Here is a 419,303-nt window from a genome sequence, read left to right on the forward strand (position 1 = left end):
ATAATCCATACGCCAGACTACTTTAACCTCCCACCGATGCTTATACGCGCCCATCATGTTGAGGAACGCTCTACTCGGGGCGCAGAAAACGTCATAATGGTCAATCTCTGGCTTGACTCACCAAGCGGTCACGCGTACATACCCGTTGCAGTCTTAAGCGATAATCTTAAAGGTCAAAGTTGGTGGAAAATACATTTTTTAGGTTCACCAGCAGCTGCAAACGTCCAGTTGGCTAAGGAGGGTGAACTGCAGGTACGAGTGCACGCTAATACTCTTTTTGCTGGCTGGACTGTGCCTATTCAGCTTTATCCTCCACAGTTCGTTCTTCCGCCTGCGTGCATACTTATCGAAGGATACGGCGATGTCAAGACTGCCGCATACACGATAGCTGGACCTACAGGCGGGTTCACCGCAAAACAGAACGGCTTTGACGCATTTGTCACTTTTTTGCATTCATCATCCGAATACTGCGGCGCCGGCACAGATGGTTTCTTTGTAAGAGAATTCGTCGCAAATATTTCTCCTAATATCTTTAATGGCGACCAACCAAGGACTTTAGAAACTCTGTTTACGCAAGAAGCAAAAAAGGACTTTACTGATGACTCAATACAAACAAGCAATGTTAAGAAGGAGCCGTAATCATCGAGCTTTTAATTGGGTCTTTGACAAAGAAGAAGTTGATTAGGGCTGCCGCAATTGCGAAGGCTCCAACGGTTAAGCCTAACGCTTGAAATCCCGTAACGGGATTACTGTAGATGTTTAGCACTGTACCCGCTACGAAGACGCCGACGGCTGTTCCTATGCCACTGAACGCTGATGCCAATGACATCGCAGTTCCACGGGATTGAGGGACCTGTTCAAGCATCAAGTTAGAGGCGGCAGCTAATGTGATGCCCAAAAAAGCAGAGGCTACCCAGCGCAACGCAAGAAAAGCGCTCAAATCTGGTGTTGAATACGAAATCAAGGTTAACAGACCCGCAAAAAAGATGCTGGTCATGGTGAGGCGTTTTCGTCCCAAACGGTTAACAGTATAACCGCCAATTATGGCTCCGACAGTAACAAGGGCAGTGCCCGCAAGGGTGCCAATTACTGCAGCATAACCTGGCTCAATAGAAAATATTTGTCTCAGAAAGGTCACTTCAAAAGCTACGCTGCCAAAGGCAAACGCGTTACCCAAAAAGCCTGTGGCTAAGCATGCAACAGCTGATTTGTTGCTAAGTACTTGTTTATAGCCCTTTAGAAATGGCTGTTTTGTGGTGACTAACGGTTTTTGCGTTGGTTTTTGGGAGAAAGTTAAGAGTACAAGAATCAGGCTTGCGACCGCCGTTGGCAGCATAAACCATAGGAACACCGAGCGCCAACCGCTGGCTCCCGCCATAAAACCAACTATGGGTGCACCAACTGCATTCGCAAGCGTTCCTGTTGCAGCAACCCAGCCGATGGCCTTTGCTTTTTTGTTTAAGGAGAAATAATTTCCGATTAAGGTTTGTGTTGTTACAACTATAAGCACTGAGCCTATTCCGTTTAAGGCTACTATTATCTGAGCTGCTTGAAAGGTGGGTGCTAAAAAAAGGCCTACGTCGCAGGCTACAATAAAGAGTATGCCTACTACAACGAGCCCTTTATACCTAAACTTGACCCCAAAAGCAGCCAAAAACAGCGCCGTTGCTACCGTCGCAACTGCAATTATTGAATTAAGTTGACCAACGCTCCCTGGCAGGACTCCATAAGTATTGGCGATATCAAGAATACTTATCGGAATTGCAACATCGATAATAGCTGCAGCAAAAACCGCGACAAGTAACACTAGCACCAGCATATTTGGCGGGTTAGGTTCAACAGTCGCCGCTGTCATATTTGCATTATTCGTTATGAGCGATATATAGCACTTGTCAAGATGTTGAAGATTGTACTCTTTCCTTAGCTATTGGCGTTCTCTGAATCCGAGGTTACTGTATAGCGTGTTGTTCCGCTGACGTATCTTCTTTTAATTCAGGGTTGTGGTTGAGTGTGTTAAAAAGATGATTAAAAATAAAAAAAGAAAAGAAGATTTTTGGTTTATGGGCGTTTTCTGAGCAGTAACACTGTGGCTACGGCAACTGCTACTATTATGGCGACTGCGGCAAGTGCGATGTATAATGTCAAGTCTGAGCGGGTGACAAGGTCCGTTTGAATGGCGGCGGTTGGTGCTGTTGTTGGGGCTTCGTCAACTTTTATGGCGGTTTTCGCGTCGGATGGCCAGTATGAGTTAGTGCCATCGAATGAGGCAATTATGGTGTATTCGCCAGGGACTTCAGGTTGGAATGATGTTTTATAGAATCCGTCTGCGTCGCTTGTTGTTCTTGCCACTTCATAGTAGTTACCGTTTGGATCTAAGACATTTAACACGACGGTAACGCCGGTTGTGTTGGTGGGCTTTGGCATTTGCATATATACGTATTCCATGAACTGGGTCATGCTATCGTCAGAAACTGCTGGAACGCCATTTGGAAAGCGAGGAGCAACGCGGTTGCTTGTTGTGCCCGAAGCTATGTCAGTTACTGAGCCTTCTACTATTACGCTGTTGCCATATAATGAAACCTTTGGTGATGCTTCTATTGTGGTTGCGCTTGGTCCTTTGCCGATGCAGTAAATCATTTCGTCATCTTCATTGAGGCTAACAGCATAGCCATCTGAGAAAGCGAAGTTTTCCCATAATCCGAGGAGATCCCATATACGGTCGCCTGTGGTTGCGTTAAAGCAGTAAATCTTCCAAGTTCTGTACAGTGGGTGGGTGTGCGAGTGTTCTTGAGAGCGGGCAAAGACCTTTCCGTCAAGAACCTGAACTGTTAATGGTGTTCGTTCATAGGCGCTTTCAAGTCCTTCTGCGTCTACAGCTGATTCCCATACGAGGTCGCCTGTTTCAACATCATATGCATATACTATTCCGCCGTATCCGCCTGAGTATAGCATACCGTTTTGTATATCGGCGCCGCTGCTGTACATCATCCATTGGGGCTGTGGTTCAGTTGTCCAGAGTTGTTTGCCCGAGGTAATGTCATAGGCAATAAATTGTCGAGTTTCTTTTGCCCTGAGTACTAGAATTCCCGCATCGACGCTTGCAGCGCTCCATTGTAGGGTTACGTTTGCTGCTGGGGGTTTGGGTGCTATCTTCCAGAGTAGTTGTCCGCGGTTTTCGGGTTTGAGGCTAATCGCCCACACGGTGTATTGCTCGTTAAATTGACTTGTGCCGAATTGTACAAAGCCTGTGCCGCTAATCATCATATCGTCAAACGCATATACTTGGTAGGTTGTTCCCAAGTTTGCTGGTAACGTGACGTTCCATGTGTAACAGGTGGTTCCGTTGATTGTTTTTCCTACTGGTCTATATTGCCAATAGCTTGTTGTTGCTACATGGTCGATGTTGAATTGTTGTATTCCTGAGGTGGATAGTCCGGTTAATTCGAGAGATGCTGATGCGTTCCATAAAGATAACCATGTTCTGTTTGATGCGGAGCCTCCGAAGACGTATACGAGTCTTTCACCAGTTGGTCCTACAGCTACTGTTCCTGAAGGCACACTGTCGTAGCTAAATAGCTCTGTTCCTTGGAAGGGGTCCATGATGGTGTTGGTTGGTACCGCTGCACCAGGGCTCAAAGTTAATGCTGACGCGCCTGAGGTCCATAGGTATGGGTGAACGCCATGTTGGTTGGGTGATTGATATTCATAGATTGTTGAGGCGCCAATTGCACTTTGGTTTACTTTCCATATTAGTTCTCCAGTTCGCAAATCTCTGCAGATGATATTTGCTTTTGTTGTGGTTGTTGAACTGCCCAAGTTGAGGTTATAGTAGAGTCTTCCTTGAATGATTGTGGCACCGCCAAATTTGCCTTCGTATGCACTGCCTGTGTGGTAGCTTAGGGATTCGTATTCTCCGCCTGCAATGCCTCCGAAGAAGTAGGGCTCAGTCCACATTACGTGCGCGCTGTTTGGGGAGGTAACGTATTGTAGTCCTCTGTTTCCGGTAATCCAGTTCCCTGCAATCATTGACCATTCTCGGTTGTAGGAATTTATTGGACGTGTCCAGTACTCGCTGGGTAAGGGTACACCCGGAATTATGGTTAATTGGTCTTCAGTTACTCTTAAGGTAGTGATTTCGCTGTCACATGCTCTGTATAGCCTATTGTAGCCTGATGAACCTGTGGTGTTTTTCCATTGTGCGGGTAGGTGCGATTGAATTGAATAGTTGCCTGCAATGGTTGGTGTATATGAACAGAATCCGCCTCCTACGGGGTCGCTTGGTGGTAAAGATATGGTTTCTGTTTTGTTGTTGGGGTCGGTGATTGTGATTGTCCAGCCTGTCCACGCGTTTCTGCTGCCAACTGACCCCAGCGTGTAGTCGAGGGGTGTTGTGGGCGGCATTTCAGCGGTCCAGACTACGATGGTGACTGGTTGTCCTACGCCGGTGGGGTTGGGTGCAACTGCAACGTATGCAAAGTCGGGATAGTTTAATTGTAAGGTTTGGCCTTCGGCTGAATATAGACTTGCTATTGGTAGCACCATTATAATTGTTAAAAACATGATAATGGTTTGCTTAGATGTTTTTGTTTTTATCATTTCTTTCTATCCTAGTTAGCGTGCAATGTAAGTTGCTTGGCTAACTTAGAATTAGAACAATTAAGTCAGAATATAATTCGATTTGGAAAGTGGATACCTACTAAATTCGCCTGCATGTTAGAGACTAGCCTATTATTTACGAAATTAGTGTTGCATTACCAAAAAAAATTACTATTCGATTAAGGTAACTCTTTTTTGAAGTGACTGCCCATTTGGCTCTACCCACTCTTCGGGGTCCAAAACAATAGGTTTCCCATTGTCCCATGCGGTCTCAAAATTCTGTTGATATATCTCAATTATATTTCTGCTATCTGTTTTTAGCATACACGGAAACAGACCTGTCGTTTTTCTTTGAGTTGTAATGAAAAGTTCCTTATTATCAAAAATCAAATAGGGTTTCACTCTAATGTTGCCCCCCTGTTTAAGAGTAAAGTCACCTTTTGAGGGGATTATTTGCTTTAACAACTTTTTGTTTGCCTCTAAAATATGTAAATCCTCAATGAGTATTCTTGTTTTTACTTTATGAGTCGCTAGAGCTTTGCAATGATTACAAAGGTGAGGCGAGCGTCGTCGCATTAGTTCAAAATTAAGGACGCCGTCAAATTGAATCCGTGCCTTTTCGAATGCCTCATCTAAAGAGTTGTTCACGCTGTTATCAGTAACGATATACGTGGCGTTGTCCGATTGTAGGTCGATTTCGTTTTCAACAAAATTATTTTCTATCGCTTGGGCTACGGCTCTTACCGTTTTCATGCGGTTAATTTTATCGGTTGCTTTTTGTTGCTCTAAGGTAATTATTCTGGTGAGCGCTTTTGCGGAAGGAATATTGGTGATAAATAATGGGCGTTCGGTCGTTTTTGTTATTAAACCCATTTTTTCAAGTTTAGGCAATATTTTATAGACATCTTGAGGATGGATATGCGTGTCCTCGGCTATGCTACTTATACTTGACCTTTTCGAACGAAGTATGCATACGTAAGCCTTAGCTTGGTTATTTGATAGCCCGAAAGCAGTTAATTCTCTTACTAACTCACTTTCTTTCAATTAACCTGCACGTTTATAGTTTTTTGAACGTTTTGATTAATAAAACAATCTGATATTAAGAGGGTTGTCAGCGTCTTTTATGACACCAAAAAAGCTCCTTAAGAACATGAAATTAACCGTGTTTTGTTAATGTCGACATTATATGGGGTTGGCCAAGCTAACTACCGCGGTAGTTGTGCTAATAATTTGATTTCTCTATCAAAGTAGCGGTTGTAGTCTTCATAAAATTTGTGTAGCAAAATGTAGAGTTTATTAGGTAGTTTTTAGATTGTTCGTTGCGCTACACGCGCGGTAATAGTACAGCTTGGTTAGTACATAGGCTTGCCAAGTCTAGGACCCGGGTTCAAATCCCGGTTACCGCACCAAACTTTTCCTGTTTCTTCTCTTAAGGCGTGGCCTTTCTATCTGTTTTTTCAAAAAAAGGGTTTATACGATTTTTATGAAGCTGCCAATTTTATTCTGAAGAGCCTTTTCGTAAGCAATCCTTGCTGTTACGGCGTCTTGAACCGCTAGCCCTGTGGACGTGAAAACTGTGACTTCGTGGTTGTTTTCTCTGCCGGGTTTTATGCCTGCGGTGATTTCTCCGATTTCAGCCCAGATGTCCTCTTTGGTGACTGTTTTATCTCGAAGCAGTAGCGGCACATTGATTTCGCCGCATCGTGAGGCTTGTGTCCAATCGTCGATAACCGTTTTTGCTCTTCTCAGTATTGTTGTGTCAAGTTCTTCTTTTCCTATTGCGTCCGCGCCGATGCAGTTAATATGCATCCCTGGAGAAATCATCTCGTCGAGTACCAACGGAACTTTTGATGGAGTAGTTGTAACCACAATGTCTGCGCCTACGACGGTGTCACTTACTTTTTGTTCAAGAACAAAGTTGCACAGATGACCGTACTCTTTTTTTGCTTCTTCAATAAAGGAACTTTCAGTTTGAGGGTGCCTACTCCAGACTCTTATTTCCTCAATTTTGTCGTTGTAAACTTCAAGAAGCGCCATCAGTTGAGTTCTTGCTTGGGCGCCTGCTCCGACGAAGCCAATCACTTTGGAGTCTTTTCGGGCAAGAAATTTGGCGGCGATTCCGCCTGCAGCTCCAGTTCTCATGTCTGTGAGTGTTGTGCCACCCATTATGGCGAGGGGGAAGCCCTTCGAGGGGTCAATTAGGACGATGACTGCCATGACTGTGGGCAGTTTGTAGTTTTCTGGGTTATCGGGGTGTACGTTTACAATTTTTACGGCTGATATGTCTAGGTCTTCAAGGTAACTGGGCATTGTCCGCAAGTCGCCGTTGTATTTGTTGAAGTTTAAGTACACCTTAGCGGGCATCTGAACGCGACCTATACCTTTCTGTTTGAACGCTAATTCGACTGCGTCTAAGACTTCGGACATTGAAAGGAGCTTTTTGACCTGTTGGTCGGTTAGCAAAAGAGTTTCCAATTTTTTCTCGCCAAAACCCACTGTTTAATCGGCGAAACGATTAATATAATTATTGCATTTTTCGGAAACTTTCATCTCTCAACTTGCAAAGTGGTAACCGCGCCTGAAGAAAGTGTGATGCTTTTGGTCGTATTATTGAATCTCGTAAATTTTATAAGAAATCCCAAACAGCATTCAAGTAACCGTTGGCTTGAAAATCCTAAATGAGCAATATGTTAGACAAGCAAACTCTTGCAGGATGGTTACGGGAAAATTACCCTTTAATAGCCATATTACTCGGGGCTATGATGCTGTCTTTTTCTGTGGGGCCCTACGAGAACGGCGACACAATATGGGAATTTAAAGCCGCCAGCGGGGTAATCCAATGGGGTATGCCCTATGTTGAAGTGCAGGGCAGCTTGATGAACCAGCCCCCTTTAGGTTTTTATCTGCAAGGTTTTTTCCTTAAACTCTTCGGTATGTCCGTGAGCACCGGCGTACTTTTAGTAACTTTACTAGGTATCTCTTCAACGTTTCTAATGTATAAAATAGGCAAAGAACTCTACGGAAAACCCGCAGGTTTACTCGCAGCCGCGCTTTTTGGCTTTACCCCTTGGCAACTTGTTCTTTCAAGAAGTTTTCTAATAGACGTGCCTTGCCTATTCTTTACATTGGTGTGCTTATTTTTTGCAATTTTAGCCATACATAGATGCTCAATCAAGCTGGCCACTCTATCAGGCTTATTTTTTGCGGCTGCACTTTTAACAAAGCTATTCGCAATTTTCATCTTGGTACCCATAGTTCTGCTATATGTTTATTATCACCCAGAAACTCCAAGACGCATAATCAGCCAAGTCGGTCTTTTCTGCTTGCCTGTGCTTTCTTTTTCTTATTTGTGGTATCAGGTAATTTTAGGAAAAAACTTATTCTACCTTTTTAGCCACAACGACTTTTTTGAAATAAACCTCCAAACCAATCAGCCTACGTACTTTTTTGTTAGCAATTTTCTTCTTAATTATGGGTTAGGCACTATTTTTATTGCCGCAGCCATTTTTTCGGTGCTTCTTTCGTTAATCTTCAGGCGGCGTCTATCCAGATTCCTAACGATGGATGTCATTTGCTTAGTGACCATTTGTACGATTTGTGGCGTGAACACTTTTATGGGTGCAAGCCTGAACCTAAATGTGCCGTATACAAGCGCAATCAAATATGACTATCAATCTTTGCCTTTCTTTAGTTTGTTAGCCGCTTCGTTAGCCGGCAAATGTAGTGTCCTTTTGAGGAAAAATCCGCTAAAAACAAGAGGCGACCAACTGCTATTTGTTAGTGGTTTAGCTGGAGTTTTCTTGCTTGTTGCCTCAGTTTTTTCTATTCAATTTATTACGCTGGATTCCTCACGGTTGAATTTTTTGAAGTATTCAGTACAATCAGGCTCCATACAAGGTTATGCCTTAAGTGCTTCAACGCCGTTATTGCAATATAGTTTTTCCATGTTTGTGCAGTATTTGGGTTGTACGATTGTGTTGGCGGCGCTTTTAGTAGCAAACAAAAGCTACCTAAAATCGATGTTCAAACCTATGCATAGCTGGATCGAGACAAAAAATTCGGCTTTTAAAAATAATAATCGACCCCTAATATAGCTGCCGTGCTGTTGCTGTGGGGTAACAGTCACATACAATTATTTTGTCAAAAAATACCAGTTCTTTAGGAAGATATGCCCGAAATTATAGACGTAAAAAATCTTGTTGAAGTTTATTCTGATGGCACCAAAGCCGTTGACAACATTTCTTTTAGTGTCGGTCAAGGCGAATTTTTTGGGTTTTTGGGTCCAAATGGCGCTGGGAAAAGCACCACGATAAAAATCCTAACAACCCTGCTTAGGAAAACCTCTGGATCCGTTTATGTGGCGGGTATGGATGTTGATTCAAGCGCTTCTGCAATCCGTCGGCTTATTGGAGTGCAAAGTCAAGAAACAACAGTAGACGGCGACTTGACTGGTCGCGAAAACCTTACGTTGCAGGGGCATTTTCAGCAAATGAGCGGCTCTACGTTGAAGAATCGAGTGAATGAGTTGTTGTCTTTGGTTGGCTTGGAGTCAGCGGCGGATAAGCGGGCGCGTAATTATTCGGGCGGCATGAAGAAGCGTTTGGATTTGGCGACTGCGCTTGTGCATAAGCCGAAGTTGCTTTTTTTGGATGAACCGACAACGGGGTTGGATCCGCAGTCTCGAAATGCGATTTGGTCTTATCTTGAGCAAATCAACAAGGAGGAGGGCATAACCATTTTCTTAACTACTCAGTACCTCGAAGAAGCTGATCGCCTCTGCAAACGCTTAGCAATTATTGACTTTGGCAAAATCGTGACTTTAGGGACTCCTGCCGCTTTGAAGCAGGAAATCGGCGCTGACTCAATAAAAATTTCCATCGACAATTGCGAACGTGACAAACCCCGTGCGAGAGAGATACTCAGCAGTTTAGAGGGAGTGAATCAGGTTTTAGATGCGGGTCCTGAAGAATGCCTAACCGTTTATGCCAAGCATGCTGGTCCCTTGGTCGCGGATATTGTGCGTGCCTTTGATAGCTGTGACATTAGGTTGTTGTCGGTGACGTTTTCTTCGCCTACTTTGGATGATGTTTTTCTGCAACATACGGGACGTCGGATACGCTCTGAAGAACTGGTTAAGACTCCCAGTGCTATGTTTGGAGGCGCCCGACGATGACGCTGCTCTCCGACACCCGCTATCTGTTTGTTAGATACCTAAAGAAGCTGATCCGAAACCCAATTTTGCTGTTTTTTTCACTATTTCAGCCCATCATATTTCTGCTCTTATTCACCCAGCTTCTGGGCAGTTTTAGCAGTATCCCTGGGTTTGCGGCAGCCACCGGCACCACAAGTTACGCTATATTTGCCACTGCAGGTATTCTTCTTCAGAACGCCTTTGGCAGCGCCTTGCAATCGGGAAACTCTATTGTAGCAGACATTGATTCGGGATACCTGCAAAAGATGCTGGTTACACCGGTTAATCGTTACGCGATTTTACTGGGGCGCTTGACCAGCGACGCCTTCCGAGTGGTTATCCAATCCATAATCATTATTGCCTTGTCGTTTTTGCCTATTGTTGGCGTCTCGTATGTCACGGGGTTGCCTGGGATTTTGCTGATTCTTTTAACTATCGCTTTCTTTGGGTTAGCCTGGTCAGGCATTTCGTTGGCTATCGGCATGAAAACCCGTAGTTCCGAAACTGTTTTTGCAATCGGCGGTTTTATCACTTTTCCGTTGCTGTTTTTGAGTACTGCTTTGGTGCCGCAGAGTTTTCAGCCACAATGGATACAGACCGTTTCGATGTTTAACCCGATTAGTTATGCGGTGAATGCTTGTCGTGTGCTTATGATTACGGGGTATGATTGGAGTACCATTTTGCAGGCGTATGGTGTGATTGCGCTTGTGGGTGTTGTAACGTTGACGGCTACGGTTTATCAGTTTAGAAAAGTAGTTAGTTAATTCTTTGTTGTTCCTTTTTTTATTAGCTATTTTATTTTTTTAGGTTTTTTGTCTCCATCATTGCTGTTTTTTGTTGCCTGTTTAGAACCCCATGAATTTTCAGTTTTTTTGTTCTTAAAATTTAAAAGCAACTAGCGTACTTTTATGTGAACTAACTCGGGGTAGCATGGGAGAAATTACTGCGATGGCACAGAGCATACTAGGCAACCATGATTGGAATGTGATGTGTTGCCTAAAAAGTGACCCTTGGCAAAGAACAGTATCCTCTCTCTATCTGCACAGTTTAGGGTCAGATAAACTTAAATATGTTCATGTAACCGCTTGTTGCTATAACAAGTGTATATCTGACTCAGCCTTTGAGGTGGCTCAATTGGTAAAAACCGTTGACGGAGAAATTAACGCATGATTGTTGAAGCTATTATCGCATTTGTCTTAATCTTTGTTTCAACTCTCGTTATTTACAGTTTAGGCAGACGCGCTGCCCCAAAAACCGCAATAAGTGAAAACGAACAAGCCGCATATGCTTGCGGAGAAAAAGTCACCTTCCAAGGACTAAAAATCAACGTGTCCCTTTACCGTTACCTGATTTACTTCGTCGTTTTTGACTCATCAGTTCTCGTTCTCGCATTTGCCGCTTTTGCGCTGGCTGCAACAAACCCTCTGCTGCTAATTCTCTACTTGGGAATAATTCTTGCGGCAGGTTGGGCGCTTCTTGAAGGAGGCAAAAATTAATGACTGACACAAAAACTTGGGCACGTGTAAAATCTCCTTGGGTGCTTCACTTTAACTCGGGCGCCTGCAACGGCTGCGACATAGAAATCGTTGCCTTGTTGACCCCCAAATATGATGTTGAACGTTTTGGCGTAAAACTTGAACCATCCCCGCGTCACGCTGATGTTTTACTAGTCACCGGAGCCGTTACCCAGCAATGTGCAGAACGGCTAAAACGCGTCTACGACCAGATGCCCCAACCTAAATTCGTCGTCGCCATTGGCGCTTGCGCCTGCAGCGGCGGAGTATTTGAAGGCAACTATAACGTGTTGGGCGGCGTCGACAAAGTTATCCCAGTTACAGCTTACATACCGGGGTGTCCACCGCGACCTGAAGCAATCATTGACGGTGTCGTTAAACTCTTAAACGCTCTCAATCCCCCTAAGAATCCACCTAAACCCGCTAAAGCCCCCGCTCAAGAGGTTTCCCCAAAAGTAGAAGAGGTAAAAACAGATGGCAAACAATAGTTTAGACATTATTGGTTTAGTTGAATCTCAATTTGGAGATAAAATAAAAGTAGAACGTGGCTTGCTTGGAGCAGCCTCCATAACTGCCAACAAAGGCCTACACTACGACGTACTCAAAGCTATGATTGCCGCTGACGAAAAAGCCGGCATCACAGCCATTACAGGCTTAGACTTCGGCGCAACAATGGGCGTCTACTATCACGTTCACACCTCAAAGCCCTTCATAACTATAAAAGCTGAAATCCCCAAAGCAAACCCAAAAATAAAGTCAATCGTTGACATCCATCCTGGCGCGGCTTTCCATGAACTTGAAGTCACCGATTTATTCGGCATAACCTTTGAAGGAAACGAATTCAACGGTCACTTCGTACTCTCCGAAAACTGGCCCGACGGCGTCTACCCGTTACGCAAAGATGTAAACTTAAATGACGTCAAGCTGGTTCCAACACCAGCCCGTGAAGCCAACACGCTTCCTGAGAATCAACGTCTCGTCAAAATTATAATTGGTCCTCAACATCCAGCACTGCTGGAACCCGAAAAATTCTCAGTTACAGTCAGCGGCGAAACAGTTACCAAAGTTGAACCCCGCATCGGTTACGTGCATCGCGGCATCGAGAAATCCGCTGAATCCCGAAGCTACCTCCAAGACGTCTACCTAGTAGAGCGGGTCTGTGGCATCTGCAACCCCTGCCATGCATACGGCTTTGTGGCTGCCGTGGAGAAAATCCTCAAATTCAAAGCTCCACCACGGGCACAATATCTTCGAGTTATCGCTTTAGAACTCAACCGATTACATAGCCACCTCTTAACTTTAGGGCACGCAGGCCTTGAAATCGGTTACGAAACAGTTTTCCAGTACTTCTGGCGCGACCGGGAGCCCATTATGGACTTAATAGAGTTAACCAGCGGCAACCGCGTATATGGTTCTTTAATTGTGGTGGGCGGTGTCAGACGTGACATCAACGCGAACGATATCCCCAAAATCAAAACCACCATTGAAGAGCTTCGCGGAAAGCTTCCCTTCTACCGCAAAATCTACAATGACGAACCCACACTCCGCCTTCGTATGCACGATGTCGGAATTTTAAGCCGCGAAGACGCACTCAAACTCTCCGTGGTAGGTCCAGTTGCACGTGGTAGTAAAGTTGACATTGACGTTCGGAAAGACTTGCCTTATGAAGCATATGGCGAGATTCCATTCAAAGAAATCGTCTATGACACCTGTGACACTTGGGCACGAATGAATGTGCGCCTTGATGAAGTTGAAGAAAGCATCGACATCCTCCAATACGCCCTTGACCATCTACCTTCAGGACCTATACGCGAAGATGTCCCCCGCGCTGTCCCTGCAGGAGAAGCCGTTTGTAGCTTGGAAGCTCCAAGAGGCGAACTCTTCTACTACGTGAGAAGCAACGGAACCGACATACCTGACCGCGTAAAAATCCGAACCCCAACATTCGCTAACATTCCATCATTCCTCAAATCTGCAATCGGTGAGAGCATAGCTGACGTACCTTCAAACTTTGTTAGCTTAGATCCATGCTTCTCATGCACTGACAGGTGATATATGCGATGCTTGACATCTGGCTGATCTTCCGTATTCTAATCTTCCCAGGCTTCAGTTTCATCCTATTCCTAACGCTCTTCTGCGATTGGATGGAACGAAAACTCGAAGCCCGCATCCAAAACCGCGTTGGTCCCATGGTTGCAGGCCCCGCAGGCATATTGCAGCCCCTCGCTGACTTTATCAAATTATTAACCAAAGAAGACATTGAACCCCGAGGCACGAAACGTTTCCTCTTCAAATTTGCGCCCCTTACCGCCTTTGCAATTATGGTTTTTGCCATGTGCTTCATACCCATTGACGGCGCAAGTGTTCTATCTACAAGCGGCTTCACCGGCGACTTGATTATTATCTTGGTGTTCTCAACCATCGCGAACTTTTTGTTGTTCCTCTCAGGCTGGGCATCTAACAACCCTTACGGTTCAATCGGGTCAGCCAGAGTCTTAACCCAATTCTTAGGCTACGATATTCCCCTATTCCTCTTGGCATTATCCCCTGCATTTATCGCAGGAACCTTAAGCATCGCAGGCATAATTGCAAGCCAAAACATCTGGTACATCGTTTTAGTGCCCTGGGCATTCGTATTATTCGTAATCACAATTCAGGCAGAACTTGAAAAAGACCCCTTCGATGTCCCCCACTCAGAATCTGAACTCGTTGGCGGCTTAGAAACCGAATACACAGGCGCAAAACTCGCTTTCCTCCACTTAACCCGAGACGTCCAAGTCGTTTTTGGCTCAGCGTTAGTGGTCACGTTATTCCTTGGCGGCTTTAACGGACCAGTATTCTTTGGGCCTCCACAATTCTGGTACACACTTTGGTTCGTCCTCAAACTCTTAGCTGTCGTCGCCATATCAGAATACATTACTACAGTCTTTGCCCGCTTACGCATAGACCAAGTTTTAACGGCTAACTGGAAAATATTCCTGCCCGCAGCAATCCTGTGCTTAATGTTAACAGTAGTATTAGTGACATGGGTCTATCCACTGGTGGTGTAACAATACATGGCTGACAAAGAAAAGAAATCTCGCATATCTCCAATATTTAGGCGTGCAGCGTCGCACCTCTTTACTAAACCTGCAACAACCAAGTATCCCTTCGTAAAACCCACATTACCCGATGACGCACGAGGCAAAGTAATCTACGAAATCAAAGACTGCAACATCATCGACTTTGGACCCCGCCGCGACTTCACTTTAGACGTGAAAGCCATAGTGGGATCTAACTGTCACGTCTGCCAACGCGACTGCCCAACCAACGCAATCGAAATCGTCGAAGTAGAAGGCAAAAAACGCGTCCAAATCGACCTCAACAAATGCATCTTCTGCCACCAATGCGTAGAAAGCTGCCCCCGAAAAGCCATCACCAGCTCCGAACTATACGAGTTAGCCACAACCGATAAAGGCTCACTAATAATGAAGCCCAGCCTAAAAGCCAAGGAGGACACACAGTAATTGATTCCATTTATTCTTGAGATTCTTTCAGTAGGTTTGATCGTTTCAGCCGTTTTAGCGCTGTTCCTTGACGAAGTCGTTTATTCCGTTGCAGCCTTAAGCGGCACCTTCCTGTTTACATCGCTAATTTACGCCTTAAGCGGCAACATATACGCCGCCATCTTCCAATTTGCCGTCAGCATCGGCACCTTAGCCATATTGTTCCTCTCCGGCGAAATGTTAGGTGACAAACCCGCCCGCAAAGCATCTCCCCAACGTACCGCGGGATTATTGGGCGCAGGTGTGCTTTTGTCTTTACCTGCACTTTTCCTCTCAGTCTCTGGCGAGACAACCATCACCAATGAAGCCTCTTTTGGAGATGCCCTCTGGAATCTTCGAGGCTTAGATACAATTTTGCAGGCAGTTGTTATTTTGACGGTGGCGTTAGGAATCGCCATTGTCCTTTATGAGCGGAGGAAGAAGTAATGGACTTCGTTATCCTCTCGCTGGTTATGTTGGCTATCGGTATCTATGGGTTACTGACTAACCGCCAACTCCTCAAAGTTTTCATATCAGTCGAGTTAATCGCCACGGCGGCAACCCTAAACTTCGTGATGCTTGCCATGGGTCAAGGTTTAGGTCAAGCATTCCTAGTTTTAGCCTTTGCAACAGACACCGCAGTCAGCGGCGTAATCTTAGCGTTGCTCGTCATTGTATCCAAAAAGTATGGTACAAGCGATATCGGAAAAATCGTACAGTTGATGCAGAACAAAGAAGAAGATAGCGAGGTTGAAGCATAATGATACTTGAAGAATTCTCTGCATGGTTCGTCTGGGTAATCCCACTTATAGCAAGCCTATTCGTCCCAGTAATCGCGAAATACAGCGAAAAAGCACGCAACTACTTCGTCATGGCAATAGCCGCAGTTGTCTCCGTCTTAGCGCTCACCTTGGTCCCCGGCGTTTGGGGATTAGCACAGCCAAGCCACTACTACACCATAAACTGGCTACCTGGCGTTGATGGCAGCAGCATCGCCGCAGGAGTCTACGTTGACCCGCTCAGCGTGCTATTTACCTGTCTAGTAGCATTCTTCGCACTCATAATCGCCATTTACTCACAAGGCTACATGAAAGGCGAAGAAGGCCTAACCCGCTACTACTACCTATTGCTCCTCTTCATAGGCTCCATGATCGGCTTAGTTCTCGCCGACAACATGCTCCAGATGTTCATCTTCTGGGAAATGGTCGGCTTATGCAGCTACGCCCTGATTTCCTTCTGGTACAAAAAACCCGAATCCATCCGTTCAGGTGTCAAAGTTTTCATCATGACCCGCATCGGCGACATCATGCTTCTCGCCGCCATCGGCATTCTCTTCTACATGTTTGGCACCTTCAGCTTCCGCGGCATAATCAGCGGACTCGAAGCAGGCGGCTTCAACATCGATCTAATGGTGCTTGTTGCCTTCTTGGTTTTAGGCGGTGCAGTCGCAAAATCCGCACAGTTCCCACTCTTCACTTGGCTCTATAGCGCAATGGAAGCCCCAACCTCAGTCAGTGCCCTCTTACACGCAGCCACCATGGTCAAAGCAGGCATCTACCTCCTCTCAAGATTCATCCTAATATTCTCAGTCGCACCCACCCTAATCGCTGCACTCCAACTATCTTGGTTCCCAACAGTAGCATGGATAGGCGTCATAACCGCCTTCATAGGCGCCACATTAGGGCTCATGACAACCGACATCAAAGGAGTCCTCGCATACTCCACCGTGAGCCAAATTGGCTTCATGATGGCAGCGTTAGGCACAGCCATGGCAACAACCTCTGACGTTTTCATGTCCACTGGATGGTTCGCAAGCCTCTTCCACATGGTCAGCCACGCTTTCTTCGAAGGTCTTGGATTCCTCCTTGCAGGTGGTATCATCCACGCTTTAGGCACTCGAGATATGCGTCTCATGGGTGGACTTCGAAAAGCCATGCCCATTTCCTTTGCGTTAATGTTCATAATGATAATCACCACCAGCGGACTGCCGCCTTTTGCAGCCTTCTTTAGCAAGGGCTTAATCATCACCAGCGTCACCGATGCAGGTAGTCTTATCCAAACGATACTCATCTACCTAAGCGCCGGCATTACCTTCGCTTACTGTTTGCGCATGTTCAGCTTAGTCTTTATGGGCAAACCATCAGAGCACATCCAAAAAATCCACGTTCACGAAGCACCCAAAGTCATGCTCATTCCAGCCGCAATCTTAGCAGTACTCTGCATCGCTTGGGGTCTTGCACAGCCTTTAGTTGCAAGCTTTATGGATGTAGAGTTAGAAACCACCCTGCTGGGCGCATTTACCAGCCTTGAAACACCCATATTCCTAACGATGCTTGTCCCAATATTCTTCCTCGCCTACTACACGTACTACAAGAACTGGAACGCCTTCCGAAAAGTCGCCGCAGGCAGAAACCCAATAACCATCACCCTAAACCACGCCTACTTCCTTGACGACTTCTACAACGCAATCGCTAAAGGCATAAACGGCTTCTCAGCAGCGCTGACAAGAGTCGAAAACGCCTTGTTCTCGCGTTACCCTGACGAAGCAGGAACCAAAGTTGGCGAAGCAGCGGAGCCCGGACATGCAACGGTGCTCAAGAAAGGGCCCTCTGACTCATTTAGAAACTATGTTGCAGCCGCAGTGCTGGGCTTTGTGCTCATCATTGTGCTGATAATCTTAACATTAGGAATAGGAGCGTAAAAGACATGACACTACCCCTACTACTAGCAGTATTCGCACTCCCAACCGTAAGCATACCCTTCGTATATTTAACGGGAAAGAAATCCCCCAAAGCAGCAGCAGTCTTTGTTGCCTTAATCGCCCTCATCAACATGGGGTTGGTCTTCGCAACAGTACCTGACATATTAAACACAGGCAGCTACACCGAATCCTACACGTGGATTCCATCAGACCTCGGCGGAAGCACTGCACTTGCCCAATTCTCGCTGTTCGTAGACGGCATAAGCGCATCCATTGCCCTCATCAGCTTAGTCCTCATATTCGTAGCATCAATCTACAGCATCAACTACATGTCAGGCAAAAAACACCTCGCAGCCTACTACGCGCTCCTCTGCATGCTCAGCGTCGGCTTAGTCGGCGTCTTCCTCACCAGCAACCTCATCTTATTCTACTTTTGCTGGGAACTAATGCTCGTACCCGCCTACTTCATAGTCGGAGAATGGGGCTACCGCAACAGCTACAAATCCGCCTTCAAACTCTTCATATTCACCCACGCAGGCGCAGTCTTCGTGCTCTTAGGTATCGGAGCAATCTACTGGCTAACCGGCTACACAGATATGTTCCAAGCCCAAGCAGCTCTTGCAACCGCTGCACCCGATGTCATCAAATGGATACTTATTGCCCTGACCGCTGGGTTTGCAGTTAAAATGGCTGTATTCCCAGTCCACATGTGGCTACCCGATGCTCACTCTGAAGCACCCGCACCGATGTCTGCGTTACTTAGCGGTGTTATCATCAGCGCAGGAGCATACGCCATTATCCGCCTATCGTTTGGCGTTGTGTTTCCATCCGTAGGCGAAGCCTTTGGTGTACCCTTCCTACATGCCCTATCCATAATCGGCATAATCACCGCATTCTTTGGTTCCCTACTCTCACTGGTAGCCAACGACATAAAACGCGTCATCGCATACTCAAGCATCGCGCACATGGGCTACATTATGTTTGGTCTCTCACTATTCCCACCAGCACTCGCAAGCGGAAACGTCGTGATGCTTGCCTCAGCAACATCCATAGCAATCGTCGGAACCGTGCTCCACATAATCACACACGCAGCCAGCAAAGGCCTCTTCTTCCTTACCGCAGGCGGCGTCATGCACCAAACCGAAAAACGCGACATCCGAGAAATGGGCGGCTTAGCAAGCAAAATGCCCTTCTCAGCAGTCTCTGGAACCATCGCAGCACTCAGCATCGCAGGCGCACCACCCCTAGCCTGCTTTATCAGTGAATTCTTCATATTCGTCGGCGCCATCCAAATCATCCAAGCAGGCGACAGCTTCTACATCTTCCCCACCGCAATCATGCTGGTTGCAACAGTCTTCTCCTTGGCTTACTCGCTGCGATTTATCAGCAAAGTTTTCCTCGGCACAAGCAAAGACGAAGTCGGCGTCATAGATGAATCAGCCCACGGCGGCCACGAAGTAACAAGTTCAGAAACAGAAACACCTGTTGCAGAGCTTAAACACAAAATCGTCGACATCCCCAACTACATGAAACTGGCCCTCGCAATCCTGGTGGTCTTAGTCGTCGTCATCGGCATCTACCCCACCTTCTTCATGAATCTAATACAAACAGTAACCTTCGGAGGGGTCTAAGATGGTTGAAATACTTACCGTACTACTACCCATAATCACCTTCGTAATCGCAGCGCTACTAACCATACCCATATTCAAAATAATCCGCCGCAGCACTCACAAAACCGGTCTAACCGTAAGCTGGGTAGTTGTGGTCTTTGTTGTAGCGAGTTTATTTGTAGCAAACTTAGCGATCAACTATTACAGCGACCCAACAAGCATAAACATCGCCTTAGACGGCAGCACAGCCACCCCATTTGTTAGCAGCTTCCTAGTAGATGCCATATCCGTTTACATGGCCATCATAATGGTAGCCATAGCCGCAGTTGTCATGATTTACACAGTATTCTACATGAACAGCAACGAGCGCCCTGCAGACCGTTACTTTGCCATAATGTTCATAACCACTGGCGCACTCATCGGCGCAGTTCTCGCAGGCGACCTGTTAACCTTCTTCATATTCTGGGAAGCCGCCACCGCAGGCGCAGCTTTCTTGATGATGTACCGCAAAAACGCGTTCAGCCTCAATGCCACCATGAAATACCTCATCATGGTCATCATCGCCTCCGCCTTCGTACTCTTCGGCTTATCCATAGTCTTTGGCATAACTGGCACCCTCAACTACCTCGCACTCAGCGGTGCAATAACCACCGCCGCGGCCTCAGACCAAGCCCTCCTAATCATTGCCTTCATATTCATTGCCGCAGGCTACGCAATTGAAGCCGCCATTGTACCCTTCCACTTCTGGCTACCCGACGCATACACTGCCGCACCCGCCCCCTCAGCATCCTTCCTATCCGCACTCGTAGACCAAGGCAGCTACTACATACTCATCCGCATCTTCCTCTACATCATCCTACCCGGCGCAATCGACTGGACGCTTATGCTCGCCGTCTTAGCAGCCCTCACCATGATTGTCGGTAACATTTTCGCGCTCATACAAAACGACATCAAACGCTTAGTCGCATACATCTGTGTCGCAGACGTCGGCTACAACCTCGTCGCCATCTGCAGTGTAACTGCGCTTGGTGTTGCAGGAAACCTCTACTTCTTCCTCATCGGCGGCATAACCACTGCACTCGCATTCATGGCAATCGGTATCATGAACAGTCACGGCTTCAAGACACTTGACGACTTCCACGGCTTAGGCAAAAAGATGCCTTGGGCAAGCTTAGCGCTCATCATGGCAGGCTTATCCTTCGCAGGTGTTCCACCGCTGGGTGGCTTCATGGGCAAATACCTCGTCTTCACCTCCGCAATCAGCGCCAACCTATCTTGGCTCGCCATCATCGGTGTCATCACCAGCGTACTGCAAACCGCTTACATATTCCGCCTCGTCAACATAATGTACGGCAAACCAGCCAAAAACGACACCCCCGTCAAAGAAAACAAACGTATACTAATCCCCGTCTTTATACTCGTCGCCGCCATATTCCTGCTTGGTCTGTTCCCCAACGTCGTCTTAAACCTCATCAACCCAGTCATCAGCCAACTACCCTTCATAGTCCCATAATCCTTGCCTCTTTTTTGGGCAATTCCTTTTCTGTTTTTGCTTTGTCGTAAACCACATAAACCTCCAGCAGTTTCTATAGCTCGGTGCCTCGATGAAAAGAATGGTCGCTTGCTGTTTGGTCGCGTTTTTGGTTTGCAGTTTAGCCTTTGCTGCACCTGTGTATGTAGAGTTTGGGGCAGCCTCAACTGAGGTCACAAGCATAATCAGCTCAGACACGACATGGACGCGTGCTGGAAGCCCTTACGAACTTCACGGTCCAGTTGCAATACTTTACGATGTAACCTTAACGGTTCAGCAGGGCGTAACCATAAACATGCACGGTAACTACTTACAGGTTAACGGCACCTTAATAGCTAAAGGTACCCTAACGGACAAGATTCTTTTTAATAATGGTTATATCGCCTTTACCGAATTAAGCCACGGTTGGGATGAACAAACAAAATCGGGCAGCATAATTGAAAACGCTGATTTTGTCGGATCATACGAGGACCATCCACGTTATTCTGCTCAAATAACCACAGAAGGGGCATCTCCAAAGTTGACTGGTCTCTCACTTAGTTCGCTTATGATTACTAAAGGCGGCGGTTCACAAACAATAACTAATAATTACGTAGGTTCCATGTGGGTTACGGGGTCGCAGGCAATTTCTAATAATACCATTCGAACAGCTCGATTTAGCGGGAGCCAAAACATATTCAACAACTACATTGATATTCTAAAAACCGATGGTTCACAAGTAATTTCTGGTAACGTAATCAAAGACTTACGAATCGAGGGGACTCCAACAGTTTACAACAATGAAATCGGAAATAATGTGCCCGAACTTATCACCACCACCGCCTCTCTGACAATGAGTGGCAACGCCACAATCTCCTCCAACATTATCTACGATGGAATAAGCGCCGGTGCTGGTTCTCCGATAATCTGGAACAACACCATAACTTATACCCCTTCAGGCTACGACCAACAAAATCAAGCTGCCCTCAACCTATCACCTCAATGTAACGCTATTGTAAGTAACAACCGCATAACAGGTATGTCTGCTTCGATTCCTGACTATGAATCGCTAGGCATGCGTCCCGACCGTGGACCCTACTACACTTACTATGGCATAACCTGCAACAATAACCAAAACATCATAAACAATGAAATTTCAGGTTGTACCAAAGCAAGCATCCTAGTCTATGGAAACGCTACTATACAAAAAAACATCTTCCACGACAAAGGCGTAATCCTTGACGCCTCAAATGCGCAGATTAACTTTAACAATTTCGAAGATGACTCTGGGCTCTATCTTTGGGAACACGCACAAGGAAACATCGATGCAGCCAACAACTGGTGGGGGACAACCGACACCGCCAAAATCGACCAAGTAATCTATGATTTCACCGACGACTTCAATTTGGCCACCGTAAACTATCAACCCATCTTGAATGCGCCCAATTCACAAGCAGGACTGGACCTAACCACGCCCATGCCAACTCCCGTCCCCACAGCTACTTCAACCCCAACAAATCCGCCCCAGACCCCCACGGTTACAACCGGGGAATCCAGCAGTCACCTCTTCGGCAGTCTCATCAGCCTCGATTTGGAGCAAACCGCCATAATCGCGTTGGTTGTGGTTGTTGCGGCGTTGGTGGTTGTTGTTGTGGTGTTGTTGCGGACAAGACGAGTCTAATCGTTGATTAGTCTGTCTTTTAAATCCTCGCTGTGAGGAGTAGGCTGTTGTTTTTTCGCGGTATCATAAAGTGTGGTTGGTGGGCCGTACCGGATTTGAACCGGTGATCTTCGCCGCGTGAGGGCGACGTCCTAGCCAGCTAGACTAACGGCCCAAAGCTTGAGAGTCACAATAAATAGTGTCCCTTCATAAAACCTTTACCACACCAACACATAAACTACACGTCATCGGAGAAAAATGCTTTGACCTATGGAGCCTTTAGTGAACATAAACATGACGGAATATTGCTCTTTGTCTGCTTCTTTGGCAGCTCAATGCTAGGTTATGTGCTGGCTAATTTGATGCATTTTACTATTTAGCACATTAACATCAATCCAGGCAGTTTTTATTTCATTTTTAGACAGCGTCAACTGTTACTTCGTTTAGTTAGGCAAAAAAATGTTTAGAAAATTATCAAGTTAATGCTAACTTGGTTGCCGTACACACTTCTGATGCACTGCTTTTAATTAATTGTCAACTCTTGATAAACTCCATATATCAGGATTTTAAATACTAGAATGCTAAGAATATCCTTTAAATCCAAAAGCAATCGATTGGATGAAAGGAGAAGAAAAAATGAAAAATCGAAAATCAATGCTTACCATATTAACATTGCTAATTGCAGTAGCATTGGTAGCTGTGCCACTCGTAGCTGCAGCCCCTCCAGAACCAACATACGCAACAGCAAACGTTGACGGCAACACCTCAGAATGGAACCTTACCAACGACTTCTTCGCTGACATGCACAGAGCAGGAAAAGCAGACAAAGATGTTCTAGGCAGCGCATACCTTCGTTACGATACCAGCACTAGTACCCTGTATGTGCTTGTGCTCAACAATGCAGGCATTATCGGTATAGACAGCGCTGATGATGCATTTGTAAAAATCGACGGATCTAAAATGGTTGATGCTGATTACGGCGATGACGGAAACGCACCAGACTTTGCATGGGTTACTTCAGGCGGCGACATCATCGGTTACGAAGCATCCTTCAGTTTAGCTCCAGGAGAATACACCATTCTCATACACCTAAACGTTGATGACGGCGTCCAAACACAGGCTCAAACATCCTCAACACTAAAGACCGGAACCCCCCTATTTGTAGTCCCTGAATACGCTCTGGGCGCATTAGCAGCGATGGGTGCATCTGCAGCAGCATTCGTAGTTTTCAAAGCAAAAAACAAGCCTCTTAAACTACTCTAAACCTTTTCTTTTTTTTATTTTTCAATAACTTTTTAGTTGATTTCTTGAAGCACTTGATTGCGCCATTTCATCGCAGCTTTTTCTTTAATCATCACGCTTTTTATGCAACCTGTTGGGGACGGCGTGACCTGTGTCAGAAACATTTAAAACACTAAAGTTCATCTCTGGATGTGGTACTCCCAGAATTGTGTGCCGAGGTAGCTCAGCCTGGGAGAGCGCTCGGCTGAAGACCGAGTCGTCGCATGTTCAAACCCTGCCCTCGGCACCATCCCATTACTTTGGAATAAACCTGCGGCACCATTAAATAGGGTCTAAATGCGTTTTCGGAAGAACTGTAACCCATTCTTCTCGGTTACAAATTCAAAGCCAAGAGTTACCAAATCACATATTTCCTTGGGTGTCTGAGCAATCTTACAAACGTATTGATTGTCCTCTTCAATGTTCAACAGTTGAGTATATAGCAACGTGTTTTTGATGTTCTTGTGTCCAAGGGTCTGCATGACGTGAAGGATGTCTTTTGTCTTGTGGTATTCAGTCGAACCTTTCCAATGTCGCAGTGTATGGAAGGTTATTTTATTAAGCCGTGGGTTTGCCAGTTTTTTTGCGAGCCTTTTACGTTGTTTTTCGTATGTTCGTCTAAGATTGTTTAGGTTTTTATAAGTGACGAAAATGCGTAGTTCTGTTTTTTCGATGTTATGAAGCATATCGAGCAGCTTGTTTTGCATTCGGAAAACCCGTGGATTGCTGTTTTTTTCGGCTATAATGCTGATTGTGCGTCCTTCAAAGTCAATGTCTGTCCATTCTAAGCGGTAGATTTCGCCAGCCCTTGCACCCGTATCTTTGCCTATCTGTAGGAAAAGCGCTATTTCCTTGTTTACGCCAGCTATAACGTCATCGATTTCTCTTTCTTGGGGTATGAATGGTAGCTGTCTTATTGCTTTGTATCGTGGACGTTGCCATTTTAGTCCTACCCATTTTGCGTATAAGTCATATGCGAACACAGCGACTTCTTTCATCGAATCTTTCCATTTGTCCTGCTTTGCTATCGTTTCCTTGACGCTTTCAGGGTTGTTTAGGTCAGCACCAAGAGCTATGAGTCTGCGTAGCCTTACGCCTCTGCTTATAATGGTTGTTTCTTTGTAGCCTTGCTTTTTCATATACCATAGAAATTCCAGTATCCGTGCTTCAGAGCTTGATTTGATAGTGGTTGATTCTCCCGCAACAGTCTTGTTTTCTGTTGCAGCGTCCAATTTTTTCGCCTCTAATATAGCGCATAATTGGCTGAATCCATTAGTGGCAATGTCTAGATTTAAGGCTTTAGGATTAATGCTGAAACGAAAACCACATTCTCGACAGATAAAACGTTGAATAGAACCAAGACCTGTCTCCCTTATACCATCTTTCCAATTTTTTGTGCTTTTACAATTAGGGCATTCTCTACTTGCCTTTTCACCTCCACTCAGGTCTATTTGAGCAGTCAACTCCAAGAACCTCGTAAGTCAGCGATCAGCTAAACATTTCTTTGAATTTTTGCTCCTCATCTGAGTCCAGACGATACCCAAAACTTTCCTCAATTGAAAAACACAGGATTTTTAGAAGCAAGTAGATTTCAATAGGGTCATCGATTTTTCTAAATAAGAGCACTTGAACTTTTTTACCTATTCGACAGAGTTTGTCGAAGTCTATGTCAGTTACTTCTATGTCCGTCTGGTTTGGCGTTGATTGGTTTTTCATTGGTAATTCTCCAGTGAAGTTTTTAGGGATAAAACAGGCATATTAACGGGCAAGGAAAATATCAGAGTAAATTTACACAGGCAGTTTGTTTATGACCTCAAAGGACGAAAAAGATGACGCACTCTTAGAAAAGTATGAACATCTTGATTCTGGTTGTAAGAACATCTTTTTTGCATTACGGATTAAGGGAGCCCTTCGTCATGATATGTTGTTGGATGCACTCAAATTTCTTGATATTAAGATGTCAAGACCGAATTTGGATATTCATTTAAAACATTTGGTTGATTCAGGGTTAGTTGAGTGCAAGAAGGGATTTCAATTTTCCGAGTACGCTTTAACTAAGGATATTTATGAATTGGTGCGACCTGCTACACTTGAAGAAGTCAAAAAGCAATTAGATTTGGATTATAAAAACCAGAAACATTACCCTAAACGCCTTAGGGAACACAGATTAACTGCTCGTCAGAGGCGAGAGCTCTTTGAACATTACTCAGATGAGCAAATTGATAAAAGGGTCAATGAAGAGGCTGAGTATCTTGTTATTTCAAGCCTTGTTGAGTTGATGGAACTTGTTACTTATGACTTGGGCAAGAAAAGGTTTGGTGATGATAACGCTTTTTGGAAGTTGATTGGGAACCCGATGTATCGGATGCATGAGAAATCTATTGTTACGAATTGTAGAGATTGTCCTCGCTATAAGGAGAAGTTATTCAGAAAAATTGAGAAAATGTATGAAGAGTTTAATGAGAAATACAATAAAATCATGCCAAAAGGCGGAATCCCTTAGTCTTTTCTAAGCTCGGCGTGCTTCGCCCGCCTCGAACGTTCCAGACGAATGATGGTTAAGCGCCTCGGTCGTCGTAGCGGATGACCCCACCCTAAAGGGTACCCCCCCGCACTCCTCCCTCGGCGCAGTTTGGGTGATCGACCCATTTGGGACATTTATTGTTCTTAGGGTCACAAATCTGTTTATGATTGATTCTTCAGAGTTTTTTCAGCATCTATAGTGTTTAATTATCATTTTGCTTTGTTGTTGTGGGCGGAACAACTTGTGGTTTTTCTAATGTATTAATTAAATCAGCTACCACAGTATTTGCTTTTTTTTGTTTTTCAGTTAAATTCTTCAATTCTTTCAGATGTTGGCGCGGTTCCTTATTTTTTGTCAAAGTACGTGAAAAATCCGACGCCCAGTCTGGTCTTGAACAAAGGAGTAGAATCTCATTGAATTCTCCAGTATTATCTAAAATATCTTCTTCGTCAAGCGTGACAAAAATTACCCACTTATTTTTATTGAATTGAAACTGAAAAGCAGATGATAAATGTTCAACGTCATCAGTATTTTTTATTCCTGCACAAGCATATAATAAAGTCTTAATTGCTTCGAGTGGTTCAATATTCTCGCAACGCATGCCTCTAAATGGACGTTCTAATGCATTTCTCTTTATTGATAATTCAGCACTAATTGCGCCAAGGAAAACGTCTAACGTGTATTCCTTTCCATCCTCGATTGAATGTACTTGATTAGCGACATAACTTTCTATTGTTCCAAGGATTTCATTCTGTAAATTGGATTTTCTATAGGGTAGTGCTCTAAATTCTTTTTTTGCTAATGTAAAAAACTCTGCGAAAATTAAAGCGTCCTTATTTGTTATTGCTTTTTTACCCTTCTCTTCTAAAAAGGGCCTCAATTTTAATTGGAAATTATTAATTATTGCCTTAACAGACTTATCAATTAATTGGAACCCCTCTGCTTTTACAGATGACGAAATCATACATTGCGCTGAATTCTCTTTTAAAAATTCTTGGCATTCTTTATCCCTTGATTCTAAGGGCTGTGGGAGTAGCACACATGAATCAATAAAGAACCCTTCAACTTGCCCGAATGGTATTAGCTATCCCCCATTTCTGAAATGGCTCCTGCAATTTTGCTAATAGTCCTAATGCCATCATCTTCATAAGGAGCAACATGTTCAAAAGGAAGATTGCTATCTACCATTGGCTCGAGTTTTTCTAAAACAGCGTATATTGCTGTCACAAAATTATCTAATTCTTTTAGCTGTAAATATTCTGTCTTGATTTTTTTTACTTTTAAGATTTCATCAACTTTTTCACAATTACAAAAATCAATATACCAAAATAGCTTAATTCGGTTATCTTCAAGCCTATCGATATCGTCGAATTGCTCAACCCACTTATTGTGAATATTGCATAAGTGCTCAAATTTCTTTTTGTTATCCCTGTTTATTAATAACTGAACACGTTCTCTTCGAAGATATTTCCCGTAAAGGTGCAAATAATTTAATTGAAGAAGTATGGCTTTTTCTATTGCTTCAATATAACATAACGGCAAATCAGAATTGTAATAACTTCGCCATAATTCAAAAAGCTCAGAATTCAGTCGGTTACTGATTAGTTGATTTTGTTCGAAAACTTTGGCAAAATAATTAATTACATATCTGCTAAAATCTTTCGTGTACTTTTTGATAGTAACGGTTTTCTCAAATAATTCATCATTTTCTAAATTGCTTTTTACTTTACTTGCCATTTTTTCCTTAATTTCAGCTTTGGTTAAAACCCGTAATGGCGGTAATTGATCTACAAGGGCTAAATTAGCGGATAATGTACTTGATAACGCCTCTTGGTAGTTTTTAAAATCTGTAGCAATTTCTTGAGCTTTGTAATCGAATTTTTCGAAAGCCGATAAGCTCTTTGCACCAATGCTTATATCTTCAGAAATCTGCTCCTTGTTCAATGAAAGCATTGCTTCTACCAAACGACCCACTTCAGCAAGTTACAAATTAACTTTTGCACTCCTGCTATTTATAGTTTGATGCGTTACTAAATGATGTTTAATATAAACAATATTCTTATCAATTTATTTCATCTTATAATTGATATTTGACTTTACAACAATTAGTAAAAAGAGTTTTTCTTTAATATTTCTGATAATAGGGTTAATTGATTACTATTCAAAGCAACAAACCACCGTCCATTATCAATTTTTAGATCTAAGCCATTGATAAAACCAAGCAGGTGATACGATTCTTCAGGGATGATTCCTCCTAAAAGTGTTGTTTGTGCTGTTGATTTGTTTGAATTATGCAAATCCTTTATCAAGTCGGCAAGCGCCTTACGGAAAGTCCCACTAACTGCAAAGGCGCGTTTCCTATAAACCCAGCAAAGAGCTAATGTTTTTAGTCCTTTAGAATCCGAATTTTCAAAGTCTATACTTTTTAGAAGGTACTTTTTGAGATAGGCGAATCCACCAGCTAAGGAACTCATGGCTTTAACGTCAACGTTGCTATGCCAGCCTTGTGCAATAATGTCTTTTTCCTGAACTCTGAATTGACCTTTGTTGTCTCTGAAAACCTTGAAAGAATATTCTTGGAACAATAAAATGCAATGGATATGTGGATAACCGTTTTCAAAAGACTCAAACACCCGACAGGTAGAAACCTTTCCAAAGCTGCGTCTAACATACGACATGAAAGCGTTAAATTCTATACCTATTTGCTCCCATGCTTCCTTGTATGAACAGAGTTTAGTATCATAGGTTAGCGTAGTCCAAAGAGCATAGGTTGTCTTGTCGTTTCTTCTGTCGTTGGGGTTGAAGAATTCTAATTGCTCTGACTTATGACTAAGACCAACAAACCGTTGCTTAACCCTATGTCGGTAAATATCATTTCCACGTTTAGAGCATTTAATCGCAAAAACATCATTTTTCCACTTCTCCTTATTCCATTTAGAAAGAATCATGTAGGTGCTTACGGAAACCCATTCTTTGTATTTCTCAACAATTTCTTCGACAGTGTAGTTTTCTTTTATGTAGTCTTTGAGGAATCCTCGAAGTGATGGCAAAGGTTAGGCATAGTAGATGTCCTAATTTGCATTAGCACGAAAAAAGGGAAGATTTGCGGGAGATATCGCCATCTGTCTTAACTCCAAACCCTGCCCTCGGCACCAACCATTAATTTTAGATAAACCTGCGACACTTTCTAGAGTTAGCGTAAAAATTTAGGAAACAAACAAAAAAGAAAAAAATATTTTAAAGGAATTTTTTTCCTTCAAGTTTCTTAAAGGTAAGAAAGCCAGCAAAACAAGCGACTAAAGCAAATAATCCTCCAAGTGCATATTCAGGTACAACTTGTGTTGGAACGATGTATAGCGGGTTATTAACGTAATTTTCAGACCCTAAATATGGTTCATCGCCTCCAAAGACCGCGTCGAACTCCACTGATTCTCCCTCACCTATACCCCAATCCTCGGGATGGAAGACCCAATCTGTTCTGCCATCAGGGCCTATGGGTACATCTTGTGGACCTGGAAGATAGTCTTGGCTAGCCGCTGCATCTGAGCGATAATAGAAATCGATTGTTCGAGCTGGATTACCCTCATCGGGTCCTACAGTGCCCCATTCTCCTGGTGAAATTGGGTATTCTACCCACACCGTTATGGTTGCTGATTCGGTAACTTTGATGCTTAGAGGGTCAAGATTAATCGTTAAAGTTGTCTCAATGGATTGTCCGTTTGCTTTTACTTGATTTAGGGCGCATAAAGAAACAAGTAAACACAGTAGCGCTAAAACTACTATTGATAGTTTTTTCTTTATTTTTTCTCCTCTCCGTAATGTATTCGTGTCGATTGAGGGCGTATTTATATTGTGACGAATAAATTTTCTCCATTTTCTATGGAAATCATTTTTTCCAATTTGCACGTTTAAAAAAAGTAATCAACGAAACAAACTCATTACAGATCATAATAGCAGTTTTAACATATTTTTCGGCGATTTTTCTAAGAATTTTTTTGTTGTTGTCATTCGTTGCTCAACAAAAAGTATTTTAGATTTTTTCTTTGCGCCCCATATGCCGCGGATGCTTGCTTTTTCTAAAGTGGTCTTCAATCTGCTCAAGAGTCAATCCTTTGGTTTCTGGAACAAGCCGCAGGGTAAACACAAAGGCAATGATGCCTACAGCGGCGAAGAGCCAAAACGTGCCCGACTGCCCCAATATGTTAACTAACCCTAAGAATAGCAGGGTGATTAAGAAGTTGGAAGCCCAGTTGGCGACTGTGGCAATGCTCATGGCGGTTCCTCGTGATTGTAACGGAAAAATCTCGGAGATTAGCAGCCAAAATACGGGTCCCAGCCCGATTGCAAAGAAGGATATGTATGCGATTAGGCTTATGGCGGTTATTGCTCCAATCGCGGAACCTTGAGGCCCCGTTGCAAACATAAAACCCGAACCGAGAATTATCAGGGAAATCACCATACCCGCGACGCCTACCAAAAGCAGAGGACGCCGCCCAACTTTATCCACCAAAACCACAGCGATAGCTGTTACGATGAGGTTTGCTGCTCCAACGCCTGTGGTTGCGGCGATGGCTGCGGTGTCAGAGGATAAGCCTGCAAACTGGAAGATGGTTGGGGCATAATAAATTATGGTGTTTACGCCAGTTATTTGCTGAAAAATGGCTAACCCTACCCCCACTATTAGAGGGTATTTGAGCATGCCCGATTTGAATTGGCTTAGCCCTTTGGTTTGGGTTTTTACCGTTTCTTCAATTTCAGTCATTTCTTGATCTACGTTGGGGGTTCCACGGACGCGTTGGAGCACTTTTTTAGCTTTTTCAAGCTTATGTTTAAACACTAACCATCTGGGACTAAACGGCATAAACGACATGCCCACCAGCAGTATGGTTCCCGCAACCAATCCACAGGCAAACATCAGCCGCCACGCACCAGTTACGGAAAAGAAACTGTCTACACCATAAGAAACCAAGATTCCCAAGGTCACAAAAAGCTGATTTAGAGAGACCAAGCCGCCTCGAAGCCTTTCGGGCGCCAACTCAGAGATATACATGGGTACAATGAAGGATGCGATGCCGATGGCGATTCCTATAAGAACGCGACCAACTACAAAAATTTCCAGCCCCGGTGAGGCTATGACAATAAATGTGCCGACGATAAATAAGCCTGAACCGGTGATTATGGAGCGTTTGCGTCCTAAACGGTCGGCCACTACTCCGCCGAATATTGCGCCTAAAATTGCTCCGACTAAAACGGCGCTGGTTGCTATGGATTCTTGGACTGTGTTTAAGTTCCAGTCTTTTTGGATGTAGAGGATTGCGCCCGAAATAATTCCTGTATCAAAGCCGAATAGGATGCCGCCTACCGCCGCGATGGCTGTGGCTACAATTAAAATCACTGTAATTTTCGTTTTTGGTCTTTGCAAAAAAAGGTGCGCTCCAAAATTACGCCAAAAAGCAGACGAGTACAGGTGTATTTGGGGATTAAAAAAGGGTTTGCTGAGCAAGCGATGGCATTGAGGGTTGTAGATTATTGTTTTTTTGGGTGAGTAGCTTTTTTAGTGCGAGAGGTCGCTTTTAGGGGTGAGGCTGAATTTATGGAGTTAGATACTTGTATTAAAGGTCGAAGAAGCGTTAGGGCTTACACGGCCGAACCAGTTTCTAAAGAGCAGTTAGATATAGTTTTGGATGCTGGCGTATGGGCGCCAACCGGTATGCTTCGTGAACCTTGGCGGTTTGTAATAATCGAGGACAAGAAACTCATCAAACTAGTCTCTGACGAAACCAAGCAACTCGTAAAGCAGAACATGCCCCCTCTTGCCGCGCAATTCTCCACCGACAAAGACATCATCTGCTACGATGCACCCATGCTCATTTTGATATGCACCCAAAAAGATCCTCAATGGGCACACGTAGACCTACTAGATAGCGTGCTTGCAGCTCAGAACATGTTCTTGAAAGCCTACGAGTTAGGCCTTGGAACCTGCTACATGGGATTTGTACAATTCTTAAATAACAAACCCGAAGTGCTACGCAAAATTGGCGTACCCGAAAACTATGAAATGCTTGTCCCTTTCATCCTTGGGCACCCAAAAACTGCACAAAACGGCAGCAAAAGAAGCGAACCCAAAATTCTAAATTGGCTCAAATAACGAGCCGCTCATATTTTACACACAACCCACTTCATAGTCTGCAGGTTTTATGTCTATTTATTATCTAAATGGCGAGGGGATAAGGCTCCCTGAGAGGTGCTATGTTTGGGGCATAACAATTCCCTTTAATGGGTCCCCATAGGTGACCGTTTTGGCCTCCAAATACAGTTTCCCAACATACGCCGCCGTAACAGCATCCAACTCATGGTCACTCAAACTGTCATCCAGCCCCCTCACCCCCAATCGGGCTAAGCCCTCTGCCAATTTTTGAGTGCCCTGCTTTTTACGTGGGATGCCCAATCCATCTTGAGCTCCACCAAGATAAACTTCAATCACACATAACCCTGCCGCCTCTAAGGTTTCTCGCAAGTGTATGCCCCGATAAGTGAGTTTACGCATTGGACCCAGAGTAGGCGGGAAAACTTTGATGCCGCGCTTGAGGAGTTCGCGGTCGCTTTCGCGCAAATGAGGCCCTTTTGGGTCTTCGAGGTTTTTGCGTCCAGGCGGTAGCCAAAGCGGCGCGTCAACTGCAACGACTTTGGGTTTTGCGTCAAGGATTTTTTGGATTATTTCTTTGTCAGTGTAGATTAGGCAGGTTTCTGCTTTCAACCCCTTTAATGTTGCGTACCCTGTGGGTCGCGTTTCGACACCTGCTAAATCTAACCCGACTATCATAAAGGGTTTTTAAAGCTGTTTTAGCCTTTAAAGTTGCTGAACTTTTTGCATCAAGACGCAAAGCGGCAATTTAACAGTAAAACTTTCGGTTTACCGCAAATGTTTTATGTTGAATCATGTGATAACGGTATCGCAGAGGAATAAGCATGGCAAAATGCCCCATTTGTGGAAAAGAAGTCAAGACCGCAAAGAAAACATGGAAGATGGCTGGGAAACCAGATAAAAAAGGTAAAAGGACACAGCTAACCATAGCGCTCTATGACTGCTGTGGTAAGACTTTCCGAGAAGTTCTCGACAAAAAGAAGATTTAAGCCGGAACTTCCATTTTCTTTTTCTATTTTTTATTCTTGAATGTTTTAGTTGTGGTTGTTGTAGGGATGTAACAAACGTTTAATTGATTGGGTTACCGCCTCTTTTTTGGGGAACGGCTTGTTTTTTAGTAAGAAACGCGACCGAATTGAAATTCTCTCAGACATCCTTAATATTTGCAGAAGACCGCAAACGCAAACATACATACGGGGTCAAACCAACCTCTCGTATGCAATACTTCAAAGCTGCGTCATGCAATTACTTCTTCATAAGTGGGTAAGCATCTCTGAGGGTAAAGATGGACAAAAAAAACTCAAAATAACACAAGACGGCTTAGTTTTTTTAGAAAAATCGTTGGAGCTTCAAGGATTGGTAGGTATAAAGAACTCCCGCAAACCGCTGGTGCCTTTGACCGCAACTAAACAGCAACGGCAACTTACTGATAGGTAATGCGGGTACAAACAGTATCTTGCCCATCCAAAACACTTACAACCCGCTGAGCAACCAAACCATTGACCACCCAGCAGTCCAGCTTAAACTCACAAAGAAGCCTCGGCAACACCGAATCTATGCCCGTTGAGGCTTTGAAGGATAATAGTTCCTTGGCGACCACAGTTTGAAGCAGTTTAGCTTTGGGATTTCTTTTTGGGTCTGCAGTGAATATGCCGTCAACATCTTTAAGCAACAACAGCCTCTGCGCCCCAAAACACACCGCAAGATAAGCCGCGATAGCATCTGAAGTTACCGCCCACGAATTCTCCAGCGGATCATCTGTTAACATAAGCTGAGAAGGCAAAAAAATCGGCAACTTACCCTCATCTAAAACGGTTTTTATCTCATCCAGCGTGTTTATGGCTGCTGAGTTTGGAGTTAAATCAGCGAGTAACAAACCGTATTGATCCATGCCTAAAATCGCCATCCGATGCGCCGCAGCATTCGACAAACTAAAGCGCCTGTCCGCTGAGCGTACTGCATCGGCGAATTCTCCTCCTCCCGGCACTACAAGCATTTGATGTTTCTTTGCGGAATCACTCAAAGTTTCACATAACTTCCGCAGTGCGGGGGGGTTGTGCATGAGGCTGCCGCCGATTTTAATCACGACCAAATTCAAAGCGTGTTGTCCCCTTCAAGTTTTTTAGCAACCATCAAAGCTACGCCATACGCGGGAGTAGCGATAACCGCTTGAGCATCAACTAACTCGTCAAGCGTAATGATTTTGTCTGCACAGATTGATTCAGCGGCTTTTTTTGCCAAAAAATTCTTGCCTAACCCTGTAACCACCACCGGCAGTTCACCATTAATTTGTCCTTTTAGATTTGCATAAACTTTGCCCAAACCCGCCGCGATTTGTTCGACCTGTTTTGAGTAGATGTATTGTGCCATTTCTGTGAGTTCATGAGGTGAGAGCATATTTGTGTCGCCGCAGACTACGCGGGCGAGACGCGCCATAGCCTCGAAAACACTTCGGTCTCGTCCATCCGCCGTCTCAGAGGTGTACTGTTCAGGTGTGATGTTGCCTAAAATGAGGTGCACATCGCCAGAGAGAGCAAACAACTCTGATGATACCGCCGCAACCTCCATTTTTAGGGGAATTGAATGCACTATAGCTGCAATGTTTGTTCTCAGACTCCCCGTGTAGACTAGTTCGCCACAGATGAGTTTATCTAAATCCGTTTTGCCTTGTGCGGTGACTTGGCCGTTTTTGATGGGGATTATGCTTGTACTTGTGCTCCCCACATCGACCACTACACCGTTTTTGAGGCGCTGGGCGACGAGCCAGCCGGTGGCAGCCCAATTCGCCGCAGCAACCCCTAAGGGTTCAGCCAACGCCGTTTCAGTCGAGACCAATCGGGCATCAGTGTTTAAGACGTAGAGGGGTGCTTCAGGAAAAGCCGCTTTTGCGCAGCCTAAAACGTGATGGATTCCTTCGCGTTTGGTTTGGTACGCGTCAGAGAGTTCCGCGGTTATGGTTACGCCTATGGCATCAAACTTGTCCACTTTGAGGCGATGTTTCAACGACAAAAGCACACTTGGAAGCTCCTGGGGAGCCTTCCATATTGGGAAAAACTCCATGGCAACCCGCGTGGTCCTTAGGGTACCCTCTTGGGAGGTGATGTACGCGGCCTTGGTGTTGGCGCCGCCGATGTCAAACGCTAAAACGTCAACCAAACCTTCATGCCTCAACTTGTTATGTTGCGAAGGTGCTTTTTAGCTTCTTCCAAAGCTGCAGCCGCTTCCTCAGCGGTTTTGCCTTCGCCCATTACTAATCCGCAGGTTTCCGAATCATCTAATGGAAAAGGAGGAGTGACTACCATGGTTTCTTGGGTGGTTGCCTCAAAAGCGGACATTGACGGTTTAGGCACATTTATCTTCATGAAGGCTGCAAAGCCGCATGTTTCGCTTTTCTCTGGTAACTTGCCATGTAAAACTGCCGCCATCAACGCGTCAGCAACATTGAACGCAGCAACTTTTCGCAAGCCAACATATGATGTAGTTAACCTCGCGTTAACATCCACCACAAAAACGCCCCCTTTAGCCAGAATTAAGTCGACCCCCACATAACCCCGCAGACCCGCCAAATCCTCACACACTCGACTAGCAGTACAAATCGCTGCAGCTTTTTGGGGATGTTCAAAAGGTACCACCCCACCCATATAGCTTGAAGCGCCATCGGGTCCTTCTAAGGCAAGAAATTGTTGGTTTAAGGTCAGCGGCACAGCTGTTTTGCCATTACAAATCAGGCTGACACTTACGCTTTCGCCTTCGATGAACTTTTGGAGTATGAATTTTTTGTTTTGGGATTCTGCTTTGATTTTTGCGCGGGCTGCATCGAGCTGTGTTTGGTCTTTGACGACGCTAAGGCCACCGCAGCTTACTCCGTCAGATGGCTTAAGCACTACAGGATAACCCAGTTTATGGGCAGCCTTAGCTATTTCTGACAAGGGGGCGTCTGTTTCTATTACGCTGGTGTCGGGGAGGACGCCTGTTTTTTGTAGTCGCGTGTTGAGGCTGATTTTATCTGCCGTTATGGCGATTATGCTTGATGGGCTGTTAAGTACAGGTTTGCCTGTGGCTTCAACCAATTTGACTAATGATTCAAGGGTGTGGTTGGTTTCTGGGGCGATGATTAGTGTAGCATCGTTAATTTGGGCTAAAGATGCAATAAGCGGTTGCACTTCGCCGCTGTTTGAAACAATTTTTTTGTGGGCAACTGTTAGAGTTGGGTCTAGTTTGAAGAGTCGTTTATCAAGGATTACTGTGACTTCATAACCTGCAGCAGATAAATCCTCGGTGACGCCGCGGAGCATCGCGAAGCCTTCTGCTAAGACACTGCTTGGTACTGGCTGCGTTGCATAGCCGCCTCCGCAAACATGCTCATAAACGACAATCTTCAACCGTCTGCTTCCCCATTCTTTTCAAGCGTTTGTGGCGCAATGACGCCTTAAAGGTTTTCTATCCTTTTAGCGTCTCTAAAAAAGCGGCAATATGCCGACGCTTAACATGTGGCATGACAACTACGCGGATGCAGTCATAACGTGGCACATAACTAACATACCACCCGGTATGCCAGAGTTTTTCAGCTAATTCCTTTGAGTTATCAGATCTAAACGTCACAACATTAAGGGCAGGTTCAATCACCAGTTTAAAACCAGCCTTTTTGAGACCTTCCGTGAGGTAAGAGGTGTTATCCATGCAGTCTGCCACGATTTTTCGATAGCCATCTGTGCCTAAGGCTCTAAAAACCGCCCACACCGACGCAGCAGAAGCGCCTGAACGGGTGCCCACAAACGTATACTGCCCCTTGTTGGATAGGTAGGGCGTTTCAGTTTTGAGTGCCTCCAGTTGGTCTGGTTTGCGAAAGAGGATGCCACCGGCTGGTATGGCTGCCATACCCATCTTGTGCGGGTCAACAGTCATAGATTGCACAGCTTCTAACAAGAAATCAAAGTGCTTTGGGTGATCCATGAAGGGGAGAACCAAACCGCCAAAAGCAGCATCCACATGCAACCAAATCTCGCGTTCAGCCGCTATTTTTGATAGCGCTTCAATTGGGTCTACGACGCCCAACTCTGAGGTGCCTACGGTTCCAACAATAGCCACTGTTTGCTTAGTTACGAGTTGCTCAACCGAGTCGGGGTCTACTGTGAAGTCTTCGCGCAGTTCAGCATAGATGGGTCTAAGCGATAGTATTTTGCAGATTTTTGTGAAAGAGAAATGGGCAGATTCGGGAAGAACAACTTCTGGCTCCGAGGTTTGATGCGTATTTTTTGCTGCTAAAAGTGCCATTAAATTGGCTTCTGTGCCTCCTGAAACAATAAACCCCGCTGTGCTGGGGGAATGTAGCAGTTTGGAGAGGTCTGCTATGGCTTCTTTTTCGATTTGCGCGGAGCCAGCAAAGAGAGCGATGTCTCCAAGGTTTGAGTCCAGAAACATTTGGTAAGCTTTTTTTGCGATAGGGTGTGGTTGGGTGCACATGGCGCATAATATTCTGCCGCTACGGTACGCTTGGTCCTTATTGTGAAATCTTTTCAGAGCCGCCAGAACGTTTCTTGCGTTGGAACCCTTCTGCTGCAAAGTTAAGACCTCACTGTTTTAGCCTGCGTCTCTGCATTCTTTACCATTTCAACCAAGTTTTTGACCAGTGTGGCTGAGATTTCACCGTCTACTCGATCGTTGTTTGTGCATGCCGCTCCACGTAGCCCCGCGATGTCTGCACCTAACTTGTAGATTAAAGGTAATTGCTCCTTACGCAGTGAACCTGCCAACGCCACCTGTAAGCCGTATCCGTGCGCGGAAGCCACGAATTTTTGAATTTCCTCGATTGTTAGGTTATCAAAAAGCGTTGTTCCGTCTTTAACCGAAGTATCTATCATGGCTACTTCTACTTTGGCGAGGTGAGCAATTTCAGGGATAAGTAGCGGGTGGAGGGCGCCGATTTTTTGTGCATCTCCATACCCTGCAGCGACAACCTTCACCTGAGGGTTTGCCTCTTTTGCTGCCCTACGTATCTGCTCCAAAAAAGCCACAGCTTCATCAACGTTTTTTGCCTCTTTAAGCCCTACTTTTACGTAATCCACCCCTAAAGAGGCGGCTCCAAACGCGGCAAGTGCCATAGAACCCGTCAAGGGGGCTTCACCGATGGTGCAGCTTACTTCCAAATTTCTCGGAGTCATAGCCTTAATCTCTCGTATAACCCATGGAAAATTCGCTCCTAAGGCGCCTTCTTTGGGGTTTTTAACGTCAATTATGTCTGCTCCGCCTTGGATAGCTGCTTGGGCTTCAACTGCATTGATAGGGCTTATGAGTAGCTTCAATAGACATCACAAAGATGCGCCCCTCTGATGCCTTTAAAGTTTTCCTGTCTATATGGTGCGGTTCTTTGGGCGGAGGCTTTCTTAGATAAAGGCATCTATCCTCCCTTATTTAAAATATCAATAGGCAAGAAAGTTTGCTTACTTTTGTTGACGCTGAATTTGGTTTTTGTAAATGGTGGGTTAGCGTTTTGTGGGCGGCTTTATCTTTATTACAATGGACAAGGAATAGGTTCTAGGGGTTTTAATGCATCATAAATTGATTTTTGCCCTCGGTGCCGTCTTTTTGGTAGTAGCTATGGTTATTCCTCCAATAATTCTGGTTTATCAGCAAGAAGCAGACATTAACAACTACGTGATTGTCCAAGACCCAACAGGTAAACAAACCAACGGAAACATCTCCGTGCAGCTTCCCCCCGAATTCCAACAAGCCCACCGAACAAACCTAATATTACTCGCAGCCGTCGAACTCGTTTTTGTTACGTTATTTGTGATAACAATGTATTTTGGAATACGTCACACGCATCCCTCACATGAACCCTAAACTAACTTGAGTTTACTTCTTGGACTGTGCCTCATTGATTTCTAAGATGGCTCCCTGTCGCAAAAGTTCTTCCTGAACCGCTTTCGACTTGACCTCTCGTGGAGTTTGATTATTCTTAGCGGCTAATGCAGCACAGACGCCAGCAGCCTGCCCAGTAGCCATACAAATCGGCATCGTCCGATAAGACGCGTTGGCAACGTGTGTTCCGCTGATGCATCTGCCCGCAACCAATAGGTTCTCGACTTTTTTCGGGATTAAACAACGTAAGGGAATTTGGTAGGCGGCACTCGGTTTGATTTTGTTGAGTATTGTGCCTTTGCCTTTGGGGTTATGGAGATCGATTGGGTAGGTGCCTAATGCGATAACGTCTTTGAATTTTCTGGCGTACAGCACGTCTATGGCGTTTAGTTTGTATTCTCCGATTATACGTCTGGATTCCCTCACGGCCGTGGCAACTCCGCTTTGCTGCACGTATGCCTTTTCAAATCCCGGTATGTATTTGCGGAGAAAGTGTTCCAGCTCCAAAACTTGGCGTCGTGCCTCAAATTCTGCGCGGGTTAAATCCCAAACGTCAATTCCTAACGTGTTCAAGACACGGGTACTGTTTACGAGCACCTGATTATCGTGGACACTGCCAAACATCAAGATTTCTTCACGGGGGACATTTATTTCGCCTTTCTTGGCGGCCTGCTCCATAAGCATCTTTAATCCGCGAACACCACGCCATTTCTCAGGATTTGCCTTTGCGAAGCCTCTAAACCGTTCAAGCATTAAACCATCGAGCAGAAAGAGCAGCGTCATAGGCTGTGCGGTTTTGTCTCTTTTTCTTCCAACTTCAAAGGGTGCTCCGGCAAATGCAGCTACGTCGGCGTCACCTGTGCAATCAATAATCACTTTAGCTCCGGCAACAACTGGTCCAGATTTGCTTTCAAACACAACTCCTTGTAGGTTGCAGCCGTCGGCTATGGTGCCGCTGGCAAAGGCATGAAACAACAACTCGACGTCCGCTTGGTCGAGCATGTTGAGGGCTTCAAGTTTTAGAGTTTCTGGGTCAAAAGGAACCATATAACCCGTTTTAGGGGAAGGCGGATACGCTGCGTTGGCGGCTTCTAAGCGGGTTATGAGTTGTTTGAGGACTCCGCCGATTGCAGGTTTGCCTTCTCCGTGGTCATTTGGGAACAAAAAATTCTCTTTGGATTCCACATGGGGATTTTTGGTGGAGGTGTAATATGACGCCCAAACCAGCACCAGCCCTGCGGTTGCGTTGCCCCCCAGAAATCCATAACGCTCCACCAACCTGACGTTGGCTCCCGCTTCTGCTGCGCCCATGGCGGCTCCGATGCCGGCGGGTCCACCCCCAACCACCAATACATCTGTTGGAGGCAGAAGTTTCGCGATTCTTTCGGGTAGCTTAATCTCGCCTATCGGTCTTTCTGCAACAGGCATCTTTAGCCTTCCCTACCTTCAACGGGAACCTCAGGAACCCGAAATGTCAAATCCGCGGTTTTATGCGTAAGCAGTTCCACGGCAAAGCGGTTATTTTCAGCTGCAAGACGTTTAAAATTGGGCAATAATTGGTGAATTCGCTGTTTTGTCCGGTCGCGTTCGTCCCATGCTTTATCAATGAAAGCGTTTAGGAGTCCCGAATCTACCTCGTTTAGCGGCGGCATCGGCATCTGCATGTTATCCAGAAACCCCGTCACTTTACTCGCGTATGGCAACGGGACAAAGGGCACTCCCTGCAGAGCTGAGAAAATCAAAAAATGCAGCCGCATCCCAATGGTGAAACAAAAATTCTCAATCAGCGTCAGCAACTGCCCTGGAGTATACTCCCCCTTTAGCACCCATGCATGTTGAGGTCTTAGCATCTTGGCAATTACCGCATGTGAATGCTGAACATCAAAAACCTGCCGCTCCATTGGAACAAAAATTACGTCTGCATCGAGACGGCTTATTACGAAGTCGGCGGCATTAGCTAAGAGGACATGATAAAAGTTAGGGTTTATGTCTGGCGCGGCTGGACCCGGTTCACGCACTGATATGCCTACGAGGGGTCTTTTTCCATGCACTTGCTCAAGCTTTAAGGTATTCTTCGACAGACTTTCAGGTTCCAAGAGAAATGCGGGGTCGGCTGTAACTAAAATTTCATGTTGAACGCCAACTTCCTCGAGGACCTTCTTTGCTTCTTTCTCGCGAACCGTGATTACATCGACGTTGCTTAGAACTTCGCGAACTCGCCTTCGCGAGTTTTCATTGTTAAGGGGGCCTGCACCCACAGCGTAAACCATTGTTGGGACGTTATTTTGCTGGGCAAGTTCTAAATCCCGCAAAAAAATGTCAATTTCCTTGTCAAAAAAGATTCCTCCACCTCCCAAAATGAAGAGGTCTAACTGCTTGATGTCAGGAGTGACTTCGAGTCGAGTTAGTTTGCGATGATCCACGACCTTTTCAACTTGATGACGACTCACTGTATCGGGAGGGTTACGGCTAAAAACCGTAATCTCAACGTCCACGGAGGCTCGAAGCTGAGAGACGATACTTTGTAGTATGGCTTCGTCGCCGAGGTTTAATCCGCCATAAGAACCCGAAATGCCCACATGAAACTTTTCCAAAAAATAACTCCAAAATGATTATGATTTAACTCAAATATAAGTGCTCTATCCACCGCTTAAACCATAGAAACCACCTTTTTGCTGCTTTGGCGGCGTCTGGGTGCTTTGGATAACAGCCTGCTTTGCTGTTGTGGCAGTACAGTCACATATTTTTATTATCAGTTAACCGTCACATGCTGTGTCGTCGTTAAGTCGTTTTATGGAGGTGCACTTATGCCTGAACCTGTAAACATAACTGAGAAACTTCAACAGATTGGCCAAACAGCCCAAGATTACCGAGATGCTCTTGTGAATCAGTTTAAGGATGTGGAAGTGGAAGTCAAAGACTGGAACTTTTCCGTGGGCAAAATGGAAAAAGAATACACAGTGGAAGTCACCCTTAAGCTGGGTATACGCTCAAAGAAAGCCTAACCGCACCTTTTTTTCTTTTGCGGCCTTTTAGATGGTTTGATTCCAATAATACACTGCACCGTAATTTCCCCGAGACAGGGGATACGCAGGGTCATCATAAACTATGTCTAAGCCTGACCCATACATATCTAGTAGGGTATGCATGTTACTCCATATCTGCGGAGACTTTGAATCAGCGCCCCAGAAACCCCAAATCCTGTCATAGACGTGTCGCATGCCCCACCCATAATCCTTCGGCAACACAAACACCGCCTCCGCATGAGGATTGGCTGGCGGAGTCTTAGTCACAACATTATTCCAAAAGGCATCTAACGCCTCAAAATGCTCCTCTGTCAATGCACCGCCATAATCGTCTATTTTGGTGCCGTTGGAATAGTTGAATATGACAATGTATTTTGCACCGGCATTATAAGCGGTGACCATTTGGTCGTAGATGTTTTGAGGTGAATCCAGATAGGGTGCCTGCATGTATTTCCACGTCAAGATTACACCCCACATTTTATCCTGTACCGCCGCGGCGCCTCGAACCAACCCTATCTGCTGGTTGACGCTGTTGTTCCAGCCGAACTGCGCCAGAAGCGTCGGATAGCCCCCAAGATAGTCAAACCAGTAGAGTCCATAATCTGAAGTCAAATAGGGAATTTGATATTGGTTTAGGCTGGTGGTTCCCCGGTTTTGCTTCAAGAGTCTTACGTACCATTCTGCTTCTAGGGTGTAGTTGTCGGGGTGGGTGCCTTTACCGCAGGCATCCTTGAGGCCCGTGTAGATGTCGCCAAGAGACCAACTAGAGTTTCCATAGAGGTATGAGCTGTTTTCTCGGAATACTGCTGGCCAGTCGTAGTCAAGTTCCGTCCCGCCCGGTTCATCATCATAGTAAGCACCAAGAAACTTGTCTCCGTAGAGTGTTCGGGAATCGTTGTAGAACTGGATTTTTCCGGGCCAATCATGCATTTGCCATGTGCCTAAGTTAACCACCAAGTATAAGCCGGCATCGTAGGCATAGTCGCAGACTTGTCGCGCGGCGGTTAGGTTATTGCTTAAAGCGCTTATCCCCGAATCTAATATGAAGAGGTTAGTGTAGTCCTTTACCTTGTCTATCAACACTTCAGCTTGGACAGTTGTGGTACCGCAGAAGGCTATTCCCACGTAGGGCGGATCCTCTGGAGGGGCTCTGCTTTGGCTGTTAGACACCAATATCAACACGAACGCAGCGAGCACAATCAACATCAGTACCACTGCAAGGATATGGAAACGATTCATGAGTTTCGCCGTAGCCTCTAAGAGCACCTAATTTATGGTAATGATTAGATATAAGAGTTGCAAAGATAACAATTTTTCTTTAGGTTTTTGATGTGTCACCAAAACAGATAAAAACTCGGTTCGCATCCATGACAGCCACAAGAGAGGAACACTAAATGCCATCCGAAATCACTGATGTTGATAAATTCGTGGCTATGAGCGCAAAAGCCAAACAATGCCAAGTTAAAAGAGCCAAAGAAGTCGTGAAGCTAAAACTTCGCACTCCAGGCCAACTCTACACCTTAAAGATTGAGCCGCTCCGCGCCGACGAAATCATAAAACGTCTTCAATGCGAAATTAAAGAAGAAGAAAAAGATTAAACCCTTTTTCTTAACGATTTTTTGTTTTCCAAAAACCCCTAGCGTAAGCGAGCAATGTTCTCTTAAAATGCCTATGTTCTGAGTATCGCCCCGGCTCAAGGGCTCCAAGGAGAACTCTGCATATGGAGCTGTATACAAAAGCATCACCCAAACACATTTTTCCTTCAACTCATCACCGCTCAGCCGCGCCCTAAACTCAAAAAATGCCCAAGAAACCGAAAAAACCCGAAGCTTATATAATCGTGGTCACCTGCCAAAGACAAAAATTCAGCAACCCACCCTCAAACGCAACCAAGAAGAAGCCAACGCCATAATTGCGGACTCAACAGTAAAAAATACAGTTGATATTGAGTTGAAAACTGGTTGGCCCTTTAGAAAGCGCCTTCAAAGAACCCAAATTTTGTCTCTCAGCCACCAAAAGTTGTCAATGTCTTCTGTTTTTTTTGACTCTCTGGTTAGCAATGTGAGCTGCCGGTTCGTTAATTGACAGAAATTGCGCGAGTTAGGCTGTCAAAAATGTTTGCAGTTGCGCTGATCCGCGTTTTGTGGTTGTTTCGATGCGCGTCTGGTTGTGGTTTTTGTGGCTGTTCTGTCAAAGTTTGCCTTAACCAATTTTTGGGTGTGCGAAAAAAAATCGAACTGTCGCTTTTTACATTAAATAGTTAAAAAACAGTCAACACATTATACAAAAATTAGTTCAACAAGGCATATTTCCATGGCACTTCGCAATTTTGGAGACTCCGAGCCCCGAAAACCCGACAAAAATCTGCAAGGACAGACGCCGTGGAAAAACGTTGGATTCTAAGCGAAAGGTTATTTCCGCGGACTCCCTAAAAATCGATGGAGCAAGCAAGTTGAATACGGCAGCCAGTATCCGGAGATTTGCGGGAAAAGTGTGTTTTGGTGATGCTTTTGTATACCAAAGCCCCTTATGCCGCTCAGGACCAACTAAAAAAAGCGTAGTCAACCCATTTTTTGCTACAATAGCGTTAATTTTTTGGAGGGGCGGCCATGAGTGTTGAGCGCAATCTTGCAATTTCTCTGTTAAAATTGACTCAAAACGGACCGGCTTTAATCGAAGCTGTCAAAATCGACGCGCATCTCCCCCTAACAGTTGTTGAGTTGTTGCTTCAAAAAATGCAAAAAGAAGAACTTATTAATCTCCGAGGCAACAGCGTCGAAGCAGATAGCGGCATGCGGCTAAGATTGGCGGTTCGGGCAGTCTCTTTAGGCGCCGACGTCGAGGCATTGAGTCGACTGCTAAGGTGGCAGGAATTTGAAGAAATCGCCGCCATTGCCTTCCAAACCCACGGCTACACCGTACAAAACAACGTGCGCTTTAAGGGCGCCACGCGTCGCTGGGAAATAGATGTCGTTGCCTGCAAAAAACCGCTGGTGGTTTGCATTGACTGCAAACATTGGCAACACGCCATCAAACCAGCCCAGCTACGCCAAATCGTCGATTTACAGGTGCAACGCACCGAGGACTTAGCAGATGCCCTGCCTAACCCCAAGCTAAAATTGTCGTGCATTGATTGGGAAAAAGCCAAGTTTGTCCCCGCTGTGCTCGCATTGTTTCCAAGCGTCGCCAAACTCCAAAACCGTGTCCCCGTCGTGCCTGTTTTACAGCTTCAAGATTTCCTTTCGCAGCTCCCAGGCTACCTCGACAGTCTCCATGTGCACGCCAAAGCCTTTAGGAAGTTAGCTTAGAGTTTCAAGTATGGATGTTTTTGTTTGCTGATAGGCTGGAAGCAGGCTTAAAATATACATGGCGATTAAGGCGGCGGCAAGCCAGCCCCCAATAACAAAGATAGTCGTAGCTGTGACTAGGGGGTTTGCCATCAAAAAGATAAGCGTAATAACCACGCCGATGGATAAGCCTATGGCAAAGCTTGCAACCAGCATAATCACGCTCTGAATCGCGGAAATACTCAAAACAATGCGTGGCTTTGCACCGACTGCGCGTAGGGTGCCGAATTCTTGACGCTGCTCATTAACTACTAGCATCATGTAACCAACCATGCAGAGAGCCGCGGATGAGAGGCTAAAAATGGGCAGAAGCATAAGGCTCTGCCAGGTGGTAGATAAGAAATTCATGTTTTGTTGAGTTACGTCTTTGAGGTCAAAGACAGCTAACTCGGGGTCAACTGCGTGTAGGGCGTCGCGTATTCCAGTGATGGACGTGACTCGGTCCACTGCGGAGTCAAGTTCCACTATCAACAGGTTAGCGTCTGTGCCCGTAATGTTTTGGAGGGTTTCAAGCGGCACATATACGACTTGACCATTATTTAAGGGCTCAACACAGATTCCAACAATATCAAACGTATGGTTTTCAAAGCGTAGCCCTTCAAGCAAGGGATCTGACATGTACACATATCGTTTGGGATGAGCGTAAAACATGCTTTGGGTTAGTGAGTCGCCAACAACTGCTTCTAAATCAGAGGGGCTATCGAAGAATTTGCCTTTAAGTGACCAATTGCCTGAAAGCGTTTGAGGATTAACGCCTACTACAAGAGAATCAGCCTCCCTATCGTCGCCCACGGGATAGGTCACGTTGTCTATTATCGTAAAGTTGGAAACCTCCTGCAAATGTTCAGTAACAACTAGTCGAGGTTCTACCACGGTTACTCCTGATAAAGCAGCAATTTTTGCAGTGCCCTCTGATGGAATACCGAGGTTTGGTTCTAAATAGTTGAAATCAGTGTTGACTTGGGTGCCATGAAATGCGGAAAGTAGGTCAAGGTACTGGTTGCCCATGCTTGGGTAGGCTACCAACACGGTGTCCGTTCCGCTGGTATTTTCGATCCAGGCGGTGGTGGTGTCGCTTGCGATTACGCTGCCGCCTACAGTTACGGTTAACAAAATAAACACTACCGAAAGCAAGAAAACCATTCGAATACCTACGGATTGTCGGCGACCCATGCTTCTAGACGCCAGATGCCACGTTATAGCGCGGCGTGAGAGAGGTTTGTGGCGTTTTTCAGTAAATGACCCATAGTATGAAACAGGGGATAGAGCGTCCATAGGGGACATGCGGGAGGCTTTAAGGATGGGTCTTAACCCAAAAAATATCGCCAAGAGGAAAAACGCAACAAAAACGATGGGCGCAAACCAAAACATCGGCAACAAATAACCCCCAAAAACCAGAAAAGCCACAACAAAATCTGCCACAAAACCCATGGCAACGCCCAAAGTGCAACCGATTAAGGTGATTGTTAGGAGCTCAGTCATGAAGTATCCGGCGACGAGGCTGTTGGGGCATCCTGCTGCTTTGATTAATCCGAAGTCTCGGGTTCGTTGAGCCATCATCAGCGAGATTATAAAGGAGGTTAGGATGGCGCCGACGGCAAATATTAGGACGCCTAAGAAGAGGATAAACTGGCTAAAAATCGAGGTTAAGCCTAAAGTTAGGGTGCCGGTAGCTTTTGCTGCAATTCCAACGCCTAGGCGGTTGCTGAATAGGAGCAGAAACAGCGTGGACGCCACACTCAACGTCAGGGTCGCTACTGTCAAACCTGTTTGGAGGCGGCGACGTTTCAAGTCGTTTGTTGGGAAGTGGGCGCTATCGGTCATGGACGCTCGCTACTCTTCCATCTTCTAATCGAATAACCAAATCAGCCAGTTTCTGTATGTCTTGGTCATGTGTCGAAACCACAACAGTTTTGCCCTTTTGCTTGAGCAACTGCAGAACCTGAAGAATTTTTTGCGCGTTTACGACATCAAGATTTCCAGTCGGTTCATCGGCTAAAATAAGCTCAGGGTCATTAGCCAAAGCACGAGCAAAACCGACACGTTGCTGTTCGCCGCCGCTAAGTTGCGCAGGAAAATGATTCTCACGATGCGACAACCCCACCATCTCCACTAACTCTGTCACCCGTGCCTCAATTTCATCGGGTGGCTTTCGTGTCCATTCCATGGGGAAAGCGACGTTTTCTGCAACGGTAAGCGTAGATACAAGGTTGTAGGCTTGGAAAACGAAACCTATGTGGTTGCAGCGGAAATCAGAGAGTTCGTCCTCGTTTTGTTCGGTTAGGTCTTGACCGGCTACCGTGAGGGTACCGTTTGTGGGTCGGTCGATTCCGCTTAGAATGTTTAGCAGGGTTGTTTTGCCTGAGCCTGAGGGACCTGTTAAGACGGTGAAGGTGGCTTGGGGGATTTGGATGTTTATGTCGTGTAGGACTTCGATTTTTCGGGTACCTAACAGGTAGGTTTTGTCTAAGTTATGGGTGGCTACTATGGGTTGTGGGTCTTTGGGCATGGCTAAGCCTTCGGTGTTGTTATGTTTTGTTGAGGCTAAGCGCTTATGAAGCTTGAGGTACACTTGTTTACTCGTTGCTTAGATAGCAGGTGTCTATGTTTAGGTTGCCGCGGTCTCGTTTTAGAATGCGGACTTTGTCGGGTAGCTTGTCTTTTTCCCAATCGCTCCAGCTGATTTCTCTAAACAACCAACGTTTGCCCAGATGAGCTGCTACCACGGCATGTTTGTATTCGTTGGTTGTGGGGATGAGTTCGTTTAGGAATCGAAAGAGTTTGTCTATTTGGGGTTTGGGGAAGTAGGCGTAGTAGGTGGCGTTTTTGACTTCAAACGCGTACATGTGGGGTCCTCTTCGGGCCATGAGGTCGGGGAGGGGGTTAAGGCTGGGGTTGCTAACGGGGATGCGAACGGCGTTGTAGCCCTTTTTTTGTAGGAGTTTAACAAGTACGGATTCACTGTAGAAGCCGCGTTTGCGCCATCGACGGAGTCGGACGCGATCGATTTCGGTAGTCACAGTTGAGCCTCGGGTTATCTTTGTGGGGTTAGGGCATAAAAATTGTTCCCTTAGGCATCCGATTACTGTGTTTGGGGGATGCTTCTGTATACTGCAAGAGCAGGTCGGTGTGGCTGGAAGCACATGGTGATGGGCAATGTTGATGAAAATACTCACACCACCAACATAACGGGGGATGTATTTTCCTACATCGACACATGCAAAATATGGGCTATGTGGGCTACACTAACCGCCCGAAAAGTGACGACTTAGCCCCAAGACAAAAACCATCCAAACCTTTACAACAAACAAAAAAGCCACTGGTGAAGTCGCCAAATACAAAAGCATCACCAAAACACAGCCACACAAAGCACCTGGCCCTCACAAAATTTGCGAAAACTCAAACACGATTCACAGACCCACGTCTGAGCACAAAAAAGGCAAAACACAATCTTAGACCAAAATTCTGCAAAGTTTACTCTCCAACCCAAAAATGTTCTCAAAGTGCAGAATTGTGTCGAAGGCTAGCCGAAAAAATAGGGATTTGCTTCGCATGGAGATTTTCGTAGGTACTTATATGAGGCTCCGATATTCCCCATGCCAACCTTTAAGGTCAGAGGCAATTAAGCTCGAACTAAGCCGATTTACATGATTAAGGCTGTTTTTGAGGTTTTAATTTTTTAGTTTAGAGAAAAAAGTCATCGGCTTTTTTTGGTTGTTGGCTTTCGCAGGCGAACAAACCCAATTTACAGCCCAAATGCGAAAAAAACTATTTTTAGGCTGTTTTGTCTAAAAACAGTTCTTTCGTTGCCACGTTTTTTTTAAACATCTTAAAACGGGCTTTCAAGAGTGAAAAAAAGCTAGTGGATACCTCACAGCCTCAAAATGAAAGTTTACGCAAAGAGAACCCATTTACCTAAAGCTGCTGCGAGAGCTGTCAAACGCGAATACCGGTGGATAGTACTTCAAGAGTTGCAAGGACACTCAAAGGGGTCTGCCACGCTTAGAGGCTGCTTTTGGCGGGCAGAACTTTTGATTTATGCCCGTGAGACCTCTTAGGCGATGCAGTAGCTAAAAAGTGCTCGGTGACTGGTAGACCTCACCAGCCCAGAAAACTTTGCATCTGCAGGCCCAGTAACTGCTCGACGTTCAAGATAGGTGTTTGTAGAGCCTATAGAGCGCAGGTCAAACGCGCGAATCTAAAGGCGTATACGAAAGCATCGCCCAAACACACTTCCTTAGATAGTTCTTGAGGCTTAACTAAGAAGCGTACACCTTAGGTACCCTGGAAGTTCAGAGGTTGCCTTTAGAAACCAATCAACGTAATTATTTGTATATTGTATAAGCTGCAGTTCATCAACCGCTTCGAGAAGACAGGCAATTCATTAGTAGCATACCCTGAAAGAAACCGCAGGACATACTCTGGCGAGTAGGAAATTTCATTGGCGGTTAACAACAATTGTGCCGTTAGCTACCAAAGAAGTAAGAGATCTGCTTTCTTTTGATAATCACTAAAGAGAGGAGGACAACCAATACGATTGCAGCTACAGCAACAGGAATTAGGAAAACAAAATCGACGGGGCTTGCAGGGGGTCTTGAATCAAAACTGGTTTGTTGGGTAAGCGGATAGTGGTCCACATTGTTTTGGTCAATGACATATGTTCCGTTTCCGTCGTAATCACTCCAATAGTTGCCTACAGCGCCATTGTCCCATGAGATGATGTCCGTTCCGTTGCCTATATAGCGGCTGACATTGTAGAAGGGCGCATTCTCTATTCGAACATTTTGAAGATTATCAACAATGTTATTGTGGTATAGTCTGTTTCCGGATGCAATATGTGTAATTGAACTGTAATTAGGGTCGTAACCATAGTTGAAAAGTAGAATCCCGGCGCCATTCCGCATTATGTAATTGTCGCTGATTGTTGAGTTGTTGCTTCCTTCAAACTCTAATCCAAAATAGAAATTATCTGTTATGGTATTCTCATAAACATAGTAAGGACCATACCAGCGGAGAAATAAACCGCCCGAATAAGACAACTCACCAATGTTTGCGTTGATTGGGGCATTTCCATTGCCTATAATGTTGTTTTGTCTTACTGTCACATTGGACGCTTCATCGATAACTATCCCATTTTTGTTTCCGATGATATTATTCTCGGAAATTAAACTGTTTGTCCATCCTGAAAAGTTAACGCCGGCATCATTGTTTGTTATGTTATTCTTTGATATAGTGACATCTGAGCCACTTCCATATCCACATATCGGATAAGAATTATTTTCAATAATGTTACCTATAACGCTAATTCCGTGAACGGGCGCATGCAAGGTGGATTGCTCTAATGATAGTGCGATGTTGCCGCGTTTTATCGTAAACCCTGAAACGGTCACATTAGACGAACAAATGCTAATCACAGCCCAAAAATTCGCATATCGACCCCAATATCGGGGAGATTTGTCGATGCCGTCAATGACAGTTTTTTCTGCGTCTTCTCCGATTAGTGAAAGGGGTTTATCAATTGTTAAATAGCTATCTGCAGTAACAAAGTATGTTCCTGCTCTTACAAATACGGTATCACCTGAACTAGCGTTGCCTACGGCTGATTGGATTGTTGGGTAGTCTTCTGGCACAAAGATGGTTGTATTTTGGGCTTTTATTGCGTTAGGTTGAAACGAGACTAAAGAAGATAGAAAAACAAAAGCAATCAGTAAGGTCAAAGTCTTAGTCAAGTTTCGCATAATTTTCTATTCTAGAACTCGTTTGCGTTAAAAGGCTTGTTGTAAGTTTTTTTTGACCAAGACAACTGGATTTTAAAAAGTTTTTGACTATGATTTCCCGTTACATTGGCATGCCCACAAGAGGAACCGCTTTTTCTTGGCGGTGTTCATCGCGGCAGTGTCGGTCGTGCTCCTCCAAGGTATCAAAGAGTTTTCCGCAGTCTCGACAGCGATACTTACCTGTGGCGTCAGGGTTGGCTGCATCTTCATAGTCAAGGAAGGCGTTTTCTGTGTCGGCTGCAATTATTTTGACGTAGCCGTCAGGGGACTCTTGACTGCTATTTGGATTCACTTAGTTCACCTCCAAATCCAGAAGCGGAGAAGCACCCCCTTTTACCTAACTAGAAGGTTTAAGGATGTGTGAGTGGCACAACACAACCACAACCCCCAAAAAGTCGTATACAAAAGCATCACCCAAACACACTTTTTTACGGGTCTAGAAAGCTTTTTGAGCTAACCGCGCCAAATAAAAAACGGTTATAGTCATGTCAAACTTTAGAGTTCACAACGCCAGGATACATTTTTCAACACACGGCGAAATCGACTTCATTGACCTCTCAGAACGCGTCCAAACCGAGGTCGAGCGGTCCCAAATTCGCAACGGCATTGTTCATGTCTTTGCGCCTCATGCAACGGGCATTTTGATTTTAACCGAAAACGACCCCGCCCTGCTGAGCGACATCAAAGCGTTCCTTGAAGAAATCGTGCCACGGATTGGCTCCTATCGGCATCCTTCAAACGCCCATGCACATTTGCGTTCGATGTTGCTTCAGCCGGATAAGACCTTGCCTGTAATTAATGGCAGCGTTGAGTTTGGGACTTGGCAGGCGTTACTTTTTGTGGAAACAGACGTGTACCCAAGGGAACGCACGGTAATCATCCAAGTTCTTGGCGAATAGCGTCTCTAAGTTATTTTCGCGTTTCTGACGTATTAATTTCGAGTGGCAACATGAAAATTAAATCTAATAATGATATTCGGCTCTACAAGAAGGCATTTTTTTACTGTTTGTTGTAAAATGTGATCATTCGAAAAAAATTCGCACATCTACAGAGCAACATAAACAGTTTTTGGAAGAGATTAAGCACAAGACGTGCCAGAAAGCCTCCCACTACCGCTTTAAACAACAGCCAAACTGCTTCTTAACAAAAAATAAGCTAAAAACAGGCCACATCAACCCGCAATATTAGCCAAAAGCACAGCTAAACGCATCAACCCAGATGATTAAAAGAAAAAACAACCAAGCGGCTCTGATGAGTATATAAGGTTCGCAATAATTCGGGCGCATCTTAGCGTTCTGAGCGTATCCGCTTATTGGCACCTTTGGGACGCATTCGCGCTTTCTTCTTGGCGTCAGCTTGCTGAGTAGGCCCACTGGACAGGGCATCAGGAGCTTCCTCTTCAGTCGGCAAGACATCGGCAACATCCGGGAAATCTGCTGCAGTTGCGAGTTTAGCGCCGGCTTTTTGCATCGCTTCTACTGCGCGGTCAACATCGCCAGGCTGGACGTTTATGCCTAAGGTGGCATCCATAAGGATAATCACTTCAAATCCAAGTTTTCGGGCATCTATCGCAGTGTTGACTACACAATAATCGGTGGCTAATCCGTTGATGAAAAGTCTGTTAATTTTTAAGCTTAACAGATTGCTTGCTAGGGGGGTGCCGTCAAAGGCGGAATAGGCTTCATGGTTAGCGTTTGTTGCTTTAGAGACTACAAGGGCATGGTTTGGAAGGTTGAGGTCGGGACTAAATTTCGCGCCTTCGGTATCTTGGATGCAGTGAGGCGGCCATGGTCCACCTTGGGTCTGAAAAGACATGTGGTCGGAGGGGTGCCAATCTCGAGAGGCAATTATGTGAGCGCCGGCTGCCTCGAAACGGCGGATGTAACTGTTTATGACAGGTATGATTGTATCGCCGTAAGCTACGGAGAGGGTGCCGCCTGGTAAAAAGTCATTTTGAATGTCGGTTATGAGTAGGGCATCGGAGGGTTTTAGGGTGTAGGTTTTGCTCAAAGAAGCACTTCCTATTAGAACACCTTGAATAATGTAATTCAAATAAACGTACTCTTGGATAAACTTTTGTGAAGTCCACACTCAAAATGGATGCTTACCTGTGTAGGGCTGTTTCACACCTAAACACTCAAGCATCTTCTTCGTTTGTCGTAGTGACTCTAAGCATATTGTCTATGGAAAATTATGATTTATGTGCCTTTTTTTGCATGCTCACTGCCATCAATTTAACTTTTTAACGTAAAAAGTGACCATACGAATTTTTTTCGTACACTCCGAAACCAAAGAAGGAAAACTTTGACCGCTCCATCGCTAAAACAAACGCTATATAACCACAAACTAACCGCCAAAACAAAATTCTCACACAAACTCAACCAAATACACCTGCAAAGGACCCTCAATAAACTCTACAAGAGCATTCCTAGCCCCCCTAAAGCGCCAAAGCCAGCGATTAGTCAGGCGATAGAAAAGCCACAGAAAGGCAACAGTACAAAAATCGGTGTTCTAGCGCCGATATTGACTTTTCAGAAAAGAGCAGGATAAATTTTTAGTGTGAAAGCAAGGTTGAACAAGAACAGGATTTTGACGGGACACTTTTTTGTAACCATGATTATATAAGGTTCGGCATATTTCGGGATTACTTTGAACGTCGAGCTTTTTTTTAAAAAAAAATGTGTTTGGGAGCTGCTTTTGTATAAGGCGTGGGATAGGCTTATCTGAAACCGCCCCAAACAATATTGCAGGCGACTATTATGCAACCGAAAACCAAACTTCCAACCATTACAAGCCAAGATATGCGCGCCCTAGAAGTCAACGCAGAATACTTTGGTGTAAACCTCCTACAGCTCATGGAAAACGCAGGTAGCAGCGTCGCCAAAGAAATAATTACCCGATTCCAAAAAAACAAAGACGCCCTGATCTTTTGCGGGTTAGGCGGAAACGGCGGCGACGGGTTTGTTGCAGCGCGGCACCTTTTAGCTGGAGGGTTTGCGGTTACGGTAGTTGTGGTCGGTAAAGCCCGTGACATCGTGCATCCCGCGGCGATGTGTAACTGGGAGATTTTACAGTCGCTAAAAGACAAAATCACGATTCTAGAAGTCACCGACAGCTCAGCCATCCCCAAGGTATCTGCAGGCATAGTTGTTGATGCTTTGTTGGGAACAGGAACTAAGGGCAAACTAAAACCGCTAATCGCCAAAGTTGTAGATTACATAAACAGCCTCAACAGCTGCCGCGTTGCCATAGACGTTTCCACGGGCATTGACTCTGACACGGGTAACGTGCTAGGAACTGCGGTTAAGGCGGATTTGACGGTGACGTTCCATAAGGCTAAAGCGGGCTTAGAGAAAGCCAAAAAATACCTCGGCGAACTCGTCGTAGCCGACATTGGCTTACCCGCCGAGTTTGAGCGGTTAGCTGGACCGGGCGACGTGCAACTCGTAGCTAAACCTCGAGCCGACACGGCACATAAGGGCGATTTTGGGCGACTCTTAGTAATTGGAGGAAGCGAAGTTTATTCGGGTGCGCCTACGTTGGTTTCGTTGGCTGCTCTACGGACAGGCGTGGATTTGGTTTATTTGGCTGCTCCGGCTAAAGTGGCATACGCGATTTCTTCGATGTCACCTGACCTCATCACAATCAAACTCGAGGGCGACAACCTAAAACCCGCCAGCCTCGAAACCCTAAAACCCTACCTGAGCATGGTGGATGCGGTGGTTATGGGTCCTGGTCTGGGTCAAAGCCCCGAAACCGCCAAGTTCGTTAAAGCCTGCATCGATGAGGTGGAGAAAGCCCAAAAGCCGTTGCTCTTGGATGCGGATGGGTTGAAGGCGTTTGCGAAGTTTAAGCGGCAGCTTAAGGTGCCCTTGGTTTTGACGCCGCATGCAGGCGAATACTCCATTCTCACGGGAGAGGAATTGCCATCGTCGCTTGAAGAGAAAGTGGTTGCAATACAGAAAACCGCTAAAAAACTCGGCGCCACGCTATTGGTCAAAGGAAAAGTCGACATCATCTGCGACTCTGAACGCGTCAAACTCAACTCTACAGGCAACCCCGGCATGACTGTCGGCGGAACTGGTGACGTCTTAAGCGGCATCGTAGGCGGATTGCTGGCTCAGCATGTGGAGCCCTTTGAATCGGCAGTGGCAGGTGCCTTTGTTAATGGTGCAGCAGGCGACTTTGTTGCCAACGACATTGGCTACCACATGGTTGCAACAGATGTTATTGAATGGATTCCTCGTGTCTTGGAGGATCCCATGAGTCATGTGAAGGTGCGCAAATCCCTTGGAACCTGACCCACAACCGCAAACCCCCGCATTTCCCGTTCGAATCACAATCTACCATGCGGCACAGGATGACCCCAAAAAGAACACCGCACTCCGATTGAGCCATCGCGGCTTGGCACGGATTGTAAGCAAAATCAGGTTCTTACCAAAACGAGCCATTGTGCTTAACCCCTTTGGAGAAATCGCGTTTTCGCCTGCCGACAGAGATAGAATTGCCCAGTTTGGATTAGTGGCGCTAGATTGCAGTTGGGAACACGCACAGAAGGTGCTAGGGCGCCACGTCCGCGGAACCAGCCGCTGCCTGCCCATCCTGATTGCCGCCAACCCCGTCAACTACGGCAAACTAACCAAACTCACCACGGCGGAAGCAATAGCAGCAGCGCTCTACATTGCGGGCTTCAAAGCTGAATCGGAGCAACTGCTGTCGAATTTTACGTGGGGACACACGTTTTTTGAAATCAACGGGATGCTACTGGAAAATTACGTGACGGCAAAGGATAGCGCTGAGATTGTCGAAATGCAGGCAAGATTGTTGAAGCGCAAAAAAAGCGAATAACAAGTTATAATTTTCTTCGAGCCCTCATTAAGCCTTATACGCAACCTTGAGAAGAATGTTAAAAAGACTTAGGAGGCTTGGAGCATCGAGTTCATCACTAACTTCTACCTGTTCTTAGCATCCGTTATGCTGATTTCGCTCTCAGGCGTCCTCATGCCCGGTCCCCTCTTTGCCGTGACCCTCACAAAATCCTGTCAAAGCAAATATGCCGGAGCCCTCATCGCCGTGGGACATGGCGTCGTGGAGTTTCCTTTGATGTTTGTGATCTTCTTTGTGCTTAGCCAATTCACGCTTCCCACGGTTGTGCAAGTAGGGGTGGGGTTGGTGGGCGGCTTATTGATGATGCTGATGGGTTTGCAGGCATTTCGAAACCGCCACAAACAAGAAACCACGGCGATGGCGCCTAAACGTGAATCTTTGCTGGCAGGAATCTGGACTACGGCGGCAAATGCAGGTTTCATTCTTTGGTGGTTAACCATTGGCACCGCGTTGATTTTGAATGCGCAACTGTTTGGGCTGGCAGGGTTTGGTGTGTTTGCAGGGGTGCATTGGTTCTGTGACTTCGCATGGTACGCGGTGGTGGGTTTTCTGATTTTCAAGTCGCAGCGGTTCCTCTCTGATCGCGTAAGGATGGGGATTACGTTGTTTTGCGTTGCCGTTTTCATCTGTTTTGGCGCTTACTTTATGGGATCGGCGCTTTGGGCTCTGTTGGCATAGTTAAATAGCAGATTTGGCAGTGGTTAGGTATGGACTTTAAAGTTGGAAACGCAACCCTCACGCTAATCAAAGGCGACATAACCGACGTGGAGGCTGACGCCATCGTCAACGCAGCAAACGCAACTCTTCTGGGCGGTCTTGGAGTGGACGGTGCAATTCACAGTAAGGGCGGTCCTAAAATTCTTGAAGAATGCAAACGCATCCGCGCCAATGAATGGCCTGACGGATTACCCACAGGCAACGCAGTCATAACCACAGGGGGCAACCTCAAAGCCAAAAAAGTAATCCATACGGTTGGTCCCATCTGGCGGGGCGGCTTCTATGATGAAGCTAAGCTGCTTCGGCAAGCATATTGGAACTCGCTTAAACTGGCTGTTGCAAATGGGCTTAGGTCAGTGGCGTTTCCGTCGATTAGCACAGGTTCCTACCGTTATCCAACGGAAGAAGCCAGCCGGGTTGCAGTAACCGCGGTGAAGGATTTCCTAAAAAAAGAAAACCGCCTTGATAGGGTAATTTTGGTGTTGTTTTCCCAGCGAGATTACGAGATATACCTAAAAGCTGTACAAGACCAACCTTAAAAGGAAATCATCTTACAGTGCTTTTTTTGAGAACTGCCTTACACTCGTATAACGACAAGTTTATGATTTGGCGGTGACTTCCTCAACCTCCGTGATGGAGGCAACGGGGATGTCGAGTTGTTCTTGGAGGACTTCAAGCAAGGAATTCTCGTTGGGTGCTTCGATTAGGAAGGCAACGCGACCTTCATGCCCGCAACAATAGCAGGCTTTGGCTTCTACACCGTTGATTTTTCCTTTCTCCAACATCTTTGCGGCTCCCTCTGCACATGCGCGGGGGCTTTTTTTGGAGCTAAGGATGGCTGAATCTACAAGGTATCGGGGCAAAAAATTCACCAAATACAGTGGGGGTTGCTGTCTTAATGGTTATTGTTGTAGGCTTGGTGTGTCCACATAGGGTTATATGGGTTTTAGGTGCTTGTCTGGGTAAGGTGTGTGTTGTGGAGCCCGTTTTTGTTTGTCCTCTGTGTGATGCGCCTGCTTTGAGGAGTCGTTATGTGTTTTGGTGGCATATGCATGAGTGTCTTTGTAGGGTGAAACAGCAGCAAGCGCCCCTTGCGGTGCGTGGGGATGTGTGGGCTGAGGTTGCTGCTCCATAGCCGCGGATTTGTTCGTTTTTAGACATATATCGAGTTTTGTAATATATCAAATCATAAAATACTTCTATATATAGAAGATTACGAAACTGAAGTGTATCTGAAGAGAACAGATATGCGTGTGAACAATATGACCCAAAATCAATGTACACCTAACCCTTGGATAAACTGCGACGAACCTCTAAAAGCTGAATTTGACGCCGCAGTTATAGACGTTGTTGATGCCGTATTTTCCGGATTAGGCGAAAACGTCAAAGTCGCGCTATATAATATTCTCCAGATAAAATACGGATTAACAAAACAAGAAATACCTAACCGACTAGAAGACTTCACGGTGGCGCTAAACCAAACGTTTGGCGATGCAGCAAAACTTTTAGAAATAAAAATAATGGAAATGATCCATTCAAAAGCCAAAGCGTTCCTCTATGAACCCACGGAACATGAGTTTTTTGCACAATACATGGTTGCTTTCCAAACTCAAATGACCTGTTGCGTGCCCTAGATTACTGTTAGGGTCAACGTAGATTTGATGCTGTCGAGGTTGCGTATGCGTTTATGCACCACATCATGCAGGTCATCTAGGGATTCGCCGCTGACTTTGGCAACTAAGTCGTAGGCGCCTCGGGCACGGTACACTTCTTCGACCGCTTCGATTTTTCGTAAATCTTCAATTGCCCCGTCGCATGAATCCGCTTCAGCGGTTATAAAAATAAATGCGCAGCGCTTGGGCTTTTGCAACACAGGCTCTGTTTGAGCACTTGCAGTAGTGGTTATTTCTCCTATTTGAGCGAAAACATTTTCCAAACAATCCACCTCAAAAAACAACTCTTACTCATCACTTTAGGTGCAATCACTATTAAAGCTAAGTTGCTGTGCTGACGCTACAACAAAACCATATAACTAAAACCACAAAAAAACAAAAAAGAAAAAAGAAGAGGGTTTAGCCGCTGGGTGTTTTGAAGTTAACCAGCGAAAACACAGGGTATTTATCGCCAATTACCTTGCGTCCAGCCAAATACTCCAATTCAATGAGGAAGCCTATGCCCATGATTTTGCCGCCTAAGCGCTCAATCAAATCAATGTTGGCTTTGATGGTTCCGCCGGTGGCAAGTAAATCGTCGATGAGCAGCACGTTTTGGCCTTTGGTTATGGCGTCTTCGTGGATTTCAATCACGTCGGCTTCGTATTCTTTTTGGTAGGTCAGCGTTACGCATTTGTAGGGGAGTTTGCCTTTTTTGCGTATGGGCACAAAGCCGACTCCGAGTTCGTAGGCTAAGGCGGCGCCGACGATGAATCCGCGGGCTTCGTTGGAGACGATGACGTCAATTTTTTTGTCGCGGTAGTGGTCGGCTAGTTGTTTTATGGTTTGTTTTAGGCAGGCTTTGTCTTTTAGGAGGGGTGTGATGTCCCAGAAGACTACGCCTTTGAATTCGGGGATTCTTCGAATTTTGCTTTTCAGGTCGATTTGTCTATCTGTCTTGTTCATTTCAAGTATTCTCTCCTGTTACACGAAGGCGCCTTCTAGAGCGCTGTGACATGTGCAGCTAAACGTGCTGGGGGTTTTGGCGATGACTTCCGCGATTAGGCGCTTAACGTTTTCAATGTTGTTTTTCATGATGGTCACGATGTCGCCGACGCAGACGTTGTGTTCTTTCCAGCAGTCATAGTCGGTGACGGTGGATATGTTTACGTAGCAGATTTCTGCTTCCCGCGCCAAAACAACTTCGGGAACCATGGTCATGCCGATGATGTCTGCACCCCACTTCTGGTAGAGTTTGGATTCTGCCTTGGTTGAGAAGCGTGGACCTTCGATGCAGACGTATGTGCCTGTTGGGTGGCTTTTGATGTTGAGGCTTTTTGCCGCGTCAACGAGGAGTTGATGCATCTGGGGACACATGGGGTCAGCTACGGATATGTGGCAAACGCGGCCTTCGGCTACGGTGTAGAAGGATTGTTCTCTTCGGGTGGTGCGGTCTATGAATTGGTCCGCAAAAACTAATTCGCCAGGCTGATACTCTTCCCGTAGCGAGCCAACGGTTGAAGCTGCGATGATGCGTTTTACGCCTAAACGTTTGAGCGCCCAGATGTTTGCGCGTTGGTTTAGGTCTGTGGGCCTGATGGTGTGTAGTTTTCCGTGGCGGGGTAGGAAGGCTACGGTTTTTCCGCCGAGTTCACCAACCGTAAAGGCATCAGAAGGTTTACCGTAAGGGGTTTCAACTGTTATTTCTTGAACGTTCTTGAGAAGTTTAGGGTCATAAAGACCAGTTCCGCCGATTACTCCAAATTCAACTTGCATAACTTTTACTGCAAGCGCTGAGCTTATAAAAATAGCGACGCACCACACGAGCTAACTGATATAAGCATAATTTTTCAACATCTAACGAAGCCGTTTTCAACCAAACCGACCTACCCCTCTTAGGATTCTGCATAGAGTTTCTAATAGGATCCAAATATGAGGCTGCGACCCTCCCCCCTATAGGTTTCTGCATAGAACCACTAATAGGATCCAAATAGACAGCAAATAGGTTCGTGACAGCAAAAGAGAAGGCAATGTAACCCTCGATAGAGGCACCTACCCCTTCGGTTCTGTAATATAAAATATAAAGAGCACCCATGAGGGTTCTGTCAAGTTTGCATCGGAGGGCTACCATGAAATCCCTCTGTAAAGTTTCATCGGATGCTGGACTGGCTGTCCTATACTTCTTAGGAGGTATGAGCGATTGAAAATCTTTAAAAATAAAAACTCACAAACAAGGCTTATGCAAATTACCATTGAAGCAATCGGCATATTATTTGCGATATTGTGGGGAACAATTGGAGCTATCCCGCAAATAATCAAGTGGAGCAAACCCAAACCTCGACTAAAGATAATTCACATGGAACTAACACCCGAAAACCAAAACGCCTGTTCTAGATATTGCTTCAGTTATGAAATTGTTAACGAGAGTGTATTTTGGCGGAGACCATCAGGTGCAACAGCGGTAAAAATAGACGTTCACACAATGGATTCAAACAAAACGCAGTGTAAAGAAATACAAAGTCTTTCTGTTTCAACCTATCTTGGGGGCGGAGAAAAAGCCCAGAATAATTACTTGATTAACGCTTTTACCAAGAAAGGGGTTAATCCACATACCGTTATTTTCGAACTATCCTGTAGTGAGGGGCAAAAAGTCACCAAAAAACAACAAATGAATTTCTGAAAAGATATTTTCTCTTTGAGGTATTTTTCGGGTGACGGGTGATAAATTACTTCTTTCTTCTGCTTTTGCTTGAAAGCTTATTGCCCGTTCTATCAAAAAAATACCAACCAAACCATGCACAATTACACCAAATATAACCCATGAAGAAAGGGTTCTGTCAAGCCTTTAAGGGATTGCATCATTTTTCTCCAGGTAAACTTTTGAGGGATTACTCGAAACTACAATACCGCAGTATTTCAGGACAATCTATTGTTATTGATTTACTCGCGTTTTCGTATGGAAAAAGCATTCTATACTCTTTTTGTATGCTAAATTGCAGGTCTTTTTGAAAACACGCTGGCAAGAAGTTAAAAGGGGTTTCAATTTTATTCTTAGGGTAAACAACCAGCCCATCACTAAAAGAAGTTATCCCAAAATAGATGCGCAACTTATCAAGAATCGTCTTAGCAAACATTATAGGCTTAATTATGGAAAAGTGAGCATCGTATCCCTGAGTAGCCCAATAATTATCGTTACGTGCGATTGTACTACAAAAAACGTATCCATTTATCTCCGATGAAAAAGAGCTATTATTCATTATAACTCGTGTTTCATCTGATACATTGAGAAGTGATGCGGGTATCAAAGACCTTACTTCTTTGCCCGTCAGACTTACTGGGTTTTGTTTGCCTATTGTGATTGTGTGTATACCCTCATTTTTATCGCCAATTTGTTGTTTTTCACAATTCCGTAAGCAGTTTAATGCGCTAAGGTGAACCAATCCACTTTTCTTGAATTGCGAGTAATATTTTGTTGGGAGGTATTTGTATAAAATCAATTTATAACCCCTTTACTCTTTGTTTCTTTAATTGGTTTTACATGGATTATTAATTGACCGCCTTTAGTTAGTAGGTTCCATTCTATTTGGTCGTCTTAGGTTAGGTTGAATTGTTTTATTATGCTTGGGGGTACTGTGAGGTAAGCGCAGTATCGAACGCATAGTTTACGAGTTATTGTTTGTTGTAGTCTTATAATTTGCGGTAAGACAACGAAAAGTCGAGTTTTTGTTGTGACTATCGTTCTGCATTAGGGTTATCCATTTTGCAGAGTATGTCTATTCCGCATCAACTATCATGAATTAGCCCATCTGACCCCTGAAGCCTTAGATGTAATTGTAGTAGCGTTGGTAGACTTGTAAAATTGGTGTGCGTTTCTTTTTGAGTCTTCGCATGGTTTTTTCTCTGTCTCGGATTTCTCCGTTCATGCGTTCCATCTTGTTGTTATTGTGGCATTTTCCGCTTAGGGTGATTTTTTGGGTGTGGACGGACAGCGGGTGCCACTGCGGAATTATGTAAAATGTTATAAGTTGATAAATCAAGAAATATCGTGGTGCATCGAATGCGCACTCTTAGTTTAGAGGTAGGTTTCCTTTGCGCTTTTTTGCTTTTCAGCCTGCTTTCGGCTCTGCCAACTGCAGATTCAGATGTACCCGATAGCTCCGAGTCCGCTCCGTCCCCAAAGGAGCTTTGGACGTTTACAGTAATCAATAGCAGTTGGAGCAATCCTGTAATAGCTAATGGCATTGCATACGTATTCAGTACCGAACAGTACACTAAACCAAGCGAAAAACATGTGAGTTTGTTTGGTCCTCCGCCACACCACTTGGTCACTGTTTACGCCTTAAACGTGTCCGATGGGTCAAAACTCTGGGAGTATACCGCCGAAGGTGAACTTCAACGATTTACAGTTGCAAACGACACAGCCTATTTCTCAACATCTGAGGGATGGTGCGTCGATAAGCACTATTTGGGAGCACACATTTTTGCCATAGATGCCCTTACAGGAGCTGAAAAATGGGTTCACAATGTCGATGGCATGATATTTGCGTCCAGATTTGACGGCGACAACAGTGCATTTTATGTTTTGTTTGTTGCTTCAGGTAGCTTGGATTCTTTTGTTTCCGCAGTAAATGTGACGAACGGCAAAGAAAGCTGGATATACAAATTTGGGAATCATATTTACCCTATACCAGTTGCCATCGGTGAGGAAGCGATGTACTTTGGATTAAGCAACTGTTTTTACGCCTTAAACGAAACTGATGGCAAGATAATCTGGAACAGTACCTTAGATAGTTCAATATCGGAAGCGGCTGTTCTAGGTGAAGACGTAGTCTACGTTAAATCGCAACAAATGACTTATGCCTTAAATCCCCAAAACGGTTACCAGCTATGGAATTATTCTAGCTACAGTTATTGCATCAGCCGCAAAGGTATAGGCTATGTGCAAGAGGGGGATGCTGTTTATGCTTTTGAGGGGGTCAGCGACGATAAAATTTGGAGTTACAGCGCAAACAAGACAATTAACTCCCTTAAACTAGTCGATGATAGGCTCTACGTTTGCTTAAACGGCACTCTTACGGCTTTAAACGCTGTCAACGGAACACCGTTTTGGAATTATAGTATTCCTCAGATGCGTTTTGTCTTTAGCCCCTACTATCAGGATAACACGGCAAAGCTTCTGATCAGCGAAGACAAACTTTTTTGTTATTCAGGCAAAACACTCCATGCCATAGATATCTCCAACGGGGAAGACCTTTGGGCGTATACAGATTATGACCATACATTTCTAACAGTTACAGACGGCGTGGCTTTCTTTAAGAGCGCCCACACCCTCTATGCATTCAGTATTCCCGCAATCGTACCATCCACTTCGCAAAGTACAACCGCTCAACCTGCTGAGCCATCCATGGTTTTAGGATTTACTATTGAGCTATTGATTGTCGTATCCATTGTTGCCATTTCAGCAGTATTGTTGACTATGATTTTGGTGAAAAAGAGAATACAAAAAACGCCCAAGAATTAGGAGTTTAACCCATCAGAACCACAATTAATTGATGCCATAACTATCTCCTTAGATAGTTTCTGGTGCCTTGTACCTTAAGGGAAGCTCTATTTTGAATTGGGTTCCTCTGCCTTCCTTAGTTTGAAAAGTAATTGTTCCACCCAACTGCTCAACGAACTTTTTAACCACAGCTAACCCCAAACCTTGCCCCTTTGATTTTGTTGTAAACAGGGGCCTAAACAGCTTATCTTGAACCTCTTCAGGGATGCCTTCGCCCGTGTCGGCTACGGTAATTTGGATTTTGTTGCGTTTCTGTTTTTTTACCTCCACGGTTAGTTCGCCGCCTTTGGGCATGGCTTGGATTGCGTTGGTGCTTAGATTGGTGGTTACTCGTCTGAGGTAGTCGCGGTCAGATATTAGTTCAATGTCAGGTTCGATTTTTAATATGACTTTGATGTTATCGGGAATTTGCATGCCTACAAAGGCGTCCTGTATGATGCCCTCGAGGTTAACTTTACTTACGGTTGGAGCGGTGTTTCTCGCGTAATCTTGCAGGTCCGCGATAATCTTATTCATGTAGTCAACTTGTTGCTGTATGAAATTGAGGCTATCAATTAACTCACTTTTACAGTTGCTTTCAGGCGCGTCACGAATATTTTCTTTCGCAAGATATAGCTCGCTAACTATTGCCTGCAAGGGGTTGCGGATGTCATGCCCCACCATACCGGCAGTTTGACCAATCGCAGCCAGACGCTCAGAATCCTTAAGCTGCTGCGTTTTCTCCTCAACCATAAATTCCAAATTATTCTTATACGCCTCGAGCTTTTGCTCATTGTATATGCGTTCAATATAGTCAGCTGCCTGCCGCACAAGCAAATCCAGCAACCGCAGATCCGTTTTGTCGGGCTTAGTGGGAGTCTTATAATGAGTAGAAATTATTCCCAAAAACCTGCCAAACCGCGAAAAAAGCGGTGTCGACTGAACCGCTCTAACACCAGCTTTTAATTGAACATCAAGAGAGGCTGCGTTTACAATAAGGGGATTTTTAGTTAAATCCTCCACAAATACACGACGTTTGTTCTTCATCGCAGCGCTACAAACTGCAGGCGTATCTTCGTCAACATCATAAAAGAAATCTAAAAAATCCTGATCTAACCCTTGGTGCGCAACGATCCGTAAAGTGTTGCCCTTTTCACATAGTTGTATTGTGCCCATGTCCGCATGGGTTATTTCGATACTTGCCTTGAGAATGGTATTGAGCAGGCCTTGCATGTTTTCTTCGCTTACAAATTGTAAACTTATTTCATGTAGCTTTGATAAGCCCTCGTTTTCTTTGCTTAAAAGTTCTGTTGCAACCTTTAGGTCCTCTTCGATTTTCTTACTTTTCGAAATATCTCTCACAGCGCCGTCTCGGTAGAGGGGTTTTCCAGTGGCATCCTTGATTAGAATCATTTGGTTAGACCACCAGCGATATTGGTCGTCTTTACCCTTGAAACGGTACTCGGAAAAGCCTTTTCCTGTTTTAAAGCAACGTTCGATCTCCTTTTTTAGGGAGGGCAAATCTTGGGGGTGAACCCTTGAAAGCACTTCATCGTTGGTCATTGCAGTCATTTCTTGGGGTTCAAATCCCAAAGCCGAAATCGATGGACTCATGTACTCATATCGGTTTGTTTGAAGGTTAAATCGATAAATAACATCCGCCGAGCTATCCAGAACAGAGCGGAAATGTTCCTCACTTTTTCGCAGGGCATCCTCTGCCTGTTGATTCTTAGTGATGTCATGAAAAACTGCAACAAAATAATCCTTTTTAGGGCTGTAAGCATAAACTGATACCCATCGGTTTAACGGTTGCAGATAAACTTCAAATTTAGCGGGCTTACCCGTTTTAGCTACCATACCCACGGTTTCTATCGGATTATCCGGTTTTTCAATACCCCGTATTGCTTGACTAATTGGGCGATTTACTATATCCTCTCGTTTTAAGCCGATAATTCTCTCACATTCATCATTAACGTAGACTACTATGAAGTCAACCGGTTTACCCTCAGAGTCATAAACCACTTTATTAAGAGAATAACCCTCATCAAGATTGACAAATAAGTCAACCGCTTTATCATTGCTTGAAATAAAAGAATCAACCCATGCATCACAAAAACGGTTGGTTTCTTTTTCCAATCCTTTTTCCCTCAGAATGAAAAATCAAGCAACTTCGCCAAAAACAAGTAGCTTGTGAGATAATATAAGCTTTCAATATAAGAATATACGAGAATCCCGAAAGAAAATCTTCAAATCACCTGCACCATGCGTAAATGATAGGTTTTTAACTCTATAAACCTCCAATTGGTTGGTGACAAGCCTGAAGATTATCCCCGTCATCGACATCCTAAACGGCAAGGTGGTCCATGCAGTCCGAGGACAAAGAAGCCAATATCAGCCGCTTCAAAGCAGCCTCACGCCCTCAACCGAACCAGCCCAGGTAACTGCAACATTCAAGGCTCTTGGGTTTAGCGAGGTGTATGTTGCGGATTTAGACGCCATCATTGACTGCGCAAACGACTTCTCAGACCTCAAACCACTCCTGACCTCAGGGGTCAGCTTGATGGTGGATGCAGGCATAACCAGCCTAGACCGCGCCCAAAAACTCCTAAAAACAGGCATCGACAAACTGGTCATTGGAACCGAAACCCTGCAAAACAAACGCTTCGTAGCTGAAGCTGTAGCCGAGTTTGGCAGCAGCCATGTCGTTGTGAGTTTAGATTTGAAGGGCGAAACCGTGCTAACCAAAGCCAGCTTTGACGGTAGCCACGACGCGTTAACCCTTTTGGGCGAGTTTAAGGCGATGGGTGTTAGACAGGTTATTGTTTTGGATTTGCTTAGGGTTGGCAGCGGCGAAGGCGTCAACAAAGAGTTACTCAAGCGGGTGACAGCGTTGGGCGGCTTGGATGTTTATGCTGGTGGGGGAGTCCGAAACATCGAAGACCTCATAGAACTCCAAAAAATAGGCCTAAAAGGCGCCTTAATAGCCACAGCGTTGCATACCGGGAAAATCACCGTAGCAGACCTCAAACAAAACGGCTTCCTCTAAGCAGCCTTCGCTAAGCAGACGATGCCGCCTAGTTGTGTGAGGCGTTTGCCTGCATTGGATTCGGCGTCTATTACGCGGGTTTTGACTTTTTTGTTTTGAGCAATCTGCATAAGGCGCTGTAATCGCCCCTTTTGGCGACTACCCGAGAGGTACGTGTCTGTTAGCAGAAGGTACTCTGCTTGAGGTTTGCCGGGCGGTTGCGTATAAAGTATGAGGTTTTCGGCTTCCTGCATAGAGAAGAGTACAAGATTATCTGCTTTGTTAAGGCGTCGCTCAAGTAGTTCAAGGAGGTTTTCTGTTTCTTGAGCAGCATTTTCTTGGATTAAATCTTTAAACTGCGCAGTTTTGGTGATTGCCCACACTTGGGGCTGTGTACTTGCCGAACCCACGATTAAGGCGATGGAGGCTTTGTTGGGACCTTGAACGAGCCATGAGTGATGCGCGGAGAGGTGGGTTTGGAGGTCTTGGGCGTAGCTTGTGCGGGGAGGCGAGGCGATGAGGATGCTTTTGACGCCTTCCTTGAGCCGCTGACGCAGGGCGTTGACGATGGATTCGTGGAAGTTGTAGACTGCCTTTTGGTCACGACGTTCACCATTTAGGGGCAAGGTTTGTTGGGGTTTGGCGACATTGCTATAAATCTGCCAAATAGACGCATGGTCCGCTTCGACGCCCACTAAAATTGCGACGGCGTATCCGCGGCGATAACTTTTCGAAGACATCGTTGCCTATGTGTGTGGAATCTGTTATTTTAGTTGTTGCATCTTAAGGCGCCAAAAAAACGGCAAGTTTATGAAAGCCAACAGCCGCTTTTAGGGGTATAGCTGGGAGCTTTATGTTTGAAACTGACAAAAAACAAGAGCTAGACACGCAATTAGCTGCAAATCGGCGGTTGCTGGTTTTGTTTTATTCCAAGTGGTGCCCCTATTGTCAAAGGTTTCTGCCTGCATATGAGTTAGAAACCAAAACCTGCAAAGAACCCATGGCGTATGTACGGTTAGACGATAACAATAATCCGCTATGGGACGAATACGACATCGGAGCAGTCCCCACAGTCATCCTCTTTGAAAACGGCAAAGTCAGCGTCCGCTTAGACGCAAAATTGGGTTCTGGTCTAAACGCAAGCCAATTTAAGAAGTGGTTTGCTGAGCTCAAACTTGCTTAACCCCCAATTTTGTGGGCGTTTTTTACCTTTTTGTGTTGGCGCTATTAAGTAAAAGGGCTTTTATGAAGCATTAACCATAGCTAGTATAGTTTTTTAGGTCTACCCCTACCAGCTTGCGGGTAACCACATTTTTATGGTTGGTAATTATGGAAAGAGTCCCTCTGCGACTCACCGTCCCTTTTTTGGTGTGCTCCGCTCTGTTGGCTATTACCTCGTTGCCATTTACAGAAGCCGACATAGGCGTCGCCTTAGTAAGCAGCAACCTCAATTTTGTAGGCAACGACATGGACGCAAACGGTGTACTTTGGGCAGGAGACAAAAATTTTAACCTCTGGAAAAGCCTTGATGGCGGCGCCAGCTTCCAGTTTGTTTACAAATTACCAGGCACCTACGATGCATCTAACGCCTACTCAGGGCTGGTTTGGAACGTTTTTGTGGATTCACGGGGCTACATCTTCGCAAGCGCAGGGAGCACAAACGGCTTATTCCGTTCCACAAATGGCGGAGGCTTATTTAGTCAGGTGCTAAACACTAATGGTTCACGCTACGAATCCTTCTACATCGCCATGACCGAAGACGACCGCGGCAACCTATACACCATAACCTACACAGGCGGATACGCAACGCCCCTAGTCCTCAAAAGCACCAACGGCGGCGTATCATGGACAAAAATCGGCTCCTTCTCCGTATTGCATTTTCATAACATAAAATTCAACCCCGCCAACGGTTACCTCTACCTCGTCACAGGCGAACGCAACCCCCTAGCCAACTATCCTGATTCAGAAAAGATTTTCCGCAGCAAAGACTACGGAGCAACCTGGAGCCTTATCGTGGACCGCAACGACGCCTATGGCACAGTATATTTACCCATCACGTTTGTAGGCAGCTACGTTTATGTGGGTCAAGACTACCCCAATAAGATCTGCCAGATCCACCGCTTCTATGACAACGGCGCAGGCCCCTTCACGCCGCAATTGGTTTATTCGCCGCCCAGTGATGGCTGTATGCCGTTTATTTCGGGAACGCTCTTCAACGGGGTGCTTGTGTTTGCCAATTGTGCCGAAGCCCAAAATGGAATTTCACGGGTGGTTGGTAGTATGGACGGGGTCAACTGGTACTTGCTGTATTCGGTGTCGGTTTCTTTGGCAGATGTTCGCTGGAACTTTTTTACAGCGCATCCGCGATACGCGATTTTTGCGACCATAAAAGCGGGGATTCCGTATATGATTCGTGATTTGCCGCCGGGAACTCCTACGCCTGCACCTGCTCCTTCGCCGACGCCAACTCCAATACCAACACCTATTCCGACTGCTACTCCTGCGCCGACTTCAACGCCACTCCCTATTGTGGTGCCTACACCTGAACCCATCGATAGACCCCCCACTAATACTCCATCCCCGACGCCTTACGAACAAACTATACCACTGACAATCAGCAACCCCGCAGCGGTCACTACAACGTCACCCCCAAAACCCACAGCCACACCTACTCCAACTCCAATTGAACCCACTCCTACGCCAGTAGCTAACGTTACCCAAACCGAGCCACCTCACTCAATGCTCCCACAAATCGGAACAACCGCCCAAACAGACGGCTACAACCAAATGGCAATAATGGCAACTGTAATCATAGTGGGCGTCGCGTTAATTTTGCCTGTTATAATAAAGAAACGCGCTAAGCAGACTTAAAACCAACTAAAAGCGCAACTTCAAACCACTTCCAGTAACAATCCACATCGGCATAACCGATTTTTCGCAGCCAACCCAATTGAGTTTCACAATCCAATAGCTTATTTGAGGGGTCTTCATTTTGGGGAGTCATATTGATTTCAGCAAGAAATTTTAGGTGCAGATTTTCTGTCGATGAGGACACATGTTCAAGGTTGCAAAACACGCCTTTGGGGTTTAGCAGTTTGTAGATTTCGACGTAGAGTTGCTCTTTTCGCGGATGCTCCAAATGATGGATAGCTAAGCTCGATATTACTGCATCAAAGGTTCCCAGCCGCGCTGTTGGGAGGGGCAAAGCTAAATCATGCTTAAAAAACGTAACCTTTTTATCGTTTCCGAAGCGCTTTTTGGCTTGTTCTAGCATGGGCTCAGAGAAGTCTAAAGCAACACCTTCAATGTTTGGGTGGTCGAGTTTTATTAGCGCAAGTAGTCTACCGTCGCCTGTGCCCAAGTCCAGTACGCGTTTGGCGTCTTGGGGGATTTGGCTTAGAAGGACTTTTTCGCCTTCTGTTCGGTGAGGGAGTTTGTCTTGGCGGGCTAAGTAGGATAGGGCGTGCTCGCTGGTTTGCCATTCGCTGTGTGCTTTATCGGTTTGCATAATCTGTCTCCGCTGTTATGGGTCGGGTGAATGATTATTTTTACTTTGTGTGTTTTCTTGTGTTTTTTCACGGGACAAAAAATAATACTTATATCCCATTAACTAGGATAATTTGGAATAAAGAGAGGGAATTCTAGAAGATGGAATTTTGTCCTAAATGCGGTTCACGCCTTGAGCCTAAAAAAACCGACGGAACCTCATTTGTGCTGTGCTGCGCAAAATGCAGCTTTACAAAACAGCCACTTGACCGCAAAGCTGAGGCACGAACCGGCGCCGTTCTACAGCCTAAGCCTAAACCATTCATGACGGTGGTTGCCCAATCAGACGAAGTTAACACTATGACCAAAATAAAGAAGCAATGCGAGAAATGCGGCAACATGGAAGTCTATGTTTGGCAAGTGCAAACGCGCGGCGGAGATGAAGCGTCAACTCAGTTTATGCGTTGCACAAAATGCGGACACACGTTTAGAGAATACACTTAATCTTGGAAAATTATTAAAAGCCCCATCTCATATAGGGGTATTCTTGGAGTAAAATTGAATGCCCAAAAAAGAGAAACCGTTAACCAAGAAAGAGAGAGATGAAAAAAGAAAAGCAAAGAAAGAACATAAGAGCAAAACTCAAACCAGCTAAAAGTTTTGTTCAGTGTTTCTTTTCTTGACTTCTTTCTTTTTTTGTTAATTGACTTGTTGTGTATGCTAAATACGCAAACCTTTTGTTTTAGTGCACTCGACTAAGAGGTAAACTATACGGGCGTATCAGGCATGCAGCTCAGAGTTAAATTGGCATTGGGAATCGTGGTTGCGGCTCTTGTTTTATGTAGCTTTTTTGCAGGGATCCAAATTCAATCAGGCTCCAGCCAAAACGTTACCCGCGATGTGCTTTTCCAGTTATCCACATATAATCAATTGGTCGCCGGCGATTATGCAGGCACTATGACCTACGCTGACTTAGCCCAACATGGAGATTTTGGTATTGGCACATTCGACGGGTTAGACGGCGAAATGATCGCCCTTGACGGCGTATTCTATCAAGTGCCCAGCAGCGGCGTCCCCCATGAAGCCAGCCCTGATCAAACAGCACCCTACACCACCATCACCTTCTTTGAAAAAGACCAAACTTTCACTGTTTCTAACCTAAACTTTACCCAACTAAAAGCAAACATCGACGAGCAGTTGCCAGCTAAAGACACAATTTATGCCATAAAAGTAAGCGGCAACTTTGAATATGCCCAGACCCGTAGCCCCCAAAAACAGAGTATACCCTATCCAAACATAACTGACGCCCTTAAAACGCAATCCGTCTTTAATTTAACTGAGGTTTCTGCGACAGCGGTAGGGTTCTTTTTCCCAAGCAGCATGTCCGGCGTTGATTATGCGGGTTATCATTTGCATTTAATCACTGACGATAAAACAGCAGGCGGACACCTGTTGGATTGTATTATCCAAAATGCAACTGTTGAGCTTAAAGAAATCAAAGAATACACTCTTGTTTTGCCATAGTCACCGCTATAGAAATAATGTAAAATAAAAAGAAGAAGAGCAAGCTGCTTAGTGAGCAGTGTTGGTGTAGGTGGTTTCGGTTATGGTTCCATCGCTGTAGGTTCCTGCCCAATCAATTAGGGGTCCTCCTGCAGCGGTGTATGTGGCGTTTATGTCATAGGTTGGGTTGGGAATGACAGGGTAGCCTATGGTTACGTTCCAGCTTCCGCCTGTGTAGACGTAGGTTTCATAGCCAACGAGACCTTCGGCCGTTGCGCGTCCACCTTCCCAGCTGACGTTGTTGAGATATTGTGCGGCGTCAGCATGGTTGTTTTTTATGTAGGTGACGGCTGCATCGCGTACTTGTTCTGCTGTTGGAGGTTCAGTGGAGGTGGCGGTGGGAGTAGCTGTTGGTGAAGGGCCGGGGATGTAGTTGTAGTAGACTAGTGACGCTGCGATTCCGATGACAATGACGGCAATTACTATCACGATTGTTATGGCAATTATTTTTTGCATAATTTCACCATTTAAGCATATGTTATCTTACTATTTAGCACTTGCCTTGCCGAAAACTAAGCTTTAGGCATGACAAGGTTTTTAAAATTCACCAAGAAAGTATGAGCAGATTGTTATGAATAAAGCTTCTCCCGTTACCGTATTCTGGTTCATCAAAGAAGACAACAAATATATCCAATGCACCAAAACCGCTTTCGACCAAGCCATACGCGATGGAAAAAGCATCCGATACAACGGGTACCCCAGCAAAAAAGCTGAACGCATCGCCCAACAGCTCGAAAACGTTCGCATGGCCTTCTTAGGCGACCCTACGACGCCTACCAAATTCCGCGCGGCCCTAACTAATCCCACATTGGTTATTCAGGCAGAAATCATCGAGGTTGATGACCCACTGTTTTGGGAAAAAGAATCAAAACTACCAAAATACCAAACAAACCTGTCCGAATAACCCAATTCTGCAACATGAGCAAAAGTGTCTTTAGTCTGGTTGCTTTCTGTACGCATGCGCCTATGATGAGAATTGCACGTTTAAATCGGGGGCAATCGCCTTGCGAGATGCTAAAACGCATTACTGTCCTGAGGCGCCACATTATATGTAACAAATGGAACGTGTTGGCTATTCTGCTTCAAGTTTTTTCTTGGCAGCCTCAATGGCGGCAAGTTTATCTTTGCTGACCTCGGGCTTTTTAATCCCCAAACCGACGATGCTTGAAGTTATTATGTCCGCGACTAAAGTGCGGGCGACCCATTTGTAATCGGCAGGTATGATAAACCAAGGAGCCCAATTGGTGCTGGTAGCCGAGAGCATACATTCGTAGGCTTTTATGTAGTCATTCCAAAAATCACGTTCATGCATGTCGGCTTCGGAGAATTTCCAATTCTTAGAAGAATCACATAACCGCTCCAGAAAACGTTTTTTCTGCTCTCCACGAGAAACATGCAAAAAAAACTTGAGGATCAAGGTTCCATTGCGGTCCAAATGCCGCTCTAACGCGTTGATGTCTTGGTAGCGGTTGTCCCAAAATTTATCAGTATACTTCTGGGTAGGCAGGTTTTGGCGGTCTAAGAGGTTAGGGTGAACACGCACAACAAGGACCTCTTCATAGTATGAGCGGTTAAAAATGCCAATCATACCCTTGGGGGGTAAGGCTACGACTTGGCGCCATAGAAAGTCATGGTCTAATTCAAGGCTGGAGGGTTGCTTGAAGCTGGTTACCTTGCAGCCCTGCGGATTGACGCCTGACATGACATGCTTTATCGTGCTGTCTTTTCCCGCGGCATCCATACCCTGCAGAATAACCAGCACCGCAAACTTGTGGTCAGCATAGAGAAGTTCTTGGGCTTTTGAAAGAGCCTGTCGATTATCTTCTAAAAGCTGGTTAGCGCGCTCTTTAACGGCGTCTTTGCCCATTACGGCGAGTTCTTCGTTTTGAGCCCAGCCAGTGTCTAAGTCTTTTAGGCGGACTTTTTTTCCAGGTTGAACTCTTGTTAAATCTATAAATCGTTTAGTTCTCTCGGCAGGCTCCATGCATTTGCACCTGTTTTTTATGTTTAAAAATTGGGGTTAGCGGACAGGTTTTGTCGGCTGACAGACAACTATTCAGATTAGTTGTAATTATAAAAACACTAGCTGAACCGTATGCGCCATTTACAATAGCTCACGCGACTGCCAGAATTTGGGCGAATTAAAGGGTGAGAAACAAAAAATATGCATAACTAAATGTAGATAAACGTGCCAATCTGCACCCAGCGAGTCGTTCATTTAGTTTTTTTAGCGTTTTGGTCTCCAGCGTTGCTTTCGCTTTTTAGGAAGGCGTCCCATTTTTCGCTTTCGCGTTCGATTTCTATGGGGCACACTATCTTTGCTATGCCGTCGATTATGGTTTCGTTGCTGCCGTGTCTGCAAACCATGTGGCCGCCGTCGTCGATGCGGATGTCGCAGGGTTTGTGGTCAAAACAGAGGCACTCTATTTCTTGGGCAGGTTTGGTTAACAGGCATACTATATCTGACATATATCAACCTACTCTGTATTTATTTGTATATACTTAATAACAATTTGCTATATCAAGGGAACAACAACAGCTAAACCGCACGAACCGCCCCTCAAAACCGAATTTCAGCACACAAACTAAATATCTCGCAACAACCAAAAGCACTACACCTTGAAATCCCAAAAAGTAATTTTCCCCTCAACCGGAGGATTCATTTGCAAAACCTGCGGAATCTGCTGCCACATGCAACCCCCCGACGTAGACCAAATTGAAAAAGAAGCCATCGAAAACAAGGGCCACAAAAGCTTCCTTGACCCACCCGACCCCACCGGACTTCGATGGATAAAAAGAAAAAAGGACGGCACCTGCCACTTCTTAGGTAAAGACAACCAATGCATCATCTACTCCGTTCGCCCAGCAGCCTGCAAAATCGAACCCTACACCATCGCTGATTATGATTATGAAAAAAACGAGATTGTGTTGGAATTGAATTTTCCGTTTTCCTGCTGTTGCCCGGGTGTTTGCGAGGAAAAAACCAATCCTTCTTCTGAGACGGCGGATGCGGCTCGTGTTTTGGTGCAAAAGATTTTGATTTTGACTTCTCAGGACTTGGAGTTGCCTATTCGGGATAGGCGAGTGCATGCGGAGGCGCGTTCGAGGTTGCTGCGCAGAGGGGTTGAAGCGGCTGATTTGCACGTTTAGCGAAAGTTCCAAATGAGACAAAGTTGGCTATTTTTGTTACAGAGATGTCGCAATATTTATCTTTGATGATGTGCCATAGGTAGAATTGCAGGTCAAGGAGCAAGCTTTAGCTGCAATGCATCAAGGCAAAGAAGCATGCAGATTAAAACAGCGAAAAACTGCACGCACCAAAGAATTTGCCTACGATGGGCTGAACATTGCATAGTGTTGAAGCATCCAGACATGAGCAGCAGACTCAACGGCAAAGAATCTGCAGCGACCAAAACATGTCAAGATGGGTCGATTCAACAATAAGGCTCAGACTTGACCTGCTCTTAAAAGTGGAAAACCGTTGCAGAAAACGGTTAAACGCCCACTTTTTTTAAAACCCCTCTTATGCCGGTTGAATCAGTTTTGGATGGTTTTAATTAGTTCTGAGACGTCAAAGCCCTTTGTTTTTGCCCAGTCGGTTAGTTGTGTGTATAGTTTTTCGTCCATAGTTGGTGTGCGGCACAAAATCCAGAGGTACCTTCGGTCAGGTGTGCCAACAACAGCGTATTCATAGCCTGAACCGAGGTTAATTATCCAATAATCGCCATAGAAGGGCCAAAAAAAAGTGACTTTAAGATTCGCGTTGGTGGTTTTGTCGACTACTTTGGCCTTGCCTTTGGCTAGTTTTGATTTGCCGTTTCTTGTGCATTGGTTTAGAACCGATATGGATCCGTCTTTGCGTAGTGTGTAGGTTGCGGTGGTGTTTTGGCAACCTTCCTGAAATCGCGCAGGTAAATGAGCAATCTCGTACCATTTCCCTAAGTAGCGGTTAAGGTCTACGTGAGAAACAGCTTCGAGGTCTCCGGTCTGTTTCAACAAAAAACCCCCACTAATTGGGAGAGAGAATGGGAATGTATAATTTTCGGTTTATGTCAGTTGCATTTTCTTTTGGAAAGGGTTTTGACTACAACAGAACTCGCAGCGAACTATCACATAAATTTTTATACAATAACGCTCTAACCAAGTTCAGGGTTGCAAATGCAGAAGAAACTCCGAGCGATAGCATTTCTTGCAACGATTATTGTAGTACTGTGTGTTTTGTTGGGCTTTTTTGGCAACTCTATTGCCAACTCCATCACCTCTATAGCGACGCCTCAAGCAACATCGACACCAACTGCGGAACCTACCCCGATACCTTCACCGACTCCAATTCCAACTCCACCCGCAACGCCGCTGCCTGTCCCGATCGATTTTACATGTGGCTCCCTAAAAGTAACGGTAAATGTTGACTTAAACGATGGCATGAGCAGAGAAGAAGCAATCACAGTCGCCGAAGCCATAATCAATCATGAATTAACAAACCCCGCATATGAAGTTGAAACTGCAGAAATAGGCGAAAACGGAATTTGGAAAGTTAACTTGAATTGGGAGTATGCTAATGCTGCAAGCGCCGACCAACTGAATTTGTCACATTACTTTAACGAAGAAATCAACCCGCTAAACCAAACAGTAACCTATACCCGCTGTTATTAAGCTGCAATCAGGCTATTTTATAGATTTAAAGGGGTTTGTTAGATAGAAAAGATTCGATGTCATCGATAAACCGCAGGGTCCCAACCTCGATTTTCTTTGTTAAAGAATCTAAATCTGTGAAGTCTGCGTTTTCAACTAAAACGTGTTCTAAAATGGAGTCCCCATTTGCTTTTGCGGGTAGACGGTACTTGTTCCAGTTGTGTTCTTTGATTTGTCGGCAGTATTTAGCTTGGATGTTTTTGTTGTAACCTGCCAGCCATACCTCGAACCTGAAGGATTCGTGGATGAAGAGTATGACGATTTTTAGGCCTTGGCGTTTGAGGGTTTTGGGGAAGAAGTAGAAGTAGGTGTAGTCCATGTAGCCGTAGTGGACACTGTTGGAGACAAAATAGTCGGGATACTTTTTGGACAGGTGCAGCTTTAGGCCGTCAAAATACTCCATCAGCCCCTTATACGCCTGCTGGAGGTGACCCTGTTTTAGCTGTGCGCGGTATTCGGGTAAATAGTCCGAGAAGGCTTTTTCAGTTTTTGTGTTATCTGCGCTCATTTTTGCTCAAGGGGTTTATTGGTTAATCTTGTTATAAGCTTTAAGCAGCTTAAGGCTGACCCCAAATGATTCCGATGCAGATTGTTTTCGGTGTTTGCGTTTGTACCAGAGCATTATTGAGATTGTTGATGACGCCAACAGGAGCAAATAGAAGGGTAACGAGCCAAAACCGAAGACTGCTCCGCCAAATAATGTAGCTAAAATTATGTCGTCTGCTGGGCTGAGGATAAATATTGCCAAGGCGAGCGTTACACAGGCTCGAAAGGTGAGTTTGTTAGACTTCACCTAAGTCACCTGCAGAGAGGGTGTGAGGGGCAACGCAGAGGTTACGTTAGCGTTTTTTGACGGGATGGCTGTTTGCAGGATATTTGAAAAACCTGTAAGTTGAATGAAGCTTTGGCATCGTTTGCAGTAAAGTACCAGTCGCTCAAGGTTGTTGTTGGTTGCAACGATTTCGTATATTGTGTAGGTTTCTTCGGTGTAATCGTCGGGAGAGATTTCTGCATTGCAGTTTGGGCAGTGGAAAGCGCCGGTTCGGTCGGTTTTTGAGAGGTCAAGTCGGTATGTGTGGGGTTGTTTGGTTAAGGTTTTCATCTGTTGTCCCTCGAACTCTTCAAGGGTTCAAAATGCTATTAATTGATTTTTCAGATTTACACTCACATTAAACCCAAATATACCCAAATTAAACCCCGACAACTCAAATAACGACGGGAAGAGAACGTTTTGGAAAAGTATGTTAAAAGTTTGTGAAGACTTTTGCGTTAAAAAATGGTTAAAGGCTGTTAGAAGCGTATGCTTCTCTGCGCAGCTTGTAATTCTCTTTGCATCGAGACCAAGTTCTTCTGGATATCTTCTGTGTAGAGGGTTCGTTTCTGGATACCCTTCTGGACGGCGCCTGCAACCAAAAAGCCCGCACCTATGATTTCGCCTACGGGTGAAGGGTCGGGGAACACGATGCATGCTATACCGATTTTTATGAGATTGGATTTGTTGCCCTCTCGCCATAGTTTCTTAGCCTTAGCGGCTGTTTGGGCGGTTGAATTTACTGCCTGATGCAGTTCTACGCAGCTTTCGGTTAACTCATATAGGGCTTTTGAGGCCTGTTTTGCTTGCTCTTTCATGCTTCCACGCATTTCATTAAAGGCGTTCTTAATCAAAAGCATTCTACGAAAAGCAAGCCCAAACTAGCCCCCCTTCGAGTTTTCGCCACGTATTTTTGTGTGTATATGCATCAAAAATCGGGTTATTAGTGCGGCTACTTTTATATGGTCAATGCTAAAATGCAAACACAAAATCCAAAAAGAGACGCAAAATAAGTCAGAAAAGCCGCGTTAGGGGGGTTAACTTATTAGCGGTTAACAGCTATTTATTATCAAAAATTAAGGAATTGAAACCAGATGGAATTGCCACCAATATTCTGGGAAGTGCACCATAATCTACCACGAGAAGGACCCGGCGATAATGAATCAACCGCTAAAGCCTTCCGAATGATTAAAGCACTACCCGCTGAGCCACGTATACTTGACGTTGGCTGTGGTCCAGGGATGCAAACGATAGAATTGGCCAAACTGTCGCAAGGTCTAATTGAAGCGGTAGATTTTCATCAGCCCTACCTAGACCAACTAAAGGCAAACGCAGAAAAGGAGGGCTTGAGCAACAGAATTAAAGTCGTCAAGGGCGACATGTTCAATCTCGGATACGCCGTTGAGAGTTTTGATTTGATTTGGTGTGAAGGAGCAATATTTGTCATAGGCTTTGAAAAGGGTCTTCGTGAATGGCGGCCACTGTTGACTAAGAATGGTTACCTTGTGGTTTCGGAGCTTTCCTGGCTAATAACAGATTTGCCACAAGAAATTTTGGACTACATGAACCAAATTTATCCCCAAGCAAAAAGCATCGAGAAGAACAAGAAAACCGCACAAGAAGCAGGCTACCGAGTCATTAATTCGTTTATTCTACCTAAAGATAGCTGGTGGACCAATTATTACACGCCAATAGAAGCCAAACTCCCCGACCTGAGAACTAAACATGAAGGCGAACCCGAAGCCCTGCAGTATTTAGATAGCGAAAAGAAAGAAAGTGAAATGTTCCGCAAATACTCAGATTACTATGGCTACGTGTTTTACGTGTTAGAAAAGAGCTAAAAAAATGAAAGAGGGTGTTGTTTTATTTGAATAGTTTCCAGACAACAGCCGCTATGATTCCGCCGATTATCGGGGCTACCCAGAAGACCCAAAGTTGACTCAGCGCAGCGCCTTGGACAAAAATTGCAGGACCCAAGCTTCTTGCGGGGTTTACGGAGGTTCCATCAATGGGGATTGCAACCAAATGCACAACCACCAACGTTAAGCCTATGGCTAAACCTGCGAATCCTTTGGGTACGCGTTCATGTGTTGAGCCGTGAACGACAAGCACGAATAGGAAGGTCAAAACGATTTCAGTGACTAGAACTGACGCTAAAGAGTATGTACTAAAAGAGTTTGCGCCTAAGCCGTCGAGAGTTAAACTATACATGGGGTTTCCGATTGCAATGGCGTAGAGTATACCTGCACCGATAATTGCTCCTACACATTGAAAGACTACATAGAATACTGTGTCTTTGACGCTGATTTTTCCGGCAACCAACATAGAAATGGAGATTGCGGGGTTTATGTGACATCCTGAAACGCTGCCAATTGCGTAGACCATGGCTACTACGGCAAGACCAAAAGCAAAGGAAATGCCATAATAACCTACGTATTGTCCAGCAATTACTGCGCTGCCACAGCCTAAAAGCACCAAAACCATTGTTCCGATTAATTCGGCAACGTATTTTTTCATTGGAGCTATTTGGGGAACAGCCGCTGGAGGCTGCGATACCTCATTTAGAGTTTTTTGTGTTTCTGCCATTATTTTGTTTCTCCCTGAAGATTTAGTTGCTGTTTGGCGGGTTAGCGCTTATAATCTTTGTCCCAAAAGAACCCATCAAGCTGCACGCAGAAGCCAAAAAACCAACAACACATAACGCCCACAAGAACACGTCTAAAGTTAGCGTATACTTATATGCATCGACAAACAGCCTATTTAGCTCACATAGAGGTTACGCTATGTCTGTGTTTGCAAAGCCAGGAGCATATGACTATAATGCTACAGTTTTCTCGCCTGACGGGCGACTATACCAAGTAGAATACGCGATGGAGTTGGTTAACCGAGGCGCCACCATTGTGGGCATAAAATGCCCCGAAGGCGTAGTTTTAGGTTCAGAAGAAAACCTTGACGTCCTCGAAAAAGCCAACGATTCCTGGAAAATATTCAAAATAGACCAACACATAGCAGCAGCCATAGTAGGATTAAGTTCAGACGCAAAAGTTCTAGTCGAAAAAGCAAGAATCGACGCCCAAAGTAACAAACTCACCTTTGACGAAACCATCGACGTAGAAACCGTTACAGAACACATCTGCGACATACAACAAGTATACACCCAACACGGCGGCGGACGCCCCTTCGGAGCAGCCCTAATCATAGGAGGCGTCGACAAAACAGGCCCACACGTGTTCGCTACTCAACCCACAGGCACCTATAAGGCCTTTAAGGCCACCGCTTTAGGTGCAGGCAGAGAAGGTGTGCTCTCGATTCTAAAAGAAGAATACCGTGAGGATTTGACACTTGAAGGCAGCATAAAACTCGCAGTTAAATGTCTCATAAAAAGCTGCCAAGAAAGACAGGTGGCGCCCAGATTAAAAATCGCTGTTGTGCCTGTTGCGACAAAGAAGATGGAAATGCTATCTGACGAAACTGTGCAGAACAAAATCACAGAAAACGCGTAAATCAAACGCGCAATCACTTTTATTCTTCGTTCATCAGTTTACTGCACAGGATGCATTGCTCGTTTTTTGATCTAAAAGCCTCTGCTTTGGACATTTGGCGTCTTAATTTGTCGAATTTTTTGGTGAGAAACAAAAATTCGTCTTGGACTGTCCAATCACTTTTGGCGGTAAATGGGGGATAAGAGAAGTCTGCGAAAGCATCATTGCAATGATGAAAGGACAGGTCCGCGTTGTACATGATTTGGGTGGGTCCATTTTTTATGTTAGTACAAACGCCCATGTTAGCGCAGTCAAAATAGGCGTCATCTTGATGTTTGGATTTTCCTGGGTGGGCGGGCATAGTCCAGAGGGTAACCTGTTTTTCTACCCGTAAGCGGTTTCCAAAATTATCTTCAGATAAAAGGGCGAAGGGGAAATCGACAACGTAAGCCTCGCGGGGACTTGACAGGGCAGCCCGGAAATCCTCAAATTCCTTGCAGAATCGCCCCAAAACCTTCCCGATAACATTGAGGGTTTGGTTTTTGTTTTCTTTACTATAGATTGTTTCAACGATTACTGATGGCTGATAGGTCAATATCAGTGATAGCATGTGGCTTAGGCGGTTTTCAGCGTTGACGCCAAGGTTTTGGAAGAGGTTAAAGCCGAGCCTAATTTCAACATGCGCTCCGACTTGGTAGAGCTTAGAGAATAGATTGTCGAGTGCATCTTGCTTGTCCCAGCCGCTGGTCTTGATTATGATTTTTGCAGAGGGAAGCAAGGTCGTGATGAGTTGGACAACATCAACGATTGACCACAATTCTCCGTTGCTGCTTTTGCTGCGGTAAAAGAAGGGTTCCCCGCCCGACAAGAAAATAAGGCATTCTTCCTCCGGGTTTTGCTGGTAATATTGTGCGATTTCTGAGAGCTTTTTTCTAAACTTCTCAGGTTTGAGGACCGCTATGCCGGTGTCGCAGCAGCAGGTTGGACACCGCTTATCACACAAGTTCGTAACCCTAAAGATGTAAGAACTAAACATGGTATCACAAATTCCCCAACGCTTTCGGGCACCGAGACGGCAACCCAAGCAAATCGTTGTTGTAGAATAATGCGTCGCCTCTGCAGCCGCCATCACAGTTGACCTTATTTGCGCAACTTCGGCATTCCGGGAGGTTATCTATGGGGCTTGCTTTGATTGCTCGTAGCTGTTTTATGGATTCTGAATTTTGCCACAACTCCGAAATGCTGCCGCCTAAAAGATTACCCAGCTTAAAGGTCGAAAGCGAGGTGCAAGGGTATAGATCGCCGTAGAAGTCGATGTAAGCAAAATTGTCTCCGGCGGGGCATTGCATTTGGTTACCCTCTGGATTTGCGCGGTCAAAGATTGTTAGTTCGGCGGTGTTGAAGAAGATTTTTGGATACTCCGCTATTAGGCGGGTGAGCAGATTTTTCAGCTTTTTTTCTTGGACGGGGGTAAGTTTTAGTTGGTCATAATCGTTCTTGGTTCCAAAGGGCCTCAGGTCTTGCAACGTAATAGCAGAAACCCCCAGAGCGGAGGCTAAATCCGCGATTTTTTCTATTTCAGAAAAATTGTGTTTTGTTACTGTCACCATAACTGTTGTGGACACACCGTTTTCGATTAGCTTTTTTATTGTATTGACTGTTTTTTGGAATGCAGATTTTCCTCGGGTTAGGCTGTTTACTTCTTCAGTGGAGCCATCAAGGCTTATGCCCACGAATAAGTTGAATGCCTTAATTTTCTGCAGAACCTCTGGGGGCATTGAAACGCCGTTCGTTAAAACCGCAACCGTTACCCCCGCGGCTTTCAACTTTTCAACAACACTCCAGAGGTCTTCAAGTAAGAGGCATTCTCCGCCTGTCAATGTCACTTTAAACGCTTTAGCTTGAATTATTTTATCTGCGATTTCTTCAAATTCCCGCAGGGTAAGCGTTTTTTCTTTTGTTTGGTGCGTTTTTGCGTCAGGGAAACAGTAGATGCATGAGAGGTTACATTTGGGAGATAAAGCCCATAAAATGTTGAGCGGGCTTATTTCGCTTTTAATATCGTAGAATGTTGCAGCTGTATGCGGAACACCATCATCAACCGGAGCAGCAGTAGGGTTTTGGGGTTTTTCTTTTAGGAAGCTGTTTGTAAAAAGCCAATTCAGAAACGTTTCGTCTTGTTTTTCAAAGTTATCTTTGAGGATGCATCGGTGGTAGGCTTCTTTTGAGACGCTGATTAAGCCAAGATTTAAACCATTATAGAGAAGATAGCAGGCTGCTTCTTCGCGTACGATTACTTTTGGGTCGAGCTCCACCATTATGTATCAACGCAGGTTTTGGGTTGTTAGCTTAGTTTTAGTCAGTTATTTGATGCAAGAGTTTTAGGGAAAAAGGGAAAACGGTTTTTTGGTTTAAATGCTCAAGGCACGGTTATTTCTTTACGACCTTAGTTGCTGCGGTTTTAACAACTTGGTCACGGATGTTAGCAACGCCTACTCCGCCGATGCCCCAGTCAGCTACTAATCCGCCGGGTCTAGTCACCACTTTGAATGGTTGACCCTCAAAGTTGTGGAGTTCCACCGTGATTGCCTTGGATTTTGCGTCTTTAGCTAATCTTTGCATTTCAGAGAGCATTTTAATTGACGTTGAAATTTTTTCTTCCTCTGCCAAAATTTCACCCCCTGTTTCTATGTAGCAAGTCAGCACTAACTATAAAAATGTAATCTATATTAAATTTTCATATACCCGCCTGAAAGAAAAGCAAACTAAAAGCAACGTAACTTCTGTCGCAACGTGCTCCCTAATTATGCAATTCAATCGTACCCATTAGGGCACAACACAATCAGCACAAAAGAAACTTAAAAACCAATGAAGATACGGAAAAAAGAAAAGCGGGAAGTCTGAGTTACTCACTCAAACTCGCTTTATTGGCGTGCGTATAGGGGTTTTTACTACTTTTTCTATAATTGCAGGCTTTATTGTAGAAACGACAACAACGCCCGAGGCCTTAGCATTTGGGTTGCCAAGCAATCGCAGATGGTCACGGTCATGAAGCAGTAATCCAGCCGCTGATGCATCAATGGGTGATAGTTCATTGAATTTTTCGGTGTATTTTGATATACCTGCATCGTAGGCTTGTTGGTAGGTTTTGCCTTCAAGCAACGCGTAGTTTGCGGCGTTTGAAGCTTCAATGAATTTGTCTAAGTACCATAAATGAACCCAGTGTAATTCGTCATAGCCCAAATATGCTTTGGTTTCAGCGGAAGTGATAGCTAATGGGCCTAACCCTATTGCGCTTTCACAAGATACTGTGCTTACGGCTCGTTTGGTTAGTAAATCTACGTTTGTAGAGTCGATTGCCGCGGTTATGACGTTGCTGTTTTGTCCATAAAGGGTGTAGGAGCTTCCGTGGTCGTAGTGGATTATGAAGTCGGGTTTTACGCTGTTTATGGTTGACTCTATGTTGGCGCGGTTTGCGTTGTTGCCGCCAAGGTCGGTCACTGTCCAGCCCTCGGCTATAGCTTTGGTTTTTACTTGCTCCGCCGCGGGATATGAGAACAATGCGGTATAGTTGTCGCCGGGTACGTTTGGTCGGATGATCACAAGTTTTTTAGAAGTCGCAAAGTGCCATTTTTTTAGCAGGTTAGTGTAGGACAGATTTTCTATAAGCTTTTTTGAATCGACGGTTACGTTCATTCTTCTTTTCCTCCTTTGGCTAATTCAAGTCTGGTTCGGGCCAAAATCTTGGAGAATTCTTGACCATATTCGGTGTCGTTTTCTACTTCTTTTTCTATCTCTTGGGGGGTGAATGTTTTTGTGCCTACAACAATCGCGGGTTGGTTTAGTTTGGTTGTGGGAATTTTGCTCTTCCACTCTTTAATGTCATTGAGGGCGATTTGTTTGGTTACTTGTTTTTCTAATTTTCTTTGCTCATCGTAATCTTTTCCACTCAATCAAAAAACCTCGTTACTATCTAAGAACACTCTATATATAATACTAACTACGGACAGACGACACAGCACTAACAAGACAGGGGAACAGTCAAAGAAGCATCTGATTTTTAGGTTAGCCGCTTTAGTTCGACTATGAGTAGAAGTTAATTCCGTCCGGCTATGCACATTTGCCCCTGTATGAGGCCTGTTGTTCTTTTTAGTGAATCTACAGCAAACAGTTACATGTCTCTGCCTATGACTTGTATGTTATCGGTGCATGCGTCGATAATGTGGCCGCATTCAGGGCAAACACGACAATCAATTCCTTCCTCAATTATGAATACGGGCTCAACTAATTTCCCGCAACAGCTACATTCGATTAACATTTTTACCCCATACACAGTAGGTTAGGAAGCGGATTTAAGGTTAACCTCTACCTTGTTGTTGGAAACAGTTTAAAGCAAGCCCAGTAAGCGTTACTTGGTGGAATAAATGCCGAAATATGGGAAACCCGTCTGGCAATACGTTTTAGAAGCTGCACAAAACCTAAAGGCGCAGACGTTCTCGCCTACTGACATCATCAGAAAGGTTCATGAAACTAACCCAGATATCCCCGACGTTACAATACGTTCCTACGTTATCGCTATGGCGCCTAACCATTATTTTAGTGGACATTGGCCGTCTACCCGTAGGCTGCATGGTTATTTTGAATATCTAGGAGAAGGACGCTTCAGAATCAAAGAAAAAGAAGATACAAAAGGATAAGGAGTTCACAGGCACCGTATGGATTGACTTCAACATGCCTTTGGATTTAGCGCGTTTTTATCTTCACATAGGAGATAGTTGAATCGGCCCTGTTCATCCTTTTTGGGGATTGTTATTACAAATTTTGCCCCTTGATTAGGTAGACCTGTTTCTTGGATTTTCCAGCCGTAAACATCAATCATCTTGCTGATCAAAAACAATCCAAAGCCCGTACTTCCTCCAGTGCTAAACCCCTTCTGGAAAATATGCACCTTGTTCTCTATGGGCACGCCTACCCCGTTATCTTCATAAATTAACTCTAAATTACCCTGATTTACCTTATAGGTGACTCTTATTGTTGTGGCTTTTTCTCCGTATTTGCGAGTATTATCCACTAAATTATAGAACAACTGCATCAAAAATGAATCTCCCAGCAGCCTTAATCCCCTACAATCGCTTATGATGGTCGGTATGGACACTGAGAATAGTCTCTGGGCGTCTTTAATTTTAGTTTCAACGTCGATGTAAGTTAATTTCTCGACACCCAGCTGTTCATAGGTTTTTGCAAAGTCAAAAATGTCAACTGAGTCACAGATCGCCTGCTCAATTATTTGAATCCCAGCAACAACATCAGGCAAATCCGCATGCTTCTTTTTCAACAAATAAGCGATATTGGTTATCCCGGATAGTTTATTTCTGACATCATGCCGTGATAACTCGCCCACTACCCGCAATTTTTCATTCATCAATTCAATTCTACGGGTAGATTCTTTGAGCCTTTGTTCGCTTTTTTTGCGTGCAGTAACATCTACAAAGAAAGCCACAGTAGAAACAAATTCACCATCCTTAAAATTCGCACATGCGTTTCCACTTACATTAATTTCTCGCCCATCTTTAGCGACAAAAACAGTTTCACAATCACGAACACATGCACCATCTGTGACTTTTCTAAAAACATTCAAACAAAACTCCAAATGATCCTTTCTTATGATTTTCTCAATACTTAACGAGGATATTTCCGCATCAGTGTAACCAAGCACTTGTTTCCATTCTTTGTTAACAAAAACAAACTTTCCATCTTTGTCAACTGATTGAACAAGCACATTTGCGGCATCAAGAAATGCATGAGCATCTAATCCAGTTGGAGTAAACATTTTGGGCACTTCAAATTTGTATTATCCTCTGAAAATGTTGGTTTGCACTTAAACCCTTTATGCATCACAGATAAGTATCGTCAGTAGTCAATGCGTTGTTATGAATCCGATAAGTGCCAGCTTCTTTGATGAGGGTCGCTAGGCTATAATTTTGAGCCTCGCCCAAGCAATCCGTGCATCACGAAAAAAAGAAGCTACTTTTAAATAAACAGAAATTAATTTGTTGACAACCGTTTGATTATGGCGCAATTTGGGCTATATTTTGACTTTTTTAGGGGCACATTTTGAAAAATTGTTTAATAAGCGTTTTAGGCTTGAATTTGTTAAGGAGGTACCTAATATAAACCGGAAAACTATAGCAATTAGCCTCATATTGTTAGCGACACTTTCGGCTGTATCTAGCTTAGTGACAATGAATGCATTAGCAGATACAAACTCAACCAGTACAGACACGGACACATCGACTGTAACATCAACGCAGAACACAGACATGCAGATGATGGAGCAAGGGGGCAATGGATTCATGGGCGGTCACGGCGGAAGAGGTCACGATGGAAGCATGAGCAACGTTGAAGTCAGCGAAGAATACAATGCAACAGTAACTGCTATACTTGAAAATGACGCAGACGTAGCAAACTTGATCTCAGAAGGATACACTGTAACATCAATCCACCCGATTATTAAGACAGTAGTTGAAGGCGACGGAACAGTAGCAACCACGGCAACAACTGCAAAAGTAACTATGACCAGCGGAACCACAGGTTACGCCACAATTAACGTTGACATCACAAACGCTCAAGTCACCTACATAACAATAGTAACCAAAACTGTAATCGACAAAACAAGCAGCTAAAACAACGACAACTAAGCCCAACTATATGCTACCGAAGCGAGCCAATAACATCTGCCTGACTGATATTGAAGGCGGTAAATAGAAGTTACATAAAAGAAACAGCCACTCTATTTTCTTTTTTTATTTTTTTGCAAACCCAATGAGTTACCTGAAGGCAATTAGTAAAATAGGCTGGTGTGTTGGCCGTAACCTGCCTTCTGTTGTTGTGGCATTCGGCTAATCGGGCTACCTGCACCTTCCGGCAGAGACTTCATCGGCGCTGTTTGCCCTTTCCACTTGCAGGACGGCCGTTTCACCGTTTCGCGCCCAGCAGACTCGACATCACAAATGTGTCATTGCCGTTTCCGGGTGGACGTTTCGTTTCTGCTCCGTTGCCAAGCCTCTCGGCTTGTCCCCTGCGGGACTGCAATTCTGCATGTGGGCAGAGTTTCCTCAGACCCTCAAATTTTGGGTCCGGAAGCCACACACCAACACGCCAACCCAAAAGGAAAAGCAGCAGACCTACCAATAAAGATACTCACAAAATTGGTGGCTTTTTGAAGAGTAATACTGTGGATTGTTACTCGCGCCAATATTCAGGCTTTCTTAAGGCTTCACAGGGTATTACTTTGCCTGAAACTGAGCCGATGATGTTTGGGCGGAGAGCTTGAACCATCCATGCATCAGCGTCTTTTTCAGGGATGGGATAAAAAGCTTCAAACCCATGTTTACCTGCAGGTATAAAGCCAGACCGCGGATAATACGTTGGGTGCCCAAGAACGAACACTAAGTCTACGCCTGATTTTTGAAGAATGTCAAGCCCTTTTTTAATAAGGGCAGCACCAATGCCCTGTCTTTGAAACCTTGGCACAACCGCAAGGGGGGCTAAGAGCGATATTTTTATGGAAGAGTTGCCCGTGAGGTGTACAGTAGTGAATAGTATGTGCCCTGCAGGTTGACCTTCGACGTAGGCTAAAAGTGAAATTAAGGGGTTGGCTGTGGGATCCGATAGCATGTTTTTAGTGAGTTCTGCCTCTTTTTCTGAGCCGAAAGCTTCACGCTCAACAAACAATATGTCATTGAGGTCGGCTTCTGTTGTTTGCCGTATTTGCATATCGATACACAGCATAGGAGTATGAGTTGCCCTAATAAAAATGAGGGACAACTGAAAGAAGCAGTAGGCTTCTGTATACAAAAGCATCCCCAAAACACAGTTCAAGGCGCCAAAACTGCAGGATTACAATTATTGCTTTACATATTTAAAAAACGGGGGCGTCTATGAGGTCACTCGTCTATGATATCAGGCACCTTTTAGTCCCTTTATGTGTTCCAGCTTTGGAACATCACGTTCCTCCAATAGAACTAAAAACCGCCTGAGTACCATGTTATATGGTGCTGGAATGCAAACCAAACCGCTCACTTTAGGCTTCATTATCGTGGCGCTCTTAATTTTGCCCTGTGCTGAAACTGCATCCGCCGAATCAAGCGTAACCGTCAGCCCTTTGTGTGCAATCGTTTCTGTGGATCAGCCCGTAGAATTTATGGCAAGAAATTATGGTGGAGTGCCCCCTTTAACTTATCAATGGTACTATACCTATCTGGATCCAAACGTAAGCCCCGAGCAATGGAAAAAAGTAGCGGTTCCGGGCGCCAATAATGCAACGTTTCGATTTGTGGCATCTAAAGCGGGCAGATACGGCATATCCATCAGTTGGACGGAGGCGGGCGGTTATGAGGGATACGAATCTTTCCAGCCGATGGGTGTCGTAGTTACTGTTAAACCCCTCCCCGAGACTTCCCATCTAAACATTACCTTCCTTACTGAAGAAAACAAGACCTACACCCAAAATAGCGTCCCCCTAAACTTCACCCTCTTCCAACCAACGCAGTGGGTCGCCTACAGCCTCGATAAACAAAATAACATAACAATAAAGGGAAACACAACCCTAACCGACTTAACCAATGGTGCGCACGTCCTCACCCTCTACGCAAGCGACGCCTACGGCAACCCTGTGACGCCCCAAACAATAGCATTCAATATCGAACCCGAACCGCTCATTCCAGATACAATTTGGGATGCAATGGTGATTTTAGGAGTCATAGCCGCAGTTATAGTCTGCATAGCGGTTTTTGAAAAAAAAGTCAGACACCGATAAACCTTATTTTTTCATCCTTCGCCGAACCGCGGCGTTTGCGTCAGAGAGTTTTTTGAGCGCTAACTCAAAGGTTTCATCCGGAGCCAGTTCTCGTTTAACAAACACGCCCGTTCGCCCCACAGTATCCCGCTTGAGCAGGGCGTGGACTCGGTCAAGCACAGTTTGAGAGGAGACGCCCAGTAGTTTTGCGGCAAAATCTTCCCGCCCGACCACGCTGCTCTCCAAGTGCCCCGTCGAGGTGGGTTCGATGAGCATAAGCCTCTTATCCACTCCCGCCACTCGAACTTGAACCTGTAGCTGGGCAAGTGTGGCTTCGCCGCCGAACCGATAAAACTCCCGCTCTACCCGTCGCATCTCCATCAACGGGAACGTCACCGTTGTGGATTCGTCGATTTCAAGGTGCGCTTTCATAGCGTATGTTGGAGTAGCCTGCACCAGCACCCGCGAGTTAATGGCAATATTTGCTTTTTCTAGTGCTGCTTCAACTGTAAAGCTGCTTTGTACTTCAGGCACAAAAACATCCACGTCACTACCCACTTTAACATCGCCACGTGCGACGCTACCATGCACTACAGAAGGCAGATGCGCCGCCTCCAACGCCGCCATCACCGCGATGGCTTTTTGTCGAAGCTGCTCGAGCCGTCTCCAACGTGTCTCTGAGTAGTGGATTTCTTGGGTTTCTGCGTGGGGAGTGGGTTTTGTTGCCATATTTTATTCGCTAAATCAAACCTTTAGAGTGACATTGTTTATTTACCTTAACCTGTCAATCCGTATGCGTGAATGTGATGGCTGCTCAAACGTGTAGTGTTTGCAAAACGCGTCTCGCCTTCTTCTATCGGCAGTATTCAGGCGAACGCCTCTGCCAACGTTGCTTCTGCGCATCCATCGAAGCCAAAGTCCGAAGCACCATCACACACTATCACATGCTTAAATTCAACGATCACCTCGCCGTGGCGGTCTCAGGCGGCAAAGACAGCCTAAGCCTTCTCTATATACTCTCTAAACTCCGCAAATACCGCCCCCAAACACGCCTAACCGCCGTAACCGTAGACGAAGGCATAAGCGGCTACCGAGACGAAGCCCTCCAAATCGCCGCTGACCTGTGCAAAAAACTCGATGTCCCCCACCACATAGTCTCGTTTAAGGAACTCTACGGCTGTAGTCTTGACGAGATGATTGTTCGGGCACGCCAAAGGGGACAAACTGACCTCACTGCATGTGCCTACTGTGGCGTTTTGCGGCGTAAAGCCATCAACACAGGTGCACGGCAAGTAGACGCCACAAAAGTCGCCACTGCCCATACACTCGACGATGAAGCTCAAACGTTTCTTATGAACATCATCCGCGGTGACATCGCGCGTTTAGCCAAAGAAACTCCTGTTTCCGCTGAAGTTCACCCTTTGTTTGTGCAGAAGATTAAGCCTTTCTGCGAAATACCCGAATCCGAGAGCGCACTCTATGCTTATGTAAAAAAAATTCCACTCCAAGATGTCCCCTGCCCCTACGCTGGTGAAGCACTACGCAATGACCTGCGTGGTATGCTTAACTTGATGGAGCAGAAGCACGCGGGCACCAAATTTACGGTTTTTCGAGCGCTTGAGAAGTTACGTCCTGCCATTGAGGAGACTGCCAAGAAAGAAGATTTTAAAACTTGCGTGGAGTGTGGAGAGCCGTCTGCTGCCGATTTGTGCAAGACCTGCGAGTTGTTGCGGCATGTGCGTTAGGGTTCGCGGGTGAAGCCTTTTTCTGCTTTTAGGCGCCTAATCATCTCTGAGGCTTCCGCTGCGTTTGCAGCCACTGCCACTCTTGGTGCTTTTTGAAGATTAACGCGAACTCCACAGTAGGGGCAGAGCTTGGTTTTTTGGGTCTGCGCCGCGAGCACGTAACCGCCGCAATGGGTGCATTTCAGGATGCTTATGGTCGCCATATCTGGTTATCTTCCGAAAGGCTTTTCCACACACGCCCTCATAATTGTTGCTCAAGGGAAGAAGCGAGCGATATGAGTATTGAACAATCTAAACCCCGAACGCCCCTGCTGGAGCAGGCGGTTTCTTACTTCAAAAAGGAGGGCTTCAAGGTCAACAGCGAAAACATCACCCTAGAAGGCCACAGTGGCATCCAGCGACATTTTGATTTGTTGGTGCAGAAGGGACGGATGGAGCAAGGCGTTTGGGTGCGGGATTGGAACCGAACCATCGGCGTCAACGTCATCATAAACCTCGACACCGCATCAGAGGACGTTGATTTAGGCAGCCCAATTATGATTGGTGAAAAATTCAGCGACCACGCCAAATCCTATAGCAACCGCCGCAAAATCACCCTGCTCACCAAACAAAAACTGGGCAGCCTCAGATAAATCAGGTTTTTAGGTACTCGTCAAGTACGCCTTCACTTTCCAAGGCACTCATCCAGTCAACTGCGCCGACCACACATGATTTGCGTTTTTCTATAATAGCTATGATTTCTTCCACAACAGCCTCTACGGGTTTGGCGGTAACGTCGATTTCACAGACTCTTTCGGCATGCGTTTCCATCGCCTCACCTAAGCATACGTCGAGGATTTCGGCTTGCAGATTCTCCCACAACTTCTGCCCCGTATAGCCACGTTTCTCCATCAATGTTTTGAGTTCTTTGGGGTTGCGACGGAGCACAAAAACCTGTGCATCATGTTGCTTGGGGGTGACGGAGGCTGCGTAGTGTCCGTCTATGACAATGTCTGCGTTTTCTGAGGCGCTGATTGACACTGCGAGGTGCTGTTGCATAGCTTCTTCGTTAATGATGAGGGTGTCGCGGTCGGGGTCTTGACCCAAGGTGAGGTTGTGGGTTTTGGCGTAATCAGTGAGATTGATGTATTCTGCGTGGAGTTTTTGGGCGAGGGCTTTTGCGGTTGTGGTTTTGCCGACGCATGGCGTACCCGTGATAAGGATTACCCTTTTCATAGGCATGTTTGTTGAGCTGGTATAATTATTGGTTTTGGCGTCTTTGTGTTTGTGCTTACTTTTTGGACACGTTTTCGTTGCCTATTTTGCGGGTTTTCCGCGAGATATCACTGTGGTCGTCACAGTAGAGCCTGTTTTCTTCGTAATCCGAATGCTTCATACAGACACCACGATTACAAGTTGAACAAATTCCAACCGCAGTGTCACCGCAGGTATAACATTTCAAAGCTATCTCTTCCTTCTGGTTTCCAGTGTGAAGGTATTGTGCTTATGAATTTTTCTGTTACTAAATTTTTTTGGATGATGTTTATCGTTTAAAATCAGAGATTTAGGGTTTTTTGGGGTGCAGTGAATGTTGGCGGGAATTTGTTTGAGTTTGAAGGGTTAAGTCTCTTTTGGGTGCTCTCCCACAAAGGTAGAGAACCTAAGGAATCTAACCCTCCCTGTTTTAACAGTAAATCAAATTTTTGTTTTGTCTCTTTGTGTGGGTGTGGCGGTTTTATGGTTGCCACATGGTGTTGTTGGTTTGGGTTGTTTTTTGGGTTTGCTTTGTGTTTTGGGGTCTGTTTGGATGTGGCATAACCAGATTCCCCCACACGCCCAACATAGACGCATGTTGAAAACGCCGCCATATGCATGTAGGGAAATGTATAAACTGGTTTTTTCTACACGACAACCAGAACACAAACAAACTTTTTTGATCTACTGTAGTAAAAAAGAAAAGCGGGGTTTTCTGAGCGTTTGGGTCATATTTTGCCTCTTTTTATCACCTTGTAGATTTCAAACCAGATTATGCTGGCGAACCCAGCGACGAAGCAAATCAGCAGGTTGAGCGGAGATAGCGGTGCAAAGACGAATATGCTGCTTAGGGGCGGCACATAAATTACCAACAGCAAAGCGATTATTGCAAGCAAAAGTATTCGCCAGAAAGCCTTGTTTTGTCGACGGAAGATACCTACGATGGATTGGCTCCAGGAGCGATTTGTGAGTATCAATGCCAAGTTGGTCATAACGATAGTTGCAAACGCCATAGTACGAGCGGTATCTGTGCCTAAATCAGTATTAATCGCATATAGATAGACCAAGATTACCAGAGCCAATGCGACTGCACCTTGAATAAACGCGAGGATGGCAGCCTTCTTGTTAAACAGTCTTGAATTAATGCTTCTTGGCTTTCGCTGCATCACATCTGCTTCCCCAGGCTCCGCTTCAAACACGATGGTACAAGCGGGGTCAATTATGAATTCTAGGAAGACTATGTGAACTGGAAGCAGAATCAGGGGCCAACCGAACAGTACAGGTAACGCTGAAAGCCCCGCAATTGGGATGTGAACGGAGAATATGTAAGCGATGGCTTTTTTGAGGTTATCAAAGATTCTGCGACCCATCTTTACGCCGCCAACAATAGAAGTGAAGTCATCATCTAGAAGGACCAAAGTGGAGGCTTCTCGGGCAACATCAGTACCGCGCCCGCCCATTGCAATGCCTATGTCTGCTGATTTTAACGCTGGGGCATCGTTTACGCCGTCCCCAGTCATAGCTACAACATCGCCGTTAGCCTTAAACGCATCAACAATTCGCAGTTTTTGCTCGGGCACAACACGTGCAAAGATGTTTACGTCCCGTATCCGTTCTTTTAGTTGTTCAATGCTCAATTGCTCAAGTTCTGTTCCTGTAATGACGTTCTCGGGGTTTCGTAACCCGATTTGGCGACCAATTTTTTGCGCTGTTAACGGGTAATCGCCAGTTATCATCACGACTCTTATGCCAGCGTTGTAACACTCGTTAACCGCGCCTGAAACGTTGGGTCTAACAGGGTCTGCGAAACCGATTAACCCCAGAAACTGGAATTGAAAATCATGCTGTTCTTTTGGTAGGTCTGTGTGCTTGAAGGAGGCTTTTGCGACGCCTAAAACTCGCAGGCCTTCCTGCGCCATTTTTTGTATGCAACTTTGAATTTCTTTTGCTTGCTCCCCGTTGAGGTGACATAAGTCAAGTATGGCTTCTGGGGCACCTTTGGATGCTATGATATAGTCTTCGCCGCTGGGTGAAGCCCAAACGTTTGACATAGCTAAGAGCTTCGGGGATAAGGGGTACTCGCGGACCAGTTGCCAGTCACCATGGACGTGTTCTGTTTTGGCAAACTCGCCTTCCACGAAGTTTTTGATTGCTTTCTCCATGGGGTCAAAGGGGTCTTGTTTGCAGGCAAGTACACTGAATTCAACGACTTCATGGCAGCAATCGGGCGGATTCTTAAGCGCTGAATCGATATCATACATTTTATTTGCTGAACAGAGCTTTGCAACAGACATTTTGTTTAGTGTTAAAGTGCCTGTTTTGTCAACGCAAAGTACAGTTGCGGACCCAAGGTTTTCTATTGCGTGAGATTGCCGTGTTAGGACATTCTTTTTGGACATGCGCCAAGCGCCAAGAGCCATGAAAATTGTCAGTACAACTGGAAACTCTTCAGGAAGTAATGCCATCGCAAGTGTTACGCCCGCTAATATGCCTTCTATCCAGTCAAAGCGTGTTAAACCATAGACCACAATAATTAGCAAACATAGGCTTAGTCCAAAGATTGCGAAGTTGCGGACTAAAGTTGAAACTTCAACCTTGAGTTTGGTGGTGTCCCTTTCGACATTTTGCAAAACTACGCCTATTTTACCCATTTCCGTCTTGATACCGGTAGCTTTGACTTCTGCTATGGCCTGTCCTTGGGTGACCAGTGTTCCTGAGTAAATGTATGGTTGGTCATCTCCGCCGGGTCGCCAGGTTTGGGTTTCGCCATTCCAAACGGTTTTGCGGACTGGAACCGATTCTCCTGTGAGAAGTGATTCGTCTACCATCAAATTATTGCAAGAATGAAGAATTGCGTCTGCTGGAACACGGTCGCCTTCAGCAATTATTATGGTGTCGCCTGTCACTACTTCTCTGCCGGGGATGCGGATTTGTTTGCCGTCCCTAATTACTAGGGCCCGGGGGCTGGAGAGATTTTTTAGGGCGTCGACTGCTTTTTCTGTTTTTTGTTCTTGATAGATTGTGATGCCCATGACGACGAATACGAAGCTTAATAGGACTAGACCTTCGGTTATGTCGCCTAATATGAAATAGATGCTGCCGCTGGCTACTAGCAAAATAAAAATTGGTTCCTTAATTACGCTTAAGGCGATTTGAAATATGCTTCGCCGCTTGGAGGAGGGTAATTCGTTATAGCCTTCTTTGCACTGTTTTTGTGCTGCTTCATTGGAGGAAATTCCATTCAACGAATCGACGTCTATATTGTGCATGGTACACCACTTTAGAGGGGGGTTTATTGTCCTTGCGTGTAGAGGGAGAACCACAATTCTTAAAGGCTTTTTGTCACTTTATTTTTTTATAAGTGGTGAAATTAGTGAAGGGTACAGAGTTCCAAAAAGCCCTCGAAACTTTAGGGCTAACCAGCTACGAAGCAAAAGCATACATCAGCTTAGTTGAAAAAGGGACATCAAGCGCAGGAGAACTCAGCAAAGTAACCGAAATACCGCACTCAAAAATATACGAGGTTTTAATACGCCTAGAAAAAAAGAAACTGATTGAAATACAAAAGAGCCGCCCCCTATTCTTCAAAGCAGTAAAACCCTCAACAGCAATTCAAGAACTAAAAATAGAAGCAAAAGAAAAACTTGAACAGGAGCTCAACCAAAGAAAAAACTCTTTAGAAGACAACTACACCCGAAAAATCAAAGAGATAACCGAGGCAAACAAAGCTTTAGTTGACCTTGAGAGCCTATATGAGCGGAATGACGCCCTTCAACCCTCAGAAGAGTTCATTTGGACAATCAGAGGAAAATCAAACATAAACAACGAAGCAAAAGGGCTTATTGTTAGTGCTAGACAAGCCGTGCGGTTAATGGTTCCCCATGATGATTTCTCAGAATTAGAATCAGCAATTAAAACTGCCGCGTCCAAAAACGTAAAAGTCCAAATGGTAATCCACGAAGATACCGCCAGCGTACAAAAACTAAAAGAAAACGCCGAAGTATTCTGTGACGCTTCACCCTCACCCACTAACTGTGGTATGATAATGGCGGATGACAAGGCGGGGATTTTTATTTCAGAGAACTTTTTAGTCGGGTTCAGAACCTCAAGCAAGAGTTTGTTAATGGTTCTGGCGCAGTTTTATGGTCACGAATTGGAGGAATCAATTAAACTAAAGAGGTAAAAATAAAGTTAAAGGAAAAAAGGTTTAGGAGGGGTAATAGATGAGTTCTTTTTCTTCTAGCAGTTGTTGGATTTTGTCGACTGCTTCGTAGACTTGCTCTTCCTTCTTCGCGCCGACACAGACGAGTTTTCCTGCGCTAAAGATTAAGAACACAACTTTTGGTTCATCCATTCGGTAGACTGCGCCGGGAAACTGTTCGGGTTCATACATGACGCGGCTGAGTTTGTAGACGAGACTTTCGAGGTCGATTTCGCCGCCGAGTTCGGCTGATGCGACGATGTTTTGGATGTTTACTATGGGTTTTTCAGTGATTTGGATGCCCTCGCTGCGGAGTTCTTTAACTACTTTTTCAACTGCGCTGCGAGATTCTTTTTCTGATTTGGCTCCTGTGCAGACCATTTTGCCTGTTCCAAAGATGAGGGTTGCGGTTTTTGGTTTTTTTAATCGGAAGACTAAGCCGGGAAAGACGCTGGGGTTGTATTCGGTTTGTGGGAATTTCTCCACGATTTTTTGTAAGTCTATTTTTTGATTGAGTGAAACCGATGCTACTATGTTCTGAATCGAGATGATGGGTTTTCGTTTACTCATATCAATCCACTATTTAAAGTATTTAAATTACAGATGGAGTATATAACATCATCTATTTATAAAGGGTAAGTTACCGTTAAACAGCTTCTTTCGTACGTACATTAGCGATTTTAATACATATTTTTCAATAAACTTATGGGCGCGCAAACAATGAAAAAATATACACAAAAAAGCTGCAGCCGATGCTAAAAATAGGATTAGCCATCTAAGGGACAGATACGGTTTGCGTACCACTCCAACCGCTTTCCCCCACCGTAACAAAATTGTACCCAAAAGATTCACCGCACAAACCAGAAACATACCTATACGAGTAGCCTACAACGGCCTGCACCTGAAAGTCCACTTCACCGCCAGATGAAATGCTCCAGTCGTCGAGGAAAAATAAGATAACTGTTTGACCGTTGTCAGATTCCTCGAATTGAGTAACCGAACGATAACTTGAAGCGCTACTCCAATCTTCATAGTGCCCTTTGGAACGAACATTAAAGTACAGTCCAGTTGTGTTGCCGTCGTTGGTGACTGAAGAAATGAAAGCTGGATTGTTAATGGTGACTTTTATGGTTCGATTATCCACATGGTACCCGCTTTGGTCGATGATGGATTTGCCTGTGTAGGGGTCAGTTTTGTATGTTGGGGGCACATCGTGGGAGTAGTCCGCATATGCCACTGTGAAGCTGGGAGTCGAAGGCGTAGTTGTTCCCCAAAGAGGTTTAGGCGGAGTTGTTGGCACAGCCGTCGGCGTGGACGTTGGTTGCGGGGTTGAATAAATGTAGGGCGTTGGGGTTGGAGCAGTAACGGCGCGTTCAAAACTCTGGATGGCAGCGCTTAAGTGGTCTGAGATTTCCACATACCATAAAAGGGACGTTAAAACGATAGCCACAACAATAATCGCTATGGACGGAGCCGTTTTCAACTCTTAGCCCTCACCGTTGAGGTAGAAGCGTTGCCTTGTAAAGTTTACTCAAAACAAAAGGGTAGCTACGCGGTGGGTTCCCGATACAACGGAAAACGTAGCAACGCAGCAATACCGCCTAAAGAGAGCAGTTTAGCACCCGCCTCATGCTCCGTACTAACCACAGTAATGCCCGCGTTACGATGCTCTACCTGCCGCATGAGGTCCTCAAGCTTTAACCGCTGCGCCTCATCCGCATCACGCAAAGTGGTATCGGCAAGCACAAGCTTCTCGACGGCACCCAGCATAATTGCTTGTTCCACAGCGTCTAAGCCGTAGGTTACCGTACCTTGGCCTTTGCCCAGCCTCTTCATAACTTCCTCCATAGTCTCGGTTTCTTCCACCACACGCAACTGATGCGCAGCTTTAAGCAGCACACCCGAACGCAACGCTTCGTCGATGCCTGCGGTGCCGCCGTTGTTGACGCTTTTTATGTCAGCGATGGAACGACTCATTTCTTTGGATTCGTCTTGGAGGTAAGTGACGAAGTCAGTTTTTACGTAGCCTGCCCCGATGATGACTATTGGGTTGTGATTGGTGACCCAGAGCTGGTTGAGGCTGTTTAGGGCAAGACGGAAGTAACCTTTGGTTGCTTCTTCACGTTTGTCCGCGTCGCCTTTGCCGGGGAGGCGAATGCGTTGTTCCACGCGGGTTTCGTATCCGTACTGTTTGGTTTCTGCTATGGCGAAGCCTTCGTCGTCGATGCTAAGGATTAGGAGGGGTTTTTCGGTTTCGCTGGCTTTTGTGAGGCGGTCAAGAAGGTGTTTGGGCCACTCTTTCTTGACGATAGTAAGAGGTTGATTCAATGCTATGGCTAAGGTGTGGTGGGCTCCTGTGGGGATGATGTCGGGGGCGTGGCAGATTAAGCCGTGAATACGCAGTTTCCCCAGAAACTTGTCCCAGCCCACAGATTCTACTTTGACGCCCATGAATGCGGATACGCGTTCGGCGCTTTTGGGTCGGCTGGTTTCGGTGTCCGATTTTATGGCGCGGCTGCTCATGGCGTAGGCTTCGTCGCCTTTGTAGATGACGTTGTAGAGGTGCCAGAGGTCATCGGGGCTGTCGGGTACAACTTTGACGTAGCCTTGGCGGAGGTTTGTTTCGATGATTTTCAAGACGGATGCATCCTGCTAAGCAATTGCGCTTGGAAGTAGAAATATACTGCGTTTAGATAACTTTTTAATTGGGAGTTTTCCATAGGTTAGGTGAAGTTTTTGGGTGATTTTTATGGTTGAAGACTTAGAGGATTATATGTGCCGCTATATTCAGCAGCAGACTGAACCGCTCAAGGGCTGCCTGCTTGCCATTTTAGAGAGCCGGGAACAGTACCTAAGTATTTTGGATGAAAGTTTAGGCACCCCCATCCAGTCAGTTGACATCAAACGCTGCGAGTTGCTCACAGACGCGGGTCTAATGCGTGAAGACATCAAGCTAACACGAGATGGACGCAACACGTACAAGGTTTTTTACCTCACCGATAGGGGTAGAGAAATCGCACAGCAAACCCGACTTAAAGGCTACATGGGTCCGGTACCGCAAACAACACCGTTAGACAACATCTAAAATTATTGCTAAAGGTTGAATCAAAAAAAGGTTTAGGGGAAGAAAAAACTTCCCTCGGGGTAGCTTAGACGAGACCGAGGAGACCCATGAACAGCGGGATGAATACTATTGACAGTGTGCTTAGCAACTTTATGAGTACGTGTAGGCTTGGGCCTGCTGTGTCTTTGAGTGGGTCACCAACTGTGTCACCGACGACTGCTGCGGCGTGAGCTGGGCTACGTTTGCCTCCGAAATGTCCTGATTCGATGAATTTCTTTGCGTTGTCCCATGCGCCACCGCCAGTGTTCATGAATAGTGCTAGTGGTACCGCTGTGATTGTGGTTCCGATTACGACTGCGCCGACTGCGACTGGTCCCAAGAGGATACCGATGATGATTGGAACTGTGACCACGATGACTCCTGGAATTACCATGCCTTTGAGGGCTGCTTTTGTGCTGATGTCAACTGCTTTACCATAGTCTGGTTTACCAGTGCCGTCCATGATACCGGGTATTTCTTTAAATTGACGTCTAACTTCGTTTACCATTTCTGTGGCAGCTTTCCCGACAGCGCTGATTGCTTGGGAACTGAACAGGAAGGGCAACATTGCACCGATGAAACCTGCAACGAGGACTGCTGGCTGTGCGATGTCCACTACGAACGAAGACATGTTAAGTTTAAGCATAACATCTGTGGCGTATGTCTGGAATAGCAGTTGAGCTGCCAGCAACGCAGAACCTAAAGCGAAACCTTTGGTTAAGGCTTTGGTAGTGTTGCCGACTGCATCTAGGGCTTCCATGGTTTCTATGCCTGTTTTTTCTCCGGCCATCTCAGCGATGCCTGCTGCATTATCAGCGATTGGACCAAAGCCGTCGAGAGCTAAGACCATACCCATGACTGCAAGCATACCCATAGTTGCAAGTGCAGTACCGTATACTCCGCCTGTGTAGCCATCAATTCCAATGCCTACAGCAAACTGTGATCCAAGTACATATGATGCAAGCAAAGCGATAACTAGTGTGATGATTGGTAGTGCTGTTGTTTCTAAGCCGACTGCGAAGCCAGTGATGATGTTTGTTGCACTTCCAGTTTGGCTTGCGGCCGCGATGCTTCCTACTGGTTTTCTGTCACGTCCTGTGTAGTAGTCTGTGATTTGGTCGATTAGCACGCTTGCAATCAAACCTGTTAGCAAACATCCAAAGATGTAGTACCAACTGCTTCCGAAGAAAACTATTGAGGCTACTAGGAACATTATTGCTGAGACGATGGTTGCTGCGTTAAGACCTTTGCGTAGCGCTTTCATTGGAGTGTGAATTTCGTTGTCCTTTAGTTTTACGAAGGGCATTGCAATTAAAGTTGCAAAGATTCCTAAAGCTCGGATAACCAGTGGGAATATCAGGAACAATATGTTGCCTGTTGCAGCGCTGACTAAGCCACCGATGACCATGCCACCGATGTTTTCGCCGACTGCAGATTCAAAGAGGTCTGCGCCGCGTCCAGCAGAGTCGCCCACGTTGTCGCCGACGTTGTCAGCGATTACTGCGGGGTTGCGTGGGTCATCTTCTGGTATGCCTGCTTCAACTTTGCCGACAAGGTCTGCACCGACGTCAGCTGCTTTAGTGTAAATACCGCCGCCCAACTGAGCAAATAGTGCTACTAGAGAGGCGCCAAAACCCATACCTACGATGCCAGTTGCGACTGTTGTTCCAACGTCGGAACCGATTTGGAAGGTTCCTCCAAAAAGAACATCCCAACCGCCATAGGCTAAGAAAAGCAAACTAACACTCAATAACGATAAACCGACCACCGCAAAACCCATAGTTGCGCCACCATAAAACGCCGTTTGCAGCGCAGCGTTAGGACCGTTTTTGCCTGCAGCTACGGTGCGCACGTTTGCTTTAGTAGCGTTATCCATGGCGATGTATCCTGCCGCTAAAGAGGAAATAGCGCCGATCAGGAAAGCTACCGCCGTGCCAACGCCGAGAGCTATTGCAATCAGCGCAAAGAGCACGACAATGATTCCACCGATAGTTTTGTATTGACGTTTCAAAAACGCATAGGCGCCTTGGCGTATAGCGTTTCCTACTTCAACCGCCTTCGGTGAACCGGGGCTCATTTTACCGATTTTGCGCATTAGTAAGAGAGATACTAGTATAGCGATTACTCCCGCTATAGGGGCAATCCAAAAAACAAGGGGGGAGTCGAAAGATAGACCAGTTAGTACTTGTAGGGGAATGAACATGTGCAGTAAGCCCTCCCATTTTCCTTATATATTTTTCCTAAAAAATTGTGGTTTGAGTATGTTTAAATCTGAATTTTGAAGATGGAGCAAATATATTTTCGTGTAATTGTTTGCTCGCATTTTTAAGCAAGACAAACATAATCCCATGTAAATCTGGCTCAAATGTGATGTGAAATGTCTAGGTTAACGGTTGTTAAAGTCGGCACAAACGGCATAACCAGCAACGGCAATCTCGACCACGAGGAAATGCAACGCCTCGCAGCTCAAATCGCCGCGGCAACAAAACAAGGCGACAAAATCGTACTTGTCACCTCAGGCGCAGTAGCCGCAGGCATATCCGAATTGGGCATACCCCCAAAACCCAAAGATGTTGCATTCCAGCAGGCTGCAGCCGCAACAGGCCAAAGCGTACTCATGGCAAAGTACCGTGAACTCTTCAAACCCTACGGCCTAAAAGTCGCCCAAATCCTGCTCACCGCCGAAGACCTCTCTAACCGCGCCTCCTACGTTCACACCTGCGACGTTCTGACACTGCTCCTAAAAATCGGCGTTGTCCCCATCATCAACGAAAACGACGTAACCTCAGTCGATGAACTCATGCATGCAGAGGGTTACAAGGTCAACTTCAGCGACAACGATATCCTTAGTGTACTTGTTGCGGGAGCCATCTGCGCGGACTTAGTTATCATACTCTCAGACGTTGAGGGACTCTATACTGCTGACCCCTCGGAGCCAGGAGCCACACTCATAAAAACAGTGGATGCCGTTACGCCCGAGCTTAAAGGCTCTCTTAATGGCAAATCCAAACTTGGACGAGGCGGAATAAAGAGCAAAGTTAAAGCCGCCGAAATAGCTACCACCTGCGGAATACCCGTTGTTATTGCGAACAGCCGCCGAGAAAACGTTATTCTTGACATTCTCGCAGGCAAAGATGTGGGCACTTACTTTAAGCCTCAACAACGTATGCCTGCAGTGAAGCGTTGGATAGCTTACGGCGCCGCAATAGAAGGCACTATACAGGTAAATGAGGGCGCTAAGAAGGCAATTCTGGATGGTTCAAGCCTGCTCCCAGTGGGCGTTATCAGCGTCGTTGGAACCTTTGATAGCGGAGACGTTGTGAGCCTTGAAGATGAAAAACATGTAGAGTTCGCCCGTGGTACCCCCAACTTTAGCAGTACCCAGTTAAATCTAATTAAAGGGTTACAGGTAATAGAGGTACAGCAAAAACTCGGCGCTCAAACCCCCAAAGAAGTTATCGAGCATCGAAACATACACCTACTTGAGGAATAAAGAATGATTGAGGAAATCTGTCAGAAAGCCAAAGCCGCATCCTACGAGATGAGCAAACTTACAAGCGACGCCAAAAACACTGCACTATGCCACATGGCTAACGCGTTAGAGGCGAGTGTAGAGCGGATTTTGGTTGCCAACCGTGCGGATGTAAAAGCCGCTAAGCAACGGGGACTAAAAGCCTCATTACTTGACCGATTAGCCCTTGACCAAAAAAAAGTTTCTAACATGGCAAAAGAACTCCGCGAAGTCGCCGCCCTATCTGACCCCATCGGCGCTGTCTTATCCACATGGACCCGACCCAACGGATTAATCATCAGCCAAGTCCGCGTTCCCATGGGCGTAGTCGGCGTCATCTACGAATCCCGCCCCAACGTCACATCTGACTCCGCAGGCATCTGCATCAAAAGCGGCAACGCCGTAGTTCTCCGGGGCGGCTCAGACGCTCTCAACAGCAACATCACCATCGGCGAAGTCCTCCGTGGCGCTTTAGCTGGAACCAGTGTCCCTGTTGATGCCATCCAGGTTGTTCCTTCGCCTGACCGCAAAGTAGCCGAGGAACTGATGGGCATGCGCCAATACATCGACGTACTTGTTCCCCGAGGCGGCGCAGACCTCATCCAAACCGTAATCGAGAAGTCCCGCATCCCCGTCATCGAAACAGGCACGGGCAACTGCCACGTCTATGTCGACGAAGATGCAGACTTAGCCATGGCAACGCCTATTGTTATTAACGCAAAGTGCCAACGCCCCGGCGTATGTAACGCAGCCGAGAAGCTTCTGGTGCACAGCAAAATCGCACAAAGCTACCTACCCATTATCATTGCAGAACTGCGCAAAAACGGCGTCGAAGTCCGAGGCGACAAAGAAACCTGCCGCATCGTCCTCGACGTGAAACCCACAACCGAACAAGACTGGAGCACCGAATACCTTGACCTAATCATCGGCGTCAAAGTTGTCGGCAGCGTCGACGAAGCAGTCAACCACATCAACAAATACGGCACCCACCACTCCGAAAGCATAGTCACCAAAGACTTCTCCAAAGCCATGCAATTCATCAAAGGCATCGACTCCGCCGCCGTCTACTGGAACGCGTCAACACGCTTCACCGATGGCAACCAATTCGGCTTAGGCGCAGAAATCGGTATTAGCACCCAAAAACTCCATGCCCGCGGGCCCATGAGCATCCAGCATCTCACCACAACAAAATATGTGATTTTAGGCGACGGACAAATCCGAAAATAACCGCCCAGCCTCTTTTATTTGGACATTGTTTTTAGCTCTGTCCAAAGTCGGTTGATGACTTGCCAGCCTTTCCGCCGCGGTATGCTCCCCATTGCAAGGCGGTTGTTGGTGAAGCTAAGTTCGCTCAAATCATAGACGCTAATCCAGCCTTCCGTGTGGACTTTGACATTGCCATCTTGGGCTTGGAGGGTGACTTCAAAGTATTTGGGGGCAGTAAGCCCCAGCCCGCTGGGAATTCCTAAGCGTCCCCGAACGTAGTCGTCTCGTTCGGCTTCGAGGGTGATGCCTTCTTGGTTTATCCAGTATTGAATCTGGGCTTTAACCTCTTCAAGGGTTCGACCAAAAACAAGGATGTCTTGTACCGTGCGGTTCGACTCATTTAAAGTAGTGACTGGTATTGAGCAAGAACCTAAAGAATCGTTGGGTTGCATGTTTTTGGGCGGCTTGTTTAGGGACCTTGTTACGGGGCGAATCATTCGGTAAAAGAAGTAGAGGAAGGCAATGCCTGCAACAAAACCGAAAATGCCCTGAACCAATGCGCCACGGCTAAGATAGCCTATAAAGTAAAAGTAACCCACCAAAAACAGTCCTAAACCATCTAGGGTAACGGCGACGAACCAGAAGCGCCTCCACCATGACCGCTTAGCCTGCAAAGAATAGTCGGGTTCAGGAAACTCTACCAGCAACCTCGACGCCGCTTTCCCCTTCGCAGACAGCACGTATTGTCCAGCGTCATTTTTTTCAAGAAGTTCGCATAGGATTTTTAGGTGGTAGTTTAGGGTTCCTGTGTTATTACAGGACAAAGCAGTCATTAGATCCGTGTAGGTGAGGGCGCCCTTGGCTTCGATTAAGCGGAGGATTTTTCGGCGGGTTTGATCTTTGAGGATTTTGTGGAGAGTCGTTAAATCTGATGACATGAATGCTTATTCGGCAAGAGACAATTTAGGGTTTGTTGACGAAAAAAATCATCAAACAAAAGCCAGCCGTATACGGCGGCATTTTACGTCTCACTATCCTTAAATTCAACCGGCTCACTGACCCGCGCCTGTCATTATTTATGGGAGCACAAACCGTTAAAGTCCAAAGCAGTCAAAACCTGCCCCGTCAACACCTCCACCAAATCTCCTCGATTAGCCGCCGTAACTTGGACAAGTTCAGCATCGGGTCGCTGCTTCGCCGCCACTATAAGGGGGTCTTGAGCGTGAACATGCACAACCGCCAACACCACGCGATGGCTCTCCAGCGCCTGTGTCACGGCATGCTTGAATTTCTCCGAGTACAACTCCATGGGTCCTATTTCGTCGATTGCTACCACGGCTGCTTTTATGGTGGCTTCTTTGATGGCGGTTGCGCCGATATGGTCGAGGTCTTGGAGGTTCACGCGGTACTTGCCAACTTGGGGACCAACCTTTTGATTAACATGCGCCAGCCAGCCCTGCTTGCTCGAGGTTAAGTCGAGGATTTCAAACCCCACCCGCACTCCGTTTTCGCGGACTTCGCGACTAACCATGCCGCCAACAGAGACACCACGGTTTTCCAGAGCGCCAACAATTTTGAGAAGAAGCGTGGTTTTTCCTGTTCCGGGTGCACCAGTAATGAGCCAAACCCGTTTCGCCACGTTTTCACCGCAACATCCAATAATCTAATAGGCGATTAAATCTTTTTCATACTGCTCTGAGGCACAAAAATGGCAAATCCCGACGGTTACACTCCAGATTTCCCCAGCGAAACCATACGGGAAGGCAAAGTCTCAATTTTGGTGCCTGACCTCAAAGCCTTCGGCGTTGTCCCAAGCGATTATGCCCCCTCCAAGGCGCCAGTTTTCTATAATCCAGTGATGGAGTTTAACCGTGACTTAACGGTTTTAGCGTTTAAAACCTACCAAAAAATGGTTAACCGCGAAATATCCATCTGTGAGCCTCTAACCAGCCAAGGCATACGCGCCATCCGCTACGCCACTGAAATCCCCCAAGTAACCCACGTTGTGGCAAGCGACATCAACACTCACGCCTACAACCTTGCAACCCACAACATCCAACTCAACAACTTGACCGAAAAAATCAGCCTCCAAAACAAAGACGCAAACTACATAATGAGCTGCCACGCCTCGCCAAAAAACCGCTTCGACATCGTAGACATCGACCCCTTCGGCACACCCGTACCCTACCTGGACTCAGCATTCCGCGCCCTTAAAAATATAGGATTGCTCGCGGCTACAGCAACGGATTTAGCGCCCCTCTGCGGAGTCCACGCCAAAGCCTGCCTACGCAAATACGGCGGCAAACCCATCCGAACCGAATACTGCCACGAAGTCGCAGTCCGACTCTTAGCAGGATACATGGTAGTAACCGCAGCAAAACAAGACATAGGCACCCGCATACTATTTAGCCACAGCAGCGACCACTACATCCGCGTCTACACCCAAATCGCCTACGGATGCCAAAAAGCTGACGAGAGCCTCAAAAACGTCGGCTACCTAATGCACTGTTTTGGCTGCATGCACCGTGAGTTTACGCACAAGATTTTCGGTTGCCCCACCTGCCCTGAATGCGGCACAAGAATGGATTACGCAGGACCACTCTGGACGGGCAGCATTGCAGACGCCGCGTTTGTGGAGGGCATGCAAACCGAAAATGAGGCGGCTGGATTTAAAAATCAGGCAAAAATCGCTAAAATTCTCGCATTAATCAAAGCTGAAGCGTCCGCAGCCCCCACTTATTATGTGATTGACAAGTTAAGCGGCAAACTCGACCTGCCCGCGCCCTCAAACAAGACATTTCTCGAAGCACTCCAAAAGGCGGGTTTCCAAGCGGTACCCACACATTTCAATCCACGAGGGATAAAAACGGATGCGCCCGCCAAAATGATGCATAAGCTGCTTAAGGCTATGGCGTCAGCTCCTTAGCGGCGTGTTTTGCTACAAAAGTTTAAAGGTAAAGCCCGAATCTACCTATCAAGCGGACGTGAACGTTATGAACGATAAAATCGCAGTTATCGGCGCAGGCATGATGGGCAGCGCCATAATCAAAAGCCTCGTAAAAGGCAATTACAAAGGCAAAATCACAGCCGTAGACCTATTTCCTGAGAAACTCGGCGAACTCGAAAAACTCGGCGTCAAAATAGGCTCAGACAACTGCAAGGCAGCCGAAAACGCCGACATAGTCTTTATTATCGTTAAACCCGGCGACGTGGAGAAAGTGCTAAAAGAAGTTGCCAAAGAAGTCAAAGGCAAACTGCTCATATCCGTCGCCGCAACGGTGCCTCTGAGTTTTCTACGCAAACATGCACCCGACGCAAAAATCGTGCGAATTATGCCAAACCTCGGCGCTATGGTTCAAGCAGCTTACACAGCGTATTGCTGTACCGAAAACGTAACCGCCGAAGATAAAGCCAAAGTTAAAGCGCTACTGGATATGATGGGTGTCTGCGACGAAGTGGACGAGAAATACATGGATGCCATAACTGCTGTGAGCGGCAGTGGACCCGGCTACATGTCCGTAATCGTCGAAGCCTTAACATACGCAGGCCTCAAAGTTGGTTTGCCTCGCAACATCGCGCTCAAATGTGCTGCCCAAACCGTGCTCGGCACTGGCAAACTCGTCATTGACCTACCTGAGGACCCAGCTAAAATCAAGGACATGACCACTACCCCCGGCGGAACAACCATAGAAGCCATCTACCAAATCGAGCAGAGCCAAATCCGCCCCGCCATGATACGCGCAATCGAAGAAGCCACCAAAAAGAGCCAAGCCATTCGCGAAAAACTCAACCTCACCTGATCCAGAATGTTTGAGGCAGCCATTTTCGATTGGGATGGAACCCTTGCCGACACCCGACGGGCAATTGTGGTTTCCTTCCAAAAAGCCCTCAAAGAAATTCAGCTTGAAGTGCCCATCAGCTATATTGAGCGTCGAATCGGCATCGGCGCCGCTGAAACTTTCCGCGAAGTTCTTCAAGCTGCAAACCGAAAAGTAAACGAGAAAGTCGTCAAACAACTGGTGGAACACAAAAGCAAGTTTCAAATCCAGTTAGCTGATGAAGTGGCACTGTTTGAGGGCGCAAGGGAACTTTTAGACGCTTTGCACGGGAAAGTTAAGGTGGGGTTGGCGTCGATGAATAGCCGCCCGGTAATTATGGATCTGCTTAGAGCTAAAGGGTTAGCGGACTGTTTTGATGCGGTTTTAACGGTTGAAGCTGTCTCTCACTCTAAGCCAGACCCAGAGATTTTCCTAAAAACCGCCCAACAACTCAAAGCGCCGCCGGAAAGGTGTGTGGTTTTGGAGGATTCACTGTTCGGGGTAAAAGCTGCCAAAGCTGCGGGGATGAGTTGCGTGGCAGTTACTACGGGGGTTTATTCAAAAATAGAACTAGAAAAAGAAAACCCTGATTTAATCGTAGAATCCCTAAAAAACCCCACTATTTTGCCGTTTATTTTGGGTAAATAATTTCTTGTGATTGTGGGAGTGCAGTCACATAGCTTTAAGACTACTTTAAAGAAATATTGAGTTACTCTCAAAAGCCAAAGTCTAACCCATCAGTTTTTTGGAGAGCGATTTTTTGACCAAAACTGAACCCGCAACTTTTCAAGTGCTTCTTTTGGATAACGATGAAAGCTTAGACGTGACTGTTCAAGAGAGCCCCCATGTAGACTTCAGCACTGTAAAGCGGCACCTAAAAAACGGCGGTTCAGTTTTTATCACCAGCAAAAACAGTCAAAAAATCCATTACCCCAAAACCCGCGACCAAACAAACCTTCTCAAATCACGGAAAAACGCTGGGTTCCTCTTTAGGCGGCATGTGAGAGCAAACGTGTGACGTGCATCCAGATGATTCCCTTTACCCCCCTCTCTCTTCCTTTTTTGGATGCACGCCACTCCAGCTAACCAATTTTAAGGCTATTTTTTTCTTAGTGCCTCGGGTATGTAGGCGCATCTTGTGTCTTGGCCCAAAATGTCGCCCGTATAGAACAGCGCTGCGGATCGGCAGCCGCCGCACAGTTCTTTGTATTCGCAGACGCCACATTTGCCCTTGATTTTTGTCTTATCTTGAGCTTTTTTGAAGAAATCGCTGTCTTGCATGTCTTGCCAGATTTGTTTTATGGGCTTTGTTTTGATGTTGCCGATGCGGTAGGCGTCGTTGTAGCTGCATGGGATTCCGTCGCCGTTTTCGGCTATGCTCATGAATTTGCCAAAGAAGCATCTGCCCAAGAAGAAGCTGTTGTACCACTTGTCAAAGTCAGGCATGCCCCGTTGCTTGGCGACGCGCGCGTAGAAGGGGATGTACACATTGATAGCGGGGTTGCCGTTGTATTCTTGAGTTAGGTCGTAGAGTTTGTTGCATGCCCACTCGTATTGGTCGGGGGTGGGGTCATTTTTGAGGCATTCTTTGCTATAGGGAATTAAGCCGTGGAAAACCACCCAGCGGGCACCATATTTTTTGGCTAAGTCAAGTACGTGGCGCATATCAGCCTCGTTAACGTTTGTGACTTCGCCTGCGTTGGCAAAAGTGTAAACTAAAACGTTGAGCAGATTCTCTTTTGAGAAGCGTTCAACCGCAGAAACAGCGGCGTGATAAGCGCCTTTGCCGCGAATCGCATCGTTGCTGGCTTCTGAGCCGTCGATGCTGACTGAGATTTTGGTTTGGTTCTTGACGATTTTTTTGAAAGCCTCATCGTCAAGCATGCGTCCGTCGGTTATGATGCTTGTGCATAGCCCCTTTTCTGTGGCGTAGTCAAGCACTTCAAAGAGGTCTTTGCGCAGAAACGGTTGCCCCCCTGTTATGCCGAAGTAGGTGGCGCCGAAGTCTGCTGCTTGGTCAACGATTTTTTTGGCGTCCTCGGTGCCGATTTCGTCGGTTGCCTTGGATTTACCTGCGGAGGTGCAATGCACGCAGTTGCTGTCGCATTCAAAGGTGCATCGCCAAGGAATAATAAACACTGGACCTTTACCAGTCAACGTATCAGCCTCTCTTTGTATCCAAACGATATATTCTATTTAACAATTCATGTTTTAAACTCATTTCTTCATCATCTATAGTTGATATCGGTTTCCCACGCTATTCAAAACAAACGCTTCAGGCAACGCCGCGTGAATGGCAAACAGGGCACGCCATCCCGTACAATGTGAGGGCACAATCAGCCGAGGCTTAAACTTGAGCAACTCATCCACGGTTGCGCCGATTTTAAGCTCAAAACTGCGACCCGCCAGATGAAACCCGCCTAAAACAGCATAAACGGTTTCTACGCCGCTGATTTTTTGAGCATAAAGAATCGTGTTGATGATGCCTGCGTGAGCGCATCCTGAAAGCACAACCAGCCCCTTGTCTTTGACGTTTAGGATTATGGCACGTTCGTCGGAGATTTGGGGGTCGGGGTGCCATTTGCCGTCTCGGAAGGTCTGGTGTTGCTGTAGCCCCTGCTCAAATGCTGTAAGCCGTGGAATTTCGCCTGTAACGCAGACTGCTCCGTTAGCGTGAAGGCTAGGTTGTTTGGTGAAGATGAGTTGTGTCTCTTTTAGGTCGTCTGGGCTTGGGAAAGCGGGGTAGGGTTGGATGGAACCGTTTCTATACGCGGTGCCGCGTGGCTTGAACATATCTTCATGCACGATGAGCGGCAAGCTAGGTTTACCTATGGCTGATATGAGTGGGAGCAATCCGCCGAAGTGGTCATAGTGCCCATGAGAGAGAACCACAAACTCCACTTCGCCGAGGTCTAAGCCCATGGTTGCTGCGTTTTCAACCGCGACATTTGGGCTTCCGCCTGCATCAAACAGAAACGCCGTAGAATTGCCGCCTCTAAACACCCGCACATACATGCAGAATCCATGTTCACCCAGCGGCATGTGGGCACGCTTCTGTTTGCCTTGCCTTGAGGAGCACCAGTGCCAAAGGGACTGAACCTGCGGGTGAGTAGTCGTTGAGAGCAAATCAACGGTGTTGTCGACTAAGCTTGTAATTTCTACTCTATCTACATCCACGATTTTTAGTGGACCCTGCATGTTGTAGCCTCAGAGGGAGCCTTTGTATTTGCTCGTGGTAGGGCAGCCTACACAACGTTTGGTTTCAAAACGGTTACAGGGAGTGCAGTCTACGTGGCAGGGAGCGAGTTTGTTTTCTTTATGAGCAAGATTTTCTCGAACCTGCAGAAACGGCGAGAAATAGGTTTCACTTACCGGGTAAAATTCGGAGCGACGGATGCCTTTGCTGCAGCGCAGAGAACATTTTTCGGTAGCTATACTTTCCAAGGTTTCTTTGGTTTCAGCGACGACGATGGCGATGAGGTTGTAGCCGCCTATGGTTTTGAACATTTGGATTACGCGTGGGCAGTCTTTGAAACGGTTAACGAGGGCTTCCATGGCTTCAGCGTCTTCCATTTCAAGCATAACTATGGCGGGGTAGAGTTCGAGCGCGGCAGGGTTGACAAGCGCGCTGATTTGGATGGTTCCTTTTTTTAGGAGATTTTCGAGGCGTTTTTTTGTGCCCATGCTGGTGTAGCCAGTGATTTTTGCGAGTTCTTCGAGTGTTGTTCGTCCGTCGGTTTGGAGTTGGCTGATGATTTTTCTGTCTATGTCATCCATGTTCATCTTTTCCGTTTAGTTCCTAAACGTAAAATATTAATATAGTTTATGGATAAAACAAAGTGAACCTTAAAAGGTGAACGTCTTTGGCAACAAAAATAGTTATCCCCATCGAAGAGCCCACAGGCTTAAACTCACCCATCGCAGAACGCTTCGGCACAGCCCCATACTACGCCATCGTAGAATTAAGCGACAACAACGAACCCATAAACATAACCACACAAGAAAACCAAAGCCTCAAAGGTACAGGCAACCCCCAAGAAGCCATACTTGACCTCTGCCCCGACTTCATCATCACCTACGCCATGAGCCTTAGCGCATTAGACGCATTCAAAAACGCCGGAGTCAGCGTCCTCAAAGCCGAAGGCACAACCGCACACCAAGCCCTCATCAACTACCGCGAGGGAAAACTCGACGAACTAGTCGACGGGTTACCCCCCACTCAAACACTCTAGTACCCCCTTTTTATTTGCAGAACCTTCCATCGTCCTGAGTGGAAGGCAGATTACAGATTTTGTTAGTAAACCATCCGATTTTCACGTTTTCGCGGTAATCAAATTGAGGCACATACGGCTTTATGTCAAGTAAAGGGGTGCCATCAAGGATGTCTACGTCTTGTATATGCAAAGTTGCACCTTCGATTTTGATGAGACGGACAATGGATAAGCCTATGGTGTTGGGTCTTGCGGGGGCACGAGTTGCGAATACTCCATGTGGCTTGTCATCTAAGAAGGGTTTAACCAAAAGGTTAGAGGCGGTTATGCGGTTGAAATGGTAGAATAGAAACAGGTGCGAGAAACCTTCGAGGTCTTTTAAGCCCTCGGCGTATTGAGGGTAAATTTCGATTGTGCCCATTGTGTTTTGGCTTGCAGAGGCTTGTATGGGGACGTTTTTGGGTTCCTGAAACGGCGAATGGATAATGCCTATGGGCGTGTAGGTTATAGCGCTCAAGACAGCAACTCCAATGGATGTAACTGATGAGACATATCTTAAAAAAATGCTGACGTCAAACACGATTTTTCAGGGAAAAAACCGATGAAGAGCTAAAATGATTCTCTGCGTTGCAAGACATCAATATTCGCGGTGCAGCCAACGTTTAAAGTAAACATTAAAAGCGATGAAACCTGCCACCTTTAATCAGTAAAACAATTTTGTGTGATGACAAATGGCGAAGTTAAAGGGAAATGCGAAACTTTTAGAAAATGTCCGTTTGGTAACCGATAATGGCAGAGGACACAATGTTGTTTGTGATTTGCCTGAAGCCCAAGGCGGAACCAACACTGCACCCACACCTCTAGAGTTGGCGTTGATGTCGTTGGCAGGCTGCGGAGTTATAATTTATGCGGATATTTGTAAAAACAGCAAAATTGACCCTGGAAAGATCGAGATAAACGTGGAGGCTGACAAAACACCTGAATCACCAACTATATCAGGAGTCACCATGAAAGTAAACATCCAATCCAAAGCACGCAAAGGCCTAGTGGAGGCGGCTTGGAGACGCACTGAAGCCCGCTGTCCAGTCATGTTCATCTACAACGGCACCATCCCTGTCAAGATTGAAGCCCAAATAAATGCCGAAGAGTAATTGTTAGGGAATTTGGGTTTCTTTTGTTTGTAAACCTTTTTTACCCCTCTTCTTATAGTACTTAATAGAGGCAGCGGGTATGGATGATGACGTGTTGGACCTCGGTCAGTCAGAATGTGACTGTGACCACAAAAAACAGCGCGTATACACCGAAAAACGACTCGATGTACTCGACGGGTTTGAGTTAACTTTTATTCGATGCTTAAACTGCCACAAAATCGTGGAGTTACAAGCCCGAAAATATCCCCCTTAAGGCGTTTGTTCTCGCGCATACAAATATAGTTCGCCAGCTCTAAGCACATCAAGCGCCTGCTGGGTTTGCGCAGTGGTAAGCCGACAACTTTTAGGGTCACGCAGAAAAAGCAATTGCTCCGACGCGTTTTTGACGATATGCAAGTCTTCCCAAGTGACTTTTAGGTCTTCAGAGGGGATATGAGTCTCCACGTATTCGGTCCATGCACCTGCATCCAATTCTGAAGCGCCCATAGTTAACGCCGTGAAAGGTCCAACCAGAGTTTTGTCCTCGGTGTTGAATAGGAAAATTACAGAGCCTATTTTGATTTCTGGGGGCGGCTTATTGTCTTTGTCAGCGCAGGCATAACGTCTGGTGCTTAGGCACTGCTGTCGAGATGAGCTGGTGCAGAAAAAAACGTAACCATCATACATAACAAAAACCTCTGTTAGAAAAGGGAAGTAAGGCGCGTTTATTTCTCTTTCCATGATGGATTTAGAGGCAGAGGAGTTAGTTGTTGGTACACATATGAGCCCACAATCTTATTTATTGTATTAAATCCTTATCAAACCCAGTGTAGTCACCCCAAAAAAGGGTTCCTGGTATCGACTCAGTTTTGAGTGTGTGAAATGTCTAGGAAAACATTTTTTCTGGCGATGGTTTTAACCATAATTGTACTTTTGATTGGAGCAATAATGTTGTGGAGCCTCGTCACTAACTCGCAAGAAGCCCAATCAAACAGGAGTATCCCCAAAATCAGCTACACCCTTCTGGCTGACCCCACTGCAACTCCAAGTCCCACTGCCACCCCAACCCCGACACCCTCACCGTCTCCCACGCCTAGACCGACCGCGACTCCAACTCCAACACCTACAGCTACACCTACCCCTTCGCCAACCCCCTCACCAACCCCGACGGCAACGCCCCAACCAACGCCCACCCCAACCCCCGTCCCGACAACCACACCCTCACCGACCCCAATTCCAACGGCTACCCCAACAGCGGCGCCAACCGCCACGCCAAGACCAACAACCACACCTACCCCAGAGCCCACCGCAATTCCAACCTCAGAACCTACACCGAACCCAACCGAAACACCCACGCCAACGGAAGCCCCCACACCGCAACCTACCCCACAACCTACGCAACCACCTTCATCTCAACAGTCAAGCGGTTCAACAACGACAACTACTACCCCCAGACCTACCGCAACCAGCAAACCAACCCCCAGCGTCACACCCAAACCCACCCCGTTTCCAACGGCTCAGCAAACGCCAACTGCAACGCCGCTCATAATCGGCCAAAAACCCCTCAGCCCCACGCCTCCGCTGGATCCAACCACGGTTTCTTATAATGAGATTTTTCCGTGGGGATTTGTAGCTGCAGGCATCTTGGGCGTTATGGTTGCCATAAGTGTCGCTGCCAAGAGAGCACAAAACCGAAATCCACCCGAATTAGACTATGAAGAATTCTAGCGAAGTACCCGAAAGCTAAAAATTTCTATTCTGCCATTGTTGGTTAAATCCGATTATGGTGGTTTGCGCTTGAAAACTCTTTCAGTTGCAAAATTCGGCGGTAGCCTCCTTGACGTCGAAGGAAAAGGAATCCCCAAAATCCTCCAACGCATAAACGAAATCAAAAGCCAAAGTGACCGCGGTCCAATTGCGGTGTTTTCTGCACCTATGGGCTGCACTGACGAGCTCATCCGAATAGGAGAATCCTACGCGCAGGGCTGCGGGTTACCCTTAGATCCCGTCTTTGCGATCTATGACCACCTCGCCCGAATGTACGTGAAGCCAGAGTGGCTAGGTCAAGCCCTAAATGAATTCGCAAACTACAAAACCCTCACACAAACCGCCCTAAACGCCGTGAATAAGCGGTTTAGTGGCAACCTCAAAGCGCGCACGCTAACCTTAGGCGGCGAAGTAGCCATGGCCACACTGATGGATTATATCCTCAAAAGCCACGGCATGGACTCCTATGCAGTTTCATTACATGACTGGCCCGTAATCACGGACGACAACTTTGAAGAAGCAAATCCCAATTACGAATTAAGCAAAAAACGCCTAAACGGCTTAACAAGACTCATAGAAGCGGGAAAGGTGGTTCCTTTAGCTGGTTTCTTGGGGACTACGGTTGATGGAGTTGAAACGATTTTAGGCAGAGGGGGCAGCGACTTAACCGCGGTTTTCGTATCTTGCCTACTCAAAGACAACTACCAGACCCAAACGTTACTCTATAAAGATGTGCCTGTTCAAAGTGCTGACCCTAAAGTAGTCAAAGGCCAAAAAACCACACACGTCTCAGCCTTAACCTATAATGAAGCCCATAAAGCGTCGATGATGGGTATGAAAATCGTGATGAGCCCCGCCATTGCGGTAGCTCGACGATTCAACCAGCCCCTAACCGTGGTACCCATCGACGAACCCCAAATGACTTCGGTTATTCAAGCCCAAGAAGTTCCCGGAGAAGTCGTCAAATGCTTAACTGGCAAATCAGGCTGCGCCATCCTATCGCTAAACGACGAAAAAAGCCGTAGTCTCGAAGATGCCTTGCGCATCTGGGAACGCCGCAACGATTTCCTTGACCTTGGCGCAGAGGCTATGGAGACTGGCGAACGCATCCGCGACTTCCTATTTCTAGATAGCGACTTCCTACGTAAAAACGAAGAAAAAATCAAAGGGTTCGATGAAAACCTCAAAATCGAGTATGGTCTGGGCGTCGTCACCCTTATCGGCGACCGCATGAAAGACAGCCCCGGCGTTGCGTCAGTAGCAATGAGCGCAATTTCAGGCATCAACGTAAAACGCGGGATCTTCGCCCCCCACACCAGCCAAATAATCCTTGTGGTGGAGGACAAAAACGTCGCCGCCACCGTCTCCGCCATCCATCAACACAAACAAGAATTAAACCAACCGCCAAATTGGTCCATGGGTTTCCCGCCGACCCCTTAGAAAAGCCTGCTTGCGCTCAGGCTTCAACCTTCTTTGTTTTCCAAAAGTTTTTTTAGGGTTTGGCAGTTTTTTGGGGCATAAGCGTTGATGTCATTGTTGAAGTAGCAGAGTACCCGCGAGGGGGTTTGGTCCCTGATTTTTTGTGCCCAATCCGCAAGTTCAGCTTCGGGGTAGTCGCCGTGGTACAGGCCGTTTTTGCCGTGGAACCGCACATAAACCACCCCACCCGACGCCACCAGCGCCTCAGGCAACTCAGGTGCAAAAACACTACAAAAAACCAGCCCACGCCGCGCCAAAAAATCGTACACTTCATGGTCCCACCAACTCTTGTGCCGAAACTCAAGCACATTGAGCACCTTAGAGTCCATTTGGGCGGCGATTTCATCCAGCAGTGCCATGTTTTTGTGCATAAACGGGGGCAACTGAAACAGCACCGCCAACAACTTCTCGCCTAGAAGGTGAGCAAGTTTGTAGAAGGTCTCGGTTAGCTGGGTGGTGTTGTGGAATTTGCGGGTATGGGTTATGGCGCGGTTGGCTTTTAGGGTGAAACGGAAATCAGGCGGGGGATTCTGGTTCCAGCCAGCAAGTAGTTTTTCTGTGGGGTAACGGTAGAAGGTGTTGTTGACTTCAAGCGTGTTGAAGAACTGCGCGTAGTAAGGGAGCCATTGGGTTTTTTTGAGTTTTGGGGGGTAGAATCGACCAATCCAAAGCGGGTAATAAAAGCCGGAGCAGCCCAAATAGTACTGAGAATTCATGGCGGCGCCTTCATGCATCAACGAGTAGGGTTGGCTTTATTTTTTGTGACAAGACACCTCATAGCTGCTTTTTGGCGTGTACACTTTAACTGACCTCTCCCCAGCAGCCCCAAGTCGTTTGGACGTTTGCCTTTAAAACAAAAACAGCAGATGAAAAAACGTGAAACAAATGACTCAAATACAAACCGCAACCGAAGACGACCTGCTGGTTTCGTTAACTTTCCACAATATGCCCGCCGAGCTTCTCAAGGAGTTTGCGCTAAAAATCGTGAAACCCTACTTTGGAGGCAACTTAAACGAGGCGGTGCGAAGCCTCATGGAGAAAGCCATCACTGAGGAAACCCTCGTTAACGCAGCTACTTCACAAACAAAAGTAATTTTTAAAGAAGAAGCAGAGCCTTAATAGAAGACGCCGAAAAAGGGCTAGTTCATATATCGCCAACGCCGAGTTATGGCGTCGATGCCACTTGGCTAACCTCCTAACACCCTTAACCGTTGCGGGCTATACTTTGCGTAACCGAATTGTATATCCGCCGATGCAGACTAACCGAGCCGACTTCGACGGGGCCGTAACGGCTAAGCTCATAAACTTCTACCTTCGCCGATCCTCCGCCGTGGGGTTACCCATTGTTGAACACGCCTATGTGTCGCCTGCGGGCAAAATCGGCGTCAAACAACTCGGCATCCACGACGACCGCCTAATTGAAGGATTCCAAGCGCTTGCAGAAGGGCTTCACAGTGTGGGGGCGCCGGCTGTGGTGCAGATTAGCCACGCTGGCGGGGTCGCTACCGCTAAAGTTATCGGCGTCACGCCCGCTGGTCCCTCGGCTTGGGGAAAAACGCGCACGCTAGAAGTAGAAGAACTTCAATGTATTGCGGATGATTACGTTTCGGCAGCTAAACGTGCCATGAAAGCGGGGTTTGACGGCGTAGAATTACATGGCGCGCATAGTTATCTGCTCAACCAGTTCCTTTCGCCCCTGCTAAACAAACGCGAAGATGACTGGGGCGGTTCATTGGAGAAACGCATGAAATTTCCTTTGCTGGTGACTAAAAGAGTCCGCGAATGCATAGGCAAAAACAAATTGCTGCTCTACCGCGTGGGCTCGGATGATTTAGCGCCAAATGGCACCCACATCGAAGACGCCATCATCTTTGCCAAAAAGCTTGAGGCAGAGGGCGTGGATATTTTGGATGTTTCGGGCGGCATGTGCGGCAGTGAACCCAAACAGCTTCGAAACGTGACGGGCTATTTTGTTCCTCAGGCGCAAAAGGTTAAGGAATCTGTTGGGGTACCCGTTATTGGCGTGGGCGGCATCGCTGAGCCCCTGTTTGCCGATAGGTTGGTGCGTGAGGGGCAGGTGGATTTGGTTGCTGTGGGGCGTGCTTTGTGGCATGATGTTGAGTGGGCGCAGAAAGCTGCTCAAACAATACAAGCTGTAGCCGATAAATCGAGTTTTTAATTGATTTCGGCTAGGGCTGTCTTGGTTGATCTACATATTATACAATAACTATGGGCAAAAGGATAATGAACGGTGGATAAGACCTCATAGTTGCCTAGTTTAGCTTCTGCGGCTAAGTAAGGTTAACGCCTCGATGTGCTGGTAGCTATGTGTAGATAAAAAGTCGCACACATTGTTATTACATCTTTGAGCCATAAGTAATGCAGACATGGTGATTAAGGTGAACCCTAAACCATCCAAATTGGAACTTTACGTCGAAATTCTGCGTTCCTTAGACGCATTGAAAGCTTCAAGCATTATTGACGTACAAGAAAAAACCAACATCGCACAGGTCATTCTTTCAAACGCCATGAGTTTCCTTGAAAAGCAGGATTTAATCAAAAGAGAAAGCATAAAAAACCAAGAACTCTACACAGTGACCCCCCGCGGCGAAACAGTCACCAAATACTTCAGCAAACAACCCCGCGAATGCGCTAATGGCGAATTCAGTTTTGCCATGCCAACAGACGAAACATAGACCTAACCACGCAAAACTGCCATTACAGTTTCTTGTTGCTGTGGTAAGGGTTGTTGTGGAAACTCAAAAAAACTAAATACATCCTAAGCTTTGTTGTTTTTGAGGAGAGTCCTTGAGCCAGCTTTCTTGTGACAGAAAAACCTGCATTAACAACAAAGACGGACACTGTACTCTGACTAATCCTGAAAAATTTGGCGACAGCTGCCTTGATTATGAGGATGCCATGGATTTTCTTAGACTAAAGGCAGATCCAATAAGAGGAACGCTTGGTTAACTAATGATTGGTTATTAATTGGCTAATTAAGGTACAAATCAATCTATAAATTTGGAAAGTTATAATAATGTAAGCCTGAGATAACGCTATTTTCGTGGAAAGCGATAAGGTGAACAACAAAGAAGGTCACGTTAAAAAGGAATTATCCTTGGGGTTATGGGAAAAGTACCTTACTCTATGGATAGCCCTGTGTATCGTTGTGGGGTTACTTGTGGGGCAGTTTATTCCTGCTTTCGGTCAGTTTATGGATTCCCTCAAATTCGCTAAACTGTCCATTCCAATCGGGATATTGCTTTTCTTTATGATGTATCCGACTGTGGTTGGAATACAATTTAGTGACGTTAAAAAGGCTGCGCGTAACCCTAAGCCGCTTATTGTTACAATTATAGCTAATTGGATTATTGCTCCACCGCTTATGACTTTCTTGGCAAACGTGTTTTTTGCTGGAAATCCGCAATACGTTGCTGGTTTAATCCTCTTAGGCTTGTCTCCATGTACTGCTATGGTTATGTGGTGGATGTTTCTGGCCAGAGGGGATATGGCACAAGGCTTGATTAATACAGCTTTTAATGCACTTCTGATGCTTGGGTTGTATGCTCCATTAGCTGCAATCTATTTGGGCGTTAGTAGTATCCCTGTTCCTTGGGATTTGATTGCTATAAGCGTTTTAGTGTTTATTGCCTTGCCCGTTGGCGCTGGAGCGCTATCTCGCCGCCTCATTATTCGTAAGAAAGGGGAGGAGTGGTTTAAGGACAAATACAATCCGGTAGTTGGCAAAATTTCCATAGTTGCTTTGCTGCTAACATTGATTGTTCTTTTCTCCTTTGAGGGTAAAACCATATTGACTAACCCTGTTTTGGTTGCTTTACTTGCAGTGCCTCTGCTGATACATTACGCTATTATGATTCTTTGGACTTATCCGCTAGGTTACTTTTCAGGCTGGAAATATGAAAGCGCCATTGACACCACAATCATAGGTAGCAGTAGCCACTTCGAGGTCGCTATAGCAGTAGCTGTCACACTTTATGGAATTGGGTCGGATGCGGCTTTGGCAACAGTAATCGGACCACTATTAGAAGTGCCGCTTATGCTCTCTCTTGTTAAACTTGGGCTAAGGACAAGAAAATATTTTCCGCGAAAACCAAAGAGCATAACTAACCCACCTATCTAATTTCTTTGGGTTCTTTGTTTATTCATTTTAATCCCTGTGTCGTATTTGCAGGTTTCTAGTTATAAACTTTAAGTTGTATGATTACTTCGAGTTCTCAACCTAAAGGCTTTGAGAATGTAGCTTAGCTTTTCTTCTTCGACCGAACAGTACCACTATTAAAGCTCCAATGGCTAATAAAATGGCAACAACAAAACTAAAGATATAGACTTGCGGGTAAGTTTCAGATTGAATCTGTGAGGCGGTTGTTGGCTGTGTTGTGGGGCTGGCAGTGGATTGCACTGTAGGTGTGGGTGTTATGGGGGCAGGCGTTTGAGCCTTAATTATATCATAGTTAATCGTAAATTCAGGATCTTTGGCGTCAACGTATACACCACCCGAATACCAATAATGAATCCAGTACATTCCGCTCTTAGACGCGGTATAACTAAATGAATCTCCTTTGGTATCCGGGAAGTTAAGAATAGAACGGGGGGTAGTTCCCCTCTCTTCTTCGAAAGCAAACGAGATATTGAATTTATAATAAGCGTCACGGGAAATGATAAGGTTTGGATCATTAGGGACTGTCGCTGTGTATGGTCCAAGATTGCTTATAGTGAAAGATGCTTCAATACGGTCTCCAGTTTGCAATTTACAAAGAGTGAACGCCTCATCCATGTAACCCCGATAGCGTGCCTGCAAAGTTCGTGTGTAAGTTTCGGAATAGCCATCAACTATTTCAAGTCCTGAGATTAAGATTATGAACCAAAGCAAACAGCAAATTATTACCTTAATCTTAGGTGTTCTAGCCATGTGTTGTATTTTCACGGTTAGAGCTTATATTTTTATTCCATCGAAACGATTAGCCGATTTTGATTGTTTACTGTTTTGCTGGCAGGGCAGAATCCTTGCTTACAATAAGTTCCCTATTTCCCTACGGCGGCGGGGAAGGGGATTTAGGGGTGAAGAGGGGGAACTCGTCCATACCTCAACTGTTCCTTAGAGACGGTGGGTGAATTCTACCACTGGCGGAGAAGAGGGAGTCGGGACCGATGCAACACCTTTCTTTTTGAGGTCAAAATTACCTCTAAGGGTTGAGCTGATTCAAAATGGGGGCGAGCGGGGGTAAAAGTGGACCGAGCGGGACTTGAACCCGCCTCAAATAGCCTATCTAATTTCTCAGGGGGTGTTTGTTCATTCATTTTAATCCCTGCATTGTTATTGTAGATGTCTAGTTATAAACTTTAAGATAGAAATCAGTTATCCAAACACATCCACCAATGAACGTTTAGGTCTTGGTCTAATGTCAATATCAAATTCCTTGAGAATAATCGCGCTTTGAATTATGAAGTCAAAACAGAAGCTAAAGTCTTCTTCTGAGGGGTCTTCAGTTCGTCTTGGAAGACGCTGGATATAGGCGTCTGACTCCCCTCTAAGAGACACCGCACGGGCTGTTAATAGCTTGAAATGGCTATATTTTCGGTAATCAAGCCCTAGACTGATTATTTTTACAGCATGTTGTAAATCTGCTATCGCATTTGTGATTGTTCTATCCGTGATTTCGTTATAATAGAAAGTCATGTCTTGCCCAAAGAAGAATGGCGATCGTCCGTATGAATCGCGTTTTCTATCCTCGTAATCATGAATTAACTCTTCAAAAGCAATAGCTACTTTGTCCATAGCGTCCTCTTTTTTGCCGTCTTTGAGAAGTTGTTTCGCAATAGAAAGTGTTTTTCTTGTTTTTTCGCAACCAACCATATCAATTAGTGATATTTCATCAAAGTTTGTTCCGAAAACTGTCGCAGTATTTTCAACCATAAAAGCAAACACATAATATTTCGCCTCGTCAATTGCAGAACTGGACGGCGGTGTCCCGTGATGTTTAAGTGCTACCCGTATACCGTTCAATTTCTCGATTTGAATTCTTTGCGTTAGCTCATTTTTTCCATTAAGCTGTAAAATTGGATTTATGTTATTCCAATATTCCCCAAAGTGTAGCTGTTTTACTCCTTTTGAAACACCCAATTTCTCGGCTGAGAGCTCAAGAAATAGCTCGACCGCATCATGAAAGTGCAATATTGAAACCCAGCAGAAGGGTTCGGGTTCTTTGGATTTTTCAGTACCTAAAGTAACAAGATATTTTATGAAAGAGAGTCGCTCAATCATTTTCTCCTCGATGCCCATTCTTCATCCGCTCCATCGATTTCTTTAGTAACTTAAAATATCGTTTATTGCAATTCAGGGGTTAATAATTTTTGCATAAGCGCAAGTCCCCTATTCCCTACGACGGCGGGGAAGGGGATTTAGGGGTGAAGAGGGGGAACTCGTCACTATCTCAATTATTCCTTAGAGACGGTGGGTGAATTGCCCCAGAGGGCAAGAGGGAGTCGGGACCGAGGCTACTCCCTTCGTGTGTGCATTTACTTTAATTTTTTTAAATTTAAATGGTTTGAGTTGCGTTGATGGGTTGGATGTAGGCTTTTTTGCTTCGGGTTAAGTTTTATATAGCAGTTTAGGGGTAGCTTTTTTTAAGCAAAAATCCACGCACCAATGGATTATGGAATTTGGTTGCCTGTATATGGAATGTTGATGTTTGGAGCGCTTTGACGTTACCTTCGTGTACGCTTGCTCCGTGTGGAATATTGAATTTGGAAATGGGCATGGGAATGGATTGTTTGGGTGCTTGGAGGAGGTTTGCTTAGGATGTCCACACCATGTTCCAAACATCAGAAAAGAATCACGCTTCAATTCAATCTTCTAACAGTAATTTTATTCCTGATTGCCCTTACAAACGTTTGAGTTGCTTAAAGTACGATTCCGTTTTGCAACGTGCTACTTGTCAAGGTAAGGGTAATCAATATTCCGCTATGCGTTGTTGTCGGTTGCCTCCGTGGGTTAAGCCTAAGGATGGTTTTAAGGTGGCTGTTTTGCGTGGGGGGCGTTTGCATGTCTAAATGGTGGTGGGTTTCTTCGATAAAGGTCGTGTTTGTAGTTATCTGTTTTGTAGGTTTTGCTGGTTCTCTCAGCGGGTATCTGGCAGGCTTTGGGCTTTTGTTGTTTTGCATGGGTGGTATTGGTGCGACTAAGTGGATTCCTTATTTTCCCGAGTATGACAATTTTGACGCAAAGTGGCGTGATTATTGCGCTTACGAGCAATTACACGGCGACATGGGCAACCCTGATGTTTTTCATTTCGAGCATGGCAACTGGATTGTTGTTGGTCATGGGGAGAAAACTAATTGGAAGTGTGGTCAATGGAGAAGACATGATATTTGTAACCGTGTTGAATTGCACGCTCAAGCGGACCTGTTGGGTGTGCATCATGCTGGAGAAGTTTTTGTCCACATGGTTCATACGTGGTGTCATAGCTATTCGTGTCCAGTTTGTTATTTGAAGGGTGCATGTTTGCGGGAAGCTGAGCATATTTCTCAGCGAATTGAAAAAGCATCAGCGGGCGGAAAAGACAGTAAAGGTGTATATCATGCGCCTTTGGGTGAGCCTCAGCACGTTATCGTTTCGGCTCCTCAGTCTGATTATAATTTGGCTGAGTTTGAGCACGAGAAGTGGTGCAAAAAGTGGCGCTCAATAGTCGCTGAAGTGGGAATTATCAATGGCGGTTTCTGTTTCCACGGTTTCAGGTTCGCTGATTACATTGAATCGATAGAGAAGGGCGTTCCCTACGGGTTTTATTGGTCGCCTCATGTACATATTCTTGGTTTTATTGAGGGTGGTTATGGAAAGTGTCGGCATTGCACTAAGACCGAGAAAGTCTATCGTGCTGGTAGCGGTAAAATTGTTAAGAAACACGGGGATAACCGTTTCTGTGCTTCCTGCGATGGTTTTGAAAATAGGGTGAGACAGAGTTTTGAGAAACACCGCTACATCATCAAAGTAACTGATGAGCGCAAATCTGTTTTTGCAACAGCATGGTACCAACTTTCGCATATGGCAATCAAGAAGGGAGTTCGGTAAATGAGCATTTCCGCTTGCGTAGTTAAAAGTCGTGTGCGTGGCTTTGTTTGGTTTGGTTCACTGAGTTATCGACGGTTACACATAACCTATGAATCCCGTAAGTTACTTTGCCCTTTATGTAAACATGAACTTGAGCCTGCATGTTACTATGGTTCAATGGTTTTTCAGCATGACTCTATGAAGAGCGATTATAAAACCAACTTCTGGATGCCTCTTAAAGAAAATGGTGAAACTGTTTGGTTACTTGCGCCTGATTTGAAAAAGCATAAGCAGGGTTGGTAGCGCTGATCAATAAAGGTTAGGTTCCGCGTCTGGTTATCGTTTGGCTTTTGCGTTCCGTTTGGCAAGAGCGACGCGAAGCGCCAGCGAGCGGAGCGATTGTTAGTTAACTAATTCAGCTTGCAGCATTAGCATGAGTTTATATTATACTTGCGGAATCCACAAGTTCTGCGAGAACCACTATTAGCGTTAGAAGTTTGAGGGCTCTCATAGGACTTATGTTAAATATTGCATGTGCTTTTGTATCTCGAATACCTTGTACCGTTCCTGCGAAAATTAGTTTGTATCCATCTAATTCATCTTTATCGATTTGTGTACTATTTTTTGTCCAACTGAGAATGGGATTTTGGCTATCAAATACTCGGTGCATCAAACTGACTCCTGATAACTCTCGTCCTTTGTTGTCCTTGGGGTAATTAGCTTTCTTTTTTATCATTTCTTCTAGTCTAATTGCCGCGTCTAAAACAGCATTACGGTAATTTCTGCCATTAAACAGCCCTGCAGATACTGTTTTGATTTCCGGATGTGTTATTATTTGTTCGAATAGGGCTTGGGCTTTTTCGTCTTCTTTGGTTATTGGAGGCTGGGTTTTTTCTTGAGCATTAGTAATATCTTCTAAAGTTTTTTCGTAAATCTTATTCGCGTAATTGCTCTTTTCTTCAGTAGTCTGTAGCTTCGAACGGAAAAATACAAAGAAGTCAGTTAAAGATGGAAACTGTTTGGGCACTTTGATTCCACAGGCAACACAGTTTTCGTCAATTTTTTTGCTTAATGCTGTATATTCCTTCTCTTTGTCGTTTGCTTCAATTCTTCCCTCAGCGACATGAGTGATTAATGTAGTGATGTTTTTAATCTGGTCCCTGAGCTCAGGGAGCTTGGTCGTGTCAGTCATATGCAATCCAGCCCTCCTTTATTTTATTTTTAGCTATAAAGATTTAACGAATTTATCTCCTCTTTCTAAACAGATATAACGAAGATAGACCTACAGATTAGCGGTGTATCTTAATGGTTGTTGATTATAATCCTTGGGAAGCGCAAGTTGGAGATATAAAAGGTCAGTATGACCGCGGTGAAATAATTCCCGATCCCGATTGGCAGAGAGGGTACATCTGGACCTTAAAAGATGAAAGGTTATTAATTGATTCAATACTTAGAAAAATTCCTATTCCTAAGTTCTATCTTACGGAAGAGTACGATAGCAAGAAGGGTGCTTGTATACATTATGTAGTAGATGGTCAACAGCGTATAAAGGCGATATATCGCTTTCTTAACAACGAATATACAATCGAAATAGGTGATAAACAATATCTTTTCAAGGATTTGGATAGCAAAACTCAACAAAAAATAATTATTTATAAGTTGAGTGGTCACTACATGGTTGATTTCACCACTCCGGATATTGTTTTCCTATTTGAGCGGTTAAACCGCACGGGTATTAAGCTAACAAATATGGAATTGTGGAATAGTCGGTACTATGGAACAAAAATTCTTACCTTAATTCGCGATATTTATGAAAATGTTTTTGATTTTCCAACCAAGCGTGATTACAGAGATTATGATGATACAGACACTCAAAAACTTCAGAAATCTTATGTTGCAGCTGTTTATACGGAAGAGCAAATCAAGAGAATGCTTCCATTAGACGATATTGTGGACTTATTGAATTGTCTCCATAGAGGAAAGGTGGATAGTGGCAATAAGGCTGATTTAGAATCGTTCCTTTGGAGTAAAAAAGAGATAGCAGACGCCGAAAGTATAGCTCTTAAAGAGAAAGTCAAATCAATTATAACCAATATTAAGGACATTTTTACTAAAAAGGACTTAGAGGATTCACTTTTCAGTAAAAGAACACATTTTATTAGTTTATTACTTGCATTCGGGCTGTTTCCCCCAAGTCACAACATATCCAAGAATTCGCTGACTATCAAAAAGGAATTATTGAATTTCATTGAAAACCAACCGGAAGATTATAAAGAAAGTGTAGCTGGGGGCATTAGGCACAAGGAAAGACGAGAGTTAAGGGTAAAATACTTCCATGAAATTATTTCTAAGTATTCTAATAAACCCTAAACTATCTTTATTTTTTCCATTCAATATGTCCATTAACTTTATTTTTTTCATAGACTTCTAATATTTGTCTACAAAAATCCATTGTTTGACTATCTTCGATTGCTTTCGATTTTTCGTACAATCGTATAAAGTATTTTTTACCTGATTCAGTTTGTTTATAATTCTTCTTCTGGAAGTTATGCTGAGCACAAAGTGTTTCACCATTATCGATTGTAGCTTTTCCGCCTTGGTCTTTGGGTTTAATATGATCTACTTGTAATTCGACGCCGTTTTCTCGTCCTCTTCCGCAAATAACACACTTGTATCCATCACGTTTCATAATTTCTTCTTTTTGCACTGGAGTAAAATCTTCTAAATCTCTTTTTTGAACAAACTCTGGTTCATATCGATAAATGCCTTTCGATACTTTGACTAATAATCCGCTTTGTGATAATTTTCGTATGGCTCGATCTGGGTCACGTAAGATTTTACCGGTTCGTTTGAGCCATTCTGCAGTTGCCCAATCAACTATTTCCGGATGAGGTATGTTCTTATTTGGGTTCTTTTTGAAGTATTCCATTAGTAGGTTTGACTGGGATCCGTTGTTTTCGTCTACGCTTTTTAGTCCCATTGTTTTCCTCTTGCTTAACAAGAGCGCTTTCAAATATATGTGCTTGGTCAATTAAGCGTTTCTTTGCTATTTTGCAGTACTCTAAGTCTATGTCTATGCCGATGCTTCTTCTGTTATCTAATGTGGCAGCTACTATGGTGCTTCCTGAGCCTAAAAATGGATCTAATATTAAGTCATCAACGAAGCTAAATAGTTTTATACAGCGATGGGGGAGCTCAATCGGAAACGGTGCTGGATGGCCGGTTCTTTTTGCACTTTCTCCATTAAAAGTCCATAATCCGTTTGTCCAATCCATAAAATCCTTTCTAGCTATGTCTGAAATCTTACTGCCGCTTGTTTTTTTCCAACTGTTCTTATAGAGAACTACAATTAACTCTACAGGGGCAATAACGAAAGGTGCTGAAGCTTTCATCCATGAACCCCATGCAGTTCTTCGCGATATATTACCTTCGTTCCAAACAATTGTTGAGTGATATTTGAATCCAACTTTTTTGGCAATTGTTGTTAAATCTGCTCCAACACTTTGCTGGCCATTTTTGTTTTTATCAAGCGGTATATTGAGGCAAAAACGCCCATCGTTCTTTAACCAATTAAAACATCGAGTCATCCATTTATTCGAGAATTCCAAATAATCCTCGTATGAGATTTTGTCGTTATGATTATTGTATTTAATATCAACATTGTAGGGCGGTGAGGTTATGATTAGATCTATGGTTTCTTTATCTAATTGTTTTGTTGTAAGAACGTCTTCGTTAACGATTGTAACCTTGGGGTTTTTGAAGAAGGGCTCTTGCATTTCGGTTTCTCTCTGTAGAGGTTTTTTCTTTTTCATTTAACTTTTTCTGATAGATAATCGCTTTATTTTCTTTTTTTTGAAAGTTTAGCTACTTTGGTTTTCTGAATATTTGGTATCCATCTATCTCTGTAAATTTAGTGAAGCCTGCTTCAGCTAATTCGCACATTTCTTTTAGTGTCGTGGGCGTTCCTACTTGAACAGTCCTTGAAATGTATTCGTCGGTTTTGAAGTTGATTAAGTGAGTGTAGATTAGAGTATGTTCGATTCGTTTGTGTCCGAGTTGTTGTTTTACAAGTAGGATATCCTTAGTTTTCGCATATAGCATTGTTGCGTAATAATGTCTTAAGTCGTATAATCTAAACTTGGTTAGCTCTTGTTGGTTGAGTTTCTTGGCCAATTGATTTCTTCTAAGAACCCATATATGGCATTGCTTTTTTGTTGGGGGAAACAAAACATCTGTTTGTTTAAAGCAGCACTTTGTAAGGTACTCTTTAAGCATTGCCAAGGTTGGTTGTGGTAGCTTTAGAATTCTTGCGGCTCCATTCTTGGCTGTTTTTGGTGTTATCGTTCCGTTTTCTTGATTAATATTTTTTAGTCGTAGCCTATGTAGTTCGACTGGTCTTAGTCCTGTGTCTCTTAATATGCTAAAAATGGTTACGTATTTTCTGGTAAAAGTCGCGATTATAGCGTTGACTTGTTCGGTTGTTGGTACATTTGGGAGTCTTTCCTCTCTTGTAAAAAATGGTTTTTCCCATTTCAAGCCGTAGAATTTTACAAAGTGGTCGTATGCGTTAGCGTATGCTTCTTTGTTCGCATTGCTTGATTGCAGATTAGTAATGTATTCCTTGACAGGCTCTGGGTTGTTTATTTTGGTGCTTTTTGCAAGGTGCCTTAGCCTTCTGCTGTAGCCGTTTATGGTGTCTTCTGCTTTCCCTTGCTTTTTAAGGTCTAAAATAACCTCTAACGTTTGAGCGGATTCAAAATGGGGGCGAGCGGGGGTAAAAGTGGACCGAGCGGGACTTGAACCCGCGACTTCCGCGTTGCGAACGCGGCGATCATACCGCTGATCTACCGGCCCGTATTTGCTGGAAATAGTTTGGATTGTGAATTTAGAGGTTTCGGTTTGTGATTGCTTGTTTAACAAAAAATATGTCTCGGGCTCTTCCCAGCGTAGGCACTCAGAAATGTGTTCTTGTGCTTATCGGTGGTACCAGTCAAAGATGGCTTCGCAGGCTTTATTTGAGTAGCCGCAGTTTGGGAGTTTTTCAAACACCCTGTCTTCTTTGACCTCATTTTTAGAGCGCATACGTACAGTTTCTAAAAAATCTGAATATAAATGATGTGAATTATTGATTGATATTGCTTATCTGTACAACAAAACTACAATTAGCGCCATTTAGACGAAAATGAAAATTATAAAAACGATAGCATTTTGGAGGTCCAGCGAACCTATTTGTAGCCTATTTGGATCCTATTAGTGGTTCTATGCAGAAACCTAAGGGGGGTAGGTCACTATTGGCAAAAAACAAGCATGTTGAAAACCAGTAGAAATATCCGCTTCCAAAGGCAAGGGTAAATCAGGATGTCACTTTCAAAACCGTTTTGGCAGAAAAGGATTCAAAGCTTAAATGTTGGCGCCGCATTTTCTTCGCGTGAGGAACAAGTCTTTGGCTAACGAGAAAATCCAAGATGGCGATTACGTGCTTATCTATCTTGATGCACGGCGCACTTACATGATTAAGGTGCAGGCAGGACAAACCTTCCATACCCACAAGGGCTACCTAAAACTTGACGAGCTAATCGGCAAAGAATACGGCGAACCAATCAAAAGCAGCCTCGGCATAAACTTCACCACCCTAAAACCCTCCCTAACCGATTACATTATGAAATCCAGCCGCAACACCCAAATCATATACCCCAAAGACGCCGCGCTTATCGTCATGCTTAGCGGAATTGGCCCCGGCAGCCGCGTCGTCGAATCAGGCACAGGCACAGGCTCACTAACCACCGCGCTGGCGCATTACGTCGGTGACACGGGCAAAGTCTACACCTATGAGCTTCGAGAAGAATTCCAAAAAAACGCCGCCAAAAACCTCCAACGAAGCAAACTAATTGACCGCGTTGAAATGAAGTCTGGCGATGTAACATTAGGCTACCAAGAACGCGACGTAGACGCAGTGATTTTAGACCTTGCAGTTCCCTGGCTTGTTGTTCCCCATGCCTACACCGCACTAAAACCCTCAGGAATCTTAGTTTCGTTTAGTCCCACCATCGACCAGGTTGTTCGCACCACCGAAGCCATGCGTGAAAACGGGTTTGTTTTCATCGAAACCATCGAGCTGCTCATGCGCACCATGCAAGTGGAACGCGGAAAAACCCGCCCCAACACCATGATGACAGGACACACCGGCTACATTACACACGCAAGAAAAATCATAAAACCACCCCAAGAAGAACCAGCCCCACAAAATCAGGTGCCTGAGGCAGAACCTGAAAATCTAACACAAGAAATAGAAGAATTGGCAGAAGAAGAAACTGCCTAAGTTTTTGTTTTCCCTTTTACTTTTCGGCCGTTGTCTGGCATTGGCATGCTTAGTTGCCAGACGGCTTGTTTGAATTGTTCGCCGCTTCCGCCGCGGGTTAAGCCGTAGTATGCACCAAGGATTTTGCCAAAGTAGGGGATAACCACGCGGTCAAAGGTTTTGTAGAGCATCGGGTTGTTGATGCGGTTTTCTAGGAAGGTGGGTTTCCAGATTTTAACGTTGTATTCCCAGCATTTAATGAAGAAGTCCCAACGAGCCTTTGATAGCGAATCCATTTCGGTGCCCTTCTGTTTCATGAGCACACAGTTTTCCAGCGGCACAAAAAACAACGGCACATAAAACGCGTTGTAGTCTTTGAGTTTATCCATCAACTCCAACGTCTGAAGCATGTCTTCTTCTTTCTCATCAGGTAACCCGATGATAAGCGTAGCAAGCGGGAACCAGTCATTATCATTTAAAATACCAAACGCGTTGGTAACGACGTCTTGCCACTGTTCAGGCTGGAACGGCAACATTTTGCCCCCCATGTACTTTTTCATGAGACGAGGGCTGCCGGTTTCGATGCCGGTTTCGGCGGTGATTATGGGTTTTTTGCCGAAGCTATACCAGCTTTTCTCGATAAGGACTTCGGCAAGTTCCTTTATCATTTGGGGATCATGCCAAACCGGCGCCAAAGACATGTGGGCGGCTTGGATGCTTTTTACACCCGGATAGTCTGCGACGCTTTTACAAAGTTTCACCACGGCTTCCCGGTTTGGAACAAATTTGGGGTCTTTTGCGCCGTAGAGGAATAGGTCTTCGGTGATTAGCGTGATGTGGTCGCTGCCCTGAGCAGTGCTTAGGGCGACTTCAGACATGATTTTTTCAAGCGGCACATCAATTTTGTGCTGCATTGTCGGGGTGCAGAATTGGCAGTTGCGACCGCAGCCTTTGGAGATTTCGACCGCGCCATGAATAGCAACATGCTTGGTTATGGGCATCTCAGCGTTGTAGTTCCAGTTATCTAAAGATTCATCCGCTTTAACAATACGTGGAATCAGTTCCCCGTTTAGAGCTTTTTTGAAGACCTCTACAATTACTTTAGGTCGACCGCCCATAAGGACGCAGTCCACGCCGTAACTTTCAGAAACATGTTGACGCTCAAGCTGCCATGAACCATATCCGCCCACAATTATTTTCGGCTTGTACTTTTTTAGGGCAGGATTGGTGACGAGTTTGCGGAATTCAATGCGGTTCATGGGTTCGCCGCCGCCTACGATTGAGCTGTAGGTTTTGCTTACATAGCCCATACCGGTGGGGTCCATGCTGGAGATGCCGACGACTTTAGTGTCAGGACCCACAAAGTATTCAAGGTTTTCAGGGTGCACGACGGCAATGTCGTCAGGGTTGAAACCGCCCTCAATAAGTATGGATTCAACTTTTCGAAGCCCATAGGGGGCGTATTGCGCTTCCCTATTATTTTTGTCCCCGCAACTGGGGTAGAGGGTTTTGCGTACGTAGGACAGGGGGATGGGGCCTTTACCGAATCCACCTACGAACGCAATGAAGGGATTATTGAGAAAATCACTCATTTCTGTTGCGGACGCTGTGAGAACGATTTTTTTGCCCGATGCTGTTTGCAACCTTGTCTTCCTCGCGTAAAAATAATGATTGTTTCATAGCCCTTTTAAGAATTACTATCAAGGTATCGCTAACGACTACAAAATATACCGTACTTGCCGCTAGAATCGCTTAAGTTGGTTCTTGAAATCAAAAAAATTTGCTCAAAATAGACCCGCGCGCTTGTGCGGATGGTGTTTCTGTATTTGTGTAGAGCATTTAGTCTGCAAAGAACATTTTCTGTAACGTTTATTAATACTTCATACACACGTTTTTCAATACACAGGTAGAAAACATGAAACTAAAAAAAGCAAGCATGACCGGCATCTTCGCATTAGCATTCATAGGCATTGCCCTATCAGTTGTTACCGCGGGCGTTCTAGTTTCTCAACAAATCTCAAGCAGCGGTAGCATAATTAGCGGCGTTAGCAGCAACCCAAGCAGCAACCCCACGGACAGCCCTAGCGGGGGCGGTGTCAGCAGCACCGTGGACCTCAGCCTCTATAGCGATTCAGCAGCAACCACCCCATGTTCAAGCATCGAATGGGGATCGTTTAATCCAGGCGCATCAGCAAACCGAACAATATACGTAAAAAACACCGGAAATGTTGCAGAAACCCTAACTTTAACAACAACAGACTGGAGCCCAGACGGCGCTGCCAGTGTAGTGACTTTGACGTGGGATAAAGAAAACAGCACGTTAGCAGCAGGCGCAGTAACCGAAGCTATACTTACCTTGACTGTGGCTAATGAAACGGGAAGCATCACCGACTTTAACTTTAACATAGTCATTTCGGGATCAGCTTAGGTGCCGTGAAAGCAATTTTGCTCTCTCTTTCTTGTTATATATGGAAACGATGGGGGAATAAGCGTTAAATAGTTCAAATAGTAAGATACGCTTTGAGGCATTAAGCAGTAATTTGCAAATCTCAGACGCGTCACCCAGTTTTCTAACAAAAAAAGCATCCATCGAAGAACAAAAAGAGATTGTAGAGAAGCTAAAAGGAGACTGGAAACTGCTCTGGAGCGAACGGTTCAAAGACAAAGTAAGAGCCGAGGACGTATCCATTGACGCGTTCCCTACACTAATGGTTGAGCAGGGCACGATTATCCATGCCACACGCGATTTCAAAACGCTTAACTTCAAAGAAATCTTAGACCAATACAAAGTGGAAAACCCAGAGCGCTTCATCCAACCAGACCCCCACACAGGCGGCTGGAACAAATTCGTAAAAGCCAACATCACCAACCAAAAAAATACCAAAAAACACCAAACTCAACAAATCCAGCCAAAAAGCAACAAACCCAAAAAACAACAACCCACCAAAGCACGCGGCTGGCTACATACAGCCTAACAAAGCCGATTGGTTTCCCTAAATTTTAAATAATTATGAAGAGCATTGGGGCTGGAGGGTAGGTCTTGTCTTGGCTTGATGCTCTTACGCTAAGGGATGGCGAAGAAATTGTTGATTCTTGGCAGGGCATCCGAGAAATTATTGGAGAAACCTTTGAAGTACCAGTCGGAAAAAATCAAAAAGAGAAAAAGAAAATAACAACAAAAGAACGCAAAGAGGGCGTTTTAGTTTTGACGACGCAAAGGCTGCTTTTTGTAGAAGGACAAGAACCCGACGGGTCAACACTCGGTGAAGCCATTCATGTTTCTTTGATGGATGTCGATAAGATTGGGTTTGAAAGAGCACCCGTAAAATCGGTTGATAAAACCGAAGGGTACGAAACACACGTTTTCAGTCTCAAAAAAGTGGGCAAAAAGAAAGACTTTGATAAATTCAAAAAACTACTAGACGAGCATATCAAAAAACGCCGTGACGATCTATCAGTCAAAGCAAAAAAAGCTATTCGCTTCAAAATCAGTTAAAGCTGCCGTTCAATCATATACACAACGATTTGTTTGATGAACTCTTTATCTTCTGAGTTGGGCGCGCTACCATAGGCGACATCGAATTGCTTTAGGGCTTCTCTTGCAAGCTCCACGGCGACGCTTCGGGCGTAATCTATTGAGTCATACTTATCCATTAGAGAGTAGACCCATAGAATGTCTTCTGGGATACGCTTCTCGCGGGGTTTTCCTAGAAAGGCGCGAAGTCTTCTTTTCTCAGTGGAGTCGCAGCTGTTTAGAAGATTGATTAACATGAGAGTACGTTTGCCTTCCCAAATGTCGCCGCCAATTTCTTTGCCGTAGCGCTGGTATTCAGCAACTAAATTGAGGACATCATCTTGGATTTGGAAAGCTACACCCATAAAGTAGGCGAATTGGTTGAATCGGTCAAGGTTAAGGGAGCCGCCTGACCCGATTAAGGCGCCAATGCGGCAGGGATGTATGCAGGTGTACCATGCGGTCTTTTTTAGGGTCATTCGGAAGTAGTCAGCGTCTGTTATCTCTGTGTTGTTGTCGCGCATCCAGCCCAATTCGAGGGCTTGCCCCTCCGCTGTCTCAGTTACCATGTGGAGAACTTCGGAGAATACTTCGCCAGCGATGTTGGCGCCCAATACATCACGATTTTCTACTAAAGGGTAAATGCTTAAAGCGCTCATGGCGTCAGCGAGGTTTATCGCGATGGGCGCGCCGTAAATGGAGTGGATTGTGGGTTTTCCTCGACGAAAATCGCTGCCGTCTTCAACATCATCATGAATAAGAAAAGTGTTATGTAACAGTTCCAGCGCGGCAGCAGATTTGAGGACGCTGTGAGTGCTTCCACCAAATGCACGACATGTTGCTATGCATAAGCCAGGTCGGAGACCTTTACCGCCGCGGTTAGGATAAATGGGTAAAAGGTCGTATAGGTATTTGCGCGGTTCTTTTCTTGAATGAAGGTAGGGCTGTAATGTTTCTAGGGTAAGCTGTTTGTAGTAATCCAATTTGTCTTCTACAAACTTGAAGCGATTACCCTGCATTACCAGCACTTTTAGTTTTTTGATTACTCAACTTTGATAACGATTTCCGTTTTAAGCTCAGGCATGTTTGACGCTAATACCAAACCAGTGTATGTTCCAGCAGAAGTTTCTTCAGGGATCATGACGGTTACGGTTGCTTGCAAAGTTTGATTTGGTGGAATTTTAATGGTAAGAGGCGCAAACGTTACTAAACCAGAAGGTAAACGCTCACCGGCGCTGCTGATGAGGTCTGTGCTGAAAAGCTTGAACTCGTCGGTTTCGGTGTCTTTGCTGTTTTCAAAAGACATCTCAATTATTGCACTCTGACCTGCCTTTACGGCTTCTGCGGTCAGGGTAGGTTTTTGTTTTTCGGTTTTTACCGGTTTAACAGTTATATTTTCCACTCGTGCAACTGTTGAATCAGCAAGGTTTGGTACACTTTTAAGAGTTGCGCCGACTACATCGATGAATATGTCCACTACTTCGTGGGCGTCGCGTCGGAATCTCTGCATAACTTCGTCAGGTTTCTCAGAGCGGAATTTTTCAATTTGCGGAATCTTGTTTTCAGTTTGACTCGCAATCCTTATGCCCGCCGCCATTTCTGACTCTAGAATCGAAGCGGCCTGTTGAACAACTTTGGAGCTAGTTTCCGAGAAGCTTTTGTAGGCGCCTAAGAAGTCACCGTAGGTTTTTTGAGCCATATTTTTGGCAGTTTCACCAATTTTTTCTGCGGCAGGTTGTTGAGACTGAGAGTTATTGGGGTTAGTAGTTGTTTCGTTATCGGTTGACATACGGTACACCAATCAATTTAACGCTGGATTTCTATCGGGCTACTGTGTATTTAATTTTTTTGTAGGCGCTAAAACAGACGAAAATGCTGGCGGATTGCTTAGCAGGGGGTTAGATTACAGTTATCACAGTCACCAGTGCCAGGACAATGCGGATGCAAGCGATTTGGAGGAATCTTTGCTTGAATTACCACACAATACCTTCGACGGCGAAGCCAAAGAAACAACAAAATAAACGGCAATAGCAGAGGAATACCTAGGAGAAAGAGGATATTAAAGTCAGGATGGTCTGTTGGAATTTGAACAGTCTGTGTGTAAGTGGCTGCGCCAATGTTGCTTGTGACTGTCAGCGCGACTTTATACTCGCCTCCTGCGGTGTACGTGTGACTGGCGATTTTGTTGGTGCCAGTGGCGCCGTCGCCGAAATCCCAAGCGTAACTTATTATTGTTCCAGTGCTGGTACTTTTTGAACCGTCAAAGTTGACAGTCTCATTAACTATGGGTTGGTCAGGCGCATAAGTGAAGAATGCTTGGGTGTGACCGTAGAGTAACGTAAAAGAGGTATTGCTTATAACTCGCACGGTTTGGGGGCTATTCATGGGGAAACAAGGGGCTTCAGCAGTTACAAGGTACATTCCTTCGGTAATGTTGATGAAGACTGCTGTGCCATCATGAGCAGTTGTTTCTGTTCGGTTTTGTTGTCCAATTATTGATACGGTGGCGCCTGAAACGGCGCTATAACTTGAGCCATCAAGCACCGTGACGGTTAAATTCCCATAAGCCGGAGCCGCACTTACACTACCAACCGCAGAGAACCACAGAATTAAAACTACCACTAAGAATGCAAGTGTAATTAGAACCATGCGTGCTTTGCTCATTTTCACGGTAGCTCATCCAGCTTGTTAATCTGCATCTTAAGCGCCTACAGGTTATAAAATAATGGGTACAGAACAGATTATTTTTGGCGTTTCTTAAAAAGCGCGAAAGCGCCTAAGCAGGCAACCATCGCAACTAATCCGCCGCCCATGTCGTATTCGGGGGCATTGAAGAAGATTTTGTCTGAGTAGGTTATGATGGTGCTGGTACTGTCGACTTGTGAGGGGTCCTTGTCGTTAGTTAGAGCGTTTTGGGCAACAAAAAAGGATATCACAATTAGACCTAAGAGTGCAAGCAATAAGAGGGGTTTGAGTTGTTGCACCTTTTGTGTTCTCCTTTCAATGCCTTCTCAGCATGTAAGTGGTATATATGTTTAATTCTGGGAGGGCATCCGCTTTAGAACGGGATTGGGCGTTGTTTAAGAAATAAAATTAAGTGTAGTTCAGCAAAGTCAAAACGGTATTATTATTTTCGCGTCTTTGTGCCTTGTTGAGGTGAACTCATGAAATCGAAAAAATACATTGTACTATTTTTGACCATAGCGATGGTGGGGACCCTTCTTGCCGCGACCTCTTATGCTGCACTTAGTTCAAGTAAAACATTTCCAGCATCAGGACGCATTGTTAGCGTAAACGTTGGCGTCTATACCGACAGTGCATGTACCCAGCAGGCTACGGCTATTGATTGGGGAAGCCTTGAACCGGGAGAAAATAAAACCGTAACATTATACATCAAAAACACTGGTAACAGCCCGGTAACGCTTGGCATGACAACAAACACTTGGTCACCTTCTGACGCGACCCAATCCATATCAATATCTTGGAACCGCAACGGCGCAGTTCTAGCAGCAGGTGCAGTAGTGAGTGCTAATGTACAATTAACCATTTCACCAACCACAACACTAAGCGACTTCAGCTTTAACATTGTAATAACTGGAAGTAGAAGCTAAAACAAACATCCAAAATTTTTTTCTAAACAATCCCATTTGAGGCGTACAGAAAAAAGAGAAAAAGAAAGAAAAGAGAGAAAACGTAGCGTTCTTTATTGGTGCTTGCGGTTGCTTAAACGCGTGGCAGGGGCAGATGGTTTCTTGCTTTAAAGATTACGAGACCGGCGAAGCATGCGGAGAGTGCTAAGAGGGCGCCTAAGGTGTATTCAGGAGTTACAAAGATAGGGGTACCTTGCAACTGTGAATATTTGAAGTGCCCAATTAGGGTGTGTGGCGCGACAAAGTCTGTCACAACACTTACCCAGGTGCCTGTCTGCGGGTTCCAGTATTGCATTATGCTACCGCTGTTAAAGGCGTCGTTGGTTATGGATACGTCTATGAGAGTTCCTCCATCAATCAAGTTGGCGTGGACCTTCACGTCAAAAAATAGTCCTGCTACTGAAAGTGTGCCTGTGTTTGCTGGTTGAGTTGTGCCAAAGTATGCTGTGGTGACAGTGACTTGGCTGTCGGGTGGGACGGTGTCGCGGTCAAGAAACACTGTGGTGATGACACCGGTGGAGGGCTGGTTTATTGTGACTACGCCGCTAGAGTCTGGTGTGGCTGTGTCTGATTGTGAAGCTTGGCAGGGTGAGACTATTGTGAATTCCCAGTAGTTGTTTATGTTTAGGATAAGGGGTGCTCCGTCTGATTCGACGCTTATCCAGATATCGTAGGTTTGGTTGGTTGCTAAGCCTGCAGTGTCCATGACAAAGTCGCCACTTGAAGCAGATTGTACCCAGCTATAGCCGGGAACCTCGAGGTCATCAGCAGCTGTTGTTAACCAGATTGTGACTGGCCCAGGCATGTTTGTGACCCAGTGGAGGGTTATGCCTACCCCTTGGTTGTACTCGGTTTGCTGGTCGATGGGGTAAACGTATCCTGAGGGAGGCGGCGGAGATTTAGCGTAAATGAAGCCTAACGTTGAAGAGACTGCCAGTATCGCGATTGCAAAAGCAAGCAAAAACTTGTGTTTCATTCAAGTTACTCCTTAAAAATTAGCATATAAAATGAAGCAGGCTGGCGCTTATAAGAATTGCGGAATGAAATACAAGCAGTAGCTGCAGGCAACACATTTAGTCAAAAAAAGGATGCAGGTTAACCAAGCAAGCTTACTGTGGCTGTGAAAGGGCTCCAACATCGATTTAAAAGAGCCGCCAAGAGTCAGATTATGGTTTTTTGAGCACAAAACAGTTTCTTCGAGGAATACAAATGCAAAATCTCACAATAGAACAAAAACCAGCCGCCCCTGAAAGCAAAGTTCGGACAGGCGGAGAACTATTCATGCGCATCCTTCAAGAAGACGAGGTCCCATTCGTATTCGGAACTACAGGCGCAGGCATGGCAGAAATCCAAGACGCCATGGTTATGGTTAAACCGCCCAAATGGATCATGGGCCTCCACGAATTCACCACCGTCAACGCTGCCGCTGGATACGCGCTTGCTTCAGAAAGCTTAGGTGCAGCCTTAATTGACCGAAACGTTGGAACCCAAAACGCTGCAGGAGCCTTCTACTGCGCCTACATGAACATGGCGCCCATCGCGGTGTTTGCTTCCAAAAATGTTGCTGGGGTTCCTGTCCCCACGGGCCAAGTTGAATATCACTACATGAATTACGAGGGCACATTGGTAGAGCCTTGGATAAAATGGAACACCCAAAATGAATCCCTCGAAACCTTAGCCTACGACGTTGTCAAAGCCATCTTTATGGCAACTGCAGAACCATGGGGGACGACTTATCTGACTTTGCGGCAGGATTTAATGGCTCAAAAACTCCCTTCAGAGTTTGGTGCAAAACATCTTGAATGCGTTAATCAAACAAGACTACCCCAAAATTCCCCCCGACTCCTCGATGATGCAACGGTAAAAAAAATCTACGATGCCATAATGAATTACGCTAACCCCGAAATCGTCGTTTCTCACTTGGGGCGACGAAAAGCAGGGTATAGGGCATTACTGGATTTTGCGCACATTTTTGGGTTGCCCGTTAGGGATTTTAGGGCTTTTCTAAACTTCCCCATCACCGACGCGTTGCATGTCGGTTTCCCGTTTCTAACGCAGCCACCCTGCTTGATGCCTGATGTTGATCTCGCGGTGACGTTGGAGTTGGGGTTGTTGCCTCATCAACGGTTTGGGGATGCAGACGCCATAGACTTAACAAGCGATTTATTGCATCGGCAGGATGTGCCCGGCGGAGGTGAATATGGCTCTACACTTTTCCCCGCTGTTGTTCGAGGCGTTTGTGACGTAGCGCCTACATTGGACAAGATTACTGAGTATGCTCAAAAAAACATGACTTTAAAACAGAAGGAACTTGTGGCTGAAAGAGCCGAGAGAGCCGCTCAAGAGCACAACCGCATTTTTGGGGCTGCCCGTCGAAAAGCCAAGCAGAGCTATGACCAGGGCAAACTTGACGCCTCCTCGGTAGGATATGTCCTCAACGAGAAGTGGCCGTGTGATGGCATATGGGTTGATGGCTCCATAACCCCGCGGAATACACTTTTGCAGCTAGTGGAACTCAAAGATGCAGGCACCTACTTCTCTAACCCCAGCTTTCACCTTGGAGCCGTTGTGGGGATGGCGTATGGGGCTGCGTTAGGGTCCAGAAAATATGTTGACGTTGAAGACCACGGGAACTATCTGATAGGAAAATTAAGTCATCAAGATAGGGCACCTCACCCCGTGATTTGCACCACTGGCGATGGGGATGCCATTTTTGGGAATTTGCCCTCAGCGCTGTGGACGTGCAGCCACTACGGTTTGGGTGTGCTTTATGTGATTTTGAACAATGCCTGTTGGGGAGTTGAGTGGTCACCGATAGAGAAAGCAACGGAGCATTGGGCAAAAAATGCGCATGATTTTGAGTTTTTGGATTTAGAAAGGCCCCAAATTGACTACACCGCCATGGCAGCCGCATTTTCGGTGCTGGGTTGCAGAGTTGAGACGCCCCAGCAGTTTGAGTATGCCTTAGAGGAAGGCATTGCGATGGCATGCAAAAACAAGCCAATGGTCATTGATGTGATGTTAGATAAGCCCACGGGTCCCGAGCATTCAGTGGTACCATAGGGGTTAGTCAGTGTGCTGACGTTGACGGTTTGGGTGTCCACTCGGTTAAGTCTAACGTTAAAAATAGCCTATCCAAACCGGGTCCATACTCGTCTTTGCGAAATTCAACGAATTTAAAACCGAACCGCTCAGAATAAAGGCGCAATGCCCGCTCATTATTTGGGTCAACCGTTAAACCCACCTTTGCGACGCCGCCCATTTTGAGCTGAAGCAGCGACTCAAACAGAAGATAATAGCCGTAGCCTTTGCCTTGGCTCTCTTTTTCTATGGCAAGTTCAGCCAAATAGACAAGCGGCTCATCCCACGACTTCAAATAAATGGCAAATCCTTTCAGGGAACCTTGAGCGTAAACGCCAAAGACGTTTCCCATGTGCAGATAAGGCACTAAAATCCAGCTGTTGAGGAGATTTTTGCTAAAGGCAGTTTGGTCGATTTTGAGTAAGTCCTCGATGTGCTGTTTGTCTTTTATCCGCTTAACCGAAAGGTCAACATGATTGGGTTTCTGCGCCATATTATGCCTCAGTGCCGTCCGAGTAACTCTGAGTTTTCATCCCGTTAAGTCAACCTAATGCCTTCTCTTCATCCGGCACCCATAGAGAAGGCAACAGCCAATAAAAGCATTAATGCCAACCGCCCTCTATAGCGACGCCTATTTCTTACCTGTTTAAAAAAGGGAAGGGGTAGTCCAATGAGTCGTCAGAGGACAGATCGTTAGGTTTTGGGGAAATTTTTTTATCTTCCAGCCCTGAATAGTTGGAGTAGGAGTTTGACATTATGGATTTTATTGGAAGCCAAACCGAAAAGAACCTCTTAGCATCATTCGCAGGTGAAGGTCAAGCACGTAACCGCTACACTTTTTTCGCCAGCGTAGCCAAAAAAGAAGGCTATGAGCAGATAGCCGCAATTTTTGAGGAAACCGCAGCCAACGAGAAAGAACACTCGGAACTTTTCTTTAAACACCTCAAAGGCGGCATGGTTGAAATAACCGCCGCCTATCCCGCGGGCGTCATCTCAACAACCCTCGACAACCTAAAAGAAGCCGCGGAAGGCGAAAAACTGGAATGGACCAGCCTCTATCCAAGCTTTGCTGACATCGCAGAGAAAGAGGGCTTCAAAGATGTCGCGTCGACTTTTCGGATGGTAGCAAAAGCAGAAGCCTACCATGAACGCAGATACAGCAAACTAATCCAAAACATCACCGAGGGCAAAGTCTTCAAAAAAGACGCGCCGATTAAGTGGAAATGCAGAAACTGCGGCATGGTCGTAGAAGGAACCTCTGCACCTGATAAGTGCCCCACCTGCGCGCATCCTAAAGCATATTTTGAAGTCTGGACCGAACCCTACTAACCAGACCCCCTTTCCTTATTCTTTTTAGACTATGTATTTGCCTGTTTTTTCAAAGTCTCGCACAATCTCCATCACCCTCTTTGGCGTATTGTAGGGACCTAACGGGACATCTTTGAGAAGCACCCAAGGGGTTTTGCGTGCAACAACCGTAGCCAAATGAGTTTCCCCAAAACACTTAGACGCCACCAAAACCACCTGTTGGCGCACCTCAATCTCAGACATCTCACCCAACGCATGCAGATACTCATGCAACAGCAGATTGTAAATGAGTGCGTTAACTGTGGCTTTATCGCAAAGCGCGGCTTCAACGATGTCTATGAGGGCGCGGTTTAGTACGATGTTGTTGGTGCCCACGGGATAGTAGGCGCCTAGTTGCAGGGGCAAATCATCCAAAAAAAGCATCATGCCGTCGCGCTGTTTGCCCATGGCGGCTTGGACGGTTTGTTTGACTATTTTCCAGACCTGTGCATAATTTTTTGCATGATCCAAATCGACGCTGAAACCCGGGGCTGTGGTGGAGTTGTTCAAAACTTGTGCCTCAAAGAGGAAAAGATGTTCAAACCTTTAAGGGTTGCATAAAACGGGGCTAAGTCCTTGATAAACGTAAAATTGATAAAGAACGTGTGCTTTTCTCATAGAAGATAAGGTGAAAAATGGAAATGACAACCAATTCCCTCGTAAAAGACATCATGACTAAAGATGTTAAAACCGTAACCAACAACACCGTAATGCAAGAAGTAGTCGAAATCATGAACAAATACGACAAAGACGCAATTCTAGTTATCCAAAGCGGCAAACCAACAGGCATCATCACCGTAAAAGACGTGCTAATCCGCGCCGTCGAAGCAAACGTTCCAATGAAAACCGTCATCGCAAGAATGGTCTACACCAACCCCCTAGTAGTCATCGAAGAATCCGCAACAATCGAAGAAGCAGCCAAACTCATGAAAAACTGGAACATCAAACACTTACCCGTTGTCGATAAGGCAGGCGCCCTCCTCGGCATGGTTGATGACCGCCAAATCGTTTACGCTGACCCCAAACTGATGTCGATTATGGATTATTGCCGCCGAAAGTAGTGCGGCATAAAATTTTTTATTTTTTCCAATAAATAAAACAAAAAAATAGGGTGGCTTATGCCACGAATTTTGCAAATTCTTCTTGCGCCGTTTGAAGCCCAACCATTATGGGCGGACGCTTAAAGCCATATGCGCAGATAGCCTCTAACGCTCCAGCCTGTTTGCGGTTTAAGGCGAGTTTGAGGGCTCGGATAACGTCGAATAGGACGCTACCTGCGTTGGGGGCGTCGATGGTTTGGAATTTAAGGTCAATTTTTAGGGGGGCATTGCAGAAGTAAACGCCGCTTATGAAGAAGTAGCTGTCGCGTTTGTTCTGCAGAAAATCAACATAATCGGTTGAGCCTGCAACGATTTCGGTTTTGTAGGGTAGAGCGGAGGCAACGGATTCGGTTTTGATTTGGCGTTTGGCATCGCGGCTGCGTTCCATGGTGTCAACGGATTCAGTTCCGCCACCGACGTCGAGCTGGTAGGTTTCGTCGATGTGGACGCCATTGTCAGAGAGGAGTTTGAGTAGGGTTTTGTGTAGCGCAGTGGAGCCGACTTGGTCAACGAGGTCATCGCCGACGAGGGGGAGATTGGCGTCTTGGAATTTTTTAGCCCAAGCTGCGTCGCTTGCAATGCGGTTGGGGGTGGCGTTTACGAATGCGCAGCCCGCCGCGATTGCTTGTTGGGCGTAGTATTGTGAGGCTTGGGTTGCGCCGCTGGGGAGCAGGTTGATGACGACTTCGGCGCCTGAGGCTTTGAGTACTGCGGCGACGTCTGCGTCGGCTGCTTTGCTTATGGTGATTAGTACGCTGGAGGATTCGCCTAAACCATCCATAAGGGGCCCTTTGGCTACGGTGACGCCCGTTTTGGGTACGTCGCAGACTTTGGGGGCGTTGTTAGGCGCAGCAAATATTGCTTCTGATAGGTCTACGCCGACTTTTCGGCTATCGACATCAAACGCGGCGACTACCGCGATATCTTTGGGGGTTTGACCCGCTAGAATGGGGTTTCGCAGTCCGAGGGCATTTTTGTTCTTGGGGTTACTGTAATATTGGATGCCTTGTAGGAATGATGAGGCGCAGTTTCCCACGCCGATTAGTGCAACTTTAACTTGTGGCATGATTGGCACCTTGCTTGGCATCTCTATTTGGTGTTGCCTTATAAAAAGCTACGCAAGTAAACCACAAAAGAAAAGCCCAAAGATGTGTCAACCATCAGCTTCGCATCGCTGGGACCTCAGAGGGCATCCCTTATCATTAGATCGTGTTTTGTCTCTTTGTGTGGGTGGGGCGGTTTACGGGGCTCCACAAGATAGCAATAGGCTGCAATTGCTTTTTGGGTTTGCAATGCGTTTTTGCGTCTGTTTGGGTGTGGCATAACAAAATTTTCCCACAAATCCAACATAGATGCATGTTGAAACCACCGCAGTGTGCATGTGGAGACATGTATAAACTGATTTTTTCTCCACACCAACACAACCACCACCCAAAGAAAAAAAAATTTGGTCATTTAAACTATAAACAGGCAATATTGTGCCGATGCAACTTAGGCGCGATAGTTATTTAACCAAACAAGCCTACCTACGCTATATGGAAGGTATACTGCTTGAAGGTTTTTGAACGCCCCGGACCCGTCAACACCGACGAAACCCTAAACATCCTAAAAGACGCCCCCCAACCCCTCGAACACTTAGTCGTAGCCTCCGTAACAGGCGACAGCGCCGTCAAAGCCGCAGAACGCATAAAGAACCGCAAAATTATCTGCGTCACCTGTCCACAGGGTATGTTTTGGGAAGTCAACGCCATGAACGCGGACCTCTTCGAAAAAATCCCCGAACTCAAAGCCCGCCGCGAAGAATGGCAAAAACGCCAACTTGACCGCGTACCCCTAAGCATCCCCGAAGAGAACAAGAAAAAACTTGAGGCACTTGGCGTCGTGACCGTCCGCGGCACCATACCGCTATTTGGACCAACCTTTTCTATGCGATTGCACCTCCATAAAACCACAGATTTGGATGTTGCAGCTAAAACGTTGGAGCTGATTTCGCCAGGCACCTTGGTCTGTATGGAAACCGTGTTGATGGCAACCGACGCGGGAGTCATCCCTGAAGGCGAACTTGTTTACGCAGCGGCAGGCACCGAAATGGGGCTTGATACCGCATGGATAGTCCGTAGCTGCGCGTCTGCGAATCTCTATCACCCCACCAAAGGTTTCCGATTCGTGGAGTTACTGGCGAAACCTGCGTTGGCGATGGCGCCAAGCATAAACATAAACTACCTACGATAAGTCTGAATGGCAACTTTTTTATTTGGTACAACCCTAAATAGTTTTAACAGTATTTTATGAAAAATTCAATGCGTGTTAACGTTAGGTATCCTAGGCTGTTGCTTTTCTTAGTCAGCGTCATTGTGGTGTATTTTCTTTTTTCAGGGGTTTTATATGAGCCCCTGCATGAGGCGCTGCTGGTTTTGGGGTACCTCGGAACTTTCCTTGCAGGTTTACTGTACCCTTACTCATTTACGTCTGTTGCGGGAACAGCAATTCTTTTAGTCCTTGCCCAAAACCAAAACATCTTCTTAGCAGGGGTTATCGCGGGAGTTGGAGCCTTAGTCAGTGATTTGGCAATTTTTTGTTTTGTGAAGTACAGTTTCGGCGGCGAAGTACAACGTCTCTCTCAAGGCAATTCCATCAAGACACTAAACAGAGTGATTCCCTCCCGACTAAGGACACCTCTATTTGTTGTTTTAGCCTGTGTACTGATTGCGTCTCCGCTTCCCACTGAAATTGGCATAATGCTCTTAACGTCGGTGAGAAAACTTTCGCTGAAGCATTTTTTGGTTTTAGTGTACCTTTTGCATCTAAGCGCAATCTTTGTAATACTATTCATTGGACAAAAAATATAATCCACATACCATTCAGACCAGTCTTAAACAATTAAATAACAACATTTTAATTGTCTGTGGATTATAGGCAATGAAACAGGTAATCACATTTGAGCACTGACGTTAAATGCAGCAAGCCTCAATGCGACAAATTCGTTGCCGTCAACGAATTGGCTAAACGCCGAGGCTTCTTCTGGTCGTCGTTTGAGATTTATGGCGGCAGCGGCGGCTTTGTCACTTACGGTCCTCTGGGAGCACGCCTAAAACAGAACGTGGAAGGCAAACTCAGAGAGCTTATGGTTAAAAAAATCGGCATCCTCGAAATGGAATCCAGCGTAATCACTCCTGCCAAAGTGTTTGAAGCCTCAGGCCACGTGGCACACTTCAAAGAACCCATGGTCGAATGCCAAAAATGCCACACCCGATTCCGCGCCGACCACCTCCTCGAAGATAAGGGCATCAGCAGCGCCGAAGCAGAAAAAATGAGCCTCGAAGACATCAAAGTCGAACTCGAACGCCACGAAATCGTCTGCCCCGACTGCAAAGGCACCTTCGGCGACCCCACACGATATTTAACCATGTTCGAAACCACCATTGGTCCCTACAGCGGCTCCGTCGGCTACGGCAGACCCGAAGCGGCACAAAATATCTTTGTAGAATTCAACCGCCTCTACAATATCGCCCGCGAAAAGCTGCCTTTTGGCTGCATCAACATCGGCAAGGCGCTGCGAAACGAAATCAGCCCTCGCCAAGGCTTAATCCGCCTACGCGAATTCACCATCGCGGACTTAGAATTCTTCTTTGATCCCAAAGAACCAGCCTGCCCCCGCCTATGCGAAGTCGAAAACGAAGTCCTACCAATCCTGCTCTGCGACACACGCCTCAAAGAATGCGAAGACATAACCAACTTCACCGTCCGCGAAGCACTCGACAAAGGCGTCATCAAAAGCGAGTGGCAAGCCTACTTCATGGCACAAGCAAAACGCCTCCTTGAGGAACTTGGCGTCCCTGAATCTAAACAACGTTTTCTTGAAAAGCTCACTTGGGAAAAGGCGCATTACAGCAGTCAAAGCTTCGACCAAGAAGTTCTTGTTGACCGCTGGGGCTGGGTTGAAGTTTCGGGTCACGCTTACCGCACCGACTATGACTTAACCTGCCACATGAAAGCCAGCGGCGTCGACATGACAGTCTACAAAGAATACACAAACCCAATCGAGACAGAGGAACACGTCGTCAAACCGCTTATGGCAAAACTTGGCCCAGTCTATAAAGGCGAAGCAGGCAAAGCCGCCGCGGCACTCGCCAAGATCCCCGCGCAGCAAGTCGCCGACGCTATGGAGAAAGACGGCAGCATCCTAGTTGACGGGTATCAAATCTTAAAAGAACAAGTCGAAATCGGCAAACAAAAAATCATCCAACGCGGCACCCGCTTCATTCCCCACGTGGTGGAACCCAGTTTCGGCTGCGACCGCCTCTTCTACGTAGCACTCGAATACGCCTACAGCTTAAAAGACGACCGCGTCGTTCTTAGTTTCCCCCGCAGTATCGCACCCATCCAAGTCGGCATTTACCCCTTGATGAGCAAGGACGGATTAGACACTAAAGCCAAAGAAGTCCAACGTCTCCTTGCCTGTGAAGGCTTCATGACGGACTTTGACGAAACAGGCTCTATCGGCAGACGCTATGCACGCGCAGATGAAGCAGGCGTTCAACTCGGCATAACCATCGACTACGACACCCTAAGCGAAGACACTGTCACTATCCGCGACCGCGACAGCTGGAAACAGGTACGCGCCCCCGTCAAAGACCTCCCGCGACTCATGCATGGATACTTTGAAGGCAAACTAAACTTCACAGACTTAGGCAACATTGTGTCTTCCTAAGTAGCTACCTTTTTTAATACACATGTATACTGGATAATTGATAGTTCAGGATGAGAGAGGCGCAACACAGCATTGGTACTTCCTTCAGAAACTGAGGAGCGCGTAAAGAGGCGTGCCCTAAACGTTTGCCAAGAAAACTTACGAAAAGTACTTGACGTTTCAAGAAAAATCCCCCAATTAGTCGAGTTTTTTGCCTGCGGCGACAAGGACGGCGTACGAAAACTCTTCACTGAAATCAAAGCAGGCGAAGAAGAAGTCGTCAAAGCCCGACGCATGGTCAGCCAAGAACTCGCAGAAATCGGCGCCATACTCTACGCCCGCGAAGACTTCCTCAGATTCACCAACTTATCAAGCGAAATCGCAGACTTCTCCGAGGGCATCGCATACTACCTCGTCGAAATCATGGAACACAACTGGGTGATTTCGCCAGAAATCAAAAAAGACCTCATCAAACTCTCCTCCGCAGTGCTTGACAGCGTGCTTAAACTCAGAGAAACCATGATGGTCCTCAACTACGGCAGCCAAAAAACCCTCGAAAGAGCCAAAGACGTTGAAATCGCCGAACGCGTCGTAGACGACCAATACCGCTCACTAACCATCAAAGTGCTCAGCAGCAAACTCGACACCCCCGTTCTGCTGCTTCTGCGTGATGTGTTACAGTTGCTGGAGAACTCCGCGGACAAAGCCGAAGACGCAGCTGACGCAGCCCGAACACTCTCATTCACCATGTAACCCGCTGGGTTTTGGTTATGCCTAAAATCCCGGTTGAACTCCTCGAAAACTTTCTCGTCGTATGGAACCCCACGGAGGGCTCCAAACTCTACAAAACCGCCTACTACGGCAAACCCTTAGGCATTCCCAAACCGAAAATCCCCGAATTCGACGTCCCCCTCATTTTAGACCTTATGGAAGGACTCTACCTCGCCGAAAAAGACACCATCGCCATCTACGAAGCCCCAAACCAATCCCGGGTTGGGCTAAACAAACTCCGCAAAAAAGCCCGCCAACTCTACGACGAATTCGAAGAAAAATACGCCGTCTACCATGACCTCCGCGACAGCAACCTAATCGTGACGCCCGGCATTAAATTCGGCTGCGACTTCGCCGTCTACAAATACGGCCCAGGAGTAGAACACGCACCTTACATGGTCACCGTCAAAAAAACTGACTCAGAGATTTCGGCAACGGAAATCGTCAAAAACGGGCGCTTAGCCACGACTGTGCGTAAACGTTTCATTTTTGCAGTGCCTGATTTGGCGTCAAAGAAAGTGGAGTATTTGATGTTTAAATGGTTCAAGGCTTAACAGCCTTGCCGCGCTATTTAATTGGCGATTATGGTTTGGTTCTGGAATTCGCCTCGGATGCGTTGATGCGGATAAACCTTGGTCGCCGTTAAGTTGCAGCCTTCTTCAAGCGTTACATCGTCGGCAATTACGCTAACCGCCGCTATCTTGGTCGGCTTCTCGCAGCTTGACTTAATTGATACGTGCCGCCCGACGATGCTATCATAGATTTCCGCATTTTCACCTATCGTGGCGCGGTCCATAACGGCAGAATTTGTGATAACCGCGTTTTTGCCGATACGGGTGTAGTTGTCGATGCAGGAGTTGACGATACGTGCACCGTCCTCTATGTGGCAGTGCCGCCCAATTAAGACGTTACCTTCGATGCTGATTTTTTTCTCTTTGATTTTTTGGATGATTTCTTGGCGATGCTTTTCGGAGTCGTTGCTTTCGCCTTGGACCCAGATGGGTGTGTCTTGGTTTAGGCAGCCGCCGAAGTCTTTGAGGGTGCTAAAGCCGCCTCCGAGCAGGTTTTTCATGGCTTCCAAATAGTTTTTGGGGGTACCTACATCAAACCAGCTGCCTTTAAGGGTGTAGCCATAGACGGGGCGCCCCGTGGATATGACATAGGGGATAAAGTCGTAGCCGAAGTCGAGGCGGTTTTTTTCTTTGATGATTTGTTGGACGCCTTTTTCTTTAAAGATTTTTTTAATTTCAGGAGAAATCACGTATAGTCCTGTGTTGGCGAGGTTGCTGGGGGCGTCTTTGGGGAGGGGTTTTTCTACGAAGCGTCGGATGCGGCAGTCTTTGTCGATGTCGGCGATGCCTAAGCCTTCGACATTGTTGACTTCTCTGAGCACTATGGTTAGGGCGGCTTGTTTTTCTTTGTGGAAGTCAAGGAGGTGCTTGACTTGGATGTCAAAGATGTTGTCGCCTTGCACGGCGAACACGGGGTTGTTGATTTCGTAGTAGTCCATGTTTATGCGTGCGGAGTCGGCGCTGCCTAAGTCTTCGAGGTTGGGTTGATATTTGATGTGGATGCGGGGTCTAATTTTGTAGCGTGCGCTAAAGCCGTAGCCTGACTCAAAATAATCGTAGAGGTCGCGGTAGTTGGTGTAGCCTTTGACGCCGAAGATAAAGTTACGTATGCCCTGACTTGCCAGCGATAAGAGGGAAAACTCTACGAGGGGTCTGTTGAGGAGGCGCAAGCAGGCTTTGCTTGTTTCCGCAGTTAATGGTAGTAGACGGGTGGCTTTTCCGCCAACAGGGATGATGACTCGGATTTTATCAGGGGCATAATTGTCTCCGACTAAGGGTGCGTATTTATCGCTCACTACTTCACCAACTCTTAGACATAAGGAACTGTCTATGTTTTTAAACTATACTTATCTACAGCTGATTTTGCTTTTTGAAAGTGGGCAACCTAAACAAGTGAATACTTACACCGACAGCGATTGCCAGCAAAACGATTTGTGCTATTAGGATTTCATCTACAACAAGCAGTATTGTAAAAAGAATCGTCGCCCAAAGAAACCCCACGGCGAAAAGTTTGACCCTCATAGAAACCCCTCGACCCGCTTGATAATTTCGTATATATTCGCCGAACCAGCGGTTATTAATTAGCCATTTATGCATACGCTCGGAACTGCGCAGGTAACAGGCTGCGGCAAGCAAAAGAAACGGCGTTGTCGGTAAAATGGGCAGAACAAGTCCAATGGCACCCAACGCAAGCGAGATTGTACCCGCGACTAGCAGAATGCCTCTTATGAGTTTCTCTTTTCTGTTACGTGGAGCGGCTAAAGTTTTCTGCATATAAGTCGAATGACTGTGGCGCTCGATTAATAAAAATCATACGTTAAAAGTCCAATGAATTTTTATAACTAACCTCTCTCAACTAAGGGTAATTAACGGGTAAGTTTGGCATGAATAAACTCGGCGGCTTCATACGACTCATGCGTCTCCTTAACTGCGCTATGATGGGCTTTGCGGTCTTAGTCGGCGCCATACTCGCCAACCCAGCCTTGGGCAACCTCAACTGGCTAAACCTCCTCTACGGCTTCCTCACAGGCTTCACGTTTTGCGCCGCCGCCATGGTCATTAACGATTACTATGACCGCAAAATCGACGCCATCAACGAACCCCAACGACCCCTCCCAAGCGGCCTAATCAAACCCAAAGAAGCCCTCGCATTCATGACGGCTCTGGTTGTGATAGGCTTCATTTTTGCGTTGTTGGTGGCACCGTACGGTTTGCAATGTTTCGCTGTAGCAGCCATATCATTAGTAATAACTGCAACATACCTTACCGTGGGCAAACGCAGCGGCTTGCCGGGCAATTTTTTGGTCAGCGCCTGCGTCGCCATCCCCTTCATCTACGGCAGCATAACCGCACTGGGAACGGTCGGATTAAACGTGCTCCTCTTTGCATCCATGGCGTTTCTATCAAACACAGGACGCGAAATCACCAAGGGCATCGTGGACACCAAAGGCGACCGAGCTGAAAGCATCAAAACCTTAGCCGTTCGGTTCGGAGAGAAAACTGCAGCGGCTGTAGCGGTTGTGTTTTATCTTTCTGCTGTTGCGTTGACGCCTGTTACATGGTTTTTGGGGATTGTAGGCGTCTGGTTCATCCCCTTCGTCTTAGTCACCGACATCGGACTTATCGTGTGCTCAGTTATTTTACTGCGGGACCCGTCGCGGGAGAAAGCACGCAAAATCAAGAAAATTGTGCTCTACCTGTTCTTGGTGGGGTTGCTGGCGTACCTTTTTGGCGTAATTTAAGGCGCAATCGCTCGATTCGGCTCAATTTAGCAGGTCAGGGGTTTTACGTATATATGCGCATGTTAGCAAGAAATAAAAGCACCTGGCATGCATCGGTGTTCAAGAGGATATTTACATGTCTGAACGCTTCGCAAAAAAATGGGAACAAAAAAGAGAAGGAAACACATTCTTGGGTGGACTCCAAGAAACTATAGTGCCTCCACAGCCCCTAAAACCTAGATTAGATGCAGCAGCAAGAAGTCTTGACCTGCAAATCGGTAAACTCGACCAAGCCAGTGAACGCTTTAACCAAAAAGATAAAGCGCTCTTTGCCAAAGTCGTTGAAGCCTACACCAAACATGACCAAGCCCACGCCAACATCTACGCCAGTGAACTCGCCGAAATTCGAAAAATGAACAAACTTGTCATGAACGCACGCCTTGCCCTTGACCAAGTATCTTTGCGCATCAAAACCGTTTCTGAACTTGGCGACGTTGTCTCAGCTCTAGGCCCCTGTGTCGGTGTCCTTCGCAGTGTAAGCAGTGGACTCGGCGGGGTTATACCTGAAGCAGAAGGCGAATTAGGCGACATCGGCAACATGTTAAGCGGATTAATGTTTGAAGCAGGCGCGTCTGGTGGCATGTCCCTTAACTTCAACACCGTCAACGAAGATGCATCAAAAATCCTATCTGAAGCAGCAACCGTAGCCGAGCAACGTGTCAGCGCAAACTTCCCAGACCTACCCGCAGGCTTCTCAACCGGATCAGCAAACAAAACCCAAACCTAAACTTCTCTTTTCTTCTTTTTCTTTGAGCCATCAGATTAGCTTGTTTATTTTCGGAAAAGTTATATTGCCAAGGTAACGCTAGACACATTGAGGAGAACATATGCCTATCGCACGTCTTTGCCCTGACTGCTACGAAGAAATGAAACCCACCTGCGACACGGAAGGTCGCATATTATACCATGAATGCCCAAAATGTGGCATGCGCATACTCTTCACTCACTCTGGACACTAAAAGTAGTTTAAAAAAGTGGATCGCACTGCTTTGCTTACTGTTTCACCATATTTTTACGTTTATAGTAAACTACTGGTAGCGAAACCACAAGTAACAGGATTAGGACTTCGGCTACTTGTAATTCCGGGGCGGTAGGGGTTACTTCTGAAGCAGGGGCGGGCGCGGTAGGCGTGCCATTCTGTACAGACGATGAAGCTGTAGCGGTAGGAACTGATGTTGGCGCAGGGGTTGATGTGAGTCTCACGGTATAGACGGTTATGTTCTCGCTGATGGTTACTTGCTCTCCGTCGTCAGGGGTGGTGAAGCAAACCTCAGATTGGGTGCCTATGATGAAGAAGACTGTGGGATGATACAAAATACAGCTTGCTTTAACTACTAAGCTGTGGTTGCCGGCAGGGACCTCAAGAGTTGTGTTATACTGTGACACTGCAAAGAGGTCATGACTGCTGACTTGTTCTGTCACGCCATCTATTGTGTACGATACTAAGAAGAAATCACAAAGATAATTCTCATACTTTGCTTCTCCTACCGAAAAGCTGATGTTGTAACCCTCGGGATAGTTCGTGTTGTTTTGTGGGCTCGTAATACTGATGGTCGGGGGTATGGCGCCAACTAGAGGTTCAATCTCTGTGTAATCAAAATAGGGATTAGCACTAACCACACAGACCGCCGCTAACCCGCTAAGAAGCAATAAAGAGGCAAATACAGCACAAACAAAGCTTATTCTTTTCATTTAAACCAAGAGCTAACTAAACTCACCGATTCCTTATGAAGTTTTACATTAAACAAATTGGAGAGAAGCAGTCTTTTGATGCTCCTTTTGTTAAAAAACCCCCAAATTGTCTGTTCTAAAGACTGGACTTATATGGTACCTGCAAGCTTACAGAGGTCGAGAGGGTTCACTAGTGAACGGGAGCGACGAAACAGAGATAGAATACGCGCTACGAGGCAAAGCCTGGAAGGTTTACTGGTTCCTGCTTCGAACAGGCGCCCCAGTTGGCGTGCGTGAAGTTCAGAGGTCTCTGCATTTTAGCAGCCCCAGCATCGCATTCCACCATCTTGAACAGCTCCGCGAGTTGGGGTTAGTAGAAAAACAAGAAGTTGGCGGCCACTACGTTTTGGTCAGCCAAATAAAAATTGGAGTACTGCGGCATTACGTAAAACTGGGAAAAGTGCTGTTTCCAAGGTTCTTCTTTTACGCGCTGTTTTGCACAGTGTTTTTTTCCGCATACATTTTTGTGATATTTGACGGTTTTACCCGCAGTAACCTCTTCATCGTTTCCTTCGCAGCAATCGTCTGCCTCGTATTCTGGTACGAAGCATACAGAGTGTGGAACATGAGGCCATTCTAAATGTTAGAACACCCTGTTCGCACGCTTAGCATAAAATAAAATCCCACCAATCATATGCATGGAGAAACATGGCATGGTACAACGAGAAATCCGTAAAAAAAGCTTCCTCTACGGGACAACCGCAGTGCTCTCTGCAATTATTTTAGTGTCAACCATATACGTCTTCGGCGCCGCACCCTTGATTTATCCTCCAAACCAATCCCCTCTCACTGGCAACATGAAGACGTTTAGTTCCATGACGGAACTCACCAACTTTGTTTCCAAAAACTCCCTGAACAGTTGGGCTTACGGCGGTGGACCCCTAGATGAACGGTTTTTCGGTACCGCCACGCCTCTCCCTCAACCCGCCTACACAGCCTCAGAGGGAACCTTGGGAGCAAACTCGCCCCAAACAGATAACAGCAAAGCCTACTCCACAACCAACATACAAGTCTCCGGCGTCGACGAAGCAGACACCGTCAAAACCGACGGCCAATACATCTTCACCGTCACCGCCCCCCAGACCTACGGATACTACACCTACGAGTCTTACCCCCAAGCCAACAGCTCAGTCTACATTTTAGACTCTAACGCCCAAAACCCCGCGGTAGTTTCCAAGATTCAGTTGGGCAACGGCACCGAACCCGCCGGTCTCTACCTAAGCGACGATGGCTCTAAACTGGTGGTTTTAGCCAGCAAATACGAAACCTACACCTTCGCGGGCGGCGCAACTCCAGACCGCTCATCTAACACAATGCTCCAAGCATACCACAGCGACGTCTACACCTACCTCAATGTGTATGATGTCACAAACAAGGCAACACCCACCCTGACGCAGAACCTCACGGTAAGTGGCAGCTACTTTAATTCCCGCATGATAGGCAACGACGTCTACACTGTAGTTAGTCAACCCGCCTCTGTTTATGGCGACACCGTAACCTTACCAACCATGTCTAGGGGAAAACAGGAAAACTCCATTGCACCCTCAAACATCTATTATGCGGACATGAATGACTCAAACTACTGCACCTTCACCAGTTTCTATGGCATCAACATTGCAGATTCAGCGGTGGCGCCAACAAACCTAACCGTGGTTATGGGCGGTGCAAGCACAATGTATGTTTCCACAAACAACATCTACGTAACTTACCCCATGTGGGACTCAAACGGCGACTACACCTCGATTTACCGTATAGCCATAAATGGGCTACAATTAACCTTCGAAGCCAAAGGCACCGTCCCCGGCTCCATCATAAACCAGTACGCCATGGACGAATACGATGGCTATCTGCGGTTAGCGACGAATTGGCAGGGCATAACCACAGACGCCATAAACAACCAGGCAGGAACCAAAATGAACAACGTATACGTCCTCGACCAAACCCTCGCAATAACAGGAAAACTGGAGGGGTTAGCGCAGAACGAGAACCTGCATTCGGCGCGGTTTATGGGCGACAAATGCTACCTCGTCACCTTCAAAAACACTGACCCGCTCTTCGTAATTGATGTCAGTCAACCTGAAAATCCACGTGTGTTGGGCGAACTTAAAATCCCCGGCTACTCCGACTACCTCCACCCCTACGACGAAACCCACCTCATAGGCTTGGGCAAAGAAACCGTAGCTGCAGAGAACGAAGACTTTGCGTGGTATCAAGGTCTTAAGCTGGCGCTGTTTGATGTATCCGACGTCAACAACCCCAGTTTGCTCTCCAACTACACGATAGGTGACCGCGGCACAGACTCCTCAGCCCTCTCAGACCCCCATGCTTTCCTCTTTGACAAAACCTCAGGGCTACTTGTAATCCCCGTTAATTTAGCCATAGTCAACGACGCATACAAATCTCAGGGAAGCTCAGCCTATGGGGAACAAGTATGGCAGGGCGCCTACGTATTCAACGTCAGCGTAGACGGAGGCTTCACCCTCAAAGGAACAATAACCCACACTGCTGGCACTTTAGACACAAACCGCTACATAACCCGCAGCCTATACATCGACAACGTCCTCTACACAATATCTAACAGCCAAGTAAAACTCAACAACCTAAGCGACCTCTCAGAAATCGCCACCATCAACCTAAACTAACCCAAAAAACTTTATTTTTTTTAAATTTTTAACCAAAAAACCTGTTTATCAAGTTATGGTTTGGTTCCAATAGTAAACTGTACAATAATTTTCCAAAATGGGCTCTATAACTTCTGGTTCATCATAGAGAATATCGAAGCGTGCCCCGTAGCGTTGGGTGAGGGTTTGGATGTCATTGTAGATTTTTGCGGACAAGTTGTCGGCGGGGAATAAACCCCAGATGTGGTCTTCGGCGCGGCGAAAACCAAACCCATAATCCCTCGGAATCACATATGCGACTTGTGCGGTGTTTTCGCCGAGGCTCTCGGGGTCGGATTGGAGGGTGTTCCAGAATCTTTGCAGCACTTCAAAATGCGCCTCTGTCATGGTTCCATGGTCGGTTATGTTAGGGTAGCTGAAGATGAATGCGTAGGTTGCGCCTGCGCTGTAGGCTAGGGCGAGGTCGTTGTAGAGTTCTTCGGGGTTTTCAAGGTAGGGGGATTGGTCGTATTTCCAGTTTATGATTACGCCCCAATCCCTGTTAAAAGCAGTGGCGGCGCCGCGGTTCTGGGCGATGATGCGTTCGCGGCTCTCGTTGCCAACGAACTCTGCGAATATGCCTGTGTAGTTGGCTTTGTAGTTAAACCAGTTTAGGGCGAAATCCGCAGTGAATATGCGGGGAGTGTAAGGATAGTAGTAGTTGATCATAAGTGACAGGTTGGCGACGTAGTACTGTGAGGTTTTGTTGTAGGTGGCGGTGTCGTTGATTATCATGGAGGGACCGGCTTCAAGCTGTTTCCCGCCGGGTTCATCTATCTTGTAGATGCCGAGGAATTGGTCGCCATATTTTTGCTGCGCATCAAGCATCCACTGCGTTATGGTGTAACCATCACTATAATGGTACTCGGTGATGCTGGTGAAAAAAACGACAAAATCAAGCCCTGACGCAGCCACATAGTCACATGCTTCATCAAGCGCAGTCCTGTTAAATGAAAGCTCAATCGAGCCGACCACAAAAAAATTCGTATAATCCTTAACCTTATCAACCAGCTTTTTTAATTCGTCGATGTTGCTGCTGTATGCGTAGTCGACGCCGACGTAGAATTTTCTGTCAGCACCTTTGGGACTCAATGGGTCAACTACTAAAAACACGGATAACGCAACTATCCCAATTAATGCTGCAGCGGCCGCGAAGAGGAGTTTTTGGTTCAACAGATTCAACCAAACATGCAAATAATCCCCTTACACGGTATTTAATGTTTCATTATTTACCAAGCAGCCAAAAACGCAGAAGTCATCTGCTGACTAAACCAACCAATGCGCCTTCAGCCAGAATATGCCCAGACATTGCTCGTTCAAGATCGCGTTTAGATGATTTCACGCTTAATGTTAACGTGGTATCCAAGGCGTAGACTTTAAAGAAGTACCTATGTGTTCCCGATGGTGGACAAGGACCAGTGTACCCGTTTAGTCCCATGCCATTTAGACCCTGTGTTCCTAGGGTGGTGGCGTTCTCGGCGATGACGTCTGCGGGGGGAATGTTCCAGACTACCCAATGGTCAAATGTACCGCGTGGCGCGTCTGGGTCGTCAACGATTAAAGCCAGACTTTTGGTGCCTTCAGGGGACCCGTCCATTGTTAGAGGAGGGCTGATGTCTTGGCCTTTGCAGGTGTATTTTTTGGGAATAAGCTGCATATTTTCAAAAGCGGGGCTTTTCACGGTTATGGTCTTCATGGGTAAACCTCAGTTAACATACTGCTTTTAGGGAATAAATATGTGGTGAAAGACTATTTACAGGGTTTAGTTGCCCAATTCCTAAACCATGTCTGTTTTTGTTTGGTAGTTCTGAACTTTATGTTGGGTCATGCGGTGAACTCGGAGTTCCTCGGGGGTTTGGAATTCGGCTTTGCAGATTGGGCACTTATAGGTTTCATACACTTTTAGGTCCTCTTTGCCAAGCCTTAGGCGAATAAATGTTTAAAAAAATATGTGACTGTAAAAGCACAGCCACGAGTTACGGGTTTTCTTCTGTCCATTTCTCGACTATCAATTTGCCCTCGGTTGGGTTGAAACTGACTTTAACGGGCATGGAGCCGTCGCATTTAAGCGGGAACATGCTATCATCAACTACACGAACAGGCAAATAGAGCAGATATCGGTCGTCTTTGCGCCTGAATATGGTTCCTTTTCCGTTATTCCCCATAGCATCACAAACAGGCATACGTTTACTTCCTAACCGCTTTTAAATGTGACTGAAAAATGAGTAATAATTTGCCAAGGGAAAGTTGTAACTTACACCTCAGCTCGCCGAATAAGCTCCTTTGCACTATTAATGTTGACGCGGTAGAATACCACCGTTATCACTGACGCTATGATTCCGCTTATTGCAGTTGAAATCGCCAAGTTTGTTGTAGTGGTCGGGATAAGAGTGAAGAGGGAACCCGTAAGTATCGAAATCACATAGGGTGCAAGGGGAGCTAAAATGCCTACACCAGCAAGGCCACATACAAGTAAGCCTATTAATGACCATTCTTGGCGGATCATTCGGGTACGACGCGCCACCGAGAAATCAGCTCCTTTAAAGCCAACGGTAAGCGCAATTGAGCCTACCGCCATTAAGATAAAGACGGCTTCGATGAAGCTAACTATTGTGACCTGAAGCGAAGGATGATAGAATATTGTGCCGACGACACCCGTAATAATTAGCACCAAAATCGACATGACCACTATGAAGAACATCTTGCTTTTCACTAAGCTTTTAGGCGAAATCGGTGAAGCATAGATTCTCCATACGGCTTGACCTTCTTCGCCAATCAAGACAGTACCAAGACTCATAGCCATTATACCCACCGGAAACATAAATGACATACCCAAGAACATGAGGTTTACAAAAGCAGGTACGCCTTCAGTGGTTAAGTTAACTGACTGCATAATGGGAATCAAAACGAAGATTATCGGAGCAATAAATATGCCCATTAGTTCTCGTCTGCGAGTGAAAGCGCGTATGTCTTTACGGATGATGGCTGCTTCCACAGTTGAAAAGCCCAAGCTGCCCAGCAACCCAGTTTTGGGTACGTATGCGGCGCCGCTTTTCTGGATACTGATTGCGGGGGGTTCATAGAGTCCAAAGCGCTGATTTAGATAAATGGCAAAGTAATAGAGAGCAACTATGAACACCGCGGATAAGGCAACAAATAGGACACCCAGCAAGACAACGCCATTTAGCAGGTAGGTTAGAGTTATGCCAAGCCAAACAAAGGGCACAAACCATGCAGAGCTCTGAATCGCCGCGAAACCTTGAATGAACGCTGAGGAACCGTAAGTTAAGGAGAAGTAAATCACGTAGAAGAACAAGAAGAACAGCAGTGAACCGATGAAACGGACCCAGACGGCTGCTTTGCCGCTGGACTTATACACTGCTCCAGTGAAGCGGACTTGGAGGACACGCACGATTTCTGTGGTGGCACTCGCCATAAAGGCTGCCCCAAACATTGCAAGCGACGTCACGATAGCTTGCCACGCCATACCATTAAGGGCTCCAAACACAATCACGCCCGCCGTCATACCAGTCACTATCGCAAGAGGGAACCCTAACAAGTTAGAGAGGATAGAAGCCATAGTTTGTTCTTTCCAAGTGATGGGTAACCAATAGTTGATTTGTGTAGTGGCGCGCATGCCTGCTAACTGAATTTGCTGGAGCAAAGTTAAGATGACACAAAATAGGAGCACAAGCGTGGGCAACGTGGCGAATATGCCTACAGACGCCTCAGATAGAGGAAGAAAGACCGTGCTTACTTGAGGGTCAGCATATACTGCGGCAGTAAGGACACTAGCTAAATAACCGCCTATGACACCGATAACTGCAGCAACCCAGTAAGGCCAATAGGCGATGATTTTGTTTTCATGGTAACGGGTGATTTTTATGCCTCGAATTAGCCTGCCGGATTTACGCTCCACCCGAAGCAGGAGCATGATGTTTTTCCAGTTCATTTCAAGAGTTCCTCAACAACAGCTCGTAAATCGCCTGTACCAGTTAGTTTCAGGAAGATGTCTTCCAAACCGGAACCGGGCAAACTGGCACGGTGACGAAGCTCTTCCATGTTGCCTAACTCTAGGATGTTACCTTGATACATGATGGCTATGCGGTCACACACAGCCTCAGCAATCTCAAGCACATGGGTTGAGAGGATAGTGGTGACGCCTTGCTGTTTGAGTTCATAGAGGAAATCCTTAACTATTCTTGCACTTCGAGGGTCAAGAGCGTTTAGGGGCTCGTCGAGAATTAGAAGTTTGGGTTTGTGGATGAACGCAGAGATGAGGCTGATTTTCTTTTTCATGCCGTCTGAGTAGCTATTTATCATGTCGCCTTCGCGGCCTTCCAGCTGCAAGGCTTTGAGGTATTCAGTTATGCGTTGCTGCTTATCCGCGGGTGATACCTCATAGATGTCTGCGATGAAGTCGAGATATTCGATTCCCGTTAAGAATTCATAGACAGTGGGTGACTCGGGTACGTAGCCTACTTGACGTTTAACTGCAACAGGGTCTTTTTGCACGTCAAGCCCCAACACTGTTACTTGCCCCGCGGTAGGTGGAACCAATCCCATAAGCATCTTCATGGTGGTGGATTTCCCTGACCCGTTGGGACCTAAGAGCGCAAAAATTTCGCCAGTGTTAACTGTTAAAGAAATGTTGTTTACTGCTACTAGTTCGTTATAGCGTTTAGTAACGCCTCTCAAATCAACGGCATATTGACTACCCAATGTTATTGCACGCTCAGTCTGCAAATAGAAGCACTCAATATTTAAGCCTAATGCGTATTTCCTACTTTAAACACGAAAAAAATGCCCTAAACACAAAAAGAGGGAAAAATAAAGGATAAACGGTTTGATTAAACAAAACTTAACTCAAAACTAATCGGTACGCCTTCGCCCCAAGATTGCCGAATTGGACAGATCTTTTGGGCCATTCCATAAACCATCATGGCTTTCTTGCGTTCCCGCTCGTTATCCTCCACCAAACCCACCTTCATCTCGAAATGCACATCAGTAAAAATCAGCTTCTCCATGCCCTCCACATTCATCTTCACGGTAGCTTTAGTTTCGAGATTTTTAAGCACCAGTTGGCTGTTTTTAGCAATTAACAGAAACAAAGTGTTGATGCATGATGCTAATGCTGCGGCGAATATGTCTTCGGGGGTGCAGTAGCCTTCTTTTCCTCCAAACGAGGGAGGCGGACTTACTGTGGCAAGTTGTTTGCCTCTCGCTGAGAGGGTGCATTCAACTCCTCCAGTCCAATTGGCGACTCCAACAAAATCAAGTTCTGGCATAAAATTCATCCGAAATAAAGGTCTTCCCCCGCGATTTATATTTTTTGAGAATAACTTGGCAGCTTGTGTTAGTAGGGAAAATTTCTAATACCTTTGAAGCGATGGTTCAAGCAAGGGCTCGCCTGCTATGCTACCAGACTTTAATACTATTGAGAAGGATACAGAATATCGGAAGTTCTATTTTCCAGACGATCTAAAGAACGGGACGGTAGCGCTTGTTTTCACCGCGCTTATCGTGGCGGGTTTCCTTGTTAACGATTACCTCTTCTTCGGGGTTTCGCCATTCTTTTTTACGTTGCTAAGCCTAAGAGCAGCAATCATATCCATTGTTTGCGCAGCCATCTATTACATTCATAAAATCAAAAACGCCCAAACATATGACCGCTCAGTCTTTTTGGTTCTAATGGTGAGTTTGATTGGCGGCGGTTTCATAAACATGCTTAGACCCGCCGATTTTGTTGCTCAAGCCATGACAACCATAATTTCTGTCTGGGTATTCTACCTCGTTATGCCTTATCGTTTCATATATCAAAGTTTTTTCTCGTCAGTTGCAACCATTGGAGAAATCTTCATCATAGTCTTTATTGTACACCCCTCAAACGCGCCAGTTCTTTTTACAACAATTTTCACACTATTTATAACCAACATAATTGCAGGGTTGAGTTCATGGGAAATGCATGCCTACCGTCACAGAAATTTCAATGAATTCCTACAACGCAAAAAGGCTCAAACTGCTCTTGAGGAATATTCAAAGCAGCTTGAAAAAATCGTCGAGGAACGTACACGAGAACTTAAAATCACAGAACGATTCGCAGCAGTAGGAGCTACCGCCGCCATGGTTGGCCATGACCTCCGTAACCCCCTCTCAGGCATATCTAACGCTAATTACTTTTTGAGAAAAAAATACAGTCAACAACTCGACCAAACCGGAAAAGAAATGCTCAACATTATCGAACGAAGCGTTGAATACTCAAACAAAATCATCAATGACCTCATCGACTACTCTGGAAACGTAATCCTTGACTTAACCCCGAAAAACAGCCCCAAAACTCTCCTTCAGGATGCTCTATCAATGCTTAAGATCCCTGCTAACGTTGAAGTCATAAACCTAACCGAAAATGAACCTCAAATCAGCCTTGACTATGTTAAAATGAAGCAGGTTTTCATTAACATAATAAAAAACGCCATAGACGTTATGCCTGACGGCGGAAAATTAACCCTAACCAGTCACGAAACCCCAAATGCCCTTAGAATCTCCATTAGCGACACGGGACCAGGAATTTCGCCTGAAGACCAAAACAAGCTTTTTGAGCCACTCTACACTACCAAAGCTAAAGGCATGGGATTTGGCTTAGCAATTAGTCAAAGAATAGTTCAAGCGCACAACGGGCAAATCAGCTTCCAGACTCAAGAGGGAGAAGGAACAACCTTCCATGTCGATTTACCCCTCGCAAGCAACGCAAAATGATGAGCCAGCATGCTCCGTCGGGGAACGTTTTGGAAGCGAAATAACCTTAAATGACTCCACAGTTCAATCCATAAAAGAAGAAGCCCATCATGCCGAACGCAATACAAACGCATCAACTCACCAAAGCATACAACTCTTTTAAAGCCGTAGACAAACTCGACCTATCAGTGGAAACAGGCGAAATCTTCGGTTTACTTGGACCCAACGGAGCAGGAAAAACCACAACGGTCTCGATGCTCTGCACTATCCTAAAACCCTCCTCGGGCTCAGCAACAGTAAACGGATACGACATAGTACGTGAAGCAAACAAAGTCCGAAAATCCATCGGCATCGTCTTCCAAGACCCTAGCATTGATGATCGCTTGACTGGCAGAGAAAACCTCTTCATGCACGCTAACCTTTATGGCGTCCCCGCGTCGGAACAAAAAGACCGTATAAGTCGCATTCTGAAACTTGTTGAACTGGAAGACCGCGCCGACGATTTATTGCGCACCTATAGCGGGGGCATGAGACGCCGCCTTGAGTTGGGTCGCGGATTAATCCATTATCCCAAAGTGCTTTTCCTTGATGAACCCACCGTAGGTTTAGACCCACAAACCCGAGACCATATCTGGAAGTACATACGGGAACTCAAAGAAAATCATGACATAACCGTCGTGTTAACCACCCACTATATGGATGAAGCTGACCGCCTAAGCAACCGCATAGGCATAATCGACCATGGCAAACTCGTCATCCTTGACAGCCCCTCAAAACTCAAAGACACACTTGAAGGTGACGTGGTAATTGTGCGCTCAAACAACAGTGAGTTATTGACGCAGTTAGTGGGCAAGTGGCTGGGCTTAACTAAGACCACTGTTGTGGATGGCGCATTGGAAATTACTGCGCGCAACGGCAAAGCGATAATGCCACGCATCATGGAGTTAGCAACCCAGAACAACATCTATGTTGAATCGCTGCTGCTACGTGAACCTAACCTCGAAGATGTCTTTTTGCATTATACGGGTCGAACGATTCGGGAAGAATCCAGCAAAGAATTACATGGGCAAGCGGCTGCACGAAGGAGGGCTATTCGATGAGTGAAATCCGCGGCTTCTACACGTTGTGGTTGCGTGAAATTAAGCGATTCTACCGTGACCGAACCCGCATCATAACAAGCTTCATACAACCCATACTTTGGCTAGTTGTTTTCGCCGCGGCTTTTAGTGCACGCTTCACTTTACCATCAAACTTAAGCTATCAACAAGTCATTCTGCCAGGCATCGTTGGGCAAACCTTGCTGTTTACGTCGATGTTTATGGGAATAAATGTGATTTGGGATAAGGAATTCGGGTTCATGAAGGAAATTTTGGTTGCTCCCGTTTCCCGCTTAACCATTTTCCTCGGCAAGATGGTGGGAGACAGTTCAGATGCGCTCTTTCAGGGCATAATCGTATTCGTAATAGGTTTAGCGTTGGGCATACCCATCGAACCCATAACCGTGCTCTATGCCCTGCCTATTATGGTGCTCATCACCTTTGGGTTAGTAAGCATCGGCTTAACCATCGCCAGCTTCATGGGCAACCTCGAAGGATTCGGCGCCATCCAAACCTTCGTGAACCTCCCCCTGTTCTTCCTTAGCGGCGCATTATTCCCCCTCAAAGGCGGCAACCTGCCCACATGGCTAACCGACATAGCAGCATTTAACCCGCTAACCTACGGCGTAGACGCACTAAGACACGTCACGTTAGGCGAGGCGTGGGTTCCCCTGCAAATCCAGACCTTAGGCGTAGACCTCGCCGTCGTCGCAGCCTTTGATGTTGTTATGATTGTTGTTGGAACTTGGGCATTTAGCCGCATGAAATAGAACTAACGGAGAAAACAAAAATCAAGCAAAAGATACGGTTACTAAAAGTGTTGCTTTTCAAGTAAAGGAAGATGGAACTGCTACTTATTGGTCATTTCGTTAATTTGCTGCTCCATGGCGTGCCCGAGGCAGAGCACGATTGCTTTTTGTACGCCGGGAACTGATGTGGCTGATGCTTTGATGTCGGCGGCAAGTTTAAACGCGATAGGACAGAAAGGGCTGGTAGGTACAAACTCGACGGTTACGGTGCCCGCGGGGGTTTCTTTGACGCTGTGAATCATATGCATTTCCTCAAAAGTTTGACCAGTTTCGGGGTCTACGACTTTGCCGACTGCTTGACGCACTTTATCTTCAATCTCAGTCATAGCACAAACTCATCCTAAATATGCAATTAAACGGATAACGCCATATAAATTATTCTTCCTTGCACCCTACGAAATTTTTTGGCGTTCATCAGACGGGAACTTTAGGGGCGGATTGAGCTTTTAGCCATTTGGCGTCAAAATGGCTCTGCATAACTGATATGAAACTAACACTATTTGTCCACATGGTTGTAACTTCTTGGATATTTGCTATTGCAGATATGGTGGTGAAAAGTTCTTTGCCGTCAGAGATAGAGGTAATTGTATCAACCGCTGCGGGAGGGCAAAGAAATCTTATCTCGAAACGGGGGTTGTTAGCTAGCTTCTCGATTATTTTTGAAGCTACCTTCGTTGGCTGGTAATCTTCTACAATAATTCGAATTGACACGCCCCGTTCCAATGCAGCCTCATATTCACCTGCAAAGGTTATGATTGCTTCCGAAAATCGTTCTTTTGAAGTTATAACATGCAGGTTGTTTTGTGTTTCCTTAAGCGATGTTCTTAGTCTGTTTAGGATAACCTTTTTTCCAAAAATCATTATAAACTTGTTTGCTTGAATGGTGTTGTCTTTCCCCAAAAGTATTTTTGATTGCTTTTCCAATTTTTCTGCGACTATTTTTCCCATTTTTTCGAGGTGTAACAATTGTGCTTTTTTCTGTTCAATAAGCATGTTTACAGCTTCACGAGGAGCAGCAGCTGTGTACACAATGGGTGAGTTGATCTCTTTAGTGAGTAAGCCCTTTAGGCTTAATGAATCGATTATTTTGTATAAATTTGGTCTTTGAATGCCAGTTTCTCTTGCGATTATGCCTATCCTCGATGGTCCAACCCTGTTAAGCGTGAAATAGACTTTTGTCTCATTTTCGGTTAATCCCGCATTAACGAAAAATTCCCCGTCTTTTCCAGTTGTATCATTGTCGGGCATGAGTTTGCCTCTTCAACCTACCGTTTAGTTGGTTGACTGGCGATAGTGTCGCATAATTTTCACATATAAAATTACCTCACGTATCGTCGGATGATTGGTATGTATACAAGATACAGTTCACCCGTTTAAGAACAGGATATAGTAAATTTTTTTGTTCTAAATTGAGAAAAGGCGAAAAAATGTCTAAAACAACAAACATACAAAGGAATAAAACCCTAACCGGAATTGCCATAATTTCACTATTGGCAATTTCGTTGTTTACCGCAACAATGCCTCTAGCTGCCGCTGCTGACAGACCAACCTATGCCTTCATTAACGTCGCACCTAACCCCATCGGCGTTGGCCAAACCGCCACCGTCGTCATGTGGCTTGATGTCCTACCACCAGTATTCACAAACGGGAGCGAAACATCATGGCTTAACTACTACGTTAACATAACCAAACCAAACGGTGAAGTTGAACACGAAGGACCCTTTACCTCTGATCCAGTAGCCTCAGGATACTTCACATACACTCCGACTGAAACAGGAAACTACACATTCGTATTCTCATTCCCCGGACAAGATGCAATCGACGGCCTTCACTATAAAGCATCAGTTAGCCCAACAGTTACCTTAACAGTCACTGAGGAACAAGTAGGTTACTATCCATCGAGTGCATTACCAACCGACTATTGGAGTCGCCCCATCTACGGTGAAAACCGAGAATGGGCGATGATTGGCGGAAACTGGTATGGCATAACCCTAACCTTCGGATCCGGCGCAACCTCTCAGGGAGCTTTCAACCCCTACACAACAGCACCCGAATCTGCCCACATTGTCTGGAATAAGCAACTCCAATGGGGCGGCATAGTCGGCGGCAACAACAGTAACGTCGCATACTACACTGGCTTATCCTACGAAGGAAGATTCGCACCAATCATCATGAACGGTGTCCTATTCTACAACCTTCCAAACGCTAACAGTGGATCAGGCGGAGGAGCAGTTGCAGTCGATTTACGCACTGGCGAACAACTCTGGTACCAAAACATAACACTCTCATGCGGTCAAGTATTTGATTACGAATCACCCAACCAACACGGAGCTTATGCATACCTCTGGCAGACTGGATCAACATACCGTATGTATGACCCCCTGACAGGAAACCTGCTCTTGACACTTGCCAACGCTTCAACAGGCAGAATGACCTTTGGTGAACACGGCGAATTACTTGTCTACGTACTTAACAGCCGAAACCATTGGCTTGCAATGTGGAACTCAAGCTACGCAGCGTATAACTACCCCGGTACAACTGGAACTAACGCTTGGCAGTGGAGACCCCCAATCGGACAAACAAAAGACTGGCGAGCAGGCATACAATGGAACGTAACCGACCTCCCAACTGTCCCACTAATGACCCCAACAACTAGTCTCAGTGCTGCCACCATCGGCCAAGGCGTTCTCGTTACAGCGGGCCAAGCGAGTAACACCACAATCACAGCAGTAGGCTACTCACTGGAAGACGGGCACCAAATGTGGGTAACCAACATTACAAGCAACGTTGCAATGCGTCCAAACTACTTCGTTGTCCCCAACGGAAACGGTGTCTTCATGTTCTTCCAACAGGAAACAATGCAATTCTACGCTTACAACATCCAAACGGGCAAACTATCCTGGGGACCAACGGACCCATATGACAATGCATGGGGTATGTACACTTCCAGCTCAGGCGGTCTGGGCGCTTCAAACCCACAAATTGCCTATGACACCCTCTACTCAGTTGCCTATGATGGAAAAGTCCATGCGTACGATGTAGAAACAGGCGACCACCTATGGGATTTCAGTACTGGCAACGCAGGATTTGAAACAGCTTACGGAACCTACCCGTTAGGCGGCGGATACTTTGCAATCGCTGACGACAAAGTCTATGCAGCTACCGGCGAACACAGTCCTAACTCCCCAATGTGGCGTGGCGGAGGAATCTACAGCGTTAACGCTACAACAGGCAATGGAGTCTGGAACCTAACTGGCTGGTGGCAGAACCCCGCAATCGCGGACGGCTACCTAACAGCATTCAACAACTATGATGGCTATATCTACAGCATCGGCAAAGGTCAGACCTCAACATCAGTAACTGCACCAATGACTGAAGTAACAGTCGGCACACAAATGGTCATTCAAGGCTCAGTTCTGGACCAATCACCAGGTGCACCTGACACACCAGCAATCTGCGACGAATACATGACCCAATGGATGGAATACCTCTACATGCAGCAAACCAAACCTTATGACGCATACGGTGTTGCAGTATCAATCGACGCCATTGACCCCAACGGCAACTATGTCCACTTAGGAGACACTGTAAGCGATGCAAGCGGCCACTACGGATACGCTTGGGAAACTCCAAACGTCCCCGGCCAATACACCATCATCTCCAGCTTCAAAGGCAGCAACTCATACTACAGTTCATCTGCTGAAACAACCGCAATCGTCTCAGAACCCGCAGCAACAGCCACACCCACACCGACCCCTGTTCAGCCAGCAACGGATACGTACGTAATCGGCATGGGCATCGCAATCATCATTACCATCGCCATCATCGGCGCAGCAATATTGCTGACCCTCAAAAAACGACCATAAACAAAACCAACCACTTTCTTTTTTTCTTTTTTTAAAAAACCATCCCTTTTGCAAGAGAAAAATTAATTCATAAGAACCATTTCAATACTCCTCAAGGTGCAATAACGCGGTGAAGAGCGAAGAAAACTGCATATTCTGCCAAATCGTTGCAAAAAAATCCCCTGCAAGTATACTCTACGAAGACGCGGACGTTATGGCTTTTCTAGATATTCGTCCCCTCCATATGGGACATAGCCTCGTCATCTCCAAAGACCACTACATAGACATATTCGACACCCCCACCGACATACTCAGCAAAATTCATGCGGTCTCCAAACAGGTTGCTTTAGCCGTAAAACAAGCAACTGGCTCCGAGGGGATTAGCGTCTTTCAGCAGAATGGCAAAGCCGCTGGGCAAGATATCTTTCATATTCATGTGCATGTCGTGCCAAGGTTTGAGGGCACAGGGTTGCCTCATTTTAGTGACTTAAAGGTTGTAGAGCGCTCGGCGCTTGACGCGATTGCTATGAAGATTCGTCAGCAACTTTGATTTTTTGTGCATAATTTTATATTGTGTACGTACAATATTTGGGGTTGGATGAAAAGTTTGACTGCCGACGCAGAAAGAGTCAAAAAACCAAAATTGCCCAAGAAACGGCTCCTAAAGAAAGCTAACCGCCGCTAAACTTCTGATTCATCCAGCTTGGATAACAAGCAAATTGTAGGGTAGACTTTGTTTCTATAGCGTGTGCTTAACTAAAAAATAAAGGAAAGAAAAGTTGGTTTAACTGCTCTTGCTTACTGTTTAGAAGTTGCGAGATATTTTAGATGGAACGGTTTAATCACTATTCCGCCTTTCAAGTCAGTGTTGAATGTTTGGCTTTCAACCACCCACTCAGAAAGTTCAGAATCATGCGCCCGAATGAAAGTCGCGAAGTCCTCGAAGTTTTGATGCAACGAGATGCAAACTGCGTCCCAGCCCATGCCGCGGCCTTCCATGACCATTATGACGTTAGTTTGTTTAGTGTACCATTCCTTCATTTTCTGAAGACCTTGGATTCTTTCTTCGCCAGTTTGGTGCTTTAGTTTACTTTTCAGAAAAGTAATGGCAGAGATTTCGAAGCCGATTTGGCCGAACTTTGGAATTACAGTGTAGCCTTCAATGAAGTTTTCTTCAAGCATGGCGCGTCTTCGGGTGACCGTGGGTTGCGAAACACCAAGAGATTTTGCCAGTTGCCTGTCGCTTCTATGTGAATCCTTCATTAGCTCGAACAGTATTTTGTAATCGATTGGTTTCAATTCTTTCATTGTAATCAACTTGGTTCATTAATTTTGTTGCTCAATAGCATTTTTTGCCATCATATATAAACATGGTTGTTAAATAACCAAAAAATCCTTCCAGAAGTTACGGTCTACGCAACAATACACTTAAGAGAACAGACTCTGTAAAAAACTTTGAGGCGCATATAACCATGCCCGTCCCCATGTTAACAGATATTCAAGAAGAAATCGCACATCTCCTAAGCGACTTAATTCAAATAGACACCACCAACCCCCCAGGAAACGAAACTCGCGCAGCCAACTTTTTGGCTCAATACCTCGCGCGCGACGGTTTTAAATCTGAAGTCATCGAGTCTGCTCCCGGCAGAGGCAGCATAATCACGAGGCTAAAGGGTTCAGGCGAAAAACCCAACCTGCTCTTGTTGGGTCACCTCGACGTTGTTGCCGCTAACCCCAAAGAGTGGAGTTTACCTCCTTTTGGGGGTACGATAACAGCTGATGGCTATGTCTATGGCAGAGGCGCCTACGACATGAAAGGCATGGTTGCAATCGAAGTTTTCATCCTCAAACTCCTCAAGAAAAACAACGTGCCAATAAAGGGCGACGTTGTGTTGGCTGCAACCGCCGATGAGGAACGCGGGGGCGAAGACGGAGCAGGCTACCTGCTACGCAATCACAAAGACAAAGTCTGGTGCCCCTACATAATCAACGAAGGCGCAGGCTTAGCTATTCCTCAAAAGAAAGGCAACCTGTACCCGATACAAACTGCTGAGAAGGGGATTTTGTGGTTTAAAATCAAGGCTAAAGGCACCCCCGGTCATGGCTCTACGCCCAACATGGCGGACAATGCGATTCTGCGCATCAATAAAGTCATTGACAGACTCAACCAATACCAGCATCCCACTCTCTACGTCTCCACCCTTAAACAGTTCTTAACAGAAGCCGCAAAACTCAACCCAGACCTTGACGAGCCCCTCAATAAGTTGCTGGCTAACCCTCAAGAAAGCACACAAAACCTCAAAGAAATAGCTAAAATAGACCATGTGCTTGCGGAAGAAATTGACCCCCGAATCAAAACCACACTAACTCCAACCATCATCAACGGCGGAGTCAAAGAAAACATCATTCCGTCTGAATGTGAAGCTACATTCGACTGCCGCGTTTTGCCCGGTCAAAGCGTGGTACAGACCTTGGAAACCATCAAGTCCTTGCTTAGCGACATCGGCTTAGACAAACTGACCTTTGAAATAATTCAAATTCATGATGGCAACGAATCCACCACACAGACACCTCTCTACAAGGCTATTTCGGATGTGCTGCATGAGTTGGAGCCCACTTGCGGCGTTACACCAACCCTTACCACTGGCGGTACTGATTCTAGGTTTTTCCGTGAAACCGGAAGCGTATGCTACGGGGTCCAGCCAATGCGTCCCGATGAACCAAACGATAAATTGGAACGGCGCATGCATGGCATAGATGAACGCATCACAATCGAAAACTTGGTTTTCGGGACAAGCGTGCTATATGAAGCGGTCAAGAGATTTTTGACCTAATCATCTTTTTTCCTAAAGCCAACAGGTTACTATTTATTGATAAAACGCATACTACACTTAAGCTGGCTAATCAAGGATAACCAAGTATGCTCGGAGAACAAACACTAACCAACAAAAAAACTCCCGACTTCCAAGCCACCAAAACCATCGGCTTAATCTCGGACACGCATGTCCCCAAACGTGCAATGTGCATTCCTCAGCGGGTCTTTGAAATCTTCGCAAACGCAGACTACATCATCCACGCAGGCGATTTAGTTCATTTGTCTGTGGTGGATGAATTAGAGCAGATTGCGCCAGTTTTAGCGGTTCAAGGTAACATGGACAACACCGAAGTTGTCGAAGCGTTTCCCAAAATGAATAGCCTCAAACTCTTTGACTGGAAAATCGGTGTAATTCATGACCCACTCGGCGAGGGCTCAAATGGTTTGCGCAAAACCGCAATCGAAAATGGCTTTAACGTTTTTGTTTACGGGCATACCCATCTAGCTAATGTTGAATGGGTGGATAATGTGCTCTACATTAATCCGGGAAGCCCCACGGATCCCGTTTCCGTCATGAGTAAACCATCCGTGGCTCTACTAAAAGTCACCAAAGAAACTATAACGCCCCAAATCATTGAGCTCTAACCCATCAATAAGCTCCAATATAGGCTTCCGTAAACGACGATTCCAATTATAAGAGTCATTACCCAAGCGGACAGAGTTATCAGCATTGGATTTTTTTTCCCAAAACAACCCCGGATGTCTTTGCGGAAACGCCATGACGCTACGAACCATAATCCGAGTCCAATCGCTACCGCACCCAGAATGCCGTGAACAATGCTAAATATAGATGTTGAACCAGCGGGGCTAACAGCGATATAGCCAGGCAAGATTGCAAAGGCAAAAGAGGGCAACATCACGGCAATAACAGAGGCTAAATGCACAAAAAGCGCCGACGCCATCACAATGCCGTGCTTGCGAAACACTTTGTGTCGATAAAGCCAATAACCATAGAAAAGTAGGGCTAACACGAAGAGTTGTATACTCAAGCTTGCCAGCAAGATAATAAAAATAGTATCGATATGCTTAACCTCAAGAAAAGTCAGCGATAAGAGCCGTATAAACGTTTCACTTTCACTTCCCTCTCCCCTGCCGCGGGTAGTTGTTTGCGCATGTTGCTTAAAAGCAAAAAAAGCTGATTGCAATCCAAGGCGAAAAACATGGAACACTGTAAAAACCCCTGGAAAGAAACCTGCACAAGCGAAAACATAAAACTCTACATCCAAGTAAAAGGCGAAAACCTACCGATCTGCCAACAATGCTGGAACAAAATCGCAGACCAAGAGGAATGGGCATAATGGAAACATTCTGTGCTAACAGCGCCCGTTCGTACATCGGAAAAAACGTAAACCTGCACCTAAAAGACGGAGCAGTAATCGTTAACGTCCAAGTAACAGCCCTGCGCAAAGGTGAAGGAAAAAACAGCAAACTAATAGAATACGCTAACAAAAACCGCAAAGCGATACGTTTGCCCCTTCGAAATGTCGCTTGGGCAGAAATGCTCAACATAAGCATCATAAAAAACCACGCATAAACGTTCTCTGAGGCAGTAAAAGCAAAATACAGCTACATCGAATTCACCGTTATGCGTTGTTCACATTGCGGAGTCTGCTGCACCGAAACCGAAATGTTACTTTCCAAAAAAGACATCAAACGCTTAAAGGAAAGGGGCTTTAGCCAAAAACAGTTTGCCCGTTTTGACGAGCAGGGTTATGCGACGCTAAAAAATCGTGACGGTTACTGTGTTTTCTATGATCGCAGCAAGCATCGATGCATTGTTTATGATGATAGACCTTCTGGCTGTAGAGTTTACCCAGTCATTTTAGACGAGGACAAGGGCATAATTTTGGACAGCATCTGCCAATCCAGAGGTTCCATTACGCCTCAAGAGAAGCATGTGAAGGGTAAACGAGTTATGAAGCTTTTAGAAGTTATTGATGCTGAGGCGTCAGTTCGACGGTCTAATAAAGAATCAGTATAGGTTATTGCTGTTGTTTGCAGTTGCAGCAGGTCATTTTTTTGTTTTTTTGAGATTCGAGTTCTGCCGTGGGGATTAGGCTTGTACCAATGAGTTTCCCGCAAATATCACATATGATTCGGACTTCAGCGACGCGTGTGTTTTGTTGAACGACCCTTATGGTCACTAACTTTTTCCTTCTTTGGCGCCCTTCTCTTTTGCCATCAAATGTTCAATATATTCTCTCATGGTAAGGTGTGAATCCTTGGCCTTTTTGCTTATTTCAGCATGAATTTTTTCGCTGACGGTTATGCATTTATAGCCTTTTCTTGGCAAAAGCTATCATCTCTCCGTACTTTACGGTACTTATCAATATATAATTGTCGGTAATTGTTGGCAAAATGCCTTAAGTATTGTTAAACCTTATATTAGTGTACGTTCGGTTACTATGCTAAGAGGGGAGAGATAACACGCCGAAGAAGGGCTACAAAACCATCACGGTTAAAGCAGAAGTATATGATTACTTCTTTACCGAGTGGCTAAAAATTCGTGATGAGTACACGATAAAAAATGGTATCCGCAGTTTTTCAGCATTCGTTACCTACCGATTGGCACAGCTCATTCAAGAAGATAAAAAGCGCTCAAACGTATAAAACTCAAGAAATAATCTACAACTTTAAATAATTAAAAAACCCCTAAAGGACGGGAATCTACATGCCTTGTTCAGTCATCGTTGGTGCCTTCTGGGGAGACGAAGGCAAAGGAAAAATAATTTCGTACTTAGCTCTAAAAGACAACCTCGATTTTTGTGTAAGAACCGGATCCGTCAATGCAGCACACACCATCTGGTATGAAGGCAAAAAATATGCGCTCCATATGGTTCCAGCAGCCTTCATCAACCCAAAAACCCGCCTACTAATTGCAGCAGGCGCAAACGTCCACATCGGACAATTCCAAAAAGAACTCGAACTCACCCAAGTCGACCCTAAACGCGTCGGCATAGACCAAAACGCATCCATCATTGAACAGAAACACAGCGACCAAGACAAAATCAGCGCCATCAACAAAGGCATCGGAACCACCGGCTGGGGCGTCGGACCCGCTATCGAAGAACGCGCCAGACGCACCGCTAAACTTGCCAAAGACATTCCTGAACTCAAACCCTTTGTTTGCGACAGCATCACCGAAATCAATGACGGCTTAGACGCAGACAAAAAAGTGCTCTTAGAAGGAACACAGGGCTTTATGTTGTCATTGTTTTTGGGCGGCGGCTACCCCTACGTGACTGCACGAGACACAGGCGCATCCGCCATCGCATCTGAAGCGGGCGTTGGACCCACACGCGTTGACGACGTCATCATAGTCTACAAGTCCTTCATAACCCGTGTAGGTGCAGGTCCATTGCCGGGCGAAATCAGCAAAGAAGAAGCGCTCAAACGAGGATGGTTTGAAACTGCCGCGGGCACAGGTAGAGACCGCCGTAGCGCACCCTTTGACTTTGAATTGGCGAAGAAAACTGCTAAAATCAACGGTGCAACCCAAGCCGCAATGACAAAGCTTGACGTAATTTACCCTGAATGCAAAGGTGCACGCAAGTATGACGATCTCTCAAAAGAGGCTAAAGCATTCATCAAAGAAGTTGAAACCCGCACAGGTGTTCCAGTGGTCTTCATTGGAACTGGTCCTGAAGCATTAGATTTGATAGATCGCCGAGCATAGCAACTTATATTTCTCTATGCGCCTCTCCTTTTTTGAGGCGTAACTTCATGTTAACGTTCAATAACTCAAGGAAAGCTAACGCTAGCGTCCTTGCGCTGCTTTTCATCGCAGGCTTACTGGTCGGATGTTTAGCCATCTATTTTGTTGGAACCCTAAACGCCAACAGCCTAAGCAAGCAAGTCACTGACTTACAGAACCGCCTATCTGCTTTGGAAGGCACACAAAACGCAACGTATCAAACCATAAACATAGTCGAAAACGGCACCACCACCGTAGACATCTACAACAACTCCAAAGACTCCGTGGTTTTGGTACAAGGAGTAACCGACAGTGGAGGCGTCCAAGGGTCGGGTTTTGTTTACAATTTTGAGGGCCAAAACGTGGTTTTAACCAACTATCACGTTGTGGAAGGGACAAGCAGCATCAGCGTCACCTTCTCAAACGGCCACGCCTACGCCGCTTCAATTCTTGGAACCGACCCTTACTCAGATTTAGCCGCTGTATCTGTGAATGGTGCGCCTGCCTCTGAGTTTAAGCCGCTTACAATTGTGTCTTCCTCAACGCTGCGGCAAGGTGACGAAGTCATCGCCATCGGCAACCCCTATGGACTTGTCGGCTCCATAACCTCGGGCATTGTGAGTGCGTTGGGTCGAACCATCACTGAGGACACCGCGGGCGGCTTTGCTATTGCCAATATCATTCAAACCAGTACGCCCATTAACCCGGGCAATTCGGGTGGGCCCTTGCTTAATGCTGTTGGGAACGTGGTTGGCATTACTACTGCGATTGTTTCGGATTCTCAAGGGTTAGGTTTCGCCATCCCCTCAAACACGATTCTTCGCGAAATCTCCTCGTTAGTCCACACTGGCTCCTATAGTGGGCATTCTTATCTGGGCGTGACGGGGCAGGATATGAATTATGCTTTGGCGCAGGAGGGGGGTTCGAGTGTTACTTATGGTTGGCGGATTGAATCCGTAACTAAAGGCGGACCATCCGATGGTCATCTGCAGGTCGGAGACATCATTATCGGCTTAAACAATCATCCCATCAAAAACAACGATGACTTAGCCAGCTACATTGAAGAGAACACCTTGCCCGGAGACACCCTTGACGTGACGGTTATGCGTAACAATGTTGAGGAGCATGTGACGTTGACTTTGGGCACCCGCCCAGCCCCAACTTAGCCCTTTCTTGGGCATTTTCTCTTTTTTGCGCCTAATAAATCATGTTTCTTGAATGGAAAGATAGATATTAAACCAACCTGAGCATTGAAGTTTAGTTGGAAACTTTAGGGGAGAGCGAACGCAATGCAAGATCAGCTAGAAGGAGTTCTAAAAGGGCAAAAAATCGCTTACTTCTCTATGGAAGTAGGCTTAACTAACGATATTCCCACTTACGCAGGGGGCTTAGGCACTCTTGCAGGCGACGCTATCCGCTCCAGCGCAGACCTAAACGTACCGCTTGTCGGGGTCACCCTGATTAGCAAACGCAACTACTTTAAACAAAAACTAGACGCAAATGGGCGGCAGACTGAGTTGCCAAGTGAATGGAACCCTGAACAATTCATGACGCTCCTACCCAACGAGGTTAACGTCCAAATCGAGGGACGCGCCGTGAAGGTCAAGGCGTGGCTCTACACGTACAAGGGCGTTACGGGCACTGCGGTTCCAGTTTTGTTTTTGGACACTGACTTTGAGGCTAACATCCAGCAGGATCGAGAAATCTCCTATTACCTCTACGGCGGCGATGAACGCTACCGCCTAAAACAGGAAGCAATTTTGGGCTTCGGCGGCGTACGCATGCTCGACGCTCTGGGCTTTCATGTACGCAAGTATCACATGAATGAGGGGCACTCCGCGTTTTTGGCTGTAGAGTTGCTACGCAAATACGGGATGGATGAGGAGAAAGTTAAGGAACTCTGCGTGTTTACCACCCACACTCCTGTTGAGGCGGGCCATGACAAATTCACCTACGATTTAATCGGAACTGTGCTTGAAACCGTTGAACTCTCCATTCTCAGAGAATACGGCGGAGAAGACAAACTCAACATGACCTGCCTAGCGCTTAACCTCAGCAACTACGTTAACGGCGTTGCGAAGAGGCATCAGGAAATCAGCAGCAAAATGTTTGCTGGCTACCAAATCCACGCCATAACCAACGGCGTCCACTCCTTCACATGGACCGGCGAAGGCTACCGAAAAATCTACAACAAATACCTGCCAGGCTGGGCAATTGAGCCTGAGCTGCTGGCAAAGGTGGATGTTATTCCTGATAGCGAAATCTGGCAGGCGCATCAACAACAAAAACAAACCCTCATCGACTATGCTAACGCGGCGAGGGGCGCCCATTTGGAGCCTGACGTTTTGACGTTGGGTTTTGCGCGTCGGGCAACCGAGTACAAGCGGCCTACCCTGCTCTTCTCTAACATCGCGCGGCTACGCAGTATTAGCCGAAAAACCAAGCTGCAAGCCGTTTTTGCAGGTAAGGCTCATCCCCGCGACATCGGCGGCAAACGCCTCATTGAGCAAATCTACAATTTTGCAGACCAACTTAGAGGCGATGTAGAAATCGTGTATTTGGAAAACTACAACATGGATATTGCCGCGAAGATGGTTGGCGGTGTGGATGTTTGGCTTAACACTCCTATGCGTCCTATGGAGGCTTCGGGCACCAGCGGCATGAAAGCCGCGCATAATGGCGTTATCAACTTCAGCACGTTAGATGGCTGGTGGATTGAAGGCTGGATAGAAAACCTCACAGGCTGGGCAATCGGACCCCCACCCACCTCCCTCGTAGACGACAACACCTGCTTTGCATCGGAGAAAGAGGACATTTATAACAAACTCGAATACGTCATCGCCCCCCTCTTCTATGACCGACGCGACGAATGGATACACCTCATGAAAGGCTCAATCGGCAAAATCGCCTACTACTTCAACAGCCACCGCATGATGAGAAGATACGTAACAGAAGCCTACCTCTAACCTTCAGACGACGTCTCCACATTTTCTTTCTTTATCGAATTGTTGATTTAAGGTACATTGGATACAGGCGTAATCGTAACTTGATCGATAAATGGTTCAGCGACTCCAAAATCTGGGTAGACAGTTATGTCGAAGGTAATTTTTTGGTAAGGTGCTAATGAGGGAAACGAATCAGTCAGGGGTTTGCTGCAATCATATATCCCCGACGCCGCAGGAACAGTAGCATTAATTACATCATAGGAGCCAAGGTAAAGAAAAGCGAGCCGCCCGCTGTGACCGATGGCAAGTACATCTAATCCCACGTTATATGCCGTATTAGGACCGTTGTTTGTGATGGACCCACTAATTTTCAGGTATTGTCCGTCACCCATTGGCCCAACATTCACAGGGGTATATGCGACATTTGCCGTCAGGCTACCTGAAGTAGTCACTTGGTACGAAGGAGTTGCTGTAGGAATTGCCGACGTAGGGGTTATCTGGGTAGGGGTAGGTATTATGCTTGGGTGTGGATTTGTTGAAGGCGTCTGTTGAGGCATAGCGGTAGGGTATGTGTTTTGGGGCTGACTGGTAACGCTGACAAAGTGGCTTTCAAATAATATTACAAATGAGCAAATGCTAAACACGAGACTAATTGTCACCAACACAAAAAGAAGCACCATCTTGTTATCCATCAAAGTAGTCCCCCTTTAAGCAAACAGCCCACGTTTTGAATACCCTCATCATTTGCTCAAAGAGCCATTCAAAATAAAAGACTTCTCGTAAAACTTCTTTGACTTCATTAGTCAAAGTTTCTTAACTAATTTTGAGTGATTCTTCACAGCGATTTTTTGCGATTCAAAAAGTGCTCTAAGCATCTAAGAAGGTTAACAGGCATATTTGGATGCTATTAGAAACTTTATGCAGAATCCTAAGGGGGTAGATCTGTATTGGCTGGAGGCGGTTTTTTGTGTGTTGGGTGTGTTGTTGGTCTTGTGAGAAAAAAATCAGTCTATACAGGCTCTCACACGGACATGGCGGTGGCTCCAACATGCCACTATGTTGAGCGTGTGGTAAAATTCAGTTATGCTACACCCAAACAGACGCAGAAACACGTCGCAAACCCAAAAAGCAAACGCCGCCTACAACTATTTTGTGGTGTTCCGTAAACCGCAACACCCACACAAAGAGATAAAACAAAACTTTCAACTCTGATACGGAAGGGGGTAGGTCCCTGAGGTATCAGCCTTGGGGCGGAATCGTTTGAGAGTTTTTGTCTTCAAAATTTAAATATGTTAAGCGATTATTGGGTTTTCTAATCGTGATAGCGCATGGCTGACCCGACGGAATTCGTGCTTCAACTATCCATCCTTTTAGTTGCGGCTATCGTGGGCGGCATGCTGATAAAACGGTTCGGTTACCCCGTCGCGTTAGGCGAGCTCTTGGTGGGCATCATCTTGGGTCCGTCAATTTTCAATTTAATCACCGATCAGGCAACTGTAGCGGTGTTTGCCGAGTTAGGCTCCATCATCCTGCTATTCTACATCGGCATGGAAACCGAAATCGGCGACCTCAAAAAACAACTCATGCCCTCACTCTCAGTGGGGGTTTTAGGCGCGGTTGTTCCCCTGTTTCTCTGTTACTACACTGCCCTATACTTCGGCGTCTCCGAACCTGAAGCGCTATTTCTCGGCGTCGTCTTAACCGCCACCAGCATCGGCATCACCATACGCCTCCTCAAAGACATGGGCAAACTCTGCAACCCCCTCGGCTTAACCATACTTGGCGCAGGCATAGTCGATGACGTAGTCGCCGTGGTCCTACTCTCCGTAGTACTAAGCGTGCTATCCGGCGGCGTCAACCCGCTTGACATCAGCTTAGTAGTGGTCAAAGCTATCGCGTTTTGGGCAGTCATCGTGCTTATCGGCTCCAAACTCCTCGTCCGCTTCATGGACAAGCTCCGCCTAGACGATGAATACTTTATCTTGTTCATACTAGCCTACGGTTTCTTCGCCGCCTACATCTCAGCCGCCATCGGCTTATCCGCCATAGTCGGCGCGTTTGCGGCGGGGCTACCCCTGTCACAGCGGCAGCCTAAAGTTAGGATGGTGCTCAAGCAGACTAAGAGTCTCTACATGTTCTTCGTGCCCATCTTCTTCATCTCCATCGGCACACTCATCAACCTCAACGTATTCGGGCAAGCAGCCTACTTAGGACTCATAATTACAGCCATAGCGTTTATTGGCAAAATCTTGGGCAGCGCAATCGCGGCACGCGCCAACAAATTTAGCACCAAAGACTCCTTAAAAATCGGCATCAGCATGACGCCACGCGGCGAAATGGGCCTCATCATCGCCAGCCTCGGCTTAACCAGCGGCTTAATCTCGAACCAAATCTACTCTGTGGCTGTTATGGCGGTTATTCTAACGACGTTTATTGCGATGCCGATTCTTAAGAAGGTGCTCTGTGACAAGGAATGCAAAGAACGCAAAGACACCACACCCCAAGAGACTTGTGACATTTGATTCTTCCAAACAAGTCTGAGGGGCCTACCCAGTCCCTTATAAAATTATAATCAGGATTGTCTGGGAATCATTGGTTTTCTATTTTTTGTCGGATTAATTTTACGCCCTCTTCATACCGATGATTACAAACAGCGTCATCAGGACCTAAATTGTAAGCCTCACACATTTTTTTCAAAATCAAAGATTCAATATAAGCGCTACCAGAACCAAGCAGGCTCCGTAGGGCAAGGACAAAAAGTTCAGGGTTCTTTGAGATATCCTCCGGCTTTAGAAGATATTTAGTTTGAATATGGTAATAGAGGATTTTTTTAACAGATTCACCCATAAGCATAAGTGCCTGCTCTATCGCTTCACCGAGCACTTCATCAAAGTTACGCTTATTTTGAATCGGATTCATTTTTGTATCCTATTTATTTTGATAATGGGAACCTTTTTGACTTGACGCGATGTTCTGTTCCACACATACATACACCGTTATCTGCCGTCACTATCTGATTGCTTAATATTTGAACCTTTAAGTATTTTGTCTATTAAAGCCTCGAATTCCTTGGGAACACCCTGCTCAACTTTTGCATCTATAACACCAATTCCGAACACGTCAATGCCATAGATTTTACCCAGCACCGCTAACTCGTTACCGCCTGACAAATCCAAAAGCAACGCCTTAGTTGGGTTTACGTCTATTTTCTTTGCCAAGAACGCCACCACATCGCTCTTATTTCCATCTATTGAAGCATCCATGACTATGCGGATGCTGTCTTTCTCAGCAATCAAATCAAAATGTGACTGCGTCCCAGAAACCCCAGTGATGTTGTCATGCAACTTTACATTGAACCCCTTATTCTCCAAGAACACGCTCAAGTTTTCGAGCAACGGAAACTCGCTGGTAAGCTCACTTAAAACAGCATCATTAACTCTGTACGATGAAACCTTGATGTATTTTGCATCTTGAAAAGTAGAAACCTTACCGCAGTTTAGGCACCAATGAATAACCTCAGGTCTGTCAAAACGGTTGGAGCATTTTTCACATTGATAGAAGTTACCTATGCTTCGATAGTCGAGTCCTTCTTGGGAAAGCACAGTGCCACAGCGGGGGCAAACCATGGTTTCGTCTTTCATAAAGTCCTTACGTGCACCAATATAGCCGCATTCCTTATGCTCAAGAAGTTGAGTAAGCCCCACATCTTGTGAGCCACATCTTGGGCAAGTAAATTTAGAATGAACTTCGGGCGAATTGCAACTTGGACAGATTAAGGTTCGGGTCACTTCTTTATCTTTAAGAAAACCCTGATGAACAAGCGAATCAAAGGCAGAAACCATCATTGAATAATTGTAATTTTTAAAGTGCTCCTCAGCTTCAGGGTACCGAATACCTGATTTATCAAGATAGGGATTAATCTCTACGATTCCTTTTCGGATCAGTTCCCTTACGAAGTCACGTGCCGATTTGTCATCAGATGGTTTCGAATCCACCACTATTTGTTGGTCTTTTTTAGTCAACAGTTTCATGCCATACCTCCCAAGGCGTTAAAGAAAACAAGACTTAAGATTAACAGAATAACTGAATGCCGCAAACCTGCAAGATAACATCTATCCCCAATTTTGCCTGCAATCAAACCCGCAAACAAAGACTCTACAATGGAAGCCCAAAACAGAATTGAAGTGTAGTAGTTGGTGTCTAACACCGTGATGGCGTTGCCTAATCCGGAGGGATTTTGGGCTGAGGCAGCAAGCGGAATCAAAAATTGATTCAGAACCACAAACGAAATTATTAAAAAGATAGCGATAGCTGCATAGACGGTGTAGAGGTAGGGTTTCATGTTGTTTTGTTGCTCTTGCCGATATTGATCTATGTTTGTAAAGAGTTCCACGCTCATATCAAGTACTTCGCTCATTTTGCCGCCAGATTGGTTAGCCTCAACGAGTATGGTTGCAAATCGTGCAAGAGAAGGGCTGCTTACATGTTTAGTGAGTGACATAATGGAGTCTTCCCAGCTGGTGCCTAACGTAAACAAGGTGAGGGCGCGTTCCAGTTCTTTGGCTAAGGGTCCATAACCTTTGTCTGCGGCTTGCTCGACAGCTTTGGGCAAGGTTACACCTGAATTAACCGCTTCAGAAATATCTCTAAGTAGACGCGGTATGGAACTTTCAATCTTACGCACCCAATTATGATTGCTGTACTCAACGAATGCGGGAAACATTATCGCGATGAGTAATCCAAAGATGATGATGTTGTTTGTTTCTTGAGTTATAGGAATTAGGTAGGGCTGTGTCGGAACATAGGCGCCCACAAGGAGGGGGGAAATTATCACTAAGAAGCCGACGGCTACAGAAGTTGCCCATACTGCGGTTCTTAGGCGTTTATTGAAGTACATCTTAGTCCTCCTTAGGTAGCGCGCTGTCTAAAATCAGGATAAATATTATGCAGATGACGGGAATCCCAAAAAACACGATTAAGTTCAGTTGGGAAACGGGCGATAAACTCATGGATGAGTTACCCAAAACCGAGAGAAGCGTAATCATGATTATGAAAGTTACTGGCGCCATAACCATTGCAGTGACGTAGAGTTCTGCGAGTGCAACCAGACCTGCAAGTCTCTTTTTGAGCTGCTCACGTTTTAACGCTAAAAGGTTATTGGTTTCAAAGGCAAGGAGGCTTTTGAGGTCTCCACTGGTTTTTGTGGTGCTGTTGATACTTAAGAGGAGTTTTGAGAAGGTTTCTGAAGCACTACGCATTTGGGTATCTTTTAGCGCGGCAGTAGTGTCCGCACCAAATAATTTTATGTTAGTCGTAAAGCGCAAAGCTAAGTCCTTTATCGCAAGGTGAGGTTCAACCTCGACAACGCGCTCAAACAAGCGGTCAATAGAGATACCGCCTGCGGAAAGCACACTCATGTAGCCGACGGTGTAGATTAGGTTAGAATCAATTTCATTCTTGTTTTTGTTGACCCGCATAACAGGATATGCAACAGCGATAATCGCGGCAGTCATACTGGCTACAAAAGTCAAAATAATCGCCCCAATTAATCCTCGAGCGAGGGAAACACCAAGTACAGATTGAAGCAACAAAGAGACCGCAAAAGAACAAGCGGCTGTAATGATGACTGTGAATATGGATAGTGCCGCGTACAATTCGTAGGTTACTTTGATGCCGCTCTTGGCGTAATCCTTCTTTAGGCTAGAAAAATTAGGGACAAAGTTACCAAATAAACGGTAGCTTGTTTCAGTAATGAAGCCTAAAAAGTGTTCTCTATGGATCATTAGGCATCAAACCTCACGTGATTGAAGATCTCCCGCGGATTCACGTAGTATTTCCTAATTAAATCGGCGACTTGGTCATAGGTGCTGAGATTGGTTTGGGCCATCCATTTCAGAATTAACTCTCGTTTTTCAAGGTCCTCTACTACTTGCTCAACTGGAATGTGTTTGGAGTCGGCTACCTTGTTTAATGCAAAACTCTGCTTAATGTCAGGGATAGCAAGGTTGATAGCGTCATCTCGCGGGTCCCACCCGAAAAGCTTCCTAAAGCCACCGCTCTCGTCAATTTCGGATAATTCCGTTATACGCCTAACTACTTTATCATGGAATTTAGTACGGTTCAACTGGGCAACGACATTCATCAGAGGAATCAACATTGGCGGTATATCCATCGGTTTGGTCAAGAGACGTTTCTCGACGGCTGCAACATCTTCCGCGTGAATCGTGCACATGCCACCGTGACCCACAGAGATGCTCTGGAACAAGGTGAAGGCTTCTTCGCCGCGGATTTCGCCTACGATAATGTAATCGGGTCTTTGCCTAAGCGAAGACTTCAACAAATCAAAAAGCGTAACTTCTTTGATGCCCTCCTGCAAGGAGGGTCGCGTCACCATCGGAATCCAGTTTTCATGTAACCGCAATTCTCGAACCTCCTCGATGGTAACGACTTTCATTTCGGGAGGGATGAAGGTGCAAATTGAGTTCAAAAGCCCCGTTTTACCCGCCGCAGTAGCACCTGAAGCGATTATGGACCGCTTATTTTCAACCAAAATCCACAGGTACGCAGCCACTAACGGCGTTAAAGTCCCCAGATTAATGAGGTCAATGATGGTGAAGGGGTTAGCTCGCACTTTACGAATGGTGAAGGTACTGCCTCGCTTTGAAACCTCTTCTAGCGTGACGTGAATTCGGAAACCTTCAGGTAGAGCGCCTTCTAGGATGGGGTTTGATATGGAAATTTGATGCCCGGAACGGTACGCCAACCGCGTAATGAAGGTGTTGAGTTCTGCGCTTTCGCTAAACGTTACGTTAGTCGGCAAGGACTCGTATAGGCGGTGCCAAACATAAATCGGAATCCCAACGCCGTTACAGCTAATGTCTTCGATGTTTTGGTCCTTAATTAAAACATCAACAGGTCCATAACCAAGAAAATCTCTGGTGATAAAGTAAGCAAATTTGTCCATGGATTTTGCGGTGACATCCAGTCTGAAACGTTTAACCATCTTTTTGATGTCCGCTGTTAAGAACGATTCCAGAGCATGCTCATCTTTGAGCTTATCTAACGAGAGGCTGGCTTCTTCCCGAATAGCATTTTTTAGTTTTCCCAGAGTAACCTGCTCAGTAGGCGTCATTGTTGGCTCTATAACTCGGTAGAGTAACCTACCAGATGCCTTATCGAGCTGAATACCAACGTTGCCAAATGGCGGCGAAACAGCATAGAAGTCTCTAAACTGAGAATCATGATCATCCTTAGACGCGGCGTCAGCATTTTTGTCAGTCTGCGGGGCAGCGGGTTTTTTCCTCTTGAAAAGGTCAAGGAAAATCAAAGGTTTTGTTTTCTCTTCAACAACTGCAGCGTTCTGTTTGCGTTTTTCAAGGGTCATTTAGGCTGCCTCCTGTGTTATGGCTTTGTGCCCAACAGTGGTTCCCACAGATGCGATAATTGTGACGGTTTGGCCAGAGCGGTTGGTTGCTTGAAGTTTTATTTGGTAGGCGCCGTTTGCGTCAAGTTGAACCCAGGCGGGGTTGTTTATGGCCGAATCGTTCGCAGCATTAAGTAGTGTGATGTCTGTGCCGGTAACATATATTGAAACATACACGTAAGGAGTCGAATATCCGGTGCCTGATTTTGAGGTAATTGTGTAGGTTTGCCATCCACCATAGGGTATGGTGTTGCTACTGGGTGTGTAGTTTAGGTCGATTTGTATCCAGTCAAAGTATACGTTAAATTGGGTAGCTGTGTCCTTGACTGCGGTTATTTTCACTTTCCAATGCCCTGAACTATCCCTGAAATCATCTGCGTCGGATACAATAGCCATTGATTGGAGTTGGCGGGTGTTAGATGTTGCGCTAGAGGTATATGAGCGGTAGCCGTCTCCGCTGGTCATATAGACTCCGCTGGTATAGTTATAGTATTGAATTGTCACCGACGCTGAGCCAGTGTTTAGGTAGCTTGCGATGTTGCTGTCAAACGATAACCAACTGTTCGTGGTTGATGACCCGGTGAACTCTACTTGAGAGGTGTACTGGTCAGTTCCGCCCCAGACGTTTAGGAGAGCGACGTCGATGTCCCAGCTGTTTTGCCACCACCAGAATGACTGGGAATCTCGGAAGCGTATCGTAAACGTTGAGGACGTCAGATATGAGGAGATTGAAACATTATTCCAGCCATACGATAAACTGGGGATTACGTTTTGCCATGCGCCGTTCCAAACGTCTACGGATAGGTAGTCATATCCTGTGTAGCCGCCAAGGTATATTGCGAGAACTTCGTTTGACTGGGTATAATCCAGATTTGTCCATTGTACCTCGGAATTTAATTCATAGATGGGGGGAGGCGTGGTTTCTTTGATGATTAAAACATCATCAATAAAGCAGGCTTCACCGTTATCAGGTGTTCCCGAATTGATTTGAATACGGAAATTGCTTCTAAAGTATTGGCTGTCGGTTATTTTTGCAGTGTATTCGTACCATGTGTCCTCGACGGGTGAGAGGTAGTTTAGGTTTTGTATGGTGTTGTATGAGTAGCCGTTGAAGTATCGAAGTTGGAAGTTATCGTTGTCGTCAATGTCATCTTCCATGAACCAAAAATGGACATATATTGCCGATGCTGAGGACATATCCAGATCATCTGAAGTTAAATATCCATCATCGGTTGAATCCGAATCCGCCATATACGTTCCACTATGGGGCAGCCAAGGATAACCGTAGGTTGAGCTTGTTGCGGGTACGCCTGAACCGTCTGACCAGCTGGTTGCGCCATTATCATTCCAATTGTTGTAGTTTCCAGCTTCAAAACCATCATCTAGCAGGGTAGTGTTTGTAACGCCTCCTGAGGTATCCGTCTCAGTTAACGTGTCAGAGGTGCCGTCGGGTCCGCTTTTGAGCGCGTTAAAATTGCTGTGCACTCCCGCAGTTGAGGTTTCTGAGTTGGGAAAATAATTAGAGTTGACATAGGTTCCCGTAAAATATGAGCTGAAAACTGCCGAATTCAAATCGTTAGCTGCCAAGCTGGAACTTGTTCCGCTCACATAACCTGTGCCACCCTGTGGACTCCACTGTGTTGGATTGTAACTTGCGTAACCGTTGCCAGTTCCAGTTATGAGCACTTGCCCTGCACCATCGCCACCTGAACCACCCGAGGGGGCAGATAAAATGGAAACACTTGCTGTTGTAAATGTACCTTGAGCGGCTTGGTTATATGTTGCTTCGAAAAGAACGGTTCCGATTTCTGTTGCAGCATAGGTCCAGGAGAAGAATTTGCTTGAACCGGGCGCTAAAGTATCAATCTTCAGGGATGTGGGCGCGGATAAAATTGAGGTTAGTGTAGACGGAATCGCGGATAGGCTCACGGTTATGTTTTCAGCCGCCACGCCTTCTTGATTATTGTTTGTTACCGTTAGAAGGAGTGTGATGTTGTTTGATTGGTAAACAGTTGGGGGAGCCGCTATCAAGGATAAATCAAGTTTGACTTGACTTGCTGAATAAAGCGCATAGTCAAAAACGTTGCCTAACTCGGTTATTAATTGCACGGTATATTTTTGACTGGGCGTAACTTTGAAGGCGGAAAGGAAACTCTGGGTTTCCCCGACTGAGACAGGTTCACTTATGCTGAAAAAACCTTGGTTTTCAGGTGTTATTGACTGGTTAAATAACCCTAACCAAATCACATTTGATTGGAGACTACCGATGTTTTTTACGGTTATGTTTAGCTTATTGTCGCTTGTTATTTGAACTGAAAGAATCGACAGTTTCTCGTTACTACGGTCTCTATCCACCATGTCCATTGCGGTAGTGGTGGCCGTGTAATCGTTCATGTTCAACAAGGACAATTCATAGAACGTAAAGCCAGATAAAATAATCAGAACTATGAATACTGCTCCTATTACTGAACCAACTCCTTTTTTGGAGAGTCTAAGTTTCGTAAAGAACAGTTGCTTTTCCTCCCCTTGCTGAAACCGCAAGTATCTCTAAGCATGAATTAGATTGAACTGTAAAGGGCGAAGTAAACTGAACAGTTAGAAGTTTTCCTGTTCCTATCGTTGTGTCCTTCCCGCTTTGATATTGCTGCACGGCAGTTCCGTTAAGGTAGAGTGCAGCTATGCGGAGGTCGGTTTGCCCATAATTAAATACAGTAATATTGAATCGGTTTTGAGAATCGGACCATACGCGAAGAATTTCAAATCTCTCTTGCGCTTGCTCACTATAATATGCTGTTTTATGAGTGAAGTCATCGCTTGATGCAGATATGGCGTTTAAGCTATATGCGTAAACTCCTACACCAGCGATTGTGATAATTAGGATAATAACAAGGCTACCTACGATTTCTGCAACCCCTTTTTTGCAACGTATTAGCCTTTTTAACAGTGTTTTTCACACTCCGTTAATAAAAAAAGAAAAAAGTTCGGTTGTTTATCGGGCCTCAACTGAGGTGCTCACGGTTGTGCCGTCAACACAAACAACCTTAACATCATAGAACCGACTTGCTTCGAGGGTTTGTTTATCTAACTGAAGATATGCTGTTTGTTGAACATCTAGTGGTGTCGATGAAGTTGTGAAAGCGGTAGCATTTTCTACGGCGGTACCTGCAATGTAGATTTTATCAAGGACAAGATCTGATCCGCCAGCGTTCCGAACATAGAGTTTTATCTGTTTGTCTTCTACGCTTGCAGTTATAGAATCAATTTGAATTATGCCAGTATTTGTGGAACTCTGTTGTGCGCCTCCGATCCAGCCCATAACATAAGCGTAAACCACTACGCCTGCTGCTACTGCCAGAAGCATTAGAATCAACGCTGCTATGACTGCTGAAAAGCCTGTTTTGCTCTTACATAGTTTTTTTAGGTTCACTTTTTTTTCTCCTGAGTTGATATGCTTCCTATTGTTGTACTTGTATACTTTAACTCTTATGAATCAATAATCAATATTTTAAACTCGAGCCCAAACCACTAGGACGCAAACTAAAAGTTCGAATATCTTAAATATCAACAGCAACATAACGTAGAATGGTAGATTTTTATGCAAAAATATAGTACTACTCTAATTTATGCAAACATAGTCGCATACATTTTTACTATTCTAATTAATAGCTTAGCGGGCAGCACCATGTTAATTGGCGGTCAAAACACCGCTGCAATATCAGACAATAATCCTACTCTTATAACGCCGGCGGGCTACGTGTTTTCTATTTGGGGAATAATCTATGTTCTTCTGGGAGCATTTGTAATCTACCAAGCACTGCCAAGAGAACGCAAAAGCGCATATCACCAAAAAATCGGCTGGCTCTTTTTACTTAGCAGTTTATTTAATATCGCTTGGATTTTTGTTTGGCAATACGAAAGCCTAATCCTGTCAGTTATCCTCATCTTTGCCTTATTGTTCTCGTTAATTGCGATTTATATGCGTCTAAACATCGGGCGCTCAAAAGTCAGGACAAGCGAACGCCTTGCAGTTCATTTGCCTTTTAGCGTTTATTTGGGTTGGATTACGATTGCTTCGATAGCTGATGTTGCGGTGACTTTGACTGCATATAACTGGGATGGCTTTGGAATTAGCCCTGAAATTTGGGCAACAATCGTTGTCGCAGTTGCGTTAGTTATAACTCTGCTTATGCTTGGAATTCGTAAAGACGTGGCTTACGCGTTGGTGGTCATCTGGGCTTTAGTCGGCATCGGGATGAACAATAGCGGCAATCAAACGGTTATGCTGTTAACACAGATAGGCAGCATCATCGTGGGCGTCGCGATAATTGTGGTAGTCATCATAACTTTGCTAAGAAGAAAAAAGAAGAGTCCTGCAACAGAGATAGACTGATAGCGCAATCTTGATTTCTACAAAAGAAAAACAAAACAGTAGTTCAAAGTTTTGTTTTGTCTCTTTGTGTGGGCGCTGCGGTTTACAGGATGCCACAAGATAGTTGTAGGCGGCGTTTGTTCTTTGGGTTTGCAGCCTGTTTCTACGCCTGTTTGGATGTGGCATAACCGAATCTCACCACACGCCCAACATGCAGCTATGTTGAAATCGCCGCGATGTGCATGTGGAAGCATGTATGGATTGGTTTTTTCTCCACAAGAACCAACACCACAACCCGCATACAAACAAAAATAAAAAAAGAGGGGGAAGTTATTGAGGTACGTTTTTTTATGGTCGCTTCCTGATGGCCATCAACAATACAACGCCGACGATGGCGACAGCGATGATTATAGCAATTCCGACGCCAAGGATGTAGGTCTCTGTCTGGGGTAAAGTAATTGCTTGTTGCGGAGTTGCAGTTGGAGCCGCTTCATCCACGGAAAGATAGGTTGTTGCTGAAGATGGGTAATACGAGTGTGTGCCATCAAATCGAGCGAAGATAGTGTATAAGCCGGGAACTTCAGGGTGGAATGCGAAGCCGTAGTTTCCGTTTCCGTCGCTGGTAGTGTTGCCGATTTTGTAGTAGTTGCCGTTGGGGTCGAGAGTTTCAAAGACCATGTCGACGCCTTTGAGGTCAAGGGGTTTGCCTTGGTCCATGAAGAGGTATTCCATCCATGCTTGCATGTCAGCGTCGCAAATAGCGGGGGTACCTTTGAGCGGGGTTTCTAAGCCACCGTTTATGTCACGACTGCCAGAACGTGAGTCATCTGTAACTGTACCCGTTATCAGTACGGTGCTGCCAAATGTTGAAACCTCAGGTGATGCTGCGACTGTAGTTGCACTTGCGCCTTTACCATAGCAGTAGATGCGGTTGTCGTAGAGGTTGAGGGTTACGATGTTGCCGTCTGCAACCACTGCGCCGCTTCCTGCGCCCATGCCTGCACCCCAGTTGTTGATCTTCCAAAGTTCAACACCGTTTGATGCATTGACACAGCGCAAGTACGAGCCACGCCACAGGGGTTGAGTGGGAGAGTGTTCGCTAGAGGTCAAGTATAGTTTGCCGTCTGCAACGCAGGCGATGCCGATGGGGTAATTACCATATGGAGATTCATCGCCGTATTGAGCAGCAGTGTAGTTCCAGAGAAGTTCACCGGTTTTAATATCGTAGGCATTCATTATGCCGCCGTAACCAAGCGATAGCAGTTTACCTTGGTATATGTTGTAGGATAATCCGTAGAAGTTCATTTGCGATTCAGGCGTACTTGTCTTCCACAATTGCTGCATCGTGTCGAGGCTGTAGCACCACCAGTTCCTTGAAAGAGATTCACTGTAGAGGAAAACGCCATCTTCAGGGTCAACAACAGGTCCACTCATAGCGCCACTTGTGAATGTACCAAATGCTGATAGGCTGTTGTAAGTTGTCTCTGGAGGCGTGAATTTGCGGTTCCAAAGGGTAGCACCCATTGGGCCCTTTGAGGGGTCAAGATTCAACGCCCAGAGGTTGCCTTGAACGATTGTTTCGTTGGGGGAGTTCTTTCCGGCTGTGCCGCCGATAATCATGTTGCCTTCGCGAACTGCATAGATGGTACCTGAAATGTCACTGCCTATGGATACGTTTAATGAGTAGCCGTTGTTGCCGTCGAAGGTTTTGTTAAGTGTAGGTCGCCACATCCAATAGTCGTTACTGGCGAAGTATGGCTTGTACCAGATGGCTTGGCTGGTGTTCCAAACTTGCAGGTAATTTTTGGGGTTGGTGGTGTTTCCGTAGTTTTGTATGTGGTATGCGGTTATGCTTCCGTCTTTGCCATAGACTTGGTCGTAGCTGACAAAGAAGCCTCCGCCGCCTGTTGCCCAGCTGGGTATGTTGTTAATGCTACAGATGTAGTTGCTTGAGTATGCATCAAACATCATCCAAGACGCATTGGGGTTGGGTGTGCCAAAGAAGTCTGCGTAGGGTTTGCTCCATAGATAGGGGAAGCCGCCGTGTTGGTTAGGTGACTCGTAATCGTAGATTTGTCCAAAAGAGAGCGCTTCGCCTGCGATGCTGCCTGATGAGGAGAAACCGCCGCCTGTTCCAACGACTGGGCCCGTGGTGTTGTGGAAGTAGAGGGTTTCGCCAGTGTATAAGTCAAGGCAGTACCAGCCTTCTCGGGGCAGTGATTGAACGTTGTAGAACACTTTGCCGTCAAGAATTATTGGGGGCGTAAAGGATAGACCTTCGTAGTGCGCAGTTTGATATCCTGTTTCGCCGAATCGTTCGTCCATGATGCCGCCAGACCACATGGGTGTTGCCCATAAAATGTGGGCGCTTTCAGGTCCTAGTCCGTAACCGAAGTTTTGTGTTGGACCATTTACTTGGGCTGCTCCAGCTAACCAGTTGCCAGCTAGCACATACTGGTTTCTGCTCATAGCGTTTATGGGGCGTGTCCAATAGCTGTCAGGTAGTGGTGCTTCAGGCCACATGGGGATTGGAGCTTCTTGCACTGTTAGGGTTATGGGGTCGCTTTGGCTGGCGAGGTAGGTGTCGTTCATATTGTTGTATCCAGAACTCATTGCACCAAATCCTGGAGGTAAGCCGTTAGGTGAACCGTCAATTTTCTTTGAATCCATGCGAGCGACGATAGTGTAGTCTCCAACTTCAGTAGGTGAGAAAGTTGTCCATGAACCGCCGACTGGGTCGGAAAGGAAGGGCCCCAGTGTTGATTCGACTCCGGCAGGTGAGGTTATGTCAATCCAGAATGTCCATGCGTCGCCATACTTGCCCTGCGCTGTAGGTGGCACTGCATTGCTCCAGAAGACTATGACTGTTGTTTGTCCAACGCCTATGACTTCGTTTGTGACTGCAACGTATGTCCAAGTTGGCACATTCCATGGAGGGGTGTGTGCCTCAGTGAGGGGTAATGCAATCATCGAAATTGTTATGGATAACATTAGGCTCAACGCGAATGTTAACATTATTTTCTTTTTTTGCATAATTTTTCGCCTTTTTCTGTGTTAGCCACTTTTTGGTTTTTTCTATAAAAGTAAGCGCCGTAAGTTTGTTTAACATAGCCTGTCGTAAGAGAGTAAGCTGACAAGCGTTTAACGGAAATTAATAAATATATAATCAGTTGATACACGAAAAGCAGAGGCAGGGCTTTGAAGGGGTTAGGTGAAGCTCAAACTCTGATGAATCTGGGTTTGACTGCATCTCAAGGCAAGGTGTACCTTGCGCTTCTACGATTAAGAGGCGGCTCAAAAGGGACAATCATTGCAAAATTTGCTGGTGTCCCTCGACAAGACGTCTATCGGCTTCTAGATGAGCTACAAGCCTTGGGCATTGTCCAGAAGACACTGGCTAGACCCGCAAAGTTTCGCAGTGTTCCCCCACAAGAAGCGGTTAATATTCTTCTACAAAGAAAAATCGGCGACTTCGACGAATTAAAAGATCAAGCCCAACAGTTTGTTCAAAGAGCCACTCTAAACTTAAATGAAATACCCCTCCTATCCGAAGAGGAACAATTCGCATTAATCACCGAACGAGAAGCCATCATCAACAAGATAAAAGAAGAATTGGATAACCTCCAGCACACCGTTGACTGCGTCGCTTCAATTAATGAGGTCCTGCCGTGGTTTGATTTTTTGTCGGGTTCCGTTGATTCTTTGTTGAACAGGGGTTTAAAAGTCCGTTGGATTACAGCGATACCCGACAGGAACCAGTTGCCCAAACAGTACCAAAATTGCCTAAAATACCGCAATTTCAACATCAAATATCTGTCAAGCCCCCTAAAGCCTAAATGCGTAATTTTCGACGGCAAAGTAGTCCTGTTAAGCACTTTCACAGGCTCCAGTTTCATGCATTTGCCCTCATTATGGTCAAATAACGAGTCTTTACTAAACGTCGTGATGGGTTATTTTGAAGCTTGCTGGAAAAACGCTACTCTACATTACCCAGTAGAAAATAAAAAATGTGTAGAAATGTTCACAACAAAAAGATAACCAACCCGTTTGAGTACTCAGCACGTGATTGTGTCGTCTACATTACAAATAGTAATCTGCCGCTTCTTCAGCGACCCTTGCCTTTGCGGTCCTTTTTCCAAAGTAGAGATTGATTAAACGGGCAATTAAAATCGCGATGTACAAAACGCCCACTATGGGTTCTATCATGACTATTGACTGAGCTTGTAAAGTAATTGGAGTTAAAACGCCGCCAACGCTGGTTAGTACATAATAACTAAAGTAAATAAAAACTGGAAAGCCCAACGTACCTTCGGGGGTTACAACCACAAATGACCCCGGAGTAACCAGTTCTACTAAGTGATAAAATGAACCCCACGTCAACCCTATTAACAGGTATGTGGCGATACCGCCCCAGATATAGTCAGAAGTGAAATGCTCTTCAACTTTGTTTGTCGCTAAGTCAGCAAAGATAATAATGGTTACCGACGCTAAAGTTAGCGAGGTTAGAATTCTGTTAACTAATTCAGTTGTATCTGTTGCGAGGATAATGTTTAGAGCAATCGAGAAAAGAGTTGCACATATGAGCAATAAACAAATTTTTCCACCAACCCTTACGCGGTAAACAGAGAAGCTGATGGTGATTAAAATGAAGGCTACCCAGAACCCAAGTATCAGTCGACCAAAGGCGTATTGAGTGAAGGTATAGGGAATTATGATTAGAAAAATCATGATAGATATGCAAACTAGCAGATATTTTGTTCTAGCAAGCCAACTTCGAATTTTACACCAAGAAAGCCCTTTTAACATTGCCCACCGCCTAAAAAAGAAGTTAACAGAGCCAGAAAAGAGCACTATTCTTTTCAAAGAACTCTGCGTTTGTGGGTTTTTAAACATTTAACCATTTCACCAAAGCCTCATTTGCAGGTCTATCAAAAGGTAGAAAGATATGATTGTGCGCTCACAATAACAAATTTTTATCCGTAAGCAAGCATGTCCCCTTTTAGGCATTGCATACCGTTTTTTTGGGTTCAACTATGACCAAAGATGACACATCTATTTTTTCGTCAGCATCTCATCTTGTAAGAGTACTCATCCTAGCAGCCATCATAGGCGCAATAACTAGTCTACTAACAATCGTTTACCTGTTTATTGTTAGCTGGGGCGAAGCATTCTTTGAAACACCACCTCAAGGACTGCAGATAGAAATGTTTTGGCCCCTTATTCTGCTGACTATAGGCGGAGTAGTTGTTGGGTTAACTATCAAATATGCTGGAGAACACATCCAGTTAGGGTCAACCCAAAAAGAGTTCACTGAAAAAAAAGGACGCTTAGATTACCGCCATTTACCGAGCATAGTAACGCAATGTGTACTTTCTCTGTGGAGTGGGGCTTCAGTTGGTCCAGAAGGGGGACTGGCAGATGTAGGCGGTGGCACGGCTACGCTGCTTGCAGAAAAGCTCAAGATTAGAGCAAGCTCGATAATTTTTGTAACTTACTGCGGTGTGGCGGGCAGTTTCGGGTCTTTTTTTGGGAGCCCACTTATAGGCGCTTTCGTAGCCATGGAGTACCTGTTTATCCAAGGAATACCCTATGTTGAATTGCTTGTCCCCGGATTAGTCTCAGCAACTGTGGGCTACTTGGTTTATTATCATGTTTTCAACATTACCATTTCAGGAATTTTGATCTTCCCAGAATATGCCTCACCATTATTCATTGATCTCCTTTGGGCACTTGTGATAGGAGTAATTGGCGGGTTTTTTGGGGTATATTACAGGTGGCTGTATGCAAAACTCGAAAAGCACCTGTTCAACAGACTAAAAAGCAGCCCAATTAAAAGAGGTTTAATTGGAGGAGTAACTGTGGGTCTTATTGGCTCGTTTGTTCCCTTACTACTCCACTCAGGTCAAACCGAAATAGTTAGCATTCTATTCCAAAGCAGCGCGTACACGGTTGGTTTTCTACTGCTTCTCATGATAGGCAAATCTTTTGTAACAGCAATATCGTTTAACACAGTTTTTAAGGGAGGACCAGTTTTTCCCTATCTATTCATGGGCGGCACAATGGGTTTAGCTATCACCCAATTGTTACCCTTTATTCCGCAAGGTGTCGGAGTCACCGCGGGCATGGCAGCCGTTGCTAGCGCCCTCTTTCCCTTACCTATTTCAGTAATTCTCCTTGTTTCATTGATGTCCCAAATCAACTTGATTCCCATGATAGCCATAGCATCAATTGTTGGCTTTCTAATTAATCGGTATATGACTAAATTTGTAGCCGCCAAGTAACTAGCTGACCAATCAATTAGGCACTTGCCTTGAACCATCAGTACAAAAAGAAAATATACTCGAATTAATATTGAAACAATAGGTCACTTTTTTGGAAGATAATACACGTCTAGCACTTATTCGCACCTTACTTGCTGCAGAAAGAAATTACTTAGCCATAGAAAGAACGCAACTATCCCAGTTACGCACCGGTTTATCGCTTGCCGTTATCGCCCCCTCGGCTGCAGCAACCTTGTCATACGCTTTTAGTTATTTTCCCGAAAGCATCCAAGTCGAGATCATATTTTATATCTTTTTTACAGCACTCACAGTATTTGGAACATACATGAGTATTTCGGCATACCGAAAATTGAGTAAGACAAGAAAAGTTCAAAAAATAATCCGAAATAGACAAACAGAAGTCATGTCACAAACAGAATTTTTAGAGCAATATTTCAAAGATATCCTGATAAAAAGCTAAAAGGCTAAGCATTGCTGAGAAAAAGATTCCACGATTATTTGTGCCAAAGCTCCATAATATCTGAAGCAGGATAACCCGCGCGCAACAAATCTGCCATAATTTGCATTGGTTCTTTTGTATGCGTAAAAAAATCTTTCAACCCTACGCACAACCAATTCAGGTTTTCTTCGCCATCAAGTGTTCTTAGAACACGATTTTTTGGGCATTCCCCGTAACAAGTAAACAAGAACTCGCATGCTCGACAGTAATGGGGAATTTTTTTCCATTTGGCATCTCCAAAATTCTTTTGTTTACTGCTAAAAACAAGGTCCGCCAATGGAGTGTCTAGTATATTCCCTAAAAGGTAGTTTGGTTCTACAAAGTGGTCGCAGCTATAAACGTCGCCGTTATGTTCGAGAGCGACACCCTCCCCACATTTGGGGCTCAATATACAAAGAGACGAATAACCCCGAACATACGAGCATAACACGCCATCGAAAAACTGAATAAACATCTTGCCAACATCGTGAGCTATCCATTCATCAAAAATATCAATTAAAAACCGCCCATACTGATTCGGATTCACCGAGCGATCAGTAATACAGTTGCCTTCTTGGTTTCCTGTTTCATTGTCTCTCTCAACAATAGGAATAAACTGCAGAAAAGGCGTTTTTAATTCATCACGAAAAAAACGGTAAACTTCAAGCGGGTGCTGGCTGTTTACTGCGTTAATGGTGCAGAGAATATTAAATTCAACGTTGTGTTGCCGCATCAGATGGACGCTACGGAGTACCTTGTCAAAAACAGAATTGCCCAGTTTGTCTTTTCGGTAAGCATCATGCATTTTTTTGGGACCATCAACGCTTAAACCCACCAAAAAATTATTATCATGCAAAAAACGGCACCATTCATCATCAATCAAAACACCATTGGTTTGTAAAGTATTCTCAACCGTCACGCCAGAGCGAACTGTCTGCTTTATTACGTCCATGGCGCGGCGAAAAAAGTCTAAACCCATCAGTGTGGGTTCGCCGCCCTGCCAAGCAATAGTTACAGTAGGTGACGTGTGAGCCTCTATGGTTTGGTGGATGTATTTTTCCATGATTTCCAATGACATTTGGAAGTTACTGTTGGGGTACAGTTGCTTCTTTTTTAAATAGAAGCAGTAATCGCAGTTTAGGTTGCACATAGAACCCGCAGGCTTAGCCATGACGTGAAAAGCCCGAACTGCTTGCTCTCTTTGAGTCATCATCAAATCTCAAGATTAGTTATGGTTAGTGTAGACCAGCTCCATTTGCATCCTTTAACTGCTCCATCACGCGATCCAAATTAAACGCGGCAGGTTTCTGACGGGGGGGAAACTCTTTAAAACTCTGAATCATTTCTGCCACATATGCTTGAGCTGGAACAACCAAAAACGCATGCTCAATAACCCAATCCCAATACGTATTTGAGTTCTCATCTGCACGCTCAAAGGGATCTCGGCGCAAATTAAAAATCTTCGGAACCCGCAACGGAACAAAAGGCTCAGCCCACAACGCCAAAGTTTTAGCTCGTTGCTCCATAAAAACCAACTTCCAATCATTATACCTAAGTGCCACAAGCTGACCATCATCATCGATATAGAAAAACGATTTGCGGGGGCTTTCTTTTTCTTGCCCCATAAAGTAAGGCAACATGTTGATGCCATCGATGTGTACTTTAAACTTCTTTGAACCCGCAGTGTAACCTTGTAGTAATTTTTCTTTTACGTTCGGCTCTCCTGAAGCTGCTAAAAGCGTTGGAAGCCAATCCTGATGAGAAACAATACCATTTAAAACCAGACCTGCAGGAAACTTGTTGGGCCAGCGAGCAAAAGCGGGAACGCGCCAAGCGCCCTCCCAGTTAGTGTTTTTCTCGCTCCTAAAGGGAGTTATCCCACCATCAGGCCACGCATTGTAGTGAGGACCATTATCTGTTGAATACATTACCAAAGTGTCTCCCGCTATGTCTAATTCGTCGAGTTTACCCAGAAGTTTACCGATGTTTTCATCGTGGGCAACCATCACATCATTATAAAATCCGCCTTTGCCACTTTTACCCAAATGCTTCGCTGCGGGATGAGTTCTAAAATGCATAGCTGTAGTGTTATACCAAACAAAAAATGGTTTTCCCGACTTTTTAGTGTCCTCAATAAATCTGAGGGCATTCTCAGTTATTTCATCATCAATAGTCTCCATTCGTTTCTTATTCAACGGTCCAGTGTCGTCAATTTTGCCGCCAGCAAAACTATGCAGAACCCCACGAGGACCAAACTTTTTTCTAAATTCGAAATCTTTAGGATAATCAGGGTCTTCAGGCTCCTCCTCCGCGTTTAAATGGTACAAGTTTCCAAAAAACTCATCAAACCCATGATTTGTGGGCAAAAAGTCGTCACGGTCGCCTAAATGGTTTTTACCGAATTGCCCCGTGGCGTAGCCTAATGGTTTAAGCAATTCAGCGATTGTTGGATCTTCCGGTCGTAATCCCAAGTCAGCGCCAGGCATTCCCACCTTTGTTAAGCCAGTTCTAACAGGGTTTTGACCAGTAATAAATGCGGCACGTCCAGCAGTACAACTTTGTTGACCATAATAGTCCGTGAAAGAAATTCCTTCGTTAGCTATGCGGTCTATATTGGGCGTTTGATACCCCATTTGAGCTCTGCTGTTGTAGCTGATGTTCCACCAGCCGATGTCATCGCCCCACATTACAAGAATATTAGGTTTGGTATTTTGACTCACGCACAATCACCTAAAAAAACTCAAAAAAGACATGTACCATTGGGCTGTATCGGGTACTTAATGATTTGTGGTTACCTTATCACAGTACAACCCGTAGGGACAAACACAGCAGACCCTTTGACCTGCCAATTGGGCAAGTAAAAAACGAAAATGAAATGCTGAAAGAAGACTCCAGCAGACAACTCTAAGCAAACGGGCAAGCGCCCACTCGCTTAATTTTTTGAATTAACACTTTTTCTCTTCGGTTTTAGCGAAATCTTCCTTGAATTTCTTAATTCCAATGTCAGTCAACGGATGATTCCACATCTTAGCTAAGACATCGGCAGGTATCGTTGCAATATGAGCACCAGTTTTTGCTGCTTCCAAAACATGAACCGGATGCCTAATGCTGGCAACAATTACTTTGGTCTTAAAGCCATAGTTCTTGTAAATTTGCATTATATCCCGAATTAGGTCCATTCCATCTTCGGATATGTCATCTAGTCTCCCGATAAAAGGCGAAACGTAGCTTGCACCAGCCTTCGCTGCAATTAGCGCTTGATTTGCACTAAAAACCAACGTTACGTTTGTTTTAACTCCCTTTCCTTCGAGGATTTTTGCAGCTTTAATTCCTTCCTGAGTAAACGCAATCTTTACTACGACATTTTTTGCCCATTTCGAATATGCTTCTCCCTCACGAACAATCTCATCGCAAGTATCAGCATTTCCTTCAACTGAAATAGGACCAGTTATTACTTTTGCAATCTCAGCAATTATCGCTTGTTGACTTTTTCCACCCTCTTTTGCAATAAGAGTTGGATTTGTTGTAACTCCATCGACAACGCCAAGTGCTGCGGCTTTTTTAATCTGTTCAACATTTGCAGTATCTAAAAAGAATTCCATCTTTTCTACCTCAAATAAACTAAAGTTATAATGATCAACTACTCTCCTCATTCATCACGCGCAATTCTTTTTTGTAGTTCTCACGAACGAATTCGGCAATTCCTTCGGAGTCAAGACCAAATTTTTTCATAAGTTCAAGTGGTTCTCCTGATTCGCAAAATATATCTTTTATCCCAAGGCGCCTTAACGTGCAAGGGGTCGACTTTCCCGATTCACTTAAAACTTCTGCAATAGCGCCTCCGAGCCCACCTGTTATTTGATGATCCTCCACACTAACTATAAAGCCAGTTTGTTTTGCCCAAAAATTAATCATGTCCTTATCAATTGGCTTAATTGTATGACAATCAATCACTGCGCACGAGATTCCTTCGGATTCAAGTTTCTCCGCGGCAATTATGGATTCATACACTTGGGGTCCACATGCAAAAATTGCAACATCTTTGCCATCGCGATAAAGGTTTGCCTTCCCAATGGTAAAAGGAGTTAAATGTGTGGTAAATACGGGCATTTTCTCTCGGCAAGATCGGATGTATACGGGACTTTTTATTTTACTTGCCTCAATGGTTGCTTTCCTTGCCTCTTCATAATCGGCTGGAACAATAACTATCATGTTTGGAAGAACACGAGTAATTGCAATGTCTTCTAAGGCTTGGTGAGACGCTCCGTCGGGTCCAACTGTGACGCCAGTATGGGAACCGTGCAATTTTACGGGCACATTATTGTAGCAGATTGAAACACGAACCTGATCCCAATTTCTTCCAGGCGAGAAAACGGCATAAGCGGAGATAAAAACTGTTTTTCCTAATGAAGCGATTCCTGCAGCAACACCGGCCATATTCTGTTCAGAAACGCCAACTTGAACAAATCGATCAGGATATTTTTCAGCAAACCAATGAGTACGGGTACTTTCAGAAACATCAGCAGTTAATACCCATAGGTTAGGATTTTCAGCACCTACTTCTACTAATGCTTTACCAAATCCGTCGCGACTTGGTTTTTTATTCTGGGGAGCGTCAATATTCTCAATTAGCCCCATTTGACTATTAATTTTTGATGAATTTACCATTTTAACACCATGAAACATTTCTGAATTATTTTTTGGTCTACTCGCTCTCTCCATTGCGATAGAACTTTCTCTCCTCTTCAAGATCTTCTAAGGCGGTTAATGCTTCTTTGTCACCCGGTGATTTCCCATGCCATTCCGTGATAAATTCCATGAATGAGATGTCTTTTCCAGGAACGGTATGTGCGATGATCATGGTTGGTTTATCGATTACCGTTTTGGCTTCATTACATGCTGAAATTATTTGTTGAATATTATGGCCATCTATGTTGATTAAGTGCCATCCGAAGGCTCTATATTTTTCTTCAAGGGGTTCTAGTGGAAGAACGTTTTCAGTAAATCCATCGATTTGAATATTGTTTCGGTCCATTATTACAGTTAAATTTCCAAGTTTAAATTTAGCGGCTAAGAGCGCAGCTTCCCAGATTTGTCCCTCGTTATGCTCACCATCTGAACAAACGCAGTAAACACGCCATTTCTTTTTTTCTCGCTTTGCAACTAACGCCATCCCGACTGCAATTGATAGCCCTTGTCCAAGAGGACCGGAACTATTCTCGATTCCAGGCAGGGTATCTTTATGGGGGTGTCCTTGTAATCTTGAACCTAATTTTCTGAGAGTCATTAACTCTTCTTTGGGGAAATATCCTGCCTCAGCTAAGGTAGCATACAATCCGGGGCAAACGTGTCCATTTGACAAAATAAAGCGATCCCGACCGTCCCAATTCGGATTTTTCGGATCATGATCTAAAACATTAAAGTAAAGCGCAGTAAACACGTCAGCTAGACCCATTGAACCTGCAGGGTGACCTGATTTAGCTGCATGAAGCATCTTAACAATATTTTTTCGGATATTATTTGATAATAAATAGAGTTCGGTTATATCAGTAACTTTTACGGTTCCAATCGTTGGTAGATCAAGAAGTGTTTGTTTTGGAGGTTCAGTAATTAGTTTGGGAACAGCAACACAGGCGACTGGTTCCTCTAAACGACAAGCTTGTAATTTATTGTAACCTCGAATCCCTGAATCGTAGATGCTCTTGACGGCTTCAGGAATATTTTCTGCAGCAAAAATTGAACTTGAAGCTGCAAGGATGTTTGCTCCTGCTTCACTAGCCCTCTCGGAAGTGGCAGGATTTATTCCGCCATCAACTTCAATTTTGAGGTCGGGGAATTTTTCTCGAAGCGTACGGATTTTTGATTCGACGTCAGCAATGTACTTTTGACCGCTAAAACCAGGGTTGACGGTCATAACTAAGACTTGCTTGACCTCATTATCATGAATATAGGGATATAGTTTTTCGATGGGTGTCGGCGGATTAATAGCAAGACCTATTTTTGCACCCAAAGCGTGTGCCTTTTTTATTTCGTTCCAATCAGCAATGGTCTCGACATGAACTAAATGAGTGTGTTCGCCAGGAATTTTCGAAATCCATTTTTCAGGATTCTTTACCATCCAGTGGAATTCGTATGACATTCCTGAGGGAAGGTCTGTTAGGCTTTCAAGTCCGATTGTGCCATTAGGGACGAATTCATTGTCCATAATATCTATGTGCACGGTTGTTACACTGGGTTTAACTTTCTCGATGTGTGCTATCAGTTCTTCTCGGTTTTTCACCAAGATTGCGGGTATAACTTCTACGTCCATCTGAATCAACTATTAAATCTCAGTTTTGTCGGATTTACTCGCTTTTTTAGCCTGCGTGTTACAACATGAACGCAACTAGCTTTTAAGCCTTGTTTGACTAGATTACCGCTTCACTGGGTTTTCCAGCTACTTTTCGTATTCGCTCTTTTGCGTTTAAAACAAAACGACATTGAGAGCGCACAAAACCTCGCCCTGATGTTAACGTCAAAGGAGAAACTTGCAGGCGCGAGTTTTTATAGCCAAGTTGATTTTGATAGAACAACCTTACATTTTGGGCAAATCGATAAAACAGCTTCGCCACTAACGATTATTTCGGGTACGCCTTCGTTGTTGCATTTTGGACAACTGCAAATTCTTGAGCCCAATTTTTCTCGCCAATCGCTGTTTTTATTTCTAACTATGGTTAGATCTGAATTATCGCTTTTTCATCAAAGTCTTATTATATTTTTTCCATTTTACAGTAAAATAGGGTTTTCGCGGGTTTTCCTCACGGATGATGAGGGAGAAAGTGAAGTGTTGTTTTACTTCACGGTAAAAAGTCTTTTAGCCGCTTTTTTATACTCACTACTGCCGCAGGACTGGGCACGCTGTCGCTAACTACAATTTCTTTTGCACCTGCAGCTCGAATTCTGTCAAATGCACACCCAACTAGTAGCCCATGAACTGAAGCGCAAACGATTTTTTTGGCACCTGCCTTTTTACATACTTGGGCGGCCTTAACCATTGTCTCTCCGCTAATGATCATGTCGTCAATTAAAATTACGTCTCGACCAGCGATGTCTGCATCAAGTTTTTCGGAAGTGATTTGCCTAAAAGCAATGGGTCCATGGATGTACTCTCCGAGAGTTTTTTCCATACTAACGCCGCCCAATTTTTCAACGAAGTGAGCGGCACCTTGATCGGGGGCAATAAAAACAGGATCAGATACACGCGGCTTAACATATTCAAATAGATCGTTAACAATCGATCGGTTATCAATATCTAAACCTGCGACATTCTTTTTGCCGCTAGACTCCAAAAAGTGACAATTAAACGTAACGAGCTCATCAAGACCAGCACTCAACAGCAGTTTGATAGCCATCGTCGCCGAATCAGTCTCTCCAGGTCTAGATAGCTCATCCTGCCTCGAGTATGGAAGGTACGGGATGATTGCAGTTACTTTTGCTGCAACTGGTTTCACAGCGCTTAAAATTTGGAAAAACTGCAGGAGACGTGAATCTTGGTCGGGATAGCACCTGTGCAGAATTGTGACATGTTTTTCTTTTAGATTTTCAATTTGGGGAATGTAAATGTAATTCTCGCAATCATGAAATTTTTTTATCTCAACATTTGGTTCCGCGAGATCCGAACAAGTCGGGCTGACGAGCAGAAATTTTTCCATACCCCCTAAGTAGATAGATCAGTATAAAAAGGCTATCATGCTTGATTTGAAAAATCCAAAAAAGAACTTTTACGGTTAAAAGTGATGCCACCGCCGAAAGTATGTATTCCAGAGGCGCAGTTATACCGTAAAAAATCTCTCAGCATTACTGCATTATTGTTTGTTTGCCTTATGGTCGCTTTATTGACAGATGTGCAGGCGGTTGAACCCCAAGATATTCCCCGCGATTTCCCTTTTTTTAAACCACTATCAGGGTCATTGTTATGGTGGGGGCGAAGGAGTGGGATGAGGATTCTATCAGTAACCAATTTTCACTTTTCGGGGATAAATTGGATAGTAAAAGGTCTTGGATAAATCTGGAAGAAGACGAAATTAAAGATGTTGAAAAAGGCAAAAGCGCGCTAAGGCAACATTTGAAAACTTAGGGCTTTTTTTTGATTCCCTAAAATTACATTTTAGGAAAATAGAACATATTTTGAGACTAAAATAGAGCAAATTCTTTAAAAAAATCACAAACCTTTTAAATAAAAAGCATAAAACATCAGTAATAATCGGGAGTTGAATCAATCGTCCATTAAGTTAGAAGAATGGTGCACCCTTTATCCACCAGGACATATTCCGCAAGGCCAACTATTTGGTTATGAAAACCAAATGAAAGCATTGAAAACCATCTCGATCAATCAGGGCATCTGCCATAAGGTACTGTTTTTTGGGGTGCCTGGAAACGGTAAAACCAACTTTTCAGCCGCGCTTGCCAATTCCTTAAGTGAAGAGGGAAAAATGCACTATGCTTTAGAGATGATTTCCTCCGATAAAATTCCAGCTGAGCTTCGTGATTCAGATCTACTCATTAGAAGTCTCGAAAGAGCAGTAGGGGAAGCACTTAAACAGCAACCCGTCATCATTTGCTTTGACGAAATTGATTTTATGACACCAAAGTTAAATACGCCCGGACTCACCCCTCACATGGCCTCATTGTGTGCTTGGGTAAGACGTTTTCTGAACAATGACAACGTCAAATCCTCAAAAGCACTAATTGTAGGAGTAACAAATAACCCATCGATGATTGAATTATCGGTAATAAATCGTTTTAAAACGGGAATCTATTTTGAGCCAACGCCCCCCGCCATCATAGAATTAATAATTAAAAATAATTTGACGACTAACAAAGAAGTTAGTGACAAATTTTTGAGAAAAGTAAATGGATTGGGTTTCTGGCCGATGGGAAGAGATGTCATGAACTCTTGCATGTCAACAAAAGAGTGCTACGACGGCGACATCACCAAAATTCCAACAGAAATGGTAGCCAGTACGATGGTCGCTACTATTGGGATGCCCCTTCCTAAAAGAGCAATAGACGAGTTCGAGCACGATGAAGCCAACCTGATTGAACAAAGCAAAAGATACACTATTCCATATTGGATTGATTTCTATGAAAAAATTAAAGCCTAAAAAAATGAAATACATATTCCATATCAACGGTGTTTATATGCAAGTATGCTTACTCTTCACTCAAGCAAGCAAAAACTTAAAAAATCCGATACGACTATTAGGGTTGTTTTATTGGATGAAAATTCCGGGGGCCCACTTTCACAACATAGAGCGATTTGGAGGGTTTGGATTTGAGTAAAAAAGAAGCCATTACACTAATCGGTGATTATAAACAGTTTGATCAAATTCCAGATAAGCCTCTTTTTGGTTATTCAGAACAGATGCAGGTGGGTCTTGCACTAGGCACGGAAGTAGCACGCGGCAGTTTCAAATCGGTTTTCGTTTTTGGCTACCAAGGGATAGGCAAAAAAGCTTATCCAATCGCACTGGCAAACGAGTTAAACAAAAGGCTTAATCTGAGATTCTCTTATCTCGGGATACATTGCGAGAAGTTTCTACTTGAAATCAGGACTGCAAATCAAGCAAAAGAAATACTTGAGAAAGCTCAGGAACTTATAGCACAAAACAAACCCATTATTGTAGCCATTGACGAGATTCACTATTTATCTCGTGAAAATGTCAGGTTGAACCCAGTTTTTTCGACTTTGCATATTTGGCTGACACTTTTACTAAAGCGGTCACTACCGAAAGTCATGGTTATGGGCATAACGGAGCGTCCCAGTTTGGTTGATAAAAGCGTGGTTGAAGGATTTTCTGTCCCACTTTACTTTGATATTACTTCACGTAAAATGATTTCCCAAATTATAAAGAGCTATTTAAAGAACAAAAAAGGTCAAGTTGTCGCAACTGAATTATTAGGTCAACTTGATGACCTTAGCATTATGCCTGTAAGCGCTGACGTGATAAGAGCTCTTTCAGCCCTGAAAGGCGAAACATTTGAAAACCTCTCGGAAGACGACACTGTAAAAGCAATTCGAAGCTATTTAGAGCAATATGTTTCAAAAGACGCTGTTGAAGAATACACCAAAGCTAACCATGAACTGATTCATCTTTCCCGCAATTATACAATACCTTACTACGCCAAACTCAAAGAAAATATAGCAAACTAGGGTAAACAATTTTCTATAGCTGAATTTGAATGCTATTTCAGTGCCAGTTCTAATAATATCAATAGCAAATCTTTGTAAGTAGTTAAAGCCAGTTCGCATATCTTCTAAAGCCAACCTTTTTTGGACTTTGAAAGCTGCAATAATGCTGTTACCTTGTTTGACTATGTCACTTGCCATTGGTTCTCTGAATAAGTGTGGCCAAATTGTTTGGCTTGTGCTTGGCACGATTGTGAACACTGCGCGGTCGCTAAGATGCTTATTGGGGGAAAATCTGTAATAGCCAAAAACGCTTTTTCAAGAAGGAAGCCAGAACTTTGGCGTCGGATTTAATTCATACAGGTATTCAAGGAAGTTCAAAATATTTTGGGTCAGTGTGTCAGAGAGGGAGAAGGCTTTCAAAGCTTTTGAGGGCTCGGCGGTAAAAAAAATTGAAGTATTAGCGAGAGTTATGCCGCATTTTTTACAAAACAGCGAGTTCTTTGAGTTTTTAGTTTCGCAACTGGGGCATTTCTTGTGTTTACGTTTTTTTCTCCACGCTAAACGTTACGTTTAGCAAGCTTCCCCCTATTTTAAAACGCTCTATTGTAATCCATAAAATCTCTGCTACGTTTGCCACAAAACCGCATAAGTGAGAGAACAGCTAGTGCGCTTAGCATGAAATATTAATCTTTAATGGAGTTGGCTTTTTCGAGGGCTAAACCAATTTCTTCTTCATCGATGACTGTTTCTCGGTTTGCCCCAAAGGCATTACCTCTAACACAAGTCAAGATTATACCTCCGTCCACGCCAAAGGTATTACTAAATATTCTACGGAAATTAGGCTACGAAAAAAGGGCAGTAATGATTCGTAAAAATTATGGCGCCGCCGAAAGGACTCGAACCTTTGACCTACTGATTAACAGTCAGTTGCACTACCGGGCTGTGCAACGGCGGCAAAGCATCACTGCTTCTGCCACACCAGATTTCACATAACATATTTAAGCATACCGTCGACCCTGCGAAGAGTGTTAAGTAACAAACTTTGATTGATAGAGGAGCAATTCAGAAAGTTCTTGCGCGTTTACCTCGGCAACATCGCTGCGAAGGGCAAAGTTATTAGGAAAAACGTTGCCAATAAAACGTTCATGCAACCCGATTGTGAGCCATCCCGGAGAGCGCTTTTATGAATATATTTATCATAATGCCTTTCGACAAGAAATTCGATGATGTATACGCTCAAATTAAGAATACAGTCCAAACAGCTATCACGCAAGAAGGAACGCGATGCTATCGCTTAGACGAGGTAAAGTCTGCGGGCAGAATAACAATTGACTTAGTTTCCGAGCTGAAGCAAGCAGCTCTTTGCATAGCCGATGTAACAGGAAATAACCCAAATGTAATGTGGGAATTAGGATACGCGATGGCTCTCAATAAACCAACGATTGTTCTTTCCCAGTCATTTGAGAAAATGCCTTTTGACATAGCTGACCTGAGGACTATCAAATATGACCCTCAGAATCTGTTGACCATTAAGGTTCGATTGCTTGAGGCAATTAATATGACGTTTAGTCGTTATGAAATGAGAGTTGGCTCCAGGATCATTAATGCCCTTGAAAAGGCACCTTATGGGATAGCGGTTACTGGTTCTAGTAAGGTTACACCTGCACTATGCGTGGACAAAATCCAATCCACCCTATCAAATTACATAAAGACAAATACCGTTTGGTTTGTCGGGTCAAATGGTGCTTGCGATGAAGCAGCAGCTGAGTATTTAGGTAGCCTGAAGCAGAAGGTAACGATAATCAGCTATGACAAGTTTGACATTTCAGACAGAATGCTTAAAATCATAGAAAAATTCGATTTCAAATTTCTATCAGCCGAAGACCAACCGATCCCTAAAAACATAAGTATGCCCTCAAAACGCGATTTCTTGTTTGCTCAGATGGCTGACCTGATGCTTATAGCTTGGGATGGTCAAAGCGCTAAGACGCAGGAATTGATTAACTGGTGCAGGATTCAACACAAAGATCATTTTATTTGCTACGTGTAAACTTGAATAAAGTTAATTCATCAGAACGGGGTAAACCAAAAAGAGGACCGTAAGGTTGCTGTCTGGCGGTTATTCGATCTGTCTAACCTTATATTTTGCGATAGCAGAGAAGCCCTTGTAGAATTCCTTAGTTATGCGTTTGTACCATTTATCTGAAAATGACCAATCAAGCAGGTTATCAACCCAGTAAAAATCGTGTTCAGCACATTGAATCAGGAGCTGCTTATGTAGGCTGCTGAGTTGGGTGTTTGTGAACCAGTCTTCGCTTTTGAGTTTGCCCAACGGTACAAAGAAGAGGGGTACAATGAGGCTTCGCATGCCCTTGAGGTCATCGACTAAATCCATTGTTTTGGCTACGTCTTCTTCTTTCTCGTCAGGCAACCCAACAATAATGGTGCAGGCTGGAACCAACTTGTAATCATGCATAAGCCCCATGCCCTCGACGACAACTTCGTGCCATTTGTCCGCGCTAAACGGATGTGCCTTTGCGGGCATAATCTTCTTGGCTACTTCGGGTGAACCTGTCTCAATTCCGATTTCTGCGCCCCACCATGATTGTTTTTGAAGAATAATTTCTGAGAGTTTTGAAAAAAGTTTGGGCGCTGAAGCCACTGCCGCTAAGGAGGCATGACTCCAACTGATGCTGTCAACTTTATTCATCACCATCTCATGTAGCCGAATAAGTTTTTCATCGTTGGGCACAGTATTATTGGAGCCATAGAGCATGACATCTTCGGAGTGGAGGCAAGCACCCGTGACTTTGCCGGAGTTCAAGTTGACGTCAAGTTCGCGTTCAACTTTCTCAATCGGGTACCATCTGAGTGGTCTTAGGGTAACGTTGCAGAATTTGCATCCTCGGCAGCATCCTCTGCCAATCTCAATTAACCCATTGATTGATGGTTGAACAATATCGGGAATTTGCTCTAAAGTGGGGGTCTCTCCGAGGCCAACTTCATAGTGGCTAGGGAGGTTTTGTCCTTCCATGGCGACGCGGAAAAGTTTGCCTATGACGTTTTCTGCTTCGCCCTCCACAACGCAGTCGATGCCCAATTCTTTAGCTGCATTTTCCCTACAACGGAACTGCCATGCACCGGGACCGCCAACGATTACTTTTAATCCGTTTTTTTTGGCTTTCTGTAAGGATTGGCTTTTGAGTAGGGTCTGGAAGTGTTTTGCGAGATAGGGTTCCTTCTTAAATATCGAGGCCAGAGTGGTTGAGGCGGGTCCAAGCCCGAAGGGGTCCATGGTGTAGATGCCCAGAACTTTCGTGTTTTCTAAACGTTTACTTAGTGCGCTTGGGCTAACAGTGTCTACTTTGAAGCCTTCTTTTAGCAGTTGAGCCTCGGTTTTTCGCAGCCCATAGGGGGCAGTCCAAGGTCTTCCGCTGCTTGTTTCAAGGGGCGGGAAGAATAGGTAGCTGTAGAGCCATTCTGGTATGAAGTTTGGAGGCGCACAAGTGCCGAACCCTAAAAACTCGTTATGATGATAATTACTCATTAGTGTCCTATCTGCAGTTAAAAGCACATCTGTCATTTGTTGAACCTCCAAAGATCAGCTCCTTTCGTAAAAGTGTCTTTACGTATTTTTTAGTCAGTAACAGGACAGATATAACTTTATCGACCCTACCTTGTATACTTTGCATCAGTTTTAGTGGCAGCCTGATTGAAAAGTTTGCTCAAGTCAATTTAGTAAAGTTGTTTGTTTATATTTGTCTGATTTTGTTGCATATTTCACTGTGCAACATACACGTTTAAAGTTTCCAATGACGCTTTTTTTAATGTCAAAATGTCGTGATAACGGTAATTATGTCAATTTCTCTGAGCGGATTTTTTACATTAAAATCTATGGATTAATGCATTTTCCTAGAAAAATGTATATCAAGGGTTCCGTCATTGTTATAAGAAAATACTTTAGTGAAGGGATTGCTTTGAAAACTATGGTAGAGTTTAGATGGCACGGTAGAGGCGGACAAGGAGCGTGGACTGCCAGCGAACTTTTGGCAAGAACCGCCCTTGACGAAGGCAAATACATCCAATCGTTCCCAGAATTTGGGCCAGAACGGATGGGAGCCCCCGTAACCGCTTTCACCAGAATCAGCACTGAACCCATAAGGTTGCACTGTGCAATCTATGATCCAGACGTCGTGGTCGTTTTAGACAATACACTGCTAAAGACGGTCCCTGTAACTGCTGGATTAAACCGCGATGAAGACTGTTTAATAATAAACTCAAGTGATGAACCCGCTAAACTAAAAGAAAACCTGCGGGTTGTCAAGGGAAAGGTATGGACGGTTCCAGCCACTGAAATCGCCCTAAAAATCCTCGGCGTCCCCATCACAAACACCGCGTTGCTTGGTGTAGTTGCTAAAGCAACAGGCATCGTAAGCTTAGAGGGCATTGAAAAAACGTTGAAGGGACGTTTTCGCCCTGATTTGGCAGAGAAAAACTTTGCCGTGGTCCAAGAAGCATACAAGGAGGCAAAAATGGAATGAGCAGTAAAGAAAAAACTTGGAAAGAAATCTCCGTCGGCGCCGTGTCTTCAAAAGCCAGCGTTGGCTTTATGACTGGCGACTGGAAAACCTACATGCCCATCCGCGACCTAGAAAAATGCACCACATGCTTAACATGCGTGATGCTTTGCCCCGAAGGCGCAATCCGTTACCGCCCCAAAATGGGCAAAATCGAATTCGACTTTGCCTTCTGCAAAGGCTGCGGTATCTGCGCCAACGAATGCCCAACTAAAGCAATCACTATGAAGTTACCGGAGGAATAAACATGGCAACACAACAACAACCCAAACAAGAAGTCATGGCATTAAACGGCGACGAAGCAGTTGCTCTCGCGGTTAAACAATGCGACGTTGACGTGGTTGCAGCCTACCCCATCACGCCTCAAACAATCATAGTGGAAAAATTCAGTGAATACGTTGCAAACGGTGAAACTCAGACTGAATTTGTCTGTGTGGAATCCGAACACAGCGCGATGACCGCATCGCTAACTGCATCTCTTACGGGGGCCCGCACATTCACTGCTAGCGCCTCCGCAGGATTAGCTTTAATGCATGAAATGCTCTTTGTCACCTCGGGTAGTCGTGCACCAGTTGTTATGGCAGTTGCCAACCGCGCTTTATCGGCACCCCTTAACATCCACGGAGACCACTCTGACAGCATGGCTGAGCGTGACAGCGGCTGGATTCAGGTTTACGCTGAAAACGCCCAAGAAGCCTACGACTCCATAATTCAAGCCTTCAAAATCGCAGAAGACGTCAAAGTTTCCTTGCCCATAATTGTGGGTTTAGACGGCTTTACCATCAGCCACACGCTTGAACGCGTCGATGTTCTAACTGACGACGTCGTTAAGGCCTTCGTTGGAGAGCGAGCTTTCCCAATGGTTACCACCCATGAAGGCAAAACTGTACCGTTAAAACTTGACCCCGCAAACCCCATGACTCTGGGACCCAACGCCTTGCAGAACTATTACTTCGAATTCAAGCGTCAGCAAGAAGAAGGCATGAAAAACGCGTATAAAATAATCCAAGAAGTCAACAAAGAATATACCAAAATCAGCGGCAGAAGTTTTGGCAACGGACTCATTGACCCCTACAAGGTTGACGACGCCGAAGTGGCAATCGTCTGTATAGGCTCGACTGCAGGCACACTTAAAGTCATGGTTGACGAACTTCGCGCTGAAGGAGCAAAAGTCGGGATTTTGCGTCTCCGTACGTTCCGTCCGTTCCCAGCAGAAGACATCCAAGATGCACTCAAGAACTGCAAGGTCGTTGCGGTTTTTGATAAAAGCATGAGCCCCGGCGGCTTTGGCGCTGCAGTCTTTAACGAAGTCAGAAACGCACTCTATGACCTAAAACAACGTCCAATCGTTGTGGAGTACATCTATGGTTTAGGCGGCAGAGACAGCAGCCCCCGTGACTTCAAACGAGTCTTCGAGGACCTATGCAAATTCGCAAAAACGGGACAAGTGGATAGCACCGTGCATTATTTAGGATTAAGGGAGTAATGGAGGAAAATAAAATGGCAACTGAAACTCAAGAATGGAAATTCACCGCTAAAGACATTGCAAACAAACCCGACCTATTTGAGAGCGGTCACCGCGCATGCGCTGGCTGTGGACCCGCTTCAGTGCTTCGGCTCGTAATGAAAGGTACCCGCGGACCCACCATTGTAACTCAAGCTACGGGCTGCATGGAAATCGTCGGCTCAATCTATCCCTATACATCTTGGGAAGTGCCATGGGTTCACACTGCGTTTGAAAACGCCGGAGCCAACGCCGCAGGCATTGATGCTGCTATTAAGGTGCTTCAAAGAAAGGGCAAAATGAGTCCAGAACACATCGACGTTATTGCCTTAGCAGGTGATGGTGGAACCTACGACATTGGCTTGCAAGCTCTCTCGGGCGCGGTCGAACGAGGACATGACTTCCTCTTTATCCTCTACGACAACGAAGGCTACATGAATACAGGCATTCAACGTAGCAGTGGAACACCTCTTGGCGCAGCAACAACCACCAGCCCAGCAGGTTCAGTGAGACCCGGCAAACTTGAAAACAAAAAACCCATCACAGACATCATGCTTGCACACGGCATGGAATACGTCGCAACCGCAACCCCATACTACTGGAAAGACCTCATCACCAAAGTCCGCAAAGGCCTAGAAGTCGAAGGCCCAGCATTCCTACATGTGTTTGCGCCTTGTCCACGTGGCTGGAGAAGCGACCCATCCAAAACCATGGAATACTCAAAACTCTCCGTGGAAACATGCATCTTCCCCATCTGGGAAGCAGTCAACGGCAAACGCCAACTCTCCATCCCCAGCAAAATCATCTCACTCGCACCACAGAAAAAACGCCCAGTCAGAGACTACCTCGAAGGCCAAGGACGATACCGGCACCTCTTCTCAACAAAGAACTCACATGTCATCGACGAAATCCAAAGCAACACCGACGCGCGCTGGCAGAAACTGCTCAAACAGTGCGAAACAGCCTAAATCCTTTTTTCCTTTTTTGTTATCTATATTTTTGTGGTCTATTTGCGGTTAGCTGCGCTTACAAACGATCTTAAACCCACCTTTTGGGCTATCGTTAACAAAGACATATGCGACTACTATTTTTTTGCTTACGACTTAAAATTGCAACCTGAAAAAACCCAAATCTACTTAGCACATGACGGCGCTACAGTTGCGGGCTTGATGCTTGTTTACAACGGTTTCATTGCGCAGCTTCGAGGTAGCTCCTCTGCTGTGGCGTTTATGCTTGAAAACCTCAGCCCCTCAGTGACAGATATACAGGTGCCAAAAAACTGCGAAGCAACCCTCTCGGAGCGCTACCCCTCTGTTAAGCTCAAAGAAGCAATATCTTTGTTGAGGGTGAGGCGAGGAGGGGAGAATCTACACGTTACTTTAGAGCCACAACAGTTGATGGTTCAAGACGCTGAGGAAATCGCGGCTCTCATGCGGGAAGCCTATCCGCAGATGTGGAGTGAAATGACGTCAGATTTTTGTTCGTCAACAGTTTCAGGCCCCTCGCGGCATTTGGGTTGGCATCAAACATGATGGTAAGTTGGTTGCTTTTGGCTATGCTATGGCTACTGAGGCGTTGGGACATGTGACTTGGATAGGTACCCGCGCGGAGTGGCGCAACCGGGGTTATGCAACATCGATTCTGTCCACTCTGCTACGAGAATGCTTGCTTAAAGCACCTGAAGTCGTTATTTATGTTGCGGAAGATAACGCGACGGCGAAGAATGTTTACTTGAAGGCAGGTTTTAGGCCTTGCCATGAGTATATCTTTGTTAGGGTTTAGCAGTTTTTTCTTCTGCTACTTGGATTTCTGCATTGGTGTAGTGCAGGTTTTGGTTATTGATTTTACGTCAATAATGCATAAAAGTTATCGTTGGGTTGATTAGGATGCTGCCCCCAAAAATAATATACAGGTGAACTATAGGGGTAATTTAAAAAGTGAACCTAAAGTACAACCCAAAAAATATGGCATTAATGATCTGCTTAGCATTCACAGTTAGCATCCTCGCACCCTATACCCAAGCCTCTGCACAGCCATCAAACAACTGGGTTGTTCACCCCTTGCACACCGCACTTTTTACAGGCTACACCACACCTCATGGATACACACCAACCCAAATGCGAACCGCCTACAACTTACCTGACGCAGGCGGAGCAGGAAAAATAATTGCCATCATAACCGCCTATGACAATCCATACATCTTGAACGCCTTTAACACGTTTTCACACACATACAACCTTCCAGATAACAGTTCAGGCGGTTTATTAGTTCACAAAATGCCAGGCATAACCCCCGCTGATGAAAGCTGGAGTTTAGAAACCTGTTTAGATGTGGAATGGGCACATGCTATCGCTCCAAACGCAACAATTCTCCTTGTAGAAGCCAAAGACAATCAGGGCGCCTCAATGTTTGATGCAATCACGTATGCCACAAATCAGCAGGGAGTAGTTGCGGTTTCTATGAGTTGGGGCGGAGAAGAAGAGAGCAACCAACTATTATGGGACCAATACTTCAACAAAGCGGGCATCGAGTTTTTTGCTGCTTCAGGTGACAACTCTGAAGACGTAATCTACCCTGCCAGTTCAAGGTATGTTGTGGCAGTTGGAGGAACCACTCTAAACCTCCAAGCGGATGGAACAGTAATTTCAGAGGTAGCCTGGGATGATAGTGGCGGCGGAACAAGCAAATATGAACCCTTACCCAGCTACCAAGCAAACTATGGATTAACTTACTCTAAGCGGGCAGTACCAGATGTTTCTTACAACGCTGACCCAGCAACTGGAATCCCAGTTTACTATAATGGTTACTGGTACAAGGTCGGAGGCACAAGCGCTGGAGCACCTCAATGGGCAGCCATCCACGCCTTGGGCGCTTCAGCCACCAACAACGAATTGTACCAGAAAGCCCAAATCGACTACGCCGCATATTTCCGAGACATAACAGAAGGGGCAAACGCCAACTATAGCGCCACCATAGGCTATGACCGAGTTACAGGGTTAGGCAGCCCCTTAACCTACAATTTTGGCACATACCTCGAAGTTTCACCTACCGAGGGCGCTGGCCAAACCCCAATAGCCCTAACAGGCAGAGGTTTTTTGGGCTCCTCAATAAACCTCTACTACCTAAACCCACAGAGCAACACGTGGATTTCCATAGCCAACAACACTGCCACCACAAACGGCAACTTCACCCTTCAAATCAACGCACCTGACCTGCTACAAAACAACTTGGCAGGCGACCACAAACCAGCCTCCGATTACATAGTTTTTCGCGCCCGAGACAGTAACGATGGAAGATACTACAACTCCACCGAGCCCTATGCATTGTTACGCAGGGGTTTAACTCAAGTCAATAATGTTTTCGCGTCGGGAGTGTTTGGTAATAGAACCGATTTGACAACGCAAGTTTTTACCCAAAAAGGTCAAAGCCTACTAGTTTCGGGCATGTGGTTTAATCCAGGTATCATAAGTTTACTTTGGGATAATCAGACCCTTTGGTCATCGATAGCGGATGATTTGGGGACGTTTACAGCGTCGGTTCAGGTACCTACAACCACCGTAGGAAAACACATTATCGTTATCAGGGACCAGAATTCAGATTTTTCTTTTAACATAACCCGCGAGCCCTTCATCAGCCTTAACTATAATGGAGGTTGGTACACGTCAGATTTTACGTTGGATTTAACGCCTGACGCAGAAGTGACTGAACTGTTTTATTGTATAAACGGCGGCGTGATCCAAAATGTTACCGCTAATGGATCGCCAGTTATTTCTACAGAAGGAGAAAATGGCACTTTAGAGTACTGGAGCAGCTGGAACCCCTATGGAGTCAACTTGGAAACGGCACATACAACGTTAGGCAGCATAAAATTAGACAAAACGCCACCCTCAGGCACCATAACAACTAACACAGTCACATCAAGCTCCACAATAACCCTAAATGTTACCGCAACCGACGCAACCTCAGGCATAACAAACATGCGTTTCTCAAACGACAACCAAACCTACACAAACTGGGAAACGTATACAACTTCAAAAAATTGGACACTACAAAGTGGCGATGGAACAAAAACGGTCTATGCCGAATTCCAAGATGCCGCAGGTTTAACCTCTCAAGCGACTTGTACGGTAACACTTGAATCCAACCAACCCGCTCAAACAGCGCAGCCAACATCTCCTCCTGCCGCATCCGCATCCACCACGCAGTCCACCACAAAACCAACGGTCACTGCTTCCCCAACAGCCACACCTGCGCCGACACCGGCAATCCCCGAATTAAACCTAACAATCATAATCGCAATGCTTACACTAACAGCTGTTGGGCTAATAATAAAAAGAAAAAAGTAGATTAAGCCTTAGTTGAAGGCGCCGTTGTTTTTGGTTTTGATGCGGTTTTTGGGTTTTTGCCCCAGACAGCTGAGAATATGCCTGCGAGGAAGCAAAGAATTGCACCGATGATGAAAGCTAAGGTTAATGCGTGCATAAAGGGGTCTGCGATGGTTGTGGGGAAGAATGTTGTTCCTGTCAAGGTAGCCAGAGTTGATTGAGGTATGTTGGCGGCGATGGGACCCATTGCTTGTAGTAGGGTGCCGATGGGGTTGTAGCCAAGGAAAGCCGCAAAGAGGGCTCCTGCAGCGGGGACTTGGCTGAATGCGGCGGCAAGTTCTGAAGAAGCGCCTGCGGCTGCAACGGCACTTGAAAGCGCCCCCGGCAGGGTAGCGTTTAGAGATATGATGATTATGCTAAAGAATACGGCTTGACTGATGGTTTGACCGCAGTTCTGCAGGGTAGACCGCATACCGGAAGCGGCGCCTCGATGCTCCGCTGGGCAAGAGTTCATGACGGACGCCATGTTTGGCGACATAAATATGCCGTTACCGATACCCATTATGAAGAGGATTATAGCAAAGGGCAGATACGCGAAGTTCGCGGGCATAAAGACAAACGCAAGAAAAGAAACTCCCGTGATTACCATACCGGCGGTTGCTAGAGTTCTTGCGCCATGCTTATCAGATAACCAGCCGCTCACAGGACCCGTGAGGGCGACGCCGATGGTCATGGGAATCATGAAAATGCCAGCCCAGAATGGGGCATCCTCGAAGCTGTAGCCTTGTAGTGGAAGCCAAATCCCCTGCAATAGGACGATTAGCATTATCATTACTCCGCCCCGAGCCATGGAGCTTAGGAAGGTTGCTGCGTTTCCAGCGGCGAAGTTACGGTTTTTGAAGAGGTCTATCCTAAACATGGGGTCTTGGACTTTCTGTTCAATGAAGGGGAAAGCTATGAGCAGAGCTGCCCCAGCTGCAAACGATGCGATGACTAGGGGGTTTCCCCAGCCCATTGGAGAGTCACCGTAGGGTGTTAAACCGTAGGTTATGGCGAGTAAGAGTAGTGTTAAGCCGCCGCCGAAGGATAAGTTGCCCCAGAGGTCAATTTTTTGTTTCTTGCGTTGGACAACATGTTGTTCTTTGAGTTTCCAATATGACCACGCAGTGCCGATGATGCCGACGGGGACACTCACTAAGAAGACCAGCCGCCAGTCAAAAACTGCTAAGACACCGCCCAAAACTAACCCAATTAATGAACCGACAAGAAACGCCAGCTGGTTGATGCCTAGCGCTTTTCCGCGTTCATTTTCTGGGAAAGCATCGGTGATGATTGCACCACTGTTTGAGAAAAGAAACGCTGCACCAACACCTTGGATGATACGGAAGACTATTAATTCTATAGCTCCTGCGTCTCCTGTGCTTGGCGTTAAAAATAGCAGAATTGAACCTATGGTGAATATGAGGAAGCCTAAGTTGTAGAGTTTTACTCTGCCGTAGATGTCGGATAAACGTCCAAATGTCACTAGCAAAGTAGCGGTTACTATGCTGTAGCCGAACATTATCCACAGCAGGTACTGGAATGAGCCGAAGGGGTCAATGTTTATGCCCCTAAAAATTGCGGGTAAGGCTATTAGGACAATTGAGGTGTCGATAGAAGCCATCAGGACCCCTATGGTTGTGTTTGATAGGGCTATCCATTTGTATTCCATAATTTTGCGACCAAACAGTAATTTTTAGGCTATGAAAAATGTGGATTATAAAAAGGTTCTTGGGAAACATTAAAGTTCCCAACTGTCTAAGAGAGATTTATTCGGTTTTTTCGGTGGATGCTTGTTGGGTCTGCTGTGGCGATGATACCTCGTTGAAGTCACTGGTTCTGCGGAGGCGTTTGATGGGGTTGTACCAGTTCCACTTGCCAAAAGTCGCCATCACAGCAGGCACCAGATAGGTGCGCACCACCAAGGCATCGATAAGGATGCTAAAAGCAAATGCGAAGCCCATCTCGCGGAGCATCATGTTGCTCGACAGCATCAACGCGCCTAATGAACCGGCGAGTATGATGGCTGCGGCAGTGATGATGCCACCGGTTTGTTGGATAGCATGTACAATGGCGTCTTTGAGGTTTTGTCCTTTAGCGGCTTCTTCACGTATGCGAGTTAAGATGAAGATGTTGTAGTCCATGCCTAAGCCCAACAGTAGAACAAAGAGGATCAGCGGAGTCATAAAGAGCAAACCGTAACTAAACGCTGCATTGAACACCAATATGGTAACGGCGAGTGTCCACACGATACTCATCAAAACCGAAACTATAGCAAATAACGGTAAGATTAGCGAACCCAGCACAATAAAGAGTACGATACCTACTCCTATGGCGACGATGGGCAGGATTGCGTTGAATTGGTTCTCGAATAGGTTTCGTGTATCAAGGATGCCGCCTGTTGTTCCGCCTAAATAGAGCCCAGTTAAGTTTGTTGCGTCATCGTAATTGGTATGTAGGCTTGCGCGTATGTCTTTGGCGTATTCCATGGCTTCGGTTGAGTAGGGGTCAGCTTGGAACCGGACAGTTATTAGGGCAGATTGATTGTCTGCTCCGATTGCGCCAATTATGCTGCTGTAGGTGGTCGCGTCGGTGTCGTTGGTGATGGTTTGGTAATCTACGATGTCTCCAAAGGGCATAGTGGGTCCTGTGACTTCCTGCACACCGCTATGGCTGACGATAGAGGAAGATATATCCTGCAACGTAGCCATCTCCCCCAAGTTAAACGTGCCATCTTCATATAGAATCGGCTCCGAGAAGGTGACTACGACATAGCTGGGCATGAGTCTGCCGCCGCCAAACGAGTCCGTTAGTGTTCGGGACGCGGAGATGGATTCTAAACTGTCCGAGGCGCTTCCAATAAGGTCATAGGTTGGAACGGTCGAGGAGTAAACGTATAGGGCAGGCACAGTGATGAGGATGGCTATTACGATGATTGCTTTACCGTGTTTGACAGAGAAAGAGCCGCTTTTAGCGAAGTAGCCGCCTTTGCGTTGGTTCTTCTCGTGGATGCTTTTAGCGTAACGTTGGAAGCGGTCACCCGTGTTGGGCCAGAATATGCGGTCGCCCAGTATGGCGGTGAGGGCGGGCGCGAAGGTAAGAGATGCAAGTAGGGTTACGATAACACCTAGACCGACAACTAAACCCATGGCCTGTAGCATAACCATGGATGTTGCAGATAGGGCAAGGAAGGAGATGATGACGGTGGCGCCGCTGGTGACGATGCTTTCGCCTGCCCAAGTGATGGATTTTTTGATGGCCTCAAAGAGGGGCAAGCCGTTTATGCGTTCTTCTCGATGTCGGGCTATGACGAATATACTGTAGTCAGTACCGACTCCGATAAGTACGGTTAAGAGGACGGTAGTAACGGTGTAGTCAACGGGGTTGATGTAGGTGCCCACGAGGTAGGGGAAGATTTGGGAGACACCAATGCCCACTCCGATAGTGCCCAAAGTAATGATTGGAGTGACAATAGATCGGAAGAACAACGCAGTCGCGACGACGAGCAAAATGACGGTTATGGGAAGGATGAGGTCTAAGTCGTCTTGGGTGGATTGCATAAAGTCATGGTCTAATGCGTCGTTGCCAGTTACCTTTGCTGCTTGAACGTCGCCATTGGGGTTTTGAGCTAGTTTGTCAGCGATTATTTGTCGTAGTGCAAGAAGATTTTCGCTACCAGAGTGATCAAATGTTATGGAAATCAAAGTGACTTCATTGTCAGGTGAAACAAATGACTCTAACAACTCAGTGAATTGCTGACCCAAGTTGTAGGCTTCGGGGTTCCAAATCAGGTTTGAAGCTAAAGCTTTAACCGAGGATATTGAAGCGTTTTCGCCAAGGTTAAAGGTACCTTTGACGAGTTCGGGGGATAAACCAGACTCGTTAGCGACATACTCGATTGCGAGGTTCTGGGCTTTGAGGTTTGTAACTGAGCTTTTTGCGTCAATGAAATCTTGGAAAGTAAATGTGTCTGCAACTGCATCTACGAAGTCTTTGTTATCACTGAAGTATTGGTCAATGAACTGGGGCAAGGCTTTTTCTATGGCGTATTGGGCGCGGGCGTTAGCGCTGAGGTATTGGGTTGAACCCTTAAAGCTACTCGTCCAAGCAGAATCAAAGAGGCTAAGCAAATGTGAAGTGTAATTGTTGAAAGACTCTTCGTCGGCGTCTTTGAGGATGGTTTTTGCTTGGTCATAGCAGACATCATTGAAGGTGTCGATGAAGTTATCGCCCATATGGTATGCATCGCTGTTCCATACGATGTTATCTGCCAAATCTGCGAATTCACTGTAGTTGGCGCTTCTGCCTAAATCAAAGGCTGCACCGACAAAGGTTGCAGAAACAGAGCCAGACTGTGCAACGTAGTTAATAGCGAAGGTTCTGAGTTCGGCGTTGTTTTGGTCTTGGGTGTTGGTCAGGAAGTCTTGGAAAGTTAAGGCGTTGGTTAGGGCGGTAGCGAAGCTTTTGGTGGTCGCGTCAGTTATGGAGTTCAAGTAGAGTTGGATTGTTTGAGTTGTGGCGACGTTGGCGCGTTCCATCGGTGTCAGGGTTGCTGTCGCGGGGTTAAGGAAACTGTTTGACCATGTGGCATTGTATGCTACAAGAAGGGGAGCGGTGTATTGGGCGTAGGATGTGGGGTCAGCGGCATAGAGCATGGCGGAGGTTTGGTTATATGCAACCTCATTGAAGGTAGAAATAAAGTTCGTACCCATATTGTAGGTGTCTGGGCTGCCAATGATAGTGTTAGCTAATGTGCTTAGGGCTTCGGCGCTGGGGTTTGGACCCAAGTTGAAGGCTGCCGTGACAAATTCCGTTGAAGATTGCCCAGCAGAAGCGGTCACTACGGTTTGGATTGCGAAGCCAGTTAGCACCTGGTTATTGTAGGTTTGGTTGCCCGCAAGGTAATCTTGGAAAGTTAAAGCGCTGGTTAAGCCAGTGACGAAAGCTTGCTGTGTTGCATTACCCGCTAAAACAGTGTTAATGTAGAGTTGATTTGTTTGGTCTGATGCAAAGACTGCACGCTGCTCAGGAGTCCATGACGCGGTTGAGGGGTCAAGGAAGCTTTGTGCCCAAGTCGCGTTAAACGCAGCCAGCAGGGGTCCAGTGTACTGGACGAAGGCTTCGGAGTCCGCGGCCTGAAGGACAGCTGCAGTTTGTTGGTAGGCAAAATCGTTTGCCTGCTGCACATCGGAGGTTACTGCGTAGTTTTGACCCCAAAACTGAAGGTACATGGCGGGTGTACCATAGAGCATGTTCGCAGTTAAGTTGGCGTTTTCCAGAGTCAGATAAACGCCTTGGTTAGCTTGAGTTAACCCACTGACAAGCATGTCGTGGGTTTGGTTGTAGGCGGTTCCCCAAACCATTGTGTACATTACGGGTACGCCATAAATCATGTTGTAGGTGAGGTTGGCGTTGTCGTAGGCTTGGTAAACGCCTTGGTTGGTTTGTTGAAGCCCTGAGGTTACGCTTTTAATGGCTTCATTATAAGCAGCGGTCCATACCTTGCTATAAATTGCTGGGACGCTGTAGAGAAGGTTGTAGGTTAAGTTGGCGTTTTTATAAGCGATGTAGACGCCTTCGTTGGTTCCGTTTAGGGCGGGAACCATAATTGAGTAGACGTTGGTGATGTTTTCTACGCCAGACATGGTGCTGGTGGAGTTAATTTCATCAGTTAGTTCCTCAATAAATCGCTGCGTGCTCATTGACGAAGCATTATTGGTGGCGATTACAATTACAAGCGAATCATTCGCCACTGCTTTTGAGAATTGGGCGGTTATGATGTCGCTGGCTTTGGCTGATTCTAAATCCGTTGCAGTTGATTCGTTCATCTGTAACGAGCTTACGCCTGTCGCGGTTAAAACCACGGGCAGAATAATGGCTAGAAGGATTATCCAGATAGCGATTATGGCGTATTTGCGTTTAGTGATGACGTTGCCAAGTTTTCCAAAGATGTTAACTTTTCCATGGGTCATGTTACGTCCCTAATCTAGCACTATAATTTAGCTAGTATGATGTGTTTTAGACCCTTTATGGATGGTTCGGTGTCAGATTAACCTACACCCGAGTATACTCGGCTTTAAGAAAACATTTATCCATATCCACCCATCCACTAAACATATGCGACGCTTAATCCTTGAAGTCCCACAAAAAGAACTTTCCAAAGCAGGCATCGAACTACCCCCCCTAAAAAAAATAAAATCCCTCGACCTCCTCTACTTCCTAAGACAAGACCGAGAAGAATTCGCCGTCGTATCCCGCGTCGAATTCACAGAGCCCCCAAAAAAAGTCGAAGACTTCCTAACAGGAGGCTTTCTAGTCGAAGCCCAAGTGCTCGAACAACAAAAAAACGGAGCCTACATAGTCTTTACACGTAGCGGACCTATCACCTCCACCGTTCTAAACCTGTTAGATGTAGAAGCAGGCTACTTGTTTCCGCCGCTGGGCATAAGCGACGGCAAAGTTAAGGTGTCATTTTTGGGGAACGAACAACAAATCAAGGATTTATTGGAAAAACTCGACGCCCTCGGCATCCATTACCGCGTCACCTTGCTAGGAGATGCCAATTTCTCGCCCACCTCCCCGCTTAACCTGCTAACCGAAAAACAACGCGAAATACTCCTCGAAGCCTACCGACTCGGCTACTATGATATCCCCAGAAAAATCACAAGCCAAGAACTAGCCAACCGCCTTGGTCTTGTAGATTCCACGGTGGTTGAGCATATGCGAAAAGCCGAACAACGCCTCATCACACAGCTACTAGAACAACACACCCATTAACCTTCTTTAAGTACCACTGCCTTGGCAGGGCAGACATCCACGCAGTCGCCACAACCATGACAGGTCGCCATGTCCACGACTGAGGGTTCATCATCGCTGAGCTTAAAAATTGCTTTGATGGGGCAGACACGTGCGGAGTGACATTTGGGGCAGTGGATGCACTTTTCGGGGTCAATGTAGGCGCGAGGCATGACTGCATAGAGGCGGAGGAGCAAATATCAAGATTACGCCCAAAAAAAACAAAATTTTCTCAAGCCATTATTTGACTTTCTTAAACCATATCACAAACACCACAAGCAAAGCAGCCACAAAAACCCCGACCAAAACAAACTCTATCGGAAAAGCAGAAGCCTCGGATTCGGCATTGATGCCTAAAAAGGCGAGGTCATTGTTAGGGTATTGGGGGTCGGTTACAGGTTGCCATAAGGGGTGGTGGTCCATGTTGTTTTCGTTAATGAAGTAAGCTGTGTCGCCTACGGCGCTGCTGGTTTGGGTAGCGTTGGGGTAGCGGGCTTGGTAGTCACTCCAGTAGTTGCCTGCTTTGCCATTATCCCACTGGACGGGGTTGTTAGGCCAAGGCATAGAGACCTGAAAGCCATACAGGGCACTGTTGTCGATGAAGTTGTTGCTGTATACGAGGTTGTTGGCTTGGTTTTCTTGTAGTTTGATGCCGAATGCGGTGTTGTGTTGGATGGTGTTTCCAAGGATTATGTTTTGGGTGGAGTTTGTGAGGATGAGCCCGATGTTGTTTTCTGCGATGGTGTTTCGGAAAACAATGGAGTCACTTGAGCCCATGTTGATGTCTATGGCTGTTCGAGCGTTTGAAGAAATTGTGTTTTCAACGATTTTGGTTCCAGATGAATTGGCAACTGATATTGCGCAAATACTGTTTTGGGTTAGGGTATTTTGGAATATGATGGTGCCACTGCATGTTTGTATTTGAATGCCGTTGCCTCGACTCTGCAAAATATCAGTCTGTTGTATGGTGCTGCCTGATGTTGTGGTAAGGGAGAGACCGGCGCCATTATTTACTAAACGGCTGCTTTGAACGGTGCAGTCGCTAGAGTTAATCACGCAAACGCCTACATCAAACCCTTCAACGATTAAGTTCTGTACAGTAACGTTAGCTACAGCCTCCATCAAAACGCCGATCCCGCTGCAATCTGTACATTGCAAACCAAACCCTGCGCCATCAAGCACAATATTGGAGCATTGTATGAGAACGTTGTAACCGCTGATGTTTTCTGTTAAAATGTAGGTTGAGCCGACGCGCTGGATGAGGGCAGAGGTTGGGGTTACGTCACCGTTGGTTTGGATGGTTATGGTAGACATGCCAACGGACGCAGTGACTTGGGCGTTTGTTGGTTGGTTGGTGAAAGCTAACGCTAAGAATGATAGTGCCAAGATGAAAGTTAGCGTTGCTGCTGACCTCTTCGAAAGCACATCCAACAAGTGGGGTAGGCATCAATTATAGTTTACTTGAATCGGGTGGTGGAGATTCGGGTTTGAGGAGTTTGGTTAGGGTTTTGTGGCATTTGCTGCATTCCAGCATCTGATTGCTACATGAGGGACAGTATAGGTCGCCTTTTTTGAGCTTCTCTAAAACTGCGGATAAGTCGGCTTGGTTTTGGAGATCACGCGGCGAAGGTTCTGCGGGGGGGTCTAGGGCTGGTGGTTGGGGTGGTTTTTGTGCGTTGACGATTTCTTGGTAGACTTTTGAGATGCTGACTTTGCCTTCGCGGAGTTTTTCTTTGTCGTCTTCGCTGGCGGTTTCGATGATTTTTTTGCCGCGTTCAAAAGTTCGGGTGGAGACGCCTGCTTTTTTGGCTACGACTTCAGCGGCTTTAGCTTTGAACACAGGCGCAAACTCAGACTCAGCGGGCTCAGCGTCAATTGGCGCTAACCCCAGCTGAATGTTTCTGCCATTTTTGCCCCCTGCGGACTGACGTTTTTTCGCCAGCGCCTTCTCAATCTCCAACAGCGGCACCGCGAGTTCTACAAGCTGAAAGTTGTTGAGATGCCGCCGCCGCAAGTTAGCTTCGATGACGAATTTTTTTTCGAGCAGTTTATCGTCGAATTTGCGGACTTCAAAGTCAGGCTCAATGCCTAATGCGGTGCAAGCTCGGAAGCGGTGGTGCCCGTCGAGGACTTCGAGGTCTTCGTTGACGATTATGGGGTAATGTTGTCCTTCCTGCTCGATGGAGACCTTTAGGGCTGTGAATTCTTCTTCGGTCATGCGGGGAAGCAGTTTGTCGTATTCGGGGTTTAAGTGCAGGCTCATAGTCTCGTAGTTGTTTGGTGATTTTATTATTTAAGTTGAAGGGTACAACGCGGAAAGTGTTGTTTCAGGGTGCAGTCACATAGTCTTTTATTTTTTTCTGGGACTTGGGGTAGTGTAAAACCCGCGTAAGATGTTTGGCGGAGCAAAAGAGTAACTACGGCGGAAATTCTCCCCTCTCTCTCCTCAATACTTTTTCCGTGTCCGCACGGGTTAAACTGGCGCTTCGCCAAACCTACTTTTCGAAACAAAAGGGTGTTTAGTGGGGGTTGTGACAGCGGCAGGTGCAATCTTGCTCTGGGCTGCCAAACACACAGTGACAAATTCTGCAGTGGACGGGCTTGTAGCATGGGTCTAAGCGTTGGGTTGGGTCATAAGTCATTTTTGGCTGTCTCCTATAGTGTTGTTGTGGTGAAGAGTTCCTTCATGGTTTTCACGGTGAAGCCGTTGTCGTGGAGGTACTGCATTTCAGCGGCGAAGTTATCGACGCTGGCTGCGGTTGAGACTTTTTCGTCACTTATTTTGTGGTAATATAGGGTAACGACGGTTGAGTTGTGGGCGTTTTCCACGTAGCTTTTGAAGTCCTCAAGGGTAGTCGTATTTGACATTGTGTAGGAAGGTAAGGCGTATTTGTCAAAAGTTTGTGACATGTTCAGGTCGCCAGGGTTGACGCCGCGTCCCACCATGTAATATTGCTTAACTATGTTTTCTACGGTTGCGTTTCCTGCGCCTTCTCCTTCAGGATACACGAAGAGTTGTGCGTTTATTCCGTATTTGAGAAGGTCCTGTTGGCTTTGTTTAAGTTGATAGTTGATTTGGTCTGCATCCAGCTTGGTTAGAACGGGGTGATTTACGGTGTGGCTTTCAATGTCGTGTCCTTGTTTGGCTAAAGTGATGATTTCGTTCCAATCCATGTATCCTTTGTATTTGTCTGCATAGCCCGTTATTACTGCGAAAGTGGCTTTGAAACCGTATTGATCCAGTATTGGTAGCGCATTGGTGTATTGATTTTTCCAGCCATCATCAAACACTATGCAAACAACTCTTTGCCCATCTTGTGGGACGTTGAGTTTGTAGTAGTAGGTTTGGGGCGTAGGTAACGCCTGATTGATGCCTGGTGGCAGTTGCAAATCATAAAAGATGAGGCTAGCCGTGACGAGGGCGGCTAGTACAACTGCCGTCAAGATTTTTCGGTTTACAGCAAGTTTACTTGACATATTTTTTTCCTCCTTAACGGGTTCCCCAGACTTTACCTTTCCAGGGCGTAACCCACGAATACAAATAAACAAAGGTGATAGCAACCGATAACGCGAAGAAGAGAATACGATAGCCTATGTCTTTGATTGAGAAGTAATCAACCAGCAACTTGTCGTTTAAAGCAAAAAGGAACGATAGCAACAAAAGACCCAGCAGGTAAACCGCGATGAACTCGAATTGACCCAGTATAGCTAATACGACCGTGTTAGCCAAAAGTGAAATTGGTGAAATGAAATTCACAAACATCGTTGTGTAGAATACCAGTTTCTGCGATGTGTTTTTCTTAGTGAAGAATTTGGATGCAAAAAGCATGCCACGGAAGGCGCTTCTGCCCCAGCGAAGTTGCTGAATTAAGAATTTTTTGAATTTATGCGGCGCATAGGTGTAGGCTAATGCGTTTGATTGGAACACTGATTTGCCGCCCATGCGCATCATCAGATTGGTCATTTGGCGGTCATCGCCGGAGACTACGTCGTGGCCAAGGAATTTCTCGTTTAGCCATTCGTCGACGACTTGTTGGAATTTCTCTTTGCGGTAAGCGGAAAGCACGCCAGAGCAGCAGATTACGATGCCAAATATGCTTTCGACACCTTTGCGGATTCTAAATGAGTCAGCATACCAGACTTTTTGCAGACGCGTTAGCGTATTGTTGATTTTAGGGTCAGATTCGTTTGCGACAACACCGTTGCCGCAGACGCAGTAAACTTGAGGGTCGGTAAACGGTTGCACAAGCATTTTTATGGCATCGGGTTTGACGATGGTGTCGCTGTCGATACAGACTAAGACGTCACCGGTGCATTTTTTGATGCCTGTTGCCATGGCGTGGCGTTTACCAAGGTTTTTTTCGTGTGCCACCAAAATGAAGTTGCGTTGGGCACGTTTTTTGTTGATGACTTCTAAGGATTTGTCTTTGCTTTTGTCGTCGATGACGACTAATTCCAGTTTGTCTTTGGGGTAATCTGAATCTAATATTGAGTCGATGGTAGATGCAATGCCGCTTTCCTCGTTGTATACGGGGACTATTACGCTGATTTTTGGTCTATAGCCAAGGTCGGGTACAGGTTTGTAAGAATAAGTTACGGCGAAACGGAATATCAAAAATGGCGTCACAACTACGCCATATATAAGCAGAATGGAGTACAGCCAATTCCACTCGTACACGCTTACACGGCTGATGTACATGAAAGTCAAAATAACTAGCGTCAAGTAAAGGATTACGTAGCCCAGAATGGCTTTCTTGTTAAACTTATACAAGCCAGACGCCTCCAAAAAAGAAAGTGGAGGGTCTACTTGGCCCTATTTTTTGCGCTTGCTTGAAGAACCGCGCAGGGGTCAGGTGCCTCCAAGATAGCTCGGTAGTTTATATCGGCGGTTACAGCGCCATGTAATAGAGGTGTTTGGGGGTAGGAACTGATTAAGAATTGAATATCCTTGGGAAGGCATTCTCCGCCGATCCCTTCGAGGGCGTCAGCCATATCAACATTCCATTTGGTGTTGACTGCATCCCGTAATTCTTTGAAATCAACGTTGTTTTTGTCGCATAGTAATTTGAGTTCTTCAGCATACGCTATTCTAAGGTAATAGTAGGTGTTCTCGACTAGTTTGGATAGTTCTGCGATTTCTAGCGAGTTTACTATGTGTGTGGGTATGCCAAGGGAACTGTAAAAAGAAAGCGCTTTTTCAAGACTCTTAAAGTTTAGTGCGCCTAGGACACGTAGTTGTACTACGCCGTGTTTGTCTTCTTCTTGTTTCCACCATCGGTGGGGGCAAACTGCGATATTGTAAAGGTTGAATTTTCTTGCTAGAGCGCGTGCTGTGCCTTTTACGAGGGTTGATTCGAAGCAGATGAGTGCTTTGGGGTTTAGTTGTGTTGCTCTTTTTACGCAGTCCTCGATGGCGCTCATGTCAGGGTATCCGTTTCGGTACCAAGTGTTTACGGCGATGACGTAGGTGTCTGCGTAGCTGAGTTCGGTTGATGCTTTTATTCCGTTTTCTTTGGCAGTTGTGACTGCTTTGGGGGATATGTCGTATCCCTGTGTTTGTTTGTATTTTTTTGAAATATGCTGAGCTACTGGAAATCCTATGTTTCCTAAGCCCATGATGCATACTTTCATTTTTTCTCTCTCCCTTCCTGAAGTTTTTTATTCCACGTTTCCGCCTAGGCGTTATAAATACTTATTGTATTGTTTTGTCTAATAATCAGTTGAACTTTTTATTTACCAAACTCAAAACCCAGCGCTAAATCGACACACAAAAACAACAAAAACAAGCAAAAAACCAACAGATAATACGCCAACTACACCACCAAACCAAACAAAAAGCAAAATAAACACAAAACAACACCCCAAAAAGCAACACCACACAAAAAACCCAAAACAGCCAACACCACAAATGATATTAGCCTCAATGCACCTAAATTCATAATCAGAATAAAATACTAATCTCATCATTGCGAGAACCGCTCGCATTAGTGCGATTACATAATCAAATAAAATATAACTTACATAGGAGCGTCATATTTACGGGAACATCCCAAACATTTACGATAAAGTACGTTGTACATGCTAGATTTGATATTGAAGGCGTCGTCGAAAAACCCGACGTTATTGGAGCAGTTTTCGGGCAAACTGAAGGCTTATTTGGCCCCGAACTTGACCTTCGAGAACTCCAAAAAACCGGGCGCATCGGCAGAATAGAAATTGATCTTCATTCTAAAAACGACCGAACCACCGGCGCCATAACCATACCCACAAGCCTCGACCGCGTCTCCACCGCCCTCATAGCGGCAAGCGTGGAAAGCATCAACCGCGTCGGTCCTTGCAGTGCAAAAGTTAACCTCGACAAAATCGAAGACATACGCGAAGCACGCCGAAAAGTCATCATCGACCGCGCCAAAGAAATCCTTCACCGCTGGAACATCGAATCCATGCCAAGCGTAGACGAAGTCTACAAAGAAATCAGCGACACGATGAAAGTCGGCAAAGTCGAAAAATACGGTCCTGAAGACCTACCCGCAGGCCCCGGATTGGAAGGCTCCAAAGAAATCTTTGTAGTCGAAGGCAGAGCAGACGTCATCAATTTGATGCGCTGCGGCATATTCAACACCGTTGCATTGGAAGGCGCCAAAGTCCCTGATTCCATCAAGAAAATAACCAAAGAACGCAACGCAACAGCCCTACTCGACGGCGACCGCGGCGGAGACCTTATCCAAAAAGAACTCCTCCAAGTCACAAACGTCAAATATGTTGGCAGAGCACCCCGCGGCAAAGAAATCGAAGAGTGCAACTGTAAAGAAATCAACGAAGCTATTGAAGGCAAACTCTCAGTAGCTGAACTCAAAGAGGGCAGACCCCAACCACAACAACAGCAACAGCAGCAAGCACCCCCACCGCCTCCACCAGCACCTAAAAAACCAGTCGCGCCAACACGTGTCAAACCCGAAGTCCCCGACACCGTAAGCCAAGCCGCCAAAGCGTTAGTCGGCACCCTCGAAGCGGTTCTGCTTAACGAAAAACTTGAACTCATCGAACGCTTACCAGTCAGTCAACTCGCCGAGAAACTTCAACAAATCACAGGCGTAGACACCATAGTTTTCGATGGCATTATCACTCAGCGCATCGTCGACATCGCCGCAGACAAAAGCATCAAACGCATCGTCGCGTCACGCGTCAGCGAAGCAGTAAAACCAGCCCTCAACGTTGAACTTGTAACGTTCAACGACGCCATCCCCCCTTCTTAAGCCTAAAAATATTCCATTAGGCTCTTAGTTTCTTTTGTTTCCTTTTCTTTTAGCAAATCATTTTCTGACACATCAAAAAAGCTCAAAATACGCGCCGCAGCAGGCAGCACCTGATTAGTAACATAGTAGTCCACGTCGACATCTTCGAGGTGGGCGAACACGTAGGGTTTTACTCTGCTATAGAGACGCCCCCGACCTGTGAGTACGACGTAGCCGACTTTGTCGCCGCCGCTGAGTCGCCAGCCTTTTTCGCGAAGCATTTTTGCGGCTTCTACATGGGGCGCTTTGATTGCGTACTCCTGTGGGGATTTAGTGAGCGTTTTCCAGATGACAAGGTCTTCTAAGGGGACTTTTCGGTGCCGCAACTGACTGATAGTTTCATGCACGTATGCAACAGCATTTTTTGGCGACTGCTCTTTTAGGATAATTTCGAGCACATGCTCCTGCACCTGCTTAGCCACCTCTGCCCAGTCCCCGCGAATCACCTCCAACCCTACAATGTCGAGGCTGCCGTCGGGGCGCAGTCCAGCGTAGCGTTTTTTGGCTTCTGTGAAAAAGATGCGTCGGTAGACATCGCCGACTTCCACATCCAGCCGTAGCTCTTGCTCAATCTCCTCTTGCAGCGCAGAAACTTTGGCTTTGTCGTAGGCTACAAAGAGGCTGTCGGTGTCGCCGTAAACCACCTCGATGCCCGCTTTTTCTGCCATAGCCATTGCTGATTGGATTGTGTGGCGTCCCCAGGCGGAGGCTGCTTCAGCCACGGGTTTAATGTACCATTTCGCGCCTATCCATCCTGCGTAGCCGTAGGCGGCGTTGGTGATGATTTTGATGGCTTTCTGTCGGGCATCCAGCACGCGGTACTCGACGGTTTGGGGGTTTAGGGTGTGCATTTTTTGGCGTATGGCGGCGCGGACATCGATGAGGTAGAGAAGCGCTTCTATGTAGAAACCCGTAGGGGCTTTGCGGAATCGATGCCCAACTTCTGGTGCCACGTATTCGCCAGCGGTGGGTGTGGGTTCAGTGGGGGCGAGGTAGGTGTCGGGGGAGAGGTTGTAGGTTATCATGAGGTTAGGGTACATGGATTTGAAGTCTAACACCGCGATGTTTTCATGTAGCCCGGGTTTTGGCGAGAGCACCAAGCCGCCCGCGTAGGGAATGTAGGGTTGTTCGATGCGTTTGGGGATGAGTTCACCGATTTTTTGTGCGCGCCGAATCAGGAACCATTCCACGCGGAAGCCTACTGCTGCGGTCATGACGTGGTCGAGGGGTAGGCTGGTTAGGGCTGCGAGTTGCATGGCAAAATCGAGCAGCAACGCGGTGGTGCCTTGGACTTTTCGGGCGCTATCCAGCCCAAACCTCAACAGGTTCCTTCGCATTTCGGGGTCATCCCACATGTCAGCCACCAACATATCTTCTACGGGTGGAGCTTCGGTTTTTAGTACGCCTAAGTGGTTAGCAAAGTTCCACAGCGTCCGAACCTTCACCTCGGGGAATACGTCCATAAAATCCGCCAAATCCAAATTAACAATACCCGTAGTAGAAACGTGCCCATAGACGCTAGTGTGCGGTTCGAGTCCTGCTCGGTCAAAGTTGAGGTGTAGTCCGAGTTTGTGGCTGCGCCCCCTCAGATAAGACCAGTCTAAGCTGTTGGCTCCGAAGCTGACGATTACGTCGGGGTCGAACTCGTGGATGTAGCTTATGAAGGCTTCAAGGACGGGTTGGTCGTTTAGGTCTTGTCCCGCGATGAATTGGCGCGTTTCGCCATTGCTCGCCGCCGTTGAGATTACTAGGATGGGGTTGCGGTCGGCTTTAGGGGTGCCCTCGCGGCTATAACATAGCAAGTTAAAACCTAAAACGCGAAGTTGTGGCGCTTCTACTCGTTCGAGTTGCTTTGGTGGCGTTTGGGCGGAGTAAACATGTGCTACACGCATGCCATCCACGTTTTCTTCCTCGGTAACTTCAGCTTCTACCCAGCTGCAGGGCACCAAGCCATTGTCAAGGAGGTAACGCATGACGGCTCGGATGTCATCTTCAAGGCAATCCTCAACGCCGCTGACGGTTCGGATTTGCTTGGCGACTTTGCTTGTTGCGGTGGCGTCTTTGCAGGTGACTTTTAGGGCTGTGACGGGTTTGCCAAAGAAGCGGCGCGAGACAACTTCGACTGAGGAGACGGCTGCGGCGTAGATGAGCTTGATGGAGTCTGCGACCTTTTGGGCATCCGCACTTTTCTGCAGGACGGCGTAGAAGTAAGCTGAAAAATTGCGGTCGACCACGAGCACTCGGTCGCCTGACTCAGTGATGCCCCAGAGCCATATGTCGACTTTGCCTGCTTCTTTGTCGACTTTGGGGTTGAGGTCAAGCAGCCAAAAAACCAGTTTCAAGCCTACCATCAAAATAGAAGAAGCGCGAAATTGCCTTTAAACTTTAAGATGTCACAGGTTAGGCAAGTAAGCTTTATTTCTAAACCGAGGTTATTGTTGAGTGTGAATGGAAATGAGCAGAATAGTTCTATTGCTATTCATTTTGCTCTTGTTCACAGCATGTGCTGCCCCGATTTTGGTTGGCAAAGCTAACCCTACCCCCGATGAAAAAATGATAGCTCCACCCTCCGGTGTCATAATCGAATTTACAGTTGACTCCCCAAATGGGGACGTTGTTTATGAGAATGGAACAATTAATCTGTGCCTCAAGGCAGCCCTTTATGGTCCTGAAAAAGTATCTCAGTCTATTTACAGAACTACCTATAAAGGAGACTGGATGCAGAACCCCAAACAGTGCCCAGTAAAGTCCACCTCTATTATGCAACCAACATGGCTAACACAAATCGACTTTAACATCACAGACATACCCTTTGGCGAACACGTCTTAGAAATAACGTCTTACGGAAAGGGCGGATATTGGTTGCGTGGACAATTCACAAGTCAAAACAAACTGTGGGGAGAATATACTTTAGCAAAAAACATAACAGTAACTTTCACGACGCATGCCAAGCCAATCATCACCTTTGCAACGCCTCAAAATGTGACATCTGCAAGCAGGTCTTTTCCGTTGAATTTTTCAGTTGACCACATGGTTTCTGAGATAACGTACTGTCTAGATGGACAAAATACTGTTCTTATCGCTGAGAACACAACATTAACGGGTTTAGCTAATGGGCAGCACAATGTCACAATCACCGCTAAAGATGCGTACGGCTACACCGGAACATCGGAACCGCTAATATTCAACGTTGAAGCGGATGCGCTTTCGCCTGTGATGTTGTATTTTTTGGTTGCCTTGGGGGTTGCGGTCGGGTCTATAATTGTAGCAGTTGGTGTTCTGTTTTTCCTCCGCAAACAACGCAACTAACAGGTCAACGAGCAGGAAACCAAAACACGGTCTACCAAATGATGGGAGGGGGGCAGGTTATCTAACTGATGCCTCAAGGAACGATAATAACAGGACAACGCGATAGCGTGGCTACTTTTTCGCAGACGCCGCCCATTAACGCTTCAGGCATAGCCCGTCCCTTCTGACCGATGACTACGGCGTCATAGTGTTTGGCGGTTTCTGCGATTTCATGCGCTGGTTGCCCCTCTTTTATGAGCATGGAAATTGTGACGGTGGGGTTTTTTTCTTTGTATTTGGCTACTAGTTTGGTTAGGGCTTGTTCGTTGTATTTTTTCCAATCGGAGAGGAAGGATTCTACCCATGGAAAAGGATATTCTAGTTCGGAGGTAGCTTTTGTTGGGGGATAAACGATGTTTAGAAGGGTGACTGATGCCTTGAGGTTTTCAGCCAAGGTAAGCGCAAATTTTATTGCGCGTTCAGAGTTTTCGGAAAAGTCTGTTCCCACTAAAAGTTTCTTCAACAAAAGATTCACCATCCTAGAAAGGGGGTTGGGAGTTTCTTATAGTTTTAGGCTTCCAAGCAATTCCAGCCTCAAACAGATACATTCGCTATTTTAGAATCAGTTTTTTTGGGGTTGAGACGCTTAAATAGAACCTGTCAAAATAGCTTTTTGAGACGTGATATGATGAGAGTCGGCGTATGCGGAATAGCATGTGAAAAATGCCCCAAAATGCAAACCAAAAGCTGCCCCAACGGAGAAACAGGCTGCGTAGCCCGCCCCAACAAGTTCTGCGCCATCTGCAACTGCGCCAACCAAAAAGGCGTCAAACTCTGCTTCGAATGCAGCGAGTTCCCCTGCGAAACCACCAAACAGGGCCCTATAAGCTACGGTTACTGCCAGTACCTTGCAGGCAAAGCCTAACTGCATAACGGTTAAGTTAGGCTATTCAAATCTAGGTTTGAGAAGTTATGGGTAGCCGAGAAGTACTCATCAAAGCGCATGATTTAACCAAAAAATTCGACTCCTTCACAGCCGTTGACCACATAGATTTTGAGGTCTACAAAGGCGAATGCGTAGGCTTTCTGGGACCCAACGGCGCAGGCAAAACCACCACTGTGCGTATGATGTATTGTTTTCTAAAACCCACCGGCGGCGAACTCACTGTCGCAGGTTTAAGCGTACGCACTCAAGCCCGAGAAATCAAAAGCTTAGTCGGCGTTGCACCCCAAGAAGACAACCTCGACCCCGACTTCACAGTGCTTAAAAACCTCACAGTCTACGCCCGCTACTTTGACATCCCCAAAGAAGAAGCTCAAAGACGTGCCGAGAAGCAGCTCAAATTCTTCCAACTCGAAGAAAAAAAAGACACACCCATACTCGCGTTATCCACGGGGATGAAGCGACGCCTCATATTTGCCCGCGCCCTCATAAACCAACCCCAAATACTCCTACTTGACGAACCCACCACAGGGCTCGACCCGCAGGCGCGGCATCTGGTCTGGGATGAAGTGCGGCACCTAAAAAAACAGCAAGTCACCATCATCCTAACCACCCACTACATGGATGAAGCCCAAATCCTCTGCGACCGCATCCTCATCGTGGACCACGGCAAAATCATCGAAGAAGGCACCCCAACCGAGCTCATCAAGAAGCATGTGGGCGCAGAAGTGCTCGAAGTCGACTACACCCCGCAGCTTGAAGTAACCCTAAAAGAAGCCTTCCCCACCGCACGCATCGAACGCCTCGGCGACCGCATGCAAATCTTCACCGACCAACCACACGGCATGTTTGAAAACTTCCTACAGCAGCATAAACTGCAAAACGTGTCAATACGAAACGCCAACATAGAAGACGTTTTTCTAAAACTCACCGGCAGGGGGCTACGAGAAGAATGACCACGCCGCACCTGCGCAAATCCAGTGTCCCCTTCACCATGCCTCGCCTCAGCTACCGCGTCTGGAAGGTTTGGCGACGCAACCTCGACGTATTCTTAAAAACCATAACCGTCAACTTTCTCCCCTCACTGCTTGAGCCCATCTTGTATTTGGTGGCGTTCGGGTTTGGCTTGGGCGGCTTCATCCCCAACATTAACGGCGTTCCCTACATCAACTTCATCGCGCCCGCCTTAGTCGCTATAGCCATCATGAATGGTAGCTTCTTTGAATGCACCTACGCCTCGTTTGTACGCATGTACTTCCAAAAAACGTTTGACGCCATAGTCGCCACCCCCGTAAGCGTAGAAGAAGTAGTTGCAGGCGAGCTACTCTGGGGTGCCACACGCTCCACCATAAACGGTACGCTGGTTTTAATCGTCATCGCCGCCGCAAGCCTCTTCACCCCCATCCCACTCATCTCAACGCCACTGGTATTTTTGGTGCCCGTCATAGCGTTTTTCGGCGGATTGCTGTTTAGCGCGATTGCCATGTGCTTCACCGCAGCCGCACCCAACATCGACTTCTTCAACTATTCATCATTTCTGTTTGTGATGCCGATGTTTTTCCTATGCGGCACCTTTTTCCCCTTAACCTCGCTGCCTCAAGCGGTGCAGGTGCTGGCGCTTTGGGTTTTGCCGCTAACACAGTTGGTTAACGTTACAAGAATCGCTGTTGTGGGGGCTGTGGAACCGATTTTGGGGCTCAGCACCTCGGTTATTGTGGCATTTAGCGTGGTGTGGTTGGCAGTGGTGACGATTCTGTTCTTTATCTTATCGATTAACCTCATGAAGCGCCGCTTAACTGCTTAGACGCGGATTTGGTGGACTTCGGCGAGTATGAGATAAAAAGCCGCCAGCCCCTTCCAAGTGCCCCATGCCTGCGCTGCTGCTCGGGCTTCATCGGCTTTGATGGGTTTGCCTTCGCAGCAATATGTTGAGATGACACGTCGGAGCCCAAAGTCATCAGCGGGCAGCACATCCCAGCGTTGCATCCCCCGCAGGAGGGTTAGTTCGGCGGTCCAGACTCCGATGCCTTTGAGCGCGTCAAGTTTGGTTATGATTTGGTCAGCGTCAGGCTGGGTTTTCATGGCTTCAAGGTCCAGTTGCCCAGCGGTGATGAGTTGGGCGGCGTTTTGGATGTATTCGGCTTTGCGTTGGCTTAACCCTACGCTTCGGATGTCGCTTATGTCTGCGGCTGCGATCGCATGCGCTGTGGGGAAGGCGTAGTGTGTTGTGCCGTCGAGGGTGAGGGGGGCTCCGAATTTGGTGGCGAGGCGTTCCTCGATGGTTCGGGCGACTTTTATGGAGATTTGCTGCTCCACAATCGCATCGAGTAGCGATTCAAATGCGGTGGGGGTGGTGGGGAATTTGAAGCCTCGAAGCTTATGGGTGATGTGACGCATGACGGCGTCGCCTTGTGACTCAGCATAGAAGTTGTTGAGGGGGAAGTTTAGGTTGAAGATGTAGGTTAGGATATCTTGGGCGCCTTGTTTAATCTGCGGCTTCAGGGGCGAAGCTGCTCTTAGAGTAACCATCAACTCTGGCTGCTCTAGCTTGGCGTTGGAGGTTACCTGCATCAAAACCAAGCTGCCCTCAACATCAATTACCTGCTGGAAAATGCCCCCTCGAAAACCCCGCACAGACATGTCGCCTGCGGAGAAAATCTCAGCAGACAACTCCAAACTAAACGGCGCTGTCGGTTGAAGGGTTATGGTTTTCGTGTAAGCCAATCAAACACACCCCAAGTTTGCCTTCTACTGAGCGGTTGCAATATTAAAGATTTTTAACTCTAAACCGCATTGCTAACCCAATTAGGTGACTCTAATGCGTATCGTTGTGCGAATAGGCGGCTCTGTCGTCGCAAACCCCATAAACCCCGAACTCCTCAGCAAATACGCCGACGTCATAAAAACCATCAAGCAGCAAGGACATGAGGTGGCGGTGGTGGTTGGCGGCGGCGCCTTAGCCCGAGAATTCATCGGCATCGCCCGCAGCATGAACCTCGACATGAACGCGCAAGACGAAATCGCCATATCCTGTTCACGCCTTTTCGCGCAGCTTTTCTTAAAAAAACTCGGCGACATCGCGTGTAGCAAAGTCGCGGTCTCGTTGGATGAAGCCGCTGCTGGTTTTGACGAGGACAAAGTGGTTGTTATGGGCGGGCTTAGGCCTGGCATCACCACAGATACGGTTGCGACGTTGGTTTGCGAACGCGTCAACGCCGACCTGCTCCTAAAGGGCACTGACCAAAAAGGCGTCTACAACAAGGACCCCCGCAAATACCCCGACGCCGTAAAACTTGACCACCTCACCTTCGACGAACTCGCCAGCGTGTTTGAGCAAAACGAGCACAAAGCGGGCATCCATCAAATCATTGACCCTGAAGCCGTCAAGGTGCTACGACGCAACCAGGTCAAGACGGTTGTGGTCAGCGGGTTTGAACCGGAGAATTTGTTGGCTGCGGTACGCGGCGAAAATGTGGGCACAGTCATAAGCTAACCCTTTAGTGTTCCAGCTTTGCGGTGACCTATTAGAAGAGGCACCTACCCCTCCCTTAGTTAAAGTACAAATAAAAAGCTGGAAAGGCAACCTCACGATTTTATTGTGAATGATATATCAACACAGAAAATTTTTATACACAATTAAAATAATAGCAGTATTAGTATTGGAGGAATACATTTTTGGAAAGTATATTATACCCTGATTACACAAACGAGTTAAAAAACGTAAAAAAACGGATAATCATTGAAGAAGAGAAAACTGAAGAAACGGACGAATACAAAGAACTCCTCGGCATCGCGGACGCATTCACAAAGGCCGACAAAAAAACGCTAAGCCCTTTCGCAGCCTATGATATAAATTTAAACATAAAAACGCTCGGCCAAACAGCCATCATAAAACAGCCCGAAAAGACAGGAGACGTGGAACCATTTGTTAGAAAAGCGGAAGAGGCAGTTGCTAAAGCATCAGAAGTAGCGAATTTTGAGCAAGCTAACTCGGAAATATTTAGCTATTATGGTTGGATGTCTGATCTCAAAATCGCCTCTCAAACAATGGTTGACATTGCCAATGAATTGAACACTAACCTTAAGGGACCTGAACAGTCTAAGTCAATTGTAGATATCATAGGGCAACCTTTCGAGGACCTCAAAAAGCGTCTCGAAAAAGTGATATCTGACACAGGAAAATTCTTCAGTGAAGCTGGGAAAAAATTTAAAGAAAAATTGTCCGACGCCGGCGAGTGGCTAAAGAAAAATGTGGTTTCAAAATTTATTGAAGCCTTCAAATGGCTATCCGAAGCATTTGATGCCTTCCGACTAAAGCTCTTTGAAAGCATGTTTGATTTCGTTAGAAAAGTCATAAACTTGGCCGCGGAGAAAGACTGGAAAATTCAAAGCATAACCGTTGGAATGCCTGAAATTGGCTTTGATTCAACCGAGATAAATTCGGTGAAGATACCGATACCGAGCATAAAAGAACCGCCCGTGACATTCCAGTTCAAACCTAAAGAATAAGCAACCCAAAAAAGGCACACACAGAGTCTCTACAAAAATAGAGACGCAGGCAGGACAAAAAGAGTCGAGGTCTTTCGTAGACCTCTTTTCTTAGACTTTAGTGTAACGTTCGCGTTGCTGAGTTGCTTTTTATCTAACGGTTCAACCTTGGTTTCTTTATTATAATGAAAGCAGCGAAACAGGCGATTAAGGCTAGGAGTGCGCCATAGGCGTATTCGGGTAACACAAAGATGCCTGCGGTTACTTCAACTTGGTTGTTTAGCAAAGTATCGATTCCGCTGTCATATAGTCCATTGGCGTTTACGTCGATGATTATGTCGTATTTTCCAGGTGCAGGATTAGAATAGATTACTGGTGTGCCAAGGGTGCCGTCGCTTTGCGTTGTTATTGTGTTTGTTGTAGAAGTGACTCTGCTTGGAATAGACATGCCTTCAGTCCACTCAGTGTCGTCAACCAAGTAGACGTTGTATGTTTTTAGCGGGTCGTATCCGGTTCCTTTTACTGCAACGGGCTCTCCGAGGTTGAAGGTGTCCTTTAAGTTGCCGAATTGATCACAGCTCTGGATGGTTGGGAGCATGAAGTTTGTTCCTGAAATGGCGTAGAAGTCGTCGAAGGCTACTTGGAAGTTTTTGCCGCTAAATGTCTGCCGAGCGCCCCAGAACATAAACTGGGCATACAGATCGTCTGTGCCTTGGTTTGACTGGCCGATGTATGTCCAATCATGTGATGCGTCCTTGAAATATGCTGAAGTGATTCCGCCATCTCGGATAACACGTAATAGACCTGATGTTTCCGTGCTGGTTGGTCGTGGCGATACGTTTGTAAAGCTGCCGTATGCGTCTACAAAGAAGGTTTGTCCGCCCTCTGATTGATGCGTATTCCATAACCAGTGGGTTCCATCGGATGCTACGTGTCCAAGACCTACACGTTGCACGGTTGAACCGCCCCAGTTGATGAGTTCATATTTTATTTGGAGCAAAAAGTTGCCCTGCAGGGTATCTTCAGAAGCTTTGAGTTTTAGCCAAAAGCCCCAAGCTGGATCTTGAGTAACAGTGGAGTCAGTTACTGTAACTATTAGGCGGTGATTTACTGTATCAACGTGGACATCGCCTATGGTGTTTCCGTTGGCGTCAAGGTCGCCTAAAATCCAGCGGTCTTGCCAGCCGTCTGATGTTGCGTCGTTAAAGCCATCATAATACAGGCCTGTTGCGGCACTTACCTGTGTAACTGATGCAAAACCTGAAGTTAAGAAGATTATTAGCAAAGTTGATAGAACAAATTTTTTTATTTTATCCATACCTTCTCCTCATTATTGTGCACCTCATCATTAACTATTTTAAACAATATGAAAAAAACAAACCGTTTTTCTATATAGGCACCATTTCCCCACAGAGGGAAGAGGATTGTTAAGAAAAGTTTCTCGACTAAGCAGCAAACCCGCGAATACTGTTTGGCTAAACATAGCCCTCTGCGCAAAGCTTTCCAAGGGGCTTAAAATTTTTAAGCTGCCGAGCCGTTGCTTACCTACGAGTCAGCATGCTAGACCTCATAGCCATGTGGAGTAAACCCAAAATGGTCGCCTTCACCGCACTAACGGCACTTTTGTATTTTGGGTTGATTTATCCGTTTCAGCAGTTCACGTTTTTCCAAGGCAACGCCGACTACCTCCGCGTAGGCATGTGCATCCCGCTTGCCTTCTCGTTTCTGTTTGGCCCCGCCGCCGCATGGGGAACCGCAATCGGCAACATAATCTACGACGCCTCAACCGCCAGCCTCGGCCCCATAAGCATCTTCGGTTTCGTCGGCAACTTCCTCATCGCTTATTTACCCTACACCATCTGGAACAAACTCGCCACCCAAAAACCAGACCTCAGAAGCATCAAAAAAGTCGGGTTATTTGCAGGTTTAGCACTTCTGGGCTGTTTAATCTGCGGAGTACTCATAGCCGCGGGGTTGGAGTGGATGAATATGGCGCCGTTTCTGCCTACAGCGTGGGTGATTGCGTTTACTGATGCGTTATGGGCGATTGCGTTGGGCAGCGTCATCTTAGCCGCAACGTACAACTCGGTTAGCAAACGTGGGCTCCTCTACAAAGACATACTTACTGCTGAGTAACGCGAGAAAAAATTGTGGAAGAAGGATTAATGATGCCGTAAGGGTCACATTGTTCCGCTTACGACAGCCATCTTGGGCATAAGCACCTTATCGATGGCGTGGCAGACGCCGTTGTCTACGACTAAGTCGGGTGTGATGATGTTGGCTCCGTTGACTTTGATGTTGCGGTGCAGATGCCACTTTTTCGCGTCAATACGCAACTCTCCGCCTGAAACCGCCTGCAGATATTCATGCTGTGCCAAATCCGCCGCCATCATTTTGCCTTCCACCACGTGGAATGTGAGGACTTCTTTGAGTTTCTCTTTGTTCTTAAGCAACGCGTCGAGGTCGGCTTTGGGGACCTTTGCAAATGCCTCATCAGTGGGTGCAAAAACCGTGAATGGCCCGGGGCTTTTGAGGGTTTCAACGAGCCCCGCCGCTTTGACTGCTTCTACAAGGGTGTTAAATACGCCTAATGATACTGCTGAGTCTACAATATCTGGCAAAACTTCACCTCCACAAGATTGATACAGAAACCGCATCAACATAATGCAACGTATGTTCTATAAACGTTGTTTTTTCTCAAACACGCTGTTATTCGGGGCACTCGATGATTTCAGGGTTCTCGCTTAAATCACGTAGCGTCCGCGCAATGGTTATGACATCACCTACTGCGGAAACCAGCGAAACGGGCATGCACACTATGGAGCTTCGAAAACGCTTCTTGAACCCCAACATCTCTGAGGCGGGAGCGGAAAGCTTCACCTGCAAATAGGTAAGCTGCCAAGTGTTGGTGTTAACGTGGGTGCCTTTGACTTCTCCCAAGATTACTCCGCCAGTCGTTATGATGTTTTTTCCTATTAGCTTAGAAGTATCTACCACAAAATTCACCATGAAAAAGCGGGGGGCTTTGGGTATTTATCGTTATGGTGGTGTCATCGGTGAACCACAAACAACGCGGCAAACTAAGGCAGTGTAAACGGGGTAACCCTGATGAGGGGCGCCCATCTTAAAACTTGACAGCATCGCTCTAGTTGTGTTTGGGTGGCGTTGAGGGTTCTTTTTGTTTTGTGGACCAAATAATCAGCGCCAGAAAACCGACCAAGGCAGCGACGATTGCCGCTAACAGATAGGGCATGTATATAGAGGAATCATTTGTGGAACCGCTATCTTGGGACTGGACAATTTTTACTTGGTGTGTACTATGTTGGTAGGTGAAGGTTATGAACCACCAGTCATCGTTTGAAGTTATTGAGTAGTTGTAGGGGTTTCCGTCAAGGTAGATTTTGATGTTTTCACCGTTAGGCATCAAGCTTTTGCTTATTGTTGCGTTGATATACCCCGTTGTTCCCGATGTTCCGTTAACGGTAAAGCTGATCTCGGGGGTTGTTGCATTAAAGGAGAGCGCTGAGATGGTGCTGTTGGATTCGATTAAGAATTTGTTATCGGTTGGGCTGGGGCTCGGCGTGGGCGTTGGCGAATATGGATTGTTGAAGGATGCATTAATGGTATGGTTGGCGGCGATGTTGTCAAACGTAAATGTGAAGGGCTCGTCAGAGTGGTATGCTATGGATAGTTTTCGCAATACTGCGGGGTATTCGTGGATATCGCATGTTGTACCCACCACGAAGGTTTTACCCTCAGGAGTTGTTTCTTCCATCCATTGAGTGGCCTGCGAGTAATGCACGGTGAGACCCTTTTGTTTGTAGATGATTGTTCCATTCAAATCCATTACTGCAAGGTATCCCTCAGCATCATTGGCTGTTGTACTTTCAAAAAGTATGTAGTTGCTGTTACCGTCAAAGGTTGAAGCCCAAGATAATTCACTATTGGGATGCGATTGATAACCTTGGAAGTTATTTGCGGAGGCAACTGAAGATATTACGTTGAAGGTGGAGCCATCGGTGGAGTAGTAAATGCTCCAGGTCCCGTTGCTAAATGGGGCAACCAAGAGCAGTATGTTGTCATCTGCCCATACTTTCGGATAGATTCCATCTGATCCGGGCACCGTGGGATCTATGTTGGATAGGATAGGGTCAGGTGATGCCCATGCGTTACTGGCAAGATCATACTTGTATGCGCACCAACTAAAGGTGCTAGCGGTATCGCCAAACTGCGCATTTGCTGTTTGCGTGTATATGGAGCCCTTGAAGTATGTTATTGATGTGTCTAAGAATTCATTTTGAAGATAACGTGTTTGAGAAGCGGGTAGACTAACGTATTCCCAAGAGTTGGAATCAAATAAATTGTCTTTAGTTGTTTTTGCAAATCCGTGAAAATCGGTATCCGCAATGTGAATAATCAAATCAGTACTTGAGGGGTTCAAAACATCGGTAATGAAACGAAGACTCGCAACGGTTTCCCAAATCCAACTGTTTGAGGTCATATTGTAGAGTGCAATAAAGCTCTCATCAGTAGGTTGATTGCCACAGAAAACCATGCAGTTTGGGAACAGGGAAGATTCTGTTACGTTTTTGCTTAGCGTTGGGATATAGATGAAATCGACGGCAAGTGGTGAGACTGCGATTTGAGTGGTTGGCATCCAGTTTGAGTCTGCCGCATATATCGTTACAGGGGTGTGAATCCAAGTATTTACTAAAAGGTATCTTTGGCCGTTGACAATGAAAAGTTCAATATTTTTGTTGATGTTATTGTTGATGTAGCTTTGGTTAAAGCTAAACTGGGTTGCAGGAAAAGGTTTGCCGCCATCGATACTTATCTCATTTATACTGTTGCCCGCCGAAGGCGTTATTGTGAAAGAAGCATCCGACAAATAAGGGTAAGAAGAAGTCCCAGAAGGCGAAATAGAACCACCCTCACCAGCCGATGCCGTAACATAATATGGCCCTAACGCGTCTTCTAAACCTGAGGAGTTAACGGGGGAGAAAAATACACATGTACAAAGCAGTGTGATGATTAAGGCAGTATTAACTGCAAAATGCATAATTTTTTTCATGTTCATAATCTCCAAATCATGCGTTCTTTGTGCTCAAAAAACCTCGCGGTATACTTCGGCGTTGGGGACGCTTTTGGTTTTGTTGACCAAATAATTAACCCAAGAAAACCAAGTAAGGCTATGATGATTGCAGCTAACACGTAAGGAAGATATGCAGAGAAATCTGTAGCTGATCCACTATTTTGCGTCTGGAAAATCTTCACTTGATGTGTGCTATGCTGGTACGTGAAAATTATGATCCAATAGTCATCGTTTGAATCTAGTGAACAATTGCATGGGTTTCCGTCAACGTTGATTTTGATGTTCTCTCCATTAGACATAAAGGTCTTACTAATTGTTGCCTTAACATAGCCCGTTGTGCCTGATGTTCCGTTAACTGTAAAGCTGATTTCTGGAGTAGTTGCGTTAAATGACAACGCGGATATTGTGCTGTTTGATTCAATCAAGAATTGGTTTCCAGTTGGACTAGGTGTAGGCGTCGGGGTTGTTGGAGTGTTAAAGGTTGCGTTTATGGTGTGGTTGGCGGCGATGTTGTCAAACGTGAACGTGAAGGGCTGTTTAGACGCGTACTCTATTGTCAGTTTCCGTATGACCGCGGGGAATTGGCTGACAGCGCAGGATGAACCCATCATGAATGCTTTGCCCTCGGGAGTTGTTTCTTCTAACCATTGGGCTGATTGCGTGAAATGAGCTGTAAATCCTGTTTGTTTGTAGATGATTGTTCCGTTCAAATCAAGTATTGCTATGTAGCCTTTGTTGTCGTGGTCGGTTTGGGTTTCAAAAAGTATGTAATCGCCGTTGTCGTCAAAGGTTGAAGCCGCAGCGCATTCAGCGTCAGGGTCGTTTGAGTAACCGTTAAAGTTGTTCACTGATGCGACTGATGATATTGTTTTAAAGGTTGAACCATCCGTGGAGTAGAAAATGCTCCATGTGCCATTGCTAAAGGGGGCGACCAAAAACAGTGTTTTTTCATCAGCCATAGCCATACCATACAGGCTATCAGCCAAGGGGATGGTGTTATCAATGTTGTATAGAATAGGGTCAGGTGAGACCCATGAGCTACAGGCAAGATTGTACTTGTAGACGCACCAGCTAAAACTGTTATTGCCGTTAAGATAGTGCGCGTTAATATCAAGTGTAAATAGGTAACCCTTGAAGCAAATAATTCGAGTATCTATGTGGTCATTGTGCAGATAACATCTTTCTGATTCGGGTAGACGAACGAGCTCCCACGATTGAGAATTAAACAAATTCTCCGTGGTTGTTTTTACAAATCCATGATCCACATCTGCAATTTCAAGAATTAAATCGTTGCCTGAAGGGTTAAAAATATTCACAACATAAAAAATGCTTAGACTTCTTTCCACGGTCCAACTGTTTGAGGTAAGGTTATAGAGTGCAACAAAGCCTGCGCCCTCTTCTTTGCCTCTACCGTCATTTCCGATGGTGATAATGCAGTTGGGGAACAGCGATGAAGCATTTACGGTTTGACTTAACGTTGGGACATAAAAATCGCCTACTGCAATCGGAGAACTCGAAATTTTTGCTGTAGGTACCCAGTTTGAATCCGCTTCATATATGTCAATAGCGGTGTAGATCCAAAGATTCTCTAAAATGTATCTTTGACCGTTAACAGTTACAAGTTGAATATTTTTACTGTTACTACTGAGGGGTCTTTCATAGCTGCTAAAGTGAGTTGCAGGGAAGGGTTTGCCACCATCTATGCTTATTTCGTTTATGCTGTTTCCCTCGGAGGGTGTGATTTTGACTAAAGCGTCAGACAGGTAGGGGTAGGGACTGGTTCCCGAAGGCATAATAGAGCCGCCCTCGGAAGCTGATGCCGTAACATAGCACAATCTCGACGTTTCTTCTGAACCAGAGGATTTCACCGTGGAGACAAGTACAAACGAACAAAACAACGTGATAATCAAGGCAGCATTAATAGCAAAACGCATAAACTTTCTCATCTTTGAAAACTCCAAATCATGCGCCCGCACGCGCTTAAGGTCGGGTCCACTCTCAAGTTAGCCTTTTGTAACCGCACAACTTATCACTTCTGCAGGCAACTATCAATTTAAAAATAAGGTATTCTTAAATTTTTTAGTCAATAAAGTTTGACCAAACCGCAGAAAGCCTTAGTAAAGATTTCTTGACTAAAAAAACATGCGTTTGTTCTACTTCTAAACGCGACTACTCTGCAGTGGTTTTAGGGGTAGGAGTCAGCTTGGGATAGTTTTCCTCGGTTTTGTTGGAAGAAGTGCCGAAACGACGCCGTTAACACGTAACTTTCCACTTCATCAAAGGGCACCCAGCGGAGTTCATCTGCGTCGCTTGCCGCGCCTATCTCGCCGCCTCGAACCTGCACAAGATAATCGGCGATAATGTAGTGGTACTTGATTTTGCCCTGCTCATCAAGATCTACAGTGTCCACCACATCGACAAGTTTGGGGCTGTCTACGGTTAGGAGGGTTTCTTCTTTGGCTTCTCGAATAACAGTGTCCTCTAAGTGTTCGCCGAGCTCGACAATGCCGCCGGGGACACTCCATTTGCCTTTGCCAGGTTCGTTGCCGCGTTTGATGAGCACGATTTTGCCGCCGTGCACTACGACTATGCCGACGCCGACAACGGGTTGGTCAGGGTACAATCGCTTCATCCAAGAAACCTCACGTACGCTATGGCGGCGGCTACTTAAAGATATACAGGTTGAAAAAATGAAAAATAAAAAGAGGGGCGTTTACTCGTAGCGTAGAGCGTCTACGGGTTTGAGTTTTGAGGCGCGCCACGCGGGGTACAACGCAAAGATGACGCTGACGCCGATGCCGAATGCTAAGGCTCCAAGGAGTACCTCGGGTGTCAAGATGGGGACTATGCTAAATGCTCCGCCGCCGCCCATGATACCTGAACCTAAGACTTGGGCGGTGCCGACGGCTAAACCCCAGCCTAAGACGATGCCGATTATTGCGCCCATCAAACCGATGATGATGGATTCACCAAGGAAGATGGTTAGCACGGTGCGGCTTTTCATGCCTAACGCTTTGAGGATGCCTATTTCTCTGGTGCGCTCGATGAGGGAGACTATCATTATGTTCATGATGCCTATGCCTGCGACGAGTAGTGAGATGGCTGCGATGCCGCCTAGGAATAACTGGATGGTGCTAAAGACGGTTGTGAGCAGGCTCAGCACTGCGGTTGAGGATATGACGGAGACTTGGTTACCGAAGTAGTCGTTTATGTCTTTGGTGACGTTGGTTATGGTTGCGTTGTCGCTGTTGGCGAGTTTGACCAGTATCATGTCGCATTCGTCGCTTCCAAAGAAGCCTTCAGCTTGCTGCACCGGGATGTAGACGCCTGTGTCGGATGGTCCGCCGATGCCGAAGCCGCCGATTTTTTGGAGTACGCCTGCAACGTCTGCTGTGTAGGTTTCGTTGACTGGGGGCAGGGTAGTTGCGTTTGTCCAGGTGATGTTGATGTGGTCGCCGACGTGGAAGAATTGGGTGCCGTTTTGGCTGGGGTCATTCACACGTGTGCCAACCACTGCAGTTAGGTTTGAGGGGTTTTGGGGTATGGTTCCGTCTGCTGCTATGAAGGTGGTGCTGTAGAGTTCCTCATAGGTTGAGTAATCGACGCCGTAGACGGTGACGCTGCGGTTGAGGTTGTCTGTTTCTATGAATCCGCCGCGCGTTATCACTGCAACTGAGGATACAATGTCAGGCGACAACGCGTTTATCTGGTCGGTATAGTTAACGTGAAGGGCGAAACCTGAATTATCGGTGCTTCCGCCGCCAAAAGCCGAGCCAGCCCCAGAGTTTCCTGCGCCAAAACCGCCGCTTGAACCCGGCGTAATAATGAGCGTATCAGCAGATAGACCCTGATTGAGCTGGTTAGTGATAGTAGCCTGCAAACCCTGCGTTATAGAAAGCAAAGCCACAATCGCGGCGATGCCAATTATGACGCCCAACGTGGTAAGCGCGGCGCGGAGTTTACGAAGGCGAATTGCGCTAAAGGAGTAACCGAAAATATCAAACGTCTTCATTTCTTGTTCACCATATCCGATGTTATTGACCCATCAAACACTTGCACGGTGCGTCGGGCTTCCCGCGCCAATTTATCGTCGTGGGTAACCATTATGATGGATACGTTTTGTTCAGTGTTGAGTTTCTTGATTAGAGCAATAACTTCGCTTGCGGTTTTTGAATCCACGTTGCCTGTGGGTTCATCAAGCAGAAGGAATTTGGGGTTATTTGCAAGAGCACGCGCGATGGCGACACGTTGCTGTTGGCCTCCGCTGAGTTCGGCGGGTTTGTGGTTAATGCGGTCTTTTAGCCCGACTTTTTCAAGGAGTTCGATGGCGTGTTGTCTTCGCTGGCTTTTGGATTTGCTGGCTATGGACATAGCTAATTCGACGTTGTCACGTGCAGTTAATCGGGGAATCAAGTTGAAGAATTGAAAGACGAAACCGATTCGTAAACGGATCTCGGCGAGTTGGTTATCGTTGAGTTTACCGATGTCCACGCCGTCGATAAGCAGATTGCCTCCAGTTGGTTTGTCAAGGGCACCAATGAGGTTGAGCAGAGTGGATTTGCCGCTGCCTGAAGGACCAAGAATGGAAACGAAGTCGCCGGTTTCCACTCGGAGGTTCACGCCGCGGAGGGCTTCCACAGGGATCTTGCCCAGCATGTAAGTTTTTTTAACGTTGATTGCTTCAACGACAGGAACCGAGTTTGATGACATTTTCTATCCTTCCATCAGTCTTGATAAAGGGCTTTATTTAAAGGCTAGTTAACTCTCAAAAAAATAAAGAAGGAAAGGGAAGTGGTTTCCCTTACTTGTTTAGGTACCTCCATGACAGCACGACGCAGATGGCTGTGACGACGATGGCGAAGACGCCGACGAATGCGAAGTCAAGGGCTAAGCCTGTGTATCCGTCGCTAAATATCATGAGGCGACGAATCGCGTCGATGGTGTAGCTGATGGGGTTTACGCTTGCGACGGATTGGAGCCACTCGGGCATTTTGTCGATGGGGAAGTAGGCGCTGCTTGCAAACATCAACGGTAGCGTGATGAGTTGGAAGATGGCTTGAGGCATCTCCATTCGTGTAGCTCGCAGAGTTAAGGCAGTGAATAGCGATGAGAGCCCGACGCTTATGAGGAACACTATTGCGAACACACCCAGAATGCTGAATGCACTGAAGTTGGTTCCTAACTGGAGCCCCAGTACGTAGGCAATGACGGTTACGATTGCTGCTTGGAACATGGCGCGGATGCTGGCTGAGAACACCTTAGAGAGGATTATCGTAGACCTTGCCACGGGGGTGCTCAGAACCTTGTTCATGAAGCCTAAGCGTTTATCCCAAACCACCGACATACCCGTAAACGCCGTCGTAAAGACCACCGTGAACGCAACCATACTCATAGCCATAAAGCTGAAGTAATCGGTTGTGCCAAACGTCGCCATCATTATGGCTTGCTGGTTCACGCCGGGGATGCCGCTGGGAATCATGGCGCTTAAGTTCATGGCTTTACCCAGTAGGGCTAACCACAGAATCGGCTGAATAATACCCATGATGAATACGAAAGGCTGCTGATACCACTTCTTGAGCTCACGATTAGTCAGTGCCCAAAGACCATGCAGTTTGCTTTTGTTGACTTGTTCTTCTTGGGTCATGCATGAGCCCTCCGCATAGTCATCCGCTGCGCCATAACACCTTCACGCGATTCTTCAGCGTCACGCATCGATTTGCCTGTGTACATCATGTAGACTTCGTTTAGGGTGGGTTTTGTGAGGGAGAGTTTGGTAACTACGTGACCTGCTTTTCGTATGGCTTCGATTATTAGGGGCGCAGTTAATTCGCCGTTGGATGATTTGATGGTGTAGCCGCCGTTTTCGCGTTTGACTTCTTTGACGTGTTCGACTTTGCTGATTAACTCGGTTATGTCTTCGTCTTTTTGGATGCTTAGCGTGATGATGTCGCCGCCGAGGCTGTCTTTGAGTTCTGACGGCGAGCCGATGACGACGATTTTTCCGTGGTCAATGATTGCGATGCGGTCACATAAGGCGTCGGCTTCTTCAAGGTAGTGGGTGGTTAGGAACAGGGTCATGCCGAATTCTTTTTTGAGCATCTTCACATAATTCCACGTCGCCGCACGAGTCTGCACATCTAAGCCTAGGGTGGGTTCGTCGAGGAAGAGCACTTTGGGTCGATTAATCAAGCCGCAGGCGAGTTCGAGTCTTCTGCGCATGCCGCCCGAGTAGGTTTGCACTCGTTTGTCTTTAAACGCGGTTAATTCGACGAGTTCAAGGAGTTCAGTGGCGCGTCGCTTGGAGACTTGTCGGGGGATACCGTAGAGGTCAGCGCAGAGCAGAATGTTTTCGTAGCCAGTGAGGTCTTCGTCAGCGGTGTATTCTTGAGGGACTACGCCTATGGCTGCGCGGACATCCATGCTTTGTTTAGCTATGTCACCGCCCAATATGGTGGCTTTGCCTTCGGTGGGGCGAATGACGGTGATGAGCATTTTGATGGTGGTGGTTTTGCCTGCGCCGTTGGGTCCAAGGAACCCGAAGATTTCGCCTTTCTTAACGCTAAAATCAACGTGGTCAACGGCTTTTAGGGTATTGTTGTAGACTTTGGTGAGTCCCTCAACTTTTATGACGTCTTCTGTTTGGCTCACGGGGATTCGCCTTTGAGGTGTTTGTTCATTTCTTCGAGTTTGGCGGAGGCTTCGTCGAGGACTTTTAGGGCTTCGTCAAGGGTTTTTTCGCTGTAGTTTTCTCTTAGAGTTTTGCCGATTGCCATCGAGGCAACCATTAGGCGTTTTAGGGAGGTGCGGATTTGGCAGGTTTTTTCTTCGGGGACTTCGTGGCAGAAGTGGTCAAAGAAGGGGCTGCCCATGAATCCTGCGTCTGCGGTGAATTTTTCGCGGATTTTGGTTTGTTCTTCGAGGAGTTCTTTGCCGCTTTGGGTGAGTTGGTAGCGTTTGAGTCCGTTTTCGGGGGGGAGTTCTTGGATGTATTGGTTGTCTTGTAGCCAGGCGAGGAGGGGGTAGATGGAGCCTGGGCTGGGTTTCCAGTGTCCTCCGGTTTGTTTTTGGAGTTGGTCCATGAGTTCGCTGCCTGACATGGGTTTGTCGTTTAGGGCTGAGAGTACGTGGTAGCGTAGGAAGCCCTTGGGGACCATGGCGTTGTGGCGGAGCCAGTTGCGTCGGTGGAACATCATGTGGCGTTCTTGGCGCATGGCGTCGCGGAATTGGTTTCTTTCTTCTTTATCCATGTGTATCACTTTTGATATCGTTATTGATATCGCATGTGATATCGATGGTGATATTTAAGCTTAGCCCAAAACTCAAACAAAAAAACCAAAACCGCCCCGCCACCAAACACACAATACATAAACAATCAAAACAACCCGCATGCAATAATTTATTAGACAAACAAGTATAGCCTAAGAACAGAGGAAAACTCATGCCAGGCTCCTATTCACGACTCTTAGGCGTCGTCGGAAAACCCAACACCGGCAAATCCACCTTCTTTAGCGCCGCCACCCTAGCCGCGGCAGAAATCGCCAACTACCCCTTCACCACCATAAAACCCAACCGTGGCGTCGGCTACGTCCGCAGCCCCTGCGTACACGTCGACTTCAAAGTGCAAGACAACCCCAAAAACAGCCTATGCCTCGACGGCGCCCGCCTCCTCCCCATCGAACTCATCGACATCGCAGGCATCGTCCCCGGCGCATGGGAAGGACGCGGCTTGGGCAACCAGTTCCTTGACGAAATCCGCCGCGCCGACGCACTCATCCACATCGTGGACGCTTCAGGCGGCACGGATTGTGAGGGCAAAAGCTGCAAACTAGGCGAGCATGATCCCGTCGAAGACGTGCAGTTCCTTGAAAAAGAAATCACCATGTGGATGGTCACCATCCTCAAAAAAGATTGGCCCCGCATCTCCCGCACCGCGGAACAGGACAAGAAGGGCATCGCCCATCACCTCGAAGACCGCCTAAACGGGCTAAGCATCAAAAAAACCTGCGTCAACGACGCTGTGCGCAAGGCTGGGTTGAGTATTGATAAGCCCGCGACGTGGACGGATGAGGACTTTTATCGGTTTGTGGACCAGTTGCGCCGCATTTCTAAACCGCTTCTGATTGTGGCTAACAAGATTGATTTGCCCACCTCGGCGGCTAATGTGGAACGCCTCAAACAGCTCGGCCACATCGTCATACCCGCATCCGCCGAAGCCGAACTCGCATTGCGACGTGCTGCAGAGAAGGGCTTAATTGATTATAAGCCCGGCGATGGCGACTTCAAAATAACCCACCCCGAAAAGCTGTCTGCGGGGCAAATCAAGGGTCTCGAGCAAATCAAAGAGAAAATCCTCAAAGTCAACGGCTCCACAGGCGTCCAAGACGCTCTAAACACCGCCTACTATAAGCTGCTTGATATGATAGCCGTCTACCCCGTAGAAGACATCGAACACCTCTCCGACCACAACGGGCGCGTCCTACCCGACGCTTACTTGGTCCCCAACGGCACCACAGCCCACCAATTCGCCTACATCATCCACACCGAACTAGGCGACAACTTCCTCTACGCCATAAACGCCAAAGACAAACGCCGAATCGGCGAAGACACCATCCTAAAAAACCGAGACGTCATCAGCATCGTCAGCACACAAAAAAGAACATAAAAACCCCATCTCTCGTAAGAAGCTCAGCCTCATAGTCACCTACAAGGAACCTTAAAAAAACAATTAAAGCAAAGAGGTAGTAATAGCTTGAATTCACAAAGACCCTTAAGGATACCTAACTATTTCTCCACAGTTTTTCGACTGCCAAAATAGCGCCGAATAGTATGACCGTTTTTTGATATTATGCGTGTTTAGGCGACCAAGAAATTCAGGCTCTGCCAAAATAGTCTATTTTTCGCTAGGTGAAATCGGTATGTAGGTGTTCGGTTCCTCTTTGTGCCATTTAAAATGCGGCGGTCTTAGTTTTGTGAGTTCCTCGGCGGCTTCAGGTAACCTGATTACGCCATCTTCGATTAACTGCAGATATTGGTTAAAATAAAGTCCATATCCGGGGTCTTGCTCCATTCGTGCAGCGGCTTTTAGCCCACAAATTACAGCGTTTTTTTCTAATGTTGGTTTTTCCATTCTTGCGAAGCAGTCTGAGAGGAACTCGTATGCTTGCACTTTCTGATAGTCATCAAGTTGCGGTTGAGCCATTAATAATTGTGCTTTCTCTATTGCTTCACTCGATTTGGTTTGGTTATTGAGTAACTGGTATGCTTCACCGATAAATGCCCAAGTTATTGCTATGTCAAATGCACTCTTCATTCCCTCAAATGTAGCCAGTGCTGTTTGAAGATTACTAAGGAATTTCCGAGGTATCTTCATCAAGCGATAAACCCAAGCGATATTATGGTAACAAAGGCCTCTGTCATAAGGCAACAATGGAAGTTTTAGGCACGCCTCAAACAAGTAGAGTTGAGCTTTGTATTCGCCCATCTTCTCCAGTGACTCCGATGCTCTAAAAACATAGTCAGCAATAGTTATGGGGTCACTTATCCACTTGAAATTCTCTTTGACGGCAACCTCCGCGTCTTGTCTTGTAAATTTTAAAGGATGCTTCTCTTTGAGCAACCGTTTCTTTTTATCTTCTGACTTAATGGTTCGATACCAGCGTAAGGCGACTGCACATTCAACTAATTGGAAAATCCCTTCAACGACTCTAGTGCGTTGTTTTATGTTATCAACCAGCCACTCGTTTCGCGTCGGAAGACCAAACTTTTTTACAATAATATCTTCAAAGACTTTCAGGTACTCAGAGAACCTTTGAACCGCCAATATGTCATCGGGGTCAATGAGTCTAAGCGGAGCATTGAACTGTTGGATTTCTCTTACCATTGGCGCATAAGGTAGCTTAATAGCAATGATAGGTTCCAAGAACTCCCATGCAATTCTACGATCCGCCTCCGTTATTTCTGTCATATCACTAAAAGTTGTGGAATATCGTCTTTCTCGTCTGTTGTTTCGCTTGCCCCTTCCTTTCACAATAACCCTTTGAGGGGTGAAAAAGATTTCAGGATAATTGGCTCTAATTCGCTCAAGCTGGCGGTCATCGAGCCATTTTTCCGTAAAAGCTATTGGCGAAGCGTTTTTGAGCTTCTTGTTTGCAGAATTGGTTGGAGTAGCTTTTTCTGGATGTAAAAGGTCAAGCAAAACCAAGTAGCCTATTTCTCTTATCTGATTGTTAAACCAGTCTTTTCGTAACATCATCCTTTTCTTGACATATCGGTAGAATCCAAAGTCAAGCTCTCTTTTTTGAAGGAATTCGCTCTCAAGAACGTAGTTTTTTATGATCTTGAAGGTTTGATTTTTTTCAGTTTCTGGCAGTTCTTTAATTTTCTGAACTGTATAGATGACTTGGCGATACTGAATTCTATAGCCAGGTAGTTTAAGGAAGTCCGATATTTTAGAAGCGTTACTTGATTCCATTTATTTCATCCTCTTATCCGCGTTATAAGTATTTAAAAAAGGGGGAAAGGAGGGAAGCTGCCCATGCTTTTACTCATCTTCTGAGCGTTCTTCCCAGTCATCAGGTCTTTCGTCATATCCGCGACTTTCCCAATAGGCGTCGTTATTGGGGTTGCATTGGTCTGAGTGATTGTCGCGGTCGTCTTTGTCATCAGTCAAGTTAGCTCACCTCAAAAGACCGATTGGTTGAATAAATTATTAGGAATCTCCGACATGATTCACATATTTGCACTAATTTCAGAAATTATGTAAAGCAATCACGAAAGAGGCAAGTGGTTAAATTAGTAAAAGGTCGGCAGGTAGATAAGCAAGTTTAGGCGAAATAATACAAGGGAAAATTCCTTTGAAGGAAACATTGGCACAAAAATGCAATCGGCTAGCCAAAAAAATCCCGAAAAGTCCAGTGCAAGAACTTTCAATTTATGAAAAATCAAAAGCGCATTGGTCTAACGCTTGTAGAGCAGACTTGATAAACCAATACCAAAAACTTAAACCACTTCTTGATAAGAAAAGAGGGTCCCTCAAAACTACTAACAATTTCTTTTTATATGTCATAAGAAATAGCGGAATCGAATCTCTTTCTGATAACCAGCTAAGAGAGCTAATCACCAACCTAGAAAGCGACCTTTCTATCAATACAAACAGGGAATGGCAAAAACTGGTTAATCAAGAAAAAACCAAGTATGTAGGCAGGCAAAAAGGCAGAGTTCATAGAATTTATCATTAATTTCTTAATACAACTGGGGATTTACCCTATCCTGTTATCCCATTTAGGCTCTCAAATCATTAGTCTGAAGTGACGGCTTATTTTTACGAGTTAATTATGTCTCTGTAGTGCATTAGCTGTAAAGTAGGAGGGGTCAGCCCTTTAGGAGGATTATATGAGTAGCGAGACTTTAACTGGTTGTTTAGGTTGTTTTTTATTCTGTTTTTTGTTTGGTGAAATTGCTTATAGGGTTGGTTGGGGCGTGGTTTTTGTGACGGGCGATTAACTTGTTTGGGCCATGCTAGTGCCCGCTTGCATTTTGCTGTTCATTGCTTTCTTTTGCTTTCATTGAAAACGCAACTGTCACAGCGGAAATATAGCTCTTGGTTGCGTTTTTCACCAACCTATTAGGCTCCTAATAGTTGATGTATGCAGAAACCTATAGGGGGAGGAGAGGCGGCGTGGGGTGCTTGCGTTTTGCGTATCACGCCTAACCGCCTGTTTTAGGCGCCGAAGCGGCGTTTTCGATGCTGGAAAGTTCGAAGCGCACGAAGCAAATCGATAAAGCGAAAATCAGGCCAGTATACATCCAAAAACAGCAACTCACTATAAGCCGCCTGCCAAAGCAGAAAGCCGCTTAGGCGTTCTTCGCCGCTGGTGCGGATTATCATGTCGGGGTCTTGTTTGGTCATGTGTGCGGTGTAGAGGTATTTTTCTACGGTGGCTTCGGTGATGTCGTCGATTTTTAGTTTGCCGTCTTGGACTTGATGCGCGATTTTTTTGGTCGCATCCACGATTTCTGCGCGTCCGCCGTAGGCAAAGGCGAAGTTCCAGAAGTACCCGTCATAGTTTTCTGTTGCTTTCTCGAGTTCGCCAATGATTTGTTGGAGGCTCTCGGGCAACATGTTAACTCTGCCGATAACTTTTACGTGAATTTTATCCCGATGCAACCGCTCATCTTTAATGAGCTTTTTGAACCGCTCCTCCGCCAAAGCCATAATCTGAGTAACCTCATCACTTTTCCGCGAAAAATTCTCCGTAGAAAACGTATAGAGCGTCACACATTTTACGCCCAACATATGCGTCCAATCCAGAAGCAACTCAACGGTGTCGGCGCCTTCCCCGTGACCCCACTTGTCTTTAAGCATAGGTTGAGTTTCTTGCTCATGCGCCCACCGCCTGTTCCCATCTAAAATGATGGCGATGTGTTCGGGTTTGACTCCATTTTTAACCTGATGCCACAACCAGTTTTCGTACAACCTGTACGCGCCGATGGCAGAAAGCATTCGTTCAAGCACTAAATGATCCTCGCATGTTAACAGGACTCAATTGCATATCTACAGGTAAAGTCGCGTTGGGTTTCAATTAAAGATTGCCCTACCCGCCACCAGAAGAAGCCAAGATATTTGGAGGAGAAGTGGGCTCCTCAGGCTTCTTAGCCCCCAGATCGGCATTATCCGTTTTTCTAAAGAAATCCTTCGCAGAACGGTTGATGATGTAAATCAACAGCACCGACGCAACGCCGATGAGTATGCCCACGATTATAGTGAATAGGAAACTCGAGAAGAAAGTATCACTTAACCCAACCACAGCACCAGAATCCTGGTAGTAATGGATGATTAGACTTGCGGTTGCATCAAGAATAAACCAAGACCACGCAACCATAACAATTAATGCAACGTTACGCAGAACCCGTGAGTCACGTTCAATGTATAACCGAATACTTCTACCCAAAAGAACAATACAAATACCGACCACTAAGTAGAGTTCGATACCTTTAATGAAGAAAGTCGCAATACGAGGCGTAATACTTAGCCATCCACTCGCATCCACGGGGAAGGGCGCAACGTTCCCGCTTACACTCGCAATACCCAAATAGACACTAACAGCAATACAGAGAATGCCCGCTATGACAGTGTAATTGGAAATTTGGATAGGCAACGCCGGCGGGTCATAATCTCTAGCCCAATGATAAAAGTTCCGAGTTGCACGGTCAACACCAAAGCCTTTGAGCAACAGAAAACCACCCACCACAATAACGATGGCAATGCCATACCAGTAAATGGCTCCTTGAATGAAATAGTTAATCGCCCAAAGAACCCCAAATATCAAAACCAAAAGACCCGGCAACCCCAACGCAATACGGGAATATTTGGGATTATCAACAAGCAGCTTAACGTATTTAGTGAAAACCGCTGCAGTTTCCTCAATAGATTCACTATGCTTTATGACAATACGGCGAACTGAAGAAACAGGCACACGCGATTGCACCAACGGCAAAACAGCTTCATCCGAGTAACCGTCAGAGACCAAGATGACTTCGTTAGCGTTGAAGGCTTCCTGCAAATAGTTAAGTTCCGCTACAAGTTTGCGGTCAGCGCTCACATCGCCAAGCTCAGTGCCAGAAATGGTGGCAACTTCAAAAACTTCTTGAGGTTGCTTCTCGTCGCGGAGGCGATCATAGAGGCGGACGGCTTCGAACATGGCGTTGGCGTCGGGTTCCTCGGGGTCTTTGAGTGCGAGGGCCACGGCGCCGTCGAGGTTGGCTGTGCGGCCTAGAAGAGGCGTTTTTATGGCTGCCTTAACTTCTAGATCGCCATCTCTATCGACACATAAAATGAGGATACGCTTTTGCGTTTGCTCGTGCGTTTCCTTATTAGCCATCCATATCTCATAATCCTTTATACTACCACTTAACTTTAAGCTTGCGTTTCCCCATCAGCCTCTGATTCGTCGCCTAACATTAATTGGTATTCGTCCCAACTGACTTCTTCGCCACGTTGCAGTTTTTCTCTAGCTTGAGTACCAATTTTTTCTTTGAGTTCTTTTTCTTTGACGGCTTTCTTTTCTTGTTCTTCTTTGCGTTTAGCTTGTTCTTCTTTCCATTTTGCGTCGGCTTCTTTACGGCGAATTTGGCTTTGTTCACGGAAGCTAGCGCGCATGCCTGTGGATTGGGCTATTAGCAGTTTCATTTGGGCGTATAGAAGATTGTTTTGTTCCTTATTTTTAATGAAGGCTTGATGGAGCAAGTCGGCTTCGGCTTTGTCACGTTTCATGGCGTTTACTTTCTCAAGCATTGCAGCATGTAGGTCTTGGCTTTTCTTTGCTAGCTCAGTTAATTCTTTGTGGTAGGCGTCTGCTTGGACATCAAAATTCTTACGGTGATCCATTAACTCTTTGAGCTTCTTGTATTGAACGTCAATTTTCTTAAAACCGCTCAATTGAATTTCAAGGGCTTTGACCTGTTCAATGTGTTCTTTCTCTTCTCGCACATCCATGGAGGTTGTGGAGATTTTCCATTCGACAGCATCAAGTTGTTTTTGGAGTTCACGGTGGCTAACACGGGGCGGAATCTTCTTCTTGAGTTCCTCAATCTTGTCTTTGATGGTTTTCATTTCATCGTTGATGGGTGTCATGTTAGCGCGGACGGCATCCCGTTGAGACTTAAGTAGTTTCACCCTCTCGTTTAGGTTATCACGCTCAACTTTAATCTGGTTGATTTCGTCGCGGGTTTTCCGCACTTTTTCATGCAGGTTATCTCTTTTCTCAATATCCTTTTTTATCTGTGCGTTGCCGTCGCTGATTTGCTGTTTAATCTTGTCAACCTGCTGGTTTATGTTGCTCATCGTTTTTTGGTTTTCTGTCAGAGTAGCTACGCTCCCCCGAGTTAAGAGTATGAATTAGTGTACGATGTTGCTCTCGAATTTATATTAATTGCTTATGGTCCCCTCAGTTTGCACGTTTCAACATTGGTTTCTGCGTTATAATCTTAAATATATGCGGACACCATCATCTGGTGAGCTTGAAAACATGTCATTTAACTATGATGATCTGCTAAAACGCGCGTGCGCGCAGATGCCTGAAGTTTCAGCTAAACAGGAACGTTTAGAACTCCCCCGCATAATGACCCAAACAGTCGGCATGCGCACCATAATCAACAACTTCAAAGACATCGCTGACGCCCTAGACCGCGACCCCCAGCACATCCTCAAATTCCTCACCCGCGAAATGGCCACCGCCGCAACCTTCCACGACAATCGAGCCATTTTCCAAGGCAAATTCCAACGTGACAGTTTTGAACGTCTACTTCAGCGTTATCTTGAAGGATACGTTACCTGCCCCGTTTGTAAACGCCCCGACACCCGAATTGTCAAAGAAAAACGCCTCTCCTTCTTGGTATGTAACGCTTGTGGAGCAAAATCATCCATCAAACAGTTATGAGCGACCTGACATGGACGTTTACCTAAACATAAAAAAAGTTGGGGAAAACGTGCTGTTGGCAGTATGCGACTGCGACTTGTTAGGTAAAACCCTGCGTGAAGGTAAGATTGTCTTTCGTGTAAAAGATGAATTCTACATGGGACGAAAAACCACCGTTGACGAGGCGGTGGGGTTGATTGGGAACTCGACGATTGTGAATTTAGTGGGTAAACACTGCGTCGAAAAAGCCATAGCCAAAGGCTACGTGCATCCCGAAGCGGTGCTAAAAATCGAAGGCGTCCCTCACGCTCAAATTGTGAAACTCTAATTTTTTTTCCTATTCCGCAATCAGAGGTTTAGGCAGGGGCAACACTTCGGGGGAGCTGCTAGTGGTTAATTCGCCGCCTTGAAGCACGGTTTCTTTGGCTTCTGCGCCCATATTGAAGAGCAAGTCTAAAATGGACATATTAGGTTGGAAGCCTTCGAAGCTTTGCTTGTATGTAGGATGATTGTAGCTATGCCACTGGACAGTGATTTTGGCTTCCCGAAACAGTTCCTCGTTGACGTAGTTTCTACCGCCTGAACCAGACAGGTAAACGTCTGCGCCCATATGCTTGCAGATAGAAACTAGCTTCTCATTCTTTTCGCGTCCCAAATAGGGAAACTCAGAGGAGCGCACCATGTTTACTTTGATGTTTAAGGCTTCAGCGACTGCTTTTATGAGGTGCAGGTTTAATCCGATTAAAAGTTCATGATCCGAGTTTATGGCGTCCCTAACAAGGGGGTAATATTCTTTGTAAAAGGGGGCGCGCTGATAATTTTGGGCTATTAGGCTGAGTTGCTTGTTTTTCCATTCCGTTCCGGCAATTTTTACGTCTTTGATGGTTTGAGGGTGTCCATGAGTAATTGGTACAGTTAACCATCGCCAGCCAGTGCGGGTTCGAATTTTGTTACGGTTATGGAAGCCGCCATGTTGGTACTGTGCGTCATCGTAAATAACAAATGTGTCACAACGAGCCAGCTTATCAAAGAAGCCCAGCCAAGGAATATATTCCGGTTGATGGACAAAAACAATCATTTTATTACCCTTCAAAAAACCAAAAAACCATTTGACAGGTCTACTTTAGGCTGCCTATCCGCGCTTTTTAGTCCTCCAGCTTTTATAGACTGACTCAAAACAGTGCAGGTGCTCGTCTGATTTCAAAACGCAGCTCTCATAATATGGGTAAGTTAATCAGCATATAAGAACTAGTTGCTTCCAGCTGTAACTACAAAACCCCAAAGTCATTGCAGACTCACAGTTGCCTCCCCTAGAAGCCTACGAATAGGCAGATGTTGAGGACAAATCGCTTCACACTGCCCACAGCGAAGGCACATATTAGCCCTATGCTCCACTGGTATGGTCTGGGCGTAGCGTCGTTTTATTTCCTCTTGTTCTTGGGGGCTGCGGCGTTTGGTGGCGGATTCGTTTAGAAACGCCAAGATTTGGGGTATGTCGATTTCTTGGGGGCAGTGATTACAATAGTGACATTTGGTGCAGCCGATGTAGCCGCAGTTCAAAAAAAGCTTGGACACTCGCTGCAGCATGTCGAGGTCTTGTTGGCTTAAACTGTTAGGATGGGACTGGTCGGCGCTTTGCAGATTATTCTCCACCTGTTGGAGGCTGTTCATGCCGCTTAGCGCCAATGTTACCTCTGGCTGATTCCACACCCACTGTAGCCCCCAATCAGATGGGGACCGCTGTGTTTTGGCTGTTTGCAGCTCTTTTTGGATTTCTTCAGGTGGGTTAACTGCTAATAATCCGCCGGCTAGCGGCTCCATAATAACTACCGCTAATCCCTTATCTGAGGCGTACCGCAGCCCCTCTTTGCCCGCCTGATAATGCTCATCGAGGTAGTTGTACTGTATTTGACAAAACGTCCAATCATACGCATCTACGATTTTTTTGAAAACATCTAATTCATCATGGAAGCTAAAACCCAAATAGCCTAATCTGCCCCGTTCAACCTGCCGCTGAGCCCATTCAATCATGTTGAGGTCTTGGACTTTTTGCCATAATTCACGCGTTAAAGAGTGGAATAGGTAGAAGTCGATGAAGTCTGTGTTTAACCGCCTAAGTTGGGTTTGTAGGATAACGTCGAGGTCACTTTTGGTTTCCACGGAGAAGACTGGCATTTTTGTGGCTATGCGTGCTTTTCTGCGGTAGCGGCCTTGGAGGGCTTTGCCGACGACTTTTTCGCTGTTGCCGTCATGGTAAGTGTAGGCTGAGTCTATGTAATTTACGCCGTGGTCAACTGCGTAGCGTATGAGTTGGATGGCTTCGGCCTCGTTTATTGCTGATTGGTTGTCTCCGAGGATGGGTAAACGCATGGTTCCAAACCCCAAGGCGGAGGCTTGCCAGTCAAGTCTGCCAAAACATCGATACTGCACAAAAACACCAACAGTAACGAGCCAAACATGCAATTAATAGGTTTAGTGTAGTCAAGTGGCAACAAACTTCTTCGCCCAAATTGCGGGTCAGCTTATGGGTTTATCAATAAATTTAATATCCCATCCGTCCCACATGTACCCAACCGTTGTGCCCCAATGAAAGAAACCCTCAAAAAGTTCCTAAGCAAACGCGCCATCGTCATCGTCTTGGTAGCTGTGTTGGCGCTATCTGTCTTAAACACGTACATGATTTTTGAGGGCACCCGCTCATCATTATCAACATCAACGGTCAACTACGATTATGTACTCAGCCAAGACGGAGACAACTACAAACTCAAAAACATGCTAACAGGCTTTGTCACCAACGAAGGCCAAAGCGCCTCCAACGCCCTCAACAACGCCCTATCAGGAGGAAAATCAATTTACATCAACGGCGGAACCTACACTCTAACGGGTAACGTGGATGTTTCTAACAAGTTAAACCCCAAAATCATAAGCGACGGCGCAGTCATCGTCGGCAACGGCTACAAAATCATCATCCGCGGCGACGACTACACCACCTCAAAATACGCCACAATCTCGGGCTTAACCCTCATTAACGCCACCATCCGCGTGGAAAACTCGTTTGGCGTCACCATCGAAAACACCCTTTTCCAAAACACCACCACAGGCATAGAATTCGCCAACACCAACACCTGGACCGAATACACCAAAATCGAAAACTGCCAATTCATAAACGCATCCGAAGGCATCGCTTTTCGGAGCCCCGCAGAAAACGGCACAGGCTCCTACTCCAGCTCACAGATTGACCGCTGCTCCTTTAATGTCCGTGACAACTCCGTGGGCATCAACATTGAGCCTCTCGCTGAATTCTCTGATTGCCAACTCCAAGACGTCCGATTCTGGCTAGGCGAAGATGGAGCATCACACAACCAAACCGCCCTACTAAACAATGGCGCAATGTCTCAAACCTTGCTCTTTGGTGTCGTGTTTGAATCCTTCACAGAAACACCAAACGATGTTTTTGGCATTGACCTCGGCGAAACCTGCGACTCCGCGCCCATCCTTGACGGCGGCGTAAGCTTTCTAGGCAACTGGACCGCCAAAATCCACAACCCCTACGGAATATGGCTCTCAAGCATCGACTGCGCCTTTGACCGCGAACAAGAACCCGTCCCTGTCGGCGTCAACAACCAATACGGCGCCAACACCACCATAGAGGTTCATCCCCTCAAAATCTCCTCGTTTAAACCCCGCATCGAAGTCGGCGGCAACTTCAAAGAAGGCGAACTAGTAACAGTTCGGGTCCGAGTCGAATACATCGACAACTCTATTTCAACCTCAGTTGCTCGCACCTTCAACAGTACAGGCTCCGCGTGGCTAAGCGATGATGAGATTCTCGCATTGTTCCCCTCGCAGAACATCATCTGGGATATACTTGTCGACGCAAAATCCTCCATGAGTTCAACGGGGGTTTGGGTAAAAATCAGCGGATACGGCAACGCAGGCTGAGCACACCAGACTTTTTGCCTCTATCTGAGGTCATTGCGCCTTTGATTGCTTTCATTTGCTTTCACGAACCTATTTGGCGTCTATTTGGATCCTATTAGTGGTTCTATGCAGAAACCTAAGAGGGGTAGGTCACTATTGGTACAGAAACAGCTCAAAAGTATGTTGGAAACCAGTAGAAATCCCCTGCCTGTTCATAATTAGAAAGAGCGGGAGAGGTAGTTGTTAAGGCATATATGAAGGGTCAACCCTGTTAAGAAAGGTGAGCGTTTGGTAAAAGTTGTAGCTGTAGTCGGCGGCAAACACTCAGGCAAAACAACAGTAATCGAGCATTTAATTGCTGAGTTGAAGCGTCGGGGCTTTAGTGTGGGAGCGGTTAAGGAGATGGTGCGGATTCCAACGTTGGATACACCTGCAACAGAAACAGACCGATACGCTCAAGCGGGAGCAGAAATCATCGTGGCGGTTCCCCGCGTCGAAACCGTAGTTTTCATCAAAAAACGCCTCACCTTAGCTGAAGTTGTGCCCTACCTTCAAGGGCTCGACTATGCCGTCTTAGAAGGCTTTGAATCGGAACAGGGCGTGCCAAAGATTGTTGCCGCTAAAACCGTAGAAGAAGCCCGAGCCTATCAAGATGGCTCTACCATCGCCATATCAGGCATAATTACGGATTCGCCTGACCAGATAACTAAAGCTTCAGAGTTAAGCGTTATTTTGTTAAACAGCATTCGGCAAACTGCGATGTTAGCAGACGTGGTGGAACAAAAAGCCGCTGCCTACACTTAATCGGCGTCTTCGGTAAAAACATTTAACGAATCCGCATTAAAGCAGACGTAAACTTGGTCGCCGCTACTTAGCCCTAACCGTTTAATCTCGGAGAGGGGCACTCGCGCTTTCAAGGTGAAACCTACATCAAGGGTAACTTGAGCATTTGAGCGCATCTGAACCATTTCTGTTATGGTGCCTTCGAGGGCGTTGTCAAATTCGGCTTTTGAGGGTGCTTTTTTGTGTAGATGAACATTTTCGGTTTTTAGGGTGCAAATTACGTCTTTACCGACAAGCTGGGGCGCAAGCGGAGCATAGAGAGTTTTGGCGCCAGATTGAATTTCAAGGAGTGCATCCGAGACTTTGGTGACGTGGGCGTTAAACGTGTTTATACCAAGAAACTTAGCAGTGTATGATGATTGGGGTTTGTCAAAGAGTTCAGGACCCGTCCCGATTTGCTGAATGCACCCGTTACCCATGACTGCTATGCGGTCAGACATAATGAAAGCTTCAGAGAGGTTATGAGTGACATATACGGCGGTGACTTTTAGGGTCTGCAAATAATTCTTAAGTTCCAACCGAAAAGACTCCCGCAACTGAGGGTCAACTGCCGAGACAGGCTCATCTAGCAGCAGGACTTTGGGTTCCGTAGCAAGAGACCGCGCCAACGCCGCCCGCTGCCTCTGCCCCCCGCTAAGCTGATGAGGATAATATTTGGCATATTCACTAAGACCCACAAACTCCATTAGCCTTTGGGTTCGGGTCTTTATTTCCTGAGCAGGTAACCGCATCGCCTTTAACCCGTAAGCGACGTTGTCTTGGATGCGCATGTGAGGAAAAAGCGATATGGTTTGAAAAACGTAGCCGACTTTGCGTTCCGATGGTGTTAAGTAGATGGTTTTGTTGCCTTTTTTGCCGTTCACTAACACGCCATCAATGCATATGCTGCCACAATCAGGCTTAGTTAAGCCGGACAAGATGTTGAGAAGCGTGGTTTTTCCGCTACCGTTGGGACCCAACAAGGTCAGGATTTCCTTGTCCTTAACTTCGAGATTGAGGTCTTGAAGCACCATTTTTGTGCCATACGATTTGGATAGACCTTCAACGGTTATCATTCTTTCTTTTTACCTCCTGACCTTTTTTGTTCAACATATTTGATGATTATTAGGATAGAGAAGGATATGACAATTAAGACCGTTGAGAGCATGACGCCGGCTAAGGGGGTAGAATTCATCAGAACATAAATCGATAGCGGCATAGTCTGAGTGACGCCGGGAACGTTGCCTGCAAACATGATGGTAGCGCCGAATTCACCTAGAGCACGAGCCCACGTCATCATGACACCTGAAATAATCACACTTGTTGAAAGCGGCAACGTAACCGTTAAAAAGACTCTGAGTTTTGAGTCACTTAGAATTTTGGCGCTGTTTATGAGGTCTTGGCTGACGTTTTCAAAGCCAGTTTTGGCTGAACGCAAAATAAAAGGTGAAGCCACAAATATCTGCGCCAAAATCACGGCTATGGTGCTGCCGGGTATAGTTAGGTTTAGACTATTAAGAATGGGACCCAAGAGCCCTTTGGGCGCAAACGCCAAAAGCAACGCGACGCCCGCTACTGCGGGGGGCAAAACGATGGGCAAATCGATAAGGGTGTCAAGTATGGATTTGCCGGGGAATTTTCGGGTCACCATAAAGTAGGCGGTGGGCACCGTCAACACAATAGACACGCCCGTCGCTATGGCAGATGTGAAGAGACTAAGTTGGATGGCTTCTATGATTTGACCGTTTTGAAGCTGCGCGCTGACTTGACTGGGGTCTATGCGCAGAAAAACCGCAATTATGGGTAGCGCTATGAACACAAGGTAAGTTACAAAGATTAGAATCAGAAGTGCGACGATTATTTTGTTTGAAAGCTTGGCTAACCGATTAGAAGCTTGCGTGGATCCTAAACTTTTTTGGTTCAATACGCGTTATACACCATAATGTTTGCTTTCAAAAAAAGATAAAAGAAGTATATAATATGCGCCGTCTAAGTGCCAAATCCGTAGTCGGCGAGTAAGCTTTGTCCTTGGCTGGAAGTCCAGAAGTCAACGTATTTCTGCGTTAAGTCCACGTTGCTCGCGCCACTAACCACTCCAATGCCATAAGTGCCCTTTGTGTTGATTTCTGCGGGAACCTCAATGAAGCTCAGTTCAGCACCAGACATGGCACCGTAGGTTGCATCTGAAACGAATGCCACACCTGCATCAACTGTGCCAAGACCTAGAGAAACTTTGCCGACGACGTCTTCAACGCTGACTTCATAGGAGACCACGTTATCGAGGAATCTGCTACGGTAGTTAACCCACTCTGAACCGAGATAGAGGGGGCTGCTTGCGTTTCCCCAAGTGGCGTCAATTTTGTTGAGGGTTTTATTGGTGTAGGAGCCAACGGGAACGGCGAAGTCTGCGATGACGATTTTCACGCCAGGTTTGACGAGGTCAAGGAGGCTTTCGATGTGTTGAGAGTTGTCTTTGGGTATTAGGATTTCAAGTTTGTTAGTGGTGAAGTTTTGGTAGCCGTTTACGAGGAGGCTTGCGTCGTTTAGTTGTTTGGTCCATTTTTGGTCGGCTGCCATAAACACGTCGCAGGGGGAGCCAGAGGTGATTTGTTGGTAGAGGGTGTTGGAGCCTGCGCTGTTGAGGGTTATGTTGCAGTGGTTTTGGGTGTTGAATTCGTTGGTCATGTTGTTTACGACGTTGATGAGGCTGGAGGCCATAAACACGCGTAGCGTTTCTGGTTGGGTGTTGCTGGCGTTTCCGCTGTAGAGGTAGTAGCCTACGGCTGAAGCGCATAATATTATTATGACTAATCCGATGGCGAGGTATTTGGTGTTCATATAATCAACCCGATGTTATCTTTCAGTCAGTTCAGGTTGTAATTAAACTTTTCCCACCCAAACACAAACACCCAACCACCCAAAAACAAAAAACAACTCGCCACAACAACCTACAAAAAACAAAAAAACGCCTAAGCCACACTTTTTAAGGCAACATCAAGCTCAGCCTGCGCGTTTCGATACCTCTTCACCAAGCTTTTGCCATACTCCGTTACTTCTGAGGAACCGCCACCTTTTGCGCCGCCACGAACCCGCTTTACCAAAGATTCGCCTAAGCGTTCTTCGGCGAGCGTTATGCGGTGGAGCGCGTAACGATAAGACATGTTGAGGTGTTGGGCGGCTTCGAGGATGGAGTGGTAGCGTTCGATTTCTTCGAGGAGTTCGGCTAGGCCGTTTCCGAATACGGCTTCTCCTTTTTGGTTGACCATCCAGATTTTGGTTTCGTAACGCAGGGCGCTCATGGTTATCAGCATATATTTATGGGGTATAGGAATTAAGCTTAGTGCTTTGGTGCATGGGTTTGTTGTCTGGTTGCTCATCGGTGCATAAATCGCAAGCTTAATATATACTGTATATACCTCCTATGTCGGTAAAATTGCATTTTAGGTGAACATGAGGGAACCCAGAAAAGTGCCAAACAACAGTGAAAAAATCCAAACTCAAGGAACCTTAGTAGACAAGCAACAACTAAACCCCGTCACTAAGAAAATTACGATATACGCTCCCGCTATAGCGACTAAAGCTAAAGCAGGTCAATTCGTCATATTCAAAGTCCACGAAGACAGCGAACGCATTCCTCTGACGCTTTCCTCATGGGACAAACAAAAAGGCACCATCACCCACATATTCCAAGAAGTCGGCTTCTCAACCCTCGAGCTGGGCGCACTAAACATCGGCGACAAAATCCTAAACGTCGCAGGCCCCTTAGGCAACCCCAGCGAAATAGAAAACTTTGGCACTGCCACCGTCATATGCGGAGGCTTAGGCACCGCTGTGGCATACCCAGTGGCTAAAGCCCTCAAAGAAGCAGGAAACAAAGTCATCTCAATCATAGGCGCACGCAGCAAAGACCTCTTCATCTTAGAGGACGAAATGCGCGCGGTCTCGGATGAAATATACTTCTCCTCAGACGACGGCACCAAAGGACAGAAAGGCTTTGTCAGTGACATCCTAAAATCCCTCATAGCCCAAAAATACACGATAAACATCGTTTTTGCCATTGGACCCCCGATAATGATGAGTGTCATCGCAGACATCACCCGTCCGTATGGCATTAAAACCATCGCCAGCCTCAACCCCATCATGGTTGACGGCATGGGCATGTGTGGCGCTTGCCGCGTAACTATAGGCGACCAAACAAAATTCGCCTGCGTAGACGGCCCCGAATTTGACGCACACCAAGTCAACTTTAAAGAACTAATTCAGCGCCTCAAAAGTTACTGCACTGAAGAAAAGCACATCCTAACCGTTGAGAAACCTGGAGGAACATGTCAATGTCACGGCCACTAAACAACAAACCCCAAAACCGCTTCAAAGCTGTTGAAGTCCCCAAACAAGACCCTGATGCGCGTATCAAGAACTTCAAAGAAGTCGTCTTAGGCTACACTGAAGAGCAAGCCCAAGCTGAAGCTTCTCGATGCCTCAACTGCCCCAACCCCCAATGCGTCAGCGGTTGCCCCGTAGGCGTAGACATCCCGGGCTTCATCGGACTAATTAAGCAGAAAAAATATCAAGAATCCATCGAAAAAATCAAAGAGAAAAACAGCCTTCCCGCCATCTGCGGACGTGTCTGCCCACAAGAAGAGCAATGCCAGAAAAAATGTGTCCTTGGCAGAAAAGGCGAATCCGTCTCAATCGGGCGCCTAGAACGTTATGTAGCAGATGTTGAACGCGAAAAAGGCGTAACAGCCCACCCAGCCAAAGAATGGAACGGCAGAAAAGTTGCTGTAGTCGGCGCAGGCCCCGCGGGCTTAACCGTAGCAGCAGACTTAGCAAAAATAGGCTATCACGTCGTAATTTTTGAGGCACTCCACACAGCGGGCGGTGTCTTGGTTTATGGTATCCCCGAATTCCGACTCCCGAAAGCGATTGTGCAAGCTGAAGTTGAATACATCCAAAAACTCGGCGCAGAACTCCAAACCGACGCATTAATCGGCAGACTCTACACTATCCCTGAATTGCTCGCAGACGGCTACGACGCCATATTCATCGGAACTGGCGCGGGCTTACCTAAATTTATGGGCGTACCCGGCGAAAACCTCTGCGGCATATACAGTGCAAACGAATTTCTCATCCGCGTCAACCTCATGAAATCCTATGATTTCCCCAAACGCCGAACACCAATTCATATAGGCAAAAAAGTCGTCGTCATCGGCGGCGGCAACGTAGCCTTGGACTCAGCACGGTGTGCACAACGGTTAGGCGCAGAAAACGTAACCATAATGTACCGCCGTTCCAGAGATGAAATGCCCGCTCGCCACGAAGAAATCAGCAATGCCGAAGAAGAAGGCATCCACTTCAAATTCCTCGCAAACCCCACCCGCTTCATATCGGATGACAAAGGCACAGTTAAAGCCATGGAATACATCGATATGCGGCTCTCAGCCCCTGACGCATCAGGTCGAAGCAAACCCGTACCCGTTCAAGGCTCTGAAACCGTCATAGACGTTGACACAGTGATTCTTGCTATCGGACGCACCCCTAACCCCATTATCCAAAGCACCACTAAAGGACTAAAAACTCTCGTTGGCGGCATCATAGCAGTCGATAAAGATACAGGCTTAACCAGTTTAGAGGCAGTTTATGCAGGCGGCGACATAGCCACAGGCGAATCCACCGTGATTAGCGCAATGGGTTCAGGTAAAACTGCAGCTAAAAGCATCGATAAATACCTCAACGAGAAAGCCCAAAAAGCTAAAGCCTCCGCAGATAAAACTGCGGCACCTTAACTTTTCTTTTCTTCTTCAGAAACAATAGCTATTTCATCAGTTATTTGTTCGGGGTTAGGCGCTTTAAACGCGCGGTTAACCGTCATTTCTGCCATACTAAAAGCGCAGTGACAAATTCTTTTTATGTCGTCACGTATTGAGCAGATGCCGCAGACTAAATCGGCGCTTTTGGGACCGCCCGTGAAGGATTTAGTGGCAATGTCCATTTCAGCCTTATCCATACGCTGACGATACCGTAAAATCTCAACCGCTTCAGCCACGTTTTTGGAGAAAAACGCAGTGATGCCTCGAACATAGAGACCCAACACTTCACGCGCCGTGTCAACCATCAAGGAGAGGACATCAAGAGGGATTTTTTGTTTTACTCCGTTGAGCATGATGATGTGGCGTGCGATGTCAGCGGCGTAGTCGCCTGCATATTCCATTCGGTAAACTAGGATTTGGTGGTCCATACAGTCGAGGGGGTCTACGTGGAGTTCGTTAGCTAAGATTGGGTCTTGGGCAGCGTTGCGCAAGATACGCAGAATAAAGAAGCCGAAGTGGTCTACGTCATCGTCAAGGGTCATGACGGATTTGGCAAGGTCGGCATCATCATTTTTTAAGGCGTTTATTGCGCCTTCAACCATGGAGTAAGACATTAGGTGCATGCGTTGGATTGCTTGTTCAATCGAGGCGTTGGATTCGTCGGTGAGGCTTTGGATGTAGACGCATTTGGCGTCGGCTTCCATGACTCGCAGATAGAGACGCCCTGCCATGCGGCGGATGACTTTGGTTTGGGCGACGGTGAAGATTTTATCCGAGGTTAAGATTATGCCGGAGTAGCCGTTTAGGAAGGCGCCCAAGATTTTTTGGGTTATGAAGAGGTCATCTTCGTATTGTCCGATGCTGAGGGTGATTTCTTTAGGTTCAGATTTGTTGACCGCACTGGGGTAGATGACAAGCGATCGGTCGCGTTGAATGTTGAGGGATACGGCGTCGCCTTTTTTGAGGTCGTTTAGTTGCATCCACTCTTTGGGTAGGGATACGACTAGGGAGGATTTTCCCAGCGACATGATTTTTCGTTGTTCCATATATAATCGCCTGCGTGTATTAATTGTAAATACGACTAGTCAATAAATATATACTCTACTGAAAAAACATGCATTTTTATCCAGTTAACCCCCAAAAAAAGCCAAAACAGCCCCTGCACCTTAAGAAAACACACGTCCCAGCAATGACCTGTTAGGAGACTTAACTCCCTTCCCTGAGATAACAGTAGATCAAAAATATTTTTTTTCGTGTTGTGTTGTTGGCCTTGTGGAGAAATAATCAGTTTATACATGCCGCCACACGCACATGTCGGCGGTTTCAACATACATCCATGTTGAGCGTGTAGCGGAGTTCTGTTATGCCACACCCCAACAGACCCCAAAACACAATGCAAACCCAAAAAGCAACCCCCACCTACGGTTGTCTTGTGGCAGCCCTTAAACCGCCAAACCCACACAAAAAGGCAAAACAAAAAATTTTGAGCTACTAATATTTTAAACAATAAAGAGACAAAAAATTCTGGTAAAAGTCTACTACGGGATTCTGCTTTGGCACAAATGAGTGTTATCAGCGGCTAACCCTCTTGGAAAAACATATAACACAAATTGCCCAAACAAAGAAAAGCTGTTAAAACCTTGAAAAAATCAATACCGCTATGCGCCATGTTGCTTACTGTTTTAGTTAGTCTCCCATTATGTGTTTTAGCGAATCCTTCAACTGTCGACCCTGACATACCGCAAACTCCAAACAAAACCTCACCCACAATCACCCTTGACGCACCAATTAACAATCAATCCTTCGACGTAGGCACAGAAATTCCCTATGTTCTGACAATAACGGTTCCACCCGATTGGTTTGTTAATCAACAAGGAAAGTGCTATAATTCAATTTTGGGCATCGGTTACGTTCTTTCATATAATCAATGCATAAGCCTTGCGGGAGAGCGCATAGACCAACCTGACCAATACGTATGGAAGGATGACAAATTTGTTGATGTTCCAAGTTTTTCAATACAAAACCCTAACATAACACTCTCGGGTAAACTGCCCGAATTACCCGTGGGTCACCAAGCTATAATAGCCGCGGTAAGCTGGAGCAGCGACTATCATATTCCCAAAGAAAACTTCCAAGGCTCCCCCATAATACGTGAATACCGAAATGTCACCTACTCAAATGTCATTAACTTTAATGTCAACAACCAATCAGCACAAAACGGAAACCCAGCATTTCCTACATCCTTGCTATTAGGAACATTTGTTGGTTTTACCGCTTTAGGTGCAGCTTTAATAGTTTTTTGGAGAAAGCACAAAGGAAAAAAGTAACAAAAATAAAATGAAAAAAAGTTTTAGTTGGCGGTTCCGATGCCGACGGATATCGTTTGGGTTTGTCCGTCTCTTACCACGGTGAAGTTTACGGTTTGTCCAGGCAGGGTGTGTTGTTCGAGGTATGCGAGGAGGTCGTCGGTGTTAGTGATGCGTTGGTTGTTGATGGCTATGATTATGTCTCCGCCGATGGTTATTTGTGAACCCAAAATTGTTGCACGGGTGTCGCCGCCTATTAGCCCATTTTGCCCTGAAGCGCTCTCCACCAGCCAACCGTAGGTGACGCTTACGCCCATCGCTTGCGCAATCTGGTAATTCATATCGGTGCCTTCAGCGTTTATTGAGGGATGCTGGTCATAGGAGCCAGTGGATACAAGCGTGGGTAACTCGCGGATGATGGTTTCGGAGGGTATGGCAAAGCCTAAGCCCTCGGAGTCGCTGATGCCTGCGGTCGTTATGCCTACGACTTCGCCGTTGTAGGTGATAAGGGGTCCTCCAGAGTTGCCTGCGTTAATGGGTGTGGATGTCTGGATGGTGTTGGGGATTTGGGTGTTGCCTCTGCCTGAATCTGAGGATTCAACGATTGTTCTGCCTAAAGCGCTAACGATACCAGAGGTTAAAGTGCCCGATAGTCCGTAGGGGGAGCCGACTGCGACGACTGGGTCGCCAACTTGCAGCGCCGCGGAGTTGCCAAGCGTAAGCGGGGTCAAACCCGTTGGCATGGGGTTCATGATTAAAACTGCAAGGTCAGCTTTGGGGTCTGAGCCCAGAACTGTTGCAGGGTAGGTGTCGCCGTTTGCCAGCGTGACGGTCTGGTTAATCGAGCCAGAGACCACGTGATTGTTGGTGACGACGACAATTTGATTATTGACTTTGGTGATAAAGCCGGAGCCCTGCTGCATTGAATATACCGTTCCACCAAAGAACGTCCGCGCTGGAACTAGGTCTTGGATGATAACCACAGAGGATTTGACTTGCTGATATAGCGCGGAAAGTGAAACGTTGTCGTTAAAGGTGAAGGTTGGGCTTGAGCTGTTGCTGGCACTTTGTACCAACCCCAGTTGCCCCTGCAACTCCGTTAGTTTATTGTTAAAATCGGTGTATGTAACGCCGTAGCCGATGAAGCAGCCAGCAAAGAGCGCCACTACTATTACGCTTATGAGTACTGTTGCTGAGTATTTTCGGCGTGTTTTTTGTGGGGGCGGGGGTGGAAGAGAAGGGAAAGAGGGGGGTGGGGACTCCATATGGCGGTTCCTAACTTGAATAGAAGTCATCTGCTGCATATAGAGCCTTCTTGCAGGAAGGACATACTTCATCGGAGATTTGAATTGCTGCGCCACAGTTGGGGCATTTATTGTTCTTCTTTGCCAGATGGGTGCCTTGTTTTTCTTTGAGGATTTTGCCGTCTTTGAGCAGCAGCATGCGTTCAGTGTGTCGGGCAGCGTCAGTATCATGTGAGACCATTATGATTGTGGTTCCCTGTGTGATGTTTAGGTTAGCCAGCAGCTTCATGATTTCCTGCTTATTCTTTGAATCCAAGTTGCCTGTAGGTTCATCTGCTAGAATGATTGCGGGATTGTTGGATAGGGCACGGGCGATTGCGACTCGTTGCTGTTCACCTGCACTAAGACGTTGCGGGCGATGGTTTTCTCTTCCAGCAAGCCCAACTAACGCCAGAAGCTCGCTTGCACGTTTTTTGCGTTCTTCGCGAGATTTCGTTTTACCTTCCATGGGCAACTCTACGTTTTCTCGAGCGTTTAGATAGGGCAAGAGATTAAACGTTTGGAATATGAAACCCATCTTGTCACGCCTAACCTTGTAGAGTTTGTTTTCTGGTGTGTTTGCGACTTCGACGCCATCTAGGAGAATTTTTCCGCTGGTAGGCTTATCGATGCATCCGATGATGTTGAGCAGAGTCGTTTTGCCTGAGCCTGAGGGACCCATGATAGCTATGAATTCGCCTTTGTTGACTGTTAGGGTTAGGTCGGTTAGGGCATTGACTGGGCGTTTGCCCAGCATGTAGGTTTTGTTTAGTTTTTCGATTTGTAGTACAGGTTGGTTTTGATTACTCATATCTCATTGCCTCCGCGGGTCGTATTTTTGCTGCTCTCCAAGCCGGATACAGGCTACCAAAGACGCCCAACGCCACAGCGCATCCAAGAGCCTCCAACATAAGAGTAGGGGTTATGGTTACGACGGTGGCTGCCGCTCTTGCGGCTCCTCCAAATCCCATAGTGCTGCTTACGCTTGGGAGTAACAGAGAAGAAAGCATTGGCGCCGCAAACGTGGCAATTACGATGCCCACTATACCGGCAATTACGGATAGCACCAGTCCTTCCACGAGGAATTGACCCATGACGACTCCGTTGCTAAATCCGATTGCCTTTAAGGTGCCAATCTCTTTTGTCCGCTCCCTCACCGTGTATAACATCACAAAGAGCACAATCATGCTTGACGCCGCAACGACCACAATGATTTCTTGAGTGGCAGTTGCCTGCGTGGATGCGAGGGACTCTTCAGCGCTGTCTAAGGCGGTCTGGTACATTTCTTGCTGTCTTTGAAGCTGGTCTAAAGTGTCCTGCTGAGTGGTAACAGTTAGTTCAGAGTGTAAACTTTGGATGTCGTCCGCAACAGTGCTTACGATGTCGCTGTTTGTTGTGAACACTTTGAGGCTGGTTATGTAGCCAGTGTTGTTGGTTATGCGTTGGGTATCAGCAAGATTCATGTAGAGCACCAGTTGGTCGGTTACTGAGGTAGGTTCATAGATGCCTACAACCGTGAAAGTCTCGTTTAGGATTGTTATGTCGTCGCCTACGACTGCATCAAAGAAAGCTGAATTGTTTTGAGATAACAGCACAACTTGACTATCGCCCGCCACCAGATTTCTCCCAGACGTAACATCCACGGGTAACACTGAGTAGTTGGCTATGAGGTCGGAAGTCAGCGAGATCCCCTTAATGGTGTAATCGGTTATTTGAGTAGTGAAGGTTCTGCCCATAAAAGTGGTTGTTTCATTCTGGCTACCTTCAGAAGCTTGAAGAATCTCTTCCACAGCGGCAACACCAGAAACCTCGGCTATATCGGTGTAGAGGCTTGCATTCATGGGTGTAGCGGAGCCTTGGGGTCCACCGAATTGACCGCCAGTCATGCCGCCGCCGAAACCGCCAAAATTATCAGGTATCCCCGGATTATCGGTAGAGCCTGATGAACTGGAACTACCGCCACTAGGAAACTGTCCCCCGCCAGAAGAACTACCCGAAGGGGTGGCTTCTGGTCGGAAACCGAAGCCAGCGAAATTCCCTGACATCGACACATCTATTTGACTTAGCGTCGAATTGATTGATTCACTTGTTTGAGTGATTGTGTTTCCTAGGTTAGCCGCCATTGCGGAAGTTGATTCCTGATTAGCCAAAAGACCTGCTGGAATCGAAACCATGATAGATAAGGTAATGCTTAACGCAACGATGACCAGAATAGATCTTGCTTTTCGTCTTGAAAGGTTCCTTAATGCTCTGCTGAATATTCCCAAGTATAATGCACCTTAATTTTAGCTTAAGATAACTGGAGGGGACTTGAAGGGGTTTACTGGGCAGTTATTGGGCTATGGCCTTACTTGTCCAAATCCCCTCCAGCTACCTAGTCACGGTTAGCCCCGATGAGTTATTAAATAATTTTTCAAAATCTTACCCAAATCATACCCTAATTCGATATCCAAAGAAAAGCTAAAACGCAAACAAAAAATCCGAAAAGCTACCTGTTTCTAAAACAAAAAAAGGGGTGCCATCGGCACTAAAGAAAAACGGGCAAAGTTGTCAATTTTCGGTAAGTGTAAAGGTACTATTTTTGTTCTTAAGCCTCAGGGGTTACTGTGACACGTTTTCTGCTACAGATGCCAATTTGTGTTACCCCTATGATTGCTAAGCAAAACATACAGGCAACGTTTAAGCCTAAGCTGTGTATTATTTCGACATTTCACCGCCCGCTAAGAAGCCTGTGACCTTGAAAAATTATTATGGAATTTTTCAAGATTAGCCCTAAAAATGAGGCGTATTTCTGTCCTAAACTAAAACACCAGGAGCAGCAAGGCACACATTTATAACAACAGGCGGAAATAGTGTGACAACAGAATTTCACAATAGAGATGTGAAGGCATGTCGGCAAACGCACGTTCACTAAAATACCTGTTAGGATGGCTGATTGCAGGTACACGTGGCGGACCGACACGAGCCAAAATCATTGAATCCCTCAAAGAGACCCCGCAAAACGCCAATCAACTCGCAACCACCTTAAAGATGGACTACAAAACCATGCGACACCATCTGGAGGTTTTGGAAAAAAACAAAATCATCACCTCCATCGGAGACAGATATGGCGCAACGTATTTTCTTTCACAAACAATGGAAGACAACTACAACTTATTTGAGGAGATTATGATGAAAATCGGGAAAAAGTAAAAAAGGAGCAAAGCAAGTTGGAGAAACAAATGAGTAATCGAGTAAAATTTGGTTTAGTAATCACCGTTTTATTAGCAGTTGCTATCTTCGCATCATTCTGGGTTACAGTTGTTCTCAATCAACCAACCTTTGAACAGAATCGCGCTTTGCCCCCAGGCGGGTCTGTACCCGGTGACTTCGAATACTTCTACATAGCCTTCACAATCATATCTACCATAAACATAGCATTACTGCTAGTTCTAGTAATCAACTACGTAAACATCTACATCAAAACCCGTTCGCAATTCACGGTTGGCCTAATCATTTTTGCCAGCGCTTTCCTCATGAAAGATTTAGCATCCAGCCCCTTCATTTCAGGCTTGTTCAGTTTCCGCGCCTTTGGCTTAGGACCGTTCGTATTCTTGCCAGGGCTGTTTGAATGCGCTGCTTTACTGGTGCTATTGTATTTGAGCATACGATATTAGCCCAAAATTGCCTCTCACTTCTTTTTTTAGGGGGCAATTTGGAAATAGTTATTTATACAGAAAGCGCTAACACAGACGAAGCGGCCGATAAATAATGATGCAAGACGTAAGCCCCCCAAAAAAGAAAACAGACATCAAAGTAATAGCTTTAGCCATTATCTGTGTTATCTTGGCAGCAGGTTTAGTAGGGGTTATAGCAGTTTACCAGCCTACTGAACAAGCAAATAAAGATGCTCAAATCGCTGAGCTACAGGCTCAAGTCGCTAGCCTTACACAAAAACTTGCTACAGCATCTGATACCTCAGCATACACTACCCAAATTGCAAGTTTACGACAGCAAATCTCAGAGTTACAAAGTGACTTATCAAGCGCCAACAGTACCATAACCACTATGTACGCTGAACAAACAGAATATCAGCAGATCATTAATTTACAGAAAACAAGTATCCTAAATGACGAATCATTAACTCAAAACGCCAACACTACAACCGAGTATTGGAGCGGGAACCTCCTCTATGCAGGTTACTTTACAGTAGAAATCGAATCTAACTCCACCACAACATTCGCACAAATCATCTACTCCTTCGGAGACATCGACTTTAACTATAACCAAACCATCGGCAAAAGCGGAACTGCACTCTTCGCCGTTTTGCCTACGGATACTCATCTAATAATTGGCAACCTTGAACAAACGAACGCAACTGCCATTAACGCTACAGCTACAATCCATTACTAACTTACCTTTTCTTTTTTATACTAACATCTAATATAGAAGCACCCACAGAGTTATAGTGGAGAATGCCTTCTTTTATGAACCCCATCTTGGAGAATAAACCCAACAGGTTAATCCATGAAAAAAGCCCGTACCTGCTTCAACACGCCTACAACCCAGTAGACTGGTACCCTTGGGGGCAAGAAGCATTTGAAAAAGCAAAAGCAGAAGATAAACCCGTTTTTGTCTCCATAGGCTACTCCGCCTGTCACTGGTGCCACGTGATGGAAAAAGAAAGCTTTGAGGACCAACAAGTCGCCAAAGCCATGAACCAAGCATTCGTCTGCATCAAAGTGGACAGAGAAGAACGCCCCGACCTCGACGCTGCATATATGGCGGTCTGCCAAGCTATGGGACACAACTGCGGTTGGCCCCTAAACGTTATCTTGACGCCCGACAAGAACCCCTTCTTTGTAGCCAGCTACATTCCTAAAGACAACCGCTATGGTACCATGGGCATGCTGAGTCTTATCCCTCAAATAAGCGAAATTTGGAGAACACAAAAAGCTGAAATGGAAGGCGTCGGCAAAGAAGTGAACCGACAAATTACGCTGCAAGCTAAAGCGCCTTCTGAAAATCAACTTGACAAAAACGACTTAGACAACGCATATGAACAACTGTTTTTACGCTTCGACCCAGACAACGGCGGATTCGGAGGAGCCCCCAAATTTCCCACGCCACAAAACCTCCTGTTTCTGTTGAGGTATTGGCGGAGAACAGGAGAAAAAACCGCATGGAACATGGTAGAGAAGACGTTGCGGGCAATGCGACTAGGCGGCATTTTTGACCAAATCGGGTTAGGTTTCCACAGATACTCCACCGACGCGGCATGGTTGGTGCCACATTTTGAGAAGATGCTCTATGACCAAGCCACCTTAACCTTAGCCTACTTAGAGGCCTATCAAGCGTCGAGAGCTCCCAAATTCAAAATCACCGCAATAGAAACCTTAGAGTATGTTCTTAGAGCCCTAAAATCGCATGAAGGAGCCTTCTATGCAGCGGAAGATGCAGACAGTGAAGGCAAAGAAGGCAAATTCTACCTCTGGACCCTAAACGAAATCAAACAAGCCCTACCACCCCAAGACGCAGAATTAGCCATCAAACTATATGACGTCAGAGCAGAAGGCAACTTCTATGAACCACCAAACAGATTGACAGGCAACAACATTCTACATCTCGCTGGACCAATTGAGGACTTAGCCGCCGAGTTTGAGTTAACGCCTGATGAGCTTATCATTAAGCTGGGCAGAGTCACAAACGAGTTGTTTGCTGTTAGAGAAAAACGGGTACATCCAGCCAAAGATGACAAGATACTGGTAGACTGGAACGGTTTAATGATTGCCGCCTTGGCGCGGGCAAACCAAGTACTTGGACAGCCACGTTACCTGCAAGCCGCCAGAGACGCCGCCGATTTTATACTCAAAGACATGCGAACGCACAAAGGACGCTTATATCACAGATACGCGAAGGGTGAACGTGCAGTAGGCGGATTTTTGGATGATTATGCATGTTTAGTTTTTGGATTAATTGAGCTATACGAGGCTGGGTTTGAAATGAAATATTTGCAGGCAAGCGTTGAGTTAACACAGATCATGCTTGAGGAGTTCTGGGACCCAAGCGCAGGCGGCTTCTATTTAACAGACCGCAACGCCGAAGCTTCCGTACCGAGAATAAAACAAACCTACGACGGAGCCGCACCGTCAGGAAACGCCATAGCCTTAATGAATTTACTACGCTTATCCTCACTAACAGGGGAGGTTTCATTTCAGCAGTATGCAGATAAACTGTTTGGAGCCTTCTCTGAGGAAGTTAAGGGGCAACCCTTAGGTCACACGTTTCTGCTCGCGGGGCTGGATTTTGTTATAGAGCCCGTTAATGTTGTTTTAGTCGGCGACGCCAAAGAAGACAGCACCGTTGCATTGCTGGAGGTTTTGAGGAAAAACTATCTGCCAAACCTCACCGTATCCTTACAGACACAAAAAGAAAAACCCGTGGGTCTGGGCTACGAAAGAATCGGGGACAAAACAACCGCCTACATCTGCCGAGGCCAAACCTGCATGCCACCAACCAATGATCCCCAAAAGATGAGGCAACAACTCGGCTTAACCGCACAGGTTTAAGATTAAATAACTCTCTGCCACATTCAGGTTTATGAAACCCAGCAAAAGCGCCAGTTCAGTCACCATTGAACATATGACAGCCAAAGAAGTCGAAGTGGCAATAGAATGGGCTGCAAAGGAAGGCTGGAACCCTGGCATCCACGACGCTGAATGTTTCTATGCAGCAGACCCAGACGGCTTCTATATAGCCAAACTCAACCACGAAATTGCAGGAACCATGTCTGTGGTTAAGTATTCTGGAGATTTTGCTTTTGGAGGGCTCTACATCGTTAAACCAGAGTACAGAGGATATGGCATTGGATTACTGCTGCAAAAGTTCCTCTCTGAAAAGTACCGAGACGTTAACGTGGGCATCGACGGCGTGGTGGGTATGCAATCAAAGTATGAACAAGACGGTTTCCGCTTCGCACATAACAACGCAAGGTATGCTGGGAAAGGAAAAGGCGAACACTCCAAACGGTGCTTGTCAATAGAGAAAAAAGATTTCACAGAAGTCGCTGCCTATGACACCTTCTGTTTTTCAACTCCGAGACAGCGTTTTTTGGAGAAATGGCTATTCCAAGAAGACGCAAACAGTCTGCTGGTTAGAGATGACAAAACAGATAGAATCTGCGGTTACGGGGTCATTCGTAAGTGTTGGGTGGGCTACAAGGTGGGTCCCCTCTTCGCCGATAACTCAACAGTTGCAGAGTTGCTCTTTGACAGCCTATCCTCAACGGCACCCAACGAAGTAGTGTTTTTAGACGTGCCCCAACCCAACACGGCGGCAACCCAGCTTGCCCAAAAAAGACAAATGCAACAGGTCTTCAGCACTGTACGAATGTATTCAAAAGAGGCTCCTAACTTGCCACTTTCAAAAATCTATGGCATAACAAGCTTCGAACTCGGGTAATTAAAAGGTTGAAGCGCCGAGGATGGGATTCGAACCCATGCGGACCAGGAGATCCACGGGCTCTCAAGGCCCGCGCGTTAACCACTCTGCCACCTCGGCACAGCAAATCAACACTTCTAATCCATTGCACCTTAAAATGTTATCGCAGCCAACCAACAATACCCAAACCTGCAGTAGGCAAAAGGTTCATAACCCCACACACCCAAAACTTGATACATGCCAAACTCCACGGTCGTCCAAATTCCAAGCAACATCCTTGACACAATCTATGCAGGCGCCAAAGAACTCTACCCCCGCGAAAGCTTCCTACTTCTCCGCGGCAAAAAACGCAAAGGCAACATAATCGTCAATGACTTGCTTTTAGCGCCGTTTGCCATACACGGCGAAGGCGAAGTCCACTTCAACTCCTACATGTTCTCAGGCGACTTTTCCCTAGTCGGCACCGTTCACTCTCACCCCTCAGGCAACATTACGCCCAGCCACGTAGACATGAACTACTTCTTTGGACGAGTTCTCCTCATAGTAGGGCCTCCTTTCGAAGGCAAAAACTGCATTGCCGCTTACGACTCCAACGGCGACAATGTTCCAATCGAAATCACAGCCCCGATTGAATGCGATGACGAAGAGTTCTACGAGGAATAATCCTGCTTGCTTTTTAGGGCAGCCAACTGGTAAGCCGCCAAAAAATCGGCTGCAAAGCTATCAGCATTGCCCTCTGTGCCCCGATGCACTCTATCTACAGCTTTACTGCGCAGGTGATGATAGAATTCGTGGAGGATAACAAATGGGTTGATGACTATGTCGCTGTTTAAGACGTAGATGGTTTGGGTTTGAGCGATGTAGCAGCCGTACGCTGTAATTTTGTGTTTTTTTGGCAATCCCACTTTTAGTTTAGGAACCTTTACATCGTAATGCTTGGCTAATTCGTTGAGGGCATCTTCGGTTTTTCCACTCAAAATGAGCCAGACAATATAGGGTTTAAAATTATCTTGAGCCATCAAACAACACGAAGTAACCTATTTGGGTTCCGCAATAAGATGAGGTTGCAATTCACGTAGATTAATTGGGCGCCAATGGATAACCCAACTATACCCATATTCACGCAGAACTGCCTTCACACGCTCCAGTTCTTCAGGAAAAGTCTTGGCAGCTCTACCAGTGTCACGGTGAACCTCTACAATTAATCGGGGACGCTGCTTTTCAATGGTTTCTTTGGCGCCGCTTAGAATCGGGATTTCGTAGCCTTCAGTGTCGATTTTTAAAACGCCGATATTTGGGATAGCCAAACTGTCCAATGATCGGACGGGAATGTCGATAGTTCCGCCTTTATGTAAGCCTTTAAGTTCAACATCCATAGAGCCACTTAAAGATAAAGCAGCTACGCCCAAACGTCCAGTCGTATCTTTTTCGCCCAAAGCGTATTGATACACATGAAGATTTGGATAACCTACGGAACGCCTTTTTAGGACCCCAAAAGCGAGGGGGCTTGGTTCAAAACCGTAAACTGTTCGACCCTGTTTAGCAGCCCACACACTCCATAAACCGACACTTGCCCCCACATCAACAAGGCAGCTACCTGCCTTAGGCAACATGTATTTAGATAGAAATTCTTCGTCGCCAAAATCTTCCGCAGCAAAATCGCGGGGTTCATCCTCGCATTTGATGAAGTAATTGTAGAGGGCAGTTGGCATTCGAACACCTCTTCGGTAGAACACGTTTAAGGCGATGGCGACCGTACTACGTAGACTCTTTTTCCAGATGATATCTTCCAGTTGGATTCGAAGCTTAGCAAAGAACCTTGATAAATGCAAGGACATATGCCTCTTCAATGGCATTCTTGTTTATAAAAATCTTTTCAACACCTAAGCAGCCTATCAAAAACAGATCAGGAGGTTCCGTAGGTGCCCCGACGAATCTTCTCCGCCAACAAATGAATAAACTCAATCGGCCAAACGTCATCACAGACATCGTCAGTTAAAATTTTGCGTTGATGATACATTGGAATAAGGTCGTTTTTGAGAAGCAATATCAACAGGAACTTGTGACCATAAGTGCGTTTAAAGAGGGCATATTTGCGGGCTTGTTTTTTGGTCATTTCAAAGTGCGGTTCAAGAATGATTTTCCGCCCCGCCACAGTTTTCTCCAAAATGAAGTCAGGAGTGTAAACCTCGTTAGGTAAGGGGAAACTGATGGTTTCGTACCCATAGGGTATGTGAAGGCGCAGAAGAGTCAGAGCGGTTTTCTTTTCCCAACCGCTTTTGTATCGACTCATTTTTTGGTAATAAGCTGTAGATTGTCCCGTGACTTTTTGCATTCGCTCCAAAAAATCTAACGCAGATTTGAGGGTGCGTATGTTGAGTGTTTTCTGTTTAAGCCAGCGTCCCAACAAGAAAAATGGGTAGTCAACTTTGGCGGGGTCTTGGGGAAAAAGGCTTTTCGCGTAAACGGTGACTTTCTGGCGTGCCTCAGCCGCAGTTTGCTCGTTTCGCCAAAGTGAAGGTGACGCCGAAGGAATAACACCTAAAGCAGCGGCGACGTTGGCGTTTTCTTTTGTTAGGGGAACATAGAGGTCTTCGGGAAGAAGATGGTCATAGATTTGGAGGTCAGGACTGGAACGAACCATCCACCGCATATAGGTCCATGCTCGATCCATATGAGGACCACGCAATGAAGGAACATTTTTTGCAAGATCCTCCAAGAAGTCTTTGGGTTTACTGAATTTCTGTGCATACTTTAAGAGGTTACGTTCTGCATTAAACTTAACAAACGTGTTTACCTGTGCAAGATTCTCGGAGGCTGCTTTTCTGTTGGGTCCCAAATCGTTGTAAAAATCGCATTTGACAATTTCCTCTTCGAAGGTGTGAGCTTTTTTTATGTCAAATAAACCGTTCCCTAACGCAATATGCAGATAGGCAAGGAGCATTCGGGCGTTTTCGGGATACCCAACTATAGTGTCGTCAAGAATAGTTGCGGAGAGCAGAAAATAGTGGGCAGCAATCTTGCGTTCTTCATACTTTTCTGAGTAGGGATTAAAGAGAAGACGGGGGCTCATACGACGGTCCCATTGAACATCGGCGACGTTGGAGTTTTTGTTGATGAAATCAAATAGTGGCCCAGTTACTTCAGCGCTCGCCGCCATGTCCGCTTACCCAAAATCGTACTATATGCACAAGATACTTAAAACATGCTATCATGTTTTTCCAGAAAGAACACCTAACACTCAAACAGCTTGTCAGCCTTGATTAGCGTTTTTACTTTTTTATCATCAAATGAAAACACAAGATCAGTGTGTGGAAAATTACAATTATTAAAGAGAAAATATTTGGTTTAACATTGTTTTTGCGTTAAAACTAGAAAAAGCATCTGGGCGATATTTGGGGTAGTTTTGGGTAATGTCTGGGTGAATTTTAATTAACGCACCGCTGGCAAGGGCTAATGGAGCGGTAAATACTGCTCTCAAAAAAGAAGGAAAAAATATGAACAATATGAAAAACAAAAAAATGGCTTCCTTGATTGCAACCATCTTAATAGCGACAATAGCCCTTTCCTTTGCATATACACCAACAACTTCGGCAAGACTACGTGAATACGACAACATGGCATACGTTGCAGTTGCGCCAACCACAGTCGGCGTTGGCCAGACAGTATCTATCACCTTCTGGGCAGATAAACTGCCACCTACAGCTATCGGCGAATACGGCGACCGCTGGACCTTTGATGTCTACATCATTAAACCTGACGGAACAAACGTAACCATTTCAGACATTGAATCTGACTCTGTCGGCGGAGCATACACAACATTCACACCCGACCAGACAGGAAACTACACCATTCAAGCCTATCTGCAAGAACATGTCATTGATGGCGGCGCAAGCAGAGGCGAATTATCGCCAGGAGGCGTCGGCTGGTGGCCATCCGGTTCAGTTGTTTCTGGGTGGGACCCAATCGGTGTTGTCTTTAATGATGCCTATAGCGCAGCTATCACCTTAGAAGTTACAGACGAGCAAGTAGCAAACTACGAAGAAAACCCACTGCCAACCGATTATTGGACACGCCCAGTATATGATACCAACAGAGGCTGGTCAACCGTTGTCATGGGACAATGGCTAGGCGCTAGCGAACTGGTACAGTACGGCAACAGCGGCAAATACAACCCCTACAGCACTGGACCCTCATCTGCACACATACTTTGGTCTTCACCATACAGCAGCGGCGGCATTGCAGGCGGTGTTTCAACTGTTAACTCTTCAAGTTCTGACAACTCTTACTACAGCGGTCAATCATACGAAAACTACGGCGGGCCATCCATAGTGTTGAATGGTCGAGTCTATGTCGTCGACAATGTTAACCCACGGGAAGGCTTCTACTGCTATGACTTATACACAGGCGAAGTTCTCTACTATAGTAACAGTACAGGCTCAGTTTCAGGCGTTACCTCAGGCGGATTTTACAGTACAGGCGGTATGTACAGCGGCCAAGTGTCCTTTGGACAAGTGCTAGTCTATGATTCGCCTAACCAACACGGCACTCTTAGCTACTATTGGGTCACAACCACTGATAGGTCTTACACATGGGATATGTACGATGACTATAGCGCTTCATACATTTGCAGCATAGCAAACACGACATGGTCCGTTACAACACCGGATAGCAGAACCGTAACTCAAGGCGCAACAGGCACATCAGCAGTCGGAACCGACGGAAGCATACTAAGATACAACCTCGTCAACTTAGGCACAACAACATCGCCCAGTTGGTACCTACAGGTCTGGAACACTTCACAAGCCATCATGTACCCGCAATATCAACGTACAGCATCAACAGGCAGCAACGTCGAATGGATGTGGCGACCGGGATTAAACGCGACATACAATGGCAGAAACGGTTTCTCAGCAAATGTTAGCACCGCTATAACCCTACAAGGCAGCAGCTTAAGCATCCGTCAAGTCATACCCGATGAGCAAATGGTAGTAATCTATGCAGGCGCTAACAACGGGACCGTCTCAACTCCTGGCACAGTCTACTGCATCGACCTGTCACCCGGCAACGTAGGCGACATTCTATACAAATACAACTTCACAGCCCCCGCAAGCGTCGGCGACTCTTACGGTCAAAGTGAACAGTACAGCAACCACGACCCCGCATTCAATGGCGTTAACATCCAAGAAGGCATCTTCTGGTACACAAACGCAATGACTCAAGAATACTACATCTACGACTTAGACGATGGTTCACTTTTATGGACAGCCCCCGCAGCAGAACAATTCGCGTACTACGGCATGGGTACCGTTGTAGTCTATGATGGTCAATTCATTGACTGTGGCGGTTACTCAGGTGTTGTTCGCGCATTCAATGCCCAAAATGGTAACTTGCTATGGAACTGGACAGCGGAAAGCGTAGGCATCGGCGAAACATCATACCCCTTCACACCAACATACTTTGGCTGCCTCTCAGGCGACGGCTTACTATACCTCTATTCCAGCGAACACTCAGTCAACAACCCCATCCGACGCGACGCAAAACTCTGGTGCGTCAACGCATCAAGCGGCGACGAAGTATGGTCACTAACATGTTGGCCAAGCACCGCACCAATCCTTGCAGACGGAAGACTACTAGTACTCGACAGCCACGACAACGAAATCTACTGCTACGGTAAAGGCGCAAGCGCCACCACACTCTCAACAATGAACACTGTACCCACCTTAGGCTCAAGCATCCAAATAACTGGCACAGTCACAGACGACTCAGTATCCGGACGCATGGACACCAACGGCAACGTTGCAGTCGCATTGAAAGGTACTCCAGCAATCTCAGACGAGTCCATGGCAGCATGGATGGAATATCTCTACCGACAAGACGCACGACCCACAGACGCAACAGGCGTCGACGTGTATCTCTACGCGATTGACCCCAACGGAAACTACATTGACATCGGCACCACCACAAGCGACAGCTATGGCAACTACGCAATCGCCTATCAACCTGAAGTTCCAGGCACCTACCAGATCATCGCAACCTTTGCAGGCACTAACTCATACTATAGCTCATCAGCATCCTCATACCTCACAGTAGGCTCAGAAGCATCAACCCCAACCCCCGCACCAACCTCAAACAGTGAAGCATCAATCGTCTCCGCAGTCATGACCTACACCGCAGCAGCAGCAGTCGCCATAATCGTAGCAATCGCCATCGCAGTTGTCCTTATCCTAAACAAAAAACACTAAACAGAACCAAAATTCTTCCCTTTTCTTTTTTTTAAAAAAAAAAATCTATCAAAAAAAGATGCTAATTAAGTTAAGACTACGTTTGTGCTGTCGGAAAAGGCGTTGGTGTAACCAAAGATTGTAACGCACGGTAATTTTGCGTATTTATCCCTGCAGCCAAAAATAGTTGAAAAATTTTTTGCATTTCATCATCACTTGGACCTGACCCAATTCCGCCTGTGGTGAGCCCAACATATCCATTACGAGTAGGGTTATCTGTTATCGTCCAAATCGCAAATTGTTTAACACGAAAAGTTGCGTCTTGGAATTCCCGCAGATTCAATAGTTTTAACAAATCAGCAGAAGTTGACTCGCCAATCGCAAATGCATTTTGAGAACTAGGAGTTTCTAAATTCATGCTTAAGCAAGCGACGGAAAGAGTCTTGTAAGAGTTCGCATTTGCATCCAAATAAATCGTTGTTGAGTACAATGAAACCATATTTTGTACACCTGACGATTGAGAAAGGAAGGTTGTACCCGGTTTTATTGTGATTTCTAATGCGTGGTCAGTGTTTGATTTTAGGTTGAGCTTGATCTGTTGGAGGTTCATGCCTTCTACTGTTGCTTGAACTATACCTTGGGTTATGGCTGTTTGCAGGTCAATACTTGTGGGAGTCGTAGTTGGGGTTGAAGTTATGGAGGGAGTAGGTGTCGGGGTGCTTTGTTGAGTTGGACTAGCTGAAGGAGTTACTGGTGGGGGCGTTAGTATTGGCTGTGAAGTGACGGGGGGTAACGAGTCCGAGGGGGTAGCAGAGGGAGGCGGCGAAGGGGAGGTTTCACCATAAGTAATTGGTTTGTTATTGATAGCCACCAAGTAAATTGCGCTTCCGGCTACAATGCAGATGAATAATAAGATAACAAGGGATATGGCTATTGCCACCTTTTTTGTCGGATTAAATTGCATAAAAATTGCCCACCTATCGATTTTACCGAAAAAATCCAAATAAATGAAATAAACTGCCAGCTAATATATGTTTAAAGAAAAAACGCCCACCATTTTTGTTGAAGCTTTTAAAAATCTAACGATGCTTTTATTGTTAGTTTCAGACATCTTTGAAAAAGTATTAAGCTAATCCAAATGGGCTTCGTGCAAGATGCTACAAATGTGAGGCGTAAGGTTTTTAGGAAGCGTAAGTATGCTAAAGGAAGCGCACATCTCAAAAAAGAAGCAGATATATAGGAAAACTGCATTGAGAAAGATGCAAAACGTGTGGGCCGGTCGTCTAGCCTGGTTAGGACATCTGCTTGACGTGCAGAAGGTCGCCGGTCCGAATCCGGTTCGGCCCACCATTCTTCCCTTGATTATAGCATTCAATTGCAGAGTCGGGGCTTGTTTCCATGTCTTAGGTCCAAAATGATCCGATATGTTCGATAGGGCTTGTTCTCTGACTATGAAAGATTTAGGCATCTATTCTGGGCGCTTTCGACTATAGTCTTGTCCAAACAGAGACGCATAGTTGTTTTAGTCTGTTGTAGTTGTTTCCACATGAAAACGCTATTCCAATCGAATTAGATTGTCTAATCTTTCTGTTTGTTCCATCTCTTTTTTCTCTCTATTGTTATCCTTAAGAACGGTTCAGGAAGAATAGCAGGTGATTCATCAGTGGATCAATACAAATTAGGGGATCAAGCCATAGCAATAAAGAAAACGAAAGCTGAAAATCCTGATTTGGATGAGGATACTTTAGGTAGGAAAGCTATTAGGAGATAAATTTGAGCAACATATACTGAAAACGCTTTTAAAAAGTACGAAGCTGAGACGATAAGGAGAGTCAGGGATATGATAAAAGTGTAATTTAATCCCACTAGTCCTAACAGCTTTAAAATGTAAATCATTCGACTAAGAATTGAATAAGTTAGGTACGCACTAATTTAATATACAACTTGTATATATAGCGAGTATTTGCCAAATAGGCACTCGTTTGCCTGCTAAATTAGTATTCCGAGTTTGAAAAGCGGCTGAGCAAAATGACTAAATTGGAACTCCTGCTCGTAAATCCACCAAAATATAATGGTTTTTCAGTTACAAGGGAAGAACGCTGCGAAGAAGTCACCCGCTATTTGGTACTCATGCCTGCAACTCTGCTACTTTTGGCTAGCGCATTGAGAAAGCAAGGCCACCATGTTGAGTTGGTTGATGCGAACGCATTCAATCTTGGAATAGAAGAGTTAACAAAAAAATTTGATAACAAGAAATTCGACTGTGTTCTTTTTCCTTTTAATTCGTACGTAATATGGCAAGATATGAAGATCTGCGGCATCGCAAAGAAATCAAACCAATCATGCAAGACAATCAGTTTCTCTTTTTACTCAAGAGTAATAGCAAAAGAATTACTCTCCAACTACGAAGAGTTGGACATACAAATAGTCGGTTCTCCTTTTTCAGTTGTGCCCAGATTAATCAAGTGCTTTGCTGACAATGATAACGTTGAAACCGTGCGGGGGATAGCCTATAGAAAAAATAACCACGAAATAGTAGTAAACAACACAATTAAAGAGAAAGCATTAGCCGATTTTCCGCTTCCAGCCTATGACTTGTTACCGTCTTTCAAGCCTTACTACATAATTGATCCCCATTTGACTCCTGTTGCGTTAGTAATATCTGGGATAGGTTGCCCATTTTCCTGCAATTTTTGCAACTATGCTCAAACTGGATATGAAACTAGACCTATTTACAGTATAATCGATGAACTTAGACTATTAAAGCGACTTGGAAACCTTAAGTACGTTTGGTTTTACGATGCATCTTTTACTGTCAATCGTAAAAGGGCTACCGCCATTTGTGAAGCAATCATAAAAGAAGGCTTGCATTTCAAATGGTTTTGTGATTCAAGGGTGGATTCAGTCGATCAAGAGTTGCTTACACTAATGAGGAAATCTGGTTGCATCGGTATTTCTTACGGAGTGGAATCTGGATGCCAAAGAATCCTTGACGCGATGGGAAAAGGTTGTACGATAGAGCAGGCTAGAAAAGCATTAATCTGGACTCGCAAAGCAAGAATTATGGTTCAAATGAACATGATTATTGGTTATCCCGGAGAAAATGTCACATCACTTAACGAAAGCAAGGCCTTCATTAAAGAGATACTCCCCGAGAATTTACAAATCGCAACCCTTCAGGTTGTACCTGGAACGGCACTTTTCAGAGAGACAGCACTTAACCATGAAAAAGCCGAGAAGAATGATTTGGCACCATGCTTTAAGTATCGAGAATCCAAGCAGCTAAATGATGAAATAACAAGGATGAAACGAATTCTTTTGTTCAATCCTAAATGGTGGCTGCTTTCCGCAAGATCCCTATCGTTGAATCCGGAGCTAGTTTTACCACTGCTTGGAACATATGCCAGGGGATTCAGTGAAAAGGCTTTTTCTTACTTTTACCAATCATCTCTTGGAATGGCACTTGAACGCACACAATTTACACTCACGAGGGAAGAAGCCGTAGTTTAATATTCTAAAGTTATCTTTGTCATAAATTTCTTTCATTCTTTGAGGTGAGTAATCCAAGTAATGTTTCGCCAATATACTTCGGGGTATTCGTCCGCAAAGAGTATCAACGTAGCTATCGCTGACATCCTTTGAAACCATCTCACAACAGAATAAGTCCCTTAATCTCGAGGTGTGATAATTAATCCTGTCTTTGTTCTTGCCTATTTCCAAATATTGTGACTTTCCTTATTGACATTGGAAATAGTTTTGGATTGTCATCTTTTCCCATTCTTCAAGTATTGCTTTGGAACTTGAGATGTTTCTTCATTGAAGAAACTGAGCCGAGCCTTTTTAGTCTCTCCTGAATGAGGCTTTGGCTCAATCATCTTTTTCTCAAAATCGATACATCTTCAATTGAAAAATTCAAGACATCCATTCGTATTATTCCCCGTTTTCTTGATTGGAATTCTTTTCAGAAATAAGCTCAACATTCTGCTTGACGTACAGAAGGTAGCTGGTCCGAATCCGGTTCGGTCCACCACAAACAATTATTCTCAGCATCTCTTGTTCAAACAAGCTAGTGACTGGAACCGCAGAGGTTTTTAACCTCACAAACGTGTCAATCATCATTTTGCTTCTCGAAAAATTTATTAACAATACTTCACGTGTTACTAAATTAAAAAATCGTAATACAAATTATCATGGGACGTATGCAAATGGGAAAAAACAAAATCTTCGCCATTGTGGCAATAGCAATAGTCATAATCGCAGGCATAAGTGCAGTTTACCTCCTCACCTCAAACCAAGCAAACAATCAACCAACAGCAACAACTGTCACCGACGCACTCGGGAGAACAGTAACCATACCCCAACAGGTAGACTCCATCTACTGCATAGGCGCATGTTCCTTGCGGTTAGTGTCTTATTTTAACGCAGTTGACAAAGTACACGCAATCGAAACCGCCGGCACATTCAACACACTTGACGACCAAACATACTACCTCATCAACAAAGAAAAATTCTCAAACCTACCCCAAGTCGCAACCACCGCTGAAGCCATCCTAGACCTCAACCCCAGCCTCATAATCACATCCACCGCCGAAGACATCGCAACCGCAGACACTCTTCAAAGCCAAACCAACATCCCCGTCTACGTCATCAACGCCAACGTCGAATTCGGACAAGCATATTATGACCAGATAACTTCTCTGGGTACTTTGTTGGGAGAGTCAACCAGAGCTGCACAACTCAATGAGGGCGTCGCCAACATGATCAGCGAAATCACAGCTAAAGCAACTACTGCCAGCGTCGAGAAAGCCTATGCATGTGGCATGTTCTATTATGGCGGAGCGTCATTCCTCAAAGGCTCTGGCAACTATTTGCCCTTCGACTACTCGATGGTCACAAACGCGATTGAGCCTGCCGCTAATGGTCAACCTTACACCATCACGCTCGAAACCCTCATCGCAGCAAACCCAGACTACATATTTATAGACAGCATAGGACTAAACAGTTGCATCGACACAATCAACGGATACATTGACTCAAACACAGGATTAGCCGATGTTGCTGCAATTAAAGACAACAACATCTATTCAACATTGGTCTACAAGTGCTACGGCACCAATTGGGATAACCAGCTAGTGAACGTTTACTACATTGCATCAATAATGAACGGAAACCTCTACTCTTGGAACTTCGAGAACAAAGCAAACGAAATCATACAGCTATTTTATCCAGGAACCACAATGACCTACGCTCAAATCGCAGCAGCGCAGACAGGCAACGGATGCAGCAAAGTCACGCTGTAATCTGTTAATATACCTTTTTTTACATTATTTTTTTCCAATGGATGTGTAGTGGACGAGCAAAAAGCAAGTTAACCATCATCATGAGGGCGATAAGGAAGCATTTGACATTTATGAGGACAATGAAAAAGAAGGCAACCAAATCTCAAAAACATACCAGGGATTTGTAAAACGCAAACGCCTTTTCCTCATAGTTGGACTGCTTGTGCTCGTCGTTTGTGTAATCGTAGCCGCTCAAAACGGACCTATTAAAATCCCATTTCCAGACGTCATCAGATACATCTTCACCTTCGACACTTCCGGAATGGGCGGTACTGTCTGGAACATACGCATGGTCAGAATTGTCGGCGCTATAGCCGCAGGCGCAGGTTTAGCCGTTGCGGGGGTAGTGATGCAGTGTATTCTCCGCAACCCCCTTGCTTCACCCTTCACGTTAGGCATATCGAGCGCGGCTGCCTTCGGAGCCTCCTTCGCCATCATCTTCCTTGGCGCAGGCAGCAGCATGACCAACATAGTTTCCATCAATAACCCCTACGTGACCACCATATGCGCATTTTTATTCTCGCTGATAGCAACCGGAGCCATACTGGCACTTACCAAACTTACACGAGTCAGCGCTGAGACGATGATACTGGCAGGTGTGGCTATCAGCGTCATGTTCTCTGCAGGGTTATCCTTCATGCAGTACATTGCTACTGACTCACAGTTGGGCAATATTGTATCGTGGACCTTCGGCGATTTAGGCAAAGCAACTTGGTCTTGGAACACCCTAATTCTTGTGGTCTTTATCCCAGTGGCTTTTTACTTCTTCTACAAGAGATGGGACTATAATGCCCTAGACGCAGGAGAAGACACAGCCAAAGGGTTAGGCGTCAATACAGAACGGGAAAGACTCATAGGCATGATTTTAACCGCCGTTCTTTCCGCAGTCATAGTTTCCTTCTTCGGCATCATTGCCTTCATTGGCCTTCTGGGTCCACACATCGCCCGGATGATTATAGGCAGCGACCACCGTTACCTGATTCCGCTCTCAATTATCCTTGGAGCCATCATCTTGCTCATAGCAGACGCAATTGGTCAAGTAATCCTCTACCCATCAGTTATACCAGTAGGCATCATCACCTCAATGCTTGGAGGACCCCTTTTCATATACCTGCTAATCAGGAGGTACAGGAAATGATCTTCTTCGATGTGCAGGGCATCAATTTTGCTTATCGAAGCAGGCAAGTCCTAAACAACGTTTCATTCACAGTAGAGAAAGACGACGTCGTCTCCATTTTAGGACCTAATGGTGTTGGAAAAACCACTTTGATTAAATGCATAAGCAAGGTGCTTACACCAAACGCGGGCTCAGTGTCCATGGAAGGGTCAATCCTTCATGATATGAGCAAAAGAGACATCGCCAAGAACATAGGGTACGTAGCACAAAGAAGCGAGACATCCAAGACTACAGTGTTTGATTCTGTGCTGTTGGGTAGGAAACCTCACTTTGAATGGGACACCACTGAAAAAGACATTCGATTGGCAGGAAGAGTACTCCACCTATTAGGTCTCGATGGACTGGCACTCAAATACGTCGATGAAATCAGCGGAGGAGAATACCAACTTGTGCAAATAGCACGAGTTTTAGTTCAACAACCAAAAGTAATCCTCCTCGATGAGCCCACAAGCAGCCTTGATTTAGCCAACCAACACATGATAATGCACCTAATCAGAAACATAACCAAGAAGAATCATATGGCAGCAATCATGGTTATTCACGACCTCAACTTAGCCATCCGCCACTCAGACAAGTTTATCCTAATGAAGAGCGGGATGGTTTACGCAGCGGGAGACCATGAAATCATCACCCCCGAGAACATCAAAGAAGTATACAACATCGACGCATTCGTAGAGAGCGTACGCGGGATACCAGTGGTCATCCCAATATAAACGGAGCTAAAATACATGAATCCAAAACAAAGGGACTTCTTCAACGAAAAAGCAGGAATATGGGACAAGATTACCATTCACAACCTCGAAAAAGTCCAATACATCACAGATAAGCTGGAGATTCGCAGCAGTGACAGAATCTTGGACGTAGGCGCTGGAACAGGAATCATGATTCCTTTCTACGAAAAACAGCTGGGTGATGGAAGCGTGGTTGCGATGGATTATTCAGAGAAAATGATTGATATGGCCCGCTTGAAACATCCAGAGAATACTCACCCCAAGATTTCCTTCAGAGTTTCCGACGTTTATGAACTTAAATACGATGCGGAATTTGATTTGGTTGTTTGTTATTCCTGTTTTCCCCATTTCGTTGACCAGCCCCTAGCCATCAAGATACTAACTAAAGCACTAAATCAAGGCGGACGCTTGGCTGTGGCGCATTCTGATTCGGCAGACAAGATTAATGGTGTTCACATGAATGGGGGCGTGGCGGTCAAGAATGATTTCCTACCCAGCATGGAAGACCTCAAACAGATGATGAAAGATAGCGGCCTTACAGTCACTTTTGAAAGGAATGACGATAGCTACTTCATATGCATAGCTAAAAAGGCATAGTAAACGCAAATTAGACGCGAAGTTGAAATCTCCGCTCACGGCATTTTTCATCTTTGGTTGAGCACGGAGATTTTTATTTGGATTATTTCTTGATTTTCTCTTAGGCGGTCGACAAATTTTCTGATAAGGAGGGCTTGGCCTTTGAGGATTATGACTTCTAGGCAGAAGCCATGGTGGATGTGAGTGTGCATAAATGTTGAGACTAAGTCGCCGTAGACGTGTTGGGTTTCTATTAGGCGTCTGCGGTCGGCGTTTTCTTTGTAGATGAGGGTTATGGTTGCGATGGCTTCTCCGTCTAGGTCTTCGATTTGCAGGTCTTCGGTTAGGTATAGTCTTAGGGCTTGTCGGACTATTTCGGAGCGGCTTACGAAGCCTTTTTCTTTCATGTTTTGGTCAATTTGTTTGATTAAGGGGTCTGGTAGGGATAAGCTGATTACTGTCATCTTGGTTCGTTATTAGAGTTCGCTGTTGATGTTAATAACTTTTATTAAACTTTAGCAGAAGCAGCGACGTCATTATTAATGTTTTAAAAAAGCTTAATAATACCTTGAATGTAGCATCAACCATGAATAATAAACAAAAAATCCTTCTCACAACCATCATAATAGTTATCATAGCATCCATCAGTGTAATCTCGCTAACCACAAACAAACCCGCCTCAACCAAACTAAACGTGGTCACAACCTTCTACCCCCTAACATACCTAACCGAGCAAATCGGAGGGGACCAAATCCAAGTAACCCAACTTGTCTCCGACAACACCGAAATCCACAGCTGGGAACCCTCCGCCTCACACATCGTCGCCGCCCAAGACGCCGACATAATAATCTACAACGGCGCAGGCGCAGATCAATGGATGCAAGACGACATAATCCCTTCTCTATCAACTGCTAAAAATCGAACCATCGTAGACACAACAAATGGTCTAACACTCATCGCGAACCAAGAACATGAGGAGGAAACAGGTGAAGAAGGTCATGCCCATGGCGCATATGACCCCCACACGTGGATAAGCCCTTATATGGCTAAACAGCAAGCCCAGAACATCTACAACGCTCTAATCCAAGCAGACCCCCAACATGAAAGCTACTATACTCAAAGATGGAACAGCCTAGAAACACAACTCACCCAATTAGACAACGAATACACTCAATCCTTAGAAAACGCCGCCAAAGACACAATATTCGTATCCCATGAAGCCTTTGGTTACTTGGCAACTCGGTACGGTTTTGAGCAGCAAGGCGTAATTGGGTTATCAGCAGATGAGCAGCCAAGCGCAGCCACTATTGCTAACCTAGTCAAAGCCATGGAGGAGAAGCAAATCTATTCTGTTTATGTTGACCCAGTATATTCAAGAGAATACGCTCAAACCATACAAAGCGAAGTTCAAGCACAAACAGGAAAACAAGTAACGATATTGGAACTGTATTTGATTTTGGGGCAGACCGACGGTATGGATCTCATGCAGCAGATGCAAGCCAACCTATCAGACCTAAAAAACGGGTTGGAGGCAACATAGAACTCGAACGCTAAGTAAATAAAGGTAAACCGCAAACGTGTAGAGAAGAAACTTCATGCCTCAAACCACTCCCATTTTAGAAGTAAAAAATGTAGATATCTACCGTGGAAGCGAAAAAATAATCGATAAAGCCGACTTCGCCATAGACCGCGGTGACTACGTGGGGGTAGTGGGTCCTAACGGCGGCGGAAAAACCACCCTGTTAAGCGCAATCCTTAACTTTATCCCAATAACCAGCGGTGAGATACGCTTATTCGGCGAAGACATCAACAAATTTTGTGCGTGGGGCAAAGTCGCATACATTTCTCAGCAGGCAACCAGTTTTGAGGAGCAATTTCCTCTTACGGTTAGAGAACTTGTTTCTTTGGGCTGCATCAGGAGAGGCAACATTGGTCGTGGTCTTAAAGCGGAAGATTGGGCAGAGGTTGACCAAAGCATCGATTTCATGGGGTTATGCGATGTCGCGAACAAACGAATCGGGCAGCTTTCCGGGGGTCAAAAACAGCGGGTGTTTGTGGCAAAAGCCTTAGCCCGCAAACCCGAACTAATTTTTCTTGATGAACCCATCGTGGGTGTTGATTCTACTGCACAAGAGAAATTCTACGAAAAACTCAGCGATTTAAACCTTGAACGACAGACAACCATATTGATTGTCACCCACGATTTAGCCTCCGTTTTCTGTCGCATGTCAAAGGTTTTATGCGTCAACAAACGGGTAGAAGTAGCCAAAATAACCGAAGAACTAGATACATCACAGCTGCTCAAAAGGGCATACGGGGAACATTTCCATTTCGTCTTCCATAGACACGAATGTAAGGGAGTTTTCAATCACGAGCCTTAACCTTTTTGATTTATTTGGTTACCAATTCTTCCAAAATGCCCTCTTAGGCGGCACCATTGCAGCAGTAGCCTGCGGTTTAGTGGGGCTCTTCTTGGTACTAAAGAAGGAATCCATGGTAGGAGACGGAATATCGCACACCGCATTTGGCGGCGTAGCCATAGGCTTACTATTCGGCATCAACCCCCTCTTCACAGCCCTAATCGTTTCAATATTGGCAGTTTTCGCAATCTCATACATGAGGCAAAAAAAGATAGCTGCATCGGACTCCGCAATAGCAGTAATGCTTGCTTTAGGCTTCTCCACAGGTTTAATCGTGATTAGCATAGCAGGCGGCTTCAATGTTGAATTGTTTAGTTACTTGTTTGGCTCGATTTTGACGATTGACTGGACAGACTTAGTGCTGGTTTCCTCTTTAGGATTAGCTGTTGTGATATTCATCAGTATTTTCCGCCGCGAACTCCTCTCTATGGTCTTTGATGAAGATGATTCAAGAATTATGGGCATACCGACAAGAAAACTGTCCTTAGTTTTTGATTTATTGGTCGCAGTCACAATTGTGCTGTCAATCAAGGTTATTGGAACGATTCTTGTCGTGGCGCTTTTGGTGATTCCAGGGCTCTGCGCGCTGAGGCTAAATTTCTCTTTTAAGAAAACATTGCTCGCTACTGTCGGGTTTAGTGTTCTAAGCACAATTTTAGGAATCATCCTCTCAGCAGTGTTCAACATAGTGACTGCGGGTGTGATTGTTTTTGTTTTGGTGCTGTTCTTCCTTTTGACTTTGCTGTATAAAAAAATTGAATAAAACACACAAAAGAGTCACGCACTTTTTTGTTTCTTAGCTGTGATTAGGGACTGCGTGAAGGCCAGAAAAATCTACAATGCTCTTGAAAATGCGGGGCCGGCTGCCTTCTCCTGCTAGATAAGCAAAGGATGCTGCATGCTTAGCTAAGTTTGGTTTGTCTTAAGGGAATTGATAACACAAACCTTACGCCCTGTCCGAATTCGCCTGTTTCCGCAACAGTCCAGCCATAAAGGTCACATATCCGCTGAATCAGAAACAAACCCAACCCTGTCCCTTTTCCTGCGCCTTTCTGAAAAAGCCGAGGCTTGATATCGGGGTCTATACCGCCGCCGTTGTCTTCATAGATTAGTTTTAGGTGCGTCTGGGTTTTGTTTGAATAAATCTTGATTTGACGTAGGTTCTTGCCGTATTTGAATGAGTTATCCAAAAGGTTGTGGAAGATTTCAATTAAGGCAACATCGGCCTCAACCTCGCAGTTAATGTCAGAGACATCTACAGTTACGTGATTTAAATCAGAAAAGAAGCTTTGTGCCTTCTTGATGGCATCGTAAACTGGCACCCATGAAAGCCCTTGGTCTCCAACTGATTGAATTGTCTGAGCAAACTCTAGGATGCGGATGATATGTTGTGTTTGGGCGTAAATCTGGGTTATCATTGCGAGCATTTGGGTGTTATTGTTGGAGAATTTCTTTGATAGAAACAAGGAAGCGTTAATGTTTTGGAGTTTGTTTCGGATGTCGTGTTGTACGAATCCGCCGACAACCCGCAGTTTTTCGAGTAGTAACTCGGTTTGCGCAAGAGCGAGGTCACGTTCTTCTTGGGCCCGTTTTCGCTCTGTTATGTCTCGGCTTATGGTGATGAACGAGATTTCTCCATGGGCGCCGTGGACAACGCTAATTTTAGCTTCAAGCCAAAGTGATTTTCCTGTTTTTGTGCGTAGCCGAAACTCGATCGGTTCCATTTGCCCAGTTTTAACCAAATCATGCATTTTTGGGTTTAATCTCAAAATGTCTTCGGCGTCAAGTAGCTGAAGAATGCTCTTTTTTCCTACTAACTCTTCGGGGCTATAATCAAAAATAGTTTTAGCGGAAGGTGAAACGTACACAAACATGCCATTCACGTTGGTTACGGTCAAAACATCCTGTGCGTTTTCTGCTATGAAACGGCAGTTTTCCTCGCTTTCCCGCAGTTTTGCCTCGATGAGTTTATGCTCAGTAATATCGTAGGCTGCAAAGCGTACTCCGTTGACTTCATTTTTGTCGTTGTAGGAAGGTTCAAAGTAAGTATCAAGATAGAGGGATCCCGTTTCCAGATTAAGAACTACTTCTCGACGTAGCGACCCCCCAGTTTTCATCAAGTTCAACAGTGCCTTACGAATGGCATCGCAGTCTTGAATATTGCAAATCGTACCGAAAGAGTTCCCCAAAAAAGCTGAATCAGGCTTATCCTTAATCTGATGATTATACACCCAAGTATACCTTAAAGAACAATCAAGCGTTGCCATCATTATAGGCGAGTTTTGGACCGCCAAACGGAAATGTTCCTCACTTTCGCGGAGCCGTAATTCTGCGTTTTTTGACTCGGTAACGTCTCTTATTGTGCTGACTATCTGCTTGACGTTTCCATTTTCCAGCATCCGAGAGAAAGAATGATCTACCCAGCGTACTTCACCCTGCTTAGTTATTATTCGGTATTTCAAGTTGCCGCTGGAGTCACATGACAACGCAGTATTGATGATTTGCCGCACGCCAGGTTCATCCTCGGGATGGATAAAATCAGGTATTTTTCCCACTAACTCTTCGGGTTCATAACCGAGCATTTGTTTGCAAACGGGACTAAGGTAAACAATTTTGCCGTCGCTTTCTGTGAGCACAATAAGGTCTTTACTGTTTGTCACCATTCGCTCAAAGCGTTCTTCACTTTCTTTGAGCAGTTTTTTGGCGAGGGCTTTCTCGTAGAGATTCCGAACGCAGACAGCTAATTCTGTGTAAACAGTTTGAGGATCACCTTGCTTGTCAATGTATCGGGCTATGCCCAAATTGAGCGCATGTACGGCGATTTCTTTTTGTCCTTTTCCCGTGAACAAAATAAAGGGTACTTGTGAACCGTTTTGTTTGAGCGCCTTAAAAAGGTCCAAACCGTTTTTGTCGGGCATTTTGTAGTCGGATAGCACTACGTCGAAGTGGCTGTTCTCCATTTTTTTTAGAGCTTCATCGACTGAGGTGGCTGTGTCGACTGCAAAGTACCCTATGGTTGAGAGGATTCTCTTTGAAGACTTTAGGAAGTCTATGTCGCCATCTACATGTAGCACTCGAATGATAGTGTTTGAATCAGCCAAATAGCATCACTTTTAGATTCTGAGACTGAATAAAAAGAGTGTGTACATGAGAAACATGACAAACACTTACAACAATTTAGCCACAAACTAAACATCTGATTCATAAATCTAGTTAAAATACGTCTCAAACAATTCAATTACAACAACTGAGTGAATAATTATATAGCTTTCACGGGTGCCCGTCCACGTTACCCACTTAAAGTCAATTTTGGCGCTCCCGACCATAGGGATACAGGCAAGGGGATTTACACGTGCATAGCAGACACCACAAGTGAAAGCCAACATAGTACTTGACATGATGATTTTTTAGGGTTGTCATGACGGAAAAAAACGCACAAATAACATCAAAAGAAATGGGTTCAGCTTATGGTGAGGAATACGCCGGGTTGCCGAAGCGGCTGCATACTGAAGATCCATTCGTATTTGAGTAGTTGATATAGACTGTTTTTAACTCTGTGAACTCATTGACGCCTTCGGGTCCGCCTTCGCGATTGCTGCCTGAAGCTTTGACTCCGCCAAATGGCAAATGTACTTCGCTTCCAACAGTAGGGTTATTTACATAGGTAATACCTGCCTGAAGCCTTTTGACAACAAGCAGGGCGTGGTCGATGTTTTTTGTGTAAACAGCTGAGCTTAACCCATAGTCGGAACTATTCGCTATGTCTATGGCTTCAGCTAAGTTCTTAGCAGATAACACCGATACAACTGGACCAAATATTTCTTCTTTGCAAAGCCGCATATCTGCTCTGCATTCACCAAAGATAGTGGGCTCAAAAAACCATCCGCTTAGACGCTCAGGCACATGCCCCCCTACCAATAGCTTGGCGCCTTCCTCCATGCCGATTTCGCAATATCGCTGGGTCTTATCTTGCGCTTTTTTGTTCACTAAGGGACCCATGTCCGTTTTGGGGTCTAAGCCGTTTCCAAGCCTAAGCCTTGAAATCTGATTGGTCAACATTTTTTCTACTCTGCCCCGTACCGACTCCTCTACGATTACACGGGAGGTTGCTGTGCATCGTTGCCCCGAAGTTGCAAAGCCACCCCACAAAACCGCTTCAACCGCACGGTTTAGGTCAGCGTCAGATAGAATGATTAGAGCGTTTTTCCCGCCAAGCTCCAGACTTACCCGCTTAACACCCGCTGTCAGTAGGATTTTGGCGCCAGTATCTTTGTGCCCACAAAAAGAAACCAGCCTCACCTGTCGATTCTTCGCCAACGCGTCCCCCACAACCGCGCCAGGTCCCGTTACAAGATTAAGTACGCCTTTGGGTAAGCCTGTTTGCTGCAGAATTTCAACGAGTTGGGTGGCGCATTGAGGAGCCTCAGAAGAGGGCTTAAAAACTACTGTGTTGCCGCAAATTAGAGAGTAGAAGATTTTTCGGGCAGGAATCATCATGGGAAAATTCCAGGGGGTAATCAGGGCCACTACGCCAATCGGCATTCGAAAAGTGAAAACAAACCGTTCAGGCTTCTCAGAGGTCGAAGTATGCCCCAAAAGTCGTCTGCCTTCCGCCGCCGTATAATATGCAAGATTAATGGCTTGTTGAATGTCCATTAGAGATTCTCGGAGGGGTTTACCCATCTCCCGCGTCATCGTCGTAGCTATTTGGTCTTTTTGGGTTTGCAACAGTTCGGCGGCTTTAAGCAGGTATTGGCCACGTTTTGGCGCAGGCATATCTGCCCATCCTTGAGAGGCATCTTGGGCAGCGTCCACCGCAGCTTCAGCATCTTGGAGGTTTCCCTTCTGGAAGGGACCTAAAGTGTCGTTGGGGTCCGCGGGGTTCACTCGAGAATATGTTTCACCCGATTCAGAATCAACCCATTCTCCTCCAATGAAGAGCTGAAACTTCAAAAGCATACCTAAACAAAAATACACAGAAAAATACTTCTGTGTTTTGGTGCCACCAAAAAAAGAAATGTTGAATTTAGTGCCGTCTTGATTCTATGAGGCCTCTGCATTTATCCGCGTACTGACAGTACTCGAGGCATGCAGCAGAGGGGTCAGGACGTTTCCATTCAGCGCCACAACTGGGGCAGGTGGTTTTGTCTTCGTCACTCCAGATTTCGAGTTCAGCACCGCAAACGTGGCAATTGATGTAGGCGGGTTTGGGCTGCAAGAGGTCACGGAGTCCGGGGCAGGTGTCGGGGTTCTTTGCAGGCTTATCTTTAGAGCTCAACAATTTCACCTCCCACCTTAACCTCAAGTTCCTTAACGGGAATGTTTTTGCCAGAGCCCTCCAGCGCCTTATTGATTGCCCATTTGAGTCCCGTGCAGCAGGGTACTTCCATGTGGAGCACGGTTACAGCGGCTATGTTGTTTAGTGTTAAGATGTCGGTGAGTTTGGCAGCGTAGGCGCGGGCGTCGTTGAATTTGGGGCAGCCGATGAGCACCCGTTTGCCTGCGGCTAAGTCGTGGAAGTTTTTGAGGGTTACTGGAGCACAGTCGGCGGCGAGTAGGAGGTGAGCGTTTTCGTAGAAGGCTGCTTTTGGGGGTACAAGGTCGATTTTGACTGGCCACTGGGGTTTCTGCGGCGCAGAGACTGCGGGGGTTTGGGTGGCTTTGGTTTTCTGGTATGCGTGCACTTCTTCTTCGCTAAAGGCGGGGGCTTCGCGTTCGGTAATTGTTATGGCTCCTTGGGGGCATTCGCCGAGGCAGGCTCCGAGTCCGTCGCAGTAGGTTTCTTTGACGATTCGGGCTTTGCCGTTGACTATTTGGAGGGCGCCTTCGACGCATTTGGGGATGCATTTGCCGCATCCGTTGCAGAGTTCCTCGTTTATGTTTACGATTTTACGCTTCATTTTTGAGTTCCTCTTTTAGGCAGTTTCCACCGGTGGGGCAATATTTTTTCGCGTGATTTTCTATGGCGACGAAGATTGGTGTTAGGGTTTCTGTGTTGACGCTGTAGATGCGTTTTTTTCCTACGCGTTGGACGCTTAGTAGGTTACATTCGATTAGGGGTTTTAGGTTGTGGCTTATCATGCTTTGTTCCTGTCCTAGTGCGGTTGCGAGTTCGGTTGCGCTCATGGGTTGGTTTTGGAGTTGTTGGATGGCGGCGAGGCGGGTGGGGTTGGCTAGGTTGGTGAAGAAGCGGTAGCAGATTGTTGTTAGGGTTTTTTTCATGCATTTCACCGGTTTAGTTAGTTGAATAATTATTCATATGAATTTTATCTCATATAAGGCTGCCCCCTAACCTACAAGGGCAATCAGAAAAACGCCTGCCTAAGCAAGGAAAGAGGTAAAACAGCAAACTCAAAAACACAAAAGCCCTTGCCGCATCGCAAATCTCTTAAGCCAAACACGCCAATCCTAAACAAGGGCTAACCAATGTCCAACCCATTAAAAAATAAACCAGTCACTTCACCCAGAACAACAAACCACAGCCTAAACCCACTCAAACTGGGCAAGCAGGTCAAAGCCTCCGCGCCTCCCAGAGACTTCTCAGTAAAGTCAGCTGCACCCCGAGAAGAAAACCCACCCCAAAAAGAAGACAAAACCGAAAAATCCGCCGCGCCCCGAACATCACAGAAGTATTGGGACCAAATAGATGACCTCTTTTACCGCACCATCAAACACGCCGAAGACGCATTCAAAATAAATGTCGCCCTAAACGTTGTAGTTGCCGCTGTCGGAGTAACTTTGCTGGGTTATTCGATAGGGTACAGTTGGCTCAAAGGATTAGATGTGTATTCCACCGCGTTTGGCACCTTGGGAGTAGCGAGTTTTGTAGCTTTGTTCTTTTTTTCGCCGCAACGTAAAATCCAAAGAACCACCGGTGACTTAACCCAAATCCAGATGCTATACCGCACGTATTCCATGCAAGTTGAAGAGGTTAACGACTGGTACTATCGACATCCTGAAAAAACCAAAGAAGACATCCAAGCCATGAACAAGCACCTCGACGACATCACTCAAAAAGCCCTCGACAAAATCGAAAAATACATCGGCGAAGCAGAAAACTCAACCTCACCAACAGATAACGGCAAAAAAACCTAGCGGAATATGGCTTTTTGGGGTAGCTTTAGACCGCGGCTATTTCACGTCCGCCTTAACTTTTAATTATTCATAAATTCTGTCGATAAAACCAGGTTACAGTTTACAAGAGGCAATTTGGGAAAAGTGTTAAATTTCAACGCTAACAACATTGCAACTCAAGCAATCTTGGGGAAGGTTGAGAGTAAATGTTAATCTCTGAATTTAAAAATGCATTTCAATACACAAAAGGCTTAATCAACAAAAACACAAACACACTGATATTAGTGGTTGCCTGCCTAATACCAATCATAAACATTTTTGTTCTAATACGCTACGTAGACAAAATTGTAAGCGAACCATCATTCACTATTAAGCCGCCAAAATTGGAAAAACCAAACTGGACCAACTTAGTTATGTCAATTCTAAAAATAATTGTTGTCGCGTTAGTCTGGCTACTCATCGTTATTGCCTTGATGTTGCCTGTGGGGCTGATTTCGGGCGCCGGTCCACTTGGAGCATTCACAGGTTTAATGACTTTAGTTGAGAAATTCAGTGCAAAATCAATCGCCGCCGCAATAGGTGGCGCCGTAGTAGTCTTTATAGTTGGCATATTTGCGGTTATGAGCGAAGTTAACATGCTTAAACGTAGAAAATTAAGTGACGCCTTTGCCTTCAAAAATCTACTGAATAATATTTCCAAAATAGGTTGGCCGCGCTATCTGCTTTTCATCGTTACGCTATTGATTTCAATGGCAATAGTGCTATGCATCACTGCACAAATAGGCAACAACCTTGAAATTGGCATATTCACCGTGAGCATAGCGGGCATACTTGCCTTGTTGCCAGCATCATTTTTGGCAAGAACAGTAAGCTTACTCTACGACAAATACAACTTGCCCCCGCCGCCTCCACCACCGCCACCACCAATGTAGCTAAACTGATGCTGGCCCACCCTTCTTTTTTAGAGTTGGTATCGGTCAAAGTTTGCTGAGCCGGTATCAGGCGTAACAAAAAAGAACACTTCCCCACAGCGCCGACAAACAACCTCTTGATTGCGCTGCCGCTCAACATCAAGCGAACCGCAACTTGGACAACGAACCTGAACCGACGGCATCTTATACCCAAATAGACAAGCCCAGTTAAGTATTAAAGGTTTTAAAGCCTTTACGGGTCAGATTCGAGGGAAAGCTTTTGAGTACCCATGCTTTTCTAATCGTGTCAAGGTTGAATAATTTGTCTAAAAGAGCAAAAAAAGCTGAAGGACTCGAACAACACAAAAGACTGCAACGTGAAAAAGACCAAAAACGCAAAGAAAGAAAACAGGTTTCGCTCCCAGCAAAACACCAAAGCAAAGGCAAAAAATAGCCTAAGCGTCTTTTACAGGAATCGATTTTTCCCCTTTCTATCAAAATTAATAAACGCTCAAAAAATTAGAGCGCCTTGGGGTCTGTCAATTTTGGGTCTTCATCTTTCCCAATCAGTCTGGGACGGCGACATCATCCCCCAACGAACCAAACACCGTCCCAGTATCTTAGGGTTTTGGTAAAAGGAAAGACGAAAAACTGATCAGAGAAGCCTAAAGAACCATAAAAGGGCGTGACAGCACTTTTAGGAATTACGCCACCGCAGACATCAACCACAAGGGTTGAGTCTCGCACCCCAAGACCAAAAAAAGCCAATCTACTTGCTGTTCAATCTCTCTGACTCCATAAGCTCTAATTTTGGCGATTGCCCAAATACAATTCCAGCGTGTTAGTCACTTGTTCTTGTTAGACAAATAGTATTTCAAGGTGGGGCAAACGGAATTTTTGTTGACTAAATCCATTTCTTTGGGGTAAGTACTAAATTTAGGCGCTTTTTCGGATATCTACGATTTTACGAACCAACTAAGAACCACTTTTGACATATATGGCTCAATCTATAACTATAATTATCACTAAAATTTGAATGCTAATTATTGATTTTTAGTTTTCATAAATCAGGGACGATTTGTGGCTCTTGACCAAAAAGTTATTGAAAAACGGAAAACATAGCTGTAATTAACTGATTGTCATTTTCCGACTTTTATCTCAGCAAAATAACTGGTAGCGCCAATATTGTTTAAATCACTAAGTTGACGATGTTCTCCAGTTGCCTCTCCAGATGGTGTCTCGTATTCGACCTGTAATAGATTCTTCGCATATTCTGCTGCTTCCCCTATTGAGACATAGCCATTCTCGTCTTTGTCCGCTAAAGCATTAGAAAATGCTTTTAAGAACTCATAAGATGAGCCAAATGCACCTGTCTCATCAGCAGCACAAGCAGTCAATATAATTCTATTTCCTCCAGCTAAATCCTTTATTGCAGAACCAGAATAACAAGCATCTATCACTATAGCAATTCTATCGGCATTTATTTTTCCTATTTTTTCATCAAACCACTTGTAAGTGACTATTTCCTTACTATTTGCGAATTGAAATCTGCCAATTCCCCCATCGCTGTTAATTAGGACGATAACCTTATCTTTAGAGTTTGCTTTGTGGGAAATTTCAGTAGTTGCAGCTTCAAAATCTACTGCGTTGTTCTTTTCTTGGCTCAAATCGTACACGTTACTATTAGGAACCCCCATGCTATCAAGCATCTTGAACATCTCGTCCACAGGTTTATACTCATGACCTGCCATAGTCATCACAATAGCATACAAATTGTTCTTCACATTGTAAGATGAACCTGTTAGTTGCTCAAACCTGTTAGACCATGAGTCTTCGTCAACATTGGTGCTAGCTGTGTTTCCAGAATCGATAATATCTAAAAATTCTTGAGTTGGCAAAGCGTCAAGAAACAACATTTGCTCATAGTCCGAATTAGACAATATGCCATCCGTTAATAGAGCATTAACTATGGTTTTTTGATGGTTCTCTTCAAAATTTAAAAGAGTGTCAACAAAAGTTTGCTCTAAATCACTCATTTTACGGTCGCTGTCAAGAGGTTTTAGTGCATCAATCACACCGTCAGATGCGCCTTTGCTTTTTGCATAGGCTGCAACAGGAGTAGCGAAAACAGTTGTTACAATAAAGCCGCTTAAGACAACCATGAAAATGAATGCAACCGCAACTATGACTGTTTTTGATTTTTTCATTGTTAACTCGCTTGATAGTAACATCAGAGTAACATCTTAATGAATTTTTATAAAATGCCCCTTTACCTAAAAAAAAACAGATTAGCATTTGCTATGTTCGGGTTCTGTAATTATCCCTAAATTTTCGACGCTAATTAAGAATTATCACCTTAACCAAAAGCTTTTAGCTAGGTAATGCAATTAATAATAAGGTAAAACATAGCCATAAAATTACTTTGCCCTAAGGCTGGGACGGTGACATCAGCCCGCTGTTAGAGCAGCAGACTTACCTAACGCCAGATTTTTTATACAAAAACAGTTAACTAACAAGTATGTCCTTAGCTTCAACAGTAGATAAAATCACACTCTTATCGATAGTGGAGTTTAGCGCTTTACAAAATCAATTGAAACTTAATCTTATCGCGGACCCATCAAGCGAAAATGCATTAAAGGACTTGTGGAACACAGCCAATAAAGAATACCAACACATCGGTCCACCGTCGCGTTCATTCATAACAGCCCAGGACATACAACCAATCGATGATGATTACAGCCAAAAATATGAGACCCTCCTTTCAAGAGTAAAGAAATACAACACTTACCCAGAGAAAACTAGCATATACAACGTCAGAATCTCAAAATTAGTATCCCCCCAACTTATCATCAACCTTTCTCGCGCTAACAGATGGACAAATATAAAAAAGAACATCAAACCAGACGAACTCTACGAGCTAATGTTCCAACCGCCAATCGACTCCAATAGTATCACCTGCCAAATACTAGGAACAGGTTCATCCAACGGCGCAATGCTTTTCACAAGCCACGATGAAGATACACGAATATACCATCCCCCTCAAAATCGAAATATTCCATTCAACGCGAATGACCCTCAAAGCCGTAACTTCCAAAGCGTATGCCTACTTATTGGAGGGGGTTTACCGTTCGCTTCAGCGTATAGAGTTCAGCTTGGAGAGAATATAACACGCATTATTCTAAACAATGGAATCCATCGAGTATACAAATTGGCAGAAAAAGGAGTAGAATGGTGCCCGCTGATAGTTAGCGATATTAGCCCATATGAAATCCCGGAAACATTTGTGGGAACACCCAGAACAATACTTTTAAACCCAAAATTGAATCCTGCGCTTATTACAGATTTCTTAAATAAAGACATAACTATCCCCTTGAAGTACCACAGAGTACTCAAGACTATACGTCTAAACTGGAATTTTGAGCAATATGAAACCGTCCTCAAATAAGAAAAACCTAAAAAAGTTAGGCCACAGGCTGGTCGTCGGGGGTCCATTCAGGCGGCTTAGTTTGATTCGGTTTATTAGGTTGAACAGTTGAGTTCTGAGGTTCATCGTTTAGTGTTGGTTTTCCGAATTCGTTAGTAATCCCCGAGGGGTGAGACCCCGAGGGCAGATCCGAATTATTATGTAAGTCAGAACTACCGAATTCGGGAGGTTTGCCTGTTTGCTGTGCTACAAGAGTGGGTCCATTTGGATTAGCTTCTCCGGACTGTGAAGGGTCCTGCAAACCGTTTTGTAAAGTTGATTCTGTTCCTGCGGTGCTCCCCGCTCCTCCTCCCGCAGCTCCCCCAGCGGCGCCTGCACTTCCTGACGCTGCCGAACCTCCTGCAATAACAAAATAGTAAACAGCTGCGCCTACCCCAACCAAAGCACCGCCAACGATGCCTCCAATAACCACTGGATTAGATAGAAAACTATAAGATTGCACAGGAACAGTCGAACCATCTGTCGATGAGACGACAAAATAATCGTATTCTGAAACGCCTTTCCAAGGCGAAACCGCATCCGCTGCAGTAAGTTGAGAGACAGAACTATCCGTCTCAGTATAGGTATTCTTTATTTCGCCATTATAGTACATGTTAATTTGGCTTCCCTGTTTTTCAATTGCCAGAGTAAACCATACGTTTTTACTTTCTTGGTAGTTTCCAAGGGTTGTCTTTTGTCCATCCCGATAGAAAGCAAAGGTACCATACCAGCCATCCGCCATAAAGGTATAGGAATGTTTGTTTGTGATTGCGGTTACACTGTTTCCACAATGGCTACCTAGCGTCCATCTGCTCCTATCTTCAACTCTCCAATCAGAAATATCTTGGGAAAAATGATTTGAATAATGAATAGAGGTATCTTGTGAAGTACCATCCAAAACAATAGCGCCACCTGAAAAACTAACTCCATCTTCATGAGTAACTGTCCAACCGCCCTCTTCAAGTTGGTTAAGGCCTTGGTAGTCCATCTCATCTCTCCAGATACTTGTTGTAACATCAGCCGAAACCGCCATAATTGAACAATAAACAAACATAACAACTGCTAAAACAACAAGTAATCTTACCTTCAAACCAATCCCTCTGTTGTTTGATAGTTGTGTTTGATAATAAGCTTTTTCATGTCTAAATATCTGAGTAAAAATTAGAGCTTTAATTGAGAAAGTTGCAGTCTTTCTGTTCCAGAGTTGCCCATCGCCGCAGGTGTATGACAAAAATTTATATCCAATAACCGCTGAAAACGCCAAGTATGACAGTGAATTTCGATAGGGATTTAGAGTTAAAAAAATTGGATATAATTAAAGAGACGTATCAAGTGAACCATGAATTGGCAAACTCTATAATGAGCACCGCCATGATTGCCTTGTTGGTTGTGGTTGTAACATACGGATTAACCAATACCCTGAACCTGTTAGGTGCACTCCTTGGAATTTTGGTTATTGTGATAGTTTTCGTAATAGGATTCTATAATGTTTTTAAAATGAACAGAAACGCATTGGCACACTATGACAAATGGATAATAGATATCCAAAATGGAAGGCCATTGCCAACAATTGTTCAAATGAGCAAAGAAATACAAAAAGCTACTTAGATAGAGAATGTTAGATGCGAGCAACCACAAAAGTTGCCGCCGACCCTTTCTTATATTTTTGAAAAAAAAGTGAAATGGGCAGTCTTATTCCTCTTTATCGCCTTTAACACCCTTCTTGAGTCCTGACCCAATCCCCTTTGCTATACCGAAACCTTTCTTGAGACCTTTTCCTACGACTTCGCCAGTTTTCTCTGCCGTTTGCTCTGCTTTCCCCTTAGCCTCATCTTTACCCATACATTCACCTCCAAGCAAAACGTGTTATCGCTTGATTAGCTGGGTCCCGCTTTTAAAAATTATTTATTTTATGAATCAGAAATGAAATGTACAACACAAGCAACCACAAGGGTTTCCGCCAACTAAACACTAAAATCAAGATCCTCAAGGCACTTTTTAGAAAAACACGTGACAGTGAGTAACGTCTGAGGGCAGCTGGAATCTTTGCAGGTAGTGTCATTTAGACAAAACAATCATGAAGAAGTATTAAGAAAAATTTTTCTTCTAATTCAGCCAATAATAACGGGTGGATAAAGTGAATAGAACTATCGCAACATTGCTTGTTACAGCCATTATCATAGTCTTGAGCACGGCAATAACATCAATAAGCGCCGCCGAAGAAGACAGAGACAAATATAACTCGGCTCCACCGATAATTAGCATCCTTGACAATGAGAACGCCGGCGTGCCGATAGATTACATCCAGCATACTATGCATCCCACGATTTATTCAGATACAGAAAACGTTACCCTCTGGATTAAAGTACGGCTACCGTATCAAGTTCACAATTCTAAATTACAAGGGGATCTCATGTGGTTTGGAGGGCATATAACCGCCGTTTCATACAAAGCAAGCTGGCTTAACAACCAAACCGTAAAAATTTACACCAACAATTCTAATGAAGGCCCACACGAGTTTAATTTTACTTTAACAAACATACCTTATGGGAGGCACTACTTAGAAGTTAATGCATCCTGTGTTGTTTTTATACTTAATGATCTCTCTGGTTTGTCATCTCACCCGTTTCGTGACAGCGCTGAAACATCATTAGACATTACGGTTTTACCAGTTTCCACGCCAACACCACAACCGACGCCTATGCCGTCTCCTACTACTTTCAATCTAAGAACTGAGCATGCAGTCACCATAGTTGCGGTAATCCTATCAGTTGCTGTTTTTCTAGCAGTCTTCTATAGGAGACACCCAAAAGGCTCAACCACTAGAAGCGCAACTATTCCGCAACAATAGAAAAAGCATAAAACAATTGGAAAAAATGTTGGAAATGAGCGTTAAAGTGTGTGGGCTATTACCAAACGCCAATCGGTATTATGTATGCCTATGGTCGTCCAGAATGCTTCTTTGTTAACTAGTGGTCTTGAGGGTGCAAGGTCATCAAAATAACTGTAAGTGCCATAACCTGACTGTGTATCAACAACATTATGAATGAACGTTTGAAGTTCAGTATAGCCGTGGTATTCTTCGTCTGTGAAGACATTTTTTCCTTGCTCGGGGCTATCATCATAGATTAGGGTGCCATTTTTTTGTAGAGCATAAATCGTGTAGATGCCTTGAACCGAGTCTTCAACAAATGGGTGGATAAGCTCGTAGGGCAAAAAGACGATGCTGAGCGAACCGATAAAGAGCCCATCAGCATTGAAAACGGGCGCAACCATCACAACGCCCGGGAAATCTTCTACCAGAGAGATAAGGTTACTGACTGCAGGCCGCAGGGTTGAGCGCATTTCAATGTTTTGTTCTTGGTTTGATACATCCTTGCCGATTATATCACTGAAATTACTGGGTTGGACGGCTCGTAAAACGCCATTTTTGTCGGCAGTTGCTGCATTAATGATGACATTTGAGTTTTGGGCGTAGAGGTCGCTTAGTACTTTTTCTGCTGCGTCTCCAGTTAAACCAGTGCTGGATAATTGTTGACATGCATTTGACATAGCATCATCTAGTTTTTGCAGTTCTGAATTTATGCTAGACGAGTCGCGAATCAAAAATGAAGCCATCTCTTCTTTTTTACTTTGGCTTGTTACCTGCGAATTGGTGCTCCATTGATACATATTGAATAATAACGAAGCAGCCAGCAATATCACTAAAACTATGACTAACAGTTTCGTTTTAGCCATTTTGCATCGTGAATCTTTTGGGCAGATTTAGCCTTTAAGCGTTATGTTGAATCATACCCAACCTCAATAGGCAGCCATGGGCTGGGTCTAAGAGAATCCCCTAATATCAAACGAAAGAAATTACCGCTTTAATTTTCTCTTATTAACAATTAGACAAATCGCTTATATTTTCAGAAAACAAATATGTGTTTGATGATGTTTTTTGGCAATAAGCAAAAACAGTGCTAAAAACATTATAACCCAAAAAAAAGTCAAACCTTTTAAAATTGTTAAAAACTCAGGGAACGCGCCAAATAACGAAGGCACCTCGGCACTTAAGAAAATTGAAAATAATCTGTTAACCACCAGTGAAGGATTAGAAAAGATTTTTGACAGCATTGACGATGGCATAACTTTAGTGAGTTTAGACGGAATAGTCCTCGATTGCAACCAAGCATCTTTAGCTCTCCTTGGTTTAACGCGACGAGAGGAACTCATCGGAAAAAATGTGTATGACCGAATCACCCCAGAAGATAAGCAGCAAGCGATTAATGATGCTAGCCAAGTGCTCAAAACGGGGAAAATTGTTAGCCAAGTCAGATTCCTCAAAAAGAGCGGAGTGCCATTTTGGGCTGAGATTTCTGTAACTGTCCTCTATGACAATAACAGGCAACCAGCACTATTTCTGGGTGTTACAAGAGACATCACAGAACGCAAAAGGATATTACAGGAGCTAAAAGAGAGCGAAGAAATCTATCGCACACTATTTGATAGCAGCGATGACGGGTTTATTTTGGTCGAACCAATTTTTGATGAAAATAATTACACGTTTGATTACAGATTTCTCAAAGTAAATCCAGCATACGAACGCCTAACTGGCGCTAAATCGGGTGAAGTTTTAGGAAAGAGAGTAAAAGAGGTTGCACCTGATCTCGACAAATCACTTTTTAGTCTTGTTGACTTTGTTATAAAAAATCAAAAAGCAAAACATAACGAATTTTTTGATCAACACTCGGATAAATGGTATGATTCTTACTATTTTCCCTTTGGAAAAAATAGAGTCGGCATACTTTTTAGGGATATATCAAAGCAGAAAAGCGTTGAGGCTGCGTTGAGGAGTTCTGAAGAGCGTTATCGGCTCTACGTAGAAAGTTCGCCTGTAGCTTTTTTTGTTATAGATTCTGAGCAGAAATATATTCAGGTAAATGACGCAGCCAGCAGGCTTCTGGGATATACCAAAGAAGAGCTGCTTAAGATGACTATTTTTGACGTAACCTTTAAAGAAGATATACCCTTAGCTGAGGATCAATACAAGGAATTAATGCAGAATGGGAAGTCGATAAGAGAGTTTAGGTTAAAGAAAAAAGATGGCCAGCCCGTCTATATAATTTTGAACACCATTCTGTTGTCTGATGGGAAGGCGATGGCGTTTTGTGAAAACATAACTGAACGCAAAAACCTCGAAAAACACCTCCATGATAATGAGCGTTTAGCCACCATTGGACAAACTGCCAGTATGGTTGGACATGATATTCGCAACCCTCTACAGGCAATAATAGGGGACCTGTTTTTAATCGAGAATACAATCAAAGCACACCCCACTTGCCCAAGCAAAGACTTTGTTGAGAGCTTAGAGGGCATAAATGAAAATATTTTTTACATAAACAAAATTGTAAGCGATTTGCAAGACTATACCAGAACAATCAAAGCGACGTTGGCTGAAGTTGATGTAAGAAGCCTAATTTTTACTGCACTTGAGGGTCGCAAGATTCCCGAAGGGATACAACTTCAAGTAGACGTTAAGAATGGCCTTCGATTGATTACTGATGTAACATATTTTAAGAGAATTATATCGAACCTTGTTGGCAATGCAATTCAAGCCATGCCTAACGGAGGCAAAGTAACCATCACAGCTGCCCAAAACAAGGACAGCGTTGCTATAACTGTTGCAGACACGGGAGTGGGAATTAAGGATGAGGATAAGGTTAACTTGTTTAAGCCGTTGTTCACGACTAAAGCTAAGGGGCAAGGTTTAGGTTTGGCTGTTGTTAAGCGGTTTGTTGATGCCTTAAATGGAAGTATTGCGCTTGACACCGAAGTGGGTAGGGGTACCAAATTTACAATCAGCCTACCAAATAACCAACCTATAGAAGCTCAACAGAAACCTCGAAATCACAACCCCAAATAACGCATCATCAAAACAGCGCTTTTACTTGACAACTGCGCCCTTTTTAGACGCAAAAGACATGCCGACTGCCGACAAAGCCAAAACGGAAGCTTCCCATATTCGACATAAGTCGTTAATCACCATATGATTCGAATTTATTATAATATTGGCATCGAAATTTCGTTTATATTTTCTCTGAAGACATACCATTGTAAAAAAATTGAGGACCAGAAAACTATGTGTGCCATAATAAAATCTGCACTTGGACTAATCGGCATATGTGTCGTATTCGCAATCATGGGTTACGTAGGTTATCTGGTTTTTTCCGGCGAGGTATTGATTTAAATGATAACAGACCAATCTTGCACCCAAAATGAAGACGATTTCGCAGAAAAATGCCGCCTTGCACTCGAAAAACGTTGGGGAATCCAAATTCCCGTTCCAAAGCAATGCAAAAAAAGGTAAGCAAGCCCTTCAGGTACACGGCTACTAGGTGTTAGAGCACATAATCTGCAGATGAGATGGCGCCGCTCACCCAAATTTATTGGCTTGTAACTAAGTTAAAGCAAGGTGCCGCGCCGAACATTTATCAGAGATACATAATTTTTTTATCACTCAAGCGGGCGTTACTCAAAGCAGGTAGGTTAATTTAGGATGGCAGCATCGAAACCGAACAAAGTTAAAGCAACTCAGATAATACCCGTCATCATCTTAATTGGGTCAGTTGTCGGAGCATTATATTTCGCGGGTTTTTTTGACGATTTTCTCTCTGGCCAAAGCTTCACGGGCGCCAATGATGATGGATTTTCAGATGGTGGAATATTAACGCCCACCCGAGACATTGAGGGAACCTGGAAAACCACTTTTGCAACCGAATTTATTATCGCAACTGATTATGAAAACTTTGGTACCCTCGCAGATGTAGGCACCGAAAACCGTACCATGACGTGGACCATAACTGGAACAAGCGATGAACACATTGTTAGAGTGGATGTTGCGTTTTCGTATTCCAATAGACAGTTAGCTTCAGGCTCAGGATATACCCCAGATGTTTCGCCAATGCAATTGACAGGCATTATTAATGGAACACAACTAACGTTGACCCGAGGAGACGCAGGCCCCATTGAGCAAATTGGTTCAGTTGGCGTGTTTACTTTCACTTCAACACAGATGCAAGGAACATGGCACGACCACTGGAGCGGAGTATACGAACAAAACGTCTACACACTCACCAACGACTTAAAACTGATGAAACAATAACCAAAACAGTCACAAAGCAAACAAGATGCCCCTTTGGGCACTCCTTTTTTGAATTTTCAGAGCAACAACAGCAATCAGCCTCAGGTTTAGCATAAACAAAACAATCTACTCTAAGAAAGAAAAGACAAAGTTTTCACATGCTTAAAGGTGACAAAGACAGAAACTTATGCCGCGGGTTATAGAATTATTCGGGTGTAGGTGCTGTTGTTTTTTCTTCCCTGATGGTGAGGGGTCCGTCTCTGTTGAGTTCGCTGTATTTGAGTGATTCTAGGGCTTTTCTTTTTTGCATGGTTTTTCCACGCCAATCCATGCCAAGCATGAAGATGTAGGGTGCTGCCAGGTATATGGCTGCCACTAAGGGGTTTTCGAGGATGACGAATGTTGAGAGTATCTGGTCAATCTGTATGCCTAGTGTGACTAGGAGTATGTCGGGCATAAATGAGGCGATCAGGCTGAGGGTTAGTACGACGATGTATTGGCTTAGTACGCCTCTTTCTTTGCCTACGATTGCTGAGGGTATTACGGATGATAGTACGAAGATCCAGGTGAAGGCGTAGATGAAAATTATTGTTTGGACGTTTGTGTTTAGCCATGTGGCTGCTGATGGCCAGAATAGGCCTATGTTGGCACTGATTGTTCGGACGGCGGTGTCGGTTAGTAGTTGGTAGCTTACGGTTAGAATCCAGGAAACGGATAGGTATAGGGGGGCTATTACACCGGCTTTCGTTGTTTAACACTCCCGTCGGGTCAAGAGAGCAACATCAACTGACTATTAATAGTCAATATTTCAGATATAAATAATTTGTGAACCCAAAATACACCCAAAACACAAAAAACTCACCGAAAAAAAAATAAAAAAAGGAAAAAATTAAACAACATAATAGTCTAGATTCACAGTCTTCCAATGGGTACTACAATAATACCAGTTGCCAGCGTTGCCAGCATTTTGTGTCCGAAGATAAGACATCACACAATAATAGTCGCTACAGTACACTTCACTTCCAGCACGTACGACACATATCCCGATTGAATGCCCAAATTCATGCATAAGTACAACGGCTTCTGCGCCAACAGGTGAAACGATTACGGCGGTTGCCCAGTCATCAGCGGCTTTGTCGGCGATGTAGATGTAGTTGCCTGCTACCAAGTCACGAGTAGTCCCGACACAGAGGGTGTATCCAACTACGTTAGAAGAACCTTCGACTGTTGTTCCATAGAGCACCCATTTCTCTGGCAGAGTATATTTTCCGTCGTTTGCGTTAACGGCATTATCGTTTCCGTCGTTGTATTGTCTCTCGATTGCCCAAAATTCATCGTCAGAAATACCATTATCGTATGCTGCACTACACTCAATCTTGTCGTCCACTACGATGGTGAGTTTGATGTTTTTGGCTTGATAGTATGCAGTCATGTAATCAAGAACTGATTGGGTTGGTGCATAACCGTCTATGTAGTCGATTTCTAGGGTTAGGGCATATGATTTGGGTGTTGGTGCAGGTTTTACTTTTGCAGTTATTAGTTCGACATTGTTGTTTGAGCCTAATTTTACTTTCAGGGCTTCTGCTGAATCGGCGGTTAAGGGCATTGATGTTGGCGCGATTTCCTGTGTTACTTTAAAGGGGGTCGTTGTTTGTGCTTCAACTATTGACATTGGCAAAATTGAAAGAGCGAACAGCGCAATTATAGCTAGACCAATTATTTTTTTATGCAAATTTAAATCACATCATCAACTTTGGTCGGTTGAGTTTATAATTGTTATGCTCTAAATCGTAAGCTATATAGTCGAATTAACAATAACCCAACGAGTGGGCTAAAGCGTCAGCTTAACTATAGCGCTTAAAAAAGAAAAAAGTGGGTGTTATTTGGTTTTTAGACGGTTGTTTGCGCTTGAGGGGGCGTCACGGGTTGCGCTGTGCGCATAGTGAAGAAGGCAATAGCCAGCAGCAGTATACCAATCCAAATCAATATAGCGCCAAAGAAGAACAGCACCAGAACTATTGCACCAATAAAGATCAGCAGACCAGCGGTTGCAAATAAGCCGACTGAGGCTTTAGCAGCAAGCAGCTTAAACGAGCGCCAGAAGAAGTAGGTGGATACTATGGCGGTTATCCAGCCCACAATAAGCACAACTATGGCTGCAGTGATGAAGGGTATTATGTCAGTAAAGCTTATGGCGCTTGTGTCGGGTGTCATGCTTGAAATCGAGGGCAAAGTAGACAAGTTACCGTCCCATCCGGGGAAAATAGACATCAAGAAGTTAGTGATGTTAGGCAAAACAATGATAAAGGCCAAAGCCAACGCGACAACCGCACCGACAATCGCTACAATTACCCCGTAGACTGCTAAGCTGAAGATGCCACGTTCCCGGAAGTAGCCAGCGAGACCGTAGAGCGCGCCCAAGACTAGTATGAGACCAATGAGTTCAACGATGGCATAGGAGCTAATGTAGGGGAATACGCCGATGAGCATTAGAATTGCGCCGATGCCGCCCAGATATTTGCTTGATTCAGGAGTCATCAGTTTCTCCTCGGGTCTGTGTTCAGCTTTTTATAGATAAAAGCTTTTGCCCGATTATTAACTGTTGATGCCGCTTTTAGCTAAAAAAGTATCATTAACAAAACAAAAATGAAGAAATATAGATAAACACAAATCAGCTTGTTTTTGCGGCTTGCTTGGCGTCAATCCATCGTCGCATAGACGCAAAACCGCCCGTCACAAACCCAGCCAACAGTTGCCGACCCGTCCATAATAGCCCTGACAACACCATCAGAAAACCCAAAAACTGAACCCACAAAATCGGGCTACTCAAGGAGGGCGGAGAGTGAACATGAAAAGCATAACCATAATCAAGATCAGGTTGAACCCGAAACACCATATACGAAGAAGTAGCCAGTTGCCGAGCTGCATCCATGTTAGCAATCAAGGCAACAAACACAACAGCAAGCCCCAAAATACCCAACGCAAACAGGGAGGCTTTTTTGAATTTCTCAGTAGAGGCGGCGTACTTTAGCAACGTCGAGCTTTTTGCAACCAAGGACGCGGCAGCCAAACAGAAAAACGGCAACGCCTGATAGATGTATTTTACGGCGCTGGTGTAGGGGGCTTTTAAGTTAACGGACACCGCCAAATAAACCACCAACCCCACAATAAAGAAGATACCCAAAAAACAAATTGCATCAGATACCTGAATCCTCTTGTCAAAGCGCCGCCAAAACAGCAATCCAACCCCCAAAGAAACCAACGCCACCGCAAAAAAGCAGATTCCTAGACCGTAGTTGATGAGGAAATTGCTGGCGAAAAGGGGGGTGACGGCTACGTCTGGGAAGTTTAGGTCCTTGAAGTCATTATGCCCAAAGAAATACATGAGGTCAAATCCCAGGATGCCTTGGTACCACAGCAGATTCCCCAAAAGGGCAGGTAATCCAAATGCGGTTAGTTGGCTGAGGATGCGTTTGGAGTTTTTGGGGCGATGATAGAGGTACAACAGTAACAGCGGGACAAGCATAAAGACAGCGAAAAGTTTGGTGAGCAGCGCCAAAGCAAAAAAGACACCTGAAACCGCGGCTATTTTTACGGAGTTGCGTCGTATGGCTAAGATGCCGATGTAGAGGTAGGCAAGGCTGAGCAGCAGGCATTGGGTGTCTATTAGAAAGCTGCGACTCAATATGAGTTCCCATGGCGCCAAAGCAAAAAACGCCGCTGCAAACACCCCGGTAGATTTACTGTAGAGTTCTGCCCCCAACAAATACACAAGGACAATGCAGGCTAGCCCAAATGCAGTGATTAATGCGGCGCCGTTTTCTTCTGAGAAACCTACAAAATGGAAGTAGGCTGCTTCAGTGTAGAAACCCAAGGGTGGTTCGTTGAAGATGTTGCCGGTTGCGTTGTAGTAGGGGTAGCCCCATTTGAGAACACCTTGGGCTGTGTCGAGTTCTAGCTGCGTGTCGAGGGTTCGGTAGGGTCCCAGGGGGAGAGAAATTAGAATGGCGCCGATTAAGACGGCTAAGAGAGGATAGTATTCTTTTAGCAGTCTAGGGATGTTATGTTCGCCCGACATACCATCTCAGCCACCGTTGGAGTTCGGCAACTCCTCGGGAACCGTGATGGTGAGTCATATGCAGTCGTTGAAAAGATAAAGCTTTGCACAATCTACAAAAACAGCTCTAAGGTGAGCCAAAAAAAGGAGAACTAAACCCCAACAGGTTGAGGCGATGCAGACGGAGTCGGGGAGGGTTCAGGTTGCGGTTTTAGCTGGAAGAAAGCAATAGTCATCAAAAGCACAGCAACAATGATTAAGAATACACCAAAGACCATTATGGTTAACACGGCACCGATGAACAGCAGCATACCTGCAGTCGAGAATAACCCGACAGAAGCTTTTTTGGATAATCCCTTGAGAGCTTGCCAGCCCAAAAAGCCCGCCACCATGGTGAATATCCACATTATAGCAAAAACCTCCACTATGGGTCCAACGTAGGGGATTAGGGCAGTGGGTTCTAAGTTGGCGTCGAAAGTTAAGTTAGGCAGGTTGGTCCAGTCGCCTGTGAATCCGGGATAGAGAAGTGACATTAGGTCTGTTCCGAAGTTTGTGAAAAAGAACAGGTACACAAACCCAGCGATGGTTACGATGATGCCGATGATTAGGGCGATTAAGGTAAAGAGTCCGTTGTTGAATATGGCGCGGTCTTTGTAGTAGTCTGAGAGTCCATGCAGCCCCGCGAGCAGAAGTATGAAGCCTACGAATGCGGCTATTGCTAAGAGGGGTTCAAAGATAAAGCCTAAGAGACCAACAAGAATTAGTAGGGAACCAATGAAGCTTAAGTTCTTGCTTGATTGCAGAGTCATGGAGTTTCCTCTAAGCTTTGTCTGAGCCGTTGGGATAAAAACTTTTTGCGTTTCTAAAACGGTATAGAGGGTGAGGTTAGGTGGTTTTGGGGAATTCTTTGATGGTTTGGCCGGTTACAATGTTGAAGTAGGTTTGGAGGTAGATTTGACCGCTGGGGGTTAAGGTGTAGACTTTTCGGGCGCGTCCACCTGTTAACTGTTTGGTGCTCTCTACGAAGCCTTTGATTTCGAGTTCGTTTAGGGTTGGGTATAGGGCGCCGTGTCGGATTTTTATGTTGAAGTCTGCTTCGACTTGTTTTTTTATTTTATAGCCCCAGGTGGGTTTGGTGCTGATTATGCGTAGGAGTTGGATGTCTAGCAGGTTCTTGATTATGTGTTGTACAATTTCTTTTTTGTATTGTTCTGACATCAAGCGCTTCCTTGGCTGGTATGGGTGTATGTTTTGATTTATTTACTTTATGTTGGGTGGGGGGGTGGTGGGTATTGTTTGGGTATGTTTTGGTATGCTTTGTTTATGTCTGAACCTTTATATCGCTCGTATGGTAACTAAACTCTCAAGACACATATGTCCAAGAGTGGACATATTGTCTACACGTCTAACAGCAAAACTGTTGAACAAAAATACAGAAAGTGAAAAAATGTTGAAAGTAGCAAGCTCACAAAAAGAGGTCTCAACCAAACTCATGAAAGGACTGCTAGACATCATAATCCTCCAATACCTCAAAACCGAACCCATGCACGGCTACCAAATCATCACCAAAATCCGCAAAGGCTTCGGAGTCTACTTTGGCCCAAGCACAATCTACCCACTCCTCACCACCCTAGAAAAGAAAGGATACGTCGACAGCGAATGGAACATGAACTATGAACGCCCAAGGAAAATATACAAACTCACAACCGACGGACAAAGCATGCTCGACATAACCGAAGATTCACTAACGCTCATCTGCCGAAAAATCGGAAACCAAAACAGCGAAACAGACGAAACACCCCTAAACGCACTAACAGCAAAACGCCGAAGCTCCATACCAATACTTTAGAGCAGTAACCTCTGGGTTGTGGGTGGAGCTTTCTATTTTGGCTCAAATCAAATTCTAAACCATGTTATACCTGTTTTAAATATCTCTGTTGGCTTGTATATTACTCCCTCAGGTGACGGTCACTTGAAAGTAGCCAACGGCTTTGAAGAGTTAAAAAAAGAAACCGTAGAATTCTGCAGACACATCGCTGGACAATCAGAAGTCACAGCCGTTGCCCTACTAGACGCATTCTCCGAAAACGCATCCAAAGAACGAAACGTCTATGAAATCATAGCTATAATAAACGGGTTCCAACCGCGCCTGATGAATTACCTCAAAACTTTCAATTCTCAAACCATCGTTGTTTTCGCCGTGGATCAATGGATTTTTGAGCAGGACATCAATCGGGGGTTCCTAGGTGAAGCGGTGGCGGGCAGGTTAATTTTTCCATATTCGGCTTTTTTTGGCGGCGGCTACCTCAAAACGCAGGAAGCATCGCTTAAGAAGCGGCTGGTTTTGGAGGTGTTAGAGAACTTGGTATTTAGTTTCCCTGAGCTTGCTAATCGGCTTTTTATTAAACCGCAATATTTCCTCTACGAAGCCTTCTCGAGCCGTATCCGTGTGTTCCCGCTGTTAGCGTATAATCTTTCCGATTTGTCATCGTGCTTTGTTGAGAATGAACCTGACGCCATGCAAACCTACAACATGGTGCTAAAAGAGTTAGTTGCAGAGGGAAAAATCAACGCATCTGAGGGTTACATAACGATTTCTAAAGAGTTTATTGCTCAATGCCGTGACCCTCGCATACGCATCATCAATTTAGCCCGCAACGCGCCGCGTACGCTGTTTAACGCCATATTTGGGGTTGTTCCACAACTTCTCAACGTGGTCTCCCAAAACACTGAGGCGTTTCTAAAAACGCAAAAAATTAATTGGATGAAACAACCCTATAGTTGCGAATTCGTAGACCCGCAGAAATTCGTATTTGTCAAGACAGCGGAGGGAGAGGTTTCGTTAGCTGATAGGGTTGACATCAAAGGGTACGCCCGAAAAATACTTAAAAAAGACGCAGAAGCAGAAATCGAAGTTGAGCCAGTGGGCGGCGTATTAAATGACGTTTACCTTATCCGTACCCACGGCAACAGTGGGGAACGCAAGGTTTTGGCGAAGCGGTTTAAGGAGTGGTCGGGTTTTAAATGGTTCCCTCTGACTTTGTGGTCGTTTGGGGCGCGGTCCTTTGCGGTTTCGGGGCAGGCACGTTTGTCCAAAGAATGTGCCATAAGTGAACAGTTAATCGCCGCGGGGTTTGCGGTGCCCAAAATCCTCTACGTGAGCAACGTGGAGCGGTTGGTGTTTATGGAATTTATTGACGGAGAGAACCTCAGTTTAGCCATCAAACGCATAGCCACCGCCAACGATGATGAATCCATCGATGCGGATTTGGAAATTATTAGGCGGGTCGGAGCCATCCAAGCAGGCGTGCATGCTCAAAACATCTCGTTAGGCGACACCAAACCCGACAACGTCCTGATTAAGCCGGATGGCACCATCTATTTGATTGATTTTGAACAAGCCATGCAAAGTGGGGACTCAGCGTGGGACATCGCCGTGTTCCTCTACTACTGCGGGCACTATCTACAGCCCTTCTATAGCAACAGCAAAGCAGAAGCCATCGCCAAAGCTTTCATAGACGGCTACCTGCAGGGCGGTGGAGATGTGGAGGAAATCCGCAAAGCAGGCTTGACCAAGTACACGCGGGTGTTTAGCATATTTACGATGCCTGCAATAATGCTGGCTATTTCTAATGTTTGCAGAAAAGCACAAGCCACCAAGAAATAAATGAGGCTATAGAGTCAATATTTAGTGGTGGATTTTGTGAGTGATGAGTATTTCTATAAAGGGCTCTACAAGGTCAAAGTTTTGACGGAGAGCGAGGGCTACTGGTTGGTGGAGGCGCTTGAAGATTTTGATGACACCGAGAACTGTGAAAAAGTGCATGTCAAAGCGGGGGAACAACGCATTGTGCCTCGGGGCGAGTTGCATAAGCACAAGGTGTTGGCGCCGCCGTATCCTGAGCACTTGTATGAACGGCGGTTGGAGAAGAAGGTTAAACGTATGGTTGAGGAATACGAGAAAAAAGCTCAACCTTGACTGTTTTTGGGCGGTTGCAGGGCAGTTAGTTTGGCTTTCATAAACATGTAAGTTACTGCGAAAACGAAAATCGAGGCAATTACCCCAAAGATGAGAACATATGCAAGGGTGGTCAGTTTTGAATTGTCGGGGGTTGGGGTTGACTGGGCGGTTGCGGTCAGTATACAACTAAACAGTATGGCTACAGATAGAAAAGCCGCGATAATCTGCCGTTTGTTACTTGCCATATTCTGTCCCATACCGCAGTGGACGCGTATTCTTTTAAGCCTTGCTTACGAAAACAACCAACTAACCGCATGCTTTTCTGGTTGGCTATTGTTAAGATATAAAAGGTTGAAACCACCAACAAAAAGGGTGTGATATAACATGGTCTTGGCACGCTTAACCGTTTGGAAATTTAAGGAGGGCCAAAGAGAGGCAGCCTTCCAAAAACTTGACAACTTCCTAAACGAATCTACCCGCCACGCAGAGGGCTTCCGCGGATACATGTCTATGTTTTCCATCCAAGACCCCAACCAAGCATCCACGTTAACGCTTTGGCAGGATGAAGAAGCACTGCAACAATCCGAAAAAGGCGTGTTCGTCGAGACCATCAAAAAAATCAAAGATGCACTCGAAGGCGAACCCAAAACCGAGAGCTACAAGGTGTTCTCAACCGAGCTATTCCTACGCACAGAAAAATTACCCCCAAAAGACGCGGTTGCATAGTGAAACCACAAACGTTTAAGTGAACCCAACCGCTTCCCCTATAGTATAAGCTTCTGCTTTTAAGCAAATTTTCAGGAAACACGATTAATGTCTCAACAAGAAGTCCGAACCGAAATCACCTGCAGCGACTGCGGCAAAACCACCACGGTCCCCTTCAAACCCAAACAAGGCAAAGCCGTATACTGCAGAGAATGCCTCGCAAAACACCGACCCAAACCCAAAACCCACAAAACCACCATCACCCATGAAGAAAAACAGGCATGGTCACGACGACGCAACCACTGGAAATAAGTCACACAAAATATTTGGCGCCTATTTGGATCCTATTAGTGGTTCTATGCAGAAACCTAAGAGGGGTAGGTCCGTATTGCTTGAAAACAAGCACATTAGCATGTTGAAAACCAGCAGATATTCCCAACCTATTTGTGCTATAAATTAGGTATAGCTGCAAACCCAACTTGGCGTTCTTTAGATTTGGACAAAATATATAATTCGCTGTGTTACCTGTGCCTCTATTTGGTGCAAAATTACTGATGCAAGCCCCCGCAAGCCCCAAGATAACATGGAAAACGGTGCTGTTTCCCCTGCTGGGTCTAGTGGGGTTTTTCCTCTACATCCTCATATTCCAAGTGGACCTCGTCGAAGTCATACAAACCGCCGCCACCGCCAACCCCCTCATCTACGCCGCCGCCATCATCTGCGGACTCCTCGAAGTCCTCTTCTACACCATCTCATGGAAAGTTTTAGCCAACCACCTCGACATCAAAATGAGCCTGACCAAAGCATACCTCTACGTCTGGTACGGCCTCTACGTCGACATCGTTATCCCAGCGGAATCGGTCAGCGGAGAAATCGCCCGCGCCTACCTCGTCACCCGAGACCGCTGCGGCAGCTTCGCCAAAGCCATCGCATCCCTCTTCACCCACCGCCTCTTAGGCATGGCAATGAACGTGGTTGTGCTCATTGTGGGGGTGATTTTGCTTTTCTTCGAGGGGCAATTCGCTTCAGCTATTTTTGACCTCATAGTCTTCATAGCCATCGGCATAACCGCCATCCTAACCGCCATGACGATACTGGCGTTTAAGCGGGTCTGGACGCTGCGAGTCATTGACTGGACAACTAATCTGGTGAAGAAAATCTCGCGGGGCAGATGGACTCTCACGCGGTTCCGCGAAGAAGCTTTCCAAATCACCGACCACTTCCACGACGCCATGACGGAGTACCGCCACAACCCCAAACCGCTGGCGCAATCACTGTTTTATCTCGCCGTCACATGGTTCTTTAGCCTAAGCATCCCTTACCTGGTCTTTATCGCGCTTGACTACCCAGTGTCTTGGAGCATCATATTCATCACCTCCGCCATCGTGTTAGCCGTCAAATCCATCCCCGCAGGCATCCCCTTCGAAGTTGGATTACCCGAAGCCACCATGACCACACTATTCATAGCCATGGGCGTCCCACCAGAAATCAGCGCAACCGCAACAATCCTCACCCGCATCATCACACTATGGTTCCGTTTCTTCATAGGCTTCGCCGCCCAACAATGGCTGGAACTCAAACCCGCAATCCAAACCAGCCCAGACGATATAGAAAAAACTAAAAGCAAAACGAACCCAATTAGCTGTTAGGAGCAAAATGGGTATTATTATTGAGACGGCGACCCTAAAGCTCCTCGATAGGCTCTATGAAATCGAGGGGCAATGCTTCGATGAGGAGGCTTTTACCAGACGCCAAATCGCCTATTTGCTCACCGATTATAACACATTAGCGTTGGATGCCAAAGTGGATAGCGAAGTCGCCGGGTTCATCATAGCCCAAATCGAAACCGACGAGGAAACCGCCCAGTTTGGTCACATCATAACCCTAAACGTAGCCCCCAAGTACCGACGCAAACAAGTCGCAAACCAACTCCTCCAAGAAATTGAGAGCTTGCTAAAACAGCGAGCCATAATGGAGTGCCGCCTCGAAGTCCGCGAAGACAACCACATAGCCATTAAGCTTTACCAAAAACGCGGCTACCAACTCGTCGGAAAACTAGAAAAATACTACGGGAAAAAACATGGGCTTTACCTAAAAAAAGCTCTATAAGCCGTCAAAAAGCTGCCGCCACGCCATGTACGAACAAAAGTTTAAATGAACAGACGCCGTAGGACATGGGTAGGTGGGGAGATACGGGAGAATCACGTGGAAGGAAATCGAACGAACAAACCCTTGTCAAAACCATCGTTGTTTTGATTCGTAACACCACTTGGCGATGTGGCAAACTCGAAAAATCCATCGTGAAACACCTCTACAAACGCCACGAAAACTTTGGCAAACCCGGTGTATCCGTAAAGGACATAATGCAGAACCTCAACATCACCGGCGAGAAAAAAGATGAATGCTTAGATGCATTGCGCAGACTCGAAAAAAGGAATATAGTGAAAATAACGCCACTCTAACTTCTTTTTTTCTTAACCCAAAAAAAGTCAAATTCTGAACAAACAAAACAAAAAGGAGAGAGACTACTTTTTGAGTAGCTCAGCTTCGGTGGGCGGCGCCTTAATCAAACCATGCTTCATCAACAAATCAGTCGAAGCCCGCGCATTCTTGATAATCGAGGACGCACGCTCATACAATTCAGCTCGACTAGGCTTGACACGCGCCACACCCTGCTCAATCGACTTCAAAGCACACGCCACGGCTTCGCGAGGAAACACTTCCCACTCATCCATCCGCGGCAGCAAATTATCCTCATCCATACCCCGCTCCTCTGCGTAGGCTGCAAGCTCCGTGGCAGCGGCAATGCACATGTCATCAGTTACCGTTTTGGCTTTCACATCGAGTACACCGCGGAATATGGCTGGGAATCCGAGGCTGTTGTTAACTTGGTTAGGGAAGTCACTGCGTCCCGTTGCGACGATGCGTGCTCCTGCGTCTTTGGCGTCCCAAGGCCAGATTTCGGGGATGGGATTCGCGCAAGCAAACACGATGGAGTCATCAGCCATTGTGCGGATCCAGTCCTGCTTGATGGTGCCGGGACCGGGTTTAGAAGCCGCAACCACAGCGTCGACGCCTCGGAAGGCTTCAGCTATGTCGCCTTGGCGGTTTTCGCCGTTGGTTTTCTGGGTAACATCGTATTTCCAGGGGTCTTCGGCTTCTTTGATGTCGGGGCGACCTTTGTAGAGAACACCTTTGGTGTCGGCTAGTATTATGTTGCCTGGTTTGACGCCCCACGCCATAAGCACGTAAGCGGTGCGGATGTTGGCGGCGCCTGAACCGACGAGGGTAATGAGGCTTTCTTTGGGTTTTTTGCCCACCAACTTAAACGCATTCATTAATCCAGCTAAAATCACGGTCGCGGTGCCTTGCTGGTCATCATGCCAAACAGGTACCTGCATCTCCGCGCGGGCTTTCTCGAGCACATGGAAACATTTGGGTTTCTCAATGTCTTCGAGGTTAATGCCTCCAAAGGTGGGTTCAAGCGCTTTGCAGATGCGTACAATTTCGTCGGGGTCCTTGGTTCGTAGACAGATGGGGAATGCGTCGACGCCGCCGAGGTACTTGAACAGGAGTGCTTTGCCCTCCATAACGGGCATGGCGGCTTCGGGTCCTATGTCGCCTAACCCCAAGACACGTGTTCCGTCAGTTACGACGGCGACGTAGTTCCATCGGTTGGTTAACTCGAAGGATTTGTCGGGGTCTTCGTGGATTTGGCGGCAGGCTGCGGCGACGCCGGGGGTGTACCATATGGCGAAGTCGTCTACGCTGCGGATGGTGCATTTGGGGATAACTTGCATTTTGCCCTCGTAGAATCGGTGCATGGGCGGGGAGAGTTCGGCGGGTTTTTTGGCTTTTGCCAGTAACTCTTCCACAGTTGGTTTGGGTTCATTTTTTGATGGGGTAACCATTCGGTTTTTACTCCTGTCCATCTAAGGGAAAAACAACATGAGGATTTTAAATTTATCTTCCACTTGAGGCAAGTTTGAAGAGCAAACTCTCAAGCGCCCACTAAACTCGGAGGATTGCCTTAGGGGTTTTAGGTTTATGAAAAAATATTAAAAAAAGAAAAAAATCTTTTCTTCTCTAATTCAGGTTATGAGGCTTAGTACCTTGGTCGGTAACCGCCGCCACCGCGACGATCGCCACCACGACGATCTCCGCCATAGCCGCCACTGCCGCCGCCACGTCGGTCTCTTCCGCCGTAGCCGCCGCCACCGCCGCCGAATCCGCGTCCGCCGCCTCTGCCGCCTCCGCCTCTGAATGGTCTGCGTTGTTGTTCATAGGTCTTGCTGGATACGTTGTTTTCTGTGTTAACTTCTGCTTCGAGGGGTGCTTCTGCGGCTTCGAGTTTGCCGTATTTACCGATGTTTAGGCGGATGTTTCCTTTAAAGAGGGTAACATAACCGTTTTCAACACGTACAGTTTCGCCTTCATTGACTTTGTCAATGTTGTCATCCCATAATGTGAGGTAGACTACACCTGTTTCGTCGCCAACGAGTGCGTCGCTGACTTTGTGGGGTGAGCCGTCTCTGCCCATTGGGATTTCTCTGACTTCTGTTTTAGATACTACTTTGGCCGTGACATTAACCGCTTTAGATTGTGGAGTTAAGTCGCCGACTTTTGCTTCTACGGGTTCCTTTTTGTTTTCGAAAAAACCTTCAACAGCCAATTGATTTCAACACCTATTTTGTGGTCTGAAACATAAGTTAAATTTTTGAACACTTAAGTGTTTCGCTTGTCTGCATAAGGGGTATTTGGCGTTGTACATATTAGTTTGAAGCTGCCTTTAGGAGATTTATGAATAAGAGAACGACCGCAATTGCAATAGTGCTAATAATCGCAGTTTTTCTGGGTTCGATGTGGATTGGATACAACGTTTCTAGGCAAAACCAAAACAACGATAATGTAGCGCATTATACTTACAAAATCCTAAACACCTACCCCCACGACACCGCCGCCTTCACAGAGGGGCTGGTCTACGACCAAGGCTCCCTTTATGAAAGCACGGGCGAATATGGCAAATCCAGCCTGCGCCGAGTCAACCTCGAAACCGGAGAGGTAACCAAAGAAATCAAACTGCCAGCCGCCTATTACGGGGAAGGCTTAGCGCTCGTCAACGGTTCCCTTATACAATTGACCTGGAGAGAGCATACGGGTTTTGTTTATGATGCGGCAACGTTTGAGTTGCAAAGAAATTTCAGTTATGCCACGGATGGCTGGGGCTTAACCTACGACGGAGAACGCCTCATCATGAGCGACGGCTCCGCAACCCTCTACTTCTTGGACCCCGTCACCTACCAGGAGACAGGCACCCTAACCGTCCACGACGGACAAAACGACGTAATCAACCTAAACGAACTCGAATACATCAACGGCACCATCTACGCCAACATCTGGCTCACCAACCAAATCGCCCTCATCAACCCCCAAACAGGACAAATAAAGGGCATCCTTGACCTCTCAGGACTCTACCAAAGCAACGACATCAACGCTGTGCTAAACGGCATCGCCTACGACCCACAAAACAACCAACTCTACGTCACAGGCAAAAACTGGCCCAACCTCTACCAAATAGAACCAGAGCCCCAAAACTAACTACCACACACGCCTGCCCCTCGATTCTGCCAAAGCGGTTCATTTTGACTATTTAGCATATAGAGGGCTATAATAAATTTGGAAATAAGCATTAAGTAGCTGCTTAGAGCGGTTAACACTTGGAGACTTACGTGATGGAACAATTTAACAAGTGCAAATGCGGTTGCCAAGCGGCCGATACAAAAGTAAAAGATGGACAAGTAGTGATTTCATGCACAGACTGCGGTAGAATCCGTTTCAAATCATGGCGATAAAGGTTCCTTCCCTTCAGCGCGACTATTTTATACAGTAGATACCTGCTTGCATATACGAGTACCATAGCAACTCAACCACAGAGAACCCCGCTGCCTTAAGCAGTGCAATGTGCTCGACAATTGTGAGGGGAAAATATTCAACTCCAAAACGTTGCAGGTGGGCTTCGGCGGCATGGATGTCTTTGCCTTGGCTAATTTGGAACTGTTTCCAGTTCTCTTTGCCAATAGCGATACTCTGCGGAGTTGAGGGTTTGATGTTGTCAAATGTGACGAATATACCGCCCTCGACAAGGAGGTTGTAGCAGACCTTAGTGGCTTTTTCTCTTTGCTTGGGAGGGAGGTAGTGGTGGGATTGGATCGCGGTGACCACGTCGAATGTACCCTTTTTTAGGCGGAGGTTTTCGGTGGGGCAAGCAGCCAAAAACTCAACTCGCGGTTGGTTGGCGAGTTTGTTTTTTGCGGCTTCAAGCATCGACACTGAAGGGTCAACCAAAACAAAACGGGTATTAGGAAACTGTGGCAAAGCCTTTTCGATGAGCGTACCTGTGCCGCATCCAGTGTCTAGCCAGTTTTCGGGTTCAAAATGTGTGGCTTTTAGGAGGTTTAGGGTTTCTTGGTGGAAGGCGTCGTAGTAAGGTATGGTTTTGCGTACCTGTGTGTCGTAGACTTCTGAGGAATGCGGCGTAGAATTATCCGAGCCAGACATGCGTTTGCCTCACTGTACTTGGGGGTTGGTTAGATTAAAAAGCTGGGGCAGCTTTTGCTGAGAAACTCGCCTTATTTTGCAGCAGTTTAGTCGAGATAACTACAGCGGTCACTACAGTGGCTGCGAGACCTACGACGATTAGGGCGGGGAATTCTGGCACGGCGTTAACGGTTGTCACTTCAGTTTGAGGAGTGACTAAGTCCATTTCTGAGCCGCTGCGAACAGAGAACTCTACATCGCCAAAGCACAGCCCAGTTTGTCCTGCGCTTGTTACGGTGAATGTTAGGGTCACTATGGTTCCGTCGCCGCTAAAGGCAGATGTGGAGGAGCCTGTGGAGGTTGCCGCCAAATGATATTCGCCGCTGGATTGGGTGCCTGTGTTGTCTACGATTTCTATGGGGTAAGTTGTGGATTCGTGGAGCACGCCGCCTGAGTGAGATTCTACGCCCAGCTGCGGAGTTGCTTTTGTGAGTTCAAGCACTGAGGGGTCCCAGTTAAGGGTCACGTCTACGCCGAAGAGGTTTTGGGCGTTGGCGACTTTTACGGTGACTGTTAGGGTGTCGCCGATTTGGGGTTCGGCACTTGATGCTTCCGCCTTGACCAAGGTTGACTGAGCCGTAGCCAAGCAAGCAAAAGACAAGGAAACTAAGGTACAAACCAAAATCATCAGGACAACGTGTTTGGTCGGGTGCTTCATTACTGGTTCTCCCGTTCGTTGAGTGTCACTATTTTGTCTCGACCCTTCTTATATCTTGTTATGTAACCGCTCCGCTCCAAGCCGCTCAAGAGTTGACTTGTTTTGGCTTTTGAGAATCGGGTTGTCTCGGTAATTTCGCTTTGCCGCATGCTCCCACTGCGTGTTTTGAGGAGGTTAAGGACTTTGTCTTCTTCGGACTCTATTGCCCTTGGCTGCTCCACCACTACAGATTTACTCGCAGTTCGGCGCCTAAAAAAGAACAGCCCACCCAAAGACAAGGAAATGGCAGCTGCTAAACCGCCCACAAGAAGAACCAAAACCGTCAAATCCCAACTGTTCCCATCAGCATCAGCAGGGCTAAAGACGACTTGGACAGGGTTGTTAGCTAAATCTTGAGTACGCGACCATCGAAGCAGATGCGCGTCGTCTTGGCGTAAATACGGCGCTTGAGAAACCGACTCCACTTCAAACCCCATCGGATACGTCAATTCTAGTGCCGCATCCCCATAGAGACGCCCAAAAAAGTTATCCACCGCAAAAACGTCCCCAAAAGTCAAGGTGCCGCCGTCTGCCTTACAGCAGTTTTGCCATTTAAAGGAGTACTCGGTGGTTTTGGATTCGGCGGATATGGTGGTGTTGATTTGGATGGACCACTCGGGAATGGACATTTGGCGGCTTGTGGCGGTTGCTGCTGCGTCTATGAGGGGGTAGATTTTGTTTTGAAATCCGCTCCAGGTGTCGGTGGCGGTGTTGGCTGCTGTGAATTGGGTTATGGTCCAAAGGGCGGAGCCGTCGGGTTGGATTTGGATGTTGTATTCGTAGTATTCTTGGCAGGAGGCGGGGTTGAGGGGGAAGAGCATGAGCAGTAAGAAACAGACGGCTAGGCTAACTGCTAGGCGGTGCTCTTTCATGAAAGGTCTAGTAGGGAGAGGGAGCGAGAGTATTTAAAATTATAACAATTTGGCTTCTCTGCGGTTGCCCCGCATCAGGTACACCCACAAAACGTCTCTGCGCATAGCTATGCAGCGGTTTATGGCAAAGTTGGGCGTATTTTGCTGTGAAAAACCGTCACTTAACCGCCTAAATCAAAATATACCCGAATGAACAGTTATGAACTAAAATAAACGATTAACATACCCCTTAAACTAAAAGGGGCTTAGAAACGCTTTTATTTTCCGCCTGCAAGTGCTAACTTGAAAGAGGACACAACATGAAAAATAAAATCCTCATCGGCACAATCCTAACCGTCCTACTCGCATGCAGCATCGCAGCTTCCATTGACTTAGTATCAGCAGGCACCATCCGTAACAATATCCGTGAACGCGTATCTAACTCAAGCTGGATACGCATAAACGGCGACATAACCCAATGGGGCGACGTCGAAGTAAGAGGACAACTCCAATCCATAGCACGCCAAGCCAAACTCAAAAACAACGACGACAAACAACTAACCAGCGCCACCGCGATTTGGACCACCAACATCACTCGCGCCATCTCTGCCGCCCGCAGCAAAGAAAACTTTACCTACTACTATTACACTGCGCGGCTACCAAACGCATCCATAGAAACCGCGAACGTGGATTCCGCCTCAAACTACTTCCTTAGCGGAACATGGAAACTATCCAACATAACCTCCACTATAACCGTCTACACCGACGAGTACGGCAACATAACCCGCGTGCATCGTGACCAAGACATTGTCCCATTCCAAGCATATGGTGAATTAACCGTGACAGGCAACACCTTCACGCTAACCATAACGGGATTAGATACGCTCACAGGGTCAATTCGGCATTCCATGGCGCGTTCATGGTTTAATCCCTTCAAGATGACTGATGACGCCACAAGCGACGCCGTCACAGGCCACGACGTAAAGGCAATAGCCCAATGCTACGGCGCCATGCCAGGCTGGGGCAACTACAACACCAACATGGACTTCAACAACAACTACCGCGTCGACATCGCCGACATATCCACCGTCGCATCCAACACCTAACAATCCCACCTCAACTTTTTCTTTATTTTAGATGGTTAAGTTAATACCCTCAAAAAGCACTCTACATGTTGACTACAGATGAGTGAGCCCAACAGCCCCATTTCAGACCAAACAGAACCTAAAGAAGTCAGGCTGCCCTGCGGCTGCGTCTACAAAGACCAAGGCTGGATGCTCACCCGCGTCGCCGAATGCGAATATCACCATCGCAAACGCACCTCCAAGCGGCCCTATCGCCCCAAGGCTGAATGCGTCCGACCCTAAACAGCCTAAGAAAACAGAATTTGCCCTATCCTGTTTTTCCACAAGCCATTTAACTTGCCAAACGAACTTCTAAACGCCACGGAAGATCCTAAATTGACCCAAACCAAGCCAAAGACGCAAAGCCAAACGAAGCGGTACCTAAAAATTGCCCTTCAAATAGTCTTTATGGTCGCCATTTTTGTAGCGTTATTCTACTACATCGGAACCACCGTTGACCCCACCTTTAAACCGGATGAACCAACAATCATCCGAGGCTTAGACTACCTCTACACAACTTTGCTCACCGTTAACGTTGGCTATGTAGTTTTGGCGTTTGTGATGTATTTTGGCATCAACGTCTTCTTCACCATACGATTAAGACGGGTCCTTGCTAAAGACAAAGTCAAAACCACCTTTGGCAAAACACTCATGGCACAATATGCAGGCATGCTCACAAGCGACGTCACTCCAGGACGTTCAGGATACATCCTCACCCCAGTGTATCTGCGTGACCAAAACGTCCCCGCCTCAAAAGGACTCTCAAGCATTCTAGGCATCCAAACCATAGAGTTCTTGGTGAAAGTTGCCGGCGGCGTATTCGCAGTAATCTATCTGGTGCAAACAGTGCCCATGGAAACGTGGAATACCGTTTTCCAAGCAGAGCTACTCGGAGTCAACATCGGTTTACTGCTTTCCATCGTGGGCATAACCTTGATGCTGGTAGGCGCCTTGGTTTTGGCAGCCTTCACCTGGTCTAAACGCGCGATTGGACTCTTTGACCGCGTCGCAAACTGGAGATTCCTCAAACGCTTCACAGGCGGCATCATGGGCAAACTTGAAGAATACAAAGAAAGCGCGCACAGCACCCAAAAAGCAATCCCAGAAATCTTGGCCTTAACCATGATTTGCTGGATTCTCAAAGGCTTCGAATGGTACTTCTTAGGCCTCGCCTTAGGCTTTGATATTCCATGGATAGCCTACTTCCTCATTCACCCCTTGGTGACTGCATTAGCCTTCGTTCCAATAACCCCCGCAGGCATCGGCGTACAAGAATTCGGCATCATCGGCATCCTCGGCCTACTCGGCGTCGCAGCAGGTCCAGCTGCAGTTTTCGGTTTACTCGCAAGAGGCATACTCATCCTCCAAGACCTTGTCGGCGTCCCCCAAATCGTGAAATCCTTTGGGCTGGTGTTTTCACGCAAAAGCCCCCCAGCCGAACCGGAGGCCCCCATCCCGCCTACGCCGACCGAGACGCCACTGTAGCGCCCAAATATCTTAAATTCAATGCCCCTAAAATCTAGTGGGGCACACCATGACTTTTAGCGTCACCATCCAAAAAGCCACCCCAACCGACCTACCAAAAATCCAAACCATAATCAACACCTCCTTTCCCAGATTCTACCGCCACTTCTCCTACCGCAGCGTCTCAAACTTCAACACCCCCACCCTCACCGCAACCACCCCCGATGGCATCGCTGGGTTCGCCAAACTAATCGAATTCAACGTGGGCGACAAGAAATGTGGCTGCATCCTCTGGATTGCCGTTGCCCCCGAGTTTCGGCGTCGGGGAGTCGGAGTTTTGCTTGCACGGGCAGCCATAGAGGAGTTTAAGGCGCGGGGTGCAGAGTTGGTTTTTGCCTCAACACAACATGACAACTTGGGGGCGTTGGGGTCGCTGGGTAGGGCGGGGTTTGTGCGGGTTGGTTTTGGGGCGATGCGGCGGTTGTTTGGCTGGAGAGTGTTTGGGTTTTATGGGTCAATTTGGTTTGTACCCACCGAAATTGTGCTAATGCACAATGTGAAGAACAATAATGTTATCGAAAGCGCCTTGAATCTGATTCCTCAAAAAGCTTAAAAGAAACCTGCAAACGAATCAAGCTATGGTGCTAAGATGAAAAACTCTACAATCCTTGTTCTCGTCAACCTGATGATGGCTTTCTTTTTGTTTGTCTCAAGCCAATATGTGTTGGTTGCCTTAAATGGAAAGATTGTGCAAGGTTTTGGATTATTTGTGGATTTTAGTTTTCCTTATCAGGGTCCGCTTGAGTGGACGCCTACAGGAGTTGGTGCACCCTTACCGAATTACCCGTTGTATGTCTTTTTGCTGATGGTAGTGGTAAATTTGGCTTACTTTTTGATAGTGCGTTTCAAAAGCAAGCCGTCTTGAGAGGGGTTAACCAAAAAAGGTAAACACCGAAAGCAAAAAAGATGCCTAATTTTGGGGGATTTTGGTCGGGAGAGCAGGATTTGAACCTGCGACAGCTCGGTATCTGTGGCCTAGACAGGCTAGAATGAAGCCCACCATGGGTAGACCTCTACAGCTTCTCCATCCCCCAAGCAAGTTGAGGGACTCGAGAGCTCTGCCAGGCTGAGCTACCTCCCGAAGTGAAATCATAAAGACAATAGATGGGAATTTATGTGTTTTGGAAAAACCAACCTGAACCGAAGCATACTAAACGTTTTAATCCCTTCATAAGAACCAAATAATCCAGTGTTATGAGGCGTCAGTATGGCGAAAACTATCGGTATAGTAACTTCAGGCGGAGATGCACCGGGCATGAACGCTGCAATCCGCGCAGTCACTCGAATCGGTCACTCTAAAGGCTTCCAAATCGTAGGTTTCGAACGCGGATGGGACGGCGTCTTAACCAACACCTTCAAAAAACTCGCCCCCCGCAGCGTCGGCGGCATAATCCAGCTCGGCGGCACCATGCTCCACACCCTTCGCTGCCCCGCATTTGAAGAACCAAAAAACATCAAAATCGCCGCTGAAAACCTCAAAGCCAACTGTATAGACGCACTCGTCGTCATAGGCGGCGATGGCTCCTTCCGCGGCGGAATGCAACTTAGCAAAGAAAGCGGCGTCTTAACCGTCGGCATCCCAGCCACCATCGACAACGACGTGTACGGCACCGAAGAAACCATAGGATTCGACACCGCAGTGAACACCGCCATAGATGCCATCGACAAAATCCGCGACACCGCCATGTCCCACGAACGCATATTCATAGTCGAAGTTATGGGACGCAAACGCGGCTTCCTCGCCTTAGAAGTTGGCATATGCGTGGGCGCTGAAGTTATCTTAATCCCGGAAAAACCGCTCAGCACAAACGACGTAATACGAATTATGGATGAAAACGCTCGACGCGGCAAACGCGCAGGCATCATCGTCGCAGCTGAGGGCTTTGGAGACAGCGCCAAACTCGCCGCAGAAATGCAAGAACAAACCGCATCCGAAGTCCGCCTCTCCATACTTGGCTACGCCCAACGCGGAGGCAGCCCAACCGCCCGAAGCAGACTGCTTGCGAGTCTGTTTGCGGAAAAAGCTGTCGAGGCAATTTGTGAAGACCAAGGCAACAAAGCAGTAGGGTTACAGAACGGCGCTATAGGCACCTTACCGTTGGAGGATGCGGCAACTAAGCGTAAGACGCTGGATCTGCGGTTGCTTAAAGTTGCTGAAATGCTGGCGATTTAGTCAGCACTTACTATTTTTTTATTAGCGACTCGTAGATCTTGCTAGTTTGCTCAGCAACCTTACGCCACGTGAAGTAATCAAGCACTCGCTGTCTGCCGTTTTCGCCCCAGACCTTGGCTCTTTGCGGGTCCTGCAACGTGGCGTTTATACCCCATGCAATGTCGACAGGGTCTTCGCCGTTTATGTGGACACCGTTTTGTTGAGGACCATTGTTGACGATTTGTTCTTTGAAGCCCACAACTCCTCTTGCGCCGACCACAACGGGTTTTGCTATAGCCATAGCTTCTAAACTTACAATTCCAAAGGGTTCATACGTTGAGGGAAACACGCAGACATCCGCAGCAGCGTAATGCAATATGCGTTCCTGTTCAGTTACGAAGTCGAAGCGGTAGACGATGTTGTCTTTGATGTTTAGGCGTTCGGCTGTTTGGACGATGTCGGCTTGTTCTTCGCCTTTGCCTAAGATGACTAGTTTGGTGTTGGGGTGTTCTTTGAGGATGAGCGGCATCGCCTGCAACAGGTTACGCACACCCTTCACCCACGCGAGTCTGCCTACAAAAAGAACCATGTTCCAGCCGTCGGGTATGCCGTATTTTTTGCGGATTTGGGCAGCTTCTTGAGGCTGAATTTTGGAGGGGTCATATGCTTGGGGGTCAACACCGTTCCAGACCACGCTGATTTTGCTGGATTGCCAACCATGCTTGATGAGGTCCTCTTGCATCGCGTAGCTGACCGTTACGATTTTGTCGCTGTTCTGCGCCATCGCCCGCTCCAGATGCGAAACCACCTCCGAGCCGCCGCCTCCGCTTCTGCCCCATTCTGTGCTGTGCACGTGGAAGACGACGGGGATGTCTGTTTCGTTTTTGATGATTAACCCCGCGATGCTGCTTAACCAGTCATGGCAGCAGACGACATCGAAATTGTATTTTTCTTTTTTTATGAGTCCGTTGATGAATTTGGTTGCGCTGAGTACGTTATAGATGAAGATGTCGTTGAAGAATTTGAGGTTGGTTCCCCATTTTTTGAGGTCTTCGGTTACGAAAAACGGCCAGATGTTGGTAGCGTCGGCTATTTGGGGTCGGTGGACTTCGACGCCTTTCATGATTTCGCGGGTCTTCAGGTTGCCGCTGTTGTTGAGGGTAAAGACGGAGACGTCGTGTCCGATGTCGACGTATTCGTGGGTTATGTATTCGGCGTAGGTTCCTAAGCCGCCGACGAGTTGAGGGGGATATTCGTAGACGAAAAAGCCGATTCTCAAAAAAGGTCACCTGTAACTTGCTTTAATTAATGGGGCTACGGTATTTATAGTAAGCGCATAAACCAAAAAAAGGTTCAATCAACTGAGCGGGGCATCGGTTTTTAAGCACGCAACCTAATCGTAAGTAAGCCAAGGAGAAGTTGTTATGCAGTTTCCCCGTAGCGTAAAACTCTGTTTAATCGCAAGCCTGCTTTCCTTGACGGGATATGTTTTGTATCAGGCGATAGGCGGCTATGTCATCTTGTACGGTTACTTTACAGGAGTAGCTTCTTGGGTGCATTATGTCAGTTTTTTGGGACCTGCCTTTTGGGCTTCCTTGGTCGGCATAAACTCGCGGTTGGCAGGATGCCTTGTCGGCTTAGGCGTGGTTTTTCTGTTATGGCGTAAATCGCGCAGTTTTAGTCAAGTCAAAAAGCCAGTTGCTTGCGCGTTGGTTTTGGAGAGCCTCTATTTTGTCTCGATTATCCCCAACATGCTCGAATTGCTCGACACGAACTCTTTCCTTTACAATGCCCCGCTTGGAGTCGGATACCTGTTTCAGGTTTGTTTTACTGTGCCGTTGCTTTGGCTTTTAGCCTACAAAGTCGCCGCCTATAATCAACCAACCCAAAAGCAGGGTTTGCTCAAATTCGCAGCATTGGCCTTCGTTGGCTACGCGGTGGCACTGACAGCCAATGAGGTTTCACGGTGGACCAGCATGATTTCCGCAGAAACCTTAACGTTCATCCAAGGAATCAACGCCGTCGGATTCTTCAACGCATGGGCGCTAATGCCGTTTTCAGTGGTCTTCGCAGTTGTCGGCGCGTATCGGTTGTTTCAACAAAAAATCGCTGGAGCCATGCGCTGGTTCGGCGCCTCACTATTGGTCATTGGCTTAAACTATACTATCTATTTGGGTTTCACCTACGCCGTAGGTGCGCTAAACACTTTGCCCTTGGTGGATATCTGGGCTGTCCCGCTGCTTGCGCTTGGAGCCGCATTGGTTGCTGCATCGCGGAGCCAAAAAAGTTAAGTGGTCAAACCCTGTAAGCCACAAAGCGGTTATTATGACCAAACAAGTCAACTTACCCCTACGCGTCTATGAAGATTTAGCTAAAGCTTCAGATGAACTCTCCCTGATGGCGAAAAAGCCCGTGTCACAGGCGATGGCGGTGGATTTGCTTATGGAAATTTACCGCGCATACCTTAGCAACCCCTGCACCTTGGATATGTTTAGCCAGCAACTTCAAAATGCGCAGTTGATGGACCCCAAAGAATTCGATGCGTACTGGGATGAACCTGCCCAAACAAAAGTGCCCAAACCTAAGGCTAAAACAAAAAAGGCATAACACCGACCTACGGGTTAGGCAGCTGTTCTTTTCTACTGGTTTTCAACAGACTAATGGACTGTTTTTGCGTTAATAGGACCTACCCCCCCTTAGGTTTCTGCATAGAACCACTAATAGGATCCAAATAGACGCCAAATAGGTTCGTTGAAAGCAAAAGAAAGCAATGATTGCACAATGCAATCGGGCACTAGCACCGCCCATTCGCAAGAGTCAAACCATATCTCACCAGCAAAACCCCCACCGCGCCTAAATCTATAAACAATTTTCACACACTAACTAACGCCTTCCTCTCCCGCCTAAAAAAATGGCTTAAAAAGAAAAAAGCTGTTAGGCTTCGACGACTTTGGCGTCGCTAAGCACATTGACGTTGCCGGGGCCCGCTGCGACGTAGCCGACTTCGCAGTGCCGCACTTTTCGTTTGTCAAGCGCACTCTGGAAGTCGTCGGCGTGTTCTTTGGCGACTGCTATGAGCATGCCGCCTGCGGTTTCCTTAGCTTCGCCTGTTAGGAGCGGGTAACCGAAGACATCTGCAAGTGTGGGTGTTCCGCGGATTACGTAGAGTTGGTTGATGACTATGTCGACTTTGCCCAGCATCGCCATGTTCGCCGAATGCCCCTTCAAGCCAAAGCCTGTGACGTCGGTGGAGGCGTGTACGGGGACTTCTTGCATGGCTTCTGCAACTGGCTTGTTGGATTCAATCATGTTGGCAATCGCACCGTTGACTGCGTTCTCGATGAGGTCTTCGGGGATGCCTTCAAGCAGCTCTTTGCCTTCCTCTTCTTTGCGAAGCCGATAAGCAGCCATTGCTGGCGCGATACCGATGGGTTTGGTTAAGAAGAGTTTGTCGCCGACTTGGGCGCCTCGGGTGTAGACGATTTTTGCGGGGTCAGCGATGCCTGTTGCTGCGCCGCCGATGATGGGCCAAGGGTTGCGGATGGTGTGTCCGCCGACAACTTCGGTTCCCATTTCGCGGCAGAAGTCGCCTAAGCCTTTGAGCATGCCAACTGCAAGTTCATTGGGCATGTTCTCGGGGTAAGCCATGATTGTTAGAACACTGGGGATTTTGGTGACGCCTAGGGCGTAGATGTCGCTTGTTACGTTGCTGCCTGCGATGCGTCCTTGGATTTCGGGTTCATCCACCATGGGCGTGAAGAAGTCAAGGGTGTTTAAAACAGCCAAGTGGGGCGCGATTTGGACGACGCTGCTGTTTTCCCATGCGCCAGCCAACACGTCCTCGCCATAGCCACAGCTCAAGCCTGCTTTTTCGAGCAAACCGCCAAGTTGGTACTGGGGCAGTTTACAGCTGCAACCGTGAACGGGGACAGCTTTGGTTAATCTATAGCTCAATTTCTGTTCCTCCTCTTCAGGTTATTAAATAATTTATGGAAGATATAAAAATTAAAAAGAAAGGAGACTATTGCTCCTTTTTGCCTTGGATGATTTCTAGGAAGGCTTCAACGCGTGTCTTGATTTGTGCTGCGTCGCCCATAGCGTAGTCGGTTTCGATTTTGAGCATTGGCACGTCTAGGGCTTTGAGGGCGCGGTCGACCTTGACTCCTTCAACGTTGTAGTCATGGCAGTTCTGCAGAGTGTAGTAGATTACGCCGTCGGCTTTGAATTGCTTAGCAAGGTCAGTTACGGTGCTGATTCTGCGGTCGTTGGGTGTGAAGCAGGCGCAGGGGATTTTGCTATATTTCTCCACAATAGCCCACAGAAGCTCTTCGAGGCTGTCGCCTTTGGGTTCTACTAATTTGGAGAAGTAGCGGGTTCCAACACAGCTTTCTTCAACAACAACGGTAGCGCCGACTTCTTGGGCGATGCTGTGGAGTTTCCAGTTGGGAATTGCCATGGGGCAACCAGAAATCATCAATCGGGGTGCATCTTTGGGTGCTACGCCGACTCCGTTTTTAACGCGTTCTTCGAGTTCGTCGCAGAGTTCGTTGACTTTGGCGGCGAAGCGCACGGGGTCATCGTTGAAGCTGATTTGGTAGATAAGTAGCGCGTCTAAGCCGCTGATGGGGGAAGGGTTACTTTTGCGCAGGTTAGAGAGGCGCTGGAGCGCTTTGCGTTTGTTGTTGATGAGTTCGATGGATGCTTTGAGTTTTTCTGCGGTGATTTTGTTGCCTGTGACTTCTTCGATTTTGGTTTTGAAGGCTTCAACTTCTTTTAGCCAGAATTCTTTGCCTTTTTGGCTATCGGGGCAGTGGGGGATTTCAATCACGTAGGTGGGGATGAGTTCGTTTAGGAGTTCGTAGACTTTCTTTTTGCCGTCACAGGTGGTTTCGCCCACGACGAGGTCGCTTGATTGGAAGTAGGGGCAGGTGCGGTTTAATCTAAAGCCGTAGAAGGATTTGATGAGGGGACAGAGGTTGCGGGGGAGGACTGCTTCGGCGTCGGGGACGGAGAAGTCAGCGCCGCCACATAAGCCCACCATGCTGGCGTTGGCTGCGTAGGCGATTTCTTCGGGAGCGTAAACGCAAAACGCGCCGATGACTTTGTTGCCTGCTGCGCGTTGGTCATTTAATTCTTTGATTCGGCCGCCGTGGATTTCGGAGATCACGTAGTCGAAATAATCCATCTTTTTTGGCCTGTTCTTCTGGGTGAGGTAGACTGCCCCGAAGTATTGGCCTAAGATGTTAAGGAGTTGATTGTGTTTTTCGATGTCAATTCCTATGTTTTGCCACATTTCTATATATTTTTCTGACATACAATCACGTGCCAATGCTGTGCAGAAACACAGAAACCATTATTAAAATTTTTTATTGAAAATATTAGAAATATTGATTAGAAAACTATTTTCGCTTAATCAAAATCTTAAACTCGCCCTCAACCTTTGAGGCTTCAACAACTTCATGCCCGTTGTTCTTAACCCAACGCTGCACATTATCAAACTCCAACTCACCCTCGCCAGTAACCTCAAGCAACTGCCCCGAAATCATCGCGTCAAGCTTACGCTTCGTAAACGCCACAGGAATCGGACACATTTTGCCTTTAACATCAAGCTTCTCAACGCTCACAAAATCACCTATCTTAGAAGGTTAGGACTTTGTCGCTGTTAGTGGTCCACTCAACAAGATCATGGACAGTTGCAAGTTTAACGCCGTCGAGGAGGTCAGTTTGGGTTAAGCCGCGTGCTTCCACGCAGACACCACAGGCTTTAACTTCTACGCCGCCCGCGATGAGGTCGGCAAGCATTTGACCGTAGTTAGTTAATCCTTGGGCGGGTTTTTGGCCTTTTTTGGCGAGGTAAACGCCGTTTTCAAATAGCCATATGTTGACTTTGTTGCCTTCGAGGTCGGCGGTCCATGCGAATCGCAGAGCTGAGAGGGCACGTTCTTTAGCGTAAGGGGATTCGAAAATTATAACAGTAAAGGTTACCATAACATATCGCCTGCCAAATAGGTGAATAGAGACTATTAAAGTATTTAATTTAACGGTTTCCATCAACCAAGCCATAAAACCACGCACAAACACAACGTTTCGGCAAGCATCCAGACGAATCAGTCTTAGCGGTTTGGAAGTGTGGCTTAAATAGCCACATAAACAATAATATCACAGCAAAATCTTCCAAGGTCAAAGCCATGAGACTAGACTACTTAAACACCTTCCTTACTGTCGCTCGAACCCACAATTTCTCAGTTGCAGCCAAAGAACTCCAAACCAGCCAAGGCACTGTGAGCCACCACATCGCCGCGCTGGAAGAATATTTTGAGGCAGAATTCTTCAAACGCACCCCCATCGGCGTCGACCTCACCGACGAAGGACGCATCCTAAAAGAATCTGCCGAAAAAATTCTCCAAGAAGCCCAAGCCGCAAAAGCCAAAATCTCCGCATCCAAACACACCCTCTCAGGCATCGTACGCATCGCCGCATCCACCATACCTGAAGAGCACATCATCCCCGGACTCATTGCTGAATTCCAAAAGCATCACCCCGACGTGAAATTCAAAATAAAAGCTGAAGACAGCCTAAGCAGCCTCACCAGCCTCCAAAACGGCGCCGTCGATTTTGCGGGGGTGGGCACAATTCGGGGCTTTGAAGAAAAATTTGATTTCCTCGAAGTCGGCGAAGAGCAACTTGTACTGGTAGCCGCCTGCAATCACCCGTTGGCGAAGCGGAAAACCGTCAAATTAGCCGAAATCCTCTCATACCCCTTCATTAACCGTGAAGAAACCTCAGGAACAAGGCTTGAAATTGAGCAACTCCTAAAAAACAACGGCTACACACTGGAGGAACTAAAAGTAGTGTTTGAGTTGGGCAGCACCGAGTCGGTTTTGACTGCGGTTTCAGAGGGACGCGGCATAAGCATCCTGTCCTCGATAGCAGCACAGAAAGCACTCGCTGCAGGATTCATAAACGTAATACGCATTGAAGAAGCCACAAAAACCCGTAAGCTCTACATGGTAAGACCTAAAATGGCGCTGCTTAAGCCTTCAGAGGTTTTCTGGGAATTCTGCAAAGAATACAAATTCAAAGACCAAACCGTTGCATGCCCTGAATTCTAAAAGGGCAAATAAACCCAGATTTTTCCGTCCTTCATTTTCCACTCATAGAAGGTTAATGTGAAGGCGTCTTCTTTTTCGTATTCGCCAGTTTTTAGGTTGAAGCGCCATTCGTGGCAGGGACAAATAATCAAATCGCCATCAAGTTTGCCGCTGCTAAAGGCGCAGCCCATATGGGGGCATCTGTTGTCAAGGACGTAGATTTGTCCATGTTGCTTTACGAAAAGTATAGGGTTGCCGTTGATGTAGGTGTGCTTCATTGCGCCCTCGGATAATTCTGATTCGGCGATGCCTTCAAAATAATCGTCTTGATTTGCCATAAGCCATCAAGTTGTTTACGGCAATTTGTAAGATAAGCTTTCTCATAGACAGCCGTTTCTGTTGTGGCTATGCGGTGGTGACGAAGCTGACGGAAAAGCCTGATTCGGCAGCGTTGAGCGGCGACACCGAGGCTAAGAGCCCGTTTTGTTGGTTAGTCATTTGAACCCTAGAAGCTGTAAAGTTGCCGATGACTCCGACGGTTCCGTTAACGTTTATTTGGCAGTCGCTAAGAGTTACGGTTCCGAAGTCAACAAGGTTGCTCATTTGATTGTTAATGGTTGGACGCTCCACTACCCATTCACCTGAGGACCGCGTTGAATTATAGATGAAGGACTCGCGAAAGCTCTGCCCCGTGGTGAGGTCACTTATTTGGATAAGCCATTCATCTCGGCTGGAATCAGTGAGGCTAATCGAAGCCGAAATCACATCAAAGGGGCTAACAATTATGTCGGACACCGTCACGGCATAGTCAGGCAGCAACTCGTACCAAGCACTATAAACAGCATTACCCCCCACTAAGTCATGTTCGGTACCCACCTGAATTAGCGATTTATCCGCTTGCCCACCGATGCCTATCCAAACCGAAGAATGCCCCGCAGGACCAGAAACATTCACTTGAGGCACCACCCAAGACGCACTAACGGCATAAATGTCTAATTCGTCGTTTACTACGCAGTCGGTGATGACGTATCCCGCCCAACTTAGACTTGTTACACTATGCCTATGAGAGCCAAGATAATCGGACAAGAAGTTTAGTGAAAACATCGAACCCACTAGCAAAACAAGCCAAACACCCACAACTAGAACAACACGCCCACTGTGCTTTACCAAAAAAAATCGCCAGAATGCAAAGGGAAAGAAGACTGACCCGTTTCACCCAATATGGGTGACACCACAAACAAGGGAAAGGGCAAATAAAACGCTTTGTTGTTGCAGACGCACACCACAAGATGCAATAATCAACTTTAATTTAGGCGACCTACAAAGCTTCTTTGTATGATCCAAATAAAACCAATGCAGACAGAGGATTACGATTTCGCGGTGGATTTAGCCAACACCATGGATTGGAGCATGGCTACCCAAGACTTCGAATTCATGGCTATGCTGGAACCTGAGGGTTGCCTCGTTGCCTTTGACGGTTCAAAACGCATTGGAATAGCAACCTGCGTCGGTTATGGCAAGCTGGGTTGGTTTGGCAACCTCATCGTGGAACCCCAGTACCGCAAAAGAGGCGTAGGCAGACAACTCGTAACATACGCAGTAGAGTATCTGCAGAGCATTAGCGTAAAAACGGTGGGACTCTATGCATATCCCCACCTTAGAGGCTTCTACGAAAGTTTAGGCTTCAGAGCAGACATAGACTTCGCGTTACTAAAAGCAGAGAATCCACGCGTAGAAGCTGCCGAGGAGCTACCTCGAACAGGCAGCCAATGGATAGCAATAGTTGAGGCCTTGGACCAAGCCTGTTTTGGCGGCGACCGAAAACGGCTACTGGAATCCATCATCGAAGACCCCGATAACCGAAGCTTCTGCATTTTCGACGGCACCAACTTGGCAGGGTATGTGGCGGCTACGGTTTATGAGCATACGGCGTGGATTGGACCTTTAATCGCCCAAACCATTGAAGCCGCAACGGCACTCACAAACACCATGGTCTCGAGGCTTGGCGACAAAACCGTCTATGCCGTCACACCCAAGGATTCGCCCCTCCACTTAGCGCTAACTTCTGCAGGGTTTAGTGAGGAATTCTCCGTTACAAGGATGTATTTAGGGCAAGTGACCGCAAAAAATTGTATATACTTGGCTGAATCTCTGGAACGCGGATAATTATGGAAGATCATGCAAAAACGCTGTTAGTGGACTTTCTGAAGAATTCGTGGGACAGCATCGAGGCGCTGGTGAAGCAGTTGCCCCTCTTTAAAGCCGAACATCACCCAAGAGAGGTAACTCTTTGTCGCTGCATAAATGGCGAAAGAGTAGAAGTGCTCTTTTTAGAAGACAAATTCTTCTTGCGTGGCTCAGTGGAATACTCTAACCCCCAATTGACAGTGGAAGAGATTCAGGGCATTGTGGGCATACGGCTTTTGGAGGCTTGTGGCAACTACTTCGATGAAGTGGGGCTGCATCAACCCGACAATGGCGACATCGAGGCACTTGTGGAACGCCTCAAACAGCCCCCGAAAGGCTACATTGTTCCCTTCCTTCTAAACACTGACGACGTAGAAGCAGACCGTTACTCCATAAATCCGCTAAGACACTCAATCATGGATTCGGGGCAAAGTGCATTTCCCGCCGCAAACATCAAAACAGACAACCTCAAAATCGACGCCGACTTCACCAAAAAATATGAGAACAAACTAATCACCAAAAAAGATTTAGAACTCATCAACGAAAAACTTGATTGCTGCAAAGGTTCCTATCTGGATTTTGTGGATTCCGTCAAGTACAGGCAGCTAGACGAGTTATCAGAAGTTTTTGGCGTGAACTTTGGACTCTACGTGTTACGCTTACCGCTGTCTATGTTAAAAACCGAAAACAAGGACGGCTTAATGCATCACATCATAAGCGAAAGCCACCGCGACTACGAAGCCATAAACGAAGCTTACACCTGTATGGGACGCAGCATGACCAAACGCACCACCCTGCTCACCATTCCCCATTCCCCCAAAGGCTTCGGGTCAAAGAGGGCAGCACGCGGAAAACTCCACTTCGAAGGAAACAAACTCAAAGAAGTCGTAGTCAAATACAAAACCACCGTGCTCTATCCCAACGCCGCTGACCCCCAAGACGTCGCAGTCGCAATATGCGATGATGACTTCACGGTTTCTGGCGAGAAGTTGGCTAATTACAGTTTTGCCGAAACGCCTTCTTCGCCGCAGTTTTTCTTGTACTCTATGGGTTCACCTGAGGATGGCGCGGTTTGGCATGGCGTAGGCGTGTTTGCGTCTCCGTTGCTACTGCAAAGCTACACAGCCGCCAGAAAAGCCTCTATCGAGGGTCGATTAATTAAGGATTTGACCAGTAAATATCACGTCAGAGGCAGGATTCCTTTGCAGTTTAATCTTGCGCCAGAACAAATTTGGCGTCACCCCACATACCAAAACATCGATGCCAGCGTCAGCTGCATAGATGACCTCTCAAAGCTTGTGCGGGAAGGCATGAAAGTGGATTACCTCGCCGAATACAAATAGGGGCAAATGAGATGGCGGAGCAGGCTATGTTTAAGATTCTAAGGGTTCTTCGAAAGCTTCCCATAAACCTGCTCGGCGTCGGCAACCAAAAAGTCATCTTCTCAGAATACTTCAAAGGATTCCACAAAGTCAAAGCCGTCCAAGCAATTTTCGGCGAAAAAACCGACGAGGTACTTAGCCACCTCACAGTTGAACTCAGCTGGGTAATGGGATACATGTATGTCGACGGCGACGACGGCCACCTCGTAGTAAGCAAAGGCTACCTCAACAACGGCGACAGAACCTTCATCTACCTTGACTTAATCCACGAACTCTGCCACGTAAAACAATTTATGGAAGGCCGCGAACTCTTCGACCCCCGATACGAATATGTGGATCGACCCACAGAAATCGAAGCCTACCGCTACACTGTCAAAGAAGCTCGCCGACTCGGCCTAAGCGACGAACGCATCCGCACCTACCTCTGGACGGAATGGATGGACGAAGACGGCTTTAGGCGCTTAGCCAAATCAGTCGATGTGCCTTTAGCCTAAAACTTCCCGATAAAGAGCCAACATCCGCTTGGCGCATAGGTCCCAACTGTAATTTTCTGTGACAAAGCGACGCCCAGCTATACCCATCTTATCGCGCAGGGTTTTGTCGGAGAGGATTTTTTGCAATGCATCAGCCAACGCGTTGGTGTCGCCGCGTTCTATAAGTAGCCCTGTTTCGCCGTTACGTACTGCTTCGTTGACGCCGCCCACGCCAAACGCCACCACAGGTACACCCGAAGCCTGCGCCTCCAACAAAACAATCCCCTGCCCCTCTTGAACAGAGGGCAACACAAACACATCCGCACAACTGTAAATGCCCACTAAATCATCCTCTGTGAGGTTTCTTAGAAACATAAAGTTGCCCAGCAAACCAGCAGCTTGAAGCGTGGCTGTGAGTTGGGGTTTTAGGGGTCCATCGCCGACAAGCACAAACTTGACTGTGGGCTGCGCTTTAATCACGATTTTAGCGGCTTCAACCAAATACGGCAAGCCTTTGCGGGGGATTAAGCTGCCAACAAACAGCACACAAGGTTCTGCGCCTAAGCCGAATCGGCGTTTCTTCTCTTCGGAAGCGGGTTTGGGCACGTATTTTTCGATGTCAACTCCGTTAGGTACTACACGGATTTTAGAAGCCTCAAGATTGTAGTACTGGAGCATTTTGCCTTTGGAATATTGACTAACGGCAACAATTAGGTCAGTTTTTTTAGCCATTGCCTCTTCCATGTTTGCCTGCCGCTTCATGTTAAGGTTGGCAAGGCGGTCGCGGGCGGATTGGCTGCCGCTGGCTTTGGCCTGCTCATATTCGTCAGCGAGGGGACCATGAATAACGTGGATAAATGGCTTTTTGAGGCCGCGTTTTTTTAGCGCATCGGGGAAGCCGTAGCCGCTTATGGTATGAGCTTCATATATGTCGAAGTTGTAGGCGCTGGGGGTGTGGGTTAGGCTGCGGTTGAAGCCCCAGTTGTCTAGGGGGTAGAGGCGGTCGGTGGATTTGCAGGGGATAATCTCGATGCCGTTGATTTTGGTTGGGGTTTGGAAGCCTGCTTTTGTGGCGCTGTAGATGGCGATGTCGGCGTGTGCTTGGAGGCGTTTGGTGGTTTCGATTATGCGTCGCTCGACTCCACCGAAGTAGAGGTGAGGCGGTTGAGTGTTGAATACGGCTAACCGAAACCTATCCATACAGGCATCTTCCGGGTTTATTGTAGGCGGGCTGTAAATATAAGTTGCACCGCTACGCAAAAGCCGACTGCAGGCACCTTTTTGACAGGGACACACCAGCAGAGCCGCCCGCAATTAGAATTAGCGCATACTGATATAGAGGGCTTACATGATAGAAATAAGATTTATAAATCATAATTTTTGAATTTGAGTCAATACTGTGGAGAGGAGATTGAGGAGACTGAAGCGTGTTAGTGCATTATTATTTTTATCCCTAATTGTGATAGGCTGTTTAGTTCCGTCTTGTTGCCCCCCAGCCAGGGCAGAAACAACCTTGTTAACGTCGATTCCTGACGCAAACGAACCCGACGTTAGCGACGGTTACGATGTTGAGTCAATATCGTTCTATAAAGACGGAGACAACCTCAAAATAGTCGTCAAATTCTATGCCAACTACGCCTACACTGACCCTTCACCATATTTTGCGATACCTGTAGACACCGTTTCAGGCGGACTCCCCGAGATTAGAATCACCTGCAAGAGAAGTTTTGTGAGCGCTCAACCAAATGCGGGCGGCGCCTATTTGTATTGGGGAACCCCTGTGATTTCAGGTAGCACCTATACGATTACTTTTCCCTATGAGAACGTGTTTGGAGGATATGACACAATATACCCCTGGTTAGTATCTTATGGGCTTCCGACAATGGAGGCTGTGTCACAGTTTACCGTTGACTGGCCAGTTGAGGGTTCACCTCCCGCGCCAACACTTTCGAGCCCCGCAAACGGAGCTAACGTTTACACCAACACACCACTACTTTCGGTGGAGCCAGTAACAGGAGCAGACCTCTACGCCTATTACCTCTATGACCAAACAGATGCAACCGTTGTTGATAGCAGCGTTTCAGCATCATCGACCTATGCATGCCCAACACTTGTGTATGGGCATAGTTACTCATGGAAAGTCATGGCGCATAACAGTGTTGATTGGGGACCTTATAGCGCGACATGGACATTTACCTCAACAGAAACAGTTGTGCCAGCTGGAGCATTAGAATCTGTATTCGACGCTAACGAAGCAGATATACCTGACGGCAGAGATGTTCAGTCCATAAACTTCTACAGAGAGGGAGCTAACCTCAAGATTATTGTAACCTTCTACGCGAATTATGCCTTTGCGGACCTAGTCTACTTTGCCATACCCGTAGACACAATCTTAGGCGGAGTTCCCGAGATTGAGATTAGATGTAAACAAAGTTGGGTAGCCGCCCAACTCAAGGATGGAGGCGCAAACCTCTATTATGGAACACCAACAATCTCTGGGAATACCTACACAGTTGTCTTCCCATATGAGGATGTTTTTGGGGGATACGATATAATTTACCCGTGGCTAGTAAGCTACCCTGCGCCGGGAGAAACATTTGAAGCTGTACCACAATTCACGGTAGACTGGCCTATGGACGATGTGCCTTTAGCGCCATTACTTATGAACCCATCAAACGGCGTCAACGTTTACACAAACACACCGCTACTTACAATCCATCCAGTAACGGGAGCAAGCCAATACACATACGAATTATACGACCAAACCGACGCAACCCTTGTTGATAGCAGCGTTTCAAGCTCCACAGCATACACTTGCCCAACATTAGTGCATGGTCACAGTTATTCATGGAAAGTTAAAGCATACAACACCTACGGCTGGGGACCATGGAGCGAAACATGGACATTCTACCCAACAGAAACAGTAGTGCCACTTGGAGCAATAAAATCCGTATCGGACCCCAACGAAGTAGACATACCCGACGGCAGAGACATCCAATCCATAAACTTCTACAAAGACGGAAGTAACCTCAAAATAATAGTAACATTCTACGAAAACTACGCCTTTGCAGATTTGGTTTACTTCGCGATTCCAGTGGATACCGAGCTGGGTGGAGTCCCTGAAATAGTGATTAGATGCAAACAAAGCTGGGTGGCAGCTGAACTCAACGACGGAGGCACGCGACTCTATTACGGAACGCCAACCATCTCAGGGAATACTTACACGGTTAGCTTTCCCTACGATGACGTGTTTGGGGGATACGACACACTATACCCATGGGCAGTAACTTACCCTGCGCCCGCAGAAAACTTTGATGCCGTACAACAATTCACGGTGCTCATTCCGCCAGAAACACCCCTGGTAGTGCCAGAAGCACCTTTCGGAACGACGGTTGTTGCATTTTTTGTTGCCCTACTGCTGTTTGGCGTGTGGACACACAAAAAGCCAAAACGCCAATAAACGATGAAAAACGCCAAAGGGTATTCTATCGTTAGGCAGCGATTAGCTACCCCTTTTTTCTTTGATAAGTTCTTAGACCCACAATTAAGCAAACGGCTGCAACGGGAATAATAGCAAACACAAGCCCATAAAGAAGGACATTAGAATCTGTCGAGTTGGAATTTTCGACTGTGAACTCCACCGTTTGGCTCCCTAAATTGCCCACTTCGTCTGTGGCATAGACGGTTACCTTGTGATAGCCGTTTGATAAGCCAGTCAGGATTGTGGCGTATAGGGTGGCGTTGAGTTCGTCTTGGGCTATATAATTGAAGGTTGTCTTGCCTGTTTCAGTAGTGTTTTGCCCATCGAGGACGTAGTACAGTTGGGGAGCGGATTGGTTGATTGAATAAATTAGCGAAACCGAAGACTTGTCGTAGGTTGTAGCTTGGGGAGAGTGAATCTGGATTTTTGGAGGCTCAAGAGTAAAGTAAACTATGTCAGAGACAACTATTGGATATTGATAAGGTACAAATCTGCCCGGAATATTTTCAATCCCAGGAATTGGCTCCATATAGTAAGCATAAGATAGCACTGTGATGTTTAATTGATGCATCCCTAAAGCCAACTGCTTTAACGCCTGAGAATAATCTGCAGAATTACACGATTTGCCATCTAAAGACACATCAATACTAGCAATCTGTCCAAGGTTGAAAAACCAGTCATAGTTAATAAGCCATGAATCTGGCTTGACCACGGAAAAATCAAGAGCCACATTGCCCACACCATATGAAGAATAGTTTTGCGGGGTTTTTATGGTCAAAGTAGGCTTTTCTTCGAGATTGGGCGTCTTTGGCCATGGAACAGGATTAGCCATAGTAAAACCACAAACTTGTAAACAAACCAGAAGAACAAGCAATACTGCGATTACACAGATAACGGGCTTCTTCAGTCTACATACCAGTTGGCAATAGTGCGGTAATCTTTTGAGATTTTGCATTATACTGCCTCCAAAGCAGTAACTTTTTGATGCCTTCTAAAAAGCAATAGACCAGCAAACACGCCTACCACCGCGAAGGGTATGATGACAAACGCAACATTTAGCTCAAACAAGGGAGCAGAGGGTGCATCAGATTGGAGGACTTCAACAGTAAAATCCGCCGTTTGATTGCCCCTATTACCAAGCGTATCTTCGGCATAAACAGTCACCTTATGACTGCCGTTAGGCAAATCGGTTAAAACTGTTGAAAAAACATAGGCATCAAGACCATTATTCGTTAAATAATCCAGGGTTGAATCGGCTGGACCCATTATGTTGTTTTGTCCATCAAGGCTGTAGTATGTTTGGGATGTTGTCTGGTTAATTGAATACATTAGCAAAACCGAGTTTTCGTTGTAGGTGGTGGTTTTTGGGAAGAGAATCTCGATTTTTGGGGGTTCTACCATAAAATAGACTGTGAGAGAGACACTTTGTGGATGCTGGTAGAGTGGTTCTCCATTGTAGCTTATTGGGGCAAGACTGTTTTCGCTGGGATACATGGGAGTCGTATAGTAGGCGTAGGAAAGCACGGTGACTTTTACTTCGTGCCTGCCTAGAGCGGACGCGTTTAGCATAAGAGAGTAATCTGCAGAGACATCCGTAGGATTGTAAGAGAAGCACTCGATAAGTTCTCTATCCAGAAATACGGTTATGTTTGCTACATCGCCAATATGCAAGTTATCATAGGCAAAAATCCAAGAATACGGCTGGGTGACACGGAAATTAAGAGGCGCACCGCATATGTTGTATGTGTCAAAGTTTTTGGGGCTCTTTATGGTCAAAGTGGGGGTTTCTGAAGTCGGGTTGGCTGGAAACGGATTATAAGTTGCAACCCCTCGGCTACCTTGCAATAAAACAAGACCCAAAATTAAGGCGATTACCAGCAAACCAACAGCTTTCTTTGCCATTTAGCACCGGTTGCTTATTGGTTTTGTTGCTTTATGAGGTTTACTTATCGCTTAGAGCGAACGGTTTGCCTTTAGGTACACTAAATAAGGGAGGGGTACCTCTTTGAGGCACTCAAGCAACAACGAGGTTATTCTTCGCTGCTAAAACCGTGCTCCAATCTACCATGGGTACTGTTGTATTGGTATTCGTGTTGACCTTTGCTGTTGCCAAACGCGTCAATATGGCTCTGCAGATCGGCTCGGGTGCTAAAGATGCAAGCGCAATGCGGGCATTTGTAGATGTGGTTGTTGTTGGTTTGCGCCATCGGGGTGCCTCAGTGGATGTTGAGGAAGATTTTTTTGCCATCTAACTCGGATTCGTGCCAGTCAGCTTCGTCAACTTCCCCGCGTTTGCTGTGCAGGTAGACTTTTCCTGTGCGAATCAGCCCCGCCATTTCTTCAAGGTACGGCTCCAAAAGAGTCATGCTTTCAGCGTCGAGTTCAGCGATATGCGCGGAGTCCAAGACGTCGGTGGGAGTGAAGCCCATCTCTTTACGCAACGCCTGCACGCGACGCGCTAAATCACGCATGATGCCTTCGCCGAGCAGTTTATCGTCGCGTTGACCGCTGATGAAGACTGTTAAGTCATTTTCTTGGCTGCTAACCCAATTTTCCCCGCCTACAAACTCAGGCACCGCATTGACGTATTCGGCGGATTTCACGTTAGTCAAATCCAGCAGTAACGGCTCAAGCGCCTTAAGCGCCGAGAGGGATTTTTCGGGTGCAACCACAATGAGTTTGCTAAGCGGCCAACGTCGCTTAAGCTTACCAGTCTGGCGGGCAGCGTTGGCGATGGAGACGGCTTTTAGTAGCAAATCGAAATCTGCTTCTAGTGCGGCGTTGCGGAGTTTCTCGTCGGGAACAGGCCAAGGCGCCATGTTAACGGTTTCAGGAAGCGTAGGCTCAAATGGTCGATAGACCTTTTGGTAGAGCGCCTCACTCAGAAACGGCGTGATGGGGTTGAAGAGCAGCGTGACGGTTTTAAGCGCGCTATGAAGCAGGGCGTAGATGGTTTGGCGCCGCTCAAAAGTGTCTGGGTCATCGGTCCAGAGTTCCTTGCGAATCATTGGCACATAGAGTCGACTGAACGTTTCGATGACAAAATCATCCAGTACCGCCACGGCAGCGTTAAATTCGCAGCGCTCCAGCTTGCCTGTGTAGTCTTCGATGCGAGCCTGCATCTTTGAGAGCAACCATAGGTCAGCGGATTGCAGTTTCTTGGAATCAAATGCCCATTGCACTGAATACCTTTCGGGGGTGAAGCCGTCGAAGGTGGCGTTTTGTAAAAAGAAGCGGCTCAGGTGATAGAGGGTGGAGAGTACTTGGTAGCTGCGGCGGGTTAGTTCTTGGAGGTCGAAGCTCATGAAGTCGGTGGGGCTGCATTTGCGGGTCATGTAGAAGCGGCAGAGGTCCGCGCTGTTTTTCTCCAAAAGCTGGCTGGTCTGGACGACGTTGCCGAGGCTTTTGCTCATTTTGCGTCCCTTCGCATCCTGTGTTAATCCCTGAAACAGAAATGCGCCATAAGGCGCTTCGGCTTTGCCCGTGAATATGACGTGTTCAAGCAGTAACGAGTTGGCCCAGCCGCGGGTTTGGTCAATACCTTCCGTTAACCATGAGGTAGGTACAAACCGCGCGTATTCCTCATCTGTAAAGCGCGCGTAGGGTGAGGCGCCGCTGTTATGCCATGTGTCGAGCACGAAGTCCTCTCTGCGCATGACGCCGCCGCATTTGCCGCATTTGAGTGTGACTCGGTCGACCCAGGGCTTATGCAGCTCGAAGTCGGCGGGGATGGGTTCCTGCGCGGATTCTACGAGTTCTTGTTTGCTGGTGACGAGGCGTTTTTCGCCGCATTCTGGGCAGGTCCACATGGGCAGCGGCGTGCCCCAGATACGTTCACGGCTGATACACCAGGGTTTGCCTTCTTTTAAAAAGCCTAAGAAGCGGTTTTTGGGTTCCTCATAGAAATATGCCACCTTCTCGGCTGCTTCGAGTACTTTTTGGTTGATTTTGTCTGTGCGTAAAAAGTATTCTTTGCGGGCGAGCCAGACGAGACGGTGGTGGCTGCGCCAGCAGGTGGGGTATTCGTGTTTGATTTTTTTGATTTTCACGAAGGCGTTGCGGCTTCGGAGTTCCTCGACGAGGGGCATGTCGGCGTCTCTTGCGAATACGCCTGCGAAGGCTCCTGCGTCTTTGGTGAATTTGACTTCATCATCAAACGGCGCGTAGATTGGGACGCCTCTGCGCTGCGCTGCCCAGAAGTCGTCTTCGCCGTTGCCAGGTGAGAGGTGGACGACGCCTGTTGCGGTGTCTACTTCAACGAAGTCCTCGGCTATGACGTGATGCACCAGAGGGTGTTTGGTTTCGTTTTCCGCCTGCTTAGGGATAATATCCTTGAGCGGATAATCGTATGCGGCGCCTTCAAGCGTTTTGCCTTGGACGCTGCCGACGATTTGGTAGGTTTCGATGCCGAGTTCCGCCATAACTGCCTCAACCCGTTGTTGCACCATAATCCAGACTTCTTCGCCGACCTGCACCTTGACGTATTGGGCGTTGGGTTGCACGGCGAGCATAGTGTCGGTGATTACTGTGAAAGGCATGGTGGTCCAGACCAAGAAGTACTCGTTTTGTGTGCCTGTGACTTTGAATTTGAAGTAAAGGCTGGGGTCTTCGACTTCTTTGTAGCTGCCCTCGTATCCGACTTCGGCGCTGGAGAGGCTGGTTTGGCAGCCGGGGCAATACGCGACGACGTAGTGTCCTTCTTCGAGGAGGTTTTGGTCCCAGGCGCGTTTGAGGATGCCCCATTCCCGCTCGATGTAGCTGTCCTTATAAGTCCAGTAGGCTTTGTCTTGGTTTATGGCGATGCCGAGTCGGCTGTCGGCGTCAAGCCACATCTGGTGGTAGCGCATAATTGCTTTTTTGCATTCTTCTATGAAGCGTTCCATGCCGTATTTTTCGATGGATTCACGTTTGTTGCGGGCGCCAAGGATTTTTTCAACTTCTAACTCTACGGGTAAGCCTTGGCAGTCCCATCCTGCCCAAAACGGCATATAGTAACCTTCCATGGTCTTCCAACGGTACCGAATGTCTTTTAGGATACGTCCACGGGCGTGTCCAATGTGGGGGATGCCGTTGAGTGTTGGGGGTCCTTCCACGTAGCCTAGGGTGCCTTTAATGTTTGGGCTTTGGGATAGGGCTTCGAGTTTTTCTCGGATTTTGTTTTGGATCCAGAATTCGCGGATTTCTTTTTCGAGTTCAAGCGGAGCGTAATTTGGAGGTAAACTCAGTTGATCAGCTTCGACGGGGGCAGTCATATGCGTCTCCAAACCGCAAAATACGCAAAAAGACTATATTAAGGTATAAACCGCCTTGGCAGAGAAAAAATCATCCAACCCCATGCTCATCAGGTTTGGCGGATGCATTAGATAGAGCATCTATACCCTCTTCCCTTGTTTTAAGTGCGGGGATTTTAACAGGATTCCAACAGGCTAATGCGCTTGTTCTTTGCCAATAGTGACCTACCCCTCTTAGGATTCTGCATAGAGTTTCTAATAGGCACCAAATATGCCGCTGCGCCCCTCCCCCTCTATCGTTTCAGCATACCTTGGATATTAGCATCCAAATAGACGCCAAATAGGGTGGATGTTACTCTGCTGTTTTATCCACGCGCCGATAAACTCGGAAAACGGAAAACGCAACCGTAACCACAGCCAAAACAACCACCACAACCACAATCACCCCGATGAAGTCAAATGAGGGGGTTGCTTGATTGGAGGATTGGTCACCGAGGGGTGTAGACGAGTTGGGTTGGCTGGTCTGGTTTTGAGGCAACTGTGTCGCTTGGGGCATCTCAGTTGCTACAGGTGGCGATGTTGGGAGGGGCGCTATGTTGTTAAGGTCAAGATTATCGGAGGAGGGAGCGTCGTTTTCTGGAGCTGTAAGGATGGGGTCATAGTTGACAGTTCCTAGGTTGTAGTCATCTTGGCTGTCATAAATGGTTTGGTTGATAAGTTGGGTGTCTGTGGTTCCCCACCAGTTGTTTGCTGCGTCTATGTTGTAGGGACCTTTAAGGTAGAGGCTATGGACAGTGTTGTTTAGGTCACGGTTGTTCACAATATTGTTATGACTGATAACAGTTGAAGATAGGGGGTCGCGGATGCCCACTTGATTATTTATGATAGTGTTATATTCGATGTCGCCGCCGCCCTGAATGCCCCAAAATTTGTTGTTAGCGATGTAGTTGTGCTTAATTGTTACTGAACTGCTAAAACTGTCAGGGTCAGATGATATTCCTGCAAGCACACAGTTTTCAATTACGTTCCCCTCAAGGGTTGCCTGTCCAGTAGCAGTGACTCCTATCCAGCAGTCAGTAATTTTATTATTGGCAAAATAGCCGTCACCGGCTGCGTTAATTCCATTCTGGTTTCGACCGCAAGTAATCGTATTCTTCGTAACTATTGGTGCACCAGCTGTAACAAAAATGGAGCCACTGCTAAAGCTACCAGTATATTGAAATACGCAGGAAGTAATTTTAGGTGAACCACCCGTCACTGACACGCTAACATTCACAAAATGTGCATTCTCAATTAGGCAGCCAGAACCCGCCTGCTCAACCCAGGCACTACTAGAAGAAGTAAATTCTAGTTGCGCGCCATTAAGAAGGTAAGTCGGCGGAGACTCGAAAAAGATACTTTTGTCGCTGGTGCCTTTTGCAATCAGGGTTCCGTTAACTTGGATATAGAATCCAGCGAGTTTAACGGTCACTCCGGGTTCAATGGTGAGTGTTACGCCATTTTTTACTCCAACTGGCCCCGTTAATGCGATCGGACTCTCTGCAGCAGTCCACGTAGCATCTGAGGTGAGCAAACCGCTTTTGTGAGTCTCACCCTGAACTGGAACAACAAAAAACAAGCCACTGAACACCATCAGCAGAATCAACGCTGCACAAGCGAGCTTTTGCATAATTGTACCCAAACAACAGCGTGGCTCTGCGGTTATAAAATTTACGAATACAGTTCTGAATGATTTTTATGCTTTTTTTGTGCCCATGCCGTACCAGAAGAAGACTTTTGCCACAACAGCCGTCAGAACAGCAGCCAGTATGCGAGTTAGAACAGTCAAAGCAAACCCCGTCACGCCTGTAACTAAATTTGCAGAAGAGGCATTCAACATGAAAAACAGGGCTAAACCGCCGATTGTGCAAGAGACAACACTCGATATTAGCAGTCGTTTGAAGTTATCTGAGCGCTTATTGAGAGCGCCAGCCATGTATCCAATCAGCATTGGGCTTAGAACATAAGCCAAAAGCAATGCGCCAGAGCCACTTATGCCATGATAACTACCAGACCAGTACAACGCATAGAGGGAACCCATCAAAAAGCCTGAGGCGCCTCCTGCCCACTGGTTCCATAGCAATCCAAGCGCGAGCGGGACGCCAGTTATAACGACAAGCTCAAAAAGCTCCATAGTTATGCCGATAACAATGCCGGGTTCTCCGCCGATGATAGACTGCAACTGGGAAATCAGAAAGATAACGAAAACAGCGATTACGGGAAGAACAACGCCGAATAATAGGTCATTTTTTGTCCATTTCTTCCAATCAAGAGTCATACAGTCGCCTGCTTATAGCTTGTCAGCGCTAATGAGTATTTAAAGTGATTGCAAAAAGGAGAGTTAGGCTTTTTTGACGGCAGAAACTTTGATGCTTACAACTGAGTTTGCAGTCGCCTTTAACTCTTCGGAAGATAGGTTTAGATTGTCTAGGGTGCCTTTGAATGCGTCTTCGCTAATTATGAATTCAAGAGGATAGTTTTTCTCGTCGATTATAGTTACGTCTCCAAAGCCCGCTTGACGGATTAGGTCGAGGTATTTGTCTTTTAGTTCAGCGCCAGCTATGCAACCGGCATATGCTTCGACATCTTTCTGCACTGCCTCAGGCAAAGCATTCAACAAAACAATATCTGAAACCATTATTCGACCGTTAGGTGCAAGAACCCGGTAGGCCTCCTCGAAGACGCGTTTTTTGTTGGGAGCAAGATTGATTACGCAATTTGAGATAATCACATCCACCGAGTTGTCGGCAACGGGGAGGTTCTCGATTTCGCCGAGGCGGAATTCGACGTTTGTGTATTTGCCTTTGGCTGCGTTTGCTCTTGCTTTGTCAAGCATTTCGGGGGTCATGTCTACGCCGATTATTTTGCCTTGTTTGCCCACTTTCTTTGCGGCTAAGAAGCAGTCAAAGCCTGCGCCTGAACCTAAATCTAGGACGCGTTCGCCTTCTTTTAGGGATGCCAGCGCGGTTGGGTTTCCGCAGCCGAGTCCAAGGTTGGCGCCTTCGGGGACAGAGTTCATTTCGTCTTCGCTATACCCTACGAGGTTGCTTACTTGTTTGTTTAAGGGCGGCGCTGAGCAGCAGCTGCTTGAGGCGCAGCAGGAGCCACTGGTTTTAGCGACTTTTGCATAACGGTTTCTGACTTCTTTTTTGATATTTTCTTCCTTCATACGTGATTCTCCGGGTTAGTTACTGATTTTATGAGTGGACCCAACACTTGGGTTACGGCGCCTACAAGGCGGTCGGCTCTTACGAGCATGATGCAGCAGACTTCGCCGTCTTTTTCGCAGGCGACTACTGCGATTTTTTCGTTAGGTTTTATGTTGGCTTTTTCGCGTAAGTCTTTGGGCAGAACGATTTGGCCTTTGGCATCCATCGTAACTATGGCGTCGATTCTACAGGTGTCGTCTCCACAGCAGGACATAACAATCACTGCTTTTCCCAATAAAGCAGCCGAATAAATAAACATTTCCGATTTTTCTGAAAAATACGATAAATCAAACAAATAAGGGCGCCCACACGTAAAACAACACACCAACATCAAAAAACACGGACGGATTTTGTAGTCAAGAAAGTGTGACTAAACCAGAAACAAACACACCTGTTTTGTCAAGAAAGTTTGACAAAAATACTTTTAATCCAAAACAAACCTGCTTCATAATGATGAATAAGAAAACACTTTTCACAACAATTTGCATCGCATCAATGTTAATTCTGTCCGTGACAGAAGCTCAGCTGACGCCTCCAACCTCCACAGGCAACTACAACCTCACTTACCACTGTGGCGCAACCGCAGGATTATTCAGTGAAGAACTGCACGTTTCGGTACCAGCGTCCCTCTACGATTACTATAGCGGGAAAACCATCAAAATCATAGGCGATAGTGATTACTCAAAACTTGTAACCCCCGACGCAGTCACTCCCATTGCAAAAAACCTCCAAGAACTCACCCGCAACAGCCCACGCAGCGATGAAGCATTCGCCAACGCCGTGCTAAATGTAATCCACCAAATTCCCTACCAAACTGACGACGTAAAGTACCCCATAGAGACCCTTGCAGAAAACAATGGCAAATGCGACTCACTATCACTTCTGGCTGCCTCAATAATGAAAGCGGGCGGGTTAGACGTAGTTTTGCTCTATTTCAAAGATGTGCACCACATCAACATCGGCGTTTATCTAGAGGATGAGCCGCAGACAAGCTTGTGGGGGCAAAAACCAACAGGTTACAAATTGAACGGCAAGACTTACTGGATAGCTGAGTGCACGCCCTCAGTGAATTGGAAAGTTGGAGAAGCGCCGCCCCTGTTAGTTGAAGAGAGACCCTGCATTATTTCGCTCGAAGCAACTGAGAATTCGTCACCTGCAAAAATTTCATCGCAATTAACCAAGCCGCATGCATCATCAATATCCGTCAATTTAAGCTCTGATGAAAAAAACAGATTCACAATCTCAGGTTCAATTACGCCCGCGTTTGAGAACGCCACTGTTTCGGTGTACTTTAGCAAAGATCGAATCTCCTTCAATTCGATGGAAACAAAAACTGACAGACATGGAGAGTACTCTTTTGTTTGGAGCTTTAACTTAACGGGCACATACTACATTCGAACTAGCTGGAGTGGGAACGAAGAATATGCAGGAGCAGATAGCGAGAGCCTCATGGTGTTCGTTGGATTTCCACAGACTTCAATTGAGTTGGATGGGCTTGGATATTATTACACTTTCACGCCTGTAGAAGCCGCCAATCAAGAACTAAAGGCTATGCAAGGAGTTGAGGACTTTTTGGATTTCCAAGTTTCGGGTCCAGCAGTCTATCTTACTGGCGAATTTATCGTCCTAGAAAATGAACACGACATAATCAAGACAGAGAGCAAAACAGTTACGCACAGAAAAATGGATTTGCTGGCAAGTATTTTTGGAAAGATACAATCTTGGCGACACATGCAAATGACAACGCCAGTAGACGTCCCAGCAGGGTCAGTGCCGGTAAGAGTACCTGACGATTTTGAGCAGACAACCAATAATCAGTTCAGTTTTTTCCTCTGGAGAAGCAGCGAAAGCAGTTACAGTTGCAACATTAGAGGAGTGGATGATTATGAAATGGGCGAATTAGACAAGTGCTCCCAAACGGCTATTCTAAATACTACGGATCTTGTGACAGAAAACACGTGGTATAAAGTTCAAGCCCGCATAACACAAGACGGCGTAACAGCGACAGTATATGATTCTGAGGGTAAAAGTATAGAAAGTATTAGCGATGACAACGCGAATTCGAGCCTAGCAGTAATGCTGACAAATAACAAAGACAGAGTTGTAGCCTTCAAAAACTTGAGCGTAACAATACCAGAACAAACACAGCAAACACAAAGAACGCCGATCATGATTAAGCTGCTAGCTCTTGGCGCAATAATGGTACTTTTTTTGGGCGCAGTTTCCGTTAAAAGACGCTGTTTTAAATCCGCCTCTTCAAAGCAGGATGCTGAAAGACGCAACCACTTTTGACCGGCGCCACTTAAAATACACAAGCACTGTTGAAGCCAGAGTTAGAACAAATAGAATGAACATGAATAGAAACTCGGGGGGAGTTCTCTCGAGCAAAGGGAAGTGGGAAAGCGAGAAGTAAGCCGTTGCTGAAAGGTAGTCCCCTTTTTCACCGGTTGCAAATACCTTGATAATGTAGTCTCCGCTTGGAAGATTCTCTAGGGTACAGTTTTCGCTAAGTTCACCGTTATAGTGGGTATCCATTTTTTTCCAATCCCACATTAAATAGGAAGCAGCAGAAAAGTTGGTGTTAACCGTAAAAGTTAGGGGCACAGTATCGGTGTAGGTTTGGTTTGTTGGAGAAAGAATTGTCAGAACGGGTACGACGTAGTGTGAATCCACGGGGAAGGTTCGATATGTTGAGAGGTCATTGGCGTAAGCGTATATGGTGTGGTTACCTTCTGTGAGACCTTCTACGATGATACTGGTTCTATATGATGTGATGTCTTGGTCAAACGGAGAGTAGTACCACTTGTTCACCGTGAGGTTTCTCAGATACACCAAGGGTTGCTCATCGATGCTATACGATATGAAGTTGACTTTTGGCGGTTCAGCGGGTCCCTCTTTAACATAAGTTACTGTGATTGTTAGGTTTACGGTGCTGTTTTGGTAACTGTAATGAAGCCTTGAGTCAATGGCATCGGTGGGAAAGAAGATTCTAACTTGAGTAGTTGCGGGTTGAGGGTTTGCCAAAACAAAAGGAAACATCGCTTGCAAAACGATTAAGGTCAATATAGAAAATAGGGCTAATTTTTTTCCGTTCATTGCCTCAAGGGACTGTTAATTTTTTGGCTTAAGTGCTTTTTCGTCAAACTTTCTTGACTAAGCAAACAGCCACTCGGCTATAGTTACTAATAGGCGCCAAATAGGTGGTCAGGTTAAGTTACGGTGATTGAGACTACGCCTTTAACCCACCGCTGCGCATACTGGTCGCCACCAATTACGAGGCGCAGGGGGCCTTCGCCGCCGCCCTTCAAGTCGGTCAGGGGGGCTCCGTCTTTGGCGTAGGCAAGCAGGGTGCTGTTGTTTTGGGCATCCTTGAGAAGCAGCGTTGAGCCGTAAGCGTCTGAAGCCTGTACATAAACCGAAGTTGCATTGCTCGATACCTCAACAAGGCCGAGCAGGTCTTTTAGGAGAACCCCCGTGTAGTTGAAGACGCCGTTCTCTTGGGGACTACCGCTCGAAACAAGGGTGGCTTGGACGGTAACGGGGGGGAGGGCGTCTATTTCGGCAAGGGTAAGATTCTGGGGGCTGCCCACGTTGCCCTTGATTTGAAGCGTTCCCTCTGATGCGTTTATGGGATGCGCATAATAGTAGAGCGGAACAAGGGCTAAAATTAGGACTGCGAAGAAGGCGATTACGAGTTTTGTGTTTGACTTCATAGGGGCACCTTTGGGTTTGGTGGTTTTTTGGTTAAACCAATCTTTTTGACCCGAACAAGAAGCAGGTTGGCTAAATAGCCGCCTATACCGCCGCTAATAGCCGCCACCACCATCAAAAAAGCCAAAACCACAGGGGGCAAAACAAGCACCAAAGAACCGACAAGAAAAGTGCCTACTGCGTTGGCGAGGGCGGAGGCTATGATGCAGCAGGCAAGGCAGCAGGCTTTGTGACGGGTGATTAAAAGGAAGGCGTCTATGGCTAGGCCGGGCCCAAGGTAGATGACAAAGGAGAGCAGGCCGAAGTTTCCGTAAGGCATGACTAGGCTCATGCAGGCTTGGATGAGGGCGGTTAGGGTGGCGGCGCCTTTTTTTTGGATTAAGCCGTAGGCCATGACTAGCCACATCATGTAGAAGCCTCCTGCGACGGCTCCTGTGGGGATGTCTAGGGGTCCGGTTATTGTGCCTATGAGGGGGCGGAGGAGTTCTTTGGAGGCTATGCCCATGCTGGCGAAGAGGGCGGTTAGGACTAGGTCTGTGGTTGCGATTTTTAGGTATGATTTTGGTGGTTGGATTTGGGGTTGCATATGGGACGCCGTTGTTATTTGCTAATCATATCGTTGGCTAAACAATCGCCGACATGCTTATATAATAATATCGGTAACTTGGACAACAACCGACATAACCACACAGTAATGTCGGCAAGTTGAAAAACAAGAAAGGAGAACCAAAATGACCCAACAAACCAAAACCAAAACACTCACCCTAACCCTCCTAATAATCCTCGCTGCAACAGCCCTAACCGCAACCACAACCGCCCTACCATCCACCGCTACCCTCACCCTCAAATCAGGCACCAACACAACAGTCCTAACCGCAGCAGACATACTCGCCATGCCCGCCTACACCGGCATCGGCGCAGTCCGAAGCGGCGGCTCCATCAGCCCCAGCACAATCGGCAGCTACACCGGCGTACCCCTCCTCTACCTCTGCAACCTAATCGGAGGCATCCAACCCACCAGCTACATCAAAATCACCGCCAGCGACGGCTACTCAACCATGCTAAGCTACGACCAAGTCCACGATAACAACTTCGTCCAATACGACATAAACACCAACACCGTCATAACAGACCAAGACCCCCTCATCATCGTTGCCTACGCAAAAGACGGAGCAGAATTAACCCATGACCTAGGTGCACCATTCAGAGATGTAGTAGTCAGCGAAGACGGCATGGCAACTTATGGCAACGTCATGGTCAAATACATCAGCAGCATCGAAGTCATCAATCCCCCAACAACCCCCCTGAGTTGCCAGACTACTGACAGCAGCGGCGCAGCCCAAAGCACCTTTAACGCGGGAGAAAACGTCTACCTCAAACTCACCGGTCTCTCGGCATCCACAAGCTACCCCGTATATGTTGTTGACGACGTCGCAACTTGGACCGTTCGCGTGGCGCTCCCTACCCCTGTTTCTGGATCTGCCAACAGCGTCACCACGGACAGTTCAGGAAATCTTGCCCCAACCAGCATCTACCCCAACGCTGCCCCAGGCAAATACGACATAATCTTAGACGTCAACAGCGACGGCATATACGACGAAGGCGACCTCTTGATTAACAACGTCGTAACCACCGCAGGCGTATTTGTCCTACCTGAATACAGCCTCGGAGCCTTCGCAGCCATCACCGCATGCTTCGCCGCCCTAATCGCCTACGCAGCCCTAAAAGCAAAAACCGCCAACCCCCTGCTCAACTCGAACAGACGGTTCTAAGAGCCCCCACCAAGGGGAGCTCCTCCTTATTTTTTTTCAACACTCAGAGGAATCCCACATGACATCCAAAAAGTCAACCTCAACCGCTAACAAAAAAATCGCCATAATAGCAGCAGTTATTGTTCTTGTGGTATCTTTGGCGATTGTGCAAGCCCAACTAAACCTTTTACAAAACTCCAACAACCCAAACACAAACGTGCCAAGCCCAACACCCGGCGCTATTTCATCAGCATCCCCCACGGCAACAGCAACACCAACTGCTTCACCTAAACCGACCCCAAAGACAGACCCAACACAAAGCCCCACCCAAACGTCGGCACCCGCACCAACAGCCACCCCAACACCTACGCCAAGCGCTTCACCCATACCCGACTGGAACGTTTCCATAACAGGCAACGTCAACAGCCCCCAAACACTCAGCCTAAGCCAAATCGAAGCTCTACCCGCCACAACCATTAATGCTACTCTAAGGTCCAGCGGGCACCCCGAAGACAACGGCGACTACCAATTCACAGGCGTAACCCTTTGGAGCCTACTGCAACAGGCGGAAATCAAGGCGGGTGCATCTATGGTTACGGTCAGGGCTTCGGATGGTTTTAGTGCTTTGTTTTTGGTTTCAGAAGTTGAGGGTAATTCTCAGGTTCTGCTGGCTTATCTCAAAGATGGGCAACCGATACAGGTTGAGGCGCAAGGTGGAGACGGCCCAGTTCGGCTGGTTGCGGGTTCTGATGTGTATGCGAACCGATGGGTCAAGTTCGCAGTAGGCATCGAAGTCACATAAACATCAATGGAGAAAAGAGAATGGTTTACTCAAAAAAACACAATTTACGTCTAATTTCAATTTTGTTAGTGTCTTTGGTGGCGTTTGGCGGCGTTGCCCTATCAGGGGTTGTTAATGCGCAGACCACACCATCACCCACTACCTTTTCGGTTATTTGGATAAGCGACACCCAATACCTTTCTGAAGTGTACCCCGCATACTATGACAACCTCTGCCAATGGATAGTAAACAACGTCGACACCTACAACATCAAAATGGTAGTGCACACAGGAGACCTCGTCAACGTCCCCACCTCCAACACGCAATGGACCAACGCTAACCACTCCATGAGCCTACTCTTAGACAACAACAGCCCCTACTGCTGGGATGCAGGCAACCATGACTATGAATCCAATTATTGGATTGGCAACCAATACAGTGCCTTTGACCCCGACGTGATGGCTACAAAACCGTATTGGGTGAGCACCTGTTTTGACGGGTTAAGCACGGCAGTCCACTTCAACGTGGCAGGATGGGAATGCCTCATCATAAACCTCGCTTTCAACGCAAACGAGACTACGCTGGCTTGGGCAAACAACCTCTTAGACACATACCATGGAGCTCATGCGATTGTGGCGACCCACGCTTATCTGGATCAATACGGAGGCTATAATGCTTGGGCGGTGAACCTCAAAAAAACAGTTTTAGACCCGCACAGCAACGTGTTCTTGACGCTAAGTGGACACTTCCACCCTGAGACAGGTTTTCGTACGCAGGTGGGTGAGCGGTATGAATTGTGCTTTAACCAGCAAGACGCCGACGCTGAAAAAGGCGCAGCCGCCGCCCGAATCTTAACTTTCAACCTTCGAGAAAAAACCTTAACCGTTCAGACCTATAACGTCTACACAGACCAATTTAACACTGATACAAACAATCAATTCACTTTAGACATCGCAAGCGCAGTGCCCTCGGGGCTGTTTGTGCTTCCAGAGTACCAGTTTGTGGGGGTTTCGGCTGTGGCGGCGTGTTTTGCTGCGGCAGGGGTTTTTGTTGTTGGGAAGCGGCGTTTGGGCTAAGGGTTCGCGGCTTTTTCGTCTTTTTCTTTTTTCAAAACTTTGCCTTGTTTAAGCTTCAAGTTTTTGAGGGGTGGAAATTATTTATATTAGCCAAAGACTCATCCAAAGGCAGGGCAAACAATGGTTCTGGTCGTTGCGGCAGTAGGCGTAAGCGGGTCAGGAAAAACAACCACCTTAGAATACTTAGTAAGTAAACTCTCCGAGGAAGGTTACCAAGTGGGCGCCATCAAACATGTCCACCATAAAGGCTTCACCATAGACACCTCGGGCACCAACACCTGGCGCTATGCAAAAGCAGGCTCCAAAATCATCGTAGCTATCTCCCCCGAGGAAGTTGACATCATAAAAAAGACAAATCTGGAGCTTGAAAGCCTCGACCAAGTCATCGCCCTACTCGAAAACGAGAAACTCGACATCATCTTCATAGAGGGCTTTCATAAACTCATAGCCAAACGGTCCGATGTCCCCAAAATCGTAACCGCCAAAGACCAAGAGGGACTAAAGCAGACATTAGAGGGCACGTCCCCGCCGATTCTTGCGGCAACAGGCTTATTCTCCCGCGACACAGAACAAACAAGCATCAACGGGGTAGAAATAATTAAAATTCCTGAAGAAGGCGCACACCTCATCAGCTTAATCAAAGAAGAGCTAAAAGCTCGACAATCGGGGGTTTAGAGACATGGCAAATCGGGCAGCATTGGTTTTAGCAGGTGGAAAAGCCCGCAGGTTCCAGTCGGGAGCAGACAACTGGGAAGATAAAGCAGTCGCATTGCTTGAAGGAAAACCGCTCTTAGTCCACGTTATCCAAGGCGTCAACTCAGTTGTAGATGAGGTTTTAGTATGCGTTAACGACCCCGAACGTGGATACCGCTACAGAAGAATCTTAGAGGCATACGGCATCCCCAACGCAAAAATTGTCGTTGACTCCGTCGAGGTACCAATGAAGGGTCCCAACCTCGCCATCATGTCAGGATTAAAAGCCACCCAAGCCGACCAGTGCGTAACCGTACCATGCGATATGCCCTACCTAAACCCGAAAGTCGCAGCGTACCTTTTAGACCAAGCAACCGACGCAGAAGTGACAGTTCCCATGTGGCCCAACGGCAACCTCGAAACCCTCCTTATGGCGCTACAAAGAGTGCCAACGCTGGAAATCACCCAAACCCTCCTAACACTGAAACGTCCCCGCGCCGATGATATCCCCCGCGCCGCCTCCAAAACTCACCTCATATCACCCCTAAAAGAAATCCGAAACCTTGACCCCCAACTTCAAAGCTTCATCAACATCAACTCAAAAAAAGAACTCAAAACACTCCCCACCCGCTCCATCCAAGGACCCGCCACCCAAGACATCCAACTAACCCCCGGTACACCCGCCTCCGACGACTTAAAGAGGCTCCGATACGCCGCCCAGATGATGGAAGAATGCAATTTTGGTGTGGCAAAAGAGTTGTTTGGTGCTTGCGCGGCAGATTTTGAAGGGCGTGGCAGGTTCTTTTGGGCGGGTGTAGCAGAAGAGCAACGCGGAGAGGCATTATCGAAAATGCAGATTGAGGGAAAAAACCTCAAGGTTGAAGCGGCGTTTTTTGCGGCATCTAAGATTTACCGACAGGAAGCCAAGCTCTACAGCGACTGTGGCGTTTCGCATTTAGAGGGGCGCGCGTTGGCGGATAAGGTCTGGTGTGACACTTGGACTCAGGGAAAAACAGGGCAGATTAGACGATGGACCCATAAAAGTGAAAACTAAAGAGTTATGCGTTGGGAGCAGGTGTAGATGTTCATGCGTCTGCCCCGCATAAACCCTACCAGTGTGATGTTGGATTTCTGGGCGGATGCAATCCCCGAGTTTAAAACCGCCGCCACCGAGGCAACAAGGGGCAACCCAACCTTAGCGGCTTTGTAAATCATGTCGCCCGGCACTCGTCCGGTGATAATCATGAAGCAGCGGCTGAAGTCCTCATGGTTTAGCGACGCCTCGCCAATTACCTTATCCACAGTGTTGTGTCGTCCCACGTCCTCGCTGAAAGCAACCATTTTGCCATCCACTGTGAATATGGCAGAATCGTGAAGACCACCCGTTTCCTTAAATCCCTTGGCGGAGGCGTTCATTTGAGCCAACGCATCAAGAAGAGTTTGGGCTTTAATTTGTAGGTCGGAGTTGACGACACGGATTTTTTCGTCGTGCTGATAAGCGGAGGTGGAGGCTTTGATGAGGGGGATGATGCGCGTGCTGCGTCGGCGTTGTTTCATGCGTTCCTCCAAGTCCACGTTGTGTTTGAGGGTGAGGTGGCATTTGTGGGCATGGGTATCGGAGGTTACGGATTCGATTTCGTCCACGGAGTACAGAATTTCTTCGGCAAGCAGGTACCCTACGGCTAACTCCTTAAACTGCATAGGCGAACACCATATCACAAAGGTGTAGTCGCCGTTTAGGCTGATTTGCAGGGGCACTTCTTCGGCTACGCAATCGGTGGTATGTTCTGATGTGCCGCTGGATAAGTCAAGCCTCACCATGTCAACTCGACGCATAACACATTTCCTGCTTTTACTTGTGTTTTGACCCCTGCGGAGTTCATAAGTGCTTCGCTGCAATACAGGGCTAAACACGTTAGAAGATAAGCTGTAGAATAAAAGAAAAAGTAAAATGGAAAACGAGAAACTAGAGGTATTTCTCGTAAAATTTCATGTGTGGGTTACTGGCTTTGGAGACGAAAACTTTGCCCGTCCCATGCTCAGAGAGGTCGCCGAGAAACACATAGAAAGGCCCTGCAACGTTGGTTTCAGCATCAACTTTGACTTTGGGTTTCACGCTGTCGATTGTGAAGGAGGGCAAGATTTCCATTTTTCCAGCGATAACGATTTTGCCGCCAGTCATACATGCGCCTGCACGGACATCAGCCTCTTTCTCAATATAGATCGCGCCGTCGCTCATGTGATAGCCTAGGAATCTGCCTGCGGAGCCTTTGACTTTGATTATACCACCTTTGAGGTAGCAACCGACGTCTGTGCCAACATTGCCATCTACGGTGATTAATCCGCCTTTCATGCCTAAGTCGTTGCCTCGATAAGGTGAAGCGGTGTAGTCGCCAGCGTCGCCGTGGACTTCGATAGTGCCTTTCTTCATTTCGCTGCCGGTCCAGCCGCCTGCGTTTCCGTTGACGGTGATTTTGCCGCCAGCCATCTTTTCGCCAGTGTGCATGCCAATGTTGCCGTTAACGACGATTTCGCCGCTTGTCATGCATTGTCCAACGCGTTTTACTTTGCTAAAGTCGCCGTTTAGGGTGATGTTGGGGGTTGCCTCGGGGCTTTCTTCGATTTTGAAGAGGTCACCTAAGGTGAGGTTGCGGTTTCCTTCGGTGAGGGGCATCTTGGCGATTTCTGCTACGCTTTTTCCTGCAAAGCTTTCGGGTGTAATGCAGGGGGCTTGGATGGGAACATCGAATGATCGAAGAGGGGTTAGGGTTATCATGTTTATACACTTGCCTTTATGCTTAGTCTATCTGAAACCTTAACATAGTGATCTGTAACGGGGTAGTTTTCGTATTCGATAGTCCAGTATTCTTTGAATCTGCGTTTCATCTCGTCGTCGATTTTGCAGGGGTCTTTGGTTTGGCTGTCAACCCAGATGGTTCGTCCTGGAACTTGGCTGTTAACGATTTGACCATCCTTAACTACAATTACGCCGTCTTTGATTGTGTAGTCCGCGTTTGCGAAGGCTTTGCGTGCAGTTCGGAATTTCTGGGCGATGTCTAAGGTTTCGGGATTAATGTTAAAGATGGCGACGTCTGCGTCTGCGCCTACGCCGAGGTTCCCCTTGTTGGGCAGTCCTAAGGCTTTGGCGGTTCCCGCACGGGTCATAATCGCGATTTCGTAGAGCGAAAGTTCGCGGTCGATTGTTGGGAGTAGACTCTTTCTGCGGGCGCTCTTGTGGCACTTCTTGAGGGTTGCTTCACGTGCTTTCTTGCTGTAGAGCCAAGCCAGCACTTTGGGGTAATCGTAGAAGGGTCCGCCGTTGGGGTGGTCTGTGGTCATGAAGATTTTCCAGGGGTCCTTGATGAGCAAAGCGATTTCTAAGCCGATAGACCACTGTAGGGCGTTAACGGGGCTGTTTTTCTTGTAGTGGAAAGGTATGATGCCGCCGCTGCTTTCGGTTTCAACATCGCTGTTGACCCATTTGTTGTGGCCGCCGAGTTCATAGAGTGAGAATTCGAAGGGACCATCAGCGGTCATGGTTGTTGTGTCGCTAAACGTGACTTGGCCCATGTCGAGAGTCATGTGGTTGTGGGCATTCATGTATTTGGCGATTTCTTCTGCGCCAGATTTGAATTTCCCCCAGTTTTCGCCTTTGAAGCTGCCGAATTGAACGTGGGTGATGTGGCAGACTGGTTTTCCGTCAGTACACAAGTCTTCGAGCGCCGCCATGGTGTCAAGGGTGGTTTGGTAGTTACCGGGGACTCCCAGGTTGTTTGTGTGTAGGTGAATCGTGTGGGGCATGTTGAGTTTCTTGTTAACTTTGATTAAGCCACGCATAATTTCGCGTGGCGTAATGCCGAAGTTTGGAACTTGGTCATCGATACTGTGGACGTTGTGTCCAAAGCCCCAAGCTTCTAAGCCGCCTGGGTTAACAACTTTGATAGCATACCCTTTAGAAGAGTGCATTAACCATGCAACGAGGCGGGCGCATTCGTCTATGTCGCCTTTGGCGAGGTTTTCGAGGACAAACCACCAGTCGCCTGTCAACACGTAAGTTGCCTTGTCCATTAGGGGTATGTCGTTTAATTCTTCATGAGCATGTTTAGCTTTGAGGGGAGCGATGGAGCCGTTGAAGACTGAGGTGTAACCCATCTCTGAGTAACGGTAACCTGTAACGAAAGTGGATGGAATCGAGTAGCCTGTTCCTGCGCGGGTGATGGCTGTTTTGCGGACGGGGTCTTTGTAGTGGTCTTCGGGGCGAATCATGCGACCCATGTTGACTTCTGCGCCGGCAACGTGACTGTGAATGTCTACGCCTCCAGCCATAACAGTTTTGCCCGTTGCGTCGATGATTTGGGCTTTCTTTTCGTTGACTTTCTCAACGATTTTGCCATCTTTTATGGCTATATCCATTTTTTCGCAGTTAATTCTGTGTAGGGGGTCTACTACAAAGCCGTTTTTGATTAGTATTTCAGTCATTTAAGCGGCCTCCTTCTTTTTTCGTACTGCTTTTTTAGGTTTAGCTGGAATAGGGCAATAAGGCTCTTCGGTCTCTTTGTGAGCGATTTTGACTTCAGCCTGTTCGACGGTTTCTCCGCGTTTAACTTTGATTTCGCGGACTTCTGCAAGTATTCGGTTCAAGAGTTGCTCGTCGGTTAAGACTCCTGGGGGTGGTTCGACTACTTTTTTGAGGGTGATTGGAACGGAGTCCATGCGGTATGCGGTGCCTGCATATTCTATGCCGCACCATTGAGTTGGGAATACTACGTCGCCGAGTCTTGATATGGCGTTCATGTCGGGGTTGATGGTGATGAGGGGGTGTTTTAGCATGTTTTTCATGGCAACTGCGGGGAAGTGCGCGCCGGGGTCTGCAGAGATTACTAGTGTGGCGTCGTTGTCGCCGCGTCTTAGCAGGTCCATAGCGGTGTTTTCGCCGGGGTTATATTGCGGGTAACCTTGCGAGAAGTCGATGGCATAGGGGTAACCTGTCTGCCAAGCAAAAACGGTGTTGGCGCCGGTAACGTTGAAGTGTCCTCTCATGGGCGAAATTATGAATTTGGTTTTTCTGTTTAGGTCACGTGCAAGTGCGATGGCGATTTCGATGTTTCGGAAGCGACCTAAACTTTGAGTCATACCGAGCCCAAAGTAGATGACTCCGAATTGGCAGTTTACCATGGCATCGCCGACTTCTTTTAGGTAATCAACAGGGATGCCGCCGACTTTTTCAACATCTAAGTCTATGTCGTTAACAATACAGCGTAACGCTTCAATCACATCATAGTCACGGTTGGGTTCAATCTGCAAGAAGTAATCTGCTGCCTCTGCGGTCATGGTTTTTCTTACGTCGACCACAATCATTTTGCGCCCTTCTTTGTTGAGGGTCTGTGGCGGAGGATTTACAGTGTACTTCTCGGCACGCGGTGGTGCGCGGTATTGACCTAGACGTTTTGAGATAGCGTCAAATTTTTTCTGGCCTGATTGCGCCTTTAGTTTCTGCATATAGCTGGTCCATTCGCTTTCTTCAAAGCGACCATCAGTGAAGGCTGTGTAACGTTCAACGTGACGAGGGTGACTGGTCCAAGGGTTGCATGCCCAGTAGATAATTAGGTCTGCGCGGTGACGAATTTGACCCAGTGTAGCGGCAGGTATACCGATTTCCTGAGTTGCCATAACGGAAGGACCATGGCAGACGCTGCAACAGTTATCAAGGGCTGAGCCTAATTCTTCTGCTAATTCTACGCCGATACGTTGTGCCTCGCCGACGGTGCTGCTCCAGCCAAAGAGCAAGGGGTATTTGGCGTCGGTTAAGATTTGGGCTGCTTTATGGATGGCTTCATCCATTGTTACGGGTACAAGTTTGCCGTCTTTTCTTATGTGCGGCTGCAGAATGCGTTCTTCGCTTTTGTAGCCGTGAACCATCTTGGCTTCGCAAACGGCGCAACCATTCTTCATTTTTACGATTTCATTGTTTTCGACAGTTACCTCTAAGTCATCGCAGAGGCAACCGCATATGGGACAAACAACGTTTTGTATTTCGGTCATTCACTGTTCCTCCCAAACTGTTTCATTAAGAGTTCCTCTAAGGGTAACACTTGCTCGTTTGGAGCTAATTCTATTTCAATTGGGAAGCCCTTGAATAGGGGCATACCCATGCTGTAAGTTTCATCGCCGCAGATGGCGTTTGCCCATGATCCGCATGGAATAAAAGCCATTCCAGGCATTACACCCCACTGATACTTCTGCGCTCTTAGTATTACAGAGCCATACTTTGAGGTTACACGGACGATTGAGCCGTCTCTTGCCCCGAGCTTCATCATGTCTGATTTGTCCATGAAGCAAACTGCGCAACTTTCAAAATATTCATCGGAGCCTTTACCGAGCTCTTTCCCCACACCCTGTTCGATTGTCCTACCGGTAATTAGAGTTACACGTAGCTTTTGCTCAACCATGGTCTAAGACCTTACCATAGAAAGGTTATTCAGTTATATTTAAGAGTAAGTTTAAAAGAAACACAAAATCCACCATTAACTCAACACGATGCATTTAATAATGCATCAGAAAAATGGGTAAACAATAAACCAAAATTACTTTAAACGACCAAATTTAGCCGTAAAAGCTGCGTTGTAGGTGCGTTTTGAGTTTTCGCCTATTTCGCGAGTGACTTTTGTGAAGACCACGTTGTGCAGACGCCGAAGATCCCCGTTCATGTCAGGGATGGTATCGTCAAACCAGCACACGACATAGTGATCCTTGCTCCCTTCGGGAGAAGACAAGTAATCAACGTCGCCCATGAGTCTAAAAAAATCCTGAACTGTTCCAGAAATCGTTGCGCCTTCTTGGGTAACATATACCTTTCGGGCTTTAACCACCACGAAGGGTTCAACCTCAGGGTTCGTATCGCGTTCTTTGAAGATACTTAAAACCGGTTTATTCCAAACAAAGTCAGGCATAACGCCACCGGTCTCTATAGTACCTAAAAGGACTTCTTAGGCTTTACGGTGAAACTCTAGCTGCAGAAGCCCTGCTTTTCAAACAGCACATTGGGACTCATGGGATTACGTTGCAGGAGTTCTTTGAATTCCTGAAGGGACATATTTGTTGCTACAATAGGTAGCTTATAGCCGCCTTTTTTGAGTAAAGACCGAATGACCACGTTTTCTTCGACTTTATCTTCAAACACGGCAAATTTTACTCTAAACCGATTCTTTTCTAGGACCGCAAACATTTCGTCAACTTTTTCAGGTTCAAGAAAAGGAAAACCATAATGTAACTCCATAAGGATGCTGGATTTGCCTTTAAGAGTGTTAGTCATGCCCTTAAAAATCTCGTATTCGAAGCCCTCCACATCCATACGGATGAGGTTAGGCGGTGTTTTGTCTTTAAGGAAAGTATCCACGGTTTCCATAGGCACCTTTTCTTTACCTAGCATCACCCCGCCGACAGCTCTCTTTGTCATAGCACACAGATTTGATTTGTCAGAAACGTAAATTTCTGAATCAGCGGTTTCGCCCCCGAAGGCATAACGGTAAGTGGAGACGTTTTTGAGTTGGTTAAGGTGAACATTAGTTTTGAGCATTCTAAAGTTACGGCTTACTGGTTCAACGGCGTAGATTTTTCCAGTTTGCCCAACCAGTTGTGATTCAACTAGAACATAGTAACCGATATTAGCGCCTATGTCAAGCACCGTATCGCCTTTCTTGAGTATGGACGAGTTAAGCAAATAGTCTGTGCAAAGGGGTTCTCTTTTTTTGTATTCGTAAAGGTCTTGGTGGATGGCGCCCTGTCGGGGAAGCAGTAACATCTTGGAGTTATTAACTTCCACGATGGCACTTTCGGGGAACCATTTAAGGTTATGCAGATGTTCTTTGGCTTGCTGCATTACGATGGCCAACAACATAGAAGTAGTTTCGGAGTAACCGTTTGTCTTTGCTTTTTTGAGGGTTCTATAGAATGGTACGGGCAACTATGATTCCCTCAACCGATAGGCATTTCTATCCATATGCAATCCCCAAAAGCTCTCCAACACCCGCTAATTTAAGGGGCAATAACGTGCATAACGTACTAACATGGGAAAAATTTGGGGAAACCCCTAAAAAGGCATGTACAAACAATGTATGAAGTGACTGGAAAGTGCAATCGGGCAACGAACAAGAAATATTAACCAACTTAGGACTAACTGTATCTCAAGCCAAAGTCTACCTTGCGCTTATCCGCAACGGTCCCTCAAAAGTAATGAAGCTATCCGAAGAAACAGGAATCCACAGAGCGCACCTCTATGAGATACTGCACAGTTTACAGGATAATGGTTTCATAGAAAAAAGCCTTGAACATGCAACTTTTTCGCCGGTGTCCATTAGCGAAGTAGCGCCGATTCTGGTTAATCGAAAACGCGAAGAAATAAAAACCTTAGAAGAAGAAATCAAACACATAGCCGAATACAGCCCTCAAATTAGTGAGTTAATTCAAAAACGTGATGTCGTTTTAACCTCAAACAAGAACCTCACGCTCAATAAAGTTGAAAAATTCATTGACTCGTCCATAACCCAAATGAGAACCATGCATACATGGAAACGATTCTATCAGTCATGGCAGCACTTTGAATTACCCCTAAAAGATGCTCTGGACAGAGGCGTAAAAGCCAAACACGTGGTAGAATTTCCATCAGACATTAAGCAGGCACAGCAATTTCTTAATCAAAAACTTTTCACAAACAAAAATTTTGAATTAAGGTTCGTTCCCAAAACAGGCGGTAACTTTACCATCATAGACCAAAAAATGCTTTTGCTACCCACCAACCTAGAGAAAGAAAAACTCGGTGAAACCCCGTTTATCTTCTCTAATTATGAAGGCTTAATCGGCTTAATGGGCAACTACTTTGAAACCGCTTGGAACAATGGTGTCGACTTCAAAGATTACATCAAAAACCCCGAACAAACCTTGCCCAAGAATTTGGAGGCAGTTAGGAATAGCTAATATAGGGTTAGTTGTAAAATGCGTTATAGAGGAGAGCGACAGTTCCGGAGAGCATTGGAATAATAAGCCAACGGCTTAGAGTATTTCATACCCGACACAAATACCTAACGATAACTAATCATAAACCATGCAGATTATTTTGCACGAGCCTAATCTTGTTGGTTGCTGTGGCGCTGTTGGCTCAAACAGCCCAAGCAGAATCCACAAACAACGAAACATCGTTCTCAGTGGTTCAAATTTCAGACACTCAACACCTCAGTTCTAGGCACTCAACTCTTTGGCCACATTTAGTAGGCTGGATTATTGCCCACAACTCAACCTACAACATTAAGATGGTAGTGCTTACTGGAGATATTGTTGACAACGGGGAGAACCTCACTCAGTGGACGATTGCCAACGAATCTATGGGACAGTTACTGCACGCTCATGTGCCATACACTTGGGACGCAGGAAACCATGACCAAATTCCAAATAACTGGGTTTATTCAGGCAACTCTAATGGCAGCTGGTACGGTTCTAGTTTTTCTGCATTCAACGCTACTGCATTGCGTCAAAAGCCGTATTGGGTTTCAGACGTCAATGATGGAAAAAACACGGCAGTACAATTCAGTTGCGGAAACTATAGTGTGCTGATTATAAATTTGGAGTTTCATGCGAACCAGACAGCAATCGACTGGATGATAAACCTATTAGACAACCACCCCAACAGCCACGTCATCGTAGCTACGCATAGCTATCTAAACGGGCTTTTGGGTTACGGATTTTTCGCCTCACCTGACACGCCAGAATGGGAACTTAATCTCAAAAGTATACTTGACAGATACCCAAACGTCTTCTTAACAGTCAGCGGACACTATATCCACACACTTCACCCCGCGGGCGAGGAAGAAACATCCAGCTACATCAGAAAAAACATGCGCCAAGAAACCTTCTTCAATAGACAGATGGCGCTGGGTGACGGCGGAGTAGGCGGCGACTCGGTTAGGATTTTCACTTTTAACGTGACCGACCCCAAAAACGCAAGCATCCAAGCTTCAACCTATGATATATACTCGGATACCTGGAAGACAGATTTGTGGAACCAGTTTAGTTTCCAAGAATATGGAAAAACCCAGGTAAAATCACCTCTTTACTGGCAAACTGACGACATCATCTGCAGCGTTGGAGCGGCCCCTTCAAAAGTTGACCAAGACGTGATTGAATCCATGAAATCACCAGATACGACACCAACCCCGACGCCGACTTCAACTCCAACAACCGCATCGACACAAACTAATTCCCCTCAAGTTAGCAGCCAACCTGAAGTCGCCACAACCAATTCGAATATGCCTGTAGATGTTATTGTGGTTGCCGCATTTGTTTTGGCTGTGATCTGCGCAGTTCTGGGACTAAAATTAAAAAGAAAAAGATAGCAACGTAATCAATTTTCAAGCTGTGTTAAAGTCACATGGAACGTTGCGGATCCGCCGGGCGGAAAAATAAAGAACACTGTATAACTTTTAGGTTCGGGGCCGCAGCTAAAGGTTCGTGTGAAAGGTTCACTGCCGGTTACTTGGGCATCTGCGCTATCGATTTGACTAATAATAGGGTAAACGTCACCGGATAGACAGGTGTTTTCTTCTCCGTTGTTCCAATAACCTTCGTAAATATAAACGTCGGTCCAACCGTTGGCGCCGCCGGGCATCTGTGTTGCGTTTACGGTTAACTGCCACTCTTGTTGTGCAGCCACGTTAAAGGGGATATAGACTGTTTGTACAGAGGAGTTTAAGAAACGTAGACAATCATTTTTTCCTGTAACTGTGAAGTCTAATTCTTTTTGAGGCACAGGAGACAACAAAGACACAACTGCATACGCTGCGATAATACAAGCAACACATAGAGTGATAACAACTGCATAGAACTTGGTTTTATCCATACCCATCCTACTCAGCGTATTATCTTAAGCGGTGGGTATTAGAATTTTTTGTATAACCGACACAAGAAAACGAATACTTTTTTTTAATATCGAAAATTTAAAAAACTATACGCCCCTTCCTTGTTAGGCATGAAGTATTCTTTGAAGATAGGTTCCGCATGGGGAATTCCCATAGAACTGCACTTCACCTTCATACTGCTCATAGCAGCAGTTTTAGCTTTGTCAGTTTTCTGGATGCAATTCTATGTTTTCTGGCTCGTCCTGTTCCTATTCATCTTTGTGGTATTCCATGAGTTAGCGCATTCGGTTGTCGCGAGGCATTATGGGATAAAAGTCCGAAAAATAGTGCTCTACCCCATCGGCGGAGTGTCTGAAATTGAAGAAATCCCCGACAACCCCGCACAAGAATGGCGCATGGCAGTCGCGGGACCTCTCACCAGCATTGTTCTTGGCGGCGTCCTCTTAGCGGTGAGTATCTCTTTATCGCCTGAATTGTTGCGTTCCTTTACAATTTCAACCACTGGAAACTTCATCTTCGACTTAGCCATCATAAACCTAATGCTGGGCGCATTCAACTTGATTCCAGCCTTCCCAATGGATGGCGGCAGAGTCTTCCGAGCATTACTCGCTGAACGCTTCACTTACTCTGACGCAACACGCTACGCCGTATATTTGGGAAGAGCTTTCGGCATCATCATGATTGTTGTGGGCGTCATATTCGTTAACTATTTCCTGCTCATCTTAGTCGGCATATTCGTCTATATCGGCGCCAGCGAAGAAGGCGAGCTAACCATCATCTCTACCAAACTTGCTGGTGTGCGCGTCCGAGATGTCATGCAACCCGCCGTTGGCTCCGTAACGCCCCAACAAAGCATCTCGGAAGCCTTAGAAGTCATGTTCAAAAACCGCTATCACGATGCGCTCGTCGAAAAAGAGGGTATTTTTCAGGGTGTCATCAAATGGGATGAACTAATCAAGGTTAATCCGGAGCAGCGGGCAACTCTGCGGGTGGAGGAGATGCCGCTTAGCAACATCTCAGTTAACCAAGACGCCTCCATCCTTGAAGCAAACAAAATCATAACCAAAGAAAAAATTGACTTAATCCCCGTCGTTCAAAAAGAGGCCCCCAACATTATAGTCGGCGTGTTGACCAGTGAAGCCATCACTAACGCTTACGATAAAGCACGCAACCGCTGATTACTTCAAAATATAAAGAAAACGTGGGTTGAACCGAACGGTTCCCCCATTTTTTGAATTATGTTTGTTGGTTTGCTGGAGCTGGAAGTGGGCAGATTATTTTTCGAGAGAGTCCCTTCGAAGGGAGACGGATGTTCTTCTAGCTCAATCAGCCCATTGGCGGTTACTGTTTTGTAGTTTTGGCTAGGGTTTCGCCTAGTTTTTTGGCTTGCGCCTCTTCGATTGCAGAGACCGCGTTGGTGGCTGCTATGCCGGGAATGAGGTTGGGGTTGAAGGCTTTGAGTACGGATTCGATGTTTTCGATGGCTTTGGTTTGGCTGCCTCCTCCTGTGGCGAAGGCGGTCATGGGTTTGTTGGCGAGTTGGTCTTTGACGAAGTAGAATTCGGTGAGAAGTGTTAGCAGAGGGCCAGACATCATGCTGAAGTATGTGGGGGAGCCGAATGCGAATGCGTCGGCTTGGGCGGCTTGTTTGGCGTCTACTTCTTGGGCTTTGGCGAGTTGGACGGTTACGTCTGGGATTGTTTTGGCGCCTTCGGCGATTTTTTGGGCTATTTTTTGGGTGTTTCCGGTTTTGGTGTGGTAGATTATGAGGATTTTTTTCGTGTGCTTTTCCTCCTTTTTTACTCCACGTAGGGAAATTTTATATAGTTTTAGGTAACAGAAATATACCTGCGGATGTTTATGCCCCAACAAAACCCCCTCGAAGAACTCCAACAAGAAATCAAAAACCTACGCACCCAACTAAACCACCTCGAAACCAACATCCTAAAAGAAAACCTAAAAACCACCCAAACCGCCCACACCCAAATCCAACTCCAACAACACGCCGACCAACTCCAAGATGAACTCGACGAAACACTCCAAAAAGTCACCAACCCCCAATGCAAAAACCAACCTAAATGCCTCCAACGCTTCAAAACCCTCGCAACAGAAAACATCCAACTCATCCGCAACCAAAACATCCAAGAAGCCCTAAGCGACCTCGACAACAAAATCGCCGCAATGGAACAAACCATCCAAAAAGCCCAAGGTACAAACTGCGAATGCTGCCACCACAACTTTCAAAAACGTCTCCGTAGCGAAAAAAGGGCACTACAAACAATCGTACTGGTCGAAAAACCACTAGACCCCCAAGCCGCAGACCCCGACATCGACGGCATAGTAACCGACGTGCTTGAGCCTCTTGCAAATGCGGTCCGCCTAAAAATCCTCTTCGCCACCATCGAGGGCAAAAAAAGCTTTAGCCGCCTCAGCCAACTCAGCAAACTTAGGGGAGGACATTTGATTTTTCACCTCAAAAAACTTATCGACGCAGGCTTTGTAGCGCAAGAAGAAAACAAAGGCGACTACTACATAACACAGCGAGGCCTAATCATCGCCCAAAAAATCCTCAACCTCAAACCGTAGCGTCAGTAACCAAAAGCTTATCTGCCATCACCACGGGTGAAAAGGTGAGGAACCTGTTTGGCTAATACAAAACATGGCTATGACCACTACGAACTGCTTAGCGCCCTTCAAAAGTGCGTCCGTAGAGGCTTGGAGTATGAGGCAGTTCATTTTGCGGTGGAACTCGAAGAATTCAACCCCACCATGCTCTGGAACAGGCTAAAAATCATTGCCTCCGAAGACATCGGACCAGCCGACCCCACCATGCCGCTCCTCATAGACCTGCTGCAGAAGCAGTATCTAACCGAGAAATCCAAACTCGCCGAAAGCGCATACAGACTCTACGTGGTTAACGCGGTTGTGTGTCTTTGCCGCAGCCAAAAAAGCCGCATAGTCGACGACCTCCAAAACATCGTCTACGCTGAACGTGAGCAGGGCAAGTTGCCGCCTATTCCCGATTTCGCGTTAGATATGCATACGGCGCGGGGCAAAGCCATAGGCAAAGGCGTGGAGGATTTTTTTAGTGAAGGCAACAAACTCGCCAACGAAGCCTTCCCAAATCCCTACACTGGAAAAGCTAAACAACTCAAAACCCAAGGCAAATGAGCAGCAGCAGGGTATTATGCGTCCGTTGCGGTTACTTCGATGTCAAAACTGTAGCTAAAGTTGTAGGTGGGAGTTCCAGACGGCAGATTATCTGTTTGGTGCAGAGTAACTACTAATCCCAGATACATGTGCTGTCCGGGTGCCACAGGGTTTTGTGTTGCTACATTGCCGTCGTGCCATATCCAGCTGTTACTGTAGGGTGCATAAGTTGAAGGCGCCAGCGGATAGAAACTAAACCAGACGCCAATGTTGGAGGGTGCGTTTAGGTTTTTGAGGGTTGCATTGACGGTTATGGGTGTGTCTGCGTCGTTTTTGAGGACTAGCACGTTTGTTATAGGCATATATTGGCTGCCATAATTTGATGCGCTACAGCGTATTCCGCCGACGTTTAAGCTAAATCCGCCGTTAACGTAGCCCGCCATGTTTGAGCCATCAGTTGGACAGGCAGTTCCGTTAGGGAAATACAACGTGAAATGCAAGGTGCCGCTGGTTGTTTGGGCAGTTGTTTGCGTCAAAGCTAAACCTGCAAAAACCGAACAAGACAAACCGACAATGAGTAGAAACGCTGCTGTTCGAGAGCCTTTGTGCCCGGGGTCTACCTGTTTTTTGTAGATAACTGCTGCGACGGCGATTAGGAGGAAGATTATCAGTATTGCCGCTGCAGTGGGAAATTCGGGTATGGCTGACTCAGAATTTACATCGGGGTTTTGGGTGGGTGAGGCTGTTGCGGGTTGTTGTGTGGGGTTAGAGGTTGTTGTGGCGGTAGGGGTCGGGGTTGGATTAGAAGAGCTTGGCGGCTCGGTGCTTGCTGCGGTAGGGGTGGGAGTTGGTGAAGGAGAGGCGGTTGGCGTGTTGCTTATGTAGGTTGATTCCACATGGAGAGTTTGGGAATAGGAACTTGCCGCTGCACCACTTCCAAAAATCAAAACAAAAACCACGAAGGACGCGAGGACTAAGAAGAAGGATTTCCTGACAATTAACATGTAAAAAGCCCATGATACACCAACCAATACAGTAATTTAAAGAAAATGCCATGCTACCCCTAACCGTCGAATTCGGCGGGGTTAGGGTTTGTTAGATTCCCCATGTTTGGACTTCGGTCTGGGTGGGGGGCTCCTTTTTTGGTTTGGTTTTTTTCTTAGAATCCTTCTTGAAACGGTTAATTTTTACTGTTGAGCCCTCCGAGGAGACCCAGTGTGTGACGTTGAGGTCGCGGTGATAGATGAATTTGTTCACAAAATGATGCAAATCCTGCAGAGTCACCGATTCTGAGTGCACTACCAACTTTTCTTTATGCGGGGTAACGGTTACGGTTAGGTGTTGTTGGAGAAATTTAGCTAGACGACTTTTTTCAGTCGGCAAATCGCCTAAATCAACTTGGAATTCAGTTGGGGGTTTTTTGTGTCTAAATAGCAACTGAGCTCCCTCTCTAGCAGTAGGCGCTTCATTGGTTAAAAAGGTTGAGTACCCCCTGTTTGTGCATACAATTTTATCTTACCAAACCAACTAACTATCAAATAAAAAAAGGCGGAGCCCCGTGGTAAAAAAGAAAAAGGAAAGCATCGAAGTAAACGAAGCTGAAACGTTTGCGTCCTATACGGAAAAACTCAAAGCTAAATACGGCGACGGCTGGCTAAGCAAAGGCAAATGCACGGGGCTAGAAATTAAACGCTGGCTGGCTCTGCGAGACAACAAAACAGAAATCCCCTAACATCCACTGCAAAAAGCAATTTGGGCGTGGGTTGGTGGGGCTTGGGAGATTTGAACTCCCGTCTATAGCGCCCGAGGCTACAAGCCTGGACCAAGCTAGCCGAAAGCCCCACGGTTTGTTGTGTGGGTTTATTGTAGAATGGGGTTTAGGCTTTAAACTTTAGGGGTCACTTCGCCGCTGTGCACCGACGGGTTAGGTTGTAATTTGCTGTGGATGCGGCAGAGGGTAAAGGCAGGTCTGCAAACAAAAGAATGGAAAAACAAATCGCGACCAAAAAACGCATATTATTGTTTTCGCAAGTAAACAGTGCATTCACCGCGGATTTTGAAGCAAAAAGTGTAGTCAAATGTTTCTTAATAGAAAATATTTTATATAAAAACAAATCATTCACAATCAGGTGAAAAAACGTCTAAAATAAGCGAAACAAAAACGGTTCTAGATGCAAAACAATCATCAGCCTTCTTAGGACAACTCAACTCAGTATACACCAACAAAAAATTCGCATTCAACGAAATAAAGTCCCCCTACAGCATAAAAACAAGCAACATCGAAGGACTAAAACAAGCCAAAAACATAGTTTTATCCACCGTTCCAGAATCAACCATAAAGAACAGCATGATTAAATTCTTAGACAGCGAAGCAGAATATTTCCGGCAGGTAGGCAATCTTAACCAACAGCGAAATGTACGCATGAAAGAATTAGCCTCAACAATCATTGGACCCAGCGGTCAACCCATCCAACCCTTTGCGCCAATACCTTTCGGCAAATTGGAACTAGTCGGTTGGGATGAAGATGGAAACGAAATCTATTACAACACAGATGATGGCTACTACTACAAGAGGAACGGCGCAGGATCAAACAATCTCAGCAAATACGATGGAAATTATATGGATAGCGAGGGCACCCTCCATGATTCAAGTACAGAATCCGAAGATTGCACGTGGCTACAGTGGTTTAACAGATTCTTTGGCTCAGACAGCATGCATCTGACTGATGCAGCGAAAAATAAGTTGGATGAAAGATTCAAGGATATACTACGCCCAAATGACCCGTGGTTCAAACCTTAAAAAACCGACTTCGCCAAAATACAAGATAAAACTCAATTTTTTTATTCTTTAACCACCCCTTAGCCCCTTCATATACCTTGAGTAGTCACCAAAAAGTGACAGCGAGTTTTTCAACTCAGTTAAAAAAAAGAAAAAGGGTTGTTGATGTTTATGGACGTTTTCGCATCAACAGTACTGCGAGGATAGCACCGACAACTATGATGGTTATGATAACGCCGATTATGCCTGGAATGATATAGAGGTCAGCAAGTGATTCGGGTTGTGGTGTGGCTGTAGGAGCGGTTGTTTGCGCGTTGCCTATAGTGAAGTAGGTTGTTCCGTATGATCCGCCGTAGCCTTTAGAGCCTTCAAAGGTTGCAATGACTTGGTAAGTACCGGGAACCTCAGGAGTGTATGCAATGCCATAGTTTCCTGCGCTATCGCTGGTTGTGTCGCCTATGTGCTGGTAATTGCCGTTAGGATCGATTGCGTCTAAAGACACTGGAACACCAGTTACGTTGTCAGGTAAAGCTTGGTCCTCGTAGAGGTATTCCATCCAAGCGGACATGCTTTCGTCAGAGACTGCAGGAGTGCCTTCTAGAGTGAAGTCATAGAGGTTGTTTGTTGTGCGTCTGCCAGATTGTGTTTGATCAGTGACAGTGCCAGTAATGGTTATGCTTGAGCCTAAGGCGGGAACGGTTTGTGGTGCTGAAACTGTAGTTGCACTCGTTCCGGGACCGATACAGTAGATTTGGTTGTCAAAGTAGTTAAGACCAACAACTCTGCCATCACCCATCTGCATATACATGCCAGTTAAGTGAGCACCGTTGTCTGCACTCATGCCAAGAAGCGTCCAGATTTCGCTGCCGTCAGTTGCGCTGATGCATCGAATGTTGGGGCCTCTCCACATAGGTTGACCAACAGAGTGCTCGCCAGTGAGCAGATAGATTTTGTCGTCGCAGATTGCAAAGATGTTGAGTGGATAGTTGCCGTAGGGGGATTCGCCGCCGATGTTAGTAGCAGTGTAATTCCAGACTTGTTTGCCAGTAGCCATGTCATAAGCAATGCAAACACCGCCATAACCAGTGGTCAAAAGAGTGTGGTTGTAGTAGTTGGTTTGTGTGCTGTAGTAGTTGTTGTCTGGTTCAGGTTCAGTTTCCCAGAGGGCTTGACCTGTTTTCATGTCAAAAGCCCAGTATTTGAGTTGCTTTGTAGAGTGGAAGAGGACAACGTTATCTTCTGGATAAACGCCGACCATGCTGTATGAGCCGAACATGCCGCTGGTTTCGTTGTTTGCGGTTGGTAGGTAGGGTGCTGAGTAGGTTGTAGTCCAGAGTTGTTTGCCTTCGCTGCCTTGTTCAAGGCTAAGACACCAGAGTTTGGCTTTAACATCGCCTAATTCGTTGTTTTGGCCCATTGTACCAAGGATGACAAACTCATCATCAGTACCAGTGCCACCAACACGAACAGTAAGGATAGAGCCAGTCTGGTTAACGATGCTGCTGAGTGCAATTGGTGTAGGTATAGATACGTTGAATGTGTAGCCTGTGTTGCCGTTTAAGACACGACCGTTCTGGTAAACTGTGCCGCCTGTACCAGATCCTCCGCCTTCAGGACGCCACTGCCAATACAGTGTGCCACTAGTTTCATTGCCAGCAGTCAAACCATCGACAGCAGTGTTATTCCAACAGGTCAAGTAGTAGTTGGGGTTTGCAGTTGTACCATAGTTAACAAGGTTATACCAGAGCATTTCACCAGTTGTACCAACCACGTTAGTGCCACTTTGAGATGCATTAGCAATGTAAGCAACAGTTCGTAATGGTAGTGCATATCCATCTTGCATAGCCAAAACAGTACCGTTACCAGAACCCATAGCAGTACCAAGATTAGTCCACAACATAGAGAATCCGCCATGCTGGTTAGGAGACTCATAATCATAGATCTGACCATAAGAAGGCATCTTAGTATTGTTATAGTAACCGAGCAATTCACCAGAGTATAAGTCAACTACGTTAATGCCAGTAGCTAATGATTGTTGTGTGTATGCATCTGCACGATCAGCATAATAGATTCTGCCGTTTAGGATGATAGCGTTGAATTCTAAGCCTTGATAGTGACCAGTCTGATAGCCAGTTTCACCGAAACGCTCATCCATAATACCGCCAACATAATACTGACGAGTCCAAAGAATGTGACTAGTCTCAGTGCCAGTACCATAAACATACCGAGTAGTAGTACCGCCAGATTGACCAACAGGTTGTAGCCATGCACCAGTGCTGTAGGTTGCTTGTAGCCAGTTACCGCCTAATTGACTCCAAAGACGACTTGCGTCGTTAATTGGACGAGTCCAGTAAGCGGTTGGAAGAGGAGACTCATTCCAAAGGGGTAAAGCTTCCGTTTGAACGGTAAAGGTTACAATAGAGCTTTCATCAGCAGTGTAGTATTGGTTGTAGATGTTGGGGTAACCGTATTGTTTTGGTGTTGAAGCGCCACTAACTAGGGTGGTGTTCTTCCATTGTGCAGGGAAAAGAGCCTGAACAGTGTAAGTACCAACCTGATCGGGTGCAAACATTACGTAACCGCCACCAATAGAGTCCTGTTGATTATTAGGAACATCATAGATGGTAGAGGTTCCATCAGGAGCAGTCACATTAAATTTAACACCGCTCCAAGTAGCACGGTTAAAAGCACCAGAAATTACACCTTCGGTTTCTCCAGTATCAGGGGGCATATCAGCAGTCCAATAGACAAGCAACTGATCTTGACCAACACCAATGAGACTACTAGAGACACTGCAAAAGAGGTAAGTCGTGTGTGAGACAGTATTTGTCGAAATAGCGCCAGTAACCAGAGGTGAAAAAGCCATTACCGCGGAAGCAGAGAGAAGCAAAAGCAAAGTAAGGGCAGCAAATGTTTGGTTTTTTGATAAAATTTTTTCCATTTTATGTACTCCTTTTTGTAGGAGGTACTTTAAGGGTTAGCGCTAAATAGGTTCACGCACGTATCGTGAGTTAAAAAAATGTTAAAAAAATAAAAATTTAATATAAAAACCAATCCGAAATCAGAATAAAAAAATACAAAACGTCAAAACAACATCAAGAAGCGTTAAAAACCCGTAAAATTTTTGCTTTATATATTTTTTATAAGGGAGAAGGCATTTTCTGAGTTCACCTCTCGGGGGCACCAGTGAGGTGGTTGTTTAAGCTGTTTTTGTTGTGCTTTTCGTTTGGCAAGATGATTCATAGCCGCAGACTGGCACAGACTGCAGTCGATAAATGACAAAACCTACCGAATGTGCCATGCAAGAGCCCGACTTCATCGCGCTGTTCAATGCTAAAGCTAATACGCATAAGTCAAAAAGAAAAGGTTAGAGGGGCAAAAACCCCAAGGGACAGTTTGGAACGGCTATTCGGCTTCGGCGGAAGAGTCCACGATGGATTTGATTTCTTTATTTAGCGCGTCGGGTAAACCAAGGATGCTAACGTCCATGAAACCACGGATAATCAAAGACACGGCTTGTTCGCGGCTGAGCCTGCGGGTCATGAGGTAGGTGATTTCTTTTTCGCTGATTTTGCCTACCGCAGCTTCGTGTGTGATTTCGACTCCTTTCTTAGTTGCGATTAGCTCGGGTATGGATTGCATATATGAAATGTCGTCCATGATGAGTCCTTTGCATTCGAGGTGACCTTTGCAGTCGGGGGTGGTGCCTTCGATTAAACCGCGAATAATCATGTTGGAGCCTTCGCGGGTGATGGCGCGGCTAACCATCTCGGCTTTGCTGCCCCTTCCAGTAAGTACCGCTTTGGAGCCTAAGTCGAGTTTGCTGTTTTTTTGACCGTAAACAATGCTGTTAAAAATCGCTCTTGAATCTGTGCCAGTGCAGAAGGCTGCGGGGTACATTTGGATGTCACGGACAGGACGCATACAGACATAGTTGCTCACAAAGGTTGCGTTATCTTCGATTTGGGTGGCGCTTCGGGGACGCACCATAGTGTCTTCGCCCCATTGGTGAATCATAGTGAAGTTAAGCGTGGCGTTCTTCTTGACATAGATTTCTGAAGCGCCAAGATGTGATGAGTCTTTAACGCTGGAGTGCTGGATGCAGCTGGTGATTATGTGGGCTTTAGAGTTCTCTTCGGCGATGATGATGTTGTGCACACGCTGCTCAAGGTTGCGCTGAGAGATGAGCATACAAGACTGCAGGGGGAACGTGATTTCAGCTCCCGCCAAAATCCGCATAAAGTAACCGCCACTAAAGTCCTCAGCGACTTTTTTGGTATACTCGTCTTTGTCTTTGCTGACCAGTTTCCAGAAATAATCTTTTAACCAATCATACTTTTTGAGGGCAACTTTGATATCGAGTAATTCGATTTTACCCTCATATGCTTCGTTGATTTTCGCCGCAATGGTCTCATGGTCTAAGTGTAGGTACGTACCCGAGCGGTTTTTCTCTTGGGTTTCAAGCCCAGCTTTTTGGGCTTCTTCAAGAATTTGGTGGGGTATACGGGTTAAGTCACTTTCGGTACTCATGCATTCCATCCCTCATTGGTTCTTACTCTGCAAGCCACACATTCCTCGTAGCCTAAACGTTTTATATCCTCATAGATACGCAGGGGATCACGGTAACAGTGGAATTGACCCCTAAGAAGTATACAGCCATAAGAGGCTTTAATGTACTCTAATATGTCACCTTTATGGGTGATAATTAAAGCAGAGGCGCCAGATGATTCAACGTATTTCTGAATTTCAATAGCAATCATCCGTAGACTCTCCACATCCACACCCGAATCAGGCTCATCAAGAAGCAAAAGTCTAGGTTTAAGGAAAATCAATTGGAGAATTTCAGAGCGTTTACGTTCCCCGCCACTGAAACCCATATTCACATCACGATTAAGGAAGTTCGTTAACCGGAAAGCCTCAATCTGAGCCATCTCCTCAGCAGAAAACTCATCCGAGGAAGCTTTGCCCAAACAGAGTTTTAAGAGGTCACCCAGTTTCACGCCGGTAATTTCGGGCGGATTTTGGAAGCTCACAATCATGCCCAGTTTTGCTCGCTCATCAACACCCATTTTTGTTATGTCGACACCTTGGAAGATGATTTTTCCCGAGGATACTTCATACCCGGGTAGTCCCATAAGGGTGCTGATTAGGGTGGTTTTGCCGGAGCCGTTGGGTCCAAAAAGGATGTGGCTGGCGCCCTCTTTAAGGTTAAAGCTCAAATCTTTCAAAATGAGTTTGCCTTCAACCTTTACTGATAAATCGATTACTTCAAGCATTGACATTTGTGGTCTCTTAGAACTTGTTTATTGACTCACATAAGCTTTTTTGAAAATGTCAAAAGTAGGAAGCTAAGGAGCCCTCAGCAGATTTTGAGTACAACCACCTATTTTTTAAGACGCTTATCAACCAAACGGACAGGAGGCATCTTTTCCAAAATAGCCGGTTTAATGCAGACAGGAGACACAGTGTAGCTAAGAGAAGTCTTATGCGAAGACCCAAGCATCAACCACAACCTGCTCAAATCCTCCAACCCCAACGCATCCAAAGTTATTCTAAGGTCCCCTCCATCCGCCCCCAAATCACCCTGCAAATCTGCACCCCGAAACACAGGCTTCCCAGAAAACAACTGCAGCACCTTGCCCAAAACAAGCTGGTCATCCTCGCTTTTTTGTGTAAGGGGCGTAATTAGGTATTGGAGATTTAGGTAAAGAAGGGTCCGAGGGGACTGGGGGGTTTGCGGTTGGTTCCGCAGGCTAAGATTTTCAGTGACACGGTAGAGGTACACGGAGAGGTGGGGGTCTTTAGATTGGATGTCTCGTGGCGGGAATGCACTGATTTGTTTGGAGCTTCGGAATAGGAGCTTTAGAACGGGGTCGGCATGTATGCTTTGCCATAATGCTTCGATTAAGGTTGCAGTGGCGCTTTGTATGTTAGTGTGGCTGCTCACGAGGTTCCCTGCTAAGTTACTTTACTCGCCGCATTGATTCGAAAACTATCTCCAGAGTTTCGATGGCAATTTCGTTTCCTTTAGCGTTTAGGTCGGGACCTTTGTATTTGCAGGGCCATGCATTGGTGAACTCCCATCGGGCGACTTCGATGAATTCTTCGTCTAGCAAGACCACTACCATGTTTCGACGTGCAGAAGCCAGCTTTGTTTGCTCTACCAATTTGCGCCAATTATAGAGCTCCATAGACGCTGTTAGACCCCACTTCAAAATCAGATTGCTGTTCTTGATTAAACCGGATTGTTTTCGGACGGCAGCTAAGGAATCCGTGCCCTCGCGGAATTCAATTACTTCACTTTCGGATTCAGGGAAAATTACTTCGGAAAAACCTGCCTGTGCTATGCCGTCGATTTCTACTCTGAAACGGCAGTTGCTAAAGGGGTCTTTTCGTTGATTGCTGATTTCTTTTTTTGTAGACATACAAATCTTTTCCTGAAATAAGCTAACAAGTAGACGATAGGATATCTGCTGTTGAGCATATTAAATTTTTTTGAAAACAAAAGAAAAAGAGAGTTTGGGAAATCAATTTTGGGGCTGCTTTTTGCGCCTGTAAACCAAACCACCCACAACCAAAACAAGAACTATACCAACGATTATGGCTGCCACGTAGGTTAGGGTATCTTGGGGTATTGTTGGTTGATTGTTTACAACTGCAGATGGTTCGGGGGCTTGTTGGTTGGGGTTTGTATCACTGGTAGGGGAAGGGGTCGGAAGGGGGGGAGTGGCGGTAGGTTGTGCGGTTTGCGTGGGGGCAGGGTTGGTTGGTTTTGGCGTCACGGAAGTTGTGGAAGGGGGACTGTCGAAACTGCTCGTACCGGGAATGTTGCTTAATGGTTGGTTGGGTTCGGGGTTAGACACTGTGATGGTGCTCATTGTCATGGTTGTTATCATGGCTACCCAAGCGGCTCCGTTATATCCCGGGAGCACCAGTCGGAGGGATTCTGTTAGGGCTTCTTGGTCAAGTTTGAGGGCTATGATGACTTGGGGCTGCATTGCTAAACTGACGGGTATGTTAACGACGTATCCGTCGCTGGCGACAAACCCTAACGAGACCACATCGGATGAGGCGTTGGTCAGGCTAAGGAGGTAGCTCAGTTGAACGCCGCTCCAGTCTCCGGAGGCTAATACGCGACCGTAGCATAGCAGGTCGGAGTGTACGGTTGTTTGGGGCATATCCGTTAGTTGTCCGATAGTGTAGGTGTAGGTTGTGCCTTCGAGGTTAGTGATGTGTATGGTACTTGAGGATTGGGCTTGTGCGGGGGGTGTTGGGGTTATTGATATGATTAGGGCTATGATTGTTGTGATTAAGGCGGTTTGAATGAGGCGTTTTTTTGTTTTGGTCATTCATTCAACCAAAAATATATGACACGCGTCATACTTTTAAATGTGCCCCAACAAAAAACAAAAAACCAACATAAAAACATCCAACAACACAACGCTAAATCAAATAATCCTCAAGATACCGCACAACCAACCCATACGCCTCCGCACCATCAGGCCCAACCCTAACATCATGCTCAAACCTAATCAAAGCCACCCCCTCATACTCCCCAACCGCCTCATTATTAATAATCCTAAAAACACACCTAACCACCACCCCATCCTGAACCTGAAAAGTCAACAAAGGAAACCTAACACCAGGCAAATACAAATCATACTTACCCCCAACCCGCGCCTCAATCATAAAATCCTTAGTTACCTCCAACTGCAAAAGACTTTGCAACAAAGACTCACTATACGGCGGCAAACCAGATTCTGCCTCAACTGCCTCTTCAGAGGTGACGGCAGCGATTTTTTGTTGGAGGGATTCTTTGTCCCAGAGTTCAAGCTCACCTTTTTGGGCTTCTTCAGTTGCTTGGGAAGTAAAGTAGCCTGTGGTTATCACCATTGCTGTTTGGCAAGCATGATTGCGCATAGCCTCCTTAGCCATAAAAACCGCCACTTCAGATACGCGGTAGTTTTGTGGGCAACGCAGAGCCTGAACTGCGATGCGTTTATCATTTTTCGTAACCACCAAATTGATTCCTATAGCCGTTTGTTCCTGTTCAGGCTGGATTTCGTAGCCTAACTCCGTAAGTTGCCATTTTATAAAACGCGCAAACTCCCGTGCTGAGAGAGAGCCCACGGCGTAAATTGTAGCTACAGGTGCATCGTCGGGTTTAGCAACCCGTTCAAAGAGGCTTCGTGGATTCCCCGCTTCCGACTCGGGGAGGTTGGGGGGGTATTTTTTTTCTATCCGAGCCGCCAGCGCCTCTGCTTTGTAACGTGGAAGTCCCAGTTGGTCCTCAACAGCATCGGCTACTTCGAGGCGCGACGGTTGTTTTAGAATCTCTTTAAGCAGACCATCAAACTTTAGGCGCTGCACTATGCGTCCCCCGTTTTGTTAAAGCAGTCCGCACACAAAATTTTCCCCGACGATTTAGAGAGCTTGCCCTCGTCAACTCCGATGGTTGCTTGGCAGTTGCTGCATTTGGTTGTGTGTGCGGGGCAGAGTTGACGTTTGAATTCTTGGGTGTAAGTCAAATTTGATTTGGAAAAGATTTTGCCGCATATGTCACAGAGCCCATAATGTTGGATACATACGCTTGAATTGTCATGGCTGCACTTGAACTCCAAAAGGCGGCTGTGGCGTTTTCCACAGACAGAACAGACAAACCCGCCGTTGGATTCAACGTATTCGTTTAGTGTGTCATCGAGGGTTAGGGCTGCTTTTTTGGAGTAGATTTTTGCTGTATCTACGGATTGGCGGATGCAGTTGCCGCAGACGTAGAGTTCGTCTTGGGTGGCGTATCCCTCATGGAAGGGTTTACGGCATATGGGGCAGGTGACTTCGGGTTGTGTAATGCCTAAAACAAACGTGGCGTGAGTGGACGAGTGGTTGTCGAGTTCGAGTTCGAAGCTGACTTTGGAGGTGTTGATTATGAGGAGGTTGGCGAACTTCACGGCTATGGTGGTTATGAAGGATTCTTCTTCACGTTTGAGCAGCGCCTGATAGTTAGCTTGCCACTGTGGATAGTCAAATTCGTGCTTTCGGGCAATAACTTGCTCACGACGTTCCCTTCTTAGCCGTCTGTCAAAGCTTTTGAGTTTAGCCCGCTGCTCCTTGCGAAGAGGCAAATCAAAAAGAGCCAACTTTTGCTTAAGCAGTTCGCCGAGTTTTTTGTCTGCAACCTTCTTTAATGTTTCAAACTCTTCGGGCTTGATTTTCAACCGCGAATCACGGACTTCAATTTCAGGGTTCCTCAAAATTGAGGCTTCCTCAAACTCGCAATCATCAATTAAGTTGCCTTTGGTGTCCACAAGGATTGGGATGGCCTCTTCGTTTTTTGGTCTTAGGCGATTCTGGAAGGTTATCGAGTAGTAAAATAGGAAGTATTTTGCGGGCTCCTTTTTTGTTGCTGTTGCTGAATGGATTTTGGCGTTGTTTATCTGGTGATAGCAGGGTTGGGGCTTAATGCAGACACTGACAGGCGCGTCGCCTCCGGTAACGGTGGCACAGTCTTCGCACTCGAAGGCTGAATCTTTAAAGTATGTTCTTAGCACTGCTTCGAGGCTGTCTTTGGGTTCAAGATTTACTTGGCAGAGTACGCCGTTTTCTTGGCATTCGGAAAGGATGTGCTGAAAAACGGGGCTCCCCAGCGATAAGAGAACTTGTTTTTTATCTTTAGCTACCGCGGGGTCATAGGTGTATTCTGTTGCTTTTGCTTGGTTGGGGTATTTTATGGTGAACGTTTCGTCTGAGTCTTCAGTTAACTCGCCCTTCTGGGAGTCTACAAATGAGCGGATAAACTGGTGAATTTTTGTGCCAGAATATTTTCTGCTCAGCCCAAAACCCCCTGCGAGAATTTCTCCGCCAACTCCTGGTTCTTACGCGAAACGTCAAGGTCGCTGGCTAATTTTTCAAGTTCTTTTTGTATATCCAGCCGAGAAGTGCTCCGAAGCAAAACTTCCATGATGGTTTTCTGGATGTCCTGTGACCCTTCCTTTAGCTCCGCCAAAACCGTCTCCATTTTTCCGACAGTCATGGTGAACAGGTCGATTTTTTGGTAGAGAATATGCAGCACATAGTCGTCTATGGTGTCTTTGATTGTCAGGTTGAAGACTGTTACGTCGCGGTCCTGTTTGAATCTGTGGATTCGACCGATACGTTGTTCAATCTTCATGGGGTTCCAATGCAAATCGTAATTAAACATGATACAGCAGTTTTGCAGGTTTAACCCTTCCGCGCCAGCATCAGTCGAAATAAGGTACCTTGTTTGGCCGCTTTTGAAGTTCTCAATAACTTTGTCGCGTTCGTTTTGGTTCATGTCGCCTAAGAAGACGTCGGCTTTGCCGAATTCTTGATTTAGAACCTCTTTGAGTTTTCGCGCGGTAATTTTTCGTAAACAGAATATCAGGGCTTGCTCGTTTGGGATTTCACTCAGCACCTGTTTTAGCAGGGTGATTTTTGAGCTCTGGACTTTTTTTGCCAGTTCAATTAATTCGTTGGTGACTTTGATTTCTTTGGGGAATCGTTTCTGCCGATGAATCAAGGATTCAATCGATGCCTCAGGTGAACTTGAAAATGACTGCTGCAACGTAACGGCTTGAAACACCAAAATCGCGTTGCTCTGTGACGCGCTTAGCTTACGGGTGGGGTTCTCTTCTATGAGAGTCTCGATTGTTTTGAAGCGGTTTTGGCTCATGTCACGGAGGTAGTCGGTGGCTTTTTCGATAAATTGCTGTTCGCTCTCGTTTGCTTCTAGCGTGCGAGAATCCACGCAACGCTTTGTGAAGGGGATACCTGTTTGTTCTCTGCGGGTGCGGCACATGACCTCTCGAAGAATCTGCCGCAAATGAACCGCTTCTTCAGGTCTTACTACGCGGCTTTTAGCATCCTCAGCGAACCTTGCCACAAAAACGCCCTCGCTGTCAAGCATGCCGGGTTGGATGAGGTCTACGATGCTGTAGAGGTCAGTTAGTTTGTTGCAAAGAGGCGTGGCGGTGAGGAGCAGCATATGGTTTTTTCTTAGGTTTGCAAGGGAAGCTCGGCCTTTACTATGGCTGTTTCTAAAGGCGTGCGCTTCATCCACAACAACTAAATCCCATGGACGAGCCGCGATTATATCGAATTTTCTTTGCATCAAATTATGTGAACAGATAAGTTTGTCAGCGGTTTTTAGGCTCCTCACGGAGTTGTTGGCAACTGAGAAGACTTCGCCGAATTTCTCCGCCATCTCCGTTTTCCATTGCGTAAGGAGACTTTTGGGGGAAACAATCAAAACCGAGTTTATTTCTTCTCGAAGCAGCAGTTCCTTCATTATGAGTCCTGCCTCAATAGTCTTGCCCAAGCCAACCTCGTCGGCGAGTATCGCGTTGGCGTTCATTTCGTTGACCACTTGGAGGGCAAGTTGCATCTGGAAATTGTAGGGAATAAGTTTGGTTCTAATCGAGTCTAGCGAGATTAAGCGGTCGATTTTTCCTGACTGCTTAATGTTTAGGGCTTCCAAATTAAGCTTGAACGCTTCAAAGGAGCTGAAAGATTTGGCTTCTAGCCGCCGCTTTATATTGTAGGGGTCTGAGAAGCTTATGCCGTATCGGTGCTTAGTGTCGCTTTGCGGTGTTTGTTCGTTGAGCTCAAAATATTGGATGATCTCCGCGGGTGGGGTGGATTTGCGGGTGCTGGTTTTTCTTTTTTTATTTGCGGGGGGCGCCTCAGCTTGGGCGTTAAGGGTTATTTTTGCGGATGATTCACTCTCTTGAAGGCTGGTACATTCTCTGCAATCGTTACTCTTAGCATTTGAAGCCTCTGAACAGGGGAGTGGGCATCCAGAGTAGTCGGTGTTGGTGTTAACAGTCAAGAGAATCGCCATCTACTCAACCCCTGAGTATAAAAAGATAAATGAACAAAAACCAGAAAAGCTGCAAAAAACCCAGCCACTCGCCAGACCAACAGGCTAATCAGGACCCTCAGAGGCACCCTCTTCCCTCATTATTTGTGGGTAGATGATCAATTTTGTCTTTGTGTGGGTGTGGCGGTTTACGGTATGCCACAAGATGGTTGTTGGTTTGGGTTGTTTTTTGGGTTTGCTTTGCGTTTTGGGGTCTGTTTAGGTGTGGGATTACTGGATTTTACCACACGTTCAACATAGTTCTATGTTGAAGCCGACGCCATGTGAGTGTGGGAGCATGTATAGACTGTTTTTTTCTCCACAAGCCCCCCACCGCACAACACCTAAAATAACCAGCACAGAAACAAAAAAATTAAGACCACTGATATAGGGTGAACACCTATGAGTTCAAAAAAATATGCAGTCATCGTAACTTAGCTTGCGGAGCAATCCTTGTTTGATATAATGATTACCACCAGTGCACATTTACTACAAAGTCCGCGATTAATGCTTGCGGGGCACTAAGACGTTTCTTCGGACTACGCCGCTAAACACGGAAAACACCAGCAACCCCGCCAAAATCAGCACTTTGAAAACTGAAAAATCCAGCGCCAAAGACACCGAAACCACAACAATCGGCACCACCGACAACCACAGATACACCACAGGAAACAGCTTGAGCGCTTTTCGATTGAGGTTTTGGGTTCCCCGCTTAGCGAAGAACACATCGAAGAGTTTGCCCATGCCTATGGTGCAGGTTTCACATAGAAAACAGGATAAACATCCCTTCTTACCGAGCTTATAGTAAACCAGAAACGCAGCTACAACCAAGTAGCCTATTGCGGCGAAAATGTTGAAGAATGCGAAAGCGGCGGTTCCAAGCAGTCCCCATGCTATGACTGTTAAGTTGCCAAAGACTATTTGGCTTGTTGTGTAACGGACTTTTTCGGGTTTATTGGATATCATGGCTTTCCCTTTTCTTTTATGATTTGTTTTGCGACGCGCAGCGCTATCGCCGATGTGGTGAGTATCGTGGGCATTCCTTGCGAGCGCGGCATTAGCGAGAGGTCTGCTACCCAAAGGTCTTCAGGGAGCCCATCGGGATGCATCGACTCGACGTCTGCGGCTGTTAATGGCACTGTTCCGCCTATGTGCCCGCCATGAACCATGCCGTCCACAAAGGGGCCAGAGACGCCTGAGGCTTTCATTATTGCTATAGCTTTGTGTTTGGCTTCTTCTAAACGTTGCTTATCCAGCGGAGTGAGGGATTTTTTGACGACTCCATCAGCATCTACTGAGCCTTGCTCGACATCGGCGAGTTTAATCATCATGCCCACGCGGTTCTCGGCTGAAATGTCTCGCCAAGGCTTATGGAACCAGTAAGATAACAAGTCAAAGTAGGGGGAGAGTATGTAGTTGTCTTGTTTGGCGTACCACACCATCGGGGGCTCACAAAGCATCCGAGCATCCTTGCAAACGCCGCCCACCGTCAGTAGCACATCGATCCATAACTTGTCCGCAACGGGCAGACCCGAAGCCCTCAGAATCTGCGCGGTACCGATGCCGCCTGCCGCAAGCACCACCACATCCGCATCCAACCGCTCAACCGACGAGCCCCGACCAACCAAAACACCCTTAGCAGCGCCGTTCTCGACCACGACTTTTTGGACCCGACAATTCGTCTGCAAACGAATGCCTTTACCAAGAAGATCCTCGTAGGCTTTGCGGCTGTCCCATTTGGCGCCTGTAGTACAGCCTAATTCGCAGTAACCGCAGCCTACACAACGGGTCTGGTCGCAGGCGTGGGGCGTTGGCTGGGGGTTGAAACCGAGTTTTTGGGCTTCATCAAACATTTTTCGGCTCAGGGGACGCCACCGTTCCCTCGGGTAGGGACAGATGGGGAGTTGTTGTTCAAGTTCTTCGTATTCGGCTGTGAGGTCTAAGCCGATTTCCTTTAAGCCGTGCTCCGCGCGTACCATGCAGCCGCAGGCAATTGAGGTGCAGCCGCCTTCGGTGACGCCGACAAAAATCGCTAAGTCATCACTAGAACGCAGAGTCCGATAATGGGGAAAAACCCGTTTTATAGCATTAATGTCGTTTAAAAGCCAAGAACCGTGAAGACCGCTGAACCAAGATATTTTGTGACTCAAAGGACTGAAGGGTTTGCCTGCTTCGAGTAAGTCAACTTCGAAACCGTTCTGCGCCAGTTTACGTGCTGCAGTTGCGCCGCCCGCTCCTGAACCCACCACAATAGCCTTCATCTTGGGGTCTCCTCGACGTTTATTTCCGCGTGGCATGAGTTGCAGCCGCCAGTTAACATCTCTTTAAAGTGCATCGTTACTGTGGGGACTAAGCCGTTCACGACGCCTTCGTCAGCCGCGCTTAGAACTTGACAAGTTAATTCCGAATACACCGCTGCCAACGCGCATCGATTCACCGTAACAACCGCGTGGTATTTACTGACCCAGTGGGCATGAAATTCTATGCCTAACACGCGGTACATTATGTTGGCGGCTTTGACTAGGTCATTGGCGTTTTTTACTCCTAATCTGCGGCGGGTTTCTGCCCCCAACTCTTGACCAACCTTAAAGAGGGTTTTGCGACCCAACAGGATGGCTTGGTCTTTGCCGATTGCCCCCGCGAGCTTCTGCACCAGTTCCTTATGGCGCTTCGCCATCGCATTTCTCCGTTCAGGGAGGTTTCCAACCATAGGGGGCTCTGCCGCTTCGACGGAGAGGGGTGTGTTGTTTTTTATGAGCTCTTTTAATGCAATCGTGGTTTTGGAGTCCATTCTGGCTAATTCGCGATTAATCACCCAGTTAGGCGTCCACCAGTCCAGCAGAGTTAATCTCAAACCCATCGTATCACTCCGCCTTTTCTGCCCCGCCATAATGGGCGTCACCTTCAGGAGCTAACCCGCCATAAAGCGCGTCAATAACTTTTGATTGCCGCTCAATCAGCGTGTTGCGTTTTAGTTTTAGGTTCGGCGTTAACTCGCCGCCTTCTATGCTTAAATTGTATTTGAGCAGCGCCCAGCGTTTAATCTTCTCAGGATTAGATAAGCCCTTATTCATTTCTTCAATGTCGGCATCAATTTGGGTTTGGGTTTCGGGCGTCCATTTCTCTTTGGGCACCCACATCAATGCGCCACAGTAAGGTTTCGACTCGCCCACAAGCAGCACCTCAGACACGCCAGAAATCTCCCGTAGCAACCCCTCAATTTTGCCTGAGTAGATGCATTTTCCGTAGGCGGTTTTTATGACTTCTTTTTTGCGTCCAAAAATAACAAGGCTCCCCTCCTCGGTGATTTTTCCGATGTCGCCAGTCATTAGCCAGCCATCTCGGATTGGATGCGCATGGTGTCCCTCAAAGTATCCAACTGTAACCTGCGGGCCATGTACCATGATTTCGCCGTCCTCTGCAACCCGTATTTCAGTTTGGGGCATAGGTTCACCAACGGTTCCAATTCGGTTTCGGCCCAGTCTATTCATTGTGACGAGGGGCGCTTCGGTTAAGCCGTAGGCGTTGTGGATTTCTACGCCGAGCTGCCGGAAGTTCATTAGCATTCGCTCCTCGGAATTGGCGGATCCCACGATGAGTTGGGCGCATCTGTTTAGCCCTGCGCGTTTTAGAATAATTCCCTTCAGCAACCGTGCCAACAAACGCTTGAGTGCACCCTGCTTTTGATGCAGATAGAAGCCGCCGATTCGGTTTTTGGTCATGGCTTCCCAAATCTTCTCGTAGAGCCGGGGGACACCAAAGAAGATGGTGGGTCTAGCTTTGGGGAGGGTTTCTTGAAGTTTTCGGAAGTCTTCTAAAAAGTAAAGGTCCACAGCGGAAGGAAAATAGTAGGGTGAGTACGTGGCTAGTATACCTTCTACGACATGCCCCATGGGTAGAAATGAGAGGTAAGTGCCTTTGCGGTTGCGGGCAACCCAAGGAGCAATAGCCACGATGGATTCAGCCATGTAGAGGAGATTTTCGTGTTTAAAGATAGCCCCTTTGGGCTTCCCTGTTGTGCCAGATGAATACCGCAGAGTCGCGGCGTCTCCAAAATCTATTGGCGCGGTGTAATCCGATAAACTGCTGGTGGCTTTGGAGAGGAAATCAGCCCACGAAAACAGGTTTTTGCGATTTGAAGCAGCGGTGGTTCGGGTGAAGTATACTATGGGTATGTCTGTTTTGAGTTCGTCAACGCGGTTTAGGAGCCCAGGTATGCCGATGAAGAGGAGTTTAGCTCCGCTGGCTTCTAAGATTTGGTCGACATCAGGGGGCGGGGAGGTATAGTATAGGGGCACACTTACCGCGCCAACGATGCCGATGGCTATGTCTATTGCTAGGTACTTGGTGCAGTTGAGTCCCGTTAAGGCAACGCGGTCCCCTTTACCGATGCCCATAGCTTTTAGCGCGGCGGCGGCAGCCAAAACCTCCTTGCGTACCTCTTGAGCCGAAACATGCAACAATTTTCCCTCCACGACATCGTAGAAGGTGATAGGGTAGCTTTGGCTTTCCAGACGGAACATGACTTGCTCATGCACGGTGCGGTCGGACCTATGGAAGAAATTGTAGTAGGTAGCGTATTCGAGGAGGTGGGGCAGCATTTTACGCCAATCCATCGCGTAATGCCCAAGCAAAGCGTCAATGTTGGTTCTTTGGAATTGTTTGTTTTCACTAAAGTAGGGTGCCAGCGATGTTAGGGCGTCAAAAACGCGGGGGTTGCCCATTTTTAGGCTGCGTTGAAGTTTTATGAAGCGTCGCAGATTGGAGGCGGACATGCTGAGGTAGATGGGTTTTGGCAGGTTGACGTTTAGGTTGGTTTTTGCCCATGCTTGCACGGCGTCTATGAGTTCTTCGATGGTGGGTAGGGTTTCTTGGGGCGCCACCAGATGGAAGGTTTTGCCCTCCGCCCCTGAATTAAACGTGAGTTGCGCGATGGCTTTTCCGACGTAGTCTACGGGAACAACGTTGACTTTGAGCGTACGCTTCACAGGCATCAAACGCATTCTGCCCGTCAAATAGAGCCTAAGCGGAAAATAGAACGTATTAAAGGTCTTTATGGCGCCCGTTTCGGAGTCGCCCACAATCATGGAGGGACGAAAAACCGATACAGCGAACTCTTTTTGGGCAGCTTGGACTAAGAGTTCGCCTTCGTATTTGCTGCGTTCGTAATTGGTGAAAAATCCGTATTCGTCGGTTAAGGCGTCTTCGCAGACAAGTCCCGTTCGACCTCCCGCGACGTAGGCGGTTGAAACATGAGAGAAGCGTTCAAAGCAGTGATGTTTGTTTGCGGTTTTGGCGAATTCCAGTAGGTTTCGGGTTCCTTCAACATTGGTTTTTCGCAATGTTTCTAGGGGTAGAAAACGCCAGTCCGCTGCTGTATGGATAATATGGGTTACCCTTTGGGTGAGTTCGGCGTATTTTTTGTCGGTTAAGCCGAGGTTGGGTTGGCTTATTTCGCCGCAGACCACCTCAACCCGCCGCTGGTCTATCGCCGAAATGAGTTCGGGCCAGTCCCACCAGTTTCGCCGCAACCGCAACAACGCAGTGTGAGAAGATTTGTCTCTAACCAACGCCAAAACAGTAATTTCCTCATCTGCGAGGAGGTAGCGGGCTATCTGGGTTCCTAAAAAGCCAGTGGCTCCCGTTAAAAGCACCGTTTTCATGCTAACCACTCCGGATGGCGCTCTTTAAGGAAGGAGCTGAAGAGTTGGGTGTTTCTTTTTTCGCGTTCCACGTATTGCAGATAACCAACGCGCAGTTTAGCTTTTATGGAGTCATATTCGGAGAAAAGGGCGGCTACATTTTCGCTTAGGAGCTTGTATCGGTTGGGGTCTTCGTGGTCTACGAATAACTCGTCGATTCCTAAGTCACCGTAGAAGTCTTTTATGCGAAGGTCATGCCCGATGGCGGTTTGGGGAACCTGACTGGGCAAAGAGAGCACGCCTGCGTGATACCGAGAGGTTATCAGCATATCGAGACTTCGAAGGATACTGGTCATCTGCGAAGCATTATACTCTATGGAGGTGAAGATTTTGGTTTTGTCAGCGTGCTTCATCCGCTTCTGGATTTTTCTACCAAACGCTGTATCCAAGCCCTCCATGCTTAAAAGCGCCACATAGGTGCCGTAGCGCTCTATCATTTCGTCAGCTTGAACCGCCAACACATCCGCCAGCAACTCGCTTTTTTGTTGGCTCTCCGTTGTGTGCATGTAATAGTAGGGCCATCGGTAAAGGAACTTTTTGGATGCCCATGGACGAACCACAACAGGCCACTTATAGATGTCCTCGGCGGCTATCCCCACAACGTAGGAGGCTTCAGGCCAAACCCGACTAAGCAAACCTTCGTCGCGCGGGTCAGGGTTAAAGGCAAAGGCGTTATCCGCGGTGACTTCTATGGGAGCTGTGACCTTCCAACTTTTGAGGCGTTCTGCAGCCTTTTGGGTGCGGGCTAAGATGAGGTCGGTTTTGCTGGCTTCCCGACGTATTAGCCAACGGTTAAAGCGTGAGGCATCTCCTGCGTCGACTGAGTAAGCAACGCAGGGTTTTTTCATGGAATGGGCATATCGGGTGGCTGAAAGATAAGACCATAACAAGGCAGAGGCCCATGTGTCCATGTAGCAGCTGCCCTCGACCAGCAGGATTAAATCGTTTTGTTTGACAAAGTTTCGGAGTTCCACAAACACAAATGCAGGGTGGACGGGTCTGATTTTTAGGGTTGATGTTTCGGTGAGGTAGCGACGTAGATTGGCTTGATTAAGTGAAGGCACCGTGATGACGGCGTCTGGGCCTACAATGCTGCGGATTTCCTTGATTACGGCGAGGAGTTTTGCTTCCGCTCCTGTATTGTTTGCCCCATTGTAGCCCACTAGCAGAATTTTTGGTGCCAACCCCTTAGCAACCCCTGCGTTTTACGAGTCTAAATTCCCTGAACTGTTTAGCTCATTTAATATAGCTTCAGCATTTGAATTCATCTAATAGTATTTATGAAGTACTCTATATTGCGTTTAATTCCCCCTGAAAATCACGCGGCAAACAAACTATGCTTCAATCAAGCGTCGGAGCAAACGTACCAAAACAACCGCGGCCACAGTAACGAAGACAAAAACAGCAATCGTACCCCAAAGTGAAACCTCTGGAACAGTCGGCGAGGGAGTTGGCGATTCCGTGGGAATTGATGAATCCCCAGAGGGGTCCGATATTACTGAAACGATTGTTTTCTCCGAATATGTTATATACACTTCATCTTGGTCGTCATCATAACACATTCCCTGCGGTGGACCATCCAGCGGCACGGTAGCAATTACCGTATTATCGCTGTCGGAGATGACCGATAGCGTACTTGAGCCGTAGTTCGCAACAAACACTCGACCATTAATCGCGTCATAGGCTAAAGCGATGGGGTTGCTGCCTACATCAATTGTGCCAATAATTTGGTGGGTGGCATCCGAGATTATTGTAACTTGACTGCCGTTGTGGTTAGCAACGTAAATCGCGGCTTTGGCTGAATCATAAAGCACAGCTATAGGCTGCTTTTCTACAGGTATTATCTCGGTTACGGTGTTGGTGCTGTCAGAGATGACGTAGACCGCGTCGGTATTAACGTGACCAACAAATATCTCACCCGTCTCGGAATCATACGCTAAAGAGCAGGGCTGGTTTCCAACAGGTATAGTTGCAATCACCGTGTTGTCGCTGTCTAAAATCACTGAGACCGAGTTAGAGTCGTAGTTGGCAACAAAAATTTCTCCCAACATAAAATCATAAGCCAACGCGGAGGGGCGACTACCTACAGTCATTTTGGCAACTACAGTGTTGTTGCTGTCTGCCAGCACGGTAACTGAGTCATCGCCATGATTAGCCACATACAGCATTCCGCGCCCCCAATCGTAAACGATGCCGTAGGGTCGAGAAGCCATCTGCAAGTTAGAAACTACCGTGTGGGTCTGGTCGGATATTACCGAGATTAAGTCAAAATCAACGTTAGTTAGATAGATGGCATCCTTGGCGGAGTCGTAGGCTACTCCGTACCAGCCGCCGTAAGTGTCCATCGCTATCGTATGCGTTATAGCATAGTCCTCGGCAGCTGCAACCGAGAAGCAGCAAACTAAGAAAAAGACTAAAACAATCCCGAAAACCTGCATAAGCCGATTCTTCGCCATACGTCATCAATCAAACATACCTTCAAGCGGGTAAATAATTTACTCAAATACACTTATCAGCGCGGATTACTTGCAGACAAAAAGGGCGATAGAAGTCTTTTAATCAAACTTGACATAGCTACATTTGAGGAGAATTTAGTGAAAACGTTAGTAACTTACTATAGTAGAACGGGTACTACAAAATTTGTGGCTGAAACCATCGCAGCCGAACTCGGAGCTGACATCGAGGAAATCGTTGATTTAAAAAAGCGGTCGGGCAAAATAGGCTGGATAATAGCGGGTAAAGAGTCTACTCAAGAAAAACAAGCCGACCTCGCCCCAACCAAACTTTCACCCAAAGACTATGACCTCATAGTTCTTGGAACACCGATATGGGCTGGGAAACCTACCCCCGCCATCCGAACATACGTTGCCAAAAATGACCTTTCAGGCAAAAAAGTGGCGTTATTCTTTACGGCAGATTCTATTGCTACGGCCGCAGTGGAGAGGACAAAGGCGTTGGTTACTAACGTGGTTCTTGTTGGGGATGTTGTGTTGGCAAGGCCTTTGGTTAATAGGGATGAGACTAAGAAGAGAATTGTGGAATGGTGTAACAGCTTAAAGACCGTGGAATAGGGTGCTTTACACGCCACAGTATTACTTTTTGATAAAACAGTAACACTTATATGGCTTGTAACCAATACAATAAACAGCGAACCAAACTGGGGAACTCTACTACCCTGCCAAAAAGCAACCCCTCCCCAGTGTGCGCCAAGCCAAACCTTTCGGTTGGCTGTAAACAACCGAAACCCCCAAGGCGACTAGTCAAGCCCAGACAACTAATCGGGTTAACTTGGCACATACAATTTTTTAACCCAACACAATTCAGCGCGGAGCAACGTCATTTTTCCATCCTTTTAGCGGCTACAATCACAGTACCAACATGAAAAAAGAAAGCTTGCTGAGCCGTCTTCTCCTCCAGCTCACTGCACCAACGGTCCATTTCTTGGGTGGTTGCCACTTTTGCCTTTAACGCCTCAGTCACCAACCAGTCACTAAAAGGGGTTTCAGAAAAGTCTCGAATAACAATCGACAGCACCTTAACCTGCCCATCCAAAAAGCCGCCCTGTCGGGTCAACTCAAGCAGTTGACGCCCAGCTAACCCGTTAGGACGCATGCGATCTCTAAAAAAGCTGGTCAGGCGCCGTTCTAATTCAAGGTCACTAAAGTTTACACCAACACTTGTCCAGTCCGTGTCCACCAAAACAAGGAACCCTCCAGGTTTGAGTACTCTCTGTAGTTCCGCAATTAAAAAAGGCGACGAGGCAGGAGGCAAAACCTGAAAAAGACGCTTCGCATAGACTCGGTCAAACTTTCCGTCCTCAAAGGGAAGCTTGTGGGCATCGCCGACCATGCACACAACATTAGAGTACTGTTTGGAGGATATGTTGGCTTGCTGTATCATTATAGGGTCGCAATCAACATCCACCACAAACCCGCCTATGCCGACAGAACCCGAAAACATGTCGGTGGAAGTGCCCGGACCACAGCCCACCTCCAAAACCTGCATCCCCTGTTGTAGTTGAAGCATCCGATAGCTTTCTTGATTGACAACGTCCTCTTCGCGGGCTCTCTTTTTAAGGAACTGGGCGGTAACGTAGCTTTTGTTTTCTTTAGTGTTCTGCATCCTAAAGCATCCGTTATAAGGTAAGCAGAAGATACAATTAAGAACTATGCAAAAAAAATGCTTACAGAGAATACACAGTAGGTTATTGATTGGGAGATTGCGGGGATTTGAACCCCGTACAACAGTTTTGGTCTAGCGCTGTTCGAGGGGAACGAAGGTTCTCTCGAATTCACCCACATAATGCCCCTGCGGACGCAAAAGCACCGCATCCTCGTATTGCTCAAGTACATGGGCGACCCAGCCGGATATTCTTGCCGAAGCAAAGAACAGCGGGAAGAAGGCTTTCTGGACGCCTAAAGCATCCATCGCGACTGCCGCGTAGAAGTCTACGTTGGGGTAAATCTTCTTTTTCTCATAAACCAACCGCTCAATCGTCATGCATCTGTTGTAGAGGCCCTGCGAGCGTTCGCGGTGACAGAAGTCCTCGACTATGCCGCGGAGGTGTTTGGTTCGGGGGTCTTGAGCCTTATAGACGCGGTGGCCAAAGCCCATAATCTTTTTCTTTTCATCTAGCAACCCTTGAATGTACTCCTCGACTTCTGCTTCAAGGTTTATTTCATCAAGCATATCCATCACTTTTTCGCTGGCGCCACCATGTAAAGGACCCTTAAGCGTTCCAATAGCGGAGGTTATCGCGGAGTACATGTCAGAGTTGGTGCTTGCTGTTACACGAGCCGCGAAAGTGGATGCGTTAAAGCCATGGTCGGCATGCAGAATCATAAACCGATGAATAACGCTGGCTTCTTTGTCGTCTGGAACCTCACCTTTGAACATGTAGAGGAAGTTCTTTGAGAAGGCAAACTCCTTCTTTGGCTCTGGAACGGGCAGGTTTTGGCGGCTCCTATGCAGTGTTGCAACGATGGTTGGAACCTGTGCGACCAGTCGAGTTGCTCTGCGCATGTTTGCGGCTGTTGAATAGTCTCCGATGTCGGGGTCATATTCGCCTAGATGGGAAACTTCGGTTCGTAAAACATCCATGGGTGGACAATTTTTTGGGGTAGCGTGGATGCTTTTTATGATTGGTTCCGGAAGATGCATCTCGTTGAAGAGTTGGCTGCAAAAAGTATCTAGTTCTTGTTTGTTGGGCAGGTTCCTGTGAATCAGCAGGTAAGCTATTTCTGCGTAAAAGGCTTGCCCTACTATGTCATCTATATTGTAACCTAGATAGTACAAGAAGCCATTGGGGTTTACGTAGCTGATTTTGGTTTCTGCTGCCGCGACATCTCTTAAGCCGCGAACAACTGATTTTTCATCGTTTTCACACATGTTAATCACCTTCACCTACAGCGTATACGCCCAGCAAACTAACGGGTAACCAAAGAATCATCCGCTACTAGCTTTTCCGATTGATACCCGTGACGGAGCACAAATGCATGTAGCTATGAAGGTTAACTTAGCGTTTGAGATTTAAATGCTTTACACAAAAAAGACACCTTTTTGGAGGCAAAAATAGTCACAAAATGAGAGCATTCGTAGCATCGATAAATAGTTTTGAAGTAATCCTACTTGACTGATGCGCCCTAAAATCAGAGAAAAACGGAATAAATATCAAAAATGGAAAAGCCATCTGAAAAACAAACATTAAGATTGAAAAAGGATTTAGGGAGAGCAGTTGCAGGAGCAGTTACAGTTGTCTGTGTTGAGCCATTTCTCATGCCATTTATAGTTCTTGCAGTCGCCTTTGGAGGCACAGGACCCGCAAGGGTCTTCGTTGGAGGCTTCGTTAAACATGTCAATTAGTGCTTTCTCGAATTTAGGGTCAAGATTTAGTTTTTTAACTTGCTTTTCAAATTCGCCAGTCACTTTGATTCTCCTCAAATAGTACTCTACACGGCGAGTTATTAACACTCGCAAAAGATGAGCAACCTTTTAGCTCAAATTTGAGGAGCTCAACCGATTTAAGGCTTAAAGGGAATGACAGAGTATAATAAAACAGTCAAAGCGAGGTCTGTTTCGGTGACCACAAAATCCATAATTATTATTGGCGCTGGCCTAGCGGGTTTAGCAACCGGCTGCTATGGACAAATGAACGGTTATAAAACCAAAATATTCGAACTGCAAACTAAACCTGGCGGCGTCTGTGTCTCTTGGCAAAGAAAAGGCTACACGTTTGATTACACAATTCACAACCTGTTCGGCATCGTCCCTGACTCTAAAGACAACAAACTTTGGAAGGAACTGTCTGCCTTCAGCGCCCCTCAGACGTACAGGTTCAAAGAATTTGTTCAAATAGAAGACACTAACGGCAAAGCGTTTACCGTTTTCACAAACTTAGACGAGTTGGAACGGCACATGATGGAACTCGCACCTAAGGACCAGAAAAAAATCAGCGAATTCATAAAGACATGCCGACGTTTCAGCAACTATGACTTATTCGCCGCGATGTCAGGCGGTTTTAAAGTGCTCTTTAAGATCCTGCCAGTGTTGGGTCCATTGATGAAGTATAGCAAAGTAACAGTCGACGAGTTTGCTCAAGGTTTCAGCGAACCCTTCCTCCAAAAGGCTTTCCCCACAATCCTGTATGACATTTCGGGAGTGCCCGTTTTGATACCGATGATTTTTCTGTCTGCCCTAAACAAAGGCGACGGCGGGTGGCCAATCGGCGGTTCCATGGCACTTTCAAAAAACATTGAAAGACGCTACATAGAATTAGGCGGAGAGGTAGCTTACCGCTCGAAAGTTGTAAAAATCTTAACACAGAATGATAAAGCAATTGGTGTACAATTAGAAGATGGCTCACAACATTTCTCCGAAATCGTGGTCTCCGCGGCAGATGGGTATTCCACAATATTCAACATGTTAGAAGAAAAATACGTTAACGACGCTATACGCACTTATTACAATTCGTATCCGAAGACCATTTCTTTTGGGTTTGAAGTCTGGTATGGAGTCAAACGAAGCTTCAGCGGTGAACCCCACTCGCTGGTGCTTTTCCAAGATACGCCAGTCACATTTGAGGGACGGGAATATAACAGGCTGGATGTTGAAATCTTCAATTTTGACGCCACACTTGCTCCAGAGGGCAAAACGGTAGTCAAAGTTGTTTTTGATTCAAACTATGATTACTGGAAAAAACTAGCCGCGGACAAAGACAGGTACCGTGAAGAGAAAAAGAAAATCGCGGACATGATTGCTGAGAGGTTAGACAAGCGGTTCCCAGGATTTACAGAGCAAATCGAGGTGGTCGATGTGGCCACACCCGTTTCTGTAGAACATTGGACAGCTGCTTACCGCGGTTACTGTGTTCCGTATCCTGCACCCAAGGACTTAGCTAAAGAAGTAGCCAAAAATGGAGTTAGCAAAACACTTCCCGGACTCCGAGCATTCCATATGGTTGGCCAATGGGCTGGCGCGATGTACTCTACAAATCAAGTTTCCCAAATGGGGCGCGACGTCATTCAACAACTTTGCAAAGAGGACAAAAAAGAATTCGTAACAAACAATAAATAATTAGCTAATTTGCGTTAAAGGTTTAGTCAAAAAATTTTCATTAACGACAAGCGAGCTAAAAGCTTTAAGCCATAAATTACAGAGACAGTTTTATGAAACCTGTATATTTTGACTTGACCGTTTTCGACGTGGAAGCGACACGAAAATTTTTAGAGAACGTCTTTGATTGGCGTTTTGAAAAGTTCCCCATGCCCTATGAATATTACCGAATTCAAGCGGGTCCTGAAAACGAACCAGGAATAGATGGAGGCGTCGGAGAAGTCAAGGATTCAAAGATAAGCGGTGGAAAACCTCTAACTTTAATTACAATCGGAGTCGAGGACCTTGATGAGTGTCTCAACGATGTGAAAGAGAATGGCGGAAGTATTCTTGAACCAAAAATGGCTATTCCCGGGGTGGGGTGGTATGCCACATGCTCCGAGCCGGGTGGTCTCCCCTTCGGCTTGATTCAAACGGACCCCAATGCAACATAGATCCGAATCCAGAACCCATTTGCAGTTAAAATCAGATTCTAAGGTCTTGCCTGCCACAGAAGGAATAGGTAGTTACTATTCATTATTTTGTGCTGCTACACTTTTGACAAAGCCCATATACGTCCATGCGTTGCCCAGTTGGTTTGAATTTTGTGGTTTCAGTAACCTTGTGTGTTATTTCTTTTATTGTCGCATCATCTAGGTCTTTGATGCTGCCACATTTTAGGCAAACCAAGTTTATGTGCGGGAGCATATAGGAATCAAAACGGGCTTGTCCCCTGGGAAAATTGATTTCCTGAACTAAATTCAAATCTCTTAGTACTTCTAAAGTTTTGTAGACTGTCGCTAGACTTACTGTTGGATGGATTTTTTTGACCGCCTCATATACTTCTTGGGCGGAGGGGTGGGTTCTGCTGGTTAGTGCGATTCGGCATATGGCTATTCTTTGGGGGGTTGCCTTGTAGCCTTTGCTTCGTAGTGCGTCTATTGCGGAGGTGTCTGTTTTATGGTAGGCAGTCATACTTATTATTAGATAATAATAATTCTTAAATAAAGCTTCTCTATCCCGTACTATCATACAAAGGAGACTTTTTGAAATGAATGACAAAAAGGGAAACACTAGCCCTAAAGGCGCATCAAACATAGACTGGTGGCCAAACCAACTAAACTTACACATCTTACACCAAAACTCCAAGCTCTCCAACCCAATGGACAAAGAATTCAACTATACAAAAGAATTCAAAAAACTCGACTACAACGCTCTAAAAGCGGACCTAAAAGCGTTGATGACCGACTCAAAAGATTGGTGGCCAGCCGACTTCGGACACTACGGAGGACTCATCATCCGAATGGCATGGCACAGCGCCGGCACATATCGCAAAGGCGACGGACGCGGAGGCGTAGCCGGAGGAGCACAACGATTCCCACCCCTTAACAGTTGGCCAGACAACGTTAACCTCGACAAAGCACGCCGTCTACTTTGGCCGATCAAACAGAAGTATGGCAAAAAAATCTCCTGGGCTGACCTGATGATTCTTGCTGGAAACGTTGCGCTTGAGTCGATGGGTTTTAAGACCTTTGGTTTCGCCGGTGGACGAGAGGACGTCTGGGAACCACAGGAAGACGTTTACTGGGGTTCAGAAACCACTTGGCTAGGCGGAGACAAACGCTACTCAGGGGAAAGAGACCTTGAAAATCCGCTTGCCGCTGTGCAGATGGGACTAATCTACGTTAACCCAGAAGGCCCTAACGGTAATCCAGACCCTGTTGCTGCCGCCAAAGACATCCGCGAGGTCTTCGCCCGCATGTCAATGAACGACGAGGAAACAGTTGCCCTAATCGCGGGCGGACACGCCTTTGGCAAAACCCACGGTGCGGGTCCCGCATCAATGGTTGGTCCCGAGCCTGAAGCCGCCCCCATCGAGGAACAGGGACTGGGCTGGAAGAGCAAATTTGGCACAGGCAAAGGTGACGACACAATAACTAGCGGCATAGAAGTCATCTGGACCCAAACGCCAACTAAGTGGAGCAACAACTTCTTCCGAAACCTATTCAACTTCGAATGGGAACTAACTAAAAGCCCCGCAGGCGCATACCAATGGAAACCAAAAGGCGATGCAGGCGCAGGCACCGTACCCGACGCGCACGACCCCTCAAAGCGTCACGCGCCATCTATGCTCACCACTGACCTCGCCCTACGATTTGACCCCGTCTACGAAAAGATTTCCAGACGCTTCTATGAGCATCCAGAGCAGTTAGCGGACGCGTTTGCCAGAGCATGGTTCAAGCTCACCCACCGCGACATGGGTCCGCGTTCACGCTATCTCGGCCCCGAAGTCCCCGCCGAAGAGCTGATTTGGCAAGACCCCATACCCGCAGTCGATTATGAACTGATTGATGAGCAAGACATAGCAGACCTCAAGGACAAAATCCATGCCTCAGGATTGTCAATCTTGGAGCTGATTTCAACTGCTTGGGCATCTGCGTCCACCTTCCGTGGCTCCGACAAGCGTGGCGGCGCAAATGGGGCGCGTATCCGTCTTGCCCCGCAAAAGGATTGGGAAGTCAACCAGCCCCCTCAACTAAAGCATGTGTTAGAGGTTCTGGGTGGAATTCAAAAGGGATTCAACAGCGCTCAGTCAGGCGGTAAGAGGGTTTCGCTTGCTGACTTGATTGTTTTGGGGGGATGTGTCGGTGTGGAGCAGGCTGCAAAGAAAGCAGGTCACGAGGTAGCAGTGCCGTTTGCGCCTGGACGCAACGATGCCTTGGCGGAGCAAACCGATGTGGAAGCATTTGCTGTTCTTGAACCATTTGCGGATGGTTTTCGTAACTATCAAAAAGCCAAATACGCCGTATCAGCAGAAGAACTCTTAGTTGACCGCGCACAACTGCTAACGTTAACCGCCCCCGAGATGACCGCTCTGATTGGTGGCATGCGCGCCCTAAACGCCAACTTCCAGCGGTCCCAGCACGGAGTCTTCACCAAGCGACCAGAAACGCTCACCAACGACTTCTTCGTAAACCTCCTTGACATGGACACAACTTGGAAGGAAACCTCCCAAGATTCGGATGTGTTTGAGGGACGTGACCGCACAACAGGCGAACTCAAATGGACGGGCACCCGCGTGGACCTCATCTTTGGTTCGAACGCTCAGCTTCGAGCCTTAGCCGAAGTATACGCAAGCAACGACGCGGAGGAGAAGTTTGTGGAGGATTTCGTGGCGGCTTGGAACAAGGTGATGAACCTTGACCGCTTCAACCTCGCCTCAAAAAGCTAAATCTGGACGGGGCAGGAGAAACCAAGCCCACCCTCTTTTTATTAAAAACCAAAACAGGATTTGTTAATCAGAGACAATCTTAAAAGCGCAACCCACAAATAAGCAAATAGGTGGTTGCATGCTTGTTGAGATAAAAGTTGATGGTCAAGTCTGGATAGAATTAACCGTTAAAGACCAAATAAGCCCCGCAGTGTTAAAGGAGCTGGAATTAGCATATCAAAGAATCGTGAATCAAAACAAAACCTCGGCGGTAATGAGGGTTCATCAGCTTAGGAAAAAATACGGCTAAACACCAAACCAAACTCACCATGCGGCCAGCGTCGATTTTTTTGCATGCCTGTTTTTAGGTTTCAGGTTGTGTTTTTGCTGGGAACCTTCGAGCAATCAGGATGTTGGCAAGGGGGAATAGAATGCCCCAGGCGAAACTAACCAGTATATTGACTATGAAAATGCCCAAGGCGTTTCCAACAAGAAAGATTAATCCAAGTATGCCGTTTGCGATAAGTAACCATTTTATTTTTCTGTCAGGCTTCTCCAAAAAAAGCGGCACTACACATAACAAAGATATGCCCATAAAAGCGTACCCTAAAGCCGCCAGAGTCCAGAATAACGAATGCGGATTTGGAGCAACAAACAGCCAAAGCCCCAAGAGTTCATGATTAAGCAGGCTCTGCTGAACAAATGACAACTGGATATAGTAGTGAATGCTAAGAACTGTAGCACAAATCAAAGAGAAGTAAACGCCCAGTTGACTAAAGAATTTCTTATCCTTTGGCGCAAAGAAATGGATACAAGACATCAACACCACAAAAACCGTTCCCAGCGCCAAAGAAGGAACCATAGGTAACATTTGGCTGCTGCTAAAAGTGCTTGCATAAGTTTCTATGTCAGTTATTGATGTCAGGGGAAAAAGTATTGTGGACAGGATCATTCCTGCGTCAATAAGAAAAACCAGTACCGCAAGAATGAGTGCAGACCAGAACCCCAGTCGACTTGCCAGCGTATTCATGCCTGCAGCTATGAGTTGTTAGAGTATTTATTACTTGCAATTGGATTTAGAATTTGGCAAATAAATCGAGTTATAGGCGGTGGGGTCGCTGGAGTTTGAACCTATACTCAGGCGTCCCTTTCACTTTCTACGCAGCATTTCTTTCCCTTTTTATTTAGGGCTTATTGGTGTAATTACGATTTTTTCCTGTGAGTGTCGTAGTCTAGTTAGTCTAGCAGGGTACAGTCGCCACAGACATAAACATTCAAATTTGTGTTTTAGCAGCCACTTTTTTCTGGTTACATGAAGCGCTAAACTAACAAGATAGCTATTTTTTTGTTATATAGACGATATTGTTTTATTAATTAAAACGTCGTAAAGTCATCAGTGTGTAATTACAGTTGAAAGCAAGCGAGCTAGTAGAAGAATTAACGGTTTTCGGGCTATCGGTAAATCAAGCTAAGGTTTACTTGTCTATACTTCGTTCGAAGGGGTCACGAATAAGCGCCGTAGCAGATGATACGCAGATTCACCCTCAAGATATATGTAAAATATTGCCCAAACTTGAAAAAATGGGTTTGATAACAAAAACAACTGAGCGCCCATTCTTTATTACGTCTATTCCCTCCGCGAAGGCGCTTCCCCGAATCATTCAAGCAGAACAGCAGATAGCCAACAATAAAATTAACCGCATGAAAGCCATAACAGACCTACTCCAAACAATAGAGGGCACACAAACAAAAGACGAAAATCACCCCCAAAGCGACATACAAGCCACTTTTCTAGTTACGGATAACACGGTCAATAATACGTTAGATCAAGCATTCGAAAAGGCCAGAGTTCGGTGTGATTGCGTCCTAAATTTCGAGCTAATAAGACGGAGAATGCCTTTACTTATTAATCGTTACCGAACTCTAGTTTCCCATAAAGTAAAAACAAGACTGCTGATTGATGAAACGAATAATACAGAATCCACTGAAAAAGTGTTGGAACAAATTGTGCCATCTATGGGCAACTTTACGCTAAAACAGGGAGGCAAAATTACGGTTAAACCGTATGTAATTATTGATGACAAGGAAGTATTCATATCGACCCAAAGAAAAACAGCCGGGCACTTCCCCTGTATCCTAAAAACGAATAGCAAAAACATAATCGCTATTTATCAACATAATTTTGAGTCCGCATGGAAGAAAGGAAAACCGATTATTCTGAAACGATAGAAAGTTTGGCAAAGAGAATCTAACATCTGTAAGCACAAGTTCTGGGTATGTTAGCGCTCTTTCTTTTACTCATAAACAAAGAAGGCTTGGGGGGATTTCTAGGCATGGTAAGTACCATCTTTCCATCAGATATTATATCGTCCTGTCTGCCATTGGCTTCTGAGTTTAGCAAGCCATCAATTAATCGCTTGCAAACTTACTAAAAAGTGAAAAAAAGCGTGTAAGCATCTGCTTACCGCAAACTAAGGAGAATGAAAATGAATAAAACAAAAGTTAAAACAATTCTCTCTGCTTTTACTCTGCTTTTGCTATTGACCGCTACAGTCGTCGCTATTGCAAACCTACCCACAAGTAACGCCGCTGTCCCCTACACCGAATTCAAATCCTTCGTCTACCTAGGCGTCTCGCCTAGCACCGTAG

The 419,303-nt window shown here is 46.0% G+C and carries 425 protein-coding genes, 9 tRNA genes, 1 other RNA gene and 4 pseudogenes (1 of these 439 cut by a window edge); 201 read left to right on the forward strand and 238 right to left on the reverse strand.

All coding sequences use genetic code 11. The annotated features are described in order from the left end of the window. On the forward strand, positions 1–639 hold the 3' portion of the coding sequence (locus NWE92_11735) for a hypothetical protein (GenBank protein MCW4030305.1). The gene continues 1,557 nt to the left of window position 1, outside the view; 639 of the gene's 2,196 nt are visible here — the last part of the coding sequence; the start codon falls outside the window, past its left edge; it ends in the stop codon at positions 637–639. Here NWE92_11735 and NWE92_11740 read toward each other — a convergent pair. The 3 genes from NWE92_11740 to NWE92_11750 form a co-directional block, all read right to left on the reverse strand. Next, positions 623–1,855 (reverse strand): MFS transporter, encoded by a 1,233-nt coding sequence (locus NWE92_11740; GenBank protein ID MCW4030306.1) that lies wholly within the window; start codon positions 1,853–1,855, stop codon positions 623–625. The genes NWE92_11735 and NWE92_11740 overlap by 17 nt on opposite strands. A 203-nt stretch (positions 1,856–2,058) precedes the next feature. Continuing rightward, the gene (locus tag NWE92_11745) at positions 2,059–4,560 is read right to left on the reverse strand and encodes a PQQ-like beta-propeller repeat protein (GenBank protein MCW4030307.1); all 2,502 of its coding nucleotides are present in this window, start codon (positions 4,558–4,560) and stop codon (positions 2,059–2,061) included. 207 nt (positions 4,561–4,767) lie between these two features. Continuing rightward, positions 4,768–5,640 (reverse strand): hypothetical protein, encoded by an 873-nt coding sequence (locus NWE92_11750; protein ID MCW4030308.1) that lies wholly within the window; start codon positions 5,638–5,640, stop codon positions 4,768–4,770. Between the two features lie 288 nt (positions 5,641–5,928). Between NWE92_11750 and NWE92_11755 the strand changes: the two genes are divergently transcribed. Then, positions 5,929–6,005: transfer RNA gene (locus tag NWE92_11755), tRNA-Gly, on the forward strand. A gap of 61 nt (positions 6,006–6,066) precedes the next feature. Here NWE92_11755 and ala read toward each other — a convergent pair. Beyond that, the gene (ala, locus tag NWE92_11760) at positions 6,067–7,071 is read right to left on the reverse strand and encodes an alanine dehydrogenase (GenBank protein MCW4030309.1); all 1,005 of its coding nucleotides are present in this window, start codon (positions 7,069–7,071) and stop codon (positions 6,067–6,069) included. Positions 7,072–7,274: 203 nt separating this feature from the next. Here ala and NWE92_11765 point away from each other — a divergent pair, with 203 nt between their 5' ends. The 14 genes from NWE92_11765 (at position 7,275) to NWE92_11830 (ending at position 22,327) form a co-directional block, all read left to right on the forward strand. After that, the gene (locus NWE92_11765) at positions 7,275–8,690 is read left to right on the forward strand and encodes a glycosyltransferase family 39 protein (protein MCW4030310.1); all 1,416 of its coding nucleotides are present in this window, start codon (positions 7,275–7,277) and stop codon (positions 8,688–8,690) included. A gap of 74 nt (positions 8,691–8,764) precedes the next feature. Then, on the forward strand, positions 8,765–9,769 hold the full coding sequence (locus NWE92_11770; GenBank protein MCW4030311.1) for an ATP-binding cassette domain-containing protein: 1,005 nt from the start codon (positions 8,765–8,767) through the stop codon (positions 9,767–9,769). Next, complete coding sequence (locus tag NWE92_11775; GenBank protein MCW4030312.1) at positions 9,766–10,551, forward strand: ABC transporter permease; 786 nt, start codon at positions 9,766–9,768, stop codon at positions 10,549–10,551. The genes NWE92_11770 and NWE92_11775 overlap by 4 nt, the downstream gene beginning before the upstream one ends. Positions 10,552–10,953: 402 nt before the next feature. Then, positions 10,954–11,283 (forward strand): NADH-quinone oxidoreductase subunit A, encoded by a 330-nt coding sequence (ndhC, locus tag NWE92_11780; GenBank protein ID MCW4030313.1) that lies wholly within the window; start codon positions 10,954–10,956, stop codon positions 11,281–11,283. Beyond that, entirely contained in the window at positions 11,283–11,789 is a 507-nt protein-coding gene (locus NWE92_11785; GenBank protein ID MCW4030314.1) for an NADH-quinone oxidoreductase subunit B family protein, read from the forward strand. Before ndhC ends, NWE92_11785 begins: the two co-directional genes overlap by 1 nt. Beyond that, positions 11,776–13,353: an NADH-quinone oxidoreductase subunit C gene (locus tag NWE92_11790; protein ID MCW4030315.1), complete on the forward strand. Its 1,578-nt coding sequence runs from the start codon at positions 11,776–11,778 to the stop codon at positions 13,351–13,353. Before NWE92_11785 ends, NWE92_11790 begins: the two co-directional genes overlap by 14 nt. A gap of 8 nt (positions 13,354–13,361) precedes the next feature. Then, entirely contained in the window at positions 13,362–14,351 is a 990-nt protein-coding gene (locus NWE92_11795) for an NADH-quinone oxidoreductase subunit H (protein MCW4030316.1), read from the forward strand. A gap of 6 nt (positions 14,352–14,357) precedes the next feature. Beyond that, positions 14,358–14,807: a 4Fe-4S binding protein gene (locus NWE92_11800; GenBank protein ID MCW4030317.1), complete on the forward strand. Its 450-nt coding sequence runs from the start codon at positions 14,358–14,360 to the stop codon at positions 14,805–14,807. Beyond that, complete coding sequence (locus NWE92_11805) at positions 14,808–15,272, forward strand: NADH-quinone oxidoreductase subunit J (GenBank protein ID MCW4030318.1); 465 nt, start codon at positions 14,808–14,810, stop codon at positions 15,270–15,272. It begins immediately after the preceding gene. Continuing rightward, positions 15,272–15,586: an NADH-quinone oxidoreductase subunit K gene (locus NWE92_11810; protein ID MCW4030319.1), complete on the forward strand. Its 315-nt coding sequence runs from the start codon at positions 15,272–15,274 to the stop codon at positions 15,584–15,586. The genes NWE92_11805 and NWE92_11810 overlap by 1 nt, the downstream gene beginning before the upstream one ends. Beyond that, positions 15,586–17,526, forward strand: coding sequence for an NADH-quinone oxidoreductase subunit L (locus NWE92_11815; protein ID MCW4030320.1), 1,941 nt, complete (start codon positions 15,586–15,588; stop codon positions 17,524–17,526). Before NWE92_11810 ends, NWE92_11815 begins: the two co-directional genes overlap by 1 nt. Before the next feature lie 5 nt (positions 17,527–17,531). Continuing rightward, positions 17,532–19,157 carry an NADH-quinone oxidoreductase subunit M gene (locus NWE92_11820; GenBank protein ID MCW4030321.1) on the forward strand — a complete coding sequence of 542 codons (1,626 nt, stop codon included), beginning with the start codon at positions 17,532–17,534 and terminating at the stop codon, positions 19,155–19,157. Position 19,158: 1 nt separating this feature from the next. Next, complete coding sequence (locus tag NWE92_11825; GenBank protein MCW4030322.1) at positions 19,159–20,649, forward strand: NADH-quinone oxidoreductase subunit N; 1,491 nt, start codon at positions 19,159–19,161, stop codon at positions 20,647–20,649. 91 nt (positions 20,650–20,740) lie between these two features. Next, on the forward strand, positions 20,741–22,327 hold the full coding sequence (locus tag NWE92_11830; GenBank protein ID MCW4030323.1) for a right-handed parallel beta-helix repeat-containing protein: 1,587 nt from the start codon (positions 20,741–20,743) through the stop codon (positions 22,325–22,327). Positions 22,328–22,404: 77 nt separating this feature from the next. Here the strand turns inward: NWE92_11830 and NWE92_11835 are convergent. Continuing rightward, a tRNA-Val gene (locus tag NWE92_11835) sits at positions 22,405–22,481 on the reverse strand. 461 nt (positions 22,482–22,942) lie between these two features. On the opposite strand from NWE92_11835, the gene NWE92_11840 reads away from it, so the two are divergent. Both NWE92_11840 and NWE92_11845 read left to right on the forward strand, forming a co-directional pair. Next, positions 22,943–23,569: a hypothetical protein gene (locus NWE92_11840; GenBank protein ID MCW4030324.1), complete on the forward strand. Its 627-nt coding sequence runs from the start codon at positions 22,943–22,945 to the stop codon at positions 23,567–23,569. A 191-nt stretch (positions 23,570–23,760) separates the two neighbouring features. Further along, positions 23,761–23,837, forward strand: a tRNA-Phe gene (locus NWE92_11845). A 43-nt stretch (positions 23,838–23,880) separates the two neighbouring features. On the opposite strand, the gene NWE92_11850 is transcribed toward NWE92_11845, so the two are convergent. After that, on the reverse strand, positions 23,881–24,819 hold the full coding sequence (locus NWE92_11850; GenBank protein ID MCW4030325.1) for a tyrosine-type recombinase/integrase: 939 nt from the start codon (positions 24,817–24,819) through the stop codon (positions 23,881–23,883). A gap of 256 nt (positions 24,820–25,075) precedes the next feature. Beyond that, complete coding sequence (locus NWE92_11855) at positions 25,076–25,303, reverse strand: hypothetical protein (protein ID MCW4030326.1); 228 nt, start codon at positions 25,301–25,303, stop codon at positions 25,076–25,078. A gap of 91 nt (positions 25,304–25,394) precedes the next feature. On the opposite strand from NWE92_11855, the gene NWE92_11860 reads away from it, so the two are divergent. Further along, the gene (locus NWE92_11860; protein MCW4030327.1) at positions 25,395–26,090 is read left to right on the forward strand and encodes a hypothetical protein; all 696 of its coding nucleotides are present in this window, start codon (positions 25,395–25,397) and stop codon (positions 26,088–26,090) included. Between the two features lie 223 nt (positions 26,091–26,313). On the opposite strand, the gene NWE92_11865 is transcribed toward NWE92_11860, so the two are convergent. The 5 genes from NWE92_11865 to NWE92_11885 form a co-directional block, all read right to left on the reverse strand. Beyond that, on the reverse strand, positions 26,314–27,075 hold the full coding sequence (locus tag NWE92_11865; protein ID MCW4030328.1) for a hypothetical protein: 762 nt from the start codon (positions 27,073–27,075) through the stop codon (positions 26,314–26,316). A 116-nt stretch (positions 27,076–27,191) separates the two neighbouring features. After that, a complete protein-coding gene (locus NWE92_11870; GenBank protein MCW4030329.1) occupies positions 27,192–28,076 on the reverse strand; it encodes a hypothetical protein in 885 nt (294 codons plus the stop codon). A gap of 140 nt (positions 28,077–28,216) precedes the next feature. Beyond that, complete coding sequence (locus tag NWE92_11875; protein ID MCW4030330.1) at positions 28,217–29,161, reverse strand: hypothetical protein; 945 nt, start codon at positions 29,159–29,161, stop codon at positions 28,217–28,219. Positions 29,162–29,348: 187 nt separating this feature from the next. After that, positions 29,349–30,017 carry a hypothetical protein gene (locus NWE92_11880; GenBank protein ID MCW4030331.1) on the reverse strand — a complete coding sequence of 223 codons (669 nt, stop codon included), beginning with the start codon at positions 30,015–30,017 and terminating at the stop codon, positions 29,349–29,351. Between the two features lie 124 nt (positions 30,018–30,141). Continuing rightward, a complete protein-coding gene (locus NWE92_11885) occupies positions 30,142–31,506 on the reverse strand; it encodes a sugar porter family MFS transporter (protein MCW4030332.1) in 1,365 nt (454 codons plus the stop codon). A 198-nt stretch (positions 31,507–31,704) separates the two neighbouring features. Between NWE92_11885 and NWE92_11890 the strand changes: the two genes are divergently transcribed. Continuing rightward, positions 31,705–32,259 carry a nitroreductase family protein gene (locus tag NWE92_11890; protein ID MCW4030333.1) on the forward strand — a complete coding sequence of 185 codons (555 nt, stop codon included), beginning with the start codon at positions 31,705–31,707 and terminating at the stop codon, positions 32,257–32,259. A 99-nt stretch (positions 32,260–32,358) separates the two neighbouring features. Here NWE92_11890 and NWE92_11895 read toward each other — a convergent pair whose 3' ends face one another. After that, positions 32,359–32,934 (reverse strand): DUF429 domain-containing protein, encoded by a 576-nt coding sequence (locus NWE92_11895; GenBank protein ID MCW4030334.1) that lies wholly within the window; start codon positions 32,932–32,934, stop codon positions 32,359–32,361. A 146-nt stretch (positions 32,935–33,080) separates the two neighbouring features. On the opposite strand from NWE92_11895, the gene NWE92_11900 reads away from it, so the two are divergent. Both NWE92_11900 and NWE92_11905 read left to right on the forward strand, forming a co-directional pair. Beyond that, positions 33,081–33,245 (forward strand): chorismate-binding protein, encoded by a 165-nt coding sequence (locus NWE92_11900; protein MCW4030335.1) that lies wholly within the window; start codon positions 33,081–33,083, stop codon positions 33,243–33,245. A gap of 118 nt (positions 33,246–33,363) precedes the next feature. Beyond that, positions 33,364–33,693: a hypothetical protein gene (locus tag NWE92_11905; GenBank protein ID MCW4030336.1), complete on the forward strand. Its 330-nt coding sequence runs from the start codon at positions 33,364–33,366 to the stop codon at positions 33,691–33,693. On the opposite strand, the gene NWE92_11910 is transcribed toward NWE92_11905, so the two are convergent. The 5 genes from NWE92_11910 to NWE92_11930 are packed head-to-tail and all read right to left on the reverse strand — an operon-like array spanning position 33,680 to position 38,558. Continuing rightward, entirely contained in the window at positions 33,680–34,354 is a 675-nt protein-coding gene (locus tag NWE92_11910) for a delta 1-pyrroline-5-carboxylate synthetase (GenBank protein MCW4030337.1), read from the reverse strand. The genes NWE92_11905 and NWE92_11910 overlap by 14 nt on opposite strands. Continuing rightward, positions 34,351–35,412, reverse strand: coding sequence for a H4MPT-linked C1 transfer pathway protein (locus NWE92_11915; protein MCW4030338.1), 1,062 nt, complete (start codon positions 35,410–35,412; stop codon positions 34,351–34,353). Before NWE92_11915 ends, NWE92_11910 begins: the two co-directional genes overlap by 4 nt. An 11-nt stretch (positions 35,413–35,423) precedes the next feature. Continuing rightward, entirely contained in the window at positions 35,424–36,638 is a 1,215-nt protein-coding gene (locus tag NWE92_11920) for an ATP-grasp domain-containing protein (protein MCW4030339.1), read from the reverse strand. Positions 36,639–36,696: 58 nt separating this feature from the next. Beyond that, a complete protein-coding gene (mfnA, locus tag NWE92_11925) occupies positions 36,697–37,818 on the reverse strand; it encodes a tyrosine decarboxylase MfnA (protein ID MCW4030340.1) in 1,122 nt (373 codons plus the stop codon). A 2-nt stretch (positions 37,819–37,820) separates the two neighbouring features. Next, positions 37,821–38,558 (reverse strand): hypothetical protein, encoded by a 738-nt coding sequence (locus tag NWE92_11930; GenBank protein ID MCW4030341.1) that lies wholly within the window; start codon positions 38,556–38,558, stop codon positions 37,821–37,823. 244 nt (positions 38,559–38,802) lie between these two features. Here NWE92_11930 and NWE92_11935 point away from each other — a divergent pair, with 244 nt between their 5' ends. After that, positions 38,803–39,099, forward strand: a complete 297-nt coding sequence (locus NWE92_11935) for a hypothetical protein (protein MCW4030342.1) — start codon at positions 38,803–38,805, stop codon at positions 39,097–39,099. A 12-nt stretch (positions 39,100–39,111) separates the two neighbouring features. On the opposite strand, the gene NWE92_11940 is transcribed toward NWE92_11935, so the two are convergent. Both NWE92_11940 and NWE92_11945 read right to left on the reverse strand, forming a co-directional pair. Then, complete coding sequence (locus NWE92_11940; GenBank protein ID MCW4030343.1) at positions 39,112–40,545, reverse strand: FAD-dependent oxidoreductase; 1,434 nt, start codon at positions 40,543–40,545, stop codon at positions 39,112–39,114. A 2-nt stretch (positions 40,546–40,547) separates the two neighbouring features. Continuing rightward, positions 40,548–41,711: a polysaccharide pyruvyl transferase family protein gene (locus tag NWE92_11945; protein ID MCW4030344.1), complete on the reverse strand. Its 1,164-nt coding sequence runs from the start codon at positions 41,709–41,711 to the stop codon at positions 40,548–40,550. A 213-nt stretch (positions 41,712–41,924) separates the two neighbouring features. Here NWE92_11945 and NWE92_11950 point away from each other — a divergent pair, with 213 nt between their 5' ends. Beyond that, positions 41,925–42,122, forward strand: a complete 198-nt coding sequence (locus NWE92_11950; GenBank protein MCW4030345.1) for a hypothetical protein — start codon at positions 41,925–41,927, stop codon at positions 42,120–42,122. Positions 42,123–42,149: 27 nt separating this feature from the next. Here NWE92_11950 and NWE92_11955 read toward each other — a convergent pair whose 3' ends face one another. Then, positions 42,150–43,382: a hypothetical protein gene (locus tag NWE92_11955; GenBank protein ID MCW4030346.1), complete on the reverse strand. Its 1,233-nt coding sequence runs from the start codon at positions 43,380–43,382 to the stop codon at positions 42,150–42,152. A 155-nt stretch (positions 43,383–43,537) separates the two neighbouring features. Between NWE92_11955 and NWE92_11960 the strand changes: the two genes are divergently transcribed. Next, entirely contained in the window at positions 43,538–43,741 is a 204-nt protein-coding gene (locus NWE92_11960; protein MCW4030347.1) for a hypothetical protein, read from the forward strand. Positions 43,742–44,752: 1,011 nt separating this feature from the next. Next, a complete protein-coding gene (locus NWE92_11965) occupies positions 44,753–45,451 on the forward strand; it encodes a restriction endonuclease (GenBank protein MCW4030348.1) in 699 nt (232 codons plus the stop codon). Here the strand turns inward: NWE92_11965 and NWE92_11970 are convergent. From NWE92_11970 to NWE92_11990, 5 genes are all read right to left on the reverse strand, one after another. After that, positions 45,443–47,314 (reverse strand): ABC transporter permease, encoded by a 1,872-nt coding sequence (locus NWE92_11970; GenBank protein ID MCW4030349.1) that lies wholly within the window; start codon positions 47,312–47,314, stop codon positions 45,443–45,445. The two genes, NWE92_11965 and NWE92_11970, sit on opposite strands and share 9 nt — an antisense overlap. Beyond that, positions 47,304–48,062, reverse strand: a complete 759-nt coding sequence (locus NWE92_11975; protein MCW4030350.1) for an ABC transporter ATP-binding protein — start codon at positions 48,060–48,062, stop codon at positions 47,304–47,306. The genes NWE92_11970 and NWE92_11975 overlap by 11 nt, the downstream gene beginning before the upstream one ends. A 4-nt stretch (positions 48,063–48,066) precedes the next feature. Further along, positions 48,067–48,510, reverse strand: a complete 444-nt coding sequence (locus NWE92_11980) for a hypothetical protein (GenBank protein ID MCW4030351.1) — start codon at positions 48,508–48,510, stop codon at positions 48,067–48,069. A gap of 1,446 nt (positions 48,511–49,956) precedes the next feature. Further along, a complete protein-coding gene (locus tag NWE92_11985; GenBank protein ID MCW4030352.1) occupies positions 49,957–51,120 on the reverse strand; it encodes a right-handed parallel beta-helix repeat-containing protein in 1,164 nt (387 codons plus the stop codon). A 208-nt stretch (positions 51,121–51,328) separates the two neighbouring features. Beyond that, complete coding sequence (locus NWE92_11990; protein ID MCW4030353.1) at positions 51,329–51,559, reverse strand: hypothetical protein; 231 nt, start codon at positions 51,557–51,559, stop codon at positions 51,329–51,331. A gap of 193 nt (positions 51,560–51,752) precedes the next feature. On the opposite strand from NWE92_11990, the gene NWE92_11995 reads away from it, so the two are divergent. Further along, on the forward strand, positions 51,753–52,166 hold the full coding sequence (locus tag NWE92_11995) for a secondary thiamine-phosphate synthase enzyme YjbQ (GenBank protein ID MCW4030354.1): 414 nt from the start codon (positions 51,753–51,755) through the stop codon (positions 52,164–52,166). A 544-nt stretch (positions 52,167–52,710) separates the two neighbouring features. Here the strand turns inward: NWE92_11995 and NWE92_12000 are convergent. After that, positions 52,711–53,277, reverse strand: a pseudogene (locus NWE92_12000) (nicotinamidase). Positions 53,278–54,026: 749 nt separating this feature from the next. Here NWE92_12000 and NWE92_12005 point away from each other — a divergent pair. The 4 genes from NWE92_12005 (at position 54,027) to NWE92_12020 (ending at position 57,410) form a co-directional block, all read left to right on the forward strand. Then, positions 54,027–55,568, forward strand: coding sequence for an NAD(P)H-hydrate dehydratase (locus NWE92_12005; protein ID MCW4030355.1), 1,542 nt, complete (start codon positions 54,027–54,029; stop codon positions 55,566–55,568). Next, entirely contained in the window at positions 55,558–56,115 is a 558-nt protein-coding gene (locus tag NWE92_12010; protein ID MCW4030356.1) for a DUF367 family protein, read from the forward strand. The genes NWE92_12005 and NWE92_12010 overlap by 11 nt, the downstream gene beginning before the upstream one ends. 126 nt (positions 56,116–56,241) lie before the next feature. Beyond that, complete coding sequence (locus NWE92_12015) at positions 56,242–56,832, forward strand: LysE family translocator (protein MCW4030357.1); 591 nt, start codon at positions 56,242–56,244, stop codon at positions 56,830–56,832. Between the two features lie 29 nt (positions 56,833–56,861). After that, on the forward strand, positions 56,862–57,410 hold the full coding sequence (locus NWE92_12020; GenBank protein MCW4030358.1) for an O-acetyl-ADP-ribose deacetylase: 549 nt from the start codon (positions 56,862–56,864) through the stop codon (positions 57,408–57,410). 60 nt (positions 57,411–57,470) lie between these two features. Here NWE92_12020 and NWE92_12025 read toward each other — a convergent pair whose 3' ends face one another. Further along, positions 57,471–57,734 (reverse strand): hypothetical protein, encoded by a 264-nt coding sequence (locus NWE92_12025; protein ID MCW4030359.1) that lies wholly within the window; start codon positions 57,732–57,734, stop codon positions 57,471–57,473. A gap of 72 nt (positions 57,735–57,806) precedes the next feature. Further along, positions 57,807–58,004, reverse strand: coding sequence for a hypothetical protein (locus tag NWE92_12030; GenBank protein ID MCW4030360.1), 198 nt, complete (start codon positions 58,002–58,004; stop codon positions 57,807–57,809). A 114-nt stretch (positions 58,005–58,118) separates the two neighbouring features. On the opposite strand from NWE92_12030, the gene NWE92_12035 reads away from it, so the two are divergent. Beyond that, positions 58,119–58,505 (forward strand): hypothetical protein, encoded by a 387-nt coding sequence (locus NWE92_12035; GenBank protein ID MCW4030361.1) that lies wholly within the window; start codon positions 58,119–58,121, stop codon positions 58,503–58,505. On the opposite strand, the gene NWE92_12040 is transcribed toward NWE92_12035, so the two are convergent. The 3 genes from NWE92_12040 to mtnP form a co-directional block, all read right to left on the reverse strand. Further along, the gene (locus NWE92_12040; protein MCW4030362.1) at positions 58,502–58,807 is read right to left on the reverse strand and encodes an Lrp/AsnC ligand binding domain-containing protein; all 306 of its coding nucleotides are present in this window, start codon (positions 58,805–58,807) and stop codon (positions 58,502–58,504) included. The genes NWE92_12035 and NWE92_12040 overlap by 4 nt on opposite strands. Positions 58,808–58,943: 136 nt before the next feature. After that, a complete protein-coding gene (gene apt, locus NWE92_12045; protein ID MCW4030363.1) occupies positions 58,944–59,489 on the reverse strand; it encodes an adenine phosphoribosyltransferase in 546 nt (181 codons plus the stop codon). Between the two features lie 18 nt (positions 59,490–59,507). Then, positions 59,508–60,299: an S-methyl-5'-thioadenosine phosphorylase gene (mtnP, locus tag NWE92_12050; protein MCW4030364.1), complete on the reverse strand. Its 792-nt coding sequence runs from the start codon at positions 60,297–60,299 to the stop codon at positions 59,508–59,510. 424 nt (positions 60,300–60,723) lie between these two features. Between mtnP and NWE92_12055 the strand changes: the two genes are divergently transcribed. Further along, the gene (locus NWE92_12055) at positions 60,724–61,203 is read left to right on the forward strand and encodes a hypothetical protein (GenBank protein ID MCW4030365.1); all 480 of its coding nucleotides are present in this window, start codon (positions 60,724–60,726) and stop codon (positions 61,201–61,203) included. A gap of 208 nt (positions 61,204–61,411) precedes the next feature. Here NWE92_12055 and NWE92_12060 read toward each other — a convergent pair whose 3' ends face one another. Together NWE92_12060 and NWE92_12065 are read right to left on the reverse strand one after the other, a co-directional pair. Further along, the gene (locus NWE92_12060; GenBank protein ID MCW4030366.1) at positions 61,412–62,020 is read right to left on the reverse strand and encodes a hypothetical protein; all 609 of its coding nucleotides are present in this window, start codon (positions 62,018–62,020) and stop codon (positions 61,412–61,414) included. A gap of 324 nt (positions 62,021–62,344) precedes the next feature. Next, positions 62,345–62,560 (reverse strand): hypothetical protein, encoded by a 216-nt coding sequence (locus NWE92_12065; protein ID MCW4030367.1) that lies wholly within the window; start codon positions 62,558–62,560, stop codon positions 62,345–62,347. Between the two features lie 20 nt (positions 62,561–62,580). On the opposite strand from NWE92_12065, the gene NWE92_12070 reads away from it, so the two are divergent. Beyond that, positions 62,581–64,044 (forward strand): PQQ-binding-like beta-propeller repeat protein, encoded by a 1,464-nt coding sequence (locus NWE92_12070; protein ID MCW4030368.1) that lies wholly within the window; start codon positions 62,581–62,583, stop codon positions 64,042–64,044. A gap of 48 nt (positions 64,045–64,092) precedes the next feature. On the opposite strand, the gene NWE92_12075 is transcribed toward NWE92_12070, so the two are convergent. Further along, positions 64,093–66,198 (reverse strand): ATP-binding protein, encoded by a 2,106-nt coding sequence (locus tag NWE92_12075; GenBank protein MCW4030369.1) that lies wholly within the window; start codon positions 66,196–66,198, stop codon positions 64,093–64,095. Between the two features lie 172 nt (positions 66,199–66,370). Here NWE92_12075 and NWE92_12080 point away from each other — a divergent pair, with 172 nt between their 5' ends. Then, complete coding sequence (locus NWE92_12080) at positions 66,371–67,108, forward strand: HisA/HisF-related TIM barrel protein (GenBank protein ID MCW4030370.1); 738 nt, start codon at positions 66,371–66,373, stop codon at positions 67,106–67,108. On the opposite strand, the gene NWE92_12085 is transcribed toward NWE92_12080, so the two are convergent. Beyond that, complete coding sequence (locus NWE92_12085) at positions 67,105–67,827, reverse strand: hypothetical protein (GenBank protein ID MCW4030371.1); 723 nt, start codon at positions 67,825–67,827, stop codon at positions 67,105–67,107. The two genes, NWE92_12080 and NWE92_12085, sit on opposite strands and share 4 nt — an antisense overlap. A 113-nt stretch (positions 67,828–67,940) precedes the next feature. Between NWE92_12085 and NWE92_12090 the strand changes: the two genes are divergently transcribed. Together NWE92_12090 and NWE92_12095 are read left to right on the forward strand one after the other, a co-directional pair. Continuing rightward, a complete protein-coding gene (locus NWE92_12090; GenBank protein ID MCW4030372.1) occupies positions 67,941–68,270 on the forward strand; it encodes a thioredoxin family protein in 330 nt (109 codons plus the stop codon). Positions 68,271–68,416: 146 nt separating this feature from the next. Then, positions 68,417–69,958 (forward strand): hypothetical protein, encoded by a 1,542-nt coding sequence (locus NWE92_12095; protein ID MCW4030373.1) that lies wholly within the window; start codon positions 68,417–68,419, stop codon positions 69,956–69,958. Here the strand turns inward: NWE92_12095 and NWE92_12100 are convergent. Further along, on the reverse strand, positions 69,945–70,595 hold the full coding sequence (locus NWE92_12100; protein ID MCW4030374.1) for a class I SAM-dependent methyltransferase: 651 nt from the start codon (positions 70,593–70,595) through the stop codon (positions 69,945–69,947). The two genes, NWE92_12095 and NWE92_12100, sit on opposite strands and share 14 nt — an antisense overlap. Positions 70,596–70,735: 140 nt before the next feature. Between NWE92_12100 and NWE92_12105 the strand changes: the two genes are divergently transcribed. Both NWE92_12105 and budA read left to right on the forward strand, forming a co-directional pair. Continuing rightward, positions 70,736–71,077, forward strand: a complete 342-nt coding sequence (locus NWE92_12105; protein MCW4030375.1) for a transcription factor S — start codon at positions 70,736–70,738, stop codon at positions 71,075–71,077. A 282-nt stretch (positions 71,078–71,359) separates the two neighbouring features. Continuing rightward, complete coding sequence (gene budA / locus NWE92_12110; GenBank protein ID MCW4030376.1) at positions 71,360–72,097, forward strand: acetolactate decarboxylase; 738 nt, start codon at positions 71,360–71,362, stop codon at positions 72,095–72,097. A 48-nt stretch (positions 72,098–72,145) separates the two neighbouring features. Here budA and NWE92_12115 read toward each other — a convergent pair whose 3' ends face one another. After that, the gene (locus tag NWE92_12115) at positions 72,146–72,592 is read right to left on the reverse strand and encodes a hypothetical protein (GenBank protein ID MCW4030377.1); all 447 of its coding nucleotides are present in this window, start codon (positions 72,590–72,592) and stop codon (positions 72,146–72,148) included. A gap of 115 nt (positions 72,593–72,707) precedes the next feature. On the opposite strand from NWE92_12115, the gene NWE92_12120 reads away from it, so the two are divergent. Then, positions 72,708–73,040: a hypothetical protein gene (locus NWE92_12120; protein ID MCW4030378.1), complete on the forward strand. Its 333-nt coding sequence runs from the start codon at positions 72,708–72,710 to the stop codon at positions 73,038–73,040. A gap of 168 nt (positions 73,041–73,208) precedes the next feature. Here NWE92_12120 and NWE92_12125 read toward each other — a convergent pair whose 3' ends face one another. Together NWE92_12125 and NWE92_12130 are read right to left on the reverse strand one after the other, a co-directional pair. Then, positions 73,209–74,120 carry a polyphosphate kinase 2 family protein gene (locus NWE92_12125; GenBank protein ID MCW4030379.1) on the reverse strand — a complete coding sequence of 304 codons (912 nt, stop codon included), beginning with the start codon at positions 74,118–74,120 and terminating at the stop codon, positions 73,209–73,211. A 230-nt stretch (positions 74,121–74,350) separates the two neighbouring features. Then, positions 74,351–74,605: a hypothetical protein gene (locus tag NWE92_12130; protein ID MCW4030380.1), complete on the reverse strand. Its 255-nt coding sequence runs from the start codon at positions 74,603–74,605 to the stop codon at positions 74,351–74,353. 150 nt (positions 74,606–74,755) lie between these two features. On the opposite strand from NWE92_12130, the gene NWE92_12135 reads away from it, so the two are divergent. Next, positions 74,756–75,286, forward strand: a complete 531-nt coding sequence (locus NWE92_12135; protein ID MCW4030381.1) for a YkgJ family cysteine cluster protein — start codon at positions 74,756–74,758, stop codon at positions 75,284–75,286. 387 nt (positions 75,287–75,673) lie between these two features. Here the strand turns inward: NWE92_12135 and NWE92_12140 are convergent, their stop codons facing one another. Further along, positions 75,674–76,135: a lipocalin family protein gene (locus tag NWE92_12140; GenBank protein MCW4030382.1), complete on the reverse strand. Its 462-nt coding sequence runs from the start codon at positions 76,133–76,135 to the stop codon at positions 75,674–75,676. A 159-nt stretch (positions 76,136–76,294) separates the two neighbouring features. Between NWE92_12140 and NWE92_12145 the strand changes: the two genes are divergently transcribed. Continuing rightward, positions 76,295–76,789: a hypothetical protein gene (locus tag NWE92_12145; protein MCW4030383.1), complete on the forward strand. Its 495-nt coding sequence runs from the start codon at positions 76,295–76,297 to the stop codon at positions 76,787–76,789. Between the two features lie 25 nt (positions 76,790–76,814). Here NWE92_12145 and NWE92_12150 read toward each other — a convergent pair whose 3' ends face one another. The 4 genes from NWE92_12150 to NWE92_12165 all read right to left on the reverse strand — a co-directional run bounded on the left by NWE92_12150 (position 76,815) and on the right by NWE92_12165 (position 78,457). After that, entirely contained in the window at positions 76,815–77,336 is a 522-nt protein-coding gene (locus NWE92_12150; protein ID MCW4030384.1) for a hypothetical protein, read from the reverse strand. Positions 77,337–77,351: 15 nt separating this feature from the next. Beyond that, entirely contained in the window at positions 77,352–77,621 is a 270-nt protein-coding gene (locus tag NWE92_12155; GenBank protein MCW4030385.1) for a hypothetical protein, read from the reverse strand. Next, on the reverse strand, positions 77,622–77,930 hold the full coding sequence (locus tag NWE92_12160) for a hypothetical protein (protein ID MCW4030386.1): 309 nt from the start codon (positions 77,928–77,930) through the stop codon (positions 77,622–77,624). It abuts the gene before it with no gap. 188 nt (positions 77,931–78,118) lie between these two features. Beyond that, complete coding sequence (locus NWE92_12165) at positions 78,119–78,457, reverse strand: hypothetical protein (protein MCW4030387.1); 339 nt, start codon at positions 78,455–78,457, stop codon at positions 78,119–78,121. A gap of 276 nt (positions 78,458–78,733) precedes the next feature. Between NWE92_12165 and NWE92_12170 the strand changes: the two genes are divergently transcribed. Next, positions 78,734–79,480: a class I SAM-dependent methyltransferase gene (locus NWE92_12170; protein MCW4030388.1), complete on the forward strand. Its 747-nt coding sequence runs from the start codon at positions 78,734–78,736 to the stop codon at positions 79,478–79,480. Between the two features lie 22 nt (positions 79,481–79,502). Here the strand turns inward: NWE92_12170 and aqpZ are convergent, their stop codons facing one another. Continuing rightward, complete coding sequence (gene aqpZ / locus NWE92_12175; protein MCW4030389.1) at positions 79,503–80,156, reverse strand: aquaporin Z; 654 nt, start codon at positions 80,154–80,156, stop codon at positions 79,503–79,505. 266 nt (positions 80,157–80,422) lie between these two features. Between aqpZ and NWE92_12180 the strand changes: the two genes are divergently transcribed. Further along, positions 80,423–81,142 carry an archaeal proteasome endopeptidase complex subunit alpha gene (locus NWE92_12180; GenBank protein MCW4030390.1) on the forward strand — a complete coding sequence of 240 codons (720 nt, stop codon included), beginning with the start codon at positions 80,423–80,425 and terminating at the stop codon, positions 81,140–81,142. A gap of 19 nt (positions 81,143–81,161) precedes the next feature. Here NWE92_12180 and NWE92_12185 read toward each other — a convergent pair whose 3' ends face one another. The 6 genes from NWE92_12185 to NWE92_12210 all read right to left on the reverse strand — a co-directional run bounded on the left by NWE92_12185 (position 81,162) and on the right by NWE92_12210 (position 85,439). Next, positions 81,162–82,157: a hypothetical protein gene (locus NWE92_12185; GenBank protein MCW4030391.1), complete on the reverse strand. Its 996-nt coding sequence runs from the start codon at positions 82,155–82,157 to the stop codon at positions 81,162–81,164. A gap of 4 nt (positions 82,158–82,161) precedes the next feature. After that, entirely contained in the window at positions 82,162–83,439 is a 1,278-nt protein-coding gene (locus tag NWE92_12190) for a radical SAM protein (GenBank protein MCW4030392.1), read from the reverse strand. A 112-nt stretch (positions 83,440–83,551) separates the two neighbouring features. After that, positions 83,552–83,791 carry a hypothetical protein gene (locus NWE92_12195; GenBank protein MCW4030393.1) on the reverse strand — a complete coding sequence of 80 codons (240 nt, stop codon included), beginning with the start codon at positions 83,789–83,791 and terminating at the stop codon, positions 83,552–83,554. 243 nt (positions 83,792–84,034) lie between these two features. Next, on the reverse strand, positions 84,035–84,817 hold the full coding sequence (locus tag NWE92_12200; GenBank protein MCW4030394.1) for a hypothetical protein: 783 nt from the start codon (positions 84,815–84,817) through the stop codon (positions 84,035–84,037). Further along, positions 84,814–85,074 (reverse strand): hypothetical protein, encoded by a 261-nt coding sequence (locus tag NWE92_12205; protein MCW4030395.1) that lies wholly within the window; start codon positions 85,072–85,074, stop codon positions 84,814–84,816. Before NWE92_12205 ends, NWE92_12200 begins: the two co-directional genes overlap by 4 nt. Before the next feature lie 218 nt (positions 85,075–85,292). Further along, positions 85,293–85,439, reverse strand: coding sequence for a hypothetical protein (locus NWE92_12210; GenBank protein ID MCW4030396.1), 147 nt, complete (start codon positions 85,437–85,439; stop codon positions 85,293–85,295). Positions 85,440–85,545: 106 nt separating this feature from the next. On the opposite strand from NWE92_12210, the gene NWE92_12215 reads away from it, so the two are divergent. Continuing rightward, complete coding sequence (locus NWE92_12215; GenBank protein ID MCW4030397.1) at positions 85,546–85,818, forward strand: hypothetical protein; 273 nt, start codon at positions 85,546–85,548, stop codon at positions 85,816–85,818. 29 nt (positions 85,819–85,847) lie between these two features. On the opposite strand, the gene NWE92_12220 is transcribed toward NWE92_12215, so the two are convergent. Continuing rightward, complete coding sequence (locus NWE92_12220) at positions 85,848–86,951, reverse strand: PAS domain-containing sensor histidine kinase (GenBank protein ID MCW4030398.1); 1,104 nt, start codon at positions 86,949–86,951, stop codon at positions 85,848–85,850. 373 nt (positions 86,952–87,324) lie between these two features. On the opposite strand from NWE92_12220, the gene NWE92_12225 reads away from it, so the two are divergent. Further along, a complete protein-coding gene (locus tag NWE92_12225; protein ID MCW4030399.1) occupies positions 87,325–87,804 on the forward strand; it encodes a hypothetical protein in 480 nt (159 codons plus the stop codon). A 174-nt stretch (positions 87,805–87,978) separates the two neighbouring features. On the opposite strand, the gene rnpB is transcribed toward NWE92_12225, so the two are convergent. Further along, an RNA gene (rnpB, locus tag NWE92_12230) (RNase P RNA component) lies at positions 87,979–88,280 on the reverse strand. A gap of 83 nt (positions 88,281–88,363) precedes the next feature. Next, entirely contained in the window at positions 88,364–88,897 is a 534-nt protein-coding gene (locus NWE92_12235; protein ID MCW4030400.1) for an N-acetyltransferase, read from the reverse strand. A gap of 286 nt (positions 88,898–89,183) precedes the next feature. Here NWE92_12235 and NWE92_12240 point away from each other — a divergent pair, with 286 nt between their 5' ends. Further along, positions 89,184–89,939, forward strand: a complete 756-nt coding sequence (locus NWE92_12240) for a hypothetical protein (protein ID MCW4030401.1) — start codon at positions 89,184–89,186, stop codon at positions 89,937–89,939. 3 nt (positions 89,940–89,942) lie between these two features. On the opposite strand, the gene NWE92_12245 is transcribed toward NWE92_12240, so the two are convergent. Continuing rightward, entirely contained in the window at positions 89,943–90,647 is a 705-nt protein-coding gene (locus NWE92_12245; GenBank protein MCW4030402.1) for a hypothetical protein, read from the reverse strand. Between the two features lie 77 nt (positions 90,648–90,724). Between NWE92_12245 and NWE92_12250 the strand changes: the two genes are divergently transcribed. Further along, entirely contained in the window at positions 90,725–91,663 is a 939-nt protein-coding gene (locus NWE92_12250) for a TIGR00269 family protein (protein MCW4030403.1), read from the forward strand. On the opposite strand, the gene NWE92_12255 is transcribed toward NWE92_12250, so the two are convergent. Continuing rightward, positions 91,660–91,866, reverse strand: coding sequence for a DUF1922 domain-containing protein (locus NWE92_12255; GenBank protein MCW4030404.1), 207 nt, complete (start codon positions 91,864–91,866; stop codon positions 91,660–91,662). The genes NWE92_12250 and NWE92_12255 overlap by 4 nt on opposite strands. Positions 91,867–91,938: 72 nt before the next feature. On the opposite strand from NWE92_12255, the gene NWE92_12260 reads away from it, so the two are divergent. Then, positions 91,939–92,295, forward strand: a complete 357-nt coding sequence (locus tag NWE92_12260) for a hypothetical protein (protein MCW4030405.1) — start codon at positions 91,939–91,941, stop codon at positions 92,293–92,295. A gap of 1 nt (position 92,296) precedes the next feature. Here NWE92_12260 and NWE92_12265 read toward each other — a convergent pair whose 3' ends face one another. Together NWE92_12265 and NWE92_12270 are read right to left on the reverse strand one after the other, a co-directional pair. After that, on the reverse strand, positions 92,297–92,878 hold the full coding sequence (locus NWE92_12265; protein ID MCW4030406.1) for an adenylate kinase family protein: 582 nt from the start codon (positions 92,876–92,878) through the stop codon (positions 92,297–92,299). 746 nt (positions 92,879–93,624) lie between these two features. Next, positions 93,625–96,165: a cation-translocating P-type ATPase gene (locus tag NWE92_12270; GenBank protein MCW4030407.1), complete on the reverse strand. Its 2,541-nt coding sequence runs from the start codon at positions 96,163–96,165 to the stop codon at positions 93,625–93,627. 104 nt (positions 96,166–96,269) lie between these two features. Here NWE92_12270 and NWE92_12275 point away from each other — a divergent pair, with 104 nt between their 5' ends. After that, entirely contained in the window at positions 96,270–97,079 is an 810-nt protein-coding gene (locus NWE92_12275; GenBank protein MCW4030408.1) for a hypothetical protein, read from the forward strand. A 24-nt stretch (positions 97,080–97,103) separates the two neighbouring features. Here NWE92_12275 and NWE92_12280 read toward each other — a convergent pair whose 3' ends face one another. The 3 genes from NWE92_12280 to NWE92_12290 all read right to left on the reverse strand — a co-directional run bounded on the left by NWE92_12280 (position 97,104) and on the right by NWE92_12290 (position 99,734). Further along, the gene (locus NWE92_12280; GenBank protein ID MCW4030409.1) at positions 97,104–97,667 is read right to left on the reverse strand and encodes a TATA-box-binding protein; all 564 of its coding nucleotides are present in this window, start codon (positions 97,665–97,667) and stop codon (positions 97,104–97,106) included. 205 nt (positions 97,668–97,872) lie between these two features. Beyond that, positions 97,873–98,580: a hypothetical protein gene (locus NWE92_12285; GenBank protein ID MCW4030410.1), complete on the reverse strand. Its 708-nt coding sequence runs from the start codon at positions 98,578–98,580 to the stop codon at positions 97,873–97,875. A 65-nt stretch (positions 98,581–98,645) separates the two neighbouring features. Next, the gene (locus NWE92_12290; protein MCW4030411.1) at positions 98,646–99,734 is read right to left on the reverse strand and encodes an mRNA surveillance protein pelota; all 1,089 of its coding nucleotides are present in this window, start codon (positions 99,732–99,734) and stop codon (positions 98,646–98,648) included. A 112-nt stretch (positions 99,735–99,846) separates the two neighbouring features. Between NWE92_12290 and NWE92_12295 the strand changes: the two genes are divergently transcribed. Continuing rightward, complete coding sequence (locus NWE92_12295; GenBank protein MCW4030412.1) at positions 99,847–100,182, forward strand: hypothetical protein; 336 nt, start codon at positions 99,847–99,849, stop codon at positions 100,180–100,182. A gap of 64 nt (positions 100,183–100,246) precedes the next feature. Here the strand turns inward: NWE92_12295 and NWE92_12300 are convergent, their stop codons facing one another. Continuing rightward, positions 100,247–102,403: a sodium-translocating pyrophosphatase gene (locus NWE92_12300; GenBank protein ID MCW4030413.1), complete on the reverse strand. Its 2,157-nt coding sequence runs from the start codon at positions 102,401–102,403 to the stop codon at positions 100,247–100,249. Positions 102,404–102,577: 174 nt separating this feature from the next. On the opposite strand from NWE92_12300, the gene proB reads away from it, so the two are divergent. Both proB and NWE92_12310 read left to right on the forward strand, forming a co-directional pair. Next, the gene (gene proB / locus NWE92_12305) at positions 102,578–103,693 is read left to right on the forward strand and encodes a glutamate 5-kinase (GenBank protein MCW4030414.1); all 1,116 of its coding nucleotides are present in this window, start codon (positions 102,578–102,580) and stop codon (positions 103,691–103,693) included. Positions 103,694–103,696: 3 nt separating this feature from the next. Then, positions 103,697–104,938: a glutamate-5-semialdehyde dehydrogenase gene (locus NWE92_12310; protein MCW4030415.1), complete on the forward strand. Its 1,242-nt coding sequence runs from the start codon at positions 103,697–103,699 to the stop codon at positions 104,936–104,938. A 14-nt stretch (positions 104,939–104,952) separates the two neighbouring features. On the opposite strand, the gene NWE92_12315 is transcribed toward NWE92_12310, so the two are convergent. After that, complete coding sequence (locus tag NWE92_12315; GenBank protein MCW4030416.1) at positions 104,953–105,855, reverse strand: winged helix-turn-helix domain-containing protein; 903 nt, start codon at positions 105,853–105,855, stop codon at positions 104,953–104,955. Between the two features lie 134 nt (positions 105,856–105,989). Beyond that, positions 105,990–106,556, reverse strand: a complete 567-nt coding sequence (locus tag NWE92_12320) for an NTPase (GenBank protein MCW4030417.1) — start codon at positions 106,554–106,556, stop codon at positions 105,990–105,992. Between the two features lie 69 nt (positions 106,557–106,625). Between NWE92_12320 and NWE92_12325 the strand changes: the two genes are divergently transcribed. The 4 genes from NWE92_12325 to NWE92_12340 all read left to right on the forward strand — a co-directional run bounded on the left by NWE92_12325 (position 106,626) and on the right by NWE92_12340 (position 109,753). Beyond that, positions 106,626–107,843, forward strand: a complete 1,218-nt coding sequence (locus tag NWE92_12325) for a tRNA (guanine(10)-N(2))-dimethyltransferase (GenBank protein MCW4030418.1) — start codon at positions 106,626–106,628, stop codon at positions 107,841–107,843. Between the two features lie 67 nt (positions 107,844–107,910). Next, positions 107,911–108,717 (forward strand): pyrroline-5-carboxylate reductase, encoded by an 807-nt coding sequence (proC, locus tag NWE92_12330; GenBank protein MCW4030419.1) that lies wholly within the window; start codon positions 107,911–107,913, stop codon positions 108,715–108,717. Between the two features lie 6 nt (positions 108,718–108,723). Then, a complete protein-coding gene (locus NWE92_12335) occupies positions 108,724–109,383 on the forward strand; it encodes an HAD family phosphatase (GenBank protein ID MCW4030420.1) in 660 nt (219 codons plus the stop codon). A gap of 112 nt (positions 109,384–109,495) precedes the next feature. Next, positions 109,496–109,753 (forward strand): hypothetical protein, encoded by a 258-nt coding sequence (locus NWE92_12340; GenBank protein MCW4030421.1) that lies wholly within the window; start codon positions 109,496–109,498, stop codon positions 109,751–109,753. Between the two features lie 80 nt (positions 109,754–109,833). On the opposite strand, the gene NWE92_12345 is transcribed toward NWE92_12340, so the two are convergent. The 3 genes from NWE92_12345 to NWE92_12355 form a co-directional block, all read right to left on the reverse strand. Next, complete coding sequence (locus tag NWE92_12345; protein ID MCW4030422.1) at positions 109,834–110,892, reverse strand: radical SAM protein; 1,059 nt, start codon at positions 110,890–110,892, stop codon at positions 109,834–109,836. Between the two features lie 75 nt (positions 110,893–110,967). Then, positions 110,968–111,933 carry an MBL fold metallo-hydrolase gene (locus tag NWE92_12350; protein MCW4030423.1) on the reverse strand — a complete coding sequence of 322 codons (966 nt, stop codon included), beginning with the start codon at positions 111,931–111,933 and terminating at the stop codon, positions 110,968–110,970. A gap of 9 nt (positions 111,934–111,942) precedes the next feature. Beyond that, positions 111,943–112,512, reverse strand: a complete 570-nt coding sequence (locus tag NWE92_12355) for a winged helix-turn-helix transcriptional regulator (GenBank protein MCW4030424.1) — start codon at positions 112,510–112,512, stop codon at positions 111,943–111,945. 86 nt (positions 112,513–112,598) lie between these two features. On the opposite strand from NWE92_12355, the gene NWE92_12360 reads away from it, so the two are divergent. Next, the gene (locus NWE92_12360) at positions 112,599–112,967 is read left to right on the forward strand and encodes a hypothetical protein (protein ID MCW4030425.1); all 369 of its coding nucleotides are present in this window, start codon (positions 112,599–112,601) and stop codon (positions 112,965–112,967) included. A gap of 10 nt (positions 112,968–112,977) precedes the next feature. Here the strand turns inward: NWE92_12360 and tsaA are convergent, their stop codons facing one another. After that, positions 112,978–113,463, reverse strand: coding sequence for a tRNA (N6-threonylcarbamoyladenosine(37)-N6)-methyltransferase TrmO (gene tsaA / locus NWE92_12365; GenBank protein ID MCW4030426.1), 486 nt, complete (start codon positions 113,461–113,463; stop codon positions 112,978–112,980). Between the two features lie 214 nt (positions 113,464–113,677). On the opposite strand from tsaA, the gene NWE92_12370 reads away from it, so the two are divergent. Together NWE92_12370 and NWE92_12375 are read left to right on the forward strand one after the other, a co-directional pair. Beyond that, positions 113,678–114,097 carry an OsmC family protein gene (locus tag NWE92_12370; protein MCW4030427.1) on the forward strand — a complete coding sequence of 140 codons (420 nt, stop codon included), beginning with the start codon at positions 113,678–113,680 and terminating at the stop codon, positions 114,095–114,097. Between the two features lie 79 nt (positions 114,098–114,176). After that, the gene (locus NWE92_12375; GenBank protein MCW4030428.1) at positions 114,177–114,350 is read left to right on the forward strand and encodes a hypothetical protein; all 174 of its coding nucleotides are present in this window, start codon (positions 114,177–114,179) and stop codon (positions 114,348–114,350) included. Here the strand turns inward: NWE92_12375 and NWE92_12380 are convergent. Then, positions 114,347–114,763, reverse strand: coding sequence for a hypothetical protein (locus NWE92_12380; protein MCW4030429.1), 417 nt, complete (start codon positions 114,761–114,763; stop codon positions 114,347–114,349). The genes NWE92_12375 and NWE92_12380 overlap by 4 nt on opposite strands. Positions 114,764–114,958: 195 nt before the next feature. On the opposite strand from NWE92_12380, the gene NWE92_12385 reads away from it, so the two are divergent. Beyond that, positions 114,959–115,804 (forward strand): hypothetical protein, encoded by an 846-nt coding sequence (locus tag NWE92_12385; protein ID MCW4030430.1) that lies wholly within the window; start codon positions 114,959–114,961, stop codon positions 115,802–115,804. Between the two features lie 69 nt (positions 115,805–115,873). Continuing rightward, positions 115,874–117,283 (forward strand): hypothetical protein, encoded by a 1,410-nt coding sequence (locus NWE92_12390; GenBank protein ID MCW4030431.1) that lies wholly within the window; start codon positions 115,874–115,876, stop codon positions 117,281–117,283. A gap of 23 nt (positions 117,284–117,306) precedes the next feature. Here NWE92_12390 and NWE92_12395 read toward each other — a convergent pair whose 3' ends face one another. After that, positions 117,307–118,056, reverse strand: a complete 750-nt coding sequence (locus NWE92_12395) for a DUF72 domain-containing protein (protein ID MCW4030432.1) — start codon at positions 118,054–118,056, stop codon at positions 117,307–117,309. A 151-nt stretch (positions 118,057–118,207) separates the two neighbouring features. Between NWE92_12395 and NWE92_12400 the strand changes: the two genes are divergently transcribed. From NWE92_12400 to arsB, 5 genes are all read left to right on the forward strand, one after another. Further along, positions 118,208–118,441 carry a hypothetical protein gene (locus tag NWE92_12400; GenBank protein MCW4030433.1) on the forward strand — a complete coding sequence of 78 codons (234 nt, stop codon included), beginning with the start codon at positions 118,208–118,210 and terminating at the stop codon, positions 118,439–118,441. 64 nt (positions 118,442–118,505) lie between these two features. Further along, positions 118,506–119,501, forward strand: a complete 996-nt coding sequence (locus NWE92_12405) for an NADH:flavin oxidoreductase (protein MCW4030434.1) — start codon at positions 118,506–118,508, stop codon at positions 119,499–119,501. A gap of 241 nt (positions 119,502–119,742) precedes the next feature. Continuing rightward, complete coding sequence (locus tag NWE92_12410) at positions 119,743–120,018, forward strand: hypothetical protein (GenBank protein MCW4030435.1); 276 nt, start codon at positions 119,743–119,745, stop codon at positions 120,016–120,018. Between the two features lie 112 nt (positions 120,019–120,130). Further along, a complete protein-coding gene (locus NWE92_12415; GenBank protein MCW4030436.1) occupies positions 120,131–120,292 on the forward strand; it encodes a hypothetical protein in 162 nt (53 codons plus the stop codon). A gap of 109 nt (positions 120,293–120,401) precedes the next feature. Continuing rightward, the gene (gene arsB, locus NWE92_12420; GenBank protein MCW4030437.1) at positions 120,402–121,463 is read left to right on the forward strand and encodes an ACR3 family arsenite efflux transporter; all 1,062 of its coding nucleotides are present in this window, start codon (positions 120,402–120,404) and stop codon (positions 121,461–121,463) included. Between the two features lie 99 nt (positions 121,464–121,562). On the opposite strand, the gene NWE92_12425 is transcribed toward arsB, so the two are convergent. Both NWE92_12425 and NWE92_12430 read right to left on the reverse strand, forming a co-directional pair. Then, positions 121,563–122,252 (reverse strand): hypothetical protein, encoded by a 690-nt coding sequence (locus NWE92_12425; GenBank protein MCW4030438.1) that lies wholly within the window; start codon positions 122,250–122,252, stop codon positions 121,563–121,565. 447 nt (positions 122,253–122,699) lie between these two features. Next, on the reverse strand, positions 122,700–123,623 hold the full coding sequence (locus NWE92_12430; protein ID MCW4030439.1) for a hypothetical protein: 924 nt from the start codon (positions 123,621–123,623) through the stop codon (positions 122,700–122,702). A gap of 762 nt (positions 123,624–124,385) precedes the next feature. Here NWE92_12430 and NWE92_12435 point away from each other — a divergent pair. Then, the gene (locus NWE92_12435; GenBank protein MCW4030440.1) at positions 124,386–125,411 is read left to right on the forward strand and encodes a hypothetical protein; all 1,026 of its coding nucleotides are present in this window, start codon (positions 124,386–124,388) and stop codon (positions 125,409–125,411) included. Continuing rightward, positions 125,412–125,693 carry a hypothetical protein gene (locus NWE92_12440; GenBank protein ID MCW4030441.1) on the forward strand — a complete coding sequence of 94 codons (282 nt, stop codon included), beginning with the start codon at positions 125,412–125,414 and terminating at the stop codon, positions 125,691–125,693. It begins immediately after the preceding gene. A 136-nt stretch (positions 125,694–125,829) separates the two neighbouring features. On the opposite strand, the gene NWE92_12445 is transcribed toward NWE92_12440, so the two are convergent. Continuing rightward, on the reverse strand, positions 125,830–126,582 hold the full coding sequence (locus tag NWE92_12445; protein ID MCW4030442.1) for a TIGR02391 family protein: 753 nt from the start codon (positions 126,580–126,582) through the stop codon (positions 125,830–125,832). Between the two features lie 113 nt (positions 126,583–126,695). On the opposite strand from NWE92_12445, the gene NWE92_12450 reads away from it, so the two are divergent. Continuing rightward, positions 126,696–127,760 carry a DUF262 domain-containing protein gene (locus NWE92_12450; GenBank protein ID MCW4030443.1) on the forward strand — a complete coding sequence of 355 codons (1,065 nt, stop codon included), beginning with the start codon at positions 126,696–126,698 and terminating at the stop codon, positions 127,758–127,760. Between the two features lie 7 nt (positions 127,761–127,767). Here the strand turns inward: NWE92_12450 and NWE92_12455 are convergent, their stop codons facing one another. From NWE92_12455 to NWE92_12470, 4 genes are all read right to left on the reverse strand, one after another. Continuing rightward, a complete protein-coding gene (locus NWE92_12455; protein MCW4030444.1) occupies positions 127,768–128,319 on the reverse strand; it encodes an HNH endonuclease in 552 nt (183 codons plus the stop codon). After that, complete coding sequence (locus NWE92_12460) at positions 128,291–129,202, reverse strand: site-specific DNA-methyltransferase (protein MCW4030445.1); 912 nt, start codon at positions 129,200–129,202, stop codon at positions 128,291–128,293. Before NWE92_12460 ends, NWE92_12455 begins: the two co-directional genes overlap by 29 nt. Positions 129,203–129,254: 52 nt before the next feature. Next, entirely contained in the window at positions 129,255–129,926 is a 672-nt protein-coding gene (locus tag NWE92_12465) for a site-specific integrase (protein ID MCW4030446.1), read from the reverse strand. 245 nt (positions 129,927–130,171) lie between these two features. Further along, positions 130,172–130,244 (reverse strand) — tRNA-Ala (locus tag NWE92_12470). Between the two features lie 574 nt (positions 130,245–130,818). On the opposite strand from NWE92_12470, the gene NWE92_12475 reads away from it, so the two are divergent. Next, positions 130,819–131,709, forward strand: coding sequence for a tRNA (adenine-N1)-methyltransferase (locus tag NWE92_12475; GenBank protein ID MCW4030447.1), 891 nt, complete (start codon positions 130,819–130,821; stop codon positions 131,707–131,709). Here NWE92_12475 and NWE92_12480 read toward each other — a convergent pair. Next, positions 131,706–133,331: a B12-binding domain-containing radical SAM protein gene (locus NWE92_12480; protein ID MCW4030448.1), complete on the reverse strand. Its 1,626-nt coding sequence runs from the start codon at positions 133,329–133,331 to the stop codon at positions 131,706–131,708. The two genes, NWE92_12475 and NWE92_12480, sit on opposite strands and share 4 nt — an antisense overlap. A gap of 272 nt (positions 133,332–133,603) precedes the next feature. Here NWE92_12480 and NWE92_12485 point away from each other — a divergent pair, with 272 nt between their 5' ends. The 3 genes from NWE92_12485 to NWE92_12495 all read left to right on the forward strand — a co-directional run bounded on the left by NWE92_12485 (position 133,604) and on the right by NWE92_12495 (position 135,184). Beyond that, the gene (locus tag NWE92_12485; GenBank protein MCW4030449.1) at positions 133,604–134,116 is read left to right on the forward strand and encodes a hypothetical protein; all 513 of its coding nucleotides are present in this window, start codon (positions 133,604–133,606) and stop codon (positions 134,114–134,116) included. A gap of 112 nt (positions 134,117–134,228) precedes the next feature. Then, the gene (locus NWE92_12490) at positions 134,229–134,663 is read left to right on the forward strand and encodes a hypothetical protein (protein ID MCW4030450.1); all 435 of its coding nucleotides are present in this window, start codon (positions 134,229–134,231) and stop codon (positions 134,661–134,663) included. Positions 134,664–134,728: 65 nt separating this feature from the next. Then, entirely contained in the window at positions 134,729–135,184 is a 456-nt protein-coding gene (locus NWE92_12495) for a hypothetical protein (protein MCW4030451.1), read from the forward strand. Here NWE92_12495 and NWE92_12500 read toward each other — a convergent pair. The 4 genes and pseudogenes from NWE92_12500 to NWE92_12515 all read right to left on the reverse strand — a co-directional run bounded on the left by NWE92_12500 (position 135,181) and on the right by NWE92_12515 (position 138,186). Continuing rightward, positions 135,181–136,221 carry a polyprenyl synthetase family protein gene (locus tag NWE92_12500; GenBank protein ID MCW4030452.1) on the reverse strand — a complete coding sequence of 347 codons (1,041 nt, stop codon included), beginning with the start codon at positions 136,219–136,221 and terminating at the stop codon, positions 135,181–135,183. The two genes, NWE92_12495 and NWE92_12500, sit on opposite strands and share 4 nt — an antisense overlap. Positions 136,222–136,244: 23 nt before the next feature. Beyond that, positions 136,245–136,991, reverse strand: a complete 747-nt coding sequence (locus NWE92_12505) for a hypothetical protein (GenBank protein MCW4030453.1) — start codon at positions 136,989–136,991, stop codon at positions 136,245–136,247. A 293-nt stretch (positions 136,992–137,284) separates the two neighbouring features. Continuing rightward, a pseudogene (locus tag NWE92_12510) lies at positions 137,285–137,488 on the reverse strand (PKD domain-containing protein). Between the two features lie 455 nt (positions 137,489–137,943). Further along, positions 137,944–138,186 carry a hypothetical protein gene (locus NWE92_12515; GenBank protein ID MCW4030454.1) on the reverse strand — a complete coding sequence of 81 codons (243 nt, stop codon included), beginning with the start codon at positions 138,184–138,186 and terminating at the stop codon, positions 137,944–137,946. A 180-nt stretch (positions 138,187–138,366) separates the two neighbouring features. Here NWE92_12515 and NWE92_12520 point away from each other — a divergent pair, with 180 nt between their 5' ends. Continuing rightward, the gene (locus tag NWE92_12520; protein MCW4030455.1) at positions 138,367–138,813 is read left to right on the forward strand and encodes a hypothetical protein; all 447 of its coding nucleotides are present in this window, start codon (positions 138,367–138,369) and stop codon (positions 138,811–138,813) included. Positions 138,814–138,925: 112 nt separating this feature from the next. Here the strand turns inward: NWE92_12520 and NWE92_12525 are convergent, their stop codons facing one another. Continuing rightward, on the reverse strand, positions 138,926–139,828 hold the full coding sequence (locus NWE92_12525) for a hypothetical protein (protein MCW4030456.1): 903 nt from the start codon (positions 139,826–139,828) through the stop codon (positions 138,926–138,928). A gap of 233 nt (positions 139,829–140,061) precedes the next feature. Here NWE92_12525 and NWE92_12530 point away from each other — a divergent pair, with 233 nt between their 5' ends. Continuing rightward, a complete protein-coding gene (locus tag NWE92_12530) occupies positions 140,062–141,915 on the forward strand; it encodes a thiamine pyrophosphate-binding protein (GenBank protein ID MCW4030457.1) in 1,854 nt (617 codons plus the stop codon). Between the two features lie 7 nt (positions 141,916–141,922). Here NWE92_12530 and NWE92_12535 read toward each other — a convergent pair whose 3' ends face one another. After that, on the reverse strand, positions 141,923–142,426 hold the full coding sequence (locus tag NWE92_12535; GenBank protein MCW4030458.1) for a GNAT family N-acetyltransferase: 504 nt from the start codon (positions 142,424–142,426) through the stop codon (positions 141,923–141,925). A gap of 263 nt (positions 142,427–142,689) precedes the next feature. On the opposite strand from NWE92_12535, the gene NWE92_12540 reads away from it, so the two are divergent. Beyond that, the gene (locus tag NWE92_12540) at positions 142,690–143,262 is read left to right on the forward strand and encodes a rubrerythrin family protein (GenBank protein ID MCW4030459.1); all 573 of its coding nucleotides are present in this window, start codon (positions 142,690–142,692) and stop codon (positions 143,260–143,262) included. Between the two features lie 24 nt (positions 143,263–143,286). Here NWE92_12540 and NWE92_12545 read toward each other — a convergent pair whose 3' ends face one another. Beyond that, a complete protein-coding gene (locus NWE92_12545; protein ID MCW4030460.1) occupies positions 143,287–143,790 on the reverse strand; it encodes a hypothetical protein in 504 nt (167 codons plus the stop codon). A 131-nt stretch (positions 143,791–143,921) separates the two neighbouring features. Between NWE92_12545 and NWE92_12550 the strand changes: the two genes are divergently transcribed. Further along, positions 143,922–144,341 (forward strand): CBS domain-containing protein, encoded by a 420-nt coding sequence (locus tag NWE92_12550; protein MCW4030461.1) that lies wholly within the window; start codon positions 143,922–143,924, stop codon positions 144,339–144,341. A gap of 55 nt (positions 144,342–144,396) precedes the next feature. Here NWE92_12550 and NWE92_12555 read toward each other — a convergent pair whose 3' ends face one another. Further along, positions 144,397–145,446 carry an inositol-3-phosphate synthase gene (locus tag NWE92_12555; protein MCW4030462.1) on the reverse strand — a complete coding sequence of 350 codons (1,050 nt, stop codon included), beginning with the start codon at positions 145,444–145,446 and terminating at the stop codon, positions 144,397–144,399. A 485-nt stretch (positions 145,447–145,931) separates the two neighbouring features. On the opposite strand from NWE92_12555, the gene NWE92_12560 reads away from it, so the two are divergent. The 5 genes from NWE92_12560 to endA all read left to right on the forward strand — a co-directional run bounded on the left by NWE92_12560 (position 145,932) and on the right by endA (position 150,395). After that, positions 145,932–146,612 carry a hypothetical protein gene (locus NWE92_12560; GenBank protein ID MCW4030463.1) on the forward strand — a complete coding sequence of 227 codons (681 nt, stop codon included), beginning with the start codon at positions 145,932–145,934 and terminating at the stop codon, positions 146,610–146,612. A gap of 56 nt (positions 146,613–146,668) precedes the next feature. Then, positions 146,669–147,229: a hypothetical protein gene (locus NWE92_12565; protein MCW4030464.1), complete on the forward strand. Its 561-nt coding sequence runs from the start codon at positions 146,669–146,671 to the stop codon at positions 147,227–147,229. A gap of 89 nt (positions 147,230–147,318) precedes the next feature. Beyond that, positions 147,319–149,091: a glycine--tRNA ligase gene (gene glyS / locus NWE92_12570; GenBank protein ID MCW4030465.1), complete on the forward strand. Its 1,773-nt coding sequence runs from the start codon at positions 147,319–147,321 to the stop codon at positions 149,089–149,091. A gap of 72 nt (positions 149,092–149,163) precedes the next feature. After that, positions 149,164–149,823 carry a DUF47 domain-containing protein gene (locus NWE92_12575; protein ID MCW4030466.1) on the forward strand — a complete coding sequence of 220 codons (660 nt, stop codon included), beginning with the start codon at positions 149,164–149,166 and terminating at the stop codon, positions 149,821–149,823. 17 nt (positions 149,824–149,840) lie between these two features. Continuing rightward, entirely contained in the window at positions 149,841–150,395 is a 555-nt protein-coding gene (gene endA / locus NWE92_12580; GenBank protein ID MCW4030467.1) for a tRNA-intron lyase, read from the forward strand. Between the two features lie 17 nt (positions 150,396–150,412). Here endA and NWE92_12585 read toward each other — a convergent pair whose 3' ends face one another. Both NWE92_12585 and NWE92_12590 read right to left on the reverse strand, forming a co-directional pair. Beyond that, positions 150,413–151,708 (reverse strand): NDP-sugar synthase, encoded by a 1,296-nt coding sequence (locus NWE92_12585; GenBank protein ID MCW4030468.1) that lies wholly within the window; start codon positions 151,706–151,708, stop codon positions 150,413–150,415. Positions 151,709–151,763: 55 nt separating this feature from the next. Next, a complete protein-coding gene (locus NWE92_12590) occupies positions 151,764–152,186 on the reverse strand; it encodes a YbaN family protein (GenBank protein ID MCW4030469.1) in 423 nt (140 codons plus the stop codon). 110 nt (positions 152,187–152,296) lie between these two features. On the opposite strand from NWE92_12590, the gene NWE92_12595 reads away from it, so the two are divergent. From NWE92_12595 to NWE92_12605, 3 genes are all read left to right on the forward strand, one after another. Continuing rightward, a complete protein-coding gene (locus tag NWE92_12595; protein MCW4030470.1) occupies positions 152,297–153,154 on the forward strand; it encodes a geranylgeranylglycerol-phosphate geranylgeranyltransferase in 858 nt (285 codons plus the stop codon). 115 nt (positions 153,155–153,269) lie between these two features. Then, positions 153,270–153,920 carry a Snf7 family protein gene (locus NWE92_12600; GenBank protein MCW4030471.1) on the forward strand — a complete coding sequence of 217 codons (651 nt, stop codon included), beginning with the start codon at positions 153,270–153,272 and terminating at the stop codon, positions 153,918–153,920. 100 nt (positions 153,921–154,020) lie between these two features. Next, positions 154,021–154,152, forward strand: coding sequence for a hypothetical protein (locus NWE92_12605; protein ID MCW4030472.1), 132 nt, complete (start codon positions 154,021–154,023; stop codon positions 154,150–154,152). A gap of 34 nt (positions 154,153–154,186) precedes the next feature. On the opposite strand, the gene NWE92_12610 is transcribed toward NWE92_12605, so the two are convergent. After that, positions 154,187–154,813 (reverse strand): hypothetical protein, encoded by a 627-nt coding sequence (locus NWE92_12610; GenBank protein MCW4030473.1) that lies wholly within the window; start codon positions 154,811–154,813, stop codon positions 154,187–154,189. A gap of 178 nt (positions 154,814–154,991) precedes the next feature. Here NWE92_12610 and NWE92_12615 point away from each other — a divergent pair, with 178 nt between their 5' ends. Both NWE92_12615 and NWE92_12620 read left to right on the forward strand, forming a co-directional pair. After that, positions 154,992–155,504: a hypothetical protein gene (locus NWE92_12615; GenBank protein ID MCW4030474.1), complete on the forward strand. Its 513-nt coding sequence runs from the start codon at positions 154,992–154,994 to the stop codon at positions 155,502–155,504. A gap of 73 nt (positions 155,505–155,577) precedes the next feature. Then, positions 155,578–157,566, forward strand: a complete 1,989-nt coding sequence (locus tag NWE92_12620; GenBank protein ID MCW4030475.1) for a beta-propeller domain-containing protein — start codon at positions 155,578–155,580, stop codon at positions 157,564–157,566. Between the two features lie 48 nt (positions 157,567–157,614). On the opposite strand, the gene NWE92_12625 is transcribed toward NWE92_12620, so the two are convergent. The 7 genes from NWE92_12625 to NWE92_12655 form a co-directional block, all read right to left on the reverse strand. Then, positions 157,615–158,757, reverse strand: coding sequence for a hypothetical protein (locus NWE92_12625; GenBank protein ID MCW4030476.1), 1,143 nt, complete (start codon positions 158,755–158,757; stop codon positions 157,615–157,617). Positions 158,758–158,839: 82 nt separating this feature from the next. Then, positions 158,840–159,280, reverse strand: coding sequence for a YbhB/YbcL family Raf kinase inhibitor-like protein (locus tag NWE92_12630; GenBank protein MCW4030477.1), 441 nt, complete (start codon positions 159,278–159,280; stop codon positions 158,840–158,842). Positions 159,281–159,361: 81 nt separating this feature from the next. Beyond that, positions 159,362–159,484 carry a C2H2-type zinc finger protein gene (locus tag NWE92_12635; protein ID MCW4030478.1) on the reverse strand — a complete coding sequence of 41 codons (123 nt, stop codon included), beginning with the start codon at positions 159,482–159,484 and terminating at the stop codon, positions 159,362–159,364. A 76-nt stretch (positions 159,485–159,560) separates the two neighbouring features. Beyond that, entirely contained in the window at positions 159,561–159,767 is a 207-nt protein-coding gene (locus NWE92_12640; GenBank protein MCW4030479.1) for a hypothetical protein, read from the reverse strand. A 71-nt stretch (positions 159,768–159,838) separates the two neighbouring features. Beyond that, on the reverse strand, positions 159,839–161,536 hold the full coding sequence (locus NWE92_12645) for a hypothetical protein (protein ID MCW4030480.1): 1,698 nt from the start codon (positions 161,534–161,536) through the stop codon (positions 159,839–159,841). Then, positions 161,533–162,330 (reverse strand): ABC transporter ATP-binding protein, encoded by a 798-nt coding sequence (locus NWE92_12650; protein MCW4030481.1) that lies wholly within the window; start codon positions 162,328–162,330, stop codon positions 161,533–161,535. The genes NWE92_12645 and NWE92_12650 overlap by 4 nt, the downstream gene beginning before the upstream one ends. 104 nt (positions 162,331–162,434) lie before the next feature. Next, positions 162,435–162,881, reverse strand: coding sequence for an OsmC family protein (locus NWE92_12655; GenBank protein ID MCW4030482.1), 447 nt, complete (start codon positions 162,879–162,881; stop codon positions 162,435–162,437). A gap of 118 nt (positions 162,882–162,999) precedes the next feature. On the opposite strand from NWE92_12655, the gene NWE92_12660 reads away from it, so the two are divergent. From NWE92_12660 to NWE92_12670, 3 genes are all read left to right on the forward strand, one after another. Further along, positions 163,000–164,340, forward strand: a complete 1,341-nt coding sequence (locus tag NWE92_12660) for an ATP-binding protein (protein MCW4030483.1) — start codon at positions 163,000–163,002, stop codon at positions 164,338–164,340. Between the two features lie 89 nt (positions 164,341–164,429). Then, entirely contained in the window at positions 164,430–165,419 is a 990-nt protein-coding gene (locus tag NWE92_12665; protein MCW4030484.1) for an ATP-binding cassette domain-containing protein, read from the forward strand. After that, positions 165,416–166,186, forward strand: a complete 771-nt coding sequence (locus NWE92_12670) for an ABC transporter permease (GenBank protein ID MCW4030485.1) — start codon at positions 165,416–165,418, stop codon at positions 166,184–166,186. The genes NWE92_12665 and NWE92_12670 overlap by 4 nt, the downstream gene beginning before the upstream one ends. An 80-nt stretch (positions 166,187–166,266) precedes the next feature. Here the strand turns inward: NWE92_12670 and NWE92_12675 are convergent, their stop codons facing one another. Further along, positions 166,267–166,551 carry an iron-sulfur cluster assembly protein gene (locus NWE92_12675; GenBank protein ID MCW4030486.1) on the reverse strand — a complete coding sequence of 95 codons (285 nt, stop codon included), beginning with the start codon at positions 166,549–166,551 and terminating at the stop codon, positions 166,267–166,269. Positions 166,552–166,639: 88 nt separating this feature from the next. Next, positions 166,640–167,473: a hypothetical protein gene (locus NWE92_12680; GenBank protein ID MCW4030487.1), complete on the reverse strand. Its 834-nt coding sequence runs from the start codon at positions 167,471–167,473 to the stop codon at positions 166,640–166,642. Positions 167,474–167,652: 179 nt separating this feature from the next. On the opposite strand from NWE92_12680, the gene NWE92_12685 reads away from it, so the two are divergent. Together NWE92_12685 and NWE92_12690 are read left to right on the forward strand one after the other, a co-directional pair. Continuing rightward, on the forward strand, positions 167,653–170,091 hold the full coding sequence (locus NWE92_12685; protein MCW4030488.1) for a PQQ-binding-like beta-propeller repeat protein: 2,439 nt from the start codon (positions 167,653–167,655) through the stop codon (positions 170,089–170,091). Between the two features lie 109 nt (positions 170,092–170,200). Next, on the forward strand, positions 170,201–170,620 hold the full coding sequence (locus tag NWE92_12690) for an HIT family protein (protein ID MCW4030489.1): 420 nt from the start codon (positions 170,201–170,203) through the stop codon (positions 170,618–170,620). Between the two features lie 248 nt (positions 170,621–170,868). Here the strand turns inward: NWE92_12690 and NWE92_12695 are convergent, their stop codons facing one another. Then, positions 170,869–171,378 (reverse strand): Lrp/AsnC family transcriptional regulator, encoded by a 510-nt coding sequence (locus NWE92_12695; protein ID MCW4030490.1) that lies wholly within the window; start codon positions 171,376–171,378, stop codon positions 170,869–170,871. A 164-nt stretch (positions 171,379–171,542) separates the two neighbouring features. Here NWE92_12695 and NWE92_12700 point away from each other — a divergent pair, with 164 nt between their 5' ends. Both NWE92_12700 and NWE92_12705 read left to right on the forward strand, forming a co-directional pair. After that, the gene (locus NWE92_12700) at positions 171,543–172,904 is read left to right on the forward strand and encodes a M20/M25/M40 family metallo-hydrolase (protein ID MCW4030491.1); all 1,362 of its coding nucleotides are present in this window, start codon (positions 171,543–171,545) and stop codon (positions 172,902–172,904) included. A gap of 86 nt (positions 172,905–172,990) precedes the next feature. Then, entirely contained in the window at positions 172,991–173,530 is a 540-nt protein-coding gene (locus NWE92_12705) for a metallophosphoesterase (GenBank protein MCW4030492.1), read from the forward strand. Here the strand turns inward: NWE92_12705 and NWE92_12710 are convergent. Continuing rightward, positions 173,527–173,934: a hypothetical protein gene (locus NWE92_12710; GenBank protein ID MCW4030493.1), complete on the reverse strand. Its 408-nt coding sequence runs from the start codon at positions 173,932–173,934 to the stop codon at positions 173,527–173,529. The genes NWE92_12705 and NWE92_12710 overlap by 4 nt on opposite strands. 171 nt (positions 173,935–174,105) lie before the next feature. Between NWE92_12710 and NWE92_12715 the strand changes: the two genes are divergently transcribed. From NWE92_12715 to NWE92_12725, 3 genes are read left to right on the forward strand one after another with little or no spacing between them, the layout of a single operon-like run. Then, complete coding sequence (locus tag NWE92_12715) at positions 174,106–174,243, forward strand: hypothetical protein (GenBank protein ID MCW4030494.1); 138 nt, start codon at positions 174,106–174,108, stop codon at positions 174,241–174,243. After that, positions 174,243–174,479: a hypothetical protein gene (locus NWE92_12720; GenBank protein MCW4030495.1), complete on the forward strand. Its 237-nt coding sequence runs from the start codon at positions 174,243–174,245 to the stop codon at positions 174,477–174,479. The genes NWE92_12715 and NWE92_12720 overlap by 1 nt, the downstream gene beginning before the upstream one ends. Positions 174,480–174,530: 51 nt before the next feature. Next, positions 174,531–174,926 (forward strand): YkgJ family cysteine cluster protein, encoded by a 396-nt coding sequence (locus NWE92_12725; protein MCW4030496.1) that lies wholly within the window; start codon positions 174,531–174,533, stop codon positions 174,924–174,926. 1 nt (position 174,927) lies between these two features. Here the strand turns inward: NWE92_12725 and NWE92_12730 are convergent, their stop codons facing one another. Together NWE92_12730 and NWE92_12735 are read right to left on the reverse strand one after the other, a co-directional pair. Continuing rightward, on the reverse strand, positions 174,928–175,089 hold the full coding sequence (locus NWE92_12730) for a hypothetical protein (GenBank protein ID MCW4030497.1): 162 nt from the start codon (positions 175,087–175,089) through the stop codon (positions 174,928–174,930). Further along, positions 175,089–175,238 carry a hypothetical protein gene (locus tag NWE92_12735; GenBank protein MCW4030498.1) on the reverse strand — a complete coding sequence of 50 codons (150 nt, stop codon included), beginning with the start codon at positions 175,236–175,238 and terminating at the stop codon, positions 175,089–175,091. The genes NWE92_12730 and NWE92_12735 overlap by 1 nt, the downstream gene beginning before the upstream one ends. Before the next feature lie 378 nt (positions 175,239–175,616). Here NWE92_12735 and NWE92_12740 point away from each other — a divergent pair, with 378 nt between their 5' ends. The 3 genes from NWE92_12740 to glgP all read left to right on the forward strand — a co-directional run bounded on the left by NWE92_12740 (position 175,617) and on the right by glgP (position 179,605). Then, positions 175,617–176,621 carry an adenylosuccinate synthetase gene (locus tag NWE92_12740; protein MCW4030499.1) on the forward strand — a complete coding sequence of 335 codons (1,005 nt, stop codon included), beginning with the start codon at positions 175,617–175,619 and terminating at the stop codon, positions 176,619–176,621. Positions 176,622–176,668: 47 nt separating this feature from the next. Then, entirely contained in the window at positions 176,669–177,805 is a 1,137-nt protein-coding gene (locus tag NWE92_12745; protein ID MCW4030500.1) for a trypsin-like peptidase domain-containing protein, read from the forward strand. Between the two features lie 123 nt (positions 177,806–177,928). Beyond that, the gene (gene glgP / locus NWE92_12750) at positions 177,929–179,605 is read left to right on the forward strand and encodes an alpha-glucan family phosphorylase (protein MCW4030501.1); all 1,677 of its coding nucleotides are present in this window, start codon (positions 177,929–177,931) and stop codon (positions 179,603–179,605) included. 47 nt (positions 179,606–179,652) lie between these two features. Here glgP and NWE92_12755 read toward each other — a convergent pair whose 3' ends face one another. Then, complete coding sequence (locus NWE92_12755) at positions 179,653–180,276, reverse strand: hypothetical protein (protein MCW4030502.1); 624 nt, start codon at positions 180,274–180,276, stop codon at positions 179,653–179,655. Positions 180,277–180,615: 339 nt separating this feature from the next. Here NWE92_12755 and NWE92_12760 point away from each other — a divergent pair, with 339 nt between their 5' ends. Both NWE92_12760 and NWE92_12765 read left to right on the forward strand, forming a co-directional pair. Next, on the forward strand, positions 180,616–180,750 hold the full coding sequence (locus NWE92_12760) for a hypothetical protein (protein ID MCW4030503.1): 135 nt from the start codon (positions 180,616–180,618) through the stop codon (positions 180,748–180,750). A gap of 162 nt (positions 180,751–180,912) precedes the next feature. After that, entirely contained in the window at positions 180,913–182,106 is a 1,194-nt protein-coding gene (locus NWE92_12765) for a cation:proton antiporter (GenBank protein MCW4030504.1), read from the forward strand. A 67-nt stretch (positions 182,107–182,173) separates the two neighbouring features. Here the strand turns inward: NWE92_12765 and NWE92_12770 are convergent, their stop codons facing one another. The 7 genes from NWE92_12770 to NWE92_12800 form a co-directional block, all read right to left on the reverse strand. Beyond that, positions 182,174–182,503, reverse strand: coding sequence for a hypothetical protein (locus tag NWE92_12770; protein MCW4030505.1), 330 nt, complete (start codon positions 182,501–182,503; stop codon positions 182,174–182,176). A 77-nt stretch (positions 182,504–182,580) separates the two neighbouring features. Next, positions 182,581–183,615, reverse strand: a complete 1,035-nt coding sequence (locus tag NWE92_12775; GenBank protein ID MCW4030506.1) for a hypothetical protein — start codon at positions 183,613–183,615, stop codon at positions 182,581–182,583. Next, complete coding sequence (locus NWE92_12780) at positions 183,612–184,481, reverse strand: type II secretion system F family protein (GenBank protein MCW4030507.1); 870 nt, start codon at positions 184,479–184,481, stop codon at positions 183,612–183,614. Before NWE92_12780 ends, NWE92_12775 begins: the two co-directional genes overlap by 4 nt. Position 184,482: 1 nt before the next feature. Then, positions 184,483–185,367: a type II secretion system F family protein gene (locus tag NWE92_12785; protein MCW4030508.1), complete on the reverse strand. Its 885-nt coding sequence runs from the start codon at positions 185,365–185,367 to the stop codon at positions 184,483–184,485. After that, positions 185,367–186,968, reverse strand: a complete 1,602-nt coding sequence (locus NWE92_12790; GenBank protein MCW4030509.1) for a type II/IV secretion system ATPase subunit — start codon at positions 186,966–186,968, stop codon at positions 185,367–185,369. Before NWE92_12790 ends, NWE92_12785 begins: the two co-directional genes overlap by 1 nt. Continuing rightward, positions 186,969–189,401, reverse strand: coding sequence for a hypothetical protein (locus tag NWE92_12795; GenBank protein ID MCW4030510.1), 2,433 nt, complete (start codon positions 189,399–189,401; stop codon positions 186,969–186,971). 595 nt (positions 189,402–189,996) lie between these two features. Continuing rightward, on the reverse strand, positions 189,997–190,434 hold the full coding sequence (locus NWE92_12800; protein ID MCW4030511.1) for a hypothetical protein: 438 nt from the start codon (positions 190,432–190,434) through the stop codon (positions 189,997–189,999). Between the two features lie 168 nt (positions 190,435–190,602). Here NWE92_12800 and NWE92_12805 point away from each other — a divergent pair, with 168 nt between their 5' ends. After that, positions 190,603–191,397: a tryptophan-rich sensory protein gene (locus tag NWE92_12805; protein MCW4030512.1), complete on the forward strand. Its 795-nt coding sequence runs from the start codon at positions 190,603–190,605 to the stop codon at positions 191,395–191,397. A 327-nt stretch (positions 191,398–191,724) separates the two neighbouring features. Here the strand turns inward: NWE92_12805 and NWE92_12810 are convergent, their stop codons facing one another. Continuing rightward, entirely contained in the window at positions 191,725–194,409 is a 2,685-nt protein-coding gene (locus NWE92_12810; protein ID MCW4030513.1) for a hypothetical protein, read from the reverse strand. Positions 194,410–194,574: 165 nt separating this feature from the next. Between NWE92_12810 and NWE92_12815 the strand changes: the two genes are divergently transcribed. Continuing rightward, positions 194,575–195,414 carry a hypothetical protein gene (locus NWE92_12815; protein MCW4030514.1) on the forward strand — a complete coding sequence of 280 codons (840 nt, stop codon included), beginning with the start codon at positions 194,575–194,577 and terminating at the stop codon, positions 195,412–195,414. Positions 195,415–195,456: 42 nt separating this feature from the next. Here NWE92_12815 and NWE92_12820 read toward each other — a convergent pair whose 3' ends face one another. After that, positions 195,457–196,104, reverse strand: coding sequence for a hypothetical protein (locus NWE92_12820; protein MCW4030515.1), 648 nt, complete (start codon positions 196,102–196,104; stop codon positions 195,457–195,459). A gap of 305 nt (positions 196,105–196,409) precedes the next feature. Between NWE92_12820 and NWE92_12825 the strand changes: the two genes are divergently transcribed. Then, positions 196,410–197,657, forward strand: coding sequence for a chloride channel protein (locus tag NWE92_12825; protein ID MCW4030516.1), 1,248 nt, complete (start codon positions 196,410–196,412; stop codon positions 197,655–197,657). A 91-nt stretch (positions 197,658–197,748) separates the two neighbouring features. Continuing rightward, complete coding sequence (locus NWE92_12830) at positions 197,749–198,117, forward strand: hypothetical protein (protein MCW4030517.1); 369 nt, start codon at positions 197,749–197,751, stop codon at positions 198,115–198,117. A 34-nt stretch (positions 198,118–198,151) separates the two neighbouring features. On the opposite strand, the gene NWE92_12835 is transcribed toward NWE92_12830, so the two are convergent. The 6 genes and pseudogenes from NWE92_12835 to NWE92_12860 all read right to left on the reverse strand — a co-directional run bounded on the left by NWE92_12835 (position 198,152) and on the right by NWE92_12860 (position 204,445). After that, on the reverse strand, positions 198,152–199,345 hold the full coding sequence (locus NWE92_12835; GenBank protein MCW4030518.1) for an anaerobic sulfatase maturase: 1,194 nt from the start codon (positions 199,343–199,345) through the stop codon (positions 198,152–198,154). Between the two features lie 25 nt (positions 199,346–199,370). After that, positions 199,371–200,855, reverse strand: coding sequence for an arylsulfatase (locus NWE92_12840; GenBank protein ID MCW4030519.1), 1,485 nt, complete (start codon positions 200,853–200,855; stop codon positions 199,371–199,373). A gap of 225 nt (positions 200,856–201,080) precedes the next feature. Continuing rightward, positions 201,081–201,737, reverse strand: coding sequence for a fructose-6-phosphate aldolase (gene fsa / locus NWE92_12845; protein MCW4030520.1), 657 nt, complete (start codon positions 201,735–201,737; stop codon positions 201,081–201,083). 34 nt (positions 201,738–201,771) lie between these two features. After that, complete coding sequence (locus NWE92_12850; GenBank protein ID MCW4030521.1) at positions 201,772–202,803, reverse strand: transketolase family protein; 1,032 nt, start codon at positions 202,801–202,803, stop codon at positions 201,772–201,774. A 37-nt stretch (positions 202,804–202,840) separates the two neighbouring features. Next, complete coding sequence (locus NWE92_12855) at positions 202,841–203,704, reverse strand: transketolase (GenBank protein ID MCW4030522.1); 864 nt, start codon at positions 203,702–203,704, stop codon at positions 202,841–202,843. A 174-nt stretch (positions 203,705–203,878) separates the two neighbouring features. Further along, a pseudogene (locus tag NWE92_12860) lies at positions 203,879–204,445 on the reverse strand (ribulose-phosphate 3-epimerase). Between the two features lie 93 nt (positions 204,446–204,538). Here NWE92_12860 and NWE92_12865 point away from each other — a divergent pair. Further along, a complete protein-coding gene (locus NWE92_12865; protein ID MCW4030523.1) occupies positions 204,539–205,042 on the forward strand; it encodes a hypothetical protein in 504 nt (167 codons plus the stop codon). Here the strand turns inward: NWE92_12865 and prs are convergent. Next, entirely contained in the window at positions 204,972–205,826 is an 855-nt protein-coding gene (prs, locus tag NWE92_12870; GenBank protein ID MCW4030524.1) for a ribose-phosphate diphosphokinase, read from the reverse strand. The two genes, NWE92_12865 and prs, sit on opposite strands and share 71 nt — an antisense overlap. Before the next feature lie 558 nt (positions 205,827–206,384). Here prs and NWE92_12875 point away from each other — a divergent pair. Continuing rightward, positions 206,385–207,278, forward strand: a complete 894-nt coding sequence (locus NWE92_12875) for an ATP-binding protein (GenBank protein ID MCW4030525.1) — start codon at positions 206,385–206,387, stop codon at positions 207,276–207,278. A 170-nt stretch (positions 207,279–207,448) separates the two neighbouring features. After that, on the forward strand, positions 207,449–208,327 hold the full coding sequence (locus tag NWE92_12880; protein ID MCW4030526.1) for an AAA family ATPase: 879 nt from the start codon (positions 207,449–207,451) through the stop codon (positions 208,325–208,327). A gap of 857 nt (positions 208,328–209,184) precedes the next feature. On the opposite strand, the gene NWE92_12885 is transcribed toward NWE92_12880, so the two are convergent. Continuing rightward, positions 209,185–209,261 (reverse strand) — tRNA-Asn (locus tag NWE92_12885). A 228-nt stretch (positions 209,262–209,489) separates the two neighbouring features. Here NWE92_12885 and NWE92_12890 point away from each other — a divergent pair. Further along, complete coding sequence (locus NWE92_12890) at positions 209,490–210,356, forward strand: nucleoside 2-deoxyribosyltransferase (protein MCW4030527.1); 867 nt, start codon at positions 209,490–209,492, stop codon at positions 210,354–210,356. A gap of 69 nt (positions 210,357–210,425) precedes the next feature. On the opposite strand, the gene NWE92_12895 is transcribed toward NWE92_12890, so the two are convergent. After that, positions 210,426–211,889 (reverse strand): B12-binding domain-containing radical SAM protein, encoded by a 1,464-nt coding sequence (locus NWE92_12895; protein ID MCW4030528.1) that lies wholly within the window; start codon positions 211,887–211,889, stop codon positions 210,426–210,428. A gap of 403 nt (positions 211,890–212,292) precedes the next feature. Between NWE92_12895 and NWE92_12900 the strand changes: the two genes are divergently transcribed. The 7 genes from NWE92_12900 (at position 212,293) to NWE92_12930 (ending at position 218,733) form a co-directional block, all read left to right on the forward strand. Then, the gene (locus NWE92_12900) at positions 212,293–212,847 is read left to right on the forward strand and encodes a 2-oxoacid:acceptor oxidoreductase family protein (protein ID MCW4030529.1); all 555 of its coding nucleotides are present in this window, start codon (positions 212,293–212,295) and stop codon (positions 212,845–212,847) included. Beyond that, positions 212,844–213,128, forward strand: coding sequence for a 4Fe-4S binding protein (locus NWE92_12905; protein ID MCW4030530.1), 285 nt, complete (start codon positions 212,844–212,846; stop codon positions 213,126–213,128). The genes NWE92_12900 and NWE92_12905 overlap by 4 nt, the downstream gene beginning before the upstream one ends. 35 nt (positions 213,129–213,163) lie before the next feature. Continuing rightward, complete coding sequence (porA, locus tag NWE92_12910) at positions 213,164–214,369, forward strand: pyruvate ferredoxin oxidoreductase (protein ID MCW4030531.1); 1,206 nt, start codon at positions 213,164–213,166, stop codon at positions 214,367–214,369. A 14-nt stretch (positions 214,370–214,383) separates the two neighbouring features. Further along, entirely contained in the window at positions 214,384–215,355 is a 972-nt protein-coding gene (locus tag NWE92_12915) for a thiamine pyrophosphate-dependent enzyme (GenBank protein MCW4030532.1), read from the forward strand. A gap of 141 nt (positions 215,356–215,496) precedes the next feature. Continuing rightward, positions 215,497–215,919 carry a hypothetical protein gene (locus NWE92_12920; protein ID MCW4030533.1) on the forward strand — a complete coding sequence of 141 codons (423 nt, stop codon included), beginning with the start codon at positions 215,497–215,499 and terminating at the stop codon, positions 215,917–215,919. Between the two features lie 7 nt (positions 215,920–215,926). Then, positions 215,927–216,169, forward strand: coding sequence for a GNAT family N-acetyltransferase (locus tag NWE92_12925; GenBank protein ID MCW4030534.1), 243 nt, complete (start codon positions 215,927–215,929; stop codon positions 216,167–216,169). 182 nt (positions 216,170–216,351) lie between these two features. Continuing rightward, complete coding sequence (locus NWE92_12930) at positions 216,352–218,733, forward strand: S53 family peptidase (protein ID MCW4030535.1); 2,382 nt, start codon at positions 216,352–216,354, stop codon at positions 218,731–218,733. 1 nt (position 218,734) lies between these two features. Here the strand turns inward: NWE92_12930 and NWE92_12935 are convergent, their stop codons facing one another. After that, positions 218,735–220,423 carry an MFS transporter gene (locus NWE92_12935; GenBank protein MCW4030536.1) on the reverse strand — a complete coding sequence of 563 codons (1,689 nt, stop codon included), beginning with the start codon at positions 220,421–220,423 and terminating at the stop codon, positions 218,735–218,737. A 97-nt stretch (positions 220,424–220,520) separates the two neighbouring features. Further along, the gene (locus NWE92_12940) at positions 220,521–224,723 is read right to left on the reverse strand and encodes an MMPL family transporter (protein MCW4030537.1); all 4,203 of its coding nucleotides are present in this window, start codon (positions 224,721–224,723) and stop codon (positions 220,521–220,523) included. A gap of 145 nt (positions 224,724–224,868) precedes the next feature. Between NWE92_12940 and NWE92_12945 the strand changes: the two genes are divergently transcribed. Next, positions 224,869–225,528 carry a helix-turn-helix domain-containing protein gene (locus NWE92_12945; protein ID MCW4030538.1) on the forward strand — a complete coding sequence of 220 codons (660 nt, stop codon included), beginning with the start codon at positions 224,869–224,871 and terminating at the stop codon, positions 225,526–225,528. On the opposite strand, the gene NWE92_12950 is transcribed toward NWE92_12945, so the two are convergent. The 6 genes from NWE92_12950 to NWE92_12975 form a co-directional block, all read right to left on the reverse strand. Beyond that, positions 225,525–225,719: a 4Fe-4S dicluster domain-containing protein gene (locus NWE92_12950; GenBank protein ID MCW4030539.1), complete on the reverse strand. Its 195-nt coding sequence runs from the start codon at positions 225,717–225,719 to the stop codon at positions 225,525–225,527. The genes NWE92_12945 and NWE92_12950 overlap by 4 nt on opposite strands. A gap of 67 nt (positions 225,720–225,786) precedes the next feature. After that, positions 225,787–226,932 carry a right-handed parallel beta-helix repeat-containing protein gene (locus NWE92_12955; protein ID MCW4030540.1) on the reverse strand — a complete coding sequence of 382 codons (1,146 nt, stop codon included), beginning with the start codon at positions 226,930–226,932 and terminating at the stop codon, positions 225,787–225,789. Between the two features lie 64 nt (positions 226,933–226,996). Further along, positions 226,997–227,809, reverse strand: coding sequence for a ParB N-terminal domain-containing protein (locus NWE92_12960; GenBank protein ID MCW4030541.1), 813 nt, complete (start codon positions 227,807–227,809; stop codon positions 226,997–226,999). 392 nt (positions 227,810–228,201) lie between these two features. Then, the gene (locus tag NWE92_12965; protein MCW4030542.1) at positions 228,202–229,023 is read right to left on the reverse strand and encodes a polysaccharide deacetylase family protein; all 822 of its coding nucleotides are present in this window, start codon (positions 229,021–229,023) and stop codon (positions 228,202–228,204) included. 13 nt (positions 229,024–229,036) lie between these two features. Further along, complete coding sequence (locus tag NWE92_12970; protein MCW4030543.1) at positions 229,037–230,317, reverse strand: glycosyltransferase; 1,281 nt, start codon at positions 230,315–230,317, stop codon at positions 229,037–229,039. 32 nt (positions 230,318–230,349) lie between these two features. Continuing rightward, on the reverse strand, positions 230,350–231,177 hold the full coding sequence (locus NWE92_12975) for an NAD(P)-binding domain-containing protein (GenBank protein ID MCW4030544.1): 828 nt from the start codon (positions 231,175–231,177) through the stop codon (positions 230,350–230,352). A 335-nt stretch (positions 231,178–231,512) separates the two neighbouring features. Between NWE92_12975 and dnaG the strand changes: the two genes are divergently transcribed. After that, positions 231,513–232,802, forward strand: coding sequence for a DNA primase DnaG (gene dnaG, locus NWE92_12980; protein ID MCW4030545.1), 1,290 nt, complete (start codon positions 231,513–231,515; stop codon positions 232,800–232,802). Between the two features lie 2 nt (positions 232,803–232,804). Here dnaG and NWE92_12985 read toward each other — a convergent pair whose 3' ends face one another. Further along, positions 232,805–235,192: a DNA-directed DNA polymerase gene (locus NWE92_12985; protein ID MCW4030546.1), complete on the reverse strand. Its 2,388-nt coding sequence runs from the start codon at positions 235,190–235,192 to the stop codon at positions 232,805–232,807. Positions 235,193–235,295: 103 nt separating this feature from the next. Between NWE92_12985 and NWE92_12990 the strand changes: the two genes are divergently transcribed. Continuing rightward, positions 235,296–236,150, forward strand: coding sequence for a hypothetical protein (locus tag NWE92_12990; GenBank protein ID MCW4030547.1), 855 nt, complete (start codon positions 235,296–235,298; stop codon positions 236,148–236,150). Between the two features lie 73 nt (positions 236,151–236,223). Here the strand turns inward: NWE92_12990 and NWE92_12995 are convergent, their stop codons facing one another. Further along, positions 236,224–236,655, reverse strand: a complete 432-nt coding sequence (locus NWE92_12995) for a universal stress protein (protein ID MCW4030548.1) — start codon at positions 236,653–236,655, stop codon at positions 236,224–236,226. A 207-nt stretch (positions 236,656–236,862) separates the two neighbouring features. Here NWE92_12995 and NWE92_13000 point away from each other — a divergent pair, with 207 nt between their 5' ends. Genes NWE92_13000 through NWE92_13010 form a run of 3 tightly spaced genes read left to right on the forward strand, consistent with a single transcriptional unit; the run spans position 236,863 to position 238,876 of the window. After that, positions 236,863–237,054, forward strand: a complete 192-nt coding sequence (locus NWE92_13000) for a DUF3795 domain-containing protein (GenBank protein MCW4030549.1) — start codon at positions 236,863–236,865, stop codon at positions 237,052–237,054. 47 nt (positions 237,055–237,101) lie between these two features. Next, entirely contained in the window at positions 237,102–238,028 is a 927-nt protein-coding gene (locus NWE92_13005) for an ABC transporter ATP-binding protein (protein MCW4030550.1), read from the forward strand. Beyond that, positions 238,025–238,876 carry an ABC transporter permease gene (locus tag NWE92_13010; protein ID MCW4030551.1) on the forward strand — a complete coding sequence of 284 codons (852 nt, stop codon included), beginning with the start codon at positions 238,025–238,027 and terminating at the stop codon, positions 238,874–238,876. Before NWE92_13005 ends, NWE92_13010 begins: the two co-directional genes overlap by 4 nt. Here the strand turns inward: NWE92_13010 and NWE92_13015 are convergent. Continuing rightward, the gene (locus NWE92_13015; GenBank protein ID MCW4030552.1) at positions 238,873–239,796 is read right to left on the reverse strand and encodes a DNA-3-methyladenine glycosylase 2 family protein; all 924 of its coding nucleotides are present in this window, start codon (positions 239,794–239,796) and stop codon (positions 238,873–238,875) included. The two genes, NWE92_13010 and NWE92_13015, sit on opposite strands and share 4 nt — an antisense overlap. Before the next feature lie 94 nt (positions 239,797–239,890). Here NWE92_13015 and pyrH point away from each other — a divergent pair, with 94 nt between their 5' ends. Both pyrH and NWE92_13025 read left to right on the forward strand, forming a co-directional pair. Continuing rightward, on the forward strand, positions 239,891–240,565 hold the full coding sequence (gene pyrH, locus NWE92_13020; protein ID MCW4030553.1) for a UMP kinase: 675 nt from the start codon (positions 239,891–239,893) through the stop codon (positions 240,563–240,565). 182 nt (positions 240,566–240,747) lie between these two features. After that, complete coding sequence (locus NWE92_13025) at positions 240,748–241,581, forward strand: hypothetical protein (protein ID MCW4030554.1); 834 nt, start codon at positions 240,748–240,750, stop codon at positions 241,579–241,581. Between the two features lie 133 nt (positions 241,582–241,714). Here NWE92_13025 and NWE92_13030 read toward each other — a convergent pair whose 3' ends face one another. Continuing rightward, a complete protein-coding gene (locus tag NWE92_13030; GenBank protein ID MCW4030555.1) occupies positions 241,715–242,878 on the reverse strand; it encodes a hypothetical protein in 1,164 nt (387 codons plus the stop codon). 239 nt (positions 242,879–243,117) lie between these two features. Between NWE92_13030 and NWE92_13035 the strand changes: the two genes are divergently transcribed. Beyond that, positions 243,118–243,696, forward strand: coding sequence for a QueT transporter family protein (locus NWE92_13035; protein MCW4030556.1), 579 nt, complete (start codon positions 243,118–243,120; stop codon positions 243,694–243,696). A 44-nt stretch (positions 243,697–243,740) separates the two neighbouring features. Here the strand turns inward: NWE92_13035 and NWE92_13040 are convergent, their stop codons facing one another. The 10 genes from NWE92_13040 to NWE92_13085 all read right to left on the reverse strand — a co-directional run bounded on the left by NWE92_13040 (position 243,741) and on the right by NWE92_13085 (position 253,899). Beyond that, a complete protein-coding gene (locus tag NWE92_13040; GenBank protein ID MCW4030557.1) occupies positions 243,741–244,181 on the reverse strand; it encodes a fasciclin domain-containing protein in 441 nt (146 codons plus the stop codon). A gap of 88 nt (positions 244,182–244,269) precedes the next feature. Next, the gene (locus NWE92_13045; protein MCW4030558.1) at positions 244,270–244,557 is read right to left on the reverse strand and encodes a PRC-barrel domain-containing protein; all 288 of its coding nucleotides are present in this window, start codon (positions 244,555–244,557) and stop codon (positions 244,270–244,272) included. A 148-nt stretch (positions 244,558–244,705) separates the two neighbouring features. Continuing rightward, positions 244,706–246,631, reverse strand: coding sequence for a hypothetical protein (locus NWE92_13050; protein MCW4030559.1), 1,926 nt, complete (start codon positions 246,629–246,631; stop codon positions 244,706–244,708). A gap of 2 nt (positions 246,632–246,633) precedes the next feature. Continuing rightward, on the reverse strand, positions 246,634–248,586 hold the full coding sequence (locus tag NWE92_13055) for a hypothetical protein (protein MCW4030560.1): 1,953 nt from the start codon (positions 248,584–248,586) through the stop codon (positions 246,634–246,636). Positions 248,587–248,837: 251 nt separating this feature from the next. After that, positions 248,838–249,284, reverse strand: coding sequence for an NUDIX domain-containing protein (locus NWE92_13060; GenBank protein ID MCW4030561.1), 447 nt, complete (start codon positions 249,282–249,284; stop codon positions 248,838–248,840). An 81-nt stretch (positions 249,285–249,365) separates the two neighbouring features. Continuing rightward, positions 249,366–250,664 (reverse strand): ABC transporter permease, encoded by a 1,299-nt coding sequence (locus NWE92_13065; protein ID MCW4030562.1) that lies wholly within the window; start codon positions 250,662–250,664, stop codon positions 249,366–249,368. Beyond that, entirely contained in the window at positions 250,661–251,362 is a 702-nt protein-coding gene (locus NWE92_13070) for an ABC transporter ATP-binding protein (GenBank protein MCW4030563.1), read from the reverse strand. The genes NWE92_13065 and NWE92_13070 overlap by 4 nt, the downstream gene beginning before the upstream one ends. Positions 251,363–251,453: 91 nt before the next feature. Beyond that, on the reverse strand, positions 251,454–252,296 hold the full coding sequence (locus NWE92_13075; GenBank protein MCW4030564.1) for an ABC transporter permease: 843 nt from the start codon (positions 252,294–252,296) through the stop codon (positions 251,454–251,456). Further along, a complete protein-coding gene (locus tag NWE92_13080; protein MCW4030565.1) occupies positions 252,293–253,300 on the reverse strand; it encodes an ATP-binding cassette domain-containing protein in 1,008 nt (335 codons plus the stop codon). The genes NWE92_13075 and NWE92_13080 overlap by 4 nt, the downstream gene beginning before the upstream one ends. Then, a complete protein-coding gene (locus tag NWE92_13085) occupies positions 253,297–253,899 on the reverse strand; it encodes a PadR family transcriptional regulator (GenBank protein ID MCW4030566.1) in 603 nt (200 codons plus the stop codon). The genes NWE92_13080 and NWE92_13085 overlap by 4 nt, the downstream gene beginning before the upstream one ends. A 191-nt stretch (positions 253,900–254,090) precedes the next feature. On the opposite strand from NWE92_13085, the gene NWE92_13090 reads away from it, so the two are divergent. Next, on the forward strand, positions 254,091–255,314 hold the full coding sequence (locus tag NWE92_13090) for a redox-regulated ATPase YchF (GenBank protein ID MCW4030567.1): 1,224 nt from the start codon (positions 254,091–254,093) through the stop codon (positions 255,312–255,314). A 228-nt stretch (positions 255,315–255,542) separates the two neighbouring features. Here NWE92_13090 and NWE92_13095 read toward each other — a convergent pair whose 3' ends face one another. Continuing rightward, positions 255,543–257,123 (reverse strand): hypothetical protein, encoded by a 1,581-nt coding sequence (locus NWE92_13095; GenBank protein MCW4030568.1) that lies wholly within the window; start codon positions 257,121–257,123, stop codon positions 255,543–255,545. A gap of 69 nt (positions 257,124–257,192) precedes the next feature. Then, positions 257,193–257,321, reverse strand: a complete 129-nt coding sequence (locus tag NWE92_13100) for a hypothetical protein (protein MCW4030569.1) — start codon at positions 257,319–257,321, stop codon at positions 257,193–257,195. A gap of 184 nt (positions 257,322–257,505) precedes the next feature. Here NWE92_13100 and NWE92_13105 point away from each other — a divergent pair, with 184 nt between their 5' ends. Further along, a complete protein-coding gene (locus NWE92_13105) occupies positions 257,506–257,889 on the forward strand; it encodes a hypothetical protein (protein ID MCW4030570.1) in 384 nt (127 codons plus the stop codon). 482 nt (positions 257,890–258,371) lie between these two features. Here the strand turns inward: NWE92_13105 and uppS are convergent, their stop codons facing one another. The 3 genes from uppS to NWE92_13120 all read right to left on the reverse strand — a co-directional run bounded on the left by uppS (position 258,372) and on the right by NWE92_13120 (position 261,494). Then, on the reverse strand, positions 258,372–259,154 hold the full coding sequence (gene uppS, locus NWE92_13110; GenBank protein ID MCW4030571.1) for a polyprenyl diphosphate synthase: 783 nt from the start codon (positions 259,152–259,154) through the stop codon (positions 258,372–258,374). Positions 259,155–259,245: 91 nt separating this feature from the next. Beyond that, positions 259,246–260,532 carry a DUF373 family protein gene (locus tag NWE92_13115; GenBank protein ID MCW4030572.1) on the reverse strand — a complete coding sequence of 429 codons (1,287 nt, stop codon included), beginning with the start codon at positions 260,530–260,532 and terminating at the stop codon, positions 259,246–259,248. Between the two features lie 35 nt (positions 260,533–260,567). Then, positions 260,568–261,494, reverse strand: coding sequence for a hypothetical protein (locus tag NWE92_13120; GenBank protein MCW4030573.1), 927 nt, complete (start codon positions 261,492–261,494; stop codon positions 260,568–260,570). Positions 261,495–261,678: 184 nt separating this feature from the next. Here NWE92_13120 and NWE92_13125 point away from each other — a divergent pair, with 184 nt between their 5' ends. Both NWE92_13125 and NWE92_13130 read left to right on the forward strand, forming a co-directional pair. After that, complete coding sequence (locus NWE92_13125) at positions 261,679–262,089, forward strand: translation initiation factor IF-2 subunit beta (GenBank protein ID MCW4030574.1); 411 nt, start codon at positions 261,679–261,681, stop codon at positions 262,087–262,089. 10 nt (positions 262,090–262,099) lie between these two features. Continuing rightward, positions 262,100–262,396 (forward strand): DUF424 family protein, encoded by a 297-nt coding sequence (locus NWE92_13130; GenBank protein ID MCW4030575.1) that lies wholly within the window; start codon positions 262,100–262,102, stop codon positions 262,394–262,396. Between the two features lie 9 nt (positions 262,397–262,405). Here NWE92_13130 and NWE92_13135 read toward each other — a convergent pair whose 3' ends face one another. Both NWE92_13135 and NWE92_13140 read right to left on the reverse strand, forming a co-directional pair. Further along, positions 262,406–263,146 carry a WbqC family protein gene (locus tag NWE92_13135; GenBank protein ID MCW4030576.1) on the reverse strand — a complete coding sequence of 247 codons (741 nt, stop codon included), beginning with the start codon at positions 263,144–263,146 and terminating at the stop codon, positions 262,406–262,408. A 206-nt stretch (positions 263,147–263,352) separates the two neighbouring features. Beyond that, on the reverse strand, positions 263,353–264,498 hold the full coding sequence (locus NWE92_13140; GenBank protein ID MCW4030577.1) for an aldo/keto reductase: 1,146 nt from the start codon (positions 264,496–264,498) through the stop codon (positions 263,353–263,355). 156 nt (positions 264,499–264,654) lie between these two features. Between NWE92_13140 and NWE92_13145 the strand changes: the two genes are divergently transcribed. Then, complete coding sequence (locus NWE92_13145) at positions 264,655–266,010, forward strand: hypothetical protein (GenBank protein MCW4030578.1); 1,356 nt, start codon at positions 264,655–264,657, stop codon at positions 266,008–266,010. 267 nt (positions 266,011–266,277) lie between these two features. Continuing rightward, positions 266,278–266,793, forward strand: coding sequence for a molybdopterin-guanine dinucleotide biosynthesis protein B (mobB, locus tag NWE92_13150; GenBank protein ID MCW4030579.1), 516 nt, complete (start codon positions 266,278–266,280; stop codon positions 266,791–266,793). On the opposite strand, the gene NWE92_13155 is transcribed toward mobB (NWE92_13150), so the two are convergent. The 4 genes from NWE92_13155 to NWE92_13170 form a co-directional block, all read right to left on the reverse strand. Further along, positions 266,790–267,887: an ABC transporter ATP-binding protein gene (locus tag NWE92_13155; protein ID MCW4030580.1), complete on the reverse strand. Its 1,098-nt coding sequence runs from the start codon at positions 267,885–267,887 to the stop codon at positions 266,790–266,792. The genes mobB (NWE92_13150) and NWE92_13155 overlap by 4 nt on opposite strands. After that, the gene (locus NWE92_13160; GenBank protein ID MCW4030581.1) at positions 267,884–268,735 is read right to left on the reverse strand and encodes an ABC transporter permease; all 852 of its coding nucleotides are present in this window, start codon (positions 268,733–268,735) and stop codon (positions 267,884–267,886) included. The genes NWE92_13155 and NWE92_13160 overlap by 4 nt, the downstream gene beginning before the upstream one ends. A 65-nt stretch (positions 268,736–268,800) precedes the next feature. Further along, positions 268,801–269,649 (reverse strand): molybdate ABC transporter substrate-binding protein, encoded by an 849-nt coding sequence (modA, locus tag NWE92_13165; protein MCW4030582.1) that lies wholly within the window; start codon positions 269,647–269,649, stop codon positions 268,801–268,803. A gap of 131 nt (positions 269,650–269,780) precedes the next feature. After that, complete coding sequence (locus NWE92_13170) at positions 269,781–270,122, reverse strand: LysR family transcriptional regulator (protein MCW4030583.1); 342 nt, start codon at positions 270,120–270,122, stop codon at positions 269,781–269,783. 157 nt (positions 270,123–270,279) lie between these two features. On the opposite strand from NWE92_13170, the gene NWE92_13175 reads away from it, so the two are divergent. Then, positions 270,280–271,158 carry a sulfide/dihydroorotate dehydrogenase-like FAD/NAD-binding protein gene (locus tag NWE92_13175; GenBank protein ID MCW4030584.1) on the forward strand — a complete coding sequence of 293 codons (879 nt, stop codon included), beginning with the start codon at positions 270,280–270,282 and terminating at the stop codon, positions 271,156–271,158. Next, on the forward strand, positions 271,143–272,597 hold the full coding sequence (gene gltA, locus NWE92_13180; GenBank protein MCW4030585.1) for an NADPH-dependent glutamate synthase: 1,455 nt from the start codon (positions 271,143–271,145) through the stop codon (positions 272,595–272,597). The genes NWE92_13175 and gltA overlap by 16 nt, the downstream gene beginning before the upstream one ends. Here the strand turns inward: gltA and NWE92_13185 are convergent. Further along, the gene (locus tag NWE92_13185) at positions 272,594–273,667 is read right to left on the reverse strand and encodes a phosphate uptake regulator PhoU (protein ID MCW4030586.1); all 1,074 of its coding nucleotides are present in this window, start codon (positions 273,665–273,667) and stop codon (positions 272,594–272,596) included. The genes gltA and NWE92_13185 overlap by 4 nt on opposite strands. A gap of 594 nt (positions 273,668–274,261) precedes the next feature. On the opposite strand from NWE92_13185, the gene NWE92_13190 reads away from it, so the two are divergent. Beyond that, positions 274,262–274,948, forward strand: a complete 687-nt coding sequence (locus NWE92_13190; protein MCW4030587.1) for a hypothetical protein — start codon at positions 274,262–274,264, stop codon at positions 274,946–274,948. A 23-nt stretch (positions 274,949–274,971) separates the two neighbouring features. On the opposite strand, the gene NWE92_13195 is transcribed toward NWE92_13190, so the two are convergent. The 3 genes from NWE92_13195 to NWE92_13205 are packed head-to-tail and all read right to left on the reverse strand — an operon-like array spanning position 274,972 to position 278,477. Continuing rightward, positions 274,972–276,192 (reverse strand): trypsin-like peptidase domain-containing protein, encoded by a 1,221-nt coding sequence (locus tag NWE92_13195; GenBank protein MCW4030588.1) that lies wholly within the window; start codon positions 276,190–276,192, stop codon positions 274,972–274,974. Positions 276,193–276,202: 10 nt separating this feature from the next. After that, positions 276,203–277,021, reverse strand: a complete 819-nt coding sequence (locus tag NWE92_13200) for an ATP-binding cassette domain-containing protein (GenBank protein ID MCW4030589.1) — start codon at positions 277,019–277,021, stop codon at positions 276,203–276,205. Then, positions 277,014–278,477, reverse strand: coding sequence for an FtsX-like permease family protein (locus NWE92_13205; GenBank protein MCW4030590.1), 1,464 nt, complete (start codon positions 278,475–278,477; stop codon positions 277,014–277,016). The genes NWE92_13200 and NWE92_13205 overlap by 8 nt, the downstream gene beginning before the upstream one ends. 622 nt (positions 278,478–279,099) lie before the next feature. Between NWE92_13205 and NWE92_13210 the strand changes: the two genes are divergently transcribed. The 5 genes from NWE92_13210 (at position 279,100) to NWE92_13230 (ending at position 283,650) form a co-directional block, all read left to right on the forward strand. Further along, the gene (locus NWE92_13210) at positions 279,100–279,402 is read left to right on the forward strand and encodes a winged helix-turn-helix domain-containing protein (GenBank protein ID MCW4030591.1); all 303 of its coding nucleotides are present in this window, start codon (positions 279,100–279,102) and stop codon (positions 279,400–279,402) included. 29 nt (positions 279,403–279,431) lie between these two features. Continuing rightward, entirely contained in the window at positions 279,432–279,866 is a 435-nt protein-coding gene (locus tag NWE92_13215) for a hypothetical protein (protein MCW4030592.1), read from the forward strand. 94 nt (positions 279,867–279,960) lie between these two features. Beyond that, complete coding sequence (locus tag NWE92_13220) at positions 279,961–280,602, forward strand: hypothetical protein (GenBank protein MCW4030593.1); 642 nt, start codon at positions 279,961–279,963, stop codon at positions 280,600–280,602. Between the two features lie 62 nt (positions 280,603–280,664). Then, entirely contained in the window at positions 280,665–282,758 is a 2,094-nt protein-coding gene (locus NWE92_13225) for a thioredoxin domain-containing protein (GenBank protein MCW4030594.1), read from the forward strand. A 31-nt stretch (positions 282,759–282,789) separates the two neighbouring features. After that, positions 282,790–283,650: a GNAT family N-acetyltransferase gene (locus NWE92_13230; GenBank protein MCW4030595.1), complete on the forward strand. Its 861-nt coding sequence runs from the start codon at positions 282,790–282,792 to the stop codon at positions 283,648–283,650. Positions 283,651–283,664: 14 nt separating this feature from the next. On the opposite strand, the gene NWE92_13235 is transcribed toward NWE92_13230, so the two are convergent. Beyond that, positions 283,665–283,749: transfer RNA gene (locus NWE92_13235), tRNA-Ser, on the reverse strand. 117 nt (positions 283,750–283,866) lie between these two features. On the opposite strand from NWE92_13235, the gene NWE92_13240 reads away from it, so the two are divergent. After that, positions 283,867–284,292, forward strand: a complete 426-nt coding sequence (locus NWE92_13240; protein ID MCW4030596.1) for a Mov34/MPN/PAD-1 family protein — start codon at positions 283,867–283,869, stop codon at positions 284,290–284,292. Here NWE92_13240 and NWE92_13245 read toward each other — a convergent pair. From NWE92_13245 to NWE92_13255, 3 genes are all read right to left on the reverse strand, one after another. Further along, entirely contained in the window at positions 284,280–284,606 is a 327-nt protein-coding gene (locus tag NWE92_13245; protein ID MCW4030597.1) for a hypothetical protein, read from the reverse strand. The genes NWE92_13240 and NWE92_13245 overlap by 13 nt on opposite strands. Before the next feature lie 60 nt (positions 284,607–284,666). Beyond that, positions 284,667–285,461: an FkbM family methyltransferase gene (locus NWE92_13250; protein MCW4030598.1), complete on the reverse strand. Its 795-nt coding sequence runs from the start codon at positions 285,459–285,461 to the stop codon at positions 284,667–284,669. A gap of 74 nt (positions 285,462–285,535) precedes the next feature. Continuing rightward, the gene (locus NWE92_13255) at positions 285,536–286,789 is read right to left on the reverse strand and encodes a DUF2400 family protein (protein ID MCW4030599.1); all 1,254 of its coding nucleotides are present in this window, start codon (positions 286,787–286,789) and stop codon (positions 285,536–285,538) included. Between the two features lie 337 nt (positions 286,790–287,126). Here NWE92_13255 and NWE92_13260 point away from each other — a divergent pair, with 337 nt between their 5' ends. After that, positions 287,127–289,874, forward strand: coding sequence for a PQQ-binding-like beta-propeller repeat protein (locus NWE92_13260; GenBank protein MCW4030600.1), 2,748 nt, complete (start codon positions 287,127–287,129; stop codon positions 289,872–289,874). 76 nt (positions 289,875–289,950) lie between these two features. On the opposite strand, the gene NWE92_13265 is transcribed toward NWE92_13260, so the two are convergent. Continuing rightward, positions 289,951–290,817 carry a hypothetical protein gene (locus NWE92_13265; protein MCW4030601.1) on the reverse strand — a complete coding sequence of 289 codons (867 nt, stop codon included), beginning with the start codon at positions 290,815–290,817 and terminating at the stop codon, positions 289,951–289,953. 308 nt (positions 290,818–291,125) lie between these two features. Between NWE92_13265 and NWE92_13270 the strand changes: the two genes are divergently transcribed. The 6 genes from NWE92_13270 (at position 291,126) to NWE92_13295 (ending at position 297,697) form a co-directional block, all read left to right on the forward strand. Next, positions 291,126–291,203 (forward strand) — tRNA-Val (locus tag NWE92_13270). Positions 291,204–291,881: 678 nt separating this feature from the next. Next, positions 291,882–293,363: a radical SAM protein gene (locus NWE92_13275; protein MCW4030602.1), complete on the forward strand. Its 1,482-nt coding sequence runs from the start codon at positions 291,882–291,884 to the stop codon at positions 293,361–293,363. Between the two features lie 695 nt (positions 293,364–294,058). Further along, positions 294,059–295,153, forward strand: coding sequence for an ABC transporter substrate-binding protein (locus tag NWE92_13280; GenBank protein MCW4030603.1), 1,095 nt, complete (start codon positions 294,059–294,061; stop codon positions 295,151–295,153). 196 nt (positions 295,154–295,349) lie between these two features. Next, positions 295,350–296,330, forward strand: coding sequence for an iron ABC transporter permease (locus NWE92_13285; GenBank protein ID MCW4030604.1), 981 nt, complete (start codon positions 295,350–295,352; stop codon positions 296,328–296,330). Next, entirely contained in the window at positions 296,330–297,082 is a 753-nt protein-coding gene (locus NWE92_13290) for an ABC transporter ATP-binding protein (protein ID MCW4030605.1), read from the forward strand. Before NWE92_13285 ends, NWE92_13290 begins: the two co-directional genes overlap by 1 nt. A gap of 15 nt (positions 297,083–297,097) precedes the next feature. Next, a complete protein-coding gene (locus tag NWE92_13295; protein ID MCW4030606.1) occupies positions 297,098–297,697 on the forward strand; it encodes a class I SAM-dependent methyltransferase in 600 nt (199 codons plus the stop codon). 47 nt (positions 297,698–297,744) lie between these two features. On the opposite strand, the gene nikR is transcribed toward NWE92_13295, so the two are convergent. Beyond that, positions 297,745–298,140 carry a nickel-responsive transcriptional regulator NikR gene (gene nikR / locus NWE92_13300; protein ID MCW4030607.1) on the reverse strand — a complete coding sequence of 132 codons (396 nt, stop codon included), beginning with the start codon at positions 298,138–298,140 and terminating at the stop codon, positions 297,745–297,747. 122 nt (positions 298,141–298,262) lie between these two features. Between nikR and NWE92_13305 the strand changes: the two genes are divergently transcribed. The 3 genes from NWE92_13305 to NWE92_13315 are packed head-to-tail and all read left to right on the forward strand — an operon-like array spanning position 298,263 to position 300,859. Next, positions 298,263–299,216 carry a zinc ABC transporter substrate-binding protein gene (locus NWE92_13305; protein MCW4030608.1) on the forward strand — a complete coding sequence of 318 codons (954 nt, stop codon included), beginning with the start codon at positions 298,263–298,265 and terminating at the stop codon, positions 299,214–299,216. A 55-nt stretch (positions 299,217–299,271) separates the two neighbouring features. After that, on the forward strand, positions 299,272–300,057 hold the full coding sequence (locus tag NWE92_13310) for a metal ABC transporter ATP-binding protein (protein MCW4030609.1): 786 nt from the start codon (positions 299,272–299,274) through the stop codon (positions 300,055–300,057). Continuing rightward, a complete protein-coding gene (locus NWE92_13315) occupies positions 300,044–300,859 on the forward strand; it encodes a metal ABC transporter permease (GenBank protein ID MCW4030610.1) in 816 nt (271 codons plus the stop codon). The genes NWE92_13310 and NWE92_13315 overlap by 14 nt, the downstream gene beginning before the upstream one ends. A gap of 139 nt (positions 300,860–300,998) precedes the next feature. Here NWE92_13315 and NWE92_13320 read toward each other — a convergent pair whose 3' ends face one another. From NWE92_13320 to NWE92_13340, 5 genes are all read right to left on the reverse strand, one after another. Continuing rightward, positions 300,999–303,197, reverse strand: coding sequence for a PAS domain S-box protein (locus NWE92_13320; protein ID MCW4030611.1), 2,199 nt, complete (start codon positions 303,195–303,197; stop codon positions 300,999–301,001). A gap of 364 nt (positions 303,198–303,561) precedes the next feature. Beyond that, the gene (locus NWE92_13325) at positions 303,562–305,055 is read right to left on the reverse strand and encodes an aldehyde dehydrogenase family protein (GenBank protein MCW4030612.1); all 1,494 of its coding nucleotides are present in this window, start codon (positions 305,053–305,055) and stop codon (positions 303,562–303,564) included. Between the two features lie 67 nt (positions 305,056–305,122). Next, complete coding sequence (locus NWE92_13330) at positions 305,123–305,374, reverse strand: hypothetical protein (GenBank protein MCW4030613.1); 252 nt, start codon at positions 305,372–305,374, stop codon at positions 305,123–305,125. After that, positions 305,364–305,996: a 4Fe-4S ferredoxin gene (locus NWE92_13335; protein MCW4030614.1), complete on the reverse strand. Its 633-nt coding sequence runs from the start codon at positions 305,994–305,996 to the stop codon at positions 305,364–305,366. The genes NWE92_13330 and NWE92_13335 overlap by 11 nt, the downstream gene beginning before the upstream one ends. Beyond that, on the reverse strand, positions 305,986–306,318 hold the full coding sequence (locus NWE92_13340) for a metalloregulator ArsR/SmtB family transcription factor (protein ID MCW4030615.1): 333 nt from the start codon (positions 306,316–306,318) through the stop codon (positions 305,986–305,988). Before NWE92_13340 ends, NWE92_13335 begins: the two co-directional genes overlap by 11 nt. 204 nt (positions 306,319–306,522) lie before the next feature. On the opposite strand from NWE92_13340, the gene NWE92_13345 reads away from it, so the two are divergent. The 3 genes from NWE92_13345 to NWE92_13355 all read left to right on the forward strand — a co-directional run bounded on the left by NWE92_13345 (position 306,523) and on the right by NWE92_13355 (position 308,535). After that, complete coding sequence (locus tag NWE92_13345; GenBank protein MCW4030616.1) at positions 306,523–307,191, forward strand: hypothetical protein; 669 nt, start codon at positions 306,523–306,525, stop codon at positions 307,189–307,191. A gap of 185 nt (positions 307,192–307,376) precedes the next feature. After that, the gene (locus NWE92_13350) at positions 307,377–308,102 is read left to right on the forward strand and encodes a DUF4013 domain-containing protein (protein ID MCW4030617.1); all 726 of its coding nucleotides are present in this window, start codon (positions 307,377–307,379) and stop codon (positions 308,100–308,102) included. 301 nt (positions 308,103–308,403) lie between these two features. Continuing rightward, entirely contained in the window at positions 308,404–308,535 is a 132-nt protein-coding gene (locus tag NWE92_13355) for a hypothetical protein (GenBank protein ID MCW4030618.1), read from the forward strand. 685 nt (positions 308,536–309,220) lie between these two features. Here the strand turns inward: NWE92_13355 and NWE92_13360 are convergent. Continuing rightward, positions 309,221–310,288 (reverse strand): C13 family peptidase, encoded by a 1,068-nt coding sequence (locus NWE92_13360; protein ID MCW4030619.1) that lies wholly within the window; start codon positions 310,286–310,288, stop codon positions 309,221–309,223. A 311-nt stretch (positions 310,289–310,599) separates the two neighbouring features. Here NWE92_13360 and NWE92_13365 point away from each other — a divergent pair, with 311 nt between their 5' ends. Next, positions 310,600–311,526, forward strand: coding sequence for a hypothetical protein (locus NWE92_13365; protein ID MCW4030620.1), 927 nt, complete (start codon positions 310,600–310,602; stop codon positions 311,524–311,526). 16 nt (positions 311,527–311,542) lie between these two features. Here NWE92_13365 and NWE92_13370 read toward each other — a convergent pair whose 3' ends face one another. Beyond that, entirely contained in the window at positions 311,543–312,808 is a 1,266-nt protein-coding gene (locus NWE92_13370; GenBank protein ID MCW4030621.1) for a hypothetical protein, read from the reverse strand. Between the two features lie 2 nt (positions 312,809–312,810). Here NWE92_13370 and NWE92_13375 point away from each other — a divergent pair, with 2 nt between their 5' ends. After that, entirely contained in the window at positions 312,811–313,152 is a 342-nt protein-coding gene (locus NWE92_13375) for a hypothetical protein (GenBank protein MCW4030622.1), read from the forward strand. Positions 313,153–313,236: 84 nt separating this feature from the next. Here NWE92_13375 and NWE92_13380 read toward each other — a convergent pair whose 3' ends face one another. Then, positions 313,237–313,386 carry a hypothetical protein gene (locus NWE92_13380; protein ID MCW4030623.1) on the reverse strand — a complete coding sequence of 50 codons (150 nt, stop codon included), beginning with the start codon at positions 313,384–313,386 and terminating at the stop codon, positions 313,237–313,239. Between the two features lie 295 nt (positions 313,387–313,681). Here NWE92_13380 and NWE92_13385 point away from each other — a divergent pair, with 295 nt between their 5' ends. Next, positions 313,682–314,395: a hypothetical protein gene (locus NWE92_13385; GenBank protein ID MCW4030624.1), complete on the forward strand. Its 714-nt coding sequence runs from the start codon at positions 313,682–313,684 to the stop codon at positions 314,393–314,395. 41 nt (positions 314,396–314,436) lie between these two features. Here the strand turns inward: NWE92_13385 and NWE92_13390 are convergent, their stop codons facing one another. After that, a complete protein-coding gene (locus tag NWE92_13390; protein MCW4030625.1) occupies positions 314,437–315,282 on the reverse strand; it encodes a PDC sensor domain-containing protein in 846 nt (281 codons plus the stop codon). A gap of 202 nt (positions 315,283–315,484) precedes the next feature. Here NWE92_13390 and NWE92_13395 point away from each other — a divergent pair, with 202 nt between their 5' ends. Further along, the gene (locus tag NWE92_13395; GenBank protein MCW4030626.1) at positions 315,485–317,449 is read left to right on the forward strand and encodes a PAS domain S-box protein; all 1,965 of its coding nucleotides are present in this window, start codon (positions 315,485–315,487) and stop codon (positions 317,447–317,449) included. A 633-nt stretch (positions 317,450–318,082) separates the two neighbouring features. Beyond that, the gene (locus tag NWE92_13400) at positions 318,083–318,688 is read left to right on the forward strand and encodes a hypothetical protein (GenBank protein ID MCW4030627.1); all 606 of its coding nucleotides are present in this window, start codon (positions 318,083–318,085) and stop codon (positions 318,686–318,688) included. Positions 318,689–318,872: 184 nt separating this feature from the next. On the opposite strand, the gene NWE92_13405 is transcribed toward NWE92_13400, so the two are convergent. The 6 genes from NWE92_13405 to NWE92_13430 all read right to left on the reverse strand — a co-directional run bounded on the left by NWE92_13405 (position 318,873) and on the right by NWE92_13430 (position 323,942). Further along, positions 318,873–319,124, reverse strand: coding sequence for a hypothetical protein (locus NWE92_13405; GenBank protein MCW4030628.1), 252 nt, complete (start codon positions 319,122–319,124; stop codon positions 318,873–318,875). Between the two features lie 432 nt (positions 319,125–319,556). Then, positions 319,557–320,345, reverse strand: a complete 789-nt coding sequence (locus NWE92_13410) for a hypothetical protein (protein MCW4030629.1) — start codon at positions 320,343–320,345, stop codon at positions 319,557–319,559. A gap of 212 nt (positions 320,346–320,557) precedes the next feature. Continuing rightward, on the reverse strand, positions 320,558–321,205 hold the full coding sequence (locus NWE92_13415; protein MCW4030630.1) for a DUF996 domain-containing protein: 648 nt from the start codon (positions 321,203–321,205) through the stop codon (positions 320,558–320,560). Positions 321,206–321,338: 133 nt separating this feature from the next. Next, the gene (locus tag NWE92_13420) at positions 321,339–322,745 is read right to left on the reverse strand and encodes a glycosyltransferase family 39 protein (GenBank protein ID MCW4030631.1); all 1,407 of its coding nucleotides are present in this window, start codon (positions 322,743–322,745) and stop codon (positions 321,339–321,341) included. A 131-nt stretch (positions 322,746–322,876) separates the two neighbouring features. Further along, entirely contained in the window at positions 322,877–323,533 is a 657-nt protein-coding gene (locus NWE92_13425; GenBank protein MCW4030632.1) for a DUF996 domain-containing protein, read from the reverse strand. A 76-nt stretch (positions 323,534–323,609) separates the two neighbouring features. Beyond that, complete coding sequence (locus NWE92_13430; GenBank protein ID MCW4030633.1) at positions 323,610–323,942, reverse strand: PadR family transcriptional regulator; 333 nt, start codon at positions 323,940–323,942, stop codon at positions 323,610–323,612. 229 nt (positions 323,943–324,171) lie between these two features. Here NWE92_13430 and NWE92_13435 point away from each other — a divergent pair, with 229 nt between their 5' ends. From NWE92_13435 to NWE92_13445, 3 genes are all read left to right on the forward strand, one after another. Further along, positions 324,172–324,573, forward strand: a complete 402-nt coding sequence (locus NWE92_13435) for a PadR family transcriptional regulator (GenBank protein MCW4030634.1) — start codon at positions 324,172–324,174, stop codon at positions 324,571–324,573. Positions 324,574–324,696: 123 nt separating this feature from the next. Continuing rightward, entirely contained in the window at positions 324,697–326,391 is a 1,695-nt protein-coding gene (locus NWE92_13440) for a phosphotransferase (protein ID MCW4030635.1), read from the forward strand. Between the two features lie 36 nt (positions 326,392–326,427). Next, positions 326,428–326,703 (forward strand): hypothetical protein, encoded by a 276-nt coding sequence (locus NWE92_13445; GenBank protein ID MCW4030636.1) that lies wholly within the window; start codon positions 326,428–326,430, stop codon positions 326,701–326,703. Here NWE92_13445 and NWE92_13450 read toward each other — a convergent pair. After that, positions 326,694–326,930, reverse strand: coding sequence for a hypothetical protein (locus NWE92_13450; protein ID MCW4030637.1), 237 nt, complete (start codon positions 326,928–326,930; stop codon positions 326,694–326,696). The two genes, NWE92_13445 and NWE92_13450, sit on opposite strands and share 10 nt — an antisense overlap. Before the next feature lie 139 nt (positions 326,931–327,069). Here NWE92_13450 and NWE92_13455 point away from each other — a divergent pair, with 139 nt between their 5' ends. The 5 genes and pseudogenes from NWE92_13455 to NWE92_13475 all read left to right on the forward strand — a co-directional run bounded on the left by NWE92_13455 (position 327,070) and on the right by NWE92_13475 (position 329,852). Then, positions 327,070–327,411: an antibiotic biosynthesis monooxygenase gene (locus tag NWE92_13455; protein ID MCW4030638.1), complete on the forward strand. Its 342-nt coding sequence runs from the start codon at positions 327,070–327,072 to the stop codon at positions 327,409–327,411. Between the two features lie 87 nt (positions 327,412–327,498). Further along, positions 327,499–327,633 (forward strand): annotated as a pseudogene (locus NWE92_13460) (hypothetical protein). Between the two features lie 311 nt (positions 327,634–327,944). Continuing rightward, positions 327,945–329,039 (forward strand): flippase-like domain-containing protein, encoded by a 1,095-nt coding sequence (locus tag NWE92_13465; protein MCW4030639.1) that lies wholly within the window; start codon positions 327,945–327,947, stop codon positions 329,037–329,039. Between the two features lie 7 nt (positions 329,040–329,046). Further along, positions 329,047–329,499 (forward strand): GNAT family N-acetyltransferase, encoded by a 453-nt coding sequence (locus NWE92_13470; GenBank protein MCW4030640.1) that lies wholly within the window; start codon positions 329,047–329,049, stop codon positions 329,497–329,499. 65 nt (positions 329,500–329,564) lie between these two features. Then, positions 329,565–329,852, forward strand: a complete 288-nt coding sequence (locus NWE92_13475; protein MCW4030641.1) for a hypothetical protein — start codon at positions 329,565–329,567, stop codon at positions 329,850–329,852. A gap of 63 nt (positions 329,853–329,915) precedes the next feature. Here NWE92_13475 and NWE92_13480 read toward each other — a convergent pair whose 3' ends face one another. Both NWE92_13480 and NWE92_13485 read right to left on the reverse strand, forming a co-directional pair. Beyond that, the gene (locus tag NWE92_13480) at positions 329,916–331,301 is read right to left on the reverse strand and encodes an NADP-dependent malic enzyme (protein MCW4030642.1); all 1,386 of its coding nucleotides are present in this window, start codon (positions 331,299–331,301) and stop codon (positions 329,916–329,918) included. Between the two features lie 194 nt (positions 331,302–331,495). Next, complete coding sequence (locus tag NWE92_13485) at positions 331,496–332,062, reverse strand: OB-fold nucleic acid binding domain-containing protein (GenBank protein MCW4030643.1); 567 nt, start codon at positions 332,060–332,062, stop codon at positions 331,496–331,498. Between the two features lie 128 nt (positions 332,063–332,190). Here NWE92_13485 and NWE92_13490 point away from each other — a divergent pair, with 128 nt between their 5' ends. Beyond that, the gene (locus NWE92_13490; protein MCW4030644.1) at positions 332,191–332,988 is read left to right on the forward strand and encodes a glutaminyl-peptide cyclotransferase; all 798 of its coding nucleotides are present in this window, start codon (positions 332,191–332,193) and stop codon (positions 332,986–332,988) included. A gap of 276 nt (positions 332,989–333,264) precedes the next feature. On the opposite strand, the gene NWE92_13495 is transcribed toward NWE92_13490, so the two are convergent. The 3 genes from NWE92_13495 to NWE92_13505 are packed head-to-tail and all read right to left on the reverse strand — an operon-like array spanning position 333,265 to position 335,556. Continuing rightward, the gene (locus NWE92_13495; protein ID MCW4030645.1) at positions 333,265–333,948 is read right to left on the reverse strand and encodes a class I SAM-dependent methyltransferase; all 684 of its coding nucleotides are present in this window, start codon (positions 333,946–333,948) and stop codon (positions 333,265–333,267) included. Between the two features lie 34 nt (positions 333,949–333,982). Next, the gene (locus tag NWE92_13500; GenBank protein MCW4030646.1) at positions 333,983–334,645 is read right to left on the reverse strand and encodes a cohesin domain-containing protein; all 663 of its coding nucleotides are present in this window, start codon (positions 334,643–334,645) and stop codon (positions 333,983–333,985) included. Further along, entirely contained in the window at positions 334,645–335,556 is a 912-nt protein-coding gene (locus NWE92_13505; GenBank protein ID MCW4030647.1) for a helix-turn-helix domain-containing protein, read from the reverse strand. The genes NWE92_13500 and NWE92_13505 overlap by 1 nt, the downstream gene beginning before the upstream one ends. Before the next feature lie 299 nt (positions 335,557–335,855). Between NWE92_13505 and NWE92_13510 the strand changes: the two genes are divergently transcribed. The 5 genes from NWE92_13510 to NWE92_13530 all read left to right on the forward strand — a co-directional run bounded on the left by NWE92_13510 (position 335,856) and on the right by NWE92_13530 (position 339,048). Then, positions 335,856–336,641 carry a hypothetical protein gene (locus NWE92_13510; GenBank protein ID MCW4030648.1) on the forward strand — a complete coding sequence of 262 codons (786 nt, stop codon included), beginning with the start codon at positions 335,856–335,858 and terminating at the stop codon, positions 336,639–336,641. Between the two features lie 78 nt (positions 336,642–336,719). Next, a complete protein-coding gene (locus NWE92_13515; protein MCW4030649.1) occupies positions 336,720–336,902 on the forward strand; it encodes a hypothetical protein in 183 nt (60 codons plus the stop codon). 54 nt (positions 336,903–336,956) lie between these two features. Beyond that, complete coding sequence (locus NWE92_13520; GenBank protein MCW4030650.1) at positions 336,957–338,144, forward strand: flippase-like domain-containing protein; 1,188 nt, start codon at positions 336,957–336,959, stop codon at positions 338,142–338,144. A 49-nt stretch (positions 338,145–338,193) separates the two neighbouring features. Then, positions 338,194–338,736, forward strand: a complete 543-nt coding sequence (locus tag NWE92_13525; GenBank protein MCW4030651.1) for a GNAT family N-acetyltransferase — start codon at positions 338,194–338,196, stop codon at positions 338,734–338,736. Positions 338,737–338,772: 36 nt separating this feature from the next. Continuing rightward, positions 338,773–339,048, forward strand: a complete 276-nt coding sequence (locus tag NWE92_13530) for a hypothetical protein (GenBank protein ID MCW4030652.1) — start codon at positions 338,773–338,775, stop codon at positions 339,046–339,048. Between the two features lie 62 nt (positions 339,049–339,110). On the opposite strand, the gene NWE92_13535 is transcribed toward NWE92_13530, so the two are convergent. Then, positions 339,111–339,264 (reverse strand) — tRNA-Tyr (locus NWE92_13535). 126 nt (positions 339,265–339,390) lie between these two features. Between NWE92_13535 and NWE92_13540 the strand changes: the two genes are divergently transcribed. Then, positions 339,391–340,356, forward strand: a complete 966-nt coding sequence (locus NWE92_13540) for a 6-phosphofructokinase (GenBank protein MCW4030653.1) — start codon at positions 339,391–339,393, stop codon at positions 340,354–340,356. A gap of 10 nt (positions 340,357–340,366) precedes the next feature. Here NWE92_13540 and NWE92_13545 read toward each other — a convergent pair whose 3' ends face one another. Beyond that, positions 340,367–341,614: a glycosyltransferase family 4 protein gene (locus tag NWE92_13545; protein MCW4030654.1), complete on the reverse strand. Its 1,248-nt coding sequence runs from the start codon at positions 341,612–341,614 to the stop codon at positions 340,367–340,369. A gap of 145 nt (positions 341,615–341,759) precedes the next feature. Between NWE92_13545 and NWE92_13550 the strand changes: the two genes are divergently transcribed. After that, on the forward strand, positions 341,760–342,626 hold the full coding sequence (locus NWE92_13550) for a hypothetical protein (GenBank protein MCW4030655.1): 867 nt from the start codon (positions 341,760–341,762) through the stop codon (positions 342,624–342,626). Positions 342,627–342,660: 34 nt separating this feature from the next. Next, on the forward strand, positions 342,661–342,942 hold the full coding sequence (locus NWE92_13555) for a hypothetical protein (protein MCW4030656.1): 282 nt from the start codon (positions 342,661–342,663) through the stop codon (positions 342,940–342,942). A 327-nt stretch (positions 342,943–343,269) separates the two neighbouring features. Here NWE92_13555 and selD read toward each other — a convergent pair whose 3' ends face one another. The 4 genes from selD to NWE92_13575 form a co-directional block, all read right to left on the reverse strand. Beyond that, positions 343,270–344,289: a selenide, water dikinase SelD gene (selD, locus tag NWE92_13560; GenBank protein ID MCW4030657.1), complete on the reverse strand. Its 1,020-nt coding sequence runs from the start codon at positions 344,287–344,289 to the stop codon at positions 343,270–343,272. A 67-nt stretch (positions 344,290–344,356) separates the two neighbouring features. Next, on the reverse strand, positions 344,357–345,649 hold the full coding sequence (locus NWE92_13565; GenBank protein MCW4030658.1) for a double-cubane-cluster-containing anaerobic reductase: 1,293 nt from the start codon (positions 345,647–345,649) through the stop codon (positions 344,357–344,359). A gap of 85 nt (positions 345,650–345,734) precedes the next feature. Continuing rightward, positions 345,735–345,959 carry a sulfurtransferase TusA family protein gene (locus NWE92_13570; protein MCW4030659.1) on the reverse strand — a complete coding sequence of 75 codons (225 nt, stop codon included), beginning with the start codon at positions 345,957–345,959 and terminating at the stop codon, positions 345,735–345,737. A 13-nt stretch (positions 345,960–345,972) separates the two neighbouring features. Further along, entirely contained in the window at positions 345,973–346,323 is a 351-nt protein-coding gene (locus NWE92_13575; protein MCW4030660.1) for a DsrH/TusB family sulfur metabolism protein, read from the reverse strand. A 200-nt stretch (positions 346,324–346,523) separates the two neighbouring features. Between NWE92_13575 and NWE92_13580 the strand changes: the two genes are divergently transcribed. Continuing rightward, the gene (locus NWE92_13580; GenBank protein ID MCW4030661.1) at positions 346,524–347,447 is read left to right on the forward strand and encodes a LysR family transcriptional regulator; all 924 of its coding nucleotides are present in this window, start codon (positions 346,524–346,526) and stop codon (positions 347,445–347,447) included. Here NWE92_13580 and NWE92_13585 read toward each other — a convergent pair. Continuing rightward, on the reverse strand, positions 347,444–347,764 hold the full coding sequence (locus NWE92_13585) for a Rieske (2Fe-2S) protein (protein ID MCW4030662.1): 321 nt from the start codon (positions 347,762–347,764) through the stop codon (positions 347,444–347,446). The genes NWE92_13580 and NWE92_13585 overlap by 4 nt on opposite strands. A gap of 67 nt (positions 347,765–347,831) precedes the next feature. Continuing rightward, on the reverse strand, positions 347,832–348,530 hold the full coding sequence (locus NWE92_13590) for a G1 family endopeptidase (protein ID MCW4030663.1): 699 nt from the start codon (positions 348,528–348,530) through the stop codon (positions 347,832–347,834). A 249-nt stretch (positions 348,531–348,779) separates the two neighbouring features. Here NWE92_13590 and NWE92_13595 point away from each other — a divergent pair, with 249 nt between their 5' ends. The 3 genes from NWE92_13595 to NWE92_13605 are packed head-to-tail and all read left to right on the forward strand — an operon-like array spanning position 348,780 to position 351,489. Further along, complete coding sequence (locus NWE92_13595; GenBank protein MCW4030664.1) at positions 348,780–349,592, forward strand: GNAT family N-acetyltransferase; 813 nt, start codon at positions 348,780–348,782, stop codon at positions 349,590–349,592. Positions 349,593–349,594: 2 nt separating this feature from the next. Next, on the forward strand, positions 349,595–350,956 hold the full coding sequence (locus NWE92_13600; GenBank protein MCW4030665.1) for a hypothetical protein: 1,362 nt from the start codon (positions 349,595–349,597) through the stop codon (positions 350,954–350,956). Positions 350,957–350,967: 11 nt separating this feature from the next. Further along, positions 350,968–351,489, forward strand: a complete 522-nt coding sequence (locus NWE92_13605; GenBank protein MCW4030666.1) for a hypothetical protein — start codon at positions 350,968–350,970, stop codon at positions 351,487–351,489. Here NWE92_13605 and NWE92_13610 read toward each other — a convergent pair. Beyond that, entirely contained in the window at positions 351,481–352,668 is a 1,188-nt protein-coding gene (locus NWE92_13610) for a glycosyltransferase family 4 protein (protein MCW4030667.1), read from the reverse strand. The genes NWE92_13605 and NWE92_13610 overlap by 9 nt on opposite strands. 313 nt (positions 352,669–352,981) lie before the next feature. On the opposite strand from NWE92_13610, the gene NWE92_13615 reads away from it, so the two are divergent. Then, positions 352,982–354,928, forward strand: coding sequence for a hypothetical protein (locus NWE92_13615; GenBank protein MCW4030668.1), 1,947 nt, complete (start codon positions 352,982–352,984; stop codon positions 354,926–354,928). 46 nt (positions 354,929–354,974) lie between these two features. Here NWE92_13615 and NWE92_13620 read toward each other — a convergent pair whose 3' ends face one another. From NWE92_13620 to NWE92_13655, 8 genes are all read right to left on the reverse strand, one after another. Then, positions 354,975–355,781, reverse strand: coding sequence for a hypothetical protein (locus NWE92_13620; GenBank protein MCW4030669.1), 807 nt, complete (start codon positions 355,779–355,781; stop codon positions 354,975–354,977). 122 nt (positions 355,782–355,903) lie between these two features. Then, complete coding sequence (locus NWE92_13625; protein ID MCW4030670.1) at positions 355,904–356,851, reverse strand: hypothetical protein; 948 nt, start codon at positions 356,849–356,851, stop codon at positions 355,904–355,906. 128 nt (positions 356,852–356,979) lie between these two features. Next, a complete protein-coding gene (locus NWE92_13630; GenBank protein MCW4030671.1) occupies positions 356,980–357,156 on the reverse strand; it encodes a hypothetical protein in 177 nt (58 codons plus the stop codon). A gap of 9 nt (positions 357,157–357,165) precedes the next feature. Further along, positions 357,166–360,201, reverse strand: coding sequence for an isoleucine--tRNA ligase (gene ileS, locus NWE92_13635; GenBank protein MCW4030672.1), 3,036 nt, complete (start codon positions 360,199–360,201; stop codon positions 357,166–357,168). Between the two features lie 331 nt (positions 360,202–360,532). Then, positions 360,533–361,849 carry a right-handed parallel beta-helix repeat-containing protein gene (locus NWE92_13640; GenBank protein MCW4030673.1) on the reverse strand — a complete coding sequence of 439 codons (1,317 nt, stop codon included), beginning with the start codon at positions 361,847–361,849 and terminating at the stop codon, positions 360,533–360,535. Positions 361,850–361,915: 66 nt separating this feature from the next. Then, on the reverse strand, positions 361,916–362,497 hold the full coding sequence (locus tag NWE92_13645; GenBank protein MCW4030674.1) for a hypothetical protein: 582 nt from the start codon (positions 362,495–362,497) through the stop codon (positions 361,916–361,918). A gap of 63 nt (positions 362,498–362,560) precedes the next feature. Further along, entirely contained in the window at positions 362,561–363,388 is an 828-nt protein-coding gene (arsM, locus tag NWE92_13650) for an arsenite methyltransferase (protein ID MCW4030675.1), read from the reverse strand. Beyond that, positions 363,385–363,663 (reverse strand): HgcAB-associated protein, encoded by a 279-nt coding sequence (locus NWE92_13655; protein MCW4030676.1) that lies wholly within the window; start codon positions 363,661–363,663, stop codon positions 363,385–363,387. The genes arsM and NWE92_13655 overlap by 4 nt, the downstream gene beginning before the upstream one ends. Before the next feature lie 215 nt (positions 363,664–363,878). Between NWE92_13655 and NWE92_13660 the strand changes: the two genes are divergently transcribed. Further along, complete coding sequence (locus NWE92_13660) at positions 363,879–365,720, forward strand: hypothetical protein (GenBank protein ID MCW4030677.1); 1,842 nt, start codon at positions 363,879–363,881, stop codon at positions 365,718–365,720. Here NWE92_13660 and NWE92_13665 read toward each other — a convergent pair. The 3 genes from NWE92_13665 to NWE92_13675 form a co-directional block, all read right to left on the reverse strand. Then, positions 365,685–366,524 carry a hypothetical protein gene (locus tag NWE92_13665; GenBank protein MCW4030678.1) on the reverse strand — a complete coding sequence of 280 codons (840 nt, stop codon included), beginning with the start codon at positions 366,522–366,524 and terminating at the stop codon, positions 365,685–365,687. The two genes, NWE92_13660 and NWE92_13665, sit on opposite strands and share 36 nt — an antisense overlap. Positions 366,525–366,637: 113 nt before the next feature. Then, a complete protein-coding gene (locus NWE92_13670; protein MCW4030679.1) occupies positions 366,638–367,141 on the reverse strand; it encodes a molybdopterin-dependent oxidoreductase in 504 nt (167 codons plus the stop codon). Continuing rightward, positions 367,138–367,725 (reverse strand): ECF transporter S component, encoded by a 588-nt coding sequence (locus tag NWE92_13675; GenBank protein MCW4030680.1) that lies wholly within the window; start codon positions 367,723–367,725, stop codon positions 367,138–367,140. Before NWE92_13675 ends, NWE92_13670 begins: the two co-directional genes overlap by 4 nt. Before the next feature lie 145 nt (positions 367,726–367,870). On the opposite strand from NWE92_13675, the gene NWE92_13680 reads away from it, so the two are divergent. The 5 genes from NWE92_13680 (at position 367,871) to NWE92_13700 (ending at position 372,494) form a co-directional block, all read left to right on the forward strand. Continuing rightward, complete coding sequence (locus tag NWE92_13680) at positions 367,871–368,911, forward strand: molybdopterin-dependent oxidoreductase (GenBank protein MCW4030681.1); 1,041 nt, start codon at positions 367,871–367,873, stop codon at positions 368,909–368,911. A gap of 58 nt (positions 368,912–368,969) precedes the next feature. Continuing rightward, entirely contained in the window at positions 368,970–369,692 is a 723-nt protein-coding gene (locus NWE92_13685; protein MCW4030682.1) for a molybdopterin-dependent oxidoreductase, read from the forward strand. Positions 369,693–369,712: 20 nt separating this feature from the next. Continuing rightward, positions 369,713–370,747: a metallophosphoesterase gene (locus NWE92_13690; GenBank protein ID MCW4030683.1), complete on the forward strand. Its 1,035-nt coding sequence runs from the start codon at positions 369,713–369,715 to the stop codon at positions 370,745–370,747. Between the two features lie 120 nt (positions 370,748–370,867). Then, positions 370,868–371,422 carry a molybdopterin-guanine dinucleotide biosynthesis protein B gene (gene mobB, locus NWE92_13695; GenBank protein ID MCW4030684.1) on the forward strand — a complete coding sequence of 185 codons (555 nt, stop codon included), beginning with the start codon at positions 370,868–370,870 and terminating at the stop codon, positions 371,420–371,422. Positions 371,423–371,426: 4 nt separating this feature from the next. Beyond that, complete coding sequence (locus NWE92_13700; protein ID MCW4030685.1) at positions 371,427–372,494, forward strand: molybdenum cofactor guanylyltransferase; 1,068 nt, start codon at positions 371,427–371,429, stop codon at positions 372,492–372,494. Here NWE92_13700 and fdhD read toward each other — a convergent pair. The 7 genes from fdhD to NWE92_13735 all read right to left on the reverse strand — a co-directional run bounded on the left by fdhD (position 372,491) and on the right by NWE92_13735 (position 379,403). Continuing rightward, positions 372,491–373,276 (reverse strand): formate dehydrogenase accessory sulfurtransferase FdhD, encoded by a 786-nt coding sequence (gene fdhD / locus NWE92_13705; GenBank protein ID MCW4030686.1) that lies wholly within the window; start codon positions 373,274–373,276, stop codon positions 372,491–372,493. The two genes, NWE92_13700 and fdhD, sit on opposite strands and share 4 nt — an antisense overlap. A gap of 130 nt (positions 373,277–373,406) precedes the next feature. After that, positions 373,407–374,216 (reverse strand): formylmethanofuran dehydrogenase subunit C, encoded by an 810-nt coding sequence (locus NWE92_13710; protein ID MCW4030687.1) that lies wholly within the window; start codon positions 374,214–374,216, stop codon positions 373,407–373,409. Between the two features lie 2 nt (positions 374,217–374,218). Continuing rightward, positions 374,219–375,919, reverse strand: a complete 1,701-nt coding sequence (locus NWE92_13715) for a formylmethanofuran dehydrogenase subunit A (protein ID MCW4030688.1) — start codon at positions 375,917–375,919, stop codon at positions 374,219–374,221. Beyond that, entirely contained in the window at positions 375,920–377,482 is a 1,563-nt protein-coding gene (locus NWE92_13720) for a formylmethanofuran dehydrogenase subunit B (protein MCW4030689.1), read from the reverse strand. Next, a complete protein-coding gene (locus NWE92_13725; protein ID MCW4030690.1) occupies positions 377,479–377,889 on the reverse strand; it encodes a molybdopterin dinucleotide-binding protein in 411 nt (136 codons plus the stop codon). The genes NWE92_13720 and NWE92_13725 overlap by 4 nt, the downstream gene beginning before the upstream one ends. A gap of 135 nt (positions 377,890–378,024) precedes the next feature. Further along, positions 378,025–378,390, reverse strand: a complete 366-nt coding sequence (locus tag NWE92_13730; GenBank protein MCW4030691.1) for a hypothetical protein — start codon at positions 378,388–378,390, stop codon at positions 378,025–378,027. A 56-nt stretch (positions 378,391–378,446) separates the two neighbouring features. Then, positions 378,447–379,403: an FkbM family methyltransferase gene (locus NWE92_13735; protein ID MCW4030692.1), complete on the reverse strand. Its 957-nt coding sequence runs from the start codon at positions 379,401–379,403 to the stop codon at positions 378,447–378,449. 167 nt (positions 379,404–379,570) lie between these two features. Between NWE92_13735 and NWE92_13740 the strand changes: the two genes are divergently transcribed. Together NWE92_13740 and NWE92_13745 are read left to right on the forward strand one after the other, a co-directional pair. After that, positions 379,571–380,413, forward strand: coding sequence for a hypothetical protein (locus NWE92_13740; protein ID MCW4030693.1), 843 nt, complete (start codon positions 379,571–379,573; stop codon positions 380,411–380,413). 167 nt (positions 380,414–380,580) lie between these two features. After that, the gene (locus tag NWE92_13745) at positions 380,581–381,825 is read left to right on the forward strand and encodes a metallophosphoesterase (protein MCW4030694.1); all 1,245 of its coding nucleotides are present in this window, start codon (positions 380,581–380,583) and stop codon (positions 381,823–381,825) included. A gap of 8 nt (positions 381,826–381,833) precedes the next feature. On the opposite strand, the gene NWE92_13750 is transcribed toward NWE92_13745, so the two are convergent. After that, entirely contained in the window at positions 381,834–382,328 is a 495-nt protein-coding gene (locus NWE92_13750) for a hypothetical protein (protein ID MCW4030695.1), read from the reverse strand. A 129-nt stretch (positions 382,329–382,457) separates the two neighbouring features. Between NWE92_13750 and NWE92_13755 the strand changes: the two genes are divergently transcribed. Then, positions 382,458–383,525, forward strand: coding sequence for a site-2 protease family protein (locus NWE92_13755; protein ID MCW4030696.1), 1,068 nt, complete (start codon positions 382,458–382,460; stop codon positions 383,523–383,525). A gap of 163 nt (positions 383,526–383,688) precedes the next feature. Here the strand turns inward: NWE92_13755 and NWE92_13760 are convergent, their stop codons facing one another. Continuing rightward, the gene (locus NWE92_13760; GenBank protein MCW4030697.1) at positions 383,689–384,216 is read right to left on the reverse strand and encodes an NAD(P)H-dependent oxidoreductase; all 528 of its coding nucleotides are present in this window, start codon (positions 384,214–384,216) and stop codon (positions 383,689–383,691) included. Between NWE92_13760 and NWE92_13765 the strand changes: the two genes are divergently transcribed. Together NWE92_13765 and NWE92_13770 are read left to right on the forward strand one after the other, a co-directional pair. Beyond that, a complete protein-coding gene (locus NWE92_13765) occupies positions 384,208–384,933 on the forward strand; it encodes a winged helix-turn-helix domain-containing protein (protein ID MCW4030698.1) in 726 nt (241 codons plus the stop codon). The two genes, NWE92_13760 and NWE92_13765, sit on opposite strands and share 9 nt — an antisense overlap. Positions 384,934–384,990: 57 nt before the next feature. Then, a complete protein-coding gene (locus NWE92_13770) occupies positions 384,991–385,518 on the forward strand; it encodes a hypothetical protein (GenBank protein MCW4030699.1) in 528 nt (175 codons plus the stop codon). Between the two features lie 14 nt (positions 385,519–385,532). On the opposite strand, the gene NWE92_13775 is transcribed toward NWE92_13770, so the two are convergent. Continuing rightward, a complete protein-coding gene (locus tag NWE92_13775) occupies positions 385,533–386,501 on the reverse strand; it encodes a hypothetical protein (GenBank protein MCW4030700.1) in 969 nt (322 codons plus the stop codon). 91 nt (positions 386,502–386,592) lie between these two features. Beyond that, a complete protein-coding gene (locus NWE92_13780) occupies positions 386,593–386,934 on the reverse strand; it encodes a hypothetical protein (protein MCW4030701.1) in 342 nt (113 codons plus the stop codon). A 121-nt stretch (positions 386,935–387,055) separates the two neighbouring features. On the opposite strand from NWE92_13780, the gene NWE92_13785 reads away from it, so the two are divergent. Next, positions 387,056–387,229, forward strand: a complete 174-nt coding sequence (locus NWE92_13785; protein ID MCW4030702.1) for a hypothetical protein — start codon at positions 387,056–387,058, stop codon at positions 387,227–387,229. 32 nt (positions 387,230–387,261) lie between these two features. Here NWE92_13785 and NWE92_13790 read toward each other — a convergent pair. After that, positions 387,262–387,339, reverse strand: a tRNA-Pro gene (locus tag NWE92_13790). A gap of 505 nt (positions 387,340–387,844) precedes the next feature. On the opposite strand from NWE92_13790, the gene NWE92_13795 reads away from it, so the two are divergent. Further along, positions 387,845–388,297, forward strand: coding sequence for a hypothetical protein (locus tag NWE92_13795; protein MCW4030703.1), 453 nt, complete (start codon positions 387,845–387,847; stop codon positions 388,295–388,297). 148 nt (positions 388,298–388,445) lie between these two features. On the opposite strand, the gene NWE92_13800 is transcribed toward NWE92_13795, so the two are convergent. From NWE92_13800 to NWE92_13870, 15 genes are all read right to left on the reverse strand, one after another. Next, complete coding sequence (locus NWE92_13800; protein ID MCW4030704.1) at positions 388,446–391,217, reverse strand: PQQ-like beta-propeller repeat protein; 2,772 nt, start codon at positions 391,215–391,217, stop codon at positions 388,446–388,448. Between the two features lie 464 nt (positions 391,218–391,681). Then, positions 391,682–392,806 carry a SufD family Fe-S cluster assembly protein gene (locus tag NWE92_13805; protein ID MCW4030705.1) on the reverse strand — a complete coding sequence of 375 codons (1,125 nt, stop codon included), beginning with the start codon at positions 392,804–392,806 and terminating at the stop codon, positions 391,682–391,684. Then, a complete protein-coding gene (gene sufC, locus NWE92_13810; protein ID MCW4030706.1) occupies positions 392,803–393,558 on the reverse strand; it encodes a Fe-S cluster assembly ATPase SufC in 756 nt (251 codons plus the stop codon). The genes NWE92_13805 and sufC overlap by 4 nt, the downstream gene beginning before the upstream one ends. A gap of 101 nt (positions 393,559–393,659) precedes the next feature. Next, positions 393,660–394,223, reverse strand: coding sequence for a DUF4255 domain-containing protein (locus NWE92_13815; GenBank protein ID MCW4030707.1), 564 nt, complete (start codon positions 394,221–394,223; stop codon positions 393,660–393,662). 16 nt (positions 394,224–394,239) lie between these two features. Further along, positions 394,240–394,701 (reverse strand): phage tail protein, encoded by a 462-nt coding sequence (locus tag NWE92_13820; protein ID MCW4030708.1) that lies wholly within the window; start codon positions 394,699–394,701, stop codon positions 394,240–394,242. A gap of 102 nt (positions 394,702–394,803) precedes the next feature. Further along, positions 394,804–395,625, reverse strand: coding sequence for a molybdopterin-dependent oxidoreductase (locus NWE92_13825; protein MCW4030709.1), 822 nt, complete (start codon positions 395,623–395,625; stop codon positions 394,804–394,806). 94 nt (positions 395,626–395,719) lie between these two features. Then, positions 395,720–396,646 carry a restriction endonuclease gene (locus NWE92_13830; protein MCW4030710.1) on the reverse strand — a complete coding sequence of 309 codons (927 nt, stop codon included), beginning with the start codon at positions 396,644–396,646 and terminating at the stop codon, positions 395,720–395,722. Next, complete coding sequence (locus tag NWE92_13835) at positions 396,646–397,824, reverse strand: hypothetical protein (GenBank protein ID MCW4030711.1); 1,179 nt, start codon at positions 397,822–397,824, stop codon at positions 396,646–396,648. Before NWE92_13835 ends, NWE92_13830 begins: the two co-directional genes overlap by 1 nt. 278 nt (positions 397,825–398,102) lie before the next feature. After that, on the reverse strand, positions 398,103–400,133 hold the full coding sequence (locus tag NWE92_13840) for a DEAD/DEAH box helicase (protein ID MCW4030712.1): 2,031 nt from the start codon (positions 400,131–400,133) through the stop codon (positions 398,103–398,105). Between the two features lie 522 nt (positions 400,134–400,655). After that, on the reverse strand, positions 400,656–401,117 hold the full coding sequence (locus tag NWE92_13845; protein ID MCW4030713.1) for a hypothetical protein: 462 nt from the start codon (positions 401,115–401,117) through the stop codon (positions 400,656–400,658). Next, the gene (locus tag NWE92_13850; protein MCW4030714.1) at positions 401,114–402,448 is read right to left on the reverse strand and encodes an FAD-dependent oxidoreductase; all 1,335 of its coding nucleotides are present in this window, start codon (positions 402,446–402,448) and stop codon (positions 401,114–401,116) included. The genes NWE92_13845 and NWE92_13850 overlap by 4 nt, the downstream gene beginning before the upstream one ends. Then, positions 402,409–403,041, reverse strand: coding sequence for a hypothetical protein (locus NWE92_13855; GenBank protein ID MCW4030715.1), 633 nt, complete (start codon positions 403,039–403,041; stop codon positions 402,409–402,411). Before NWE92_13855 ends, NWE92_13850 begins: the two co-directional genes overlap by 40 nt. After that, the gene (locus NWE92_13860) at positions 403,016–405,814 is read right to left on the reverse strand and encodes an AMP-binding protein (GenBank protein MCW4030716.1); all 2,799 of its coding nucleotides are present in this window, start codon (positions 405,812–405,814) and stop codon (positions 403,016–403,018) included. The genes NWE92_13855 and NWE92_13860 overlap by 26 nt, the downstream gene beginning before the upstream one ends. After that, on the reverse strand, positions 405,811–407,037 hold the full coding sequence (locus tag NWE92_13865; GenBank protein MCW4030717.1) for a polysaccharide pyruvyl transferase family protein: 1,227 nt from the start codon (positions 407,035–407,037) through the stop codon (positions 405,811–405,813). The genes NWE92_13860 and NWE92_13865 overlap by 4 nt, the downstream gene beginning before the upstream one ends. 150 nt (positions 407,038–407,187) lie before the next feature. After that, positions 407,188–408,309: a YncE family protein gene (locus NWE92_13870; GenBank protein MCW4030718.1), complete on the reverse strand. Its 1,122-nt coding sequence runs from the start codon at positions 408,307–408,309 to the stop codon at positions 407,188–407,190. Positions 408,310–408,447: 138 nt separating this feature from the next. Between NWE92_13870 and NWE92_13875 the strand changes: the two genes are divergently transcribed. Continuing rightward, the gene (locus tag NWE92_13875) at positions 408,448–408,924 is read left to right on the forward strand and encodes a flavodoxin (GenBank protein ID MCW4030719.1); all 477 of its coding nucleotides are present in this window, start codon (positions 408,448–408,450) and stop codon (positions 408,922–408,924) included. A gap of 265 nt (positions 408,925–409,189) precedes the next feature. Here the strand turns inward: NWE92_13875 and NWE92_13880 are convergent, their stop codons facing one another. From NWE92_13880 to NWE92_13890, 3 genes are all read right to left on the reverse strand, one after another. Next, positions 409,190–409,975 carry a methyltransferase domain-containing protein gene (locus NWE92_13880; protein ID MCW4030720.1) on the reverse strand — a complete coding sequence of 262 codons (786 nt, stop codon included), beginning with the start codon at positions 409,973–409,975 and terminating at the stop codon, positions 409,190–409,192. A 132-nt stretch (positions 409,976–410,107) separates the two neighbouring features. Further along, the gene (locus NWE92_13885) at positions 410,108–411,241 is read right to left on the reverse strand and encodes a citrate synthase (protein MCW4030721.1); all 1,134 of its coding nucleotides are present in this window, start codon (positions 411,239–411,241) and stop codon (positions 410,108–410,110) included. A 333-nt stretch (positions 411,242–411,574) separates the two neighbouring features. Then, entirely contained in the window at positions 411,575–411,778 is a 204-nt protein-coding gene (locus tag NWE92_13890) for a hypothetical protein (GenBank protein MCW4030722.1), read from the reverse strand. Positions 411,779–411,931: 153 nt separating this feature from the next. Between NWE92_13890 and NWE92_13895 the strand changes: the two genes are divergently transcribed. Both NWE92_13895 and NWE92_13900 read left to right on the forward strand, forming a co-directional pair. Continuing rightward, positions 411,932–413,425 (forward strand): NAD(P)/FAD-dependent oxidoreductase, encoded by a 1,494-nt coding sequence (locus NWE92_13895; protein MCW4030723.1) that lies wholly within the window; start codon positions 411,932–411,934, stop codon positions 413,423–413,425. A gap of 92 nt (positions 413,426–413,517) precedes the next feature. Continuing rightward, on the forward strand, positions 413,518–413,898 hold the full coding sequence (locus NWE92_13900) for a VOC family protein (protein ID MCW4030724.1): 381 nt from the start codon (positions 413,518–413,520) through the stop codon (positions 413,896–413,898). A gap of 82 nt (positions 413,899–413,980) precedes the next feature. On the opposite strand, the gene NWE92_13905 is transcribed toward NWE92_13900, so the two are convergent. Next, positions 413,981–414,418: a transcriptional repressor gene (locus tag NWE92_13905; protein ID MCW4030725.1), complete on the reverse strand. Its 438-nt coding sequence runs from the start codon at positions 414,416–414,418 to the stop codon at positions 413,981–413,983. Positions 414,419–414,494: 76 nt separating this feature from the next. Here NWE92_13905 and katG point away from each other — a divergent pair, with 76 nt between their 5' ends. Beyond that, positions 414,495–416,675 (forward strand): catalase/peroxidase HPI, encoded by a 2,181-nt coding sequence (katG, locus tag NWE92_13910; GenBank protein MCW4030726.1) that lies wholly within the window; start codon positions 414,495–414,497, stop codon positions 416,673–416,675. Positions 416,676–416,793: 118 nt separating this feature from the next. Beyond that, positions 416,794–416,964: a hypothetical protein gene (locus tag NWE92_13915; GenBank protein ID MCW4030727.1), complete on the forward strand. Its 171-nt coding sequence runs from the start codon at positions 416,794–416,796 to the stop codon at positions 416,962–416,964. A 54-nt stretch (positions 416,965–417,018) separates the two neighbouring features. Here the strand turns inward: NWE92_13915 and NWE92_13920 are convergent, their stop codons facing one another. Next, the gene (locus NWE92_13920) at positions 417,019–417,684 is read right to left on the reverse strand and encodes a hypothetical protein (GenBank protein MCW4030728.1); all 666 of its coding nucleotides are present in this window, start codon (positions 417,682–417,684) and stop codon (positions 417,019–417,021) included. A 380-nt stretch (positions 417,685–418,064) separates the two neighbouring features. Here NWE92_13920 and NWE92_13925 point away from each other — a divergent pair, with 380 nt between their 5' ends. Then, positions 418,065–418,883 carry a hypothetical protein gene (locus tag NWE92_13925; protein MCW4030729.1) on the forward strand — a complete coding sequence of 273 codons (819 nt, stop codon included), beginning with the start codon at positions 418,065–418,067 and terminating at the stop codon, positions 418,881–418,883. The last annotated feature ends 420 nt before the right edge of the window (positions 418,884–419,303 follow it).

Source organism: Candidatus Bathyarchaeota archaeon, assembly GCA_026014745.1.
Taxonomy (GTDB): Archaea; Thermoproteota; Bathyarchaeia; order Bathyarchaeales; family Bathycorpusculaceae; genus Bathycorpusculum.

Coding starts and splice junctions, on each gene's coding strand:
- NWE92_11740 (MCW4030306.1), bottom strand. CDS start 1,855: ATGACAGCGGCGACTGTTGAACCTAACCCGCCAAATATGCTGGTGCTA.
- NWE92_11745 (MCW4030307.1), bottom strand. CDS start 4,560: ATGTTTTTAACAATTATAATGGTGCTACCAATAGCAAGTCTATATTCA.
- NWE92_11765 (MCW4030310.1), top strand. CDS start 7,275: ATGAGCAATATGTTAGACAAGCAAACTCTTGCAGGATGGTTACGGGAA.
- NWE92_11770 (MCW4030311.1), top strand. CDS start 8,765: ATGCCCGAAATTATAGACGTAAAAAATCTTGTTGAAGTTTATTCTGAT.
- NWE92_11775 (MCW4030312.1), top strand. CDS start 9,766: ATGACGCTGCTCTCCGACACCCGCTATCTGTTTGTTAGATACCTAAAG.
- ndhC (MCW4030313.1), top strand. CDS start 10,954: ATGATTGTTGAAGCTATTATCGCATTTGTCTTAATCTTTGTTTCAACT.
- NWE92_11785 (MCW4030314.1), top strand. CDS start 11,283: ATGACTGACACAAAAACTTGGGCACGTGTAAAATCTCCTTGGGTGCTT.
- NWE92_11790 (MCW4030315.1), top strand. CDS start 11,776: ATGGCAAACAATAGTTTAGACATTATTGGTTTAGTTGAATCTCAATTT.
- NWE92_11795 (MCW4030316.1), top strand. CDS start 13,362: ATGCTTGACATCTGGCTGATCTTCCGTATTCTAATCTTCCCAGGCTTC.
- NWE92_11800 (MCW4030317.1), top strand. CDS start 14,358: ATGGCTGACAAAGAAAAGAAATCTCGCATATCTCCAATATTTAGGCGT.
- NWE92_11810 (MCW4030319.1), top strand. CDS start 15,272: ATGGACTTCGTTATCCTCTCGCTGGTTATGTTGGCTATCGGTATCTAT.
- NWE92_11815 (MCW4030320.1), top strand. CDS start 15,586: ATGATACTTGAAGAATTCTCTGCATGGTTCGTCTGGGTAATCCCACTT.
- NWE92_11820 (MCW4030321.1), top strand. CDS start 17,532: ATGACACTACCCCTACTACTAGCAGTATTCGCACTCCCAACCGTAAGC.
- NWE92_11825 (MCW4030322.1), top strand. CDS start 19,159: ATGGTTGAAATACTTACCGTACTACTACCCATAATCACCTTCGTAATC.
- NWE92_11830 (MCW4030323.1), top strand. CDS start 20,741: ATGAAAAGAATGGTCGCTTGCTGTTTGGTCGCGTTTTTGGTTTGCAGT.
- NWE92_11840 (MCW4030324.1), top strand. CDS start 22,943: ATGAAAAATCGAAAATCAATGCTTACCATATTAACATTGCTAATTGCA.
- NWE92_11855 (MCW4030326.1), bottom strand. CDS start 25,303: ATGAAAAACCAATCAACGCCAAACCAGACGGACATAGAAGTAACTGAC.
- NWE92_11860 (MCW4030327.1), top strand. CDS start 25,395: ATGACCTCAAAGGACGAAAAAGATGACGCACTCTTAGAAAAGTATGAA.
- NWE92_11865 (MCW4030328.1), bottom strand. CDS start 27,075: ATGATTTCGTCATCTGTAAAAGCAGAGGGGTTCCAATTAATTGATAAG.
- NWE92_11890 (MCW4030333.1), top strand. CDS start 31,705: ATGGAGTTAGATACTTGTATTAAAGGTCGAAGAAGCGTTAGGGCTTAC.
- NWE92_11895 (MCW4030334.1), bottom strand. CDS start 32,934: ATGATAGTCGGGTTAGATTTAGCAGGTGTCGAAACGCGACCCACAGGG.
- NWE92_11900 (MCW4030335.1), top strand. CDS start 33,081: ATGGCAAAATGCCCCATTTGTGGAAAAGAAGTCAAGACCGCAAAGAAA.
- NWE92_11935 (MCW4030342.1), top strand. CDS start 38,803: ATGCATCATAAATTGATTTTTGCCCTCGGTGCCGTCTTTTTGGTAGTA.
- NWE92_11940 (MCW4030343.1), bottom strand. CDS start 40,545: ATGCCTGTTGCAGAAAGACCGATAGGCGAGATTAAGCTACCCGAAAGA.
- NWE92_11950 (MCW4030345.1), top strand. CDS start 41,925: ATGCCTGAACCTGTAAACATAACTGAGAAACTTCAACAGATTGGCCAA.
- NWE92_11955 (MCW4030346.1), bottom strand. CDS start 43,382: ATGAATCGTTTCCATATCCTTGCAGTGGTACTGATGTTGATTGTGCTC.
- NWE92_11960 (MCW4030347.1), top strand. CDS start 43,538: ATGCCATCCGAAATCACTGATGTTGATAAATTCGTGGCTATGAGCGCA.
- NWE92_11965 (MCW4030348.1), top strand. CDS start 44,753: ATGAGTGTTGAGCGCAATCTTGCAATTTCTCTGTTAAAATTGACTCAA.
- NWE92_11970 (MCW4030349.1), bottom strand. CDS start 47,314: ATGACCGATAGCGCCCACTTCCCAACAAACGACTTGAAACGTCGCCGC.
- NWE92_11995 (MCW4030354.1), top strand. CDS start 51,753: ATGTCAAACTTTAGAGTTCACAACGCCAGGATACATTTTTCAACACAC.
- NWE92_12005 (MCW4030355.1), top strand. CDS start 54,027: ATGCAACCGAAAACCAAACTTCCAACCATTACAAGCCAAGATATGCGC.
- NWE92_12015 (MCW4030357.1), top strand. CDS start 56,242: ATGCTGATTTCGCTCTCAGGCGTCCTCATGCCCGGTCCCCTCTTTGCC.
- NWE92_12020 (MCW4030358.1), top strand. CDS start 56,862: ATGGACTTTAAAGTTGGAAACGCAACCCTCACGCTAATCAAAGGCGAC.
- NWE92_12030 (MCW4030360.1), bottom strand. CDS start 58,004: ATGGAGCAGCAACCTCAGCCCACACATCCCCACGCACCGCAAGGGGCG.
- NWE92_12035 (MCW4030361.1), top strand. CDS start 58,119: ATGCGTGTGAACAATATGACCCAAAATCAATGTACACCTAACCCTTGG.
- apt (MCW4030363.1), bottom strand. CDS start 59,489: ATGAACAAGACAGATAGACAAATCGACCTGAAAAGCAAAATTCGAAGA.
- mtnP (MCW4030364.1), bottom strand. CDS start 60,299: ATGCAAGTTGAATTTGGAGTAATCGGCGGAACTGGTCTTTATGACCCT.
- NWE92_12070 (MCW4030368.1), top strand. CDS start 62,581: ATGCGCACTCTTAGTTTAGAGGTAGGTTTCCTTTGCGCTTTTTTGCTT.
- NWE92_12085 (MCW4030371.1), bottom strand. CDS start 67,827: ATGTCTTCGAAAAGTTATCGCCGCGGATACGCCGTCGCAATTTTAGTG.
- NWE92_12090 (MCW4030372.1), top strand. CDS start 67,941: ATGTTTGAAACTGACAAAAAACAAGAGCTAGACACGCAATTAGCTGCA.
- NWE92_12095 (MCW4030373.1), top strand. CDS start 68,417: ATGGAAAGAGTCCCTCTGCGACTCACCGTCCCTTTTTTGGTGTGCTCC.
- NWE92_12100 (MCW4030374.1), bottom strand. CDS start 70,595: ATGCAAACCGATAAAGCACACAGCGAATGGCAAACCAGCGAGCACGCC.
- NWE92_12105 (MCW4030375.1), top strand. CDS start 70,736: ATGGAATTTTGTCCTAAATGCGGTTCACGCCTTGAGCCTAAAAAAACC.
- budA (MCW4030376.1), top strand. CDS start 71,360: ATGCAGCTCAGAGTTAAATTGGCATTGGGAATCGTGGTTGCGGCTCTT.
- NWE92_12115 (MCW4030377.1), bottom strand. CDS start 72,592: ATGCAAAAAATAATTGCCATAACAATCGTGATAGTAATTGCCGTCATT.
- NWE92_12120 (MCW4030378.1), top strand. CDS start 72,708: ATGAATAAAGCTTCTCCCGTTACCGTATTCTGGTTCATCAAAGAAGAC.
- NWE92_12125 (MCW4030379.1), bottom strand. CDS start 74,120: ATGGAGCCTGCCGAGAGAACTAAACGATTTATAGATTTAACAAGAGTT.
- NWE92_12130 (MCW4030380.1), bottom strand. CDS start 74,605: ATGTCAGATATAGTATGCCTGTTAACCAAACCTGCCCAAGAAATAGAG.
- NWE92_12145 (MCW4030383.1), top strand. CDS start 76,295: ATGCAGAAGAAACTCCGAGCGATAGCATTTCTTGCAACGATTATTGTA.
- NWE92_12150 (MCW4030384.1), bottom strand. CDS start 77,336: ATGAGCGCAGATAACACAAAAACTGAAAAAGCCTTCTCGGACTATTTA.
- NWE92_12160 (MCW4030386.1), bottom strand. CDS start 77,930: ATGAAAACCTTAACCAAACAACCCCACACATACCGACTTGACCTCTCA.
- NWE92_12165 (MCW4030387.1), bottom strand. CDS start 78,457: ATGAAAGAGCAAGCAAAACAGGCCTCAAAAGCCCTATATGAGTTAACC.
- NWE92_12170 (MCW4030388.1), top strand. CDS start 78,734: ATGGAATTGCCACCAATATTCTGGGAAGTGCACCATAATCTACCACGA.
- aqpZ (MCW4030389.1), bottom strand. CDS start 80,156: ATGAAAAAATACGTTGCCGAATTAATCGGAACAATGGTTTTGGTGCTT.
- NWE92_12180 (MCW4030390.1), top strand. CDS start 80,423: ATGTCTGTGTTTGCAAAGCCAGGAGCATATGACTATAATGCTACAGTT.
- NWE92_12185 (MCW4030391.1), bottom strand. CDS start 82,157: ATGTTTAGTTCTTACATCTTTAGGGTTACGAACTTGTGTGATAAGCGG.
- NWE92_12190 (MCW4030392.1), bottom strand. CDS start 83,439: ATGGTGGAGCTCGACCCAAAAGTAATCGTACGCGAAGAAGCAGCCTGC.
- NWE92_12200 (MCW4030394.1), bottom strand. CDS start 84,817: ATGAACGTAACCGTCGATTCAAAAAAGCTTATAGAAAATCTGTCCTAC.
- NWE92_12210 (MCW4030396.1), bottom strand. CDS start 85,439: ATGTTAATCGAATGTAGCTGTTGCGGGAAATTAGTTGAGCCCGTATTC.
- NWE92_12215 (MCW4030397.1), top strand. CDS start 85,546: ATGCCGAAATATGGGAAACCCGTCTGGCAATACGTTTTAGAAGCTGCA.
- NWE92_12220 (MCW4030398.1), bottom strand. CDS start 86,951: ATGTTTACTCCAACTGGATTAGATGCTCATGCATTTCTTGATGCCGCA.
- NWE92_12235 (MCW4030400.1), bottom strand. CDS start 88,897: ATGCAAATACGGCAAACAACAGAAGCCGACCTCAATGACATATTGTTT.
- NWE92_12240 (MCW4030401.1), top strand. CDS start 89,184: ATGCAAACCAAACCGCTCACTTTAGGCTTCATTATCGTGGCGCTCTTA.
- NWE92_12245 (MCW4030402.1), bottom strand. CDS start 90,647: ATGGCAACAAAACCCACTCCCCACGCAGAAACCCAAGAAATCCACTAC.
- NWE92_12250 (MCW4030403.1), top strand. CDS start 90,725: ATGGCTGCTCAAACGTGTAGTGTTTGCAAAACGCGTCTCGCCTTCTTC.
- NWE92_12255 (MCW4030404.1), bottom strand. CDS start 91,866: ATGGCGACCATAAGCATCCTGAAATGCACCCATTGCGGCGGTTACGTG.
- NWE92_12260 (MCW4030405.1), top strand. CDS start 91,939: ATGAGTATTGAACAATCTAAACCCCGAACGCCCCTGCTGGAGCAGGCG.
- NWE92_12265 (MCW4030406.1), bottom strand. CDS start 92,878: ATGAAAAGGGTAATCCTTATCACGGGTACGCCATGCGTCGGCAAAACC.
- NWE92_12270 (MCW4030407.1), bottom strand. CDS start 96,165: ATGCACAATATAGACGTCGATTCGTTGAATGGAATTTCCTCCAATGAA.
- NWE92_12280 (MCW4030409.1), bottom strand. CDS start 97,667: ATGAGTAAACGAAAACCCATCATCTCGATTCAGAACATAGTAGCATCG.
- NWE92_12295 (MCW4030412.1), top strand. CDS start 99,847: ATGGTTGAAGACTTAGAGGATTATATGTGCCGCTATATTCAGCAGCAG.
- NWE92_12300 (MCW4030413.1), bottom strand. CDS start 102,403: ATGTTCATTCCCCTACAAGTACTAACTGGTCTATCTTTCGACTCCCCC.
- proB (MCW4030414.1), top strand. CDS start 102,578: ATGTCTAGGTTAACGGTTGTTAAAGTCGGCACAAACGGCATAACCAGC.
- NWE92_12310 (MCW4030415.1), top strand. CDS start 103,697: ATGATTGAGGAAATCTGTCAGAAAGCCAAAGCCGCATCCTACGAGATG.
- NWE92_12315 (MCW4030416.1), bottom strand. CDS start 105,855: ATGTCATCAGATTTAACGACTCTCCACAAAATCCTCAAAGATCAAACC.
- NWE92_12325 (MCW4030418.1), top strand. CDS start 106,626: ATGGCAAATCCCGACGGTTACACTCCAGATTTCCCCAGCGAAACCATA.
- proC (MCW4030419.1), top strand. CDS start 107,911: ATGAACGATAAAATCGCAGTTATCGGCGCAGGCATGATGGGCAGCGCC.
- NWE92_12335 (MCW4030420.1), top strand. CDS start 108,724: ATGTTTGAGGCAGCCATTTTCGATTGGGATGGAACCCTTGCCGACACC.
- NWE92_12350 (MCW4030423.1), bottom strand. CDS start 111,933: ATGCAGGGTCCACTAAAAATCGTGGATGTAGATAGAGTAGAAATTACA.
- NWE92_12355 (MCW4030424.1), bottom strand. CDS start 112,512: ATGGATGACATAGACAGAAAAATCATCAGCCAACTCCAAACCGACGGA.
- NWE92_12370 (MCW4030427.1), top strand. CDS start 113,678: ATGGCGAAGTTAAAGGGAAATGCGAAACTTTTAGAAAATGTCCGTTTG.
- NWE92_12375 (MCW4030428.1), top strand. CDS start 114,177: ATGGATGATGACGTGTTGGACCTCGGTCAGTCAGAATGTGACTGTGAC.
- NWE92_12380 (MCW4030429.1), bottom strand. CDS start 114,763: ATGTATGATGGTTACGTTTTTTTCTGCACCAGCTCATCTCGACAGCAG.
- NWE92_12385 (MCW4030430.1), top strand. CDS start 114,959: ATGTCTAGGAAAACATTTTTTCTGGCGATGGTTTTAACCATAATTGTA.
- NWE92_12395 (MCW4030432.1), bottom strand. CDS start 118,056: ATGCATGAAGGCGCCGCCATGAATTCTCAGTACTATTTGGGCTGCTCC.
- NWE92_12400 (MCW4030433.1), top strand. CDS start 118,208: ATGACTCAAATACAAACCGCAACCGAAGACGACCTGCTGGTTTCGTTA.
- NWE92_12425 (MCW4030438.1), bottom strand. CDS start 122,252: ATGGCTAGAACACCTAAGATTAAGGTAATAATTTGCTGTTTGCTTTGG.
- NWE92_12430 (MCW4030439.1), bottom strand. CDS start 123,623: ATGGGCATCGAGGAGAAAATGATTGAGCGACTCTCTTTCATAAAATAT.
- NWE92_12435 (MCW4030440.1), top strand. CDS start 124,386: ATGTCTAAATGGTGGTGGGTTTCTTCGATAAAGGTCGTGTTTGTAGTT.
- NWE92_12440 (MCW4030441.1), top strand. CDS start 125,412: ATGAGCATTTCCGCTTGCGTAGTTAAAAGTCGTGTGCGTGGCTTTGTT.
- NWE92_12445 (MCW4030442.1), bottom strand. CDS start 126,582: ATGACTGACACGACCAAGCTCCCTGAGCTCAGGGACCAGATTAAAAAC.
- NWE92_12450 (MCW4030443.1), top strand. CDS start 126,696: ATGGTTGTTGATTATAATCCTTGGGAAGCGCAAGTTGGAGATATAAAA.
- NWE92_12455 (MCW4030444.1), bottom strand. CDS start 128,319: ATGGAATACTTCAAAAAGAACCCAAATAAGAACATACCTCATCCGGAA.
- NWE92_12460 (MCW4030445.1), bottom strand. CDS start 129,202: ATGAAAAAGAAAAAACCTCTACAGAGAGAAACCGAAATGCAAGAGCCC.
- NWE92_12485 (MCW4030449.1), top strand. CDS start 133,604: ATGAAACTAAAAAAAGCAAGCATGACCGGCATCTTCGCATTAGCATTC.
- NWE92_12500 (MCW4030452.1), bottom strand. CDS start 136,221: ATGCAGGGTAATCGCTTCAAGTTTGTAGAAGACAAATTGGATTACTAC.
- NWE92_12505 (MCW4030453.1), bottom strand. CDS start 136,991: ATGTCAACCGATAACGAAACAACTACTAACCCCAATAACTCTCAGTCT.
- NWE92_12520 (MCW4030455.1), top strand. CDS start 138,367: ATGAAATCGAAAAAATACATTGTACTATTTTTGACCATAGCGATGGTG.
- NWE92_12525 (MCW4030456.1), bottom strand. CDS start 139,828: ATGAAACACAAGTTTTTGCTTGCTTTTGCAATCGCGATACTGGCAGTC.
- NWE92_12530 (MCW4030457.1), top strand. CDS start 140,062: ATGCAAAATCTCACAATAGAACAAAAACCAGCCGCCCCTGAAAGCAAA.
- NWE92_12535 (MCW4030458.1), bottom strand. CDS start 142,426: ATGGCGCAGAAACCCAATCATGTTGACCTTTCGGTTAAGCGGATAAAA.
- NWE92_12540 (MCW4030459.1), top strand. CDS start 142,690: ATGGATTTTATTGGAAGCCAAACCGAAAAGAACCTCTTAGCATCATTC.
- NWE92_12550 (MCW4030461.1), top strand. CDS start 143,922: ATGACAACCAATTCCCTCGTAAAAGACATCATGACTAAAGATGTTAAA.
- NWE92_12555 (MCW4030462.1), bottom strand. CDS start 145,446: ATGCCACAAGTTAAAGTTGCACTAATCGGCGTGGGAAACTGCGCCTCA.
- NWE92_12565 (MCW4030464.1), top strand. CDS start 146,669: ATGAAAAATTCAATGCGTGTTAACGTTAGGTATCCTAGGCTGTTGCTT.
- endA (MCW4030467.1), top strand. CDS start 149,841: ATGCCTAAAATCCCGGTTGAACTCCTCGAAAACTTTCTCGTCGTATGG.
- NWE92_12590 (MCW4030469.1), bottom strand. CDS start 152,186: ATGCAGAAAACTTTAGCCGCTCCACGTAACAGAAAAGAGAAACTCATA.
- NWE92_12595 (MCW4030470.1), top strand. CDS start 152,297: ATGAATAAACTCGGCGGCTTCATACGACTCATGCGTCTCCTTAACTGC.
- NWE92_12600 (MCW4030471.1), top strand. CDS start 153,270: ATGTCTGAACGCTTCGCAAAAAAATGGGAACAAAAAAGAGAAGGAAAC.
- NWE92_12605 (MCW4030472.1), top strand. CDS start 154,021: ATGCCTATCGCACGTCTTTGCCCTGACTGCTACGAAGAAATGAAACCC.
- NWE92_12620 (MCW4030475.1), top strand. CDS start 155,578: ATGGTACAACGAGAAATCCGTAAAAAAAGCTTCCTCTACGGGACAACC.
- NWE92_12630 (MCW4030477.1), bottom strand. CDS start 159,280: ATGAAGACCATAACCGTGAAAAGCCCCGCTTTTGAAAATATGCAGCTT.
- NWE92_12640 (MCW4030479.1), bottom strand. CDS start 159,767: ATGCCTGTTTGTGATGCTATGGGGAATAACGGAAAAGGAACCATATTC.
- NWE92_12645 (MCW4030480.1), bottom strand. CDS start 161,536: ATGAACTGGAAAAACATCATGCTCCTGCTTCGGGTGGAGCGTAAATCC.
- NWE92_12655 (MCW4030482.1), bottom strand. CDS start 162,881: ATGAATTTTATGCCAGAACTTGATTTTGTTGGAGTCGCCAATTGGACT.
- NWE92_12660 (MCW4030483.1), top strand. CDS start 163,000: ATGCTACCAGACTTTAATACTATTGAGAAGGATACAGAATATCGGAAG.
- NWE92_12665 (MCW4030484.1), top strand. CDS start 164,430: ATGCCGAACGCAATACAAACGCATCAACTCACCAAAGCATACAACTCT.
- NWE92_12670 (MCW4030485.1), top strand. CDS start 165,416: ATGAGTGAAATCCGCGGCTTCTACACGTTGTGGTTGCGTGAAATTAAG.
- NWE92_12675 (MCW4030486.1), bottom strand. CDS start 166,551: ATGACTGAGATTGAAGATAAAGTGCGTCAAGCAGTCGGCAAAGTCGTA.
- NWE92_12680 (MCW4030487.1), bottom strand. CDS start 167,473: ATGCCCGACAATGATACAACTGGAAAAGACGGGGAATTTTTCGTTAAT.
- NWE92_12685 (MCW4030488.1), top strand. CDS start 167,653: ATGTCTAAAACAACAAACATACAAAGGAATAAAACCCTAACCGGAATT.
- NWE92_12695 (MCW4030490.1), bottom strand. CDS start 171,378: ATGAAAGAATTGAAACCAATCGATTACAAAATACTGTTCGAGCTAATG.
- NWE92_12700 (MCW4030491.1), top strand. CDS start 171,543: ATGCCCGTCCCCATGTTAACAGATATTCAAGAAGAAATCGCACATCTC.
- NWE92_12705 (MCW4030492.1), top strand. CDS start 172,991: ATGCTCGGAGAACAAACACTAACCAACAAAAAAACTCCCGACTTCCAA.
- NWE92_12715 (MCW4030494.1), top strand. CDS start 174,106: ATGGAACACTGTAAAAACCCCTGGAAAGAAACCTGCACAAGCGAAAAC.
- NWE92_12720 (MCW4030495.1), top strand. CDS start 174,243: ATGGAAACATTCTGTGCTAACAGCGCCCGTTCGTACATCGGAAAAAAC.
- NWE92_12725 (MCW4030496.1), top strand. CDS start 174,531: ATGCGTTGTTCACATTGCGGAGTCTGCTGCACCGAAACCGAAATGTTA.
- NWE92_12740 (MCW4030499.1), top strand. CDS start 175,617: ATGCCTTGTTCAGTCATCGTTGGTGCCTTCTGGGGAGACGAAGGCAAA.
- NWE92_12745 (MCW4030500.1), top strand. CDS start 176,669: ATGTTAACGTTCAATAACTCAAGGAAAGCTAACGCTAGCGTCCTTGCG.
- glgP (MCW4030501.1), top strand. CDS start 177,929: ATGCAAGATCAGCTAGAAGGAGTTCTAAAAGGGCAAAAAATCGCTTAC.
- NWE92_12755 (MCW4030502.1), bottom strand. CDS start 180,276: ATGGATAACAAGATGGTGCTTCTTTTTGTGTTGGTGACAATTAGTCTC.
- NWE92_12760 (MCW4030503.1), top strand. CDS start 180,616: ATGGCGGTGGCTCCAACATGCCACTATGTTGAGCGTGTGGTAAAATTC.
- NWE92_12765 (MCW4030504.1), top strand. CDS start 180,913: ATGGCTGACCCGACGGAATTCGTGCTTCAACTATCCATCCTTTTAGTT.
- NWE92_12770 (MCW4030505.1), bottom strand. CDS start 182,503: ATGAATCCGATTCAAAATAAGCGTAACTTTGATGAAGTGCTCGGTGAA.
- NWE92_12775 (MCW4030506.1), bottom strand. CDS start 183,615: ATGAAACTGTTGACTAAAAAAGACCAACAAATAGTGGTGGATTCGAAA.
- NWE92_12780 (MCW4030507.1), bottom strand. CDS start 184,481: ATGTACTTCAATAAACGCCTAAGAACCGCAGTATGGGCAACTTCTGTA.
- NWE92_12785 (MCW4030508.1), bottom strand. CDS start 185,367: ATGATCCATAGAGAACACTTTTTAGGCTTCATTACTGAAACAAGCTAC.
- NWE92_12790 (MCW4030509.1), bottom strand. CDS start 186,968: ATGACCCTTGAAAAACGCAAACAGAACGCTGCAGTTGTTGAAGAGAAA.
- NWE92_12795 (MCW4030510.1), bottom strand. CDS start 189,401: ATGAACGATTACACGGCCACCACTACCGCAATGGACATGGTGGATAGA.
- NWE92_12805 (MCW4030512.1), top strand. CDS start 190,603: ATGCAAAAATATAGTACTACTCTAATTTATGCAAACATAGTCGCATAC.
- NWE92_12810 (MCW4030513.1), bottom strand. CDS start 194,409: ATGCAAAAAAAGAAAATAATGTTAACATTCGCGTTGAGCCTAATGTTA.
- NWE92_12820 (MCW4030515.1), bottom strand. CDS start 196,104: ATGATTTTTCTAATCATAATTCCCTATACCTTCACTCAATACGCCTTT.
- NWE92_12825 (MCW4030516.1), top strand. CDS start 196,410: ATGACCAAAGATGACACATCTATTTTTTCGTCAGCATCTCATCTTGTA.
- NWE92_12835 (MCW4030518.1), bottom strand. CDS start 199,345: ATGACTCAAAGAGAGCAAGCAGTTCGGGCTTTTCACGTCATGGCTAAG.
- fsa (MCW4030520.1), bottom strand. CDS start 201,737: ATGGAATTCTTTTTAGATACTGCAAATGTTGAACAGATTAAAAAAGCC.
- NWE92_12850 (MCW4030521.1), bottom strand. CDS start 202,803: ATGGTAAATTCATCAAAAATTAATAGTCAAATGGGGCTAATTGAGAAT.
- prs (MCW4030524.1), bottom strand. CDS start 205,826: ATGGAAAAATTTCTGCTCGTCAGCCCGACTTGTTCGGATCTCGCGGAA.
- NWE92_12890 (MCW4030527.1), top strand. CDS start 209,490: ATGAATATATTTATCATAATGCCTTTCGACAAGAAATTCGATGATGTA.
- NWE92_12895 (MCW4030528.1), bottom strand. CDS start 211,889: ATGACAGATGTGCTTTTAACTGCAGATAGGACACTAATGAGTAATTAT.
- NWE92_12900 (MCW4030529.1), top strand. CDS start 212,293: ATGGTAGAGTTTAGATGGCACGGTAGAGGCGGACAAGGAGCGTGGACT.
- NWE92_12905 (MCW4030530.1), top strand. CDS start 212,844: ATGAGCAGTAAAGAAAAAACTTGGAAAGAAATCTCCGTCGGCGCCGTG.
- porA (MCW4030531.1), top strand. CDS start 213,164: ATGGCATTAAACGGCGACGAAGCAGTTGCTCTCGCGGTTAAACAATGC.
- NWE92_12915 (MCW4030532.1), top strand. CDS start 214,384: ATGGCAACTGAAACTCAAGAATGGAAATTCACCGCTAAAGACATTGCA.
- NWE92_12930 (MCW4030535.1), top strand. CDS start 216,352: ATGGCATTAATGATCTGCTTAGCATTCACAGTTAGCATCCTCGCACCC.
- NWE92_12935 (MCW4030536.1), bottom strand. CDS start 220,423: ATGGAATACAAATGGATAGCCCTATCAAACACAACCATAGGGGTCCTG.
- NWE92_12940 (MCW4030537.1), bottom strand. CDS start 224,723: ATGACCCATGGAAAAGTTAACATCTTTGGAAAACTTGGCAACGTCATC.
- NWE92_12945 (MCW4030538.1), top strand. CDS start 224,869: ATGCGACGCTTAATCCTTGAAGTCCCACAAAAAGAACTTTCCAAAGCA.
- NWE92_12950 (MCW4030539.1), bottom strand. CDS start 225,719: ATGCCTCGCGCCTACATTGACCCCGAAAAGTGCATCCACTGCCCCAAA.
- NWE92_12960 (MCW4030541.1), bottom strand. CDS start 227,809: ATGAGCCTGCACTTAAACCCCGAATACGACAAACTGCTTCCCCGCATG.
- NWE92_12965 (MCW4030542.1), bottom strand. CDS start 229,023: ATGTCAAGTAAACTTGCTGTAAACCGAAAAATCTTGACGGCAGTTGTA.
- NWE92_12975 (MCW4030544.1), bottom strand. CDS start 231,177: ATGAAAGTATGCATCATGGGCTTAGGAAACATAGGATTTCCAGTAGCT.
- NWE92_12985 (MCW4030546.1), bottom strand. CDS start 235,192: ATGGTAGGCTTGAAACTGGTTTTTTGGCTGCTTGACCTCAACCCCAAA.
- NWE92_12990 (MCW4030547.1), top strand. CDS start 235,296: ATGAGCAGAATAGTTCTATTGCTATTCATTTTGCTCTTGTTCACAGCA.
- NWE92_13000 (MCW4030549.1), top strand. CDS start 236,863: ATGCAAACCAAAAGCTGCCCCAACGGAGAAACAGGCTGCGTAGCCCGC.
- NWE92_13005 (MCW4030550.1), top strand. CDS start 237,102: ATGGGTAGCCGAGAAGTACTCATCAAAGCGCATGATTTAACCAAAAAA.
- NWE92_13010 (MCW4030551.1), top strand. CDS start 238,025: ATGACCACGCCGCACCTGCGCAAATCCAGTGTCCCCTTCACCATGCCT.
- pyrH (MCW4030553.1), top strand. CDS start 239,891: ATGCGTATCGTTGTGCGAATAGGCGGCTCTGTCGTCGCAAACCCCATA.
- NWE92_13030 (MCW4030555.1), bottom strand. CDS start 242,878: ATGGATAAAATAAAAAAATTTGTTCTATCAACTTTGCTAATAATCTTC.
- NWE92_13035 (MCW4030556.1), top strand. CDS start 243,118: ATGCTAGACCTCATAGCCATGTGGAGTAAACCCAAAATGGTCGCCTTC.
- NWE92_13050 (MCW4030559.1), bottom strand. CDS start 246,631: ATGAAAAAAATTATGCATTTTGCAGTTAATACTGCCTTAATCATCACA.
- NWE92_13055 (MCW4030560.1), bottom strand. CDS start 248,586: ATGCGTTTTGCTATTAATGCTGCCTTGATTATCACGTTGTTTTGTTCG.
- NWE92_13060 (MCW4030561.1), bottom strand. CDS start 249,284: ATGAAGCGATTGTACCCTGACCAACCCGTTGTCGGCGTCGGCATAGTC.
- NWE92_13065 (MCW4030562.1), bottom strand. CDS start 250,664: ATGAAGACGTTTGATATTTTCGGTTACTCCTTTAGCGCAATTCGCCTT.
- NWE92_13070 (MCW4030563.1), bottom strand. CDS start 251,362: ATGTCATCAAACTCGGTTCCTGTCGTTGAAGCAATCAACGTTAAAAAA.
- NWE92_13075 (MCW4030564.1), bottom strand. CDS start 252,296: ATGACCCAAGAAGAACAAGTCAACAAAAGCAAACTGCATGGTCTTTGG.
- NWE92_13085 (MCW4030566.1), bottom strand. CDS start 253,899: ATGGATAAAGAAGAAAGAAACCAATTCCGCGACGCCATGCGCCAAGAA.
- NWE92_13090 (MCW4030567.1), top strand. CDS start 254,091: ATGCCAGGCTCCTATTCACGACTCTTAGGCGTCGTCGGAAAACCCAAC.
- NWE92_13095 (MCW4030568.1), bottom strand. CDS start 257,123: ATGGAATCAAGTAACGCTTCTAAAATATCGGACTTCCTTAAACTACCT.
- uppS (MCW4030571.1), bottom strand. CDS start 259,154: ATGCTTTCTGCCATCGGCGCGTACAGGTTGTACGAAAACTGGTTGTGG.
- NWE92_13115 (MCW4030572.1), bottom strand. CDS start 260,532: ATGGCTAATAAGGAAACGCACGAGCAAACGCAAAAGCGTATCCTCATT.
- NWE92_13120 (MCW4030573.1), bottom strand. CDS start 261,494: ATGAGCAACATAAACCAGCAGGTTGACAAGATTAAACAGCAAATCAGC.
- NWE92_13125 (MCW4030574.1), top strand. CDS start 261,679: ATGTCATTTAACTATGATGATCTGCTAAAACGCGCGTGCGCGCAGATG.
- NWE92_13130 (MCW4030575.1), top strand. CDS start 262,100: ATGGACGTTTACCTAAACATAAAAAAAGTTGGGGAAAACGTGCTGTTG.
- NWE92_13135 (MCW4030576.1), bottom strand. CDS start 263,146: ATGATTGTTTTTGTCCATCAACCGGAATATATTCCTTGGCTGGGCTTC.
- NWE92_13145 (MCW4030578.1), top strand. CDS start 264,655: ATGAAAGAAACCCTCAAAAAGTTCCTAAGCAAACGCGCCATCGTCATC.
- NWE92_13155 (MCW4030580.1), bottom strand. CDS start 267,887: ATGATAACCGTTGAAGGTCTATCCAAATCGTATGGCACAAAAATGGTG.
- modA (MCW4030582.1), bottom strand. CDS start 269,649: ATGAACACCAAATACCTCGCCATCGGATTAGTCATAATAATATTATGC.
- NWE92_13170 (MCW4030583.1), bottom strand. CDS start 270,122: ATGCTGATAACCATGAGCGCCCTGCGTTACGAAACCAAAATCTGGATG.
- gltA (MCW4030585.1), top strand. CDS start 271,143: ATGTCACGGCCACTAAACAACAAACCCCAAAACCGCTTCAAAGCTGTT.
- NWE92_13185 (MCW4030586.1), bottom strand. CDS start 273,667: ATGGAACAACGAAAAATCATGTCGCTGGGAAAATCCTCCCTAGTCGTA.
- NWE92_13195 (MCW4030588.1), bottom strand. CDS start 276,192: ATGGAGTCCCCACCCCCCTCTTTCCCTTCTCTTCCACCCCCGCCCCCA.
- NWE92_13200 (MCW4030589.1), bottom strand. CDS start 277,021: ATGAGTAATCAAAACCAACCTGTACTACAAATCGAAAAACTAAACAAA.
- NWE92_13210 (MCW4030591.1), top strand. CDS start 279,100: ATGTCGGCAAACGCACGTTCACTAAAATACCTGTTAGGATGGCTGATT.
- NWE92_13215 (MCW4030592.1), top strand. CDS start 279,432: ATGAGTAATCGAGTAAAATTTGGTTTAGTAATCACCGTTTTATTAGCA.
- NWE92_13220 (MCW4030593.1), top strand. CDS start 279,961: ATGATGCAAGACGTAAGCCCCCCAAAAAAGAAAACAGACATCAAAGTA.
- NWE92_13225 (MCW4030594.1), top strand. CDS start 280,665: ATGCCTTCTTTTATGAACCCCATCTTGGAGAATAAACCCAACAGGTTA.
- NWE92_13230 (MCW4030595.1), top strand. CDS start 282,790: ATGAAACCCAGCAAAAGCGCCAGTTCAGTCACCATTGAACATATGACA.
- NWE92_13240 (MCW4030596.1), top strand. CDS start 283,867: ATGCCAAACTCCACGGTCGTCCAAATTCCAAGCAACATCCTTGACACA.
- NWE92_13255 (MCW4030599.1), bottom strand. CDS start 286,789: ATGGCGGCGAGCGCTGAAGTAACTGGGCCACTATTTGATTTCATCAAC.
- NWE92_13260 (MCW4030600.1), top strand. CDS start 287,127: ATGAACAATATGAAAAACAAAAAAATGGCTTCCTTGATTGCAACCATC.
- NWE92_13265 (MCW4030601.1), bottom strand. CDS start 290,817: ATGCAATTTAATCCGACAAAAAAGGTGGCAATAGCCATATCCCTTGTT.
- NWE92_13275 (MCW4030602.1), top strand. CDS start 291,882: ATGACTAAATTGGAACTCCTGCTCGTAAATCCACCAAAATATAATGGT.
- NWE92_13280 (MCW4030603.1), top strand. CDS start 294,059: ATGGGAAAAAACAAAATCTTCGCCATTGTGGCAATAGCAATAGTCATA.
- NWE92_13295 (MCW4030606.1), top strand. CDS start 297,098: ATGAATCCAAAACAAAGGGACTTCTTCAACGAAAAAGCAGGAATATGG.
- nikR (MCW4030607.1), bottom strand. CDS start 298,140: ATGACAGTAATCAGCTTATCCCTACCAGACCCCTTAATCAAACAAATT.
- NWE92_13305 (MCW4030608.1), top strand. CDS start 298,263: ATGAATAATAAACAAAAAATCCTTCTCACAACCATCATAATAGTTATC.
- NWE92_13310 (MCW4030609.1), top strand. CDS start 299,272: ATGCCTCAAACCACTCCCATTTTAGAAGTAAAAAATGTAGATATCTAC.
- NWE92_13325 (MCW4030612.1), bottom strand. CDS start 305,055: ATGCTTTTGAAGTTTCAGCTCTTCATTGGAGGAGAATGGGTTGATTCT.
- NWE92_13335 (MCW4030614.1), bottom strand. CDS start 305,996: ATGAAGCGTAAAATCGTAAACATAAACGAGGAACTCTGCAACGGATGC.
- NWE92_13340 (MCW4030615.1), bottom strand. CDS start 306,318: ATGAAAAAAACCCTAACAACAATCTGCTACCGCTTCTTCACCAACCTA.
- NWE92_13345 (MCW4030616.1), top strand. CDS start 306,523: ATGTCCAACCCATTAAAAAATAAACCAGTCACTTCACCCAGAACAACA.
- NWE92_13350 (MCW4030617.1), top strand. CDS start 307,377: ATGTTAATCTCTGAATTTAAAAATGCATTTCAATACACAAAAGGCTTA.
- NWE92_13360 (MCW4030619.1), bottom strand. CDS start 310,288: ATGAAAAAATCAAAAACAGTCATAGTTGCGGTTGCATTCATTTTCATG.
- NWE92_13365 (MCW4030620.1), top strand. CDS start 310,600: ATGTCCTTAGCTTCAACAGTAGATAAAATCACACTCTTATCGATAGTG.
- NWE92_13375 (MCW4030622.1), top strand. CDS start 312,811: ATGACAGTGAATTTCGATAGGGATTTAGAGTTAAAAAAATTGGATATA.
- NWE92_13380 (MCW4030623.1), bottom strand. CDS start 313,386: ATGGGTAAAGATGAGGCTAAGGGGAAAGCAGAGCAAACGGCAGAGAAA.
- NWE92_13390 (MCW4030625.1), bottom strand. CDS start 315,282: ATGGCTAAAACGAAACTGTTAGTCATAGTTTTAGTGATATTGCTGGCT.
- NWE92_13400 (MCW4030627.1), top strand. CDS start 318,083: ATGGCAGCATCGAAACCGAACAAAGTTAAAGCAACTCAGATAATACCC.
- NWE92_13405 (MCW4030628.1), bottom strand. CDS start 319,124: ATGCCCGACATACTCCTAGTCACACTAGGCATACAGATTGACCAGATA.
- NWE92_13415 (MCW4030630.1), bottom strand. CDS start 321,205: ATGACTCCTGAATCAAGCAAATATCTGGGCGGCATCGGCGCAATTCTA.
- NWE92_13420 (MCW4030631.1), bottom strand. CDS start 322,745: ATGTCGGGCGAACATAACATCCCTAGACTGCTAAAAGAATACTATCCT.
- NWE92_13425 (MCW4030632.1), bottom strand. CDS start 323,533: ATGACTCTGCAATCAAGCAAGAACTTAAGCTTCATTGGTTCCCTACTA.
- NWE92_13430 (MCW4030633.1), bottom strand. CDS start 323,942: ATGTCAGAACAATACAAAAAAGAAATTGTACAACACATAATCAAGAAC.
- NWE92_13435 (MCW4030634.1), top strand. CDS start 324,172: ATGTTGAAAGTAGCAAGCTCACAAAAAGAGGTCTCAACCAAACTCATG.
- NWE92_13450 (MCW4030637.1), bottom strand. CDS start 326,930: ATGGCAAGTAACAAACGGCAGATTATCGCGGCTTTTCTATCTGTAGCC.
- NWE92_13455 (MCW4030638.1), top strand. CDS start 327,070: ATGGTCTTGGCACGCTTAACCGTTTGGAAATTTAAGGAGGGCCAAAGA.
- NWE92_13465 (MCW4030639.1), top strand. CDS start 327,945: ATGCAAGCCCCCGCAAGCCCCAAGATAACATGGAAAACGGTGCTGTTT.
- NWE92_13470 (MCW4030640.1), top strand. CDS start 329,047: ATGGGTATTATTATTGAGACGGCGACCCTAAAGCTCCTCGATAGGCTC.
- NWE92_13475 (MCW4030641.1), top strand. CDS start 329,565: ATGGGTAGGTGGGGAGATACGGGAGAATCACGTGGAAGGAAATCGAAC.
- NWE92_13480 (MCW4030642.1), bottom strand. CDS start 331,301: ATGGTTACCCCATCAAAAAATGAACCCAAACCAACTGTGGAAGAGTTA.
- NWE92_13490 (MCW4030644.1), top strand. CDS start 332,191: ATGAATAAGAGAACGACCGCAATTGCAATAGTGCTAATAATCGCAGTT.
- NWE92_13495 (MCW4030645.1), bottom strand. CDS start 333,948: ATGTCTGGCTCGGATAATTCTACGCCGCATTCCTCAGAAGTCTACGAC.
- NWE92_13500 (MCW4030646.1), bottom strand. CDS start 334,645: ATGAAGCACCCGACCAAACACGTTGTCCTGATGATTTTGGTTTGTACC.
- NWE92_13505 (MCW4030647.1), bottom strand. CDS start 335,556: ATGAAAGAGCACCGCCTAGCAGTTAGCCTAGCCGTCTGTTTCTTACTG.
- NWE92_13510 (MCW4030648.1), top strand. CDS start 335,856: ATGAAAAATAAAATCCTCATCGGCACAATCCTAACCGTCCTACTCGCA.
- NWE92_13515 (MCW4030649.1), top strand. CDS start 336,720: ATGAGTGAGCCCAACAGCCCCATTTCAGACCAAACAGAACCTAAAGAA.
- NWE92_13525 (MCW4030651.1), top strand. CDS start 338,194: ATGACTTTTAGCGTCACCATCCAAAAAGCCACCCCAACCGACCTACCA.
- NWE92_13530 (MCW4030652.1), top strand. CDS start 338,773: ATGAAAAACTCTACAATCCTTGTTCTCGTCAACCTGATGATGGCTTTC.
- NWE92_13540 (MCW4030653.1), top strand. CDS start 339,391: ATGGCGAAAACTATCGGTATAGTAACTTCAGGCGGAGATGCACCGGGC.
- NWE92_13550 (MCW4030655.1), top strand. CDS start 341,760: ATGCAGTTTCCCCGTAGCGTAAAACTCTGTTTAATCGCAAGCCTGCTT.
- NWE92_13555 (MCW4030656.1), top strand. CDS start 342,661: ATGACCAAACAAGTCAACTTACCCCTACGCGTCTATGAAGATTTAGCT.
- NWE92_13565 (MCW4030658.1), bottom strand. CDS start 345,649: ATGTCAGAAAAATATATAGAAATGTGGCAAAACATAGGAATTGACATC.
- NWE92_13575 (MCW4030660.1), bottom strand. CDS start 346,323: ATGGTAACCTTTACTGTTATAATTTTCGAATCCCCTTACGCTAAAGAA.
- NWE92_13580 (MCW4030661.1), top strand. CDS start 346,524: ATGAGACTAGACTACTTAAACACCTTCCTTACTGTCGCTCGAACCCAC.
- NWE92_13585 (MCW4030662.1), bottom strand. CDS start 347,764: ATGGCAAATCAAGACGATTATTTTGAAGGCATCGCCGAATCAGAATTA.
- NWE92_13590 (MCW4030663.1), bottom strand. CDS start 348,530: ATGTTTTCACTAAACTTCTTGTCCGATTATCTTGGCTCTCATAGGCAT.
- NWE92_13595 (MCW4030664.1), top strand. CDS start 348,780: ATGCAGACAGAGGATTACGATTTCGCGGTGGATTTAGCCAACACCATG.
- NWE92_13600 (MCW4030665.1), top strand. CDS start 349,595: ATGGAAGATCATGCAAAAACGCTGTTAGTGGACTTTCTGAAGAATTCG.
- NWE92_13605 (MCW4030666.1), top strand. CDS start 350,968: ATGGCGGAGCAGGCTATGTTTAAGATTCTAAGGGTTCTTCGAAAGCTT.
- NWE92_13610 (MCW4030667.1), bottom strand. CDS start 352,668: ATGGATAGGTTTCGGTTAGCCGTATTCAACACTCAACCGCCTCACCTC.
- NWE92_13620 (MCW4030669.1), bottom strand. CDS start 355,781: ATGGCTAATCCTGTTCCATGGCCAAAGACGCCCAATCTCGAAGAAAAG.
- NWE92_13625 (MCW4030670.1), bottom strand. CDS start 356,851: ATGGCAAAGAAAGCTGTTGGTTTGCTGGTAATCGCCTTAATTTTGGGT.
- NWE92_13630 (MCW4030671.1), bottom strand. CDS start 357,156: ATGGCGCAAACCAACAACAACCACATCTACAAATGCCCGCATTGCGCT.
- ileS (MCW4030672.1), bottom strand. CDS start 360,201: ATGACTGCCCCCGTCGAAGCTGATCAACTGAGTTTACCTCCAAATTAC.
- NWE92_13640 (MCW4030673.1), bottom strand. CDS start 361,849: ATGCAAAAGCTCGCTTGTGCAGCGTTGATTCTGCTGATGGTGTTCAGT.
- NWE92_13645 (MCW4030674.1), bottom strand. CDS start 362,497: ATGACTCTTGATTGGAAGAAATGGACAAAAAATGACCTATTATTCGGC.
- arsM (MCW4030675.1), bottom strand. CDS start 363,388: ATGAAGGAAGAAAATATCAAAAAAGAAGTCAGAAACCGTTATGCAAAA.
- NWE92_13660 (MCW4030677.1), top strand. CDS start 363,879: ATGATGAATAAGAAAACACTTTTCACAACAATTTGCATCGCATCAATG.
- NWE92_13665 (MCW4030678.1), bottom strand. CDS start 366,524: ATGAACGGAAAAAAATTAGCCCTATTTTCTATATTGACCTTAATCGTT.
- NWE92_13670 (MCW4030679.1), bottom strand. CDS start 367,141: ATGAAGTCAAACACAAAACTCGTAATCGCCTTCTTCGCAGTCCTAATT.
- NWE92_13675 (MCW4030680.1), bottom strand. CDS start 367,725: ATGCAACCCCAAATCCAACCACCAAAATCATACCTAAAAATCGCAACC.
- NWE92_13680 (MCW4030681.1), top strand. CDS start 367,871: ATGACCCAACAAACCAAAACCAAAACACTCACCCTAACCCTCCTAATA.
- NWE92_13685 (MCW4030682.1), top strand. CDS start 368,970: ATGACATCCAAAAAGTCAACCTCAACCGCTAACAAAAAAATCGCCATA.
- NWE92_13690 (MCW4030683.1), top strand. CDS start 369,713: ATGGTTTACTCAAAAAAACACAATTTACGTCTAATTTCAATTTTGTTA.
- mobB (MCW4030684.1), top strand. CDS start 370,868: ATGGTTCTGGTCGTTGCGGCAGTAGGCGTAAGCGGGTCAGGAAAAACA.
- NWE92_13700 (MCW4030685.1), top strand. CDS start 371,427: ATGGCAAATCGGGCAGCATTGGTTTTAGCAGGTGGAAAAGCCCGCAGG.
- fdhD (MCW4030686.1), bottom strand. CDS start 373,276: ATGCGTCGAGTTGACATGGTGAGGCTTGACTTATCCAGCGGCACATCA.
- NWE92_13710 (MCW4030687.1), bottom strand. CDS start 374,216: ATGATAACCCTAACCCCTCTTCGATCATTCGATGTTCCCATCCAAGCC.
- NWE92_13715 (MCW4030688.1), bottom strand. CDS start 375,919: ATGACTGAAATACTAATCAAAAACGGCTTTGTAGTAGACCCCCTACAC.
- NWE92_13720 (MCW4030689.1), bottom strand. CDS start 377,482: ATGACCGAAATACAAAACGTTGTTTGTCCCATATGCGGTTGCCTCTGC.
- NWE92_13725 (MCW4030690.1), bottom strand. CDS start 377,889: ATGGTTGAGCAAAAGCTACGTGTAACTCTAATTACCGGTAGGACAATC.
- NWE92_13730 (MCW4030691.1), bottom strand. CDS start 378,390: ATGCCTGACTTTGTTTGGAATAAACCGGTTTTAAGTATCTTCAAAGAA.
- NWE92_13750 (MCW4030695.1), bottom strand. CDS start 382,328: ATGGATAAAACCAAGTTCTATGCAGTTGTTATCACTCTATGTGTTGCT.
- NWE92_13755 (MCW4030696.1), top strand. CDS start 382,458: ATGAAGTATTCTTTGAAGATAGGTTCCGCATGGGGAATTCCCATAGAA.
- NWE92_13765 (MCW4030698.1), top strand. CDS start 384,208: ATGCCCCAACAAAACCCCCTCGAAGAACTCCAACAAGAAATCAAAAAC.
- NWE92_13775 (MCW4030700.1), bottom strand. CDS start 386,501: ATGTTAATTGTCAGGAAATCCTTCTTCTTAGTCCTCGCGTCCTTCGTG.
- NWE92_13795 (MCW4030703.1), top strand. CDS start 387,845: ATGATTAAATTCTTAGACAGCGAAGCAGAATATTTCCGGCAGGTAGGC.
- NWE92_13800 (MCW4030704.1), bottom strand. CDS start 391,217: ATGGAAAAAATTTTATCAAAAAACCAAACATTTGCTGCCCTTACTTTG.
- NWE92_13805 (MCW4030705.1), bottom strand. CDS start 392,806: ATGAGTACCGAAAGTGACTTAACCCGTATACCCCACCAAATTCTTGAA.
- sufC (MCW4030706.1), bottom strand. CDS start 393,558: ATGTCAATGCTTGAAGTAATCGATTTATCAGTAAAGGTTGAAGGCAAA.
- NWE92_13820 (MCW4030708.1), bottom strand. CDS start 394,701: ATGTCTACAAAAAAAGAAATCAGCAATCAACGAAAAGACCCCTTTAGC.
- NWE92_13825 (MCW4030709.1), bottom strand. CDS start 395,625: ATGACCAAAACAAAAAAACGCCTCATTCAAACCGCCTTAATCACAACA.
- NWE92_13840 (MCW4030712.1), bottom strand. CDS start 400,133: ATGGCGATTCTCTTGACTGTTAACACCAACACCGACTACTCTGGATGC.
- NWE92_13845 (MCW4030713.1), bottom strand. CDS start 401,117: ATGATATCCAATAAACCCGAAAAAGTCCGTTACACAACAAGCCAAATA.
- NWE92_13850 (MCW4030714.1), bottom strand. CDS start 402,448: ATGCCACGCGGAAATAAACGTCGAGGAGACCCCAAGATGAAGGCTATT.
- NWE92_13855 (MCW4030715.1), bottom strand. CDS start 403,041: ATGGCGGGGCAGAAAAGGCGGAGTGATACGATGGGTTTGAGATTAACT.
- NWE92_13860 (MCW4030716.1), bottom strand. CDS start 405,814: ATGAAAACGGTGCTTTTAACGGGAGCCACTGGCTTTTTAGGAACCCAG.
- NWE92_13870 (MCW4030718.1), bottom strand. CDS start 408,309: ATGGCGAAGAATCGGCTTATGCAGGTTTTCGGGATTGTTTTAGTCTTT.
- NWE92_13880 (MCW4030720.1), bottom strand. CDS start 409,975: ATGCAGAACACTAAAGAAAACAAAAGCTACGTTACCGCCCAGTTCCTT.
- NWE92_13885 (MCW4030721.1), bottom strand. CDS start 411,241: ATGTGTGAAAACGATGAAAAATCAGTTGTTCGCGGCTTAAGAGATGTC.
- NWE92_13900 (MCW4030724.1), top strand. CDS start 413,518: ATGAAACCTGTATATTTTGACTTGACCGTTTTCGACGTGGAAGCGACA.
- NWE92_13905 (MCW4030725.1), bottom strand. CDS start 414,418: ATGACTGCCTACCATAAAACAGACACCTCCGCAATAGACGCACTACGA.
- katG (MCW4030726.1), top strand. CDS start 414,495: ATGAATGACAAAAAGGGAAACACTAGCCCTAAAGGCGCATCAAACATA.
- NWE92_13915 (MCW4030727.1), top strand. CDS start 416,794: ATGCTTGTTGAGATAAAAGTTGATGGTCAAGTCTGGATAGAATTAACC.
- NWE92_13920 (MCW4030728.1), bottom strand. CDS start 417,684: ATGAATACGCTGGCAAGTCGACTGGGGTTCTGGTCTGCACTCATTCTT.